The organism is Streptomyces seoulensis (genome assembly GCF_004328625.1).
Taxonomy (GTDB): domain Bacteria; phylum Actinomycetota; class Actinomycetes; order Streptomycetales; family Streptomycetaceae; genus Streptomyces; species Streptomyces seoulensis.
In genome coordinates, this window is sequence record NZ_CP032229.1 from 2,544,598 (window position 1) to 2,993,082 (window position 448,485).

At 71.7% G+C, this 448,485-nt stretch carries 411 protein-coding genes, 13 tRNA genes, 3 rRNA genes, 1 other RNA gene, 7 pseudogenes and 2 riboswitches (2 of these 437 cut by a window edge); of the genes and pseudogenes, 199 read left to right on the forward strand and 236 right to left on the reverse strand.

All coding sequences use genetic code 11. The features are described 5' to 3' along the window. Positions 1 to 992, reverse strand: partial view of a galactose-1-phosphate uridylyltransferase gene (gene galT / locus D0Z67_RS11780; RefSeq protein ID WP_031184250.1) — the 5' portion only. The gene continues 94 nt to the left of window position 1, outside the view; the window shows 992 of its 1,086 coding nt (coding positions 1-992); it begins with the start codon at positions 990 to 992; its stop codon lies beyond the left edge, outside the window. Positions 993 to 1,159: 167 nt separating this feature from the next. Here galT and D0Z67_RS11785 point away from each other — a divergent pair, with 167 nt between their 5' ends. Continuing rightward, positions 1,160 to 2,872: a sodium:solute symporter family protein gene (locus D0Z67_RS11785; RefSeq protein ID WP_031184249.1), complete on the forward strand. Its 1,713-nt coding sequence runs from the start codon at positions 1,160 to 1,162 to the stop codon at positions 2,870 to 2,872. A 21-nt stretch (positions 2,873 to 2,893) separates the two neighbouring features. Then, positions 2,894 to 3,232 carry a hypothetical protein gene (locus tag D0Z67_RS11790; RefSeq protein ID WP_031184248.1) on the forward strand — a complete coding sequence of 113 codons (339 nt, stop codon included), beginning with the start codon at positions 2,894 to 2,896 and terminating at the stop codon, positions 3,230 to 3,232. Between the two features lie 39 nt (positions 3,233 to 3,271). Here D0Z67_RS11790 and D0Z67_RS11795 read toward each other — a convergent pair whose 3' ends face one another. From D0Z67_RS11795 to D0Z67_RS11810, 4 genes are all read right to left on the reverse strand, one after another. Beyond that, positions 3,272 to 3,964: a helix-turn-helix transcriptional regulator gene (locus D0Z67_RS11795; protein WP_030814646.1), complete on the reverse strand. Its 693-nt coding sequence runs from the start codon at positions 3,962 to 3,964 to the stop codon at positions 3,272 to 3,274. Between the two features lie 70 nt (positions 3,965 to 4,034). Continuing rightward, positions 4,035 to 5,681, reverse strand: coding sequence for an outer membrane protein assembly factor BamB family protein (locus D0Z67_RS11800; protein ID WP_051888233.1), 1,647 nt, complete (start codon positions 5,679 to 5,681; stop codon positions 4,035 to 4,037). 60 nt (positions 5,682 to 5,741) lie between these two features. Beyond that, on the reverse strand, positions 5,742 to 7,460 hold the full coding sequence (locus D0Z67_RS11805; RefSeq protein WP_031184246.1) for an outer membrane protein assembly factor BamB family protein: 1,719 nt from the start codon (positions 7,458 to 7,460) through the stop codon (positions 5,742 to 5,744). A gap of 165 nt (positions 7,461 to 7,625) precedes the next feature. Then, the gene (locus D0Z67_RS11810; RefSeq protein ID WP_031184245.1) at positions 7,626 to 9,434 is read right to left on the reverse strand and encodes an ABC-F family ATP-binding cassette domain-containing protein; all 1,809 of its coding nucleotides are present in this window, start codon (positions 9,432 to 9,434) and stop codon (positions 7,626 to 7,628) included. 158 nt (positions 9,435 to 9,592) lie between these two features. On the opposite strand from D0Z67_RS11810, the gene D0Z67_RS11815 reads away from it, so the two are divergent. Next, positions 9,593 to 10,186, forward strand: a complete 594-nt coding sequence (locus D0Z67_RS11815; protein ID WP_031184244.1) for a Uma2 family endonuclease — start codon at positions 9,593 to 9,595, stop codon at positions 10,184 to 10,186. A 3-nt stretch (positions 10,187 to 10,189) separates the two neighbouring features. Here the strand turns inward: D0Z67_RS11815 and D0Z67_RS11820 are convergent, their stop codons facing one another. The 6 genes from D0Z67_RS11820 to rsmI all read right to left on the reverse strand — a co-directional run bounded on the left by D0Z67_RS11820 (position 10,190) and on the right by rsmI (position 15,997). Further along, positions 10,190 to 11,083 carry a 4-(cytidine 5'-diphospho)-2-C-methyl-D-erythritol kinase gene (locus tag D0Z67_RS11820; RefSeq protein WP_031184243.1) on the reverse strand — a complete coding sequence of 298 codons (894 nt, stop codon included), beginning with the start codon at positions 11,081 to 11,083 and terminating at the stop codon, positions 10,190 to 10,192. Beyond that, on the reverse strand, positions 11,080 to 11,958 hold the full coding sequence (gene rsmA / locus D0Z67_RS11825; protein WP_031184242.1) for a 16S rRNA (adenine(1518)-N(6)/adenine(1519)-N(6))-dimethyltransferase RsmA: 879 nt from the start codon (positions 11,956 to 11,958) through the stop codon (positions 11,080 to 11,082). The genes D0Z67_RS11820 and rsmA overlap by 4 nt, the downstream gene beginning before the upstream one ends. A 41-nt stretch (positions 11,959 to 11,999) precedes the next feature. Continuing rightward, entirely contained in the window at positions 12,000 to 13,295 is a 1,296-nt protein-coding gene (locus D0Z67_RS11830; RefSeq protein ID WP_031184241.1) for a resuscitation-promoting factor, read from the reverse strand. 120 nt (positions 13,296 to 13,415) lie between these two features. Beyond that, a complete protein-coding gene (locus D0Z67_RS11835) occupies positions 13,416 to 14,297 on the reverse strand; it encodes a TatD family hydrolase (RefSeq protein ID WP_031184240.1) in 882 nt (293 codons plus the stop codon). A gap of 25 nt (positions 14,298 to 14,322) precedes the next feature. Continuing rightward, entirely contained in the window at positions 14,323 to 14,655 is a 333-nt protein-coding gene (locus D0Z67_RS11840) for a hypothetical protein (protein WP_031184239.1), read from the reverse strand. Positions 14,656 to 15,148: 493 nt separating this feature from the next. Next, positions 15,149 to 15,997, reverse strand: coding sequence for a 16S rRNA (cytidine(1402)-2'-O)-methyltransferase (gene rsmI / locus D0Z67_RS11845; RefSeq protein WP_031184238.1), 849 nt, complete (start codon positions 15,995 to 15,997; stop codon positions 15,149 to 15,151). Between the two features lie 105 nt (positions 15,998 to 16,102). Here rsmI and D0Z67_RS11850 point away from each other — a divergent pair, with 105 nt between their 5' ends. The 3 genes from D0Z67_RS11850 (at position 16,103) to D0Z67_RS11860 (ending at position 21,705) form a co-directional block, all read left to right on the forward strand. After that, positions 16,103 to 17,854 carry a dolichyl-phosphate-mannose--protein mannosyltransferase gene (locus tag D0Z67_RS11850; protein WP_031184237.1) on the forward strand — a complete coding sequence of 584 codons (1,752 nt, stop codon included), beginning with the start codon at positions 16,103 to 16,105 and terminating at the stop codon, positions 17,852 to 17,854. Positions 17,855 to 18,324: 470 nt separating this feature from the next. Continuing rightward, positions 18,325 to 19,956, forward strand: coding sequence for a penicillin-binding transpeptidase domain-containing protein (locus D0Z67_RS11855; RefSeq protein WP_031184236.1), 1,632 nt, complete (start codon positions 18,325 to 18,327; stop codon positions 19,954 to 19,956). Between the two features lie 87 nt (positions 19,957 to 20,043). After that, on the forward strand, positions 20,044 to 21,705 hold the full coding sequence (locus D0Z67_RS11860; protein ID WP_031184235.1) for a penicillin-binding transpeptidase domain-containing protein: 1,662 nt from the start codon (positions 20,044 to 20,046) through the stop codon (positions 21,703 to 21,705). Between the two features lies 1 nt (position 21,706). Here D0Z67_RS11860 and D0Z67_RS11865 read toward each other — a convergent pair whose 3' ends face one another. After that, on the reverse strand, positions 21,707 to 22,048 hold the full coding sequence (locus D0Z67_RS11865) for an SsgA family sporulation/cell division regulator (RefSeq protein WP_031184234.1): 342 nt from the start codon (positions 22,046 to 22,048) through the stop codon (positions 21,707 to 21,709). A gap of 174 nt (positions 22,049 to 22,222) precedes the next feature. On the opposite strand from D0Z67_RS11865, the gene D0Z67_RS11870 reads away from it, so the two are divergent. The 4 genes from D0Z67_RS11870 to D0Z67_RS11885 all read left to right on the forward strand — a co-directional run bounded on the left by D0Z67_RS11870 (position 22,223) and on the right by D0Z67_RS11885 (position 26,045). Continuing rightward, positions 22,223 to 23,275, forward strand: a complete 1,053-nt coding sequence (locus D0Z67_RS11870; RefSeq protein ID WP_031184233.1) for an energy-coupling factor ABC transporter permease — start codon at positions 22,223 to 22,225, stop codon at positions 23,273 to 23,275. 1 nt (position 23,276) lies between these two features. After that, positions 23,277 to 24,038, forward strand: coding sequence for a cobalt ECF transporter T component CbiQ (gene cbiQ, locus D0Z67_RS11875; protein WP_031184232.1), 762 nt, complete (start codon positions 23,277 to 23,279; stop codon positions 24,036 to 24,038). Further along, positions 24,026 to 24,793: an energy-coupling factor ABC transporter ATP-binding protein gene (locus tag D0Z67_RS11880; protein WP_031184231.1), complete on the forward strand. Its 768-nt coding sequence runs from the start codon at positions 24,026 to 24,028 to the stop codon at positions 24,791 to 24,793. Before cbiQ ends, D0Z67_RS11880 begins: the two co-directional genes overlap by 13 nt. A gap of 76 nt (positions 24,794 to 24,869) precedes the next feature. Then, on the forward strand, positions 24,870 to 26,045 hold the full coding sequence (locus tag D0Z67_RS11885; RefSeq protein ID WP_031184230.1) for a serine hydrolase domain-containing protein: 1,176 nt from the start codon (positions 24,870 to 24,872) through the stop codon (positions 26,043 to 26,045). A gap of 6 nt (positions 26,046 to 26,051) precedes the next feature. Here the strand turns inward: D0Z67_RS11885 and D0Z67_RS11890 are convergent, their stop codons facing one another. The 4 genes from D0Z67_RS11890 to D0Z67_RS11905 form a co-directional block, all read right to left on the reverse strand. Then, positions 26,052 to 26,327 (reverse strand): DUF1876 domain-containing protein, encoded by a 276-nt coding sequence (locus D0Z67_RS11890; RefSeq protein WP_031184229.1) that lies wholly within the window; start codon positions 26,325 to 26,327, stop codon positions 26,052 to 26,054. A gap of 82 nt (positions 26,328 to 26,409) precedes the next feature. Continuing rightward, positions 26,410 to 27,369: an NAD(P)-dependent oxidoreductase gene (locus tag D0Z67_RS11895; protein ID WP_267974122.1), complete on the reverse strand. Its 960-nt coding sequence runs from the start codon at positions 27,367 to 27,369 to the stop codon at positions 26,410 to 26,412. 48 nt (positions 27,370 to 27,417) lie between these two features. After that, positions 27,418 to 28,539, reverse strand: coding sequence for an FAD-dependent oxidoreductase (locus D0Z67_RS11900; RefSeq protein ID WP_031184227.1), 1,122 nt, complete (start codon positions 28,537 to 28,539; stop codon positions 27,418 to 27,420). A 118-nt stretch (positions 28,540 to 28,657) separates the two neighbouring features. Then, complete coding sequence (locus tag D0Z67_RS11905) at positions 28,658 to 29,503, reverse strand: EamA family transporter (protein ID WP_031184226.1); 846 nt, start codon at positions 29,501 to 29,503, stop codon at positions 28,658 to 28,660. A gap of 162 nt (positions 29,504 to 29,665) precedes the next feature. On the opposite strand from D0Z67_RS11905, the gene D0Z67_RS29645 reads away from it, so the two are divergent. Then, positions 29,666 to 29,836 (forward strand): hypothetical protein, encoded by a 171-nt coding sequence (locus D0Z67_RS29645; protein ID WP_165507344.1) that lies wholly within the window; start codon positions 29,666 to 29,668, stop codon positions 29,834 to 29,836. A gap of 54 nt (positions 29,837 to 29,890) precedes the next feature. Here the strand turns inward: D0Z67_RS29645 and D0Z67_RS11910 are convergent, their stop codons facing one another. Both D0Z67_RS11910 and D0Z67_RS11915 read right to left on the reverse strand, forming a co-directional pair. After that, on the reverse strand, positions 29,891 to 32,095 hold the full coding sequence (locus D0Z67_RS11910) for an MMPL family transporter (protein ID WP_031184225.1): 2,205 nt from the start codon (positions 32,093 to 32,095) through the stop codon (positions 29,891 to 29,893). Positions 32,096 to 32,199: 104 nt separating this feature from the next. Further along, the gene (locus D0Z67_RS11915; RefSeq protein ID WP_031184224.1) at positions 32,200 to 32,799 is read right to left on the reverse strand and encodes a TetR/AcrR family transcriptional regulator; all 600 of its coding nucleotides are present in this window, start codon (positions 32,797 to 32,799) and stop codon (positions 32,200 to 32,202) included. A gap of 177 nt (positions 32,800 to 32,976) precedes the next feature. Here D0Z67_RS11915 and D0Z67_RS11920 point away from each other — a divergent pair, with 177 nt between their 5' ends. Both D0Z67_RS11920 and helR read left to right on the forward strand, forming a co-directional pair. Further along, positions 32,977 to 36,261 (forward strand): S41 family peptidase, encoded by a 3,285-nt coding sequence (locus D0Z67_RS11920; RefSeq protein WP_031184223.1) that lies wholly within the window; start codon positions 32,977 to 32,979, stop codon positions 36,259 to 36,261. 123 nt (positions 36,262 to 36,384) lie between these two features. Then, entirely contained in the window at positions 36,385 to 38,565 is a 2,181-nt protein-coding gene (gene helR, locus D0Z67_RS11925) for an RNA polymerase recycling motor ATPase HelR (protein WP_051888231.1), read from the forward strand. Between the two features lie 70 nt (positions 38,566 to 38,635). On the opposite strand, the gene D0Z67_RS11930 is transcribed toward helR, so the two are convergent. The 4 genes from D0Z67_RS11930 to D0Z67_RS11945 form a co-directional block, all read right to left on the reverse strand. Continuing rightward, positions 38,636 to 38,842, reverse strand: a complete 207-nt coding sequence (locus D0Z67_RS11930; RefSeq protein WP_031184221.1) for a hypothetical protein — start codon at positions 38,840 to 38,842, stop codon at positions 38,636 to 38,638. Between the two features lie 86 nt (positions 38,843 to 38,928). Further along, positions 38,929 to 39,813, reverse strand: a complete 885-nt coding sequence (locus D0Z67_RS11935; protein ID WP_031184220.1) for an SDR family oxidoreductase — start codon at positions 39,811 to 39,813, stop codon at positions 38,929 to 38,931. Next, a complete protein-coding gene (locus tag D0Z67_RS11940) occupies positions 39,810 to 40,697 on the reverse strand; it encodes an alpha/beta fold hydrolase (protein ID WP_051888229.1) in 888 nt (295 codons plus the stop codon). Before D0Z67_RS11940 ends, D0Z67_RS11935 begins: the two co-directional genes overlap by 4 nt. Further along, positions 40,694 to 42,205 carry a flavin-containing monooxygenase gene (locus D0Z67_RS11945; RefSeq protein ID WP_031184218.1) on the reverse strand — a complete coding sequence of 504 codons (1,512 nt, stop codon included), beginning with the start codon at positions 42,203 to 42,205 and terminating at the stop codon, positions 40,694 to 40,696. The genes D0Z67_RS11940 and D0Z67_RS11945 overlap by 4 nt, the downstream gene beginning before the upstream one ends. 184 nt (positions 42,206 to 42,389) lie before the next feature. On the opposite strand from D0Z67_RS11945, the gene D0Z67_RS11950 reads away from it, so the two are divergent. Beyond that, positions 42,390 to 43,010, forward strand: coding sequence for a MerR family transcriptional regulator (locus tag D0Z67_RS11950; RefSeq protein ID WP_031184217.1), 621 nt, complete (start codon positions 42,390 to 42,392; stop codon positions 43,008 to 43,010). Here D0Z67_RS11950 and D0Z67_RS11955 read toward each other — a convergent pair. Further along, the gene (locus D0Z67_RS11955; protein ID WP_031184216.1) at positions 43,007 to 43,810 is read right to left on the reverse strand and encodes an exodeoxyribonuclease III; all 804 of its coding nucleotides are present in this window, start codon (positions 43,808 to 43,810) and stop codon (positions 43,007 to 43,009) included. The genes D0Z67_RS11950 and D0Z67_RS11955 overlap by 4 nt on opposite strands. A 73-nt stretch (positions 43,811 to 43,883) precedes the next feature. Here D0Z67_RS11955 and D0Z67_RS11960 point away from each other — a divergent pair, with 73 nt between their 5' ends. The 3 genes from D0Z67_RS11960 to D0Z67_RS11970 all read left to right on the forward strand — a co-directional run bounded on the left by D0Z67_RS11960 (position 43,884) and on the right by D0Z67_RS11970 (position 46,323). Continuing rightward, positions 43,884 to 44,381 (forward strand): GNAT family N-acetyltransferase, encoded by a 498-nt coding sequence (locus tag D0Z67_RS11960; protein ID WP_031184215.1) that lies wholly within the window; start codon positions 43,884 to 43,886, stop codon positions 44,379 to 44,381. Positions 44,382 to 44,585: 204 nt separating this feature from the next. Next, on the forward strand, positions 44,586 to 45,632 hold the full coding sequence (locus tag D0Z67_RS11965; RefSeq protein ID WP_031184214.1) for a hypothetical protein: 1,047 nt from the start codon (positions 44,586 to 44,588) through the stop codon (positions 45,630 to 45,632). Between the two features lie 76 nt (positions 45,633 to 45,708). Then, positions 45,709 to 46,323 (forward strand): class F sortase, encoded by a 615-nt coding sequence (locus D0Z67_RS11970; RefSeq protein ID WP_031184213.1) that lies wholly within the window; start codon positions 45,709 to 45,711, stop codon positions 46,321 to 46,323. 239 nt (positions 46,324 to 46,562) lie between these two features. On the opposite strand, the gene D0Z67_RS11975 is transcribed toward D0Z67_RS11970, so the two are convergent. From D0Z67_RS11975 to galU, 7 genes are all read right to left on the reverse strand, one after another. Further along, positions 46,563 to 46,636, reverse strand: a tRNA-Ala gene (locus tag D0Z67_RS11975). Positions 46,637 to 46,705: 69 nt separating this feature from the next. Next, positions 46,706 to 47,908, reverse strand: a complete 1,203-nt coding sequence (gene sepX, locus D0Z67_RS11980) for a divisome protein SepX/GlpR (protein WP_031184212.1) — start codon at positions 47,906 to 47,908, stop codon at positions 46,706 to 46,708. 183 nt (positions 47,909 to 48,091) lie between these two features. Further along, positions 48,092 to 48,721, reverse strand: a complete 630-nt coding sequence (locus D0Z67_RS11985; RefSeq protein WP_031184211.1) for a GNAT family N-acetyltransferase — start codon at positions 48,719 to 48,721, stop codon at positions 48,092 to 48,094. A 20-nt stretch (positions 48,722 to 48,741) separates the two neighbouring features. Then, a complete protein-coding gene (locus tag D0Z67_RS11990) occupies positions 48,742 to 49,269 on the reverse strand; it encodes a MogA/MoaB family molybdenum cofactor biosynthesis protein (RefSeq protein ID WP_037776327.1) in 528 nt (175 codons plus the stop codon). Continuing rightward, entirely contained in the window at positions 49,266 to 49,745 is a 480-nt protein-coding gene (moaC, locus tag D0Z67_RS11995) for a cyclic pyranopterin monophosphate synthase MoaC (protein ID WP_030814523.1), read from the reverse strand. Before moaC ends, D0Z67_RS11990 begins: the two co-directional genes overlap by 4 nt. 124 nt (positions 49,746 to 49,869) lie before the next feature. After that, a complete protein-coding gene (gene glp / locus D0Z67_RS12000) occupies positions 49,870 to 51,186 on the reverse strand; it encodes a molybdotransferase-like divisome protein Glp (protein WP_031184209.1) in 1,317 nt (438 codons plus the stop codon). Continuing rightward, the gene (gene galU / locus D0Z67_RS12005; protein ID WP_031184208.1) at positions 51,183 to 52,094 is read right to left on the reverse strand and encodes a UTP--glucose-1-phosphate uridylyltransferase GalU; all 912 of its coding nucleotides are present in this window, start codon (positions 52,092 to 52,094) and stop codon (positions 51,183 to 51,185) included. Before galU ends, glp begins: the two co-directional genes overlap by 4 nt. Positions 52,095 to 52,186: 92 nt before the next feature. Between galU and D0Z67_RS12010 the strand changes: the two genes are divergently transcribed. Beyond that, entirely contained in the window at positions 52,187 to 52,807 is a 621-nt protein-coding gene (locus tag D0Z67_RS12010; RefSeq protein ID WP_078873757.1) for a 5-formyltetrahydrofolate cyclo-ligase, read from the forward strand. Positions 52,808 to 52,873: 66 nt separating this feature from the next. On the opposite strand, the gene D0Z67_RS12015 is transcribed toward D0Z67_RS12010, so the two are convergent. Further along, positions 52,874 to 55,702, reverse strand: a complete 2,829-nt coding sequence (locus D0Z67_RS12015) for a penicillin acylase family protein (protein ID WP_031184206.1) — start codon at positions 55,700 to 55,702, stop codon at positions 52,874 to 52,876. Between the two features lie 269 nt (positions 55,703 to 55,971). On the opposite strand from D0Z67_RS12015, the gene D0Z67_RS12020 reads away from it, so the two are divergent. The 6 genes from D0Z67_RS12020 (at position 55,972) to mscL (ending at position 61,698) form a co-directional block, all read left to right on the forward strand. Then, on the forward strand, positions 55,972 to 57,477 hold the full coding sequence (locus D0Z67_RS12020) for a potassium/proton antiporter (RefSeq protein ID WP_051888227.1): 1,506 nt from the start codon (positions 55,972 to 55,974) through the stop codon (positions 57,475 to 57,477). A 217-nt stretch (positions 57,478 to 57,694) separates the two neighbouring features. Further along, the gene (locus D0Z67_RS12025) at positions 57,695 to 58,978 is read left to right on the forward strand and encodes an MFS transporter (RefSeq protein ID WP_031184205.1); all 1,284 of its coding nucleotides are present in this window, start codon (positions 57,695 to 57,697) and stop codon (positions 58,976 to 58,978) included. Positions 58,979 to 59,045: 67 nt separating this feature from the next. After that, entirely contained in the window at positions 59,046 to 59,348 is a 303-nt protein-coding gene (locus tag D0Z67_RS12030) for an FmdB family zinc ribbon protein (RefSeq protein ID WP_031184204.1), read from the forward strand. A 108-nt stretch (positions 59,349 to 59,456) separates the two neighbouring features. Continuing rightward, positions 59,457 to 60,290: an S-methyl-5'-thioadenosine phosphorylase gene (locus D0Z67_RS12035; protein WP_031184203.1), complete on the forward strand. Its 834-nt coding sequence runs from the start codon at positions 59,457 to 59,459 to the stop codon at positions 60,288 to 60,290. Positions 60,291 to 60,441: 151 nt separating this feature from the next. After that, positions 60,442 to 61,035 (forward strand): RcpC/CpaB family pilus assembly protein, encoded by a 594-nt coding sequence (locus D0Z67_RS12040; RefSeq protein WP_031184202.1) that lies wholly within the window; start codon positions 60,442 to 60,444, stop codon positions 61,033 to 61,035. Positions 61,036 to 61,155: 120 nt separating this feature from the next. After that, complete coding sequence (gene mscL, locus D0Z67_RS12045; protein ID WP_031184201.1) at positions 61,156 to 61,698, forward strand: large conductance mechanosensitive channel protein MscL; 543 nt, start codon at positions 61,156 to 61,158, stop codon at positions 61,696 to 61,698. Between the two features lie 19 nt (positions 61,699 to 61,717). Here the strand turns inward: mscL and D0Z67_RS29650 are convergent, their stop codons facing one another. Next, complete coding sequence (locus tag D0Z67_RS29650) at positions 61,718 to 61,894, reverse strand: hypothetical protein (RefSeq protein WP_165507345.1); 177 nt, start codon at positions 61,892 to 61,894, stop codon at positions 61,718 to 61,720. 73 nt (positions 61,895 to 61,967) lie between these two features. Here D0Z67_RS29650 and D0Z67_RS12050 point away from each other — a divergent pair, with 73 nt between their 5' ends. Further along, positions 61,968 to 62,588, forward strand: coding sequence for a flavin reductase family protein (locus D0Z67_RS12050; RefSeq protein ID WP_031184200.1), 621 nt, complete (start codon positions 61,968 to 61,970; stop codon positions 62,586 to 62,588). Positions 62,589 to 62,791: 203 nt separating this feature from the next. After that, complete coding sequence (locus D0Z67_RS12055) at positions 62,792 to 63,538, forward strand: DUF6227 family protein (RefSeq protein ID WP_031184199.1); 747 nt, start codon at positions 62,792 to 62,794, stop codon at positions 63,536 to 63,538. A 90-nt stretch (positions 63,539 to 63,628) separates the two neighbouring features. Here D0Z67_RS12055 and D0Z67_RS12060 read toward each other — a convergent pair whose 3' ends face one another. The 4 genes from D0Z67_RS12060 to D0Z67_RS12075 all read right to left on the reverse strand — a co-directional run bounded on the left by D0Z67_RS12060 (position 63,629) and on the right by D0Z67_RS12075 (position 69,203). Beyond that, positions 63,629 to 65,686 (reverse strand): PTS fructose transporter subunit IIABC, encoded by a 2,058-nt coding sequence (locus D0Z67_RS12060; protein ID WP_031184198.1) that lies wholly within the window; start codon positions 65,684 to 65,686, stop codon positions 63,629 to 63,631. Between the two features lie 169 nt (positions 65,687 to 65,855). Continuing rightward, positions 65,856 to 66,803, reverse strand: coding sequence for a 1-phosphofructokinase (gene pfkB / locus D0Z67_RS12065; protein ID WP_031184197.1), 948 nt, complete (start codon positions 66,801 to 66,803; stop codon positions 65,856 to 65,858). Beyond that, positions 66,800 to 67,561 carry a DeoR/GlpR family DNA-binding transcription regulator gene (locus tag D0Z67_RS12070; protein WP_031184196.1) on the reverse strand — a complete coding sequence of 254 codons (762 nt, stop codon included), beginning with the start codon at positions 67,559 to 67,561 and terminating at the stop codon, positions 66,800 to 66,802. Before D0Z67_RS12070 ends, pfkB begins: the two co-directional genes overlap by 4 nt. Before the next feature lie 151 nt (positions 67,562 to 67,712). Further along, entirely contained in the window at positions 67,713 to 69,203 is a 1,491-nt protein-coding gene (locus tag D0Z67_RS12075; RefSeq protein WP_031184195.1) for an MFS transporter, read from the reverse strand. A 63-nt stretch (positions 69,204 to 69,266) separates the two neighbouring features. Here D0Z67_RS12075 and D0Z67_RS12080 point away from each other — a divergent pair, with 63 nt between their 5' ends. After that, positions 69,267 to 70,235, forward strand: coding sequence for a helix-turn-helix transcriptional regulator (locus D0Z67_RS12080; RefSeq protein ID WP_031184194.1), 969 nt, complete (start codon positions 69,267 to 69,269; stop codon positions 70,233 to 70,235). Here D0Z67_RS12080 and D0Z67_RS12085 read toward each other — a convergent pair. Then, on the reverse strand, positions 70,226 to 70,834 hold the full coding sequence (locus D0Z67_RS12085) for a TetR/AcrR family transcriptional regulator (RefSeq protein WP_031184193.1): 609 nt from the start codon (positions 70,832 to 70,834) through the stop codon (positions 70,226 to 70,228). The two genes, D0Z67_RS12080 and D0Z67_RS12085, sit on opposite strands and share 10 nt — an antisense overlap. Positions 70,835 to 71,357: 523 nt before the next feature. After that, on the reverse strand, positions 71,358 to 72,386 hold the full coding sequence (locus D0Z67_RS12090; protein ID WP_031184192.1) for a sigma-70 family RNA polymerase sigma factor: 1,029 nt from the start codon (positions 72,384 to 72,386) through the stop codon (positions 71,358 to 71,360). A 194-nt stretch (positions 72,387 to 72,580) separates the two neighbouring features. Here D0Z67_RS12090 and D0Z67_RS12095 point away from each other — a divergent pair, with 194 nt between their 5' ends. Further along, positions 72,581 to 73,105, forward strand: a complete 525-nt coding sequence (locus tag D0Z67_RS12095; RefSeq protein ID WP_199812254.1) for a GNAT family N-acetyltransferase — start codon at positions 72,581 to 72,583, stop codon at positions 73,103 to 73,105. A gap of 15 nt (positions 73,106 to 73,120) precedes the next feature. Here the strand turns inward: D0Z67_RS12095 and D0Z67_RS12100 are convergent, their stop codons facing one another. Next, on the reverse strand, positions 73,121 to 73,909 hold the full coding sequence (locus D0Z67_RS12100) for a dioxygenase family protein (protein WP_031184190.1): 789 nt from the start codon (positions 73,907 to 73,909) through the stop codon (positions 73,121 to 73,123). A gap of 127 nt (positions 73,910 to 74,036) precedes the next feature. On the opposite strand from D0Z67_RS12100, the gene D0Z67_RS12105 reads away from it, so the two are divergent. Further along, the gene (locus D0Z67_RS12105; protein ID WP_031184189.1) at positions 74,037 to 74,558 is read left to right on the forward strand and encodes a MarR family winged helix-turn-helix transcriptional regulator; all 522 of its coding nucleotides are present in this window, start codon (positions 74,037 to 74,039) and stop codon (positions 74,556 to 74,558) included. Between the two features lie 12 nt (positions 74,559 to 74,570). On the opposite strand, the gene D0Z67_RS12110 is transcribed toward D0Z67_RS12105, so the two are convergent. Together D0Z67_RS12110 and D0Z67_RS12115 are read right to left on the reverse strand one after the other, a co-directional pair. Next, entirely contained in the window at positions 74,571 to 76,109 is a 1,539-nt protein-coding gene (locus D0Z67_RS12110; RefSeq protein WP_031184188.1) for an MFS transporter, read from the reverse strand. A 225-nt stretch (positions 76,110 to 76,334) separates the two neighbouring features. Next, positions 76,335 to 76,979, reverse strand: a complete 645-nt coding sequence (locus tag D0Z67_RS12115; RefSeq protein WP_031184187.1) for a TetR/AcrR family transcriptional regulator — start codon at positions 76,977 to 76,979, stop codon at positions 76,335 to 76,337. Between the two features lie 346 nt (positions 76,980 to 77,325). On the opposite strand from D0Z67_RS12115, the gene D0Z67_RS12120 reads away from it, so the two are divergent. The 7 genes and pseudogenes from D0Z67_RS12120 (at position 77,326) to D0Z67_RS29655 (ending at position 82,952) form a co-directional block, all read left to right on the forward strand. After that, entirely contained in the window at positions 77,326 to 78,657 is a 1,332-nt protein-coding gene (locus D0Z67_RS12120; protein ID WP_031184186.1) for a M6 family metalloprotease domain-containing protein, read from the forward strand. A 536-nt stretch (positions 78,658 to 79,193) separates the two neighbouring features. Next, positions 79,194 to 79,481, forward strand: coding sequence for an aminotransferase class I/II-fold pyridoxal phosphate-dependent enzyme (locus tag D0Z67_RS30005; protein ID WP_420824445.1), 288 nt, complete (start codon positions 79,194 to 79,196; stop codon positions 79,479 to 79,481). A gap of 308 nt (positions 79,482 to 79,789) precedes the next feature. Next, a pseudogene (locus D0Z67_RS30555) lies at positions 79,790 to 80,095 on the forward strand (AfsR/SARP family transcriptional regulator); the annotation flags it as partial. A 36-nt stretch (positions 80,096 to 80,131) separates the two neighbouring features. Continuing rightward, on the forward strand, positions 80,132 to 80,623 hold the full coding sequence (locus tag D0Z67_RS30140; protein WP_234312941.1) for an AfsR/SARP family transcriptional regulator: 492 nt from the start codon (positions 80,132 to 80,134) through the stop codon (positions 80,621 to 80,623). A gap of 158 nt (positions 80,624 to 80,781) precedes the next feature. Continuing rightward, positions 80,782 to 81,381, forward strand: a complete 600-nt coding sequence (locus tag D0Z67_RS12140; RefSeq protein WP_031184184.1) for a TetR/AcrR family transcriptional regulator — start codon at positions 80,782 to 80,784, stop codon at positions 81,379 to 81,381. Beyond that, entirely contained in the window at positions 81,326 to 82,078 is a 753-nt protein-coding gene (locus D0Z67_RS12145; RefSeq protein ID WP_199812249.1) for a 1-acyl-sn-glycerol-3-phosphate acyltransferase, read from the forward strand. The genes D0Z67_RS12140 and D0Z67_RS12145 overlap by 56 nt, the downstream gene beginning before the upstream one ends. 463 nt (positions 82,079 to 82,541) lie before the next feature. After that, on the forward strand, positions 82,542 to 82,952 hold the full coding sequence (locus D0Z67_RS29655) for a 4'-phosphopantetheinyl transferase family protein (protein ID WP_158713922.1): 411 nt from the start codon (positions 82,542 to 82,544) through the stop codon (positions 82,950 to 82,952). A 224-nt stretch (positions 82,953 to 83,176) separates the two neighbouring features. Here D0Z67_RS29655 and D0Z67_RS30395 read toward each other — a convergent pair whose 3' ends face one another. The 8 genes from D0Z67_RS30395 to D0Z67_RS12185 form a co-directional block, all read right to left on the reverse strand. Further along, positions 83,177 to 83,716 (reverse strand): transposase, encoded by a 540-nt coding sequence (locus tag D0Z67_RS30395; RefSeq protein ID WP_420824432.1) that lies wholly within the window; start codon positions 83,714 to 83,716, stop codon positions 83,177 to 83,179. Beyond that, positions 83,713 to 84,312 (reverse strand): transposase, encoded by a 600-nt coding sequence (locus tag D0Z67_RS30400; protein WP_267974121.1) that lies wholly within the window; start codon positions 84,310 to 84,312, stop codon positions 83,713 to 83,715. The genes D0Z67_RS30395 and D0Z67_RS30400 overlap by 4 nt, the downstream gene beginning before the upstream one ends. Before the next feature lie 461 nt (positions 84,313 to 84,773). Continuing rightward, a complete protein-coding gene (locus D0Z67_RS12160; RefSeq protein WP_051888222.1) occupies positions 84,774 to 86,993 on the reverse strand; it encodes an FAD/NAD(P)-binding protein in 2,220 nt (739 codons plus the stop codon). Between the two features lie 31 nt (positions 86,994 to 87,024). Continuing rightward, complete coding sequence (locus tag D0Z67_RS12165) at positions 87,025 to 88,140, reverse strand: 2-aminoethylphosphonate aminotransferase (protein WP_234312940.1); 1,116 nt, start codon at positions 88,138 to 88,140, stop codon at positions 87,025 to 87,027. Next, complete coding sequence (gene aepY, locus D0Z67_RS12170) at positions 88,137 to 89,267, reverse strand: phosphonopyruvate decarboxylase (protein WP_051888220.1); 1,131 nt, start codon at positions 89,265 to 89,267, stop codon at positions 88,137 to 88,139. The genes D0Z67_RS12165 and aepY overlap by 4 nt, the downstream gene beginning before the upstream one ends. Next, positions 89,264 to 90,862 (reverse strand): isocitrate lyase/phosphoenolpyruvate mutase family protein, encoded by a 1,599-nt coding sequence (locus D0Z67_RS29905; protein ID WP_078873749.1) that lies wholly within the window; start codon positions 90,860 to 90,862, stop codon positions 89,264 to 89,266. Before D0Z67_RS29905 ends, aepY begins: the two co-directional genes overlap by 4 nt. A gap of 125 nt (positions 90,863 to 90,987) precedes the next feature. Then, on the reverse strand, positions 90,988 to 92,577 hold the full coding sequence (locus D0Z67_RS12180; protein ID WP_051888218.1) for an MFS transporter: 1,590 nt from the start codon (positions 92,575 to 92,577) through the stop codon (positions 90,988 to 90,990). Next, positions 92,574 to 93,506: a sterol desaturase family protein gene (locus D0Z67_RS12185; RefSeq protein WP_031184177.1), complete on the reverse strand. Its 933-nt coding sequence runs from the start codon at positions 93,504 to 93,506 to the stop codon at positions 92,574 to 92,576. Before D0Z67_RS12185 ends, D0Z67_RS12180 begins: the two co-directional genes overlap by 4 nt. Before the next feature lie 384 nt (positions 93,507 to 93,890). Here D0Z67_RS12185 and D0Z67_RS12190 point away from each other — a divergent pair, with 384 nt between their 5' ends. The 5 genes from D0Z67_RS12190 to D0Z67_RS12210 are packed head-to-tail and all read left to right on the forward strand — an operon-like array spanning position 93,891 to position 97,988. After that, a complete protein-coding gene (locus tag D0Z67_RS12190) occupies positions 93,891 to 95,081 on the forward strand; it encodes a beta-ketoacyl-[acyl-carrier-protein] synthase family protein (protein WP_031184176.1) in 1,191 nt (396 codons plus the stop codon). Then, entirely contained in the window at positions 95,078 to 96,079 is a 1,002-nt protein-coding gene (locus D0Z67_RS12195) for a beta-ketoacyl synthase N-terminal-like domain-containing protein (protein ID WP_051888217.1), read from the forward strand. Before D0Z67_RS12190 ends, D0Z67_RS12195 begins: the two co-directional genes overlap by 4 nt. Positions 96,080 to 96,134: 55 nt before the next feature. Beyond that, positions 96,135 to 96,929, forward strand: a complete 795-nt coding sequence (locus D0Z67_RS12200; RefSeq protein WP_031184174.1) for an SDR family oxidoreductase — start codon at positions 96,135 to 96,137, stop codon at positions 96,927 to 96,929. A gap of 37 nt (positions 96,930 to 96,966) precedes the next feature. Then, on the forward strand, positions 96,967 to 97,224 hold the full coding sequence (locus D0Z67_RS12205; RefSeq protein ID WP_031184173.1) for an acyl carrier protein: 258 nt from the start codon (positions 96,967 to 96,969) through the stop codon (positions 97,222 to 97,224). Next, complete coding sequence (locus tag D0Z67_RS12210) at positions 97,224 to 97,988, forward strand: SDR family oxidoreductase (protein ID WP_031184172.1); 765 nt, start codon at positions 97,224 to 97,226, stop codon at positions 97,986 to 97,988. The genes D0Z67_RS12205 and D0Z67_RS12210 overlap by 1 nt, the downstream gene beginning before the upstream one ends. A gap of 72 nt (positions 97,989 to 98,060) precedes the next feature. Here D0Z67_RS12210 and D0Z67_RS12215 read toward each other — a convergent pair whose 3' ends face one another. Continuing rightward, positions 98,061 to 98,672 (reverse strand): lysophospholipid acyltransferase family protein, encoded by a 612-nt coding sequence (locus tag D0Z67_RS12215; RefSeq protein WP_158713921.1) that lies wholly within the window; start codon positions 98,670 to 98,672, stop codon positions 98,061 to 98,063. Positions 98,673 to 98,970: 298 nt separating this feature from the next. Here D0Z67_RS12215 and D0Z67_RS12220 point away from each other — a divergent pair, with 298 nt between their 5' ends. From D0Z67_RS12220 to D0Z67_RS12245, 6 genes are read left to right on the forward strand one after another with little or no spacing between them, the layout of a single operon-like run. Further along, positions 98,971 to 99,231: an acyl carrier protein gene (locus D0Z67_RS12220; RefSeq protein ID WP_031184170.1), complete on the forward strand. Its 261-nt coding sequence runs from the start codon at positions 98,971 to 98,973 to the stop codon at positions 99,229 to 99,231. A 4-nt stretch (positions 99,232 to 99,235) separates the two neighbouring features. Further along, complete coding sequence (locus D0Z67_RS12225; RefSeq protein ID WP_031184169.1) at positions 99,236 to 100,444, forward strand: beta-ketoacyl-[acyl-carrier-protein] synthase family protein; 1,209 nt, start codon at positions 99,236 to 99,238, stop codon at positions 100,442 to 100,444. Next, on the forward strand, positions 100,444 to 101,571 hold the full coding sequence (locus D0Z67_RS12230; RefSeq protein ID WP_031184168.1) for a beta-ketoacyl synthase N-terminal-like domain-containing protein: 1,128 nt from the start codon (positions 100,444 to 100,446) through the stop codon (positions 101,569 to 101,571). The genes D0Z67_RS12225 and D0Z67_RS12230 overlap by 1 nt, the downstream gene beginning before the upstream one ends. Beyond that, positions 101,561 to 102,421, forward strand: coding sequence for an alpha/beta fold hydrolase (locus D0Z67_RS12235; RefSeq protein WP_131589639.1), 861 nt, complete (start codon positions 101,561 to 101,563; stop codon positions 102,419 to 102,421). The genes D0Z67_RS12230 and D0Z67_RS12235 overlap by 11 nt, the downstream gene beginning before the upstream one ends. 2 nt (positions 102,422 to 102,423) lie before the next feature. Further along, positions 102,424 to 103,161, forward strand: coding sequence for a DsbA family protein (locus tag D0Z67_RS12240; protein ID WP_031184166.1), 738 nt, complete (start codon positions 102,424 to 102,426; stop codon positions 103,159 to 103,161). Between the two features lie 54 nt (positions 103,162 to 103,215). Further along, entirely contained in the window at positions 103,216 to 104,211 is a 996-nt protein-coding gene (locus tag D0Z67_RS12245) for a beta-ketoacyl-ACP synthase III (protein ID WP_051888213.1), read from the forward strand. 437 nt (positions 104,212 to 104,648) lie between these two features. Here D0Z67_RS12245 and D0Z67_RS12250 read toward each other — a convergent pair whose 3' ends face one another. After that, positions 104,649 to 105,683, reverse strand: a complete 1,035-nt coding sequence (locus D0Z67_RS12250) for an IS110 family RNA-guided transposase (protein ID WP_031184164.1) — start codon at positions 105,681 to 105,683, stop codon at positions 104,649 to 104,651. A 332-nt stretch (positions 105,684 to 106,015) separates the two neighbouring features. Here D0Z67_RS12250 and D0Z67_RS12255 point away from each other — a divergent pair, with 332 nt between their 5' ends. Together D0Z67_RS12255 and D0Z67_RS12260 are read left to right on the forward strand one after the other, a co-directional pair. Then, entirely contained in the window at positions 106,016 to 107,086 is a 1,071-nt protein-coding gene (locus D0Z67_RS12255) for an IS110 family RNA-guided transposase (protein ID WP_031184163.1), read from the forward strand. Between the two features lie 16 nt (positions 107,087 to 107,102). Beyond that, positions 107,103 to 107,288, forward strand: a pseudogene (locus D0Z67_RS12260) (integrase core domain-containing protein); the annotation flags it as partial. Between the two features lie 614 nt (positions 107,289 to 107,902). Here the strand turns inward: D0Z67_RS12260 and D0Z67_RS12270 are convergent. The 5 genes from D0Z67_RS12270 to D0Z67_RS12290 all read right to left on the reverse strand — a co-directional run bounded on the left by D0Z67_RS12270 (position 107,903) and on the right by D0Z67_RS12290 (position 112,605). After that, positions 107,903 to 108,364 carry a hypothetical protein gene (locus D0Z67_RS12270; RefSeq protein WP_031184162.1) on the reverse strand — a complete coding sequence of 154 codons (462 nt, stop codon included), beginning with the start codon at positions 108,362 to 108,364 and terminating at the stop codon, positions 107,903 to 107,905. 137 nt (positions 108,365 to 108,501) lie between these two features. Continuing rightward, positions 108,502 to 109,239: a hypothetical protein gene (locus D0Z67_RS12275; RefSeq protein WP_131589640.1), complete on the reverse strand. Its 738-nt coding sequence runs from the start codon at positions 109,237 to 109,239 to the stop codon at positions 108,502 to 108,504. Positions 109,240 to 109,276: 37 nt separating this feature from the next. Further along, a complete protein-coding gene (locus D0Z67_RS12280; RefSeq protein WP_131589641.1) occupies positions 109,277 to 111,583 on the reverse strand; it encodes a hypothetical protein in 2,307 nt (768 codons plus the stop codon). Positions 111,584 to 111,636: 53 nt separating this feature from the next. Beyond that, positions 111,637 to 112,182, reverse strand: coding sequence for a hypothetical protein (locus D0Z67_RS12285; protein ID WP_031184159.1), 546 nt, complete (start codon positions 112,180 to 112,182; stop codon positions 111,637 to 111,639). Between the two features lie 201 nt (positions 112,183 to 112,383). Then, positions 112,384 to 112,605 carry a hypothetical protein gene (locus D0Z67_RS12290; protein ID WP_078873743.1) on the reverse strand — a complete coding sequence of 74 codons (222 nt, stop codon included), beginning with the start codon at positions 112,603 to 112,605 and terminating at the stop codon, positions 112,384 to 112,386. A gap of 637 nt (positions 112,606 to 113,242) precedes the next feature. Here D0Z67_RS12290 and D0Z67_RS12295 point away from each other — a divergent pair. Continuing rightward, the gene (locus tag D0Z67_RS12295) at positions 113,243 to 113,917 is read left to right on the forward strand and encodes a hypothetical protein (RefSeq protein WP_031184157.1); all 675 of its coding nucleotides are present in this window, start codon (positions 113,243 to 113,245) and stop codon (positions 113,915 to 113,917) included. 234 nt (positions 113,918 to 114,151) lie between these two features. Here D0Z67_RS12295 and D0Z67_RS12300 read toward each other — a convergent pair whose 3' ends face one another. Further along, complete coding sequence (locus D0Z67_RS12300; RefSeq protein WP_234312939.1) at positions 114,152 to 114,514, reverse strand: helix-turn-helix domain-containing protein; 363 nt, start codon at positions 114,512 to 114,514, stop codon at positions 114,152 to 114,154. Positions 114,515 to 114,660: 146 nt separating this feature from the next. On the opposite strand from D0Z67_RS12300, the gene D0Z67_RS12305 reads away from it, so the two are divergent. The 4 genes from D0Z67_RS12305 (at position 114,661) to D0Z67_RS12320 (ending at position 118,509) form a co-directional block, all read left to right on the forward strand. Further along, positions 114,661 to 115,593: a hypothetical protein gene (locus D0Z67_RS12305; RefSeq protein ID WP_234312938.1), complete on the forward strand. Its 933-nt coding sequence runs from the start codon at positions 114,661 to 114,663 to the stop codon at positions 115,591 to 115,593. A 217-nt stretch (positions 115,594 to 115,810) separates the two neighbouring features. Then, entirely contained in the window at positions 115,811 to 116,725 is a 915-nt protein-coding gene (locus D0Z67_RS12310) for a hypothetical protein (RefSeq protein ID WP_031184154.1), read from the forward strand. Continuing rightward, positions 116,722 to 118,218 carry a hypothetical protein gene (locus tag D0Z67_RS12315; protein ID WP_234312937.1) on the forward strand — a complete coding sequence of 499 codons (1,497 nt, stop codon included), beginning with the start codon at positions 116,722 to 116,724 and terminating at the stop codon, positions 118,216 to 118,218. Before D0Z67_RS12310 ends, D0Z67_RS12315 begins: the two co-directional genes overlap by 4 nt. Positions 118,219 to 118,436: 218 nt before the next feature. Then, positions 118,437 to 118,509, forward strand: a tRNA-Arg gene (locus D0Z67_RS12320). 66 nt (positions 118,510 to 118,575) lie between these two features. On the opposite strand, the gene D0Z67_RS12325 is transcribed toward D0Z67_RS12320, so the two are convergent. Next, positions 118,576 to 118,917, reverse strand: a complete 342-nt coding sequence (locus D0Z67_RS12325) for an amphi-Trp domain-containing protein (protein WP_031184152.1) — start codon at positions 118,915 to 118,917, stop codon at positions 118,576 to 118,578. A gap of 181 nt (positions 118,918 to 119,098) precedes the next feature. Between D0Z67_RS12325 and D0Z67_RS12330 the strand changes: the two genes are divergently transcribed. Then, on the forward strand, positions 119,099 to 119,425 hold the full coding sequence (locus D0Z67_RS12330) for a carboxymuconolactone decarboxylase family protein (protein WP_031184151.1): 327 nt from the start codon (positions 119,099 to 119,101) through the stop codon (positions 119,423 to 119,425). Positions 119,426 to 119,648: 223 nt separating this feature from the next. Here D0Z67_RS12330 and D0Z67_RS12335 read toward each other — a convergent pair whose 3' ends face one another. Further along, positions 119,649 to 120,605 carry a bile acid:sodium symporter family protein gene (locus D0Z67_RS12335; RefSeq protein WP_031184150.1) on the reverse strand — a complete coding sequence of 319 codons (957 nt, stop codon included), beginning with the start codon at positions 120,603 to 120,605 and terminating at the stop codon, positions 119,649 to 119,651. A 125-nt stretch (positions 120,606 to 120,730) separates the two neighbouring features. Beyond that, entirely contained in the window at positions 120,731 to 121,096 is a 366-nt protein-coding gene (locus D0Z67_RS12340; protein ID WP_031184149.1) for a TraR/DksA family transcriptional regulator, read from the reverse strand. A 353-nt stretch (positions 121,097 to 121,449) separates the two neighbouring features. Between D0Z67_RS12340 and D0Z67_RS12350 the strand changes: the two genes are divergently transcribed. Then, a complete protein-coding gene (locus tag D0Z67_RS12350) occupies positions 121,450 to 121,956 on the forward strand; it encodes a glutathione peroxidase (protein ID WP_031184148.1) in 507 nt (168 codons plus the stop codon). A gap of 123 nt (positions 121,957 to 122,079) precedes the next feature. Here the strand turns inward: D0Z67_RS12350 and D0Z67_RS12355 are convergent, their stop codons facing one another. The 3 genes from D0Z67_RS12355 to D0Z67_RS12365 form a co-directional block, all read right to left on the reverse strand. Beyond that, the gene (locus D0Z67_RS12355; protein WP_031184147.1) at positions 122,080 to 122,271 is read right to left on the reverse strand and encodes a DUF397 domain-containing protein; all 192 of its coding nucleotides are present in this window, start codon (positions 122,269 to 122,271) and stop codon (positions 122,080 to 122,082) included. A 201-nt stretch (positions 122,272 to 122,472) separates the two neighbouring features. Then, a complete protein-coding gene (locus D0Z67_RS12360) occupies positions 122,473 to 123,330 on the reverse strand; it encodes a helix-turn-helix domain-containing protein (RefSeq protein WP_031184146.1) in 858 nt (285 codons plus the stop codon). A 253-nt stretch (positions 123,331 to 123,583) separates the two neighbouring features. Next, a complete protein-coding gene (locus D0Z67_RS12365; protein WP_031184145.1) occupies positions 123,584 to 124,339 on the reverse strand; it encodes a GOLPH3/VPS74 family protein in 756 nt (251 codons plus the stop codon). A 196-nt stretch (positions 124,340 to 124,535) separates the two neighbouring features. On the opposite strand from D0Z67_RS12365, the gene D0Z67_RS12370 reads away from it, so the two are divergent. From D0Z67_RS12370 to D0Z67_RS12380, 3 genes are all read left to right on the forward strand, one after another. Beyond that, on the forward strand, positions 124,536 to 127,160 hold the full coding sequence (locus D0Z67_RS12370) for a hypothetical protein (RefSeq protein ID WP_031184144.1): 2,625 nt from the start codon (positions 124,536 to 124,538) through the stop codon (positions 127,158 to 127,160). Positions 127,161 to 127,325: 165 nt separating this feature from the next. After that, the gene (locus D0Z67_RS12375) at positions 127,326 to 129,308 is read left to right on the forward strand and encodes a hypothetical protein (protein WP_031184143.1); all 1,983 of its coding nucleotides are present in this window, start codon (positions 127,326 to 127,328) and stop codon (positions 129,306 to 129,308) included. A gap of 157 nt (positions 129,309 to 129,465) precedes the next feature. Beyond that, positions 129,466 to 131,034, forward strand: coding sequence for a sodium:solute symporter family protein (locus D0Z67_RS12380; protein ID WP_031184142.1), 1,569 nt, complete (start codon positions 129,466 to 129,468; stop codon positions 131,032 to 131,034). Between the two features lie 164 nt (positions 131,035 to 131,198). Here D0Z67_RS12380 and D0Z67_RS12385 read toward each other — a convergent pair whose 3' ends face one another. Both D0Z67_RS12385 and D0Z67_RS12390 read right to left on the reverse strand, forming a co-directional pair. Then, positions 131,199 to 132,314: an ADP-ribosylglycohydrolase family protein gene (locus tag D0Z67_RS12385; RefSeq protein ID WP_031184141.1), complete on the reverse strand. Its 1,116-nt coding sequence runs from the start codon at positions 132,312 to 132,314 to the stop codon at positions 131,199 to 131,201. A 35-nt stretch (positions 132,315 to 132,349) separates the two neighbouring features. Next, a complete protein-coding gene (locus D0Z67_RS12390) occupies positions 132,350 to 132,817 on the reverse strand; it encodes an ATP-binding protein (RefSeq protein WP_107059676.1) in 468 nt (155 codons plus the stop codon). A 114-nt stretch (positions 132,818 to 132,931) separates the two neighbouring features. On the opposite strand from D0Z67_RS12390, the gene D0Z67_RS12395 reads away from it, so the two are divergent. The 3 genes from D0Z67_RS12395 to D0Z67_RS12405 are packed head-to-tail and all read left to right on the forward strand — an operon-like array spanning position 132,932 to position 134,492. Beyond that, positions 132,932 to 133,744: a helix-turn-helix domain-containing protein gene (locus tag D0Z67_RS12395; RefSeq protein WP_031184139.1), complete on the forward strand. Its 813-nt coding sequence runs from the start codon at positions 132,932 to 132,934 to the stop codon at positions 133,742 to 133,744. After that, a complete protein-coding gene (locus D0Z67_RS12400; RefSeq protein WP_031184138.1) occupies positions 133,732 to 133,923 on the forward strand; it encodes a DUF397 domain-containing protein in 192 nt (63 codons plus the stop codon). The genes D0Z67_RS12395 and D0Z67_RS12400 overlap by 13 nt, the downstream gene beginning before the upstream one ends. 41 nt (positions 133,924 to 133,964) lie before the next feature. Beyond that, on the forward strand, positions 133,965 to 134,492 hold the full coding sequence (locus tag D0Z67_RS12405; protein WP_031184137.1) for a DUF2165 domain-containing protein: 528 nt from the start codon (positions 133,965 to 133,967) through the stop codon (positions 134,490 to 134,492). A gap of 8 nt (positions 134,493 to 134,500) precedes the next feature. Here D0Z67_RS12405 and D0Z67_RS29660 read toward each other — a convergent pair whose 3' ends face one another. Beyond that, complete coding sequence (locus D0Z67_RS29660) at positions 134,501 to 135,067, reverse strand: hypothetical protein (protein ID WP_031184136.1); 567 nt, start codon at positions 135,065 to 135,067, stop codon at positions 134,501 to 134,503. Positions 135,068 to 135,126: 59 nt separating this feature from the next. Then, positions 135,127 to 137,712 (reverse strand): bifunctional FO biosynthesis protein CofGH, encoded by a 2,586-nt coding sequence (locus D0Z67_RS12415; RefSeq protein ID WP_031184135.1) that lies wholly within the window; start codon positions 137,710 to 137,712, stop codon positions 135,127 to 135,129. Positions 137,713 to 137,895: 183 nt separating this feature from the next. Between D0Z67_RS12415 and D0Z67_RS12420 the strand changes: the two genes are divergently transcribed. The 6 genes from D0Z67_RS12420 (at position 137,896) to D0Z67_RS12445 (ending at position 144,654) form a co-directional block, all read left to right on the forward strand. Then, positions 137,896 to 138,402 (forward strand): toxin-antitoxin system HicB family antitoxin, encoded by a 507-nt coding sequence (locus tag D0Z67_RS12420; protein WP_031184134.1) that lies wholly within the window; start codon positions 137,896 to 137,898, stop codon positions 138,400 to 138,402. A gap of 79 nt (positions 138,403 to 138,481) precedes the next feature. Continuing rightward, a complete protein-coding gene (locus tag D0Z67_RS12425; RefSeq protein WP_031184133.1) occupies positions 138,482 to 139,324 on the forward strand; it encodes a DUF4097 family beta strand repeat-containing protein in 843 nt (280 codons plus the stop codon). 45 nt (positions 139,325 to 139,369) lie between these two features. Beyond that, positions 139,370 to 140,389, forward strand: coding sequence for an ATP-binding cassette domain-containing protein (locus D0Z67_RS12430; protein WP_420824433.1), 1,020 nt, complete (start codon positions 139,370 to 139,372; stop codon positions 140,387 to 140,389). Continuing rightward, positions 140,386 to 141,168 (forward strand): ABC transporter permease, encoded by a 783-nt coding sequence (locus D0Z67_RS12435; RefSeq protein ID WP_031184131.1) that lies wholly within the window; start codon positions 140,386 to 140,388, stop codon positions 141,166 to 141,168. The genes D0Z67_RS12430 and D0Z67_RS12435 overlap by 4 nt, the downstream gene beginning before the upstream one ends. Before the next feature lie 129 nt (positions 141,169 to 141,297). Beyond that, positions 141,298 to 144,237 carry an SARP-family global regulator AfsR gene (afsR, locus tag D0Z67_RS12440; RefSeq protein ID WP_031184130.1) on the forward strand — a complete coding sequence of 980 codons (2,940 nt, stop codon included), beginning with the start codon at positions 141,298 to 141,300 and terminating at the stop codon, positions 144,235 to 144,237. A gap of 225 nt (positions 144,238 to 144,462) precedes the next feature. Further along, positions 144,463 to 144,654, forward strand: a complete 192-nt coding sequence (locus D0Z67_RS12445) for a hypothetical protein (RefSeq protein WP_031184129.1) — start codon at positions 144,463 to 144,465, stop codon at positions 144,652 to 144,654. 165 nt (positions 144,655 to 144,819) lie between these two features. Here the strand turns inward: D0Z67_RS12445 and afsK are convergent, their stop codons facing one another. After that, positions 144,820 to 147,168 carry a protein serine/threonine kinase AfsK gene (gene afsK / locus D0Z67_RS12450; RefSeq protein ID WP_031184128.1) on the reverse strand — a complete coding sequence of 783 codons (2,349 nt, stop codon included), beginning with the start codon at positions 147,166 to 147,168 and terminating at the stop codon, positions 144,820 to 144,822. 192 nt (positions 147,169 to 147,360) lie between these two features. Further along, entirely contained in the window at positions 147,361 to 148,089 is a 729-nt protein-coding gene (gene kbpA, locus D0Z67_RS12455) for an AfsK-binding protein KbpA (protein WP_031184127.1), read from the reverse strand. A 135-nt stretch (positions 148,090 to 148,224) separates the two neighbouring features. Here kbpA and D0Z67_RS12460 point away from each other — a divergent pair, with 135 nt between their 5' ends. Together D0Z67_RS12460 and D0Z67_RS12465 are read left to right on the forward strand one after the other, a co-directional pair. Beyond that, on the forward strand, positions 148,225 to 148,860 hold the full coding sequence (locus D0Z67_RS12460) for a TetR family transcriptional regulator (protein WP_031184126.1): 636 nt from the start codon (positions 148,225 to 148,227) through the stop codon (positions 148,858 to 148,860). A 115-nt stretch (positions 148,861 to 148,975) separates the two neighbouring features. After that, positions 148,976 to 149,662, forward strand: coding sequence for a pyridoxine/pyridoxamine 5'-phosphate oxidase (locus tag D0Z67_RS12465; RefSeq protein ID WP_031184125.1), 687 nt, complete (start codon positions 148,976 to 148,978; stop codon positions 149,660 to 149,662). 6 nt (positions 149,663 to 149,668) lie between these two features. Here the strand turns inward: D0Z67_RS12465 and D0Z67_RS12470 are convergent, their stop codons facing one another. Beyond that, on the reverse strand, positions 149,669 to 150,526 hold the full coding sequence (locus D0Z67_RS12470) for a GNAT family N-acetyltransferase (RefSeq protein WP_031184124.1): 858 nt from the start codon (positions 150,524 to 150,526) through the stop codon (positions 149,669 to 149,671). A 166-nt stretch (positions 150,527 to 150,692) separates the two neighbouring features. On the opposite strand from D0Z67_RS12470, the gene D0Z67_RS12475 reads away from it, so the two are divergent. After that, a complete protein-coding gene (locus D0Z67_RS12475) occupies positions 150,693 to 151,871 on the forward strand; it encodes a flavin-containing monooxygenase (RefSeq protein WP_131589642.1) in 1,179 nt (392 codons plus the stop codon). A gap of 157 nt (positions 151,872 to 152,028) precedes the next feature. Here D0Z67_RS12475 and D0Z67_RS12480 read toward each other — a convergent pair whose 3' ends face one another. After that, positions 152,029 to 153,357 carry an MFS transporter gene (locus D0Z67_RS12480; RefSeq protein WP_078873735.1) on the reverse strand — a complete coding sequence of 443 codons (1,329 nt, stop codon included), beginning with the start codon at positions 153,355 to 153,357 and terminating at the stop codon, positions 152,029 to 152,031. Between the two features lie 38 nt (positions 153,358 to 153,395). Between D0Z67_RS12480 and D0Z67_RS12485 the strand changes: the two genes are divergently transcribed. Then, positions 153,396 to 154,415, forward strand: a complete 1,020-nt coding sequence (locus D0Z67_RS12485) for a GlxA family transcriptional regulator (protein WP_031184121.1) — start codon at positions 153,396 to 153,398, stop codon at positions 154,413 to 154,415. Between the two features lie 296 nt (positions 154,416 to 154,711). Here the strand turns inward: D0Z67_RS12485 and D0Z67_RS12490 are convergent, their stop codons facing one another. Together D0Z67_RS12490 and D0Z67_RS12500 are read right to left on the reverse strand one after the other, a co-directional pair. Next, entirely contained in the window at positions 154,712 to 155,212 is a 501-nt protein-coding gene (locus D0Z67_RS12490) for an ATP-binding protein (RefSeq protein ID WP_031184120.1), read from the reverse strand. A gap of 500 nt (positions 155,213 to 155,712) precedes the next feature. Then, positions 155,713 to 156,093: an STAS domain-containing protein gene (locus D0Z67_RS12500; RefSeq protein WP_031184119.1), complete on the reverse strand. Its 381-nt coding sequence runs from the start codon at positions 156,091 to 156,093 to the stop codon at positions 155,713 to 155,715. Between the two features lie 338 nt (positions 156,094 to 156,431). On the opposite strand from D0Z67_RS12500, the gene D0Z67_RS12505 reads away from it, so the two are divergent. After that, positions 156,432 to 157,004 carry an RNA polymerase sigma factor gene (locus D0Z67_RS12505; RefSeq protein WP_031184118.1) on the forward strand — a complete coding sequence of 191 codons (573 nt, stop codon included), beginning with the start codon at positions 156,432 to 156,434 and terminating at the stop codon, positions 157,002 to 157,004. Further along, entirely contained in the window at positions 157,001 to 158,191 is a 1,191-nt protein-coding gene (locus D0Z67_RS12510) for a maleylpyruvate isomerase N-terminal domain-containing protein (protein WP_078873733.1), read from the forward strand. The genes D0Z67_RS12505 and D0Z67_RS12510 overlap by 4 nt, the downstream gene beginning before the upstream one ends. Positions 158,192 to 158,203: 12 nt before the next feature. Here the strand turns inward: D0Z67_RS12510 and purU are convergent, their stop codons facing one another. Then, positions 158,204 to 159,097 (reverse strand): formyltetrahydrofolate deformylase, encoded by an 894-nt coding sequence (gene purU / locus D0Z67_RS12515; protein ID WP_031184116.1) that lies wholly within the window; start codon positions 159,095 to 159,097, stop codon positions 158,204 to 158,206. Between the two features lie 70 nt (positions 159,098 to 159,167). Further along, positions 159,168 to 159,668, reverse strand: coding sequence for an SCO4402 family protein (locus tag D0Z67_RS12520; RefSeq protein WP_078873731.1), 501 nt, complete (start codon positions 159,666 to 159,668; stop codon positions 159,168 to 159,170). A 117-nt stretch (positions 159,669 to 159,785) separates the two neighbouring features. Between D0Z67_RS12520 and D0Z67_RS12525 the strand changes: the two genes are divergently transcribed. Further along, the gene (locus tag D0Z67_RS12525; protein WP_031184114.1) at positions 159,786 to 161,102 is read left to right on the forward strand and encodes an ABC transporter substrate-binding protein; all 1,317 of its coding nucleotides are present in this window, start codon (positions 159,786 to 159,788) and stop codon (positions 161,100 to 161,102) included. 22 nt (positions 161,103 to 161,124) lie between these two features. Here D0Z67_RS12525 and D0Z67_RS12530 read toward each other — a convergent pair whose 3' ends face one another. Together D0Z67_RS12530 and D0Z67_RS12535 are read right to left on the reverse strand one after the other, a co-directional pair. Then, positions 161,125 to 162,606 (reverse strand): hypothetical protein, encoded by a 1,482-nt coding sequence (locus D0Z67_RS12530; protein ID WP_031184113.1) that lies wholly within the window; start codon positions 162,604 to 162,606, stop codon positions 161,125 to 161,127. Between the two features lie 127 nt (positions 162,607 to 162,733). After that, positions 162,734 to 164,119 (reverse strand): NsdA family TPR-like regulatory protein, encoded by a 1,386-nt coding sequence (locus D0Z67_RS12535; RefSeq protein ID WP_031184112.1) that lies wholly within the window; start codon positions 164,117 to 164,119, stop codon positions 162,734 to 162,736. Between the two features lie 281 nt (positions 164,120 to 164,400). Between D0Z67_RS12535 and D0Z67_RS12540 the strand changes: the two genes are divergently transcribed. The 3 genes from D0Z67_RS12540 to D0Z67_RS12550 all read left to right on the forward strand — a co-directional run bounded on the left by D0Z67_RS12540 (position 164,401) and on the right by D0Z67_RS12550 (position 167,497). Continuing rightward, a complete protein-coding gene (locus tag D0Z67_RS12540; protein WP_031184111.1) occupies positions 164,401 to 165,054 on the forward strand; it encodes a bifunctional DNA primase/polymerase in 654 nt (217 codons plus the stop codon). Positions 165,055 to 165,125: 71 nt separating this feature from the next. After that, positions 165,126 to 165,902: an ABC transporter ATP-binding protein gene (locus D0Z67_RS12545; RefSeq protein ID WP_031184110.1), complete on the forward strand. Its 777-nt coding sequence runs from the start codon at positions 165,126 to 165,128 to the stop codon at positions 165,900 to 165,902. Then, entirely contained in the window at positions 165,899 to 167,497 is a 1,599-nt protein-coding gene (locus D0Z67_RS12550; protein ID WP_031184109.1) for a hypothetical protein, read from the forward strand. Before D0Z67_RS12545 ends, D0Z67_RS12550 begins: the two co-directional genes overlap by 4 nt. Positions 167,498 to 167,572: 75 nt before the next feature. On the opposite strand, the gene D0Z67_RS12555 is transcribed toward D0Z67_RS12550, so the two are convergent. The 3 genes from D0Z67_RS12555 to D0Z67_RS12565 form a co-directional block, all read right to left on the reverse strand. After that, positions 167,573 to 171,847: a discoidin domain-containing protein gene (locus tag D0Z67_RS12555; RefSeq protein ID WP_031184108.1), complete on the reverse strand. Its 4,275-nt coding sequence runs from the start codon at positions 171,845 to 171,847 to the stop codon at positions 167,573 to 167,575. Positions 171,848 to 172,146: 299 nt separating this feature from the next. Further along, positions 172,147 to 173,007, reverse strand: a complete 861-nt coding sequence (locus tag D0Z67_RS12560) for an alpha/beta fold hydrolase (protein ID WP_031184107.1) — start codon at positions 173,005 to 173,007, stop codon at positions 172,147 to 172,149. Positions 173,008 to 173,324: 317 nt separating this feature from the next. Continuing rightward, complete coding sequence (locus D0Z67_RS12565; RefSeq protein WP_031184106.1) at positions 173,325 to 174,017, reverse strand: iron-dependent transcriptional repressor DtxR; 693 nt, start codon at positions 174,015 to 174,017, stop codon at positions 173,325 to 173,327. A 214-nt stretch (positions 174,018 to 174,231) separates the two neighbouring features. Here D0Z67_RS12565 and D0Z67_RS12570 point away from each other — a divergent pair, with 214 nt between their 5' ends. Continuing rightward, a complete protein-coding gene (locus tag D0Z67_RS12570) occupies positions 174,232 to 174,987 on the forward strand; it encodes an SIS domain-containing protein (protein WP_031184105.1) in 756 nt (251 codons plus the stop codon). A 43-nt stretch (positions 174,988 to 175,030) separates the two neighbouring features. Here D0Z67_RS12570 and D0Z67_RS12575 read toward each other — a convergent pair whose 3' ends face one another. Further along, positions 175,031 to 176,395 carry a PAS domain-containing protein gene (locus D0Z67_RS12575; RefSeq protein WP_031184104.1) on the reverse strand — a complete coding sequence of 455 codons (1,365 nt, stop codon included), beginning with the start codon at positions 176,393 to 176,395 and terminating at the stop codon, positions 175,031 to 175,033. A 388-nt stretch (positions 176,396 to 176,783) separates the two neighbouring features. Next, on the reverse strand, positions 176,784 to 177,494 hold the full coding sequence (gene pdxH / locus D0Z67_RS12585; protein ID WP_031184103.1) for a pyridoxamine 5'-phosphate oxidase: 711 nt from the start codon (positions 177,492 to 177,494) through the stop codon (positions 176,784 to 176,786). Between the two features lie 150 nt (positions 177,495 to 177,644). Between pdxH and D0Z67_RS12590 the strand changes: the two genes are divergently transcribed. Continuing rightward, positions 177,645 to 178,745 (forward strand): citrate synthase 2, encoded by a 1,101-nt coding sequence (locus tag D0Z67_RS12590; RefSeq protein ID WP_031184102.1) that lies wholly within the window; start codon positions 177,645 to 177,647, stop codon positions 178,743 to 178,745. Positions 178,746 to 178,822: 77 nt separating this feature from the next. Here the strand turns inward: D0Z67_RS12590 and D0Z67_RS12595 are convergent, their stop codons facing one another. The 9 genes from D0Z67_RS12595 to D0Z67_RS12635 all read right to left on the reverse strand — a co-directional run bounded on the left by D0Z67_RS12595 (position 178,823) and on the right by D0Z67_RS12635 (position 190,220). Further along, complete coding sequence (locus D0Z67_RS12595) at positions 178,823 to 179,851, reverse strand: isopenicillin N synthase family dioxygenase (protein ID WP_031184101.1); 1,029 nt, start codon at positions 179,849 to 179,851, stop codon at positions 178,823 to 178,825. Positions 179,852 to 180,103: 252 nt separating this feature from the next. Continuing rightward, complete coding sequence (locus tag D0Z67_RS12600; RefSeq protein ID WP_031184100.1) at positions 180,104 to 180,709, reverse strand: TetR/AcrR family transcriptional regulator; 606 nt, start codon at positions 180,707 to 180,709, stop codon at positions 180,104 to 180,106. Further along, on the reverse strand, positions 180,697 to 181,431 hold the full coding sequence (locus D0Z67_RS12605; protein ID WP_031184099.1) for an enoyl-CoA hydratase family protein: 735 nt from the start codon (positions 181,429 to 181,431) through the stop codon (positions 180,697 to 180,699). Before D0Z67_RS12605 ends, D0Z67_RS12600 begins: the two co-directional genes overlap by 13 nt. Further along, entirely contained in the window at positions 181,428 to 182,990 is a 1,563-nt protein-coding gene (locus tag D0Z67_RS12610) for a 4-coumarate--CoA ligase family protein (RefSeq protein ID WP_031184098.1), read from the reverse strand. The genes D0Z67_RS12605 and D0Z67_RS12610 overlap by 4 nt, the downstream gene beginning before the upstream one ends. A gap of 23 nt (positions 182,991 to 183,013) precedes the next feature. Continuing rightward, complete coding sequence (locus tag D0Z67_RS12615; RefSeq protein ID WP_031184097.1) at positions 183,014 to 184,174, reverse strand: acyl-CoA dehydrogenase family protein; 1,161 nt, start codon at positions 184,172 to 184,174, stop codon at positions 183,014 to 183,016. A 29-nt stretch (positions 184,175 to 184,203) separates the two neighbouring features. After that, entirely contained in the window at positions 184,204 to 186,051 is a 1,848-nt protein-coding gene (locus D0Z67_RS12620) for an acetyl/propionyl/methylcrotonyl-CoA carboxylase subunit alpha (RefSeq protein ID WP_031184096.1), read from the reverse strand. Positions 186,052 to 186,056: 5 nt separating this feature from the next. Continuing rightward, the gene (locus tag D0Z67_RS12625) at positions 186,057 to 187,655 is read right to left on the reverse strand and encodes an acyl-CoA carboxylase subunit beta (RefSeq protein ID WP_031184095.1); all 1,599 of its coding nucleotides are present in this window, start codon (positions 187,653 to 187,655) and stop codon (positions 186,057 to 186,059) included. Positions 187,656 to 187,728: 73 nt separating this feature from the next. After that, positions 187,729 to 189,411 carry an acyclic terpene utilization AtuA family protein gene (locus D0Z67_RS12630; RefSeq protein ID WP_031184094.1) on the reverse strand — a complete coding sequence of 561 codons (1,683 nt, stop codon included), beginning with the start codon at positions 189,409 to 189,411 and terminating at the stop codon, positions 187,729 to 187,731. Next, positions 189,408 to 190,220, reverse strand: a complete 813-nt coding sequence (locus tag D0Z67_RS12635) for a TIGR03084 family metal-binding protein (protein WP_031184093.1) — start codon at positions 190,218 to 190,220, stop codon at positions 189,408 to 189,410. The genes D0Z67_RS12630 and D0Z67_RS12635 overlap by 4 nt, the downstream gene beginning before the upstream one ends. A 117-nt stretch (positions 190,221 to 190,337) precedes the next feature. On the opposite strand from D0Z67_RS12635, the gene D0Z67_RS12640 reads away from it, so the two are divergent. After that, entirely contained in the window at positions 190,338 to 191,258 is a 921-nt protein-coding gene (locus D0Z67_RS12640; RefSeq protein WP_031184092.1) for a phosphotransferase family protein, read from the forward strand. 177 nt (positions 191,259 to 191,435) lie between these two features. Here D0Z67_RS12640 and D0Z67_RS12645 read toward each other — a convergent pair whose 3' ends face one another. From D0Z67_RS12645 to D0Z67_RS12660, 4 genes are all read right to left on the reverse strand, one after another. Further along, the gene (locus D0Z67_RS12645; protein ID WP_051888249.1) at positions 191,436 to 192,416 is read right to left on the reverse strand and encodes an EamA family transporter; all 981 of its coding nucleotides are present in this window, start codon (positions 192,414 to 192,416) and stop codon (positions 191,436 to 191,438) included. Positions 192,417 to 192,547: 131 nt separating this feature from the next. Next, positions 192,548 to 193,669 carry a lipid II:glycine glycyltransferase FemX gene (locus D0Z67_RS12650; protein WP_031184090.1) on the reverse strand — a complete coding sequence of 374 codons (1,122 nt, stop codon included), beginning with the start codon at positions 193,667 to 193,669 and terminating at the stop codon, positions 192,548 to 192,550. Positions 193,670 to 193,705: 36 nt separating this feature from the next. Then, positions 193,706 to 194,479 carry a metallophosphoesterase family protein gene (locus D0Z67_RS12655; RefSeq protein ID WP_031184089.1) on the reverse strand — a complete coding sequence of 258 codons (774 nt, stop codon included), beginning with the start codon at positions 194,477 to 194,479 and terminating at the stop codon, positions 193,706 to 193,708. Next, positions 194,470 to 197,361, reverse strand: a complete 2,892-nt coding sequence (locus tag D0Z67_RS12660) for an FAD-binding and (Fe-S)-binding domain-containing protein (protein ID WP_031184088.1) — start codon at positions 197,359 to 197,361, stop codon at positions 194,470 to 194,472. The genes D0Z67_RS12655 and D0Z67_RS12660 overlap by 10 nt, the downstream gene beginning before the upstream one ends. A gap of 202 nt (positions 197,362 to 197,563) precedes the next feature. On the opposite strand from D0Z67_RS12660, the gene serC reads away from it, so the two are divergent. Continuing rightward, positions 197,564 to 198,682 (forward strand): phosphoserine transaminase, encoded by a 1,119-nt coding sequence (gene serC / locus D0Z67_RS12665; protein WP_031184087.1) that lies wholly within the window; start codon positions 197,564 to 197,566, stop codon positions 198,680 to 198,682. Between the two features lie 68 nt (positions 198,683 to 198,750). Here the strand turns inward: serC and D0Z67_RS12670 are convergent, their stop codons facing one another. Beyond that, positions 198,751 to 199,719: a WD40 repeat domain-containing protein gene (locus D0Z67_RS12670; protein WP_031184086.1), complete on the reverse strand. Its 969-nt coding sequence runs from the start codon at positions 199,717 to 199,719 to the stop codon at positions 198,751 to 198,753. Between the two features lie 99 nt (positions 199,720 to 199,818). Here D0Z67_RS12670 and D0Z67_RS12675 point away from each other — a divergent pair, with 99 nt between their 5' ends. Continuing rightward, positions 199,819 to 200,493, forward strand: a complete 675-nt coding sequence (locus D0Z67_RS12675; protein ID WP_031184085.1) for a GDSL-type esterase/lipase family protein — start codon at positions 199,819 to 199,821, stop codon at positions 200,491 to 200,493. A gap of 182 nt (positions 200,494 to 200,675) precedes the next feature. Next, positions 200,676 to 201,668: an aldo/keto reductase gene (locus D0Z67_RS12685; RefSeq protein ID WP_031184084.1), complete on the forward strand. Its 993-nt coding sequence runs from the start codon at positions 200,676 to 200,678 to the stop codon at positions 201,666 to 201,668. A gap of 184 nt (positions 201,669 to 201,852) precedes the next feature. Here D0Z67_RS12685 and thpR read toward each other — a convergent pair whose 3' ends face one another. Beyond that, positions 201,853 to 202,425 (reverse strand): RNA 2',3'-cyclic phosphodiesterase, encoded by a 573-nt coding sequence (thpR, locus tag D0Z67_RS12690; protein ID WP_031184083.1) that lies wholly within the window; start codon positions 202,423 to 202,425, stop codon positions 201,853 to 201,855. Between the two features lie 35 nt (positions 202,426 to 202,460). On the opposite strand from thpR, the gene D0Z67_RS12695 reads away from it, so the two are divergent. Beyond that, entirely contained in the window at positions 202,461 to 203,240 is a 780-nt protein-coding gene (locus D0Z67_RS12695) for an inositol monophosphatase family protein (protein ID WP_031184082.1), read from the forward strand. A gap of 8 nt (positions 203,241 to 203,248) precedes the next feature. Here the strand turns inward: D0Z67_RS12695 and D0Z67_RS12700 are convergent, their stop codons facing one another. Together D0Z67_RS12700 and D0Z67_RS12705 are read right to left on the reverse strand one after the other, a co-directional pair. Continuing rightward, positions 203,249 to 204,517: an MFS transporter gene (locus D0Z67_RS12700; protein WP_031184081.1), complete on the reverse strand. Its 1,269-nt coding sequence runs from the start codon at positions 204,515 to 204,517 to the stop codon at positions 203,249 to 203,251. A 100-nt stretch (positions 204,518 to 204,617) separates the two neighbouring features. Continuing rightward, positions 204,618 to 205,055 (reverse strand): MarR family winged helix-turn-helix transcriptional regulator, encoded by a 438-nt coding sequence (locus D0Z67_RS12705; RefSeq protein ID WP_030804715.1) that lies wholly within the window; start codon positions 205,053 to 205,055, stop codon positions 204,618 to 204,620. A 153-nt stretch (positions 205,056 to 205,208) separates the two neighbouring features. Here D0Z67_RS12705 and D0Z67_RS12710 point away from each other — a divergent pair, with 153 nt between their 5' ends. Then, positions 205,209 to 205,391: a ribbon-helix-helix protein, CopG family gene (locus tag D0Z67_RS12710; protein ID WP_030804711.1), complete on the forward strand. Its 183-nt coding sequence runs from the start codon at positions 205,209 to 205,211 to the stop codon at positions 205,389 to 205,391. A gap of 40 nt (positions 205,392 to 205,431) precedes the next feature. Here the strand turns inward: D0Z67_RS12710 and D0Z67_RS12715 are convergent, their stop codons facing one another. After that, complete coding sequence (locus tag D0Z67_RS12715) at positions 205,432 to 206,883, reverse strand: NCS2 family permease (protein ID WP_031184080.1); 1,452 nt, start codon at positions 206,881 to 206,883, stop codon at positions 205,432 to 205,434. Between the two features lie 192 nt (positions 206,884 to 207,075). Between D0Z67_RS12715 and D0Z67_RS12720 the strand changes: the two genes are divergently transcribed. The 3 genes from D0Z67_RS12720 (at position 207,076) to D0Z67_RS12730 (ending at position 212,351) form a co-directional block, all read left to right on the forward strand. Further along, positions 207,076 to 207,345, forward strand: a complete 270-nt coding sequence (locus D0Z67_RS12720) for a DUF2530 domain-containing protein (RefSeq protein ID WP_031184079.1) — start codon at positions 207,076 to 207,078, stop codon at positions 207,343 to 207,345. A gap of 161 nt (positions 207,346 to 207,506) precedes the next feature. Then, a complete protein-coding gene (locus D0Z67_RS12725; protein ID WP_131589643.1) occupies positions 207,507 to 209,822 on the forward strand; it encodes a GH92 family glycosyl hydrolase in 2,316 nt (771 codons plus the stop codon). 126 nt (positions 209,823 to 209,948) lie between these two features. Beyond that, on the forward strand, positions 209,949 to 212,351 hold the full coding sequence (locus D0Z67_RS12730) for an HAD-IC family P-type ATPase (RefSeq protein WP_031184078.1): 2,403 nt from the start codon (positions 209,949 to 209,951) through the stop codon (positions 212,349 to 212,351). Between the two features lie 20 nt (positions 212,352 to 212,371). Here D0Z67_RS12730 and D0Z67_RS12735 read toward each other — a convergent pair whose 3' ends face one another. From D0Z67_RS12735 to D0Z67_RS12750, 4 genes are all read right to left on the reverse strand, one after another. Next, complete coding sequence (locus tag D0Z67_RS12735) at positions 212,372 to 213,196, reverse strand: hypothetical protein (protein ID WP_031184077.1); 825 nt, start codon at positions 213,194 to 213,196, stop codon at positions 212,372 to 212,374. Positions 213,197 to 213,360: 164 nt separating this feature from the next. Beyond that, positions 213,361 to 214,275, reverse strand: coding sequence for a hypothetical protein (locus D0Z67_RS12740; RefSeq protein WP_031184076.1), 915 nt, complete (start codon positions 214,273 to 214,275; stop codon positions 213,361 to 213,363). Between the two features lie 150 nt (positions 214,276 to 214,425). Next, the gene (locus tag D0Z67_RS12745; protein ID WP_031184075.1) at positions 214,426 to 217,557 is read right to left on the reverse strand and encodes a sacsin N-terminal ATP-binding-like domain-containing protein; all 3,132 of its coding nucleotides are present in this window, start codon (positions 217,555 to 217,557) and stop codon (positions 214,426 to 214,428) included. Positions 217,558 to 217,653: 96 nt separating this feature from the next. After that, on the reverse strand, positions 217,654 to 218,580 hold the full coding sequence (locus D0Z67_RS12750) for a DUF3027 domain-containing protein (RefSeq protein WP_031184074.1): 927 nt from the start codon (positions 218,578 to 218,580) through the stop codon (positions 217,654 to 217,656). Between the two features lie 281 nt (positions 218,581 to 218,861). On the opposite strand from D0Z67_RS12750, the gene D0Z67_RS12755 reads away from it, so the two are divergent. The 4 genes from D0Z67_RS12755 (at position 218,862) to D0Z67_RS12770 (ending at position 222,385) form a co-directional block, all read left to right on the forward strand. Then, a complete protein-coding gene (locus D0Z67_RS12755) occupies positions 218,862 to 220,262 on the forward strand; it encodes an MFS transporter (RefSeq protein WP_051888209.1) in 1,401 nt (466 codons plus the stop codon). A gap of 62 nt (positions 220,263 to 220,324) precedes the next feature. Then, complete coding sequence (locus tag D0Z67_RS12760) at positions 220,325 to 220,810, forward strand: hypothetical protein (RefSeq protein WP_031184072.1); 486 nt, start codon at positions 220,325 to 220,327, stop codon at positions 220,808 to 220,810. 17 nt (positions 220,811 to 220,827) lie between these two features. Further along, complete coding sequence (locus tag D0Z67_RS12765; RefSeq protein WP_078873727.1) at positions 220,828 to 221,547, forward strand: futalosine hydrolase; 720 nt, start codon at positions 220,828 to 220,830, stop codon at positions 221,545 to 221,547. After that, positions 221,537 to 222,385: a 1,4-dihydroxy-6-naphtoate synthase gene (locus D0Z67_RS12770; protein ID WP_031184070.1), complete on the forward strand. Its 849-nt coding sequence runs from the start codon at positions 221,537 to 221,539 to the stop codon at positions 222,383 to 222,385. Before D0Z67_RS12765 ends, D0Z67_RS12770 begins: the two co-directional genes overlap by 11 nt. Positions 222,386 to 222,393: 8 nt before the next feature. Here D0Z67_RS12770 and D0Z67_RS30405 read toward each other — a convergent pair whose 3' ends face one another. Next, entirely contained in the window at positions 222,394 to 222,777 is a 384-nt protein-coding gene (locus tag D0Z67_RS30405; protein ID WP_031184069.1) for a cold-shock protein, read from the reverse strand. Between the two features lie 162 nt (positions 222,778 to 222,939). Between D0Z67_RS30405 and D0Z67_RS12780 the strand changes: the two genes are divergently transcribed. Next, positions 222,940 to 223,191: a hypothetical protein gene (locus tag D0Z67_RS12780; protein WP_031184068.1), complete on the forward strand. Its 252-nt coding sequence runs from the start codon at positions 222,940 to 222,942 to the stop codon at positions 223,189 to 223,191. Between the two features lie 469 nt (positions 223,192 to 223,660). On the opposite strand, the gene D0Z67_RS12785 is transcribed toward D0Z67_RS12780, so the two are convergent. Together D0Z67_RS12785 and D0Z67_RS12790 are read right to left on the reverse strand one after the other, a co-directional pair. Next, positions 223,661 to 224,311, reverse strand: coding sequence for an HAD family hydrolase (locus D0Z67_RS12785; protein WP_420824434.1), 651 nt, complete (start codon positions 224,309 to 224,311; stop codon positions 223,661 to 223,663). Positions 224,312 to 224,351: 40 nt separating this feature from the next. After that, the gene (locus D0Z67_RS12790) at positions 224,352 to 225,329 is read right to left on the reverse strand and encodes a hypothetical protein (RefSeq protein WP_031184066.1); all 978 of its coding nucleotides are present in this window, start codon (positions 225,327 to 225,329) and stop codon (positions 224,352 to 224,354) included. Positions 225,330 to 225,466: 137 nt separating this feature from the next. Between D0Z67_RS12790 and D0Z67_RS12795 the strand changes: the two are divergent. Then, positions 225,467 to 227,925: pseudogene (locus D0Z67_RS12795) on the forward strand (helicase-associated domain-containing protein). Positions 227,926 to 228,006: 81 nt separating this feature from the next. Continuing rightward, a complete protein-coding gene (locus D0Z67_RS12800) occupies positions 228,007 to 229,662 on the forward strand; it encodes a DNA repair helicase XPB (protein WP_031184064.1) in 1,656 nt (551 codons plus the stop codon). 7 nt (positions 229,663 to 229,669) lie between these two features. Here D0Z67_RS12800 and D0Z67_RS12805 read toward each other — a convergent pair whose 3' ends face one another. Continuing rightward, complete coding sequence (locus tag D0Z67_RS12805) at positions 229,670 to 229,876, reverse strand: hypothetical protein (protein ID WP_031184063.1); 207 nt, start codon at positions 229,874 to 229,876, stop codon at positions 229,670 to 229,672. Positions 229,877 to 230,006: 130 nt separating this feature from the next. Further along, positions 230,007 to 231,272, reverse strand: coding sequence for a hypothetical protein (locus D0Z67_RS12810; protein ID WP_158713919.1), 1,266 nt, complete (start codon positions 231,270 to 231,272; stop codon positions 230,007 to 230,009). 345 nt (positions 231,273 to 231,617) lie between these two features. Here D0Z67_RS12810 and D0Z67_RS12815 point away from each other — a divergent pair, with 345 nt between their 5' ends. Together D0Z67_RS12815 and D0Z67_RS12820 are read left to right on the forward strand one after the other, a co-directional pair. Then, positions 231,618 to 233,585 (forward strand): HelD family protein, encoded by a 1,968-nt coding sequence (locus D0Z67_RS12815; protein WP_420824446.1) that lies wholly within the window; start codon positions 231,618 to 231,620, stop codon positions 233,583 to 233,585. Between the two features lie 188 nt (positions 233,586 to 233,773). Then, the gene (locus D0Z67_RS12820; RefSeq protein ID WP_234312936.1) at positions 233,774 to 234,313 is read left to right on the forward strand and encodes an LppU/SCO3897 family protein; all 540 of its coding nucleotides are present in this window, start codon (positions 233,774 to 233,776) and stop codon (positions 234,311 to 234,313) included. On the opposite strand, the gene D0Z67_RS12825 is transcribed toward D0Z67_RS12820, so the two are convergent. After that, the gene (locus D0Z67_RS12825) at positions 234,296 to 234,943 is read right to left on the reverse strand and encodes a DUF5701 family protein (RefSeq protein WP_031184059.1); all 648 of its coding nucleotides are present in this window, start codon (positions 234,941 to 234,943) and stop codon (positions 234,296 to 234,298) included. The two genes, D0Z67_RS12820 and D0Z67_RS12825, sit on opposite strands and share 18 nt — an antisense overlap. A gap of 77 nt (positions 234,944 to 235,020) precedes the next feature. Further along, positions 235,021 to 235,713, reverse strand: coding sequence for a copper homeostasis protein CutC (locus D0Z67_RS12830; protein ID WP_031184058.1), 693 nt, complete (start codon positions 235,711 to 235,713; stop codon positions 235,021 to 235,023). 82 nt (positions 235,714 to 235,795) lie between these two features. On the opposite strand from D0Z67_RS12830, the gene D0Z67_RS12835 reads away from it, so the two are divergent. The 3 genes from D0Z67_RS12835 (at position 235,796) to D0Z67_RS12845 (ending at position 238,076) form a co-directional block, all read left to right on the forward strand. Next, the gene (locus D0Z67_RS12835; RefSeq protein WP_031184057.1) at positions 235,796 to 236,449 is read left to right on the forward strand and encodes an HD domain-containing protein; all 654 of its coding nucleotides are present in this window, start codon (positions 235,796 to 235,798) and stop codon (positions 236,447 to 236,449) included. A 190-nt stretch (positions 236,450 to 236,639) separates the two neighbouring features. Beyond that, positions 236,640 to 237,743 carry a GNAT family N-acetyltransferase gene (locus D0Z67_RS12840; RefSeq protein WP_244942366.1) on the forward strand — a complete coding sequence of 368 codons (1,104 nt, stop codon included), beginning with the start codon at positions 236,640 to 236,642 and terminating at the stop codon, positions 237,741 to 237,743. Positions 237,744 to 237,794: 51 nt separating this feature from the next. Then, positions 237,795 to 238,076, forward strand: a complete 282-nt coding sequence (locus D0Z67_RS12845; protein ID WP_031184055.1) for a hypothetical protein — start codon at positions 237,795 to 237,797, stop codon at positions 238,074 to 238,076. 26 nt (positions 238,077 to 238,102) lie between these two features. Here the strand turns inward: D0Z67_RS12845 and D0Z67_RS12850 are convergent, their stop codons facing one another. Both D0Z67_RS12850 and D0Z67_RS12855 read right to left on the reverse strand, forming a co-directional pair. After that, positions 238,103 to 238,363 (reverse strand): DUF4031 domain-containing protein, encoded by a 261-nt coding sequence (locus D0Z67_RS12850; protein WP_031184054.1) that lies wholly within the window; start codon positions 238,361 to 238,363, stop codon positions 238,103 to 238,105. Between the two features lie 13 nt (positions 238,364 to 238,376). Next, positions 238,377 to 238,772 carry a hypothetical protein gene (locus D0Z67_RS12855; protein WP_031184053.1) on the reverse strand — a complete coding sequence of 132 codons (396 nt, stop codon included), beginning with the start codon at positions 238,770 to 238,772 and terminating at the stop codon, positions 238,377 to 238,379. Between the two features lie 56 nt (positions 238,773 to 238,828). Between D0Z67_RS12855 and D0Z67_RS12860 the strand changes: the two genes are divergently transcribed. The 4 genes from D0Z67_RS12860 to D0Z67_RS12875 all read left to right on the forward strand — a co-directional run bounded on the left by D0Z67_RS12860 (position 238,829) and on the right by D0Z67_RS12875 (position 242,607). Beyond that, positions 238,829 to 239,734: a MurR/RpiR family transcriptional regulator gene (locus D0Z67_RS12860; RefSeq protein ID WP_031184052.1), complete on the forward strand. Its 906-nt coding sequence runs from the start codon at positions 238,829 to 238,831 to the stop codon at positions 239,732 to 239,734. 42 nt (positions 239,735 to 239,776) lie between these two features. Next, on the forward strand, positions 239,777 to 240,703 hold the full coding sequence (gene murQ / locus D0Z67_RS12865; protein WP_031184051.1) for an N-acetylmuramic acid 6-phosphate etherase: 927 nt from the start codon (positions 239,777 to 239,779) through the stop codon (positions 240,701 to 240,703). A gap of 62 nt (positions 240,704 to 240,765) precedes the next feature. Next, positions 240,766 to 242,172 carry a PTS transporter subunit EIIC gene (locus D0Z67_RS12870; RefSeq protein WP_031184050.1) on the forward strand — a complete coding sequence of 469 codons (1,407 nt, stop codon included), beginning with the start codon at positions 240,766 to 240,768 and terminating at the stop codon, positions 242,170 to 242,172. A 213-nt stretch (positions 242,173 to 242,385) separates the two neighbouring features. Then, positions 242,386 to 242,607 (forward strand): hypothetical protein, encoded by a 222-nt coding sequence (locus D0Z67_RS12875; protein ID WP_031184049.1) that lies wholly within the window; start codon positions 242,386 to 242,388, stop codon positions 242,605 to 242,607. On the opposite strand, the gene D0Z67_RS12880 is transcribed toward D0Z67_RS12875, so the two are convergent. Further along, the gene (locus D0Z67_RS12880; protein WP_031184048.1) at positions 242,604 to 242,990 is read right to left on the reverse strand and encodes a VOC family protein; all 387 of its coding nucleotides are present in this window, start codon (positions 242,988 to 242,990) and stop codon (positions 242,604 to 242,606) included. The two genes, D0Z67_RS12875 and D0Z67_RS12880, sit on opposite strands and share 4 nt — an antisense overlap. A gap of 89 nt (positions 242,991 to 243,079) precedes the next feature. On the opposite strand from D0Z67_RS12880, the gene D0Z67_RS12885 reads away from it, so the two are divergent. Further along, positions 243,080 to 243,649, forward strand: coding sequence for a hypothetical protein (locus tag D0Z67_RS12885; RefSeq protein ID WP_031184047.1), 570 nt, complete (start codon positions 243,080 to 243,082; stop codon positions 243,647 to 243,649). Between the two features lie 14 nt (positions 243,650 to 243,663). After that, positions 243,664 to 244,101: a VOC family protein gene (locus D0Z67_RS12890; RefSeq protein ID WP_031184046.1), complete on the forward strand. Its 438-nt coding sequence runs from the start codon at positions 243,664 to 243,666 to the stop codon at positions 244,099 to 244,101. Between the two features lie 53 nt (positions 244,102 to 244,154). On the opposite strand, the gene D0Z67_RS12895 is transcribed toward D0Z67_RS12890, so the two are convergent. The 10 genes from D0Z67_RS12895 to thrC all read right to left on the reverse strand — a co-directional run bounded on the left by D0Z67_RS12895 (position 244,155) and on the right by thrC (position 254,355). Continuing rightward, positions 244,155 to 245,282 (reverse strand): NADH:flavin oxidoreductase, encoded by a 1,128-nt coding sequence (locus D0Z67_RS12895; protein ID WP_031184045.1) that lies wholly within the window; start codon positions 245,280 to 245,282, stop codon positions 244,155 to 244,157. 145 nt (positions 245,283 to 245,427) lie between these two features. After that, a complete protein-coding gene (locus tag D0Z67_RS29665) occupies positions 245,428 to 245,598 on the reverse strand; it encodes a hypothetical protein (RefSeq protein WP_165507335.1) in 171 nt (56 codons plus the stop codon). Positions 245,599 to 245,654: 56 nt separating this feature from the next. Then, positions 245,655 to 245,909 carry a hypothetical protein gene (locus D0Z67_RS30560; RefSeq protein WP_158713918.1) on the reverse strand — a complete coding sequence of 85 codons (255 nt, stop codon included), beginning with the start codon at positions 245,907 to 245,909 and terminating at the stop codon, positions 245,655 to 245,657. A gap of 153 nt (positions 245,910 to 246,062) precedes the next feature. Beyond that, positions 246,063 to 247,103 (reverse strand): LacI family DNA-binding transcriptional regulator, encoded by a 1,041-nt coding sequence (locus D0Z67_RS12905; protein WP_031184044.1) that lies wholly within the window; start codon positions 247,101 to 247,103, stop codon positions 246,063 to 246,065. Between the two features lie 26 nt (positions 247,104 to 247,129). Next, complete coding sequence (locus D0Z67_RS12910) at positions 247,130 to 248,866, reverse strand: discoidin domain-containing protein (protein ID WP_031184043.1); 1,737 nt, start codon at positions 248,864 to 248,866, stop codon at positions 247,130 to 247,132. Between the two features lie 83 nt (positions 248,867 to 248,949). Beyond that, a complete protein-coding gene (locus D0Z67_RS12915; RefSeq protein WP_031184042.1) occupies positions 248,950 to 250,017 on the reverse strand; it encodes a DUF1996 domain-containing protein in 1,068 nt (355 codons plus the stop codon). Positions 250,018 to 250,288: 271 nt separating this feature from the next. Beyond that, a complete protein-coding gene (gene groL, locus D0Z67_RS12920) occupies positions 250,289 to 251,911 on the reverse strand; it encodes a chaperonin GroEL (RefSeq protein WP_031184041.1) in 1,623 nt (540 codons plus the stop codon). A 274-nt stretch (positions 251,912 to 252,185) separates the two neighbouring features. Continuing rightward, positions 252,186 to 252,389, reverse strand: a complete 204-nt coding sequence (locus D0Z67_RS12925) for a cold-shock protein (RefSeq protein ID WP_009189266.1) — start codon at positions 252,387 to 252,389, stop codon at positions 252,186 to 252,188. A 419-nt stretch (positions 252,390 to 252,808) separates the two neighbouring features. Continuing rightward, positions 252,809 to 253,084, reverse strand: a complete 276-nt coding sequence (locus tag D0Z67_RS12930; protein WP_031184040.1) for a MoaD/ThiS family protein — start codon at positions 253,082 to 253,084, stop codon at positions 252,809 to 252,811. Next, complete coding sequence (gene thrC / locus D0Z67_RS12935) at positions 253,081 to 254,355, reverse strand: threonine synthase (protein WP_031184039.1); 1,275 nt, start codon at positions 254,353 to 254,355, stop codon at positions 253,081 to 253,083. The genes D0Z67_RS12930 and thrC overlap by 4 nt, the downstream gene beginning before the upstream one ends. A gap of 17 nt (positions 254,356 to 254,372) precedes the next feature. Continuing rightward, positions 254,373 to 254,530, reverse strand: a riboswitch (SAM riboswitch). A gap of 136 nt (positions 254,531 to 254,666) precedes the next feature. On the opposite strand from thrC, the gene D0Z67_RS12940 reads away from it, so the two are divergent. Together D0Z67_RS12940 and D0Z67_RS12945 are read left to right on the forward strand one after the other, a co-directional pair. Further along, on the forward strand, positions 254,667 to 255,611 hold the full coding sequence (locus D0Z67_RS12940) for a glucosyl-3-phosphoglycerate synthase (RefSeq protein ID WP_031184038.1): 945 nt from the start codon (positions 254,667 to 254,669) through the stop codon (positions 255,609 to 255,611). Positions 255,612 to 255,685: 74 nt separating this feature from the next. Then, complete coding sequence (locus D0Z67_RS12945) at positions 255,686 to 257,101, forward strand: alpha,alpha-trehalose-phosphate synthase (UDP-forming) (protein ID WP_107059672.1); 1,416 nt, start codon at positions 255,686 to 255,688, stop codon at positions 257,099 to 257,101. Positions 257,102 to 257,115: 14 nt separating this feature from the next. Here D0Z67_RS12945 and D0Z67_RS12950 read toward each other — a convergent pair whose 3' ends face one another. From D0Z67_RS12950 to D0Z67_RS12965, 4 genes are read right to left on the reverse strand one after another with little or no spacing between them, the layout of a single operon-like run. Further along, complete coding sequence (locus D0Z67_RS12950) at positions 257,116 to 257,427, reverse strand: hypothetical protein (protein WP_051888202.1); 312 nt, start codon at positions 257,425 to 257,427, stop codon at positions 257,116 to 257,118. Beyond that, positions 257,427 to 258,287 (reverse strand): trehalose-phosphatase, encoded by an 861-nt coding sequence (gene otsB, locus D0Z67_RS12955; protein WP_031184035.1) that lies wholly within the window; start codon positions 258,285 to 258,287, stop codon positions 257,427 to 257,429. Before otsB ends, D0Z67_RS12950 begins: the two co-directional genes overlap by 1 nt. A 36-nt stretch (positions 258,288 to 258,323) precedes the next feature. Next, a complete protein-coding gene (locus D0Z67_RS12960; RefSeq protein WP_031184034.1) occupies positions 258,324 to 258,548 on the reverse strand; it encodes a DUF3263 domain-containing protein in 225 nt (74 codons plus the stop codon). 46 nt (positions 258,549 to 258,594) lie between these two features. After that, positions 258,595 to 259,875, reverse strand: a complete 1,281-nt coding sequence (locus tag D0Z67_RS12965; RefSeq protein ID WP_476726703.1) for an ABC transporter substrate-binding protein — start codon at positions 259,873 to 259,875, stop codon at positions 258,595 to 258,597. A 108-nt stretch (positions 259,876 to 259,983) separates the two neighbouring features. Between D0Z67_RS12965 and D0Z67_RS12970 the strand changes: the two genes are divergently transcribed. The 3 genes from D0Z67_RS12970 (at position 259,984) to D0Z67_RS12980 (ending at position 263,130) form a co-directional block, all read left to right on the forward strand. After that, on the forward strand, positions 259,984 to 260,928 hold the full coding sequence (locus D0Z67_RS12970; RefSeq protein WP_031184032.1) for an ROK family protein: 945 nt from the start codon (positions 259,984 to 259,986) through the stop codon (positions 260,926 to 260,928). Continuing rightward, the gene (gene nagA, locus D0Z67_RS12975) at positions 260,928 to 262,082 is read left to right on the forward strand and encodes an N-acetylglucosamine-6-phosphate deacetylase (protein ID WP_031184031.1); all 1,155 of its coding nucleotides are present in this window, start codon (positions 260,928 to 260,930) and stop codon (positions 262,080 to 262,082) included. Before D0Z67_RS12970 ends, nagA begins: the two co-directional genes overlap by 1 nt. A gap of 118 nt (positions 262,083 to 262,200) precedes the next feature. Continuing rightward, positions 262,201 to 263,130 carry a 1-phosphofructokinase family hexose kinase gene (locus D0Z67_RS12980; protein WP_031184030.1) on the forward strand — a complete coding sequence of 310 codons (930 nt, stop codon included), beginning with the start codon at positions 262,201 to 262,203 and terminating at the stop codon, positions 263,128 to 263,130. A gap of 13 nt (positions 263,131 to 263,143) precedes the next feature. On the opposite strand, the gene D0Z67_RS12985 is transcribed toward D0Z67_RS12980, so the two are convergent. Then, positions 263,144 to 264,067 carry a CBM35 domain-containing protein gene (locus tag D0Z67_RS12985; RefSeq protein WP_031184029.1) on the reverse strand — a complete coding sequence of 308 codons (924 nt, stop codon included), beginning with the start codon at positions 264,065 to 264,067 and terminating at the stop codon, positions 263,144 to 263,146. A gap of 153 nt (positions 264,068 to 264,220) precedes the next feature. Then, positions 264,221 to 265,873, reverse strand: a complete 1,653-nt coding sequence (gene cdgB / locus D0Z67_RS12990; protein ID WP_031184028.1) for a diguanylate cyclase CdgB — start codon at positions 265,871 to 265,873, stop codon at positions 264,221 to 264,223. 387 nt (positions 265,874 to 266,260) lie between these two features. Here cdgB and D0Z67_RS12995 point away from each other — a divergent pair, with 387 nt between their 5' ends. Together D0Z67_RS12995 and D0Z67_RS13000 are read left to right on the forward strand one after the other, a co-directional pair. Beyond that, on the forward strand, positions 266,261 to 266,752 hold the full coding sequence (locus tag D0Z67_RS12995) for a flavin reductase family protein (RefSeq protein ID WP_107059685.1): 492 nt from the start codon (positions 266,261 to 266,263) through the stop codon (positions 266,750 to 266,752). A gap of 50 nt (positions 266,753 to 266,802) precedes the next feature. After that, positions 266,803 to 267,270 carry a GNAT family N-acetyltransferase gene (locus D0Z67_RS13000; protein WP_031184026.1) on the forward strand — a complete coding sequence of 156 codons (468 nt, stop codon included), beginning with the start codon at positions 266,803 to 266,805 and terminating at the stop codon, positions 267,268 to 267,270. Here D0Z67_RS13000 and arfB read toward each other — a convergent pair. After that, the gene (gene arfB, locus D0Z67_RS13005; protein ID WP_031184025.1) at positions 267,267 to 267,695 is read right to left on the reverse strand and encodes an alternative ribosome rescue aminoacyl-tRNA hydrolase ArfB; all 429 of its coding nucleotides are present in this window, start codon (positions 267,693 to 267,695) and stop codon (positions 267,267 to 267,269) included. The genes D0Z67_RS13000 and arfB overlap by 4 nt on opposite strands. A gap of 183 nt (positions 267,696 to 267,878) precedes the next feature. Between arfB and D0Z67_RS13010 the strand changes: the two genes are divergently transcribed. Both D0Z67_RS13010 and D0Z67_RS13015 read left to right on the forward strand, forming a co-directional pair. Beyond that, positions 267,879 to 268,454: a TerD family protein gene (locus D0Z67_RS13010; protein WP_031184024.1), complete on the forward strand. Its 576-nt coding sequence runs from the start codon at positions 267,879 to 267,881 to the stop codon at positions 268,452 to 268,454. Positions 268,455 to 268,577: 123 nt separating this feature from the next. Beyond that, a complete protein-coding gene (locus tag D0Z67_RS13015; protein WP_031184023.1) occupies positions 268,578 to 269,078 on the forward strand; it encodes a hypothetical protein in 501 nt (166 codons plus the stop codon). Here D0Z67_RS13015 and D0Z67_RS13020 read toward each other — a convergent pair. Continuing rightward, positions 269,075 to 269,767: a pentapeptide repeat-containing protein gene (locus tag D0Z67_RS13020; protein WP_051888200.1), complete on the reverse strand. Its 693-nt coding sequence runs from the start codon at positions 269,765 to 269,767 to the stop codon at positions 269,075 to 269,077. The two genes, D0Z67_RS13015 and D0Z67_RS13020, sit on opposite strands and share 4 nt — an antisense overlap. 94 nt (positions 269,768 to 269,861) lie before the next feature. On the opposite strand from D0Z67_RS13020, the gene D0Z67_RS13025 reads away from it, so the two are divergent. Next, a complete protein-coding gene (locus tag D0Z67_RS13025; RefSeq protein ID WP_031184021.1) occupies positions 269,862 to 271,379 on the forward strand; it encodes an MFS transporter in 1,518 nt (505 codons plus the stop codon). Here the strand turns inward: D0Z67_RS13025 and D0Z67_RS13030 are convergent. Both D0Z67_RS13030 and D0Z67_RS13035 read right to left on the reverse strand, forming a co-directional pair. After that, on the reverse strand, positions 271,368 to 271,850 hold the full coding sequence (locus D0Z67_RS13030) for a GNAT family N-acetyltransferase (RefSeq protein WP_031184020.1): 483 nt from the start codon (positions 271,848 to 271,850) through the stop codon (positions 271,368 to 271,370). The genes D0Z67_RS13025 and D0Z67_RS13030 overlap by 12 nt on opposite strands. 14 nt (positions 271,851 to 271,864) lie before the next feature. Next, positions 271,865 to 272,530, reverse strand: coding sequence for a rhomboid-like protein (locus tag D0Z67_RS13035; protein WP_051888198.1), 666 nt, complete (start codon positions 272,528 to 272,530; stop codon positions 271,865 to 271,867). A gap of 144 nt (positions 272,531 to 272,674) precedes the next feature. Here D0Z67_RS13035 and D0Z67_RS13040 point away from each other — a divergent pair, with 144 nt between their 5' ends. Both D0Z67_RS13040 and D0Z67_RS13045 read left to right on the forward strand, forming a co-directional pair. Next, positions 272,675 to 273,742 (forward strand): right-handed parallel beta-helix repeat-containing protein, encoded by a 1,068-nt coding sequence (locus D0Z67_RS13040; RefSeq protein WP_031184018.1) that lies wholly within the window; start codon positions 272,675 to 272,677, stop codon positions 273,740 to 273,742. Between the two features lie 59 nt (positions 273,743 to 273,801). Further along, positions 273,802 to 274,827, forward strand: a complete 1,026-nt coding sequence (locus tag D0Z67_RS13045; protein WP_031184017.1) for a methyltransferase — start codon at positions 273,802 to 273,804, stop codon at positions 274,825 to 274,827. A gap of 88 nt (positions 274,828 to 274,915) precedes the next feature. On the opposite strand, the gene D0Z67_RS13050 is transcribed toward D0Z67_RS13045, so the two are convergent. From D0Z67_RS13050 to D0Z67_RS13080, 7 genes are read right to left on the reverse strand one after another with little or no spacing between them, the layout of a single operon-like run. Next, complete coding sequence (locus D0Z67_RS13050) at positions 274,916 to 275,239, reverse strand: TcmI family type II polyketide cyclase (protein WP_030804500.1); 324 nt, start codon at positions 275,237 to 275,239, stop codon at positions 274,916 to 274,918. 38 nt (positions 275,240 to 275,277) lie between these two features. After that, on the reverse strand, positions 275,278 to 275,754 hold the full coding sequence (locus D0Z67_RS13055) for an SRPBCC family protein (protein ID WP_031184016.1): 477 nt from the start codon (positions 275,752 to 275,754) through the stop codon (positions 275,278 to 275,280). A 1-nt stretch (position 275,755) separates the two neighbouring features. Continuing rightward, positions 275,756 to 276,013, reverse strand: a complete 258-nt coding sequence (locus tag D0Z67_RS13060) for a phosphopantetheine-binding protein (protein WP_031184015.1) — start codon at positions 276,011 to 276,013, stop codon at positions 275,756 to 275,758. A 24-nt stretch (positions 276,014 to 276,037) separates the two neighbouring features. Next, a complete protein-coding gene (locus tag D0Z67_RS13065) occupies positions 276,038 to 277,276 on the reverse strand; it encodes a ketosynthase chain-length factor (RefSeq protein ID WP_031184014.1) in 1,239 nt (412 codons plus the stop codon). 7 nt (positions 277,277 to 277,283) lie between these two features. Then, complete coding sequence (locus tag D0Z67_RS13070; RefSeq protein WP_031184013.1) at positions 277,284 to 278,543, reverse strand: beta-ketoacyl-[acyl-carrier-protein] synthase family protein; 1,260 nt, start codon at positions 278,541 to 278,543, stop codon at positions 277,284 to 277,286. Continuing rightward, positions 278,540 to 279,001 (reverse strand): cupin domain-containing protein, encoded by a 462-nt coding sequence (locus D0Z67_RS13075; protein ID WP_031184012.1) that lies wholly within the window; start codon positions 278,999 to 279,001, stop codon positions 278,540 to 278,542. Before D0Z67_RS13075 ends, D0Z67_RS13070 begins: the two co-directional genes overlap by 4 nt. 58 nt (positions 279,002 to 279,059) lie before the next feature. Beyond that, the gene (locus tag D0Z67_RS13080; protein WP_031184011.1) at positions 279,060 to 280,145 is read right to left on the reverse strand and encodes a SchA/CurD-like domain-containing protein; all 1,086 of its coding nucleotides are present in this window, start codon (positions 280,143 to 280,145) and stop codon (positions 279,060 to 279,062) included. 200 nt (positions 280,146 to 280,345) lie between these two features. Here D0Z67_RS13080 and D0Z67_RS13085 point away from each other — a divergent pair, with 200 nt between their 5' ends. Further along, positions 280,346 to 281,986, forward strand: a complete 1,641-nt coding sequence (locus tag D0Z67_RS13085) for an FAD-dependent oxidoreductase (RefSeq protein ID WP_031184010.1) — start codon at positions 280,346 to 280,348, stop codon at positions 281,984 to 281,986. Positions 281,987 to 282,056: 70 nt separating this feature from the next. Here D0Z67_RS13085 and D0Z67_RS13090 read toward each other — a convergent pair whose 3' ends face one another. Beyond that, positions 282,057 to 282,491 carry a MarR family winged helix-turn-helix transcriptional regulator gene (locus D0Z67_RS13090; RefSeq protein WP_199812245.1) on the reverse strand — a complete coding sequence of 145 codons (435 nt, stop codon included), beginning with the start codon at positions 282,489 to 282,491 and terminating at the stop codon, positions 282,057 to 282,059. Between the two features lie 48 nt (positions 282,492 to 282,539). Here D0Z67_RS13090 and D0Z67_RS13095 point away from each other — a divergent pair, with 48 nt between their 5' ends. Further along, positions 282,540 to 283,295, forward strand: coding sequence for an isochorismatase family protein (locus D0Z67_RS13095; RefSeq protein WP_031184009.1), 756 nt, complete (start codon positions 282,540 to 282,542; stop codon positions 283,293 to 283,295). Between the two features lie 47 nt (positions 283,296 to 283,342). Here D0Z67_RS13095 and D0Z67_RS13100 read toward each other — a convergent pair. Beyond that, positions 283,343 to 283,417 (reverse strand) — tRNA-Thr (locus tag D0Z67_RS13100). Positions 283,418 to 283,616: 199 nt separating this feature from the next. On the opposite strand from D0Z67_RS13100, the gene D0Z67_RS13105 reads away from it, so the two are divergent. The 3 genes from D0Z67_RS13105 to D0Z67_RS13115 all read left to right on the forward strand — a co-directional run bounded on the left by D0Z67_RS13105 (position 283,617) and on the right by D0Z67_RS13115 (position 286,267). Then, complete coding sequence (locus tag D0Z67_RS13105; protein ID WP_031184008.1) at positions 283,617 to 284,756, forward strand: ABC transporter ATP-binding protein; 1,140 nt, start codon at positions 283,617 to 283,619, stop codon at positions 284,754 to 284,756. Between the two features lie 202 nt (positions 284,757 to 284,958). After that, entirely contained in the window at positions 284,959 to 285,438 is a 480-nt protein-coding gene (locus tag D0Z67_RS13110; protein WP_031184007.1) for a hypothetical protein, read from the forward strand. Positions 285,439 to 285,535: 97 nt separating this feature from the next. Then, positions 285,536 to 286,267: a nucleotidyltransferase family protein gene (locus D0Z67_RS13115; protein ID WP_030804456.1), complete on the forward strand. Its 732-nt coding sequence runs from the start codon at positions 285,536 to 285,538 to the stop codon at positions 286,265 to 286,267. Positions 286,268 to 286,342: 75 nt separating this feature from the next. Here D0Z67_RS13115 and D0Z67_RS13120 read toward each other — a convergent pair whose 3' ends face one another. From D0Z67_RS13120 to D0Z67_RS13150, 7 genes are all read right to left on the reverse strand, one after another. Continuing rightward, entirely contained in the window at positions 286,343 to 288,034 is a 1,692-nt protein-coding gene (locus tag D0Z67_RS13120; RefSeq protein ID WP_199812244.1) for a DoxX family protein, read from the reverse strand. 128 nt (positions 288,035 to 288,162) lie between these two features. Next, positions 288,163 to 289,101: a 23S rRNA (guanosine(2251)-2'-O)-methyltransferase RlmB gene (gene rlmB, locus D0Z67_RS13125; RefSeq protein ID WP_031184005.1), complete on the reverse strand. Its 939-nt coding sequence runs from the start codon at positions 289,099 to 289,101 to the stop codon at positions 288,163 to 288,165. 96 nt (positions 289,102 to 289,197) lie between these two features. Further along, entirely contained in the window at positions 289,198 to 290,601 is a 1,404-nt protein-coding gene (cysS, locus tag D0Z67_RS13130; protein ID WP_031184004.1) for a cysteine--tRNA ligase, read from the reverse strand. A 69-nt stretch (positions 290,602 to 290,670) separates the two neighbouring features. Then, positions 290,671 to 291,075 (reverse strand): PPOX class F420-dependent oxidoreductase, encoded by a 405-nt coding sequence (locus D0Z67_RS13135; protein WP_031184003.1) that lies wholly within the window; start codon positions 291,073 to 291,075, stop codon positions 290,671 to 290,673. Between the two features lie 49 nt (positions 291,076 to 291,124). Continuing rightward, entirely contained in the window at positions 291,125 to 291,619 is a 495-nt protein-coding gene (ispF, locus tag D0Z67_RS13140) for a 2-C-methyl-D-erythritol 2,4-cyclodiphosphate synthase (protein WP_031184002.1), read from the reverse strand. Then, entirely contained in the window at positions 291,609 to 292,373 is a 765-nt protein-coding gene (gene ispD, locus D0Z67_RS13145; protein WP_031184001.1) for a 2-C-methyl-D-erythritol 4-phosphate cytidylyltransferase, read from the reverse strand. The genes ispF and ispD overlap by 11 nt, the downstream gene beginning before the upstream one ends. A 310-nt stretch (positions 292,374 to 292,683) precedes the next feature. Further along, the gene (locus tag D0Z67_RS13150; protein ID WP_003953493.1) at positions 292,684 to 293,166 is read right to left on the reverse strand and encodes a CarD family transcriptional regulator; all 483 of its coding nucleotides are present in this window, start codon (positions 293,164 to 293,166) and stop codon (positions 292,684 to 292,686) included. Positions 293,167 to 293,727: 561 nt separating this feature from the next. Here D0Z67_RS13150 and D0Z67_RS13160 point away from each other — a divergent pair. After that, the gene (locus D0Z67_RS13160) at positions 293,728 to 294,384 is read left to right on the forward strand and encodes a copper chaperone PCu(A)C domain-containing protein (RefSeq protein WP_031184000.1); all 657 of its coding nucleotides are present in this window, start codon (positions 293,728 to 293,730) and stop codon (positions 294,382 to 294,384) included. A 73-nt stretch (positions 294,385 to 294,457) separates the two neighbouring features. Here the strand turns inward: D0Z67_RS13160 and phoP are convergent, their stop codons facing one another. Both phoP and phoR read right to left on the reverse strand, forming a co-directional pair. Further along, complete coding sequence (phoP, locus tag D0Z67_RS13165) at positions 294,458 to 295,129, reverse strand: two-component system response regulator PhoP (protein ID WP_466134857.1); 672 nt, start codon at positions 295,127 to 295,129, stop codon at positions 294,458 to 294,460. Between the two features lie 5 nt (positions 295,130 to 295,134). Beyond that, positions 295,135 to 296,406: a two-component system sensor histidine kinase PhoR gene (gene phoR, locus D0Z67_RS13170; RefSeq protein WP_031183998.1), complete on the reverse strand. Its 1,272-nt coding sequence runs from the start codon at positions 296,404 to 296,406 to the stop codon at positions 295,135 to 295,137. A 204-nt stretch (positions 296,407 to 296,610) separates the two neighbouring features. On the opposite strand from phoR, the gene phoU reads away from it, so the two are divergent. The 4 genes from phoU (at position 296,611) to D0Z67_RS13185 (ending at position 298,420) form a co-directional block, all read left to right on the forward strand. Further along, complete coding sequence (gene phoU / locus D0Z67_RS13175; protein WP_031183997.1) at positions 296,611 to 297,282, forward strand: phosphate signaling complex protein PhoU; 672 nt, start codon at positions 296,611 to 296,613, stop codon at positions 297,280 to 297,282. 62 nt (positions 297,283 to 297,344) lie between these two features. Then, positions 297,345 to 297,740: a DUF6234 family protein gene (locus D0Z67_RS13180; RefSeq protein ID WP_037776359.1), complete on the forward strand. Its 396-nt coding sequence runs from the start codon at positions 297,345 to 297,347 to the stop codon at positions 297,738 to 297,740. A gap of 155 nt (positions 297,741 to 297,895) precedes the next feature. Then, positions 297,896 to 298,051, forward strand: a complete 156-nt coding sequence (locus tag D0Z67_RS29675; protein ID WP_165507346.1) for a hypothetical protein — start codon at positions 297,896 to 297,898, stop codon at positions 298,049 to 298,051. Positions 298,052 to 298,171: 120 nt separating this feature from the next. After that, complete coding sequence (locus D0Z67_RS13185) at positions 298,172 to 298,420, forward strand: SCO4226 family nickel-binding protein (RefSeq protein WP_031183995.1); 249 nt, start codon at positions 298,172 to 298,174, stop codon at positions 298,418 to 298,420. A 95-nt stretch (positions 298,421 to 298,515) separates the two neighbouring features. Here the strand turns inward: D0Z67_RS13185 and D0Z67_RS13190 are convergent, their stop codons facing one another. Both D0Z67_RS13190 and D0Z67_RS13195 read right to left on the reverse strand, forming a co-directional pair. Continuing rightward, positions 298,516 to 299,700 (reverse strand): low temperature requirement protein A, encoded by a 1,185-nt coding sequence (locus D0Z67_RS13190; RefSeq protein WP_031183994.1) that lies wholly within the window; start codon positions 299,698 to 299,700, stop codon positions 298,516 to 298,518. Positions 299,701 to 300,372: 672 nt separating this feature from the next. Further along, positions 300,373 to 300,789, reverse strand: coding sequence for a DUF4265 domain-containing protein (locus tag D0Z67_RS13195; protein ID WP_078873719.1), 417 nt, complete (start codon positions 300,787 to 300,789; stop codon positions 300,373 to 300,375). Between the two features lie 291 nt (positions 300,790 to 301,080). On the opposite strand from D0Z67_RS13195, the pseudogene D0Z67_RS29910 reads away from it, so the two are divergent. Beyond that, a pseudogene (locus tag D0Z67_RS29910) lies at positions 301,081 to 301,350 on the forward strand (barstar family protein); the annotation flags it as partial. Here D0Z67_RS29910 and D0Z67_RS13205 read toward each other — a convergent pair. Next, positions 301,345 to 302,009 (reverse strand): annotated as a pseudogene (locus D0Z67_RS13205) (IS5 family transposase); the annotation flags it as partial. The pseudogenes D0Z67_RS29910 and D0Z67_RS13205 overlap by 6 nt on opposite strands. Positions 302,010 to 302,200: 191 nt before the next feature. Between D0Z67_RS13205 and D0Z67_RS13210 the strand changes: the two are divergent. Both D0Z67_RS13210 and D0Z67_RS13215 read left to right on the forward strand, forming a co-directional pair. Next, positions 302,201 to 302,806, forward strand: a complete 606-nt coding sequence (locus D0Z67_RS13210) for a hypothetical protein (RefSeq protein ID WP_131589645.1) — start codon at positions 302,201 to 302,203, stop codon at positions 302,804 to 302,806. Positions 302,807 to 302,816: 10 nt separating this feature from the next. Then, positions 302,817 to 303,146 carry a hypothetical protein gene (locus tag D0Z67_RS13215; RefSeq protein ID WP_131589646.1) on the forward strand — a complete coding sequence of 110 codons (330 nt, stop codon included), beginning with the start codon at positions 302,817 to 302,819 and terminating at the stop codon, positions 303,144 to 303,146. 18 nt (positions 303,147 to 303,164) lie between these two features. On the opposite strand, the pseudogene D0Z67_RS13220 reads toward D0Z67_RS13215, so the two are convergent. Together D0Z67_RS13220 and D0Z67_RS13225 are read right to left on the reverse strand one after the other, a co-directional pair. Continuing rightward, positions 303,165 to 303,297, reverse strand: a pseudogene (locus tag D0Z67_RS13220) (IS5/IS1182 family transposase); the annotation flags it as partial. Between the two features lie 179 nt (positions 303,298 to 303,476). Then, a complete protein-coding gene (locus tag D0Z67_RS13225; protein ID WP_031183991.1) occupies positions 303,477 to 303,749 on the reverse strand; it encodes a hypothetical protein in 273 nt (90 codons plus the stop codon). Here D0Z67_RS13225 and D0Z67_RS30565 point away from each other — a divergent pair. Next, positions 303,721 to 303,846 (forward strand): transposase, encoded by a 126-nt coding sequence (locus tag D0Z67_RS30565; RefSeq protein WP_382846069.1) that lies wholly within the window; start codon positions 303,721 to 303,723, stop codon positions 303,844 to 303,846. The genes D0Z67_RS13225 and D0Z67_RS30565 overlap by 29 nt on opposite strands. A gap of 82 nt (positions 303,847 to 303,928) precedes the next feature. Next, positions 303,929 to 304,327, forward strand: a pseudogene (locus D0Z67_RS29920) (transposase); the annotation flags it as partial. A 111-nt stretch (positions 304,328 to 304,438) separates the two neighbouring features. Here the strand turns inward: D0Z67_RS29920 and D0Z67_RS13235 are convergent. Next, the gene (locus D0Z67_RS13235; RefSeq protein ID WP_031183990.1) at positions 304,439 to 305,200 is read right to left on the reverse strand and encodes a phosphoglyceromutase; all 762 of its coding nucleotides are present in this window, start codon (positions 305,198 to 305,200) and stop codon (positions 304,439 to 304,441) included. Positions 305,201 to 305,339: 139 nt separating this feature from the next. On the opposite strand from D0Z67_RS13235, the gene D0Z67_RS13240 reads away from it, so the two are divergent. Next, positions 305,340 to 306,608 carry an MDR family MFS transporter gene (locus D0Z67_RS13240; RefSeq protein WP_031183989.1) on the forward strand — a complete coding sequence of 423 codons (1,269 nt, stop codon included), beginning with the start codon at positions 305,340 to 305,342 and terminating at the stop codon, positions 306,606 to 306,608. 1 nt (position 306,609) lies between these two features. Here the strand turns inward: D0Z67_RS13240 and D0Z67_RS13245 are convergent, their stop codons facing one another. Next, positions 306,610 to 307,035 (reverse strand): DUF2000 domain-containing protein, encoded by a 426-nt coding sequence (locus tag D0Z67_RS13245; RefSeq protein WP_031183988.1) that lies wholly within the window; start codon positions 307,033 to 307,035, stop codon positions 306,610 to 306,612. Here D0Z67_RS13245 and D0Z67_RS13250 point away from each other — a divergent pair. Continuing rightward, complete coding sequence (locus D0Z67_RS13250; RefSeq protein ID WP_078873714.1) at positions 307,034 to 307,879, forward strand: AraC family transcriptional regulator; 846 nt, start codon at positions 307,034 to 307,036, stop codon at positions 307,877 to 307,879. The two genes, D0Z67_RS13245 and D0Z67_RS13250, sit on opposite strands and share 2 nt — an antisense overlap. 7 nt (positions 307,880 to 307,886) lie before the next feature. Here D0Z67_RS13250 and D0Z67_RS13255 read toward each other — a convergent pair whose 3' ends face one another. Together D0Z67_RS13255 and mshA are read right to left on the reverse strand one after the other, a co-directional pair. Further along, positions 307,887 to 308,390 (reverse strand): type III secretion system chaperone family protein, encoded by a 504-nt coding sequence (locus D0Z67_RS13255; protein WP_031183986.1) that lies wholly within the window; start codon positions 308,388 to 308,390, stop codon positions 307,887 to 307,889. Continuing rightward, the gene (mshA, locus tag D0Z67_RS13260; RefSeq protein WP_031183985.1) at positions 308,383 to 309,720 is read right to left on the reverse strand and encodes a D-inositol-3-phosphate glycosyltransferase; all 1,338 of its coding nucleotides are present in this window, start codon (positions 309,718 to 309,720) and stop codon (positions 308,383 to 308,385) included. The genes D0Z67_RS13255 and mshA overlap by 8 nt, the downstream gene beginning before the upstream one ends. A 176-nt stretch (positions 309,721 to 309,896) precedes the next feature. Here mshA and D0Z67_RS13265 point away from each other — a divergent pair, with 176 nt between their 5' ends. The 3 genes from D0Z67_RS13265 (at position 309,897) to D0Z67_RS13275 (ending at position 313,675) form a co-directional block, all read left to right on the forward strand. Next, the gene (locus D0Z67_RS13265) at positions 309,897 to 310,703 is read left to right on the forward strand and encodes a class I SAM-dependent methyltransferase (protein WP_031183984.1); all 807 of its coding nucleotides are present in this window, start codon (positions 309,897 to 309,899) and stop codon (positions 310,701 to 310,703) included. A gap of 278 nt (positions 310,704 to 310,981) precedes the next feature. Continuing rightward, the gene (locus tag D0Z67_RS13270) at positions 310,982 to 312,127 is read left to right on the forward strand and encodes a C40 family peptidase (protein WP_031183983.1); all 1,146 of its coding nucleotides are present in this window, start codon (positions 310,982 to 310,984) and stop codon (positions 312,125 to 312,127) included. A gap of 255 nt (positions 312,128 to 312,382) precedes the next feature. Beyond that, positions 312,383 to 313,675: a PP2C family protein-serine/threonine phosphatase gene (locus tag D0Z67_RS13275; RefSeq protein ID WP_031183982.1), complete on the forward strand. Its 1,293-nt coding sequence runs from the start codon at positions 312,383 to 312,385 to the stop codon at positions 313,673 to 313,675. A 32-nt stretch (positions 313,676 to 313,707) separates the two neighbouring features. Here D0Z67_RS13275 and D0Z67_RS13280 read toward each other — a convergent pair whose 3' ends face one another. The 3 genes from D0Z67_RS13280 to D0Z67_RS13290 form a co-directional block, all read right to left on the reverse strand. Beyond that, on the reverse strand, positions 313,708 to 314,061 hold the full coding sequence (locus D0Z67_RS13280; protein ID WP_031183981.1) for a DUF2516 family protein: 354 nt from the start codon (positions 314,059 to 314,061) through the stop codon (positions 313,708 to 313,710). 105 nt (positions 314,062 to 314,166) lie between these two features. Then, positions 314,167 to 314,796, reverse strand: coding sequence for a hypothetical protein (locus D0Z67_RS13285; RefSeq protein WP_031183980.1), 630 nt, complete (start codon positions 314,794 to 314,796; stop codon positions 314,167 to 314,169). Positions 314,797 to 314,873: 77 nt separating this feature from the next. Further along, positions 314,874 to 315,323, reverse strand: a complete 450-nt coding sequence (locus D0Z67_RS13290) for a helix-turn-helix domain-containing protein (RefSeq protein ID WP_031183979.1) — start codon at positions 315,321 to 315,323, stop codon at positions 314,874 to 314,876. 335 nt (positions 315,324 to 315,658) lie between these two features. On the opposite strand from D0Z67_RS13290, the gene D0Z67_RS13295 reads away from it, so the two are divergent. Beyond that, positions 315,659 to 316,246 (forward strand): hypothetical protein, encoded by a 588-nt coding sequence (locus tag D0Z67_RS13295; protein WP_234312934.1) that lies wholly within the window; start codon positions 315,659 to 315,661, stop codon positions 316,244 to 316,246. On the opposite strand, the gene D0Z67_RS13300 is transcribed toward D0Z67_RS13295, so the two are convergent. Beyond that, entirely contained in the window at positions 316,247 to 316,876 is a 630-nt protein-coding gene (locus tag D0Z67_RS13300) for a TetR/AcrR family transcriptional regulator (RefSeq protein WP_031183978.1), read from the reverse strand. 121 nt (positions 316,877 to 316,997) lie between these two features. Between D0Z67_RS13300 and D0Z67_RS13305 the strand changes: the two genes are divergently transcribed. Continuing rightward, positions 316,998 to 318,035: an aldo/keto reductase gene (locus D0Z67_RS13305; protein ID WP_031183977.1), complete on the forward strand. Its 1,038-nt coding sequence runs from the start codon at positions 316,998 to 317,000 to the stop codon at positions 318,033 to 318,035. Between the two features lie 3 nt (positions 318,036 to 318,038). Here D0Z67_RS13305 and D0Z67_RS13310 read toward each other — a convergent pair whose 3' ends face one another. The 7 genes from D0Z67_RS13310 to D0Z67_RS13340 all read right to left on the reverse strand — a co-directional run bounded on the left by D0Z67_RS13310 (position 318,039) and on the right by D0Z67_RS13340 (position 324,644). Further along, entirely contained in the window at positions 318,039 to 318,521 is a 483-nt protein-coding gene (locus D0Z67_RS13310; protein ID WP_031183976.1) for an HAD domain-containing protein, read from the reverse strand. Positions 318,522 to 318,527: 6 nt separating this feature from the next. After that, positions 318,528 to 319,640 carry an aminoglycoside phosphotransferase family protein gene (locus D0Z67_RS13315; protein ID WP_051888192.1) on the reverse strand — a complete coding sequence of 371 codons (1,113 nt, stop codon included), beginning with the start codon at positions 319,638 to 319,640 and terminating at the stop codon, positions 318,528 to 318,530. Between the two features lie 138 nt (positions 319,641 to 319,778). Next, positions 319,779 to 320,504: an HAD family hydrolase gene (locus D0Z67_RS13320; protein WP_031183974.1), complete on the reverse strand. Its 726-nt coding sequence runs from the start codon at positions 320,502 to 320,504 to the stop codon at positions 319,779 to 319,781. Between the two features lie 38 nt (positions 320,505 to 320,542). Continuing rightward, the gene (locus D0Z67_RS13325) at positions 320,543 to 321,421 is read right to left on the reverse strand and encodes a GntR family transcriptional regulator (RefSeq protein ID WP_037776308.1); all 879 of its coding nucleotides are present in this window, start codon (positions 321,419 to 321,421) and stop codon (positions 320,543 to 320,545) included. 88 nt (positions 321,422 to 321,509) lie between these two features. Then, positions 321,510 to 322,418 carry a winged helix-turn-helix domain-containing protein gene (locus D0Z67_RS13330; RefSeq protein ID WP_037776306.1) on the reverse strand — a complete coding sequence of 303 codons (909 nt, stop codon included), beginning with the start codon at positions 322,416 to 322,418 and terminating at the stop codon, positions 321,510 to 321,512. 303 nt (positions 322,419 to 322,721) lie between these two features. Further along, complete coding sequence (locus tag D0Z67_RS13335; protein WP_031183971.1) at positions 322,722 to 323,960, reverse strand: GNAT family N-acetyltransferase; 1,239 nt, start codon at positions 323,958 to 323,960, stop codon at positions 322,722 to 322,724. A 96-nt stretch (positions 323,961 to 324,056) separates the two neighbouring features. Further along, positions 324,057 to 324,644, reverse strand: a complete 588-nt coding sequence (locus tag D0Z67_RS13340) for an RsiG family protein (protein WP_031183970.1) — start codon at positions 324,642 to 324,644, stop codon at positions 324,057 to 324,059. A gap of 160 nt (positions 324,645 to 324,804) precedes the next feature. On the opposite strand from D0Z67_RS13340, the gene dtd reads away from it, so the two are divergent. Then, on the forward strand, positions 324,805 to 325,230 hold the full coding sequence (gene dtd, locus D0Z67_RS13345) for a D-aminoacyl-tRNA deacylase (protein WP_031183969.1): 426 nt from the start codon (positions 324,805 to 324,807) through the stop codon (positions 325,228 to 325,230). A gap of 15 nt (positions 325,231 to 325,245) precedes the next feature. On the opposite strand, the gene D0Z67_RS13350 is transcribed toward dtd, so the two are convergent. The 5 genes from D0Z67_RS13350 to D0Z67_RS13370 form a co-directional block, all read right to left on the reverse strand. Beyond that, a complete protein-coding gene (locus D0Z67_RS13350; RefSeq protein WP_107059670.1) occupies positions 325,246 to 326,214 on the reverse strand; it encodes a CorA family divalent cation transporter in 969 nt (322 codons plus the stop codon). Positions 326,215 to 326,323: 109 nt separating this feature from the next. Beyond that, on the reverse strand, positions 326,324 to 326,719 hold the full coding sequence (locus D0Z67_RS13355; protein WP_031183967.1) for a hypothetical protein: 396 nt from the start codon (positions 326,717 to 326,719) through the stop codon (positions 326,324 to 326,326). Then, entirely contained in the window at positions 326,720 to 327,685 is a 966-nt protein-coding gene (ygfZ, locus tag D0Z67_RS13360) for a CAF17-like 4Fe-4S cluster assembly/insertion protein YgfZ (protein ID WP_031183966.1), read from the reverse strand. 10 nt (positions 327,686 to 327,695) lie between these two features. Next, positions 327,696 to 328,133 (reverse strand): Fur family transcriptional regulator, encoded by a 438-nt coding sequence (locus tag D0Z67_RS13365; RefSeq protein ID WP_031183965.1) that lies wholly within the window; start codon positions 328,131 to 328,133, stop codon positions 327,696 to 327,698. A gap of 82 nt (positions 328,134 to 328,215) precedes the next feature. Continuing rightward, the gene (locus tag D0Z67_RS13370; protein ID WP_031183964.1) at positions 328,216 to 328,791 is read right to left on the reverse strand and encodes a heme-binding beta-barrel domain-containing protein; all 576 of its coding nucleotides are present in this window, start codon (positions 328,789 to 328,791) and stop codon (positions 328,216 to 328,218) included. Between the two features lie 267 nt (positions 328,792 to 329,058). Here D0Z67_RS13370 and D0Z67_RS13380 point away from each other — a divergent pair, with 267 nt between their 5' ends. Next, a complete protein-coding gene (locus D0Z67_RS13380; RefSeq protein WP_030804311.1) occupies positions 329,059 to 329,421 on the forward strand; it encodes a DsrE family protein in 363 nt (120 codons plus the stop codon). A 22-nt stretch (positions 329,422 to 329,443) separates the two neighbouring features. Here the strand turns inward: D0Z67_RS13380 and D0Z67_RS13385 are convergent, their stop codons facing one another. The 8 genes from D0Z67_RS13385 to D0Z67_RS13415 form a co-directional block, all read right to left on the reverse strand. Next, the gene (locus D0Z67_RS13385; protein ID WP_031183963.1) at positions 329,444 to 329,707 is read right to left on the reverse strand and encodes a DUF3099 domain-containing protein; all 264 of its coding nucleotides are present in this window, start codon (positions 329,705 to 329,707) and stop codon (positions 329,444 to 329,446) included. Positions 329,708 to 329,805: 98 nt separating this feature from the next. Beyond that, complete coding sequence (locus D0Z67_RS13390; RefSeq protein ID WP_031183962.1) at positions 329,806 to 330,093, reverse strand: DUF1416 domain-containing protein; 288 nt, start codon at positions 330,091 to 330,093, stop codon at positions 329,806 to 329,808. 54 nt (positions 330,094 to 330,147) lie between these two features. Continuing rightward, a complete protein-coding gene (locus D0Z67_RS13395) occupies positions 330,148 to 330,993 on the reverse strand; it encodes a sulfurtransferase (RefSeq protein ID WP_031183961.1) in 846 nt (281 codons plus the stop codon). A gap of 128 nt (positions 330,994 to 331,121) precedes the next feature. After that, positions 331,122 to 331,202, reverse strand: coding sequence for an Ms5788A family Cys-rich leader peptide (locus D0Z67_RS30570; protein ID WP_350751515.1), 81 nt, complete (start codon positions 331,200 to 331,202; stop codon positions 331,122 to 331,124). 230 nt (positions 331,203 to 331,432) lie between these two features. Further along, on the reverse strand, positions 331,433 to 332,170 hold the full coding sequence (locus D0Z67_RS13400; RefSeq protein ID WP_031183960.1) for an LmeA family phospholipid-binding protein: 738 nt from the start codon (positions 332,168 to 332,170) through the stop codon (positions 331,433 to 331,435). Between the two features lie 190 nt (positions 332,171 to 332,360). Further along, positions 332,361 to 333,416 (reverse strand): membrane protein, encoded by a 1,056-nt coding sequence (locus tag D0Z67_RS13405; protein WP_031183959.1) that lies wholly within the window; start codon positions 333,414 to 333,416, stop codon positions 332,361 to 332,363. 4 nt (positions 333,417 to 333,420) lie between these two features. Continuing rightward, complete coding sequence (locus tag D0Z67_RS13410; RefSeq protein ID WP_031183958.1) at positions 333,421 to 333,675, reverse strand: MoaD/ThiS family protein; 255 nt, start codon at positions 333,673 to 333,675, stop codon at positions 333,421 to 333,423. Positions 333,676 to 333,727: 52 nt separating this feature from the next. Then, positions 333,728 to 334,579, reverse strand: a complete 852-nt coding sequence (locus D0Z67_RS13415) for an alpha/beta hydrolase (RefSeq protein WP_037776301.1) — start codon at positions 334,577 to 334,579, stop codon at positions 333,728 to 333,730. A 111-nt stretch (positions 334,580 to 334,690) separates the two neighbouring features. Here D0Z67_RS13415 and D0Z67_RS13420 point away from each other — a divergent pair, with 111 nt between their 5' ends. From D0Z67_RS13420 to D0Z67_RS13445, 6 genes are all read left to right on the forward strand, one after another. Continuing rightward, entirely contained in the window at positions 334,691 to 335,485 is a 795-nt protein-coding gene (locus D0Z67_RS13420) for a winged helix-turn-helix transcriptional regulator (RefSeq protein ID WP_031183956.1), read from the forward strand. Between the two features lie 107 nt (positions 335,486 to 335,592). Next, on the forward strand, positions 335,593 to 336,618 hold the full coding sequence (locus tag D0Z67_RS13425; protein WP_031183955.1) for a LacI family DNA-binding transcriptional regulator: 1,026 nt from the start codon (positions 335,593 to 335,595) through the stop codon (positions 336,616 to 336,618). 101 nt (positions 336,619 to 336,719) lie between these two features. Continuing rightward, entirely contained in the window at positions 336,720 to 337,751 is a 1,032-nt protein-coding gene (locus D0Z67_RS13430) for a S1C family serine protease (protein ID WP_031183954.1), read from the forward strand. A 56-nt stretch (positions 337,752 to 337,807) separates the two neighbouring features. Beyond that, positions 337,808 to 338,041 carry a hypothetical protein gene (locus D0Z67_RS13435; RefSeq protein WP_031183953.1) on the forward strand — a complete coding sequence of 78 codons (234 nt, stop codon included), beginning with the start codon at positions 337,808 to 337,810 and terminating at the stop codon, positions 338,039 to 338,041. Positions 338,042 to 338,131: 90 nt separating this feature from the next. Next, positions 338,132 to 338,866: a response regulator transcription factor gene (locus D0Z67_RS13440; RefSeq protein WP_031183952.1), complete on the forward strand. Its 735-nt coding sequence runs from the start codon at positions 338,132 to 338,134 to the stop codon at positions 338,864 to 338,866. After that, the gene (locus D0Z67_RS13445) at positions 338,863 to 340,317 is read left to right on the forward strand and encodes a sensor histidine kinase (protein WP_031183951.1); all 1,455 of its coding nucleotides are present in this window, start codon (positions 338,863 to 338,865) and stop codon (positions 340,315 to 340,317) included. Before D0Z67_RS13440 ends, D0Z67_RS13445 begins: the two co-directional genes overlap by 4 nt. A gap of 9 nt (positions 340,318 to 340,326) precedes the next feature. On the opposite strand, the gene D0Z67_RS13450 is transcribed toward D0Z67_RS13445, so the two are convergent. After that, positions 340,327 to 341,946: an ABC-F family ATP-binding cassette domain-containing protein gene (locus D0Z67_RS13450; protein WP_031183950.1), complete on the reverse strand. Its 1,620-nt coding sequence runs from the start codon at positions 341,944 to 341,946 to the stop codon at positions 340,327 to 340,329. Between the two features lie 88 nt (positions 341,947 to 342,034). On the opposite strand from D0Z67_RS13450, the gene mshD reads away from it, so the two are divergent. From mshD to D0Z67_RS29680, 9 genes are all read left to right on the forward strand, one after another. After that, the gene (gene mshD / locus D0Z67_RS13455) at positions 342,035 to 342,961 is read left to right on the forward strand and encodes a mycothiol synthase (RefSeq protein ID WP_031183949.1); all 927 of its coding nucleotides are present in this window, start codon (positions 342,035 to 342,037) and stop codon (positions 342,959 to 342,961) included. Between the two features lie 104 nt (positions 342,962 to 343,065). Further along, positions 343,066 to 343,452 carry a GntR family transcriptional regulator gene (locus D0Z67_RS13460; protein ID WP_031183948.1) on the forward strand — a complete coding sequence of 129 codons (387 nt, stop codon included), beginning with the start codon at positions 343,066 to 343,068 and terminating at the stop codon, positions 343,450 to 343,452. Then, positions 343,449 to 344,333, forward strand: coding sequence for an ABC transporter ATP-binding protein (locus tag D0Z67_RS13465; protein ID WP_031183947.1), 885 nt, complete (start codon positions 343,449 to 343,451; stop codon positions 344,331 to 344,333). Before D0Z67_RS13460 ends, D0Z67_RS13465 begins: the two co-directional genes overlap by 4 nt. After that, entirely contained in the window at positions 344,330 to 345,286 is a 957-nt protein-coding gene (locus D0Z67_RS13470; RefSeq protein ID WP_031183946.1) for a hypothetical protein, read from the forward strand. The genes D0Z67_RS13465 and D0Z67_RS13470 overlap by 4 nt, the downstream gene beginning before the upstream one ends. A gap of 217 nt (positions 345,287 to 345,503) precedes the next feature. Further along, entirely contained in the window at positions 345,504 to 347,756 is a 2,253-nt protein-coding gene (locus D0Z67_RS13475; RefSeq protein WP_051888190.1) for an RNA degradosome polyphosphate kinase, read from the forward strand. After that, positions 347,737 to 348,771 (forward strand): CHAD domain-containing protein, encoded by a 1,035-nt coding sequence (locus tag D0Z67_RS13480; RefSeq protein WP_037776353.1) that lies wholly within the window; start codon positions 347,737 to 347,739, stop codon positions 348,769 to 348,771. Before D0Z67_RS13475 ends, D0Z67_RS13480 begins: the two co-directional genes overlap by 20 nt. A gap of 17 nt (positions 348,772 to 348,788) precedes the next feature. Then, positions 348,789 to 349,220: an NUDIX hydrolase gene (locus tag D0Z67_RS13485; RefSeq protein WP_037776297.1), complete on the forward strand. Its 432-nt coding sequence runs from the start codon at positions 348,789 to 348,791 to the stop codon at positions 349,218 to 349,220. 347 nt (positions 349,221 to 349,567) lie between these two features. Next, the gene (locus D0Z67_RS13490; protein WP_031183942.1) at positions 349,568 to 350,440 is read left to right on the forward strand and encodes an SCO4651 family lipoprotein; all 873 of its coding nucleotides are present in this window, start codon (positions 349,568 to 349,570) and stop codon (positions 350,438 to 350,440) included. A gap of 80 nt (positions 350,441 to 350,520) precedes the next feature. Next, entirely contained in the window at positions 350,521 to 350,694 is a 174-nt protein-coding gene (locus tag D0Z67_RS29680) for a hypothetical protein (protein ID WP_158713917.1), read from the forward strand. Positions 350,695 to 350,710: 16 nt separating this feature from the next. On the opposite strand, the gene D0Z67_RS13495 is transcribed toward D0Z67_RS29680, so the two are convergent. Further along, positions 350,711 to 351,016, reverse strand: a complete 306-nt coding sequence (locus D0Z67_RS13495) for a metal-sensitive transcriptional regulator (RefSeq protein WP_031183941.1) — start codon at positions 351,014 to 351,016, stop codon at positions 350,711 to 350,713. A gap of 206 nt (positions 351,017 to 351,222) precedes the next feature. On the opposite strand from D0Z67_RS13495, the gene D0Z67_RS13500 reads away from it, so the two are divergent. Together D0Z67_RS13500 and D0Z67_RS13505 are read left to right on the forward strand one after the other, a co-directional pair. After that, positions 351,223 to 351,843 (forward strand): DUF47 domain-containing protein, encoded by a 621-nt coding sequence (locus D0Z67_RS13500; protein WP_030804247.1) that lies wholly within the window; start codon positions 351,223 to 351,225, stop codon positions 351,841 to 351,843. A 7-nt stretch (positions 351,844 to 351,850) separates the two neighbouring features. Further along, complete coding sequence (locus tag D0Z67_RS13505; protein WP_031183940.1) at positions 351,851 to 352,849, forward strand: inorganic phosphate transporter; 999 nt, start codon at positions 351,851 to 351,853, stop codon at positions 352,847 to 352,849. Positions 352,850 to 352,954: 105 nt separating this feature from the next. Here D0Z67_RS13505 and pstB read toward each other — a convergent pair whose 3' ends face one another. The 4 genes from pstB to pstS form a co-directional block, all read right to left on the reverse strand. Then, positions 352,955 to 353,731, reverse strand: coding sequence for a phosphate ABC transporter ATP-binding protein PstB (gene pstB / locus D0Z67_RS13510; RefSeq protein ID WP_031183939.1), 777 nt, complete (start codon positions 353,729 to 353,731; stop codon positions 352,955 to 352,957). A 35-nt stretch (positions 353,732 to 353,766) separates the two neighbouring features. Beyond that, a complete protein-coding gene (gene pstA, locus D0Z67_RS13515; protein ID WP_031183938.1) occupies positions 353,767 to 354,828 on the reverse strand; it encodes a phosphate ABC transporter permease PstA in 1,062 nt (353 codons plus the stop codon). After that, on the reverse strand, positions 354,825 to 355,826 hold the full coding sequence (gene pstC / locus D0Z67_RS13520) for a phosphate ABC transporter permease subunit PstC (protein WP_031183937.1): 1,002 nt from the start codon (positions 355,824 to 355,826) through the stop codon (positions 354,825 to 354,827). Before pstC ends, pstA begins: the two co-directional genes overlap by 4 nt. A 134-nt stretch (positions 355,827 to 355,960) precedes the next feature. Next, positions 355,961 to 357,085, reverse strand: coding sequence for a phosphate ABC transporter substrate-binding protein PstS (gene pstS / locus D0Z67_RS13525; RefSeq protein WP_031183936.1), 1,125 nt, complete (start codon positions 357,083 to 357,085; stop codon positions 355,961 to 355,963). A gap of 323 nt (positions 357,086 to 357,408) precedes the next feature. Between pstS and D0Z67_RS13530 the strand changes: the two genes are divergently transcribed. Then, a complete protein-coding gene (locus D0Z67_RS13530; RefSeq protein WP_031183935.1) occupies positions 357,409 to 358,959 on the forward strand; it encodes an FAD-binding oxidoreductase in 1,551 nt (516 codons plus the stop codon). A gap of 72 nt (positions 358,960 to 359,031) precedes the next feature. On the opposite strand, the gene D0Z67_RS13535 is transcribed toward D0Z67_RS13530, so the two are convergent. The 4 genes from D0Z67_RS13535 to D0Z67_RS13550 form a co-directional block, all read right to left on the reverse strand. Then, positions 359,032 to 359,736, reverse strand: a complete 705-nt coding sequence (locus D0Z67_RS13535; RefSeq protein WP_031183934.1) for a phosphatase PAP2 family protein — start codon at positions 359,734 to 359,736, stop codon at positions 359,032 to 359,034. 229 nt (positions 359,737 to 359,965) lie between these two features. Next, a complete protein-coding gene (locus D0Z67_RS13540; protein WP_199812250.1) occupies positions 359,966 to 360,910 on the reverse strand; it encodes a C40 family peptidase in 945 nt (314 codons plus the stop codon). A gap of 160 nt (positions 360,911 to 361,070) precedes the next feature. Continuing rightward, a complete protein-coding gene (locus D0Z67_RS13545) occupies positions 361,071 to 361,838 on the reverse strand; it encodes a trypsin-like serine peptidase (RefSeq protein ID WP_031183932.1) in 768 nt (255 codons plus the stop codon). A 143-nt stretch (positions 361,839 to 361,981) separates the two neighbouring features. Beyond that, positions 361,982 to 362,923, reverse strand: coding sequence for an oxidoreductase (locus D0Z67_RS13550; protein ID WP_031183931.1), 942 nt, complete (start codon positions 362,921 to 362,923; stop codon positions 361,982 to 361,984). A 98-nt stretch (positions 362,924 to 363,021) separates the two neighbouring features. Here D0Z67_RS13550 and D0Z67_RS13555 point away from each other — a divergent pair, with 98 nt between their 5' ends. The 7 genes from D0Z67_RS13555 (at position 363,022) to D0Z67_RS13585 (ending at position 370,924) form a co-directional block, all read left to right on the forward strand. Continuing rightward, positions 363,022 to 363,630, forward strand: a complete 609-nt coding sequence (locus tag D0Z67_RS13555; RefSeq protein WP_031183930.1) for a TetR/AcrR family transcriptional regulator — start codon at positions 363,022 to 363,024, stop codon at positions 363,628 to 363,630. Positions 363,631 to 363,928: 298 nt separating this feature from the next. Continuing rightward, complete coding sequence (locus tag D0Z67_RS13560) at positions 363,929 to 364,237, forward strand: hypothetical protein (RefSeq protein ID WP_003991275.1); 309 nt, start codon at positions 363,929 to 363,931, stop codon at positions 364,235 to 364,237. A 111-nt stretch (positions 364,238 to 364,348) separates the two neighbouring features. Continuing rightward, positions 364,349 to 365,167: a DUF8175 domain-containg protein gene (locus D0Z67_RS13565; protein ID WP_031183929.1), complete on the forward strand. Its 819-nt coding sequence runs from the start codon at positions 364,349 to 364,351 to the stop codon at positions 365,165 to 365,167. Next, positions 365,157 to 366,497 (forward strand): hypothetical protein, encoded by a 1,341-nt coding sequence (locus tag D0Z67_RS13570; RefSeq protein ID WP_031183928.1) that lies wholly within the window; start codon positions 365,157 to 365,159, stop codon positions 366,495 to 366,497. Before D0Z67_RS13565 ends, D0Z67_RS13570 begins: the two co-directional genes overlap by 11 nt. Then, a complete protein-coding gene (locus D0Z67_RS13575) occupies positions 366,494 to 368,053 on the forward strand; it encodes an SCO6880 family protein (RefSeq protein WP_031183927.1) in 1,560 nt (519 codons plus the stop codon). Before D0Z67_RS13570 ends, D0Z67_RS13575 begins: the two co-directional genes overlap by 4 nt. A gap of 9 nt (positions 368,054 to 368,062) precedes the next feature. Next, positions 368,063 to 369,472: an ATP-binding protein gene (locus D0Z67_RS13580; RefSeq protein WP_031183926.1), complete on the forward strand. Its 1,410-nt coding sequence runs from the start codon at positions 368,063 to 368,065 to the stop codon at positions 369,470 to 369,472. Between the two features lie 9 nt (positions 369,473 to 369,481). Next, positions 369,482 to 370,924, forward strand: a complete 1,443-nt coding sequence (locus D0Z67_RS13585; protein WP_031183925.1) for a type VI secretion protein — start codon at positions 369,482 to 369,484, stop codon at positions 370,922 to 370,924. Here D0Z67_RS13585 and D0Z67_RS13590 read toward each other — a convergent pair. Next, on the reverse strand, positions 370,913 to 371,461 hold the full coding sequence (locus tag D0Z67_RS13590) for a GNAT family N-acetyltransferase (RefSeq protein ID WP_031183924.1): 549 nt from the start codon (positions 371,459 to 371,461) through the stop codon (positions 370,913 to 370,915). The genes D0Z67_RS13585 and D0Z67_RS13590 overlap by 12 nt on opposite strands. Before the next feature lie 35 nt (positions 371,462 to 371,496). Between D0Z67_RS13590 and D0Z67_RS13595 the strand changes: the two genes are divergently transcribed. After that, entirely contained in the window at positions 371,497 to 372,045 is a 549-nt protein-coding gene (locus D0Z67_RS13595; protein WP_031183923.1) for a cysteine hydrolase family protein, read from the forward strand. 55 nt (positions 372,046 to 372,100) lie between these two features. On the opposite strand, the gene rrf is transcribed toward D0Z67_RS13595, so the two are convergent. The 4 genes from rrf to D0Z67_RS13620 all read right to left on the reverse strand — a co-directional run bounded on the left by rrf (position 372,101) and on the right by D0Z67_RS13620 (position 378,450). Next, positions 372,101 to 372,217, reverse strand: a 5S ribosomal RNA gene (rrf, locus tag D0Z67_RS13600). Between the two features lie 81 nt (positions 372,218 to 372,298). Further along, positions 372,299 to 375,419: ribosomal RNA gene (locus tag D0Z67_RS13605) — 23S ribosomal RNA — on the reverse strand. A 292-nt stretch (positions 375,420 to 375,711) separates the two neighbouring features. Continuing rightward, positions 375,712 to 377,237: ribosomal RNA gene (locus D0Z67_RS13610) — 16S ribosomal RNA — on the reverse strand. Together the 16S, 23S and 5S rRNA genes form the textbook arrangement of a ribosomal RNA operon. Positions 377,238 to 377,901: 664 nt before the next feature. After that, the gene (locus tag D0Z67_RS13620; protein WP_031179233.1) at positions 377,902 to 378,450 is read right to left on the reverse strand and encodes a MarR family winged helix-turn-helix transcriptional regulator; all 549 of its coding nucleotides are present in this window, start codon (positions 378,448 to 378,450) and stop codon (positions 377,902 to 377,904) included. Positions 378,451 to 378,585: 135 nt separating this feature from the next. On the opposite strand from D0Z67_RS13620, the gene D0Z67_RS13625 reads away from it, so the two are divergent. Then, the gene (locus D0Z67_RS13625) at positions 378,586 to 379,848 is read left to right on the forward strand and encodes an MFS transporter (RefSeq protein ID WP_031179232.1); all 1,263 of its coding nucleotides are present in this window, start codon (positions 378,586 to 378,588) and stop codon (positions 379,846 to 379,848) included. Between the two features lie 88 nt (positions 379,849 to 379,936). On the opposite strand, the gene D0Z67_RS13630 is transcribed toward D0Z67_RS13625, so the two are convergent. Beyond that, complete coding sequence (locus tag D0Z67_RS13630) at positions 379,937 to 381,565, reverse strand: ATP-binding SpoIIE family protein phosphatase (RefSeq protein WP_031179231.1); 1,629 nt, start codon at positions 381,563 to 381,565, stop codon at positions 379,937 to 379,939. 132 nt (positions 381,566 to 381,697) lie between these two features. Beyond that, complete coding sequence (locus D0Z67_RS13635) at positions 381,698 to 383,077, reverse strand: NAD(P)/FAD-dependent oxidoreductase (RefSeq protein WP_031179230.1); 1,380 nt, start codon at positions 383,075 to 383,077, stop codon at positions 381,698 to 381,700. 306 nt (positions 383,078 to 383,383) lie between these two features. Between D0Z67_RS13635 and D0Z67_RS13640 the strand changes: the two genes are divergently transcribed. Both D0Z67_RS13640 and D0Z67_RS13645 read left to right on the forward strand, forming a co-directional pair. After that, positions 383,384 to 384,097 (forward strand): TetR/AcrR family transcriptional regulator, encoded by a 714-nt coding sequence (locus tag D0Z67_RS13640; RefSeq protein ID WP_031179229.1) that lies wholly within the window; start codon positions 383,384 to 383,386, stop codon positions 384,095 to 384,097. Between the two features lie 171 nt (positions 384,098 to 384,268). After that, complete coding sequence (locus D0Z67_RS13645; protein WP_031179228.1) at positions 384,269 to 386,209, forward strand: sigma-70 family RNA polymerase sigma factor; 1,941 nt, start codon at positions 384,269 to 384,271, stop codon at positions 386,207 to 386,209. Positions 386,210 to 386,225: 16 nt separating this feature from the next. On the opposite strand, the gene D0Z67_RS13650 is transcribed toward D0Z67_RS13645, so the two are convergent. Continuing rightward, on the reverse strand, positions 386,226 to 388,313 hold the full coding sequence (locus tag D0Z67_RS13650; protein ID WP_031179227.1) for an asparagine synthase-related protein: 2,088 nt from the start codon (positions 388,311 to 388,313) through the stop codon (positions 386,226 to 386,228). A gap of 759 nt (positions 388,314 to 389,072) precedes the next feature. On the opposite strand from D0Z67_RS13650, the gene D0Z67_RS13655 reads away from it, so the two are divergent. The 4 genes from D0Z67_RS13655 to D0Z67_RS13670 all read left to right on the forward strand — a co-directional run bounded on the left by D0Z67_RS13655 (position 389,073) and on the right by D0Z67_RS13670 (position 393,986). Then, on the forward strand, positions 389,073 to 390,497 hold the full coding sequence (locus D0Z67_RS13655) for an NsdA family TPR-like regulatory protein (RefSeq protein ID WP_031179226.1): 1,425 nt from the start codon (positions 389,073 to 389,075) through the stop codon (positions 390,495 to 390,497). Between the two features lie 69 nt (positions 390,498 to 390,566). Continuing rightward, positions 390,567 to 391,784, forward strand: a complete 1,218-nt coding sequence (gene lhgO, locus D0Z67_RS13660; protein WP_031179225.1) for an L-2-hydroxyglutarate oxidase — start codon at positions 390,567 to 390,569, stop codon at positions 391,782 to 391,784. 36 nt (positions 391,785 to 391,820) lie between these two features. Then, on the forward strand, positions 391,821 to 392,639 hold the full coding sequence (trmB, locus tag D0Z67_RS13665) for a tRNA (guanosine(46)-N7)-methyltransferase TrmB (protein WP_031179224.1): 819 nt from the start codon (positions 391,821 to 391,823) through the stop codon (positions 392,637 to 392,639). Positions 392,640 to 392,696: 57 nt separating this feature from the next. Next, complete coding sequence (locus D0Z67_RS13670) at positions 392,697 to 393,986, forward strand: PrsW family intramembrane metalloprotease (RefSeq protein WP_234312579.1); 1,290 nt, start codon at positions 392,697 to 392,699, stop codon at positions 393,984 to 393,986. Between the two features lie 79 nt (positions 393,987 to 394,065). On the opposite strand, the gene D0Z67_RS13675 is transcribed toward D0Z67_RS13670, so the two are convergent. The 4 genes from D0Z67_RS13675 to D0Z67_RS13690 all read right to left on the reverse strand — a co-directional run bounded on the left by D0Z67_RS13675 (position 394,066) and on the right by D0Z67_RS13690 (position 397,858). After that, positions 394,066 to 395,013: an aldo/keto reductase gene (locus D0Z67_RS13675; RefSeq protein ID WP_031179222.1), complete on the reverse strand. Its 948-nt coding sequence runs from the start codon at positions 395,011 to 395,013 to the stop codon at positions 394,066 to 394,068. 76 nt (positions 395,014 to 395,089) lie between these two features. Next, positions 395,090 to 396,130 (reverse strand): M23 family metallopeptidase, encoded by a 1,041-nt coding sequence (locus D0Z67_RS13680; protein WP_031179221.1) that lies wholly within the window; start codon positions 396,128 to 396,130, stop codon positions 395,090 to 395,092. A gap of 9 nt (positions 396,131 to 396,139) precedes the next feature. Further along, positions 396,140 to 396,308, reverse strand: a riboswitch (cyclic di-AMP (ydaO/yuaA leader). 277 nt (positions 396,309 to 396,585) lie between these two features. Beyond that, positions 396,586 to 396,659: transfer RNA gene (locus D0Z67_RS13685), tRNA-Met, on the reverse strand. 65 nt (positions 396,660 to 396,724) lie between these two features. Beyond that, on the reverse strand, positions 396,725 to 397,858 hold the full coding sequence (locus D0Z67_RS13690) for a dihydrofolate reductase family protein (RefSeq protein WP_031179220.1): 1,134 nt from the start codon (positions 397,856 to 397,858) through the stop codon (positions 396,725 to 396,727). A gap of 196 nt (positions 397,859 to 398,054) precedes the next feature. On the opposite strand from D0Z67_RS13690, the gene D0Z67_RS13695 reads away from it, so the two are divergent. Continuing rightward, a complete protein-coding gene (locus D0Z67_RS13695) occupies positions 398,055 to 398,468 on the forward strand; it encodes an SCO4225 family membrane protein (RefSeq protein WP_037774213.1) in 414 nt (137 codons plus the stop codon). A 171-nt stretch (positions 398,469 to 398,639) separates the two neighbouring features. Beyond that, entirely contained in the window at positions 398,640 to 400,949 is a 2,310-nt protein-coding gene (locus D0Z67_RS13700; protein WP_031179218.1) for an N-acetylmuramoyl-L-alanine amidase, read from the forward strand. A gap of 43 nt (positions 400,950 to 400,992) precedes the next feature. Here the strand turns inward: D0Z67_RS13700 and D0Z67_RS13705 are convergent, their stop codons facing one another. After that, positions 400,993 to 401,331, reverse strand: a complete 339-nt coding sequence (locus D0Z67_RS13705) for a MerR family transcriptional regulator (RefSeq protein WP_031179217.1) — start codon at positions 401,329 to 401,331, stop codon at positions 400,993 to 400,995. 165 nt (positions 401,332 to 401,496) lie between these two features. On the opposite strand from D0Z67_RS13705, the gene D0Z67_RS13710 reads away from it, so the two are divergent. Next, positions 401,497 to 401,856: a hypothetical protein gene (locus tag D0Z67_RS13710; RefSeq protein WP_031179216.1), complete on the forward strand. Its 360-nt coding sequence runs from the start codon at positions 401,497 to 401,499 to the stop codon at positions 401,854 to 401,856. Between the two features lie 84 nt (positions 401,857 to 401,940). On the opposite strand, the gene D0Z67_RS13715 is transcribed toward D0Z67_RS13710, so the two are convergent. The 7 genes from D0Z67_RS13715 to D0Z67_RS13745 form a co-directional block, all read right to left on the reverse strand. Further along, positions 401,941 to 402,249: an SCO5918 family protein gene (locus D0Z67_RS13715; protein ID WP_031179215.1), complete on the reverse strand. Its 309-nt coding sequence runs from the start codon at positions 402,247 to 402,249 to the stop codon at positions 401,941 to 401,943. 63 nt (positions 402,250 to 402,312) lie between these two features. Next, positions 402,313 to 403,731 (reverse strand): DEAD/DEAH box helicase, encoded by a 1,419-nt coding sequence (locus tag D0Z67_RS13720; RefSeq protein ID WP_031179214.1) that lies wholly within the window; start codon positions 403,729 to 403,731, stop codon positions 402,313 to 402,315. A gap of 171 nt (positions 403,732 to 403,902) precedes the next feature. Beyond that, positions 403,903 to 404,106: a cold-shock protein gene (locus D0Z67_RS13725; protein WP_019329653.1), complete on the reverse strand. Its 204-nt coding sequence runs from the start codon at positions 404,104 to 404,106 to the stop codon at positions 403,903 to 403,905. Between the two features lie 335 nt (positions 404,107 to 404,441). Next, positions 404,442 to 404,514: transfer RNA gene (locus D0Z67_RS13730), tRNA-Lys, on the reverse strand. Between the two features lie 77 nt (positions 404,515 to 404,591). Then, positions 404,592 to 406,073 carry an amino acid permease gene (locus tag D0Z67_RS13735; RefSeq protein ID WP_031179213.1) on the reverse strand — a complete coding sequence of 494 codons (1,482 nt, stop codon included), beginning with the start codon at positions 406,071 to 406,073 and terminating at the stop codon, positions 404,592 to 404,594. Between the two features lie 119 nt (positions 406,074 to 406,192). Next, entirely contained in the window at positions 406,193 to 408,358 is a 2,166-nt protein-coding gene (locus D0Z67_RS13740) for a DEAD/DEAH box helicase (RefSeq protein WP_031179212.1), read from the reverse strand. A 226-nt stretch (positions 408,359 to 408,584) separates the two neighbouring features. Continuing rightward, positions 408,585 to 409,061 carry a hypothetical protein gene (locus tag D0Z67_RS13745; RefSeq protein ID WP_031179211.1) on the reverse strand — a complete coding sequence of 159 codons (477 nt, stop codon included), beginning with the start codon at positions 409,059 to 409,061 and terminating at the stop codon, positions 408,585 to 408,587. A 148-nt stretch (positions 409,062 to 409,209) separates the two neighbouring features. Here D0Z67_RS13745 and D0Z67_RS13750 point away from each other — a divergent pair, with 148 nt between their 5' ends. The 8 genes from D0Z67_RS13750 (at position 409,210) to D0Z67_RS13785 (ending at position 416,316) form a co-directional block, all read left to right on the forward strand. Continuing rightward, a complete protein-coding gene (locus D0Z67_RS13750; protein ID WP_031179210.1) occupies positions 409,210 to 409,560 on the forward strand; it encodes a metallopeptidase family protein in 351 nt (116 codons plus the stop codon). Between the two features lie 9 nt (positions 409,561 to 409,569). Beyond that, positions 409,570 to 411,072, forward strand: a complete 1,503-nt coding sequence (locus D0Z67_RS13755) for a metallophosphoesterase family protein (protein ID WP_420824435.1) — start codon at positions 409,570 to 409,572, stop codon at positions 411,070 to 411,072. A gap of 113 nt (positions 411,073 to 411,185) precedes the next feature. Continuing rightward, a tRNA-Glu gene (locus D0Z67_RS13760) sits at positions 411,186 to 411,261 on the forward strand. Between the two features lie 217 nt (positions 411,262 to 411,478). Next, positions 411,479 to 411,553: transfer RNA gene (locus D0Z67_RS13765), tRNA-Asp, on the forward strand. Positions 411,554 to 411,577: 24 nt separating this feature from the next. Further along, positions 411,578 to 411,651, forward strand: a tRNA-Phe gene (locus tag D0Z67_RS13770). A 161-nt stretch (positions 411,652 to 411,812) separates the two neighbouring features. Beyond that, a complete protein-coding gene (locus tag D0Z67_RS13775; protein WP_031179208.1) occupies positions 411,813 to 412,154 on the forward strand; it encodes a hypothetical protein in 342 nt (113 codons plus the stop codon). A 47-nt stretch (positions 412,155 to 412,201) separates the two neighbouring features. After that, a complete protein-coding gene (gene hrpA / locus D0Z67_RS13780) occupies positions 412,202 to 416,146 on the forward strand; it encodes an ATP-dependent RNA helicase HrpA (RefSeq protein WP_031179207.1) in 3,945 nt (1,314 codons plus the stop codon). A gap of 95 nt (positions 416,147 to 416,241) precedes the next feature. Then, a tRNA-Asp gene (locus D0Z67_RS13785) sits at positions 416,242 to 416,316 on the forward strand. A 583-nt stretch (positions 416,317 to 416,899) separates the two neighbouring features. Here D0Z67_RS13785 and bldC read toward each other — a convergent pair. After that, positions 416,900 to 417,106, reverse strand: a complete 207-nt coding sequence (bldC, locus tag D0Z67_RS13790; protein WP_003949541.1) for a developmental transcriptional regulator BldC — start codon at positions 417,104 to 417,106, stop codon at positions 416,900 to 416,902. Positions 417,107 to 417,637: 531 nt separating this feature from the next. Beyond that, positions 417,638 to 418,480, reverse strand: coding sequence for a DUF8083 family protein (locus D0Z67_RS13795; protein ID WP_031179206.1), 843 nt, complete (start codon positions 418,478 to 418,480; stop codon positions 417,638 to 417,640). Between the two features lie 248 nt (positions 418,481 to 418,728). Here D0Z67_RS13795 and D0Z67_RS13800 point away from each other — a divergent pair, with 248 nt between their 5' ends. After that, the gene (locus D0Z67_RS13800; protein WP_031179205.1) at positions 418,729 to 419,823 is read left to right on the forward strand and encodes a Leu/Phe/Val dehydrogenase; all 1,095 of its coding nucleotides are present in this window, start codon (positions 418,729 to 418,731) and stop codon (positions 419,821 to 419,823) included. A gap of 345 nt (positions 419,824 to 420,168) precedes the next feature. Further along, positions 420,169 to 420,420 carry a DUF3073 domain-containing protein gene (locus D0Z67_RS13805; protein WP_030816885.1) on the forward strand — a complete coding sequence of 84 codons (252 nt, stop codon included), beginning with the start codon at positions 420,169 to 420,171 and terminating at the stop codon, positions 420,418 to 420,420. Between the two features lie 98 nt (positions 420,421 to 420,518). Here D0Z67_RS13805 and purM read toward each other — a convergent pair whose 3' ends face one another. The 7 genes from purM to purS all read right to left on the reverse strand — a co-directional run bounded on the left by purM (position 420,519) and on the right by purS (position 427,872). Next, a complete protein-coding gene (purM, locus tag D0Z67_RS13810; protein ID WP_031179204.1) occupies positions 420,519 to 421,589 on the reverse strand; it encodes a phosphoribosylformylglycinamidine cyclo-ligase in 1,071 nt (356 codons plus the stop codon). 43 nt (positions 421,590 to 421,632) lie between these two features. Beyond that, complete coding sequence (gene purF, locus D0Z67_RS13815) at positions 421,633 to 423,162, reverse strand: amidophosphoribosyltransferase (protein ID WP_031179203.1); 1,530 nt, start codon at positions 423,160 to 423,162, stop codon at positions 421,633 to 421,635. 203 nt (positions 423,163 to 423,365) lie between these two features. Further along, a complete protein-coding gene (locus D0Z67_RS13820; protein WP_234312577.1) occupies positions 423,366 to 423,803 on the reverse strand; it encodes an META domain-containing protein in 438 nt (145 codons plus the stop codon). Between the two features lie 58 nt (positions 423,804 to 423,861). Next, positions 423,862 to 424,617 carry a sterol carrier family protein gene (locus D0Z67_RS13825; protein ID WP_031179201.1) on the reverse strand — a complete coding sequence of 252 codons (756 nt, stop codon included), beginning with the start codon at positions 424,615 to 424,617 and terminating at the stop codon, positions 423,862 to 423,864. 59 nt (positions 424,618 to 424,676) lie between these two features. After that, a complete protein-coding gene (gene purL / locus D0Z67_RS13830) occupies positions 424,677 to 426,935 on the reverse strand; it encodes a phosphoribosylformylglycinamidine synthase subunit PurL (protein WP_031179200.1) in 2,259 nt (752 codons plus the stop codon). Further along, on the reverse strand, positions 426,932 to 427,612 hold the full coding sequence (purQ, locus tag D0Z67_RS13835) for a phosphoribosylformylglycinamidine synthase subunit PurQ (protein ID WP_031179199.1): 681 nt from the start codon (positions 427,610 to 427,612) through the stop codon (positions 426,932 to 426,934). The genes purL and purQ overlap by 4 nt, the downstream gene beginning before the upstream one ends. Beyond that, entirely contained in the window at positions 427,609 to 427,872 is a 264-nt protein-coding gene (gene purS, locus D0Z67_RS13840; RefSeq protein ID WP_030816897.1) for a phosphoribosylformylglycinamidine synthase subunit PurS, read from the reverse strand. The genes purQ and purS overlap by 4 nt, the downstream gene beginning before the upstream one ends. 315 nt (positions 427,873 to 428,187) lie before the next feature. Between purS and D0Z67_RS13845 the strand changes: the two genes are divergently transcribed. From D0Z67_RS13845 to D0Z67_RS13880, 8 genes are all read left to right on the forward strand, one after another. Then, a complete protein-coding gene (locus tag D0Z67_RS13845; protein WP_030816899.1) occupies positions 428,188 to 428,505 on the forward strand; it encodes a histone-like nucleoid-structuring protein Lsr2 in 318 nt (105 codons plus the stop codon). Between the two features lie 157 nt (positions 428,506 to 428,662). Beyond that, positions 428,663 to 428,734, forward strand: a tRNA-Gly gene (locus D0Z67_RS13850). Positions 428,735 to 428,813: 79 nt separating this feature from the next. After that, positions 428,814 to 428,886 (forward strand) — tRNA-Gly (locus D0Z67_RS13855). 125 nt (positions 428,887 to 429,011) lie between these two features. Then, the gene (locus tag D0Z67_RS13860) at positions 429,012 to 429,950 is read left to right on the forward strand and encodes an ABC transporter ATP-binding protein (protein ID WP_031179198.1); all 939 of its coding nucleotides are present in this window, start codon (positions 429,012 to 429,014) and stop codon (positions 429,948 to 429,950) included. Next, on the forward strand, positions 429,947 to 430,741 hold the full coding sequence (locus tag D0Z67_RS13865) for an ABC transporter permease (RefSeq protein WP_051887435.1): 795 nt from the start codon (positions 429,947 to 429,949) through the stop codon (positions 430,739 to 430,741). Before D0Z67_RS13860 ends, D0Z67_RS13865 begins: the two co-directional genes overlap by 4 nt. A 17-nt stretch (positions 430,742 to 430,758) precedes the next feature. Continuing rightward, positions 430,759 to 432,033 carry a sensor histidine kinase gene (locus D0Z67_RS13870; protein ID WP_234312575.1) on the forward strand — a complete coding sequence of 425 codons (1,275 nt, stop codon included), beginning with the start codon at positions 430,759 to 430,761 and terminating at the stop codon, positions 432,031 to 432,033. Further along, entirely contained in the window at positions 432,030 to 432,644 is a 615-nt protein-coding gene (locus D0Z67_RS13875; protein WP_031179195.1) for a response regulator transcription factor, read from the forward strand. Before D0Z67_RS13870 ends, D0Z67_RS13875 begins: the two co-directional genes overlap by 4 nt. 23 nt (positions 432,645 to 432,667) lie before the next feature. Further along, positions 432,668 to 432,743: transfer RNA gene (locus D0Z67_RS13880), tRNA-Gly, on the forward strand. 41 nt (positions 432,744 to 432,784) lie between these two features. On the opposite strand, the gene D0Z67_RS13885 is transcribed toward D0Z67_RS13880, so the two are convergent. From D0Z67_RS13885 to ffs, 6 genes are all read right to left on the reverse strand, one after another. Next, a complete protein-coding gene (locus D0Z67_RS13885; RefSeq protein WP_031179194.1) occupies positions 432,785 to 433,684 on the reverse strand; it encodes a phosphoribosylaminoimidazolesuccinocarboxamide synthase in 900 nt (299 codons plus the stop codon). A 71-nt stretch (positions 433,685 to 433,755) separates the two neighbouring features. Then, a complete protein-coding gene (locus tag D0Z67_RS13890) occupies positions 433,756 to 435,267 on the reverse strand; it encodes a N,N-dimethylformamidase beta subunit family domain-containing protein (RefSeq protein WP_031179193.1) in 1,512 nt (503 codons plus the stop codon). 295 nt (positions 435,268 to 435,562) lie between these two features. Beyond that, entirely contained in the window at positions 435,563 to 437,356 is a 1,794-nt protein-coding gene (locus tag D0Z67_RS13895; RefSeq protein ID WP_031179192.1) for a membrane protein, read from the reverse strand. Positions 437,357 to 437,636: 280 nt separating this feature from the next. Further along, complete coding sequence (gene purD / locus D0Z67_RS13900; protein ID WP_031179191.1) at positions 437,637 to 438,902, reverse strand: phosphoribosylamine--glycine ligase; 1,266 nt, start codon at positions 438,900 to 438,902, stop codon at positions 437,637 to 437,639. Between the two features lie 266 nt (positions 438,903 to 439,168). Next, positions 439,169 to 441,352: a DNA polymerase III subunit gamma and tau gene (locus D0Z67_RS13905; protein ID WP_031179190.1), complete on the reverse strand. Its 2,184-nt coding sequence runs from the start codon at positions 441,350 to 441,352 to the stop codon at positions 439,169 to 439,171. Between the two features lie 128 nt (positions 441,353 to 441,480). Further along, positions 441,481 to 441,575: signal recognition particle sRNA small type (ffs, locus tag D0Z67_RS13910), an RNA gene on the reverse strand. A 73-nt stretch (positions 441,576 to 441,648) separates the two neighbouring features. Between ffs and D0Z67_RS13915 the strand changes: the two genes are divergently transcribed. Next, positions 441,649 to 441,736 (forward strand) — tRNA-Ser (locus D0Z67_RS13915). A gap of 136 nt (positions 441,737 to 441,872) precedes the next feature. Further along, positions 441,873 to 443,072, forward strand: a complete 1,200-nt coding sequence (locus tag D0Z67_RS13920; RefSeq protein WP_031179189.1) for an SMI1/KNR4 family protein — start codon at positions 441,873 to 441,875, stop codon at positions 443,070 to 443,072. Positions 443,073 to 443,137: 65 nt separating this feature from the next. Here D0Z67_RS13920 and D0Z67_RS29685 read toward each other — a convergent pair whose 3' ends face one another. The 6 genes from D0Z67_RS29685 to D0Z67_RS13950 form a co-directional block, all read right to left on the reverse strand. Further along, a complete protein-coding gene (locus D0Z67_RS29685; RefSeq protein ID WP_031179188.1) occupies positions 443,138 to 443,776 on the reverse strand; it encodes a hypothetical protein in 639 nt (212 codons plus the stop codon). Further along, on the reverse strand, positions 443,773 to 445,284 hold the full coding sequence (locus D0Z67_RS13930; RefSeq protein ID WP_031179187.1) for a hypothetical protein: 1,512 nt from the start codon (positions 445,282 to 445,284) through the stop codon (positions 443,773 to 443,775). The genes D0Z67_RS29685 and D0Z67_RS13930 overlap by 4 nt, the downstream gene beginning before the upstream one ends. 8 nt (positions 445,285 to 445,292) lie before the next feature. Then, complete coding sequence (locus D0Z67_RS13935) at positions 445,293 to 445,757, reverse strand: hypothetical protein (RefSeq protein WP_031179186.1); 465 nt, start codon at positions 445,755 to 445,757, stop codon at positions 445,293 to 445,295. A gap of 105 nt (positions 445,758 to 445,862) precedes the next feature. Further along, on the reverse strand, positions 445,863 to 446,453 hold the full coding sequence (locus D0Z67_RS13940; protein ID WP_078873006.1) for a poly-gamma-glutamate hydrolase family protein: 591 nt from the start codon (positions 446,451 to 446,453) through the stop codon (positions 445,863 to 445,865). Positions 446,454 to 446,459: 6 nt separating this feature from the next. Further along, positions 446,460 to 448,157, reverse strand: coding sequence for a copper resistance CopC/CopD family protein (locus tag D0Z67_RS13945; RefSeq protein WP_031179184.1), 1,698 nt, complete (start codon positions 448,155 to 448,157; stop codon positions 446,460 to 446,462). Positions 448,158 to 448,257: 100 nt separating this feature from the next. Next, positions 448,258 to 448,485, reverse strand: the end of a protein-coding gene (locus tag D0Z67_RS13950) for a GNAT family N-acetyltransferase (protein WP_031179183.1). The gene runs 381 nt beyond the window's last position; only the last 228 of its 609 coding nucleotides appear in the window; its start codon lies off the right edge, out of view; it ends in the stop codon at positions 448,258 to 448,260.

The window sequence follows — 448,485 nt, forward strand, 5'->3', positions numbered from 1 at the left end:
AACTTCAGCTTGCCGGAAGTGCGGCGGATGGTGAAAAGCTCCAGGTGGAGCGCGAAGTCGTCCCGCGTCACCCCGTCGAAGCCGGGGAGGCCGCCGAACGGCGCCTGGTGCCAGGCCGCGATGTACGGCGTCGGCGCCACGGCCTCGTCGCCCTCCTCACCCTCCGGCCGCCCGAAGATCCGGTCGAAGCGCCTCAAGAGTTCCAGATAGACCTGGGGGAACTCTGTGCGCGCGGCCTCGTCCAGCGCGAGCAGGTCGGGCACCCGGCGCTTGGGGTAGAGGTGCACCTCGTAGGGCCAGTGCGCGGCGAACGGGACGAAGGCCGCCCAGTGTTCACTCTCCAGGACGACCCGGTCACCGGCGAGTTCGCGCTCCAGGACGGCGTCGAAGAGGTTCTCCCCGCCCGACTCGGCCTTGTGGTCGGCGAGCGAGCGGAGCATCAGCGCGGTGCGCGGGGTGATGAACGGGTAGGCGTAGATCTGGCCGTGGGGGTGACCGAGCGTCACCCCGATCTCGGCGCCCCGGTTCTCGAAACAGAAGACCTGCTTGACGGAGGGCAGATGCGACAGCTCGGCGGTGCGGTCGGTCCACGCCTCCAGCACCAGCCGGGCCTGCTCGTCGGTGAGGGAGGCGAAGGACGCGTCGTGGTCGGAGGTGAAGCAGACGACCTCGCAGCGGCCGGAGTCACCGGCGAGGGAGGGGAAGCGGTTCTCGAACACGACCACGTCGTAGGCGGAGTCCGGGATCTCGCTGAGCCGCCCGTCCCGGCTGGGGCACAGCGGGCACTCGTCGGCCGGCGGGTGGTAGGTGCGGCCCTGGCGGTGGGAGGCGATGGCGACCGAGTCGCCGAGCAGCGGGTCCCGGCGGATCTCGGAGGCGGTCACCGTGGGCTCCAGCGGCCGCCGGTCCACCGCGTCGCGGACGGTGTCGTCCCGCAGGTCGTAGTAGACCAGCTCACGCCCGTCGGCCAGCCGGGTCGAGGTCTTCTTCACGCCGGACTCCTCGCTCTCACTCAACACAATCAAACATAACAAACCACAACCCCACAACGGGTCGCACGATCACAATCGAACAAAGAACACCAACAGAACTGTTCAAATAATGAACGCCGCGGCGTAGGTTCCGCTCTGGATCAGTTCGCGCAACGAAGCGAGTTCTCATGCAGACCCCCCCGACCGGACCCGCGCCCCTGGCGGCGGGCCCCAGCTATCTGGCGGCGGAGCTACGGCTCCCCACCAACTGGCTCGACTACACGATCCTGGCCATCTACTTCGTCGTGGTTCTCGGCATCGGCTTCGCGGCCCGCCGCTCGGTGAAGACCAGCCTGGACTTCTTCCTCTCCGGACGCTCGCTGCCCGCCTGGATCACCGGCCTCGCCTTCATCTCGGCGAACCTGGCGGCCACCGAGATCCTGGGCATGGCGGCCAACAGCGCCCAGTACGGCGCGTACACCGTGCACTGGTACTGGATCGGCGCCATCCCGGCCATGGTCTTCCTCGGCCTGGTGATGATGCCCTTCTACTACGGCAGCAAGGTCCGCTCGGTCCCCGAGTTCCTGCTGCTGCGCTTCGACAAGGCAGCCCACCTGCTCAGTTCGATCCTGTTCGCGTTCGCCGCCATCCTGATCGCGGGCGTGAACCTGTACGCGCTGGCGATCGTGGTGGAAGCCCTGCTCGGCTGGCCGCAGTGGGTGGCCATCGTGGTGGCGGGCGCCTTCGTGCTCGGCTACATCACGCTGGGCGGCCTGTCCTCGGCGATCTACAACGAGGTGCTCCAGTTCTTCGTGATCCTGGCCGCCCTCATCCCGATCACCATCCTCGGCCTGAAGAAGGCCGGCGGCTGGGACGGCCTCACCCACAAGCTGGACGCGGCCCACGGCGCCAACTTCACCACCGCCTGGGGCGGCACCGGCATCGGCAGCGCCAACCCGCTGGGCGCCAACTGGCTGACCATCGTGCTCGGTCTCGGCTTCGTGCTGTCCTTCGGCTACTGGACGACGAACTTCGCCGAGGTGCAGCGCGCGCTGTCCGCGAAGAACCTCTCCGCCTCCAAGCGCACCCCGCTGATCGCGGCCTACCCGAAGATCTTCATCGTCTTCCTGGTGATGATCCCCGGCCTGGTCGCCGCCGCCCTGGTCCCGAAGATCGGCCAGCCCGGCTCCGGGCTCCAGTACAACGACGCGATCCCCTACCTGATGCAGGAGCTGCTGCCCAACGGTGTGCTCGGCATCGCGGTCACCGGTCTGCTCGCCGCGTTCATGGCGGGCATGGCGGCCAACGTGTCGTCCTTCAACACGGTGTTCACCACCGACATCTGGGCCCGCTACGTCAAGCCGGACCAGGAGGACGCCTACTACGTCCGCTTCGGCCGCTGGATCACCGTCATCGGTGTCGCCGCGTCGGTCGGCACGGCGTTCCTGGCGTCGTCGTTCTCGAACATCATGAGCTACCTCCAGACGCTGTTCTCCTTCTTCAACGTCCCGATGTTCGTGGTCTTCATCGTCGGCATGTTCTGGAAGCGCGCCTCGGCCAAGTCCGGCTTCTGGGGCCTGCTCGCCGGTACCGCCACCGCGATGGTCAACTACTTCGTGTTCTACAAGGAGGGCATCATCTCGATCCCCTCCGACCAGGGCGCCAACTTCGTCTCCGCCATCGCGGGCTTCGTCGCGGGCGCGGTCGTGATGGTCGCGGTGTCGCTGTTCACCAAGCCCAAGCCGGCCGAGGAACTCCAGGGCCTGGTCTACGGCACCTCGTCGCCGGGCATGTCCGAGGCACCCGCCGAGGGCGACGACGCCTGGTACCGCAAGCCCGCCCTGCTCGGCTGGGGCGCGGTCGTCCTGGCCGCCGCCTGCTACATCCCGTTCTCGTTCTGATCGCGGGAGGATGAGGAAACCATGACCGACGAATCCCCCCGCCCCGAGCACGGCGCCACCGAGCACGACGTGAACCGCGAGGTCACCGAGCTGGAGGGCAAGTCCGCCACCGCGGCCCGCATCTTCGACCTGCGGCGCATCATCGGCGGCCTGTTCGTGCTGTACGGCGTCATCGTCACGATCACCGGCATCACCGACTCCCAGGCCGCGATCGACAAGGCCGAGGGCGTCAACATCAACCTGTGGACCGGCATCGGCATGCTGATCCTCGGGGTGTTCTTCCTGGCCTGGCTGAAGCTGCGGCCGACCCCGCCCCCGCTGCCCGCCGAGGACGCGGGCGACGAGGAGCCCGTGCACTAGCGCTACGCGCTTTCACGGAACCGGAGCCGGAGCTGTGGACTACAGCTCCGGCTCCGTCGTGTGCGGGGCCGCGCCGGCCCGGTCCAGCAGGCCGGTACGGGCCGCGAGGGCGGCCGCCTCCAGCCGGGAGCCCACGCCCAGCTTCATCAGCACCCGCTGCACATGGGTACGGGCGGTGCTGGGCGCTATCCCCATGCCGGCCGCGATGAGCCGGGTGTCCTCGCCGTCGGCGACCCGGACCAGCACCTCCACCTCGCGCGGGGTGAGCAGCCGCAGCAGCCGCTGGCCCTCGTCGTCGGGCTGCACGGCCGGGTTCAGCAGCTCCGCGAAGGCGCCCTGGAGCAGCTGGGGGGCGACGGCCGCCTCACCGGCGCGGGCCTTCAGGATGGCCCGCTCGACCCCCTCGATGCGCTCGTCGTGCCGTACGTACCCGGCGGCGCCCGCCGCGAAGGCGGCCGCGATGCCGCGCGGGGACGGCACCGGGCCGAGGACCAGGACGGCCACCTGCGGGCGCTCCCGCTTGATGCGGGCCACCGGGTCGAACGCGCCCGGCTCGGCGGGTGCCGCGGTGCCCAGCAGGCACACCTCGGGGGCGCGCGATATCACCAGCTCGGCCGCGCCCGCGGCCGGCGCCGCCGCCGCGAGCACCCGGTGCCCGCGCAGCTTCAGCGCCGACGCCAACGCCTCCGCCAGCAGGCGGTGGTCGTCGACGACCATGAGCCGCACTCCCATAGAGCAACCCCCCAGTCCCTCCGATGTCCCGGAAGTTACACGCTCGGGGCGCCTGCCGTGCGGGCTTCGCTCAGTCGCGGGTGCCGAAGGCCACCACGCTGTTCTTGTCCTTGTCGAAGCTCCCGATCGGCTTGGCCGCGTTCGGCGCCGCCATGAACAGCTTGCCCTGGCTGTACCGGTACTCCGAGAAGGTGGGCTGGAGCCCGCTCAGCAGGGAACGGTCGCCCTGGTCGGGGGGCAGGTCCATCAGCGTCGTGGACTTGAAGCTCGCGCCGTCGATGGTGACGACCTGGGCGCCCTTGTCGTACGGCGGTTCCTTGTACGCGATCAGGTTGCCGCCGTCCATGCGCAGCGGGAACAGCGTGGAGCCGTCGCCGGCCTCGGCCCGCTGGCCGGTCTGCTTGCCGGTGGCGAGGTCGAAGGCGACGACCTCGTTGGTGCGGATGCTCTTGCTCTTGCTGCCGCTGTGCTCCTTGGTCGCCAGGTACAGCTTGCCCTGGCCCGCCACGACCCCCTTGCACTCCTCGACGAGGGTGATGGTCTCGCACTCGCCGTCGTAGGTGTCGCCGGAGACCGGGATACGGGCCAGCAGCCGGCCGGTGCGGCTGTCGATGGAGAAGTAGTCCGAGACCCCGCTGCCGCCGCTCGCGCTGTGCCCGGCGTCCGCGCCGACCACCAGCGGGTCGGTGGAGACGATGCCCGCGTACTCGATGCCGGCGCTCATCTTGTACTCGGAGATCACCTTGCCCGAGGTGGGGTCGATGTTCTGGATGCTGAGGGTGCGGTTGCCGAACGCGCCGCACTTGCGGACCGCGACCAGCTTGGTGCCGCCGCCGTAGCCGACGTCGTCGCAGTCGTCGCCGGGCTTGGGCTGCCAGAGCACCTTGCCGGTGCCGATGTCGTAGGCCGCGCCGCCGCGGAGACCGCCGACCGCGACGGTCTTCCCGGCGACGGTGACGTTCTGGAACGTGGTGGCGAACTCGCCCGTGCCGATCGACTTGGTCCACAGCTTGGTGCCGGCCCGGACGTCGACGCCCGCGACCTGGGTGCAGCCGGGGCGGTTGTCCTTGGTCGGCATGGAGGGCTGGTAGACGATGCCGGTGCGGCCGTCGGGGGTGACGTGCTCGGTGGCCGCGCAGACCGGGCCGGGGAGCTTGAGCGTCCACTTCTTGTGGCCGTCGGACACGTCGTAGCCGGTGATCTCGGCGATGCCGCTCTTGGCGTAGACGCCGGTGCTCAGCCAGGAGCCCGGCGTGGTGACGACGTTCTCCTCGGTCTTGGGCTGCGGGACCTTGAACAGGACGTCGGCGGCCGGGTTGTCCGGCACCTTCTCCTTGCCGCCGGTCGCGGTGCCGGTGCCGTTCTTGTCGCCCCCGGCGCGCGTGCCGCCGCCGTCGGAGGAGTGGGAGTACCAGATGCCGGAGCCGATGATCAGGCCGATGGCGACGACGGCGGCGAGGACGATCAGCGCGATGGCGCGGTTCTCCTTGGCCCGGGTGTCGTCACCCGCCACGAGGGTCGGCGGCTGGGCGGGGTATCCGTAGCCCGGCTGCTGGGGCTGCTGCTGCGGGGCCGGGTAGCCGTAGCCGGGCTGCTGCGGCGGGGGTGCCTGCGGATAGCCGTACGTCGGCTGGGGGTTGGCGGCCGGTGGGACGGGCGGCGTCGGCGGGGTGGGCGGCTGGTCCTGGGGCGGGCCGGAGGGCGGCTGGTCGCTCATCGTGGGGTACCTCGAAGCGGCTGGTGGGGGCGGCGGGCGCGGCGGGGAGCAGGGGGTGGGCTACTTGCCGTAGGCCATCATCAGCTTCTCCTCGGAGTCGTCCTGGCCGCTGAGCCGGTTGGTGGCGATGAAGAGGCGGCCGCCGGACCAGACCGTGGTGGCGTCGAAGAAGCCGTTCTCGATCTTCGCCGCGCCGTCCGGGTTCTGGAGCAGCGTGGCGGGCCGGTGCGCGCCGGAGCCGGTCGGGATCGACAGCACCCGGCCGCCCTGGAAGTAGGCAGCGCCGGCGTAGGCGACGAGGTCACCGCCCTGGATTCCGAGCGGGACCATCGAGCGGGCGATCGGGGACTTCACCCGCCACTTCTCCCTGCCGTCGGCGAGCCCGATGGCGACGATCTCGTTCGCGCCGGTGGTGGACTCGGTGGGCAGGTAGAGGGTCTTGGCGTCCACGGCGACGGAACGGCAGTTCTGCAGGCCCCGGTTCAGGGAGAGGAAGCCGCAGCCGGGGGCGAACTTCTTGTCGACCTTGACCTCGGAGGTGAAGCGGCCGCGGTCGTCGAGGGTGGAGATGTTCCACGCCTTCTTGTCGCGGTTGGTCAGGTAGACCACGAGCGGCTTCAGCGAGAACACGCGCTCGGCCCGCCAGCCCTTGGTGACGGTCCGGGACCACTTCGCCTTGCCGGTGGCCGGGTCGAGTTCGCGGATCTCGTCGCGCTCCTTGGCACCGCCCGCGCCGCAGGAGGCCACCTGGACCAGGCGCCCGCTGTCACCGGCGTACCCGGCCGGGTAGCAGTCCGTGCCGTACTTCTTGAGGTCGTACAGCTTCTTGCCGGTGGCCGCGTCGTACGCGGTGCCCGACATGTCGCGGCCGACCAGCAGGGTCTTGCCGGCCAGGGTCAGCTCGATGCTGCGGGTGCTGTCGAACAGCTGGCTGCCGTCCGCGACCTGGGCGTGCCAGCCCTTCTTGCCGGTGTCCAGGTCGATCTGCTGGAGCTGGTTGCACTTGGCGCGGTCGGTGGTGCCGTTCATGTACGCGACGACGATTCTGCCGTCCGCGTCGGCCCGCTTGGTGACCGCGCAGACCTCGTACGGCAGGGCGATCGGCGCCCAGGCGGCCGTGCCGTCCGCGACGCGGAAGCCGACGACCTCCTTGTACGCGGCCTTTACCGCGGTCTTCCCGGTGATCCAGAGGCCGGGCGCGTCCGCGCCGTTGCCGGGGGCGTCGGGGGCGGACTTGAGCCAGAGGACCTTCGCCTCGCCGGGCTTGCGGCCCGCGTTGAGGTCCTCGGCGTCCGAGCGGCCGTCGCCCTTGCCGTCGCCGGTGTCGGCGGAGGGGGAGGCGGAGTGCTTGCTGTCGCCGCTCGGGTGGGCGACGGGCTTGTCGTCGTCCCCGCCGCCGCTGGTGAACGCGTACACCGTGCCGCCGACGAGCAGCAGCGCGACGGCCACCGCCCCGGCTATCAGCGCGGTGCGCTTCTTGTTCCCGGGCGGCTTGCCGGGGCCACCGGGCTGCGGGTACGCCCCGTAGGGGGCCTGTCCGTAGGGGCCGGGCTGGGCGTACGGGCCGGGGGGCTGCTGGGGGTAGCCGTAGCCGGGCGGTGGCGGGGGCTGCTGGGGATAGCCGTAACCGGGCGGCGGCTGCTGCGGTGCGCCGAACCCGCCCTGCGGCGGCGGCTGTTGCGGGGCGCCGAAGCCCCCCTGCGGCTGGCCCTGCGGTGGCTGATTCTGCGGCGGGCCGAAGCCGCCGTGCGGCGGCTGACCGGGCGGCGGCTGGCTCATCAGCGCTGCTCCCCCTCGTTCACTGACTTTTAGCCTACGAACCGCCTTTCTATCACCGACCACCTACAGCACAGGGGCCCGTGAAGGCCCCTGTGCCCAAGGTCGAACCACCCCGTGATGCGGCCGTTACGGACTCGCCGGTATGGCCGGATTCCGCCGTCCGCGCTACGCGTCCTCCGCCAGCTCCAGCCAGCGCAGCTCCAGTTCCTCGCGCTCGCCGACGAGTCCGCGCAGTTCGGCGTCGAGTTCGGCGACCTTGGCGAAGTCGGTGGCGTGGTCCGCGATACGGGTGTGCAGCTTGGACTCCTTGTCGGAGAGCTTGTCCAACTGCCGCTCGATCTTCTGGAGTTCCTTCTTCGCGGCCCGCTGGTCGGCGGCGCTCCTCTCCGTGGTGGCCGGGGCGGGCGCGGCGGCGGCCGAGCGCTGGGCCACGGCCTCCTCCATGCGCAGCCGGCGCTCCAGGTACTCGTCGATGCCGCGCGGCAGCATGCGCAGGGCGCCGTCGCCGAGGAGGGCGTACACCTTGTCGGTGGTGCGCTCGACGAAGAAGCGGTCGTGGGAGATGACGACCATCGAGCCGGGCCAGCCGTCGAGGACGTCCTCCAGCTGGGTCAGGGTCTCGATGTCCAGGTCGTTGGTGGGCTCGTCGAGGAAGAGCACGTTGGGCTCGTCCATGAGCAGGCGCAGCAGCTGGAGCCTGCGGCGCTCACCGCCGGAGAGGTCGCCGACCGGCGTCCACTGCTTCTCCTTGGTGAAGCCGAACGTCTCGCAGAGCTGGCCCGCCGTCATCTCGCGGCCCTTGCCGAGGTCCACGCGCTCGCGCACGCGCTGTACGGCCTCCAGCACCCGCCAGTTGGGGTCGAGTTCGGCGACCTCCTGGGAGAGGTAGGCGAGCTTGACCGTCTTGCCGACGCTGACCTTGCCGCCCGCGGGCTGCTCCTCGCCGCCGGAGCGGGCGGCCTCCGCCATGGCCCGCAGCAGGGAGGTCTTGCCGGCGCCGTTGACACCGACCAGGCCGATGCGGTCGCCGGGGCCGAGCTGCCAGGTGACGTGCTTCAGCAGCTCCTTGGGGCCCGCGGTGACGCTGACGTCCTCCAGGTCGAAGACCGTCTTGCCGAGCCGGGAGGAGGCGAACTTCATCAGCTCGCTGCTGTCGCGCGGCGGCGGCACGTCCTTGATCAGCTCGTTGGCCGCCTCGACGCGGAAGCGGGGCTTGGAGGTGCGGGCGGGGGCGCCCCGGCGCAGCCAGGCCAGCTCCTTGCGGACGAGGTTCTGCCGCTTGGTCTCCTCGGTGGCGGCGATGCGCTCGCGCTCCGCGCGGGCGAAGACGTAGTCGGAGTAGCCGCCCTCGTACTCGTAGACCGTGCCGCGCTGGACGTCCCACATGCGGGTGCTGACCTGGTCCAGGAACCAGCGGTCGTGGGTGACGCAGACGAGTGCCGAGCGGCGCTCGCGCAGATGGCGGGCGAGCCAGGCGATGCCCTCGACGTCGAGGTGGTTGGTGGGCTCGTCCAGCACGAGGAGGTCCTGCTCCTCGATCAGCAGCTTGGCGAGCGCGATCCGGCGCCGCTCACCGCCGGAGAGCGGGCCGATGACGGTGTCCAGACCCTTGGGGAAGCCCGGCAGGTCGAGCCCGCCGAACAGCCCGGTCAGCACGTCCCTGACCTTGGCGTTGCCCGCCCACTCGTGGTCGGCCAGGTCGCCGATGACCTCGTGCCGGACGGTGGCCCCGGGGTCGAGCGAGTCGTGCTGGGTGAGCACCCCGCTGCGCAGTCCCCCGGAGTGCGTGACCCGCCCGCTGTCGGCCTCCTCGACCTTGGCGAGCATCCGGATCAGCGTGGTCTTCCCGTCGCCGTTGCGCCCGACGACCCCGATCCGGTCCCCTTCCGACACACCGAGCGAGACGCCGTCCAGCAGGGCCCGCGTGCCGTAGACCTTGCTGACGTTCTCGACATTGACCAGATTGACGGCCATTTCACTCCTGTGCAGGGGGATCGATCAGCCTTCAAGCGTAGGCCCTGCCGGGCGGGGAGCGGGGCGCGCGGGTGCGGTCACTCTTTGTGATGACGTGATCGACGTTCGGCCGCTACCGTTGACCACAGGCAGCAGGATCTCCGTCCATGGGAGGAACCATGACCGCCGAGTCCGTAGAGCACCGTCCGCACTGGCCGGTGCCGCCCAAGGACGGCTACACCGTGGACGACCTGTTCACACTGCCGGATCTCCCGCCGCACACAGAGCTGATCGACGGGAGCCTGGTTTTCGTGAGTCCGCAGAGGGATTTCCACAGTGTCGTGATCGATCTGCTCGCTGCCGGCCTCAGGAGTACCGTGCCGTCCGAACTCCGGGTGCGCAGGGAGATGACCGTCGTCCTCGACCGCCGCAACGGCCCCGAGCCGGACCTCTGCGTCGTACGCGCCGAGTCCGTCGTCGATCGCCGCCAGACGCGCTTCGAGGCGGCCGACGTCCTGCTCGCCGTGGAGGTGGTCTCCCCGGACTCCGAGGCCCGGGACCGTGACACCAAGCCGCACAAGTACGCGGCCGCGGGCATCCCCCACTTCTGGCTGGTGGAGATGGCCGGTGAGGACGACCACCCCGTGGTCCAGGTGTACGAGCGCGGTGAGGCCACCGGGACATACGCCCTGACCGGCATCCACCACGCCCAGGTCAAGCTGACCGCGCCCTACGGGATCGACATCGACCTCACCGAGATCGACCGTCTCTGAGGCTCAGAGAACCGTCGCCCCTGGCACCGGGCCCGCCGCCGTGCGGGTGGTGCGGCAGGTGCCGGAGTCCTGGAGAGCGGTCGCGACGCGGGTCGCCGTGGTCGCGTCCGGAACCAGGAAGGCGGTCGTGGGGCCCGAGCCGGAGACCAGGGTGGCGAGGGCGCCGGCCTGTTCGCCGGTCTTCAGGGTGGCGGCCAGCTCCGGGTAGAGGGAGAGGGCGGCGGGCTGGAGGTCGTTGGTGAGGGCGGCCGCCAGGGCTTCCGGGTCGCCCTTCGACAGGGCCGTCAGGAGGGCCGGGTCGGCCTCCGGGGCCGGGATCTCCCGGCCCGCCGTCAGACGGTCGAACTCGCGGAACACCGCCGGGGTCGACAGGCCACGCTCGGCCATCGCGAACACCCAGTGGAAGGTGCCGCCGACCTCCAGTGGAGCGAGCTTCTCGCCGCGCCCGGTACCGAGCGCCGCCCCGCCGACCAGGCTGAAGGGCACGTCGCTGCCCAGCTCCGCGCAGATGTCGAGCAGTTCGGCGCGCGAGGCACCCGTACCCCACAGCGCGTCGCAGGCGACCAGCGCGCCCGCGCCGTCCGCGCTGCCGCCGGCCATGCCGCCCGCGACCGGGATGTCCTTGGCGATGTGGAGGTGGACGGCGGGCTCGATGCCCCGGCGTTCCGCGAGCGCGAGCGCGGCGCGGGCGGCCAGGTTGGTGCGGTCCAGCGGGACCGACGCGGCGTCCGGCCCGGCGCAGGTGACCCGGAGTTCGTCGGCCGGGGTCACGGTGACCTCGTCGTACAGCCCGACCGCGAGGAAGACGTTGGCCAGGTCGTGGAAGCCGTCGGGGCGGGCCGCGGCCACGCCGAGCTGGACGTTGACCTTGGCGGGGACCCGTACGGTGACGCTCACGCGGCTGCTCCCCCGTGGCCCTTGTGCTCGGCGATCGCGGCGAACTCCTCGACCGTCAGCGCCTCGCCGCGCGCCTGCGGGGAGACCCCGGCGGCGACCAGCGCGGCCTCGGCGGCTGCGGCCGACCCGGCCCAGCCGGCCAGCGCGGCGCGCAGCGTCTTGCGGCGCTGGGCGAAGGCGGCGTCGACCACGGCGAAGACCTCCGCCCGGGTGGCGGACGTCTTGACCGGCTCGGTGCGCCGGACCAGCGAGACCAGGCCGCTGTCCACGTTCGGCGCGGGCCAGAACACGTTCCGCCCGATCGCCCCGGCCCGCTTGACCTCCGCGTACCAGTTGGCCTTGACCGAGGGCACGCCGTACACCTTGGAGCCGGGCGCGGCGGCGAGCCGGTCGGCGACCTCGGACTGGACCATCACCAGGGTGCGCTCGATGCTCGGGAAGGTGGCGAGCATGTGCAGCAGTACGGGGACGGCGACGTTGTAGGGCAGGTTGGCGACGAGCGCGGTCGGCGGCGGGCCGGGCAGCTCCTCGACGAGCATCGCGTCGGAGTGCACCAGCGCGAACCGGTCGGCGCGGTCGGGCATCCGGGCGGCGACGGTCGCGGGCAGGGCGGCGGCCAGCACGTCGTCGATCTCGACGGCGGTGACCCGGTCGGCCGCCTCCAGCAGGGCCAGGGTGAGGGAGCCGAGTCCCGGCCCGACCTCCACCACCACGTCGTCGGGGCGCACCCCGGCGGTACGCACGATGCGGCGGACCGTGTTGGCGTCGATCACGAAGTTCTGGCCGCGCTGCTTGGTCGGGCGTACGCCGAGCACGGCCGCCAGTTCGCGGATGTCGGCGGGACCGAGGAGGGCGTCGGGGGTGGGGCTGCTCACGGGACAAGGGTACGGGGCGGCACGGGCGCCGCCGCCCCGGCTCAGCCGCGCAGGCGTGCCCCGCAGTGCGGCCAGGGCGAGGTGCCGTGCCGCAGGTACAGGGTCTTGGCGCGCCGGGTCTGCTCCTCGGGCGGCGCGTCCTGGGGCCGCCCGCTCCCGCCGAGGCCGTGCCAGGTGGCGGAGTCGAACTGGTAGAGCCCGCCGTAGGTGCCGGAGGGGTCGACGGCGTCGGGGCGGCCGCCGGACTCGCAGACGGCCAGCGCGTGCCAGTTCAGCCCGTCCGCGCCGGCGGCGGTGGCCGGGCGGGCCTTGGTGCCGACGCGGACGAGCTGCCGGAGCGGTTCGCGGACCACCTCGGCGTGCTCGCGGCGGGGGCGCTGCCGGACGCCGTTGACGGTGCGCAGCAGGTAGGTGGTGCGGCGCAGCCCCGGCCGCCCGGCCTGGTCGACGACCTCGGTGCCCTTGGGCAGCGTGGGGTCCTCGGTGCGGCGCACGGCGTACGGGATCGCCTCGTCGCGCGTCTCGTGGGTGCCGGTGACGCGCAGCACGGTGACGGTCTGTCCGTCACGCGGGAAGGAGGTGCCGGGCACGGAGGTGGTGTCCTCGCCGCGCAGGGTGATCCCGGCCTCGCGGAGCGCCTCGGCGACGGTGGCCGCGTTGGTGCGCAGGGTGCGGGTGCGGCCGTCGGCCATGACGGTGAAGCTGCGCTCGGTACGGACGTCCAGGGCGAGTCCGGCCCGGCCGATGGGCAGCGAGCGGGACGCGGACAGGTAGGCGCCCTCCGCCCGCACGCCGAGTTGCCTCAGCGCGCCGTCGACGGTGTCGGCGGTGGTCCACACCACGCGCTGCTCGCCGTCGATGGTGAGCCGGACCGGGCGGCCGTGGCGTACGGCGATCTCGTCGCCGTCGGTGAGCGGGGTGCCGGGGGCGGGTGTGATCACGTCGTGCGGGCCGGTCCGGACGCCCTCGTCGGCGAGGAGGCCGGTGACGTCGTCGGCGAAGGTGTGCAGGGTGCGGGGGTGGCCGTCGACGGTCAGCTCGACCGCCTTGTCCTCGGCGACGAAGGCGGCGGTGCCGCCGGCCAGGAACGCGACGACGAGCGCCTGCGGCAGCAGTCTGCGTACCGGCGACTCGGGCCGTTCGGCGGCCCGCCGTCCGCGCCCCGCCGGTCTCGCGCCCTGCGGCGCCCTGCGGGGCGGGGGTACGGCCTCGTAGGCGGGCCGGTAGGTGTCGCCGGGCACGCCGTACGGCAGGGTCAGCGCGCTGTGCACCGACGGCACGGCCGGTTCGTCGCCGAGGGTGCCGTGGGGGCAGTACCACTCGTAACTCTTGCTCACGCCGCCACGCTCCAGGGGCCTTCGCCGATCGGGCCCCCAGAACCTAGCGGAGCGGGCGTCACTCTCCAAAACGGCACGACCACGCGCGGTGACGGCTCGAACAGGCGCCCTCGCTACGCCTCAGTAGCCGAAGGCGCGCGCCGTGTTGGCGCCGAGGGCCGCGGCGAGGGTGTCCTCGTCGGTGCCGCGTACGGCGGCCATGGCGCGCACGGTGACCGGGATCAGGTACGGCGCGTTGGGGCGGCCCCGGTAGGGCGCCGGAGTGAGGAAGGGGGCGTCGGTCTCCACGAGGACCAGCTCCGGCGGGGCCACGGCCAGGGCGTCCCGGAGGTTCTGGGCGTTCTTGAAGGTGACGTTGCCGGCGAAGGACATGTAGTAGCCCTCGCGGGCGCAGATCTCGGCCATGTCGGCGTCGCCGGAGTAGCAGTGGAAGACGGTGCGCTCGGGGGCGCCCTCCTCCTTCAGCACGCGCAGCACGTCGGCGTGGGCGTCGCGGTCGTGGATGACCAGGGTCTTGCCGTGCCGCTTGGCGATCTCGATGTGGGCGCGGAAGGACCGCTCCTGCGCCTCCTTGCCCTCGGGGCCGGTGCGGAAGAAGTCGAGGCCGGTCTCGCCGACGCCCTTGACCTGCGGGAGCGCGGCGAGCCGGTCGATCTCGGCGAGCGCCTCGTCGAGCGCGGCGTCCCCGCCGGGCTGCCGGGCGCGCTGCCTCGACCAGCCGTCGGGGTCGCCGTGCACGATGCGCGGCGCCTCGTTCGGGTGCAGGGCGACCGTCGCGTGGACCCGGTCGTGCGCGGCGGCCGTCTCGGCGGCCCAGCGGGAGCCCGCCAGGTCGCAGCCGACCTGCACGACCGTGGTCACGCCGACCGACGCGGCCTTCGCCAGCCCCTCCTCGACGGTGCCGGACTGCATGTCGAGGTGGGTGTGGGAGTCGGCCACCTCGACGCCGAGGGGTGCGGGGAGCGGGGGCGGCGCGTTCTTGTCACCGGCGTTCGAAGGCATGCCCCGATCCTACGGAAGGGGCGCGCTAGCTCGCCCGGCGCTGGAAGGGATGCAGCAGGTCGGAGAGGTGCCAGTGGTGGGCCTCCGGACCGGGTGCCTCGGGCACCGGGCCGCGGACGGACGACACCTGTCCGGCGCGCATGATCCGTACGACGTGTCCGTCGCAGTTCTCGCACACCGGCCGGCTCAGCGGGGACGGCACGACGGCGCCTCCCACGACGTACCGGACGCACTCATGGCCCTCGGTGTCGGTGTGGTGCTCTATCGCGTACGACTGCTCCCAGCCGTGCCCACAGCGCATGCAGGCGAACGCGTACGACTCGTGAACGGCGGCGATCTGCCCGGCGACCTCACTCATGCCCAGCTCCTGCGGTCCACTGGCGCCCCCGGTACGGAGGCGGGGAACGATTTCCGTCCCCTCACCCAGTGGACGCCCGCCCCACCCCGAAAGCACGCGACCTGTCGACTGTTGGACGCCCCTTGGCCGTCCCTTGCCGAACCGCTCCGCTCAGGGCCCCGATCCCTTTGCCCAGCCGACTCCCCGTTTGCCCACCCATGGGGCGCACCTCCGCATACGCGCGGCGCGAGGGGCGCGAAGCTCCGGCCCCGCCCGGCGGAGTGGTCGGGGACACTCGTCGCCCAGGGTCGCCCCGCCACCACCCGAGCGCTTCAGGGCGTCCGCCTCGCACGCTCTCGGCTCCGCTCGGCCGGGACCCCGTCCGGCGGCCGGCGCGAGCCGCCTCGCTCGGGGCGAACTCGGGGCGAACTCGGGGCGAAGAGGCGCCGGAGCGCCCGCGCTCGTGGGAGAACGCCCGGGGGCCGCGGGAACCCACCCCGCGACGAATCCCCGCTCAGCCCGCGGAGCGCTTCGCCGCCACCACCGCGTCGAAGACGACCCGCTTGGGAAGGCCCGCCTCGGCGGCGACGGCCGCGATGGCCTCCTTGCGGCGTTCGCCGGCCTCCTCGCGGATGCGGACGCGGCGGACGAGTTCCTCCGCGTCGAGTTCCTCGGGCCCGGAGTCGGGGGCGCCCTCGACGACGACGGTGATCTCGCCGCGTACGCCCTCGGCGGCCCAGGCGGCCAGGTCGGCGAGGGGGCCGCGCTTGACCTCCTCGTACGTCTTGGTCAGCTCGCGGCAGACGGCGGCCCGGCGGTCGGCGCCGAAGACCTCGGCCATCGCGGCGAGGGTGTCGTCCAGGCGGTGCGGGGCCTCGAAGTACACGAGGGTGCGCCGCTCCCCGGCGACCTCGCGCAGCCGGGACAGCCGCTCGCCGCCCTTGCGGGGCAGGAACCCCTCGAAGCAGAACCGGTCCACCGGCAGCCCGGACAGCGCGAGCGCGGTGAGCACGGCGGAGGGGCCCGGCACGGCGGTGACCTTGATGTCGTGCTCGACGGCGGCCGCGACCAGCCGGTAGCCGGGGTCGGAGACCGAGGGCATCCCGGCGTCCGTGACGAGGAGCACACGGGCGCCCCCGCGCAGCTCCTCCACCAGTTCGGGGGTGCGCGCGGACTCGTTGCCCTCGAAGTACGAGACCACCCGGCCGCCCGGCGTCACACCGAGGGCCTGGGTGAGGCGGCGCAGCCGCCGGGTGTCCTCGGCGGCGATGACGTCGGCCTGCGCCAGCTCCTTGGACAGCCGGGGCGGGGCGTCCGCGACGTCGCCGATGGGGGTACCTGCGAGGACAAGGGTTCCAGTCACGGGACCATCCTCCCAGGGGCGCCGGGCGGCACGGAAAACGATCGCGTCCCAATCGGTACCGCGCTTGCGCGGGACTCACACGGCACGTTTCCCTACCATGGCGCGGTGACCAGTACCGCGTCCTCCACGGACCTCCGGCAGGGCCAGGCGCCGCCCGACGACGAGCGGCCCTCCTGGCAGCGGCGGCTGCGCCGATTCGGCTACGTACCTCCCGCGGGCGCCCTCGCGGCCGACGTACGGGACCGGCTCGTGCCGCCCTACGCGCAGCCCTCGCCGAGGGTGTGGCAGGTGCTGGGCTGCCCGCCGCACCTCGCGGACCGGATCAACCGCTGGTCGGGCTGGGGCGGTCCGCTGCTGGTGACGCTGTTCGCCGGCCTGCTGCGGTTCTGGCACCTGGGCAGCCCGCGGGCGGTGATATTCGACGAGACGTATTACGCCAAGGACGCCTGGGCGCTCGTCCACCGGGGCTTCGAGGTCAACTGGGACAAGAACGCCAACGACGCGGTCCTCGCCACCCACGGCCACCTCGCGATCCCCTCGGACGCGGCGTACGTGGTGCATCCGCCGGTCGGCAAGTACGTGATCGGGCTGGGTGAGCTGATCTTCGGGTTCGACCCGTTCGGCTGGCGGTTCATGACCGCGCTGCTCGGCACGCTGAGCGTGCTGCTGCTCTGCCGGATCGGGCGCCGGATGTTCCGCTCCACCTTCCTCGGCTGCCTGGCGGGCGGGCTGATGGCGGTGGACGGCCTGCACTTCGTGATGAGCCGGACCGCGCTGCTGGACGGCGTGCTGATGTTCTTCGTGGTGGCCGCCTTCGGCTGCCTGGTGGTGGACCGGGACCGGGCACGGGAGAAACTCGCCGCCGCGCTGCCGGTGGGCCCGGACGGCGTCGCCCGCCCGGACGCACAGCTCGCCGACACCTTCCGCTTCGGCTGGCGCCCCTGGCGCTGGGGCGCGGGCGTGATGCTGGGCCTGGCCTTCGCCACCAAGTGGAACGGCCTGTACATCCTGGCCGCGTTCTGCCTGATGGCCGTGGTCTGGGACGTGGGCGCCCGCAAGGTGGCCGGCGCCCGGCACCCGTACGAGGCGGTGCTGAAGTACGACACCGGGTTCGCGTTCCTGGCGACGGTGCCGGTGGCGATCGCGGTGTACGTCGCCTCCTGGATCGGCTGGATTCTGTCCCCCACCGACGGCACCGGCGGCTACTTCCGCAACTGGGCCGCGACCGACGGCAAGGGCGGCTCCTGGACCTTCCTGCCGGACTGGCTGCGCAGCCTGTGGCACTACGAGCACGAGGTCTACAACTTCCACGTCCACCTGTCGTCCCCGCACACCTACCAGTCCAACCCGTGGAGCTGGATCGTGCTGGGCCGCCCGGTCTCGTTCTTCTACGAGTCCCCCGGCCCCGGCTCCGCCGGCTGCCCCATCGGCACCACCGACAAGTGCGCCCGCGAGGTCCTCGCCCTCGGCACCCCCATGCTGTGGTGGGCCGGCTGCGCGGCGATCCTCTACGTCCTGTGGCGCTGGGCCTTCCGCCGCGACTGGCGGGCCGGCGCCATCGCCTGCGGCGTCGCGGCCGGCTATCTCCCCTGGTTCATGTACCAGGAACGCACGATCTTCCTCTTCTACGCCGTCGTCTTCGTCCCCTTCCTCTGCCTCGCGGTCGCCATGCTCATCGGCGCGATCATCGGCCCCCCCGGCTCCACCGACACCCGGCGAGTCGTGGGCGCCACCGCCGCCGGCGTCCTCGTCCTCCTGATCACCTGGAACTTCATCTACTTCTGGCCCCTGTACACCGGCGAGGCGATCCCGATCGACTCGTGGCGGGGGCGGATGTGGCTGGACACCTGGGTGTAGGCGAGAACACGCCAGGTTTCGCCACCCCCGTGGCGGCCCTGCCTGGGGGTTAGGGATGCGCCACGGGAACACGCCAGTCGAACGCCACCGGGGGCGCCACCGGCAAATGGGGGCGAATCGCCATTCGGGGTGGGGGCGGGGCGGTTGAGTGGGTGGGGGCCGGTGGGGTTGGCTTTCGTCCGGAGGCCCCGGGGGGAGAGCCTTCGGCACGGTCCCCGTACGTGTGGGGTCCGGCTTCGGCCACGCACGCCGGAGCCGGGCGGACGGGCGGGGACGGGGCGGGTCCGGGCGTACGCACGTCGCCTGGGCCCGCCCCTCGCGCGTGCGCCGTTCAACGTCTCCGTTCGGACAAGTATCGGGAACGGCCGCCCCAACTGCCTGTGGAGCACATACAGTTCCGTCCGCACCGGCTTTTGAACACGTTCAGGAAGCTGGTGCGCCACGGGGACTTCACGGGGAGGAATCGCTTCATGGGTACGTCGAAAGGCAAGGGCGTCAGAGTCGCGGTCATCAGCGGCGTGTGCGTGACGATGCTGGGCGGCGCCGGGTACGGCATGTACAACATCGCCTCCGCGCTGAACGGCACCACGACCGGCGGAGTGCAGGCCGCGCCGACCGGGCCGCCGAGCGGCGAGGAGGTCGAGCAGACCACCGCGAAGTTCTTCGCCGCCTGGGAGAAGAACCAGCCGGAGCAGGCCGCGAGCCTCACCAACTTCCCCCAGGACGCCGAGTCGCTGCTGACCGCGTACGGCTCGGACGCGCACATCACCGGCGTACACATCACCCCGGGCAAGGCGACCGGGGACACGGTGCCGTTCCGGGTCAGGGCGACGGTGTCGTACGGGGAGGAGACCCGCCCGCTGGCGTACGCGAGCCGGCTGAACGTGGTGCGCGGGGTCAACTCGCACCGCCCGCTGGTCGACTGGGACCCCGCGCTGGTGCACCCGAAGCTGGCCCAGGGCGACTCGCTGACCGTCGAGGAGTCCGCCACCCCGCAGATCGACGCCGTGGACCGCGACGGCCAGGTGCTGACCAAGGAGAAGTACCCCTCCCTCGGCCCGGTCCTGGACGAGCTGCGCAAGCGGTACGGGGCCAAGACGGGCGGCCGGGCCGGCGTCGAGCTGGTGGTCCGGCACGAGGGCAGCGGCGCGGCCGACACCACGCTGATGACCCTGGTCAAGGGCAAGCCCGGCAAGCTGCGCACCACGCTCAGCGCGAGCGCCCAGGCGGCGGCCGAGGCGGCCGTCACCGACTACACCAACTCCTCCGTGGTTGCCGTACAGCCCAGCACCGGCGAGATCCTGGCCTTCGCCAATCACCGGGACGACGGCTTCAACGCGGCCTTCCTCGGTGAGCTGGCCCCCGGCTCCACCATGAAGATCGTCAGCGCCGCCACCCTCATCGACTCCGGCATCACCTCGGCGAACGGCCCGGCGCCCTGCCCGCCGTCGGCCGTGTGGCAGAGCCAGACCTTCACCAACCTCAAGGACCTCGCGCCGAACGAGAACGCCACCCTCTCCGAGAGCTTCGCCCGCTCCTGCAACACCGCGTTCGTGAAGTTCGCGGACGAGGTGAAGGCGGACTCACTGGCCACGGAGGCCGCGCAGCGCTTCGGCATCGGCCGCGACGACTGGAAGGTGGGCGTGCCCTCCTTCGACGGCCGCGTCCCCTCGCCGGACGGCCCCGACCGGGCGGCCGGGCTGATCGGGCAGGGCCAGGTGCAGATGAGCCCGCTGAACATGGCGTCGGTGACGGCGACCGCGAAGACCGGCACGTTCCGCCAGCCGGTGATCGTCCCGCTGAGCCTGGACGGCCGCCGGGCCGCCACCGCGCGCGGGCTGGCGCCGGGTACGTCGCAGCAGTTGCGGGAGATGATGAACCGCACCGCGCGCAGTGGCACGGCGGCAGGCGTGATGGCCGGGCTGAGCGGGAACGTGGGCGCGAAGACCGGTTCGGCGGAGGTCGACGGGCAGTCACGGTCCAACAGCTGGTTCACCGGATACCGGGACGACATCGCGGCGGCCGCGATGACGGAGGACGGCGGGCATGGCATCGACGCCGCCGGTCCGATTGTCGCAAGAGTGCTACGGAGTGCGGGCTGAGATCGGCCGAGTCCGGGAGGACTCTAGGCTGTTGGGGACGGGTGAGGGCTGCGGGGACCCTGGGGAGAGCGCGGAGGACTTGGGACTGTGGGCAAGAGAAGGCGTGCCGCCGAACGGCCGAAGAGAAAGCCCGCCGTACTCGGCGGCATGATCGCCCTCGTGGTCGGCGGCGCCGGGTTCGGCCTCTACGCGCTGTACGGGGGCGGGGCGTCCGCCGACGAGGCGTCCACGCTGTCCGACCACAAGAGCGTGAAGACCGGGCCGCCCAGCGCGCTGGAGATAAAGACGGTCACCTCCCGCTTCCTGACCGCCTGGCAGCAGGGCCACGTCACCGAGGCGGCCGCCGCGACGGACGACGCCAAGGCCGCGACCGCGCTGCTCACCGGCTACTCCAAGGACGCCCGCCTGAAGGACGTCACCCTCACCGCGGGCCGGGCGACCGGCGCGAAGGTGCCGTTCTCCGTCAAGGCGACCGTCTTGTACCAGGGCGTCAGCAAGCCGCTGGCGTACACGAGTTCGCTGACCGTGGTGCGCCGGGCCAGCGACGGCGCGGCCCTGGTCGGCTGGCGGCCGGCCGTGGTGCACCCGGAGCTGAGGGACGGCGACACCCTGGTCACCGGCGCGTCCGGCACCCCGCCGGTCAAGGCGCTGGACCGGGCCGGCGGCGAGCTGACGGTGACCGCGTACCCCTCGCTGGGCACGGTGCTGGACGGGCTGCGGGAGAAGTACGGCAAGACGGCCGGCGGCAAGGCGGGCGTGGAGCTGCGCGTGGTGCGCGGCAAGGCGTCGGAGAAGGCCGGGCTGTCGGACAAGACGCTGGTGGAGCTGAGCGAGGGCACGCCGGGCACGGTGCGGACCACGCTGGACCCGAAGTTCCAGGCGGCGGCCGAGCAGCAGGTGGCCAAGCGGGAGCAGGCGTCGGTGGTGGCGCTGCGCGCGTCGACCGGTGAGATCCTCGCGGTCGCCAACAGCGGCCACGGCTTCAACATCGGCTTCCAGGGCTCGCTGGCCCCCGGCTCCACCATGAAGGTGATCACCTCCTCGCTGCTGATCGAGAAGGGCCTGGCGGAGGCGGACAAGAAGCACCCCTGCCCGAAGACCTTCACCTTCGGCGGCTGGAAGTTCCACAACGACGACGACTTCGAGATCAAGGACGGCACCTTCAAGGCGAGCTTCGCCCGCTCCTGCAACACCGCCTTCATCAGCCAGGCGAAGAAGCTGAAGAACGACGACCTGACCAAGCAGGCCCAGCAGGTCTTCGGCCTCTCCATGAACAACTGGTCGGTCGGCGTGCCCACGCTGGACGGTTCGGTGCCGGTGCAGTCGGCGGCCCAGATGGCGGCCTCGCTGATCGGTCAGGGCGGGGTGCGGATGAACCCGCTGAACATGGCCTCGGTGGCGGCCACGGTGAAGACCGGCACCTTCCACCAGCCCTATCTGGTCGCCCCGTCGGTGGACCACCGCACGCTGGCGACGGCGTCCCGCACGATGTCGGCGAAGACGCTGGGCCAGCTGCGCGAGCTGATGAACTTCACCGCCGCGTACGGCACGGCGGCCGAGGCGATGTCCGGGCTCGGTCCGGACTACGGCGCCAAGACCGGCTCGGCCGAGGTCGACAACCAGAAGAAGCCCAACGGCTGGTTCACCGCCTACCGGGGCGACCTCGCCTCGGCCGGTGTGGTGCAGGCGGGCGGCCACGGCGGCGACACCGCCGGGCCGATCGTCGCCACCCTGCTGAAGCTCGGCTGATTCAGTTCCGTACCGGCTCGGCCGTGTAGGTGCGCAGCAGGAACCGGGTCAGCGACTTCACGTCGAACTGGACCACGTCCACCCCTTCCGGGGAGTGGAACTCCAGGACCGCCTGCACGCGCCCGCACGGCCAGACCCGTACGTCCCCGCTCTCGGCGGGGGCCCGCAGGCCGTCCTCCAGCAGGGACCGGGAGAAGGTCCACTCGGCGGGGCCGGGCAGCCCGACCTGGACGGAGAGGGGGTCGGCGTCGGGGTCGTAGCGGAGCACCACGCGTACGGCGTCGGGGTCGTCCTCCGCGTCGGTGACGATGTGGGCGCGTGTGTACTGCTCGACTACGGACATCGGATCGCCCTCTCACGTTCAGTGACCGCCACGAAGGCCGCACAGCCGTTTCATCTCTAATGTCGCATATTTTATGATTTGCGCCCCAGGAGAACCGGGGGCGGGAGTCAGGGAAGGCAGTCGAGACCACCTCGCTCTTGCAAGGCATTCGCAACAAGCGCTTAAAATTGAACGGTGCATGTACCTGACGGATTCATCGACGCCCCCACCTCCGCTGTCACCGGGGTGGTCGCCGCGGGCGCCCTCGCGGTGAGCCTCCGCGGCGCCCGCCGCGAACTGGACGAGCGCACCGCGCCGCTGGCCGGCCTGGTCGCCGCGTTCATCTTCGCCGTACAGATGCTCAACTTCCCCGTGGCGGCCGGAACAAGCGGCCATCTGCTGGGCGGAGCGCTGGCGGCGATACTCGTCGGCCCCTACACGGCCGTGCTGTGCGTGTCGGTCGTGCTGCTCATGCAGGGCGTGCTGTTCGCGGACGGCGGGCTGACCGCGCTCGGCGTGAACATCACGGACATGGCGATCGTCACGACCGTGGTCGCGTACGCCGTCTTCAAGGGCCTGCTCGCGATGCTGCCGCGCTCGCGGCGCTCGATCACCGCCGCCTCCTTCGTCGCGGCCCTGCTCTCCGTACCGGCGGCGGCCGTCGTCTTCACGCTGATCTACGCGATCGGCGGCACCACGGACGTGTCCATCGCCAAGGTGGCCACCGCGATGATCGGTGTCCACGTGCTCATCGGCATCGGCGAGGCCGTGATCACCTCGCTCACCGTCGCCGCCGTCGTCGCGGTCCGCCCCGACCTCGTGTACGGCGCGCGCGGGCTGCGGCAGAAGCTCCGGCTGCGGGTGAACGGCGAACTGGTCGACGCCCCCGACGCCGCCCCGGCCCCGGCCGCCGCCCGCACCTCCCGGCGCACCCTGTGGATCACCGGCCTGGTGACCTCCCTGGTCCTCGCCGGGTTCGTCAGCTTCTACGCCTCCGCCAACCCGGACGGTCTGGAGAAGGTCGCCCACGACAAGGGCATCGACAAGAGGACCCAGCCGCACCACTCCTCGGACTCCCCGCTGGCCGACTACGGCGTCAAGGACGTGGCGAACGCCCGGCTCTCCGGGGGTCTGGCGGGCGTGATCGGCGTCGGCGTCACCGCCGTCGCGGGCAGCGCGGTCTTCTGGACGGTGCGCCGCCGCCGCGACCACGACGTCTCCCCGGCGCACACGAACACGAGCGTCTGAGATGGGCGCGGGCCACGCTCACAAGCTGTACCGGCACGGGCACTCCGCCGTGCACCGGCTCCCCCCGCACACCAAGCTGGCGGCCGTCTTCGCCTTCGTCGTGGTGGTGGTCTCCACCCCGCGCGAGGCGATGTGGGCGTTCGGGGTGTACGCGCTGCTGCTGGCCTGTGTCGCGTACCGGGCCCGGGTGCCCGCCGGTTTCCTGCTGAAGCGGCTGCTGATCGAGGTGCCGTTCGTCGCGTTCGCGGTGCTCATGCCGTTCGTCGCGGAGGGCGAGCGGGTGCATGTCCTCGGCCTCTCGCTGAGCGTCAACGGCCTGTGGGGCGCCTGGAACGTGCTGGCCAAGGGCACCCTGGGCGTCGCCGCCTCGGTGCTGCTCGCCGCCACCACCGACCTGCGCGAACTGCTGCTCGGGCTCCAGCGGCTGAAGCTGCCGCCGCTGCTGGTGCAGATCGCCTCCTTCATGATCCGCTACGGCGACGTCATCACCGACGAGATGCGCCGGATGCGGATCGCCCGCGAGTCGCGCGGCTTCGAGGCGCGGGGGGTACGGCACTGGGGGGTGCTCGCCAAGTCGGCGGGCGCGCTGTTCATCCGCTCCTACGAGCGGGGCGAGCGGGTGCATCTGGCCATGGTGAGCCGGGGCTACGCCGGGTCGATGCCGGTCATCGACGAGGTCACCGCCACGCGTGACCAGTGGCTGCGCGCGCTGGCCCTGCCCTGCTCCGCCCTCGTCGTCTGTCTGCTGGGATGGTTCCTGTGAGTACCGCATCGCTGTCGCTGGAGGTCTCCGGCCTCGCCTTCGCCTACCCCGACGGCCACCAGGCCCTGTTCGGCGTCGACTTCACCGTCCCGCGCGGTGAACGGGTCGCGCTGCTCGGGCCGAACGGCGCGGGCAAGACCACGCTCGTGCTGCATCTCAACGGCATCCTGTCCGGCGGCACCGGCACGGTCACCGTGGCCGGACTCCCGGTCGGCAAGCGGCACATGGCCGAGATCCGGCAGAAGGTCGGCATCGTCTTCCAGGACCCCGACGACCAGCTCTTCATGCCGACCGTGCGCGAGGACGTGGCGTTCGGACCGGCGGCGGCCGGGCTGAAGGGGGCCGAACTGGAGGAGCGGGTGCGGACCGCGCTGGAGCAGGTCGGGATGGCGGAGTTCGCCGACCGGCCCCCGCACCATCTCTCCTTCGGGCAGCGGCGCCGGGTCGCGGTGGCGACGGTACTGGCGATGCGGCCGGAGATCCTCGTCCTGGACGAGCCGTCCTCCAACCTCGACCCGGCCTCCCGGCGCGAACTGGCCGACATCCTGCGGTCGTTGGACGTCACGGTGCTGATGGTCACGCACGACCTGCCGTACGCGCTCGAACTGTGCCCGCGTGCGCTGATCCTCAGTGACGGGGTGATCGCGGCCGACGGCCCCACCGGCAAGCTGCTCTCCGACGACGCGCTGATGCGGGCGCACCGGCTGGAGCTGCCGTTCGGGTTCGATCCGCGCACGGTGGCGCTGGACGCGTAGGGAGTTCCGGCCCGCGGAATCCAAGGCCGTACGGCCGTGTTTCACTCGTGAGTGCGGGCGAGGAAAGGGATACGGCGTGGATGTACGGGTGAACGGCACGGTGGCCGAGGGCTTCGAGCCGGTGGCGGAGGCGTTCGCGGCGAACTTCGCCCGGCTCGGTGAGCGGGGCGCGGCCGTGGCCGTGTACCGGGACGGGCACCGGGTCGCCGACCTGTGGGCGGGCACCCGTGACGTCGACGGCTCGGCCCCCTGGGAGCGCGGCACCGCGCAGATCGTGCGCTCCGCGACCAAGGGGGTCGCCGCCGCCGCGCTCCTGCTGCTGCACCAGCGGGGTCTGCTGGACCTGGACGCCCCGGTGGGCACGTACTGGCCCGAGTTCAAGGCGGCGGGCAAGGAGCGCACCCTCGTACGGGACCTGCTCGCCCACCGGGCGGGCGTGCCGGTGCTGGACCGGCCGCTGACCCCCGAGGAGGCCGCCGACCCCGACCTCGGCGCCGCCGCCGTCGCCGCGCAGGCGCCGGTGTGGGAGCCGGGCACGGACCACGGATACCACGCGCAGACGTACAGCTGGCTCACCGGTGAGCTGGTCCGCCGGGTCACCGGGCGCCCGGTCGGCGAGTTCATCGCCTCCGAGATCGCGGCGCCGGCCGGGGCGGACGTATGGCTGGGGCTGCCCGACTCGGAGCAGGCGCGGGTGGGCCGCGTGGGCCGCGTGGGCCCGCTCCCGGCGCCCGAGGCGACCGGCGCGCTGAAGGTACGGCCCAAGCGTGCCGTGGCGGACGCCTACGCCGACCCCGACTCCCTGACCCGGCGCGCCTTCGCCGCGATCACCCCGCTGCCGGACGAGAACGCGCCCGGCTACCGCGCGGCCGCCCTCCCCGCCTCCAACGGCATCGCCACGGCAGACGGACTGGCCCGCGTGTACGCGTCCCTCATCTGCGAAGTGGACGGCGGCACACGGCTGTTCACCCCTGAGACGATGGAACTTGCCCGCACCGAAGCCTCCGCGGGCCCCGACCGGGTCCTCGTGGTCGGCACGCGCTTCGGCCTCGGCTACATGCTGCATGGTCCGGCCTCCCCCCTCCTCTCCCCCACCGCCTTCGGCCACCCCGGCCGGGGCGGCGCCCTCGCTTTCGCCGACCCCGCCTCCGGCATCTCCTTCGGTTATGTCACCAACGGCTTCCGCAGCGGGGTGGCGGCAGACCCGAGGGCCCAGGCGCTGGTGCGGGCGGTACGGAGTTCGCTGGGCTGACCCCGCTCACACGTGGATCGCGTGCGAGACGCGGCCCGAGTCCGCGTCGATCTCCTCGTGGGCCTTGGCCAGCAGGCGCATGGCGAGTTCGTTCAGGGCGCGGGCGCCGGCGATCTCCTCGCCGACCCTCGGCTGGTTGGAGTCGACCCGGTGCCGGGTGGCATGCCCGTGCGCCCGTATCTCACTGCCGTCCGGCAGCCGTACCAGCGCCACCGCGCGCGTGTGCTGGTCGTCCTCCTCGAACTCCAGCTCGATGTGCCAACCCACGGTGTTGTGCATCATCCCGACCACCTCCGAAAGCCACCGTGCCCCTGTTTCCAGGGTGCGCCCGCCTCCGGCGAAGTTCACGTCGGGCCGCCACCGATCAGTCGGCCGACTTCTCCTCGAAGCTGGCGAAGTAGGCCGCCGCCATGTCCTCGTCCCCGTGGCCCTGGGCGGTCGCGCGGGCGAAGCGCTCGGCGGTGGCTTCGGCGAGGTCGAGGCGGACGCCGCCCCGGTCGGCGGCGGCGGTGATGAGGCGGGCGTCCTTCTCGGCGGTGGCGACGGCGAACGAGGCCGGGGTGAGCTTGCCCTCCAGGACCAGGGCGGACTTGGCGCGCAGGTAGCCCATGTCCAGCGGGCCGCCCTCGATGAGGTCGAAGAACGAGCGCGGGTCGACGCCGAGCGCCTGGGCGAGGGCCAGCACCTCCCCGGTGGCCGCGGTGACCGCGAGCACCCAGTTGTTGGCGACCAGCTTGAGCCGGCTCGCACTGCCCTCGGCCCCGTCCTCGCCGGTCCACACCGTGCGGGAGCCGACCGCGTCGAAGACCGGCGCGAGGGCGGCGCGCCCCGGCTCGGGCCCGGCGGCCAGCACGGTGAGCTGACCGTCCTCGGCGGGCTTACGGGTGCCGAGCACGGGCGCGTCGTAGAACTCCAGCCCGTGCTCGCGGGCGAACGCGGCGAGGCGGCCGGTGAGTTCGGTACCGGCGGTGGTGCTCTGCACCCACAGCGTGCCGGGCCGCAGCGCGGGCGCCGCCTCGCGCATCACCTCCAGCACGGTGTCCCCGTCGTACAGCATGGTCAGCACCACGTCCGCGCCGTCGACCGCCTCGGCGGCCGTGCCGGTGACCCGGACGCCGTCCTCCGCGAGCGGCTCCGCCTTGGCGCGGGTGCGGTTCCAGGCGCGTACGGGCAGCCCGGCGGCGGCGAGGTTGCGGGCCATGGCGGCGCCCATGATGCCGGTGCCCAGCACGGCGACGGTCGGCCGGTCGGTGGCGGTCATACGGTGGCTCTCCTTCTCACGGGATTCTCGAGGGGACGGGGTCCCACGAGGGGCGCCGATCATGCCCCTCACCCCCATCCTGCCCGCAGACCCGGCCCACCCCGCCGTGACTCAGCGGGCCTGTGCGTCCTGGGTGAAGAATTCGATCAGTTCCGCCGACGTGGGCTTGTGGTGGGCCTCGGCGGCCGCGTCGGCGCTGCGCGGGAACAGCCCCCGCTCGTACGCGGCCAGCGCGGCCTCCGTGTCGCCGGGGTGCGCGGCGAGCGCCTCGCCGAGTTCGGCGGCGTCCAGCATGGCGAGGTTGGCGCCCTCGCCGTTGGGCACGGAGAGGTGGGCGGCGTCGCCGACCAGGGTCACGCCGGGCACCCGGTCCCAGCGGTGTCCGATGGGCAGCGTGTAGTGGGGGCGCAGCAGCGGGGCGGTGTCGGACCCCGTGACGAGGGTGGCGAACTCCGGTGCCCAGTCCGCGAACTCGGCCGCGATCCGGGTGGTCGACGCGGCGAGGTCGGTGAAGTCGATGCCGGCGAACCAGTCCAGGGGCCGGGCGAGCGTGACGTAGGCGTGGACGGTCTCGCCCTTCTCGCGGTGCGCCCCGATCCAGCGGCCGTCCCCGTCCGGGTCGACCGCGCCGAACATCCCGCCGCCGACCATCTCGGCGACCGCCGGGTGCCGGGACTCGACGTCGAAGAGGTAGGTCTCGACGAACGCCTCCCCCGCGTACTCCGGCACCGCGCCGGAGAGCAGCGGCCGCACCCGCGACCAGGCGCCGTCCGCGCCGACGAGGAGGCCGGCCGTGGTGGAGGTGCCGTTCGCGAAGGTCACCTCGTGGCGCCCGTCGGCCAGGGTCCGGGTGCCGCTGACCTTGTGCCCCCAGCGGACGGTGCCCTCGGGCAGCGCGTCCAGCAGGATCTGCCGCAGCTCACCGCGCTGCACCTCGGGGCGGCCGCCGGTGCCGTCGTCGGCCTTGTCGAACAGCAGCGAGCCGTCCCGGTGGAAGAACCGCATCGCCTGCCGGCCCTCCAGCACGATGCCCTCGAACTCGTCCGTCAAGTCGGCCGCCTTGACGGCCAGTTGCCCGTTGTAGTCATGGATGTCGAGCATCCCGCCCTGCGTACGCGCCCCCGCCGACGCCTCCGCCTCGTACACGGTCGACGCGATCCCGCGCACCTGCAGCACCCGGGCCAACGTCAGCCCCCCGAGCCCCGCACCGATGATCGTGACATGAGCGGACATGGTCTCTCCTCGCAAAAGACTCCCGCCGGGCAACCACCCGACGACCACCCCAACGTCCCAACCCACCCCGACACCGGACCGATACGACCCCGACAGCCCCGACAGACGGCCGACAGCCTCACCCCGCGTGCAGCATCAGCCCGATCCCCACCACCAGCAGGCCCGCTGCCGCGATGCGTGGAGCGCCGAAGCGTTCCTTGAAGAAGAGGGCGCCGATGGCGGCGCCGACGATGATCGAGGATTCGCGGAGGGCGGCGACGGGGGCGAGGGGGGCGCGGGTCTGGGCCCAGAGGACGAGGGCGTAGGCGGCGACGGAGAGGACCGCGCCGAGGAGGCCGAGGGTGGCGTAGGGCTTGAGTTTGCGGACCATGTCGCCGCGCACCCGGTAGTACATGTACGCGGGGATGAAGATCCCCTGGGCGGCCATCAGCCAGGCGATGTAGCCGAGCGGGGTGTCCGCGTGCCGTACGCCGATGCCGTCGAGGACGGTGTACACGGCGATGGTGAGCCCGGTGGCGACGGCGGCGCCGATGGCCTTCCAGTCCGGCCGCCGCCCGCGCAGCCCCCACAGGCTCACCCCGGTCAGCCCCACGCAGGACACGGCGACCCCGGCCGCCGCCCACCCGCCGGGCACCTCGTGCGCGAACAGGGCCGCCAGCACGGTCACCACCAGCGGCGCGGTACCGCGTGCGATCGGGTACGCCTGCCCGAAGTCCCCGAGCCGGAAGGAGGTCATGAGCAGCGCGTAGTACGCCACATGCACCCCGGCGGAGGTGAGCAGATACGGCCACGCGGGCCCGGCCGGCCAGGGCGCGAACAGCGCCATCACCAGCCCGACGACCAGACCGCCCCCGGCGATCAACGTGAACCCGGTCAGCTTGTCGCTGATCCGGTGGGCGATGGCGTTCCACCCGGCGTGGGTGAAGGCGGCCAGCAGGACAGCGGCGGTGACGAGCGGCGTCACCGGTCAGGACCAGTCGTCGTCATACCCGGCACGCTAACCGATCACTGTGTGGCCTGTACACGAGGTTTGACCGGGGTCACGCGGCCGTCATCACCCGAACAAACCCGGCCAGTTGCACGGAGTCACCGACCCGGGGCGCGGAACACCCCTGGGCTGCGGAGCATGAATGGGACCGAGGGCGCTCGGCTGTTCCGGGAAGCCTGGATCGCGGGGGTCCGCCGCCACTTCCCCGGCGAGCCCGAGCCCGCAGAGCCGGCCGAATGGCCCGACCTGCCTCTCTGGCACCGGGAGACGGTGGCGGACGTGTTCGAGACGCTGGAGAAGACGGCCTGACGACGGACGGCCGGTGAGGCAAGCGCCCCACCGGCCGTCCGTCACAGCACACCGTCAGGCGCGGACCAGCTCCCGCTCCCCGTCCGGGTCGGACTCCGCACGGAGGCCCTCGCCCTCGACGTCGACGTTGGGCAGGGCGCGGTCCAGCCAGGCCGGGAGCCACCAGGCGCGGCGGCCGAGGAGGGCCAGGACGGCCGGGACGATGGCCATGCGGACGATGAAGGCGTCGAAGAAGACGGCGATGGCCAGGCCGAAGCCGATCATCTTGATCATCGCCTCGCTGGAACCGATGAAGCCGGAGAAGACGGCGATCATGATGACGGCGGCGGCGGTGACGACGCGGGCGCTGTAGCGGAAGCCGGTGACGACCGCCTGGCCGGGGTTCTCCCCGTGGACGTACGCCTCACGCATCCGGGTCACCAGGAACACCTCGTAGTCCATGGCGAGTCCGAAGACCACGCCGACCATGAAGATCGGCATCATCGACATGACCGGCCCGGTCTGCTCGACGTTCATCAGGCCGGACAGCCAGCCCCACTGGAAGACCGCGACGACCGCGCCGAGGGCGGCCAGCACGCTGAGCAGGAAGCCGAGGGCCGCCTTCAGCGGCACCAGGATCGAGCGGAACACCACGATCAGCAGCAGGAAGGCGAGGCCGACGACCAGCGCGAGGTAGGGCAGCAGCGCGTCGTTCAGCTTCTGCGACACGTCGATGTTCATCGCCGTGGCGCCCGTGACCAGCAGCTTCGCGTCCGTCGCGGAGGCGATCGAGGCGCTCTTGCCCCGGATCGCGTGCACCAGGTCCTCGGTGGTGGCCGAGGACGGCTGGGACTTCGGTACGACGGTGATGATCGCGGTGTCGCCCGCCTTGTTGGGCGCCGGCGGGGTGACCGTGACGACGTCCTTCAGGCCCTTGATCTCGTCGCCGACCTTGGCGAACGCGGCCTTCTTGTCGGCGCTGCCCTTGGCGTCGACGACGACCATCAGCGGGCCGTTGAAGCCGGGGCCGAAGCCGTCGGAGAGCAGGTCGTAGGCGCGGCGCTGGGTGGTGGAGACGGGCTGGGAGCCGTCGTCGGGCAGCCCCAGTTCGAGCGAGGCGGCCGGGACGGCGGCGGCACCGAGGCCGACCACACCGAGCAGCAGCACGGTCACCGGGCGCCGGACCACGAAGCTCGCCCACCGGGTGCCCATGTTGGGACGGCCGGCCTTCTTCGCCGCGCGTCCCCCGCCGAGCAGCTTGCTCTTCTCGCCGGCCGGCTTGACCGTACGGCCCGCGTACCCGAGCAGCGCCGGGATCATGGTGAGCGCGATCAGCACCGCGATGGCGACCGTACCCGCGGCGGCCACGCCCATCTTGGTCAGCATCGGGATGTTGACCACGGAGAGCCCGACCAGCGCGATGACGACGGTGAGGCCCGCGAAGACCACCGCCGAGCCCGCCGTACCCACGGCGCGGCCCGCCGCCTCCTCGCGGTCGCGGCCCTCGGCCAGCTCGGCGCGATAGCGGGAGACGATGAAGAGGGCGTAGTCGATGCCGACCGCGAGGCCGATCATCGTGGCCAGCGTGGAGGTGGTGGAGCCGAGGTCCAGCGGGGTGGCCAGCGCGGTGATCGCGGAGACGCCGATGCCGACGCCGATGATCGCGGTGAGCAGCGGCAGCCCGGCCGCGATGAGCGAGCCGAAGGTGATGACGAGGACGACGGCCGCGATGGCGATGCCGATGACCTCGCTGGAGCCGGTCTCCGGCGCGGTGGTGAGCGCGTCACCGCCGATCTCGACCCTCAGCCCGGCGTCCCGCGCGTGCCCGGCGCTCTCCTTGAGGGCGTCACGGGAGGAGTCCTCCAGCTCCATCCCGGAGACCTTGTACTTCACCGAGGCGTAGGCGATCGTGCCGTCCCGGCTGACCGCCTTGCCGGTGTACGGGTCGGCGACGGAGGCGACCTCGGAGCCGGAGCCCAGCTCCTTGACCGTCTTCTCCACGGCCGCCTTGTTGGCGGCGTCGGTCATCTTCTGGCCCTCGGGCGCCTTGAAGACGACGCGGGCGGTGGCGCCGTCGGCGCTCATGCCGGGGAAGCGCTGCTCCAGCAGGTCGAAGGCGCGCTGCGCCTCGGTGCCCGGTATGGAGAAGGACGAGTTGCCGGCGGGCGGCGCGGAGGCGGCGCCCACCCCGGCGAGGGTGAGCAGCGCGACCCACAGCAGGGCGACGAAGTGCCGTCGCCGGAAGGCGAATCGGCCGAGTTTGTACAGGTACGTGGCCACGAGGGCGTACTCCCGGTCAGGTCGGGTCGGGCATCTGGGCAGGGGTGGTCAGCCCGGCGACGTGAGCGGAGACGTCAGGTGGTGGGCTTGCGGGGAGGGGTCGGTCAGCTGGTGGGGACGCCGAGGGCGGGGAGGACCACGGCGTCGATGTAGGAGCGCAGGAATTCCTGCGTGGGCGGCTGCTCGTCGATGAGCGCCCGGGTGGCGAACGCGCCGATCATCATGTGCACCACGAACGGCAGCGCCGGGTTGTCCGGGGCCACTTCGCCCCGGTCCACGGCCCGGCCCACCATCCCGCGCAGGGCGGCCATCTCGGGCTCGATGAGCTGTTCCCGGAAGGCGGCGAGAAGGTCGGGGTTGTTGTGGACGGCCATGGCCAGGCCCCGCATCAGGGCACTGTTCTGCTCCATGGCGCAGTCGTCCTCGTGGTGCACGACCGCGAGGAAGTCCCCGCGCAGCGAGCCGGTGTCCACGTCGGCGATCCGGCCGGGCTTGCTGTGCCGGATCGCGCGGGCGACCAGTTCGGCCTTGCCGCCCCACTGGCGGTAGAGCGTGGCCTTGCTGGAGCGGGTGCGGGCGGCGACGGCGTCCATGGTGAGGGCGTCGTAGCCGACCTCGCGGAGCAGGTCGAGGACCGCCTCGTACAGCTCGGCGGCGCGCTCGGGCGTGAGCCTGCTGCGGCGCGCGGTGGCGGCGCCGGTCATCCGCCTCACCCTCTCCCGCTGATCAAGACGACGCTGTACGGGACTCCGTACAGGATGAAGGTACCCCGGCCTTGTACGAAACGAAACCGTTTCGTACGGCCCCGGGGCGTGTCCTGCGTCACGGGGCGCGGGGCCGCACGAGTTGCTGCGCCTCTCGTGCCGGAAAAGCATGGATGGGTGAGCTATCTGCGGCTTCCCCACATCAGTGACGATCTGCTGTGCTTCGTGGCCGAGGACGACCTCTGGCTGGCACCGCTGGACGAACCGGGCCGCCCCTGGCGGCTCACGGCGGACCGCACCAAGGCCGGACACCCCCGTTTCTCGCCCGACGGCAAGCAGATCGCCTTCACCAGCTGGCGCAGCCTGGTGCCCGAGATCCACCTGGTGGACGTGGCCGGCGGCCCGGCGCGGCAGCTGACGTACTGGGGCAGCGCCGACACCCAGGTGTGCGGCTGGACGCCCCCCGACCAGCACGGCAGGAGCGACATCCTGGCCGTCGCCTCGCACGGCCAGCCCTTCTCCTACTTCACCTGGGCCCACAAGATCGGCACCGACGGCAGCCCCGGCGGCCGCCTGCCCTGGGGCCCGGTCGGTGACATCCAGGTCGCGGACACGGCGGGCGAGCACCAGACCCTCCTCCTGACCGGCACGCCCCCGCACGAGCCCGCGTCCTGGAAGCGGTACCGGGGCGGCGCGATGGGACGGCTGTGGCTCCAGGGCCGGCGGCTGCTGGAGGACATCGACGGCCAGCTCTCCTCCCCGATGTTCGTCGCCGGGCGTATCGCCTTCCTCTCCGACCACGAGGGCATCGGCAACCTGTACTCCGTCGCCCCCGACGGCACCGACCTGCGCCGGCACACCGACCACGACGCCTTCTACGCCCGGCACGCCGCGACCGACGGCGAGCGGGTGGTCTACCAGTGCGCCGGTGACATCTGGATCGTGGACGACCTCTCCCCCACCGGCACCCCGCGCAGGCTGGACATCGACCTGGGCGGCGCCGCCCCCGGCCGCCGCCCGTACCAGGTGCCCGCCGCGCACAACGTCGACGGCCTCTCCGTGGACGAGACCGGCCGGGCCAGCGCGGTCACCGTCCGGGGCAGCCTGTACTGGCTCACCCACCGCGACGGCCCGGCCCGCACCATCGCCGACACCCCCGGCGTCCGGGTGCGCCTGCCGGAGATGCTGGGCTCGACCGGCCAGCTCGCCTACGTCACCGACGCCGAGGGCGACGACGCGATCGCCATCGCCCAGCTGCCCCGCGCCACCGGCGGCCGCGAGCCCCGGCTGCTCGGCGAGGGCCGCCTCGGCCGGGTGCTGGAGATGGTCTCCGACCCGGAGGGCGAACGGCTGGCGGTCGCCTCGCACGACGGTCGCCTGCTGCTGATCGATGTCGCGGAGGACGAAGAAGGCACAGCGAGCACCGAGGGCAGGCAGCCCGGCACCGTCACCGAGCTGATCCGCTCCGACAACGGCCCCGTCCGCGACCTGGCCTTCTCCCCCGACGGCGCCTGGCTCACCTGGTCACACCCCGGCATCGGCCGCTCGCTGCGCAAGATCAAGCTGGCCCGGATCAAGGACCGGCTGATCGTGGACGTCACCAACGGCCGCTTCGAGGACGAGAACCCGGTCTTCACCAGCGACGGCCGCTACCTCGCCTTCCTCTCCTGGCGCGGCTTCGACCCGGTGTACGACGTGCACACCGGCGACCTGTCCTTCCCGCTCGGCTGCCGTCCCTACCTCGTGCCGCTGAACTCGGCCACGCCCTCCCCGTTCGCCCTCAACCCCGAGGGCCGTCCGGCGGCGGGCGGGCTCGATCCGCTGGAGGCGGGGTCCGGCGAGAGCGGCACGGTGACGGTGGAGGTGGAGGGGCTGGAGAACCGGGTCACGCCGTTCCCGGTGATGTCGTCCAAGTACTCGGCGCTGCGTCCGGTCGCCGGCGGCGGCCTGGTCTGGCTGCGCTGGCCGATCTCCGGCGCGCTGGGCGAGACCTTCGTCAACCCGGCCGACATCAGCGGCCGGCCCACGCTGGAGCACTTCAACCTCAGCAAGGCGAAGAAGTCCGAACTGGTCGGCCACCTCGACTGGTTCGAGGTGAGCGGCGACGGCACCCGGCTGGTCGTGGTGGACGAGGGCGAGCTGCGCGCGGTGCCCGCCACCGAGCCCGGCGACAGCGACAGCACGGTCTGGATCGACCTGCGGCGCATCCTGCACGAGGTGGACCCGGCCGCCGAGTGGCGCGGCGCCTACGCCGAGGGCGGCAGGCTCATCCGGGACTACTTCTGGGACCCCGGCATGTGCGGGATCGATTGGCCCGCCATCCTGGAGCAGTACCGCCCGCTGGTCGAACGGGTCACCTCCCCCGACGAGTTCGCCGACCTGATGCGTGAAGTCCTCGGCGAACTGGGCACGTCGCACGCCTACGTCACCCCGGCCCGGCGCAACGAGGGGCCGCCGCACTACCAGCGCCGGCAGGGCCTCCTCGGGGCCAACTTCGTCTGCCGGGACGGGGCTTGGATGATCGCCCGCATCCTCGACGGCGACTCCTCCGACTCCCGCGCCCGCTCCCCGCTGGCCGGTACCGGCATCCGCGAGGGCTCCGTGCTGACCCATGTCAACGGGCGCCCGGTGGACCCGGTGACCGGGCCGTACCCGCTGCTCGCGGGGTCCGGCGGCACCACCGTCGACCTCACCTTCACCCCGCCCCCGGGCGAGCCGGGCCCCGCCCGCCGGGTGGCCGTGGTCCCGCTGCTCGACGACCGCTCGCTGCGCTACCAGGACTGGGTGGCCAAACGCCGCGAGGTGGTGAGGGAGTTGAGCGGCGGGCAGTGCGGCTATCTGCACATCCCCGACCTGGGCGGCTCCGGCTGGGCGCAGTTCAACCGCGATCTGCGCCTGGAGGTGTCCCGGCCCGCGCTGATCGTGGACGTGCGCGGCAACGCGGGCGGGCACATCAGCGAGCTGGTGATAGAGAAGCTGACCCGGACCATCCTCGGCTGGGACCTGACCCGTGACGCGGAGGCGGTGTCCTACGCCTCCAACGCGCCGCGCGGGCCGGTGGTGGCGCTGGCGGACGAGGCGACCTCCTCCGACGGTGACATGATCACCGCGGCGTTCAAGCTGCTCGGGCTCGGACCCGTGGTCGGGCAGCGCACCTGGGGCGGGGTCGTCGGCATCACCGGCCGGCACCGGCTCGGGGACGGCACGGTGATCACGGTGCCGATGAACGCGGCCTGGTTCGACGAGTACGGCTGGTCCGTGGAGAACCGGGGCGTCACGCCCGACCTGGAGGCGCTGCGCACCCCGCTGGACTGGGCCGAGGGGCGCTACGCCCAGCTCGACGACGCCGTGCGGCTGGCGCTGGAGATGCTGGAGACGACCCCGGTCGCGGTGCCGCCCGACTACAGCGACGTACCGGACCGCTCACGGCCCAAGCTGCCGCCGCGTGAGGAGGGGGCATGAAAAAAGGCGGGTCCTCCCGCCGTGAACAACGTATAGCGCAAGGGGGGCCTTGCGGCAAGGCCCCCCTCATGCCGCAGAATCGCTCGCCGAGCCCAGAACCTGCGGAAATGAGTGATCCACTACATGTGTGCGCTGCTGTCCGAGCGTGAACCCGCGCCGGAGTCCCGCGCGTTCGACCTCCCCGACCGGCTCGCCGCCAAGGCCGACCCGGCACTGATCGGCGCCGACAAGCGGCACTTCGCGGAGATCGCCGAGAGCCTGGAGCAGACCGTCGCCGAGCTGTCCGCGAGCCTGGACGCGCTGCGCCGGGCGCCCGGCGGGGTCGGCCGTGAGGTGCTGGAGCGGGACCTGGAGATCCACCGGCTGACCGCCCGGCTGCGCGCCCTGCGCCGCTTCGGCCTCGACCTGTGTCTCGGCCGCATCGTGCACGACGGTGACGGCGAGGACGCGGAGCCGGTCTACATCGGCCGCCTCGGCCTCACCGACAGCACCGGCCGCCGGCTGCTGATCGACTGGCGCTCCCCGGCCGCCGAACCCTTCTTCGCCGCCACCCACGCCCACCCGATGGGCCTGGCGAGCCGCCGCCGCTACCGCTGGACGCGTGGCCGGATCACCGACTACTGGGACGAGGTGTTCACCGCCGACGGCCTGGAGCACCACGCGGCGCTGGACGACCAGTCCGCCTTCATCGCCACCCTGGGCACCAACCGCTCGGAGCGGATGCGGGACGTGCTCGCCACCATCCAGGCCGACCAGGACGCGATCATCCGCGCCTCCTCGCGCGGCGCCCTCGTGGTGGACGGCGGCCCCGGCACCGGCAAGACCGTCGTCGCCCTGCACCGCTCCGCCTACCTGCTGCACTCCGACCCGCGCCTCGGACACCGCCGGGGCGGCGTCCTCTTCGTCGGCCCGCACCAGCCCTACCTCAACTACGTCGCCGACGTGCTGCCGAGCCTGGGCGAGGAGGGGGTGCAGACCTGCACCGTGCGGGATCTGGTCGCCGAGGGCGCCACGGCGGGCGTCGAGAGCGACCCCGAGGTGGCCCGGCTGAAGTCCTCGGCGGAGCTGGTGAAGGGCATCGAGAAGGCGGTCCGCTTCTACGAGACCCCGCCCACCGACCCCCTGACCGTCAGCACCCCGTGGGGCGAGCTGCACCTGAGCGCCGCCGACTGGGCCGAGGCGTTCGAGGCGGCGGAGGCGGGCGTCCCGCACAACGAGGCCCGCGACCTGATCTGGGAGGCGCTCGTCACGATCCTCCGCGACCAGCTCGACAAGGAGGTCCCGCCCACCCTCTTCCGCCGGGCCCTGGCCGCCGACGGCGAGCTGACCGGCACCCTCCGCCGCGCCTGGCCGCTGCTGGAGGCGGCCGATCTGGTGGGCGACCTGTGGACGGTCCCGGCCTACCTGCGGATGTGCGCCCCCTGGCTCTCCCCCGACGAGGTGCGCCTGCTGCGCCGCGCCGACCCGCAGGCGTGGACGGTGTCCGACCTGCCGCTGCTGGACGCGGCCCGGCAGCGGCTCGGGGACCCGGAGGTCTCGCGGAAGAAGCGCCGCCAGGCCGCCACGGTCGCCGTCGAGCGGGAGCGGATGTCCGCCGTCATCGACAGCGTGCTCGCCGCCGACCCGGACGGCGAGGGCGCGGTGACCATGCTGCACGGACAGGACCTCAAGGACAGCCTGGTCGACGAGGGCGCGCTGCCCGCCATCGAGGCGGACGCGCTGGCCGGGCCGTTCGCGCACATCGTGGTGGACGAGGCCCAGGAGCTGACCGACGCCGAGTGGCAGATGCTGCTCCTGCGCTGCCCGTCCCGCAGCTTCACCATCGTGGGCGACCGGGCCCAGGCCCGGCACGGCTTCACCGAGTCCTGGCGGGAGCGGCTCGCGCGGGCCGGCCTCGGCCGGGTGGAGGTGGCCTCGCTGAGCATCAACTACCGCACCCCGGAAGAGGTGATGGCGGAGGCGGAGCCGGTGATCCGCGCCGCCCTCCCGGACGCCAACGTGCCGGTCTCGGTCCGCGCGGGCGGCATCCCCGTCACCTACGGGACGGTCTCCGACCTGGACGCGGTGCTGCACGACTGGCTGGCCGGGAACGAGGAAGGGACCGCCTGTGTCATCGGCGATCCCGAGTTCAAGGAGCGCCCCCGCGTCCGCTCGCTCACCCCGGAGCTGGCCAAGGGGCTGGAGTTCGACCTCGTCGTACTGGTGGACCCGGACGCCCTCGGCGACGGCATCGAGGGCGCGGTGGACCGGTACGTGGCGATGACCCGCGCCACCCAGCGGCTCGTCGTGCTGAGCGGTACCTAGTCACGCGCCGGGGCGGGGCGCCCGGACGTGCCGGGCGCCCCGCCGCGTGGCTTTCGCCGGACCTGCCGCGTCAGGCGGTGTGGTCCGGGTCGAAGCGGTCCTCGACGTCCCGCATGCCGGCCTCGGCGCGGTCACGCTGGGGCTGGCCGGCGCGCTCCTGGTGGTCACGCCCCTGCGGGCCGCGCTGACCGGCCTTCTCGCGGGCCTGGCCGGCCTTCTCCTTGGCCTGCTCCTGCATCTTGCGGGACTTCTCCTGGAACTGGTCCTTCATACCCATGTGGGTTCACATCCCTGGTGAGAACGGTTGCGGCCCCGGTGGAGCCTCGACCAGATTCACACGGGTGAACACCCTCCGCATGTCGATCAGTTACGCTGCGTAGCCCGAGCCGCCTCGTCGGCCGCGCCGCCCGCGCCGACCAGCCCCGACCGCATCCCGGTCAGCCGGTCCGCGTACCTGCGCATCTCCCGCTGGCCGACGGTGCCGATGAGCGCCGGGAGGTAGCCGCGCATGCCCTGCATCCCGCGCAGCCACCACTGTCCGTACACGTGGGGCGACCGGCGCTCGATGCCGTCCACCAGCCGGTCGACGGCCGGACCGAGCGGGTAGGTCTTGTTCGACGGCCAGGGCAGCCGCTGCCTCAACTCCCGCATCACGTCGTCCTGGTCGGCGCCGCGCACCATGTCGGTGTCGGTCCAGGACAGGTAGGCGACGCCCACCCGCACGCCCAGATAGCCGACTTCGCCGCGCAGGCTGTGCGCGTACGCCTCCACGCCGGACTTGGAGGCGCAGTACGCCGTCATCATCGGCGCCGGGGTCATCGCGGCGAGGGAGGCGATCTGGAGCAGGTAGCCGCGGCTCTCGGTGAGCACCGGCAGGAAGGCGCGGGCGGTGACGGCCGAGCCGATGAGGTTGACCTCGATCACCCGCCGCCAGGCCACCGGGTCGGAGTCGGCGAACGGACCCCCGGTCGCCACACCGGCGTTGGCCACCACGATGTCGACCTTGCCGAACCGCTCCTTCACCTCGGCGGCGACCCGGCCCATCGCCTCGTGGTCGGTGACGTCGGCGTACCAGTACGCGCTCTCGCCGTACAGCCGCTCGGAGACGGCCTTCAGCTCGTCCTCCTCCAGGCCGACGAGGGCCACCCTGGCGCCGCGCGCGGAGAGTTTGCGGGCGAGCAGCTCGCCGACGCCGCGTGCCGCACCGGTGACGACGGCCACCTGTCCTTCGAGACCGACCTTGCTCATGCGCCCTCCTCCAGGCGGACGGGGACGGACCCCGTGACGTACGTGGTGACGAGTTCCCGTATGCGGCCGTTCACCGCATTCGGCGCCTCCATCGGGGACATGTGCCCGATGCCGAACAGCTCGGTCAGTCCCGCGCAGTTGGGCAGCTCGGCCACCAGCGCGCGGGCGTGCGACGAGGGGGTGAGCCGGTCGGCGGTGCCGTGCAGCACGACGGTGGGCACGGTCAACTTCCTTACGCCGTGGTCGAGATCGAGCCGGTCCAGCACCCCGCCCCAGGCGTGCCGGGCGGCGCGCGGGCAGGCGTGCACGATCCGGGCGCAGGCGTCGACCAGACGCGGGGCCGAACCGGGGCCCATGGTCGCGTACTTGAGGATCTTCTTCGCGAGCGGTGTGACCGGGCCGAGCGGCAGGGACGAGCCGAGGACGCGTCCGGTGAGCCAGGTGCGGACGCGTCCGGCGGGCAGCGGCACCACCCGCGCCTCGGCGGTCAGCCGTCCGCTGCCGGTGCTGCACAGCAGGGCCGCGGCAGCGTGCTCCTGGAAGCGGGGGCGGCCCGAGGCGGACATGATCGTCATGCCGCCCATGGAGTGGCCGACGACCAGGGTGCGTTCACCGGGCGCGAGGGTCGCCGCGAGCACCGCTTCGAGGTCGTCCGCGAGCGCGTCGGTGGAGCACACCGGGCTGTACGGGCTCAGGCCGTGGCCGCGCTGGTCGTAGGCGATGACCCGGTGGTCGCGGGCGAGGTCCGCGATCTGCGCGGCCCAGAAGGCGGTGGAGCAGGTCCAGCCGTGGGAGAGGACGACCGCGGGCGCGTCCTCGGAGCCGTGCACCTCCACGTGCAGGCGGGCGCCGTTGGTGGAGGTGACCTCCAGGGTGCGGCTCATGCGGTGGCCTCGCTCGGGACGGCGGCCGGCTTCGTGGCGGGCTTGCGCAGCACCTCGTACTCGGTGAGGTCCACCCGGCGGGTGGCCTGGCGGAACTCGGTGGTGGTGCCGGGCCAGACGGTGGTGTTGCGGCCGCCGGCGTCCAGGTACCAGCTCGTGCAGCCGCCGGTGTTCCAGACGGTGCGCTTCATCCGCTCCTGCACGCGCCGGTTCCAGCGGCCGACGGCGGCGGGGCGGGCGTCCAGCGCGGTGCGGCCGCCGAGGGTGTCGAGCTGGCGCATGTAGTCGGCCAGGTAGTTGAGCTGGGACTCGATCATCAGGATCATCGAGGAGTTGCCCAGGCCGGTGTTGGGCCCGATCACGCTCAGCCAGTTCGGGAACCCGGCCGCCGAACCGCCGCGCAGCGCCTCCATCCCGCCCTTCCACGCCTCGGCGAGCGTGACGCCCCCGACGCCGATCACGCGCTCGGCGATGGGCATGTCGGTGACGTGGAAGCCGGTACCGAAGACGATCGCGTCGACCTCGGTCTCGGTGCCGTCGGCGGCGACCACGGTGGAGCCCCGGATCTCGGTGACCCCGCTGGCGACCACGTCCACGTTGGGCTGGGCGAGCGCCGGGTAGTACGCGCTGGACAGCAGGATGCGCTTGCAGCCGATGCGGTAGTCCGGGGTCAGCTTGGCGCGCAGGGCCGGGTCCTTGATGGCGCGGGCCATGTTGCGCTTGGCCAGCCGCTCGACCAGGCCGAGTTCGTCGGGGCGCTTGGTGAACGCCTGCACCTGGAGTTCCCTGATGCCCCAGAGCAGCCCGCGCCGCAGCCGTGCGGTGAAGGGCAGCGCCTGGTGCAGCTTGCGCTCGGCGGTGCCGATGGCCCGGTCCATGCGGGGCATCACCCAGGGCGGGGTGCGCTGGAAGACGGTGAGCCGGTCGACCTCGGGCTGGATCGAGGGGACGATCTGGATCGCCGAGGCGCCGGTGCCGACCATGGCGACGCGCTTACCGCGCAGGTCGTAGTCGTGGTCCCAGCGGGCGGAGTGGAACACCCGGCCGGGGAACGAGTCCAGGCCCGGGATCGCGGGGATCTTCGGGTCGGACAGCGGGCCGGTGGCGGAGACCACCACGTCGGCGGTGAGCGAGCCGCTCGCGGTCTCGATGTGCCAGCGCAGCTCGTCCTCGTCCCAGGTCATCAGCTTGACCTCGGAGTCGAAGCGCAGATGCGGGCGGAGGTCGAAGTCGTCCGCGACGCGCTCCAGGTAGGCCCGGATGTGCTCCTGGCCGGAGAAGGTGCGCGGCCAGTCGGGGTTGGGGGCGAAGGAGAAGGAGTACAGGTGCGACGGCACGTCGCAGGCGCAGCCCGGATAGCTGTTGTCCCGCCAGGTCCCGCCGACGCCGCCGGCCCGCTCCAGGACGACGAAGTCGGTGATCCCCTCCCGGCGCAGCCGCACGGCGGCCCCCAGCCCGCCGAAGCCGGACCCGATCACCGCCACCCGTACATGCTCGTGCTCGGCCATCCCGACGCCTCCACGCATCCTCGGACTCCGCCAGTGAACACTGGCGCAATGGGACTGTAGAACAGCTCCGTACTGAGCGGTAGGGGGCGCGGAAAGGAAAGTTACCGGCGGTACGCCATAGGCTGCGGACGTGGCAGAAGACGGCGGACACAGCGACGGGCAGGCCGGCGGGCGCGAGTACCGCATGGAGGAGCTGGCGCGCGTCGCCGGCATCACCGTGCGCACCCTGCGGTTCTACCGCGAGCGCAGACTGATCCCGCCGCCCCGCCGCGAGGGCCGTATCGCCTGGTACGACGACCATCACCTGGCCCGGCTGCGCACCATCGCGGCGCTGCTGGAGCGCGGGCACACCCTGAACGGCATAGCCGAGCTGGCCGAGGCGCTGGACAACGGCCGGGACGTGGCCGACCTGCTGGGCGTCGCCCCGCCCACCGAGGAGGAGCCGGTCCGGCTGACCCCGGAGGAGCTGGCGGCCCGCTTCGAGGGCGACGTCACCCCGGAGAACCTGGCGGCCGCGATGGCCCTCGGCTATGTCGGCACCGACGGCGACCAGATCGTGCACATCAGCCGCCGCCTGCTGGACGTCTCCTCGGCACTGGTCCGCGAGGGCATCCCGCTGGCCGAGGTCCTGACGGCCGCCGCCCGCGTCCGCGAACACGCCGACGCCCTCGCGGCCCTCTTCGCCGACGTGATCCGCCGCCACGCCCCCGAGGACTCCCTGCAACGCCTGCGCCCGCTGGCCCGCAGCGTGGTGGAGGCGGAACTGTCCCTGGCGATGGACCGCCGGCTGAGCAAGCTCGACTAGCGCTCGTACACCACGGTGACGGGGGCGTGGTCGGACCAGCGTTCGGTGTGGGTGGCGGCGCGCTCGACGTGGCCCTTGACCGCCTTCGCGGCGAGGCCGGGGGTGGCCATGTGGTAGTCGATGCGCCAGCCGGAGTCGTTGTCGAAGGCGCGGCCCCGATAGGACCACCAGCTGTACGGGCCCTCGGTGTCGGGGTGCAGGGCGCGGACCACGTCCACGTAACCGCCGTCCCCGGGTGCGAGCACCCGGCTCAGCCACTCCCGCTCCTCGGGCAGGAAGCCGGAGTTCCTGGTGTTGCCGCGCCAGTTCTTGAGGTCGGCCTGCTGGTGGGCGATGTTCCAGTCGCCGCAGACCAGCACCTCGCGGCCGTCGGCGGCGGCCCGCTCGCGCAGTTCCTTGAGGTGGGCGGCGAACTCGCCCATGAAGCGGAGCTTCTCGTCCTGCCGCTCGGTGCCGACCTCGCCCGAGGGCAGGTACAGCGAGGCGACGGTCACACCGGGGAGGTCGGCCTCGACGTAGCGGCCCGAGCCGTCGAACTCCGCCGAGCCGAAGCCGACCCGGACGCGGTCGGGCTCACGGCGCGTGTAGAGGGAGACGCCCGCGCGGCCCTTGGCGGCGGCGGGCGCGTGCACCACATGCCAGCCGTCGGGCTGCCGTACGTGCTCCGGGAGCTGCTGCGGCTCGGCGCGCACCTCCTGCAGGCAGACCACGTCGGCCGAGGTCTGGTCCAGCCACTCCACGAAGCCCTTCTTGGCGGCGGCCCGCAGTCCGTTCACATTCACCGAGGTCACAGTCAGCACCAGGGCACGATACCGGCACACTGGTCCAAGACAGACCGACTCCCATTCGCCGCATAGAAGTACGATACCCAGCATGATTATACGTCGCGTCCGCTTCGACCACCCCGACGCCGTGAAGCTCAACGACGAGGTCCAGGCCGAGTACCACGTGCGCTACGGCGACGGCGGCGACGCCACCTCGCTCGACCCGGCCGACTTCGACCCGCCCGGAGGCGCGTACCTGATCGCGTACGACGCTCAGGACCGCCCGGTCGCCACCGGCGGCTGGCGCAGCCAGGACCTGAACGAGGAGGGCAACCAGGACGGCGACGCGGAGCTGAAGCGCATGTTCGTCATCGCGCAGATGCGCGGCCACGGCCTGGCCCGCCGCATCCTCGCCGAACTGGAGGAGGACGCCCGCGCGGCCGGCCGCACCCGCATGGTCCTGGAGACCGGCACCGAACAGCCCGAGGCCATCGCCCTCTACACCTCCAGCGGCTACACCCCGTGCACCAAGTTCGGCTACTACCGCCACCACGAGAACAGCCTCTGCTACGCGAAGCCGCTCGGGACGGCGGAGGGCACCAAGTAACGCGGCTCGGTGGCCTGTTGCTGCAGCACAGGCCACTGCTTTCCCTGTGACGCGCCTGTGACGTGATGGCGATCACTCCGCCGAAAGTCGGAACATACGATCAGCTCAGTAGCTGCCGCGCCTTTCGGCCCCACCTGACAGTGCAAGCGGATGCGACTCCCCCTCCACATCATCCGGGTCATTTCACACCTTCTGGAGTCCTTCATGTCTTCGCTCGGTTTCCGACGCAACTCCGCCCTCCGCGCCGGTTTCGTCGCCGCCTCCCTCGCCGCCACCGTCCTGCTGCCGGCCGGTGCCGCGTTCGCCGCCGACGGCGCGACGGCGAGCCCGCAGGCCGCCACCCCGGCCCCGAGCGGCACGCCGAGCACCGAGGTCGGCACGCCGACCTCGACCACCAAGCCCAGCACCCCCGCCACCACCGCGCCCACCACCCCGGCGCCCACCTCGACGGAGGGCCCGAACGGGCAGCAGGGCCCGGTGCTGGTGCACACCATCGCGCTCAAGGGCGACCTGACCGCCAAGGTCTACAAGCACACCGACCAGGGCGACTACTACTCGGCCACCATCACCTTCAAGGGCAAGACCCTCGGTGAGCTGCGCGCCGGGGGCAGCTTCGGCGCCCAGCAGATGAAGGTCTTCAACGGCATCAAGGTGACCCTGCGCGCCGACGGCAGCATGACCTCCGCCGACGAGTACGTCGGCAACGGCGGCCAGGGCCCCGTCGTCCCGGTCCGCTGCGTCGTCACCGTGACCCGGAACATCGGTGCGGGCACCGAGGCCCTGATGACCATCAGCCCGACGGGTCCCTCGGTGGAGTTCCGGGGCGCCGGCGAGACCAAGCTGCTGCCGTACACCCTGACCCGCCTGCACCCGAAGCTCCCGGCGAGCGCGGGCTTCGAGGCCGAGATCCTCGGCCCGAACAGCACCCACCCGCGTCTGCGCACCAACATGGAGGGCGGCGGCCACCCGGCCACTATCCAGGACTTCCCGCAGCTCCCCAAGGGCTGCAACCCCTTCTACCCGACCACCTCCACGGGTTCGGCGGGCTCCACCGGCACCACCACCACCGGCCACACCTCCACCAACCAGACCACCGTGGTCCCCAAGGGCAGCGTCGCGGCCGGCTACGAGAGCACCCAGGGCAGCGACGCCCCCGTGCTGATGGCGGTCGGCGGGGCCGCCGCCGGCGCCGCGGGCCTCGGCTTCGTCGTCCTGCGCCGTCGCGGCACCTCGGTCGCCGGCCGGATCTGAAACGCCGTCCCCACGGGTGCGGGCCCGCCGCCCTCGGCGGTGGCCCGCACCCGTCGTTCCGTCTGGAGTCAGCCCCATGCAGCGCCGTGTCATGACCGCCACGTTCACCCTCGCGCTCGGCCTCGCCCTGGCCGCCTGCGGTACGCAGGACAGCACCGGGCACGTCACCCCGCCCCCGCCCAGCCCGGTCTCCACCCCGGCCGCCGCACCCGCCAAGTCGGTTGCTCCGATGGCCCGTTCGCTCCCGGTCCGGGTCACGATCCCCTCGGCGGGCGTCGACACCGGCCCCATTCTGAAGCTGGGCCTGGCCGCCGACGGCACGGTGGAGGTCCCCTCCGTCGCACAGGCGGACCGGATCGGCTGGTACTCCAAGGGAGTCACCCCCGGCGAGACCGGCCCCGCCGTCCTGATCGGCCACTACGACACCGTCAAGGGCCCGGCCGTGCTGCGGAACGTCGGGAGGATCAAGCAGGGCGCCCGGATCACCGTCGCCCGCGCCGACGGCTCCTCCGCCGTCTTCTCCGTCCGCACCGTCGAACAGGTCGACAAGGACGCCTTCCCCACCGACAAGGTCTACGGCGACACGACCCGCCCCGAACTCCGCCTGATCACCTGCGGCGGAGCCATCGAGAACGGCCACCGCCCGGACAACATCATCGTCTACGGCGACCTGGTGTCCACCCGGGACTGACCGGTGCGAGGCTGACCCCGCGGCCGCCTACGAACCGGCCGGCACCCTGCGTGCCCTCGGCCAACCGGAGGCGGTCGCCGACCTGTTGCTCACGGAGCGCGCCCATCTCCCGGCCTACCGCGTCTTAGTCGCCAGGTACGCGGTGTTGGGCACGGCGGGAACGACGAGACCCCGTCCGATCAGAAGATCGGACGGGGTCTCGAGAACTCTTCCCGAGCGGACTCGGGATGAGCGTTACGTGGACCTGTGGGGATTTGAACCCCAGACCCCCTCGATGCGAACGAGGTGCGCTACCAGACTGCGCCACAGGCCCTTGCAACGAGTGAAACTCTAGCATCCCGATCGGGGTGCTCGGAAATCCGCTCCCGGACTGGTCAGAGGCTCACTCGTTGGCGGCGCGCGGCCGGTCGCCGTCCTCGTACTGGTCGAACAGCGGGGTGCGGCCCCGCTCGCGGGAGCGGCGGGCGGAGGCGGTGCGCCGGGCGTCGCCCCGCGCGTCCTCCGGGCGCTCCCCCTCCGGCTCCGGACCGGCCGCCGGGACCTCGGGACGCTGCTCCGGGGTGACGGCGCTGGAGCGGGCCGAGCTCCAGGTGCCGGGGGCGCCCAGGTCCACGTCGGCGGTGGCGCGCGGGGCGACCGGCGCGGTCACGTACGTCGGCAGGGGCACCGGCACCGGGTCCCAGCTCTCGCCGTGGCCGGGGCGGCGCTGCCGCTCGCGCTGCTGGTCGACCCACTCGGCGTGGTCGGTCTGCTCGACCAGGGCGCGCCGGTCGGCGGCGAGGGCGGCGGACAGAGCGGGGTCGGTGTGCGGCCCCGTTCCCTCCTCCGGCTCGTCGGCGACGACGGCCGCCTCGGCCGCGCGGCGGCGCGGCTGACGGGCCCGCTCCCGCAGCCGGGCGGCGGCGTCCTCGGCGCTCCTGCGGTCCATCTGGAAGGCGAACCGGCGCCGTTCCTGCCGGCGCAGATAGCCGATGTACGCGCTGAGCAGCACGGCCGGCACGGCGGGCACCCAGAGGAGGCCGAGGCCCCCCACCGCGGCGGCGATCGCGCCGATGGTGAAGGCGAGGAACAGCAGCACGGTGGTGCGCCGCCTGCGGGCGAGCACCTTCGTGCGCTGGGCACGCGCCGCGGCCGCCTGCGCCGAGGGCGCGCGCCGGGCGGGGACGTGTTCGGGTTCGGGCGCCTGGGCGGTGCGGGACGGATGCGCCTGGGGCGAGGGCGGGTCGGGGACCATGTCGGCCGCGTGCTCGCGCGGGGCGTGCGCCCGCTCCTGCCGCTCGGGCTCGGTGTCCGCCCGGACCTGACGGCGCGTCGGAGGCACGGCGAAGTCCCGGACGTCCACCGGGTCGGTGGCGACGTCCGGGTCACCGGCGTCCGGCTCCCCCTCCTCGGCGGAGCGCGCCCGCAGGTCCTTGGCGTACCGGCGCTCCATTCCCGCCCTTCCGGACAGCAGCCGGATGGCGGTGCTGAAGCGTTCCGTCGGACGGGCCTCGTTCAGCTCGTCCTGCCTACGGAGCCACATCGGCACCAAGTAGGCGGCCCAGGCCCCGACGATGACTGCGTAGATGAGGCCGCTGCTGCTCACGACTCACACGGTAGAGGGGTTTCCCTGAGGCCATCCGCCAATTGGGCCGGTGTGTCGCACGATCTGGCTGATATTTCCAGCTTTTTTTGCGACCGATGCGATCAGCGGACCCCCGAAGGGGGGAATTGAATGCCCGGAGACGGACGGAAGATGGTCGCCTCGGGCATTAATTCGAACAGATATTCAATTTCCGGCGCTGTTCGCATTCCCCGGCTGTCCCGGCCGTGCCGCGCGGGCGCGCCGCCAGCGGTCGACCAGACCGCCGGGGACCTCCTCGGCGGTGAGCGCGTAGACCATGTGGTCCCGCCAGGCGCCGTCGATGTGCAGATAGCGCGGCCGCAGCCCCTCCTCGCGGAAGCCCAGCTTCTCCACCACGCGCCGGCTGGGCCGGTTCTCCGGGCGGATGCAGACCTCCAGACGGTGCAGCCCCACCGCGCGGAAGCAGTGGTCGGAGACGAGCGCGACGGCGGTCGGCATCACCCCGCGCCCGGCGACCGACTGGTCCACCCAGTAGCCGATGTGCCCGGAGCACATGGAGCCCCAGGTGATCCCGGCGACCGTGAGCTGGCCGACCAGGCGTCCCTGGTACTCGATGACGAACGGCAGCATCCGGCCCGCCGTCGCCTCCGAGCGCAGGTGCCGGATCATCTGGCGGTAGGTCGGGCGGTGCGCGATCGGCCCGCTCGCGGTGGGCGGCGGGATGGTCGCCTCCCAGGGGCGCAGCCAGTCCCGGTTGCGCCGGTTGACCTCGCGCCAGGCGCGCTGGTCGCGCACCTTTATGGGCCGCAGGACCACATCGCCGTCCACCAGCACCGCGGGCCAGGATCTGCCGGTCAGCTCGCACCCCCGGCGCCCGTGCGGCCCGGTGCGTCGGGCCGGGGGTGGTCGCCGCCGCGGATCTGGTCGACGGCGTGCGTCAGCAGCGGCTCCAGCACCGCGAGCCCGTCGCGGACCCCGCCGCTGGAACCGGGCAGGTTCACGATCAGCGTGCCGCCCGCGACCCCGGCCAGGCCCCTCGAGAGCGCGGCGGTGGGCACCTTCTCGCGCCCGTACGCCCGGATCGCCTCGGCGATGCCCGGTACCTCGTACTCCAGGACCGCGCGGGTGGCCTCGGGGGTGCGGTCGGTGGGCGAGATGCCGGTGCCGCCGGTGGTGACGACCGCGTCGTAGCCGGCCGCCACGGCCGCGCGCAGGGCGGCCTCGACCGGGTCGCCGTCCGCGACCACCTGGGGGCCGTCCACGGAGAAGCCGAGGCGGGTGAGGCCCTCGGCGACGGCGGGGCCGCCCTTGTCGGCGTAGACGCCGGCCGAGGCGCGGTTGGAGGCGGTGACGACCAGCGCGCGGTACGGGGTTGCGGTCACGCCCGGCTCCAGTGGCCCGACTTGCCGCCCGTCTTCTCCTCCACCCGCACGTCGGTGATGACGGCGCCCTTGTCGACCGCCTTCACCATGTCGACCACGGTGAGCGCGGCGACGGAGACGGCCGTGAGGGCCTCCATCTCCACGCCGGTGCGGTCGGTGGTCTTCACGGTGGCCAGGATCTCCACGCCCTCGTCCGTGACGGCGAGGTCCAGTGTCACACCGGACACCGACAGCGGGTGGCACAGCGGGATCAGGTCCGGGGTGCGCTTGGCGCCCATGATGCCCGCGATCCGGGCGGTGGCCAGGGCGTCGCCCTTGGGGACACCCTCGCCGCGCAGCAGCTCGACCACGCGCGGGGACACGAGCACCCGGCCACTGGCACGGGCGGTGCGCGCGGTCACTTCCTTCCCGGATACGTCGACCATGCGGGCCGCGCCCGCCTCGTCGATGTGCGTCAGTCGGTCGTGCGTACTCATGGTGTGCGGTACTTCCCGTTCGCGGCCCGCCGGCGCGGGCGATGCGCGGGCCTCCTGTGCGCGCCACGGTACCGCCAAGTCCGCTCCGGCACCGGGCCGGGACCCGCTCGGGGCCCCGCGCGGGTCAGCCGAGCAGGATGACCTCGACCTCGGTGCCGGGCTCGGCCTCCGCCATGTCCTCGGGGAGCACGATCAGCGCGTTGGCGTGGGCCAGCGCGGCGATCAGATGGGAGCCGCTGCCACCCACGGGGGTGACCTCGCCGTCCTCGTGGTTGCCGCGCAGGAACTGGCGGCGGCCCTCGGGCGAGCGCAGCGGGCCGTCCACCGTGAGGGTGGCCCGGGTACGCGGCCGGTGGACCTCCGGGAGGCCCATCAGGGCGCGGATGGCGGGGCGGACGAACAGCTCGAAGGAGACGTACGACGACACGGGGTTGCCGGGCAGGGCCAGCAGCGGGGTGTGGTCGGGGCCCACCGCGCCGAAGCCCTGGGGCTTGCCGGGCTGCATGGCGAGCTTGCGGAAGTCGACCCCGCCGCCCTCCTCCTCGCCGACCTCGGTGAGCGCCTCCTTGACCACGTCGTACGCGCCGACGCTGACTCCGCCGGTGGTGACCAGCAGGTCGGCGCGGACCAACTGGTCCTCGATGGTGGAGCGCAGCACGTCCGCGTCGTCCGCGACCGCGCCGACCCGGTAGGCGATGGCGCCCGCGTCCCGGGCGGCGGCGGTGAGGGCGAAGCTGTTGGAGTCGAAGATCTGGCCGTGCGCCAACGGCTCGCCCGGCTGGACGAGTTCACTGCCGGTGGACATCACGACGACGCGCGGGCGGGGCCGCACCCGGACGGTGCCCCGGCCGATCGCGGCGAGCAGCGCGATCTGGGACGGCCCGAGGACGGTGCCCGCGGCGAGCGCCCGGTCACCGGCGCGCACGTCGCTGCCGCTGGGCCGGACATGGGCCCCCGTCTCGGCGGGCCGGAAGATCCGGACCTGGCCCTCGGCGCCCTCCGGCGCCTGGGCGCGGGCCCGCATCCCGCTCGCCGGGCCGCCGCCGAGCCCGGCGTCCGTCCACTCGACGGGGACGACGGCCTCGGCGCCGGGCGGCAGCGGCGCGCCGGTCATGATGCGCGCCGCCTGGCCGGGGCCGACCTGGACCGGGGCGGAGTCGCCGGCGGCGACGTCACCGACCACGTCCAGGACCGCCGGGTACTCCTCGCTCGCACCGGTCACGTCCGTGACCCGTACCGCGTAACCGTCCATGGAGCTGTTGTCGAAGGGCGGCAGGGACACCGGCACCATGACGTCGTCGACCAGCGCACAGCCCTGCGCGTCGGGGAGCTGGAGCTCGATGGGGTCGAGCGGGCGGACGGTGCTGAGAATGTCCTCCAGGTGCTCGTCCACCGACCACACGTGGTCCGGTCCGACGGGACGGTTCGCGGCGGTGCTCAACGTTCCTGCATCTCCTCGGCGACGAAACTGCGCAGCCAGGTCCTGAAGTCCGGGCCCAGGTCCTCACGTTCGCACGCGAGACGGACAATGGCACGCAGGTAGTCGGCACGGTCGCCGGTGTCATAGCGGCGGCCCTTGAAGACGACGCCGTGCACCGGGCCGCCGACCTTCTCGTCCTCCGCGAGCTGCTGGAGGGCGTCGGTGAGCTGGATCTCGCCGCCCCGGCCGGGCTCGGTCTTGCGGAGTATGTCGAAGACGTGCGGGTCGAGGACGTAGCGGCCGATGATGGCGTAGTTGGAGGGGGCGTCGGCCGGCTCCGGCTTCTCGACCAGGCCGGTCACCTTGACGACGTCGCCGTCCCCGGTGCTCTCCACGGCGGCACAGCCGTAGAGGTGGATCTGCTCGGGGGCGACCTCCATGAGGGCGATCACGCTGCCGCCGTGCTGCTCCTGGACCTCGATCATCCGCTGGAGCAGGGGGTCGCGAGGGTCGATCAGGTCGTCGCCGAGGAGGACCGCGAAGGGCTCGTTGCCGACGTGCGGGGCGGCGCACAGCACGGCGTGGCCGAGGCCGCGGGGGTCGCCCTGGCGGACGTAGTGCATGGTGGCCAGGTCACTGGACTCCTGGACCTTGGCGAGTCGGTCGGCGTCGCCCTTCTTGCCGAGCGCCGATTCCAGCTCGTAGTTGCGGTCGAAGTGGTCCTCCAGCGGACGCTTGTTGCGTCCGGTCACCATGAGGACGTCCTCGAGGCCCGCGGACACCGCCTCCTCGACCACGTACTGGATGGCCGGCTTGTCCACGACCGGCAACATCTCCTTGGGCGTCGCCTTGGTCGCGGGCAGAAAGCGGGTACCCAGCCCGGCTGCCGGAATGACAGCCTTGCTGATCCTCGGGTGCAACTCAGTCATGCGCGCCACTCTAACCGGTGTCCTTAGGGGGAAATCCCCTGCTCCGCTTAGGTCGGCGTGATAATCGCGGACCGAAATGGAGGTGGCCGGCGGTGGAATCCGACGAAGGTGCGAACGACCCCGGGAAGAGGGGTCTGCGGCGTGAACTCCTGGTAAATAGAAGGGGGTTGAGCGAGGAGGACCGTCTCGCCCATGAACGCGCCCTCGCCGCGCACGCCCTCGCCCTGCCCGAACTCGCCTCCGCCGGCACGGTCGCCGCCTATGTCTCGGTCGGCACCGAACCCGGTACGGCCGCCCTGCTGGAGGCGCTGCGCGAGCGCGGCACCCGCGTCCTGCTCCCGGTGCTGCTCCCCGACGACGACCTCGACTGGGGCGCGTACACCGGACCCGGCTCGCTGGCGGTGGTCCGGCACGGCGGGCGGATGGAGCTGGCCGAGCCTGCCGGGACGCGCCTGGGGCCCGACGCGGTGACGGAGGCGGACGTGGTGCTGCTGCCGGGCCTCGCGGTGGACGGGCGCGGGATGCGGCTGGGGCGGGGCGGGGGTTCGTACGACCGGGTGCTCGCGCGCCTGGAGCGCGCGGGCGCGCGTCCGGCGCTGGTGGTGCTGCTGTACGACACGGAGGTGGTGGCCCGGGTGCCCGCCGAGGCGCACGACCGCCCGGTGCACGCCGTGGTGACCCCGGCCGGTGTACGCCGTTTCGCGCGCCCCTGAGAAAGCCCCCCGAGACGGCCGAAGGCCCTCCACGCGCGCGTGGAGGGCCTTCGGCTTCGTACGGACCTACGGCCGCAGGTTCAGCGTGTCCTTGGTGCTGCCGTCCACCGACTTGGCCGAGAAGGACCAGGGCAGCAGATCGCCGTCGGCCCACTTGTCGGTCTGGTCGGTGTAGTGGGCGCTGAAGGCGTGCCCGGAGGCGCCGCTGAGGTTGATCCAGCGGGACTTGTCGAGGTCCGCCAGGTTGACGACCATCCGCATGGACGGCACCCACACCACCCCGTAGCCGCCGGCGGCGTTCCAGCCGGTGGCGTTGACGGTGGCCTCGCCGCCGCTGAGCTTCCAGGGGCCGCGGTTGAGCGCGTACTGGAGCACCTCAGGGCCCTGGAGGCCGAGGGTCTGGTTCTTCAGGAACAGCCGGTGCAGCCGGCCCCAGCTCCAGGTGTCGATGTCCTTGCCGAGCTTGGCGGTCAGCTCCCAGCGGGCGTCGATCATGGCGCGGGTGAACAGCTCGTCGCGGTTGTGCGCGGCCGGGCGGTTGCCCGACTTGGGCGCCTGCCACCACTGGCTGTCCGGCTTGTCCATGAGCGTGCGCACGACCTCGAACCAGCGGTCGCCGCCGTCCGGCTGCGCCTGGTCGGCGTCGCGCTGACCGCACTCGCGGACCTTGCTCTGATCGTCCAGCGGACCGGTGCTGCCCGCGCGCTCCACCCACAGGCACTGGTTCTTGGCGCGCAGCTCCTTGGGGAGCTTGTCGCCGAAGCCGAGCTTGAGGATGTTGCGCCAGACGGCGTTGAAGTAGGCGGCCGCGGCCGAGTCGGCGTCCTGGGTGTAGTCCCAGCCCTCCAGCAGCTTCTGCGCCTTGCGGACCTCGGGGTCGTCCAGGTCCAGCTTGAGCAGCTTGGGCACCAGCAGCTTGGCGATCTCACTGCTGTTGTCGAGCTGCATCTGGCGCATGTCGTCGGTGGAGACCTTGCCGCCGTCCTTGATCTTGGACTCGATCAGGTCGGCGATGCGCTGGCTGCGGGTGCCGTAGCCCCAGTCGGTGGTCAGGGTGTACGGGTACTTGTCCTTGTCCACCACGGCCTGGTTGGCGGTGACGATGTAGCCGCGCTTCGGGTTGTACTCGTAGGGCAGCTCGTCCTGCTCCAGGAAGCCGGTCCAGCGGTACTTGGAGTCCCAGCCCGGCGCGGGCACCGAGCCGTCGTCGCCCGTGGCGCGGGTGGGGATCTTGCCCGGCAGGGTGTAGCCGATGTTCTCGGAGTCGGCGTAGATCAGGTTCTGGGACGGCACGTCGAAGAGCGAGGCTGCCTTGCGGAAGCCGTTCCAGTCGGCCGCCCTGTCCATCGCGAACACGGCGTCCATGGAGGTGCCGGGGTCCAGCGCGGTCCAGCGCAGCGCGATGCCGTAGCCGTCGCCGCGGTCGGGGGCGGCGGTGTCGACGCTGGCCTTGCGGCCGACCTCCACCAGCTCGTCGTCGCGGTCGGAGAGCAGCGGCATGCCGTCGGCGGTCTGGCGTACGACGATCTTCTTGGACGCGCCACCGGCGACCTTGATGGTCTCCTCACGGGTGCGGAAGGGGCGGACCTTGCCGTCGTAGAGATAGCCGTCGCCGGAGATCTTCTCCAGGTAGAGGTCGCTGACGTCCACGCCGGAGTTGGTCATGCCCCAGGCGATCTTCCCGTTGTGGCCGATGACCACACCGGGCATGCCCGCGAAGGTGTAGCCCGCCACGTCGTACTGGCACTTGCTGGAGACGCTCCGGCAGTGCAGGCCCATCTGGTACCAGACCGAGGGCAGGGACGCGGAGAGGTGCGGGTCGTTGGCGAGCAGCGGCTTGCCGGTGATGGTGTGGGCGCCGGAGACGACCCAGGAGTTGGAGCCGATGCCCTGGCCGTTGACGCCGACGGCGGTGGGGAGGTCGTCGAGGACCTTGGTGAGGCCGGTGAGCTGGCCGGTGAGGCCGGTACCGGTCGTGCCGGTGGCGCCCGCGGTGCCGGTCGTGCCGGTGCCGGTCGTGCCCTGGGTGCCCTGCGTGCCGGTGCCGCCCGGCGTCCCCGTGGTGCCCTGCGTGCCCTGGCTGCCCTGAGTGTCCGAGGGGGCGCCGTCCTGCTGGAAGGTCTTGCTCAGCGCGCTGTACTGGCCCTCGCGCACGATCGGCTTGTTCCGGTCGTAGGGGTAGTCCGGGTACAGCTCGCGGATCTGCTGCGGGGTGAGGCGGCTGGTCATCAGGGCGCGGTCGGTCTCGTCGCGCATGTTGCCGCGCAGGTCCCAGGCCATCGCCTTCAGCCACGCGACGGAGTCGACCGGGGTCCACTCGGCGGGCTTGTAGTCGTTGGTGAACCCCAGGGCCGCGTACTCCAGGGAGATGTCCCGGTCGTCCTTGCCCTTGAGGTAGGCGTTGACGCCCTTGGCGTACGCCTGGAGGTACTGCTTCGCGGAGGCCGACAGCTTGGTGTCGTACTCCTGCTTCGCCACCCGGTCCCAGCCCAGGGTGCGCAGGAAGGCGTCGTTCTTGACCTGGCCCTTGCCGAACATCTCCGACAGGCGGCCGGAGGTGAGATGGCGGCGCACGTCCATCTCGTAGAACCGGTCCTGCGCCTGGACGTAGCCCTGGGCCATGAACAGGTCGGCGTCGGAGGAGGCGTAGATCTGCGGGATGCCGTAGCCGTCGCGCTTGACGTCGACGGGGCCGGAGAGGCCCTCGAGCGTGACCGATCCCTTGGTCTGCGGGAAGGAGGCACGCACCGTGCTGATGGACCAGAACGCCCCGAAGGCTATGCCTCCGATGAGGGCCAGGACCAGCAGAATCACGACAAGTCGGGCTTTGCGCCCCTTCTTCCTGCCGGACGTGCCGGGCTTGTCACCCGATGTGGCGGTGGTGTTGGGGGGCATCGCTGTCCTTGCTGTCCTCACGCGAGCGGCAGGCGGGGCTGTGACTTTGAATGAGCGCTGGAGCAACCATAGGCGCAGGCCCCGGAACCACTTGACGCGGAGTCGGGAACCAGCGGGCACGGGCGTTCGATCTTGCCAACCCGAGCGTCAAGGAAGCGTCAAGAGTTAGGTAAGGTAACGAAGTAGTCGGGTGCGGTCCGCCGCCCCTCGGTGTCTTGTGTACGCGAGCCCACGTGCGCCCCCGCGCGGGCCAATGAAGGGATGCGCCGCTGACTGTCCACCACCTCAACCAGCTCCTGTTCGCCTGCTCGCTGGTCCTCCTGGTCGCCGTCGCGGCCGTGCGGATCTCCTCACGCAGCGGGCTCCCCAGCCTGCTCGTCTACCTCGGTATCGGCGTCCTCATGGGCTCCGACGGCGTGGGGAACATCCACTTCGACAACGCGGAGATGACCCAGGTCATCGGGTACGCGGCCCTGGTCGTGATCCTGGCCGAGGGCGGTCTCGGCACGAAGTGGAAGGAAGTGCGGCCGGCCCTGCCGTCCGCCTCCGTGCTGGCGACGGTGGGCGTCGCGGTGAGCGTCGGCGCGACCGCCGCGGGCGCGCACTATCTGGTCGGGCTGGAGTGGCGGCAGGCGTTCATCATCGGCGCGGTGGTGTCCTCGACGGACGCGGCGGCCGTGTTCTCCGTGCTGCGCAAGATCCCGCTCCCCTCGCGGGTGACGGGCACGCTGGAGGCGGAGTCCGGCTTCAACGACGCCCCGGTGGTCATCCTGGTCGTCGCCTTCTGCCAGGCCGGCCCGGTGGAGCACTGGTACATCCTGCTGGCCGAGATCGTGCTGGAGCTGGCCATCGGCGCCGCCCTGGGCCTCGCGGTGGGCTTCCTCGGCTCCTGGGGGCTCAAGCACGTCGCCCTGCCGGCGTCCGGTCTCTACCCGATCGCCGTCATGGCCATCGCCGTCACCGCGTACGCGGCCGGCGCGCTGGCCCACGGCAGTGGCTTCCTCGCCGTCTACCTGGCCTCGATGGTGCTGGGCAACGCCAAGCTGCCGCACTGGCCGGCCACCCGCGGGTTCGCGGAGGGGCTGGGCTGGATCGCGCAGATCGGCATGTTCGTCCTGCTCGGCCTGCTGGTGACCCCGCACGAGCTGGGCGACGACGTGGTGCCCGCGCTGATCATCGGACTGGTGCTGACCATGGCGGCCCGTCCGCTGAGCGTGGTGCTGAGCCTGACCCCGTTCCGGGTGCCGTGGCAGGAGCAGGCGCTGATGTCCTGGGCGGGGCTGCGCGGCGCGGTCCCCATCATCCTGGCGACCATCCCCATGGTGAGCGGGGTGGAGGGCAGCCGCCGGCTGTTCAACATCGTCTTCGTACTCGTCGTCGTCTACACCCTGGTCCAGGGCCCGACCCTGCCCTGGCTGGCCCGCAAGCTGCGGCTCGGCGAGGAGGGCGCGGCGTCCGACCTCGGCATCGAGTCGGCGCCGCTGGAGCGGCTGCGCGGCCATCTGCTCTCGCTCACCATCCCGGACGACTCCCGGATGCACGGCGTGGAGGTGGGCGAGCTGCGGCTGCCGCCGGGCGCCGCCGTCACGCTGGTCGTCCGGGACGGCAAGTCGTTCGTCCCCTCCCCCACGACCGTGCTGCGGCACGGGGACGAGCTGCTCGTGGTCTCCACCGACCCGGTCCGCGACCAGGCCGAACGCCGGCTGCGCGCGGTCACCCAGGGCGGCAAGCTGGCCGACTGGCTCGGCACCGGCGGTAGGGTGCACCGGCACTGAGGGTGCTGGTTCTCACAGCTCCGGCGGCGGGGAGCCGCCTGTACGATCAGGGCATCTGATCGAACCAACTCTGTCCGATTCGTCTGACGCAGAGCTGGCGCGACCGTATGGCGGCCGGACCCTTTGAGCCGGTATCTACCGCAGTTCCGCGCGCAAGAGGACGGCTCTCGGTGCCCCCCGCACGGGCGCGCTACCAGGCGGAAGAGAGGCACGGGCCGTGGCATCCACGGTCACCACCGAGCGGTCGGCGCGTCCGGGTTACGGGCAACTGCTGCGCACGAAGGGCGCGTGGACCTTCCTGGTCCCCGGCTTCGCGGCACGTCAGCCGTTCGCCATGCTCACCATCTCCATCGTGCTGCTGGTGCGGCACACCACCGGCTCGTACGGCGCCGCCGGTGCCGCCGCGGCCGTCACCGGCGTCTCCATGGCCCTGTTCGCGCCGTACAGCGGCCGGCTCGCGGACCGGTACGGCCAGCGGGCGGTACTGATGCCCGGTGTCGTCCTGCACACGGCGGCGGGGCTCACCCTGACCGCGCTCGCGCTGGCACACGCCCCCTTGTGGGCGCTGTTCGCGGCGGCGGTGCCGACCGGCGCCTCGGTCCCGCAGGTCGGCCCGATGGTGCGGGCCCGCTGGGGCACGCGGCTGAAGGGATCGCCGCTGATGAGCACGGCGGCGGCCTTCGAGTCGGTCACCGACGAGCTGACCTTCGTCGTCGGCCCGCTGCTGGCCACCGCGCTGTGCACCACCGTCACCCCCGCCGCCGGACTGATCACGGAGGCCGCGCTGACCCTGGTCGGCGGTCTGCTGTTCGCCGCCCAGCGGGGTACGCAGCCGCCGGTCGGCCCGCACGCGGAGGCCGGCGAAGAGGCGCACGCGCGCGTGTCCGCCCTCCGGGTGCCCGGCGTACGGGTGCTCATCGTGACGTTCCTCGGCATCGGCGCCGTCTTCGGCGGGATGCAGGTCTCGCTGGCCGCGTTCACCGAGTCCATCGGGGAGCCCGGTCTGAACGGCGTCCTCTATGGCGTCTTCGCCGCCGGAAACATGCTCTCCGGGGTGATCTGCGGCGCGGTCGCCTGGAAGTCGTCGCCCCGGCGCCGGCTCATGGTCGGGTACACGGCGCTCGCGCTGGCCACCTCCGCGCTGTGGACGGTGCACTCGGTGCCGCTGCTGGCCGGTCTCGGCCTGCTGGTCGGCATGTGCATCGCGCCCGCCCTGATCACGGGGTACACCCTGGTCGAGGACCTGGTGCCGGCGGGTGCCCGGACGGAGGCGTTCACCTGGCTGACGGGTGCGGTCGCGCTGGGCCAGGCGGCCGCCGTCACGGTGGCGGGACAATGGGAGGACCGGCTGTGGGACGGCGCCGGGTTCCTGGTCCCGATGGCGGCGACCGTACCGGCGCTGGCGACGATCCTGGCCCTGCGTTCCCTGCTGGTGGCGCGGGCCCGGACCCGTACCGTGGCGCGTGGCGTCGGTCACCGCGAGCCGGTCACGGTGGACTGATCCACGGGAATGCGTCACTATGGAGCATCGTTAGCACTCATTGAGTGAGAGTGCCAGGAGGAAGACAGTGCCGACCTACCAGTACCAGTGCAAGGACTGCGGCGAGGGCCTCGAGGCGGTGCAGAAGTTCACCGACGACGCCCTGACCGAGTGCCCCAGCTGCGGTGGCCCCTTGAAGAAGGTGTTCTCCGCCGTCGGCATTGTCTTCAAGGGCTCCGGCTTCTACCGCAACGATTCGCGCGGCGCGTCGTCGAGCAGCAGCCCGGCCACGAAGCCGTCCTCGACGTCCTCGTCGTCCGACACGAAGTCGTCGACGTCGTCTTCGTCGTCCTCCTCGACGCCGTCGTCCTCGGCCGGCTCCGCCGCCTGAGAACCCCGCTTTCCCGGACCCTGCCGTCATCCGACGGCGGGGTCTTCGGCGTACATGCGAACGGGTGATCCTGGTGGCCGCTTCCGGGGGGCCGTTAGGGTGCTGGGCATGGCGAACGCAGAGATCGGCGTAATCGGCGGCTCGGGTTTCTACTCGTTCCTGGACGACGTGACCGAGGTCCAGGTGGACACCCCTTACGGGGCGCCCTCCGACTCCGTCTTCGTGGGCGAGGTCGCGGGCCGCAGGGTGGCCTTCCTTCCCCGGCACGGGCGCGGGCATCACCTTCCGCCGCACCGCATCAACTACCGGGCCAACCTGTGGGCGCTGCGTTCGCTGGGAGTCCGGCAGGTGCTGGGGCCGTGCGCGGTGGGCGGACTGCGGCCGGAGTTCGGGCCGGGCACGCTGCTGGTGCCGGACCAGATGGTCGACCGCACCAGGACGCGGCAGCAGACCTTCTTCGACGGGCTCCCGCTGCCGGACGGCACGGTGCCCAACGTGGTGCATGTGTCGCTGGCCGACCCCTACTGCCCGACCGGGCGGAGCATCGCGCTGAAGGCGGCCCGTGGGCGGGACTGGACGCCGGTCGACGGCGGCACGCTGGTCGTGGTGGAGGGGCCGCGCTTCTCCACCCGCGCCGAGTCGCTGTGGCATCAGGCACAGGGCTGGTCGGTGGTCGGGATGACCGGGCATCCGGAGGCGGCGCTCGCCCGTGAGCTGGAGCTCTGCTACACCTCGCTGACCCTGGTCACCGACCTGGACGCGGGCGCGGAGACCGGCGAGGGGGTGTCCCACGACGAGGTGCTCCAGGTGTTCGCGGCGAACGTGGACCGGCTGCGGGGGGTGCTGTTCGACGCGGTGGCGGGGTTGCCGGAGACCGGGGAGCGGGACTGTCTCTGCGTGGGGGCGCTCGGGGGGATGGAGCCGGGGATTCCGTTGCCGTAGCCGTGCTGGGACGAGGTTGCTTCCACGTTCGGGTGACGGGGTTTTCCACAACCGGTGGGTAGTCCACGGGCTCCGGCGGGGTCCGGCGAGACGGGTCATCGTGGGGATCGCAGAGCGTTCCCTCGTCCCCTCGTCACAGGTGGTGATCCCGATGTCCGTGCACCCGAACACCGTCCCCGCTCCCGCTTTCCGCGTGCCGCGCCCGCTGGGCACGGATGCGCCGGCGACCCGTGAGGTCCCCTTCTTCCCGCCCCTGCGCGTACGGGGCGGGGGTGGACCGGCGGGACGGCTGGCGCGGTACCGGGGCAGGGCGGTCGCCGCCGGGCTGGCGGTGACGGCGGCGGCGCTGGTCGCGGCCGGCCCCCGCTCCCCCGGCGGCGGCACTCCGTCCGCCGAGCGGCCCCGGGGGCATCCGGCCGCCGGTCCGGTACGCGGGCGCGGGCCGGGTGAGCTGGTGCGGGCACCGGTGCGCATCGCGGACGCGGCCACCGTGCGGCTGCTGCGGCCCGGGGACCGGGTGGACGTGGTCGCGGCGGAGGAGCGGGCGGCGCCGGGGGGTGGCGGGTCGGCGCGGGTGCTGGCGCGCGGGGCCCGGGTGGTCCGGCTGCCGGAGCCGCTGGACCGCGTTCCGGGTGAGGGAAGCGTCACTGAGGGGGCGCTGGTCGTCCTCGCGGTGCCGCGTGCCACGGCGGCTCGGCTGGTGGGGGCGAACCCCATGGCCAGGCTGGCGGTGACGCTGTGGTGAGTCTTGTCGGGAACATTTCCGGAAGCGTGCGGTCAAGTCGCTCGATCGAGCGACGGGATTGGACAGGGTGGCAGCACCCTGACGTAGGTTGCGGAGCGCTCTGTTCCCCAGCCTGTGCGCATGACGAGGAGACTCACCGAGGTGAACGCGAAGAAGGAAGCGGTCAGCATCCTGGACGGCTTCAAAGCCTTCCTGATGCGTGGCAACGTCATCGATCTGGCGGTCGCGGTGGTCATCGGTGCCGCCTTCACCAGCATCGTGAACTCGGTGGTGAAGGGTGTCATCAACCCGCTGGTCGGCGCGATCGGCACGAAGAACCTCGACCACTACAGCTACTGCCTGAAGGACCCCTGCAAGCCGGGGACGGACGGCAGTGCGGAGGGTGGCGTCCAGATCCTCTGGGGCTCGGTGGCCGGTGCGGCGCTGAACTTCGTGATCACCGCGGCGGTCGTGTACTTCCTGATGGTGCTGCCGATGTCGAAGTACCTGGCCCGCCAGGAGGCCCGCAAGCAGGCCCGCACGGGCAAGACCGAGCCGGAGCCGAACCCGGTGACCGAGCTGGAGGTCCTCCAGGACATCCGCGACCTGCTGGTCGCCCAGCGCACGGGCACCGTGGACGGCGTGGTCAGGCAGCAGCGCCCGGCAGGGCCGGACGCGCGCTGACGGAAGCCTTCCGTGCCGCTCAGAGGTGGTGGGGCGGCTTCTCGTCGAGGAAGCGCCTGAGGTCGGCGGCGCTGTCGCCGGAGGGACGCTCGCCCCACCCACGGTCGGTGTCGTCCGAGGACTGCTGGTTCAGCGGGTCGTCGAAGACGAGCGCGGCCTTCGGGTCGCGCGGCTCGGGTGCGGGGGCGTCACTCATGCCTCCAGGGTACGGTCCAGCGCCCGGCACACTTCGGCGCCGGCCGAACGGACCCGTCCCTAGGCTCTCCTCCATGAGCAGCCACACGGCGATCGAGCCGAGCATCCTCTACTTCGGCACCCCGGTGGTGCTGCTGTCCACGGAGAACGAGGACGGCACCTTCAACCTCGCCCCCATGTCCTCGGCGTGGGCGCTGGGCCGGACGGTCGTCCTCGGCCTTGGCCGCGAGGGCCAGACCGCCCGCAACCTCCTCGCCCGCCCCGACCTGGTCATCAATCTCCCCGCCCCGCACCAGTGGCCCGCGGTGGAGCGCCTCGCCCCTCTGACCGGCCGCGACCCGGTCCCCGCGACGAAGGCGGCCGGCTACCGCTTCGAACCGGCGAAGTTCGCCGCGGCGGGCCTGCGCGAGGAGCCCTCCCACACCGTCCGCCCCCCTCGTGCGGCCGACTGCCCCCTCCACCTGGAGGCCCGCGCCGAACGCATCCGCCCCGACCTGTCAGGCGACTGCGTCATCGTCGAGACAAGGGTCCTGAAAGTCCACGCCGCCCCCGAACTGCTGGTCCCCGGCACCCACCACATAGACCCCGCCGCCTGGAGCCCCCTGATCTACAACTTCCGCCACTACTTCGGCCTGGGCCCGGAGCTGGGCAGCTCCTACCGCACCGAGACACCGCGCGAGGCCGGCGTCGGCTGAGGGAGGGGAACGGCGACGGGGGCAAACCGCCCCCAGGGGACGGAAAAGCCCTTGGGCGTACGGCATTTCGGTCGCCGACCGGGAACTACTCGGCCGCGCCCGGCGTTTACCCCAGTACGTTTCTCGGTTCCCGGACACGATGTCCGACCGAGGGGCTACGGTATGCACCCACCAGGTGACATGCAGCGACGCCGGGAGACACCTTGAGCGTTCCGTACGAGACGGCGGAGTACGAGTCCGCCCAGTCGCCCGAGTCTCCGGAGGAGCACCTCGCGCGACTCCTCGGCCGTGCCCTGAACTCGTTCGAGCTGCCCGACGAAGTGATAAGAGAGCTGGACTGCGCGCTGGCGCACGACAGTTCGCTGCACTCCGCGCACCACAGCGCGGGCCTGCACCGGGAGACGTACCGGCACACCTGGCTGCTGGCGGACGGCTCGGCGGTGACCCTCTGGGAGCTGGCGCACAACACCGCGCCGGGCGCGGAGGCGCAGCACGAGGTGTACCTCGACGAGGAGGAGCTGCACACCGCGACGACCCGGCTGGCGCTGCCGTACGACACCTCGGACTTCGAGCTGCCGGTGCTGACCGAGCTGGGCGCGGTGCCCGAGCCCCGGCACGCGTACGTGGCGGACAACTCCCCCGACCACGCCCGCAGGCTGCTGCGCCGGGCGGAGAACCCGGACCGTCCCGGCAAGGAGCTGGCGGCGCTGCTGGCCACGGCGGAGGGGCACGAGATCACCCAGGCGTTCGGCCGTCCCGGCCGCACCGCGCGGGCCGGAGTGAGCTTCGCGCTGTACGAGCACGCGTTCCTGCTGCGGGACGGGCGGGAGGTCTCCCTGTGGGAGGTCGAGCACACCGCGACCCCCGACGGCCGGCACATGTGCGAGGTGTACACCACTCCCGAGGCGGCCCGCGAGGCCATGGAGCACCGCGCGGCCCGGCACGGCTGACGGCCCCCGACGCACCGCGTCCCCCCGGCGACTTCACCGAGGGGACGCGACCGTGGGGACGGGTCAGGGGGACGCCGGGCCCGAGGGTGCTCAGGCGGCGACCGGCTGCCGGCTCCCCTTCTCGCCCGGCGCCGTGCCCTGCGCCGGACCGGCGGCCGGGGTGCCCTGGGCCGGCTTGCGCATGCCCTTGAGGACGACCACCAGGGCGGTGCTGACGCAGACGCCCGCGGCGATGGCGATGAGGTAGAGGAACGGGTTGCCGATCAGCGGGACCACGAAGATGCCGCCGTGCGGGGCTCGCAGGGTGGCGTCGAACATCATCGACAGCGACCCGGTGACCGCGCCGCCCACCATGGCGGACGGGATGACCCGCAGCGGGTCGGCCGCGGCGAACGGGATCGCGCCCTCGGAGATGAAGGAGGCGCCCAGCACCCAGGCGGCCTTGCCGTTCTCCCGCTCGGCCGGGGTGAAGAGCTTGCCGCGCACGGTCGTGGCCAGGGCCATCGCCAGCGGCGGGACCATGCCGGCCGCCATCACCGCGGCCATGATCTTCATCGCGGAGTCACTGGGGCTGGCGACGGCGATGCCGGCGGTGGCGAAGGTGTAGGCCACCTTGTTGACCGGGCCGCCCAGGTCGAAGCACATCATCAGGCCGAGGAGGGCGCCGAGCAGGACGGCGTTGGTGCCGGTGAGGCCGTTCAGCCAGTCGGTCATGCCCTTCTGGGCGGCGGCGATGGGCTTGCCGATCACCACGAACATCAGGAAGCCGACGACCGCCGAGGAGATCAGCGGGATCACCACCACCGGCATGATGCCGCGCAGCGCCGCCGGTATGTTCACCCGCTGGATCGCCAGCACCACGCCACCGGCGATCAGACCGGCCGCGAGGCCGCCGAGGAAGCCCGCGTTGATGCTGAGCGAGATCGCGCCGCCGACGAAGCCGGGGACGAGGCCGGGCCGGTCGGCCATGCCGTAGGCGATGTACCCGGCGAGCACCGGGACCAGGAAATTGAAGGCCATGCCGCCGATCTGGAACAGCAGCGCGCCCCAGCTGTCGGACTGGGTCCACACGAAGTGGTCCATCACGGAGGGCGCCTTGTTCACCGTCCAGCCGCCGATGGCGAAGCCCAGCGCGATGAGCAGACCGCCCGCCGCGACGAACGGGACCATGTAACTGACGCCGGACATCAGCCACTTGCGGAGCTTGGTGCCGTAGCCCTCGGTGGAGTCGCCCGCGCGGTCCACGGGGGTGGTGGCCGCGCCGGCGGGGGCGGTCTTCTCGCCGCGTTCCGCCTTGGCGCGGACCTCGGTGATGAGTTCGGCGGGGCGGTTGATGCCCGCCTTCACGCCGACGTCCACCGTGGGCTTGCCGGCGAAGCGGTCCTTCTCGCGCACCGGCACGTCGTGGGCGAAGACCACGCCGTCCGCCGCCGCGATCACCGCCGGGTCGAGCCGGGTGAACCCCGCCGAGCCCTGCGTCTCGACGGTCACCTCGACGCCCGCCTCCCGGCCGGCGTTCTCCAGCGACTCGGCGGCCATGTAGGTGTGGGCGATGCCGGTGGGGCAGGAGGTGACGGCGACGATACGGAACGGGCGCGCGTCGGTGGTCTCCCCGGCGGGGGCGCCCCCGGCGGAGACATCGTCAGTGGAGGCGCCGTCGGCGGCGACACCGTCGGCGGAAGTGCCTTCAGCGGCCTCCGCCGGAGTCACGTCCCCCCGTACCAGCGCCGCCGCCGTCTCCGCGTCGGAGACCGCCCGCAGCGCGTCCGTGAACTCGGTGTTCATCAGCTGGCGGGCCAGCGCGGAGAGGATCGTGAGGTGGGCGTCGTCCGCCCCGGCCGGGGCGGCGATCAGGAAGATCAGGTCTGCCGGGCCGTCCGCCGCGCCGAAGTCGATCCCGGCCGTGCTGCGCCCGAAGGCGAGCGTCGGCTCGGTGACGTGCTCGCTGCGGCAGTGCGGGATGCCGATGCCGCCGTCGAGACCGGTCGGCATCTGGGCCTCGCGGGCGGCCACGTCGGCGAGGAAGCCGTCCAGGTCGGTCACCCGCCCCTTGGCCACCATGCGCTCGGCGAGGGCACGTGCCGCGCCTTCCTTGCTCTCGGCGGACAGGTCGAGGTCGACCAGGTCCGCGGTGATCATCTCGCTCATCGCGGGCTCCTTTGCTCGCGTATCGCCCGGGGACGTGGGGTGGGCGTGACGGGGGTGACGGGGATGACAGGGGTGACAGGGGCGGTAGAGCTGTGGCGCGGGTCCGGACAGCGGGCGGCGGGCAGCCGCCGGGACTCCGGCACGGGCCGCGTACGCCGGAGCGGGCGGTTCATGACACCGGCTCCGTCAGTACGCGGTCGACCGGCACGTCCGCCGTCACCGTGACCGAGGCGGGGTCCAGGTCGGCCGGGGTGGGCATCACGCTGCCCGGCAAGCACACGGCGGCCGCCCCGTGCGCCACGGCGGACGCGAGCGCCTCCGGCCCGCTGCCCCCGGCGATCAGGAACCCGGCGAGGGAGGAGTCCCCCGCGCCGACGTTGCTGCGGACGGCGGCCACGCGGGCGGTGCCGAACCAGGCACCGTCGCCGTCCACCAGCAGTTGCCCGTCGGCGCCCAGGCTGGCCAGGACCGCGCGGGCGCCCATCGCCCGCAGCTCCTCGGCCGCCTTCACCGCGTCGCCCACCGTGGCCAGCGGGCGCCCGACGGCGGCGGACAGTTCCTCGGCGTTGGGCTTGACCACGTCGGGCCGGGCCCGCAGCGCCTCCAGCAGCGCGGGCCCCGAGGTGTCCAGGGCGATACGGGCGCCCGCCGCATGCGCGCGGGCGACGACATCGGCGTACCAGGACGGGGCGAGGCCCAGCGGAAGGCTGCCGCAGCAGGCGATCCAGTCGGCGTCGGCCGAGTGTGTGCGCACGGCGGCGAGGAGCGACTCCTCCTCGGCCGGGGTCAGTTCCGGGCCCGGCGCGTTGATCTTCGTCAGAACGCCGTCCGCCTCCGCCAGCGCGATGTTGGACCGGGTCGCCCCGGCGACCGGCACGGGGGCGACCTCGATGCCCTGGGCGTCGAGCAGTTCGGCGATCAGTGCGCCCGGCGCACCGCCCAGCGGCAGGACGGCGAGGGTGCGCCGGCCGGCGGCGGCGACCGCGCGGGAGACGTTGACGCCCTTGCCGCCGGGGTCCATGCGCTCGCCGGAGGCCCGGATGACCTCGCCGCGCTCCAGGACGGGGACCTCGTAGGTGCGGTCCAGGGAGGGGTTGGGGGTGACGGTGAGGATCATGCGCGTACTACTTCCGTGCCGCCGCGCTCGATGACGGCCGCGTCTTCGGGGCTGAGCCCGCTGTCGGTGATCAGCAGGTCCACGTCGCTCAGGTCGCCGAAGCGGGCGAAGTGCTCCTGGCCGTGCTTGGCGGAGTCCGCGAGCAGCACGACCCGGCGGGCGGCGGCGACGGCGGCGCGCTTGACGGCGGCCTCGGCGAGGTCGGGGGTGGTCAGACCGTGCTCGGCGGAGAAGCCGTTGGCGGCGACGAAGGCGACGTCGGCGCGGATCTCGCCGTAGGCGCGCAGGGCCCAGGCGTCGACGGCGGCGCGGGTGCGGTTGCGGACGCGGCCGCCGACGAGGTGGAGCTGGAGGCCGGGGTGGTCGGCGAGGCGGGCGGCGATCGGCAGGCTGTGGGTGACGGCGGTGAGCGTCGTCTCCAGCGGGATCGCGGCGGCCAGCCGGGCCACGGTGGTGCCCGCGTCGAGGATGACCGTGCCGTCGACGGGGAGTTCGGCGAGGGCCGCCTTGGCGATGCGGTCCTTCTCGTCGGCGGCGGTGGACTCGCGCTCGCTGAGGTCGGGCTCGAAGTCGAGGCGGCCGGCCGGGATGGCGCCGCCGTGCACCCGGCGGACCAGGCCCGCGCGGTCGAGGGCCTTCAGGTCACGGCGGATGGTCTCCGCCGTCACCTGGAACACCTCGGCCAGCGACAGCACGTCCACCCGGCCGCCGTCACGGGCGAGCCGGAGGATCTCCTGCTGACGCTCCGGTGCGTACATGTCCGCCTGCCTCCGAACCCCGTCCCACCGTCCCGACCCATGCCCGAACGTGTGGTTTCAGTGCGATGCTACGCCCGATTTTCCGGAAAGTAAACGGGCTCGGGCTTCATTCGGACATGAACGGAACTTCAGCAAGCGGACCCGGACACCGTCAGACCGTCAGCAGCTCCCGCTCCTCCACCGGCTCGCCCCCGCCCTCCACGTGCTGCGCGGGCCGCTTGGGCAACGCCGACATCAGCAGGAAGATCAGGCCCATCACCCCGGCCACCCACCACAGCGCGTGCTGGAAGGCGCCGACGAAGGCCGGGCCGACCTGCGCCGGGGTGAGCCGGTCCGCGATCTGTCCGAAGAAGACGACGGACACCAGGCCGAGCCCGAGCGCGTTGCCCATCTGCTGCACGGTGTTGAGCAGGCCGGAGGCCGACCCGGCGTGCTCACGCGGCACCTCGGAGAGGATCGCGTCGGTCAGCGGGGCCACGATCAGGCCCATGCCGACGCCCATCACGACCAGCGGGAGCGCCATCTGCCAGGAGGCGATGGCCAGGCCGTACCGGTGGGACTCCCAGATGTAGAGGAGCACGCCGAGCCCCATCGTCAGGGCGCCGGCCTGGAGCACCTTGCGGCCGAAGCGCGGCACGAGGAACTGCACCGACAGCGCGGCGGCCGTCGACACCGCGAGCGAGAAGGGCACCCCGGTCAGCCCGGCGCGCAGCACACTCCAGCCGAGGCCGATCTGCATGTACAGCGTCCAGACCAGGAAGAAGACGCCGAGCGCCACCCCGAACACGGTCTGCACGGCGATCCCGGCGGCGAAGCTGCGCACCCGGAACAGGGACAGCTCGACCAGCGGGGAGCCGTCGCGGGCCGCCTTGCGGCGCTCGTACCAGACCAGCGCGGCGAAGACCGGGAGCGAGCCCGCCATCAGCAGGTGGCCCCAGAGCGGCCAGCCCAGCTCGCGGCCCCGGGTGAGCGGGTAGAGCAGCATCAGCAGGCCCAGGGTGACCAGGGCGACGCCGACGAGGTCGAGCTTGAGGGCGTGGGGCGCGCGGGACTCGGTGATGAAGCGGCGGCCGAGCAGCACGGCGGCGATGCCGACGGGCAGGTTGATCAGGAAGATGGGCCGCCACTCAAGGCCGAACAGGTTCCACTCGGTGAGCAGGGCGCCGAGCAGCGGGCCGGAGACCGCGCCGAGGCCGACGACGCCGCCGAACAGCCCGAATACCTTGCCGCGCTCATGGGCGGGGAAGGTGGCGTGCACGATGGAGAGGACCTGCGGGACCATCATCGCGGCCATGCCGCCCTGGAGGACGCGGGCCGTGACCAGCATCGCCGGGTCGACCGCGAAGCCGCACAGCGCCGAGGCGAGGGTGAAGCCGGCGACGCCGAGCAGGAACAGCCGCCTGCGCCCGTAGATGTCGCCGAGCCGCCCGCCGGTGATCAGACCGGCCGCGAACGCCAGCGCGTACCCCGCGGTGATCCACTGGATCTGGCTGAACGAGGCGCCCTCGTCCCGCTGGATGGAGGGGATGGCTATGTTCACGATCGTCACGTCGACGAGGTCCATGAAGGCCGCGGTCATCACGATGGCGAGCGCGATCCAGCGGCGCCGGTCCGCGCCGGAGGTCTGTTCCGTTGAGGTCATGTACGCCACGCTAGTGACCCACTAGGACAGAACGTGTCCTAGTGGTGCGGCATGCTCGGACGCATGACGACGGACACCCCGGCCCGGCTGCTGACGCTCCTGTCCCTCCTCCAGACCCCGCGCGAATGGCCCGGCGGCGAACTGGCCGGCCGGCTCGGGGTCTCCCGCCGTACGGTCCGGCGCGACATCGACCGGCTGCGCGAGCTGGGCTACCCGGTGCAGGCCAGCAAGGGCGCGGAGGGCGGGTACCGGCTGGTCGCGGGCAAGGCGATGCCGCCGCTGGTGCTGGACGACGAGGAGGCCGTCGCCATCGCGGTCGGGCTGCGCGCGGGCGCCGGGCACGCGGTGGAGGGGGTGGACGAGGCGTCGGTGCGGGCGCTGGCCAAGCTGGAGCAGGTGCTCCCGGCCCGGCTGCGCCGCCAGGTGGCCACCCTCCAGGCCGCGACCACCCCGCTGACCAGCGGCGACGGCGCGACCATCGCGCCGGAGACGCTGACCGTGATCGCGTCCGCCATCGCCGGTCACGAGCGGCTCCGGTTCGCCTACCGCGCCGGGGACGGCAGCGAGTCGCGCCGGCTGACCGAGCCGTACCGGCTGGTGTCCACCGGGCGCCGCTGGTACCTCGTCGCCTACGACCTCGACCGCGAGGACTGGCGCACCTTCCGGGTGGACCGGGTCGGCGACCCCTTCGCCACCGGCGCCCGCTTCACCCCGCGCGAGCTGCCCTCGGGCGACGCGGCGGAATACCTGCGCCGCTCGATCCGACGGCGCACCGAGACCTGGGAGTTCACCGTCCGCTTCGCGGCCCCCGCCGACCGGATCGCCGCCCGCGTCCCGCACTGGTTCGGCGCCCCCGAACCCGACGGCCCCGATCACTGCCTCCTGCACGGCACCACCGGCGACCCGGTGGAGTGGCTGGCGGTCCGGCTGGCGATGGCGGGCCACGAGTTCACGGTGCGCAGCCCGGCCGTACTGGCCGACGCGGTACGGGAGCTGGGGTCACGCCTGCTGCGTGCGGCTCCTCAGTCCTGAGGGGCTTCCCAGGCGAAGCCGCCCAGGGCCACCAGGTTGCCGAGCGCCAGGGCGGCGGGGCCGGCCGGGCCGGTGGGCGGGAACTCGGTGAGGGCCCAGGTCTCGACGGCGACCCGTACGGCCGCGCCCGCGACGGCGGCGGCGAAGCGGAGGTGGGGGGTGGCGGCCTCGGCAACGTTGTCGGCGTCGTCCTCGGCGGGCGCCAGCCGCGCGGCCAGCGCCTCCGCGAGTTCCGTCTCCGACGCCTGGCAGACCTCCGCCCAGACCTTGCCCAGGGCCGGGCTGGTGTGGGCCATGCGGATCAGGGTGCGGGCCCACTCCCAGGCGGACGCGGAGACACCGACGCCGGGGGCGAGGGTGCGGTCCACGGCGTGCCGGAGGGCCTCGGGGAGGGTGAGGTGGGCCGGGGCGGCGCGCACGGCCTCGGTCCACAGTTGGGCGCCGGCCGCGTAAAGCGGGGCCACCGCCTCCTCCTTGGAGGCGAAGTACCGGTAGAAGGTGCGCGGTGCGATGCCCGCCGCGTGCGCGATGTCCTCGGCGCGGGTGGCCCGCAGGCCCTGCCGGACGAAGAGGGTCGCGGCGGCGCGGGCGATCTCCATCCGGGTCTCGGCCTTGCGCCGCTCGGTCAGGGAAGCCGCCGGAGTGGCCGGGTACGAACGCCTTCGGGCGGTGGTGCCGGTGTTGCCGGTGTTACGGGTGGTACGGGGGGTGCTCACCTCGGCAGGCTATGCCCCTGTGGCAGAATCTGCCATTCGGCGGGTCACCCCGTGGTTCAGGTACGGGGTGACCCGCTGTTCCATGCCCGAGAGCGCCCGCACCCTGATCGCGCGGGCAGGAAAAAGCCGGGCTCCGGCGCCGGGGGGGGTGGCGCCGGAGCCCGGCCGGGAAGTCCCGACGCCGGGGGGGGATGACGTCGGAACTGGTCCGTGGGCCCGCCCCCCGAGGGGGGCGGGCCTGCGTGGCGGTGGGGACGCCGCGCGGCATTCGGTGGGAGTGCGGCCCCCGGAGCCTCGGCTCCGGTGCCCGCAAGGGTTGTTCCCGCGCTCGGAGGCGTTGAAGCGACGGGACCGCGCCATGTTGGCACCGCATTCCGCCACCGCGCGTACCCCACCCCCCGGGGTCCTACGCCGCCGCGTCGAACCCCGTGTCGTGGGCGAGCTTCTTCAGCTCCAGCAGGGCGTGCTTCTCTATCTGCCGGATGCGCTCGCGGGTCAGTCCGTGCTCCTTGCCGACCTCGGTGAGGGTCCGCTCGCGGCCGTCCTCGATGCCGTACCGCATCTTGATGATCGAGGCGGTGCGCTCGTCCAGGCGGCCGATCAGGTCGTCCAGCTCCTCGCGGCGCAGCAGGCTGAGCACCGACTGCTCCGGCGAGACCGCGGAGGTGTCCTCCAGCAGGTCGCCGAACTGGGTCTCACCCTCGTCGTCCACCGACATGTTCAGCGAGACCGGGTCACGGGACCAGTCGAGCACGTCGGTGACGCGCTCCGGCGTGGAGCCCAGCTCGGCGGCGATCTCCGCGGGCTCCGGGTCCCGGCCGTGCTCCCGGTTGAACTCGCGCTGCACCCGGCGGATGCGGCCCAGCTCCTCCACCAGGTGGACGGGGAGCCGGATGGTGCGGGACTGGTCGGCGATCGAGCGGGTGATGGCCTGGCGGATCCACCAGGTCGCGTACGTGGAGAACTTGAAGCCCTTGCGGTAGTCGAACTTCTCGACCGCGCGCACCAGGCCCGCGTTCCCCTCCTGGATCAGGTCGAGCAGGGGCAGGCCGCTGCGCGGGTAGCGCCGGGCGACGGCCACGACCAGGCGGAGGTTGGAGCGGATGAAGACGTCCTTGGCCCGCTCGCTCGCCTCGAACAGCTCCTCCAGCTCCTCGCGGGACGCCTCGGCGCCGGTCTCCGCCTGGCCGTCGAGCACCTGGCGCGCGAACACGCCGGCCTCGATGGTCTGGGACAGCTCGACCTCCTTGGCGGCGTCGAGCAGGGGCGTACGCGCGATCTCGTCGAGGTACATGCCGACCAGGTCGCGGTCGGCGATCTCGCCGCCGCGCACGCGGACGCTGCTTGCCGAGTCGGCCGTCTGTCCCCCAGAGCCCGGAGCCTGGGAGGTGCCCCCATTGGCGGACTTACGACGGGCGACGGCGCGGGTTGCCATGCGTGCTCCCTTGCGGTGGTGGCTGGCAGGTGGTCCTGGCGAACGCTCGGCACTCCGGACCCTCCCTCGGGACTCTCCTCGGGTGCCCTGCATCCGTGGGAAACAACGACTGGAATCCGGACAGAATTCCCCAGCGACCCCTCGATTTTTCTGATCATGCAGTACCCTGTCGCGCCACAGAGGGGGTTCGCATGGTGCCGAACGGTACGGAAGTGCAGGTCAGACCGGGAACCGAGGCCGACCTCGACGCTCTGACCGCGCTCTACAACCACTACGTGACTGAGACGGCCATCACATTCGATCTGACCCCCTTCACCCCACTGGAGCGCCGCCCGTGGCTGCTCTCCCACCCGGAAGACGGCCCGCACCGCCTCCTGGTTGCCACGGACACGGATTCCCGTCGCGTCCTCGGCTACGCCACCTCGGGCCCGCACCGCCCCAAGGCCGCGTACGCCCCCTCGGTGGAGACCTCGGTCTACCTCGCCCCGGACGCGACCGGCCGGGGCGTGGGCACCCTGCTCTACGACGCGCTCTTCGCCGCGCTCGCCGAGGAGGACGTACACCGGGCCTTCGCCGGGATCACCCAGCCGAACGAGGCGTCGGTGAGGCTGCACGCGCGCTTCGGCTTCCGGCACCTGGGCACCTTCGGCGAGGTCGGCCGCAAGTTCGGCCGTCACTGGGACGTGGCCTGGTACCAGAAGGATCTCGGCGCCGGCTGAGTCACCGGCGCGGTTTCAGCCGAACTGTACGGACCGCTTGGCCAGCCCCATCCAGAACCCGTCGATCACCGACTTGTGCGCGTCCGCGCCGGCCGCGCCGAGCGTGACGAACAGCGGCGCGAAGTGCTCGGTCCGGGGGTGGGCGAGCTTCCCGGCCGGGGCCTTGGTCTCGAAGTCCAGCAGGGCGTCCCAGTCACCGGCGTCCAGCGCGGCCCGGCCCCAGTCGTCGAACTCGGCGGACCAGCCCGGCACGCCCTCGCGGTGCCGCAGCGCGGCCAGGTTGTGGGTGAAGAAGCCGGAGCCCACGATCAGCACACCCTCGTCACGCAGCGGCGCGAGCCTGCGGCCGAGCTCCATCAGCCGGGCCGGGTCGAGGGTGGGCAGGGAGACCTGGAGGACCGGGATGTCGGCCTCGGGGAACATCTCGACGAGCGGGACGTAGGCGCCGTGGTCCAGCCCCCGGTCCGGGATGTCCTGGACCGGGGTGCCGGGGGCGCGCAGCAGCTTGCGTACGGATTCGGCCAGTTGGGGGGCGCCGGGGGCCTCGTACCGTACGCGGTAGTAGTGCTCGGGGAAGCCCCAGAAGTCGTAGACCAGCGGGGCGGTGTGGGTGGCGCCGAGGGCGAGGGGGGCCTCTTCCCAGTGCGCGGAGACCATCAGGATGACCTTGGGCCGGGGCAGGCCGGCCGCCCAGGCGGCGAGCTGGCCGGGCCAGACGGGGTCGTCGGCGAGCGGCGGGGCGCCATGACTGAGGTAGAGGGCGGGCATGCGGTCCGGAGCGGACGGCTCGGCGGTGTGGTGCATGACGGCTCCTCCCGGGGCGGGCCTCGGCGGGGGACGCGGAGGCTTTGCTTTAACTCTCAAGTATTACTCGGTCAGATTACGCCCGACTAGTTCAAGTTTCAAGAAGGTGGCTCGTACAGTGGGAGACATGAACTCGGCATCCACCCCGGCAACGGCGCCGGCCCCCGGACACCGCTGGCTCACCGACGAGGAGCAGCGCGTCTGGCGCGCGTACCTGCACGCGACCACGCTGCTGGAGGACCACCTCGACCGCCAGCTCCAGCGCGACGCGGGCATGCCGCACATCTACTACGGACTGCTCGTCGGCCTCGCCGAGGCACCGCGCCGCAGACTGCGGATGACCGAGCTGGCCCGGAAGTCGAAGATCACCCGCTCCCGGCTCTCGCACGCGATCGCCCGGCTGGAGAAGTCCGGCTGGGTGCGCCGGGAGGACTGCCCCTCGGACAAGCGCGGCCAGTTCGCGGTGCTCACCGAGGAGGGCGCGGAGGTGCTGCGCCGTACCGCGCCGGGCCATGTCACCGCCGTACGGCAGGCGCTGTTCGAGCGGCTGAGCCCGGCGCAGCAGAAGGCCCTCGGCGAGATCATGGAGATCGTCGCCGAGGGCCTTCAGCCGAGCGAGGCGGGTGCGGACCTGCCCTGGCTGCGCTGAGCTACGCGGGGGTCAGTGGGCGACCACCGGCACCGGGATCTCGTCCTCGGCACCGTCACCGGAGGCCATCTTCACGGCACCCGGCTTGCCCGCGTTGACCATGGTGAACGCGATCAGCGAGGCGACCGCCAGGATGCCGACGGCGAACCAGATGGCCGTGCTGTACCCGTGCACCATGGCCTGCAGCTTCACCAGCTGTTGCTGCGGCACCGCGGTCGCGGACCCGATGTGGTCCTTGACGTACGAGGTGGTCGCCGACGCGGCGATGGTGTTCAGCAGGGCGGTGCCGATCGCGCCGCCGACCTGCTGCGAGGTGTTGACCATGGCGGAGGCGACGCCCGCGTCCCGGGGCTCGACGCCCTGGGTCGCCAGCGACATCGCCGGCATGAAGGCCGTACCCATGCCGAGGCCGAGCAGCACCATCGCGGGCAGCAGCAGGGTGGCGTAGGAGGAGCCGATCTCCAGCTGGGTCAGCAGCAGCATGCCGAGCGCGGCGAGCGCGAAGCCGGGGCCCATCAGCAGCCGGGCCGGGACCCGGATCATCAGACGGGCGCCGATCTGGGTGGAGCCGGTGATCATGCCCGCGACCATCGGCAGGAACGCGAAGCCGGTCTTGACCGGGGAGTAGCCCTTCACGACCTGGAGGTAGTAGGTCAGGAAGAGGAACAGGCCGAACATGCCGATGATGGCGAGGCCGAGCGAGAGGTAGATGCCGCCCCGGCTGCGGTCGGCGACCACGCGCAGCGGCAGCAGCGGCGCCTTGACCCGCTGCTCGACCAGGACGAACGCCAGCAGCAGCACCACGGACGCGACGAACATCGAGATGGTGACCGCGTCGCTCCAGCCGTCGGTCTCGGCGCGGGTGAAGCCGTACACCAGGGAGACCAGGCCGAGCGTGGAGAGGATGACGCCGGGGATGTCGAGCGGGGCGCGGTTGCGGCCGCCCTGGGGCTCCCGGATCACGAACCAGGCACCGGCCGCGGCGACGATGGCGAACGGCACGTTGACGAAGAAGGTCCAGCGCCAGTCGAGGTACTCGGTGAGGAAGCCGCCGAGGATCAGGCCGACGGCACCGCCGCCGCCCGCGATGGCGCCGTAGATGCCGAACGCCTTGGCGCGCTCCTTGGCGTCGGTGAACATCACGGCCAGCAGGGAGAGCGCGGCCGGGGCGAGCAGGGCACCGAAGACGCCCTGGAGGGCGCGGGCACCGAACATCATCACGCCGGTGGTGGCGGCGCCGCCGAGCGCGGAGGCCGCGGCGAAGCCGGCGAGGCCGAGCAGGAAGGCGCGCTTGCGGCCCCACAGGTCGGCGATACGGCCGCCGAACAGCAGCAGACCGCCGAAGGCGAGGGCGTAGGCGGTGACGACCCACTGCCGGTTGCCGTCGGATATGCCGAGGTCGTGCTGGGCGGAGGGCAGCGCGATGTTCACGATGGTGGCGTCGAGGACGACCATGAGCTGGGCCAGCGCGATGAAGACGAGCGCCTTCCAGCGGTTGGCGTCGCCGGCGGGCGCGGTGGCCAGCGGCGGCTTGGTGACTGCTTCGGACATGGGGGTACCCCGTTCGGGACTTCGGTCGGACGTGTCGGACAAGCGGGGCACGGTCGTACGGCGTCGCGTACGCGCACAGGGCGTGCGAGGCCCCACCGGCTCGCCCTCGTCGGCGGCCGGGTGGCTTTTCGGGTGATTCCGGGGCGCGGGCCCGGCGGAGTCGTAGGTCTGGCGGTCAGGTCGGACTGGTGGGTCTGATCGGACTGGTGGGTCTGGTCGGTCGGGTCAGGACTGGCGGAGATCCTCCATGGTCACGGCCGTACCGGGCAGGACGGAGCGGGCCGGGGCCCGCAGCCCGTCGAGGAAGAGTTGCAGGTGGCGGTGGACGAACCGGTCGGCGTCGAAGCAGGCGGTACCGGCCGGGGGCCGGCTGAGCTGGGCGGCGGCGACCATCAGGTCACCGACACCGACGTCGGTACGGAGCTGTCCGGCCGCCTTGGCGCGGTCCATGACCTCGGCGATCAGCGCCTCCACCCGTTCCCGCGCCGCCTCCAGGTCGGGGTGGTTGCGGTCGAAGGTGCTGGAGACCATCGGACACAGCGCGCTGATCCGCTCCTCGGCGGCGGCGTGCGCGAAGCGTTCCAGCGCGGCGAAGGCGTCGCCGGTCTCGGCCAGGGCGCACTTGGCGGCCTCGGCCGTGCGGTCCATGACGGAGCACAGGACCTCCCGGACCAGGGCGTCCCGGTCGGGAAAGTTGCGGTACAGGGTGGCGTTGCCGACGCCCGCGCGGCGGGCGATCTCGTCCAGCGGCACCTGGGGGCCGTGCTCGACGAACATCTCCCGTGCGGCGGTGATGATCCGCTCCCGGTTGCGGAGCGCGTCGGCACGGGGCCGGGGCGACGCCCTGCGGGCGGAGGGTGCGGTGCGCACGGCGGACACGGCGGGCTCCCCATCTGTACGGGTCGGGACGAATGGACTGATGTCTTCCGCTGATCCGGGGAGAAGCTCCCCGCTTCGCGCGGACACAGGTCTAAACGGGGAAGCCCTCCCCGGTTATTTCCCGGTCTTCATGTGACCTGGGTCACATTCAGGTCGGGGCGTCGCCGATCCCCGCTCGCCGACCCGATCCACCCCCAACGGTAGGCGATTCACCCCTCCTCCTCCCCAAATCCCACGATCGGTCTCCCCCAGCGCGCGACCCCGGCCGCCGCGACACAGGGTGAGCCCAAGGGCGCAGCCGGCTCACGGGGGCTGCCGTGGAGCGGGAGGTCCGTGCATGCAGCCGCAGTCGCCCCGCCGCCCGATACGCCCGCGCCGCGTAGCCGCCCTCGCCTCGGTGACCGTGCTGACCTTCGCGGTCAGCACCTCGGCCGGGTCCGGGCAGCTCACGGCGCGCACCACCGCCGGGCCGAACGGGCTGATACGCACCGCCGCGCTGGCCCCCTGCATGATCCAGGGCGCGTCCGAGGTCCAGATGACCGAGGGCTTCCCCACCTCCACCGGCTACTCCCGCTCCACCGGCACCGTCCACGCCCTGACCCTGATGGTCGACTTCCCGGACACCCCCGGCGAGGGCAAGGCGATGGACCGCTTCCACGAGTTCTTCCCGAAGACCCAGGAATGGTTCGCCAAGGCGTCGTACGGCCGGCTCGACTACCGCGCCGAGACCCCGATCACCTCCTGGCTGCGGATGCCGAAGCCGTTCAAGGACTACGGCATAGAGCGCGGCGCCCCCTTCGACCCCGGCTACCGGCAACTGGTGCGGGACATCGTCTCCGCCGCCGACCCGGACGTGGACTTCCGCTCGTACGACCTGCTGAACGTGCTGGTCACCCCGAACGCCGGCCCCTCCGCCCTGGACACGGTCCTCTCCGTCACCTTCGCCGGCAACGGCGAGGCCCCGGTGGCCGACGGCACCCCGGTCGCCAACGCCTCCTTCGTCTACTCCCGCCAGGACGACGGCTCCGGCGCCTACCAGGACACCGGGTACCGGGTGCTGCCGCACGAGAACGGGCACACCTTCGGGCTGCCGGACCTGTACACGCAGGAGGGGGGCAGCGCGGTCGGGCACTGGGACATCATGAGCGAGGACTGGGGGGCCAACAACGACCTGCTGGGCTGGCACAAGTGGAAGCTGGGGTGGCTCCCGGCGTCCCAGGTGAGCTGCGCGACGGCCGCGGGGAGCGCGGACTACACCCTCTCCCCGCTCTCCCAGAAATCCGGCGGCAAGCTGGTCATGGTCCCGTTGGACAACCGCACCGCGTACGTGCTGGAACTCCGCACCCAGGGCGGCAACGACGAGGCCGTCTGCAAGCCCGGCATCCTCGTCTACAAGGTCGACGCCTCCGTCGACACCGGCCGCGGCCCCATCACCGTCTACGACGCCCACCGCGACTCCGGCGGCTGCACCCACAGCCCCAACGTCCACGCCGAACTCTCCGACGCCCCCTTCTCCCCCGGAGAGACCTTCAAGGACCCGCCCTCCGGCATCACCATCCACGTGGTGAGCGCCGGCCTGGACGGCAAGTACCGGATACGGGTGACGCGCACGCACGCGGCGAAGGGGACCACGGCCGCGGCGGGGCCCGTCCTCCCAAGTCACCGCTGAGCCCGACCCGTCGACCGGCCGCGACCCCGCTCGCCCACCGGCACAACCCTGATCCGCTACCCTGTCATGGGCAGCCATCACGGTGGCCGTCGCACCCCGCCTTCGTGGGATCTGTCGAAAACCACCTTCGCGCATGTCAGCGCAGGTCACCCCTCAGCCCTCAAAACGGCTGAGGCGCGATTTCAAAACGCGGTCCCTTCGCCGCAGGTCGAGCACGTCGTCGCTCCTGTGGCTGAAGCCGGGAGCCAGGCGCACGCATATCCGGCTCGGGCGACAGCAGAAGCTCATGACGCACCCGCCTGGCCTAGTGACGCACTACAGGTAACCCATGGGGCGGGTGGCTCGCTCAGCAACGCAACCGACACGCCGTCAGACATCGGCGAGGAGTAAGAAGGCGCCTTCGGGGGTGCCGGCGACCTGTAGGCCGGGGGTGTCGTCGAGGGCCTTGATGGTGGTGAGGCGCCGGGTGTCCAGCTCGGCGCGGCGGCGCTCCAGCTCGGCTCCCAGATCGGCGGTCAGCGTTCGGCACCGTCACCATCGGCGGCGTCTCGAAGACCTTGGCGATGACCGGCTGGCGCATCGGATGGCTGGCGACCCCCACCGAACTGACCACCGCCGTAGCCGCCCTGCAGAGCCACACCGCGTCAGCACCGTCCTCCGTCTCCCAACGGGCAGCACTCGGCGCGCGACCGCGCACGCTGCCAGGGACAGGACGAAGGCGAGTGGGTGGCGTCGGCCCTGGTCCCGTCGGGGATCGGGCACCTGAGCCATGCAGGTCAGCAGGCCGGGGAGGTCATCTGGAATGGTCGGTGCGGCGTCGGTGAGTTGGCCCAGAGGGCCCGGGATGAGCAAGGATGAGCGGGCAGGCACGGTCTTCCGTCGTGGTGATCAGGCACTCGACACTCATGATCACCGGAAGTCGTGCCTGCCTCCGCGTCAGCCAACGGCAACCACCCGCGGTCCTGCCCCGCTCCTGAAGCCCCATCAACCCGGACACACCGACTGAAGGACGCCGCCCTGACCTCTGGTCTTCCTCAAATCCCAAGCGACGGTTTGACCTCGATGTTGACGTAGAGCCATGATCACTCGACCCTCCGTGTCGGAGGGGCAGTTGACCAGCTGTCAAAAATCAATGACTATCACGGTATGCCGAGCGGGGGCGGGGAACGTGAAATTTCTGATTCTTGGACCGGTTGAGATAGAGGCTCAGGATGGTAGACAGGTAGCACCAAGAGCTCTCAAGCTCCGCGCACTTCTTGCATATTTGTGCGCCCATAGCGGTGAAGTTGTCTCGACCGCTCGTCTTACTGAAGCCCTTTGGTCGGGCGCGCCGCCCAGGACGGCACTGACCGCCCTGCATGTCTACGTTTCCAAGCTGAGGCAGTATCTCCATTCGCTGGGGCTGGATGCTGCTGAGATGATAACAACGCAACCTCCCGGGTACCGCTTCAACTTGGGCGGCCATGACCTGGACTTGAAGCAGTTCGAAAAGAAGATATCCAAGGCTGTGGAACTCAAATCCCTCGGCTGCAGTGAAGAGGCCTCCGCCGCGCTGTGCTCTGCGATGTCTTTGTGGCGGGGGCGAGCCCTCGGTGATCTGCGTGCCATGTCGGCATTCGATGCCGTCGGTCAGTGCCTCGATGAGCGGCAGACGTTTGCCCATATGCAACGCTTCGAAATCGAGCTCGAACTCGGGAATCACCAAGGAATAATCGGTGAGATCTACTCGCTGATAGCCGAGCATCCGACATGGGAGAGCCTCTACGAGTACCTCATGGTGGCGCTCTATCGATCGGGTCGTACGGTCGAAGCCCTCGCCGCGTACGGACAGATCCGGAAGGCGATGGTCCAGGATCTGGGAGTGGAGCCGGGCCCCCGCGTGCAACGTCTGCATCAGGCTGTTCTCTCTCATGACCCCTCCCTGGCCTTGAGTCAGGATGCGGGCTTGCTGAAACTCACCTCGTGAAGGGATTTTTCTGTCGGCTTCGGACATGGCTGGTACTGGCGACACGGGCTGGTCGCGTTGATCGGGTGTCTGCGGCCGGTGTCGTTCGATACTGGCCAGTCCGCCGGTAGACAATGACACACCTCCTGGTAGACACTGTCTACCAGGAGGTGTGTCATATGGACGGCGACCCAAAGGCGCGGTTGCTGGCGTGCGCCATGCGAATCGTGTCGGAGGACGGCATCGAATCGCTCTCGCTCCGCGCCATCGCCCGCCGCGCCGGCGTTTCGCACGGAGCTCCGCTACGCCATTTCCCTGGACGAGCCGCTTTGCTGTCAGCCGTGGCTGCTGAGGGGTACCGCACGTTGGCCGCGGAGCGAGACCGCGCCGTCGATGCATGTGGAGCAAGCTCCACAGCGGCGGAGCGGCTGCACGCAGCGGCACTTGCCTACGTGGGGTTTGCGGTCGAGAACCGGGGCCTGCATGAACTGATGTCACGCGAAGATCTGCTGCTCCCTACGGATCCGCTACTGAGCGAGGTCAGTCGAGCGTTCTTCGAGGAGGCGGTCGGGCTAGTCGTGGCTAGACAGGAAGAGGAAGGCTGGCACCAGGGTGTCGACAGTCGGCTGTTGACCGCCGCTCTGTGGGCGGCCCTGCAGGGCTTCGCTCACCTGTGGCTCATCGGTTCCATTGCGCGGGCATCTCGTTCCACATCGTTGGAGGATGCTCTCAGAGTCGCTCTCGCAGCGTTCGATCTCGCTCCAAAATCCGAGAATTGACAGTCATCGACAACAAGGGAAAATAGTGCTGCTTCACTCTGTGGTGAGATTGGTGGCTGCCCCGCTGGCGCGCTTTGTCTATCGCCCCGTAGTCGAAGGGAGGGAGAACGTTCCAAAATGTGGCCCTGTCATCCTTGCCTCCAATCACCTCTCGTTCATCGATAGTGTCGTCATCCCCCTCGTGGCTCCGCGTCCGGTTGTCTTTCTGGCGAAGGCTGAATACTTCCGAAAAGATGGTGTCAAAGGTCGAATGATGGCTGCGGTGTTCACGGCACTTGGTGCAGTTCCCGTCGAACGCGGAACTCATCGTGCAGCAAAAGATTCCCTAGAGCTGGCGCGCAGAATCCTGTCCGATGGGAAGGCCTTCGGAATCTATCCAGAAGGCAGCAGATCCCGTGACGGAAGACTTTACCGTGGGCGCACGGGGGTGGCCTGGCTCGCTTTTTCCACAGGTGCTCCAGTCGTTCCCGTCGCCCTTGTAGGTACTGACCGCATCCAACCCATCGGGGTCCGATTGCCTCGAATCAAGCGAATCACGGTGCGATTCGGGGAGCCATTGCGACCTGCATACCCGAGTTCTTCGCTCCCAGTCGCGCAGGCGCGACGGGTGGCCACTGATGAGATCATGAGCGCCATTCAGGCCCTCTCCGGCCAAGAGTCAATGGCCTGCTACAGCGAAATCGCGTCGGCTGCGTAGGTCTTGGAATCCGTCCACGCACGGTGTCCTATCGCGAGGCGTTCGGGAATCACGAAACGCCCGGTGTCAATGATGCCCCGACAGACCGGTTCTGTTTGTTGCCTTTGCCGAGGAAGGATCCAACATGACCGCGTCCCTCAGTGCCTGTACGACAGACCTGGCTACAGTTCCGGAAGTATTGCTGGGCGCGCCACGGGCTGACTCCTTCACGGCATTCGGCCGCCGGGTGGACATCTGGGTGGCAGAAATCGACGCCCCGGCCGGTGCCGATTCCCTGAGGTCGGGGGAACTCATCTCAGCTGTGGACGCGGAGCGTGCGGCCCGGATCGGTGCCCCAGGCGGGAGGGCGCGGTTCACCGCGGGGCGGGCACTTGCGCGCTGGGCCCTCGCTGCTCACCTGGGCTGCCTCCCCACCGAGGTTCCGATGGTTACCGGTATAGGCGGAAGACCCGAGCTTGCTGTCGTGAGGCGTTCGTTGCTCACCCGCGGACAGGCATACGAAGGCATCGACTTCAACTTGTCGCACTCCGGAAACCAAGTCGCGGTCGCCGTGGCGCGCGGACTGCGGGTGGGAATCGACATCGAGCGCGTCATCGAGCGGGACAACACGCACGACCTGGCAAGCCGCGTGTTCTCCGCAGCGGAACGAGAGCTCCTCATGTGCACGTCGACGGCCGGATACCTGGCGCGCTGGTACCAAATCTGGACCACACGCGAGGCCTATGTGAAGGCGCAAGGCACCGGCCTGAGTGGCATCGCAGCCGAGTTGCCGGACCCCGGTACTTCCTGGCTCGCCCATGCGGTGCGCGGGGTCGCACAGGGCTACGCCGCCACCGTGGTGGCCTACCGCAAGGACTGCCGGAGGGCGGGCTGAACAGACGCGGAGCCGATACTCGCCGATCCGACCGGGCGAAGCCGAGGGGACCTCGATTCGTCAGTGGTGATGGCTGCTCGGTGAGGTGATCGGTTCATCCCGTTTGTCCCGGCTGGTGTCGGGTGGGACCTTCGCGTGTCGCTGCGGCTGCGCCGGGGTTCCACGTCTCCCGGGGTGTGCTGGTCGGCTCCTTCCTGGTCTTTGTCGGGGTGGGCCCGCCCGGTTCACAAAGCGGCGGGGAGCGCGTGAGGGCGTCGCCAGACAGTGGTGAAGGCTTCGGCCCAGGGCCAGGAGTGTTCGATCCGCAGCCGACGGCGGCGGGCGTGTCTGGCCAGGCGGGCGGGCAGGTGGTAGAGGCGAAAGCGCATGGTGTCGGGTTCGGCGTCGGCAAGGTCGTCCTGGTCGTGCAGGGTCAGCAGCCGCAGCCAGGCGTGCAGATCGGCGGCGAGGTTGCAGGTGAGCATCCACGCCTCGTTGACCTGCCAGGACTTCGAGGGCAGGTTGTGGAGCCCCATCGCCTTGTTCGTTTTCACCTGGTCCTCGACGACGGCGTGGTGGCGGTGCAGGGCGTCGAGGAACTGGATCTGATGCGAGCCGGGGACGCGGGTCATCCTGGAGATGTTCGTCGCCACGATCGAGTACTTCCAGCCGGTCTTCTTCTCGAACGCGGTGAGGTCCTTCATCTGCCGGCCGGACGGCCTGACCCGGCGGACGATCAGCCGCATGCCCTTGATCCAGCGGTCCCGGGTGCTGAGACCGGTCAACTCCGCGACGTGGTAGCCCTCCTGGGGGCTGCCGTCCTGGTGCAGGGAGGTTTCCCAGGCCGGCTCGGAAAGGCGGGCGATGGCCTTCTCGTCCGCTTCGTGATCGTCCAGCCGGTGGTGAAGCGGACGGTGCGGCGCATCGTGTTCAGATCCCGCAGATGCCGGTGCAGGTCATGGGTGGCGCCGGCTCCGTCGACACGCACCAGGATCTTCGCCGTCGACTGCCCGGGGACCTGGGCAAGCGCGTCGGCAAGGACGCGCAGGTGATCGGCCGCAGTGTTGCTGCCGGCGTTGCCCGGCCGCAGCAGCATCGCCAAACACTCGGACGTGTTCGCGCACCGCGCAGCCAGCGGATGGAACCCGAAGGACTTCTTCCAGGTCGCCGCGGCGCCCTGCTTCATCGACGCGGCGGTGATGATCGTGGCGTCCATGTCGATCACGAACCACCGGTGCAGCCGCTTCCCGGCGACGGTCAGCCACGGGAATCCGCCCGGCCGCACGGCAAGCAGCGACCACACGTGGCGGCGCACCCGCGCCCGCACCTGCCCGATCTTCGCCGGCAGCCCGGCGTCCATCGCATCCAAGGTGCGGCGCATCGTGGAATCCGACACCGCAGGCCCGAACAGACCCTGGTGATGGGCCTGCAGTTGCTCGGCGTCAGAGAAGTTCCCCGCCCCAGCACGATCGCCACGGCGAGCTGCACGACCACGGCCGCGCGGTCCCGCCAGCCGACGCCGGTCCCGGCGGGCAGCACACCCGCCAGCGCGGCCGTCAGCCCCGTACGGTCGGCCAGCTTCCGCAGCAGCACCGCCCCGGCATGCCCGATCAGCCCCTTACCGTCGGCCACGACAGACAGCCGTCGGTCCCACCCTGTGGGTTCGCTCACCAGATTGGTGCCCTGACTCTCGCAGCGGATACGACCTCAACACTCGCATCCTTGCAGGTCAGCGGCGCCTTTCTGTTACCGGGCCGTCAGATCACCCAATTCCGCTGAATACCCAGGGGGGACGGCCGAAGAACGTGAAGTCCTTCGGCCGCCCCGTCGCCGTGCCGCTCGCTACCCGGCGGCGGCTTCCAGTGTTCCCCAGAACCCGTTGAGCCAGGTCACTGTGTCTCGCATGACGTAGTGGTCGGAGTTCGGACGCAGTGCTGACAGCAGGAAGGAGCGCGCTCCTTCGGAGGGCACACCGAGCACGGTGATGCGGGATTCGATGCTGCCGTCGGCGCGTACAGGGTGGAAGTTTGGGCTGAGTTCGAGGCCGCCAGGCATGAAATCCTCACCATCGGCCGAGGCGTTGCGCCAAAGACGGACAGTGCCGCTCGCGAGGAGGTTGCGGTAGAGGGGAAGGACGTCCGCACGCGGGTCGAAGGCGTGCATGCGGGCGTCGACCAGTACGTCGACCGGCCGGACGAACCCGGTATGCGGACCGTCGACAACGACTCGCCCCGTCGGCTCGTCGGGCCGCACCCGAGCCTCGGGGCCGGCCCCCACGTCGAGCAGCCCGTGGTCGATCAGCGCCACGATCTTCGCCATGATCTCAGGGGCGGCTCCGTTGGCCAGCCGATTGTGGTGGCGTGCGTAGCGGTTGAGGAAGATCCGCTGGGAAGCGGCGGTCAGCCCCGCATCGTCCACGGCGTACGAGATGACGGAGCGCAGGTCGCGCCAGACACCGTCGGAAGCCGCCTTGTGCGGGTTCAACCGGTTCCCCTGGCGCGCCCAGCGCTGGTCACGGTCCATGAACTGCCGTACCGCGCGCCGGAACCGCTGCGGACCGGGCTGGGGGCCGACCGGGCTGACGGCGTCGTCCCAACTGAACCGGTTGGCGGTGACGGCGGTGTCCAGGGCGGACGGTGAGGTCCGACCGTCCAGTGCGAGCTTCGGCGGCTGTTCCCGGTCCAGACAGTGCCGCACCGCCGGCTCCGCGTCCGCACCGAAGACCACTCGGGTCCAGTGCAGCAGGACGTCCCGCACCGGCCAGGACACCAAGGCCTGGGCTTCGGCAGCCGTGCGGGTGCCGCGCAGCACCGAGTCCAGCACCTCGGTCACCTGGTCAACGGCTGCGTCGAGCCTGACGAGCAGGCAGTCACGGCCCGCGCCGGAGGCCAAGGTGCCGGACAGGAACGCGAGATAGTCCGGCATGACCCGCTGGGTCAGGGGCATGGCGGCGCCGGGACCGAGCAGGGTGACGTAGTGCAGGTGGGCCATCTCCAGGATCACCAGCGGCAGTACGTCCTTCTCGAAGTCCAGCTGCGGCTGGCGCTCGTCCTCTCCGCCCGGGTAGGGACTGCCGACGTTGGCCCGGAGCTGGCGCACGGCCTCGTGCGTGAGGAAGGTGCCCCGGTGGTCGCCTGAACCGTCGCTCGGCTTGTGGTTGTCGGGCCGCGCGAAGGTGAACAGGCCGGAGCCGCTGAAGGCGACGATGCCCGCGGGCTCGGCCCCACTGGGCCGGTACACCAGGCCGTCACCGGGGACCGGCTCGAACCGGCCGCCACGTCCCTCCGTCAGGTGAAGGATGGTGTCGATGGCGGTGAGGCCCATCCCGGCGCAGCCGACGACCGCCTCGGGGCCGCAGCGGTCGAGGCCGAGCTCCCGGTCCATCGGATACGGATGGGCGACGTGGAGGGCGCCGCCGAAGGCCGCGCACCTGGCGAGCCGCCGTCCCGACCGGCTCCGCTCCGGGTCGTGGTAGGAGTGCCCGGTGAGCAGCAGCACCTCGTCAGCGGGGTGGCGCTCGCCGTCGGCGGTCACCACGGTGAGCCCGTCGTCGGACGATTCGATCTCCACGACCTCTGCCTGGTGCAGGTGGAGGTCGGCTCCGGGGTGGCGGCGCAGATCCGCGGCGAACGCGTCGAACATGTCGCGCAGGGCGAGCCCGTGCACGTATCGCTTGGGCCAGTCCTCCGGTGCCAGGTCGAAGTCCGGATGGCCGGTGGACTCGAAGCGGCGCCGGCACCACTCGTGCAGGGTGGGCCGCTCCGCCACCGGCCGCAGCGGCCCGGCTCCGGCGACGGTCTCGTCGGCTGCGAAGCTCACCTGGGAACCGATCCGGTTGAGGTAACTGGTCCGGGCCTGCGAGGGGCTGTGCGCCAGTCCCGCGCCGAACTCCCCGGTCCGTTCGAAGACCCGCACCTCCAGCCCCTGTCCGGGGCCCAGCCTGTCGATCGTCGCCGACAGCCTCTCCAGGGCGTACGTCGCCCGCGGGCCGCCGCCGACGAGGGCGAGCCGATAGGGGCGCCCGGCCGGCGCGGGCCGGCCCGATACGTCAGGGGTGGTCACCAGTTACCTCATTCCGTCAGGCGGGATCGGTTCAGACGCGGGATGCGAGGAGAGCGGCGAGCACGACGAGGAAGCGGTCGATGTCCGACTCCGTCATGCCGCCCATGGTGGACAGCCGGAAGAAGTCCCGGGCCAGCCGCTCCTGGGCGCTGTAGATGACGAACCCCTCCGCTCGCAGGCCCCGGTGGAGCTCGGCGTAGCTGCTGTTGTCGGGGATGCGCACGGCGGTCAGCCCCGCCGCACGCTGCCCGGGCGGCAGCAGGAGTTCCAGCCCGAGCGCCTCCAGGCCGGCACGCAGTCGCTCGGCGAGAGCGGTGTAGCGGGCGTGACGCGCCTCCCACCCCTCGGCGAGGGCGAGATCGAGCGCCACGTCGAAGGCGTAGTAGGCGGGGACACCGGGTGTGAAGGCGGGGGCCGTCGCCTTCTCCTGGGCGGTGTAGTGCCGGTACAGGTCCAGGTAGTACGTGCGCCCCTGGGCACCGCCAAGCCCTTCGAAGGCGCTTCTCGCGGCGCTGACGAAGGCGAGGCCGGGAGCGCCTTCCAGGCACTTGTTGGCGGATCCCGCAAGCCAGTCGATGCCGTCCTCGGCGAGCGAGAGGCGTTCGGCGCCGATGGTGCTGACAGCGTCGACGATGACCTTGCGGCCGTGCTTGTGGGCGATCCGGGCGACCGCGGCGACGTCGTTCAGCATGCCGCTGCTGGTCTCCTGGTGCACCACACCGACATGGGTGAGCTCCGGGTCCGCGGCCAGTGCCGCCTCGACCCGTGCGAGGTCGAGGGCGGTGGCCCAGCCGAACGCGAGGCGGCGGGTGCGGATGCCGTGGGCGGCTGCGATGTGCTGGAAGCGCTCGCCGTAGTGGCCGTTGTCGAGGACGAGCAGCGCCCCGTCGGCGGGTACCGCCGAGCTGATGGCGGCCTCCACCGCGCTGGTGCCCGACCCGGTCAGAATGACCGAGGTGTGCCGCTCGTCGCCGCCCGCGGCCAGGGTGGTCTTGTGCCGTACCCGGGTGAGGAGTTCGGAGAACTCCGGCTCGCGGTGGCACATGTCCGGCCCGGCGAGGGCCGCGCGGACCCGGTCGTCGGTGATGACCGGCCCCGGATTCATCAGGACCAACCGGGTGTGCGTGCTGCCGCTGATGTCACTCACTGGGAGACCGCCTCCATGAATCGGGCCGCCGACTGCGGTGGGCGCAGGGCCGGGCGGCCCAGGCGTGGGTCGGAGCCGGGCGCGATGCGGACCCGGATCAGCTGCGGGCCACCGTCCCGCTGTGCCCGCCGCACCGCGGACCGCAGCTCGCCGGCATCGGACACGTCGTACGTCGCCCGGTAGCCGCAGGCCGTCGCGATCGCGCAGAAGTCCACTCCGGCCGACGCGGTGGGCTGGCCGCCGGTGGACTCGTAGGCCTCGTTGTCGAGCAGGATGTGGGTGAGGCCGGTGTGCTGCCGGCGGCCGATGGCGGCCATCGCCTCCAGCCGCATGAGGGCGGCCCCGTCCCCGTCGAGGACGGCGACCGGGCGTCCTTCGGCGTACAGCGCGACGCCGAGAGCGACGCTGGAGGCGCAGCCCATCGACCCGACGACGTAGAGGTTCTCGGGCCGGTCGAAGTCGCGTTCCAGTTCCCGGGCGGTCTTGCCGGTGGTCGCGACGAGCAGGGTGCCTGGATCCATCGCCTCGACGACCTGGCTGATCGCCTCCGCCCTGAGCATGAGCTCGGGGCGGCACGCCGCGGGTTCGGCGGTGTGCTTCGGGTAGGGGGCGATGGCGCCCTTGGGAACGACGAAGGCGAACGGCAGCCCGGTCGCCGCCATGTGCTCGGCCGCCGCGTCAAGGCGCTCGGCGAACCGGGCCGGGTCGTCGGGGAGGAGCTCGTTGCGGATGCCCATGGTGGTGAGCAGGCCGGGGGTGATCTCACCCATCAGTTCGTGCTGCGGTTCGTCGGGACTGCCGGGGCGGCCACGCCAGGTGACGAACAGCAGAACCGGCAGGCGCAGCGTGTGGCAGAGCGAGGTCAGCGGGTTGACCGTGTTGCCGAGCCCCGAGTTCTGCAGGATGACGACGGGACTGCGGCCCGCCAGGCGCGCGCCGGCCGCGATGGCGACAGCCTCACCCTCGTTCGCGGCGATGACGTAGTCCTGCGGGTGCTCGGTCTCCAGGCAGGTGATGACCGGTCCCAGGAACGAGCAGGGCACTCCGGTGAACGGGCCGAAGCCGCGGTCGCGGAGCAGGTCCACGACGGCGCTCGGCGCGAGACCGGTTCCGGTCGAGGCGGTCAACGGACCTCCCCCTGACCGGTGAGCAGTCCGGCGGCGTGTTCGGCGTCGGCCGCGGTGCGCAGCTCCATCCATCCGGAGCCGATCTCGACCGCGCCCACCTGGTGGCCACCCTCGACGAGGTCGGTCAGCAGGTCGGCAAGGGTGGCGGGGCTGCCGTTGGCGCGGCGCTTGCCGGCGGCCTCGCGCAGCGCGGCGAAGCCCTGCGGGGAGAAGACGGCGGCGCCGGCGAACTCGCCGTCGGCGCCCTGCCCCCCGACACCGGTCACCCTGATGCCGTCACCGGCGGAGAGCCTACGGCCTTCGTGCACACGGGAGTCGAGGCGCAGCGGCACCGCGTCGGCGCGGTGCTTTCCGCGGGCCGAGACGTCCACGAGGAGGGTCACATCGCCTCCGGCGGCGAGCAGCCGCGCCAGCGGCTCGCTCTGCACGTACGCGTCGGAGGAGAGCAGCAGCGTGGCACTCAGCTGGGTGGCGGGGAGCTCGAGGACGGCACCGGCCGCGTCGGTGTGCCCGGCGAGCACCGCCGTGTCCTGCGGGAGCTGTGCGGGGACCTCCCCGGACGTGACGAGGGACACCGATTCGATGCCCGCGCGGCGCAGCGCCGCGGTCTGGTGGTCGAGCAGGTCCGCCGCCCGCCCGGAGGGCTCCTCGGCAGCCGGTACGACGGCGGCGCGTGCCCGGCTTTCGAAGGGAGTGATGAACTCGGCCTCGTGGCGCTTCTGCGCGGCCATGCCCTGCAGGTCGAAGACGGTGGCCAGCGGAGCGATGCGGTCCTCGACGCCGGTGGTGCGGTCGTCCCGCAGGATCGCCTGGAAGGTGTCGCTGACGGCGGTGATCCCGGCCCGCAGACCGTGGTTGGCGTAGATCACCAGTTTGGCGCCCGCCTCGCCGAGTTCGGTCGCGGTGATCGTGTGGTACGTCGTGGGGACCACCACCACGGGCGTGGGCAGCCGCCACTCCCGCAGGAACTGCAGGATCGGTTCCGGGGAGGCGCCCTTGGCGTGGATGAGCACGGCGTCGGCCCCGGCCCGCGCGTACGCCTCGCCCCGGCGCAGTGCCTCGTCCATGCCCCAGCCCGCGATGAGCGCCTCGATGCGGGCGATGACCATGAGGCCGGGGTGACGCTGGGCTTCCTTGGCCGCCGCGAGCTTCCCGCAGAACTCGCCGATGGGTGCGAGTTCCTGGCGGCCCGGTATGAAGCTGTTGACCTTGGGGAAGCGCTTGTCCTCGATGGACACCGCGGCGATGCCCGCCGCCTCGTAGCGGCGGATCATGTTCATCACGTTGTGGGCGTTGCCGTACCCCGCGTCGCAGTCGGCGACGACAGGTATGTCGACGGCGGCGGCCATCGAGGACGCCACGCCGAGCAACTCGCTCATCGTGAGGATGTCGGTGTCGGGCACGCCCTGCGAGGCGGAGACCTCCAGGCCGCTGGACCAGACGCCGTCGAAACCGGCGCGTTCGGCGAGCCGGGCCCCGAGCGGGTTGTGGGCGCCGGCGATACGTACCACGCCGGGCCGTGCGAACAGGTCACGCAGACGGTCCGCCGCGGTGCGGGCGCTCACCGGACTTGCTTCTGTCGTCGCGGCACTCATGCCGATTCTCCTAATGCGTGAGGGGGCGGCGCAGCGTCGTTGGGGCAGCCCACTTGGTGTGGTTTCGGTGTGGTTGATGAGGGGGAGCCTGGGGCGCGGGTCGGCCGGGGACACAGGTGGCCCGGTCACTGGTGCTGTGCGGTCTTCCCCGGACCGATGGCGAGGCCCGCCAGGGCTCCGGCGGCGGCCACAGCGGCGGTGGCCAGCAGCGCGTACTGCATGCCCTCCAGGAAGACCGACTGGCTCACCCGGGCCAGGAGTTCCCGCGTGGCGCCGGGCAGGCCGAGGTCGGGGGACAGCCCGACGGCGGCCTTGCGGGCAGCCGTGTCGGCCTGCTCCGGGGACAGGACGAGACCGTGGGCGGCGAGCCGTCCGGGCAGCACCGACGCGGTGTGCGCGGCGATGACCGTGCCCGCGGTGGCGACGCCCAGGCTGCCGCCGATCTGCATGGCGGTCTGTTGCATGCCGCCCGCGACGCCGGACAGTTCCATCGGGGCGCTGCTCATGACGAGTTTGGTGCCGCCGACCATGACCGGGCTGAAGCCGACGCCCAACAGGAAGAAGTAGAGCGTCATCTCCAACGTGCCGGTGCGGGCGTCCAGTTGAGAGAGTGCGGCCATCGCGGCGGCGATCGCACCGAGCCCCAGTACGACGGGGGTGCGCGGGCCCGAACGGCTGATCCACATGGCGGCCGGGGGCGCGCCCACGATCATCAGGAGGGTGAGCGCGAGCACCCGGACACCCGACTGGGCGGGCGTCAGCCCGAGCACGTTCTGCAGGTAGAACACCAGCACGAACGGGGCCGCGACCATCACGAAGCCCATGACGACCATGGTGAAGACCCCGACGGAGAACCGTACCGACCGGAAGATCCGCAGCGGCACCAGCGGGTCGGCCGCGTGCCCCTGCCACCAGACGAATCCGGTGAGGAGCAGGGCGCCGGCCATCAGCGCGAGCAGCGGGACGGTGTCCGCCCAGCCGCTGTGCGGGACTTCGGCCAGGCCCCAGACGAGCGAGCAGAGAGCGCCCGCGAGGACCACCATGCCGGTGACGTCGAACCTGCCGACGGCGCCGTCGGCGCGCACGTCGCGCAGCACCGTGAGCCCGAGTGCCAGCGCGATCGCACCGAGCGGCACGTTCAGGAAGAACACCCAGCTCCAGTCGGCGTGTTCGACGATCAGGCCGCCGACGACCGGTCCCGCAGCCGTGGACGCCGCGATGACCGCGCTGCGCACGGCGATCGGCATGTTGAGCCGCTCGGCCGGGAAGGCGCTGCGCAGCAGGCCCAGTGTGGCCGGCTGCATCAGCGCCCCGAAAGCGCCCTGGACGATGCGCAGGCCGATGACCCAGCCCAGGCTCCCGGACAGACCGATGGCCACCGACGCCGCGGTGAAGCCCGCAACGCCGATGAGGAAGACGTTGCGGTGGCCGAAGCGGTCACCGACCTTTCCCGCGGTGATGAGCAGCGCGGCGACGGTCAGGAGATAGCCGTTGGTCACCCATTGGATGCCGGTCAGGTCGGCCCCCAGGGCACTCTGCATCGCGGGCTGGGCGACGGCGACGATCATCCCGTCCAGCGAGACCATCATCGCGCCCACCGACAGCGTGACCAGGGTCAGCCACGCGTGTCCGCGTACGCTTCGCCGGGCCGGCCTGGCAGGCCGCCGCTCGGTCGGCCCGTCCGGGCGCGGCCTCGGCCGGGTCTCCTCAGTCATGCGAGAGCTTCACTGGTCCTTCCGGCGCCGGCGTCGGGCTGCCCGGAGCCGCCGCCGTCCTGCTTGCGGGTCCGCTCCTCGGCGGGCTTCCAGCCGGGCGGTCCGAACACGTAGGCGAGCTTGTGCTTGAAGGTGCGGGCCTGGCGCACGTCCCGGAACATGTTGGCGAACTCGTGCACCTGCACATGCCAGATGCTGTAGCTGTTGATCTGCTTGGTCAGGCCGTACGTCGGGCGCTGCACCTCGGGCTGGAAGGTGCCGAAGACGCGGTCCCAGATGATCAGGATGCTGCCGAAGTTCTTGTCGATGTACTCGGGTTCGGTGCCGTGGTGCACTCGGTGGTGGGACGGCGTGACGAAGACGTACTCGATGAAGCGGGGCAGCTTGCCGATCTTCTCCGTGTGGGAGAACAGCCCGTACAGCAGGTGGATCGAGTGCATGGAGAAGACGAGGGCGGGGTGCACGCCGAAGAGCGGCAGCGGGAACCAGATCGCCTTCTCGAACCACTGGGCCCACTTGCGGCGCAGGGCCGTCGAGAGGTTGAAGTACTGGCTGGAGTGGTGAACCTGATGCCCCGCCCAGATCAGCCGGATCGCGTGGGAGGCCCGGTGGTAGACGTAGAGCAGCAGCTCGACGGCGAAGAAGACGAGGACCAGGGTCACCCAGTTCGTCGAGGACAGGTGCCACGGGGCGACGTACTCGTAGACGAGCAGGTACAGGGCGAGGGCCAGGGTGCGCAGCAGGGTGGAGGAGACCAGCGAGCCGAGGCCGGTGAGGATGCTCGTCCGGTGATCCCGGAGGTCGTACCCCGTCTGCTCCTCGTCGTCGCTGAACTTCATCGCCACCAGCTCGATGACGATCAGCAGCGCCATCGCGGGAAGGGCGTAGACCGCTGGGTCGTGCAGTCGGTCCATCACCTTGTCGAGCATCGGTAACTCCTCTGATTCATGCGCCCCTGCCGGATGTGTCCCGCGGCTTTAAGGAAACGCCGCACGGTGCCGTCCTGTTGTCACTCGGAACCCTAATTCGACCCCCCTAAAGCGGAACTTAAAGATCGCCTTCCTGTCTGATTATCGAGGCCGCCCTCGAAGGTGTTTCAGTCGCAGCTCAGCGGCCTCTTACCGGGTATTAAGCAGAGCTTTAGCGGCTGCCCTGTAGGCTCACGTCGACTTGGTCGAATGGTGCGTGTCGCGATGTGCGCAGCGCATGAGAACCGAATCTCCGGCCATATTCGTCTTCTCGCGGTGATCGAGAGCCGGCCCCCTGCCGATCGTCCCCGCCTCCGACAGCCGCCCCATGAGAGGGAGCCGAGCATGCACTCCCCTGACCCCCTGGACGTCCTGGTGACCGGAGTCGGCGCCGTGAGCTGCCTGGGGCTGGGCACCGACGCGTTCTGGGCCGGGCTCAAGGCGGCCGACAGCCGTCCGGAACCCGTGCCCGGACTGACCGAACGAGTTCCCGACGCCCTGGCCTACCAGGTGACGGGGGCGGGTCCGTGGTCGTCGGCCCCCGCCGAACGACGGGCCCGCGCAACGGAGTTCGCGCTGTACGCCGCCCGCGAGGCGGTGGCCGACGCGGGCCTGACCGACGCCGAGATCACGGACATGGCCGTGGTGATCGGCACGGCAGGGGGTGCGACCGGGGAACGCGACATGGGCCCTGGCCCGGACACCGGAGCCGGCGCGGCGGGCGACTGGGAGCCCATGTTCGCGCTGTCCTCCGCGGTCGCCGACGAGTTCGGCGCGTTCGGCACCAACCTCAGCGTGAGCAATGCCTGCGCCGCCAGCGGCTACGCCCTCACCCTCGCCATGGGCATGGTGCGGCGGGGCGAGGCCGACACCGTGCTGGTCGGCGGGGCGGACGCGCTGGGCACGGTGCCGCTGTCCAGCTTCAGCAGGCTGGGCGCCAATGACCCCGAGGCGTGCCGCCCGTTCGACGAGAACCGCCGCGGCACCGTGTTCGGCGAAGGCGCGGCGATGCTCGTGGTCCGGTCCGCGCGGGCCGCGGGTGACCGCCGCCGCTACGGCCGACTGCGCGGCAGCGCCTGGAGCTGCGACGCCCACCACCCCACCGCGCCGGACCCGGAGGGCGGCCAACTGGTGCGGGTGGCGCGGGAGGCGCTGTGCGACGCCCGGATGCGGCCCGAGGAGATCGGCCTGGTCATCCCGCACGGCACCGGAACCGAGCAGAACGACGCACTGGAGTCCCGGGTCCTGCGCGAGGTGCTCCAAGAGCACCTCGACCGTGTGCCGCTGTTCAGCCTCAAGGCCTTCATCGGCCACAGTGCGGGCGCCGCGGCGGCGTTCGCGGCGGTCTGCGCCGCGCTGATCGCCCGGCACGGTCAGGCGCCGGCGAACGTGCCGCTCGCCCGGCAGGACACCGACTGCGACGTCTGGCTGCCGCAGCACGGACCGACCCCGCTGCCCGGGGTGAACACGCTGCTGAGCGCGTACGGATTCGGTGGAGCCAACTTCTCGCTGGTGTTCGGAGGCGAAGCGCTGTGACGGCCCGGACCACGGTGGCGGAGGCCACCGTCGCAGGCGTGGGGCTCGTGGTGCCGCCTGCCGGACTCGCGCGCGGGGCGGCCTGGTTCGACTACCGGACCCGGCTCGGGCCGCGCGGCTACAAGTACCTTCCCGATGCCTGTCAGTACCTGCTGGCCGCCGCTCGCGAGGCCATGGGCTCCCCCGGCGGCGAGGTGATGACGCAACTCCTCGCCGAGGAGCGGCGGGCGGCCGTGGTGGGCACGAACAGTGCCGTGGCACCCCTGCACGCTGAGATCGAGGAGACCGTGCGGCAGGACGGGATCCGGCTGCTCAGCCCGATGACCACACCGTTCTTCTCGGTCAACCTGGTCGCCGCGAAGCTGTCCACCGAACACGGGATCAAGGGCTCCAACCTGACGCTGACCTCTGAGCGCGTCGCCGGTGTCCAGGCGCTCCACGTGGCAGCGCAGCAGCTTGCGGAAGGACGCTGCGACGTCGTCCTCGCCGGAGCGACCGAGGCGGCCGACCCCCTCTGCGGCACCGCCACCCCCGAAGAAGGCGCCGCGCTGTTCATGCTGCGCCCCCGCGAGGCGGGGACCACGGCGGACAGCGCGTCGCTGCGGACCGCCCTGTGCTTCCTGCCGCCCGCCGCACTGGACCGGGCAGCGGGCCGCGAGCGCGCGCGGCACGCGGTGTGTGCGGCCTTGGACGCGCTGCACGCCCCCAGCCTGCCCGCCTCGGGCCTGGCCTCCGTGCGGCTGGTCACCGACGCCTCGCCCGTGGCCGCCGCCGTCGAAACCTCGGTGCGGGCCTGGTGCGGCACCCGGGCTTCCGTGACGACCAAGCTGTCCGGGCCACGGGCGGGGGCGCTGGCACCGGTGGAACTGCTTGCCCGCGCGCTGCGCGCGGACGGCCCCGGCGCGCACCTGGTGGTCGTCGCCGGCCGCTCGGGCAACGCCGCTCTCGCGCTGATCCGGACACCGGACACCGCGGACTCCACCGCCCCACGGCCCTGAACTCCCGCAAGACGGAACCCCAGCACGGCATACGTGCACAAACCAAGAGGTAGAAATGCTGTCACCTGTCAAGGGAACGTGGTGCCTGATCCTCGGCGCCTCCAGCGGCATGGGCAGGGCCACCGCCCTGGCCATGGCCCGCGAGGGCGCGAACATCTGCGGCGTCCACTTCAGCACCGCCGCCCACGAGGACGAGGTCAACGAGCTGATCGCGGAGCTCCGTGACACCGGCGTCCAGGTCTCCTTCCACAACCGCAACGCGGCCAGCGCCCAGAACCGCGCCGAACTGGTCGCCGAGCTCGCCGAGTTGACCGGCGGGCAGGGCGTGCGGGTGCTGCTCCACTCGCTGGCCTTCGGCAGCCTGCTCCCGCTCATCCCGCGGGACGGGGAACCCGACGTGATCACGCAGCGCCAGATGAACATGACCGCCGATGTGATGGGGCACAGCCTCGTCTACTGGGTCCGCGACCTGTACGTGGCGGGGTTGCTCCCGCGGGGCGCCAGTGTGTTCGCCCTGACCAGCCGCGGTGACGAGCACGCCATGCCGAGCTACGGCGCCGTCGCCGCCGCGAAGGCCGCCCTGGGCGCCCACGTGCGCCAGCTGGCCGTGGAACTCGCCCCGGCGGGCATCTCGGTCAACGCCCTGCGGGCCGGCATGACCCCGACCCCGGCCCTGCTGCGCATTCCGGGCAGCGACGACCTCGCCCGGCGTGCCGCCGAGGGGAACCCGCACGGCCGGACGACGACGCCCGAGGACGTCGCCGAGGCGATCGTGATGCTCTCCGCCAGCGAATCGTCATGGCTGACCGGCAACACCATCGCCGTCGACGGCGGCGAAGGCCTCGTCTGATCCGCACGACCACACCGACACAACGGAGGAGAAACCCATGCCGCAGCCGGCACCGGTCCTGGACCTGGAGGACCTTCGCAGCACCATCGCCGAGGTCATCGACGTCGACGTGGACGAAGTGACCGACACCGCCGACTTCAAGGAGGACCTCGACGTCGACTCCCTCCTCGCCATGGAGATCCTGGTGACGCTGGAGCGCAAGTACCAGGTGAAGGTCAACGAGTCGAACCTTCAGGACGTGCGCTCCCTCAAGTCCGTCTTCGACCTGCTCGCCGAGAAGGTCGTGGCAGTGTGATGACCCAGGCCGACAGCAACGCCGCGAAGGACCCGCGGGTCGCGCTCGTCACCGGCGGGTCGCGCGGCATCGGCCGGGCGGTGGTGGAGCGCCTGCTCGCCGACGGGTACGACGTCAGCTACTGCTACCGCAGCCGTCCGGCGGACGCCGACCTGATCGAGCGGCTCGCCGAGAAGCACGGCCGCCGAGTGTTCGAGGCAGCGGTGGACGTGACGGACGCACAGGCCATGGCGGACTTCGTGGCCGCGAGCGAGAAGGCACTCGGCCCGCTGGGCGCCGTGGTCACCAGCGCGGGCATCGTCAGCGATGCCCCGCTGGCGACGATGAGCCCCGACGCCTGGCACAGCGTCATCGACACCAACCTCACCGGCACCTACAACGCGTGCCGCGCGGCGGTCTTCCCGCTGATCAAGCAGCAGGGCGGTGCCATCGTCAACATCTCCTCGGTGACGGGGGTGCACGGCAACGCCACGCAGTCCAACTACGCGGCGTCGAAGGCCGGGATCATCGGCTTCACCAAGTCGCTGGCCAAGGAGGTCGCCCGGTTCGGTATCCGGGCCAACGTCGTGGCGCCCGGCCTGATCGCCACGGACATGACCGACGGCATGAACGAGAAGGCGCGGACCAAGGTGCTGCGGCACATCCCGCTCGGCCGGGCGGGTACGGCCGCCGAGGTCGCCGACGCAGTCGCCTTCCTCGTCTCGGAGCAGTCCGCGTACATCACGGGCCAGGTGCTCCAGATCGACGGTGGCATCAGCGGCTGAGCCGGGTCGGGGCCGGGTCGCCGGCGGCGCTGGGAAAGGTGAGGCTCTTCCACGGGGAGGAGCCTCGCCCCGTCAGGCGACTCGGCTCTTCGCGGTCTCCGCGTAGATGCCGGCGTACTCCTGTCCGGTGAGCGCCCCGATCTCCCGGACGATCCGGTCGGTCACCTGTCGCCGCACCCTGCGGTCGGACTCCCGGCCATGGTGCTCGGTGAAGTGCAGGGGCTCGCCGTACCAGACGTCGAACCGGGTGACGTACAGCCGCTTCGCCCCCTTCGGATGGACCCGTTCCGTGCCCAGCACGCCGCACGGGACGACCGGCACACCGCTGCGCAGCGCCAGCCAGGCGGTGCCGGTGTTTCCCTTGTACAAGCGTCCGTCGGGCGACCGGGTGCCTTCGATGTGGATGCCCAGCCCGTGCCCGCGGTCGAGCAGGCGCAGCGAGGTCTCCAGACCCGCCATCGTCGTCGAACCGCTTCCGCTGTCCACCGACACCATTCCGACGCCCCGGAAGAACAGCCCCTGCACCTTCCCCTTCACACCGGGCTGTTCCAGCCAGCCCTGCTTGCCGACGAAGTACATGCGCCGGGGCGCGAGCAGCGAGATGAATATGGAGTCGAAGAACGACAGATGATTGGCCGCGACAATGAACGGCCCATTCCTGGGTATGTTTTCGACCCCTGTCACCCGAGGGCGGAAAATGACCCTGAGTGGAATGACGAAAATCCACCTCAGTAGCGTCCACAGCATGCGCACAACCTGTCTTTCCGTCGGTGCGCGGGGGCCCGGCGTGCCTCCCCGCAGGAACTTTCGTCGCGAATCCTGATTCGTATGGGACGCAATCGCAAGCCGCCTTAAGGGCGGCTGTCAGTCAGATGAAAGTAGCGCTTTAGTGGGTGGTTAGCGGCATGCCGTTACGCTGCTTCTCGCATATTGTTCCGGTCACCCGACAACTCATCAATGATTACGTACATCGGAGGCTGACATGTCCCAGACCCTGCAGGCGCAGCGCCTCGAAGAACTCCGGGAGCTCGCCGCGGCGGCCCTGGAGATAGAGCCCGAGGACCTGGGCGACGACGACCTGTTCATCGAGGACCACGACGGCGACTCGCTGCGCGCCATCGAGCTGCTGGCCCGCATCGAGAAGAAGTACAAGATCGAGCTGCCGCAGTCCGAGCTGCCGAACATGACGAGCCTGACCGCCGTCTACAAGGTCGTCGCCCACGTCGCGAACTGGCAGGACTGAGCACGTGGACCGGCGCGTTGTCATCACCGGGCTCGGACCGGTTACCAGTATCGGGATCGGGATCGCCGCCTTCGGTGCCGGGCTGCGCGCCGGGCACAGCGGAATCTCCCCCATTTCCAGCTTCGACACCACCGGCTTCCCGCACGTCATGGCGGGCGAGGTCCGGGGCTTTCAGCCCGAGACGATCCTCGAGCGGCTCGACCCCGCCGAGTGGGGACGCAGCAGCCTGTTCGCGGCGGCCGCGGCCCGGCTCGCCGTCGAGGACGCCGGGATCGACCCCGAGCAGATCACGGGCCCCCGGTCGGGTGCCAGTGTGGGCACCTGCACCGGCGAAGCCCTCCATGTCCAGCACCTGACCGAGGACTGGGTACGGGACGGCTTCGACGACCTGGCCGGCGCGGAGTTCGCACTGACCCCGGCGTCTCGTATCGGCGCCGCGGTCAACCGTGAGCTCGGCTTCACCGGCGACTCCATGATGCTTTCGGCGGCCTGTTCGGCGAGCAACTACACCATCGGCAACGCCTACGACATGATCGCGGGCGGCGAGCTCGACTACATGGTCGCGGGCGGCGCGGACTCCATCGTGCGGTGGGGGCACGCGGGCTTCTACCGCTGCGGGCTGATGGCGCGGGACGCCTGCTCCCCCTTCGACCGGGACCGCACCGGAGTGCTGGCCGGCGAGGGAGCGGCGGCGCTGTTCCTGGAGACCCTGGACTCGGCACGCGAGCGCGGCGCCAGGATCTACGCCGAAGTGCTCGGCTACGGCCTCAGCTGCGACGCCCGCCACCCGGTGGCACCGGACGCCGAGGGCATCGCCCGCTGCATCCGCAGGGCCCACAGGAATGCCGGGATCTCCCCGTCCGACGTGGACTACATCTGTGCCCACGGCACGGGTACCCCGGCCAACGACCTCACGGAGACCAACGCGGTGCGGGACGTGTTCGGCGCGACCCCGCCGCCGATGAGCTCCATCAAGTCGATGCTGGGCCACACCATGGGCGCGGCGAGCGGCCTGGGCGCCATCGCGTCCGTACTCGGCATCAAGGAAGGGTTCATGCCGCCCACCATCAACTACAGCACCCCGGACCCGAAGCTGGAGGGGATCGACCCGGTGCCGAACACCGCGCGCCCGGCCCGGCTGCGGATCGTGCAGAACAACGGGTTCGCATTCGGCGGAAACAACGCGGTCACCGTCTTCGGGGAGGTCGCCTGATGCCGACCACACTCGCTGTCACCGGCTGGGGGGTCCTGTCCCCCCTGGGCGCGGGCGCGGACGAGTTCACCCGGGCCGTGGCCGAGCGCAGGAGCGGGCTCGCGGATGTGAGCGGTATGTTCGACGAGCCGCTGCCGCAGCCCAAGGCCTGTGCGATCACGGACTTCGACGTACGGGAGCACCTGGGCCGCAAGCGCACCGCCAGCCTGGACCGCAGCACCGCGTTCGCCGTGACGGCGTCCGGCCTCGCGCTGGCCGACGCCGGCCTCGTCGTGGACGAGGACAACCGCGACGAGGTCGGCGTGGTGCTGGGCACCACGCTGGGCAGCCTGCGGGCGACCGCCGAGTTCGACCGGGAGACGCTGGTCAACGAGCGCCCGTACATGGTGGAACCGCTGCTCTTCCCCAACGCCGTGATGAACTGCGCGGCGAGTCGCTGCGCCATCTGGTACCAACTCCGCGGCGCCAACTGCACCATTCCGGCGGGCGAGTTGGCGGCTGTCTCGGTACTGCGCTATGGCCGCACCCTGATCGGCCGGGGGCACGCCGACACCCTGTTGCTCGGCGCGACGGAGGAGTTCAGCGCGCACCGCGCCTGGGGCGACCACCACACGCACGCCGGCGATCCGTCCCGGGCTCCGCTCGGTGAGGCCGCAGTGGTGCTGGTCACCGAGGACGCGAGGGCCGCCAGGGCGGCCGGCAAGCCGATCGACGCCGAGATCCTCTCCGCCGAGTTCGGCCAGTACGAAGGGGGCGGCACCGCTTTCGCGACGGGCCTGGCCGAGCGGATCCGGGCCGCGCTGAGCACCGCGGGTGTCACCCCGGACCAGGTCGCCGTCGTATCGACCGGCGAGGGTGGCATCGCCCGCCTCGACGAGGTCGAACGAGCGGCCCTGCGGGAGGTGTTCGGTTCCAGCGGCCCCGAGCGGCTGCGGGTCAAGGAGTTCGCCGGGGAGTGCGGCGGTGCCTCGGGCATGGTGCAGATCGCCGCCGTCCTCGCCCGGCACCGCGCCGACTCCGGGCACGACGGCGAGGTGTCCCTGGTGACGTCCGTCTCGCCGGACGGAGCGGTCGGCGCGGTGGTGCTGCGCGGCTGGAGCAAGAGGGAGAGCAACGGTGGCAGTTGAGCGCACGCGTCCACAGGACGCCCCTGAGGTGGCCGCCCGGGAGATCGGCGGGCATCGGGTGGGCGTCCGTGTCCTGGCCGACGGCACCGGACCGCTGGTGGTCGCGGTGCACGGGGCCGAGGGCGGCTGGCGTGAATGGCAGCCGCTGGCCCGGGAACTGGCAGGCGACTTCCGGTTGGCCGCACTCGACCTGCCGTGGCGCGCAGGCAACGACTACGGCTGGGGTGCCGCAGGAACCCCCGGGGAGTGGCTGCGCGGCGCTCTGGAACTGCTCGACGGTCCCGTCCACTCGCTGCTCGGCCACTCGCTGGGCGGGAACGCGGTGCTGGAGCTGCTGTGCGCCCCGGACGCTCCCGACCTGGCGACGGCCATGTTGTTCGCACCGTTCTACCGCCCGGCCGAGGACACGGTGGACGACGCGCTGGAGCGGGAGTTCAACGCGGCGTTCCGGTTCGCGGTGGCCGACGGCATCCGCATCTCCCTGGGCACCCGCTATGACGGCATGGACGAGGCGCTCTTCGAGATGATCGTGGACACCGCGCTCGACCGGATCGGTCCGGCCGGGATCCACGCGCTGTACCTGCGGTTCGCCGCCACCGGCACCTTCCCCGTCTCCGCGATACGCACGCCGACCCGGGTACTGGTCGGCGAGAGCGACCCGGCGCTCGTCGAGCGACGGGGTACGGCGCTGTCCCTGGCGGCGCCGGCGGTGACGGTGTCGCACCGGCCCGGCTACGGCCACTGCTTCCACGTCAGCCACGCGGCCGAGGTGGCAGCCGGGTTCACCGATTTCCTGGCCGGGGCAGAGGCCGGCTCCGGCGCCCTTACCGGTTCACGGGGGAGTGCATGAGCATGCGCAGGCGTCCGCGGCTGTATTTCAGCCTTCGCAGCCCGTACAGCTGGATGGCGGTGGACCAGCTGGAGCGCCGATTCCCGCGGGCCACCGAGCTGATCGACTACTACCCGTTCTGGGAGCCCGAACCCCAGCTGGGCCAGGCACTCCACGACCGGGGCGCCGAGGTGCTGTACACGCCGATGAGCAAGGCGAAGCACCTCTACATGCTCGGGGACATCAAGCGGACGGCGGCCCGGTTCGGCTATCCGCTGGTGTGGCCGGTGGACCAGCTGGGGCAGGAGTGGGAGCTGCCGCACCTGGCCTGGCTGGCGGCCCGGCGCCGAGGCGAGGAACACGTCCTGTACCGGGCGCTCGTCCAGGCGCGCTGGCACCGCGGGGAACGCATCTACGACGAGGACGTGTTCATCAGGACCGCCGACGCGGCCGGGCTCGACGGTGCCGCACTGCGTGCCGCCGAGTTCGATCCGGAGATCAGGGCGGAAGCGGTGGATGTCCTCGAGGCGGCGTGGGAGGACGACATTTTCGGATTCCCCTACTTCCGCATCGGCCGGGAACGGCTCTGGGGCCTGGACCGGCTCGACGAGTTCGTCACGGCCCTGGAGACGGTGTTCGGCGACGTCTCCTCCCCCGAGGCGGCGCGGGCCGTCGAGACCGATCCGCTGGATGGCGTACCAGCCCGGCTCGCCGGCCGGATCGGCGCGTACGACCGGGACACGGCGGGCGGCTGCGGCTGACCTGCGTGGCACCGCACCTCAATGACCCGGTTCAACCCACACGGAGAGAAAGACATGGACGGCATCGACAACCCGGGCAAAAGGCTGCGCTCGGTCAGCGGCTCCCCGCACACGCGGCTGCTCGGCCTGGGCAGCGCCCTGCCCGACCGGGTGGTGTCCAATCACGATCTGGCAGCTGTGCTCGACACGAGCGACGAATGGATCCGGACCAGGGTCGGCATCGTCCATCGCCGCTACGCCGGTCCCGAGACCTCGGTCGCGGACCTCGCCGTGGAGGCGGGCGGCAAAGCCCTGGCCGATGCGGGGCTCGATCCGTCCGGCGTGGACACCGTCATCGTGGCGACCTGCACGATGCCCGCCCCGATCCCGAACGCCGCCGCACAGGTGGCCGACCGGATCGGTATCCGCGCCGGCGGGGCGTTCGACCTCAACGCGGCCTGCGCGGGCTTCTGCTACGCCGTCAACACCGCGTCCGACCTCGTGCGGTCGGGCTCGGCCGGCCACGTCCTAGTGATCGGCGCGGAGAAGCTCACCGACTGGGTGAACCACTCCGACCGCAACACCGCCATCATTTTCGGCGACGGGGCCGGGGCCACGGTCGTCGGCCCGTCCGACGAGCCGCGGATCGGGCCGGTCGTATGGGGCAGCGCGGGCGACCGGGTGTCGACCGTCGGCATCTGGAACCGCACCCACATCGAGCAGGACGGGCTGTCGGTGTACCGGTGGGCGACGGAGACAGCCGCCCCGGTCGCCGCGCGCGCGGTCGAGCGGGCCGGGCTGCGGCTGTCCGACATCGACGCGCTGGTGCCGCACCAGGCCAACCTGCGGATCGTGGATTCCATCGCCAGGCAGCTGAAGGCGGACGGGGCACGCCCCGACCTGGTGGTCGCCGACGACATCGCGGAGTCGGGCAACACCTCCTCCGCCTCGATTCCGCTCGCCCTGGACCACATGCGCGCGGCGGGGCGGATCACCAGCGGGGACATCCTGCTGCTCGTCGGATTCGGCGCAGGCCTCAGCTACGCGGCGCAGGTCGTCATCTGCCCCTGACCGGGACGCCGGGGCGTCCGTACGCGGCTGGTTCTCCTCAGTGCGTTGTGGCAAAGGGAGGAGTCCCTGTTCGATGGACAGGGACTTCTCGTGTGCGGGGCATGATCGCGGAGGTGTAGGGGCAGGCAGCGGACGGCTTGTCGTGGATCGAGGAGGGTGCGATGCCGTCGGTGCTGGGGTTGATGGAACAGCGTGACGCGCGGGCGAGGCAGGATCTGGAGTCCTGGACGGAGGTTCTGGAGCAGGCTCAAGCCGAGGTGGATGCCGCCGCGGGAGCGAGTCGAGCGGGCCCGGGTGGGGCGTGAGGAGCTCGTGTCGGTGCTGGCCGGGGAGAGCCCGGTGAACACGCCAGTTCCCGTGCCATCTGGTGGCGAGATGGCTGCCGCCGTGGGAGCGAGCGGCCCCGGCGCGGGTTGACCTGATAGCGCCTCTGTGTGTCAAGCGGCATGGGCGAGGTGGTTTCGTTGGTCTCGTTTCATGATCCGGTAGACCACGTTGGACAGGCGTCGCTTGAGGGCCCTGCGGGCCTCCGAAGGCGTCTTGCCCTCGCTGATCTTGCGGAGGTAGTAGTCCTGCCCGCGCCCGCCGTCGCGGATCTGGCAGACGGCGATGGTGTGCAGGACCGAGTTCAGCGCGCGGTTGCCGCCGGTGTTGAGCCGGTGGCGGACGTTGTTGCCGCTGGAGGCGTCCAGGGGTGCGCTGCCGGTGTAGCTGGCGAAGTGGTGCTCGGTGGGGAACCGGCTGACGTCCCCGATGTGGCCGATGACCTTCGCGGCCAGCACGGTGCCCAGGCCCGGCAGGGTGGTCAGTGTGGTGCGGGTCGCGGCGACGGCCTCGCGCATCTCGGCTTCGTTGTCCTTGACCTGCCGGTCCAGTCTGCGCAGGTCGGCCAGCAGGTCACGGGCTATGTCCCGGCGGCAGTTGTCGGTGGCCGTGACCGGCCGGATGCCCTTCATCAAGGCCGCGGCCTTGTCCGCCGACAGACCGGTGGGTGCTCCGCCGGGCAGAAGATCGCGCAGGACGGCATGCAGCCGGTTGAGAACGCGGGTGCGCTCGTGGACCAGGTCGTCCCGCCGCTCGGTCAGCAGCCGCAGGATCGTGGTCTGGTCTTCTTGGACCACGGGCCGCAGGTCGGTGCGGAAGAGAGCAACCTGGGCGACGTGGAGGGCGTCCTTGGCGTCGGTCTTCCGGTCTCCGCCGGTGGCCAGCAGCCGGGCCCGGGCCGACAGGGTCGAGGGCACGTCCACCACGTTCTCGCCGGCGGCGGCCAGCTGCTGGGCGAGGGGGCGGCCCAGGCCGCCGGCGCCCTCGACCGCGAAACGACGGTCGGGCCATTGCTCGCACCAGCGCATCAGATGGCGGAAGGTTCCGGCGTTGACGACGAATCGGCGCTGGGCCACCTGGTGGCCGGCGGCATCGACGGCGACGGCGGTGTGGGACGACTTGTGGGGATCGACACCGATCAGGATCACAGACTGCTGCCCTCGCACTCGATGAGACAGGAAAGGGAGTGCGGCGGGCACCCTGACTTGAAGTCACTGCGTCACCTTCATGCCTCTGTCGAGCCACACCGCGCGGGTGTCGGCCGGCGGCGGCACGCTATCAGTGAGCCAGCCCGAGGGCGGCAAGGAGCACTGCGGGCCCGTGCCGACCGACACCCTGGACGCTACGGCTGCAGACCGAGCGTCTGCGGTCGATTCAACAAGTCAGGAGCCTGGAGCCGACTCGCCAAAGCGTCCCGTGACAGTCCTGTCCGTCCGACCGGCGACAGCGTGACCCCACGCTACCGACCGGAAGGAACTCCGTGCAGACCAGCGAGCAACCCAGGTCCGGACACGTCGTAATCGGCGTCGACACGCACAAGCACGTGCACGTCGCAGCGGTGATGGACACCATCGGCGGAATCCTGGCCACCCTCACGATTCCCACCGACACCGGCGACTTCCAGCAACTGGCTGACTGGGCAGACTCGTTCGGTCACATTTTGGCCTTCGGAATCGAGGGCACCGGCTCCTACGGCGCCACGTTGACCTCATTCCTGCGCAGGGCTGGCCACAAGGTGGTCGAGGCCGGACGCCCGGACCGGCGGCTGCGGCGCATGAACGGAAAGTCCGACACCCTGGACGCCGAGAACGCCGCCCGCGCCGTGCTGGCCGGGTTCGCGACGGCCACGCCGAAGACCGCCGACGGCGAGGCCGAGATGATCCGCCAGCTCAAAATCGCCCATGACCAGGCCGTTGAACAGCGCGCGGCGGCAATGATCACAATCAAGGCGATACTCATCCATGCCTCGGACGCCCTGCGCCGGGAGACTGCCGGCAAGACACAGATCAGCCTGGCGCGGCAGCTGGCAGCTCTGCGTCCTCGCCGTCTGGAAGGACCCGAGGACGCACTTCGGCACACCTTGCGGACGCTCGCCAAGCGGTGGCAGTACCTGGACGCCGAGGCCAAGGAGCTGACGAAGATGATTGGCGACCTGGTCCAGCGGGTCGCCCCGCAACTGCTCGAGCCCTTCGGTATCGGCGTGGACACGGCCGCGGAGATCCTCGTCGTGACCGGCGACAACCCCGAGCGGATCAAGTCTGAGGCCGCTCTCGCCAAGCTCGCGGGCATCGCTCCCGTGCCCACCGGCTCCGGCATGACCGGCGGCAGGCATCGCATCAACCACGGTGGCCACCGCCAGCTGAACGCTGCGATCTACAGAACCGTCATCGTCCGAATGCGGATCCACCAGCCCACGATCGACTACGTCGCCCGCCGCACAGCCGAAGGCAAGACGAAACGCGAGATCATCAGATGCCTCAAGCGCTACGTCATCCGCGAGGTCTACCACCTGCTTCAGCCGACCCCACGGACGGCCTCCGCGGCGAGTTGACAACTTTAGGAGCGTCAACGCGCTGGCCGAGTCGTTCTTCGCCACCTTGAAGAACGAGCTGATCGGCGCCCAGCCCTGGCCGAGCAGGTCGGCCGCCCACACCGCATTCGAGTGGATCGAAGGCTGGTACAACTTGCACCGACTGCACTGCAGCCTCGGTTACCGCAGTCCCGCGGACTACGAGGCAGCTCTGGCAGCCTGACCACCACACCGATGGTGTCCGTCAAAGCGGATCAAGCTCAGGGCACTGGCCACGGTTTGGCCGCTGGGGTCGGCACGGTGTACGTCGGCACCGGTCCCGCCCCCGCGACACTTCCCGGCTCGACGCTGGCCGACGTGCCCGTCGACGCCGGCCATGCGGCAGCGGTGGCCCTCACCACGCCCAGACGCTCCGCCATGGGAATCACTTACTGAGCTCCGTAAGTTGTTGGGTGGCCCGGGAGGGCCGGATGTGGCTGATCGGGTCTTGCCAGTCGTGGCTGCGAAGGAGTGGCCGTCCGGCTCTCCGGGGCGTCCTGGCTGCTGATTGAGATGTGCGCGCTTCGTGCGGTCGCTGATTACGGAGACAGCGGGGTGTTCCTCGGGCCGACGGCAATCCGTGCGGAACGAGGAGGGGCGGATGTGTGAGCGACAGGCCGAAGTCTGGGCAGGCATCAACGCGGGCAGGGGCCACCACTGCGCAGCGGCGGTCGACGAGGCCGGCAAAACCCTGTGGTCGAATGAGACGGAGCATGAGGACACGCCGAAGCTCCGCTCCCGGGCAAGTGGCACGACGGCGTCAGTGCGACAGGTGGCGCGACGCTGTGCGCTTCCGCATCAGCGGAAGGAAACCGGACCGTCGGGAAGCCAGCCTTCCACGTAGCCGGACACGAGAAGGGCCACGCCTTCGGGAGAAATCTCCTGATGCCGAGACGTCAGTTGATTGATGCCCCACATCGTGTGAGACCCGGACATCCAGCGAAAAGACGCGGCTTCCTGAGCGTTGATCCTCACGATAAGAATGCGGGAAACAGTGTGATGGCCACGCTCCCAACAGTCCGACTCGCTCGTTTCGTGAATGCCGTAGACGGAGCCGAACCGTGGGTTCTCGATCCGGAATCGACGGGCGAGATGCCGCACAGCCCCCTCCTGGAAGTCAACGCCCGGCTCGAGGAGGACCTGAGGGACGGTCCAGCCGTTACAGCAGCCACCACACAGCATGAGTCGATTCTCGTCATCCAGGAGAAGCAAATAGACGCGGCGGTCGACGGCCGATGGCAGGACATGGGTGGTGTGCATGCATCAAGATTGACCGCCCGCTATTCAAGTAGCAAGACACGTACCGCTCAAGGAGTGAACCCCCAACCGGCTCCCAGGCTGCCCGTCATCGAAACCGCCGATGGCGGGCAGACCGAAGTACACCCTTCAGCCTGTGATCACGTACGGGCCCGGCCGTAGGCTGCGCCCTCTGAACGGCCATGGGCATTTCCCGCAGGCCAAGGTTCATCGCCCGTAGGCGAGCCGTAGACGCCCTTGAGCCGCTGGGCCACTTCCTCACCGGCGAATTCACTGGCCACCGTGCACAAGCGATCGATGACGAACTGTTTGGCGTCGGGCGGCATGGTGCCGTACCACTCCGCCAGCAGATGGGCTGTCTGAACCCATGCCGCCCCCGGGGCGTAGGCGGCCACCTGCTCGGCGATCTTGGGGATGATCGTGACGGTTTGCTCGGTGACCGCCTCGGGCGACTCCAGGAGCAGCTGTGCGAGAGCGAGCGTGGGGTCCTCACGCAGCTGGTCCCGGTAGGCCGCAGCCTGGGTGATGCGCAGTTGCTTGAGTTCGGCGTCCGCCCGGGCCTGGGCTCGGACCCGGATGCGGCTCTGCGCCGCCTCAAGGTCTTCGGGCGTGACGTGGATCTGGACGAGGGCCCACGTCACGCTGACTCCCTCGCTGGGCAAGCGGGCCGGCCGGCCCAGGCGTGCGTTGGCTCGCTCCTGCAGCGCGGTGGGCGACAGGATCGAGAAGCCCGCCGCCAGCTTGGTGATGTCATCGATCACGTGGGAGGCCGCGGCGGCGGCTGGCGCGTAGTGCCGGCGGCCTCGCCGGCGCCATTGCCCCTGTACGTGCACCGCGAAGCGGAAGCCCTCGTCAGCACTCGCGGCGGTGAAGTCCACGTGGAACTGGCCTCGGCGCATTGACCAGGGCCAGGCTCTAGTCACCCGCAGGCTCGCCCTCAGGCTCGGGTCGGTGGTGCGGATCGGCGTGCCGGACACTCTGCATCAGGGCGGCACGGAGCCGGTTACGGTCTTCCTGGTCCGGTGCTGTCCCCTGAGTCAGCCAGTGTTCGGCGAGGCGGACCATGTTGAGGAAGCGCAGGCCTCGCAGGTGGTCGGTGGGAGTGTCGTGGACTGCTCGCACCAGCGTGCTGAAGATCCGGTCGGAAGCCGAAGGGCGTGTCGCTGAGGCGTCCAGCCAGGCCGCACACGCCTGGCGAGCCAGCGAGGTGGGTTCCTCAGCTTCCAGAGCGGTCCGCCACCCGCGGATCACCCAGTCGGGAACGGTTCCGGGGCCGGTCAACAGGGCGGGTGCACCCAACTCATCCTGTTGCAGGGCGAGATACATGAAGGCGCTCGCTGCGGCCTGCTGCTGCCCCTTGTGTTCGCTGTCGAACCACGTGTTCAGCGTTTCACGCAGCTGAGGATGCAGATCATCATCGCCCCACAGGGCATCGATGGCCGCTCCGACTGCCTCCGCGACCTCGGCCTTCTCCGTCGCGCCCAGCTGCGCCCGCTCGTCGAGCGAGCCCGCCAGGTCACCCAGACGGCGAAGCATCCGCCTGGGGTGAGCCGGGGTCACGCTCTGGAAGACGGCCGCGAGAGTCTTCAGCAGCGGGGCACTGTTCTGCCTCTCCGCCCAGCTGCCGGCTGCCTTCCGGGTGAGCTCGCCGATCTGCGGGTCCAGGGCCGCCGTGACAAGCAGTGCGTGTGCCTGACGCTGCAGGGTGCTGTTCGCCGACCAGTTCTCGGCCACGACGAGCAACATCCTTGTGGACCGGGCGGCCTGCGCATGATGCAGGATCCAGGGCGCCAGGCGTTCCGCCAGGTTCTCCGCCTGAGAGGTCGGCAGTTTCACACACAGCTGCGCCGTCCACTTCATGAACGGCTTGGCCAGTTCGGGCCGGTCCAACAGGAAGTACCGCACCACGGCTTCGGCGAAGCCCGGCCCGGCAAAACGCAGCCTTCCGTCAGGCAGGAGTTCCGCCCCGGCTTGACGCGCCAGTTGGATCAGTCCCGGCCCCTGCTGCCCGGCCAAGCGCACGGACTGCTGGCCCTTCTCTCCCAGCGCACGCGACAGGGAAAGCACCTTCTCGTTCACATCGTCGATGGGTTCACCGTCGCAGACCGAGGCCAGCAGCAGGTAGTTGCGGTCGTAGCTGGTTCGTCCGGGTACGCAGTGCCAGTCGGTCAGTACGTCCATCCAGCCCGACACAGCTTTGCCCGCTGCCTTGACGACCGCTTCGAATCCGGCAGACCCGGATTCCGTGCCCTGGCCGGTCGTGCTCCGGTACTCGAACTCGGCTCGCACCAGGGTCGAGGCCCAGTCCTTGACCTGGCCAGGACGAAGCTGGGGCAGCTTCTCATTGAAGCGGTGGTCCCCGGCCCAGGCTTGGGGGTCCGCGATTCCGGCGGACTGCAGATACCGCATGAAGAGAGCGGCCGCTGCGGGTGCCTTCGGTGTGCGGGCGAGAGTTCCGGCTCCGTGTCCGATGCGGTCCCACACTTCCCTGCCGACGACAACGACCAGGTAGGAGTCGTCATCACGCAGATCGTCGGCCTGGAGGAGTTCCAGCCCGAAGTCGCAGGAGGCGGGGACACCTTCACCCGTTGCTCTCAGGTCGAGGATCCACCCGGTGCGCTTGTAGCCCTTGAGCCCTTCGGCGCTGAAGGCGTCACCGGCTCCCCTGCGCACCCGGCGCAGGGTCAGGGGATCGCCTGGCCGGGTGGTCAGAAGCCGGAGCGCCGTGGTCCAACGGCCGCTGCCGAGATGGTCAGCGACCAGCACGAGCGCTCGGTTCTCCTCAAGAAGGACCGACAGCTCCGCCTCGTTCTCGACGGGCAGATAGTCCGAGAGATCCCGCTCGACGCTTTCCGGGGGCAGAGGAGCGCCGCTGTGTCGCTGCACAGCCTCGAACCACTGGCCGATCATGGTGCCGTGATTGGTCTGCGCATGGACGCTGGCGGTCGCGCCGCTGGAGCCGGCCGGCGGTGGGGCAGTCCCGGCCACAGCGGTGGATGAGTCCACCTCGTCGGGCTCCGTGTGGGGCTCCGTGCCTGCTGCGACGTCATGCGCCGGACCGGCCTCGTCCGTCCCTGTGCCTGTAAAGGCCTCTCCATCGGCATCAGCACCGGAAGTGACAGCGGTGGGGCCGTCCGCCCGCCCTTCATCGTCGGGTCCGCTGCCTTGAGGGGCGGGAAGGGGATGGGATTCGGCACTGGTCTCAGAAGCGGGCTCGGCCATGGACGGGCTCCTCGTGGCTGGTGTGAGTGCGGTCTGAGTGCGGAGGGCGGGCGTCAGGAGCGGCCGTCGATGACGGGTGCCCGCATCCCGACCACTTTTCCGCCGGCCTTCACTTCCTTCGCCCTGATCGTGCTTGTGACCGAACCGCGAATGGCTTCCTGTGCCTCCATGCCGGTCACCTCGCCGGCGACGGTGTCGTAGTGCTGCTCGCTGAACGGCCCGGACCGTTCACGTGTCTCTCCCCGGAAGGTGAACCGCTGCCCGTGGATGTCTTCCAGGGCCTCTCGGACACGGCCGAGGGTCTGCATCAGCACCTCATCTCCGGCGCTGATGCGCTCAGGGGCACCTACGTAGGGCGCCGTGGCCAGAGCCAGAACCTCCAGGACCGGTAGCCGATCCGCGAGCCGCTGCGAGTCGATCCGTAGCGGGAGTTGCAGATCCCCCACCAGCTCGGCAGGCACCTCAGGCGTGCGTAACGGCTCTGTCGTCCGGTTCGAGCGCCAACGCGACAGGACGTCGTCGAGCCGCTGGTACAGGAACGTGAACGTCGCCGGCAACGCGCTGCCGGCGATCATGGAAAGGTCCATTGCGTCAGACATGTGCTCCCCCTGGAAGTCAGACCCCGCCCTGAGGCAGGGGGTATTCATACCGCGGCACAACTGCGGTCCGAGGTGAATTCGCCGACCATGGCTCAATCAGGCCGTATCACACACGCCCGCGTAGAATCACGCAAACGAGTTCGAACATCGAGAGATTGCCCGACCGGAAACTGTGCTGTGGTTATGACCTCCAGCAGCGGGTCAGTCCGACTCGATGCGCGGCAGTGACTCCTGAGGTATCTCGGGCTTCCTTGACTGCGTCAGGCCATGCCCGTAGTCGCGGTAGCCGACCTCGTCAGGGCAGGTGGCGATGCGTGCGGCCCGCCAGGCCACGTCGAACGACATGCCCGCCCCACGCATGATGCGAACCGCCTTGAAGCTCGTGACCGGAGAAAGCAAGACGCGCAAGGCTGTTGAATTCACGGGGGAAGCTTGCCAGGCAAACTCACTCGCATCGTCGGCGTTTCCAGCCAACGTCTGTGACAACCTCAGCCTCACCAGTCACGTAAATAATCAATAGTTACGCGAGCAGGCTTGCGCAAGTTCGATTTCCCTTGTGCCAGATCCAGTCACCCCGCTTCAGGGCTGCCGTCGTTAGGCCTGCCGGACAGAACCGGCGCGTGGGCCAGTTCGGATGTGCCTCCCGTCTCCCGAACGCAACATCTCGGGGAGGTTCGAAGGCTCACGGCATCGGCCGCTCGTCAGGCACAGCCATCAGGTCGACCGTGGACCTCAAGTCCCCGACGTGGCAACAGCGTTGCGAGGAAGGCTGCTCCTTCGTTCGCCATCACCTGCCCAGTCGCCGCTCACCCCGGCAAGTCACAGGCCAGTTGAAGGCGCTCCAACGCTGGCGCACCGAGCCGCCTCCGCGACTCTGGAGGAACCCCGGCGCCTGGCTCCTTGTGACCGCTGACTCAACGGGCTTGAGTCAGTTGAGCTGCTGCTTTCATCCCCCGATGCCGGTCAGCACGTGGCAGGAGACCACTGAAGTTGCACTCGTTTGTGTGCTCCTGACCCTCATGAGCGGACGAGTGGGAGTCAGCGCCCCTAAGGTGGCGCCATGAGCCTGATCGAAGGCCTCGATGCGTCTGCGGACTGGGTTGCCAAGGACATGGAGGCGCTGCTCCGTGAGTGCGATGCCCTGATCGCGTCGAAGAACACTCACCTGACCCGTCTCGCAGCCGGCGTCAAGGCGCTACAGGCCGAGATCGAGCAGACCAGCAGTGAACGCGACTTGGTGGTCGCTGACCGCGAAAAGGCCGAGCAGGTTCTCCGGGCGTTCCAGGCAGCCGTGCAGGAAGGCAAGGGCCTACGTCAGTCCCGTGGGCGCGGCCAGACCAGGTTGCACCTCGTCCCCGACGTTCTGCCGTCCCCAGGAAACGGTGCAGAGGGGGCCGATGCCGCGGCGCCCCTGGCGGCACCGGCACCGGCACCGGCACCGGCGCCGCAGCCTCCAACTCCCGTTGAGCCGGAGTCGAATGCGGTCATTCGCATCCATGGGGAGCGCTCGATCGCGGTGATGCGCATCATCACTACCGAGCCGGACCGTCACTGGACGCCGAAGGACGTGGCGGTGCGACTGGAGGGTCCGGAAAAGGACGAGGACCAAGGCGCGCACAGTCGCGCTCGTGCGCTGCTGGACTCACTGGCCAGGCGCAGGGTCCTGAACAAGCGGCGTGACGGTGGCGACCGGCGGTGCGTGTTCCAGCTCGCCGCCGCATGGGAGGCCGCCTAGACGGGCGGCACGTCCACATGAGCGACCGCCGCCCCACACCAGGCCGAAGGGTTCCAGGCCAGAGCCAGGCACGGGGCGGCGGTCTTCAGCGCGGCCAGGCCGCCACCTCCGACGTTAGCGGGTTTCCTGCACCGCGAAGAGGGGTGTCCGGCCAAGTTCCCCCGAACGGGAGATTGGACAAGCATGCCCTTCTCGGACCCCTATCCGAAACCGCCGGAGCAGGGTGCCCCTGCCCTATGCGCCGTCCTGGCGCGCCTGGGGTGGCAACGGCTGTTGACGGACCCCGTCGCCGTCGAGGGGCCAGTCGACATGGCGGGGCCAGAGCATCTCGCCGAGAGCCGCTTCCAGGCTGGCCACGGTCAGCAGGTCGGGCCACGTCGTACCGGCGAGAACGTTCGAGATGACCTGCCGGTTGACGCCGGATGCCACAGCGAGCGCGTTCGCGCTCAGCTGCCGACGTTCCATGGCTTCGGCGAGGGCGCGGGCGACGGCCTGGCCGACCTGCGCGGGGCGGTAGCCGTCCATCACCGCATACGGCCACTCGCCGGCCACGGCGTACTCCCACGGCTTCTTTCCACGTCTCGTTCCTCCAGGCACGCGACCAGTGTGACGGACGAGGCTGCGACATGCGCATCCCACCCGGACATGCTATTCAAGCAGCAGGAGGGCGGTGGAGTCAGGTCAGTGTCCAGAAGCAGAAGGTGCCGGGAAGTGATTGCTCAGCGAAAGGAAGGTGAGGGGCCGTGACGACGGGGCGTTCCCTGCTGGCGGCCGACGAGAAGCTGATGCCCACGCGCAAGATGCGTGCCGATCAGCAAGTAGCCGTGATCAGAGCGGCTTGTGTGTCGACAGTTCCCGTCGGCGCCGCTCAGTTGGCGGAGGCCACCGGGTTCACCGCGAAGAACTGTGGGCTTGTGCCTGTCTTCGCTCTCAACACCGGGCTGCTGGAAAAGGCACACCGGCCGACGATGTACCTCCCGAGCCGGAAGGGAAGGGCCGTTGCCCGCGCCTTCGCCATCAGCGAGGCGGCCGGCCTGGAGGCCCTGCGCAGCGTGTGGCGGGGGCTGTGGTTCGGCCGTGCCATGCGGGAACGGACGGCTCACGGTCCCGTCACCCGCGACGGCCTGGTCGCCAAGCTGCTGCTGGCCGCACGGGCCACCGAGAGCCGGATCCGGCAGGCACACGTCCTCCTTGATCTGCTGGTCGTCGTGGGCATGATCGTCCCCGACGGTGACGGATTTCTGAGCTGGTACGAGGGCGCCGCCCACCTACAGGACGTGTTGCCGCCGGCCCCCGTGGCCGACGCGGCTGACCCCACGGCCCCAGTCGCGCTCGAGCCCCGGTCCCCGCTCTTCAGTGACGCCACGACGGACGGCCCGACCTCAAGCATCGGTCGCCGGACGGGACCGGAAGCTGTCTGCCCGCCCATGGCCGAGCCGAAGGCCCCGGGGACGCCCGGAACTTCAGCGGTCCCGCCGCCGCGCCGTGCAACCGCGGCAGGCGAGCAGCCCCGATCCGCCTACTGCGCCGACGACGATCTCCTCGCCCTGCTGCTGCCGCCGGTGCTGCTGGCGGATCTGACCCGCCTCACCGAACAGGAAGTGGTCGCCCTGCACGGTCACTTGCGGGCCGTGCACCAACTCACCGCAAAGCTCCGGGGCCGCCCCGTCTCATAAGGCTCCCGAAACAAACGGTCCGGCGGCGCCCACATCCCTTGGCCGGGTTGGCGCCGCCGGACCCCACCGTCACCACGACCGGCGCGGCACGGCCGCGCAGGAAGGGGCTTCGGCATGCCCTCACACAAGGCGAGGAACACCGCCTACCGTAGCGTGACCGCCGTCGGCGGCGCGTGCGATTCACCCGTCCGGAACCCCCTCGTGCGGGCAGACCGCCGTGGCTAGCGCAACGATCAAAGAGGCACTGCTGGAAGTCAGCCGTCTGTGGCTGCACGAGGCCGCCGCGGGCCGGATGAGCGTCGAGACCGCCGATCTCTACATGCAGGTCAGCGAACGCCTCCAGCGCTTCGCCCGCGCGCACGGCGTCAGCCGTATGGACGAGGTCACCAGGGACCTGACGGACGCGTTCATCGCCGCCCCCGGACGAGACCGCCGTAACAACATCACCCTGGTCCCGGCGGGCAGCACCCGCCGTCAGCGCCGCTCCGCCGTAGCGTCCTTCTTCGCGCATGCCCGGGCCCTGGGCATGACGAAGGCCGTACCGCTGCTCGATTCCCCGCCGATCAAGCGCAGTCCGCGCAGTATCGGCGCCCGTCTCACGGCACAGGACATCGAAAGCCTTCAATTCCACGCCGAGCGCGGCATGCCCGCCACCCGGCACGCCGCTCTTCTCGCACTGCTGCTCGCCGGGCTGCACAGCGCGGAGACCGCCGCCGCCGACACCACCGACCTCGACCTGGCGCGCGCCCGCGTCAGTACGGCCGGCGCGACCCGCACCCACCCCCGGACCTGCCCGCTCACCGAATGGGGCGTCTACGTCCTGGGCCTGCGTGCCGCCCGCCTGGACCGTTCCGGGTCCGGCCCGCACCGGTTGGTCACCAGCACGAAGTCCTCGCGGTACGGCGCCCAGGCCAGTGTCGGCGCCGGCTTCAACGACATCGCCCGCAACGCCGGACTGGCCACGCCCAAGCGCAAGGTCGAACCCCGGGACATCACCCGTTACGTCGCCCGCCAGATCCTGCACGAGACGGGACAACTCTCCGAGGTCGCCCGCCGTCTGGGCCTGTCCTCCCTGGATGCCGCGGCCGGTCTGGCCGGTCTCGCCTGGAGGAACGGGGACACCGCCCGATGAGCCCGCGCAGAAAGACAGCCGCGCCCAAAAACAGGCAACAACGCGACCAGGCCGAGTACCTCTACGGCGCCATCCCCGACGACGCCTTCGGAGCCGCAACGGACCGTCCGCCACCCAAAGGTCCCGAGGCCCCCGCCCTCACCCAGGACGAACGGTTCGAGTACCTCGTGAACAACCCCGACCTCTACACCGCCGCCGCAGCCCTACCCGGCCCAAGTGACGTCGGACGCCCCGCCCACTACCCTCCCGTCATCTATTTGATCTTCCTCTGTGCGATCTCTCTGTTCGGATCCGCCCGCTCCACCGCCAGCCACCTCCAGCGGCCCCTGTGGTGGGAGACCGTACGCCAAGCCGTACGCAGACATCAGGGCGATGAAGCCGCCGACGCCCTCAAACCGGTCGGCCCCTCCCGCAGCAACTGGAACCACTACTTCGGCAAGCACCTCAAACCCGCCAACGCGCGCGTCCGTGACACCAGCCGCGATCTGTGGATCCAGCAGGCTCTCGACCACGGAATGATGCAACAGTCCGCGAAACGCGTCAGCCGCATCTACCCCGAGCGCCAGCAGGTCCTGCACGGTGACGCCACCGTCGCCGCCCCGCCCTCGTCTCACACCGAACACGAAACCGCCGACAAGACAACCGGAGAAATCCGGACCCACCGCGTCGACCCGGACGCCGGCATCACCGTAGAAGGCGGTGACAAGCAGGTCTACGGCAACAAGTTCCTCTCCGTCGGTGTCCGCCTCGCCGACAAGGCCCACAGCCGCGTCATCCTCGCCCTGGAGTCCATTCGCCACAGAAGCCAGGCAGAGGACCCCGACCGGGAGGGCGAGGGCGCCGCCTTCGTCGACATGGTCAAGTACGTCCTGACCCGCGCACCAGGCCTGAGGGCCGCCACCTACGACGCCGCGCTACGCGGCAAACACCGTGCCCCGCTGATCGCCGAGGGGCTGGTCGTCTTCACCCCACAGCACTCAGGACTCAAGCCCCAGTCCCTGCAGCGCTACCAGAAGGGGACCTGCACACACGACCTCTACGTCGCCGAGGCCCGGGTCTGCGAGCGCCGCATCACCATCGACGGACAGACGCACTACACCCCGCTCCCCGTCGAAGAACTCGAGTACCGGGAGGGAAAGCGGACCCGCTTCTACCACCGCCTCACCATCCCCTGTGGCATCAAGGACCACACCCTCCACATCCGCGTCGACGAAACCGAAGACGACCGCCAGATCGACCCCACCACAGGCAGGAAGCGCTTCAACCGCACCGAACACCTCCGCCAGGTCCCGCCGGACACACCCGCAGGCCGCCGCCTCAAAGGCTTCCGCCAGGACAGCGAATCGACTCACTCGCGGTTCGACCAGAGCTACCCACACAAACGAGTCCCCGCCTACGGAGCCAAAGGCGCCCTCCTCATCTACATCGGCTACGCCTGGCTGAACAACTCCGTCACCCGGGCCCTGCACAAATCGGAATCCGTCGCCCCCTGACAGCCCCCGCCCTCCGGCTCACGCGCTGCCGGCCCAGCCCGCCACGACCCTCGCCCACCGGCGCAGGAGCGACCGGATCATGTCTACGATGCGGATCCCGGTCCACCCGCTACACTGACCGCGGTGGACCCAAACGGCCCACCCAACCTGTCGGCGGCAGGCCTGCAACCTACGGCTCCCTGGGGCCGGGTTTTAGACACGTTTTCCGACAGATCCCCGCCTTCGTAGCTCAGGGGATAGAGCACCGCTCTCCTAAAGCGGGTGTCGCAGGTTCGAATCCTGCCGGGGGCACAGGGGAAACATCTGGCCGGGGGCCCTTTCGTTCGGTGAGCGGGAGGGCCTTCGTGCCGGCTGGGGTCACTTCTTCGCGGCGGGCCGCTTCACGGGCTTGGTCCTGTCGGCGGCGCGTACCGGCTTCGCGGGCGCGGTCTTGCGCGCGGCGGCCTCCTGCGCGGGCGGGGCTGCCCGCTTCCTGGCGGTCGGCCACCTGAACTCGATCTCCAGCTCGATCTCGTTGTTGCCGATCTCGATCTCCACCTCGCTGTGCAGATCGTCGGGAATCCGCAGGCTCAGCGTTCCGGAGCCGAAATCCAGCTCGGCCTCCCCGCCCTCCCGCAGCGCGTCGGCGAGTGCCGTGAGCTGGTCGGCCGCCTCGACGCGGGACAGCGACCGCTTCTGCTCGAACTTGAGGTCCTTCATGGATGTCTCCCATCCCGGGCGTTCGGGCTACTTCCAATCTCGTCTCACCGGGTTCCCCGCGCACGTCGGGGCGTCCTGCGCGGGGCCCGGATGCGCTCTACCGTTGAGGGAGGGGCCCCTGCATCCGTGTTTTCCGCCTCCGGCCCTCCCTGGCCCGGAACTCACCAGAAGGGCATGCGACATGTCCACCGCATCCGACACCCCGGTCCTGGACACCCTCGCCGCCATGACCGTCGACTCGATCGAGCGCTGCGGGCTGCCCCCGAACGCGCTCGTCCTCACGCGCATCGCGGCGCTCGCCGCCTCCGACGCCCCGCCGATCTCCTACGCGGCCCACATCGACCCCGCCCTCGACAGCGGCGTGACCGCCGAGGAGTTGCAGGACGTCCTGGTCGCCATCGCGCCCATCGTGGGCACGGCCCGCGTCATGACGGCGGCGGCCAACATCGCCACGGCGCTCGGCATCGCCATCGCCGTCACCGACGCCGATATCGCGGCCCGGGGCTGAGCGCGGACCCCCTCCAGAGCCGGGCGGACCGGTCGGGGCCGGTCCGCCCGGCTGACAGCCGAGCCTTCCGAACAGCCCTGCCTGCCGTGTCGCGTTGGCCTCGGCATCGCGGCCATGCTCGACGCCGCCGTGGCGGTGAAGTTCGGGATCGCGTACATGTTCAACTCCCCCGTGCACCCCGAGGCCGAGTTCGTACTCTGCCTGGACCCCGTGAAGAAGTAGGTCAACCGGCCTGCCTGGTACGGCGGTTCATCCATGCCGCCACCACCGCGCCCGACAGGTTGTGCCAGACCGAGAAGACCGCCGCCGGCAGGGCCGTCAGCGGGCTGAAGTACGTCGCCGCCAGGGAGGCCGCGAGGCCGGAGTTCTGCATGCCGACCTCGAAGGCCATGGCGCGGCGGGCGGCGGGGTCGAGGCGGGCGAGGCGGGCTGCGCCGTAGCCGAGGGCGAGGCCGAAGGCGTTGTGCAGGACCACCGCGAGGAAGACGATCGCGGCGGCCGCCTTCAGGGCGGAGGCGCTCGCCGCCACCACGATCAGGACGATCACCGCCACCGTCCCCGCCGACAGCCAGGGCAGCGTGGGGAGGCAGCGGCGGATCACCGGGGCGGCCAGCCGCCGGACGAGGAGGCCGGCCACCACCGGGACCAGCACCGTCTTCAGGATGTCGACGACCATCGGGCCCGCCTCGACGTCCAGCATGTGCCCCGCGAGCAGCAGCACGAGGTACGGCGTGACCAGTGGGGCGAGCAGCGTGGAGACCGTCGCCACCGACATCGACAGGGCCACGTCGCCCCTGGCCAGGAACGTCACCACGTTGGACGCCGTACCGCTCGGCGTGCAGCCGACCAGGATGACGCCCACGGCCAGCGCCGGGGGCAGGTCCAGCAGCTCGGCGACCGCCCAGCCGAGGCCCGGCATGATCACGTAGTGCGCCACCAGGCCGAGCCCGACCGCCCAGGGACGCCTGACCACGCCCTGGAAGTCCTCCGACGTCATCGTGAGGCCCATGCAGAACATCACGACGCCGAGCAGATAGGGCACCGCCTCCTTGCCCCCGGCGAACGCCGACGGCATCAGCATCCCGAGGGCGCCCGCGGCCAGCACCAGCAGGGGGAAGACGGTCACGGCCCGTTTCGCCGTACGGTCGCCATCCGCCGTACCGGCAACGTCAGTTGTCACCTCGGCCGGTACAACCTGGCCCTCTGAGTCCCGCACTCACCGCTCCCGCCGCCCTGTCCTTACGCGCGTCGACCCACGCGCCCGCCGATCGTGTCAGACGCACCCCCCATCCGTGTAGGGCACACCTAACGCGGCCCGGCCCCCGCGCACCCCACGCACCGCGTGCTCGCCGGCCGCACCTCCAGCCGTTCCGGCGGGATCGTCGCCCCGCAGCGCTCGCAGACGCCGTAGCGGCCCTCGCGCAGGCGGGTCAGGGCCTCGTCCAGGCTTTCCAGGTGGGCTCGGGCCTGGGTGGGGAGGGAGGAGACATGGGCGCGTTCGAAGGCGGTGCTGGAGCCGTCCGGGTCGTGTTCGTCGTCCACGGCGACGAGGGCGTTGGCGTCGACGATGGCCTGGAAATCCCTGTTCAGGGCCTCGATCTGGGCCAGGGTGGCAGCGCGTTCGGCCGCGAGGCGCTCCTCGACGGCGGCGCTTTCCGGCATGTCCGTCATCTATGCCTCAGCGTCCGCCCGGACGACGCTATTCCGGGCCGGGGCCCGGCCGGCCGGCGCGTCCGGGGTCAGGGACATCAGCGGCTCCTGCCGCACCAGACTCGCCCCGAACCCCACGGAGGTCACCGTCACGCACGGCGGCCGGGGAGGTCCTGGTGGGGGCGGGGAGGGCGGGGCTCTAGGGGGTGTCTTGTCGATCACGCCGGGCTCGCGGCGCCCGGCACCGCACCTCGCCGCGTTGTCGTCACTCGCCGATGCTCCGCATCGACTCCCTCCTCCGCCTTGCGATGCACGGCACCAGACGCCGCTCCCTGATCCGGCCCGATCGACAAGACACCCCCTAGGCTGCCCGCATGACGACCAGCGATCAGACCTCCTCCCCCCTCGACACCGAGATCGGCGCCCTGAAGGGCGGCTCCGCCGAGCTCTCCCGGTACGCCGGGCAGGCCGTGCTCGTGGTGAACGTGGCCTCCAAGTGCGGGCTGACCCCGCAGTACACGGGCCTGGAGCGGCTCCAGGAGCGGTTCGGCGGGCAGGGCTTCACCGTGCTCGGCGTGCCGTGCAACCAGTTCATGGGCCAGGAGCCCGGCTCCGCCGACGAGATCGCGGAGTTCTGCTCGGCGACCTACGGCGTGACCTTCCCGCTCACCGAGAAGGTCGACGTCAACGGCGAGAACCGCCACCCCCTCTACGACCGCCTCACCGGCTTCGCCGACGCCGAGGGCCACACCGGCGACATCCGCTGGAACTTCGAGAAGTTCCTGATCGGCCGCGACGGCCAGGTAGCCGCCCGCTTCGCCCCCCAGACCGAACCGGAGTCGGCGGAGGTCGTCTCGGCGATCGAGGCGCAGCTCGGTTGACGGACGGGTCGAAGCCCCCTCGGCAAGGACGGCGGGCCGGCCGAGAGGGCTTCGGGGTGGTGCGTGTGCTGTGGGTGAAGCATCGGTCCGGTGCTTCCAGGCGCTGGGACCGGGGACGGTCCGTTACGCCTTGACCGAGGCCACGAAGGTGTTCCACGCCGTGGCCGGGAAGGCCAGGACGGGGCCCGCGATGTCCTTGGAGTCGCGTACGGCGAGTTCCGCGGCGGTCGGCGACTTGACCTCGACGCAGGCGCCGTTGCCCGCGGAATAGGAGGACTTCATCCACGTCTCCGTAGCGCCCTGAATCAGTGCCATGTCCACTCCTGTTGCGAGTTGCGGTGGTGCGGTTCACGCCAACCCATGCGAGCGATTGGCGTGATCGACGCTAGCCGGTCAACCTCCTTGTCCGCAGGGGCCGTTCACTCAAGCGAGTGGCATATTCCAAGCGTGCCGTCATAGGAGTGGGGCGACGGTGTACGATCCGTCGCCCCACGTGTCGCAGCCCTGCCGGAGCCCCTACTGGGCGAACCTCTTGGCCGCGTCCTGGATGAACTGCTGGGACTGCTCCACCGGGAGCGCCTGGGCCCGCAGGTGCTCGTACATCACGGCGTACTTCTGCACGTCCGGCGCCTTCTCCAGGTACAGGTCGCTGGTGACGCCCTCCAGGTAGACCACGCTGGAGTCGGCCGCGTCGGCGAACTCCAGGATGGCGTACTGGCCGTTGAGCCCCGGATGCGCGCCGACCTCGAAGGGCAGCACCTGCACGGTGACGTGCGGGAGGTTGGACAGCTCGATGAGGTGCTCCAGCTGCTCGCGCATGATGAGCTTGCTGCCCACCACCCGGTGCAGCGCGGCCTCGTCCAGCACCACCCACAGCCGCAGCGGGTTGCTCTCGTCGGTGACCCGCTCCTGCCTGCGCATACGGACCCTGACGCGCTTGTCGATCTCGGCCGTCGAGGTCTCCGGCAGCGCCCCGCGCACCAGCGCCTCGGCGTACGCGCGGGTCTGCAACAGGCCGGTGACCAGCTGCGGTTCGTACACCCGGAGCGACTGCGCGTCGGTCTCCAGACCGATGTACACGCTGTAGGGGATGTCGCCGAAGGTGTGCCACCAGCCCTGCTGGCGGGAGTCGCGGGCCATCTCCATCAGTGAGTCGACCATCCTCTGGTCCTCGACCTCGTAAACCCCGCACAGGTCGCGCACATCGCGCTGGCTGATGCTGCGGCGGCCGTTCTCCAGCCTGCTGATCTTCGACTGCGACACCAGCAGGCGGTCGGCGACCTCTTCGGCCGTCATGCCCTTGAGCTCACGGAGCTTGCGCAGCTCCTGGCCCAGCCGGCGCCGCCTGACGGTGGGATTCACATTGGACGCCACGGGACGCACACCTCCGGCTGGCTGCCTGTATCTGACACTTTGTGTATCTGCTGTTGAGCAGACTGCCACCAAGGGGGTTTCTACCGCTGGGAAACGTCGGATATGCGGCGCCTACCCGACAGTTCGGGGTACGCGCCGCCCGGCCGACTGGTATGGGGCGAAGCGGCGGAGCGGGGCGGGGGACTCCGTCGGTCCGCCCGCCCCGCTCCGCAACTCGTCCTTCACCGGCCGGGTTTGGCCCCGGCCCGGCCGTTCAGTGGGCCGCCGCGCGGGCCATCGTGCCGTGGTGCGGCTGCATCGGGACCCCGCGTGCGGGTTCCCCGGCCGCCCTGGCTCCCGGTCCGGACGGCCGGCCACCGGAGGCCTGACCGCGCCTCGGCTGGGCGCCGACGCCGTTCTGCACGTCCATCACGGCGTGCGCGACCAGGCCGCCCATCGGGTCGTGCCGGATCAGGTCCCTGAGCCGGGAGCGGGACGAGCGTCCCTCGTTCCCCGGGTACAGGTGCTTGCCCAGGCCGACCGCATGGGCCAGCGCGGCGAGCGCGGCGGTCCGTGGGTCCGGTGGTACGCCGGTGCGGATCGCGGAGTCGAGCCTCCCGCGGATCTCCCGGCTGATGGTGGTGTCCGTCGCCTGGTACCGCGTGGTCGGCAGCACGCCGCACATCTGGCCCGGTACGGCGGCCACCATGCCGCACCTCTCCAGGTGCGACAGGTAGGTCTGGCGCAGGCCCAGCCGGGGCCCGCCTATCCAATGGACGGCCCGTACCGGAGCGCCGCGCCTTCGCAGCAGCTCCAACGCGCAGTCCAGAGTCGGATCTCCTGTCGGCCGTGGCACCACCACGGCGATACGATCCCCGTCTGGGGCTATCCGTCCGGCCAGCGCCAGCTCCACTAGCTGCGCACCGGCCAGACCGAGGTCGAGCGACTGCGGCTGCGCAGTGGTACCCGTGGCCGGGTCCAGTGCGAGCATCAGAAGCTCTTCCGGAAGTGTTCTGCGGCTCCTGCCCATCCATGCCTCCCCGCGTGGATGAATGACAGGGTGACGCCTCTCACATTCATCTGTCGAGAGCGCGTGCCTGGCTTGTGGGGGAACCGGCAGGTATGTCGTTCTCGTCTGCCACTGCGGGCGTACCCCCACACAGGACACTGGTACATGGTTCGGACAGGGCGCGCGAGGGCGCGTGCGGCGCATCAAGGAGGCATCGGTGGCGGGCGAGTCCCCCGACAGGTCGAAGCAGCACGAAGACTCCGTCGGTTCAGCGGGTTCCGGGGCGGACGAGGAACTCCGCGAGGCGGTCTCGGCGTGGGTACGGCCTCCCTCCGGGGGTTCGGCGAAGACCAAGTCGGCTGCTGCCGGGGAGGATTCGGGCGGCACGGTGAAGGTCGCCGACCGGTCGGGCAAGGATGCGGCGGAGGAAGGTTCCGGCACGGCCGAGGACGCTGCCGCCGTGCCTGACGACACGTTCACGGACTCCCGCGAGGACGGCTCCGCCGAGGCCGACGGGGTCACTGCGGCCCCGGCCGCGAAGGGTGGTGCCGAGGAGGCCGGTGCCTCCGGGAAGAGCACCGGTACCCCGGCTGCCGAGGACGCGGACGGGGCTGCCGCCGAAGGCGACCCCGCCCCGGTCGCCGAGTCCGCTGAGGACGGCACCGAGGACGCGCCGGCCGACCTGGACGCCGAGGACACCCCGGGTTCCGCCGAGGACGACGAGAACGCCTCCGGCTCCGCCGAGGACGCCCCGGCCGCCGGGACCGACAGTGCCGCCAAGGATGAGTCCGGCTCCGCCGCCGAGGACGCGGGCAAGGCCGTCGCCGCGGGCGCCGCTGCCGCCGCCGTGAAGGACGACCACGAGTCGGCCGACGAGGACGGCACCGAGGACGCCGCGAAGGACACCGGTACCCCTGACGTCGAGGGCGACGACGACGCCCCCGCACCGGCCGCTGAGAGCACCGCCGTCACGTCCCCCAAGGACGACCCCGCGTCAGCCCCCAAGGCCGCCTCCGGCTCCGCCGAGGACGCCGCGAAGGACACCGGTACCCCGGACGCCGAGGCTGACGACGCCCCCGCCCCGGCCGCTGAGGGCACCCCCGTCACGCCCCCCAAGGGCGCCTCCGGCTCCGCCAAGGACGCCGAGGGCAAGGCTGAGGGCGTCCCGGCTGCCGAGGGCACCGGCAAGGACGCAGTCGCCCCAGCCGCCAAGGACGCCGAAGGCGAGCCCGAGGACGCCGACGGTGCCCGCGAAGGTTCCGCCAAGAGCGCCCCCCTCCCCGCCCCCCGCGGCGACGCCAAGGCCCCCGGTAAGCCCGTAGACACCCCCACCACCGCGCTGAAGTCGCCCGTGGCCAAGAAGCCGCAGGTGGATCAGCCGACGACGATGCTGAAGGTCGGGGGGAAGGCGAAGCCGGCCGCGGCGGAGCAGGAGGCCGAGCGGACCAGCAAGTTCGTCGCGCTGAAGCCCGACCTCAAGGGCCCGTCCGCACGCGTCGAGGAGACGCGGGCCGTGCCGCAGGTGGGGCCGGAGCGCACGACGCAGCAGCCGTTGCCGCCGAAGCCGCCGCTGGACCTGCTGGCGGAGCTGACGAACACGCCGCCCCCGCCGGAGACCCCGGTCCGCACCCTGGTGCGGCGGGTGAAGATCTGGACGCCGCTGGTGATCCTGCTGGTGGTGATCCTGGGCGTGGTCCAGGCGATGCGCCCCCTGCCGCAGCCCACGCTCGCGCTGACCGCGAAGGACAGCTTCACGTTCGAGGGCGGCAAGCAGGACATCCCGTGGCCGGCGGACGGCCAGGCGGCGATGGACGTGCAGGGCATCGGCTCGTTCGGCTCCTCCGGCTCGGGCAAGCCCGTACCGATCGCCAGTGTGGCGAAGGTGATGACCGCGTACCTGATCCTGCGCGACCACCCGCTCGAGAGCGGCGCCCCGGGCCCGAAGATCCCGATCGACAAGACGGCGCAGTCCCAGTCGAAGGCGGGCCAGGAGTCCACCGTCGACGTCACGGAGGGTGACAAGATCACCCAGCGTGAGGCACTGGAGGGCGTGCTGATCGCGTCCGCGAACAACGTGGCGCGTCTGCTCGCCCGCTGGGACGCCGGCTCGGAGAAGGCGTTCGTGGCGAAGATGAACGCCGCGGCCAAGGGTCTCGGCATGACCGGGACGACGTACACCGACCCCTCGGGCCTGACGAACTCCACCGTGAGCACGGCCGTGGACCAGGTGAAGCTGGCCAAGGCGGCGATGACGCAGCCCGCGTTCCGCGAGGTCGCGGCGATGATGTCGTACACCGACTACAAGGGCACGTACCACTCCAACTGGAACCAGCTCGTCGGGCACAACAACGTCGTCGGCATCAAGACCGGCACCACCACCTCCGCGCTCGGCAACCTGGTCTTCGCCGCGAAGCAGGACGTCGGCGGCGAGACCCGGACGATCATCGGCGCGGTGCTGCGGCAGCCGCCGAGCAAGCGGGACAACAGCATCCTGAGCGCCGCCATGGACAGCAGCGACGCGCTGATCCGGGCCGGGCAGGGCGCGCTGAAGTCGGAGACGGTGCTGAAGAAGGGCACGGTCGTCGGGTACGTGGACGACGGCCTGGGCGGCGAGACCCCGGTCGAGGTCACCGAGGACGTGAAGGCGGCCGGCTGGGCGGGCCTGAAGGTCAAGCTCTCCTTCACCTCGGGCACGATCCCGCACACCGCGAAGGCCGGTACCGAGGTCGGCTCGCTGACCGTGGGCGACGGCTCGTCGGCCGGTGCCGTGAAGGTGCCGGTGGCGCTCCGCGCGGACCTGGCCGAACCGGGCCTGGGAGCGAAGCTGACGCGTATCGGCTGACCCCCGCCGCACCCGCCGCATCCGCACCCCGCCGTCCGCGTTCCCGCCTCGGGAGCCGGGCGGCGGGGTGCGTGCTAGCGTCACGAAACGGGGCAGGTCACCGAGGACCGCGCCAGGCCGCGCAGGGGGCCGAGAACGGAAGACGGGACACGGGGAGTGCCTGACGTGGCGACAACCGAGCCGAAGCGCGCCGAGAACGCCGACAGCGACCCGGCGTCCGGCCCCCGGATACCCGGCCGGCCCGCGGCGAGCGCCAAGGGCCCCCTGGACACCCTGAGGGACTTCGCGCGCAAGCACCCCGTGCTGTCCGTGACCCTGCTCGCGGGCGTCCTGCACATCATCTGGTTCTTCACGTTCGCCAACAGCGGCGGCGACCTCGCGGCGCAGGACGCGTGGGCGGAGTTCGTCGGCCGGCACCCGGACTCGGCGTACAACCTCGCCTGGTACGGCGGCATGCACCCGGTGTCGTACAGCGTGGTCTCGCCGTATCTGATGTCCGTGCTCGGGGTGCGGACCACCATGATGATCGCCGGCACCGGCTCGGCGGCCCTGCTGACCATGATCCTGGTGCGCAGCCGGGCGGTGCGCAATCCGCTGTGGGCCGCGCTGGCCGGGGTGTTCGCGCTGCTGGGCAACGCGGTCTCGGGCCGGGTGACGTTCGGGCTCGGCACGCTGTTCGCGCTGGGCGCGGTGGCGGCGGTGTTCTGCTGGCCGTACGGGGGCCGCTACGAGCGCTGGGCCAAGCCGATGGCCGCGGCGCCGCTCGCGGCCCTGGCGGGCATCCTGGCGCTGCTGGGAGGGGCGGTGTCCGGCTGGGTGTTGTACGGGCTCGCGGCGCTGTTCGCGGCGGGCGCGGTGGCGGTGGTGTGCTGCTGGCCGTACCGGGGCCGGTACAAGCGCTGGGCGAAGGCGCTGGCGGCGGCTCCGCTGGCCGCGCTGGCCACGATGGCGTCGCCGGTGGCGGGGCTGTTCGTGGGGCTGGTCGCGGTCGCGCTGTTCCTGCAGAAGAGGCGGCCGGGCGCGTTCGCGCTGGGGCTGGCGCCGGCGATCGTGGTGGCCGCGTCGGCGTGGCTGTTCCCGTTCTCCGGGACCCAGCCGATGACGTTCGGCTCGGTGATCATGCCGCTGCTGTACGGGCTGCTGTGTCTGTTCCTGGTGCCCGAGGAGTGGGTCACGGTCCGGCTGACGGCGGGTGTGTACAGCCTGAGCGTGGTCCTGGTGTGGCTGATCAGTTCACAGATCGGCTCGAACATCTCGCGGCTGCCGATGCTGTTCGCGGGGGTGGCCCTGGTGGCCGCGCTGCCGTTCACGGCCCCGCGTTCGCGCCGCTGGTACGTCACCGTGCTGGCCTTCGCCGGGTTCGTGGGCTGGATCGGCTTCAAGTCGGTGGACGACGTGGTCCACACGACCCCGGCCGCGTCCTGGGCGCGTGAGCTGGCGCCGCTGGTGAACCAGTTGCAGCGGGCGGACGCGGAGAAGGGCCGGGTGGAGGTGATCCCGGTCCGCTCGCACCGGGAGGCGTCCGCGCTGGCGCCGTACGTGAACCTGGCGCGCGGCTGGAACCGCCAGGCCGACATGGAGCGCAACCCGCTCTTCTACGACGACACGCTCAACTCGGCGAACTACCACGAGTGGCTCCAGCGGTGGGCCGTGCGGTACGTGGTGCTGCCGAGGGTGGACGACCCGGACGGGGACGGCGGGCTGCGCGAGCGGGAGCTGGTGCTGCGCGGGATGCCGTACCTGGACCGGATCTGGAGCGACTCCAACTGGCAGCTGTACCGGGTGACCGACCCGGCGCCGATGGCCGAGCCGAACGCGGTGGTGCGGCGGGCCGAGCAGGGCGAGATGACGCTGGACGTCAGCAGGCCGGGGCGGATTCTGGTCCGGGTGCCGTACTCGCCGTGGCTGAGCGTGGTGGACGAGCACGGCAAGAGCCTGGCTCCGCCGCAGGAGACCGAGGAGTCCAAGCGGCGGCCGGAGGGGTCCGCGAAGTCGTTCGTCAACGTCAACGGGTGTCTGAAGGAGACCCCGGTGGACGCGTCCGGCGACCGGTGGACGGTGCTGCTGGCGCCGAGGGCGGGGACGTACCACCTGGCGGCGCCCTACCAGCTGCCACGCGGGACCCACTGCCCGGACGAGCTGAGGTAAGCCTGCTCGATCGTTCACATCTCTGAACCGAGGTCAGAGAACCGAACGATTTTACCTCCCCTTGACTCGACGGTTCCTTGCCGCGCGTCCATGTTCAAACCCAGAGTTCACATGCCTGACTGGCTGACGCCGGCGGCCGGACCCTGGGAGGGGAGACATGAACGGTCTCGACTGGGCGGTGCTGATCGGCTACTTCGGCGTGATGGTGGCGATCGGTTTCTGGTCGCACCGGCGGGTGGACGACGTGGGGGACTTCTTCACCGCCGGGGGCCGGATGCCGTGGTGGCTCTCCGGGATCTCGCACCACATGTCGGGCTACAGCGCGGTGATGTTCACCGGCTACGCGGGGATCGCGTACACCTACGGGGTCACCTCGTACGTGACCTGGTCGTTCCCGATCGCGCTCGGCATCGCCATCGGCTCCCGGCTGTTCGCGCCGCGCATCAACCGGCTGCGGTCGCGACTGGGGGTGTCCTCGCCTCTGGAGTACCTGAAGAACCGGTACGACCTCACCACACAGCAGGCACTGGCCTGGTCCGGGATGCTGCTGAAGATCGTGGACGTGGGCGCGAAGTGGGCCGCGATCGCCACCCTGTTGTCGGTGTTCACCGGCGCCTCGCTGAACCAGGGCATCCTCATCACGGGCGCGGTGACCGCCGTGTACTGCACGATCGGCGGGCTGTGGGCGGACGCGCTGACCGAACTCGGCCAGTTCGTCATCCAGTTGCTGGCCGGGGTGGCGATGTTCGTCGCGGTGGTGCTGAAGCTGGGTGACCGGGACATCGGGATCTTCGGCGCCTTCGACGAGCCCGCGCTGCGCGGGCACGGGGAGCCGCTGGCGGGGCCGTACGGGACGGTGTTCCTGCTGGCGTTCCTCTTCATCAAGCTGTTCGAGTACAACGGCGGGATGCTCAACCAGGCGCAGCGGTACATGGCGACTCGTTCGCCCCGCGAGGCCGAGCGGTCGGCCCGGCTCTCGGCGCTGCTGTGGCTGGTGTGGCCGGTGGTGCTGTTCTTCCCCATGTGGATGGCCCCGCTGCTGGTCCACGCGCAGAAGCCGGACGGCTCGGACGCGTACGCCCTGATGACCGAACAGCTCCTCCCCCACGGGCTGTTGGGCCTGGTCGTCGTCGGCTTCTTCTCCCACACGATGGCCATGTGCTCCTCCGACGCGAACGCCATCGCGGCGGTGTTCACGCGGGACGTCGCGCCGGTGCTGTCGCGGCGGGCGCGGGGGTGGGGCGAGCGGGCCGGGCTGCTGGCGGCGCGGGTGACGACGGTGGTCTTCCTCGGACTGTCGATGGCGGTGGCGACACAGGTGGACTCCCCCGCGTTCAAGGACATCATCACGGTGGTCATCAAGTGGGTGGCGGGCCTGATGGGGCCCATCGCGATCCCGATGATGCTGGGCCTGCTCCACCCGTTCCGCCGCTCCGGCCCGACAGCGGCTCTCACCGCCTGGGCGGCGGGCCTGCTGTCCTTCTGGCTGGTCAACTACCCCGTCAACTGGCAGGTCTCCGGCGGGGTACCGCTCCAGTACCAGGTCTCGGTACCCCTGGCGGTGTCCCTGCTGCTGTACATCGCCATCGGCTGGATCAAGCCGGAGGACACCCCGGAGCGGCTGGCGGTCATCGACCGGGTCAACTCGGACGGCGGGGGCACGGCGGTGATCCCGGCGCCAGGGCCTGCGGGGGACGACGTGGTGGGGGTGCCGGGGAAGGACTGAGGGGCTCGGGCGACGCGGTGGGCCGCCCGGGCTCCGGCGAAGCCGGCCGCGCTCCGGACGGCCGGGGGGGGGCTGCCCGGGGCCCGAGCCTGTGGACGACGACGTGCTCGGGTGCTGTGGCAGCAAAGCCCCCGGGGCGGAGCGGGTCGACGGGGTGGGCGCGGTCAGGCTCGTGGATAACGGGCCAGCCAGCCCGGGGCTGAGCCGGCAGGGCTGTGGAGGGCCGGGCCCTGGGTCATCTCCAGGGCGAAGTCGTCGGCCAGTTCGAGGATGGTGGGACGGCCTTCGAGGTCGGGAAGCCAGGCCGGGGGGAGGGCGGTCTCGCCGTGCAGGGCGCCCAGGAGGCCGCCTGTCAGGGCTCCGGCGGCGGCTGAGGGGCCGGGCTGGTTGACGGCCAGACAGAGGCCGTGGCGGACGTCCTCGCCCACCAGGGCGCAGTAGACGGCGGCGGAGAGGAGACCGTCGGCCGTGCCCTCGCCGACCAGTTCCGCCACCCGTGCCGGACTCGGGAGGCCCTGGCGTACCGCGCCGAGGGACCGCTGGAGGGCGGTCGTGACGGGCTCGTGGCCGGGGCGGGACACCAGCAGGGCGAGGGTGCTCTGGACGGCGCCGTCCAGGCTCTCGCCGCGCGCGAGGGCGTGCACGATCACCGCGTACGCGCCCGCCGAGAGGACCGCCACCGGGTGGCCGTGGGTCTGGGCGGCGCACTCCAGCGCGAGCTGGACGACGAGTTGGGGCTCCCAGCCGACCAGCAGGCCGAAGGGTGCCGAGCGGGCGACGGCCTCCGGGCCCGCCTCGCCGGGGTTCTTGGGGCGCTCCAGCGTGCCCATCACGTCGTTGCCGAGCCCCAGCAGCAGGGCCCGCGTGGGGCCCCGGCGGGCGTACAGCCACTCCTCGCGGGCGAGCCAGCCGTCCTCCGCGCGGCGCTCGTCCGGGCCCCAGTCCCGCTGGGTCGCCGCCCAGCGGAGGTACGCCCGGTGCAGGTCGGTCGGCGGGTGCCAGGCTCCGGTGTCGCGGCGGACCTGGGCCCGGATCAGGCCGTCCACGGTGAACAGGGTGAGCTGGGTGTGGTGCGAGACGGTGCCGCGTCTGCCCTGGCCCGGCGCGAGGTCGGTCAGCCCCTCGGGGCCGTGCGCGGCGCGGATCGCGTCCAGGTCCAGCGAGTCGACCGGTGCGCCGAGGGCGTCGCCGATCGCGGCGCCCAGCAGCGTGCCCCGTACGCGGCCCCGGAAGTCCTGCTGTTCCGCACGGCCCCAGACGGCGCCGCTCGTCGCACCCACCCAGACCTCCTCGCGCCACCGTCCGCCCGCGACGGTCAGCACTGTAATGGACTCGGAACGGTCTGATCGGCGTGCCGAACGATCTCCGCCGGGCTGGTATCGGTCGGATACGGACGCTTCAGCTCCGCCCACACGGTCTTGGCCCCGGCGGGTGCCTGGATGACGCCCCACTGGTGCGCGTACGCGGCGACGATGCTCAACCCCCTTCCACTGTCGGCCAGTTCGCCCGCCTCCTCCGGCAGCCGGGGCCTCCGCTCACCCCGCGCGTCCGTCACCTCGACACGGAGCGTGCCGTCGCCCCTCCGCAGCAACTCCAGGCGGAAATCCCGCCCCGGTACCCGCCCGTGCAGCACGGCGTTGGCCGCCAGCTCGCCCACCACCTGCGTGACCTCCTCGAACGGCAGTCCCCACTCGTCGAGTTGCCGCTCCGCGAGCAGCCGAGCGAGCCGGGCCCCTCTCCGCGTCGCGGACAACTGGATCCGCAGCCGTGATTTCTCATTCATGTCACCCAGAGTGGCCGCCGGTCCCTACGCTGAACAGTCACGACCACGGTACGCAGGGTGACTGTACGGGTGGGCGAGGCAGCGGTACGGCTGGTACGAGCGAGAGGGGCGCCGGTGGAGGACGAGGAGGCCGAGGCCGTACTCAGGGCGGTGGGCCGGCAGATCAAGGCGTGGCGGGAAGCGGTGGGTATGACCCAGGTGGAACTGGGCTCCGCCATCGGGTACGGCGAGGAGATGGTGTCCTCCGTCGAACGGGGGCGCCGGGTTCCCAAGCCGGACTTCCTGGACCGCACGGACGAGGTCGTGGGCGCGGGCGGCAAGGTGTCCGCGATGAAGGCGGACGTGGAGCGGGCGCGGTATCCGAAGAAGGTCCGGGACCTTGCCAACTTGGAGAGGGACACGACGGAACTGGGAGCCTATGCCGCCCTCCACGTGCATGGGCTACTCCAAACCCCCGAGTATGCCCACGCGTTGTACGCCATGCGGCGGCCCTCCTACACGGAGGAGGAGATCGAGCGACTCGTGGCCGCGCGGATGGCACGCAAGTCCCTGTTCGACCGCGTCCCGTTCACTCAGATCACCTTCGTGCAGGAAGAGGCGACGCTTCTACGGCCGATCGGCGGCAAACTGGTCCTTCGGAAGCAACTCGAACACCTCGTCGAGATGAGCAAGTTGCGGCACGTTGAGATCCAAGTGATGCCCACTGCCAGCGAGGAGCACGCCGGAATGATGGGCTCGATCCAGGTGCTGAAACTCCGTGACGGCAAGACGCTTGCGCACACCGAGGGGCAGTTGTACAGCCGTGTGATCAGCGACCCGAGGGAAGCTCAGGTCATGGAGATGCGCTATGGAATGATCCGGACGCAAGCGCTCACGCCCCCAGCGTCACTGGCCTTCATCAAGGAAGTACTGAAATGCGAGACATGACCGGCCTGGAGTGGTTCAAGAGCAGCTACAGCGGCAATGACGGCCCCGAATGTGTGGAAGTCGCCCTCACTGCGGAACACATCCACATCCGGGACTCCAAGACCGCCGACGGCGACCGACTGACCGTCTCCGCCGACACCTGGACCTCCTTCCTCAGCCACGCAGTGCCCCGCGTCTGAAAGGCGTTCCCTCTCGGGCGGGGTCGGGAAGTATTCGGGTCATGACCATGACCGATTCTGCGGCCCCCGCCGACTCCGCCCGTACCGCCCGCTCGGGGCTGGGCCTTGCCGCCACCGTGCTCACCGGCGTGCTCGCGCTGTACATCGCCCTCGTCGCCGTAGGCAACATCACGGACTTCGGGACGAACCAGCAGTACGTGCGGCACGTCCTGGCGATGGACACCACGTTCAAGGACGACCACCTGATGTGGCGGGCGATCACCAGCACCGCCCTCCAGGACACCGCCTATGTGGCGATCATCGCGTGGGAGACGGCGGCGGCAGCCGTACTCGTGTGGGGCACCTGGCTCTGGGCCCGCCGCGACAACGCCCGCGCCCGCCGCTTCTCCACGTACGGCCTGCTGATGCTGATCCTGCTCTTCGGCGCCGGCTTCATCGCCATCGGCGGCGAATGGTTCGCCATGTGGCAGTCCAAGACCTGGAACGGCGTGGACGCGGCCACCCGCGTCTTCCTCCTGAGCGGAGTGGCCCTGATCATCAACCACTTGCCGGCCCGCGACGAGCGATAGCGGCAGAGCTACTCGACGACCGACACCTTCGTCCCGTAGTCCCCGAAGGACCACAGTGCGGCTCCGTCCTCCTTGTGGAGGCGGATGCCGCCGGTCTGGGCCCCGTTCGCCGGGGGCGGGGAGGAGCCGTCGAGGGCGTTGGAGAAGCCTATGTTCACGCCCGAGACGGCGGTGAAGTAGACGATGTGCTCCACCTTCACACCGTCCGAGCCGACCGTCGCCGCCGTGCGTGCGGTGATCGAGTACCGGCCCGGCTTCGGGTCCACCGTCCCCGCCCACACCGTGAACGTCCGCGAAGGCTGACCCGTCGCGTCCACCAGCCACACCCGATGCGCCCCCACCGCGTACACGATCCGCCGCCCCACCCCCGACGCCTCCGGCAGTGCCGGTGGGCCGGAAGGGGTGGGGGTGGCGGACGGGGTCGGGGAGGCGGAGGCTGTGGGGCGGGTGTGGGCCGCTGGGGCCGCCGTGGGGTGCGGGCCGTGGTCGGCCTGGACGCCGAGGGCGACGACGGCGGCGGTCGCCGCGACCGTCAGTCCGGAGACCCAGGCCCAGGAGGGCAGTAGGGCAGCCACGGGTACGCATCTCCTCCGCTGTGGGGCCCCTTCTCAGATCCGGGGTCGGATCATCGTACTCAGTCCACGAGGGGCAACAGCTCCGGCAGGTGCCCGTCCGACGCGCGGGCCGCCGACACCCGCTCCTCCGGCACCTCGCCGTAGAGGGTGGTGCGCGGTTTCGCCGGGCGTCCGGCCGCCTCCGCGACCGCCTCCAGGTCGCGCACCGACTTGTACGAGCCGTAGGACGAGCCCGCCATCCGGGAGATCGTCTCCTCCATCAGCGTGCCGCCCAGGTCGTTCGCGCCGGAGCGCAGCATCTCGGCCGCGCCCTCGGTGCCGAGCTTGACCCAGCTGGTCTGGATGTTGGGGATCAGGCCGTGCAGGAGCAGCCTCGCCATCGCCGTGACCGCGCGGTTGTCCCGCATGGTCGGGCCGGGGCGCGCGATGCCCGCGAGGTAGACCGGCGCGTTGGTGTGGATGAAGGGGAGGGTCACGAACTCCGTGAAGCCGCCGGTGCGTTCCTGGATTCCGGCCAGCGTGCGCAGGTGGCCCAGCCAGTGCCGGGGCTGGTCGACATGGCCGTACATCATCGTGGACGAGGAGCGGATGCCGAGCTCGTGGGCGGTGGTGATGACCTCGGTCCAGGTGGCCGTGGGCAGCTTGCCCTTGGTCAGCACCCAGCGCACCTCGTCGTCGAGGATCTCGGCCGCCGTGCCGGGGACGGAGTCGAGTCCGGCCTCCTTGGCCGCCGTCAGCCACTCCCGGATGGACAGGCCCGTACGGATCGCGCCGTTGACGACCTCCATCGGGGAGAAGGCGTGCACATGCATGCCGGGGACGCGCTCCTTCACCGCCCGCGCGATGTCGAAGTACGCGGTGCCGGGCAGGTCCGGGTGGATGCCGCCCTGCATGCAGACCTCCACCGCGCCCACGTCCCACGCCTGCTGGGCGCGGTCCGCGACCTGGTCCAGGGAGAGGGTGTACGCGTCGGCGTCGGTGCGCCGCTGGGCGAAGGCGCAGAAACGGCAGCCGGTGTAGCAGACGTTGGTGAAGTTGATGTTCCGCGTGACGATGTACGTGACGTCGTCGCCGACCACCGACTTGCGCACGTCGTCCGCGATCCGGCACACCGCGTCCAGCGCCGGCCCGTCCGCGTGCAGCAGCGCGAGCGCCTCCGCGTCGGTCAGCTTCGCCGGGTCGTCGGCGGCGGTGCGCAGGGCCTCGCGGACGTCGGTGTCGATGCGCTCGGGGACCATGCCGGGGGCGGCGGCCTCACGCAGTTCGGCCCAGTCGCCGTAGACCTCGTCGAAGTCGTCGCGCCGGTCGGAGGTGCGGCCCTCGGTGTCGATGGAGGCGTGCAGGTCGGTGCGGCCGGTGGCGGTGAACACCTCCTCCGGCTCCTGCCAGGGCAGGCCCTTCGGCAGTACGCCGGGCCGGGCGAGGCCGGTCTCCGGATCGGCCAGGGCGGCGACGTGCGGGCGCAGCCGGGGGTCGAGCCAGGGTTCGCCCCTGCGGACGAACTCCGGGTAGACGCAGAGTCGTTCGCGCAGCTCGAAGCCTGCCGTACGCGACCGCTCGGTCAGTTCCTCGATCTGCGGCCAGGGGCGCTCGGGGTTGACGTGGTCGATGGTGAGCGGCGATACCCCGCCCCAGTCGTCGATCCCGGCGCCGATCAGCCGCTCGTACTCGCTGTCGACGAGGTTGGGCGGGGCCTGGAGGCAGGCGGACGGGCCCATGATGTGCCGGGCGACGGCGACGGTGGCGATCAGCTCGTCCAGCTCGGCGTCCGGCATGCCGCGCATCGCGGTGTCGGGCTTGGCGCGGAAGTTCTGGATGATCAGCTCCTGGACGCCGTGGTAGGCGCGGGAGACCTTGCGCAGCGCGAACAGCGACTCCGCGCGCTCCTCGTACGTCTCCCCGATGCCGATCAGCAGCCCGGAGGTGAAGGGGACGGAGGAGCGGCCGGCGTCCTCCAGCACCCTGAGCCGTACGGCGGGTTCCTTGTCCGGGGAGCCGAAGTGCGGGCCGCCGGGCTCGGACCACAGGCGCTCGGCGGTGGTCTCCAGCATCATGCCCATGCTCGGCGCGACCGGCTTGAGCCGCTGGAAGTCGGTCCAGCTCATGACGCCGGGGTTGAGGTGGGGCAGCAGGCCGGTCTCCTCCAGGATGCGGATGGAGATGGCGCGTACGTAGGCGATCGTGTCGTCGTAGCCGTGCGCGTCGAGCCACTCGCGCGCCTCGGGCCAGCGGTCCTCGGGCTTGTCGCCGAGGGTGATCAGCGCTTCCTTGCAGCCGAGCGCGGCGCCCTTGCGGGCGATGTCCAGCACCTCGTCCGGTGACATGAACATCCCGTGTCCCGCGCGGCGCAGCTTGCCGGGGACGGTGACGAAGGTGCAGTAGTGGCACTTGTCGCGGCACAGCCGGGTCAGCGGGATGAAGACGCTCTTGGAGTACGTGATGACGCCGGGCCGCCCCGCCGCGTCGAGCCCCGCGTCCCGTACCCGTGCCGCGGACGCGGTGAGGTCGTCGAGGGCCTCGCCGCGGGCCTGGAGCAGCACCGCCGCCTCGGCGACGTCGAGCGCGACACCGTCACGGGCACGTTTGAGGGCGCGACGCATGGAGTTCTCGGTGGGGCCGGTTCCGGGGGTCGCGGAAGTCGTCATTCCCTGAGCATACGTTCGGCGTGATCGTGAGCTACGGGCGCTTTTCGGGCGGGCTGGGCGACACCTCCGCGGCACCCGAACGACACCCGAGCGGCACCACGAGTGGCACCACATGGCACCACTCGGCGCCATGTGGTGCCAATAGGGGTTGCCATGGCGCCACAATGGTGCCAAGCTAATGCCATGGACCTCACCCCGTATGTCGACACCCTCCGCCGGGAACTCGCGGTGGCCGCCGAGGCCGGTGGCGAGGAGGCGCGCGAGCTGGCGGAGCGGCTCACCGCTCCACTGGAGTCGGCGACCCGCCTGACCATGCTCCACGTGCTCTCCGCCGCGATGGACGAGATCACCCGCGAGCTGGCCCCCGGCTCGGTCGACGTACGGCTGCGCGGTCTGGACCCCGAGTTCGTCGTCACCGCGCCGCCGGCCGAGTCCGCCCCGGCGGAAGCGGCCGAGCCGGTCGCACCCCAGCCGGTCCCCGAGACCGACGAGGGCGGCACCGCCCGCGTCAACCTCCGGCTCCCGGCGCACCTGAAGGCGCGCGCCGAGGAGGCGGCGGGCCGCGAGGGCCTGTCGGTCAACGCCTGGCTGGTGCGCGCCGTCTCGACGGCGGTCGACGGCGGCGGCCGGCCGCGCCCGGCCGAGAAGACCCGCACGATCGGCCAGAGCTTCACGGGCTGGGTGCGCTAGCAGCACCGCTCCACTTCTCACCCCTTTCACGTCTCCCACCTGCGGAGACGACCTGACGAGCCAAGAGGACGGGACAGCCATGCCTACTTTCGACACCCCTCAGCCCATCGCCGTCACCGCGCACATCGGCGCCGGTTCCCTCCGGCTCGCGGCCGGTGACCGCCCGGACACCGTGGTCGGGGTCGCGCCCCGCGACCCCGAGCGGGACAAGGACGTACGGGCCGCCGAGCAGACCGAGGTCGGCTACGCGGCCGGTGCCCTGACCGTCCGGACGCGGGAGCGGCTGCTCATCGGCCCCTCCGGCCTGGTCGACGTCACGGTCCACCTGCCCGCGGGCTCCTCCGCCGAGGTGACCGGCTCCTGGACCCAGGTGCTCGGCGAGGGCCGCCTCGGCGAGGTGCGGGTGAAGACCTCCACCGGTGACGTACGCCTCGACGCCACCGGCCCGCTGAAACTGACCGTGGCCCACGGCTCGGTCATCGTGGACCGGGTCGACGGCGCCGCCGAGATCACCAGCAGCAGCGGCACCATCCGGGTCGGCACCATCGACGGCCCCGCCGTCCTGAAGAACTCCAACGGCACCACGGTCCTGGAGGCCGTCACCGGCGACCTCCGCGTGAGCGGCGCCAACGGCGGCATCGACATCGGCCGCGCCGGGGCGTCGGTCACCGGCACCACGAGCAACGGCCCCCTCCGGGTCGCCGAAGTAACGCGCGGGGAGGTCCAGCTGGAGACCGCGCACGGCTCGATCGAGATCGGCGTCCGCGAGGGCACCGCCGCCTGGCTCGACGTCAGCTCCGCGCACGGCCAGGTGCGCAACGCGCTCGCCTCCGCCGGAGCGCCGGAGCACACCGAGGACACCGTGAAGATCCACGCCCGCACCAACTGGGGCAACATCGACATCCTGCGCGCCCACGCCTGAGCACCGCCCCCCCCTGCTTCCCACTCCCGCCCTCAGGAGGGCCTCATGCCTTCACCTGTCATGCCCACGCCCAGAACAACCCTCGACGGCACCCTCGCCGTCTCCGTCACCGGCCTGCGCAAGTCCTACGGCGACAAGACCGTGCTGGACGGCATCGACCTGACCATCCCCGCCGGGACCGTGTTCGCCCTGCTCGGGCCGAACGGCGCCGGGAAGACCACCACCGTCCAGATCCTCTCCACCCTCGTCGCCCCCGACGGCGGCGAGGCCCGGATCGCGGGCCACGACATCACCACCGCACCGGACGGCGTGCGCTCCGCGATCGGGGTCACCGGCCAGTTCGCCGCGCTGGACGACCTGCTCACCGCCGAGGAGAACCTCCTCCTCATGGCCGACCTGCTCCGCCTCGGCAAGCGCGAAGGCCGGTCCCGCACAAGGGAGTTGCTGGAGCGGTTCGACATCGCCGACGTGGCGGACAAGCGGGCCGCGACCTTCTCCGGCGGCATGCGGAGGCGCCTCGACCTCGCCATGACCCTGGTCGGCGACCCGCGGGTGATCTTCCTGGACGAGCCGACCACCGGGCTCGACCCGCGCAGCCGCCGCACCATGTGGGACACCGTCCGCACCCTGGTCGCCGGCGGCACCACGGTCTTCCTCACCACCCAGTACCTGGAGGAGGCCGACCAGTTGGCCGACCGGATCGCCGTCCTCGACGGCGGCCGGATCGTCGCCGAGGGCACCGCCGACGAGCTGAAGGCCCGTATCCCGGGCGCCCACGTACGGCTGCGGTTCACCGGCCCGGACGATTACGAGCGCGCGGCGGACGCCTTCCCCGGTGCCGCGCGGGACGACGAGAACCTCGCCCTCCGGGTGGCCGGCGACGGCGGCCTGGACGCCCTGCGCGCCCTGCTGGACCGGCTCGACGCGGCCGGGGTGCAGGCGGCCGGGTTCTCCGTGCACACCCCCGACCTGGACGACGTGTTCCTCGCGCTCACCGGCCAGGGCACCACCGGCACCCCGCTCCACGTCAGCGCCGACCAGACCCTCGAGGAGACCCAGCGATGAGCACACTCACCTACGCCGTGCAGGACTCGATGACGATGCTGCGGCGCAACGTCAAGCACGCCGTCCGCTACCCGGCCGTCTCGCTCGGCAGCTCGATGCTGCCGATCCTGATGCTGCTGCTGTTCGTGTACGCCTTCGGGGGCGCGATCGGCGGTGGCATGGGCGGCGGCCGGGACGCCTACCTGGAGTACCTGGTCCCCGGTGTCGTCGTGATGGGCGTGGCGGCGGGGGCGATGTCGACCTCGATCGCGGTCTGCTCGGACATGACCGAGGGCATCATCAACCGCTTCCGCACCATGAACATCACCCGCTCGTCCTTCATGACCGGCCATGTCATCGGCAGCGTCCTGCAGACCATGGTGAGCCTGGTCCTGGTGATCGGGGTCGCGCTCGCCCTCGGGTTCCGGCCGGACGCGACCCCGCTGGAGTGGCTGGCGGCCGCCGGGTTCCTCGCGGCCATCGCGTTCGCGGTGACCTGGCTGTCGGTGGCGCTCGGGCTGATCTCCAAGACCGTGGAATCCGCCAGCAACAAGCCGCTGCTGGTGCAGTTCCTGCCCTTCCTGGGCTCCGCGTTCGTGCCGGCCGAGTCGATGTCGCCGGGGCTGCGCTGGTTCGCCGAGCACCAGCCCTTCACCCCGATGATCGAGACCCTGCGCGGCCTGCTCACCGGCTCCGCGATCGGCAACGACGGCTGGATCTCGCTCGCCTGGTGCGCGGGGATCGCCCTGGTCGGCTACATCTGGTCCCGCTCGCTGTTCAACAGCACCACCAAGCGCTGAGCCCGCGAAGTGTAAAAACTCTGTGGAGTCCCCCGCGCCGCCTTGTGATCGGCGTCTCCCACGGCTGACGCAAGTGGCGTGAAGAAGGCAAACTGGCTCGGGAAGTCGGACTGGCTAGGGGGCGAACGCATGGACGGTGGGCCGCGGATGCCGGAGCAGCGGGTCTCCGGTTCCGCCGTGCTGCGGTTCGGAGTGCTCGGGCCGGTGCGGGCCTGGCGCGGGGAAGCGCCGGTCGCCACCGGGTCTCCGCAGCAACGCGCCCTGTTGGCGGCCCTGTTGCTCCGGCAGGGCCGTACGGCCACCGCGGCCGAACTGATCGACGCGCTCTGGGGGACCGAACCGCCCCCCAGGGCGCTCGCGGCCGTGCGGACCTACGCGTCCCGGCTGCGCAAGGTGCTCGAACCCGGCGTCCTGGTCAGCGAGTCCAGCGGCTACGCCATCCGCACGCTCGCCCCGCTGGACCTGGTCGTCGCCCAGGAGTTCGCCGCGCAGGCGGAGAAGGCGCGCGGCGGCGGGGAGTTGGGCCAGGCGCGCGAGTCGCTGAACCGGGCACTGGCGCTGTGGGACGGCGAGGCCCTGGCGGGCGTCCCCGGACCGTACGCGGAGGCCCAGCGGGTCCGGCTGGAGGAGTGGCGGCTCCAACTCCTGGAGTCCCGACTGGACATGGACCTGGAGCAGGGCAGCCACGCCGAGTCCGTCTCCGAGCTGACCGCGCTGACCGCCGAGCACCCGCTGCGCGAACGCTTCCGCGAGCTGCTGATGCTGGCCCTGTACCGCAGCGGCCGGCAGGCGGAGGCGCTCGCGGTCTACGCGGACACCCGGCGCCTGCTCGCCGAGGAGCTGGGCGTGGACCCGAGTGCGGGGCTCAGCGACCTCCAGCAGCGCATCCTGCGGGCCGACCCGGCGCTCGCGGAACCCGCCTCCGCCGCCGAGGCACCTCCCGTGGTCCTCGTGCGCCCCGCACAACTCCCCGCCTCGGTGCCGGACTTCACCGGCCGGTCCTCCTTCGTGACCGAGCTGAGCGACGTGCTGGCGTCGGCCTCGGAGGAGGAGGGCCGGGTGATGGCGGTCTCCGCGCTGGCCGGGATCGGCGGCGTCGGCAAGACCACCCTCGCGGTGCACGTCGCCCACCGGGCCAGGGCCGCCTTCCCCGACGGCCAGCTCTACGTCGACCTCCAGGGAGCGGGCCCCCGCCCGGCGGAGCCGCAGACGGTGCTCGGCTCGTTCCTGCGGGCGCTCGGCACGGCGGACTCGGCGGTGCCGGAGTCGCTGGAGGAGCGGGCCGCGCTGTACCGGTCGGTGCTGGACGGGCGCCGGGTGCTGGTGCTGCTGGACAACGCCAAGGACGCGGCGCAGGTCAGACCGCTGCTGCCCGGCACCGAGGGGTGCGCGGCGCTGGTGACCTCGCGGGTGCGGATGGTCGGGCTGGCCGGGGCGCATCTGGTGGACCTGGACGTGATGTCGCCCGAGGAGGCGCTGTCGCTGTTCACCAAGATCGTGGGCGAGGAGCGGGTCGCGGCCGAGAAGAAGGCCGCGCTGGACGTGGTGGCCGCCTGCGGGTTCCTGCCGCTGGCCATCAGGATCGCCGCCTCCCGGCTCGCCGCTCGCCGCACCTGGACCACCTCGGTGCTCGCGGCCAAGCTGGCGGACGAGCGGCGCCGGCTGGACGAGCTCCAGGCCGGCGACCTCGCGGTCAAGGCCACCTTCGAGCTGGGCTACGGCCAGCTGGAACCCGCCCAGGCGCGGGCGTTCCGGCTGCTGGGCCTCGCCTACGGCCCCGACCTGTCGCTGGCGGCCGCCGCCGCGCTGCTGGACCTCGGTCCGGAGGACACCGAGGACCTGCTGGAGTCGCTGGTCGACACCTCGCTGCTGGAGTCCGCCGCCCCCGGCCGCTACCGCTTCCACGACCTCGTACGGCTCTACGCGCGTGCCTGCGCCGAGCGGGACGAGCGCGAGCCCGGCGAGCGGGCCGCCGCCCTGTCCCGGCTGCTGGACTTCTACCTGGCCACCGCCGCGCGGGTGTACGCCATCGAGCGCCCCGGCGACCGGACCGTGGAGCACCTGCACCCCTACGACCACGAGGGGCTGTCCTTCGGCGGGCACCAGGACGCCCTTGACTGGCTGTACGCGGAGGCCGACTGCCTGCTGGCCTGCGTACGGCAGTCGGTGGCGCAGGGCAGCCTGCGCCGGGCGGTGGACCTGCTGCTCGTCGCCAAGGACCTCGCCGAATCGGGCGCCAACGCCCACCAGTTCGGGACGGCGGCCACCACCGTCCGGGACGCGGCGGCCAAGGCCGGGGACGCGCTGGTGGAGGGGCGGGCGCGCACCACGCTGGCCCAAGTGCACCTCAACGCGGGCCGGTTCGACGAGGCGGAGGCGGAGGCCGAGCGGGCGGTGGAGCTGGCCGGTGCGGCCGGGGACCCGTGGATCGACTGCAACGCGCCCAGCGAGCGCGGGATCGTAGCCGCGTACCGCAGCCGGCACGCCGAGGCCGAGACCTACCTCCAGCGCACCCTCACCGCCTACCGCGCCGACGGCAACCTGCCGGGCGAGGCGAGCGCGTTGTGCAACCTGTCGCGGGTGCACCTGTCGATGGGCCGGGTGGACAGCGCGGTGGAGCTGGCCGAGTCCGGCGTCGCCGTCTACCGGCACCTGGGCCTCACCGTCCGGCTGGCGAACGGGAGTTACGCGCTCGGTCTGGCGCTGGCCGAGTCGGGGCGGGCGGAGGAGGCGGAGGCGCGGCTCTCCGAGGCACTGACCATCTTCCGGGACAGCAGGCAGCGGCTCTGGGAGGGCATGACGCTGTTCCGCCTCGCCGAGGTGCGGCTCGGCGAACGCCCGGCGGCGGCGGCCGCGTTGGCCGAGCAGTCGCTGTCGGTGCTGCTGCACGTGGGCGGCGACTGGCGGCGGGCGGGCGTGCTCACCGTGCTGGGCAAGTCCCTGGACGCGCTGGGCGAGACGGACCGGGCCCGCGCCTGCTGGACGGAGGCGCTGAGCGTCTACGACCGGCTGGGCTCGGCGGAGGCGGCCTCCTTGCGCGCGCTGCTGTCCCCCGCGACGGCCGGGTGAGGGCCCGCCCCGCCGAAATGCGCGGGACCAGGCGTTCATCGTTCGTTTATCGTGCCCGTGCAGTCTTCTCGCAGCCGATTCGTCGTCACGGGGGCGGGCGGATCGGTAGTGCCGTCGGCCGCTGACGCGGTGGCCGGCTGTGACCGGGTCCGTCCGGAAGCCCTCGGGGGAGCGGCCGGGCGGCCCCGGCCACAACAGCACACCTCAGAGCAACGGAGTCCGTCGATGAGCGACGCCAAGAAGTCCGACGAAGTCACCACGCAGGAGAGCCACATCACCGGTGAGGGCGCCAAGGCGGCGGCCGCCCCGGAGGTGGCGCCGCAGGAGAGCCACATCACCGGCGAGGAGAAGGCCAAGGGCGACCTGGACGACGTCACCACGCTGGAGAGCCACATCACCGTGGGCGACCCGCGCTAGGCGCGGCACACACGCACGGGGGCGTGGGCCGCGGCGGAGCGGAGGGGGAGCCGCCGCGGCGCACGGGAAAACCGGGGGAACCGGGGGAACAACACGGGGGAACACGGAACGGCCGGGTCGGGGGACCCGGCCGTTTCCGTGTGCTCCGTCCCTCGCGTGCGCCCCTCAGCTCGTGCGGGCCGTCCCGGTGCCCTTCTCCGCGTCCAGCGCGTACACGCAGCGGTCCTTGCTGCACGCGTACACCACGCCGTCCTTGACGACCGGTGAGCCGGTGATCTCGCCACCGGTGGCGAGCTTCCAGCGCAGCCGGCCGTCGTCGGCCTTCAGGGTGTACAGCAGGTGGTCGGTGGAGCCGAAGTGGATACGGCCCTCGGCGACCGAGGGGGCGCCCACCACGTCGCCGCCCGCCTGGAAGCGCCACTTGGGCGTGCCGGTGACCGCGTCCAGCGTGTACAGGCCCTTGCCGCTGCCGACGTGCACGTGCCCGGCCGCCACCAGCACCGGTTCCACCGAGGAGCGGGCCTCGGTGGCGATGCGCCAGCGGTCGCGGCCGTCGGTGGCGTCCAGGGCGTAGACGGTGCCGAGGTAGTCGGCGAGGTAGACCCCGCCGCCGGTGACTGCCGGGCCCGGCACGAAGGCGGGCGGCGACAGGAACACCGCCGGGGCCTCGAAGTGCCAGCGCACCCGGCCGGTCGACACCTCGACGGCGAGGACCCGGCTGCCCGCGCTGACGTACACGTAGCCGTCCGCCGCCGGGGTCACCCGTACCGGCACCCCGCCGCAGGAGGCGGCGTCGCCGATCGGGTACGACCAGCGCTCGTCGCCGGTGCGGGCCTCCAGGGCGCGCAGCCGGGCGTCCTGCCAGACGTAGACCGTGCCGTCGTGCACGGCGGGGCCGGCTTCGGGCGACTCGAAGTCGGTCTGGCAGCCGGAGATCTCCCAGAGCTTGCGCCCGGCCGCCGCCTCCCACGCCTGCACCCCGCCGCCGCGCGTACCGGTGACGACCGTGCCGTGGTCGGCGTGCAGCGAGTACACCCAGGCGTCCGTGGACACCCGCCACAGGTCGGTGCCCTCGCGGGCGTCCAGCGCGAACAGGGTGGGCCCGTCGGAGGCGTGGATACGGCCGTCCGCGACCGCCATGGACCAGGCCACGTCCCGCGTCTTGAAGCGGCGCCGCCCGGTGGCCACGTCCAGGGCGTGCACCTCGAAGGAGGTGACGTAGACGAGGTCCCCGTCGACCGACGGGGTGCCCCACACGTCGTTGGACATCCGGAACCGCCAGGGCCGCCACCCCGCCGAGGTCTCCGGCAGCTGCGCCGGCACCGGGGGTACGGCGGGGTCGGCGCCGTTGACGCCGGGGCGCGGCCGGGACCAGCTCGCCACCAGGCCGGCCTCCGGCGGCGGCGCCTTCACGGCGGCGGCGCGGGCGTCGGCCACGCGCGGGCCGGGCCCGATGGGCACCTCCAGACCGGCCAGCCGCACCGGTCCGGTGCCGGGGCCGCCGGACGGCACCGGGGCGGGCGCCAGGACGACCGGGTCGTAGGACGGCGGCGGGGGCACGGCCGGGCGGCCGGCGCTGCGCGGGCCGGGCGGCAGCGGGGCGGGCTTGGCGGGCGGACGGCCGCCCCGGCGGGACTCGATGAGGGCGACGGCCTTCTCCGGCAGCCAGGCGGAGGCGGTGCCGGAGTCGTCCGAGCCGGAGCCGAACAGATGCGGGGCCAGCTGTGCCTGGAGGTCGGCCGGGGAGGGTCTGCCGGGCGCCTCCATCTGCATGCACGCCTCGATCAGCGGGCGCAGCTCGTCGGGCAGGCCGGTGACGTCGGGGCCCTCCCTGAGCAGCATGAACACCGTCTCGACCGGGTTGGCGCCGTGGAAGGGCGGGTGTCCGGTGGCGGCGAAGACCAGGGTGGAGCCGAGCGAGAACACGTCGCTGGCGCCGGTGACGCTGCGGGAGTCCTTGGCCTGCTCGGGCGACATGTAGGCGGGGGTGCCGACCGCGACGTTCGTCATCGTCAGCCGGGTGTTGGACACCCCGGAGGCGATGCCGAAGTCGATGACCCGGGGGCCGTCCTCGACCACCAGCACGTTGGACGGCTTCAGGTCGCGGTGCACCAGCCCGGCGCCGTGGATGGACTGGAGCGCCTCGGCCACGCCCGCCGCGAGCCAGCGCACCGCCTGGGCCGGGAGCGGCCCGCAGTCGTTCACTATCTCCTCGAGCGAGGGCGCGGGGACGTACGCGGTGGCCAGCCAGGGCACCGCGGCACGCGGGTCGGCGTCGACGACGGCGGCCGTGTAGAAGCCGGAGACCGCGCGGGCCGCCTCCACCTCGCGGGTGAAGCGGACCCGGAAGAGCTGGTCCTCGGCCAGCTCCGTGCGGACCGTCTTGATGGCCACCCGCCGCCCCGACGCCGAGCGCGCCAGATAGACCAGCCCCATGCCGCCGGCGCCCAGCCGGCCCAGCACCTCGAACGGCCCGATCCGCCGCGGATCGTGCTGCGTAAGCTGATCCACCACTTGCCTGCCACCTCCCCGTACGAGCCGCGTCTTCCGCCTTTGGACGCGACCGAAGTGCAGCGTCTCACCACCGCACCGCCCTGGCGGCACGCACCCCGATTCTTCCTGGCCGGGCGGCCGGTTGCGAACCCGGTGGCGAATCGGGGTGTCTCGTGCCCTATCCCGTCATTTCACCGCCCCCGCGGCACCCCGTCACCGGGTCAGCAGCGCGAAGGACGCCCCTTGATTGTCCGTGACGACCGCCACCCGTCCGTACGACGCGTCGAAGGGCGGCACCTGGACCCGGCCGCCGAGGCGCCGGACGACCGCGAGGGCGGCGTCCAGGTCGCCGACGCGGAAGTGGACGAGGAAGTGCGCGGGCATCTCGGCCGGGAACACGTCGGTGATCAGGGCGCGGCCGAAGTCGGGATCGGCGCCGGAGCCGAAGAGGGCCTCGTGGAAGAGATCGCCGTAGAAGGTGTTCGCGGCGCGGGGTTCGGGGGTGTACAGCTCGGTCCACACGAAGGCGCCCGGCTCGTGGCGGCGTCCGAAGCCCCGGTGGCCGTCGGACTGCCACAGCCCGAAGACCGCGCCCTCGGGGTCGGTGACCAGGGCGGCGGCACCGAGGTCGGCCACCGCGAAGGGGCCGGAGATCAGGCGGCCGCCGGCCTCGGTGATCCTGGCGGTCAGGGCGCGGGCGTCCGGGGTGGCGAAGTACACCGTCCAGACGGTGGGCATCCGGCCGTCGGTCTTGGGCGCGAGGGAGGCGACCGGTTCGCCGTCCAGCCGGGCCCAGACGGAGCCGCCGGGGGCGTCCTCCCCGTCGAAGGTCCACCCGAACAGCTCGCCGTAGAACCGCTTGCCCGCCTCGACGTCGGGGAGCTGGGCGTCCGCCCAGCAGGGTGTGCCCTCTCCGTACATCGATGCGCTGTTTTCGGCCATGTCGTCAAAGTAACCGGGACCCGCGCACCCCGCAGGACCAGGGAAAGCTTGCCTCTGCCGGGGTCGCACCCCATTTGCAGTCGGCCGAATCGCGCTCCTGCCCCCCGTCGGTAAGCTGACGGCATGACAGGACAAGTGCGTACCGTCGACGGCCGGGTGGCCGGCCGGCGTGGGCAGGCGACCCGGCAGAAGCTGCTCGACTGCCTCAGCGAGATGCTCAGCTCCTCCCCGTACCGAGATGTCAAGGTCATCGATGTCGCGCGGAAGGCGGGCACCTCGCCCGCGACCTTCTACCAGTACTTCCCGGACGTCGAGGGCGCCGTCCTGGAGATCGCCGACTCGATGGCCGCCGAGAGCGCCGAACTGACCGAGCTGCTGGCCGGGCGCACCTGGACCGGCAAGGCGGGGTGGCAGACCGCGCAGGACCTGGTGGACGGCTTCCTGGACTTCTACCGGCGCCACGACGCGATCCTGCGCGTGGTCGACCTGGCGGCGGCCGAGGGCGACAAACGGTTCAACAAGCTGCGGATGAAGATCCTGAACGCGGTGAACGGCTCCCTCTCCGAGGCGGTCACCGAGCTGAAGGCCAAGGGCCGGGTGGACAAGGACGTGAACCCGGCGGCGATCGCCGGTTCCCTCGTCACCATGCTGGCCTCGGTCGCGGCCCACCATAAGGGCTTCACCGCCTGGGGTGTGAAGCAGGCCGAGATCAAGCCGAACCTGGCGCTGCTGATCTATCTGGGAGTGACCGGCAAGAAGCCCACGAAGTAGCGACCGGCACCCGCACCGGCCCCAAGTCCTGTCTGGCAGGCGGTGGTCCACCTCGGCGTGGACCACCGCCTGTCGCCGTGTCCGGGGAGGGACGCGGCGGCGGATACTCGGGCTCATGGCACACGAGGCACATCAGGCACCCGACGAACTCGACGGGCTGCTGCGCTCCCTGAAGGTCTGGTCCCCGGACATCACCGAGCTGCGGCCCTTCGACCCGGACACCGCTCCCCCGACCCCGCTCCCCCTGTTCACCGCCTGGCTGGCCGACGCGGCGCGGGCGGGCCAGCCGGAGCCGCACGCCATGTCCCTGGCGACGGTGGACGAGGAGGGCCGCCCGGACGTACGCGTCCTGCTGCTGCACGGCGCCGACGCCGACGCCTGGACCTTCGGCACCCACTCCACCAGCCGCAAGGGGCGCGACCTGATCGCCCACCCGTACGCCGCCCTCGCCTTCTACTGGCCGGCGCTGGGCCGCCAGGTCCGGGTGCGCGGCCCGGTCACGGCCGCCCCCGCCGAGGCCGCCCAGGCCGACCTCCGGGCCCGCTCCACCGGCGCCCTGGCCGCCGCCCTCACCGGCCGGCAGAGCGAGGACCTCGGCTCGCTGGCCGAGCTGCGCCGGGCCTCCGAGGACGCCTGGTCCCAGGCCCGCGAGCACCCCACGACACCCGCCCCGACCTGGAACCTCTACCGTCTCCACCCCCGCACGGTGGAGTTCTTCCAGGGCGACCCGGACCGCCGCCACGTCCGCCTGGAGTACCGGCGCACCGAGTTCGGCTGGGAGCGGTGCCTGCTGTGGCCGTGAGGGCGGTCAGGCGAACGTCCAGGTGGCGAAGTCCGCGACCGGGCGGTAGCCGAGCCGCTGATAGAGCCGGTTGGAGACCGGGTTGGCCAGGTCGGTGAACAACAGCACCTCGGCCCCGGTCGCCGCCGCCCGCCCGCTCACCTCGGCGGTGACCGCGCCCGCGTAGCCGTGGCCGCGCAGGGCGGCCGGGGTGTAGACGGGAGCCACCCGGATCTGCCCGGCGCTCTCCGGCAGGTGCCCGGCGAGGGAGACCGGGGTGCCGTCCGGGGTCTCCCAGAAGGTGGCGCCGCCGTGCGCGAGGCGGGAGTCGGCCCACTGGAGGGGGTCCTGGAGAGCCCGCTCGCCGGTGTCCGCCGCGAACTGCGTGTACCAGCGCGCCAGCAGCTCCCGGTCGGCCGCGCCCGCCACCCGGGCACGGCCAGGCGGCACCCGGTCGGGCGGGGTCAACTCGGCGAGCCGGTAGAGCCGTTGCCGCTGGGACTGCTCGGCCGTCACCCCGGTGCGCAGCTGCCAGGCGGAGGCGAAGGCCGCCGAGGTCTCCCGCTCCGCCCAGACGCCGGGGACCCGGTGGCCCGCCTCCGCGAGCCGGCCGGCCAGCGCGGCCGCCTCCTCCGGGCCGAGGGGGGTGAGCTGGAGAGGGCGGGGCGGGGTGTGCAGCAGGGTCGCCCGGACGACGCCGTCCGCGTCGCGGAGCATGCCGAAGCGGGGCGGCTCGGTGCCGTGGGTGTAGGGGCCTCGCGTGCGCAGCGCCTCGGCGACGGTGAGCGTGACGGTGTGCAGGGCGGGTCTGGAGCGCAGGAAGTCGCCTGCCACGTCCAGGAATTCGGCCAGGTCGTCGGTCAACTGCCAGACACGGGGCTCCATACGCCCATCCTGAGTCCCTGACTTCTTTTCAGGCACGGCGATTTCGCGCGCGGCGCGGGTGTTCCGGTGCGTTCTGTCCGCATGCCGTACCCAGCCGTGATCAATCCGCAACCGATTCCGGTCTTGACCGAGACCCATCAATCGGGTGGGTGAATACGCTCGCGCTATGGCCGACTCGCGTGCTTCGTTCACGGACCTCTCCGCGACCCCCGCCGACCGTCCCGTCTATGTCGTCGGGGCTGGTCCGGGCGGTCTCGCGGTCGCGTACGCGTTGCGGGCGCGCGGGGTGCGGGCGGTGGTGCTGGAGAAGAGCGACCGGGTGGGCGCGTCCTGGCGGCGCCACTACGACCGGCTGCGGCTGCACACCACCCGGCGGCTGTCGGCGCTGCCGGGCCTCGCGATACCGCGCAGGTTCGGGCGGTGGGTGGCGCGGGACGACGTGGTCCGGTACCTGGAGAAGTACGCGGAACACCACGGGCTGGAGATCGTCACCGGTGTCGAGGTGTTCCGGGTGGAGAAGGCCGCCGACGGCGCGGGCTGGCTGCTGCACGCCTCCGGCGGACGCGAGCTGACCGGCGCCGCCGTGGTGGTCGCCACCGGCCACAACCACACCCCGCGCCTGCCGGAGTGGCCCGGCGCGGAGAGCTACGAGGGCGAGCTGCTGCACGCCTCGTCGTACCGGAACCCGAAGCCGTTCGAGGGCCGGGACGTGCTGGTGGTCGGGGTCGGCAACACCGGGGCGGAGATCGCCGTGGACCTGGTGGCGGGCGGTGCCTCGCGGGTGCGGCTGGCGGTGCGGACTGCGCCGCACATCGTGCGCCGCTCCACGGCCGGCTGGGCGGCGCAGTACACCGGGATCGTGGTGCGGCGGCTGCCGGTGCGGCTGGTGGACCGGCTCGCCCGGCCCATGGCCCGCCTCAGCACCCCGGACCTCTCCGCGCACGGGCTGCCGCGTCCGGAGGCCGGGCTGTACAGCAGGGTCCGGCAGGGCGCGATCCCCGTGCAGGACGTCGGCCTGATCGACGCGGTGCGCACCGGCAAGGTGGAGATCGTGGCCGCCGTCGAGGGGTTCGAGGACGGCAAGGTGGCCCTCGCCGACGGCACCCGGATCGCGCCGGACGCGGTGATCGCGGCGACCGGGTACAGCCGGGGCCTGGACTCCCTGGTGGGCCACCTCGGCGTGCTGAACGAGCGCGGACGGCCCACCGTCCACGGCGCCCGCACCCCGAAGGACGCCCCCGGCCTGTACTTCACCGGGTTCACCAACCCCATCAGCGGCATGTTCCGCGAGCTGGCGATCGACGCGGAGAAGATCGCCAAATCGGTGGCCCGGCGCCTGCGTTAGGTCTTTCGTTTGGATCAGGCCGGATCAGGGAGCGGGGTCCGGTGCCGTGGATCGCAAGGCGGAGGAGGGAGTCATGGCGGAGCCATGGCGAGTGACGACAACGCGGCGAGGCGCGGCACCGGGGCACGCGAGCCCGGCCTGATCCAAACGAGAGGCCCTAAGCCACGGCGAGCGCTGCGGGCCGGCGCCGGATCACCAGCGACATCAGCGCCGCCGCCGCGCACAGCGACCCGGACGCGTACCAGACCATGTCGTAGCTGCCGAAGACGTCGCGGGCGAAGCCACCGAGCCAGGCGACGACGGCCGCGCCGATCTGGTGCGAGGCGAGCACCCAGCCGAAGACGATCGCGCTGTCCTCCCCGAACCGCTCCCGGCACAGCGCCAGGGTGGGCGGCACGGTGGCGACCCAGTCCAGGCCGTAGAAGACGATGAAGAACACCATCGGCACCTTCACGGCCGGCCCCAGCAGCATCGGCAGGAACAGCAGCGAGACGCCGCGCAGCGCGTAGTACGTGGCGAGCAGCCGCCGGGAGTCGAAGCGGTCGGTGAACCAGCCGGAGGCGATCGTGCCGAGCACGTCGAACACCCCGATCACCGCGAGCAGCGAGGCCGCCGCCTGTGCGGGCATGCCGTGGTCGTGGGCGGCGGGCACGAAGTGGGTCTGGATCAGCCCGTTGGTGGAGGCACCGCAGATGGCGAAGCTGCCCGCGAGCAGCCAGAACTGGCCGGTGCGCACGGCCGAGGCCAGCACGGTGAGCGCCCGGCGCGCGGCCCCCGTCACCGGCGGCGGCTTGGGCACGAACTCCGTGGCCCCGTACGGCTTCAGGCCCACGTCGGCCGGGTGGTCGCGCAGGAACAGCCAGACGAACGGGACGACGGTGAGCGCGGCCAGCGCGACCGTGACGGCGGCCGGGCGCCAGTGGTGGTGCTCCACGATCCAGGACAGCAGCGGCAGGAAGACCAGCTGGCCGGAGGCGGACGCGGCGGTCAGGATGCCGCTGACCAGCCCGCGCCGCTCGGTGAACCAGCGCCCGGTGACGGTCGCGGCGAACGCCAGCGCCATCGACCCCGAGCCGAGTCCCACGAACAGGCCCCAGCAGAGCATGAGTTGCCAGGGCGCCGTCATCCACACGGTGAGTCCGGCGCCGAGGGATATCACGGTCAGCGCGATGGCGACGATCCGGCGGATGCCGAAGCGGTCCATCAGCGCGGCGGCGAACGGCGCGGTGAGCCCGTAGAGCGCGAGGTTGACGGAGACGGCCGCGCCGATGGTGCCGCGCGACCAGCCGAACTCGGCGTGCAGCGGGTCGATCAGCAGGCCGGGCAGCGACCGGAAGGCGGCCGCGCCGACGATCGTGACGAAGGTGACAGCGGCGACGAACCAGGCGCGGTGCACACGCCGGCGGCGCGGTGCGTCCTGGACGGGGGCGGGGGCGGGACGGGTCTGGGTCACGTGCTCCAGGGTCCCGGCACGGCCCGTACGCATCGAGTGGCCCGAAGGACAGTGTTCGCTAGGATCGGGCCATGACCGCTGAGACCCCGCCCGTGGACGGCGCGTTCCGCCCGCATCGCGTCGCCGTCCTCGCGCTCGACGGCCTCATCCCCTTCGAACTCGGCATCCCCCACCGCGTCTTCGGCCGCCCGACGGACGACCGGGGGCGCCCGCTGTACGAGGTGGTGACCTGCTCGATCCGCCCGCCGGGCCCGGTCGAGACCGCCGCCGACTTCGCGGTGGACGTACCGCACGGCCCGGAGGCGCTGGCGACGGCGGACACGGTGCTCGTCCCGGCGTCCTACGAACTCGGCCCGGTCTTCGAGGAAGGACGGCTCACCCCCGAACTCGCCGCAGCCCTGGCCCTCGTACGCCCCGGCACCCGCTTCGCCTCGATCTGCGTCGGCGTGTACGTCCTCGCCGCCGCCGGTCTGCTGGACGGGCGCCCGGCGACCACGCACTGGGCCGACGCGGCCCGGTTCCAGGAGCTGTTCCCCAAGGTCAGGGTGGACGCCGACGTGCTGTTCATCGACGACGGCGACGTGCTCACCTCGGCGGGGGTCGCCGCCGGGATCGACCTGTGCCTGCACATGGTGCGCCGCGACCACGGCACGGCGGTCGCCAACGACGTGGCCCGCCGCATGGTCGTCCCGCCGCACCGGGACGGCGGCCAGGCGCAGTACATCCACCGCCCGCTGCCCGAGCCGCAGCTGGCCACCACCACGGCCGCCCGCGCCTGGGCGCTGGGCCGGCTGCACGAACCGCTCCAGCTGCGGGACCTCGCCGAGCGGGAGGCGATGTCGGTACGCACCTTCACCCGGCGTTTCCGCGAGGAGGCCGGGGTGAGTCCGGGGCAGTGGCTCACCGCGCAACGGGTCGAGCTGGCGCGGCAGTTGCTGGAGTCGACGGACCTCTCGGTCGATCAGGTCGCGCGGGACGCGGGGTTCGGCACGGCGCAGTCGATGCGCCAGCACCTCCAGCAGGCGCTGGGCGTGACACCGACCGCCTACCGGCGCACCTTCCGCGCGGGCGCCGCCACCGGGGCGGGCTGAGCGCGGGCGGGACCGGCCGGCGGCGCGTCCCCCCCCCCTTGCCCCCGTCACCACCGGCCGGTGCGACCCACACTCGACGAGGACTCACCCCCGCATGCCCTCGCCGTCCCCTCGCGGCGAATCGCCGTCCCCAAGCCTCCGCAACGCGCGTACCACCCGTCAACACCGGTACGACGATTCATGCCCTATGCCCACTTCACATCGGGCGCGCACGGAAGCACACCCGGCGCACGCCCCCCGCGCGAAACGGGCGAACTTGGCCAGAACGCGTCCTGCAACACTTCCTGGAACGCGCCCTAGAACGCCTCGAAGAGCAGATCCTCGTAGGCGGCCGGCTGAACCCCGCACGCCGGAGCCGCGCTCTCACGGGGCTGGGAGCAGCGGTCCAGTTCGCACCAGATGCTCTTGCCGGCGCCCTCGGGGCTCCAGCCCCAGCGGTCGGCGAGGCAGTCGACGAGGGCGAGCCCCCGGCCGCCGGTGGCCTCGCGCCCGGCGCAGCGCGGCACGGGCGCGCGCGAGCTGGCGTCGGCCACCTCCAGCCGGACCGTCACCGAGGGCGCAGGATCGGCCCCGGCGGGCGGCACGGGCGGCGCGGGCGGGCCGCCGGGCAGCGACAGCCGCAGCAGCGCCGGGCGCCCGGTGTGCACCACCGCGTTGGTCACCAGCTCGGAGACGAGCAGGATCAGCGTCTCGGCCAGCGGCTCGTCGGCCGCTATGCCCAGCCCGGCGAGCCGCGACCGGGCCCACTCCCTCGCCCGCCCCACCTCTTCGGGGTCGGGCCGGATCTCCAGCGTCACTTGAAGCACCTGCACCGCTCACACCATCCGAACCGGCGGACACATGACCGCACGACGACCCGCCGCCGCGGCGCGAACCGCGACGAACCGCACGACGAGGGCCACGATCGTAGCCATTTTCTGCATGGCCAGAACAACGGCCAGAGCAAGCGTTACGGAACGTGATTCCCTTACGAGACAGCATGGTTGACGTACAGTCACCCCAACAAGCGCTTCGGGCATATTCCCGCGCGAAGGAGTACTCGTGCGGCATACTGTGCGACGCACGCGCCGGGGAGTCGAACAGGCGGCGCGCGGGGCCTCACCGGTGGCACTCGCGGTCGCGGTCACTCGCATCCCACCCAAGGTACCCGAGGCGTCGTCCGACTCCGGGCCGTGACGAGTCACAGTCGGAGTACGGGAATCATCTCCACGCTGCGTGACCTGTTTTCGCCACGATCCGCGACATCCAAGGCCAAGGATCGTGGCACCGAGGGCGCTCACGTCGGTCATGACGGCGCTCAGGCCGACAGCGATCCCGCCTCGTCGGCGGTGGCGGACTCCACATCCGGGCGGACGTCGAAGAGCCGGCGCACCCCGAGCGCGCCGAGGACCCGGTTCACGTGCGAACCGTCCTCCGCGCCCCGGTCGGGCAGGATCAGCCGCAGCCGGCCCTGGCAGGAGCGGATCAGCCGACGGGCCGCGATGAGCACGCCGACCCCGCTGGAGTCGCAGAAGAAGACCTCGGAGAGATCGAGGACCAGGCTGTGGCTCCCCTCCGCGACCACGTCGTGCACCCGCTGCCGCAGCACGGGCGAGGTCACCAGGTCCAGTTCGCCGGCCACCTGGAGCACGGCCCACTCGCCCCGTTCGGTGCCGGTCACTTCGAAAGCCACGGCCACACCTCTCCGCTCGGCGGATCTTGCGGAACCACCCGGAAATGGAAGCAGTTCCTTCGGTTCTTTCCGCGCGGCTGCCCAGCGGCCGTTTCCCTGAAACACGGAACCGCAAACCGCGGAGGGATCGACATAGGGCTTGTTTCGGTCACTGTCGATCGGGTTCGATCGTACTTCGATCGGAGATGGGCTTGAGATAAGTGAAGACGGTGTGAAGAGACCCCTATCACCTGCGGCGCTCCCCGGGGCGCGCATTGACACAAAGGGGCGTGCACCGTCGGACCTGCCGACTACATTCGAGGGGACGCCTGGCGCACCCTGGACAGGGCGAGGGGAGGAACCGCATGCCGGCCAAGGACGTACCGCCCCGCTGGGACCGCATGATGCAGCAGCGGCTCGCGCGCGGTGAGGCCGCCGCCCTGGGCGAGCTGTACGACCGGTTCGCCTCCCTGGTACAGGGCCTCGCGCACCGGGTGGTGGGCGACGACACGGCAGCCGCCGCCGTCACCCGCGACGTCTTCGCCCATGTCTGGGAGCACCCCGACACCTACGACCACCGGCAGGGCCCGCTGCGTACCTGGATCGCCGCGACGACCCAGCGGCTGGCCGTGGAGCGGCTGCGCGAGACCGAGACGGCCGCGCTCGGCGGCGGCTCCCCGGAGGAGCTGGCCGCCCTGGAGGCCCGGGTACGGCACGCCTCCGTCGCCGCCCGCGCCGACTACATCGCCCACTCGATGCCGCATCCGCTGCGGGCCGCGCTGGAGCTGGCCTACTTCCAGCGGCGCGACTACCGCCAGGCCGCCGCCGACCTCGGCGTCACCGAGGACGAGGCCCGCCGCCGGCTCCGCCTCGGCCTGCAACTGCTCTCCACCGCCCACGACACCGGGGCGCCGCCGGGGCTCGGGGGTCCGCGATGACCGACCCGCACCACTCCCGGGCTGCCGCCGGGCGTCCGGACGGCGCGACCGAGCGCGTGCCTGAGCCCCGCTCCCCCGCCGGGCCCGAGCGGCTCGACCTCCCGCACGAGGTGCTGCGCTCGCTGCTCGGCGCCTGGGCACTGGCCGCCTGCTCGACGGCGGAGGCGGACGCCGTGGAGGAGCACCTCGGCACGTGCGGGGCCTGCGCCGACGAGGCGCGGCGGCTGCGGGAGGCGGTCGGCCTGCTGCACCGCCCGGAGAGCCTGGAGGTCGACCCGACCCTGCGCAACCGGGTGCTGGAGAACTGCCTGCGCCGCCGCCCGCCGCGCATCCCGGTCCCCGACTGGGCGGCCTCCTACGACGCGGAGACCGCCCGCCTGGACGCGCTGCTGCGGGACTTCGGCGACGCCGAGTGGCACACGCCGGTACGGCTGCGCTGGTTCGAGTCGGGGGTGCCCGCCACCCGCCGGACGACGGTCGCCGGGGTGATCGCGCATCTGCTGTCGGTCGACGGCATGGTGGCGACCGCGCTCGGCCTGGCGGACCCGCTGACGGAGGCCGTCACCGGGGCGGAGCGGGACGTACGGGGCGCGGCCGGGCCCGCCGGGCGGACCGAGGCGTTCTGGCGCGCCTCGCACTTCCCGCAGACCCGCGCGGTGCGCGCCCGCTGGCGGGACCAGAGCCACCAGCTGCTGCGCACGGTGTCGTTCACCGGCGGCTCGGGCGGATTCCCGGTGGGGTACGGCGACTTCACCCTGCCGCTGCGGGACGCGATGGTGGACCGCGCCTTCGAGTGCTGGGTGCACGCGGACGACATCGCCAGGGCGGTGGAGTATCCCTACGACCCGCCCGCCCCACGGCACTTGAGCCGCATGATCGAACTCGCCGCCCGCATGCTGCCGTTGGCGGTGGCCGCCCAGCGCGGCACCGCCCCGCCGGCCACCCCGGGCCGCAGCCTCCGCCTGGAGATCGAGGGTGCGGCAGGCGGCCAGTGGCTGATCCCCCTGGACTCCCCCTCCGATCCCGTCCCCGAACACGAGGTGGCCCATGTGGCCCTGGACGGAGTGGAGTTCTGCCGCCTGGCAGCGGGCCACCTGACCCCGGAGGAGACGACGGCGGGCCAGCGGGGCGACAGGAAGGCGATCAGGGACGTCCTGACGGCAACGGCCTCACTGAGCCGGATGTGAGAGGCAACTCGGCTAGGCGAAAACGACGGTCCGGCGCCCGTTGAGCAGAATCCTCCGCTCGGCATGCCACTTCACGGCCCGAGCCAGCGCCTGGCACTCCACGTCCCGCCCGATGGCCACCAGCTGGTCCGGCGTCGAGTCGTGTCCCACCCGCTCGACCTCCTGCTCGATGATCGGCCCCTCGTCGAGGTCCGCGGTGACGTAGTGCGCGGTGGCCCCGATCAGCTTGACCCCCCGCTCATGAGCCTGGTGATACGGCTTGGCGCCCTTGAAGCTCGGCAGGAAGGAGTGGTGGATGTTGATGATCCGCCCGCTGAGCGCCTTGCAGAGGTCGTCCGAGAGCACCTGCATGTACCGCGCGAGGACCACCAGCTCGACCCCCTCCTCCCGCACCAGCTCCAGCAGCCGCGCCTCCGCCTGCGCCTTGGTGTCCCGCGTCACCGGGATGTGGTGGAAGGGGATGTTGTACGACCCCACCAGTTCCTCGAAGTCCGTGTGGTTGGACACCACGGCCGCGATCTCCACCGGCAGCGCGCCGATACTGGCCCGGAACAGCAGGTCGTTCAGGCAGTGCCCGAACTTGCTGACCATCAGCACGATCCGCATCTTCTGGTCGCCCCGGCTGATCTGCCAGTCCATGTGGAAGGAGTCACCGATCGCGGCGAAGCTCGCCCGCAGCTTCTCCAGCGTGACGGGGGCGGCCGCCGAGAAGTGGACGCGCATGAAGAACAGACCCGTGTCGTGGTCGCCGAACTGCTGGCTGTCCTCGATGTTGCAGCCGGTCATGAAGAGGTAGCTCGACACGGCGTGCACGATGCCCTTTTTGTCCGGGCAGGAGAGGGTGAGGACGTACTGGTCCGCCGACGGGTCGGCCGGGGCGGAGGCGCGGCTGGGCTGCTCGTTCATGCACTACACGATCTCACGCCGGGCAGCCCGGCCGGGTCCCGTGTCCGTCAGCCGGACGCCGGGCGGGGCCTCAGATCGCCGTCGTCAGGACCCGCAGCGCCTCCAGGCTGCGCGGCACCGCCGCCGGGTCGTCGCCGTCACTGGCGGCGAGGCGCAGATGGGCGTCCTGCGCGGCCCGTACCGCCTCCGGCCACTGCGGGTGCTCCAGGTAGACGGAGACCGGGGCGTCCGGGCCGACCTGGTGCATGATCCGCAGCACCCGCAGCACGGCGGTGTCCACCAGCGCCGCCTCCTGGGAGTCCCGGAAGATGGTGCCGACGTATTTCTCGGCCGACCAGTTGTCCAGCCAGGTGTCCTCCACCAGTCGGTAGACCGCGTCGGTGACGTCCCCGTACCCCTCCACGCCCGCGAGCCAGACGTCGCGCTGGAAGGCCGGGTCGGAGAGCATGTGCAGCGCGGAGCGCACGTTGCTGCGCCAGCGCCACCACGGCATGTCGTTAAGCGGCATGCCGCCCATGGTGGAGGAGCGACGGCCGCGACGGGAAGAGTTCTCCGAACCTTGCACGGTCATCGATCGTACGTTCCGCGCCACACGCGCCACATCCGCCCCCGGTGTTCACCCCGGTGTCACCCATGGTCGACCGGGTGTCACTCCCCGGTTGGCGATGTGCGGGAATCGTGGCGGCCCATGACCGGCAGGCGACGCACCCCCGACAGCTTCCCCTCCTCCCCCCGGCCTCGGCGGGCCGCCCGGTACGCGGGCGCGCTGGCCGCCTGTGCCGTGCTGACGGCCGGCTGCGGGACCGTGCCCGGCACGGGCGGCGCCGGGGACGGCACGGTCCGGGTGATGACCTGGGCGCCGCAGAACACCGGCGCCACCAACAAGCCCGGCATGCCCGCGATGGCCCGCGCCTACGCGAAGTGGCTCAACGAGCACGGCGGGGTCGGCGGCCGCACGCTCACGGTGCTGACCTGCAACGAGCACAACGACAGCGTGGGCGCCGCCAAGTGCGCCCGGCGCGCGGCCGCGGAGAACGTGGTCGCGGTCGTCGGCTCCTACAGCCAGTTCGGGGACTCCTTCCTCGCCCCGCTGGAGAGCGCGGGCATCCCCTACATCGGCGGCTACGGCGTCACCAGCGACGAGTTCACCGGCCCGTACTCCTACCCGGTCAACGGCGGCCAGCCCGCGCTGCTCGCGGGGCTCGGGCAGGCGCTCGCGGCCGGATGCGGGCCCGTCGCGCTGGTGCGGCCGGACAGCATCGCCGGGGACGAGCTGCCCGCGCTGCTCGACTCGGGCCTGAAGGCGGGCGGCCACCCGCCGGCCACCGACCAGCTCGCCGCCGAGGACGCCACCGAGTACGGGGCGGAGGCCGAGCGGGCGCTGCGCGGCGCCACCGCCGACCCGGCGCGCAAGGGGTGCGTGGTGCCCGCGCTCGGGGACCGCACCGACACCTTCATGGACTCCTTCCGCCGCGCCCGCGCCGGCCACGCCCCGGTGCGCACGGCGACCGTGCTGGGCAGCGTCGACCAGACGCAGATCAACGCGACCGGCGGCGCCTCGGGCCCGTACGAGGGGGCGTACATCACCGGCTGGTACCCGGTGGCGTCCGATCCGCGCTGGAACCCGATGAAGCAGGTGATCAACGAGGAGGCGTTCGGCGACAACAGCATCGACCCGGCCGACGCCGGGGTGCAGACCACCTGGATCGCCTACACCGTGCTGCGGGCCGTGCTGGAGCGGATCGGCGACGGTGACGTGACCCCGGAGGCGGTGCGCCACACCCTGGACGGCGGGCTGCGGGTGTCCACCGGCGGGCTGACCCCGACCCTGCGCTGGCCGGACGAGACCCGGCTCTCGGCGGTCGGCTTCCCGCGCCTGGTCAACGCCGACGTCACCCTCCAGGTGGTCCGGGAGGGCAGGCTCACCGCCGTCCGGCCGGGCGGCGCGGGGGCAGCCTCGGACGGCGACATGACGCGGACGCTGGAAGGCGCGGACGTGGGCTGAAGGCCCCGCCCGCGCCCGGACCTCAGAGCTGGGTCGGCTGGCGGGTGGTGAGCCCGTACTTGGTGGCGATGGCGTTCCAGAGCTGGGCCGCCTTCGCCTTCTGGGCGCTGGCGGTGCCGCTCTGCGCGTTGCCGGCCTGGCTGTGGTTGGTCGAGCGGGCGTGGCCCTTGACGCAGACCTTCTTGCTCTTGGCCTGCCGGGCCCAGACCGCGTAGTGGTTGTCGGCGGCGGCCGACGCCTGCCAGGCGGCGGTCAGCGCGGCGTTCAGCTCGCCGTTGTCCGGCAGCTTGTCCACGGACAGCTTGCCGAGCCGGCTGACCAGGTCGGCGCGCTGCTTGGCGGCGCCGCGCAGGTCGGAGGCGGCCTGGTCGAGGTTCTGGCACTGCTTGATGCGCTCGACCGACTGGATGACGGCGCTGCGGCTGTTGCCGCTGTCGGCGAGCAGCCTGTCCAGCTCGGCCGCCTGCGGCTGGGCCGGGTCGGCGGCGGACGCGGACGGCGAGGGCTTCTCGTCGGACGGGGTGGAGGAGGAGGCGACCGGCCGGCTGTCGCCGTCGTCACCGCCGCCGCTGAGCAGGGCGCCCGCGCCGATGCCGAGGACGACGATGCCGACGCCGACGGCCGCGATCAGCGGCACCCGCGAACCGGTACGGCCACTGCCGCGCCGTCCGCCGTCGTCGTCGTGGTTCATCGGCGGCCGGTAGGCGGGCTGGGCCGAGACCATGGGCGCCGGAGGGCGCGGGTCCGGGGCGGGCACGCGCGGCATCTGCTGGGTCGAGCCCTGGGCCGCGTCGGCGCCGTACGGGGCGCCCCGGAAGAGGTTGTCGAACTCGGCGGGCGGCTGCCGGTCGTCACCGCCGGCCTGGTAGGGCGGGATGTACTGGGTGGCCGCCTCGTCCGCCGGCTGCTGCGGGTAGCCCTGCCGGCCGTCGCCACCGGTGGCCTCGGGCGGCAGCGCGCCCGACGCCACCGGGGGTATGTACTGCGTGGCGGCCTGGTCGGCGCCGCCGGACGGGACCGGCGGGAGGTACTGGGTCGCGCCCTCGGGACCCTGGCCGGCGCCGGGGCCCACGGGCGGCATGAACTGGGTGGCCGCCTCGTCCATCGGCGGCAGCGGCGCGGCCTGCTGCTGCGGCGGGTAGCCGTACCCCTGGTGCTGCTGGGGGTAGGGCTGCGCGCCGCCGTAGCCCTGCGCGTCGTACGCCGGGCCCTCGGGCGGCATCGGGCCGGGGCCGGACGGCTGCTCCGGGGCCTGCCACTCCTGCGCGGCGGCCGGGGGCCAGCCCTGGCCCTGCTGGTGCTGCTGGTGCTGGTCCTGCTGGTGGTGGGGCTGCTGCTGGTCCTGGCCGGGGCCCCAGGAGCCGCCCCAGGGCTGGGCGCCGGGGGGCACCGCGGGCGTCCCCGTCATGCCCGGCAGCAGGGGCTCCCCTCCGTCGGAGGGCAGCACGATGCCTTCGTGCGCGGGTCGCGCCGAGGGCTCATCGCCCTGTCCACTCTGCGTCACCGGGACTCCTACGATTGAAGGACGTTCGGAATCGTCGGCTCACGCTACCGGGTCCGCGGAGCCCGGTGCCACGCAGCTCAGCGCCCGAGTGCCCTTTCCCACAAGGGCACTCGGGCACACCGACTGCTCAGGCGGCCTGCCGGACGTCCAGTCGCGCCCCGAACTCCCGTACCACCGCCTCGTCCCGGAAGGGCTGCAACCGCTGCTGGAGGTCCTCCAGATACTCGGTGCCGCGCTCGGAGCGGAGCGACTCCAGCAGCTCCACCGCCTTCATGCCGGTGCCGCACGCCTGCTCGATCTCGCGCTGCTGCACCTGGGCCGTGGCGAGGAGCACATAGCCGATGGCCCGGCGCCGGGCCCGCGAGGCGGGGTGCCGCTCCAGCGCCTGCCGGGCGTATCTCGCGGCGGCCTCGGCCTGCCCCAGGTCGCGGTGGCAGTGCGCCAACTCGTCGGCCAGATAAGCCTCGTCGAAGTGGGCGATCCACACCGGGTCGTCCCCGTCGGAGGCGTCGGCCCGCTCCAGCGCGGAGATGGCCCGCCCGGCGGACGCCTGCGCGGCGCGCACATCGCCGAGGACGGCGTGCCCGCGCGCCTCGGCCGCGTGGAACATCGACTCCGCGCGCGGGGTGACCCGGCCCCGGGCGCCCTCCTGCGCGGCGCGCGCCAACTGGGCGATCTCGCGCGGGTTTCCGAGTTCGGCGGCGAGGTGGCTCATGGAGGCGGCCAGCACATAGCCGCCGTATCCCCGGTCCCCGGCCGCCTGTGCGAGGCGCAGCGACTGGATGTAGTACCGCTGGGCCAGACCTGGTTGGCCGGTGTCGACCGCCATGTACCCGGCCAGCTCGGTCAACCGGGCTACGGCGGCGAAGAGTTCACGCCCGACCGCCTCCCGGTAGGAGCCCGCGAGCAGTCCGGAGACCACGCTGTTGAGGTAGTGCACGACGACCGGGCGCACATGCCCGCTGCCGTACTGGTGGTCGAGGTCGACCAGCGCCTGGGTCATCGAGCGCACCGCCGCCACGTCGGCCTGGCCCACGCGCGGGCCCGCCTGCCGGGCCACCTGGGCGTCCGGCGCCGAGATCAGCCAGTCCCGGCTGGGCTCGACCAGCGCGGAGGCGGCGACCGAGGAGCCGGACAGGAAGTCCCGCCGCCCCACGTCGCTGCGCCACAGCTCACAGACCTGCTCGATGGCCCCGAGGACCGTCGGCGAGAACTGCAGGCCCACGCCGGAGGCGAGGTTCTTGCCGTTGGCCATGCCGATCTCGTCGATCGTGACCGTCCGGCCGAGCTTGCGGCCGAGCGCCTCCGCGATGATCGCAGGGGCGCGTCCGCGCGGCTGCTGGCCGCGCAGCCAGCGGGCCACGGACGTCTTGTCGTAGCGCAGGTCGAGTCCGTGCTCGGCGCCGCACATGTTGACGCGCCGGGCCAGCCCCGCGTTCGAGCACCCCGCTTCCTGGATGAGTGCCTGCAGCCGTTCGTTCGGCTGCCTCGCCACTAGCGGCCTCGCGGCCATGCGCTACCCCCTGCGAACCCCTGGAGCGTGAAGATCACTGGTCGTTCCGGTCTGCACATCACTTCCCAGTCGACATAGCGTCAATGCGCGACATGTGCGGTTTGCCGGGGTAAAGCCGTCTCGCCGCGCGCCCCGGGCCCTTCCTGGTTACCCGCGCCGCCCGTTCACCTCTCCCGCGCGCCCCCGCCCGTGCTCCCATGCGCCCCGGCGACCGGCCCGGTGTGCCGCCCCGGCGCACGGACCGGCCGTAACTCCGGGTGGACGCGGCAGTTGAGTGGGACGTGGACGAGACGACCGCGGGCCCCGAGGCGGCCCGGATTCCGCGCCCGCGCGGAGGATCGCTGCTGGAGACCGCCGTTGCGTACGCCGAGGAGCGCCACTGGGACGTGCTGGCGGGCAGCTGGCTGGAGGACGTGGGCGGCGTGCGGTACTGCTCCTGCGGCGACGCCGTCTGTCCCGCGCCCGGCGCACACCCCACGCGCCCCGACTGGGCGACGCGTGCGACCGGCAGCCCGGCGGTCGTCCGGGAGATGTGGCGGGAGCAGCCCTCGGCGTCGATCCTGCTGCCCACCGGCCGCACCTTCGACGCGCTGTCCGTGCCGGAGAGCGCCGGGTTCCTGGCGCTGGCCCGGATGCGGCGCATGGACCTCAACCTCGGCCCGGTGACCCTCACCCCGGACCGGCGCATGCAGTTCCTCGTGCTCCCGGGCGGCGCGGCGAAGGCGCCGGAGCTGGTGCGGCAGGTCGGCTGGGCGGCGGCCGCGCGCGATCTGGTCGCGCTGGGCGAGGGGCGGTACCTGGCGGCGCCGCCGACCCGGATCGGTTCGCGGGGCGCGGTGCAGTGGGCGTGCCGGCCGACGCCGGCCAACCGGTGGCTGCCGGACGCGGAGGAGCTGATCCCGTCCCTGGCGTACGCCTGCAACCAGGACTGCTGACCGGGTACCCGGACGGTGCGGTTCCGCCGCACGGGTGCCCCGGGCAGGGCTGTCACCGTAGGGTTTCCGTCATGACGGAGGCAGCGGTACGGGTACGGGGACTCTGGAAGCAGTTCGGACAGCATGTCGCGGTGGGCGGTGTCGATCTGGATCTGCCGGCCGGGAAGTTCATCGGGCTGGTCGGCCCGAACGGGGCGGGCAAGACGACCACCCTGTCGATGGTGACCGGTCTGCTCCGGCCCGATCAGGGGTCCGTCGAGATCGTCGGGCACGACGTGTGGCAGGACCCGGTGGCGGTGAAGTCCCGGATCGGGGTGCTGCCGGAGGGGCTGCGGCTCTTCGAGCGCCTGTCCGGGCGTGAACTGCTGGCATACAGCGGGCGGTTGCGCGGGCTGCCGGGCGCCGAGGTGGACAAGCGGGCCACCCAGCTGCTGGACGTGCTGGACCTCGCCGGGTCGCAGCACAAGCTCGTCGTCGACTACTCGACCGGCATGCGCAAGAAGATCGGGCTCGCCGCCGCCCTGCTACACAACCCCGAAGTGCTTTTCCTGGACGAGCCGTTCGAGGGCGTCGACCCGGTCTCCGCGCAGACCATCCGGGGCGTGCTGGAGCGGTACACCGCGTCCGGCGCGACCGTGGTGTTCTCCTCGCACGTGATGGAGCTGGTGGAGTCGCTGTGCGACTGGGTCGCCGTGCTGGCCGCCGGGCGCATCCGGGCGACCGGGACGCTGGCCGAGGTACGCGGGGAGCACCCGACCCTCCAGGCCGCGTTCCTGGAGCTGGTGGGCGCGAGCGGGCGGGACGCCGGGTCCGATCTGGACTGGCTCGGCGGCGGGGCGGTCCGATGACGACCGCGACGCCCGCCTCCGCGACCTCGGTACTGGTACGGCTGAAGCTGTCCCTGCTGCGCAACGGGCTGCGCCAGTCCACGGGCCGGCGGGCCGCCTTCGTCGCCTCGGCGGTCCTCACCCTGGTCTTCGCGCTGCTGCAACTGCTCGGCTTCGTCGCCCTGCGCTTCCAGTCCCACCCGGAGTCCGTCGCCGTGCCCGGGGTCGCGGTGCTGGCGCTGGGCTGGGCGGTGATGCCGCTGTTCTTCCCCGGCGGCGACGAGACCCTCGACCCGACCCGCCTGGTGATGCTCCCGCTGCGCCCCCGGGCGCTGGTACGGGGGCTGCTCGCGGCCTCGCTGGTCGGCATCGGCCCGGTGTTCACCCTGCTGGTGCTGGCGGGCTGCGGGCTGTCGCTGGCGCACGGCGCGGGCTGGCCCTTCGCCGTGGTGGGGGTCGCCCTGGCACTGCTGACCTGCGTGGCACTGGCGCGGGCGGTCGCCGCGGCCAACGTCCGCCTCCTGACCAGCCGCAAGGGCCGGGACCTGGCCGTACTGAGCGGCCTGGTCATCGCCATCGGCGCCCAGCTCGTCAACTTCGGCGCTCAGCGGCTCGGTTCGGGCGGACTGGGCCAACTCCGGCCGGTGGCCGACGTACTGGCCTGGGTCCCGCCCGCCTCCGCACTGGCCGCGGTCCGCTCGGCGAGCGAGGGGTCGTACGGGGTGGCGCTGGCCCAACTCGCCCTGTGCGCAATGCTTCTGGCGCTGCTGATCGGGGCGTGGGCGCGGAGCCTGACCCGGCTGATGACGTCGCCGGACGGTTCCACGCTCCAGGCGGCCGACGACGGGGGCCGGGACCGCGCCTCGGCGGGGCTGGCCCGGCTGCTGCCGGCCGGGCGCACGGGGGCGGTGATGGAGCGGACCCTGCGCTACATCTGGCGTGATCCGAAGACCAAGGCGGCGTGGGTGACCTCGCTGGCGATCGGGCTGATCGTGCCGGTGTTCAATGCCATCCAGGGCACCGGATCGCTGTACTTCGCGTGTTTCGCCTCGGGGATGCTCGGCATCCAGATGTACAACCAGTTCGGGCAGGACACCTCCGCGTTCTGGATGGTGGCGATGACCGTCTCCTCCCCACGCGACGCCTACGCCGAGCTGCGTGGCCGGGCGCTGGCCCTGCTGCTGATCACGCTGCCGTACGCCACCCTCGTCACCGCGGTCACCACCGCGCTGCTGGGCGACTGGTCCCGCCTCCCCGAGGTGCTGGGCCTCTCGCTGGCCCTGCTGGGCGCGATGCTCGCCACCGGCGCCTGGACCTCGGCCCGCTTCCCCTACTCGATACCGCAGGAGGGCCACAAGAACGTCGCCCCCGGCCAGGCGGGCCTCGCCTGGATCTCCATCTTCGGCGGCATGGTCGCGGCGGCCCTGCTCTGCTCCCCGGTCATCGCGGCGACGATCTGGCTCAACATCACCGACGGCGGCGCCCGCTGGTCCTGGCTCCTCCTCCCCCTGGGCGCCGCCTACGGAGCGGCCCTCGCCCTGACGGGCCTCCGCCTGGCAGCCCCCAGGACGGCGGCCCGCCTGCCGGAGATCCTGGTGGCGGTGAGCAAGGGCTAGGGCCTGACAGGACGCCCCTGGCGCGGGGCCGCCCCCTTGAGGGTGACCCCGCGCCGGGGGAGCGTGGTACGGCGACTACTGCACGTTGATCTTGAACGTGCTCGTGGTGTTGCGGATGTCCTGGGCGTTGCCGCTCATCCGCAGGTTGCGGAAGGTGGCCTCGCCCACCGCCGGGCCCTGACCGGGTTCGGGCAGCTCGTTGGCCCAGATGCCGAAGCCGGACTTGGCGTCGAACGCGTCACCGCTCTTCCTGGAGTTGGTGATGGAGATGTCCGTGAAGAGGGTGTCCTTGACCGGGAACTGCGGCTGGCCACCCACGTAGTTGGTCTGGAACATGACGCCTCCGTAGGTGGAGTCGTCGATGTCGACATCGTTGACCCTGATGCCCTGGAACACCTTCGAGGCGGAGAAGGCCCAGATGGCGGGGAAGACCTGCGAGCCCCAGAAGTGGCCGCCCGTCCTCTCCAGGGAGACGTTCTCGATCGTCGTCGGATCGGTGCCGAAGCCGTTCATCGGGTAGCCGAAGTCCAGCGACGAGATCGTGATGCCGGAGTACACCAGGGTGTCGGCCACCCGGATGTTGCGGAAGGTGTTGTTGTAGCCGCCGTAGACGGCGATCCCGGCTGCCCTCCAGGTGAGCGTGGACGTGAGGTTCTCGTAGAGGTTGTTCTTCTCGTCGGCGCCGCCGGAGTCGATCGCCGAGAAGAGCGCGAAGCTGTCGTCGCCCGTGGCGCGGGCGTCGTTGTTGACGACGTGGTTGTCGGTGGAGCCGTTCGTCATGTTGACGCCGTCGGCGAACGTGTCACGGATGCGGGAGTTCTTGATGGTCATGTTGTCGGTGTTGGCGCCCCAGTAGAGGCACACCATGTGCTCGACCCACACGTTGTCGATGGTGATGTCGGAGACGTTGGCGAAGTCGAACACCTTGCCCGGACCGTCGATCCGGGACGTGTAGTTGCCGAAGTAGGCGAAGCCGGCGAACGTCGAGCCCTTGGCGGTCGCGTCGGCCCGGAAGCCGATGTCGGTGTTCTCCTGCGAGGACGGGGCGTGGAAGCGGGTGAACCACGGCCCGGCTCCGACGATCTTCACGGCCTTGCCGTAGACCTGGAACTTGCTCGCGGTCTCGTAGTCACCGGCGGGAAGGTAGACCCCGACGAGCTTGCCGGTGGTGTCCATCCGGACCTTGTCGATCGCGTTCTGCACGTCCTGGTGGGTGAAACCCGCCGGGACGGCGTAGGCGGCGGGGTCCGGGTTCGCGGTGGCGGTCGCCTGCTCGGTGTTGACGAAGTCGATGGCGTAGGTGGAGGTGTTGGCGGCGTCCTTCTGCAGCCGGATCTTGGAACCGGCCGGCACGGTCTTGCCGAGCAGCAGGTTCGCCTCGTCGTAGATGTGGCGCGGGGCGCCGGAGCCGGGCGAGTTGCCGGGCGCCGTCTCGCTGCCGTACAGCCAGGCGTACTGCGCGGTGAGGTCGATGGCCTTGAGGAACTGGCCGTCGACGTAGACATTGAGCGTGGTGTTGGTGCCGTCCGGGATCGAGAAGCGGGTCACCAGGGTGCTGGTGGCCGCGCGGGTGGTCCACTCGACGTACTGGCCGGTCCCGCTGAGGGTCACCGCCTTGCGGCCGCTCGCCTCGCCGGCGATGTCACCGACGGTCCGGTTCGGACCGACGACCTTGGCGCCGCCGCCGACCGTGCCGTCCTCCGCCTCGTACATGTCGTACGGCATGTCGGCGCCGCGGCCGACGAACAGGGCCTGGGTCGTGGTGTTGTTGGTGCGCTTGACCGGCAGCTCGTTGGCGTCGTCGGCGATGACGGTCTTGACGGTGTACTTCCCGTTGACGGCCGTCCAGGAGCCGAGGGCGACCGGTGCGGTCGTCTGGCCCGCGGCGATGGTGCCGCTGTAGGAGCCGGTGAGCGTCTTGACGGTGGCGCCCTTGGAGTCCTGGATCGTCAGGGTCACGCCATGGGCACCCGAGGCGGAGGCCACGCTGCCCTGGTTCTTGATCGCGACGGTGAACCTGACGTCGTCACCGGCCGAGGCGCTGGAGGGGCTCCAGGCCACGGGGGCGGCGAGCAGGTCGGAGCTGGAGACGGGCTTGACGACGAGGGCGTCGGAGCGAATGTACACGTTGTTCGCGTCGTTCTGCTCGATGACGGTGTTCGACGGGTCCACCTCCGCGCCTACGGAGTAACTTCCGGCGTCCCGTGCCCCGATGCTCGCGGTGACCGTCTTCGTCTCACCTGCGGCCAGGGCGGGGACCGCCGCCGTGGCGACCTTCGTTCCCCCGAGGGTGAAGTTCAGGTCGGTGGCCTTGGCCGCCTTGCTGCCGCTGTTGGTGACGGTCGCGGTGAGGCTGATCGTGTCCGACTCGACGGGAGCCGACGGCGAGTTGGTGATTCCGGTGACCCTGAGGTCCGGGTTCGGGGCCGGGGTGCCGATCACCTGGAACTCGGCGACCTGCGCACCGGGGGCACCGGTGTTGGAGGTGACCTTGAGCTGGATGTCGGCGGCGGCGCCCGAGACCGGGATGGTCACGCTGTTGCCGCTCGCGGGGTTGAACGTGTAGTCCTTCGCCGCGACGAGGCTGGTGAAGGTGGTCGCGTCCTGGTCCCGGCCGAGGACCTGGATGTTCTGCGTGCGCGTCGCCCACGCGGAGTCCGGGCTGAGCTTGACGACGACCTGGCTGAGGTCGGCGTTGGCGCCCAGCTTGGTGGTGAGGGTGGCCGGGTAGGCGCCGCCCGCGCTCTCCCAGTAGGTGCCCGTCTGGCCGTCGTTGGCGTTGGCCGCGACGAAGGTGAAGGTGGACGAGGAGGCGTCGATGGGCTTGCCCTGCGCGAGGTTGGACCCGCCGCCGGTGGAACCGGTCCGGGTGACGCTGTTGCTCGCGCCCGACACGTTCCCGGCGGCGTCCTTCGCCTTCACGTAATAGGTGACGGTGGCGGTCGCGGAGGGGGTGTCGGTGTACGTGAGGGTGTCACCCGCGACGGACTTGACGACCTGGTTGTCGGCGTAGACGTCGTAGCCGGTGACCTTGACGTTGTCGCTCGACGCCTGCCAGGTGAGCTTCACGTCGCTGCCGGACTGCGTGTAGGCGAGGTTGCCCGGCGCGGTGGGCGCCTGCGTGTCGCCGCCCGAGCCCGTGCGGGTGACGCTGTTGCTGTTGGCGGAGACGTTGCCCGCGGCGTCCTTGGCCCGCACGAAGTAGGTGACGTCGATGCCGCCGGGCTGCGTGTCGGTGTACGTCAGGACGTTCCCGGCGACGCTCGCGCGGAGCTGGCCGCCCGCGTAGATGTCGTATCCGGTGACGGCCGTGTCGTCGGTCGCCGCGCTCCAGGTCAGCTTGATCTGTCCGGAGGCCGGCTCGGTGTAGCTCAGGTTCGTCGGCGCGGTGGGCGCCTGGGTGTCGCCGGCCGCGGGTCCGTAGACCTCCAGCTCGGACAACTGACCCGCGGGCCAGGCTGAGTTGGCGGTGATCAGCACACGGACGTACCGCGTCGTGGTGGTGTCGAGGCTGATGGTCGCCGACTGGTCGGTGCCGCTGTCGAAGGTGTACGCCTTCGAGGCCGTCAGGTCGGTGAAGTTCTGGTTGTCGGTGGAGCCCTGGATCTTGAGCGTCTGGCTGCGGCTCGGCCATCCGCCGGGCAGCCGCAGGGCCACCTGGTTCACCTTGACCGAGGACCCGAGGTCGACCTGAAGCCACTGCGGGAAGGCGTTGTTCCTGCTCTCCCAGTAGGTGGCCCGGTTTCCGTCACCCGCGTTGGCGGCGCCGTACACGTCGGCGTGCCCGCTCTCGGTGAACGACTTGCCCTGAGCCAGGTTGGGGGTCTGCGCGGCGGTGGTGAGGACCCGCATCTCGGCGAGCTGCGCGGTGGAGGCGACCGAGTTGGCCTGGAAGTCGGCGCGCACATAGCGGGCGAGGGTCGCGGGGAAGGAGACCTTCACGGTGTTGTCGTTGCCGGGACCGAAGACGTACTGCGCCGACGACTTGAGCGTGGCGAAACTCTTCCCGTCGGCACTCCCCTGCAGCGCCAGCGTCTGCCTGCGGGTCCGCCAGTGTTCGGGCAGCCGCAGCACGACCTGGCGGACGCGCTCGGCGCGTCCGAGGTCGGTCTGCACCCACTGGGCGGACTTGGTCCCGGCCTGCCAGTAGGTGTCGGGGTCGCCGTCGCCGACGTTGGCGGCGGCGTGGGTGTCGCGGGCGCTGCCCGCCGTGATCGCGGCGTCAGCGGCGGCGCCGGGACCGCCGGCCGCGTTGGCCGCTACGGCGGGCAGCCCTAGAACCATGACGGCGGAGGCGAGTGCAGCGGTCGCTGCACGGCGTCTCCACGATCTCGGCTTGCGTCGAGTCATCGGGGGTCACACTCCCTGGTATACGCAGTTTCTTGCAATGTTTCATCGCAATGTTGCAGAGGGATAGTGCCTCGTCTACGGATGGTGCGACATAGATTTCCTCGGATACGCGCTTGCGTCTCAGCGCGTCAGGCAGCATGAAGCCGACCTTTACGCCATAGGGAGCGGTGAAATTGCCGTCGCAAGTGAACGCAATCAACGCAAGATCTTGCATAACGCGACGGCAGCAGAGAGTCCGATCTCCCCGCTGACCGCACGCAAGAGCTTGCACCACCCGAACAGGCGGGAGGGGGCTCGCCTCAGGGCGTCCCCAGCTCGCCCAGGAACTGGTCCAGTACTCCCTGCCAGGCCCCCGGCTGGTCGTAGTGGGGGACGTGGCCGGCGTCGGGGATCTCGGCGTAGTGGCCGTCGGGGAGGACGCGGACCATCTCCTGGGCCTCGGCCCGGCCCAGTTCGCCGTCGAGACCGCGGACGACGAGGGTGGGGCAGCGGACCTGGGTGAGTTCGTCCCAGTGGGCGTCGTGGACCCAGGACTCGCGGGTGCGGAGCATGCGGTCGGGGTCGAAGAGGGGGCGCCAGCCGTCGGCGGACTCGTGCATGACCTCGGCATAGAAGGCGCCGCGCGCGGGGTCGGGGCGTTCGAGGCGGGGATCGTCCTCGGCGAACCAGCGCCGGACGTCTGCGAGGGTGGCGAACGGCAGCGGCCAGGAGCGGAACCAGTCGGCCCACTCGGCCTGCGAGGCGGCGCCGAGCGCGGAGGCCCGCATGTCGCAGATGACGACGCCGCGCACCAGGTCCGGACGGCGGGCGGCCAGCTGCCAGGCGGTGAGCGCGCCCATCGCGTGGCCGACCAGGACGGCGGGGGCGAGGGCGAGCTGTTCCAGCGCGGCCTCGGCGTCCTCGACGTATGCCTCGCGGGTGCAGGCTTCCAGAGGTGGCTGCGCGCTCTGCCCGTGCCCGCGCTGGTCGAGCGCGACCGCGCGGTACCGCCCGGAGAGCCCGCGCGCGGTGGACGCCCAGTGCGCGGCGCGCCCCATGAGGCCGTGAAGGAGTAAGACACCCCCCGCGCCGGCGCCGGTCCCCTCCTTGGCCGGGTCCGCGAACTCCCACGCGGCCAGCCGCACCCCGCCCGCCCCTGTGACCTCGATACGCCGTGCCATAGACCTGGCACCCCCCAGCTCCGCCTGCTTCGTACCGTTGTACCGCCGCTGTCGCTGTCGTGCTGTCGCCCTGGTGCTGCCGTCGCAGATTATCGAAAACTCATTCGACACGGGCGTTCGCTCCGCCAACACCCCTCGTTCGAGTGACACCGGAAGAGGAATGATCGCCACCGCCGAGGGGATCTTCTCTGGCGTGGGGGGACGGACCGCTCGGGGAAAAACGGTCCGGAGGGACTGACCCTGGGAGCTCGGGGCTCCGGGTCGGTACCGGGGAGGTGAGGCCCCGGCGCCGCGGCGGCGCCGGGGCCTCCTCGCGTTCAGCGCTTGGCGACGAAGACGTGGGAGGCGACGTCGGAGGCCAGCTCGGCCGCCTCACCGCCGCTGCCCACCAGCACCCCGCCCGCCGACTCGGTCACGCTCACCACGGAGCCGGGCTGCACGCCCGCCCGCCGCAGCGTGTACATGAGCTGGGCGTCGGTCTGGATCGGCTCCCCGATCCGGCGCACGACGACCGTCTTGCCGTCGGACCCGGGGTCCAGGTCCGCGAGCGAGACCATGCCCTCGTCCAGGAACGGGTCGGCGCCGTCCTTCTCGCCCAGCTCCTCCAGGCCCGGGATCGGGTTGCCGTAGGGCGACTCGGTGGGGTGGCGCAGCAGCTCCAGCACGCGGCGCTCCACCGCCTCGCTCATCACGTGCTCCCAGCGGCACGCCTCGGCGTGCACCTGCTCCCACTCCAGCCCGATCACGTCCACGAGCAGGCACTCGGCGAGCCGGTGCTTGCGCATCACGCGGGTGGCCAGCCTGCGGCCCTCGTCTGTCAGCTCCAGGTGCCGGTCGCTGGCCACGGACACCAGTCCGTCCCGCTCCATGCGCGCCACCGTCTGACTGACGGTCGGCCCGCTCTGGTCGAGCCGTTCCGCGATGCGGGCGCGCATGGGGACGACGCCTTCCTCTTCCAGTTCGAGGATGGTGCGGAGATACATCTCCGTGGTGTCGATCAGTCCGGACATACGTGCCCCTCGATTACCTCTGCCGAAAAGCTCACCGCTCCCGGCGCGTGCGCTGGCCCAGAATCAATTCTGCCGGATACCACCGACAATCGTGCCTCGCCGGGGAAACAGCGGGAACCGGCCGCGCTTCGGCCGGGTTGCGCGGGCCGTATTGACACCACGCTGGTCCGGACCGCACGGTGATCCGCGACATCGACGCGCGAAGGGGTCCCGCATGAGTGACGGCACGCCGGCCGACCGGTTCCTGGACGCGGCGATCGGCCTGCTGCGGCAGGTGCGCGAGGAGGAGGCGGCGGCCATCACCGCCGCCGGGACCCTGCTCGCGGACACGGTCGAGTCGGGCGGCCGCCTCTTCGCCTTCGGCGCCGGACACTCCTCGCTGCCCGCGCAGGACGTCGTCTACCGCGCGGGCGGCCTCGCCCTGATGAACCTGCTGGCCGTCCCCGGCGTGGTCGGCATCGACGTCAGCCCGGCCGTCCTCGGCTCCGCCCTGGAGCGGGTCGACGGCCTGGCCTCCGCCGTGCTGGACAGCTCACCGCTGCGCGACGGCGACGCCCTGGTGATCATCTCCCTCTCCGGCCGCAACGCCCTGCCGGTGGAGATGGCCCAGCACGCGCGCGCCCTCGGCATCAAGGTCATCGGCGTCACCTCGGTCGCCTACGCCACCGAGACCGCCTCCCGGCACTCCTCGGGCACCTTCCTGAAGGACCACTGCGACGTCGTACTGGACTCCAAGATCGCGGTCGGGGACGCGGAGCTGACCCTCGACACCGTCCCGGCGCCCTTCGCGCCCGCCTCCACGGTGGTCACCTCGGCCCTGATGCAGTCCATGGTCGCGACGGCGGCGGCCACCCTGGCCGACCGGGGCGTGGAGCCCCCGCTGCTGCGCTCGGGGAACGTGGACGGCGGGCACGACTGGAACGCCCGGATCATGGAGAAGTACGGCGACCGGATCTACTACCACCACTGAGGTCACCGGCTGAGAACGCGGTCCCTCTGCCGCCGTCGGCGGTTCAAACCTGCCCGGTGCCCCGTACCGCGTCCGCCAGGTCCAGCGCGGCCGCGATGCGTGCCGCGACCTCTTCCGCGTACGTCGTGTCGATGCGGTCGAAGCCGTCGCGGGACGTGCCGCGCAGGAAGGTCAGCACGCCCAGGGTCCGGCCCCGGCTGCGCAGCGGGGTGCACAGGGCGTGGGCGGTGTCGGCGGGCCAGTGCCGGGTGCGGGCCCACTCCCGCGACCGCGCGGCCGGTACCCCGCTCACATCGGCGCGCACCGTGCCGCCCCGCTCGGTGCACCGGGGTGCCGGGTGGTCCGGGGCGTAACGCACGGGCAGCCCGGTGTGGGCGTCGGCACCCGGTGTCCCGGCGGGCGTGGCGGCGAGCCGCTCCAGCCGTACGGTCTCCCCGCGCGTGTCGGTGAGCCGGTCCAGCAGGGCGTGGTCGGCGAAGCCCGCGAGGGCGAACTCCAGGTGGACGACGGCCGCTTCGGCGGGGTCCTCGCACTCGGCGGCGGCGCGCGCGGCGCGGTGCAGCTGGTTGGCGCGGAACCGCAGCAGAGACGCCTCGCGCTCCCCCAGCCGGGCCTCGGTGACGTCCTGGAACAGCCAGCCGACCCCGAGCGGCACCGGTTCCTGGCCCAGCGGGGAGGCCAGCCGGACGAACCCGCTGCGCCAGCAGCGCCGCCGCTCGCCCTCGGCGGTGCGCACCGTCACCCACAGCTCGATCGGGCCGGGCAGCGCGCCCTCGGCGAGCACATGGGTGAGCGCGCTCTCCAGTTCCTCGGTGCCCTGGGCCAGCACTTCGCCGAGCGGCCGGCCGAGCGCGGCGGAGCGGCCGACGCCCAGGGCACGGGCCGCGTGCGCGTTGACGACGGCCGGGCGCAGGTCGGCGTCGATGAGGACGACACCCCAGGACGCGTCCTCGAACAGCGCCTCGCTCAGCGCGATGGACCGCTCCAGGTCGATCTGGGTGTGCACCTCGCTGAACGCGCAGTACAGGCCCGCCGGGCGGCCGTCCGGGCCGCGTACGGCGGCCGACTGGGTGCGCACCAGGACCCGGCGGCCGTCCTTGGTGACGAGGGCGAACTCGTGGACCTGGCGGCCGGGGGCGCGCATCGCGGACCGCAGCCGCTCGCGCACCTCCGCGTCGTCGGCGCTGCGCACCGCCCAGCCGGCGAAGCCCGGCCGGCCGACGGCCTCGGCGGCGCTCCAGCCCAGGATGCGGGTCGCCTCGCGGTTCCAGTGGGTGACGGTGCCGTCCGCGTCGAAGGCGCACAGGGCGGCGTCCATGCCGTCCAGCAGGGCGTTCAGCAGGTCGGCGCCGCCCGGTTCCTCCGGTCCCAGCTCGTCGGTGGTCCCACTGCGCCGGGAAGCACTCACCCTGGTCCCCCTTGCACGATCCGTCCGGCTGACGGCGTCGATGGTCATTCAACTCGACCGTGACCCAGCCCACACGCCGTTCCGCCAGATTGCGGCGGTGAAAATCACTTGAACCCCGGGGGCCCGCTTTTTTAGGCTGTCGGTACACGGAAGGGAGGTGGTTCGGCAGATGTATGGAAACCGGACGCGTGAGGTGGCTGCGGGCTAGCGGCCCGTCACCACACCGAGTGCGGTGCCGGACCAGTACGTGAAGCAAGCGTGCGGCCGGCCCAATCCCAAGCAGTCACCCGACCCGCGAGTTCGCCGGCACGTCCGGCCGGCTCCCCCGCCGCACGGCGGAGGAACCAGAACTCGCGGGTCGTTTCCGTGTTTGGACGCTGTCGCGCTCTTAAGGGCTCAGCCGTTCGGTCGTCCAGGAGCCGTCCGGCCGGGCGGTGTACCGAAGCCGGTCGTGCAGCCGGTTCTCCCGCCCCTGCCAGAACTCCACCGTCTCCGGCGCGATCCGGAACCCGCCCCAGTTCTCCGGCACCGGCACCTCCGCGCCCTCCGGGTACCGGGCGGCCAGCTCCGCGTAGGCGTCGTCGAGGACGTCGCGGGAGCCGATCACCGTGGACTGGGCGCTGGCCCACGCGCCGAGCTGCGAGCCGTGCGGGCGGCTGCGGAAGTAGGCGGCGGTCTCCTCCCGGCCGGTGCGCCGGGCCACCCCGCAGACGATGACCTGACGGGCGATGGGGTGCCAGGGGAACAGCAGCGAGATGTACGGGTCACCGGCGAGGTCGCGGGCCTTGCGGGAGCCGTAGTTGGTGTAGAAGACGAAGCCGTCGTGGTCGTAGCCCTTCATCAGCACCGTGCGGGAGCTGGGGCGGCCGGTGGGGTCGACGGTGGAGACGACCATCGCGTTGGGCTCGTAGAGCGTGCCGAGGACGGCGGCGCGCGCGGCGTCCTGGAACCAGTGGGCGAACTGGTCCATCGGGTGCGCGGCGAGTTGCTCCGCGTCGAGACCGTGCGCCCGGTACTGCTCACGCATGAACGCGGGGTCCACGGCCGGGTCGGGCTTCGGGGTGAGATCGCGGTCGGTCACGCGGTCATCCTGCCGCATCGCACGAACGTGGCACTGAGTGCCGCAGGGTCTCCCCAAACGTGGCACTCAGGGCTATCGTGCTGTTCCCGCCCCTCGTTCCGGGTGACCCCCGCGCGTATGGGGCAGTACCGGTGATGACCGCCACCGACCACACCGAGGAGCCGCCTTATGTCCGCGTTCGTACCCGGACTAGAGGGAGTCGTCGCTTTCGAGACCGAGATCGCCGAACCGGACAAGGAGGGCGGGTCGCTCCGCTACCGGGGCGTCGACATCGAGGACCTCGTCGGGCACGTCTCCTTCGGGAACGTGTGGGGGCTGCTGGTGGACGGCGCCTTCGCGCCGGGCCTGCCGGCGGCCGAGCCGTTCCCGATCCCCGTGCACTCCGGCGACATCCGGGTGGACGTGCAGTCCGCGCTCGCCATGCTGGCGCCGGTGTGGGGCCTGAGGCCCCTGCTGGACATCGACGCCGAGCAGGCCCGCGACGACCTCGCCCGCGCCGCCGTCATGGCGCTCTCCTACGTCGCCCAGTCCGCGCGCGGTCAGGGGCTGCCGATGGTGCCGCAGCGGGAGATCGACAAGGCCCGTACGGTCGTCGAGCGGTTCATGATCCGCTGGCGCGGCGAGCCCGACCCGAAGCATGTCGCGGCCGTCGACGCGTACTGGACGTCTGCCGCCGAGCACGGCATGAACGCGTCCACCTTCACCGCGCGGGTCATCGCCTCCACCGGGGCGGATGTGGCCGCCGCGCTGTCGGGGGCGGTGGGCGCGATGTCCGGGCCGCTGCACGGCGGCGCCCCCTCGCGGGTGCTGGGGATGATCGAGGAGATCGAGCGCACGGGGGACGCCGTCGGGTACGTGAAGAAGGCGCTCGACCGGGGTGAGCGGCTCATGGGGTTCGGGCACCGGGTGTACCGGGCCGAGGACCCGCGGGCGCGGGTGCTGCGGCGGACGGCACGGGAGTTGGGGGCGCCGCGGTTCGAGATCGCCGAGGCGTTGGAGAAGGCGGCGCTGGAGGAGTTGCACAATCGGCGGCCGGATCGCGTGCTGGCCACCAACGTGGAGTTCTGGGCGGCTATCATGCTCGACTTCGCCGAAGTTCCCTCGCACATGTTCACTTCCATGTTCACGTGTGCGCGTACTGCTGGGTGGTCGGCGCATATTCTCGAGCAGAAGCGCACCGGTCGCCTGGTGCGGCCTTCTGCGGAGTATGTGGGGCCGGGGACTCGGAAGCCTGCCGATATTTCCGGGTTCGAGAACATCGCCCACTGAGTGGGGTGGCTGGGGCGCGGAGGGCGGGTGACTCGCCGTTCTGGCTGGTCGCGCAGTTCCCCGCGCCCCTTGGGTACTTACGCGGGCGTCAGTAGGTCTGCGTGGTGTCTTTCCGCCACCAACGGGTGCGCGCGGAGCTTTCCCTTCAGTTCGTTGTAGCCGTATTCCGCGAAGAGCGGGTTGGACGGGTCTGTCGATATGCCTCGGGCCTTTTCCGCGTGCGGGAAAGGCAGGGGGGCTATTTTCGCGTCCAGGGCCGGGTTGTAGAAGAAGGGGACCGAGAAGCGTTCGGTGGCCGCGGGCGGGCTCACCACGCGGTGGTTGGTGGCGACCAGGTAGCCGTTGGTGGCGACCTCCAGGAGTTCGCCGAGGTTGACCACGAACGCGCCGTCCAGCGGCGGGACTTCGTGGAAGCGGCCGTCGGCGCGCTGGACCTGGAGACCGCCGACCGTGTCCTGGAGCAGCAGGGTGAGGAAGCCGTAGTCCTTGTGCGCGCCGACGCCCTGGGCGGTGCCGTCGCCCGCGCTGCCCGGGTAGCGGACCAGCTTGAGGTGCGGGTGGGCGTGGGCGCCGAAGACCGGGTCGTAGAAGCCGGCCGGGGCGCCGATGGCGGTGAGGAGTTCGCGCAGCAGGCGCTGGGCGACCGCACTGAGCTTCTCGACCCAGGCGAGCGCGGCGGTGCGCAGCTCGGGCAGGGCGGCGGGCCACTGGTTCGGGCCCTGGAGCCACCAGTACGGCGCCTCGCCGGGACCGGGTGCGCGGGCCGGGCGTTCGGCGCCGATGTCGAGCTGGTCGCGCCAGTCGCGGGCGCCGCCGGTGCGCTCGTCGCCGGTACGGGTGTAGCCCCGGAAGTGCGGGGAGTTGACGTTGTCCAGGGCCAGCCGGTCGGCCTCGGGCAGCGCGAAGAAGGCCCGCATGGCCGAGGTCAGGGCGTCGGTCTCGGCCCGGGTCACGCCATGGCCGGTCAGCTGGAAGAAGCCCACGTCATGGGCGGCGCTGTGCAGCCGGGCGTGGAAGCGGGCCCGCTCCTCGGGGCCGCGGTCGGCGGCCGAGAGGTCGATGATCGGGAGCTGGGCGTACGACGGGTCCGTCGCATGAGTCGTCATGGTGCGTCCGCGAGGTGTACGGGGCACGGGCAGCCGCGAGGGGTGTGGCGGCCCCCTGGTGCCGGACGAAGAGAGAGAACTCGAGAAGGTCGAGTAAGAGGGGGCTGGGTCAGGCGGAGCGCCGACAGCCCATGCTCGTGACGCGCACGTAGTCCACGTGGCGGCGTCGGACGAGCATCGGAAGCATGGGCCCAGAGTACTGCGGGCCTTCGATTTCGGGTGTGACGCCCGTCACCCTCTCTTTTTCCGGACTCAGTCGAGGGCCTCGTCCAGCAGCGCCGCCCACTGGGCCACGACCCGCTCGCGGCGGGCGGTGTCGTCGGTGAGCAGGGTGGCGAGGCCGAGGCCGCGCGCCATGTCGAGCAGCCCCTGCACGCTCTCGCGCACACCGGGCCGGGACTCGTCGGCGCCGAGGAGTTCCACCGCGATCCGGTGGCTCTCCCGGCCGACCCGCGCCTCCAGCTCGGTCACCCGGCCGCGCAGCTGCTCCTCGTTGGCGGCGGCCACCCAGAGCTGGAGCGCGGCCCGGAAGAGCGGGCCGGTGTAGAGGCCGACCAGCGCGGTGACGACGGCCTTGCGGTCGCCGGGGCCGTCCGGGAACAGGTCGCGCAGGGCGGTGGAGCGCCGTTCCGCGACGTACTCGACGGCGGCGGTGAACAGGTCCTCGCGGGTGGGGAAGTGGTGCTGGGCCGCGCCCCGCGAGACGCCCGCGCGCTCGGCGACGACCGAGACCGTGGAGCCCGCCCAGCCGTGCTCGGCCAGGCAGGCGACGGCGGCCTCCAGCAGCCGCAGCCGGGTGGCCCGGCTGCGGTCCTGCTTGGGTACGCGGTCGCGTTCCGCCGTACTCACACCACCCATGCCGCATCCCGTCTTTCCAGGAAGGCCGTCATCCCCTCCCGCGCCTCGGGGGCGGAGAACAGCCGGGCCGAGAGCGCGGTGAACCGGTCCGCGTCCCGGTCGAACGTCTCCAGCACCCTAGCCGTGAGCAGCTCCTTCGTCGCGGCCAGGGCCTCGGGCGAGGACCGGCGCAGGCCGTCCAGGACCGGGGCGAGGGCCTTGTCCACGTCGTCGCCGGTGAGCGTGAGCAGCCCGAGCCGTACCGCCTCGGCGGGGCCGAAACGCTCGCCGGTGAGGTAGTAGCGGGCCAGCTCGCGCGGGTCGGCGCGCGGCAGCAGGGGCAGGGAAATCACCGCCGGGGCGACCCCGATGCGGACCTCGGTGAAGGCGAACGTGGACCCGGCCGAGGAGGCCGCGATGTCGCAGGCGCCGGCCAGGCCGAGCCCGCCCGCGCGGACGTGCCCGGTGATCCGGGCGACCACCGGCTTGGGCAGCTCCACGAGTTGCCGCAGCAGGCTCACCAGGGCGTCCGGGTGAGGCGGGTCGCGCAGGTCGGCCCCGGCGCAGAAGGTGTTGCCGGTGTGGGTGAGCACGACCGCCCGGACACCGGGGTCCTTGCCGCAGTCGGCCAGGGCTCCGGCGAGTTCGGCGACGAGCGGCGCGGAGAGGGCGTTGCGGGTGTCCGGGGAGTCCAGGCTGAGCGTCTCCACGGCCCGGTCGCGGGTGCGTCCGACGAGGGTCACGGTCGCAGCTCCCGGCGCAGGATCTTGCCGGACGCGGCTCGCGGCACGGCGTCGGTGAAGGTGACCCCGCGCACCCGCTTGTACGGCGCGACGCGCTCCCCCACGTACAGCAGCACGTCGTTGGCGCTGAGGTCCGGCGCGGTGGGCTGACGGACGACGAAGGCGTGCGGTGCCTCGTTGCCCTCCTCGTTGACGACGCCGATGACGGCCGCGTCCGCGATGCCGGGGTGGGTGAGCAGCAGGGCCTCCAGTTCGGCGGGGGCCACCTGGAACCCCTTGTACTTGATGAGTTCCTTCACCCGGTCCACCACGAACAGCCAGCCCTCGTCGTCGACTTGGCCGACGTCCCCGGTGTGCAGCCAGCCGTCGGCGTCGATCATCGCGGTGGTGGCGTCGGGGCGGCCGAGGTAGCCCTTCATGATCTGCGGACCCCGGATCAGGATCTCGCCGCGCTCACCGGGGCCGAGGTCCTTGCCGGGGTCGTCCAGGGAGACGATCCGCATCCCGGTGCCGGCGATGAGCCTGCCGACCGTGCCGGGCGGCGCGTCGCGCAGGTGGGCGAGCGGGACGACATGGGTGCCGGGCGACAGCTCCGTCATGCCGTACGCCTGGCCCAGCGGCGGCAGCCCGAGCCGGTCGGCGCAGGCCGCGGCGAGGGTGGCGTCCAGCGGGGCTGCGGCGCTGATCACGTACTTCAGTGAGGAGAGGTCGTACCGGGCGACCGAGGGGTGCTTGGCGAGGGCGAGCACGATCGGCGGGGCGACGTACAGGCCGGCGATGCGGTGGGTCTCGATCGCCGCGATGAAGGTGTCCAGCTCGAAGCGGGGCAGCACGACCACGGTCGCGCCGTTGCGCAGAGGCGCGTTCATCAGGGCGGTCAAGCCGTAGATGTGGAAGAACGGCAGCACCGCGAGGATGCGCTCACCGGGCTCCACCGTGATGGCGGGCTCCAGTTGGGCGAGGTTGGTGGCGATCTGCCGGTGGGTGAGCATCACACCCTTGGGCGTGCCGGTGGTCCCGGAGGAGTACGGCAGTACGGCGACGTCCTCGGCGGGGTCGACCGCCACGTCCGGCTCGGGGGCGGTGGTGGCGAGCAGCTCGGTCAGCGAACGGTGGCCGGGGGCCTGGTCGCAGACGAAGATCTCCCGTACCCCGCCCGCGAGTTCGGCCGCCCGGCGGGCGGTCGGCAGCAGCGGGGAGACGGTGACCAGCCAGCGGGCCGAGCTGTCCGCGAGCTGCCTGGCCAGCTCCTCCGGGGTGTGCAGCGGATGCGCGGTGGTGACGGTGGCGCCCGCGCGGGTGGCCGCGTAGAAGGCGAGCGGGAACGCGATGGTGTTGGGGCTGTGCAGGGCGAGTACGTCACCCTTGCGCACCCCCGCCTCCGCCAGCGCGGCGGCCAGTCTCCGGTGCAGGGAGTCGAGTTGGGCGTAGCTGACGGTGGTGCCGTCCACGCCGTCGATCAGCGCGGGCCGGTCCCCGTGGGCGGCGGCTCCGCCCAGGACGGCGTCGTGGATGGCCTCTTCGACCGGCGGGACCTCGGCGTACGGGCTGTGGAACACGGTTCCTCCGAACGTCGGTCGGTCTAGTACGACTTGGGCAGACCGAGGGTCTGGTGGGAGATGTAGTTGAGGATCATCTCCCGGCTCACCGGGGCGATCCGGGCCACCCGCGCGCCGATGATCAGCGAGGCGAGCCCGAACTCGCGGGTCAGGCCGTTGCCGCCCAGGGTGTGCACGGCCTGGTCGACGGCCCGTACGCACGCCTCCCCCGCCGCGTACTTGGCCATGTTGGCCGCCTCGCCCGCGCCGATGTCGTCCCCGGCGTCGTAGAGGAGGGCCGCCTTCTGCATCATCAACCTGGCCAGTTCCAGGTCGACATGGGCCTGCGCGAGGGGGTGCGCGATGGCCTGGTGGGCGCCGATCGGGGTCTTCCAGACGGTGCGCTCGCGGGCGTACTCCAGCGCCTTGCCGACGGCGTACCGGCCCATCCCGATGGCGAACGCGGCCGTCATGACGCGCTCCGGGTTCAGCCCGGCGAACAACTGGAGCAGCCCGGCGTCCTCGTCGCCCACCAGGGCGTCAGCGGGCAGCCGCACGTCGTCCAGGACCAGTTCCCACTGCTTCTCGGCGGCGCTCAGCTCCATGTTGATCGGGCTGCGCGAGAAGCCCTCGGCGTCGCGCGGGACGATGAACAGGCAGGGCTTGAGCTTGCCGGTGCGGGCGTCCTCGGTGCGGCCGACGATCAGGACGGCGTCGGCGTGGTCCACCCCGGAGATGAAGACCTTCCGGCCGGTGAGCAGCCAGTCGTCGCCGTCCCGGCGGGCGGTGGTGGTGATGCGGTGCGAGTTGGAGCCGGCGTCGGGCTCGGTGATGCCGAACGCCATCAGCTTGGTGCCGTCGGCGAGTCCGGGGAGCCAGGTGCGCTTCTGGTCCTCGGTGCCGAAGCGGGCGATCACCGTTCCGCAGATGGCCGGGGAGACGACCAGCATCAGGAGGGGGGCTCCGGAGGCGCCCAACTCTTCCAGCACGATGGAGAGTTCGGCTATGCCGCCGCCTCCGCCGCCGTATTCCTCCGGGAGGTTGACGCCGAGGTAGCCCAACTTGGCGGCGTCCTGCCAGAGTTCGGTGGGGTAGCGGCCCTCAGCTATGACCTGGGTGATGTAGTCGCGGCCGTAGCGCTTGCCCAGGGCGGAGACTGCCTTGCGGAGAGCCTGGTGTTCTTCGGACTCGATGAGGGTGGTCACCTTTTGCTCCTTCGGGTGCGGCTGCTGGGTTACTTCGACTCGACGACTGCCAGGAGGGTGCCCATCTCCACCTGGCGGCCCACCGCCGCTGGGAGGGCGGTGAGGGTGCCGTCCGTGGGGGCCGTGATGCGGTGTTCCATCTTCATCGCCTCCAGCCAGATCAGGGGCTGGCCCGCCTTCACCTCGGCGCCCTCGGTGAGGCCCTCGGCCAGGCGGACGACCGTGCCGGGCATGGGGGCGAGGAGGGAGCCGGGGGCGTGTTCGGCGGTGGGGTCGGGGAAGCGGGGGAGGGCGGTCAGGGCGGTGGCGTTCACGTGGACCCGGTCGCCGTAGCGGGCGATCTCGAACTTCCTACGCATGCCGTCCACTTCGAGGACGACGAGGTCCGGGCCGGCGTGCACCACGCGGGCGCCGTCCGCCGCCGGGCCGGTGCGGGTGTGGCGGTACGCGACCTCGTGCTCCTCGCCCGCCGTCTCGTACCGCTTCACCTGCGGGCCCGAGGGCACGTTGCGCCAGCCGCCGAAGCGGGAGCGGCCGTGGGCGTCGGCGAGGGCCGCGGCGAGCGGGGCGTACGGGTCGGGGGCGGGCTCGGTCAGGGCGGTGAGGTGGCGGTCGTAGAAGCCGGTGTCCATGCGGGCTTCGGTGAACTCGGGGTGCCTGAGCGAGCGGACCAGCAGGTCGCGGTTGGTGACCGGGCCGTGCAGCGCGGTGCGTTCCAGGGCGCCGGCCAGCCTGCGGACCGCCTCGGTGCGGGTGGGGGCGTACGCGATGACCTTGGCGAGCATCGGGTCGTAGTGCACGCCGATGGTGTCGCCGTCCGCGCAGCCGGTGTCCAGCCGTACGCCGGCCGGCACGGTGAAGCGGTGCAGGGTGCCGGTCTGCGGGGCCCAGCCGCGCGCGGGGTCCTCGGCGTAGAGGCGGGCCTCGACGGCGTGGCCGCGCGGGGCCGGCTGCTCGGCGGGGAGGGCGTGGCCCTCGGCGACGCGGATCTGCTCGGCGACCAGGTCGACCCCGAACACCGCCTCGGTGACGGGGTGTTCGACCTGGAGCCGGGTGTTCATCTCCAGGAAGTGGGCGCGGCCGTCGGCGACCAGGAACTCCACGGTGCCCGCGCCCTCGTAGGACACGGCGCGTGTCGCCCGCTCGGCCAGCGCGTACAACTGCTCGGTGAGCGCGGGTGGGAGGCCGGGTGCGGGGGCCTCCTCGATGACCTTCTGGTGCCTGCGCTGGAGCGAGCAGTCGCGGGTGCCGAGGGTCCAGACCGTGCCGTGGGTGTCGGCGAGGACCTGCACCTCGACATGGCGCCCGTTCTCCAGGTACGGCTCCACGAACACCTCGCCGTCGCCGAACGCGCTCGCCGCCTCCGCGCGGGCGTCCTCCAGCGCGCCGGGCAGCTCCGCGAGGTCGCGTACGACGCGCATGCCGCGTCCGCCGCCGCCCGCGGCCGCCTTGACCAGGACCGGCAGGTCGGCCGCGGTGACGTCCTGTGCGTCCAGCGGGGCGAGGCCCATCAGCTCCTTGGCGCGGGTCTTGGACGCCATCGCCTCGATCGCCTCGGGCGGCGGCCCGATCCAGACGAGCCCGGCGTCCCGTACGGCGCGGGCGAAGTCGGCGTTCTCGGAGAGGAAGCCGTACCCGGGGTGCACGGCGTCGGCACCGGCCGCGAGGGCGGCCTTCACGATGAGGTCGCCGCGCAGATACGTCTCGGCGGGCGCCGCGCCCGGCAGCCGTACCGCTGTGTCGGCCACACGTGTGTGCAGCGCACCCTCATCCGCGTCGGAATGTATGGCGACGGTACGTATGCCGAGGTCGGCGCAGGTGCGGAAGATACGGCAGGCGATCTCGCCCCGGTTGGCGACGAGCAGGGTGGAAATCATGGGCCTCACATCCGGAAGACGCCGAAGCCGCCACGGGCGCCCTCGTAGGGAGCGGTGTGTATGGCGGACAGGCACATACCGAGGACGGTTCGGGTGTCGCGGGGGTCGATGACGCCGTCGTCGTAGAGCCGCCCGGACAGGAACATGGGGAGCGACTCCGACTCGATCTGCCCCTCGACCATCGCGCGCAGGGCGGCGTCCCCGTCCTCGTCGTACGGCTGTCCCTTGGCCAGCGCCGACTGGCGGGCCACGATCGACAGCACGCCCGCGAGCTGCTGCGGGCCCATGACGGCCGACTTGGCGCTGGGCCAGGCGAAGAGGAAGCGGGGGTCGTAGGCGCGGCCGCACATGCCGTAGTGGCCGGCGCCGTAGGACGCGCCCATGAGGACGGAGAGGTGCGGCACCTTGGAGTTGCTGACCGCGTTGATCATCATCGAGCCGTGCTTCACGATGCCGCCCTGCTCGTACTCCTTGCCGACCATGTAGCCGGTGGTGTTGTGCAGGAACAGCAGCGGGAGGTCGCGCTGGTTGGCGAGCTGGATGAACTGCGCCGCCTTCTGCGACTCCTCGCTGAACAGCACCCCGCGCGCGTTGGCCAGGATGCCGACCGGGTAGCCGTGCAGCTCGGCCCAGCCGGTGACCAGGCTGGTGCCGTACAGCGGCTTGAACTCGTCGAAGTCGGAGGCGTCGACCAGGCGGGCGATCACCTCGCGCGGGTCGAAGGGGGTGCGCAGGTCGCCGGGGACGATGCCGAGGAGTTCCTCGGGGTCGTACTTGGGCGGCTCGGCGACGGCCGGATCGGCGTACGCCTTGCGGTGGTTGAGCCGTGCGACCACCCTGCGCGCCTGCCGGATCGCGTCCCGCTCGTCCACCGCGAAGTGGTCCGCGAGCCCGGAGGTACGGGCGTGCATCTCGGCCCCGCCCAGCGACTCGTCGTCGCTCTCCTCGCCGGTGGCCATCTTGACCAGCGGCGGCCCGCCGAGGAACACCTTGGCGCGCTCCTTGACCATGATCACGTGGTCGGACATGCCGGGGACGTACGCGCCGCCCGCCGTGGAGTTGCCGAACACGACCGCCACGGTCGGGATGCCCTCGGCCGACAGCCGGGTCAGGTCCCGGAAGATCGCCCCGCCGGGGATGAAGATCTCCTTCTGCGAGGGCAGGTCGGCTCCGCCGGACTCCACCAGGCTGATGACGGGGAGGCGGTTGGCGCGGGCGATCTCGTTGGCCCGCAGCGCCTTCTTCAGGCTCCACGGGTTGCTCGCGCCGCCGCGCACGGTCGCGTCGTTGGCGGTGATCAGGCACTCGGTTCCCTCGACCACCCCGATGCCGGTGACCAGGGACGCGCCCACGGTGTACTCGCTGCCCCAGGCCGCGAGGGGGGACAGCTCCAGGAACGGCGTGTCCGGATCGACCAGCAACTCGATCCGCTCCCGCGCGAGCAGCTTGCCCCGCTTACGGTGCCGGGCCACATATTTCTCGCCCCCACCCGCGAGCGCCTTGGCGTGCTCCGCCTCCAGGTCGGCGAGCTTGGCGAGCATGGTGGCGCGGTTGGCCTGGTGGTCGGGGGCGGTGGGGTCGAGGGCGGTGTGGAGGAGGGTCACGGGGTGCCTCCGGGGGGACGGTGGTCTGCGGGGTGGGGGGTGGTCGGGGCGCCGGAGGGGCGCGTCCGGGGCGTCACAGGAGGTCCTCCGGGATGTCCAGGTGGCGGGAGCGGAGCCACTCGCCGAGCGCCTTGGCCTGGGGGTCGAAGCGGTGCTGGGCGGCCACGCCGGCGCCGAGGACGCCGGTGACGACGAAGTTCAGGGCGCGGAGGTGGGGCAGGGCGTGCCGGGTGACCGGGAGGTCGCGGGCCTCGGGGAGCAGTTCCCGGAAGCGCTCGACGGTCAGCTCGTGCGCGAGCCAGCGCCAGGCGTCGGCGGAGCGGGCCCAGACACCGACGTTGGCGTCCCCGCCCTTGTCCCCGCTACGGGCTCCGGCCACATGTCCGAGGGGGGCGCGGCGGGTGCGGGCCACAGGGAGCGGCTGGGGCAGCTCGGGTTCGGGCACCTCGGCGAGCGGGAGCGTGTCCTGCGGTGCTGCCACCTTGATACGGCGTCCGTCGTGGAGGACGGCCACATGGTCGACGGCACCATGGGGTACGGCCACATGGTCGAACACCCCATACGGCGAGCCCTTCCCCGGGGGCGCCAGCACATGGAAGCCGGGGTAACTGGCGAGCGCCAGCTCGATCGCGGCCCCGCTCAGCCCCCGCCCGACCACCTCGGGATCGGCGTCCCGGACGACGAGCCGGAGCAGCGCGCTGGCCGTCTCCTCCGTGTCCGCGTCGGCCCGGTCGGTGCGGGCCAGCTCCCAACGCACCTCGTCCGGAGCCGCCTTGGCCAGCGCGGCGTCCATCTGGTCGCGCACCAGCTCCGCCTTGGCCTCGATGTCGAGACCGGTGAGGACGAAGGCGACCTCGTTGCGGAAGCCGCCGAGCCGGTTGAGGCCGACCTTGAGCGTGGGCGGGGGCGCCTCACCCCGTACCCCCTCGATCCGCACCCGGTCCGGCCCGTCCTGGCGGAGCCGTACGGTGTCCAGCCGGGCGGTGACATCGGGCCCGGCGTACCGGGCACCCCCCGTCTCGTACAGCAGCTGGGCCGTGACGGTACCGGTGTCCACGAACCCGCCGGTACCAGGATGCTTGGTCACGGTGCTGCTGCCGTCGGCATGGATCTCGGCCAGCGGAAAGCCGGGACGGCGTACGTCACCGTCCTGGAAGAAGGCGTAGTTGCCGCCCGTGACCTGGGTCCCGCACTCCAGCAGGTGCCCGGCGACGACGGCCCCGGCGAGCTGGTCGTGGTCCCCCGGCCCCCACCCGAAGTGCGCGGCGGCGGGCCCGGTGACGAGCGCGGCGTCGGTCACCCGCCCGGTGATCACCACATCGGCCCCGGCCCGCAGACACTCCGCGATGCCGAAGCCGCCGAGGTAGGCATGGGCGGCCAGGGTGCCGGGGTACGCGGCGGTGAGGTCGTCGCCCTCGACATGCGCGACCCGTACGGGTATCCCGAGCCGCTCCGCCAACTCCCGCACCTTGTCGGCGAGTCCGGCCGGGTTGAGCCCGCCCGCGTTGGTGACGATCCGCACTCCGTGCTCGTGGGCGAGGCCGAGGGTGTCTTCCAGCTGGCGCGCGAAGGTGCGGGCGTACCCGGCGCCGGGGTCCTTCAGCCGGTCGCGGCCGAGGATGAGCATGGTCAGCTCGGCGAGGTAGTCCCCGGTGAGGACGTCGACCTCGCCGCCGGTGAGCATCTCGCGGAGGGCACTGGACCGGTCGCCGTAGAAGCCGGAGAAGTTGCCGACGCGGAGGGGGGCCGCCGTCACGGGGCGGGCTCCTCGGGTGCGGCCGGCTTGGGGTCGCGCCCGGTACCGGGCGGGCCCGCGAAGGCTTGGGCGATGTCCAGCCAGCGGTCGGCGTCCGGGCCGACGGCGGTCAGGGCGAGGTCGGCGCGGTGGGCGCGCTGAGTCACCAGCAGGCAGAAATCGACCGCGGGGCCGGTGACCCGTTGCGCGGCGTCCTCGGGGCCGTAGGTCCACAGCTCACCCGAGGGGGCCTGGACCTCGACGCGGAACTCGTCCTCCGGCGCGGGCAGTCCCCGTACCGCGAAGGCGAAGTTCCGGGCCCGCACACCGATGCGGACCACATGCCGGAGCCGGTCGGTGGGTGCGCGCACCACATCCAGGGCGTCGGCGACGTCCTGGCCATGGGCCCAGGTCTCCATGAGCCGGCCGGTGGCCATGGCGGCGGCCGACATGGGCGGCCCGAACCAGGGGAACCGGGTGTGCCGCGCGGCCGCCTCCCGCAGGGCGCGGTCCAGCTCCTGCCTGCCGTTCCGCCAGCGGGCGAGCAGTTCGGCGCGGCCGAGGCGGACGCCGTCCTCCGCACCGTCGTCCACGAAGGAGTCGGGTGCGGTGAGCGCCTGTTCGGCGAACTTCTGGAAGGCCGCCTGGTCGCTCATGGCGAGCAGGGCGGCGCGGTCGGTCCAGTGTAGATGGGCGATCTGGTGGGCGATGCTCCAGCGCGGAGCGGGCGTCGCGCGTGCCCACTCGTTGTCGGTCAACTCGGCCACGAGCAGGTCGAGTTCCCGGCTTTCCTCACGCAGGTCGTCGAAGACGGGCGTCGGATCGGACATGGGCAGGAGCATGGCAGCGAGGGCAGAAACAATCAAGCATGCTTGCATTAATTTGGGGAGGGCGGGCGGCCGGAAAATGGGTGCCCCTGGCTCGCCCTCTCCGGCTAGGTTCGCCGGATGCGCGCATTCACGGACCCCTCGGAGCTGCGACGACTGGTACGAGAGGCGCTGGGACCGGGCTGCCGGGTCACCGGCGTGGAACGGCTGCGGGGTGGCTCGAAGAAGGGGGTGTACCGGATGACCCTGGCCGGGGCGGGCGCCCCGCCGACGGTGATCGCCTACAGCTGGGCCCCACAGGAGAACTACTGGCCGAGTGTGCCGACCCCCCACCCCTCCGGTCTGGCCCCGTTCCTGTCCGCCCACCACACCCTTCAGTCAGCCGGTGTGCGTACCCCACACGTCCTGTACGCATCCGAACCCGCCGACCTCGCCCTCGTGGAGGACATCCCCGGCGACACCCTGGAGACGGCCTTCACCACCGACCCGCCCCGAGCGGCGAAGGCCCTGGCGAAACTGTCCATGGCGCTGGACCACATGGCCGCCCACACCTCCCCGGCGGACCACACCAGCGAGGACGTGACCCTCACCCGGGCCCTCGACGACCTCACCGAGGCGGCAGCCCGCGAGCCCCGCATCCACGCGGCGGCCCCCGCCCTGACCGACCGCCTCCACGAGCTGCACTCAGCGCTGACCCCCCGCGCCACCTACTCCCTGGTCCACGGCGAACTCGGCCCCGACCACATCCTCCTCACCCCCGACGCCGACCCCGCCCTGATCGACATCGAGTCCCTCACCCACGCCGACCCCGAACAGGAACACGCCTACCTACGCCTCCGCTTCGGCCCCCACTACGCCCCGCTCGCCCGCCCCACCCTGGACCCGACCCGTCTCTCCCTCCACACCCTGGCTCTCCACCTCTCCCTGGTCGCGGGCCCTCTCCGCCTCCTGACCGGCGACTTCCCCCACCGGGACGCCATGCGGGGCATCGCGGAACACAACACCCGGGAGGCGCTACGACTGGCGGGGAGGGCGGGCTGAGCCGACGTCCGGCCCGCCACGGTGAACCCGCCTCCGAGGCGACCCGGCCGCGAGTACGCGGGGCTCTGCCCGGCGTTGGCCCGCGGCGACGACACCCGAGGCGTCACCGGTGCCACCCGCGCAACGGCGTCACGCGGGTCGCACACAGGGGACGGATACGAGTGCTCCCCGGAGTGCCTACGCCTCCGGTGCCGGTGGCGCCACCCGCCGCGTCTGGGTCCGCACCGCGCCGATGCTCGCCGCGATGACCAGCGCGATGGCGGCGGCCTGTGTCAGGGAGAGGGTCTGGTGGAGGACGAAGAAGCCGGCGGTGGCGGCCACGGCCGGCTCCAGGCTCATGAGGATGGCGAAGGTGGGGGCCGGGAGGCGGCGGAGGGCGAGGAGTTCGAGGGTGTAGGGGAGGACCGAGGAGAGCAGGGCGACCGCCGAACCGAGGGCGATGGTGGTGGGGTTCAGCAGGCGGCTGCCCGCCTCGACGATGCCCAGCGGGAGGAAGACCAGCGCGGCCACGCCCATCGCGAGCGCCAGCCCGTCGGCCTGGGGGAAGCGACGCCCAGTACGGGCGCTGAAGATGATGTACGCCGCCCACATGACGCCCGCCGACAGGGCGAAGCCGACGCCCAGCGGGTCGAGTCCGCTGAACCCTCCGCCGCCCAGCAGGAAGACGCCCGCCAGGGCGAGGCCCGCCCATACGGCGTTGATCGCGCGGCGCGAGGCGAAGACGGACAGGGCGAGCGGCCCGAGGACCTCCAGGGTGACCGCGAGACCGAGCGGGATACGCGCGACCGCCTGGTAGAAGAGGCCGTTCATCCCGGCCATGGTGAGACCGAAGACGATCACCGTCCCCCAGTCGGTACGGGAGTGCCCCCGCAGCCGGGGCCGGCACACCACCAGCAGTACGACGGCCGCCGCCACCAGCCGCAGCGTCACCACACCGAGCGCGCCCGCGCGGGGCATCAGCGTCACCGCGAGCGCCCCGCCGAACTGGACCGATATCCCGCCCGCCAGCACCAGACCGACCGGGCCCAGCGAGCCGAACCGGCCGGGGGAGTCCGGGGTGGCGGAGGTCTTCGTCGCCGGGGTGGAGCTACGGACGGTGGTCACGGGCTGTCCTGGGGGCCGCAGGGAGGGGGCTTCGAGCGCATCGGCCGCGGCCATGGACGCCGCGTACATCCCGATGTACTTCACGGTCCACGGTAATGGACCTCCGTCAGGCGTGTGAACCCCTTATGCCACTGTACGCAGGCGGTGTCTTGGATGCTGAGATCAAGGCCCGGCGGGCCGGGGCCTCAGCGGCGGGACATGTACAGGTCGAACGCCTTGTGCAGCATCCTGTTCAGCGGGAAGTCCCACTCCCCCACGTACTCCGCCGCCTCGCCGCCCGCGCCGACCTTGAAGCGGAGCAGGCCGAGCAGGTGGTTGGACTCCTCCAGGGTGTCGGTGATGCCCCGGAAGTCGTAGACGTGCGCGCCCAGCTCGTGGGCGTCGGTCATCATCCGCCACTGCATGGCGTTGTTGGGCTGGACCTCCCGCTTGCGGGCCGTGGAGGCGCCGTACGAGTACCAGACGTGGCTGCCCACGATCAGCATCGTCGCCGCCGCCAGCACCTCCCCGTCGTGGTGGGCGAGGTACAGCCGCATGCGGTCGGGGTCCTCGTTGGCGAGCGCGGTCCACATCCGCTCGAAGTAGGCCAGTGGGCGCGGGATGAAACGGTCGCGCTCGGCCGTCTCCCGGTACAGCTCGTAGAACACCGGCAGGTCGTCGACGCCGCCGCGCATCACCTTCACGCCCGCCTTCTCGGCCTTCTTGATGTTGCGCCGCCACTGCTGGTTGAGCCCGCCGTGGACCTCCTCCAGCGACCGCCCGGCGAAGGGCACCTGGCACACGTACCGGGGCTGCCCCGCCGCGAAGCCCTCCTCGGCGTCCGGTTCGCTCTGCCGCCAGCCCATGGCGCGCAGCCGGTCGGCGAGGGCCTGGGCGCGCGGGTCCTGCCAGGTCGGCTCGGCGTCCCGGAGCCGGTGCGCGGCCGGGTCGGCGATGGCGGCCTTGACCGCCTCCGGGCTCCAGCGCCGGGCCACCACCGGCGGGCCCATCTTCACCGAGAACGCCCCCCGCGCCTTGAGGTGCGCCAGCATCGGCTCCAGCCAGCGCTCCAGGCCGTCGGCGTGCCAGTCGATCACCGGCCCCTCGGGCAGATACGCCAGATACCGCTTCACCTTGGGCAACGGCCGCAGCAGCACCAGCCCCGCACCCACCAGCCGCCCGTCCCCGTCGAACCACCCCAGACTCTCCGCCCGCCAGTCGGGCTTCACCTCCCCCCACGACGGCAGCTGCAAGTGACTGACCGAGGGCCGCGACCCCACGAACGCCAGATGCTCGGCCCGGCTGACGGGTCGCAGGGTGAGGGTCATACGGAGGACTCCTTCGCGCAGACGGATCCGGTCACCCTATGGTCCTGGCCTCCCGTCCCTCGGCCCGAACGCCGCCGACGCCTCCGTGTCCGTCACCCGTGCGCGCAGATAGCAGTCGGCCCATGCGGCTATGTCGGGGTACGCGCAGTCGGCCGTGAGCCGGGCGACGGCCGCCGGTATGTCGTACGCCGTCACCCGCAGGTCGGCTCCGGGGCCGAGCAGGCACCAGTGGGCGCCGGGACGGCCGTACGGCATGCCGACGCTGCCGGGGTTGACGATCAGCCGGCCGTGCGCCAGCCGCACGTAGGGCATGTGGGTGTGGCCGCAGACCACGGTGCCGACGCCGGGCGGCACACCTCCGAGCACCTCGGCCCACCGGTCGGGGCGGGAGTCGACGAGGACGACCTCCTCGTCGTCGCGCGGAGTCGCGTGGCAGAACAGCACTTCTCCGAGGCCCCGGATGCGCAGGGTCACGGTGGCGGGCAGCGCGGCCAGGAGGTCCACCTGCTCTGCACGCAGCGCCCGCGCGGCGAACACCCCGATGGGGTCGGGGATCTCCGCGCGCTCGCCCCGGCGGAACTCCACCAGTTCCCGGTCCGCGTTCCCGCCGAGCCACCGGACCCGGTCGCCCAGTCCGCGCAGCAGGTCCAGCACCTCGGCCGGCTGCGGGCCCGCCGCGATGTCGCCGGTGACGACGATCCGGTCGGCGGCCGCCACCTCGGGCTCCGCGAGCACCGCCTCCAGGGCCGGGAGCACGCCGTGGATGTCGGAGAGGACCGCGACCCGCCCGTACTCCTCGCTCACTGCCACCCCTCCCCCTCCAGCCCCTCCGCCAGTACCTCCGCCAGATGTCGGGCCCGCATCCCCGTCAGTTGTTCGATCTGGGTTCGGCAGGAGTAGCCGTCCGCCAAGGTCGTCGCGTTGTCGGGGGCGGTGTGGAGGGCGGGGAGGAGTTGGTCCTCCGCGCAGGTGCGGGAGACGTCGAAGTGGTCTTTTTCGAAGCCGAAGTTGCCGGCCAGGCCGCAGCAGCCGCCGGTCAGGTCGCCGGTGAGGGCGGCTGAGGCGCGGAGGGCGCGGTCGGCGGTGTCGCCGAGGACGGCGTGCTGGTGGCAGTGGGTCTGGCCGGTGACCGGGCGGTCGAGGGTGGGCGGGGTCCAGTGGGGTGCGTACTGGCGGAGGGTCTCCGCGAAGGTGTGGACGGCGGCGGCCAGGCGGGGTGCGCGGGGGTCGTCGGGCAGGAGTTCGGGGAGGTCGGTGCGGAGGGCCGCCGCGCAGCTCGGTTCCAGGACGACGACCGGCACCCCGGCCTCCAGCACCGGTTCCATCAGGTCCAGCGTGCGGCGCAGCACCGCGCGGGCCCGGTCCAGGCGGCCGGTGGAGATGTAGGTGAGTCCACAGCAGACCTGGGCACGGCGTGCTCCGAGCAGCGCGGCCGGTGTGCGCGAGGTGCCGTCTCCCACCGGTCGTCTGCCGGGCAGCAGGGTCGGCGGCAGCGCCACCCGCAGCCCGGCCGACTCCAGCACCCGGACGGCGGCCCGCCCGACGGACGGCGACAGATGCTCGGTGAAGGTGTCGGGCCACAGCACGACCAGCTGCCCCGAGCCCCCGCTCTCCGGCGCCGGCGGCCGCGCCCGCCACCATCGGCTGAACGTCTCCGCCGCCAGCCGGGGGATCTCCCGCTCCCGCGCGATCCCGCCCACCCGTTTCCCCAGCCGGGCCAACGGCCCCACCGCGGCGAGCCGGTTGACCAGCGGCGCTGCCCGCGCACGCGCCACCCACCGCAGCCACACCGGCAGCGAGCCCAGGCTGTAGTGGGCGGCGGGGCGCAGCCGGCCCGCGTAGTGGTGGTGCAGGAACTCCGCCTTGTAGGTGGCCATGTCGACCCCGACCGGGCAGTCCGAGCGGCAGCCCTTGCAGGACAGACACAGGTCGAGGGCGTCCCGGACCTCGGCCGAGCGCCAGCCGTCGGTGATCACCTCGCCCGCGAGCATCTCGTGCAGCAGCCGCGCCCGCCCCCGCGTGGAGTGCTCCTCCTCCCCGGTCGCCCGGAACGACGGGCACATCACCCCGGACCCGCCCGCCGACTCCGTACGGCACTTGGCGACCCCCACGCACCGGCGGACGGCCGCGCGGAAGTCTCCGTCGTCGTGCGGGTAGCCGAAGGCGACGTCCACCGGGCGGCGGGGCAGCACCGCGAAGCGGAGGTTGTCGTCCAGGCGGGCCGGGCGGACCAGCATGCCGGGGTTGAGCAGGTCGTCGGGGTCCCACACCGCCTTGGCCCGCTCGAACAGCCCCACCGTCTCGGCGCCGTACATGCGCGGCAGCAGTTCCGCGCGGGCCTGCCCGTCGCCGTGCTCCCCGGACAGCGAGCCGCCGTGGGAGACCACCAGGTCGGCCTGGTCCTCGGAGAAGCGGCGGAACCGCCCCACCCCGGCCTCGGTGAGCAGGTCGAAGTCGATCCGGACGTGGACGCAGCCCTCCCCGAAGTGGCCGTAGGGAGCGCCCCGCAGCCCATGGTCGGCGAGCAGGGCGCGGAAGTCGCGCAGGTAGGCGCCGAGCCGGGCGGGCGGTACCGCGCAGTCCTCCCAGCCGGGCCACGCCTCCGTACCGTCCGGCATCCGGGTCGCCGTACCGCTCGCGTCCTCGCGCAGCCGCCACAGTCCGCGCTGGGCGGCGGGGTCGGTCACCACCAGTGCGTCCACCACGTCGGCCGCGCGCACGACCGCCTCCGCGCGGGCCCGCGCCTCCCCCGCCGAGGCGCCGCCCGTCTCCACGAACAGCCACGCGCCGCCCTCGGGGAGCCCGATCGGCGCCCGGATCAGGTCGGCCGCCATGCCCTCCAGGGTCAGCGGGCCGTGCGGCAGCAGACCGGAGGCCGCGTCGGCGGCGGCGCTCTCGTCGGCGTACCCCAGCACGGCCAGGGCGTGCGCGGCCGGCGCCGCCACCAGGTCCAGCACCGCCTCCGTCAGCACGCCGAGGGTGCCTTCGGAGCCGCAGAAGGAGCGGGCCACGTCGGCGCCGCGCTCGGGAAGCAGGGCGTCCAGGGCGTACCCGGAGATACGGCGGGGCAGGTCGGGGAAGCCGGTGCGCAGCCGGGCCAACTCCCCCTCCACCAGCGTCCGCAGACCCTCCGGTGCGCCCGACCAGTCCCGGCCGGGGCGCAGTCGTTCGCCGCGCGCGGTGAGTACGGACAGTTCGCGCACGCTGTCGGCGGTGGTGCCCCAGGCCACCGAGTGGGCGCCGCAGGAGTTGTTGCCGATCATGCCGCCGAGCGTGCAGCGGCCGTGGGTGGAGGGGTCGGGGCCGAAGCGGAGTCCGTGCGGGGCGGCCGCCGCCTGGAGCCGGTCCAGCACCAGGCCCGGCTGGACCCTCGCCGTACGCCCGGCCGGGTCCAGTTCCAGCAGGCCGTTCATGTGCCGGGTGAAGTCCAGCACCACCCCCGTACCGGTCGCCTGCCCGGCGATGGATGTACCGCCGCCGCGCGCGACCACCGGTGTCCCACGCGCCCGGCACACCTCCAGCACGGCCGCCACGTCCCCGGCGTCCCGGGGGGCGACCACGCCCAGCGGGACCCGCCGGTAGTTGGACGCGTCCATCGTCATCAGCGCACGTGCCGTCGCGTCGAAGCGGACCTCGCCCCGCACGGCCCGCCGCAGCTCCGAAGCCAGTCCGCCGTCGTTCTCCGTCTCCATCACAGTCCCCCGTCCGTCCGACCCCGTCGATCGGTCATGGCTCCAGGATGCATCCGATCACGCAACGTCATCAGAAGTTGTCCACAAGCACTCCCCGATCATCGGTTCGTCGTACGACCGCACAAGTCCACGACCCGGAGGAGTCGTCTCATCCGACGGACACGGCTTCGTCCGGTTTCGCGCACCCGATACGCTCCGACTCGTGGCCGACATCGAGATCCCCGCTGACATCAAGCCCGCCGACGGACGTTTCGGCGCTGGCCCCTCCAAGGTGCGGACGGAGGCGCTCGCCGCGCTCGCGGCGACCGGCAGTTCCCTGCTGGGCACCTCCCACCGGCAGGCCCCGGTCAAGAACCTGGTGGGCCAGGTCCGCGAAGGCATCAGCTCCCTGTTCTCCCTCCCGGACGGCTACGAGGTCGTCCTCGGCAACGGCGGCTCCACCGCTTTCTGGGACATCGCCACCCACGGGCTGATCGAGAACAAGTCCCAGCACCTCAACTTCGGAGAGTTCTCCTCAAAGTTCGCCAAGGCCGCCAAGCTCGCCCCCTGGCTGGCAGAGCCGACCGTCATCGCCTCCGACCCCGGCACCCACCCCGAGCCGAGTGCCGAGGCGGGCGTGGACGTGTACGCGTTCACGCACAACGAGACCTCCACCGGTGTCGCCATGCCGATCAAGCGCGTGGCCGGGGGCGACGAGGGTTCGCTCGTCCTGGTGGACGCCACCTCCGGCGCGGGCGGCCTCCCGGTCGACGTCTCCGAGACGGACGTCTACTACTTCGCCCCGCAGAAGTCCTTCGCCTCCGACGGCGGCCTGTGGATCGGCGTGTTCTCCCCGGCCGCCATCGAGCGCGCCGAGCGTGTCCACGCGTCCGGCCGGCACGTCCCGGAGTTCTTCAGCCTGCCCACGGCGATCGACAACTCCCGCAAGAACCAGACGTACAACACCCCGGCGCTCGCCACGCTCTTCCTGCTCAACGAGCAGCTCGAGTGGCTGAACGGGCAGGGCGGTCTGGACTTCGCCACCGGCCGCACCAAGGACTCCTCGACCCGGCTGTACACCTGGGCGGAGGAGTCGAAGTACGCCACGCCGTTCGTCACCGACCCGGCCAAGCGGTCGCAGGTCATCGGCACGATCGACTTCGCCGACGAGATCGACGCGGCCGCGGTCGCCAAGGCGCTGCGCGCCAACGGCATCGTGGACACCGAGCCGTACCGCAAGCTCGGCCGCAACCAGCTCCGCGTCGCCATGTTCCCGGCGATCGACCCGGCCGACGTCGAGGCGCTCACCAAGTGCGTCGACTATGTCATCGAGCGGATCTGAAACCTGTAGATCAGCGTGAGAAGGGGCGCCCGGTGGTGGACCGGGCGCCCCTTGTCCGTTCCCCGCGCCTACTTCTTGCGCCGCATCATCCGCATGCCGAAAACGGCGGCCGCGCCGAGGGCGAGGAGGACGGCGCCGGTCTTGAGGCCGCCCCCGCCGGTCTTCTCCCCCGAGGCCGAACTCCCGCCGGTGGACGGTGACTTGGAGGCCACCGCGCCACCCTCGGGCGCGTCCACCGCTCGCACCTGGCTCTGCGCGCCCTCGCTGCCGTACATCAGCTTGGTGCCGTCGGCGGAGTAGCTGACGGACTCGCCCTGTCCCTGGAGGGGCACGTTCAGCCGGTCCAGCTTCTTGATCCGGCCGCCGTCGAAGTCATAGGAGATTCCGCCGAAGTAGCCGCGTACGGCGAGCTGTCGGCCGTTCGGCGAGAAGGCGGCGTCGGTGGCCCACAGGTCGACGGGGGCGACCGGGCGGAAGAGGTTCGTACCCGAGGACGTCAGCTGGGCGGGGCCCTCGTACAGGTGCCCGCCGTCCTCGTTCTTGTCGATGATGTAGACGCGGCCGGTCTTGGGGTGGACCACCAGCGACTCGGCGTCCCGGGGGCCGTCGGAGTACTTCACGACGTACTGCGTGGCCGTGACCGTCTGGTCCTTGAGGATCTTCGGCTCGGGCAGACGGTAGATCCAGACATAGGGCCAGCGGCCGTGGAAGTTGTCCCCGATGTCGCCGACGTAGATCTGGTCGTCCGGCCCGATGGAGATCGCCTCCACGTCGCGCGGGGCGCCGATGCCGCGCAGGGTGAGCGTGGCGACGGTCTTTCCGGTGCGGCTGTCGACGGCGTAGAGGTAGGGGCCGTCGTCGCTGTCGTTGTGCGTCCAGTAGACGCCCGGGTGCAGGTGGGAGGCGGCCAGGCCGCTGGACTCGGTGATCCTGGGGTCCTCGATGGTGAACCCCCGGTCCCCGTCCGCGGCATGGGCGGGCAGGGCGCAGGCACCCGCGAGCAGGGCCCCGGCAAGCAGGGCGAACGGTCGGCGCATGGTCCAAGACTGCCACCCGGCGCGGGCGTCGCGCGGGGGTGGTCGGCCTCACATCGGCCCCGGATGCGGGCCCGTACCGCGATCCGCCATCATGAGCGGATGCTCAGGTTCATGCCCGTAGGTGACTCCATGACGATCGGGAGCGCGGGCGAACACACGTGGCGTTACCGGCTGTGGCAGCACCTGCGGGGCACATACGGCGGCCCGTTCCAGATCGTCGGCCCCCGCGAGACGCTGTACGACCAGGCCACCGGGGAGCCCGACTCCTACGAGTACGCCGACCCCGACTTCCCCCGCGCCCACCTCGCCGGCTGGGGCGAGGGCTGGCAGCACATGGCTCCGCTGATCGGGGAGGCGGTGCGGGCGCACCGGGCCGACGTGCTGCTGGTCTCCCTCGGGCTGATCGACCTGGGCTTCTACACCAACGCGGAGCAGACGGTCGACAACGTGTGGGCGTTCGTCTCGGCGGCCCGTGAGGCGCGTCCGCGCGTACGCATGGTGCTCCTGCCGGTCATCCCGAACATACGCGCCCAGGAGGACGGCCCCTTCGCCGAACAGGTCGCCCTTTTCAACACCCTCCTCGCCAAGACCGCCGCCGACCTCGACGAACCCCGTTCACCGCTGCTCCTGGCCTCGTCGCCGGAGGGCTGGGACATCCACACGGACACCTACGACGGCACCCACCCCAACGCGAGCGGCGAGCACCGGATCGCGGGGGCGTTCGCGGGGGCGATGTACGAGGCGTGGGGGCTGGGGGAGCCGTACGTGGCCTGATCGTGTCGACGTGATCCTGGCGTTGCCGGGTGGCTGTGCGTTTCGTTCAACACCGTCGCCTTCGGAGGGGACGTCGACCTCACCGGCACGTCGGTCGACCTCCTCCTCAAGACCCAGGACTTCCCCCGCGACTGACCCCACCGCTTGCCTAGAGCGCGCTCCAAGACGTTGGCTAGGTGGGCATGGAGTACACGCAGCTTGGACGTACGGGTCTGAAGGTCAGCCGGCTGGTGCTGGGGACCATGAACTTCGGGCCGCAGACCGACGAGGCGGACAGCCACGCGATCATGGACGCGGCGCTGGACGCGGGCATCAACTACTTCGACACCGCGAACGTGTACGGCTGGGGCGAGAACAAGGGCCGTACCGAGGAGATCATCGGAACCTGGTTCGCAAAGGGCGGCGAGCGGCGGGAGAAAACCGTCCTGGCCACCAAGGTTTACGGGAACATGGGCGCAGAAGGCGACGTCTGGCCCAACTACGACAAGCTCTCCGCGCTGAACATCCGCCGCGCGGTGGACGCCAGCCTGAAGCGGCTGCAGACCGACTACATCGACATCTACCAGTTCCACCACATCGACCGGAACACCCCGTTCGAGGAGATCTGGCAGGCGGTCGACGTCCTGGTCACCCAGGGCAAGATCCTCTACGCCGGTTCCTCCAACTTCCCCGGCTACAAGATCGCCCAGGCCAACGAGACGGCCCTGCGCCGGGGCAACACCCTCGGCCTGGTCAGCGAGCAGTGCCTGTACAACCTCGCCGAGCGCCGCGCCGAGATGGAGGTCATCCCGGCCGCCCAGGACTACGGGCTCGGCGTCATCCCCTGGTCGCCGCTGCACGGCGGTCTGCTGGGCGGGGTCATCCGCAAGGAGGCCGAGCGCGGTCGCCGTGCCTCCGGCCGCGCCGCCGACGCCCTCGCGGACACGGCCACGCGCAACCGGATCGAGGCGTACGAGGAGCTGCTCGCCAAGCACGGCCTGGAGCCCGGCGAGGTCGCGCTCGCCTGGCTGCTGACCCGGCCCGGCGTCACCGGCCCGATCGTCGGCCCGCGCACCGGGGAGCAGCTCGCCTCGGCGCTGCGCGCGGTGGAGCTGAAGCTGAGCGAGGAGCTGCTGACCAGCCTGGACGAGATCTTCCCCGGTCCGGGCCCCGCCCCGGAGGCGTTCGCCTGGTAGCGGCGAGCACGTAGCGGCAAGCGCCTGGCGGCAAACGAAAGGCCGCTCCGTGCGGATTTCCCGCGGAGCGGCCTTGGGCAGCAGCCGTCAGTGGACGGCCGCCGCCACGGCGACGACCACCAGCATCAGCACGAGCGCACCGGCCATGATCCGGTTCCGGATTTTCGGTTCCACGACGACGAGCCTAACGGGCCGCGCCCAGTGCCCAGCGGGCGACCGGGGCGTACCGGGGCTGCTCACCGGGCACGCCGGACGCCGGCAGGTGACTGCGGACGAGGACCAGTTCGCCCACCGTCCAGGCGGTACCGGCGAATTCGGCGAGGGCGTCGACGTAGGGCCGTAGCGCGGTGTCGCCCTTGCCCCGGGCCAGTGTGAGATGCGCCCGGTAGTGCCGGTGCTCCTCGCCGCCCGCCCCGGCCCGGCGTCCGGCCGCCTGAGCCCGCTCGGCGAGTCTGCCCAGCGCGGGGAGTTCTCCGCAGGCCCCGGCCCACAGCGCCCTGTCCCGGCCGAAGCTGCCGCCTCCTGCGAGGGCCAGCGGGAACGGTGTGCTCCGCGCGGCCGCGCGCTCCAGACGGCGCTCCAGCTCGGGCACGGTCTCCTCCGGGACCTCGCCGTAGAAGGCGAGCGTGAAGTGCCAGCCGTCGGGCTGGGTCCAGCGCAGCGTGTCGGCCCCGGCGAGCCGCCGCAGTGCCCGTACCTCCCGGCCCAGCTCCGCCACGGCCCCCGGGGGCGGCAGCACGGCGGCGAAGAGTCTCATCCCCTCACGATCCCAGACGGGTACGCTGCGGCGCCGTGACCGACGACCTCGAGTTGGCGACAGCGGCCGCCCTGGCCGGCGCGGAAGTGGTGCGCGCGGGCTACGGCAAGGATCTGGCCCGGACCGACAAGGGCGGCGGGGACTTCGCCACGGCGGCCGACGTGGCGGCCGAGCGGGCCGTCCTGGACGTCATCCGCGCGGCCCGGCCGGACGACGCGGTGCTCGGCGAGGAGGGCGGCCGGCAGGGCGCCCCCGACACCGGGCGCCTCTGGCTCGTGGACCCCCTGTGCGGCACCCTCGACTACGCCGTGGGCCACCGGCTCGTCGCCGTCAACGTGGCCCTCCGCGACGGCCCGGCGGCCGTGGCGGACCCCTTCACCGGCGAGGTCTTCCGCACCGACGGCGAGACGGCCTGGCGTCGCCACGAGGGCACCGACACCCCCCTGCGCCCCTCGGCGGCGACCGCCCTGGTGGACGTCAACCTGGACCCGCCCTTCCCGAGCGCCCCCGCCTTCCGCGCCGCGGACCTCCTTGCGCACCCGGTGTTCGTGGCGCGCTTCCGCCCCCGGGTGGTCTCCACGACCCTGGCCCTGACGTGGGTGGCGGTGGGCCGCCGAGCCGCCTACGTCACCGACGGCACCGGCCTCTGCGACAGCGTCCACTTCGCGGCCGGTACCGCCCTGTGCCGGGCGGCGGGCTGCGTGGTCACCGGGCTCGACGGCACGCCACCGGGCCCGGACACCCGGGGCCTGGTGGCAGCGGCGGACGCGAAGACACACAGCCTGTTGATGAAGCTGATCCGCGACGAGCCCTGACCCACGCCTCACGCCGTCGGCGTCAGCTCCTCGCTCCCCCTGGGCACGAACCGCAGTTGCGGGCCCCGGTGCCAGCTCAGCCTCAGCCGGAGATCCCCCGCGCGGGCCAGGAACAGCCCGATGACGGCGGCAGCGGCGGCCGAGACCACGCCACCCGCGACGAAGCCGAAGCGGGCGCCGTACGTGTCGGTCACCCAGCCCACGAGCGGGGCGCCGAGCGGGGTGCCGCCCATGAAGACCATCATGAAGAGGGACATCACGCGCCCCCGCATGGCCGGGTCGGTGGACATCTGGACGGCGGTGTTGGCGGTGACGTTGACCGTGAGGCCGAAGGCGCCGATGGGCACCATGAGGAGCGCGAACAGCCAGTAGGAGGGCGCCAGCGCCGCCACGATCTCCACCGTGCCGAAGGCCAGCGCGGCCGCGACCAGCACCCGGAACCGGGCCGTACCGCGCCGCGCGGCGAGCAGGGCGCCGATCAGGGAGCCGACCGCCATCAGGGTGTTGAACAGGCTGTACGCACCGGCACCGGCGTGGAACACGTCGTCGGCGAAGGCGGTGAGCCACACGGGGAAGTTGAAGCCGAAGGTGCCGATGAAGCCGACGAGCACGATCGGCCAGATCAGCTCCGGCCGCCCGGCGACATGCCGCAGCCCCTCCCGGAGCTGGCCCTTGCCGCGCGGGGCACGGTCGACGGAGTGCAGCTCACGGGTGCGCATGAGCAGCAACCCGCCGATGGGCGCGACGAAGGACAGCCCGTTGGCGAGGAACGCCCACCCGGTGCCCACCCCGGTGATCATCAGACCGGCGACGGCCGGACCGACCAGCCGCGCGGACTGGAAGTTGGCCGAATTCAGACTGACCGCGTTCTGGAGCTGGCCGGGGCCGACCATCTCCGAGACGAAGGACTGCCGGGCCGGGTTGTCCACGACCGTGGCGAGACCGACCGCGAAGGCGGCCACGTACACGTGCCAGACCTGGACGTGTCCGGAGAGGGTGAGGGCGGCCAGCGCGAGGCCGGTGAGGGCCATCGCGGACTGGGTGAACAGCAGCGCGGGCCGCTTGGGCAGCCGGTCGACGAGGACACCGCCGTAGAGGCCGAACAGCAGCATCGGCAGGAACTGGAGGGCGGTGGTGATGCCGACGGCCGCCGAGGAGCCGGTGAGGCTCAGCACCAGCCAGTCCTGGGCGATGCGCTGCATCCAGGTGCCGGTGTTGGAGACGACCTGCCCGGCGAAGAACAGCCGGTAGTTCCGGACCTTCAGCGAGCTGAACATCGAGGCTCTGCCGACGGCCGGGGTAGTAGGTGCCGGTGCGGGGACGGAAGCTGCTCCGGGTCCCGTACTCAAAAGTTCGCCTCCTGAAGCGATGCCGTGGCTACAGTTGCGCGAGCTTCTCCAGGACGGGGGCGGCGGCGCGCAGGGTCGCCCACTCGTCCTCGTCGAGGCCCTCGACCAGGCCGGCCAGGAACGCGTTGCGTTTGCGGCGGCTCTCGACGAGCATCGCCTCGGCCTGTTCGGTCCGGGTGACGACCTTCTGGCGCCGGTCCTCGGGATGCGGCTCGAGCCGGACCAGGCCCTTGGCCTCCAGGAGCGCGACGATGCGGGTCATCGAGGGCGGCTGGACGTGCTCCTTGCGCGCCAGCTCGCCCGGGGTGGCCTGTCCGCAGTTGGACAGCGTGCCCAGGACCGACATCTCGGTGGGGCTCAGCGACTCGTCGACCCGCTGGTGCTTGAGTCGACGGGACAGCCGCATCACGGCGGAGCGGAGGGAGTTCACGGCGGCCACGTCGTCGCCGTGGGTGAGGTCCGACATGTCTTTAGCCTAACTCATTACTCTCACTAAGGAACACCACCCCGCACGGCACGCCTGGTGATGTCCGCCACTGTGTTCAATCGTCACCCGTACGAGTGAGTCGGTTCCGAAAAGTGACCCATCGGGTGGCGGGATGTGGCGACCCTCGTACGCATGGGGACCAGTGTGCTCAGCCTGCGGATGGACGGGGAGCTGCTAGAGAGGCTCCGGGAACGCGCGGCCAGGAGGGGAATGAGCGTGCAGGACTATGTGATCCGCACGCTCGTCAGGGACGACTTCGACGAGCGGTTCCAGACCGCCGTCGACGAGACCGAGAAGTTCTACGGGGTCACATGAGACTCATGTGACCCCGCAGAAGACCTCAGCCGCGCCCCGGTCAGGTCAGACCGAGGGCCGGCATCAGGTAGTAGAAGCCGAAGACGGCCGCGACCACGTACATCGCCACCGGGACCTCCCGGCCGCGCCCGGCGGCCAGGCGGAGGACCACGAAGGTGATGAAGCCCATGCCGATGCCGTTGGTGATCGAGTAGGTGAACGGCATCATCACCATGGTCACGAAGGCCGGGATGGCGATGGTGAAGTCGGCCCAGTCGATCTCCCGGATCGAGCCCGCCAGGATCAGGAAGCCGACCGCGAGCAGCGCGGGGGTGGCGGCCTGGGACGGCACCATGGTGGCGACCGGGGTGAGGAACAGCGAGACGCCGAACAGCGCGCCGGTGACGACGTTGGCGAGACCCGTACGGGCGCCCTCGCCGACGCCCGCCGTGGACTCCACGAAGCAGGTGGTGGCCGAGGAGGAGCTGGCGCCGCCCGCCGCGACCGCGAGGCCGTCGATCAGCAGGACCTTGTTGATGCCCGGCATCTGGCCCTGGGCGTCGGTCAGCTTGGCCTCGTCGCTGACGCCCATGATCGTGCCCATGGCGTCGAAGAAGCAGGACAGCAGGACGGTGAAGACGAAGAGGACGCCGGTCAGCACGCCGACCTTGCCGAAGCCGCCGAACAGGCTGACCTTGCCGATCAGCCCGAAGTCCGGGGTGGCGACCGGGTTGCCCGGCCACTTCGGGGTGGTCAGGCCCCAGGACGGCACCTTGGCGACCAGGTTGATGATCACCGCGAGGACGGTCATCGCCACGATGGAGATCAGGATCGCGCCCGGCACCTTGCGGACGATCAGCGCGAGGGTGAGCAGGACACCGAGCACGAAGACCAGGACCGGCCAGCCGGTGAGGTGGCCGCCGGTGCCGAGCTGGAGCGGGACGGTGGTCTGGGCGATGTCCGGGATACGGGTGACGAAGCCGGAGTCGACCAGGCCGATCAGCATGATGAACAGGCCGATACCGATGGCGATGGCCTTGCGCAGCCCGTAGGGCACCGCGTTCATCACGCGCTCGCGCAGACCGGTGGCGACCAGCAGCATCACCACGAAGCCGGCGAGCACCACCATGCCCATCGCGTCCGGCCACGACATGCGCGGCGCGAGCTGGAGCGCGACGACCGTGTTGACGCCGAGCCCGGCCGCGAGCGCGATCGGGACGTTGCCGATCACGCCCATGAGGAGGGTGGTGAAGGCGGCGGTGAGCGCGGTGGCCGTGACGAGCTGGCCGTTGTCCAGATGGTGCCCGTACATGTCCTTGGCGCTGCCGAGGATGATCGGGTTCAGGACGATGATGTACGCCATCGCGAAGAACGTGGCGAAACCGCCCCGGATCTCCCGGGCGACGGAGCTGCCGCGCTCGGAGATCTTGAAGTAGCGGTCGACGGCGCTCTGGGAGGGCTTTCCGCCTGGCTGTTCGGGGGAAGGAGCCTGGGCCGTGGCCGAGGTGGGCATGCGAGTCCTCTTCACCATTCAGGGTTCCCCCGAGCCCCTTTGGAGTTTCGTACGAACAGAAACAGTCAAAGACAAACCGCTTCAGTATGAACGTATGAAGCCTAGATCGCTATCTCCGCGCGTAGATATTCACCGAATGTCCCTGGGGCAGCGGACTGCCGGGCGCGGCATGGCGCCTCGTAAGCTGTGCCCATGACGAAGTGGACCCCCCAGCACGAAGCGCCGGAGCCCCTGGAGGGTCCCGTGGTCGCCACCATCACCGGCGGCACGATCGTCTGGTTCGTCCTCTTCCTGGTCCAGCTCCCCTTCTACGGCTGGTTCGAGGACCACGGCCACCTGTGGTGGGTGTGGACCTGCCTGGCCGGGGCCGGCCTCGGCCTGATCGGCATCTGGTACGTGCGCGGGCGGGACGCCGCGATCAAGCGGGCCGCAGCCGAGCGGGAGACCGTCCCCGCCGAGTGACCTCCGGGTCGTGCGGGACCTCTGGACGGGAATGCGGGTTTCGTGTTGTCATGCCCACTGCTGTCCGATGACAACGTTGTACTGCGCGCGCCCAAAGCGCTGACAACGTTGTCCTGAACCACCCCTGAGCAACTCCGGCCCACCACCTCAGAGGTTTCTGCATGACATGGACACGGCATATCGGCCGCTTCATGGCCGGGACGCTGGCGGCGACCGCGCTGCTGGCCACCCCCGCCCACGCGCAGGCCGACCCGCCCGCCCGGCTGACCGGCCTCGTCAACCCGTTCATCGGCACCCAGAACGAGGGCAACACCTATCCCGGCGCGGCGGTGCCGTTCGGCATGGTGCAGCTCTCCCCCGACACCGGCCACAACACCGGCTACGACTACGCCCAGGACCACATCCGGGGCTTCTCCCTGGTCCACCTCTCCGGCGTCGGCTGCGGCCTCGGCGGTGACCTCCCGGTGCTGCCCACCACGGGTGACGTCACCACCACCGACTACGCGAAGTACGCCGCGAAGTTCAGCCACGACGACGAGTCCGCGAGCCCCGGCTACTACCGCGTCGGCCTGGACTCCGGCATCGAGGCCGAGCTGACCGCGACCGCCCGCACCGGCGTGCAGCGCTACACCTTCCCGGCCACCGACAAGGCCAACGTCCTGCTGAACGCGGGCCAGTCGCTGCACACCAAGGTCGCCACCGACGTCGAGATCCTGGACGACCACACCGTGCGCACCAGGCTCACCGGCCGCGGCTTCTGCCAGGACACGGTCCCCTACACGCTCTACACGGTCACCCGTTTCGACCGCCCCTTCACCGCCCACGGCACCTGGACCGGGTCCACCCTCAGCGACGGCGCGAAGACCGGTGCGGACGGCGCCTACCTGCGGTTCGACACCCGGAAGGACCGCACGGTCGAGGCCACCACCGCGCTGTCCTACGTGGACGCGCGGGGCGCGCTCGGCAATCTGCGCGCCGAGGGCGGCCGGTCCTTCGACGCGGTGCGCGGCGCGGCCCAGCGGGCCTGGGAGGACCGGCTGGGCGACGTGCGGGTGCGCGGCGGGAGCGACACGCTGCGCCGGACCTTCTACTCCTCGCTGTACCGGTCGTTCCTCGCGCCGAACATCGGCAGCGACACCGACGGCCGCTACACCGGCTGGGACCAGAAGATCCACCGCACCCAGGGCTTCACCTACTACCAGAACTGGTCGCTCTGGGACACCTACCGCACCCAGTCCCAGCTGCTCTCGCTGCTCGCGCCGCGTGAGGCGCGGGACATGGCGATCTCGGTGATCCGGATCGACGAGGAGAGCGGCTGGCTGCCCAAGTGGGGGTACGGCACGGTCGAGACCAACATCATGACCGGCGACCCGGTCACGCCGTTCCTCACCAACGCCTATCAGCAGGGGCTGTTGCACGGCTGGGAGGACCGGGCCTACAGGGCGCTGAAGAAGAACGCGGACGGCGTGCCGCCCGCCGACTCGCCGGCCGTGGGCCGGGAGGCCAACCGGGAGTACCTCGCCGACGGCTTCGCCCCCTACGTCAAGGACCGCCCGCACGCCAAGCCCGGCGACTCGGACTACGACCACGGGGCGTCGGCCACGCTGGAGTACGCGCTGTCGGACGCGATGCTGTCCCGGATGGCCCGCGACCTCGGACACCGAGCGGACGCGGACCGGTACGCGGCGCGGGCACGGAACTACCGGAAGATCTTCGACCCCTCGACCGGCTTCTTCCGCGCCCGTGACGCCTCCGGCGCCTTCACCGGGCCGGCCGACCCGGCCAAGAGCGAGGGCTTCCACGAGGGCACGTCCTGGCAGTACCAGTGGCTCGTACCGCAGGACCTGCCCGGCATGGTGGACCTGATCGGCGGCAAGCAGGCGGCCAACGACCGGCTCGACTCCTTCTTCGCCTACGGGCAGTTGACCGAGGACCCGGCGAAGACCGCCCGCGAGGTGTGGGTGAACGGGCCGTACGACTACTACAACGCGGACAAGTACAACCCGCAGAACGAGCCCGACCTGATCGCGCCCTACACCTATCTGTCCACCGGGCAGCCGTGGAAGACGACGGACGTGGTGCATGCCGCGCTGACCCTGTTCACGGACGGGCCGACCGGGATGACCGGCAACGACGATCTGGGCACGATGTCCGCCTGGAACGTGCTGTCGTCCATCGGCGTCTTCCCGGTCCAGCCCGGCTACGACACCTGGGGCCTGTCCACCCCGGTGTTCGACCGGGTCGACCTCACCCTGGACCGCCGGTACTACCCGCACGGCGCGCTCACCATCACCGCGCCGGGCACCTCGGCGGACACCCGCTATGTCCGGTCGGCGCGGCTGGACGGCGCCGCGTACGGGCGGACGTATCTGACCACCGGGGCGCTGCGGGCGCACCGTTCGCTGTCCTTCACCGTCGGGCCGGCGCCCTCCTCATGGGGCACCGGGGCCGACGCGGGACCGCCCGCGCTGGGCTGATCCGGGGCCTGCTCCGGGGCTTGATCAGGGGCGCCCCCGAGACCTTCTCGGGGGCGCCCCTGGCGTTACCCGGAGATCGGTCCGCCCGGCAGGTGAAGCGGGGATTCGGCACGTAACGTCGGATGCATGACGAATGTCGACGCGGGTGCCGGACTGGACCCCGTGCACCCGGTCGCGCCGCCCACCACCGGGCCGGCGGGCCTGACCCGCGCGGAGGTCGCGGAGCGGGTGGCACGGGGGGAGGTCAACGACGTCCCGGTGCGCAGCAGCCGCTCGCTGGGCGAGATCGTGCGGGCGAACGTGTTCACCCGGTTCAACGCGATCATCGGTGTGCTGTGGGTGGTGACGCTGTTCGTCGCGCCGATCCAGGACAGCCTGTTCGGGTTCGTGATCCTCGCCAACACCGGGATCGGGATCGTGCAGGAGTGGCGGGCGAAGAAGACGCTGGACTCGCTCGCGGTGATCGGGGAGTCCCGGCCGACCGTGCGCCGGGACGGCCGGGCGGTCCAGGTGCCGACCAGCGAGATCGTGCTGGGCGACCTGGTGGAGATCGGGCCCGGCGACAAGATCGTGGTGGACGGGGTGTGCGCCGAGGCCGACGGTCTGGAGGTGGACGAGTCCCTGCTGACCGGCGAGGCCGACCCGGTGGTCAAGCATCCCGGCGAGCCGGTGATGTCGGGCAGCTTCGTGGTCGCGGGCGGCGGGGCCTTCCAGGCGACCAAGGTGGGCCGGGAGGCGTACGCGGCCCAACTGGCCGAGGAGGCTTCCCGGTTCACGCTGGTCCACTCCGAGCTGCGGTCCGGGATCTCGACCATCCTGAAGTACGTGACCTGGATGATGGTCCCGGCCGCGCTCGGCCTGATCGTCACCCAGCTCGTGGTGAAGAGCAACGACTTCAAGGGCTCGGTGGCCCGGACCATCGGCGGGATCATCCCGATGGTCCCGGAGGGGCTGGTGCTGCTGACCTCGGTGGCCTTCGCGATCGGGGTGATCCGGCTGGGGCGACAGCAGTGCCTGGTGCAGGAGCTGCCCGCGATCGAGGGCCTGGCCCGGGTGGACACCGTCTGCCTGGACAAGACCGGCACGCTCACCGAGGGCGGCATGGACGTGACCGGCCTGAAACCGCTGAACGGGGCGGACGAGGGCCGGGTGCGGGAGGTGCTGGCCGCGCTCGGGGCGTCCGATCCGCGTCCCAACGCCTCGCTCCAGGCCATCATCGACGCCTATCCGGACGGCCACGGCGGGGACCGGCGCCCGGTGAGCACGCTGCCGTTCTCCTCGGCCCGCAAGTACAGCGGGGCCGCGTTCGAGGAGGGGGACGGGAAGGTGGCCGGATGGCTGCTGGGCGCCCCTGACGTGCTGCTGGCCCCCGACGACCCCGCGCTGGCGGAGACCGGCCGGCTGAACGAGCAGGGGCTGCGGGTGCTGCTGCTGGCCCGCGCCGCCCGTGACCTGGACGGTCCCGACCCGGCGCGCGGGGCCCGGCCGGTGGCCCTGGTGGTGCTGGAGCAACGGCTGCGCCCGGACGCGGCAAAGACCCTGCGCTACTTCGCCGACCAGGACGTGCAGGCCAAGGTGATCTCCGGGGACAACGCGGTGTCGGTGGGCGCGGTCGCGCACAAGCTGGGGCTGTCCGGGAAGGCGGTGGACGCGCGGAAGCTGCCCGCGGACCCGGCCGGCCTGGCCGTGGCGGTGGACCGGGCCACGGTGTTCGGGCGGGTCACCCCGCAGCAGAAGCGGGAGATGGTCGGCGCGCTCCAGTCCGAGGGCCGTACCGTCGCGATGACCGGCGACGGGGTGAACGACGTCCTGGCCCTGAAGGACGCCGACATCGGCGTCTCGATGGGCTCGGGCTCGGAGGCCACGCGCGCGGTGGCGCAGATCGTGCTGTTGAACAACAGCTTCGCCACGCTGCCCTCGGTGGTCGCGGAGGGCCGCCGGGTGATCGGCAACATCACGCGGGTGGCGACGCTGTTCCTGGTCAAGACGGTGTACTCGGTGCTGCTGGCGCTGCTGGTGGTGTGCTGGCAGGTGGAGTACCCGTTCCTGCCCCGGCATCTGACGCTGCTGTCCACGCTCACCATCGGCGTCCCGGCGTTCTTCCTGGCGCTGGCGCCGAACAAGGAGCGGGCGCGGCCGCACTTCGTGCGCCGGGTGATGCGGTACTCGATACCGGGCGGGCTGCTGGCCGGGGTGGCGACCTTCGTGACGTATCTGCTGGCCCGGCACCACTACACGGGCGCGGGCGCGCTGTCCGCCGAGACCAGCGCGGCCACGCTGACCCTGTTCCTGATATCGATGTGGGTCCTCGCCATCGTCGCCCGCCCCTACACCTGGTGGCGGGTGGCCCTGGTGGCCGCGATGGGCGTCGCCTTCCTCTTCGTCCTCACCGTCCCCTGGCTCCAGGACTTCTTCGCCCTGCGCCTGGTCGGCAACGTCATGCCGTGGACGGCGGTCGGAGTGGCGGTGGTGGCGGCGGCCGCCCTGGAACTCGTGTGGCGATGGGTCGGCCGCCGCTTCCCGGTGTGAGGGTCACCCCACGGCGGGGGTTACTGCACGTCGACCGCGTCGCCGCCGGAGGTGACGGCCGCCGTGGTGGAGACGCCGGCGTAGACGTAGCGGAAGGCGCCGTCGACCGAGGCGGTGACGGTGGTCTTCAGCTTGCCGTTGGCGTCCGTCTTGACGGTCTTGAGGGTGCTCCAGGTGGTGGAGCCCTTCTTGGCGAACTGGAGCTGCACGGACTGCGCCCCGTAGCCGTAGTACTTGTTGTAGTCCCAGCTCGCGCGGGTCAGGGTGCCGGTGACCGTGATGGTCTTGCCCTTCTTGACCGGCTCGGGCGAGGCGTCCGTGGTGAGCTTGGAGTAGCGCAGCAGGCTGGTGGTGCCCATGCCGCCCTGGTCCTTGAAGCCGACCTTGCTGTAGTCCGGCTTGGAGGGGTTCTGGCCGTTGAAGGCGGTCGCCTCGGCGGCCAGGGACCACTTGCCGGCGTCGGCGGCGGTCAGGTCGCCGTCGGACGGGTAGACGTCGATGGTGCCGGTGCAGGTCAGCGTGGTGCTGGTGACGACCTTGCAGGTGGCGAAGTCGTCGCCCTCGACCGTGGCGGACGGGTCCGCGAAGGAGCCTCGGTAGAGGTAGGCGTCGCTGTAGAAGTCGGCGGCGGTCGCCTTGACGTCCGTGCCGTGGGTCAGCGTGTACGAGTAGGTGGTGCTGACCTTGCTGGTGGTACCGACCTTGATCGACGAGGCGATCTTCAGGTTCGAGAAGCTGACGTTCATCGTGTACGGCGTGGCCGGTGCGGCGTGCGCGGCCGGAGCGGCGAAGGCGGCGAGAGCCAGGGCGCCGGTGACGGCGGCCACGGTGGCACGTATGCGCATGTGCGTTTCCCTCTGGGGGAGAAGTGATCGGGGAGTCGGTCGACTCGGGTGATCAGATCCGTGAGAGGTCCGCACGGTTGTACGGGCGGGGTGTTCCTTGACCGGAATTTGCCTACTCATTGCCTGGTCAGGAGCCCGCCCGTACACCGCTCACCACTCGCGGACTAGCGCACGTCGACGAAGTCGGCGGTCGAGTCGATCGCCGGGGTGGTCGAGGTGCCGGCGAAGCTGTAGCGGAAGTAGCCGTCGACGGAGGCCTTGACGGTGGTCTTCAGGTTGCCCTTGGAGTCCGTCTTGACCGTCTTCAGCGTGGTGTAGGCGCTGGCGCCCTTCTTCTTGAACTGAAGCTTCACGGACTGCGAGGTGTAGCCGTGGTAGCGGGAGTCGTCCCAGTTCGCGCGGGTCAGCGCGCCGGTGACGGTGATGGTCTTGCCCTTCTTCACCGGCTCCGGGGAGGCGTTGACCGTCTGGCGGGAGTAGCGCTGGAGCTTGTTGGAGGCGGCCTTGTCCTTGACCGCGACGCCGACCTTGCTCAGGTCCTGCGGGTCGAACGGGTCCTGGCCGTTGAAGGCGACGGCGAAGGCCGCGGTCTTCCAGGTGGCCGCGTCCTCGTTGAAGAGGAAGATCGGGTCGATCTCGACGGTGGCCTTGCAGGAGGCGACGGTCGCCGACGTCGCGGTGCAGACGGCCGGGTCGCTGTCGATCTCGTTGTCGCCGTAGTCGAACGACGTACCCCGGTACAGCGCGAGGCCCGTGACGAAGTCGGGGGCGTCGATGTCGACGTCCACGCCGTGCGTCAGCGTGTAGGACACCGGGACCCGGACCACGTTCGTGGTGCCGACGACGATGTTCTTGCCGCTCTTGACGTTCACCTTCGAGAAGGTGACGTCCATGTCGTACGGCGTGCCCTGGGTCCTGACACCGAAGCCCTTGACGCCGTGGGAGGCGTGCAGGACCTTGCTCGCGACCGACTTCTCGGAGGAGGCCACGGGGTGACCGGCGGCCTGTGCGGCCGGGACGGCGAGGGCGGAGAGGGCCAGGGCGCCGGTCACGGCGGCCACGGAAGCGCGAATACGCATGTGCGTTCCCCTGCGTTGTGGAGGGTGGGACCCCCCTGAACGTGTGAGCCTGTTGGCTCACACGATCAGACGTGCGACACGAGGGGACGGTTGTACGGGAATCGAAGATTCTGCGACCAACCTGTGAAGCCCCAGCTCAGGCGGCGTATTTCAGTCGAACCAACGGTCCCGGGCCAGTTCCTCCGTGCGGGACGGGTCCTCCAGCAGAGCGGCCACCTCGAAGCGCCGGGGCCACTGGCCGGCGGCCCAGGCGAGACCGGCGGCGACGCCTTCCAGGGTGGCCGCGTGGAGGACACCGTCGTCGGTGAGACGCCAGTCGATCTCGACGCCGTCCACGAGGAGTTCGTCGTGCTCGACATAGCCGGCCGGGGCCCCCGGCCCGAGCAACGCCCGCACGGCGTCCGGGACTTCATGCTCGGCCCCCTCGGAGTCCACCGCACCGGTGACGGACTCGCTCAGCCGCCGCACCTGGAACAGCTCGGCCAACGAGCCGGCCAGGGACGGCCGTACGGGGAGCAGCGGCACTCCGGAGGTGAAGGGCAGCAGGTCGGGCGAGTCGACGACCACCGCGTCCCGCGCGTCCACCACGACCGCGAGCCCGTCGCGTACCGCGCGCAGTTCGTCGGGGAGGGTCACCTGCTCCGGGTCCAGGTCGGCCAACGCGCTGTACAGACCGTGCAGTTGGACCGGGGTCACCGGCCGGTCGGGGTCGGCGAGCCGGTCGAGGAGTTCGGCGGCGCCGCCCGGCTCGTCCAGCAGCGCGGCCACCGAGGTGCGCACCCCGAGGGCGCGGAGCACCTGCTCGTCGTGGAAGCCGGTGGCGTCCGCCTCGTCGTACAGGCCGCGCAGCAGTGGGTCGCCGCCCGCGGCCAGCAGGCCCGCCGGGCGGCGGCCGTCGAGCACCGGGTGCCCGCGCAGCCACCAGGCGGTGTAGGGCCGTACGACCTCGTGGGTGCCGTCCGGGAGGAGGACACGGACCGGCTGGACGAGGGCGTCGCGCAGCGGGGGCTGGGCGAGCAGGGCGAGGGCCTCGGGCCAGCGGTCGTCGTCCACCAGGTCCAGGTCGCGCACGGCGACGAGTTCGGTGGCGACCGGCGGCACGGGGCTGTCCGGGAAGCGGTCGAGGATGTCCTCGGACCACACGTCCACCGCGTCCAGCAGCCCGGCGTCGTCGGGTTCGGCGAAGTCGCTGTCGCGGGGCTCCAGTTCGTCCGGGTCGAGGACCACGTCGGTGGCGCGGACCAGCGCGAAGTCGGCCAGCACCCCACAGGCGGCCAGCGGCTGGGCCCCCCACTTCGCGGCCAGCTCGGCGTCGACGGCGGCGAGTTCGCCGTCGCGGATCACCCGGGCGAACGGGCTGCCCGGCAGGACCAGTTCACCGGCGGGGGCCAGTTCGCCGTCCTCGTCGGGCAGCGCGAGCGCGCCGAGCCAGGGCTCGTCACCGGGCTCCAGGTTCGCGTCGCGCACCAACGCCAGCACGGTGTCGGCGAGTTCGTCGGCGCCGGGGGCGTCCTCCTCCCACATCGCCCCGCCGTCGTCGTCCAGCGAGGCGGCGACGGCGGCGCGGACCTGCGGGGTGGTGAGCACCGCGCGCGGGGTGGCGGGCAGCGCGCCGAGCTTCTCCAGCAGCGGGTGGGCGGCGTCCGCGTGGGCCATCTTCAGGCCGAGCCGGCCCAGCACCTCGGCGTCCGGCGCGCCGGCGTCCGGGGCGGGCAGCAGCACCTGGCGGGGGCCGATCGTGGTCCGGCCGGTCCCGGCGAGCGGCACGGGCAGCCCGGACAGCCGCTCGGGGTCGACCCCGGCGAGGCTGTCGTAGAGCCGCCACCACCACTCGGGCTCCTTCTCCAGACCGGCGAGCCGGTCCACGGCGTCGGCCAGCGGCAGCCGGGCCACGCCGAGCGCGCGCAGCTCCGGGCGGCGTTCCAGACCGGCGGGCAGCAGGGTCGGCAGCACCTCGGCGAGGACGCGCACGGTGTCCGCGCCCGCGCCCTCCACGATCTCGGCGTCCCGGGGGCGCAGCGCCTCGGGCAGTTCGTCGTCGCCGTGCGGGGGCAGCGCCGGGGGCAGGAACGCGGTGCGCGGCAGCCGGTCCAGCACGGCCTGGCGGAGCGCGCCGTCCAGCTCGCCCTTGCCGAGCGGGCCGGGGACGAGGCCGATGGCGCCCTCGGTCACCGGGCGCCAGCCGGAGAGGAGTTCGGTGTAGGCGTCGGCCGCGCGCTCCACCAGGAAGTCGGTGAGCGGGCCGGGCGCGGCGTGCCGCCGGGTGGTGTCCAGCGGGAAGGACGCGATGAGCACGCCGGGGAAGCCGAGGGGTTCGTCGCTGGGGGTGGGGGCGTGCAGCACGGGCGCGGTGCGGGGGCCTACCGGGCGGCCCTCGCCGTCCTCGGGCACGGCCCAGGTGACCGACCAGTGCGGGCGCAGCCGTTCCTCGACCGGGCGGTCCGCGAGGAGGGCGGCGTCGAGCGGGCCGTGGGCTGCGACGGTGCGCCAGCGGGTGGTGCCGTCGCGGGAGTCGTCCACGACGGTGACGGCGTCCTCGGTGCTGCGGCGCAGGGTGCGCGGCTCGCGGCCCTCGACCTCGACGACGACCTCTTCGAGGCCGGGCAGGGCGAGCAGCAGCGAGTCGTCCACGGCGTCCAGCAGCCGCTCGGCCAGCGAGGCGGCGGCCGCGTCGCGCAGCGGCAGGATGACGGCGGTGTCGTACGGGTCCGGCGCGGTGCCCTCGGCCGCGAACGGCAGCCGGAGCAGCGGGACGTGGCCGTCGCGGCGGCGCACCTCGTCTCCCAGGCCGGGGCTGTGCCGGGAGGTCTCCCCGGTCAGCTCGCGGGCCTCGGCCAGCGACCAGCGGACCCCGCCGTGCCGGCCGACCAGCGCGGGTTCGTCGGTCACGGAGAGCACGGCTGCGAAGCCGACGCCGAACCGGCCGACGGTGGCGTGCTCGTCGTACCGCTCCCGCTTGGCGGAGGCGCGCAGGGTGGACAGCGACTCGACTCCGGCGGCGTCCAGGGGCGCGCCGGTGTTGGCGGCGATCAGCACACCGCCCTTGAGGGTGAGCCGGAGCCGTCCGGGCGTGTCCGCGCGGGCGGCGGCGTCGGCGGCGTTCTGGGCCAGCTCCACCACGAGCCGGTCGCGGTAGCCGCCGAGGACGAGGTCCTCCTCGGCGTTGGCGTCCTCACGGAACCGGGCGGGGCTGGTGGCCCAGGCGTCGAGGACACCGCGGCGGAGCCGGGCGGTGCCGAAGGGGTCGGCGCCCTCGGCCGCCGGCCGCACGTACTTGCTCACGGTCACTCTCCATCATCGACGTGAGTCTTGAAGGTACAGCGACCTGACGGCCCGTCCCGCGCGGCGTACGTGCGGGCGGGCGGGCCCGTCGTTTCGTTACGAGTGGCCCAGTTCCGCCGTTTCGGCGTCGCCCTCGGCCGGGACCGAGCCGGAGTCGGCGGCGGGCCGGAGCGGGAACGGGTCGACCTGCGTCTCGTCCACCACGGGCAGCGGCGGGCGGGGCGGGGTCGGCATGACGGCGGCCTCGGAGTGGGCGCCGCAGCCGTAGGCGAGGGAGACCACGCGGCCGTCGGCCGGGGAGAACTCGTTGCCGCAGACGCCGAACGCCTGGCCCAGCGAGCCGCCGATCGGGGCGAGGAAACCGCAGGTCGCGCAGGTGGCCGGGGCGGCCTGGGCCATCGCGGTCTTCGGACCGAACGCCTCCTCCCAGCGGTCGGCGGCGACATGCAGGCCGTAGCGGGACAGCACGCGGGCGCGGCGCATGCCCAGTTCCTCGGCGACCGAGGTGATCGAGCCGCGCGCGGGCGGCCCTGCCTGGACGGCGGGGCCGCCGGCGGTGACCTCGGCGTCCTCACGCTCGGCCACCTCCGTCAGACCCCCGGCCAGCGCGGAGTTCGGCGGCGGCTCCTCCTCGCCGGAGAAACCGGGCTCCAGGCGCAGGTCCTCCTCGTCGGTGGGCAGGAGGTCGCCGGGGCCGAGGTCGCCGGGGCGCAGCCGCTCGCTCCAGGGCACCCACTCGGGGGCGAGGAGGGCGTCGCGGCCGGGCAGCAGCACGACCTCGTCCAGGGTGACGATCTTGGCGCGGGAGGCGCGGGCGACGGTGGCGGCCCAGCGCCAGCCCCTGTAGCCCGGTTCCTTGCACTCGAAGAAGTGGGTGACCACTCGGTCACCCTCCGACACCACGCCGATGTGCTCACCGACGACGCCGGGAGCGGCCGCCTCCTCCGCTGCGGTGCGGGCGAGGTCGACCGCCTCGGCGCACAGGCGGTCAGGGGTGCGGCTTCGCGTGGTCGCTGCGCTCACAGGTATCGCTTCTCTCCTACGCCGTCTACGAGTGCGGATGCACTCCGGCGGTGAAGCGGACGGAGCGGACCTGTGGGCCGCATCGACGTCCGCGTCCGATCACGCGCGGGCGCACCTCTGCCATCCATTCTGCGTTATGGCTGAGATACGCACGCTACCCCGTCGCCCGTGGTGGGGGACAGTCCGCGGCCACCCGGCGGGTTCCGAAGCGATGGATCTTCACGGGTCCGGGTCGACTCGCTTGGCCGCAAACCGCCCATCGGACGGCCACTCGGGGCACTATGAAGCACGTGGCAGCCACGGACAGGGGGCGCGGTGGCGGCGGTTCGGGCCGCGTCGGCGGTGTCGTCCGCTCCGTCGGCCGTGCCCTGCATCTGCCAGTGACCGGCACGGCGCGCGGCATCCGGAGGGTCACCCACGCGCACGGGGCGGGCGAGTCGGGGCTCGGCAAACTGATCGAGCTGCACGCGGTGAACGGTGCCGGGGACGTCATGATCACCGTGGCGCTGGCCTCCACGGTCTTCTTCTCGGTGCCGACCGACGAGGCCCGTGGCCGGGTCGCGCTCTACCTCGCCATCACCATGGCGCCCTTCACCGTCCTCGCCCCCGTCATCGGCCCGCTGCTGGACCGGCTCCCGCACGGGCGGCGGGCCGCGATGGCGGGCGCGATGCTGGCCCGCGCGCTGCTGGCGCTGGTGCTGTCGGGGGCGGTGGCGAGCGGCGGCCTGGAGCTGTATCCGGCCGCGCTCGGGGTGCTGGTGGCGTCCAAGGCGTACGGGGTGGTGCGCAGCGCGGTCGTGCCCCGGCTGCTGCCGCCCGCGTTCTCCCTGGTCAAGGCCAACTCACGGGTCACGCTGGCCGGGCTGCTGGCCACCGGGGTGGCGGCGCCGATCGGGGCGGGGCTCCAGACGGTCGGGGACCCCTGGCCGCTGTACGGGGCTTTTGTCATCTTCGTGGCGGGTACGTTCCTGTCCTTCTCACTGCCGCGCACGGTGGACTCGGCCAAGGGCGAGGACACGGCGCTGCTCGCGGCGGACGAACGGCATCTGCACGGGGCCCAGCGGCGCCAGCAGGGCAAGCGGCCGGGGCTGCGGACGGTCGGGCCCGCCGTGACCCACGCGCTGGGCGCCAACGCGGCGCTGCGCTGCCTCTCCGGGTTCCTGATCTTCTTCCTGGCGTTCCTGCTGCGCGAGCACCCGCTGGCCGGGGAGAGCGCGGCCGTCTCGCTGGGCATCGTCGGCGTGGCGGCGGGCGCGGGCAACGCGCTGGGTACGGCGGTGGGGGCGTGGCTGCGCTCCAAGGCGCCCGAGATCATCATCGTGACGGTGGTCGCCGTGGCGCTCGGGGTCGCCGTGGTCGCGGCGGTGTTCTTCGGCGCCGTCCTGGTGGCCTGCCTGGCCGCCGTCGCCGGTTTCGCCCAGGCCCTCGGCAAGCTCTCCCTGGACGCCCTGATCCAGCGGGACGTCCCCGAGGCCGTCCGCAGCTCGGCCTTCGCCCGCTCCGAGACCATCCTCCAGATGGCCTGGGTCTTCGGCGGCGCGGTGGGCATCGTCATGCCCCTCAACGGCACCGTCGGCCTGGCGGTGGCCGCCGCCCTGGTGGCCCTGGGCTGGCTGACCACCCTCAGGGGCCTGCTGGCGGCGGCCCGGCACGGGGGCCGGACCCGGCCACGCGTCGCCTGACGGAGCGGACGTGTCGTACCCCACGTGGACTCCCCGCGCGGGGGGCCCGATAGCCTTCGGCCATGACCTCGCTGCAATCCGCCCCGCGACGCCGCCGGGCGCTCGCCGCCGCCGGTGCCGTTTTTGCCGGACTGCTCGCTCTTTCGGCCTGTGACAAGCCGACGCCCGTCTCCACCGTCACCGTCGGGGACAACTCGGTCAGCTCCGAGGCGCTCTGCTACAACGGCGACAAGACGCTGACCGCCAAGTCCCTCGCGGAGTGCGCGAAGAAGGCCGGCGACGAGAAGACGATCACGGTGGACCCGGACGGCGACACCGTGCGTGTCGGCGTCGACCCGAAGATCGCGGACGCGGGCTGGGTCCTGCTGGTCAACGGCCGCCAGTTCACCGACGTCAGCAAGAAGACGTACTCCACCATCCCGGGCAGCGCGTTCTTCAACGCGCAGTACGGCACCCAGGGCACCACCAACACGCTGTCCATCCAGATGGGCACCGGGTCGTCGGCCAAGGGTCTGTGGAGCTACAAGCTCAAGAAGGCGACCTCCTGACGGAGGCTTCCGATCCCGTGAACGCCCGTGAGCGCGTCCTTCTCGCCACCGCCGTCCCGGCCGAACGGGACGCGGTGGCAGGGGCGTTTCCGGGCCCGGCCGACGAGGTACGGCTGCCCGGCGCGACGCTGCTGCGCACGGACGGCGGGTTCGACCTGCTGGCCGCCGGTGTGGGCCCCGCCCTCGCCGCCGCCTCCACCGCCGCCGCGCTGACCGCCGCCGCCCTCGCGGGCACCCCCTACGGTCTGGTCGTCTCGGCCGGGATCGGGGGCGGTTTCCAGCCGGAGGCACCCGTCGGCTCGCTGGTGGTCGCCGACGCGATCACCGCGGCGGACCTGGGCGCCGAGACCCCGGACGGCTTCCTGCCGGTCACCGACCTCGGCTTCGGCACCGTCACCCATCTGCCGCCGAATTCACTCGTACGAGAAGTCGTCGCGGCCACCGGCGCCCGCCCCGGCACCGTGCTGACCGTCTCCACGGTCACCGGCACCGCCACCCGCGCCGCCGCCCTGCGCGAGCGTCACCCCGGCGCGCTGGCCGAGGGCATGGAGGGCTTCGGGGTCGCCGAGGCGGCCGCCGCGCACGGGGTGCCGGTGCTGGAGATCCGCGCGGTGTCCAACCCGGTCGGCCCCCGCGACCGGGACGCCTGGCGCATCGGCGACGCGCTCGCCGCCCTCACCGGGGCCTTCGGGAAGCTAGCGCCCGCACTGGAGAGTTGGAACACGCATGACGACTGAGCCCCTGCAGATCGCGTACTCGCCCTGCCCCAACGACACCTTCGTCTTCGACGCCGTCGCCCACGGCCGTGTCCCCGGTGCCCCCGCGCTGGACGTGACCTTCGCGGACATCGACATCACCAACGGCATGGCCGAGCGCGGCGAGTTCGACGTGCTGAAGGTGTCGTACGCCGTGCTGCCGTACGTCCTGGACGAGTACGCCCTGCTGCCCTGCGGCGGCGCCCTGGGCCGGGGCTGCGGGCCGCTGGTACTGACGCGGGAGGCCGGGGCCGACCTCACGGGACGCACGGTGGCGGTGCCGAGCGAGCGCTCGACGGCGTACCTGCTGTTCCGGCTGTGGGCCGCGGACACCCTCCCGGAGGGCGTCGGGGAGATCGTGGTGATGCCGTTCCACGAGATCATGCCGGCCGTGCGCGACGGCAAGGTGGACGCCGGGCTCGTCATCCACGAGGCCCGCTTCACCTACCAGGAGTACGGGCTGCACAAGCTCGCGGACATGGGCGAGCACTGGGAGCGGACCACCGGGCTGCCGATCCCGCTCGGCGCGATCATCGCCAAGCGGTCGCTGGGCGCCGAGACCCTTGAGCGGCTCGCTGACGCCTTCCGGACCTCGGTCCGGGCCGCGTGGGACGATCCGGAGGCGTCGCGCGGCTACGTCATGGAGCACGCCCAGGAGATGGACCCGGCCGTCGCCGACCAGCACATCGGGCTGTACGTCAACGAGTTCACCGCCGACCTCGGCGAGGACGGGTACGCGGCGATCCGGGGGCTGCTGACGCGTGCGGCGGCCGAGGGCCTCGTCCCGGCCCTCGGCCCTGACGCGCTGGCGTTCCCCTGAGGGGGCTGTCAGACGTCGAGCTGGTCCGCCACGGCGCGGAGGAGGCCGGCGATCTTCTTCCCCGAGGTGCGCTCGGGGTAGCGGCCCTTCTCCAGCATCGGCGTGATGTTCTCCAGCAGGGTGGTGAGGTCCTGCACGATCGAGGCCAGTTCGTCGGGCTTCTTGCGGGCGGCGGCCGCCAGCGAGGGGGTCGGGTCGAGCACGGTCACGGAGAGCGCCTGGTCACCGCGCTGGCCGGCCACGACGCCGAACTCCACGCGCTGTCCGGGCTTGAGTGCCTCGACTCCGGCGGGCAGGACCGAGGAATGGACGAAGACGTCGCCGCCGTCGTCGCGGGAGAGGAAGCCGAAGCCCTTCTCGCTGTTGAACCACTTGACCTTGCCGGTGGGCACGTCTGTCCTCGTCCTCGTACTCGTCGGGAAAAGCTCGGAAACGGCTCGGTGTAGCACTGTGGCGGGTCGACCATGACCCGCCGACACCAAGGCTAATGGTCTTCGGGCGGGTGACAAGGTGCTCCCCGGTTGTTCTCTCGGGCTGGGAACTACCCTGGTCCGGTGCGTGACAAAACCCAAACGAATTCCGCCGGGCCCGGTGACGGACTGATCCGCGCCGGCGTCGTCGTCTTCTTCCTCGGTGCCGTGGCCACGCTGGTCACGGTGGCGCCGCTGTTCCTCGGCAGCGATCCGTTCCCGACCTACATGTTCGGTCTGAGCATGTTGATGGCGGTCGGGTTTCTGATCGCGGGGGCGGGAGTGCTCCGCTCTGTTGCGGCGGGTCGGCGCGAGGCCCGGGGGGCGGGGCGCTGAGGTTGGCTGTGCATCGGCACGTCGGCGGCTGACGGTGCGTCGTGGCTGGTCGCGCAGTTCCCCGCGCCCCTAGGCCGTGTCCGGAAAGTCCCGCCTGGCTCGCGACGCCTGGCACGTTCCCCCAAGCTCTGCGAGCAGGGGGGACCCCCAGCGGCGTCGTCGGGATCGTCCTCGTACGCCCAGTACGAGGGCGACCCTCCGCCTTGCGAGCGCACGCACCAGACGCCGCGAGCCCTGCCCTCCGGGCAGACGGCGCCACTTTCCGGACACGACCTAGGGGGTGTCTTGTCGGTCAGGCCGGATGAGGGAGCGGCGTCTGGTGCCGTGCGTCGCAAGGCGGAGGAGGGAGTCGATGCGGAGCATCGGGGACCGACGACAACGCGGCGAGGTGCGGTGCCAGGCGTCGCGAGCCCGGCGTGATCGACAAGACACCCCCTATAGGGGGTCGGCACGGCCCGGGTAGTCCCGATCAGTGGCCCTGGGCCGAGGTGATGTGCGTGGTCAGCCAGGTCGGGAAAGCCGTCAGGTCTGTGAGGACCGTGTCTGCGCCTGCCTCGGTGAGTTCCTTCTCGCTGCACGGGCCCGTGGCCACCGCTACCGAGAGGGCTTCGGCTGCGCGGGCGCCTCGGATGTCGCCGGTGTGGTCGCCGACGTAGATGTGGGCGCCGTGTTCGCGGAGGGCTCGGGCCTTGTCCTCGGCCCAGAGGTCGCCGACCACGACGTCCGGTTCGATGCCGAGGTGGGCGAGGTGGAGCTTGGCGTTGGGCTCGTACTTGGCGGTGACGACCAGGGTGCGGCCGCCGGCGGCACGGACGGCGTCGACGGCCTCGCGGGCGCCGGTCAGAGCGAGGGTGGGGGTGATGGCGTACTCGGGGTACATCGACCGGTACAGGTCGGCCACGGCGGGGACGTCGGCGGCCGGGAACCAGTTCACCAGTTCCTCGGTGAGCGGCGGGCCGAGCCGGGTCACCGCGAGGTCGGCGTCCACGTACACCCCGGTCCGCTCCGACAGCGCGAGATAGCAGGCCCGGATGCCGGGCCGGGAGTCGATGAGCGTCATGTCGAGGTCGAAACCGACGGTGGGCGCATACGCGGGAGACACGGCAGGCATGACCGCCATTGTGCCCGGCCGGGGTCGCGAGAAGAGGGGCCGGGTCCCGCTACCGCCTCCGCTGCGAGCGCCAGAGCAGGAACAGCGCGGAACTCACCGCCGCCCCCCGCACCACCCACGGCCACATCTCGGCGAGCGCGTCGCTCATGTGCCCCTCGGCCACCGGTGTCCCCCAGCGCCCGGTGTCGCGCCCCCACAGGTAGCCCACCCCGGCCGCGAGGGCGAGCGCGGGCAGGACCAGTACCGCCCACTTGGTCTCGGCCGGGGTCAGCCGCCGGGAGCCGTAGGCGATGAGCCAGCCGAGCAGCAGCGCGTACCAGTTGCCCAGCACCGCCCCGGCCAGCAGCGCGGCGGCGCCCAGCAGCAGGAGCGGGTTGGTCCAGCCGACCGAGGGGAGCGGGACGAACCGCCGGAACCCGGAGCGCGGGACCACCTCGACGGGGTCCGCCACGACCTCCTTCGGCTTCACCTCCTGCGGGGGCTCCTTGGGCGGCCGCCGCAGCATCTCCGGGATCTCCACCCCGCCGACGAACCCCGGCACCGAGTCCGCCGCCGCCGCGCCGAACGGCCCGTCCTGCACCCGCCACCAGTCGGCCCGGGTCAGCGACTCGCCGAGTTCGTCGGCGGACGCGAGATGCGGCGGGGAAGCCCCGTCGGCGGGTACGGAGGGCCCCGGCTCGGCCGGACGCGGCCGGGGCACGGCGGCGCGCAGCCCCTTGAACCCCCTCGGTTTCCGCTCCGGCTTCTCCGGCTCCGGCTGCGCGGGCACGGCGGTGGGCGGCGGCTGCGTCGCCGGGCCCTTCCCGCCCGCCGACCGCACCACGTCGTCCGGGCTGCCGATCTGGTCCAGGATGCGGCGCACGGCGGCCGGGCTGTCCACCGTCGCCCTCGACCGGTGCCGGTCGATCTCGTTGCGCAGCTCCGACACCAGCCGCATGCGGGTGGACGACGGCAACTGCCGCTGCTGCGCCACGTCCCCGACACGGCTCAGATACTCGTAGACGACCTGGTCGCTCTCGATCCCCAACGGAAACCCCTCCGGGGCGACGGCGGTTGAACCCCGTGAAGGAAGGTAGCGCAGACCGCCACCAATCGGCCCACGCGGACGGAGCGGCCCCCCGGGACCCTCGGCCGCCGCTTGCCCCAGCCGCTAACGTGGGTCAGATGAGCCCCGAGGCATCTTCAGCCCCCCGGTCCCTGGCGGAGGCACTCCGCGCGCGGGACGACGCCTCGCTGGCCGCGCTGCTGCGCGACCGACCCGATCTCGTCGCGCCCGTCCCCACCGATCTCACCCAGCTCGCCACCCGCGCGGGCACCCGTGCCTCGGTGCTGCGCGCGCTGGAGCACCTGGACCGCTTCGCCCTCCAGACCGCGCAGGCCCTCGCCGTCGCCCCGGACCCGGCGACCTACGACACGCTGCACGAGCTGCTGGCCGGTGACGACGGCGACCCGGCCGTCACCGAGGCACTGCCGGACACCGTCGCCGCGCTGCGCCGGCAGGCCCTGATCTGGGGCGACGACGACCGGCTGCACCTGGTCCGCACCGCCCGCGAACTCCTCGCGCCCTCCCCCAGCACCCCTCCCCCACCGGGCTCGGCCCGACCGTGCGGGAGGCGACGTCCGGCATGTCTCCGGGGCGGGTGCAGCAGATCGTCAACACGGCGGGGCTGCCCTCCACCCACGACCCGGTCTCCGCCGTCAACGCGCTCACCGCCCTGTTCGCCGACCGCAAGCGGATGGACGCGCTGCTCGCCGGGGCCCCGGAGGCCGCCCGCGAGGTGCTGGCCCGGCTGATGTGGGGCCCGCCGTACGGCCAGGTCACCGCCGACCCCGCCGCCCATCTGCGCTGGCTGCTCGACCGGGGCCTGCTGCTGCCGACCGCGCCCGGCACGGTCGTGCTGCCCCGCGAGGTCGCGCTGCATCTGCGCGGCGGCCGGGCGCACCGGGTGCCCGAGCCGGTGCCGCCCGCCGTGGAGCCGTCCGTGGCCCACGCGCCCCGGATCGTGGACGCGACGGCCGCCGGGCAGGCGTACACCTCGCTCGCCACCGTCGAGGAGCTGCTGAAGCACTGGGACCAGGGGGGTCCGGCCGTGCTCCGGGCGGGCGGGCTCAGCGTGCGGGACCTGAAGCGGACCGCCGTCGCCCTCGACGCGCCCGAGCCGCTCGCCGCGTTCTGGATCGAGCTGGCCTACGCCGCCGGCCTGCTGGCCTCCGACGGCGCGGCCGACGAGCGCTACGCCCCCACCCCCGCCTACGACAGCTGGCTGGAACGCCCCGTCGCCGAACGCTGGGGCCGCCTCGCCACCGCCTGGCTCGCCGCGACCCGCACCGCCGGGCTGATCGGCGGCCGGGACATCAAGGACCGCGCCCTGTCCGCGCTCGGCCCCGGCCTGGACCGCTCGGCCGCCCCCGAGGTACGGCACCGGGTGCTGACCCTGCTGGCCGAGCTCCCCGCCGGGGTAGCACCCGCGCCGGAGGCGGTACTGACCCGGCTTACCTGGGAACGCCCGCTGCGCACTCCTCAGCGCGACGGCACCGAGGACCTCCGTATCCGGCTGGCCCGCTGGACGCTGAGCGAGGCGGAACTCCTCGGCGTCACCGGCCGGGGCGCCCTCTCCAGCCACGGCCGGGCCCTGCTGGGCACGGCCCCCGAGCCGGACGGCGCCCCCCTCTCCCCCGCCGGACAGCACACGGCCGTCGCCGTCGGACTCCTCGCACCCCTCCTCCCCGAACCCCTCGACCACGTCCTGCTCCAGGCCGACCTCACCGCGGTGGCCCCCGGCCCGCTGCTGCGCCCCCTCGCCGAGACGCTCGGGGTGCTCGCGGACGTGGAGTCCAAGGGCGGCGCGACCGTCTACCGGTTCACCCCCGCCTCGGTACGCCGGGCGCTGGACGCCGGGCAGACCGCCGCCGACCTGCACGCCTTCCTCGCCCAGCACTCCCGCACCCCGGTACCGCAGCCGCTGACGTATCTCATCGACGACGTGGCCCGTCGGCACGGGCACCTGCGGGTGGGCGTCGCCTCGGCGTACGTCCGCTGCGACGACGACTCGGTGCTGAACGAGATCATCGCCGACAAGCGGGCCGCCGCCCTGCGGCTGCGCCGCCTCGCCCCGACCGTGCTGGCCGCGCCCTGCGACCCGGCGACCCTGCTGGAGGGCCTGCGCTCGCTGGGCTACGCGCCCGCCGCCGAGTCCGCCCAGGGCGATGTGCTGATCACCCGCGCCGACGCCCACCGCACCCCGCCGCGCACCGCGCCCGAGCCCGTACCGGAGGGCCCGCCGGCCCCGGACAGCGTGCTGCTGACGGCGGCCGTCCGCGCCATCCGGGCCGGTGACCTGGCCGCCACCGCCCCGCTGAAGGCGCCCGGCCCGCAGCCCGTCGGCGGCGAACTCCCCCGCACCAGCCCCGCCGACACCCTCGCCACCATGCAGGCGGCCGTCATGACCGGCGAGGCCGTCTGGATCGGCTACGTCAACGCCGACGGCGCCGCCAGCCAGCGCGTCGTCGCCCCCATCCGCGTCGAGGGCGGCTTCGTCACCGCCTACGACCACACCGCCGACGAGGTCCGCACCTACCCCCTGCACCGGATCACCGGGGTGGCCGAGCTGGCGGAGGACTGACCCCGGGAGCCGCCCTCCGGCCCCCGTACGCGGCGCGCATCGGGCACACTGGAGGTTTGGCCGCGCGGAAGGATGGCACACGTGAACGGTCCGCTGATCGTCCAGTCCGACAAGACCCTGCTCCTGGAGGTCGACCACGAGCGGGCCGACGAGTGCCGTCGGGCCATCGCGCCCTTCGCGGAGCTGGAACGGGCCCCGGAGCACATCCACACCTACCGCCTCACCCCGCTCGGCCTGTGGAACGCGCGGGCCGCCGGGCACGACGCCGAGCAGGTCGTCGACGCGCTGGTGCAGTACAGCCGGTATCCCGTGCCGCACGCCCTGCTGGTCGACATCGCCGAGACCATGGACCGGTACGGCCGGCTCACCCTGAGCAAGCACCCGGCGCACGGGCTGGTGCTCACCACCACCGACCGGCCGGTGCTGGAGGAGATCCTGCGCTCCAAGCGGGTCGCCCCGCTGGTCGGCAACCGGATCGACCCGGACACCGTGGCCGTGCACCCCTCCGAGCGGGGACAGATCAAGCAGACCCTGCTCAAGCTGGGCTGGCCGGCCGAGGACCTCGCCGGATACGTGGACGGCGAGGCGCACCCGATCGACCTGCGCGAGGACGGCTGGGCGCTGCGTCCGTACCAGAAGCAGGCCGTGGAGAACTTCTGGCACGGCGGCAGCGGTGTCGTGGTGCTGCCCTGCGGCGCGGGCAAGACGCTGGTGGGCGCCGGGGCGATGGCGCAGGCCGGGTCGACCACGCTGATCCTGGTCACCAACACGGTCTCCGCGCGGCAGTGGAAGCACGAGCTGGTGAAGCGGACCTCGCTGACCGAGGACGAGATCGGCGAGTACAGCGGCACCAAGAAGGAGATCCGGCCGGTCACCATCGCCACCTATCAGGTGCTGACCACCCGCCGGAAGGGTGTCTACCCGCACCTCGAACTCTTCGACTCCCGTGACTGGGGTCTGATCGTCTACGACGAGGTCCATCTGCTGCCCGCTCCTGTCTTCAAGTTCACCGCCGATCTCCAGGCCCGCCGCCGCCTCGGTCTGACCGCGACCCTGGTGCGCGAGGACGGCCGCGAGTCCGACGTGTTCTCCCTGATCGGGCCCAAGCGGTTCGACGCGCCGTGGAAGGAGATCGAGGCGCAGGGCTACATCGCGCCCGCCGACTGCGTCGAGGTCCGCGTGAACCTCACCGACTCCGAGCGGCTCGCCTACGCCACCGCCGAGACCGAGGACAAGTACCGCTTCTGTGCCACCACCGCGACCAAGCGGAAGGTCACGGAGGCGATCGTGCGCCGGTTCGCCGGACAGCAGGTCCTCGTGATCGGGCAGTACATCGACCAGCTGGACGAGCTGGGCGAGCATCTGAACGCGCCCGTGATCAAGGGTGAGACCTCCAACGCCCAGCGGGAGAAGCTGTTCGACGCCTTCCGTGAGGGCGAGATCAGCGTGCTGGTCGTCTCCAAGGTCGCCAACTTCTCCATCGACCTGCCCGAGGCGACGGTCGCCATCCAGGTGTCCGGCACCTTCGGCTCCCGGCAGGAGGAGGCCCAGCGGCTCGGCCGGGTGCTGCGGCCCAAGGCGGACGGCCACCGGGCGCACTTCTACTCGGTCGTCGCCCGCGACACGATCGACCAGGACTTCGCGGCCCACCGCCAGCGCTTCCTGGCCGAACAGGGCTACGCCTACCGGATCGTCGACGCCGACGAGATCCTGGCGGAGGGCACGAAGGAGAACTAGGACCCGGTTACGGGTCCCCGAGGGCGTCCCCGTATCTGCGGTGGACGCCCGCCTCCTCGCCGTACTCGCCGAGTATGACCACGCCGAAGGCGGCCTGCGCGTAGACCTTGATCGCGCGTAGGGCCTCGCCCAGAACGTGATGGCGGTGTTCTCCGGCCACCGCGGTGGCGCCGGACGGACGGGATGGGGCGGGGTGAAGGATCGCTGCGCTCATGTCTCCATGGTGAGACTTCCGGCATAAGTCCGGAATACACCCACGGGTCGGTTCTCAAAGCATTCCCTCTGCACCCGCGGGTGGAGCCCTCCCTCACACCCGGCCCCCTAAACCCCCTAGGGGTAGCCGCTCAGGACCCGTCCGCGTGCACGGCGTAGACGTACCGCTTCCCCGCGTACTCACTGAGGTTCCAGATCACCGACTTGGTGAACGCCCAGCCCGAGGCGCCGCTGGTGTGGTAACTGAGGTCCTCGCAGCCCACGGCCAGGTTGCACACCGTGCTCGCGGTCGAGGCGCCCGAGGTGAAGGTGCGCAGGGCGCCCGTGCCGGAGGGGCCGTTGCTGACCGACAGGTAGTGCTTGCTGTTGCGGGAGACGACGCCCTGGATCTTCTTCTGGGCGACCGTGACCGCCTCGCTCGGCGTGCCCGAGGACAGTGAGCGGGTGGTGTAGTCGAGGTTCCAGCGCACGACCTTCGGCGTGGTGGTGGGCGCGCCCGTACCGGTCCACGAGGTGCCCGAGTAGTCGACCGCGCCGTCCTCGGAGTACTCGCTGACCACCAGGCTGTCCGGGGTGCTGGCGCGGTCGAGGCCGATCGCCGAGTAGCGCAGGTACTTGCCGGTGTTGTCGTAGGCGCCGCTCTGCGGGAGGACGTAGGTGTAGCCGTAGCCGTAGTAGGTGCCGTCGACCAGGCCGCAGGAGTCGGCCTGGGTGGTGTCGACCTGGAAGAGGGTGTTCAGGTCGAAGACGCGCAGGCCCTTGTAGGTGTCGACGACGTACAGCAGGTTGCCGTACCAGAGGATGCCGCCGGCGTGCTTGCGTATGGGGTTGAAGGAGAACTCGCCGGTGGCGGTCTTCACCGGCTCGACCAGCAGCACGTGGCGGTAGGTGGGCGCGGAGGCGGAGTTGTGGTTGACGAAGGTCAGCCGCAGGCCCTTGTCCAGGGGGTAGTCGTCGGTGCCGTCGCCGTCCGGGTCGGTCTCGAAGTACCAGGAGACCAGGACGGCCTTGTTGCTGCCGCCGTCGGGGTAGACACCGTTGCCGTAGGCGTCGGCGCTGGTGGTGACGCCCTGCGGGATCCAGTAGTCGACGGCCTGGTCGCCGCTGTCCCAGGTGAAGCCGGCCTCGAACGCCTGGGCCGTGCCCGCGCTGGTGAGGCGGGTGGCCTTGCGGTTGGTGTCGGCGAGGACGGCGGTCGCGTCCACCGTGGTGAGCTTGGCCGCCAGGCCCGCGTTCAGGTCGGCGAACTGCCCGTAGGAGTTGCCCGTACGGGTGGTGAGGGCGAACTGCGCCGGGTCGATGGTGGCGGCGTACGCGGTGGCGGGCGCGAGGACGGCGCCGGCCGCGCCGGCGAACGGGGCTGCGGCGATGCCGCGGAGGATGCTTCTGCGCGTCATGGACATGGCGGTGAACGTATGTCCTACATGATCGGCCGCACAAGCACGTCAGTTCGACTCCGGACCGGCTCCGGGCGGGATTCGGGCGCGCCCGGATATTCATTGGCCTCCCCCCGCCCGCCCCGCCTACAATCTCCGCTCTTGCCCGCCTCCCCTCGGAGTGCCGCCGTCCGGACGGTAACCGGACGGCATCGTTCAGGCCGTATCCGGCCTCGTGACCACGCAGCAGGTACCACCGGAGGCACTCCCTTGTCCGCGACCGCGCCCGAACCGCTCGACGACCCCCGCGCCCCCCTGACCCGTGAACGCACCCATCTGGCCGACTCGCGTGCCGCCCTGCGCGCCATGCGGGAGGACGTGGAGGCGCTGGACATCAAGGACGTCGCCGCGAACTGGGTCAACGCGGTGGTGCTGACCCGCCAGATCAACGACCGGATCAAGGCGCTGGCCGACCTCAGCGACACCCCGCTGTTCTTCGGCCGGCTCGACTATCTGCACGCGCCGGGGGCGGAGCAGGCCGAAGGGGCGGAGAGCGAGCGTTTCTACATCGGGCGCCGGCATGTGCACGACGCGGACGGCGACCCCATGGTCATCGACTGGCGCGCGCCGGTGTCGCAGCCGTTCTACCGGGCGTCCAAGAAGGACCCGATGGACGTCGGGCTGCGCCGCCGCTTCGGGTACACCGGCGGCGAGCTGACCGCGTACGAGGACGAGCACCTCTCCGACCCCTCGGAGACGGCGGCCACCAGCAAGCTGCTCCAGCAGGAGATCGAGCGCCCGCGCGTCGGCCCGATGCGGGACATCGTCGCCACCATCCAGCCCGAGCAGGACGAGATCGTCCGCAGCGGACTCGGCGGCACGGTGTGTGTGCAGGGAGGTCCCGGTACGGGCAAGACGGCGGTCGGTCTGCACCGGGTCGCCTATCTGCTCTACGCGCACCGGGAACGGCTCGCCCGCACCGGCACCCTGGTCATCGGGCCGAACCGGTCCTTCCTGCACTACATCGAGCAAGTGCTGCCCGCGCTGGGCGAGTTGAGCGTGCAGCAGGCCACCGTGGACGACCTCGTGGCCCATGTCGAGGTGCGCGGCACCGACGAGGCGCGGGCCGCCGTGCTCAAGGGCGACGCCCGGATGGCCGAGGTGCTGCGCCGGGCGCTGTACGCGCAGGTGACGATGCCCACCGAGCCGGTCATGGTGGTGCGCGGCTCCCGCCGCTGGCGGGTCCCGGCGTACGAACTGGAGGAGATCGTCCGCGAGTTGCTGGGCCGGGAGATCCGGTACGGCGCCGCGCGCGAGGCGTTGCCGCAGCGGATCGCGCACGCGGTGCTGGTGCAGATGGAGCGGGCCGGGGAGGCGCCGGACGACCGGGTGCAGGACGCGGTCGCGCGCAACAGCGCGGTCAAGGCGGTTGTGAAGGCCGTCTGGCCGCCCGCCGATCCGGCCAAGCTGGTGCTGCGACTGCTCTCCGACGGGGAGTTCCTCGCCGAGCACGCGGCCGGAATCCTGGACGAGGACGAGCAGAAGGCCGTGCTCTGGGCCAAGCCGGTGCGCAGCGTGAAGTCCGCCAAGTGGTCCTCCGCCGATGCGGTGTTGATCGACGAGGCGGCCGACCTGATCCAGCGCACCCACTCGCTCGGCCATGTCGTCCTGGACGAGGCGCAGGACCTCTCCCCCATGCAGTACCGCGCCGTCGGCCGTCGCTGCACCACCGGCAGCGCCACCGTCCTCGGCGACCTCGCGCAGGGTACGACCCCCTGGGCGACCCGGAGTTGGGACGAGGCGCTGGCCCATCTCGGCAAGAGCGAGGGCGTGATCGAGGAGCTGACGGCAGGTTTCCGCGTCCCCACGGACGTCATCACGTACGCCTCCCGGCTGCTCCCCCACATCGCTCCCGGCCTCACCCCGGTCGCCTCGGTCCGTGAGAACCCCGGTTTCTTCGAGGTGCGCGCGGTGGACGGGGTGGCCGAAGTGGTCACCGCGTGCGAGGAGTTGCTGCGCAACGAGGGCTCGACCGGTCTGATCGCCGCCGACGCCCGCGTGCCCGCGCTCGCCGAGGCCCTCGCGGCGACCGGCATCGGCTTCCTCGCGCCCGGAGAGGAGACCACCGAGGAGACCCGCCTGACCCTGGTCCCGGCCTCCCTCGCCAAGGGCCTGGAGTACGACTACGTGGTGCTGGACGAGCCGCGCGCCGTGGTCGACGGCGAACCCGACGAACGCACCGGCCTGCGACGGCTGTACGTGGCCCTGACCCGAGCGGTGTCGGGCCTGATCGTGGCGCACACCGGGCCACTGCCCGAGCAACTCGGCGGCTGAGCCGCTGGATAGGGTGCGATGCCAGCCATGTTTCGCCGAGAGGTGCCCCGTTGAGCTTCCCGTCGCCCCCGCAGCCGTACCCCGGAGTCCCTTACGGGTACCCGCAGGCCCCCATGGGGTGCGGAGTCTGCGGGGCCGGGCCCGCGGCGCCGGTGACGGTGCGGGGGCATCAGGGCATGATCGTGATCATGCGGTCCCTGAAGCGGCAGGGCGTGTTCTGCCGGAGCTGCGCGCTGTCGGTGTTCCGGGAGATGCAGGCGGAGACCCTGATCACGGGCTGGTGGGGACTGCTGTCGGTGGTGATCACCCCGGTCGTCCTGCTGACCAACCTCGGCGCGCTGTCCGGCATCAAGCGCATACCGGCCCCGGTCACCCCCGGCTGGCGCCCCCCGCTGGACCCCGGCAAGCCGGTGTTCCAACGGCCGGAGGGGGTGGCGGTGTTGATCCCGCTCGGGTTGCTGGGGATGGTGGTCACGCTGGTGACGGCCCTGCTGCTGGGACTGTTCCCCGGCCTCAGCGACACCAGGCCCAACCTCACGACCGGCTCCTGCGCCCGCAACGACGGCAGCTGGACCGAGCCGGACCTGAAGACGGTGCCCTGCGACTCCGACGAGGCCCAGTACCGGGTCATGTTCCCCGGCGACCACGGCTGCGAGGACGGCGACTATCTCGCAAGCCCCTACGACAGCGCGGACGGAATCGGCCGCTGCCTACGCCCCATCCGCTGACCCCCTCCGCCCCGCCCCCGACGCGAACCCCAGCCACGTGTGCCGGTTGCCCGCCCAGCACCAGCCGACCTTGGGGGCCTCGCGCCGTTCGCGGCCGTCGCGGCCGGTGCCGTTGCTGATCCAGAGGGCCGGGGTGCGAGCGTCCAGCGTGCCGTCGGGCTTGCGCAGCCGGGAGCCGATGGTCATGAAGCAGTGGTTGCGCTCCAGTACGTCCGGCCGCTGGAGCACCCAGTGGATGCCCTCGGTCAGCAGCAACGGCGTACGGGACGCGGCGGTGAGCGCCGGGAGTGCCTCGTCCGGGCTCCAGTTGGCCATGTCGTCGCCCCGATCGACCCCGCCGACCACGTACAGCGGGGTGTCCGGCAGGCCGATGGTGTCGAGCGGCGCGAAGAGGTCGACGTCGGTCATGTCCGTGACGACGAACCCGGCCTTGTCCCGGCGCCGGAGCAGCGGCGCGAGCACGGAGGCGGGGGCGAGGTCGGGACGGACGGCTAGGAGACCCTCACCGTCCCCTTGCGCGGCCGCCCGCACCTCGGCGGCCGACAGCCCCGCGATCTCGTGCACCCCCAGCCCGATCAGCCGCTCGGCCTGCGTACTCAGCGGGGTGAGGGTCTGCGTGGTCTCGGACACGATGCTCCCAACGACAGCGGTGCGCACGGGCGCAGGCCCAACGAACCGCCTCCCCGGAACATTCCCGGCAGGACCGGCTACTCCCCGTCGAGCATCCCCCGCCACACCCCGACCGCGTCGGCGCACACCGGCCCCGACCATCCCTGCGGGCGGGCCGCGCCGCCGATGTGGAAGGCGTCGATGCCGGCCGACCGCAGCTTGGACACGTGCTCCAGCCGGAGGCCGCCGCCGACCATGATGCGCGGCTCGTACCCCGGCGTGCCGGTGTGCGCGGCCTCAGCCGTCAGCGTGTCCAGGCCCTCGTCCACGCCCGTCGCCGCGCCCGCCGTGAGGAAGGTGTCCAGACCAGGGAGCCCGCTGAGCCGCTTGCGCAGCGCGTCCCGGTCGGCGGCGCGGTCGATCGCCCGGTGGAAGGTCCAGGGGCAGCCGTCCAGCGCGTCGACGACCCGCCCGACCGCCGCGAGGTCCACGTCCCCGTCCGGGTCGAGGAAGCCGAGCACGAACTGGTCGGCGCCCGCCGCCCGCAGTTCGGTGGCCGTGCCGGTCAGCCGGCCGAGGTCGCCCGCCGCGAACCCGTCCGACAGCCGCAGCATCACGCGCAGGTCGATCGTGACGGCGGCGCGGATCGCGGCCACCACGGCGGGGTCGGGGCTGAGCCCGTCCGCCGCCATGTCGGTGACCAGTTCCAGCCGGTCCGCGCCTCCCGCCTGGGCGGCGACCGCGTCCTCGACCCCGAGGGCGATCACCTCCAGGACCGCACGCTTGCTCATGGCACCCCAATTCCGACGGCGGCTACAGGTCTAGTCCAATTCCAGAGTACGCCCCGCCCCCGGTCACCGGAACAATGGACACATGGCCGACGCACACACCGCAGCAGACCTCGGGCCCCGCTTCGCCCGCGCCCTCGAAGCCGCCCGCGCGCCGGGCGGGGGCCCGGACCCGGCGCCGTACGCCGCGAACCTGATCGCCCGCTGGGCGGAGCCGCAGCGGCGCTATCACACGCTCGCCCACCTCACGGCGGTCCTCGACCGGGTCGACACGCTGGCGGAGTACGCCGACGACCCCGACCTCGTACGGCTGGCGGCCTGGTTCCACGACGCGGTGTACCTGCCGGACCGGTCGGAGAACGAGGAGCGTTCCGCGCGGCTGGCCGAGCGGGCGCTGACCGAGGCGGGGGTGCCGGTGGCGAAGGTCGCGGAGGTGGCCCGGCTGGTCCGGCTCACCGTCGGCCACGACCCGGCCGGGGACGACCGGAACGGGCAGGTGCTGTGCGACGCCGACCTGGCGATCCTGGCCTCGGCGCCGGCCGCGTACGCCGCGTACACGGCCGAGATCCGCGAGGAGTACCACTTCGTTCCGGGCGACGCCTTCCGCGAGGGGCGTTCGGCGGTGCTGCGCCAACTCCTCTCTCTGCCGCGGCTGTTCCACACCCCGTACGGGTCGGAGCACTGGGAGGCGACGGCCCGCTGGAACCTCGCGGGAGAGCTGGAAATGCTGTCGCCCTGAGTCAGGGCCCGCCCCTAGGGGGTGTCTTGTCGGTCAGGCCGGATGAGGGAGCGGCGTCTGGTGCCGTGCATCGCAAGGCGGAGGAGGGAGTCGATGCGGAGCATCGGGGACCGACGACAACGCGGCGAGGTGCGGTGCCAGGCGTCGCGAGCCCGGCGTGATCGACAAGAAACCCCCTAGGGTTCCGTCCATGCGAGCGATGAGCGGGGACCAGGTGACCGAGGCCGTGCGCGGCTGCGTGACGACGCTGCGGGCGGCGGTGGACCGGGACTGGACGGCGGTCCGCGCCGGAGGCGTTGAGTGGGACTGCCACGTCACCGCTCTGCACGTCGCCGAGTGCCTCCTCGCCTACGCCGGCAACCTCGTCGGACACGCGAAGGACGCGTACGTGCCCTTCGAGATGCGACTGGAGGACGGCACCGGCAACGACGGCCTGCTGCACGTCCTGGAGACCACCGGCGCGCTGCTCGCCGCCGCCGTGAACACCGCCGCGCCCGGTGACCGGGGCTTCCACCCGTACCCGTTCCGCAGCGCCGACGGCGAGGGGTTCGCGGCGATGGGGGTGGCGGAGGTGCTGCTGCACACCCATGACATGGCGCAGGGGCTCGGGCTGGAGTACGCGCCCGCCGAGAGCCTCGCCGACGCCGTGCTGACCTCGATCTTCCCGCACGTCCAGCCGGGTCCGGAAGCCTGGCCGACCCTGCTGTGGGCCACCGGGCGGGGCGAGCTGGCGGGCCGGCCGGCGGTGGACGGCTGGCGCTGGACCAACAACCTCGTCCTCCCCTCCGAACGCCTCACCCTCACCGGCCTGCGCCCGGCCGCCGCCCGCGATCTCCGCCTGGGCGGCGACGGCGGCTTCACCTGGCTCGGCGGCGCCCCCTACGAAGGCACCCGCGAGGCAGCCGGCTTCCTGGTCAAGGCATACGAAGCCGGCCTCCACCGCCCCGAGTTCGGCGTCTTCACCCTCGTCCGCACGGCGGACGGCCTGGCCGTCGGCGGCATCGGCTTCCACGGCACCCCCGACCCCGAGGGCCGCGTGGAAATCGGCTACGACCTCATCCCCGAGGCCCGCGGCCAGGGCTACGCCACGGAGGCGGTCCGCACCCTCACGGCCTGGGCGTCGGCCCGCGACGACGTCCACCAGATCGTAGCCACCGTCGAACCCGAAAACCCCGCCTCCGAACGCGTCCTCGCCCGCGCGGGCTTCCACCGAGCACCCGCAGAACAGGAGGAGACGGCCCGCAGGGAACACGGCATGGAGAGCGGGCTGCGGCTGTTCGTGTTCCGGGGCTGACCGCGTCAACTCACCGGTGTATAGGCCCCACTTGCGCACGGAGGAGCACTCATGGCCATAGGCCCGCTCATCGCGCTCATCGTCCCGCCGTGGCTGGTGGTGTCCGGTGTGTTCTGCTTCTTCATCGGCCGCAACTCGGGCTCGGCACGCATGGGCTGGCTCTTCTTCCTGCTCCTGGGCCCGCTCTCCATCGGTGCGGTCCTCGCCCTCAGCGGCGCGATCGTGGCCGCGATCGTCGCGGGAGTCGTGGCCGGTCTCGTCCTCATCCTGATGATCCTGGACCGGCACGGCGACGACCCGTCCCAACCGGACGCCGACTTCCTCACCGACTGACGGCGCACCGCCGCACTACGCCGGACCTAGGTCCCCTTGCGTCGGCGCAGCCCCGCCGTGTGCAGCAGGCGTACGACCTCGCGGCTGCGGACCTCCACCGCGCCCGCCGCCACCGCGTCGGCGTAGCGGTGGGACGGGATGTCGTAGTGGTCGCGTTCGAAGGCGCGCGGGGGGACGCCGAGGGCCGCGGCGAACAGGTGCAGCTCGTCGTAGGAGGCGTCGCTGATCAGGTGGGACCAGAGGCGGCCGTGGCCGGGCCAGGTGGGCGGGTCGATGTAGACGGTCACGCGGGGCCGGCCGTCACTTGGGGCTGTTCCCGTCCAGCGCCTTGGCGAGGGAGCCGACGGGGGCGACGTCCACCCCGGACTCGTGGCAGACCCAGTGCGGGTCGGGGCCCAGCTCCGGTTCCACGTCCAGCGCGTGCGGGTCGCCCGTGGCGCACACCGGGCACAGCGGCCAGCGGCCCTTCCGCTCCAGCAACGCGTCCTGTACGTCCTGCGCGACCAGGCCGGAGACGAAGGCGGCCCCCTCCGGCCACTGCTCCACCCACCAGCGGCGCTGCGCGAGCGACTCCTCCACCAGCGAGACCACGTCCGCCTCGGCCACGTCACCGGCCATGAGGTCGGCGAGCACCCGCGCACGGGCCGCGTGCAACGCCTGTTCGAGCGAGCTGACGGGATCTGTGGCGTCGTCCATGCCCCCCATTGTGCGCACTCTTGCCCCGCCTGCCGAACCGGAAATATCTTTCAGGGGTGACCCAGGACGTGAAGGAAACTTTCGGCAGCCCCGGCGGCTCGCTCGCCGCCAAGGTGCGCACCCTCACGCCGTCCATGACCCGGTCCATGCAGCGCGTGGCCGAGGCGGTCGCGGGCGACCCCGCCGGCTGCGCCGCCCTCACGGTCACCGGACTCGCGGAACTGACCGGCACCAGCGAGGCGACCGTCGTCCGTACCGCCCGCATCCTCGGTTACCCCGGCTACCGCGACCTGCGGCTCGCCCTCGCCGGCCTCGCCGCCCGCCAGGAGTCCGGCAGCGCGCCCGCGATCACCACGGACATCGCGGTGGACGACCCCCTGACCGACGTGGTCGCCAAGCTGGCCTACGAGGAGCAGCAGACCCTCGCCGACACCGCCGCCGGACTGGACACCGCCCAGCTCGGCGCGGCCGTCACCGCGCTGGCCGCCGCCCGCCGTACGGACGTGTACGGGATAGGGGCGTCCGGCCTGGTAGCCCAGGACCTCACCCAGAAGCTGCTGCGTATCGGCCTGGTCGCGCACGCGCCGGGCGACCCGCACCTCGCGGTGACCAACGCGGTGCAGCTCCGCGCGGGTGACGTGGCGATCGCCATCACCCACTCGGGCTCGACCGGCGACGTCATAGAGCCGCTGCGCACCGCCTTCGAGCGCGGCGCGGCCACCATCGCCATCACCGGCCGCCCCGACTCGCCCGTCACCCAGTACGCCGACCACGTGCTGACCACCGCCACCTCCCGGGAGAGCGAGCTGCGGCCCGCCGCGATGTCCTCCCGTACGGGTCAACTCCTGGTTGTGGACTGCCTGTTCGTGGGCGTGGCCCAGCGGACGTACGAGAGCGCGGCCCCCGCCCTGGCCGCGTCCTACGAGGCTCTGGCCCACCGGCACCGGAGCGCGACGCGTTAGCTTCCCTCTCATTCGGAACCCCACCGGAAAGAGCCGCACCAGATGACCGACTCCCTTCGCCTCCAGAGCGAGCTGGCCACCCTGACCACCGAGGCGTACCGGCCGGAGCTGGCCGGGATCGACCGACTCCCCACCCTGGACATCGCCCGGCTGATGAACGGCGGGGACACCGGTGTCCCCGCGGCCGTCGCCGCCCGGCTCCCGGAGATCGCCGCCGCCGTCGACGCCGTCGCCGACCGCATGGCGCGCGGCGGCCGCCTCGTCTACGCCGGTGCCGGTACGGCCGGACGGCTCGGCGTGCTGGACGCCTCCGAGTGCCCGCCCACCTTCAACACCGCCCCCGGCCAGGTCGTCGGCCTCATCGCGGGCGGCCCCGGCGCGCTGGTGACCTCCGTGGAGGGCGCGGAGGACTCCCCCGAGCTGGCCCGCGCCGACCTGGACGCGCTGAAGCTGACCCCGGACGACTCGGTGGTCGGCGTCTCCGCGTCCGGCCGTACCCCGTACGCGATCGGCGCGGTCGAGCACGCCCGCGCGGCCGGCGCCCTGACGGTGGGCCTGTCCTGCAACGCGCACAGCGCGCTGGCGGCCGCCGCCGAGCACGGCATCGAGGTGGTCGTCGGCCCCGAGCTGCTGGCCGGCTCGACCCGGCTGAAGGCGGGCACGGCGCAGAAGCTGGTCCTCAACATGCTGTCGACGATCACGATGATCCGCCTCGGCAAGACGTATGGGAACCTGATGGTCGACGTCCGCGCCTCCAACGCCAAGCTCCGCGCCCGCTCCCGGCGGATCGTGGCGCAGGCTACGGGCGCACCGGACGCGGACATCGAGCGCGCCCTGACGGAGGCGGACGGCGAGGTGAAGACCGCGATCCTGATCATCCTGGCGGGGGTGGACGGGGGTACGGCGACGCGCCTGCTGGAGGAGTCCGACGGACGGCTGCGGACGGCGCTGGCGAGGGCGGGCGCGTAGGCGTACCGCCTTCCGGAGGAGTCCCGCGCGCCGGACCGGCGGGGGTGGCGCAGGCTCGGAGCGTGCGCAACGACACCGCCACCGCCTCCGCCGTCCTCGCCCTGACGGGCGGTCCCGCCAACATCCGTCAGGTCACCCACTGCCTCACCCGGCTCCGCCTCACGCTCGCCGACCCGGCCGCCGTGGACGAGGGGGCGCTGCGCGCGCTGCCGGGGGTGCTCGGGGTGATCGGGGCGGGGACGCCGTCGCTCCAGGTGGTGCTGGGGCCGGGGGTGGTGGACACGGTGACGGCGGAGGTGGAGCGGCGGCTCGCGGTCGGCGCGGAGAGGAGTACGGAGGCCCCGGCTCCCGAGCCTCGTACGAAGAGGGCCGCCCCCGCCGCCCTCCGCCGCATCGCCGACATCTTCGTCCCCCTCATCCCGGCCCTCATCGGCTGCGGCATCCTCGCGGGCGTCAACGGCCTTCTCACGAACGCCGGTTGGCTGCCCGGACTCACCCCCGCGCTGGCCGCCATCGCCTCCGGGTTCATGGCGCTGATCGCGGTGTTCGTCGGCTACCAGACCGCGAAGGAGTTCGGCGGCACCCCGATCCTGGGCGGCGCGGTGGCCGCCGTGATCGTCCATCCGGGCGTGGCGAAGGTGACCGCGTTCGGCGTGCACCTCTCCCCCGGCCAGGGCGGAGTCCTCGGCGCGCTCGCCGCCGCCCTGCTCGCGACCCGGATCGAGAAGTGGTGCCGGGGACGCCTGCCCGGCGCGCTGGACGTCCTGTTCACCCCCACCGTCACCGTCCTGGTCGCGGGCCTCGCCACGCTGTACGGCCTGATGTACGCGGCCGGGGCCGTGGCCACCGCGATCGGCACCGGCGCGAACTGGCTGCTCACCACCACCGGGCCGTTCGCGGGCCTGGTCCTCGGCGGCCTGTTCCTCCCCCTCGTGATGCTCGGCCTGCACCAGGCCCTGATCCCCATCCACACCACCCTGATCGAGCAGCAGGGCTACACGGTCCTCCTCCCCCTGCTGGCCATGGCGGGCGCGGGCCAGGTCGGCGGCGCGCTCGCGGTGTACGTACGCATGCGCCACGACACCGCCCTGCGCACCACGATCCGCTCAGCGCTCCCGGCGGGCCTGCTGGGCGTGGGGGAACCCCTGATCTACGGCGTCTCGCTCCCCCTCGGCCGCCCCTTCGTCACCGCCTGCGTGGGCGGGGCGGCGGGCGGCGGGTTCGTCGGCTTCTTCGCCCTGCTCGGCGAGAAGGTCGGCGCCACCGCCATCGGCCCCTCCGGCTGGGCCCTCTTCCCCCTCCTCACCGGCAACCAGGGCCCCGCCCCGGCCATCGCCATCTACGCGGGCGGCCTCCTGACGGCCTACGCGACGGGCTTCGCGGCAACCCTCGCCTTCGGCTTCCGTCGGGGCACGACGAGCGGCACGACCCCACCGGTCCCCGACCGGACACCAGCCGGCTCGACCTGACACCCACTGCCCCGACGGCCCGCGCCGAGCTTCGCCACGGCCGTCGCCATCGGCTTCCGCCCCGACCGGCTCGGCCTGACGCCACGTCTCTCCGACGGGCGTAAGCGGCAACCCCCGCCGTCAGCCTTCCCAGCGGGTACGACACCGCAGGCCACCGGCCGAACACACCCCGGCCCCGCGTGACGCCAGCCCCTCCCCCTCGTTGCCCCTGACATGAAGAAGCTCCTGCTCGCCACCCTCGCCATCGCCGCGTCCTCCGCCGCCCTGGCCACCCCCGCCCACGCCGCCTCCGCCGACGACCACTGGACGGCCGAGGACACCACCGCCTGCGCGGCCGACCTCACCGTGGCCCCGGTGGTCAAGGCGGTCTCCCCCCTCCCGATGGCCGAACAGCCCCCCGCCTGCGGCAAGGGCAGCCTGCTGCACCACGGTTAGGCGTACTGCGCGAGCTGGATCAGGTTGCCGCAGGTGTCGTCCAGCACCGCGATGGTGACCGGCCCCGCCGACACCGGCTCCTGGGTGAAGCGCACCCCGAGCCCGCGCAGCCGGTCGTACTCGGCGCGGACGTCGTCCACGGCGAAGGAGGTGGCCGGGATGCCGTCGCCGTGCAGGGCGGCGGTGTACGGCTTGGCCGCGGGGTGGGCGTCCGGCTCCAGCAGCAGCTCGGTGCCGTCGGGCTGCTCGGGCGAGACCACGGTCAGCCAGCGGTACTCGCCGAGCGGCACGTCGGCCTTCTTCACGAAGCCGAGCACCTCGGTGTAGAAGCGCAGCGCCTTCTCCTGGTCGTCGACGAAGACGCTGGCCAGGTTGATCCTCACGGGTGCCCTCCAGAAGGGGTCGCGGAAACGTACTGCGGCCCGATCCTCGCGCATCCGGAGTCCCGGCGCGCGGGTGAGAAGCTGGAGGCATGAATCATGCCCAGCTCACCGCGCTCGGCCGTGCTCTCCGGCTCGTCGGGGAGCACGGGGAGGCGTTGGCCGCCGATACCCCGGACTCCCGGCTGCACGAGGTCAAGGCCGATCTGCGGCGGGCGCTGGACCTGCTGGACGAGAGTGTCTCGGCCGGCGTTCCCACCACCCGCTGCGCGGAGCATCCGCAGGGCCCGGTGGACGAGAGCGCGCCGGATCTGTGCCTGCTGTGCGAGACCCGTAGGAGGGCCGCCCGCAGGGCGGAGTACGGCGGGCAGGGCCGGGGCCCGGAGGCGCCCGCGACCGCCCCCTCCCGGTACGGCGTCCGCGCGGACCGCCCGCAGCCCCAGCAGCGCTGGCTCCCCGAGGCGTGGAACGGCCGCGAGTGGCAGCTGTGCGGCACCCCGCGCAGGGACCGCCGCGAGGCGGAGGCGTATCTCGCCGCCGCCCGCCGGGGTTCGCGCCCGGCGATGGCCTACCGTCTGGTCCACGAGTTCACCGACTACGAGGTGCTGCGCGTCTGGGGCACCCCTGCTCAGGTGGACATCGAACCGATGGGCAACCTGTAAGCGGAGGCAGCGGCATGGAGCAGCAGCTCAGCATGGTCACCCTGGGCGTCGAGGACCTGGCGACGAGCCGCCGTTTCTACAGCGAGGGCCTCGGCTGGACCCCGCTGCTGGACCTGGACGAGGTGGTCTTCTACCAGGTCGGCAAGGGCGTGGCGCTGGCGCTCTTCCCGCTGGCCGACCTGGCCGCCGACACCGGCGCCCCGGCCACCCCCGGCACCCCCTTCACCCTCGCGCGGAACCTCGGCTCACCCGCCGAGGTCGACGCGGCCGTGGCCCGCGCCCGCGAGGCCGGGGCGAACGTCCTCAAGGAGCCCCAGCGGGCGGCCTTCGGCGGCTATCACGCCTACTTCACCGACCCCGACGGCCACCGCTGGGAGATCTGCCACAACCCCGGCTGGTCGGTGGCGGAGGACGGCACGGTACGGCTGGCCGCGGTGGACCCGGAGAAGTGAACGCAAAGGCGCCGGGCGGAAGTTGACCCACCCGGCGCCTCAGGAACAGTGCCTCAGCTGAGCGAGCCCAGCGAAGCGGCGTCGTACGCCTTCAGCTCGTCGTACCGGCCGGACAGCACCTTCGCGGCCCACTCCGGGTCCTGGAGCAGCGCGCGGCCGATGGCGACCATGTCGTACTCCTCGCGCTCGAAGCCGTCGAGGAGGTCGTCGATGTTCTTGACCGGGGAGCCCTCGCCCTGGAACGCGCCCGTGAAGTCGCCGTCCAGGCCGACCGAGCCGACGGTGATGACCGGCTTGCCGGTGATCTTCTTGGTCCAGCCGGCCAGGTTGAGGTCGGAGCCCTCGAACTCCGGCTCCCAGTAGCGGCGGGTGGAGGCGTGGAAGACGTCGGCGCCGGCGGCGGAGATCGGGGCGAGGATCGCCTCCAGCTCCTCCGGGGTCTCGGCGAGACGCGCGGTGTAGTCCTGCTGCTTCCACTGCGAGTAGCGGAAGATGACCGGGAACTCGGCGGACACGCGCTCCCGCACGGCCGCGACGATCTCCGCGGCGAACTGCGCGCGGGCGACCGGGTCGCCGCCGTAGCCGTCGGTACGGCGGTTCATGCCCTCCCACAGGAACTGGTCCAGCAGGTAGCCGTGGGCGCCGTGGATCTCGACCCCGTCGAACCCGATGCGCTCGGCGTCGGCGGCGGCCTGCGCGAAGGCGCCGATCACGTCGTCGATGTCGGACTGCGTCATGGCCTTGCCCTTGGGCTCGGCACCCGCCTTGTGCACACCGGACGGGCCCATGGCGGGAGCGTCCTCGAACGGCGGCTCGCCCTGGCGGCGGACCATGCCGATGTGCCAGAGCTGCGGGACGATCGCGCCGCCCGCCGCGTGCACCTCGCTCGCGACCTTCGCCCACCCCGCGAGCTGCTCCTCACCGTGGAAGCGCGGCACGCTGTCGCTCTGGCCGGCCGAGTCGTGCCCGACGTACGTACCCTCGGTGACGATCAGGCCGACGCCGTTCGCGGCACGGCGGGAGTAGTACGACACCACGTCCTCACCGGGGATGCCGCCCGGGGAGAACATCCGGGTCATCGGCGCCATCGCGATCCGGTTCGGCACGGTGAGGCCGTTCAGCTGGATCGGGCGGGACAGGAGCTGGGCCGCGCGGCTGGCGGCGGACGTCGTGACGGTCACGTGGGGGGCTCCTCGGAGAACGGTGTCGGGTAGACCGGCTGGTATGTGTGCACGCAATGGTGCACGTAGTGAAACAACTGGTCCAGTCGCCTCTTCATTCCGCCCCGCCGGGCCGGGCGAGTGTGACCCCGGCCACGCCTGCTCATCACCCCAGCTCGACCCGCCCACGGGCATCCCGGTTCAGCGGCCGGACGCGCTCACGGAGCACATCGGCGGGGGCGGCCTCGCCCAGGCACTCCGGCGGCACGTCCCGCTCCCGGCCGCCACCGAGCGGCCGCAACGGGACCCGGCCCTCCGACCCGCCCCATGACCTCACCGAGCCGACCGTCACGAACGTCCGGCGCGTACGGGCCGAAGACCTGGGCGCCCTCGTCATCCACCCGCCCGCCCCGAGAGCGCGGCGGCGAGACGAGCGGCGACGTCGAGGTTGCAACTCCCCAGGTTCACAAGGGTGTTGCGCCCGCCGTACACGTCGGTCACGGGGTCGACGCGAAGCGAGGGCAGCACGATGCCCGGACCGAAGGACCTCGGCCCGGCGCCGTCACCGCGAGCGATGATCGGAGCGGAGCCGCGCCATGCGCGGGAGCGGATGGGACTGAGAACGGTGGGGTCGGCGGGCACGGGCATGACGGGCGACGCCTCAGCGGTACGGGGTTCGGGGCCGGTCCCGTGATCGCGCGCCTGGTGGGGCCACGACGAGGACGCTCTGCGCACCGAACTCACCACCTGGCTCGCCCGGTACGCCCCGGCCCGCTGGGACGACCCCCACTGGTGAGGCCCTCACGCCGACTCCCGCACCACCAGCTCCGGTTCGAAGATCAACGACGTAGCCCCCCTCCGCACCCCCCGGATCTCCTCGTCCAGCAGCCGGGCCATCGCCGCGGCCATCTCCTCCACCGGCTGTCGCACAGTGGTCAGGGCCGGGCGGCAGCCCAGTGCCGCGCTGGAGTCGTCGAAGCCGATCACCGCGACGTCGGTCGGGACGTGGCGGCCGTGTTCGCGGAGGACTTGGCAGGCGCCCTGGGCCATGAGGTCGTTGGCGGCGAAGACGCCGTCGAGGTCGGGGTGTTCGGCGAGCAGGGCGGACATCGCGGACGCGCCGGTGTCGAGGGTGAAGCCGCCTTCGGCGACCGGGACGGACGGGTACCCCCGGCGGGCCATCGTGTCGCGGAACCCGGCGAGACGTTCGCGGCTGGCGGCGACGTCGAGCGGGCCGGTGACGGTGCCGATGCGGCGGCAGCCGCGCGCGAGGAGGTGTTCGGCCGCGAGAGCCGCCCCGTCGCGGTGGGCGAGGTCGACATGGCTGAGCGGGACGGGGCGGGAGGGGCGGGCGAAGAGGACGGCGGGGAGGCCGGCCTCGGCGAGGAGGGAAGGCAGCGGGTCGTCGGCGTGGGTGGAGACGACGAGGGCGCCGTCGGCGCTGCCCTGCCGGAGGTCCGTCAGCACCTGGCGGCGGGTCTCCTCGGACTCGGCGAACATCAGGAGCGGGTGCATGGAGCGGGGGCGCAGATACCCCACCACGCCGCTGACCACCCGCCCGAAGAAGGGGTCGGCGAACACCCGCGTCGCGACCGCGTTGTGCACCTCCTCGGGGGTGTCCCCCGCGCCCGACACCACCAGCGCCACGGTCTGGCTGCGCCGGGTCACCAGCGAGCGGGCGGCCCGGTTGGGCGCGTACCCCGTCCGCTCGATGGCCCGGCGCACCGCCTCCTGGATGCCGGGGTCGACGTTGCGGACCCCGTTGACGACCCGCGAGACGGTCGCGCGGGAGACCCCCGCCTCCTGCGCGACATCCTCCAGCGTCGGGGCGTCTCTGCTCATCTCGGCACCCTAGCCGCCCGGCCGGTTCAGCCGTAGACCCCGAACTCGTAGAGCGAGTAGCCCCAACCGGTGCCCCGTGCGGTCCCGTTGACCCGTACGTAGCGGCCGGTCCCGGAGACGTCGAGGTCGTCGACGCCGCCGTTGCCGTCCGTGACGCTGCGGACGGTGGTCCAGTTCTGGCCGTCGTCCGAGGTCTGCACGGTGTAGGCCCGCGCGTAGGAGGTCTCCCAGACCAGCTGTACGTGCCGGAAGGAGGTCCGGGCGCCGAGGTCGACGCGGAGCCACTGGGGGTCGCTCCAGTCGCTGGCCCAGCGGGTGGCGAGGTTGCCGTCCACCGCGTTGGCTGCCGTGCAGGGGCAGTCCCCGCCGCCGGTCTGGGCCGAGGAGGCGGTCGCGGGCTTGCCCCGGGCGAGGTTCGTACCCGCCGGGACGGGCGGCACCACCCGGAAGGACCGGGTCTCGACGCCCACGTTGCCCTTGCCGTCCTTGGCCTTCACATAGATCTTCCAGACGCCCGGCCGGTCCGGCGCCGTCACCCGCAGCCGGCCGCCGCCGAGGTTGGTCGCGGGCAGCGTGACCAGCTGCTTGCTCTGGTCGATGTAGTTGCTGTTGTCCTGCACCTCGTACGTGATCGGGTCGCCCTCGGGATCGGTGGCCTTGACCGCGAGGGTGAGGTCACCGCCCGCCGGGACCTTGGAGGCGTCCCCCTCGATGCTCAGGTCGGAGATCACCGGCGGGGTGTCGTCCCGCGAGGTGTCCCCGCCGTACGCCCGCTTCACCGCGTAGTACGACAGCCGCTTCTCCCCGGCGGGCAGCAGGTTGAACCAGATGCCGCCGAAGTCGTACTCGGTGCCGTAGTGGAACATCGTGGCGCCCAGCGCGACACCCCGGTGCCCGGTGACGCAGTTCCACGCCCGGGTGTACCCGTCGGCCTTGGCCCGGTCGGTGGGCTCGGCGGGGACCCCGTTCGCGTCGTCGGGCACCTCCCACTCCCCGGCCGGACCGGTCTCGGTGACGATGTAGGGCTTGGTGTAACCACCCTGCTGCCAGGCCGACTTGACGTCACACACCGCGTTGTAGGCGTTGACGGCGTAGAGGTCGAGGTCGGGCGCGTTCTTCTTGTAGTAGGGCCACGCGCCGGTCCACGCGTCGGTCGAGGTGACCGGGTGGTTGGGGTCGACGGCGTGGATCTTCCTGGTGATGTCGTTGACGAGCGTCATGTACGCGTTCCGCTGGCGCTCCAGCTCGTCGCCGCTGTAGCAGTTCTGCAGGCCCAGTACGGACTCGTTGCCGACGTTCCACATCAGCACGCCGGGGTTGTCCTTGTAGGTGGCGGCCCACTGCGGGAACTCGCTGAGCACCTGGTTCTTGTACGTGGTGTCCGTCAGGTAGTTCACGCAGCCGCCGCTGCCGGGGCCGCCGCCCGGTTGCAGCCAGAACCCGGCGATCACCTTGACGCCCTGCGCGGCGGCCGCGTCGAAGAGCGGTTTGCTGGAGGCGTCGGTGCCCCAGGTGCGCACGGTGTTGACGCCCATCGACTTCAGGTCGGGCATGTAGCGCGAGGCGTCGGCGGTGGACGGCCCCCAGGTGAGGCCCTTGATCTGGTACGGGCTGCCGTCGACGGTCAGCTGCCAGTTGCCCTGCGTACCGGTGACCCGGACGACGGAGCCCGCGGCGTGTGCGGGCGGGGCGGGCAGGGCGACGAGGGCTCCGGCGGCGAGCAGGCTCGCGGTGAGGGGTGCCGTGACACGGGATGCGGTCATGAGTGTCCGTCCGGTGTGCGGGTGGGGGGGAGGTGCCGGGGTCCCGCCGGCCGGGCCGTGTACCGGCCGGCGGGAGGGGTGCGTCAGGGGAGCCGGTAGTTCGCGTCCAGGGCCGCGCCCGCCTCGGGGTGCGTCTGGTCGTAGCCCCGGGCGTCGCACTGGAGCGCGCCGACCACGCAGTGGTCCACCAGCGCCTTGAGGGTGGGTGCGTCCCACGCGTTGAAGAAGTCGTAGTGGAACGAGTAGCCCGCCCCGCTGGACAGCTTCACCTGGCTCATGTCCCCGTTGACCGGGAACGCCATCTTGAACTCGATCATCGGCAGGGCGACCGGGTGGTCGTCCGGGCAGATGTTGTTGTTGGTGCCGGGGTTGACCACCGGGTACGCCATGTGGCTCTGGTGGTTCGGGGTGTCCAGATACTTGCCGTCCCAGCAACTGGGCGCCTGGAAACGGATGTTGAGCTGGACGTCGGCCCGGTTCGGGCACTGGGCGGGGAAGTCGGTGTTGAAGTAGCTGTCACCGCACTCCCAGCCCTCCACGAAGCCGCGGTGGGCGCGGAACTCGGCCGCCGACTGCATCGGGCTGCCGACGACGAAGCGCAGCCCCTTGGGGAAGGGCCGCACGCTGGTGTAGTCGGTGACACCCGCCTTGTAGTAGATGGTCTGCGGGCCGACCGGCAGCACCGGCGTACCGCCCTTGAGCAGGGTCGGCATCCAGTAGGCCGACCTGTCGCCGGGCGCCTTGCAGGTGGTGTTGCCGGCGTCGAGCGAGGCGGTGGTGCTGGCCGCGTTGGTGGTGGTGTTGCCCATGAAGGTGTGGTCGTGCGACTTGCCCGGCTGGCCGGGGTAGACGATCGGGTCGTCCGGGCGGGTGTGGGTCACCGAGCAGTTCGCCTGGAACTCGTGGAAGTACCGGTGCGGTGGCTCGGCCTTGGAGGGGACGACCCCGGTCACCGGCGGGTTCGCCGGGATGTACCCGTCGCCGTCCGGGTCCTCCGGCGAGGACTGCGTGGAGACGGGCATCGCGTGGCCCGCGTGGACCTGGCCCGCGACCGGGTCGGCGCTCATCGCCACCCCGGTCAGGCCGAGCGAGGTGAGCAGCAGCGCGCCGGACACCAGTAATCCTGAGAAGAGCTTCGATCTCCGTGCCATGGAGACCTCCTGCCACGTCGATGGGGACGGTGGGGGTCGGGCGGCCGGGACCGGCGAGGGGGAGGCGACGCCGTCCGCGACCGTCCGCGTGACGGTCCATCACATGTGCCGTGGAATCCGGGAGAGCGCTCTCCCGTCGTGGAGTGTTGTGGCGGTCACCGGGGGTGTCAAGGGAGGCGGCGGAAACCGGGTGGGCCCCCGGGAACGCCGAAGGGCGGCACCTCCCGTGAGGGAAGTGCCGCCCTGGCGAAGGACGGTTGATCCAGAAGGATCAGAAGTCCATGTCACCGCCCGGCATGCCGCCCGGAGCGGCCGCGGCGGCCTTCTCCGGCTTGTCGGCGATGACGGCCTCGGTGGTGAGGAACAGCGCGGCGATGGAGGCCGCGTTCTGCAGCGCGGAGCGCGTGACCTTCGCCGGGTCGATGATGCCCTCGGCGATCATGTCGACGTACTCGCCGGTCGCGGCGTTCAGGCCGTTGCCGACGGGCAGGTTGCGGACCTTCTCCACGACGACGCCGCCCTCGAGACCACCGTTGACGGCGATCTGCTTCAGCGGGGCCTCCAGCGCGAGCTTGACCGCGTTGGCACCGGTCGCCTCGTCGCCCGTGAGCTCCAGCTTGTCGAAGACCTGGCCGGCCTGCAGCAGGGCCACGCCACCACCGGCGACGATGCCCTCCTCGACGGCCGCCTTGGCGTTGCGCACGGCGTCCTCGATGCGGTGCTTGCGCTCCTTGAGCTCCACCTCGGTGGCGGCACCGGCCTTGATGACCGCGACGCCGCCCGCGAGCTTCGCCAGGCGCTCCTGGAGCTTCTCGCGGTCGTAGTCCGAGTCGCTGTTCTCGATCTCGGCGCGGATCTGGTTCACGCGGCCCTGCACCTGCTCCGAGGAGCCGGCGCCGTCCACGATCGTGGTCTCGTCCTTGGTGACGACGACCTTGCGGGCGCGGCCCAGCAGGTCCAGGGAGGCGTTCTCCAGCTTGAGACCGACCTCCTCGGAGATGACCTCGCCACCGGTGAGGATGGCGATGTCGCCGAGCATGGCCTTGCGGCGGTCGCCGAAGCCCGGGGCCTTGACGGCGACGGACTTGAAGGTGCCGCGGATCTTGTTGACCACCAGGGTGGAGAGGGCCTCGCCCTCGACGTCCTCGGCGATGATCAGCAGCGGCTTGCCCGACTGCATGACCTTCTCCAGCAGCGGGAGCAGGTCCTTGACCGAGGAGATCTTGGAGTTGGCGATGAGGATGTACGGGTCCTCCAGCACCGCCTCCATGCGCTCCATGTCGGTCGCGAAGTAGGCGGAGATGTAGCCCTTGTCGAAGCGCATGCCCTCGGTGAGCTCGAGCTCCAGACCGAAGGTGTTGCTCTCCTCGACGGTGATGACACCTTCCTTGCCGACCTTGTCCATCGCCTCGGCGATGAGCTCGCCGATCTGGGTGTCGGCGGCGGAGATGGAGGCGGTGGAGGCGATCTGCTCCTTGGTCTCCACATCCTTGGCCTGCTCCAGCAGGGCGGTGGAGACGGCCTCGACGGCCTTCTCGATGCCGCGCTTGAGGGCCATCGGGTTGGCGCCGGCGGCCACGTTGCGCAGGCCCTCCTTGACCAGGGCCTGGGCCAGCACGGTCGCGGTGGTCGTACCGTCGCCGGCGACGTCGTCCGTCTTCTTGGCGACTTCCTTGACCAGCTCGGCGCCGATCTTCTCGTACGGGTCCTCGAGCTCGATCTCCTTGGCGATGGAGACACCATCGTTGGTGATCGTGGGGGCGCCCCACTTCTTCTCGAGGACGACGTTGCGGCCCTTGGGGCCGAGCGTCACCTTGACGGCGTCCGCGAGCTGGTTCATGCCGCGCTCGAGGCCGCGCCGCGCCTCCTCGTCGAACGCGATGATCTTGGCCATGTGAAGTGGTCCCTCCAGGACTGGGGGTGATTCCTTCGGACCGCGCCCGCGCCCGCGACGGACGGCTCGCCGGCCTCGTGGTTCCTTGCCCCACCCGGCCTGCGGGCCTCACCGACCCGGTCCTTCGTTGTCACTCTCACCTTCAGAGTGCTAACGCAATGATTAGCACTCACCCAGGGCGAGTGCAAGCGCCTTCGGGGGATCAGGACGGGACTTAACAGGACGAAGGGCCCGCACCCTGACGGGTACGAGCCCTGCGCTTGGCTGGAGTCGTTCAGGCGGTGACGCGAACCATGTCGGCCTGCGGGCCCTTCTGACCCTGCGAGATCTCGAACTCGACCCGCTGACCCTCTTCCAGGCTGCGGTAGCCGTCCATCTGAATCGCGCTGTAGTGGACGAAGACGTCCGCACCACCGTCGACCGCGATGAAGCCGTACCCCTTCTCCGCGTTGAACCACTTGACGGTGCCCTGAGCCATGGCTAACTCCCCTATTACTGGCCCTTGCGCAGATCCACACCTCGTGAACCTGGGTCAGACCTCGCCCCCCAATCGGTCGGGGGCGTGCGCCGGAACGCGTCGACCGCGGCTGAATGTATCTGTCCAACTGCCGTCTGCAACAGGTCAATCGGACGAGAATTCTGGACGGACACAGTCCGGAATCTGCCGCAACTTCGGCTGAATTCGGGGCAAGTCGGGCCCCATAAATGCAACAAATGCCGCACATTACCCGCACATTTTGGCTACTTCTTGTCGGGCAGGCGGCATGAATCAAGGGCGCCCATCTCGCCGGAGCGGGAGCGCGTTCCCCAACTCTACCGCGCTCAATCACGCAGAATGGCCCCCTCCGTTTGTCTTGCGAAGGGGGCCATGGAGCGGGCCATTACCGAGGGTAAATTTCAGCCCCCGGCAACCGCCGGAATGATGGAGATGCCCGCGCCGTCGGGCGTGGCGGTCTGAAGTCCGCCCTCGAAACGCACGTCGTCGTCATTGACGTAGACATTCACGAACCGGCGCAGCCTGCCCTGGTCGTCCAGGACGCGGGCGGCGATGCCCGAGTGGTGCTTCTCCAGGTCCTCGATGACCTCCGCGAGCGTGCCGCCCTCGGCGGTGACCTCGGCCTGCCCGCCGGTGTAGGTGCGCAGGATGGTCGGGATGCGAACGGTCACGCTCATGCGAGGCCAGCCTCTCGGAAGGAGTCCAGGTTCGGGCGGATGGTCGCGGTCAGACCGGTGCCGGCGACCGCGTCCAGTGTCTTGAGGCCGTCGCCGGTGTTGAGGACGACGGTGGTCAGCGAGGGGTCCAGCGCGCCGGACTCGATCAGCTTGGCGGTGACGCCGACCGTCACCCCGCCCGCCGTCTCGGCGAAGATGCCCTCGGTCCGGGCGAGCAGCTTGATGGCGTCGACGATCTGCGGGTCCGTCACGTCCTCCACCGCGCCACCGGTACGGCGCGCGATGTCCAGCACGTACGGCCCGTCGGCCGGGTTGCCGATGGCGAGGGACTTGGCGATGGTGTCCGGCTTCTGCGGCCGCACCACGTCATGGCCCGCCTTGTACGCGGCCGACACCGGCGAGCAGCCCTCCGCCTGGGCGCCGAAGATCTTGTACGGCTTGTCCTCGACCAGGCCGAGCGCGATCAGCTCCTTCAGCCCCTTGTCGATCTTGGTGAGCTGGGAGCCGGAGGCGATCGGCACCACGAGCTGGTCGGGCAGCCGCCAGCCGAGCTGCTCGCAGATCTCGTACGCGAGCGTCTTGGAGCCCTCGGCGTAGTACGGCCTGAGGTTGACGTTGACGAAGCCCCAGCCCTCGCCGGCCGGGTCGCCGATCAGCTCGGAGCAGAAGCGGTTCACGTCGTCGTAGTTGCCCTCGATGCCGACCAGCTCACCGCCGTAGACGGCGGCCATGACGACCTTGCCCTGCTCCAGGTCGTGCGGGATGAACACGCAGGAGCGCAGCCCCGCGCGGGCGGCGGCGGCACCGACCGCGCCGGCCAGGTTGCCGGTGGAGGAGCAGGAGAGGGTGGTGAAGCCGAAGGCGCGGGCCGCCTCCAGCGCCTGGGCGACGACGCGGTCCTTGAAGGAGTGCGTCGGGTTGCCGGAGTCGTCCTTCACGAACAGCCCTCCGGTGACGCCGAGTTCGGCCGCCAGACGGCCGGCCTTCACCAGCGGGGTCCAGCCGGGGTTGAGGTTCGGCTTGTCGGCCACGTCGGCGGGGACGGGCAACAGCGGGGCGTAGCGCCAGATGTTCGCCGGGCCGGACTCGATGCGGGCCCGGAGCTTCTCGGTGTCGTACGCGGAGAAGTCGTAGGCGATCTCCAGCGGTCCGAAGCACTCCTCGCAGGCGAAGACGGGACCGAGCGGGACGCGGTGTCCGCACTCCCGGCAGCTCAGGGCGGCGGCGGGTCCGAGATCGACGGCGGGGGTGGCGACAGTCTGCACAGCCATGGAGGCGAGGCCCTTTCTCCTCATCTTTCCCACGACGCATCTCGCCGTGAGACGGATTTGGCACCTTCCCTAGCCGGGAGCCTCGCGCGTGCGGCGGTGTGTCGCGCACGGGAGACCGGCTGGAGGGTTGCCGGGGCTTCATCGGGCCGTTTCCCTCTGCCCCTCTGGATGAGCGGTATTCGGTTGTGAACGCCGTCCGACCTCGACATGCGATGGTCATCGGCGTTGTTCAAGACTGTAACCGAAGGCCAGGAGAGTTGAAGGTGTCGTCCGAACCGCGAGATGGATCAGACAGTGAGGAGCCGCGGATCATGCTGGAGGAAACCGAGCGCTGGCTGGCCACCCACTCCTGGTCCGTGGCCGACCGCCCGCTGCACCGCGTGCTGGCCGCCAAGCAGCGGTCAGGGCAGCGCGTCTCCGTGGTGCTGCCCGCGCTGAACGAGGAGGCGACGGTCGGTGACATCGTCTCCGTGATCCGCCACGACCTGGTCTTCCAGGCGCCGCTGGTGGACGAGATAGTCGTGGTGGACTCCGGGTCCACCGACCGCACCGCCGAGGTGGCCGCGGCGGCGGGGGCGCGGGTGGTGCACCGGGACGAGATCCTGCCCCGGCTGCCCGCGATGCCCGGCAAGGGCGAGGTGCTGTGGCGCTCGCTGCTGGCGACCAGCGGCGACATCGTCGCCTTCGTCGACGCCGACCTGCGCGAGTTCTCGTCCGACTTCGTGCTCGGGATCGTCGGCCCGCTGCTCACCGATCCGGGGATCGACCTGGTCAAGGCGATGTACGACCGTCCGCTGGGCGGCGCCGCCGGGCAGGGCGGCCGGGTGACCGAGCTGATGGCCCGCCCGCTGCTGAACATGCACTGGCCGCAGCTCGCCGGGTTCGTGCAGCCCCTGGGCGGGGAGTACGCGGCCCGGCGCTCCCTGCTGGAGCGGCTGCCGTTCCCGGTGGGGTACGGGGTCGAGCTGGGCATGCTGGTGGACTCGCTGCATCTGGTCGGGCTGGACGCGCTGGCCCAGGTGGACGTCGGCGTGCGCAGGCACCGGCACCAGGACGGGCAGGCGCTCGGCCGGATGTCCGCCGCGATCTACCGCACGGCGCAGCTCCGGCTGGCGCGCGGGCATCTGGTGCGGCCGGCGCTGACCCAGTTCGAGCGGGGGGTGAGCGGGTTCGAGCCGCGTACCTACTCGGTGGACACCGAGGAGCGGCCGCCGATGGCGGAGATCGCGGAGTACGCGGAGCGGCGGGTGGCGTGAGAGTGGCCGTATACGGTCCGGCTCGCCGGTCGCGCGTACGTTTGAGCGTTTGAGGGCCGGGCTAGGTTGAGGCCATGGCTACGCAGGGTGCTGAGGTGCTGGTCGCGTCCAATCGCGGCCCGGTTTCGTACACGGTGGGTCCCGACGGAGAGCTGGGCTCCCGCCGGGGCGGCGGCGGTCTCGTCTCGGGGCTGTCGGCGATCGGTCCGGACACGGACGCGGTGTGGGTGTGCGCCGCGCTCGGGGACGGCGACCGGGAGGCGGTGCGGCGCGCGGACGGCGGGCTGCTGCCGGCGGAGGACACCGGCGGGCAGCGGGTGCGGATGCTGGACATCGACGCGGAGGTCTACGCCGACGCGTACAACGGGATCGCCAACTCCGCGCTGTGGTTCGTGCACCACATGATGTACCAGACGCCGCTGGAGCCGGTGTTCGACGCGGAGTTCCGCCGGCAGTGGGACGCGTACCGCGCCTACAACCAGGCGTTCGCCGAGGCGCTGGCCGAGGAGGCGGCGCCGGGGGCGGCGGTGCTGATCCAGGACTACCACCTGGCGCTGGCGCCCCGGATGCTGCGCAAGCTCCGGCCCGATCTGCGCATCGGGCACTTCTCGCACACGCCCTGGGCGCCGCCGGACTACTTCCGCCTGCTCCCGGACGACATCGCGGCCGAGCTGCTCACCGGCATCCTGGGCGCGGACCGGGCGGCCTTCCTGACCCGGCGCTGGGCGGACGCGTTCACCGACTGCTGCCACGCGGTGCTGGGTCCGGGCATCCCGTCGGGTACGGAGATCGGGGTGCACGGTCTCGGCGCGGACGCGGAGTTCCTGCGGGAGCGGGCGCACCGGGCCGACGTGGACGAGCGGATGGCGGCGCTGCGGGAGCAGATCGGTGAGGGGCGCCGGTCGATCGTCCGGGTGGACCGTACCGAGCTGTCCAAGAACATCGTGCGCGGGCTGCTGGCGTACCGGCGCCTCCTGGAGGACCACCCGGAGTGGCGCGAGCGCGTGGTGCACGTCGCCTTCGCCTACCCCTCCCGCCAGGACCTCGCCCTGTACCGCTCCTACATGGACGAGGTACGCCGGGTCGCGGAGGAGATCAACTCCGAGTACGGCACGGAGGGTTGGACCCCGGTCCTGCTCCACCTCGACGACGACTTCGCCCGCTCCCTGGCCGCGTACCGCCTCGCCGACGTCGCCCTGGTGAACCCCATCCGCGACGGCATGAACCTCGTCGCCAAGGAGGTCCCGGTCGTCTCCGACGAGGGCGTCGCCCTGGTGTTGTCCCGCGAGGCAGGCGCCTACGAGGAACTGGCCGAGCACGCGATCACCGTCAACCCCTACGACATCGTCGGCACGGCCGAAGCCCTCCACGAGGCCCTGACCCTCCCGAACTCCGCCCGCGCCGAACGCTCCAAGCACCTGGCCGACGCGGCCACGGCCCTTCCCCCCACCAAGTGGTTCCTGGACCAGCTGAACGCGCTGCGGGGCTGAGCGGCGGTACGCACCTAAGCTGCGCCGGCCCCGGCCCGCAGGTAGCGGCCCCAGATCCGGGCCTTGCGGTAGGGGCCGGCACCGTCGCCGTCGTACTGCGGAGAGTCGAAGGTCACCCAGTACAGCAGCTCACCGCTGAGCGCATGGGCGTGTTCGTTGGGTTCGGGCGCGCCCATGGGGTCGATCGTGCCGGTGAACTCGACCTGCCAGGGACCGTCCCAGTCAGGGTCGCGCACGACCGTGACCCGGCTGCCCGGCGCCAGCGCGTCCGCCGGCCAGGCGGGGCCGCCGGTGTCGCCCTCGGGAGCCGGCCGGTGTCCGGGCATCAGCCGCTGTGCCGCGCCAGGCCGTCGAGCAGGTTCACCACCCCTGCCGGGCCGTCCACCACGAGGTCCGCTCGTTCCGCCAGTTCTGTGACCTCGCTGCTGCCGCTGCACACCAGGAGGGACGGGATGCCTTCGGAGCGGAGTTTTTCGAGGGCTGCGAAGGCGGGGAGGTCGCCGAGGTCGTCGCCGGCGTAGAGGACGGACTCGGCGCCGGTGGCGCGGAGGTGGTTCAGGAGGGCTACGCCCTTGTCCATGCCCGGGGGGCGGAGTTCGAGGACGAGGCGGCCGGGTTCGACGATGAGGCCGTGGCGGGTGGCGAGGTCGGTGAGGGGGGCGCGGAGGGTGGCGAAGGCGGCCTCGGGGTCCTCGGCGCGGCGGGTGTGGACGGCGACCGCGCGGCCCTTCTCCTCGATCCAGGTGCCGGGCCAGGCGCCGGCCCGGTCCAGCACGCCGGGGAGTTCCGCGCGGACGGCGGCGATGCCGGGGTGCGGGGCGGGCGCGGTGACGTCGCCGGTCGCGGCGTCCCAGCGCTCGGCGCCGTAGTGGCCGAGGACGACGAGGTGCTCCAGGCCCGGGACCCCGGCGAAGCCGCCGTTGCGGACCGCGACCCCGGCCGGGCGGCCGGTGACCACGGCGACGGAGGCGACCTTCGGCGCGAGCGCGGCGAGCGCGGGCACCGCGCCGGGGTGGGCGCGGGCCCGATCGGGGTCGGCGACGATGGGGGCCAGCGTGCCGTCGAAGTCCAGGCCGATCACGGCGGTGCGCGGCCGGTCCAGCAGCGCCCGCAGACCGTCGCGGCCCGCCTGGGTCTGAGGGACCGGCAGCGCGCTGTCCTCGGCGGTGATGTCAGGGATGCCCATGGAGCGACACTATCCGCGCCGGGCCCCCCGCACGCCTCAGCGTTCCGACCTTCTCGTCTCGCGGACCCGGCGCAGCCGGTTGACCGTCACCGGGTCGTGCGCGAGGGCCCGCTCGTCGTCCAGCAGGGCGTTGAGGAGCTGGTAGTAGCGGACCGGGGCGAGACCGAGCTGCTCGCGGATGGCGCGCTCCTTCGCGCCGGGGCCGGGAAAGCCCCGGCGCTCCAGCGCGAGGATCGCCTTCTCACGGCTGCCGAGTTCCATGCCGGCAACCGTAACCCCGACCCCTGACATCAGGCCGACAGCGGGCTCAGCCCTGCGACTGGGCCGTGCTGTCGGCGGCCGTCGCGGCGGACTGGAGCCGGGTGAGGACGCCCGCGGGGCTGCCGTCGGGGGAGACGGCCTGTCCGATGTCCTTCTTCACGGCGGCGCTGACCGCCGCCCAGGAGGTCTTGTTCACCGGGTACTGCTCGGCGGTGGGCAGCTGGTCGAGGAAGGCGTGCAGCGGCACGTCGCTCTTGGCGTCCGACTGGCTCATGGCCTCGGAGGCGGAGGTGGTGACGGGCAGCAGGCCGTACTTGCGGGAGAAGTCCAGGACGTTCTTCTGCTCGTACACGAAGTCCAGGAAGCTGCCGATCTCGCGGGCGTGGCCGTTCTGCTTGAAGGCCAGCATCCAGTCGGTGACGCCCATCGCGGCCCGCGCCCGACCGGTACGGCCCGGCGAGGGGACCATGCCGAACTTCACGCCCTTGGCCTCGGCCTGCCGGATCAGCGTGGGGTGCCCGTTGAGCATGCCGACCTGCCCGTCCGCGAACGCGGCGAACGCGGCGGCCCGGTTGAGCCGGCCCGGCGCGACGGGCCCGGTGAGCCCCTTGCCCACCAGATCGTCCTTGAGCCAGCTGAAGGTCTCGCCGTTCACCGCGGAGTCGATCGTGTACGTGCCGATGTCGTCGGTGTAGCCGCTGCCGCCGCTGAGCAGCCACTGCATGGTCTCGGCCTGCGCCTCCTCGGGACCCAGCGGCAGCGCGAAGGGGTACTTCACGCCCTTGGCCTTGAGCGACTCGGCGTCGGAGGCCAGCTCGTCCCAGGTGGTGGGCGGGGTGATGCCGGCCTGCTGGAACAGCGTCTTGTTGTAGAAGAGCACGCGCGTGGAGGCCGCGAACGGCATCGCGTACGGCGTGTGGTTCCAGTCCCCCGCCTCGGCGAGCTGCGGCACGAAGTCGGCCTGGGTGCCGATGGAGAGGGTGTCGGACATCGGGTAGAGCTTCCCGGCGGCCGCGTAGTCGGCGTACGCGCCGATCTGGGCCATGTCGGGGGCGTTCCCGGAGTCGACCATCTCCTTGACCTTGGCGTCGACGTCGTTCCAGGAGTAGACGCTGACCTGGACCTTCACCCCGGGGTGCTTCGCCTCGTAGGCGTCGGCCAGCGCGGCCCAGTACTTCTTGGAGCTGTTGGCGGCGGAGTCGCCGTAGTCGGCGGCGACCAGCTTGAGGGTCGTGTCCGAGGAGCCCGTGCTCCCACAGCCGCCGAGCGTCGCCGTCATCCCCAGTGCGGACACCACCGCGATCGTTCCTGCCGTACGCCGACGCACCCTCAAAGCCCCTGTCCCCTTGGTCAGACCATTCGATCTCGAACGCATAAGGTCTACACCACGTAAGTGGACTAGACCTCTCGTGGGTCGGCGGGTCACACTGGGCCGGTGAGACATGTCATCGCCCTGGACGTGGGCGGTACCTCGATGAAGGCCGCGCTCGTCGGCGAGGACGGCGCGGTGCTGCACCACGCCCGCCGCGAGACGGGCCGCGAGGGCGGGCCGGACGCGGTCGTCGAGGGCCTCCTCGCCTTCGCCGCCGACCTGCGCGCGCACGGCGCCGAGCACCTCGGCGCCCCCGCGCTCGCGGCCGGCGTCGCCGTCCCCGGCACCGTCGACGAGGCGACCGGCACCGCCCTGTACTCGGCCAACCTCGGCTGGCGCGACGTACCGCTGCGCGCGCTGCTCGCCGAGCGGCTCGGCATGCCCGTCGCCCTCGGCCACGACGTGCGCACCGGCGGCCTCGCCGAGGGCCGCGCCGGGGCCGGCCGGGGCGCGGACCGCTTCCTGTTCGTCGCGCTCGGCACCGGCATCGCCGGGGCGATCGGGCTGGCCGGCGGGGTCGAGGCGGGCGCCAACGGCTTCGCCGGGGAGATCGGCCACATCGTCGTACGCCCCGGCGGCCGCCCCTGCCCCTGCGGCCAGACCGGCTGCCTGGAGCGGTACGCCTCCGCCGCCGCCGTCGGCACCGCGTGGGCACGGCTGAGCGGGCGCCCGGACGCCGACGCCGCCGACTGCGCGCGGGCCGTCGCCGCCGGGGACCCGGACGCGGCCCGCGTCTGGACCGAGGCGGTCGACGCGCTCGCCGACGGCCTCGTCACCGCGCTCACCCTGCTCGACCCCGGCACACTGATCGTCGGCGGCGGGCTCGCCGAGGCCGGTGACGTGCTGTTCCGGCCGCTCGGGGCCGCCATCGAGCGGCGGCTCACCTTCCAGGCCGCGCCCGTCCTGCTCCCGGCCGCGCTCGGCGACGGCGCCGGCTGCCTGGGCGCGGCGCTGCTCGCCCAGGACCTGCTCCAGCACATCCCCCAGACCACGGAGGTACGCACCTGATGGCCGACAACAGCGCACGCCCGCTGGTGCTCACCGGCGGCACCGTGGTGCTGCCCACCGGCGAGGTGCCCGGCGGGCAGGTCGCCGTCGACGGCCGCCGGATCGCGGAGCGCGCGCCCGAGGGCGCCGACGTGCTCGACGTGACCGGGCACTGGGTGGTCCCCGGCTTCGTGGACCTGCACAACCACGGCGGCGGCGGAGCGGCCTTCTCCGGCGGCGCCGAGGCCGCGCTCACCGCCGTCCGTACGCACCGCGAGCACGGCACCACCACGCTGGTCGCCTCCACCGTCACCGACGACCTGGACGTCCTGGCCCGCCAGGCCGGAATCCTGGCCGAGCTGGCCGAGCAGGGCGACATCGCGGGCGTCCACTTCGAGGGCCCGTTCATCTCCCCGTGCCGCAAGGGCGCGCACTCCGAGGCGCTGCTGCGCGACCCGGACCCGGCCGAGGTCCGCAAGCTGGTCGACGCGGCGCGCGGCCACGCGAAGATGGTCACCCTCGCCACCGAACTGCCGGGCGGCCTGGACTCCGTACGCCTCCTCGCCGAGCACGGTGTGATCGCGGCCGTCGGGCACACCGACGCGAGCTACGAGCAGACGGTCGCCGCGATCGACGCGGGCGCCACCGTCGCCACCCACCTCTTCAACGCGATGCCCCCCATCGGCCACCGCGACCCCGGCCCGATCACCGCGCTGCTGGAGGACGGCCGGGTCACCGTCGAGCTGATCAACGACGGCACCCATCTGCACCCGGCCGCACTGCAGTTGGCCTTCCACCACGCGGGCGCCGGGCGGGTCGCCTTCATCACCGACGCGATGGACGCGGCGGGCTCCGCCGACGGCCGCTATCTGCTCGGCCCGCTGGAGGTCGAGGTCCAGGGCGGCGTGGCCCGGCTGGTGGAGGGCGGCTCGATCGCGGGCTCCACGCTGACCCTGGACCGCGCCTTCCGGCGGGCGGTCACCGTGGACGGGCTCCCGGTCGCGGACGTGGTCCGGGCGCTGTCGGCCAACCCGGCCCGGCTGCTCGGCATGGCGGACCGGGTGGGCTCGCTGGAGCCCGGCAAGGACGCCGACCTCGTGCTGCTGGACGCCGACTTCGCGCTCAAGGGCGTCATGCGCCGGGGCGAATGGGTGATCACGCCCCAACTGCCCTGATCCGTACCCGGCTTCGAAAGACGGCGTCCGTCCCTCAACTGGGCCGGACGCCGTCTCTTTGGCATGATCGGGGCCCCGGAAGCCGAGGTGTACGGACCATCGAGGGAGGTCGGACCGGGTGATCCTGACGGTCACGCTGAACACCGCTCTCGACATCACGTACCGCGTGCCGTCGCTGCGCCCGCACGCCGAGCACCGGGTGTCGGAGGTCGTGGAGCGGCCCGGCGGCAAGGGTGTCAACGTGGCCCGGGTGCTGGCCGCGCTCGGGTACGCGGTGACGGTCACCGGGTTCGCGGGCGGCCCGACCGGCCAGGTGCTGCGCGAGCGGCTCGCGGAGACGCCGGGGATCACGGACGCGCTGGTGCCGGTCGCCGGACCGACCCGCCGCACGATCGCCGTGGTGGACCAACTCGTCGGCGACACGACCCAGTTGAACGAGCCCGGCCCGCACATCGGCCCCGCCGAGTGGGCCGCCTTCCTGCGCGCCTACGACACCCTCCTCGCGGACGCCTCGGCGGTCGCCCTCTGCGGCAGCCTGCCGCCGGGCGTGCCGGTGGGCGCGTACGCGGGGCTGATACGGGTGGCCAGGACGGCCGGGGTGCCGGTGCTGCTGGACACGGGCGGGGAACCGCTGCGGCGCGGGATCGCGGCCCGGCCCGACATCGTCAAGCCCAACGCGGCGGAACTGGCCGAGCTCACCGGCTCCCACGAGCCGGCCCGCGCCACCCGCGACGCCCGCCGCCGGGGTGCCCAGGCCGTGGTCGCCTCCCTGGGCGCGGAAGGACTGCTGGCCGCGACCCCGGAGGGCCACTGGCGCGCCGCGCCGCCCGCCCGGCTGCGCGGCAACCCGACCGGCGCGGGCGACGCGGCGGTGGCGGGTCTGCTGTCCGGCCTGGTGGACGGCCTGACCTGGCCCGACCGTCTCACCCGCGCCACCGCCCTGTCGGCGGCGGCCGTACTGGCGCCCACGGCCGGGGAGTTCGACCCGGCGGACTACGCACGCCTGCTGGCGGCGGCCACGGTGACGGACGAGGAGTCGGCGGCGTGAAAGCCCCTCCGGGCTAGCCGCGCCAGCCCTTCTCCAGCCAGAACTGGTCCAGGTTGACGTCGCACTGGTTGCCGCTGCCGCAGGAGATGCTGATGGTGTTCGAGCCCTTCTGGAGCTGGAGGTTGGCCCAGGTGTGGGTCCAGCCGCGCTCCCAGTCGCCCTCGGGGGCGTGGGCGAAGTTCGACATGTTCAGCGGGCGGTTCTGCGAGGTGCCGTTGATCGTCAGCGTGGTGTTGGCGTCCTTGCCGGGCACGCCGTAGTTGACGTTCAGCGTGTACTTGCCGGGCTTCGGCACGTCCACCGTCCAGGTCACCGACGCGCCGGGCTGGTTCAGGCCGCCCACGTAGGAGCCGCCCGCCGACTTCGCGCCCTTGACGTCGGAGGCCGGGGCGGCGCCGCCCGCGAGCTGTACCGCGTCGTCGACCGCGTCGGCCTTCGGCAGCTCGCCGGCCTCGCCGGTGCTGGTCGCCTTCGGGCTCGGCGGGGCCTCCTGCGACTGGGTCGGGGACGCGTCCGCCTGGTTGCCGTTCTTGTCGTCGGAGTCGCCGTTGAGCATCGCGATGCTGATGCCGATGACGACCGCGGCGACCACCGCGATGGCGCCGATCAGCAGACCCTTGGTGTTCGGCCCGCGCCGCCCGCCGCCACCGCCGCCGCCGTGCGACGACTGCCGGGGGGCGGGAGCGCCGCCGGGCATCGTCTCCGGGGCCTGGTAGTGGGCCGCCGTCGTCTGCCCGTAGCCACCCTGCTGCTGCGGGGCGGTCTGCTGCGGCTGGCCGTACCGGCGCTCACCGACCGGGCGCACCCTGTTGACCGCGTTGGGGTAGCCGTAACCGCCGGACGGCGGCTGGGCCCCCCGGGCCTGGCCGTCGGCGTACAGGTAGCCGAACGGGTCGTCTTCCTCGGGCTTGCTCGCGCCGTTGTCGCCGGGCGTCATCCCTGGGTACTCCTCAACAAGTGCGGGCGGGCGGGGTACGGGGTTGGAATGGCGAGCCTACCCTCCCGCACACCCCGATTCGCTCGGACAGGGGACCCCCGAACGGGCGCCCGAAGCGCGGAGCCCAGCACTGTCAGCGCACTGACCTGCGTTTCACCCGGCACGCCGATGCTGTTTGGGACGAGATCGTTTCTCAACGTACATCCGCTCGTCGGCGGACTTCAGGACTTCGTCGGCCGTCATCCCGCAGTGCGCCCAGCCGATGCCGAAGCTGGCGCCCACCCGGACCGCCCGCCCCTCGGCGCGGATCGGCTGGATGATCTCGTTGCGCAGCCGCACCGCGAGGTCGGCGGCGTCGGCCTGGCCGAGGCCGTCGGCGAGGATCACGAACTCGTCGCCGCCGAGCCGGGCCACGGTGTCGCCGTCCCGCAGGCCCGCGCTGAGCCGCCGGGCCACCTCGATGAGGACCGCGTCACCCGCGTTGTGCCCGAAGCGGTCGTTGATCGACTTGAAGCCGTCGAGGTCGCAGAAGAGGACCGCGAGCCCCTTGGTGCCGTCGTCCGGGCCCTGCTCGGGGGCGACGGTGTGCACATGGTGGTCGAAGGCGTCGTACGCCTCCGCGCCCGGCGCGAAGTCGAAGCCATGGGCGTCGCCGGCGCCGGCCGGGTGGCCGTAGGCGGCGTCCAGGGAGTCCAGCGCGTCGAGGTGGGCCGGGCGGCGGCACAGCCGGGCGGCGAGCCGGGAGCGCAGCTCGGCGGAGTTGGGCAGCCCGGTCAGGGAGTCGTGGGAGGCGCGGTGGGCGAGCTGGAGCTCGCGGCGCTTGCGCTCCTCTATGTCCTCGACGTGGGTGAGCAGGAAGCGCGGGCCGTCGGCCGCGTCGGCGACCACCGAGTTGCGCAGCGACACCCACACATAGCTGCCGTCGCGCCGGGCGAGCCGCAGCTCGGCCCGGCCGCCCTCGGCGGAGGTGCGCAGCAGGGTGCCGATGTCCTCGGGGTGGACGAGGTCGGAGAAGGCGTAGCGGCGCATCGCGGAGGCGGGCCGGCCGAGGAGGCGGCACAGGGCGTCGTTGGTGCGCAGGATGCGGCCGTGCTGGTCGCCGCCCATCTCGGCGATGGCCATGCCGGAGGGGGCGTATTCGAACGCCTGGCGGAAGGATTCCTCACTGGCGCGCAGGGCCTGCTGGTCGCGCTCCAGGCGGACCAGGGCGCGCTGCATGTTGGCGCGCAGGTGGGCGTTGCTGATGGCGATGGCGGCCTGGAAGGCGTACATCTGCAGGGCCTCGCGGCCCCAGGCGCCGGGGCGGCGGCCGGTGAGGGGGCGGTCGACGGATATGACGCCGAGCAGTCCGCCGCGGGCGCCGCCCTGGGCGCCGGGGGCGTACATCGGGGCGAAGAGGCGGTCACCGGGGTGCCACTCGTCGGGGACCCGGGGGGCGGGGCCGTCGGTGTACCACTGGGGGACGTCGTCGTCGTCCAGGACCCAGCCCTCGGTGTGCGGTATGAACACCAGGTCGCCCCAGAGTTCGCCCATGCCCAGCCGGCGGTCCCAGGACTCGCGGGAGCCGGTGCGGCCGGTGATGAGGGCCTCGGCGGCGGAGTTGCCAGAGACGGCGGCGACGACGAGGTCGCCGTCGGGGCGGACGAGGTTCACGCAGGCCATCTCGTAGCCGAGGGCGCCGACCGCGCCGTCCGCGACGATCTGGAGGGTGTCGGCCTGGCTGCGCGCGGTGTTCATCTCGGCCATGACCTGGTGCAGCTGACGCAGTGACGTCAGAGGGACGTACGGCTCCTGATCGGTCTCCATGCTCGCCCTCCCCCTGCTGTCCACAGGCTTTCCGCCACTGAATCACAGCGCGCTGCTCACTCGGTACACAGGGTCAACAATTCCGTACTCCTTGTGACTCAAGTCACAGGAGAACTTGAACAATTGAGTGCAGTTTCCGCACTTTCCCGTTGCGTTCTCCGATCGCAAAGGCTGCGAACTTGCGCATATGCCGCCGGCCGGTCCGGGGCGGGTGCTTCCCGCACAGGTCCGGTCCTTTGGTCCTAGGTCCCGGCTGGGCCGGAGGCCCGATGCGGCGGGCACCGGCGGCCGATTAGCGTTTCCGGCGTGCTGAACCCTCCCTCCCCCACCGCCGCGGCCGCTTCTGTGCATGCTGAGGGGGTGAGCGACGACGAGTTCCGGGCCGCGATGTCCCGGCTGGCCGCGGGCGTGGTCCTGGTGACCGCGCAGGAACCGCCGCTGGACCCCGACGACCCGCACGCGCCGGGCGGCGAGGACGCGGGCATGACGGCCACGGCCTTCATGTCGGTCTCGCTGGACCCGCCGCTGGTGCTGGTCAGCCTGCGCACCGGGTCCCGGATGGACGACCTGCTGGACGAGCAGCCGCTCTGGGCGGTGTCCGTCCTCGCCGACCACCAGCGGCAGATCGCGGGCCGCTTCGCCATGAAGGGCCGGGTCAGCGACCGACTCCTCTTCGCCGACCTCGCCTGCGACCGCGGCGAGGTCAGCGGCGCCCCGCTGATCCCGGACGCGCTCGCCACCCTGGAGTGCCGCACCGAGCAGCGTGTCGAGGCCGGCGACCACACCCTGGTCATCGGCCGCGTCCTGACGGCCCGCGTCCCGAGCGCGGAGGGCGGCCCGCTGCTGTACTACCGGGGCCGGTACCGGCACTTGGGCTGAGGCCCGTAAATAGGGGGCGTCCGGCGGACCGCCCCGCCTAGGGTGCGCGCATGTCACTCCGTCTTGCCGAGGTCACATCCGCGAACCTGGAAACCGCTCTGGCCGTCCGCGTACGGCCCGACCAGGAGCACGCCGTCGAACCGGTCGCGCACTCGCTCGCCGAGGCGTACGTGCGTCCCGCCGGGGTGGCCTGGCCGCGGCTGATCCTCGACGGGGACGAGACGGTCGGCTTCCTGATGGCCTTTCTGGACATCGACTGGCGCGCGGACGGCGGCAGCCTGCGCCGCTCCGGACTGTGGCGGCTGAACATCGACGCAGCCCGACAGGGCAAGGGCTACGGGCGGTTCGCCGTGGAGTCGGTCGCGGCCGAACTGCGGCGGCGCGGCTGCGGGGAGCTGTACGTCACCTGGCATCCGGGGGCGGACGGCCCCGGGGAGTTCTACCGCCGGCTCGGCTTCCGCACGACCGACGAGACCAGCGGGGGCCAGACGGTCGGGGTGCTCGACCTCGGGGTCTAGCCCCAGTCCCGGCCCGAGCGGCCCCGCTTGGTGTCCGCGCGCTGCTTCTTCTCCCTGAGCCGGCGTTCGTTGATGCCGCGTGGGATGCGGGTGGGGCGGCGGGGCTTGGGCGGGGGTGCGGTGGCCTCGGCGAGGAGGGCGGCGAGGCGTACGGCGGCGGTCTCGCGGTTGCGCCACTGGGAGCGGTGCTCGGAGGACCGTACGACGATCACACCGTCCACCAGGCGGGTGGCCAGGCGTTCCAGCGCGCGTTCCTTCCACACCGGGGGGAGCGCTTCGGTGCGGGCGAGGTCGTAGCGCAGCTCCACCTGGGAGTCGCTGGTGTTGACGTGCTGGCCGCCGGGCCCGGAGGACCGCGAGAAACGCCAGGTCAGCTCGGCCTCGGGAAGCGAGACCGAGCCACGGATGAGATAGGGCCCGGACATGTGTCCCATGTTCCCGGCTCCGGGCACCCCGAGTCACCCCGATTTCCGGCACACCTGCCGAGGGCTTTCGGGCAGCTCGGTAAAAAAGGTAAAGCGGGCGGAACCTGAGGGACCCCTCCCGCCGTTCTAACCGGTGACGTAGCTTCGTCGGCAAGATACTCAAAAGGGAAGGGACTCCCAATCATGGCTGTAAGCCTGTCCAAGGGTGGCAACGTCTCGCTCACCAAGGAGGCTCCGGGCCTGACGGCCGTCACCGTGGGCCTCGGCTGGGACGTCCGCACCACCACCGGCACGGACTTCGACCTTGACGCCTCCGCCATCGCGGTCAACGGCCAGGGCAAGGTCTACTCCGACCAGCACTTCGTCTTCTTCAACAACAAGCAGACGCCGGACAGCTCCATCGTCCACACCGGCGACAACCGCACGGGCGAGGGCGACGGCGACGACGAGGCGATCAACGTCAACCTGGCCGCTCTCCCGGCCGACGTCGAGAAGATCGTCTTCCCGGTCTCCATCTACGACGCCGAGAACCGTGGCCAGAACTTCGGCCAGGTCCGCAACGCGTACATCCGCATCGTCAACCAGGCGGGCGGCGCCGAGCTCGCCCGCTACGACCTCTCCGAGGACGCGGCCACCGAGACCGCCATGGTCTTCGGCGAGCTGTACCGCAACGGCGCGGAGTGGAAGTTCCGCGCCGTCGGCCAGGGCTACGCCTCCGGCCTGGTCGGCATCGCCCAGGACTTCGGCGTGAACGTCTGAGAACGCCTGCCACCGGCTCCGGGGTTCGCCCCCGGGGCCGGTTGCGGCTTTTCCCGGGCCGGAGCCCCGCTCGCCGAACTGGCCGGGCGGGCGGGTCGAACCTCCGCCGTGGGACCATCTGACGTGCTCGACATCGGCTACGCGCTCTCCAACCGCTTCCCGGACCCCCCGCAGACGGACTACCGGCGGGCGGATGTCCGGGCGCTTCGGCACGATCTGTTCTGTGGGGACGTGTATCTGGCCGACACGAAGTCGGACCGGGAGTTGTCCACAGCCTGGGGATGGGTGCCGGTGCTGGACTTCGCGTGGGCGTTGTGCGACATCGCGGAGCAGTTGGACAAGGACCCGAGGGGCTCGCGTGCCTCCCGTCCGCAGCGCGCGGAGCTGGACTTCACCGAGTCCACCGACCGCATGCTGTTCGAGCGCCGCTTCGGCTGGGTGGACATCGAGTCGGACTGGATGCCCGCCGAGGAACCCCCGCTGAGCTTCTCGCACGCCGAGTTCCGCCGGGAGGCCCGGGACTTCCTGCACGACGTCATCGCGGACCTGACCGACATGCACGAGGACCTCGCCGAGAACCCCGCGATCTGGACCCTCCAGGCCCGCTACCCCCGTATCTCCTAGGCTCCCTCCACCTTGATCCCCAGCTCCGCCGCCAGCAGCGGGGCGAGGTCCAGCAGCTGGCCCGTGCCGATCAGGGCGCCCGAGAGCCGGTCGAGGCCGCGGGTGATCTCCAGTGGAGCGGCCCCCCGCAGGTCGACGTCCTTCAGGGTGGCGCGGGAGAGGTCGGCGGACTTCAGGGCGCAGTCGATGAACTCCACCCGCTCCAGCCGGGCCCCGCCGAAGTCCGGCTCCACCAGCACGCAAGACTCGAAGACCACGTCCTTCAGCCGCGCCTCCCGCAGGTTGAGGAAGTCGAGCTTGCCCCCGCGCACCACCACCCGCTCCAGCACCGCCCCGTGCAACTGGGCGCCGCCGAGCCGGGGCGAGCGGAACTCCACGTCCCGGAAGGTGGCCTCGGCGAGTTGCGTACCCACCCCCCGCACCCCGTCGAGCACCGAGTCCAGCACCCGCGCCCGCCCGAGCCCGGTCTCGTCCAGTACGCACCCGGTGAGCACGCAGTCCATGAACCGCGCGCCCCCGCCCTGCTGCCCCGACAGGTCGGCCCGCTGGAACTCCAGCCCGTCGTAGTCCCCGTCCCGCTCCAGCTCCGCGTCCGCCCAGGGAGCGAGCGGCGGCAGCCGCAAATCCGGCCGCCGCGCACCCCGTACCGCCGGGCCGCCGCCCGTGCCCGTAGCCCGCCTCGTCACCATGCGCCCATGCTGCACCCCCGCACTGACACCGCCCTCCCCCGAGCACCCCTCCGACGCGGATGCGGCACGCACCGATCCATGGTCTTCTGGCCAGATGAGCATCGGCCGAACGGGTGAGCGCGGTCCGGTCCCCGCCGGAACCGAGGCAGCCGATCCCCGCCGCTGGTGGGGCCTCGTCGTGATCGCGCTGGCCCAACTGATGGTGGTGCTGGACGCGACGATCGTGAACATCGCCCTGCCCTCCGCGCAGCGCGCCCTGCACATGTCCGACGGCAACCGGCAGTGGGTCATCACGGCCTACACCCTCGCCTTCGGCGGGCTCCTGCTGCTGGGCGGCCGGATCGCGGACCTGGTGGGGCGCAAACGCACCTTCGTCATCGGCCTGATCGGCTTCGCGCTGGCCTCCGCTCTGGGCGGCGCGGCGGGCAGTTCCGGAATGCTGTTCGGCGCCCGCGCCCTCCAGGGCGTGTTCGCGGCCCTGCTCGCGCCGTCCGCGCTGTCCCTGCTGACCACGACCTTCACCGACCCGCGCGAACGCGGCAAGGCGTTCGGGATCTACGGGGCGCTCGCGGGCAGCGGCTCGGCGATCGGGTTCATCCTGGGCGGGCTGCTCACCGAGTACCTGAACTGGCGCTGGTGCCTGTACGTCAACGTGCCGATCGCGGTCGTCGCCGTCCTCGGCGCCTTCGCCCTGCTGCACGACCGCCCCGGCCACGGCGGCACCGCCCGGCTCGACGTGCCCGGCGCGGTGCTCGGCTGCGGCGGTCTGGTGGCCATCGTCTACGGGTTCAGCGAGGCCGAGCCGCGCGGCTGGACCGATCCGCTGGTGCTGGCGCTGTTCGCGGTGGGCATCGCGCTGCTGGCGGTGTTCGTGTGGTGGCAGAACCGGGCACCGGACCCGCTGCTGCCGCTGCACATCGTGCGGGACCGCAACCGCGCGGGCTGCTTCCTCACCATGCTGCTCGCGGTGATCGGCATGTTCGGGCTGTTCCTGTTCATGACCTACTACCTCCAGGTCATCCTCGGCTACTCCCCCGTCCGCGCGGGCCTCGGCTTCCTGCCGCTGACCGCCGCGATCATCATCGGCTCGACCCAGATATCGGCGCGGCTGCTGAACCGGGTGGCGCCGCGCATGCTGATGGTGCCGGGCATGCTGCTGGCCTGCGCGGGGCTGCTGCTGCTCACGCGGATGACCGTGCACTCGTCGTACACCTCGGAGATCCTGCCGGCGCTGCTGCTGCTCGGGCTCGGCATGGGCCTCACCTTCATGCCGGTGTTCGCCACCGCCACGGCCGGGGTCGCCCCACGCGACTCCGGGGTCACCTCGGCGACCGTCAACACCGCCCAGCAGGTCGGCGGCTCGATCGGTACGGCCCTGCTCAACACCGTCGCCACCACCAGCGCCGCCGCCTATGTCACCGCCCACCTGCGCAGCCCGGCCGACCGGGCCACCGTGGTCCCGGCGGGCGTGGTGCACGGGTACACGGTGGCCATCTGGTGGGCGGCCGCGGTGATGCTGCTGGCCGCCGTGGTGGCGGGGCTGATGGTCACGACGAAGCCGCCCCGGCACGGGGTGTCCGCGCAGGCGCAGGTGCGGGAGTCAGTCGGCTGAGCGGGCCAGGTCCGCCAGGGCGTCGTCGGTGAGGCGGTACACGGTCCACTCGTCCTGGGGGCGGGCGCCGAGCTTGTCGTAGAAGCCGATGGCGGGGCGGTTCCAGTTCAGCACCGACCACTCCAGGCGCTCGTAGCCGCGTTCGGCGCAGATCCGGGCCAGCCCGGTGAGGAGGGCCCGGCCGTGGCCGCCGCCGCGTGCGGTGGGGCGGACGTACAGGTCCTCCAGGTGGATGCCGTGCACTCCGCGCCAGGTGGAGAAGTTCAGGAACCACAGCGCGAAGCCGGCGGGCTCGCCGGTGGTGTCGTCCACCGCGAGGTGCGCGTACGCCGCCGGGCGCTCGCCGAACAGCGCCTGGTGCAGCTGCGCCTCGGTGGCCCGCGCCTCGTCGGGCTCCTTCTCGTACTCGGCCAGCTCGCGGATCATCGTGTGGATGACGGGGACGTCGTCGGGGCGCGCGGTACGGATCATGCCCGGCAGCGTAGTCAGCCGGACGGCGCGGCCCGGCTCCGGAACGGCTTCCACGTACTCCCCCGGTCCCGCGTCAGCGGATAGCAGGCCAGCCCGATCAGCGCGGCCAGCGCGTGCCCGACGTCGGTGAAGGTCCGGCCGTCGACGAGGGGGACGGTGTAGACGGCGAGCAGCACCGCGAGGTACGCGTACCGCCAGGGCGGCGCGATCCGGTACGTCAGCACGCCCATGACCCCCGCGAGGGCGTAACTCACCCCGATATCGAGCGTGTTCACAGCCGAAGCCGGAGCATGCCCGTCGTTTATCGCCCTCAGCAGCGCCAGCTCGCTGATCAGCGTGGCCAGCACATGCGCCGCCACGCACACCACCACCCACCGGACCGTCCCCAGCCACCGCTCCGCCTGCGCGTGAAACACGCTGTACGCCACCGCGTACGGCAGCCAGCGCCCCCCGTCGATCCACATCCCACTCGTGATCAGCACCCGCACCGGGTTCTGCGACAGCTCATGAATATTGGTCGATCGCTGCCGCAAGAACTCCTTCTCGAACTCCGGCGACATGTGATGCATAGCCACAGTGGTCACAAAAAGCACCCCCAGCCACACATAGGTCCCGGGCGCGGACCGCACATAGGCCACGACCGCCCGGAACCCTCGTCGCACTCCGCCGACCCGGCTCACACCGCCAGTATGGGCGGCCGGATGCGCCGGGGCCCGGCGAGCCTCCGGTCGGCCCGGTAGGCCGATCGGGTGACCCCTCACAGACACGCCCCCGGACGGACCATCGCGCGGAATACCGGATGAAACGGTCATACCGTACGCGGTATGAAGAGATGTCACCTCGTATATCTCGCCTGTAGCGCGGCGCTCGTGAGTGCGGGTGTGGGGGCGGTCCCGGCGGCCGCCGCTCACCAGACGCTCGTGGTCCGTCCGGGCGGGTCGATCCAGAAGGCCGTCGACGCCGCGCGGGCCGGGGACACCGTGCTGGTGCTCGCCGGCACCTACCACGAGAGCGTGCAGATCGGCACGGACCGCATCACGCTGCGCGGCGCGGGCGCCCGTACGATCGTCAAGCCCGCCGCCGTCAAGACCGGCAAGGACGCCAACACCTGCGCCCAGAACGGCAACGGCATCTGCGTCCTCGGCACCAAGAAGAAGGACGTCCGGGACGTCACCGTCGCCGACCTCACCGTCACCGGGTTCGCCCGCGCCGGCGTCTTCGGCATGGCGACCGACCGCATGACGGTCCGCCATGTGCACGCCGTCGACAACGACACCTGGGGCATCGCCCAGGAGCGCTCCACGGGCGGTGTGTTCCGCGAGAACGTCGCCGAGCGCAACGGCGACGCCGGACTCTTCCTCGCCAACACCATCAAGGAGGAGGCAGGGGCGTACGACGCGGGAGGCGCCCTCGTCGAGCACAACCGCCTCGACGACAACCGCATCGGCGTCACCGTCCGCCGCCTGCGCGACGTCAACGTGCAGGACAACGGCATCAGCGGCAACTGCGCCGGTGTCTTCGTCGTCGGCGACGAGAACACCCCCAAGGCCGGTCACCTCACCGTCGCCCGCAACCGCGTCACGCAGAACAACAAGTCCTGCCCGAAGACCGAGCGCCTGCCCGCCCTCCAGGGCTCCGGCATCGTGCTGACCGGTGTCGAGCAGACCCGCGTGACCGGCAACTACGTGCGCGGCAACGCCGGCAAGTCCCCGCTCTCCGGCGGCATCGTGCTCTTCAAGAGCATGGTCGGCACCCTCGGCGAGAACAACCGCGTCGACGGCAACACCCTGTCGGCCAACGCCCCCGCGGACCTGGTGAACACCGACACGGGCAAGGGCAACCGGTTCGAGCGCAACTCCTGCCGGGCCTCGAAGCCCGCGGGCCTGTGCTGACCGCCCGCCCGCTGCCCATCGATGACCGAAGAAGGCCGAAGAACGAGAAAGGGCGGCAGATGACAACCGCTGAGACAGCCCCACCGCCCCCCATGCGCCTGCGCGAGCTGGTGTTCGGGGCGGCCTGCGCCGCCGCCGTCCGGGCCGCCGCCCGGCTCGGCGTGGCCGACGCCCTCGGGGACGAGCCGAAGACCGTGGAGGACCTGGCGGCCTCGGTGAAGACCGAGCCCAAGCCGCTGCGCCGGCTGCTGCGCGCCCTGTCCTGCTACGGCGTCTTCGCCGAGCACCCGGACGGCACCTTCGCGCACACCGACATGTCCCGCCTGCTGCGCGAGGACGACCCCAACAGCCTCCGTGCCATCGCCCTGTGGTGCACCGAGCCGTGGACCTGGGACGCGTGGCCGAAGCTGGACGAGGCCGTGCGCACCGGGGACAACGTCGTGGAGTCCCTCTACGGCAAGGAGTTCTTCACCTACCTCAACGAGGACGCCCCCGAGTCCGCGGACGTCTTCAACCAGGCCATGACCCGCTCCAGCGAGCAGTCGGCCCGCGAGGTCGCCGCCCTGCTCGACCTGTCCGGCGCCGACTCGGTGGCGGACTGCGGCGGCGGCCAGGGCCATGTGGTGGCCTGCCTGCTCGACAAGTACCCGACGATGCGCGGCAGCCTGCTGGACCTGCCCCGCGTGGTCGAGAACGCCCTGCCCCGCCTGCGTACCGGCGACCTCGCCGACCGCGCCGAGATCGTGCCCGGCGACGTGCGCGCCTCGGTCCCGGTGAAGGCCGACGTCTACGTCATCAAGAACATCCTGGAGTGGGACGACGAGAGCACCGCCCGGCTGCTCGGCAACGTCACCGCCGCGGGCGGCCCCGGCACCCGCGTCATCGTCATCGAGAACCTCGTCGACGACACCCCCTCGATGCGCTTCAGCACCGCGATGGACCTGCTGCTCCTGCTGAACGTGGGCGGCGCCAAGCACACCACCGAGTCCATGACCGGCCGGCTCACCTCGGCGGGCCTGGTCGTGGACGACATCCGTCCGGTCAACCCGTACCTGCACGCCTTCGAGTGCCACGTCGCCGGCTGACGCGGACCCGTACGGCGAAGACCGGCCGCCGGGCCCGCGACGCTGCGGGCCCGGCGGCCGGTGGTCTTCCTAGGACGGAGCCGGACGGCTAGTCGCGCTCCCAGACGTAGAAGCGCTCGGCCATCGCGTCCTTCGGGGAGCGCCAGGTCTCCGGGTCGTACGCGCTGACGTACGCCGACAGGCGCTCGCTGATCCCGCGGAACTCCGGGTGGCCGGCCACCTTGGCGATGGCCGGGGCCGGGTCGCTGTCCGACTCGACGAGGTGCATGTACACATCGCCGAACTGGAACAGGCTGCGGCGGCGCACCCCGACGAGGTGCGGCAGCTCGCCCCGGTCCGACTCCGCGAAGATCTTGGCGATGTCCTGGGCCGAGCCCGGTGCCATCCGGGCCACGATCAGTCCCTGGTGCATGGCAGGTGTCCTCTCTGGCCTCTTCGGCCGCTCGCCGGTCAGTCGGCCAGGGCCGGGGCGGGGCGGTCCCCGGCGGCCTGCTGGATCTTGTCCCGGATGAGCGCCATCTGGACCTTGGAGTTGCGGTTGATGTTGTCGGTCATCCACTCGTCGTCGACCGGCGCCTCGGGCTTCATGGCGAAGTCCTGGGTCCACACCATCCGGGTGCCGGCCGGCACCTCCTCGTACGCCCAGTGGATGTCCATGTGGGCGAAGGGGCCCGTCTCCACGCGGCGGGCGCGGACGGTGCGGTTCTCGCGGTCCGGCTCCCGCTCGGAGACCCAGCTCCACACGGTGCCGTTGTCGTCCGGGTGCATGGTGAGCCGGAACGTCGTCTTGCGGCCCTCACGCTTGATGACCTCGACGGACGCGTACTCGCTGAACAGCTGCGGCCAGTTCTCCAGGTCGTTGGTCATGTCCCAGACCAGGTCGAGCGGAGCGGCGATGGTGATCTCGTTCTTGGTGTGTCCGGCCATGTCAGGCTCCTGCCATCAGTGCGCTGTTGACGAGGTCGAGGAACGCCCGCGGCGTCTTGCAGCGCTCGGCGTCCGGGGGCATCGGGGTGCCGTGCCGGTTCTCCAGCTCGCCGACGATGCCCAGCAGGCCGAGCGAGTCGAGACCCAGCGACTCGAAGGGGGTCTCGGGCTGCTCCCGCAGCAGTTCCGGGGTGACGGTGATGCCCGCCGCCTTCTTCATGAGGGCGGCCAGTTCTTCTTCGGTGATCTGCGCGTTCATGCCGTTCTCTCCTTTGCTGTTCGCCTACTTGGCGCCGTGCCGCAGCACCAGCGCCGAGTTCGACCCCATGAGGCCCCGGCTGAGGACCAGCGCCGTGCGCGGCTGGGCCACGCGGGCGCTCCCGGTCACGAGGTCCAGGTCGTGGCAGACGTCCGTCACGTTCGGCGTCGGCGGGATCAGGCCGTGCTCCATCGCCAGCACCGCCGCCGACACGTCCAGCACCGGTGCCGCGCAGTAGCCGCGGCCGATACCGGTCTTCGGCGCCGTCACCGGCACCCGGCGCCCGTGCGCGCCGAGCGCGTCCGCCAGCGCCAGCGCCTCGGCACGGTCCGCCTCCGGCACCCCGAGGGCGTCGGCGAAGACCATGTCGACCTCCTCCGGCGCGCACCGGGCTTCCGCCAGCGCGGTCCGGATGGCCTGCGCCAGCCCCTCGCGGGACTCCGCCCAGCGGGAGGCCCCGGTGAACGTCGCCGCGTGTCCGGCGATGTACGCCCGGACCTCGGCCCCGCGCTCCCGCGCGGACCGCTCCGCCTCGACGACGAGCATCGCCCCGCCCTCGGCGGGCACGAACCCGCACGCCGCGTCGGTGAAGGGGCGGTACGCCCGCGCCGGGTCGCTCTCGCCGCTCAGCTCCCCGTACCCGAGCTGGCAGACCACCGAGTACGGCGCGAGCGGCGCCTCGGTGGAGCCGGCCACCATCACATCGGTGCCCCGGCGTACCGCGCGGGCGGCGTGTGCGAGGGCGTCCAGACCGCCCGCCTCGTCGGAGGCGACCACCGAGCAGGGCCCCTTGAGGCCCCGCCGGATGGAGATCTGGCCGGTGCTGGCCGCGTAGAACCAGGCGATGGACTGGTACGGGCCGACGAACCGGCTGCCCTTGCCCCACAGCTGCTGGAGCTCGCGCTGGCCGAACTCGCCGCCGCCGGAGCCGGAGGCGGTGACCACCCCGATGGAGAAGGGGTCGGCCTCGGTGTCCGCCTGGCCGAGCCGGGCGTCCTCCAGGGCCAGGTCCGCCGCCGCCATGGCGAAGTGGGTGAAGCGGTCGGTCTGCACCAGGAAGCGTTCCTCGACCACGCCGGGGTCGAACGCGCGGACCTCGCCCGCCACCTTCAGCGGCAGGTCCTCGCAGCCCTCCCGGGTCACCCGGTCCAGGACGCTGATGCCCTCCTGGGTGGACTTCCAGAAGGTCTCGGTGCTGATGCCGTTCGGCGCGACCACCCCGATACCCGTGACGGCCGCGCGCCGTTCCTCGGTTGCGCTCATCGTGTCCTCACTCCCTCGGCCGGGTCAGGATCACCGCGGACTGGAAACCGCCGAACCCGCTGCCCACGGAGAGCACGCCGTTCAGCTTCCGCTCCCGGGCCTCGCGCGGGACGTAGTCCAGGTCGCACTCGGGGTCGGGGGTCTCGTAGTTCGCGGTCGGCGGGACGGCCTGCTTGGCGAGCGCCAGCACACACGCCACCACCTCGATGGCCCCGATCGCCCCGAGGGAGTGCCCCACCATCGACTTGATGGAGCTCATCGGAGTGTCGTAGGCGTGCTGCCCGAGCGCCCGCTTCACCGCGGCCGTCTCGTGGCGGTCGTTCTGCCGGGTGCCGGAACCGTGCGCGTTGACGTAGTCGATCGCGGTCGGGTCGATCCGGGCCTGGTCCATGGCGGTCTCGATCGCGCGGGCCATCTCCAGGCCCTCGGGGGTCAGACCGGTCATGTGGTACGCGTTGCCGAACGTGGCGTACCCGCTCAGCTCGCAGTAGACGTGCGCACCGCGGGCCCGTGCGTGCTCCAGCTCCTCGAGCACCAGCACCGCGCCGCCCTCGCCCATGACGAACCCGTCACGGTTGTTGTCGAACGGGCGGGAGGCGTGCGCCGGGTCGTCGTTGTTCGGGGACGTCGCCTTGATCGCGTCGAAGCACGCCATCGTGATCGGGGATATCGGCGAGTCCGAGGCACCGGCCAGGCATATGTCCGCCCGGCCCTCCTGCACGGTGTGGAAGGCGTACCCGACGGCGTCCAGGCCCGAGGTGCAGCCCGTGGACACCGTCTGGACCGGACCCCGCGCGCCGAACCGTTCGGCCACCGAGGAGGCGACCGTGCTGGGCGAGAACGCCCGGTGCAGTTCGGGACGGGCCTGGGTGTGGTCCACATCCCAGCGCTGGCCGCCATGGCTGACCAGCACATAGTCGTTCTCCAGCCGGGTGGTGCCGCCGACCGCGGTGCCGACCGACACCGCGATCCGCCAGGGGTCCTCGGCCGCGAGGTCGAGTCCCGAGTCGTGCACCGCCTCGTCGCCGGCCACCAGGGCGAACTGGATGTACCGGTCCGACCGCCGTACCTGCTCGGCGTCGAGCCCGTAGGCCGCCGGGTCGAAGTCGCACTCGGCGGCGATCCGTGAACGCAGCCCCGAGGGATCGAAGAAGGTGATGCCGCGCGTCGCGGTCCGGCCGTTGGACAGCAGGTCCCAGAACGCGGGCGTACCGATCCCGCCCGGAGCCACGATGCCTATGCCCGTGACCGCCACCCGCCGGGTCATGAGCGCACCTGTTCCCGGCCGGCGGCGACGGCACCACCGGCCTCGGTCACCACCGCGGCGGCCCCGATCACGTCCGTCTCCTCGGTGTCGACGTGACCGAGCTGCGGACGCGGGGCCAGCGGGCCCAGGTGGAAGACGAGACGCGCCTCCTCGTCACCCACGTTGCGGAAGCGGTGCCGCATGTGGGCGGGGATCATCAGGCCCTGCTCCGGGGCGAGAGGGTGCGCCTCGCCGTCGAGGTCCACCTCCAGCCGGCCGCAGATCACGTACACGAACTCCTCGGAGTACGGGTGGTAGTGCTCCCCGATGCGGTCGCCGGGCTGCACGATGGCCACGCCCATGAAGCCGCTGGTGGAGCCGACCGTCGCCGGGGTCAGCATGGCGCGCAGGTCGCCGCCGCGCCGGGTGTTGTGCTCGGTGTCCTTCAGGTCGATGATCTTGGGACGGTGTTGGATCACAGCTTCCTCCGTGGAATGTGCCGCGTCGGCGGGTGCGGGGTGAGGGGCGGCCACCGGATCAGACGTCCGAGGCGTGGCGGTCGGTGACGAGGTCCATCCGGGCGGCGTCGCCGGCCAGCAGCGTGCGCAGCTCGGCGGCCGCGGCCGGGTCGGCGGGCAGCGCCTCGACGCTGTCGCCGCGCACGTCGACCAGGCGCACCACCACGTCGTCGCGCTGGAAGACCGTGCTGCGCAGCACCGCGCTCGCCGGGTCGTCGGCGGCGGTCTGGTCGTGCTGGGAGAGCAGCTCGGCCAGCCGCATGCCCTGGCCGGCGCGGGCCGGGTAGAACAGCGCGAGGCGCTTGCCCTCCGCCTGCTCGTCGGCGACCACGTGGTGCACCGCGGGCAGCGCCGCACGGGTGAAGAACATCCGGGCCGACTCCTGGTCGTCCAGGTCCCGGTCCTGCTCCAGGTAGGGGTTGATGGCCTCCTCGACCGCCCGCACCTCGGGCTGCCGGGCCACGTGCCGCAGCGCGGCCAGCAGGTCGCCGCGCACCTCGATGGCCCGCACCACCCGGTTGCCCTGCATGAACAGCGAGGTCCGCAGGAGCTGCGTGGTGTCGTCCACCTGGGCCTTCGGCGAGGCGTAGTCCGCGAGGATCGCCGCGACCTTCTCCTCGGTGCCGGGCTTCACGGTGAAGGTGAGCGCGTGCCGGATGACTCCGTCACCGATGCGCGGGTGCGCCTGGAGGCGGCGGCCGGGGGCCGGCTCGACGGGGACCGCGGAGCCGCCCGTCTCACGGACGATGTGGAAGCGCAGCGAACGGGTGTCGCGCACGCAGGAGTGCAGCGGCTCCACCATGTGCACGTGCTCCTCGCTGTTCACCCAGGTGAGAAACGGCGGGGCGCTCTCCCACTCGCTGGTGATGAGCCACTGCGAGGGGTTCTCGATGGACTGGCAGAGCTGGTCGCTGACGTGTCCGGGCACCTGCGTGACCTGGGAGCAGAGCTGCTCGTACGCCTCGAGGAACTGCTGCTGCGCGCCGTCGTACACGTCGACCAGGAGGACGACCCGCAGCGGGGAGCCGTCGAACACGGACTGGGATACACGCCTGGACACCTCGCGTGCCGGCGTTTCTGAGGGACGTTCAGACGTGGTGGTCATCCTGCACACATCTCCTTCGCGGGGCAGAACCGGTGCCGGCCTGGGATCGGGTCCGGCAGCGTTCCTTGATCCTGTGCCGGGCTCCACAAGCCCGCGACTCCTGTGAACCACGTGGGTGATTGGGCACGCGGAGCCGCCGTCACCGGGAAGGAAGAGTCCGAGGCGCCCCACGCGCCCACCCCCAGCCACTGGAGGCTTCGATGCATCAGAAAGCCGACCACCGGGTCCCCGTCCTCATCGTGGGCGGCTCACTGGTGGGCCTGTCCATGTCCGTGTTCCTGGGCCGTCTCGGTGTGCGGCACATGCTCGTCGAACGGCACTCCGGGACCTCGATCCACCCGCGCGGACGCGGCAACAACGTCCGCACGATGGAGCTGTTCCGGGTCGCCGGGGTCGAGCCGGACATCAAGGCGGCGGCCTCGCTCCTCGCCGACAACCACGGCATCCTCCAGACGCCCACCCTTGTGGGTGACGCCGGGGAGTGGCTGTTCCGGAACATCGACCCGGGCGGCGGTCTGGCGAGGTTCAGCCCCACCGCCTGGTGCCTGTGCAGCCAGAACGACCTGGAGCCGGTCCTGCTGGACAGCGCCCGCGAACTCGGCGGCGACCTCCGGTACTTCCACCAGATGGAGTCCTTCGAGCAGGGTGCCGACGGAGTGACGGCGACGGTCTTCGACCGGAACACCGAGGAACGGTTCACCGTCCACGCGGACTACCTCGTCGCCGCCGACGGCCCGCGCAGCCCCGTACGGCGGGCCCTCGGCATCGGGCAGAGCGGACCCGGCGAGCTGTTCGCCAACGTCAGCGTCACCTTCCGGTCCCGCGCGCTGGCCGACGTGGTCGGCGACCGGCGCTTCATCTGCTGCTACCTCACCCACCCGGACGCGGACGGCGCGCTGCTGCCCGTGGACAACAAGGAGAACTGGGTCTTCCACGCGCCCTGGCACCCCGAGCGCGGCGAGACGCTGGAGGACTTCACCGAGGAGCGGCTGCGGGACCACATCCGCCGGGCGGTCGGCGTGGACGAACTCGACGTGAAGATCACCGGTATGGCCTCCTGGCGTGCCGCCGAACGCGTCGCCGACCTCTACTCCTCGGGCCGGGTGTTCCTGGCCGGCGACTCCGCCCACGAGATGTCCCCGACCGGCGCCTTCGGCTCCAACACCGGTATCCAGGACGCCCACAACCTGGCCTGGAAGCTGTCCGCCGTCCTCTCCGGCTGGGCCGGCCCCGGCCTGCTGGAGTCCTACGGCGCCGAGCGCCGCCCGGTCGCGGCCGCCACCAGCGCCCGCGCCTCGGCCCGCTCGGTCGAGCACAGCCACCCCGGCTTCGCCCCGGCCCCCGGGGTGGGCGGCGCCAAGCGCGGCGGCATCCTCAACGTGGTCCTCGGCTACCGCTACCCGGCCGGCGCGGTCCTCGGCGCCGACCCCTACGCCGAGGTCGTCCCGGACGGCCTCGCCCTGGACGGCCGCCCCGGCAGCCGCGCCCCGCACCTCTGGCTCCGCCGGGGCGGCCTGCGGCTGTCCACGCTCGACCTGTACGAGCGCTCGATGGTCCTGCTCACCGACTCCCCCGACGACGCGGGCTGGTACGCGGCGGCCCGCCGCGTGGCGGCGGAGGACGGCGTCGCCCTCGACGCCTACCGCGTCGGTCCCACCCCCGACGCCGACCTCACCTACGACACCGAGGGTGACGACTGGGCGAAGGCCCACGGCACCACGGCCGACGGCGCGGTCCTCATCCGCCCCGACGGCTTCGTCGCCTGGCGCGCGACGAGCGCGGCGGCGGACCCGGACACGGTGCTCCGCGAGGCGCTGACGTCCCTGCTGACACCGGCCTGAGCAGCCCCGGAGGCCGCCCGCACCGTCACCGGTGCGGGCGGCCTCCGTCGTGTCCGGCCTCGCGGCCCCGCTAATCGAACGGCCTGGTCAAGGCCCCGTCAGGGTCCAGCCGTTGGAGTACCGCGTCGGCGATGTCGGCCAGCTGGTCGAGCTGCTCCGGGGTCAGGGCGTCGATGACGCTGTACCGGGCGGTGGCCACATGCCCCGGGGCGGCGGCGAGCTTCTCCCGGCCGGCCTCGGTGAGGCGGGCGTTGGTGGCCCGCTTGTCCTCCGGACAGGGGAAACGGGCCACCAGTCCCCGCTCCTCCAGCCGGCGCACCACATGGGAGAGGCGCGGGAGCGTGGCGTTCGTACGGTCGGCCAGGGCCGTCATGCGCAGCTCGTCCTCGGACGCCTGCGCGAGCACGACGAGCACGTGGTAGTCGAAGTGCGTCAGGTCGGCGTCGCGGCGCAACTGGGCGTCGAGCACACCCGGAAGCAGTTCCAGCACGGCGATCAGTCGCACTCAGGCGCGCATCTGCTGTGAATCCAGCCATCGAGTGGTCATCAGGCCATGTCGAACCGCGAGATCGTCAGCCCCGTCACCGACGGCGTGCAGCCCTGCGCTTCCTCCCCCGAAGAGGCCCGGTCCGCCGGGCGCACGCCGTACGAGAAGCCCACCCCGCAGAACAGCGTGATGCTGCTGATCGACCATCAGATCGGCCTCATGACCAGCATCCGGGACTTCCAGTCGCTCGCCACCCTGCGGGCGAACGTGGTCGGCCTCGGCCGCATCGCCAAGGCCCTGGACATCCCTGTCCTGCTCAGCTCCTCCAACGCCCAGTGGCAGAACGGCGACACGATCCCGGAGCTGAAGGAGCTCTTCCCGGACGAGCCGATCTGCCGCCGCACCGGGATCATCAACTGCTACGAGGACCCGAGCTTCCGCTCCGCCCTGGAGGAGCTGATGGCCCGGACCGGGCGCACCCACGTGATCATCGCGGGCATCACCATCGGCACCTGTACCGCGATGCCGACCCTGGCCATGCTGAACGACGGCTACCGCGTCCTGCCCGTCATCGACGCCTGCGGCGCCTGGAACCAGTACGAGGCCCAGGCGGCCATGACCCGCATGGCGAACACCGGCGCCGAACTCGTCACCACCTTCGCCCTCGGCTGCGAACTCCAGGCCGACTGGAAGCTCCCCACCGCCGAGGCCATGTTCGCCCCCTTCCTCAACGACCTCCCCGAGTACGGCTACCTCATCCAGAACTTCTGGAACAACGCGAACGGCCACACGGTCGAGGACCCCTTCGGCCAGGTCAAGTAACCCAAAAAGGCCCAGGTCAGAAGCACTCTGACCTGGGCCTTTCGCGGAGCCCCCTGTCGGATTCGAACCGACGACCTACGCATTACAAGTGCGTTGCTCTGGCCGGACTGAGCTAAGGAGGCGGGGGCCGGTGGGCCCGTGGGTGCAGTGTACCCAAGCGGGGGTGGGGGGCGGGGGACGGAAATTGAGGAGCGTCCGGGTACTGACAGGGCAGGCCGGGGGCGGGTACGGTCCTGCCAGTTCACCTGGGTGAACCAACGAACCACCTTCCTACAACGGATCGTCCGGCACGTTCCTGCCGGTAGAAGGGGGCCCCTCACCATGGCCACTGTCACGTTCGACAAGGCGACCCGGATCTATCCGGGCTCCACCAAGCCCGCCGTAGACGCGCTGGAGATCGCGATCGAGGACGGCGAGTTCCTCGTCCTCGTCGGCCCGTCCGGCTGCGGCAAGTCCACCTCGCTCCGCATGCTCGCGGGGCTGGAGGACGTCAACGGCGGCGCCATCCGCATCGGTGACCGCGACGTCACCCACCTGCCGCCCAAGGACCGGGACATCGCCATGGTGTTCCAGAACTACGCCCTCTACCCGCACATGACGGTCGCCGACAACATGGGCTTCGCCCTGAAGATCGCGGGCGTCAACAAGGCGGAGATCCGGGCGAAGGTCGAGGAGGCCGCCAAGATCCTCGACCTCACCGAGTACCTGGACCGCAAGCCCAAGGCGCTCTCCGGCGGTCAGCGCCAGCGTGTCGCGATGGGCCGGGCGATCGTCCGCGAGCCGCAGGTCTTCCTCATGGACGAGCCGCTGTCCAACCTGGACGCCAAGCTCCGCGTCTCCACCCGTACCCAGATCGCCTCCCTCCAGCGGCGTCTGGGCATCACCACCGTCTACGTCACCCACGACCAGGTCGAGGCCATGACGATGGGCGACCGGGTGGCCGTGCTCAAGGACGGTCTGCTCCAGCAGGTCGACACCCCGCGCAACATGTACGACCGCCCCGCCAACCTCTTCGTGGCCGGCTTCATCGGCTCCCCCGCGATGAACCTCGTCGAGGTGCCGATCACCGACGGCGGTGTGAAGTTCGGCAACAGCGTGGTGCCGGTCAGCCGGGACGCGCTCTCGGCCGCCGCCGACCGGGGCGACACCACCGTGACGGTCGGCGTCCGCCCCGAGCACTTCGACGTGGTCGAGCTGGGCGGCGGCACGGCGGCCACCACGCTGACCAAGGACAGCGCCGACGCCCCGGCCGGCCTCGCCGTCTCGGTGAACGTCGTCGAGGAGCTGGGCGCCGACGGGTACGTGTACGGCGCCGTCGAGGTCGACGGGGACGTGCGGGACCTCGTCGTCCGGGTGAACGGCCGTCAGGTGCCGGAGAAGGGCTCCACGCTGCACGTCGTGCCGCGGCCGGGCGAGATCCACGTGTTCTCGACCTCCACGGGCGAGCGTCTCTCCGACTGACCGGCGCACACAGGCAGTTCACAGGGAGGGGGCCTCGCGGGGCCCCCTTCCGCGCACCCCGGCACGGTTGTGCCGATATCCCTGCACAGGGGCCGATTCGGGCGCCCGGCGTCAACCCCCTACCCAGAAAGCAGCGCGACTTCATCCCCCGTAAGGGTGACTAAATGTCGCCAAATCAGCACCGAGCGCTACCCTCACTCGCGTGACGCACTCCACCACCCCTCAGACGCGACGCGGCCACCGGGGCGGCCCTGCCCGCCGGATCGGCCGCACTCTCGCCCTCGTCCTGCCCGTCGTCCTGGTGCTCTCCGGAACCCTCGCGGTCACGCGGGTCAACTGGACCGGGGACTCCGAAGGCTCCGTGCTCACCGCCTCGGACGTCGCCCAGGCCCCCGCGAAGGCCGGCACCGCCCGTACGGTCACGGCGAAGAAGGCGGCGCCGCAGGACGTCCTGCGCGACCGGCTGCTGACCGAGCTTCAGGACAAGAACCCCGGCGTGGTCCTCACCCACCTCCAGCAGGCGGTCAACGGCCACCCGGCGCTCGCCGAGCACTGCACCTCCATCGCCCGCACCCTGGGCCGCGCGGCGGTCCGCCTCTACGGCGCCTCCCGCGCCCAGTCCTACGCCCGCCCGGTGTGCGACACGTCGTTCGCGACGGGTGTGCTGGCGGCACATAGCTGATCCACACATGGCGGGTCGGCACACGGTGGGCCGGCACATACAGGCGGCCCTGTCGTGCCCCCTGGACCCCGCCGGGGCGCCACGTACAGTTCGGGGCATGACCCATCCGAACGTCGCTGCGCGCCCCACCCAAGCCGTCGTCCTGGCCGGTGGCCAGGGCTCCCGGCTGCGCCCCTACACGGACGACCGGCCCAAGCCGATGGTCGAGATCCCCGGCACGGGCACCCCGATCATCGGCCACCAGCTCAACTGGCTGGCCGAAGAGGGCGTCACGGACGTGGTGGTCTCCTGCGGCCACCTCGCCGAGGTCCTCCAGAAGTGGCTGGCCACGGCCGAGCTGCCGCTGTCGGTGACCACCGTCGTGGAGACCGAGCCGCTCGGCCGCGGCGGCGGCCTGAAGTACGCCGCCGCGCACCTCCCCCGCCCCGACCGGCCCTGGTACGCCACCAACGGCGACATCTGGACCCGCTTCTCCCTGCGGGACATGGCCGACTTCCACACCGAGCGGGACGCGGTCGCCACCCTCGCGCTGGCCCGGCCGCGCATCCCCTGGGGCGCCGTGCGCACGGACGGCTTCGGGCACATCACCGACTTCATCGAGGCCCCGCCGTCCACCGTCGAGATCAACGCCGGTGTGTACGTCTTCTCCCCCGAGTTCCGCGACCTGCTGCCCGACCGGGGCGACCACGAGCGCGCCACCTTCCCCCGCCTGGCCCGTGAGCGCAAGCTCGCCGGGTTCCCGCTGCCCCAGGGCTCCTACTGGCGGGCCATCGACACCGTCAAGGACCTCACCGAGGCCGCCAAGGAGCTGGACGCCGACCGCGCCTGACGAGCATGCGCAGAAGGGCCCCGCACCTCACCAGAGGTACGGGGCCCTTCGTCTGCCCGAGGCCCGAGGAGGGCGTCAGTTGCCGAACAGACCGCCCACCAGGCCGGGCTGACCGGTGGAGGAGCCACCCGCGTCGCCGCCACCGCCGGAGTCCGTACCGCCGCCCGTGGTGCCCGAGCCGGTGCCGCCGGTCGCGGTACCGCCCGCGCTGGTCGGCCCCGCCGTGGTGCTGGGGGCGCCGCCACCGCCACCGGTGGTCGGGGTGGTCCGCTGGGGCGGGGCCTGGCCCGTGGTGCCCTGGGTCTGGCTGGGCGCCGCCGGAGCCGTACCGGCCGTACGGCCCGCCCCCGGGGTGCCGGCCGCGCCGGACGGGCTCGCCCCCGCCGAGGCACCGCCCGTGGGCGCGCTGGACGCCGAGGGGCTGGCCTGCCTGCGCGGGGCACCGGGCTCCGAGGGCAGCGGCGAACCGGGCTGGTTGTTGCGCGGCGCCTCACCGGGACCGGGCACGACCACCCGGCCGGAGTCGCGCACCGCACCGCCGAGCAGCGAGCCGACCAGCAGGGTCAGCCCGACCGTCACGACGGTGATCAGCGCGCCCCGGCGCAGCACGTACCGGCGCAGGTCCCAGATGTCGGCGCGCGGACCCAGGGTGCGCCAGGCGCTGCCCGCGAGCCTGCCGTCCACGGAGTACACCGGGGCGCCCGCGATGACCAGCGGGGACCAGGCGGCCAGGTAGATGATGTCGGGCGCGTCGTACGCCGGGACCGTCTTCCAGCTCACGGTCACGATGAGCGCGGCCGAGAGCAGCGCGCCCACCACCGCGGCGACCCGCTGCCAGCAGCCCAGGATGGTCAGCACACCGACCACGACCTGGAGGAAGGCGATGACCAGCCCGGAGCCCACCGGGTGGTGCAGCGCGAACTGGCGCAGCGGCTCGGCCACGTCCCACGGGTGCAGGGTGTTGAGCCACTTGACCATGGAGCCGCGCTCGCCGCCGTCGAAGTAGACGGGGTCGCACAGCTTGCCCATGCCGGCGTAGATCGAGATGAAGCCGAGGAAGACGCGCAGCGGGAGCAGGACCACGCCGAGGTTCATCCGGCGGCCGGGGTAGTACGCGTGCCGCGCCGGGTCGTCGCCGCGCCGGGCGGCCCGCGAGCCGGGCCGGACGGCCGGCTCGTCGGGGTCGAACTCGTCGCTGACGTACGGCGATTCGTACGGGGGCTCGTCGTACGGCGGCTCGTCGTAGGCGCTGCCGACCGGGCGCATGTGGGGCAGCAGCCGGGTGCCGCCGTCCGGGCCGGTGCGCTGGTGGCCGAGGACGGGGGTCTCCACCGTCGAGTCGAGCTGGTCGTAGGCGTCCGCGTAGCCGGTGTGGTCCGGGCCGGGACGCGGGATGACCTGGGTGGCACCGGCCGGCTCGTCGGGGTGGCCCACGCTGCTGCCCCGGACGGCCTGGAGCAGGCGGTGGGTGCCGGTGTCGTCCGGCGCGGACCGGCCGCTCCAGACGACCGGACGGCGGCGGCCCGCGGACCCTCCCGCCGGGGTCCCGGACATGCGCGCGGGGTCCTGAGCGCTCAGGTGCCGGGCGATTCTCGGGGACTGGGCGCGCCTGCCCGCCGTCCCCAACTGCACGCGGAAGCTGGCGTGATTGACGATGACCTGCGCCGGATCGCTCGGCACCTTCACCATGCTCAGCGCGGGAGCGTCGTCGAAGCCCGACGAGCGGTCCCCCGTGGGAGTGCGGGGTGTTCTGGTGTCCACACTCATCTAACCGAGTGACGCCGAGTTAGGACACTGCTTTGACCGGCCCGATGTGTCCGGGCCGCGTCAAAGTCGTCGTGAACGCCGGTCATCCCCCGGAATTACCGCATCCGGGGGAATTGCCGAACGGTCGTTCAGGAGCGGCGGCGGGACGCCTCGTACAGCACCACACCGGCGGCGACACCGGCGTTGAGGGACTCCGCGCCACCCGGCATGGGGATGCGGACCCGGTGGTCGCAGGTCTCGCCGACCAGGCGGGACAGGCCCTTGCCCTCGCTGCCGACCACGATGACGACCGGACCGGACAGCGCCGCCAGGTCGCCCACCTCGGCCTCGCCGTCGGCGGCCAGGCCGACCACGGTGATCCCGGCCTTCTTGTACTGCTCCAGGGTCCGGGTGAGGTTGGTGGCACGGGCGACCGGCGTACGGGCGGCGGCGCCGGCCGACGACTTCCAGGCACCGGCGCTCATGCCGGCCGAGCGGCGCTCGGGCACGACCACGCCGTGCCCGCCGAAGGCGGAGACGGAGCGGACGACGGCACCGAGGTTGCGCGGGTCGGTGACGCCGTCGAGGGCGACGATCAGCGGGTCCTCGCCCTTGTCGTAGGCGCCGGCGGGCAGGTCCTCGGGGTGCGCGTACTCGTACGGCGGGACCTGCAGGACGAGGCCCTGGTGGTTCAGGCCGTTGGTCATCCGGTCCAGCTCGGGGCGCGGGGCCTCCATGAGGTGGATGTTGCCGCGCTCGGCGGCGAGCTGGAGGGCCTCGCGGACGCGCTCGTCGTTGTCGATGAACTGCTGGACGTAGAGCATGGTGGCGGGCACGCCGTCACGCAGTGCCTCGTACACCGGGTTACGGCCGACGACCAGCTCGGAGGTGGACCGGCCGCCGCCCTTGCGCTGCTGGGGGCGGCCCTGGGCGCGGCGGACCTTGGCGGCGGCGGCGCGCTGCTTGGCGTGGCCCTTGCGTGCCTCGGCGGGGGGCGTGGGGCCCTTGCCCTCCAGGCCACGGCGCCGCTGGCCGCCGCTGCCGACCTGGGCACCCTTCTTGCCGGACATGCGGCGGTTGTTCGCCATGAGTTACCCGTCTCCGTGAGCGTTCGTACGTATGTATGCAGTGTGCCGCCCGGATCGCCGGGCGGCACACTCGATCAAGCCCGTGGCCGACCGCGCCTAGCGCGGGCCGAGGCTCCAGCGCGGGCCCTGGGGGCTGTCCTCGACGACCAGGCCGGACTGGCCGAGCTGGTCGCGGATGGCGTCGGCGGTGGCCCAGTCCTTGCGGCCGCGGGCGGACTCGCGCTGCTCCAGGACGAGCCGGACGAGGCTGTCCACCACGCCGTGGAGGTCTTCGCCGCGCTCGCCGCCCTCACCGGCCCACTCGGGGTCCAGCGGGTCGAGCCCGAGGACGCCGAGCATGGCGCGCACCTCGGCGAGGCGGGCGACGGCCGCCTCCTTGTCGTCGGCGGCCAGCGCGCTGTTGCCCTGCCGGACGGTGGTGTGCACGACGGCGAGGGCCTGCGGCACGCCCAGGTCGTCGTCCATCGCCTCGGCGAAGGCCGGCGGCACCTCGGCAGCCGGGGCGACCTCGCCCCCGGCCTTCTCCAGCGCGCGCTGCACGAAGCCCTCGATGCGCGCGAACGCCACCTCGGCCTCGCGCAGCGACTCCTCGCTGTACTCGATCATCGAGCGGTAGTGCGGGGTGCCGAGGTAGTAGCGCAGGACGATGGGACGCCACTGCTTGACCATCTCGGAGACCAGCACGCTGTTGCCGAGCGACTTGGACATCTTGTCGCCCGCCATGGTCACCCACGCGTTGTGCACCCAGTACCGGGCGAAGTCGTCGCCGAACGCCTTGGCCTGGGCGATCTCGTTCTCGTGGTGCGGGAAGATCAGGTCCAGCCCGCCGCCGTGGATGTCGAAGACGGTGCCCAGGTACTTGTGCGCCATGGCCGAGCACTCCAGGTGCCAGCCGGGGCGGCCGGGCCCCCAGGGGGTCGGCCAGCTCGGCTCGCCCGGCTTGACCGCCTTCCACATGGCGAAGTCGCGCGGGTCCCGCTTGCCGGTCTCGCCCTCGCCGGACGGCTGGAGCAGGTTGTCCAGCTCCTGCCGGGACAGCTCCAGGTACTCGCCCCAGGAGCGCACGTCGAAGTAGACGTTGCCGTCGGCCTCGTAGGCGTGGCCGCGCTCGATGAGGCCCTGCATCATCTCGATCATCTCGGTGATGTGGCCGGTGGCGCGGGGCTCGTAGGTGGGCGGCAGGCAACCGAGCGCGGCGTAGGCGTCGTTGAACGCCCGCTCGTTCTCGTACCCGATGGCCCACCAGGGGCGCTTCTGCTCGTGGGCCTTGTTGATGATCTTGTCGTCGATGTCCGTGACGTTGCGGACGAACGTCACGTCGTAGCCGCGGTACTCGAACCAGCGGCGCATGATGTCGAAGTTCAGGCCCGAGCGGATGTGCCCGATGTGCGGTGCGGCCTGCACGGTGGCGCCACACAGGTAGATCGAGACACAGCCCGGCTGGACCGGGGTGAAGTCGCGGATCTGCCGGGCGCTGGTGTCGTACAGGCGAATGGTCACGCCACCAGGGTAGTGGGCGCATTGCGATGCAATGCGCCCGGACGGGAAAACGGCCGTCCGCCGGCCCCCTCAGAGGCTGCCGACCACCTTGCGCGGGCTAATCCGGACGACGACCCGCTCGGCGTCATTGGCGGAGGCCGGGTTGAACTCGGCGTACTTCTTGCCGGTGTACTTCAGGGACAGCTCGTCGATCAGCGCCTGGCCGCCCTCGGTGGTCATCTCGGCGGTGCCGCGGATCTCGGCGTACTCGTAGGGGTTCTCCGGGTCCACGACGACGACGGTGACCCTCGGGTCGCGCTTGAGGTTCTTCTCCTTGCGCCGGTCGACCGTGGTGGAGATCAGGACGTCGTCCCCGTCCCGCTTCACCCACACCGGTGACATCTGCGGGCTTCCGTCGGGCTGGACGGTGCCGACGACGATGAACACGGGCGTGTCCAGCAGGGACTTGAGCCGGTCGGACAGCGCAGCGGACATGGAGATCCTCCTCGATCGACGGTGGCTGTGCGGGTACCCTCGCACGCGCCTACGACACGCGCACCACGAGGGCGGTGGCGATGGCCATCAGCCCCTCGTCCCGGCCGGGGAAGCCGAGCCCGTCGGTGGTCGCACCGGAGACCGAGACCGGGGCACCGACGGCGGCGCTGAGAATCCGCTGCGCCTCGTCCCGCCGCTTGCCGATCTTCGGGCGCGGCCCGACGACCTGCACCGCGACATTGCCGACGGCGAAGCCCGCCTCCCGCACGATCCGGGCCGCCTCGGTCAGCAGGGTGACCCCGGACGCGCCGGACCACTCGGGCCGGCCGGTGCCGAAGTGCCGGCCCAGGTCACCGAGCCCGGCGGCGGAGAACAGCGCGTTGCAGGCGGCGTGCGCGACCACGTCGGCGTCGGAGTGCCCGGCCAGTCCCGGCCCGGAGTCCTCCCACTTCAGCCCGGCGCACCACAGCTCGCGGCCGTCCTCGAAGGCGTGGATGTCGGTGCCGATGCCCACCTGGGGCAGGGCGGGGAGCTCAGAAGCCATCGTTGAGCCTCCTGCGGGTGAGGACCGCCTCGGCGAGGACGAGGTCCAGCGGGCGGGTCACCTTGAACGCCTCCTCGTGGCCGGGCACGGTCACGACCCGCTCGCCGAGCCGCTCGACCATGCTCGCGTCGTCGGTGACGTCGTCCAGGACCGTCTCGTGGGCGCGGATCAGCGTGGCCCGGTCGAAGCCCTGGGGGGTCTGCACGGCGCGAAGCCGGGCCCGGACGGGGGTGCCGAGCACCGGCTCGGGCTCGCCGGGGACGGCCGCGGGTTCGACCTCCTTGACCGTGTCGGCCAGCGGCAGCGCCGGGACCACGGCCGGGGCGCCGGCGCGCACCGCCTCGACGACCGTGTCCACGGTGTCGACGGGGACGAGGGGGCGGGCGGCGTCGTGCACGAGGACGACGTCGTAGGCGGGGGGCAGGGCGTCCAGGCCCAGACGCACCGACTCCTGGCGGCTCTCCCCGCCGGGCACTACCAGGAAGTCCGTGCGCTCGGGCAGCGCGTGCGCGTCCAGCAGCGACTTGACCTCGGCGGCGCCGTCCGGCGGGGCGACGACGACCACCAGGGAGACGTGCCGGGAGGCGGCCAGGGCGCGGATCGCGTGGATCAGCATGGGCGTGCCGTTCAGCGCGCGGAGCGCCTTGGGGGCGCCCGGGCCGAGGCGTACGCCCCGGCCTGCGGCCGGGATCACGGCGGCGACACGGCTGTCCTGGCGCGGCTCGGCGGGCGCGGGACGCGATTCGTCAGACATCGGTTCCTGTCAGGTTTGTGTGCTCGGGGCCGGTGGGTAGTGGCTGGAGGAGCGCCTGGGCACGACTTGACCGGACCCCTTCCGTGAACCATGGTCGAGTCGTACGCAGGGAGCGGTACGACGGTGGTGGACCACCGGAGCACGATCACAAGAGCACAGAGGTCAAGAGCAAAGAGGCAGCGCGCAGACGAAGAGGCAAGCGGGGACGAATATGCCGCAGCGCCCGGCGACAGGGTGAGTGTCATCGGGCACCACGGCATTTTTGCTGCGCTGGACGTGACGGCGGGCGAGACCTACCGCCCGCTTCGTGTCAGGAGGCGAGTACCTCGTCGAGCAGCGCCTCGGCCTTGTCCTCGTTGGTGTTCTCCGCGAGGGCCAGCTCGCTCACCAGGATCTGGCGGGCCTTGGCGAGCATGCGCTTCTCACCGGCGGAGAGTCCGCGCTCGCGCTCGCGGCGCCACAGGTCACGCACGACTTCCGCGACCTTGATGACGTCGCCGGAGGCGAGCTTCTCCAGATTTGCCTTGTAGCGGCGCGACCAGTTCGTGGGCTCCTCGGCGTACGGCGCGCGCAGCACCTCGAAGACCCGGTCCAGCCCGTCCTGACCGACCACATCACGCACGCCGACGAACTCCGCATTGTCCGCTGGCACACGTACCGTCAGGTCGCCCTGGGCGACCTTCAGCACCAAGTAGGTCTTGTCCACGCCTTTGATCTGACGAGTTTCGATTGCCTCGATCAGCGCGGCCCCGTGATGGGGATAGACCACGGTGTCGCCAACCTTGAACGTCATGTGACAGGTACCCCTTCCGTGGCTATCCAGGGTAACACGGATACGGCGTCTTCTGAATGGCGTTTTCGCAGGTCAGGGCATATCTCGGGGCTTGACAACAGCAACAGGAACGTGCTGCGGACCACCTGCGGAACCGGGAATTCGCAGGTGGGAGCCACTCTGCGTGCAGAGTGAAACATCTACGTCACACGCCTCAGAGAGCCGCCACGATCGGTTGAATGTCCCGGTTTGCCCGCTTCCAAGCGTACGACTTCCGCTCCTGCGTTCGATGGCCGGAGCCGGGTACGAGACGAATCCGGAATTGATCACGCCACCCGGCGGTGATCAATTCCGGACACGCGCGTATTCCTTCACGGAAATGCCAATCCGAATGGCGGACGGGAAGCGCGTGCCGGGTGATCAGGGGTGTGTCCGGTACCCCCAGCGGGAGGGAAGCGCGGCCGTTGGGGAGGGTCGGGTGCGGCGGCACGTGAACGGCTCGGTAGCCTGAGGGCGCTGACAGATCCTTAGGGCGGCTTTACAGGACAGCCGCCCCTGTGCGTTCAAGGAGTTGCCGCCGCCGTGAGCAGCAGCCTTCGACGCGGCGTCCTCGCCGCATCCGCCCTCGCGTTCTCGATCGCCTCGCTCGCCGCCTGCGGCGCCGGCAACAACGCCCAGACCCTGGAGATCCGGCCGGACAACGCCGAGACCAGTGTCGGGGCCATCAAGGTGCAGAACGCCCTCGTCATCACCCAGCCCGACGCCAAGGCCAACGGCCCGGCCGCCGTCGCCGCCACGCTGTTCAACAGCGGCGCGACCGACCAGGACCTCCAGTCGATCGCCGTCGACGGCAGCGACGCCAAGGTCGAGCTGAAGCCCGCCAAGGGCGGCAAGCTCACCGTCCCGGCCCACGGCCGGCTCGTCATCGGCGGCAAGGACAACGCCTCCGCCATGCTGGCCAGCGGCCGCGAGGCGGTCCAGAACGGCAACGCGCAGAAGATCACCTTCACCTTCAGCAAGACCGGCACCGTCGGTCTGCGCGCCTTCGTCGTCCCGGCGACCAGCTACTTCAGCGGCTGGGGCCCGAGCGAGGTGCCCTCCGCGCCCGCCGCCGCGACCTCCTCGCCGTCCGGCAGCCCGTCCGGCAGCCCCTCCGCGAGCGACAAGCCCGCGGGCGACAAGCCCTCCGCCCCGGCGTCCTCCCCGAGCGACTCCGCGTCGGCGTCCGCGGGGCACTGAGCCCGCAGGCCGTGACTGAAGGGGGGCACCCGGCCGGGTGCCCCCCTTCAGTCATGTGCCGGGCCCGTACGGCCTACGGCTCGAACTTGTAGCCCAGCCCGCGCACCGTCACCAGATAGCGCGGCGCGCCCGGGTCCGGCTCGATCTTGGCGCGCAGCCGCTTCACATGGACGTCGAGGGTCTTGGTGTCGCCCACGTAGTCCGCGCCCCACACCCGGTCGATGAGCTGCATCCGGGTCAGCACCCGGCCGGCGTTGCGCAGCAGCATCTCCAGCAGATCGAACTCCTTCAGCGGCAGGTCGACCTTGGCCCCGGACACCGTCACCACATGGCGGTCGACGTCCATCCGGACCGGCCCGGCCTCCAGCGCCGCCGGGGTGACCTCCTCCGGCTCACCGCGCCGGCGCAGCACCGCGCGGATACGGGCGACCAGCTCGCGGGAGGAGAAGGGCTTGGTGACGTAGTCGTCGGCCCCTATCTCCAGGCCGACGACCTTGTCGATCTCGCTGTCCTTGGCGGTCACCATGATCACCGGGACGTTGGAGCGGCCGCGCAGCTGGCGGCACACCTCGGTGCCGGGCAGCCCCGGCAGCATCAGGTCCAGCAGCACCAGGTCGGCGCCGTTGCGTTCGAACTCGTCCAGGCCGTCGGGGCCGGTCGCGGCGACGGCGACCTCGAAACCCTCCTTGCGCAGCATGTACGACAGGGCGTCGGAGAAGGACTCCTCGTCCTCGACGACGAGCACTCGGGTCACGGAAGGACCTCCGGGGAGGGAAGCGAAGCGTACGGGGACTGGTCGGCCGTGCCGGACGCGTCGTCGAGTCCGGGATGCCTGGCCGCGCGGTCGCGGGCGACGCCCGCCTCCGGCAGCCGCAGGGTGAAGGTGGAGCCCTGGCCCTCGGCGCTCCACACCGAGACCTCGCCGCCGTGCGAGGCGACCACGTGCTTGACGATGGCGAGGCCGAGGCCGGTGCCGCCGGTGGCGCGCGAGCGGGCGGGGTCGACGCGGTAGAAGCGCTCGAAGATGCGCTCCTTGTCCCTGTCGGAGATGCCGATGCCCTGGTCGGTGACGGCGAGTTCGATCAGCTCGCCGCCCGGGGCGGAGATCCGGCGGGCGGAGATGCCCACGCGGGTGTGGGCCGGGGAGTAGTTGACGGCGTTCTCGACAAGGTTGCCGAGGGCCGCGGCGAGCTGGCCGCGGTTGCCCCAGACGTGCAGGCCGGCCCGTACCGCGCCGCGCGGGTCCTGGATGGCGGTGGCCATGGTGATCTGTTTCGTGCCGGCCTGGTGGCGGCAGCGGTCGACGGCCTCGGCGACCAGCTCGTCCACCCGGACCGGCTCGGCGTCCTCCAGCGGGTCGTCGTTCTGCACCCGCGAGAGGTCGATCAGCTCCTGCACCAGGTTGGTCAGCCGGGTGGCCTCGATCTGCATCCGCCCGGCGAAGCGCTGGACCGCGTCGGGTTCGTCGGAGGCGTCCATGACAGCCTCGGAAAGCAGCGAGAGCGCTCCTACGGGGGTTTTCAGCTCGTGGCTCACATTGGCCACGAAGTCACGGCGTACCGCCTCGATGCGACGGGCCTCGGTCAGATCCTCGACCAGGAGCAGCACCAGCCGGGAGCCGAGCGGGGCCACGCGCGCGGACACGGCCAGGGCCTCGCCCCGTCCGGTGCCGCGCCGGGGCAGGTCCAGCTCGACCTGTCGTATCTCCCCGTCGCGCCGGGTGTCGCGCGCCATCTGGAGCATCGGCTCCACGGCGAGCTTGCCGCCCCGGACGAGTCCGAGGGCGTACGCGGCGGAGCTGGCCTTGACCACGGCGTCGGCCTCGTCGAGGACGACGGCGGAGGAGCGGAGCACCGAGAGCACGGTGTCCACGCCGGGCGGGAGCACCGCGTCGGTGTGCAGGGAGGTACGGGTGGGGCGCTTCTGGTCGCGTTCGCTCCAGCGGAACGCCAGCATGGCGATGACACCGGTGAGTACACCGGCGATCGCCGCCGCTGCGGCGACCGCCGCGTTCACGTCCATGTCACAAGGTTAGGCATGGCGTCCGCCCCGGCCACAGCCACCGTCGTGCGACCTCGGGCACTCGTCGCCCAGAGTTCACCTCCAGGCCAGTGGTGGTTCATTCATGCGGGCGGAAACGGACGCGTACGGGACGCAACGTGGGAGCGTGGGGTTCGGCCAGGTACTTGGGGCCCCCGGAAGACACGTAGTAGGAGAGGGAACCTGATGCGGGACGCGTACCACGAGGAACTGGACTCGATCGGCGACGGTCTGGTGGAGATGGCCCGGCTGGTCGGCTCCGCGATCGGGCGCGCCACCACCGCCATCCTGGACGCCGACCTGAAGCTGGCCGAGAGCGTGATCGAGGCGGACCAGCGGGTCGACGAACTCCAGCACGACCTGGAGGCGCGGGCGATAGCCCTGCTGGCGCGGCAGCAGCCGGTGGCGACGGACCTGCGCATCGTCGTCACCTCGCTCCGGATGTCGGCCGACCTGGAGCGCTCGGGCGACCTCGCCCAGCACGTGGCCAAGCTGACCCGGCTGCGGTTCCCCGAGCGCGCGGTCCCGCAGGACCTGCACGCCACCATCCTGGAGATGGGCCAGCTCGCGCAGCGCCTCATGGCGAAGGCGGCGGAGGTCATCATCACCAAGGACGTCGACCTGGCGCTCCAGCTGGAGCAGGACGACGACGACATGGACCTCCTCCACCGCACCCTCTTCCAGCACCTCATCGACGACCGCTGGAAGCACGGCATCGAGACGGCGGTCGACGTCACCCTGCTGGGCCGCTACTACGAGCGGTACGCGGACCACGCGGTGGCCGTCGCGAAGCGCGTCGTCTACCTCGTGACGGGCGAACACGCGGACGAGCTCCAGCAGGAGAACACGGGGGGCTGAGCGGCCCTCTCTGAGTACGGGTACTCATGTGCGGCCCCGCCGGCCAGCCGCACGCTGCCTCCATGACCGAATCCCTCCCGGCCCCAAGACGCCGGTTCCCCTGGTCGCACCGGACCCGCCTGGGCGTGGACCTGGCGCTGGCTATCCCGCTGTTCCTCCTGGAGATCGTTTGGGTGGTGCTGGACGCGGTATACGGGCGCGGCCTCGAGGTATGGGCGGCGCAGGGCGAACAGGCGCGGATCGACGCGGCCGACCTCGCGTTCATGGACCGCCTGCAGGTCCTGCAGATCGTGGTCGTCGTCCTGGCCGTCCTCGCGGCGGTCTTCCGCGCCCGCTGGACGGCGATCGCCCACCTGCTGGTGGCCCTCTTGCTGGGCGGCGCGCTGGCGGGCGAGCACCGCGACGGGGAGAAGAGCCACTCGGCACCGGGGTGTGTCAGGTACAGCGCGAACTGTTGAGAGCGGCTGGTGCCCTCCGTGCCGTAGAAGCCTGGGCGCGGGGGGCTCGCGGTGGTGATGTTCGGCGTGCGGGCGCATCCGTGCGCCGTTGATGCGCCCAGTGCAGCGGGCATGGAATGGGCGGGGGCACCTGGCCCCCGTGTCGAGGAGGACCCATGCCCGAATCCCCGAGCACCACGACCGACCCCACCCAGGACCGCGACGGCGACCAGCCCGCCCAGATCAGAAGCCTGCCGTTGCTGGCCGCCTGCGGCTGCGGCTCGGGCTGCGGCTGCGGCTGCCAGCAGGGCGCGCCCTGCCAGTGCGGCTGAGGACGACAGCGGTGGAGGGGCCCCGGGAACTCCGGGGCCCCTCGGCGTGTGGGGACAAGTCGCCATGAGGGGACGTCCGGGCCCAGCATGGAGGGAGGGACATCGCAAGGAGGTGTGACCATGACCAAGTTCATGGACGTCCACCACGGCATGGAAGGCATCACGGCCGACGAGCTGGCGCGGGCCCACCAGGCCGACCTCGACATCGAGCAGGACGAGGACATGCACTTCGAGGCCACCTGGGCGGACCCGGAGTCCGGCACGGTCTACTGCCTGTCCGAGGCCCCGTCGGCCGAGGCGGTCCAGCGCATCCACGAGCGCGCCGGACACAAACCGGACGAGGTGCACGCGGTACCGCTCCACATCTGACCGCCGTGAGGCTCGCGATCTGACGGCCGTAAGGCTCGCGCGGCCGCCATGCCCCGCGCGAGCCGGTGCTTGCCGCCCGGCCGGAGCCGCCCAGTTCACCCCGCCTGCGGGATCGGCGTCCGGGCGCGGTGCGTCATCGTGACGACGGCCGCCACCAGGGTCGAGGCGACGCAGCCGGTGGCCAGTACCGGGCTCGGGGTGAAGGTGACGGCGAGGACGGCGAGGATGCCCACGGCCCAGACGGCGTCCTGCGCATCGAGCCTGACCGCCCCGCGGTGCAGCAGCCGCAGGACGGCGACATACAGCGCGACCGGCACCGTGTACGCCGCCGCGACCGCAAGCCTGCCGAGGTGCGCGTGCCCCGTGAGGTGTGCGATCTCGACCGCGAGCCCGGCCCCGACGGCCGCTGCGGAGGCGAAGACGAAGTAGTGCCCGTAGCCCCAGCGGAGCGCCGTGTTCAAGGAGTTGAGCTTGTCGGCCGCGCTCTGGGTGAAGTACAGCCACCACATGGCGAAGACGGTGAGGATGCCGCCGACGGCCGGCGGGGCGATGTCGCCGAGGGAGACCTCGGTGTCGAGGGCGGCCCGTACGGTGGCCGTGGCGGCGGTGATGGACTCGCCGAGGACGATCAGGGTGAACAGGCCGTACCGCTCGGCGATGTGGTGCGGATGCCAGGTGGTCCGACCGGCGCGCTCCGCCCAAGCGGGGACGGCGAGTTCGGCGACGACGAGGACGAAGAAGGCCGGCAGCCCGGCATCGTCCGGCAGCGCCAGCCGTACGACCCAGCCGATCTGCACGACGAGGACGCCGACCGCGTACCGCAGGCAGGTCCGCCGGTGTTCGGGGTCGCTGCGGGCGGCGCGCAGCCACTGGCTCACCATGGCCAGGCGCATCACGACGTACCCGTAGGTGATGACCGTGAAGTCGTAGTGCTCCAGCGCCTTCGACGCGCCCGCCGCCAGCACGAGCGCGCCGGCGATCTGGAGCAGGGTGAGCAGGCGGTACGGCACGTCGTCGGTGTCGTAGGCCGAGGCGAACCAGGTGAAGTTCATCCAGGCCCACCAGATGGCGAAGAACACGAGGGCGTACCCGAGCACGCCGTGCCCGACCTTCCCGGCCGCCATCTCATGCTCGAAGGCCGCGGCGGTCTGGGCCACGGCCGTGACGAAGCAGAGGTCGAAGAAGAGCTCGAGAACGGTGGCGGTCCGGTGCCGCTCGCCGCTGAGGCGGGGGACCATGGGGCGGCGCCAGGCGCTGCCGCTGGGCTGTGGATGGTTCATGACGTCCCGTCATCGAGTGCGGAGCCCCGCGTGGGCCTTCCCGGCCACCCATGCTGCCGCACACTTTCGCCGCGGCGGGGCGTCTGCCTCCGCGGCACCGCGAGACGTCCTGAGGGCCGGGCCGGGGCTCGACTTCACCTCCGGAGCGCCGAACCTCGGTTACGAGGACTCACCTCTTACGGAGCTTCCCCGCCGACTTCTTCAGCTCTGCCTGACCCCGCTCGGTCCAGTCGCCTTGGTGGCGGTAGCACCGCGAGGTGCCCTTCATCGTCTTGTTCCCACAACTACCGCCGCCCTTCTTCGGCCAACCGCACTTTCCCTGCCTCCACTCACCCACGACCCACCCCGGCGATCCGCTCCGTTTCCGCCGTCCAGCGTGCACGGATCAGCGAGCGCGGGGCAGGGCGCGCGACCGGCGACTTCACGTCCTGGAGCGCACGCGGGGATCCCTCGGGGGCTCTTGGGAGGCGGACCCCCGTTGTCGGTGCCGGTGGCCAGGGTCGCTGACGCGCGGTCGGCTTCCGGGGGTTCCAGCTCTGTAGAGAATGGTTGACATCCCCGGCCTGTCAGGGGGCGGCCCGGTGAGACATCCGGGACCCGACCGACGGCCGGGCCGAGCCGATGGCCAAGCAGTGACCTGCCGGCGCCGACCGCGCACCCCCTCCGAAGAACTCAGGCGGAGACAGCCCGCCACCGGTCCGTGATGCACCCCTCTTCCATGTCCCACCACTCCTTGACGACACCGTGGTCGAGCAGCCTCCGCACCTTGGCGAGGTCCGCGGTGGGCGGGACGTCCAGGGCGACCATGCCGAACCGCCCTATGCCCTCACCGTCGACGCCGAGGTCCCGAAACGCGTTGATCACGCTCTGCCGTGCCGGCCCCGAGCCGCCGTCACGGAACACGATGAGGCGGATGGTGCAGTTCCCCGAACACCGGACCACCTCCCCGGCCCACCGCACGCCCTCCTCGTCGGGCTCGGTGACCACGACATCCCCGCAGGCGAGGCCTCGGACGAACCAAGGGATGCTGTCGAGCCGCGCGGTGCCGTCACCGTGGTCGACCGCTGTCTGAACCTCAGCCGACGACAGTCAGCCACGACGATGGGTCAGCCGCCCGTGCAGGCACGCGTGTGGCTCGCTGTGCCCCCGCCGACCTGAGCCACGCTGTCGACCGTCGACCAGCACTTGGGCGGGGATGCTGCCTTGGGCTGGTGTGGGTTTCACCTGCGCTGACGGTTCGCAGACGTCCGGGCTTGTTTGCCGCTGTCCGCATGCGTTGTCACGCAGTTAGACACTCACCCAGGCTGCACTGAGGTCAGAGGCTGTTTGATGCACCATGACCAACTGGAAAACGGCTTCGTCGTGAAGCCTGGTCTCGGCATGATTACCACCGTGCGTGCGGACTGGGACTATCGCAGGCACGGGCGGTACAGGCTGACGGAGACGGAGCGCGGCGATATCTGGGGCGTGTGCGCCGCAGTGGACGGACTCTTCGGGGAGCCCCGGCGCGGGACGTATGAACTGTTCGCCCGGGTGCCGGAAGGTGCCCAGGTCGGGGGCTGGGTCGGCAGCCGGGTGTGGATGGTGCCGGACGACGATGCACTTGAGCCTTTGCTGGAGGACGCGGAGGCTCCAGGACAGCTCTTGGGGGATCGTGTGTTTGATCCTGCGTCTTCGCAGGTAGCGGCGGTTGCGGCCGGAACTGTAGGCCTTGTCGCCGCTGACGTGGCCGGGCCGGGTCCGGGGCCGTCCGCCCAGCGGCCGGGGGACTCGGATCCGGTCCAAGACCTCGATCAGCTGCGGGGCATCGCCCCATTGACCCGGCGTGAGCAGCAGGGCCATGGGACGGCATCCACCCTCGCCGGCGAGGTGGATCTTGCAGGTCAGACCGCCCCGGGACCGCCCGAGTCCCTCATCGGGGCGGTGGTGCCGGGGCGTCGTCCTTTCTTCGGAACCCGCGGCCTGGGCTTGCGGGCGCCGGCCGCGTGCTGGTGAGCCCGGCAGGACGTCGAGTCCACTCCGACCATCGACCAGTCGATCCGCCCCGCCAGGTCGGCGTCGGCCTAGACCGCCTGCAGGACCCGGTCCCAGGTGGCGTCCGCCGACCAGCGGCGATGCCGTTCATAGACCGTCTTCCAGGACCCACAGCGTTCCGGCAGGTCACGCCACGGGACAACGGTCCGAACCCGGAACAGGATCCCGTTGATCACCGTGCGATGGTCGCTCCACCGGCCTCCCCCACCGCCCGCGGACGGCAGATGCGGCTCGAGCAGCGACCACTCGCAATTCGTCAGATCCCCCCGACCCATGCTCCGTCCAACGAGCAGCCGGTCGGAAAGTCACATGATCCGCCGGACAGTGCCTAGACGCCCCACCAGCTCATTTCAGCAAGATCGTGTTACGAGCTCGTAGGGAACGGGCTTGAGCACACCGGGCACTCCAGGCGAGATGAGCAGCGCATCGTATCGGTTCCACTCCGGAGCGTGAACATGGTCACGCGGTGATTCCTTGCAAATACAAATCTCAGAAGGAGAGCATAGGGAAGCTCACAGAAGACATACAGAAGCATCCGGCGACGAAAAGAGAAGACGTGCGCGCTACGTATTTACGCAGGTCCACCGCGACGTTCGTCGCGGCAGCGGGGGCCGCTGTCCTGCTAACCGCACCTATACCCGCGAATGCATCCACCGAGGTGCCCACAGCAGCCACGGCGAGCGCGTCAAACCCCTGCAAGTCGCAGCACTATTCCAAGGTCGCCTATACCTTCTACATCGGCCCGAGCAAGATGCCTCTGCGCTGCGGAACGAAAACTTGGGGCTACAACCACATAGTTGAGCGTGGACGCTGGAGCACCAGCTTCAAGAACAAGATCAGTGACACACTGTTCAACGGCTACGAGAGGACCGCCGGGGTGTACTACCGATACAAGGTGGGCACTGGTTGCTCCTCGAAGCCGCCGAGGAAGAACTTCAAGGTGGTCGTCAACAAGGGCCCCCTTGGAGGGATGCCGGGCGGTCTGACGCCCCAGGGGATCATCACGGCCACGGTAGAGTACACAACCCCGGCCGTAGCTGCAGCGTCAGCGAGCGCAGAGGCAAAGTGCTGAGAGGACCCATATGGCCACCCCGGAGCAAGTAAGGGAAGCACTCGCCCAAAGACTTTCAGGACTGCAGAGCGAGGGAGGAGGAACCTCTCTTGAAGTCCTTGAGGTGAAGGTGACGTCTGTCTTCCCTAAACTGCTTCTGGAAATCCGGGTCAGCATCTCAGGGCAACTCTGGGAAGTCTCACTTGACTACCAGGGTTATGAAGCAAGTCTGGTCAGCGGAGACCTCTCCGAAGAGAGCCTGAATTACCTCGGGATGCTTGTGCGAACCCACCTATTTGAGTGGTGGCACACAAAGGACACAGAGAAGTTCTCAGCGCGCATGGGGAAAAGACTGGACTGAGAGAGTGAGGCTTTTCCATCATCGGGCTGAGCCGGCCAAATGCAGGGGTGCGGACGGCCTGGACGAGGCAGGTGATCCGGGTGGTCGAGCACCGGAGCCTGCGAAGGAGCCGCCAGGACTTGAGGGTGGCCATGGCCTGCTCGACGAGGGCGCAGCACGAAGCCTCTGGTGGAGACGGATTTCTTGGTGGAAAACCCTCTACCAGGGGCTTCACCCGTCTGTCAGCCCAACTGCCTGTCCTGCCCGACAGGTTGGAAAGAGCTCACTGACCACCCCCGGACGCCCGAGCGCCCTCGCCGTGGCAGTCGGCGGGGGCGCCGCAGTTTGCGCCTACTGCTGCCGGGCTCGCAGCTCCTCCATGACCGCCCGCACCACCGGCCGGGCCATCTCCACATCCTCCGAATTGCTGGTCAGGATCTCCACCAGGATCCGGACCACCTCAGCCGCGGGCACGTCCGCCACGTCCAGCTGACCGGCCGCCCACGAGGACCAGCCCGTGAGCCTGCGGTGAAGGCCGGCGGCATGTGAGCCGTTGCTGCCGCCGTGGCCGGATCGGTCGCCGGGACCGAGGCCGGTGTCGGACCGGCTCTGCCTGCAAGGCATCCTGTTCGTCCTCTACAACGGCATGGCCTGGCAACTTCTGCCCCTGGAGCTGGGGTTCGGCTCGGGACGGACATGCTGGCGTCGGCTGGACCGGTGACAGAAGGCAGGAGCCTCGACCAGCTGCACCGGGCCCTGCTCGCCGAACTGAACGCGGCCGGCGAGCTCGACTGGTCACGGGCGTGCGTGGACGGTTCCCATGTCCGCGCGAAAAAAGGGGACCCGACACCGGTCCGTCGCCGGTCGACCGGCGGGAGACGGGCAGCAAACACCACCTGATCTGCGACGGACGCGGTACCCCGCTCAAAGTCATCACGACCGCGGCCAACGTCAACGACGTCACCCAGTCCCCGCCCTGCCGCCCCGGCAGGCCCCGCCGACGACCCGACGCCCTGCTCGGCGACAAGAGCTACGACTTCAACCCCAACCGCGACGAGCTCCGCCACCGACGGATCCTGCCCGTCATCTCCCGCAAGGGATCACCCGACATCAAGGGCATCGGCAAGCTCCGCTACGTCGTCGAGCAGACCTTCGCCCTGCTCCACCACTTCGAACGCCTCGCAGTCCGCTGGGAACGCCCGATCATGATCGTGTTTCAAGCTCCAGGCGCCATGGCCCAGCGGCGGCCCCGGCGCAACAACAAGCCCCCTGCCAACGGAGAACCCGCAGGCAGGGGGCTTGATCGTGCGTGCTTACTTCTTCTTGCCCTGGTTCTTCACAGCCTCGATCGCGGCCTTGGCCGCCTCCGGGTCGAGGTACTTCCCGCCCGGCGTGACCGGCTTGAAGTCCTCGTCCAGCTCGTAGTAGAGCGGGATGCCGGTCGGGATGTTGAGGCCCGCGATGTCCTCGTCGGAGATGCCGTCCAGGTGCTTGACCAGGGCGCGCAGCGAGTTGCCGTGGGCGGCGACCAGGACGGTGCGGCCGTCGAGGAGGTCGGGGACGATGTCGTCGTACCAGTAGGGGAGCATCCGCTCAACGACGTCCTTGAGGCACTCCGTCTGGGGACGGATCTCCGGCGGGAGGTCCGCGTAGCGGGCGTCGTCGAACTGGGAGTACTCCGCGTCGCGGGGCAGCGGCGGCGGCGGGGTGTCGTACGAGCGGCGCCAGAGCATGAACTGCTCCTCGCCGAACTCGGCCAGCGTCTCCGCCTTGTTCTTGCCCTGCAGGGCGCCGTAGTGGCGCTCGTTCAGGCGCCAGCTGCGCTCCACGGGAATCCAGAGGCGGTCGGCGGCCTCCAGCGAGAGCTGGGCCGTGCGGATCGCGCGCTTCTGGAGCGACGTGTGGACCACGTCGGGCAGGAGACCGGCGTCCTTCAGCAGCTCGCCACCGCGTACCGCCTCCTTCTCGCCCTTCTCGTTGAGGTTGACGTCCACCCAGCCGGTGAACAGGTTCTTCGCGTTCCACTCGCTCTCGCCGTGGCGGAGGAGGATCAGCTTGTACGGTGCGTCGGCCATGCCTCAGAGCGTAATCCACCCCCAGGAGGGGTCGCCGCGCCGCCGACGGTTGACGGCTTCTGTTAATCGAGTGGCCCCCGACAAGCCCGCGCCGGTAAGTTCCGCTTACCGCACGCGCCACTTACCGGGGGGTCCCGTCATGTCCACCGCCGCACCGGGCCGGCTGATCGCCGCCGCCCGGTCCTCCGTCTCCGGGCTCCCCCGCGCCTTCTGGTGGCTGTGGGCCAGCACGCTGGTCAACCGGCTCGGCGCGTTCGTCGCCACCTTCATGGCGCTCTACCTCACCCTCGACCGCGGCTACTCCGCCTCCTTCGCGGGCCTGGTCGCCGCCCTGCACGGCCTCGGCGGGGTCGCCTCCTCGCTCGGCGCCGGGGTGATGGCCGACCGGCTCGGCCGACGCCCCACCCTGCTGATCGCGCAGGTCGGCACCGCGCTCTCCGTCGCGCTGCTCGGCTTCATGCACGACCCGGTCGCCATCGCGGCCGTCGCCTTCCTCGTCGGCGCCGCCAACAACGCCTCCCGGCCCGCCGTGCAGGCGATGATGGCGGACATCGTGCGGCCCGAGGACCGCGTACGGGCGTTCTCGCTGAACTACTGGGCGCTGAACCTCGGCTTCGCGGTGTCCTCCGTCGCCGCCGGTTTCATCGCCGAGTTCAGCTATCTCGCCGGGTTCCTCATCGAGGCCGGGATGACGCTGGCCTGCGCGATCCTCGTCTTCCTCAAGCTCCCCGAGTCCCGGCCCGCGCCCACCGCCAAGGAGGCCGGGGAGCCGACGATCGGCCTCGGTACGGTGCTGCGCGACCGGCGCTACATGGCGGTCGTCGGCCTGTCGTTCCTCGTCGCCCTTCTCTTCATGCAGGGCTCGGTCGGCCTGCCGGTCGCCATGGGCCAGGCCGGCTTCTCCCCCGCCGACTACGGCACCGCGATCGCCGTCAACGGCGTCCTGATCGTCGCCCTCCAGATCCCGGTCACCCGCTTCATCGAGCACCGCGACCCGCGCCGTCTGCTGGTGATCTCCTCGCTGCTCGCGGGCTACGGCTTCGGGCTCACCGCGTTCGCCGGGTCGCTGGGCGTCTTCGCGCTCACCGTCTGCGTGTGGACCCTCGCGGAGATCGTCAACGCGCCGACCCAGACCGGGCTCGTCGTCCGCCTCTCCCCCGTCCACGGCCGCGGCCGCTACCAGGGCGTCTACAGCCTCTCCTGGTCCGTCGCCGCCCTGGTCGCGCCGCTGATGTCCGGCACGGTCATCGACCACCTGGGCGCCGAGTGGCTCTGGGGCGCGTGCGCGGTCATCGGCACGGTGGCGGGGCTCGGGTACGCCCTCCTGATGCGGGGGCTCCCGGCGGAGGAGGCGGAGATCGCCGCTCCGGCGGCCCCGGCCCGCCCCGCCGTGGAGAAGGCGGCCTGACCTACGGGTGCATCCTCGCCCCCTTGACCACCTTGTCGACCCCGCCCTTCGGGCCGTACACCGCCAGTCCGACCAGATCCAGGTCGGCGGTGGGTACGGCCCGTACCGCTGCCCGGTTGTCGGTGTCGTTGCCGGTGGAGAAGAGGTCGGCCGTGAAGACCGCGCGGGGCAGCGCACGGCTCAGCACCCGCGTGTGGGCCGCCCGCAGCACCTCCTTCGTCGCCTCGAAGACCAGCACCGGCTGGCGGAACATCGGGAGGTAGGCGACGCCGTCGGCGTCCTCGTACGGGGCGCCGATCACCTCGGGGACCTGGCTGCCCAGGCCGCTGACCAGGAACGACGTGACGTTGAGGCGCTGCCACGGGGCGAGGTCGTCGCGGAGGAGTACGGCGATCTTGGTGTCGAAACGCAGGGGCTGTCCGTCCATGCCCCGAGACTGCCGACCACGCCCCGGCCCGGTCTTGTACGTTTCTTGCGTGGCCGCCGACCAGCCGGAAGTCTCCGCGTGGCGCCCCTCGGTACCGGGGGTCGTCGAGGTCTTCCACGCCCGGTTCACGGAGTACGCGTACCCGATGCACGTGCACGACGCCTGGACGCTGCTGATCGTGGACGACGGCGCCGTACGGTACGACCTCGACCGGCACGAGCACGGCACCCCGCGCGACACCGTCACCCTGCTGCCCCCGCACGTCCCGCACAACGGCTCCCCCGCCACCCCGCACGGCTTCCGCAAGCGGGTGCTGTACCTGGACGGCAGCCGCCTCAGCCACGACCTGATCGGCCCCGCCGTCGACCGGCCGGACCTGCGGGACCCCGAACTGCGCGCACGGGTAGGTCAGTTGCACCGCGCCTTGGCCGGCCCCGGTGACGAACTGGCGGCCGAGAGCGGGCTCGTGCTCGTCGGCGAGCGCCTGCGGGACCACCTCCGCCACCGCGACCCCGAACCCCCGCGCCCCGACCCGCTGTTGGCCCGCCGACTGCGCGAACTCCTCGACGAGCACCTGACCGACGGCCTCACCCTCACCGAAGCGGCCGCACTGCTGCACGCTCATCCCGCCCACTTGGTACGGGCGTTCAGCGCCGCGTACGGCATCGCCCCGCACCGCTACCTGACGTCGAGAAGGGTCGGCCGGGCCAGGCGCCTGCTGCTGGACGGGCTGGCGCCGAGCGAGGTGGCGGTGGCGTCCGGGTTCTACGACCAGGCTCATCTGACCCGGCACTTCAAGAAGTTGGTCGGGGTCACACCTGGCCGCTACCGCAACGGCGCCTGATGCAGGCTCAGTCGCGCTCGATCAGATGCGTGAAGGCGTCCAGATTGCGGGTGGACTCACCGCGCGAGACGCGCCAGGCGTGCTCACGGCGGATCGCTGAGGCGTACCCCAGCTCCAGCAGGGTGTTGAAGGCGCCGTCGGCCGCTTCGAGGATCTGGCCGAGCAGCCGGTCGACCTCCTCGGGGGTGACGGCGGCGAGCGGGAGGCGGGCGGTGACATAGACGTCGCCGAGCCGGTCGACCGCGTAACTCACTCCGTACAGCTTGAGGTTGCGCTCCAGGAGCCAGCGGTGGACACCCGCCTCGTTCTCGTCGGGGTGCCGGATGACGAAGGCGTTGACGGAGAGGGTGTGGCGGCCCACCAGCAGCGAGACGGTGGTGGAGAGCTTGGCGGTGCCGGGGAGTTTGACCACGTAGGAGCCCGGTTCGGGGTTCTCCCACTCCAGCTCGGCGTCCTTCAGCGCGTCCTCGAGGGTGCGCGCGGCCCGTTCCGTCGCCTCGGTCTCAGCCATGCTGCGAGCGTACGCGACGACGGTGGGACTGGGTCGCGGCCGCGTACACGTCGGCGGTGGCGGCGGCGGAGGCGTCCCAGCCGAAGCCGAGGGCGTGCCGGGCGGCGGCCGCGCCCATGCGGTCGGGCAGGCCGGGGTCGTCGGCGAAGCGGCGCAGCACGCGCGCGTAGTCGGCGGGGTCGTGGCCCTGGACGAGGAAGCCGGTCTCCCCGTCGCGCACGGCCACCGGCAGGCCGCCGACCGAGGCGGCGAGCACCGGCGTGCCGGCCGCCTGCGCCTCGATGGCGACGAGCCCGAAGGACTCGTTGTAGGACGGCATGACCAGCACGGACGCGGCCCGGAACCAGTCCGCGAGCTGCTCCTGCCCGACCGGCGGCCGGAACCGTACGACGTCCGCGATGCCGAGCCGCGCGGCCAGCTTCTGCAGCCCCTCCGGCTTGGCGAGCCCGCTGCCGCTGGGGCCGCCGACGACGGGGACGACGATGTTCCGGCGCAGCTCGGGACGCTCGTCCAGCAGGTGGGCGACGGCGCGGAGCAGCACGTCGGGGGCCTTGAGGGGCTGTATGCGGCCCGCGAAGAGCGGTATCAGCGCGTCCCTCGGCAGGCCGAGGCGGGCGCGGGCGGCGGCGCGGCCGTCGAGGGGGCGGAAGCGGTCGAGGTTGACGCCGGGGTGGACGACGGCGACCTTCGCGGGGTCGGCCTCGTAGTGCCGGACCAGTTCGGCGGCCTCCTCGGCGGTGTTGGCGATGAGGCGGCGGGCGGCGGAGACGATCTGGGTCTCGCCGATGACGCGGGCGGCGGGCTCGGGGGTGTCGCCGGTGGCCAGGCTGGCGTTCTTGACCTTGGCCATGGTGTGCATGGCGTGCACCAGCGGGACGCCCCAGCGCTGGGCGGCGAGCCAGCCGACGTGGCCGGAGAGCCAGTAGTGGGAGTGGACGAGGTCGTAGTGGCCGGGGCGGTGGCCGGCCCACGCCTGCATCACGCCGTGGGTGAAGGCGCAGAGCTGGGCGGGCAGCTCCTCCTTGGCCAGGCCCTCGTAGGGGCCCGCGTCGACGTGCCGGACGAGCACGCCGGGGGCCAGCTCGACCTTGGGGGCGAGGTCGCCGGAGGTGGCCCGCGTGAAGATCTCGACCTCGATGTTGAGGGCGGCCAGCCGCTGGGCCAGCTCCACGATGTAGACGTTCATCCCGCCCGCGTCGCCGGTGCCGGGCTGGTGGAGCGGTGAGGTGTGCACGGAGAGCATGGCGACCCGGCGTGGCCTGCGGTGCAGTCGCAGCCGGGGGGCGGCTGCCGGTGAGCGCCGCCCGAGCCTGCTGACGTACTGGCTCACTGGGCTTCCTCCTCGCTCGGGCATGGCTGCCGGAGGACCGTCCGAGTCCTCCGAGGGGTGCAACAGCGGAGGGGGTTCTTCCCATTTCCCGATCAAGCGGTTTTACCGAATCATGACCCGCACTCGCTCAACCGTTCGGCCGGAGGCGTGCGCTCCGCCCGCTTACCCTCATAGACATGGCATCCCGCACGACCCGCCCCGTAGGCACGGTGACGCGCGGGACGACCAACCCCAACCGGCTGCGCCGCATGGACCGCTGGATCGCGGCCACGCACGGCGCCGAACTGCGCCGCGCGGCCGACCCGCTGGCCGTCGACCTCGGGTACGGGGCCGCGCCCTGGACCGCCGTCGAACTGCTCGGCAGGCTCCGTACCGTCGCCCCGCACGCGCGCGTGGTCGGCGTCGAGATCGAACCGGAGCGGGTCGCGGCGGCGAAGCCGTACGAGCGCGAGGGGCTCGCCTTCCGGCACGGCGGCTTCGAGGTCCCGGTGCCGGGCCGGCCGCTGCTGATCCGGGCCGCCAACGTGCTGCGGCAGTACGACGAGGAGCAGGTCGCCGCCGTGTGGCGGGGGCTGTGCGCGCGGCTGGCCCCGGCGGGCGGCGGTTCGCGCGGGGGGCTGCTGGTGGAGGGCACCTGCGACGAGATCGGGCGGCGGCACGTCTGGGTCGCGCTCGGCCCCGAGGGGCCCCGCACGGTCACCTTCGCCACCCGGCTCGGCTCGCTGGATCACCCCTCCGACCTGGCCGAACGACTGCCGAAGGCGCTGATCCACCGCAATGTGCCGGGCGAGCCGGTGCACGCCTTCCTGCGCGACTTCGACCGCGCCTGGGCCGCCGCCGCGCCCTACGCCTCCTACGGCGCCCGCCAGCGCTGGCTGCGCACGGTCCGGGACCTGGCGGCCGACTGGCCGGTGACGGACGGGCCGGCGCGCTGGCGGCAGGGGGAGATCACCGTGGCCTGGGAGGCGCTGGCGCCCCGCTGACGCCGGTTCACCTGATGCCGGTTGACCTGATACCGGGCGCCTGGCGTCAGCCCACCTGACGTTGGTTCACCTGTTCGAGGGAATCGCACGAAATCCCGGCTCCCGGGGGAACGATCTCCGGCTCCGGTACGTCAGACGGGCGGGAAGATCGCGGGGAGGCGCGGGGCGCCGGGGGATGTACGACTTCGTACGACCTCTGTCACTTCGCGCGGGATCGTGGCACGATCCTGCGGACGGACCGTAAGTTACTGACGGTAAATCAGGTTGGGGGGACTGTTATGGCCAGGGGCAAGCGCGGGCTGCTCGCCGTCGCCGTGACCGTGGTCTGCGCGGTGACCGTACTGGCGGTGCCGGGTACGGCGTTCGCATCGGCACCGGCAGGACCCGCCGACCCCTCCCCGGCGCCCTCGGCGAGCGCGAGCGCGACCCCCGCGCCCACCACCGCGCCGGTCCCCGTGCCCGACGCCGAGCTGGAGAAGGTCCGCGCCCAGCTCGACGGGCTGTACCACGACGCGGCCGTCGCCACCGACGCCTACAACGCGGCCGAGGAGAAGACGAGGAAGCAGTCCGTCCAGCTCGCCCGGCTGGAGAAGCGGACCGACACGGCGCGCAAGAAGCTGGCCGAGCTGAAGGACCAGGCGGGCGCCGCCGCGCGCGCCCAGTACCGGGACAGCGGGATGCCGCCGATGGCCCGGTTCCTGCTCAGCGACAACCCTGAGCACTTCGCGGACGGCGCCGGCACCCTGCTGAACGGCGCACGGGCCACCAAGAAGCTGATCGCCGAGACCGACCGCGTCGAGCGGGAGCTGAAGCGGGACACCGACGACGCGGAAGCGCGCTGGAAGAAGCTGGAGCGGGACCGCAAGGACAAGGCCGCCGCCCAGAAGACGATCCAGGCGAAGATCAAGGACGCCGAGCAGCTCGAATCGCGGCTGGAGAAGAAGGAGAAGGAGCGGCTGGCCGAGCTGGAGCGGCAGGCCGCCCGCAAGGCGCAGACCGCCTGGCTGGAGACCGGCGTCCTGAAGAAGCAGGCCGAGGCCGCCGAAGCCGCCCCCACCTCCGCCGAGGCCGCCTCCGCCGGGGCCAGGGCGGTCGCCTTCGCCACCGCCCAGCTCGGCAAGCCGTACGTCTGGGGAGCCGAGGGCCCCGACTCCTACGACTGCTCCGGCCTGACCTCCCAGGCGTGGGCCGACGCGGGCACCCCGATCCCGCGCACCTCGCAGGAGCAGTGGAAGCAGCTCCCGCACGTGGACGTGACGGAGATGCGCCCCGGTGACCTCGTCATCTACTTCGCCGACGCCACCCACGTCGGGATATACGTGGGCGACGGCAAGATAATCCACGCCCCGCGACCGGGCCGTACGGTCACGATCGCGGGCGCGGGCACCATGCCGATCCTGGGAGTGGTACGCCCGGACGCGTGACCGGGGCCACACCCCGGCCCGCCCTGTGACCAACTACACCCGGGCGGGCGGGAACCAAGTGAGCTTCGTCATCCCGCGCCCCCTGTCATCCTGCCCAACTGCCGTACGGGCCAGGGCATATGACAGTGGTCTGCGCGATATGGACGCCACGCGCCCCGTTCCGCCGGGACGGCCGATGCCGCTAGGGTCACCCGACGGCGCTACGAGGACCCTCGGCGCCGCCGTGCCCTCGGGGGGAGGGAAGGAAACCAGGACATGCCCGTACCCGTACCGCGGCAGAGAGCAGTCCCGGCCGCCGAGTGCGGTCCGGCGCAGGTCTCGGCCGTAGCCCTCACCGAAGAGGTGCGCCGTGACACCGCCGCCCTCGGCGCGGCGCTCACCGTGCTGCTCGTCGAGGACGACCCGTCCGGCGCGCTCGTACCCGAGCTGCGGGACTCGGCCGGCCGGCCGATCCGCGTGCGTACCGCCCGCAACCTCACCGAGGCGGGGCGGCTGCTCACGCCCGACGTGCACTGCATCCTGCTCGACCTCGCCCTCCCGGCCGCCGGCTGCGCCGACACCGAGGACGGCACCGAGCTGGCCGTGCTCCGTCAGGTGCTGGAGCTGGCACCCCGGCACGCCGTGATCGCGCTGACCGCCTCCGGCGACGCCGAGCGCGGCGCGGAGGCCGTACGCGTGGGTGCCCAGGACTATCTCTTCCGTGACGAGCTGGACAGCCGGCTGCTGAGCCGCGCCATCCGGTACGCCGTGGAGCGCAAGCGTTCCGACACCGCCGAGCGGCGCCTCGCGGAGGGCCGGCTGCGCGCGCAGGAGAACCGGCGCCTGGAGCGCGGGCTGCTGCCGACGCCGCTGCTGGAGGGCGCCGCGCTGCGGTTCGCCGCGCGCTACCGCCCCGGCCGCTCGCGCGCGCTGCTCGGCGGCGACTTCTACGACGCGGTCCGCACCCCGGACGGCACCGTGCACGCCATGATCGGCGACGTCTGCGGCCACGGCCCGGACGAGGCCGCGCTCGGCGTGGAGCTGCGGATCGCCTGGCGGGCGCTGACCCTGGCGGGGCTGTGCGGGGACCAGCTGCTGGGCACGCTCCAGGAGGTGCTGGAGCACGAGCGCTCGGACGAGGAGATCTTCGCGACCCTCTGCACGGTGGACATCGCCCCCGACGGCCGCCGCGCGGGCCTCTGCCTGGCCGGGCACCCGGCCCCGCTGCTGATCCGCCCCGGCGCGACCCCGGTCCCCCGGCTGCTCCCCTTCGACAACAACGGTCCGGCCCTCGGGCTCCTCCCGGGCGCCCGCTGGCCGCGCACCCAGGTCGAGCTGGGCGCCGAGTGGAGTCTGATGCTCTACACCGACGGCCTCATAGAGGGCCGCACCTCCCCCGGCGGCCCCCGCCTCGGGCAGGACGGCATGCTCGACATGATCCACCGCCAGCTCTCCGAGGGGCTGCGCGGGGAGGAGCTGCTGCGGGCCGCGGTCAGCGAGGTCCGCCACCTGAACGGCGACGAGCTGACCGACGACGTCGCGGTGGTCCTGCTGGACCGGGTGGCGTAGGGCCGGCCGTCCTCACCGGCCCGGCGGAGCCGTCAGCCGTTGTACGGGCCGTACGGGCCGTCGCTGCTGCTGCCGCCCCGGCCCTTGCCCCGGCCCCAGCCGCCGCGGCTGCCGCCGGTGAGGGCCTTGACGGCCGGGCGGACGTCGACGAGGTAGACGATGCTGGCGACGGCGCCCGCGACCGGCAGGATGGACAGGATCGAGAAGAGGTAGCTGACCACGAGGGCGATGCCCAGGATGACCAGCCAGAAGATCTTGTTCTGCTTGCCCGCCGCACGGAACGCGTCCTCACGCCGGAAAGCCGCGTCGAAGAGTCCGAACGCGGCCAGTGCCATGAGGACGATCTTCAGGAGTCCCATGAACCCCTCGAAGCCCAGCATCAGCATGTTGCCCACCGCTCCTTGCCTTCTGAATCGCTGCCGTCACGCTACCCGCAGAACGGGCCGGGCACCTCGATGGTGCCCGGCCCGCACGTCTGACGCCGTCCGGCATCATTTGGCCGGCGGGGTCGGCTTCTTCGGCTGAGGAGCCTTGCGGGCGGCGGCCGGGGCCGGAGCCGGCTTCTTCGCGACGGGCTTCTTCGCGGCGGCCGGGTCGGGCTTGGCGACGGCCGGACCGGCGGCACCGGCGGCCGGCTTCGGGGTCTCCCGGACCACGCCCGGCTCGGGCTGGCCCTCGACCGCGATGGCGAGCTCCTCGATCTCCTCGGCCGCGTCGCCGCGCCAGGTCTTCACGGCCTGCTCGCCGTGCTCGGCGACCTTCTCGTACGCCTCACGCGCCTTGACGGCGTACTCGGCGGCCACGCCGACACCGCGCAGGGCGAGGTCCTGGGCCTGCTCGCCGACCTTCTTCAGGTCGACGTCGAGGTTGCCGATGAGGCCGTTGACCTTGGTCTGGATGGTCTCCTGCGCCTCCTTGGCGCGGGCGGTGGCCCGCTCCTGGACGACCTTGGGGTCCGTGCCGCGCACCTGCTCGATGCGGGCCGGGGCCTGGGCGCGGAGCTGCTCGACCAGCGAGGGGACCTTGCGGACCTGCCGGATGGCGAGATCGGCGGTACCGGCGGCGAAGTAGAGCGGAGTCGGGTCGCTGAAGGTCTTGCGCAGGTCGTCGGTGATGGCCATGGTGAAGGTCCTCCCGGATTCGCGTTCGGCTGAGGTGGGTGTGGTCCGCGTGCGGTGGTCGGAGCCCTGGTCCGGCTTCATCCGGCCGTCCGCCGCGGACCGGCATCACTGCCGGGGGTGTCGCTGGGCCGTGCTTCCGTACCGGCCGGCTCCTCGGGCCGTGCGGGGCCCTCGCCGCCGAGTCCGTTCTCCTTGCGGAAGGACTCGTAGATCTGGAGCAGGACCTGCTTCTGCCGTTCGTCGAGCGAGGGGTCGGCGAGGATGACGGCGCGCGTCTCGACCTCGTCCCGGTCCCGCTCGGCGTCGAGGATGCCCGCGCGGACGTACAGCGTCTCGGCGGAGATCCGCAGCGCCTTGGCGACCTGCTGCAACACCTCCGCGCTGGGCTTGCGCAGCCCGCGCTCGATCTGGCTCAGGTACGGATTCGACACCCCGGCGGCATCGGCGAGCTGCCTGAGCGAGAGCTGGGCGTTGCGCCGCTGCTCGCGCAGGTACTCACCGAGATTGCCGACGTTGAGCGATGCCATGCCTCCACCATGCCCACCCTCGCTAACTTTTGCAAGCACCCTGCTTGCAAAAGTGTTGTGCCTGGAGTGTTACGGGAGGGTTTCCGTCGATATGCCGGGTGGCTCGGGCGGCCCGGTCGGTGTTCTGGCGGGAAACTGCCCGCCCGCTCCGCAGGGTGCGGAAGCATGAGGCATGCGGTCAAGTGGGTGGTGTCTCACCGAAGACGTCGAAGACTTTCTCGCCCGTGCCGGGGGGTTTCTGCGGGGGCGGCCCGCCGAGCACGTCATGCAGCTGACGTGGGCCGAGAGGGTGCGGGCGTGGGGCGGGGGCGTTTCAGCAGGCGCCTGTTTTCGGGGTGCTGGAGGAGGGTGGGCAGGTCAGCGGCACCTTCTATCACCTGCCGCCCCGTGCGCTGGGACTCTCCCCGCTCACTCCCGCGCAGGCCCACTCCCTCGCCGCGTGCCTCTCCGAGCTGGGGCACTCGCCGGCCTCCGTCGGCGCGGACCAGGACACCGCCGCCGCCTTCGCCGAGGCGTGGCAGCGGCGCACCGGGGTGACGGCGAGGCTCCGTGACGTACGGGTCCGGCTGTACCGGCTCGGCAACCTCACCCCGCCCGACCCGCGTCCGGAGGGGCGGGCCCGTGTCCTCGGTGAGGGGGACCTCGGCCAAGCGGCCTTCTGGTGCGGGGAGTTCGCCAAGGCCGTCGGGGAGGACGTCACCGTCGACGCCGAGAGCTGGGCGAGCACGCGGTACGCCGACAAGCGGTACACCCTCTGCGAAGCCGTTGCCCAGCACGGAGACGACCCGTGCGCCGAGAAGCAGAACGAAGCGCCGTTCGCGCCAGAGGGGGGTGTCCACGGCCCCGCACCCTACGCCCGCCGGATCAACTCCACCGCGTGTCAGCGCGGTTCGAGCCAGGTGTCGTGCCCGGCAACGTGCTGATCACTTTCCGGCCCCGTACCGCAGCCCGTCCAGCAACAGCCCCAGCATCCGCCCCGTGTGCCCGTCGTCGTCCTGGGCCGGCAGGGTCAGGTTGGCCACGGCTCGGAGGAGGTCGTTGGGGTCGGTGTCGGTGCGGATGGCGCCGGAGTCGGCCGCCGCCGCGAGGAGGGACTCCAGTGCGGGGACCAGGCGGAGCTGGAAGTACGACGGGAGGCTGTCGTAGGCCGGGTCACCGGAGTGGAGTGCGGCGCTGAGGCCGCGCTTGGTGGCGATGAAGTGGGTGAAGCGGAGGAGCCAGCGGCGCAGGGCCTCGACGGGGGCGTGGTCGGCGGCGAGCGCGGGCGCGGCGTCGGCGCAGGCGTCGACCTCGTGGCGGAAGACGGCCGCGATCAGGTCGGAGCGCTGCGGGAAGTGCCGGTAGAGGGTGCCCGCGCCCACGCCCGCGCGGGCGGTGATCTGGCGTACGGGCGCGTCCACGCCGGACTCGGCGAACACCTCGGCGGCGGCGGTCAGCAGCGTGTCGACGCTGCGCCGTGCGTCGGCCCGCAGGCGCGGGCGGGACGGCCCGGCGTCGGTCACGCCCGCCCTCCCCTCGTGCAGGCCCTCCGCCTCACGCCGGTCCTGAGCCATGTCAGCCCTCCGCTTGCTAACCGGAACAGTGTTCCGTATCGTTCTTTCCGGAACACCGTTCCGTTTTCGTGAGCGTAACGCGTCGCGGCGGCCCCTGGCCACCGCGGGTTGGAGGAGACTCATGAAGTACCGCACGCTGGGCCGGACCGGCATGAAGGTCAGCCCCTACTGCCTGGGCGCGATGATGTTCGGCGCCGTCGGCAACCCCGACCACGACGACTCCGTACGCATGATCCACAAGGCGCTGGACGCCGGGATCAACTTCATCGACACCGCCGACATGTACTCGTACGGGGAGTCGGAGGAGATCGTCGGCAAGGCGCTGAAGGGCCGGCGGGACTCCGTCGTGCTCGCCACCAAGGCGCGGCTGCCGATGAACGGAGACGGCACCGACCCCAACATGCAGGGCGCGTCCCGGCGTTGGCTGACCCGGGCGCTGGACGACTCGCTGCGCCGGCTCGGCACGGACCACGTGGACCTCTTCCAGATCCACCGCCCCGACGCGGACACCGACATCGAGGAGACCCTCTCCGCCCTCACCGACCTGGTGCGCGCGGGCAAGGTCCGCGCGATCGGCACCTCCAGCTACCCCGCCTCCGACATCGTCGAGGCACAGTGGGTCGCCGAACACCACCGGCTCCAGCGCTTCCGTACCGAGCAGCCGACGTACTCGCTGCTCAACCGGGGCATCGAGCGCGAGGTGCTGCCGGTGTGCGAGCGGTACGGGATGGGGACGCTGATCTACAGCCCGCTGGCCGGGGGCATGCTCACCGGGCGCTACCGCAAGGACCAGGCCCCCGACACCCACCGCTCCACCTACGGCTTCCGGTACCTGCGCGACGAGCGGCGGCTGGACACCGTGGAGCGGCTGATCCCGGTCGCCGAGGAGGCCGGTGTCTCGCTGACCCACCTCGCGCTGGCCTTCGTGATCAGCCACCCCGGAGTCACCTCCGCGATCATCGGCCCGCGCACCATGGAGCAGCTCGACGACCTCCTCGCGGGTGACAAGGTCACGCTGTCCGACGAGATCCTGGACCGTATCGACGCGATCGTCCCGCCCGGTACGGACGTCGGCGCCCTCGACATGGAGTACGCCCCGCCCGCGATCACCGAGGCGCACCTGCGGCGCCGGTGGGCCGGGGAGCGGTCGGCCGCCTGAGGGTCAGTCCGCCGGGTGCCGGCCGAGCCACTCCCGCAGGGCGGTGAAGTCGGCCGGAGTCAGCCCGTAGTCGTGGTCCACGCGGTGCAGCAGGGCAGGGGCGGGGTGGTGGACGGCGACGTAGGCCCGGTCGGCCTCGGTGATCTCGTCGTCGATCCAGACGAACGGCCGGCCCGCCGCGAACTCCACCAGCGGGCGCGTCTTCCAGTGCAGCAGCGTGGGCGGCTCGTCCTCGTCCGGCCACGGCACCACCGGCAGCCGGGGCAGCCCCAGCCACGGCCCGACCACCGCGTTGGCGTCATCCAGCCAGGTCGAGGCCCACACCAGCTCGCACCCCAGCTCCAGCAGCCGCGCCCCGAGCCCCGGATCGACCCGGCCCAGCAGCGGATGCCCGCCCGTGCCGCAGTCGCGCTCGAACACCGGGTACGCGCCGTCGGGGGCGCCGAAGGGGATGAGCGGACCGTCGATGTCGAGAAAGAGCAGCATCACCCCTCAGCATCGGCCATCCACCGGCGCCGGGCCAGAAGACGGCGCGGACGCCTGCGCCGCGTGCCACCGTGCCAGCGCGTCGGCCACCCGCCCCGCCTCCGGCACCTCCACCACACCCAGCGGGCGCGCCCCCCTCGCCAGGATCTCCCGCAGCTTCACCGCGAGGGACGCGACCGGCGGCGCGGTCGGGGACTCCAGGGCCAGGGCCGAGCGGATGACGTCCGTGAAGACGGACTGGGCCCGCTTGTAGGCGAGCAGGGGTGCCAGGTCGTCCGCCCAGCCGCGCACGCCGCGCGGGCGGACGGCGCGGACGGTGGTGTGCCAGCGGGCGGCGATCTCGCGGGACTGGGCCGCCGGGTAGCGCATGAGATGGAGGTGGGTGGCGAGGTCGTACAGGGGGTCGCCGACCATGGCCAGTTCCCAGTCGATGGTCCAGAGGCGGTCCACCGGATCGACGATGAAGTTCTCGCGGTGCAGATCGGCGTGGAGGAGGCAGAAGGGGCGCCGGGACAGCCCGTGCACATGGGCCCGCAGATGCTTGAACGAGGTCTCGGTGAGGCCGAGTTCGGCGAAGAGGCGCTCGAAGCGGTCGAGGTTGCGGCGGTAGACGCGGTGCTCGGTGAAGTGGACGAGCCGCTCCAGGAAGCCGTCGCTGTCGCCGTCCGCCGGGCGGTCCTCGGCGCCGCAGCGCCGCTCGGCGGTGACGTCGTCCGGGCCGATCGCGGCCAGCTTGCCGAACAGCTCGGTGATCTGGCGGCACATCCCCTCCGGCACCTCGGTGCCGGAGGGGTGGAGCGTGCCGAGGGTGGCGCCCTCGATGAACCGCATCAGCCGCATCCCGCCGACCTCCACCAGGCCGGGGACGCGCGGCACCCGGTCGCCGAGCGCGGTGAGCAGGCGTTCCTCCGAGGCGAAGCAGCGCCGGTCGAACCAGAGCAGCCCGTCGCGGGGCTCCCGGCACTTCCACCGCCCCGGATGCAGCCGGGCCGCCTCGCCGGCCAGCGGGAAGACGTACGTCTCGTGGTGGTAGCCCTGGAGCGGGCCCTCGACCACCTTGTCGTCGCCGCTGGCCCCGGCCGCGTTCAGCCGGGCAATCGAAACCGTTTCGGGGGACATGGCCCGTTCTCTCGCCGTGCGCCCTGCCGAAAGGGGCGGAAGTGGCAGCACGGTACCGCCTCGGGAGCGGGTCCCGGCCCCACGACTCCGGGCTGGTTCCCCCGTACCGGGGACCGGGTGCACGCGCGTACGAGGTCGCTAGCCGCGCAGGGCCAGCAGCAGGGGTTCCAGGGAGGTGAGGACCGTGTCGGCGCCCGAGGCGCGGAGCTGTTTGGCCCGGCGCTCGCCGGTCGCGAAGCCGAGGAAGCGCACCCCGGCCCGCTCGGCGGCGACGAGGTCGGTGGGCGAGTCCCCGATCATCAGCGCGGACCCGGGGGCGGCGCCCAGCGCGGCGAGGGCCCGGTCCAGGCAGTACGGGTCGGGCTTGAGGCGGTGCAGCTCGGCGGTGCGGCCGTAGATGTGCGGGGCGAAGCAGCCGGTCAGGCCGCGGTCGGCGAGGTAGGCGTGGACCACGCGCGGGGAGTTGTTGGTGGTGACGGCCAGCCGGGAGCCGACGGCGGCCCAGGTGCGGATCAGCGGGTCGGCGTACGGGGTCGGCCACGCGGAGGCGGCGGCCAGCAGCTCGTCCTGGGTGAGGCGTTCCTCCAGCTCGGCGACGAGATCGCTGCCGGGGTGGCGGCGGTCCACCGCGCGCAGCACCACCTGCGGGTCCAGCGTCTCCCGCTCGTCCTCGGTGAGCAGTCCGCGCAGTCCGCGCCCGGCCAGCCACTCCACCAGCCCGGCCGCGACCCGCTCGGCGCGGTGCCGGGCGAAGAGGCGGCAGACCGGGCCGTCGAAGTCCCAGAGGACGACTCGCGCGCCGATCAGTTCCCGTAGCTTTCCGGTCCCCTGGTCGCTCTTTTCCTCGACCGATTCGGTCGCCACCAGCTCATGCTGCGTCGTTTCCGGCGTCTCAGAAGTCACTAGGAGAGTGTCAGGTCCGTCGTGATGGTTTCCCAGAGGGCGTCGAACCACTTCTGCGACTGTTCCACGAAGGAGGCGTCCCGTTGGCCCGACCGCTTCTCGAAGGAGAACAGCATCGACTCCGAGCCCAGGGTGTCGAACATCTCCAGGGTGCCGGTGTCGGTGGCCTCCTCGCGCCGGGTGACCATGTAGTACGCGTACAGCGCCTCCGCGCCGTTGAGCAGGTACAGCTTGGCCGGCGGGGTGAAGGGCAGGGCGCGGAAGGTGACGTGGACGTCGATGCCGTGCGTGGCGCGCAGGGCGTTGAGGTTGTACTGGAGCACCTGCCCCTGGGCGTTGCGCATCGCCAGCCAGCGCCGGTGGACCGGGTCCGCGTCGTCGCCGCCGGGGTCCACCGGGACCGGGAAGGCGAGGCTGATGTCGCGCGAGGGCAGCAGGACGCGTACGTCGATGCGCTCGGGGCGCACCCGGCCCTCGTGGATCAGCCGCAGCGGCTCGCCGAGGGCGGGGATCAGGCTCTGCGCGGTGAGGCAGACGGCGTCCACGCGGACGTGCGGCGCGGTGAACGCCTCCGCCAGCCGGTGGGCGAGGGCGACCATCGTGGGCTGGGGGCCGTCCTGCGCGGGGGCGGGCTCCGCGACGCGCGGCGGGCTGCCCTTGGTGACACCGGTGAGCAGACCCTCGTCGTGCAGCAGGCGCAGCGCCTGGCGGACCGCGCCGCGCTCCACGCCGAACTCCTCGGCCAGTTCCGCCTGGGTGGGCAGCCGCTCGCCCGCCCGCAGCTCACCGGCGCGGATACGGGCGCGCAGGGCGTCGGCGATCTCCTGGGCGGTGAACCGTCTGCCGCTCACTGCCACGTTCTCCTGGGTCACGACCAAACGGTACAACCTCAGCCCATCTACGGGCAGTTGTCGGCAAGTAGCTGCCAAGTGCGGACTAACGAGTAAGAGTTGGCCGCCAACTCGGTCAGCCCAGCACCAGTTCCGAACTGATCGTCCCCCACAGCGCGTCGAACCAGAGCCGGGACTGCGCGACGAACTCGGTGTCCCGCTCCCCCGCCCCCCGCGCGAAGGCGAACAGCATCGACCGGGTGCCCTCGGCGTCGTACAGCGTCAGATGCTCCGGGCCGATGTCCCGCTCCCGCCGGGCCAGCGTGTAGTACGCGAACAGCGCCTCGGAGCCGTTGAGCAGATACAGCTTGACCGGCGGGGTGAAGGGCAGCGCGCGGAAGCGGACCCGGACGTCTATGCCGTGCGTGCCGCGCAGCGCGAGCAGGTTGTGCCGGAGCACCTGGCCCTGGGCGTTGCGCTGAGCAAGCCAGCGACGGTGCAGCAGATCGGTGTCGGCGGCGTCCACCGGCGCGGGGAAGGCGAGGGCGATGTCGCGGCTCGGCAGCAGCAGCCGTACGTCGATCTTGGCCGGTTTCAGCCCTCCCGCATGGATCTGCCGCAGCGGTTCCCCGATGGCGAGGGTGAGCGAGACGGACGTCAGGCACAGGGCGTCCACGCGGACGTGCGGGACCGCGAAGGCGGCCGCGACGCGGGGCGCGAGGCCCGCCATCGTGGGCTGCGGCGGCGCGGCCGGGCCGACCGCGCCGGGCGGGACGGCCACCGTGGCGGGGCTGCCCTGCGACGATCCGGCGAGCAGCCGCTCCACCCGCAGGATGCGCAGCGCCTCACGGACCGTGCCGCGCTCGACCCCGAACTCCTCGGCCAGCTCCGCCTGGGTGGGCAGCCGTTCGCCGGGGCGCAGCACACCGGTGTCGATACGGGTGCGCAAGGTGTCGGCCACCACGCGAGAGGTGACGCGGGAGGGCTGTGACCGTGGTGACCTGTTCCGCCCAGTGGCGGAGACGTGTTCCGGGTCCACGGACAAAGGCTACAACTTCCCGCCATCTTCCGGCAGTTCGCGGGATGATGGTTATGAGCCGCTTCCACGCGGCTATAACTACAGTGAAGTTGGCAGCCAACTTGACCGACATGGTCGAGCTTTCCGGCGGTTGGCCGACCGGGTTCCCCTCCGGAGGGGAGCCGGGAGCCCGGCAGGGGGCGGCCACGGGAGCGCACAGCCACAACTGAACACCCGCACAGCCACAACCGAACAGCGTCAGCGCACAGCCACAACAGAACAGCTACGGATGCACGGCCGCCGGCACGGCAGGAGGCGACCGGGGTCAGGTCAGAAGGAGTCCGGGCACCACGGGCGCACGGACGTGCGGAACAGCGCGTCCGCCGCCCGCGCGGCACCCTCCCGCTCCTCCTGGACGCGCCCCAGCGCCGCCAGCCGTGCCAGCGAGCCGTCGCCGAGCCACACCGTGGCCAGCTCGGCCACCGGCAGCGTCAGCTCGGCGGACGCGCCGCCCGCCGGGGTGCAGGACGCGCCCTCGGGGGACGCCTCCAGCCGGTAGCGCCCGCCCGCCGTGCCGTCCTCGTCCAGCACCTCGAGCACCAGCGACCCGGACCGCTCGTAGCTCCGTGCCTCCAGCGCCCGTACGACGTCCAGCAGCCGCAGCCAGAGCCAGTCCGTGTGCGTCTCGACGCGGGCCGCGCGGGCGTCGGGCAGCAGGAGGGGGAGCAGGGAGTCGGGGGCCCGCCAGCCGCTCTTGACGTGAGCGATCCAGTCGATCGAGCACAGGTAGCGCCACAGCGCGGTCTCGGCCGCCGGGGTCGCGGCGGTCAGCCACTCCACCTTGGCCGCGTTGTCCGGCTGCTGCCCCTCCCACTTGGCCTCGCAGCGGTACGCCACCAGGCCCTCGGCCTCGCCGGACGCCGACCGGTACACCGCGTAGAACGGCTCGGTCCAGTCCCGGCCGAAGCGGGCGACCCCGGTACGGGCGTCCCACCACAGCTCGTCCCGGCCGATCGCGCCCGGCGTCACCGCACGCACCCGCTCGGACAGCTTCGGGCCCAGCGCGCGCACCTCGGCGCCGTCCACCAGGTCGATCCGGGCCCCGTCCTCGGGACCCGCCCAGCGCGGGTCGAGACCCGAACGGCCCACGTCCACCGTCCAGTTGGTCGCCCAGGTGGCGGGGCCGAAGCCGTGCTTGCCGTAGATCGGGTACTCGGCGGCGATCAGGGTGGCGATCACGTCCCCGCGCTCCCGCGCGGCCGCCAGGTCCTCGCGCATCATGCGCGTGAGCAGGCCGCGGCGGCGGTGCGTCGGGGAGACGGTGACGTTGGAGATCGCGTTCGACGGGACGTACGCGCCGCCGGGCGCGGTGACCTCCTGGGCGAAGGAGCGGAAGGTGCCCACGCAGCGGGCGCCGTCGAAGGCACCGAGCAGGCGGCCCGGCTGGAACTGCCTGAGCCTCGCGGCACGCTGCTCCGGAAGGAGCACCGGGTCCTGGAGGAAACCGGTGTCCAGGGCGCGGTGCCAGTTGTCGAACTCGTCCTCGGCCACGGGGCGTACGTCGATCATGGGGCCACGGTAGGCGCGGGACCCGGCAGGTGTCGCGCGTATTTCCCGCGCCCGGGTACGGGACGGGTCCGGGTAAGGGTCCGGGTCCGGGTCCGCTCAGGCCAGCAGGTCGTCCACCTGGGCCTCGCCGGCGCGGTACCGGCGCGCGACCTCGCCGCCGCAGTCGTCGGCGGTGCGCTGGAGGCCCTGGCGGCGGTGGGAGATCTCCTGCTCGTACCCGGTCAGCCGGCCCATCGCGGCCGCCAGCTCGGCGTCCGTACGGGCGGTGAGGTCGGACAGCTCGACCTCGGCGAGCATCTCCGCCGCGAGCTTGCCGTACTCCTCACTGTAGGGGGTGCCGAGGGTGACATGGCGGGCGGAGGAGCGGTGGCGGGCCGGGGCGTCGGCGAGGATCTCCGACAGCCGCTCCACCACGGACCCGTCCACCGGCGCCGGTACCCGCTCCCCGCCCCGGCGGGCCAGCTCGGCGCGCAGGATGTCGATCCGGCCCTGGAGCAGCCGCCTGACGTAGCTGAGGTCGGCCTCCTCGCGCAGGGCGTCCCGGCGCAGCGCGCGCAGCTCGGGCAGGCTCAGCGGGGCCAGGACGCTCGCGGCGGACTCCTCGGGTGTCGGGCTCGGCGGGCTCTCGGCGCGCTGTGCGGGCGGCCGGTGCGTGACCGGACCACTGGTGCTCGGTGTGCTCATGCGGTGGACCGTCCCCTCGACCGGCGTGTGGGAAGCATCGTGCCACCCCCGGTGGCCGCTATGTGACCGACTGCCCCCGAACGGCCCTGGATGGGGGGTATGGATTGGTTGCGGACCCCCCGGACCGGTGCACCCACCACCGCACGGCATGATGGGGCGCATGCGTGCGGTGGTGCAACGGGTGGACGGCGCGAGCGTCGTCGTGGACGGCGAGACGGTGGGCGCGATCGAGGGCGAGGGCCTGTGCGTCCTGGTCGGCGTGACCCACGAGGACACCAAGGAGAAGGCGGCCCAACTGGCCCGCAAGCTCTGGTCGGTGCGGATGCTGTCCGACGAGAGGTCGTGCAGCGACATCGACGCCCCGCTGCTGGTCATCAGCCAGTTCACCCTCTACGGCGACGCCCGCAAGGGCCGCCGCCCCACCTGGAACGCGGCCGCTCCCGGCCCGGTGGCCGAACCTCTGGTCGACGAGGTCGTCGCTCGGCTCCGTGCTCTCGGCGCGACGGTGGCCACGGGCCGCTTCGGCGCCCAGATGCGGGTGTCGCTGGTGAACGACGGCCCCTTCACGATCCTGGTCGAGGTCTAGCCCCCCGTCGTGTCCCTAGTCCTCGTCGAGCAGCCGGCGCCAGATGCGGGTGCGGTGCAGCAGGTAGAAGGAGCCCAGCAGGACCAGGGCCTGCAACCCGATGGCGAGCAGCCAGAAGTCGTCGCGGGACTCCAGCTTGTCGGTCAGGAACGTGAAGTTCATGCCGAAGAACCCGGTCAGGAACGACAGCGGCAGGAAGATCACCGAGACCAGCGCCAGCCGGTTGATCACACCGTTCTGCTCACCCGCGACGAGTGAGGAGTAGCTGGCGAACGAGCGGCGGGTGGCTTCCTGGAGCGACTCGATGTCCGCGAGCACCAGCCGTCCGGCCGTCTGGAACTCCCGTGCGCAGCGCTGCCGTTCCTCGGGGAAGGACGGGTTGATCATCCGCCGGGTGAGGACCGCGTCGGTCACCTGGAGGAAGGGCAGCAGGGCGTGGTGCAGCTGGGCGGAGCGGCGTCGCAGCCGTGCCAGTGACTGGAGCTGGTCGGCCCTGCGGTCCTCGAACATCTCGTCCTCGAGTTCCTCGGTCTCCAGCAGGCTCCGCACCGCGGACAGCCGGAACGTCGCCAGGGCCTCCTGGAGCACGATGAAGAGCATGTGCACCGTGTCGGCCGGGCGCTCGTGCCGCAGCCCCTTGGCGATCTGCTGGGCGAGGCCCGTCCGGGCGTGGTGCGCGGTGGCCAGGAAGCGCTCGGTGACCAAGACGTGCACATGGTGGATCCGGTCCCCCTGCACGACGGGAACCACGAACCCGGCCCGGTCCCCCAGGAAGTCCGCCCGCGCCGGTTCCCCGGCCCTGCCGAACCAGTCCAGCTCCTCGGCATCGAGCCCCAGCCGGGCGGCGAGGGACACCGGCTCGGCCTCCGGAGCCAGTTCGACGTCGACAAGGAGCAGCGACTCCCGTGCCATCCGCTCCCTGGCCCCGGCGAAGTCCGTACGGTCGATGTTCACCTCCGGCATCGACACCACCGTTACCGTCATCGCTCCGCCGTAACTCCCGACGCCCTGTCCCAGCAGCCTCCCCCACCCCCACCACCCCAGCCACCCCTGACGGCCTCGGCAGCCGCCGAACGGATGACGGGGTCACACCTCAGGCCGGGACGTGGTCCCCGCGCCCCGCCCGGCCCAGCACCCAGGCGTACGCCCCGAGCCCGAGCGCGGTACGGGCCAGGGCGTCGAGCCACATCCCGGTGTCCGCCCGGAAGAGCAGCAGGGTGAGGGCGGCGGCCACGGCGACGGACACCCCGTACCGCCCCCATGTGCCGCGCCCGAGCCACGCGCTCAGCAGCCCGGCCGGGATCTGGACGGCGACGTGGAGCACCAGTACCAGGGCCGGGACGGCGAGCAGCGCGAAGGCCGGGAGGTCGGCCGTCGGATCACCGGGCGGCGTCGCGTAGGCCGCCTCGACCACCCGGGCCGGCGGGACGACGCAGGTGCACAGCAGGACCAGGCCGCTCAGGTGCATCGCGCCGATGTGCCGCGTCACCTACGGCTCGACCACCGTCTCCTGGGCCGCTGCGGTGTCTCCGGCCAGGAGGTGGGCGTCGGTGGGGACGTTGCGTTTGATGACGGCGAGGGCTACCGGGCCGAGTTCGTGGTGGCGTACGGAGGTGGTCACCAGGCCGATCCTGCGGCCGTCGGGGCCGTCGTCCGCGAGGCGGATCTCGGTGCCGGGCGGGGGGAGGTGGACGTCGCTACCGTCGAGGTGGAGGAAGACCAGGCGGCGCGGCGGCTTGCCGAGGTTCTGGACGCGGGCGACCGTCTCCTGGCCCCGGTAGCAGCCCTTCTGCAAGTGCACGGCGGTGCCGATCCAGCCCAGCTCGTGCGGGATCGTACGGTGGTCGGTCTCGAAGCCGAGGCGGGGCCGGTGCTGCTCGACCCGGAGCGCCTCGTGGGCGAGGAGACCGGCGGCCGGGCCGGAGCGCTCGGCGAACTCCTCCAGTTGCTCACGGGGCAGGAAGAGATCGCGGCCGTACGGCGTCTCGCGGACCACCGCGCCCTCGGGGACCTCGGTGATGGAGCCGGCCGGGAGGTGGACCACCGCGGTGTCGGCGGTGCGGTCGGCGACCTCGACGCGGTAGAAGAACTTCATCGACTCCAGGTAGGCGATCAGCGCCTCCTGGGTGCCGGGCTCGACGTGCGCCCAGACGGTCGTGCCGTCGTCCACCAGGTACAGGGCGTGCTCGATGTGCCCGTTGGCGGAGAGGACCAGCGCCTCGGTGGCCTGGCCCACGGGCAGGTCGCTGACGTGCTGGGTGAGCAGCAGATGCAGCCAGCTCAGCCGGTCCGCGCCGGTCACGGCGACGACGCCCCGGTGGGACAGGTCGACGAATCCGGCGCCGTCGGCGAGCGCGCGCTGCTCGCGGAACAGGTCGCCGTAATGGGCGGCGACGCCTTCGTCCACGCCCTCGGCGGGAACGGCGCCGGGCAGGGACAGCAGGGGGCTCTTCATACGGGCCAGCCTACGACGGGGAGGTGGAACTCTTCCGCGTGCAGTCCGCGCACCGGCCGAAGATCGCGAAGTGCTTCATGTCGGTGTCGAACCCGAACTGCTCGCGCAGCCGCGCGGTGAAGTCCGAGGCGACCTCCACGTCCGCCTCGATCACGTTCTCGCAGTCCCGGCAGACCAGATGGAGATGGTGGTGGCGGTCGGCGAGGTGGTACGTGGGCGCGCCGTGCCCGAGGTGGGCGTGGCTGACCAGGCCCAGCTCCTCCAGCAGCTCCAGCGTGCGGTAGACGGTGGAGATGTTGACCCCGGAGGCGGTCCTGCGGACCTCGACGAGGATGTCGTCCGGCGTCGCGTGCTCCAGGGCGTCCACGGCTTCGAGCACGAGCTGCCGCTGCGGCGTCAGCCGGTAACCGCGCTGCCTGAGATCACTCTTCCAGTCGGTGCTCACCACACTGGAAGTGTAGGGCCGCCGGGCCGGACGCCCCCGCTGGGACGGGACGCCGGCCCGGTCCGGACCTACCTGAGGAACGGGCCTACTTGAAGAACGCGATGCCGTCGTCCGGCATGTCCTCGGGGAGGTCCTTCGCCCAGCGCTCGACGTCCTCGGGGGTGACGGCCTTCTTGAGCTGGGCCGACATGTAGGGGCGCAGCTCGACCTCGGGGGTCTGCTTCTCGCCGACCCACATGAGGTCGCCCTTGACGTAGCCGTAGAGCCGCTTGCCGCCGGTGTACGCCGGGGACTGAGGGGTGCGGGCGACGGCGTCGGTGACCAGGTCGATCTGGGGCTTCTTGTCCGCCAGTTCGCCGTACCAGATCTCCACCACGCCGTCGTCACGGGTCATCGTGACCGTGATCTTGCGCTCGGCGTCGATCCGCCAGAAGCCGGCCTCGGACTCCAGCGGGCGGACCTTGTTGCCCTCGTTGTCGAGGACCCAGGTACGCGACCGGTACTCCAGGAAGTCCCGGCCGTCGTGGGTGAAGCTCACCTCCTGGCCGAAGTTGCACTTCTCGGAGCCGGGGAAGTCGTGGACCCCAGCGCCCGCCCAGTTGCCCAGCAGAAAGGCGAGGGGGACGAGGTCCTTGTGCAGGTCAGACGGGATCTCGATCATGAGCGGCCGTTCCTGTCGGTTCTGGGGCGGTGCTGTCAGCGCTGGCCCTGGTACAGCTTCTTCACGGTCAGCCCGGCGAAGGCGAGCACGCCGACGCAGACCAGGACCAGCAGCAGTTCGAAGAAGATCTCCACGGGTGTGCTCCTTGAGCGGAAGTGGACGTACGACAGAGCCGCGCCCAGCTTACGCGGCCGGGGTCGGACTCTCCTGGCGAGGTCCGGATGCGGGCGCCGGGAGCCGTACGGGGGCCCGCATTACGATCGCCGCATGGCGAACAAGCTCGTGATCAAGGTGACCTCAGGGGCCGATGCTCCTGAGCGGTGTTCTCAGGCGTTCACCGTGGCGGCGGTGGCCGTGGCGAGTGGGGTGGACGTGTCGGTGTGGCTGACCGGGGAGTCGGCGTGGTTCGCGCTGCCGGGGCGGGCGGCGGAGTTCGAGCTGCCGCACGCGGCGCCGTTGCAGGACCTGCTGGAGTCGGTGCTCACGGCGGGACGCGTCACGCTGTGCACGCAGTGCGCGGTACGGCGGGACATCGGCGAGGGGGACGTCCTGGAGGGCGTACGGATCGCCGGAGCGCAGGTCTTCGTGCAGGAGGTCATGGCCGACGGCACCCAGGCCCTCGTCTACTGATCCCCCGGCCGCCGGACACCCCTCAGGGGCGCGGGCGCTTCTTGCCGTCCAGCTCGTCCCACCAGTCGTCGGACTCGGGGTCGCCGGAGGGGGAGTCCCACCAGCGGTCCTCCGGGCCGCGCCGGTTCGCGACCATCGCGGCGACCGGCGGGATCACCATGGCGAACAGGCACATCCCGACCGCCGCCGGGACGGACCAGATCCGGACCACCGCCCAGGCGAGGACGAAGAGGACGACGCAGACCCCCATCATCACGAAGTACCAGCGACGCCGCCGTGCGTACATGAGTCCAGAGTAGGTCCGGACAGCCGGAAGGGCCGCGCCCCAGGTGTCCAACCCGGTGGGCGCGGCCCCTGCCCCGGCCGCGAGCGTCCGCGTACGGCTCAGACGGCGATGGCGACCTCGGCCAGACCGCCCGGCTGGGCGACGACCGTGCGGTCGGCGGTGCCGCCGGGCACCAGGGCGCGTACCGTCCACGTGCCCTCGGCCGCGTAGAAGCGGAACTGCCCCGTGGCGGAGGTGGGGACCTCCGCGGTGAACTCGCCCGTCGAGTCCAGCAGGCGGACGTAGCCCGTCACCGGCTCGCCGTCCCGCGTCACCTGCCCCTGGATGGTGGTCTCACCGGGCTTGATCGTCGAGGCGTCCGGGCCGCCGGCCTTCGCTCCACACATGGCTTTCTCCGTAAGGGGTCTGACCAGAAGGTCGGTCGGGGTTGCTTGCTTGACTTACTTCGCCGCGCCCAGCTCGATCGGCACGCCGACCAGCGAGCCGTACTCGGTCCAGGAACCGTCGTAGTTCTTGACGTTCGTGACGCCCAACAGCTCGTGCAGCACGAACCAGGTGAGCGCCGAGCGCTCGCCGATGCGGCAGTAGGCGATGGTGTCCTTGGCGAGGTCGACGTCCTCCGCCGCGTACAGCTCCTTCAGCTCCTCGTCGGACTTGAAGGTGCCGTCGTCGTTGGCGTTCTTCGACCACGGGATGTTGCGGGCGCTCGGCACGTGGCCGGGGCGCTGCGACTGCTCCTGCGGGAGGTGGGCCGGGGCGAGCAGCTTGCCGGAGAACTCGTCGGGCGAGCGCACGTCGACCAGGTTCTGGCTGCCGATCGCGGCCACCACGTCGTCGCGGAAGGCGCGGATCGCGGTGTTCTGCGGCTTGGCCTTGTACTCGGTCCTGTCGCGCTCGGGCACCTCGTCACCGGGGACCAGCTCGCGGGCGTCCAGCTCCCACTTCTTGCGGCCGCCGTCGAGGAGCTTGACGTTGTCGTGGCCGTAGAGCTTGAAGTACCAGTACGCGTAGGACGCGAACCAGTTGTTGTTGCCGCCGTAGAGGACGACCAGGGTGTCGTTGCCGATGCCCTTCTCCGACAGGAGCTTCTCGAAGCCCTCCTGGTCGATGAAGTCGCGGCGGACCGGGTCCTGGAGGTCCTTGGTCCAGTCGACGCGGATCGCGCCCCGGATGTGGTTCTTCTCGTAGGCGGACGTGTCCTCGTCCACCTCCACGAGAGCGATGGTCGGGTCGTCGAGGTGCTCCTGCACCCAGTCGGCGTCGACCAGGACGTCGCTGCGGCTCATGCTTTTTCTCCTCCGGGGCAGTCACGGTGGCGTGCGGTGAGAGGGGTGCGCGCGCATACGGGTGCGGCGGCGCACGAATGCCCTTCCAGCAGGGCGGCATGGAGATGCGGGAGTGCGGTGACTTCCGCTCAGAAGGGGCGACAGAGCATGGCGGCAACGCGGCACAGGTCCACTGCCCGCCGCTTCGTGAGATCCGCCTGTCGCTTCATGCCGTCGATCGTAAGGAGATCCGGGCGCACGTGTCACCGGTGTGTCGGATATTGAGACGCGATCGTCCGGATGATGGTCAGGCGATGGATGTGCGGGGATACGGAAAGCGCCCCGGGCCCCGGATTCCGGGACTCGGGGCGCTTCCCCAGGTCTTCACGTCCGCCGCACATCTGCTTGACGGACAGTGCGTCTCGCCTGCCGGACAGGTTACGAGGCCGCCGCGCCGGTCCTACCCGGCCAGCTTCAGGTCCGAACCCGTCACTCCGATCCGCACCCCGTCCGCCGTGGCCCGCACGCTGCTCACCGCGATGCCGCCCGGCAACTGGTCCAGAGCCTGCTGGAAGTCGGTGATCTGGCGGAAGGTGCCGTCCGCCAGGTTGGCACCCGCGATGACCGGCAGCGCGTCGGCGTGCACCGAGACCTTGCCGCCCTTGACGTCGAGGGAGCTGAGCACCGGGATGGTCCGCTGGATGCCGAGCGCCGGGATGCCGAGCTTCACCGAGACCTTGATCTTGCCGTCGCCGCCGTCGCCGAGGCCGGTGATCTGGGCGGTGATGCCGGGCGCCAGCTCGGTCGGCTCGGTCTTGGCGGCCTGCATGAGCTGGTCGTAGGCGATGGTCGCGGAGCCGGTGCCGTTCTTGGCGATGGCCGAGGAGTAGTCGCCGGAGAACTTCACGTCCTTCAGGTCGGCCTTGAGGTCGTCGATACGGATCGTGCGGCCCTCGGTGCCGGTGGGCACCGGGTAGGACTTGATGCCCAGCTCCACGTCGTCCAGCGAGCCGCCCGCCACCTGGGTGAGGAACGGGAAGCCCTTGATGTCCACGTCCGGTGTCGAGGCGAGGTTTTCCCGCGCCCGGACCCGGTCCGCGACCTCGCCCTCGGCGAAGTGCACCGCCACCCGGTCCGCGATCACGAAGAGCCCGCCCAGGACCACGACGAGGATCAGGAGTATTCGCAGGGCCCGCATGTTCTCCCCAAAGGTCGGCGGTTCGGTTCCGGCGCCGCCACCGTAGCCCCGCCGGAGCCCCCCGGCCGGGAATTGTGGATCACCTGTGACGGGCCCACGCCGTACTGCGGCTTTTCCCGCGTTTACCCCCGGCGAATTCAAGAAACCCCGGCCGGAAACCGCTCCCGGCCGGGGTGTGCGTGTCGACGCGTCAGGCGAAGACGCGGCCCAGGAGCCAGACCGCCGGGGCGGCGGACGCGAGGGGGAGGGCCACGCCGGCGGTGAAGTGGACGAAGCGGGAGGGGTAGTCGTAGCTGGCGACGCGGTGGCCGATGAGGGCGCAGACCGCCGCGCCGGCGCCGAGGGCCGCGCCCTGGGAGCCGAGGTCGGTCAGGCCGCCGACGGCGAAGCCGGCGCCCGCCGCCGCGAGCAGGGCGAAGACGACCGAGACCGGGGTGGGCATCGGCAGCGCGCGGGCCAGGACGGCGACCGCGACCGCCGCCGCGCCGACCGACACGGCCGCCGGGGAGGCGCCCAGGTAGCCGGTGGCGAGGATGGCGAGCGCCGAGGAGGCGACCGTGGCCATCAGGCCGTACATCCGCTCGTCCGGCGAGGCGTGCGAGCGGAGCTGGAGGACCAGGGCCAGCAGGACCCAGATGCCGAGCGGACCGAGGATCGCCACCGGCGCCTGCTCGCGGCCCGCCGCCAGCACGGCCACGTCGGCGACCAGGCCGCCGAGGAAGGCCAGCGCGATGCCCTGCCGGGCGGGCCACATGCCGTTCAGCCGGAACCAGCCGGCCGCCGTCACGGCCTGGAGCAGCACCAGCGGCACCACCAGGGCGTACGAGCCGAGCGGCGCGGCCACCGCGAGCAGGGCGCCGAGCAGCGCGGTGAGCGCGGCGGGCTGGATGCCGGGCTCGATGACCGGCGAACGGCCCTCGAGGCGGGCCCGCTGGGCGTCGGTGATCCGGGCGTTCCCGGCCAGGGTGGCGGGACCGAACGCGGGCTCGGGCTCCTGCTGCACCGGCGCCGGGGCCTGCTGGTACGGCTGCTGCTCGGCCACCGGCACCCGTGCGTGGTTCTGGGTGTCCCAGGTCTGCCCCTGCCACTGCTGGGCCGGGCCCGCCTGGGTGCCGTAGGGGTCGGCGTAGGGGTTCGGGAACTGCGGCTGCCCGGGGGGCGGGGCCCAGTTGCCCGGGGTCTGCGGCTGCCCGTAGGGGTCGTACCCCGGGTGCGGGCCGCCCTCGTACGACTGCTGGTCGCTCAACGCCTCATCCTCCTGCGAACGGCGGGAGCACCTCGACCGTGCCGCCCTCGGCCAGCCGTACCGTCTCATGCGCGCGGGTCCCGACGGGAGCGCCGTCGACGAGGAACGCGCACCGGTTCAGCACGCGGGTGAGTTCGCCGGGGTGCCGGTCCCGCACGGAGGCCAAAGCCTCGGCGAGGGTGTCGGCGTCGTACGGTTCGTCGGCGGTCCCGGCCGCGGCCTTGGCGGCGGCCCAGTAGCGCACCGTGACCTTGGGCATCTCGTTCCTCATCGGACGGCGGAAACAACAAAGAAAGACGGTGCGGCCAAGGCTAGTCCGTCCCCCGGCCGGCGCGCGCCCGAGCCCAGCGGCCGATCCGGGCCAGCAGCTCGTCACCGGCCGCGTTCTCCGCGTGGCCCATGCCCGGCTCCAGCCAGAGTTCGCCCGCCTCCCCGGCCGCGTCCGCGAGCATCCGGGGGTGGTCGAGCGGGAAGTAGCCGTCGCTGTCGCCGTGCACCACCAGCAGCGGGGCGGGCGCTGTGCGGGCGGCCGCCTCCACCGGGGAGAGCGGCACGGGGTCCCAGTCGCGGTGGTGGATACGGGTGCGGAAGCCGTACCGGCCCACCAGCCGGCCGGAGGGGCGGGTGACCAGCCAGTGCAGCCGGCGCATCGGCGCGGTGCCCCGGTAGTACCAGCGGGCGGGCGAGCTGACCGAGACCACCGCGTCGACCGTGCCGGGGTGCAGGGCCGCGTGCCGCAGCACCACCGAACCGCCCATGGAGAAGCCGACGCTCACTACGCGCGCGTGCCCGAAGCCGCGCGCCCAGTCCACGGCCGCCGCCAGGTCCAGGACCTCCCGGTCGCCCACGGTCGAGCGCCCGCCGGAGGCGCCGTGCCCCCGGAAGGAGAAGGTCACCACCGCCCCGTACGCGGCCAGCGCGCGGGCCACCCGGCGCACATGCGGCCGGTCCACGTCCCCGGTGAAGCCGTGCGCGACCACGAAGACGGTCTCGGCGGGGGCCGCCGGGCCCGTTTCGTATACGACGGGGCCGGGATCGTATACGGAATCGACGGCGATTCCGTCGGCCGTACGCAGAAAAGTCCGGACACCGGCGGCTTGACCTGTCTCGGAGTTCGGACGAATGGTGGAACGTGTCGCATGACCCGCCGGACGGTTGCTCATGTGGGCTATTCTGCTGGGCAGAGGACTCGGGCAGCGAAGCCCCCGAGTCCTTTTGTGCTTTCGGTACCGCACCGGACGCGTCCTCGCAGGGACCGAGGAGGAACCAGACGTATGAGTTCGCTGCTGCTCCTGACCAACGCCCTCCAGCCGTCGACGGAGGTGCTCCCCGCGCTCGGCCTGCTGCTGCACAACGTGCGGGTCGCCCCGGCGGAGGGCCCCGCTCTCGTCGACACCCCCGGCGCCGACATCATCCTCGTCGACGGCCGCCGCGACCTTCCCCAGGTGCGCAGCCTGTGCCAGCTGCTGCGCTCCACCGGGCCGGGCTGTCCGCTCGTCCTGGTGGTCACCGAGGGCGGCCTCGCCGCCGTCACCGCCGACTGGGGCATCGACGACGTCCTGCTGGACACCGCCGGGCCGGCCGAGGTCGAGGCCCGGCTGCGGCTCGCGATGGGCCGCCAGCAGCTCGTCACCGAGGACTCCCCCATGGAGATCCGCAACGGCGACCTCTCCGTGGACGAGGCCACCTACTCCGCGAAGCTCAAGGGCCGGGTGCTCGACCTGACCTTCAAGGAGTTCGAGCTGCTGAAGTACCTGGCCCAGCACCCCGGCCGCGTCTTCACCCGCGCCCAGCTCCTCCAGGAGGTCTGGGGCTACGACTACTTCGGCGGCACACGCACCGTGGACGTCCATGTACGGCGGCTGCGGGCCAAGCTCGGCCCGGAGCACGAGTCGCTCATCGGTACCGTCCGCAATGTGGGATACCGCTTCGTCACCCCGGAGAAGCCCGACCGCGCCGCCGAGGAGGCCCGCGCCGAGGCCCGGCGGGCCGCGTCGGGGCGGGCAAAGGCGGCGGAAGGGGACGCCTCGGCCGTCCACGAGGACAGCGGGGTCTCGGCGGACGCTTAAAGCCGTCGCGGCCGGGGTAGTGCCAGGGCACCCCCGGCTGTCTCCGGCCCACGGTCCACGCCACGAATGCCCTGCCCAGAGCGGGTCAATCCGCGTAGACTCCGCGCGTGGCGAAGGTGACTCGGGATGATGTGGCACGACTGGCGGGGACCTCCACCGCCGTGGTCAGTTATGTCATCAACAACGGACCCCGGCCGGTCGCCCCGGCCACGCGCGAGCGTGTCCTCGCGGCCATCCAGGAGCTGGGGTACCGCCCGGACCGGGTGGCCCAGGCGATGGCCTCGCGGCGCACCGACCTGATAGGTCTGATCATCCCGGACGCCCGCCAGCCCTTCTTCGGGGAGATGGCGCACGCGGTCGAACAGGCCGCCTCCGAACGCGGGAAGATGGTCCTGGTCGGCAACACCGACTACATCGCCGAGCGCGAGGTCCACTATCTGCGGGCCTTCCTCGGCATGCGGGTCTCCGGCCTGATCCTCGTCTCGCACGCGCTGAACGACCAGGCCGCCGCCGAGATCGAGGCGTGGGACGCCCGCGTGGTGCTGCTGCACGAGCGCCCGGAGGCCATCGACGACGTCGCCGTCACCACCGACGACCTCGGCGGCGCCCAGCTCGCCGTCCGCCACCTGCTGGAGCACGGGTACGAGTACGTGGCCTGCATGGGCGGCACCGCCGACACCCCGGCCGTCGGCGACCCGGTCTCCGACCACGTCGAGGGCTGGCGCCGGGCGATGTCCGAGGCGGGCCTGTCCACCGAGGGCCGCCTCTTCGAGGCCGCGTACAACCGGTACGACGCCTACCGGGTGGCGCTGGAGATCCTCGCCGGGCCGCGCAGACCGCCCGCCATCTTCTGCTCCACCGACGACCAGGCCATCGGCGTGCTCCGAGCCGCCCGCGAGCTGCGCCTGGACGTGCCGCGCGAGCTGGCGGTGGCCGGGTTCGACGACATCAAGGAGGCGGCGCTCGCCGACCCGCCGCTGACCACGGTGGCCTCCGACCGCCCGGCGATGGCCCGCGCGGCGGTCGACCTGGTGCTGGACGACGGTCTGAGGGTGGCGGGCTCCCGCCGGGAGCGGCTGAAGACCTTCCCGTCCCGCCTCCAGGTCCGCGCCAGCTGCGGCTGCGTCAGCTGAAACCGCAGGTCAGCGGGGTCTCATAGGAACCGAAGACGGTTCTGCCGGGGTTCTCAGCCGGGCCTCAGGAAGCTCTCATGGTCGCGGGACATGCTCCTCGTATGACCGAGAGCACGCGCCGCAGCGGCGGCCACGAGGACGAGCACCCCGAGGGCACTCCCGCACAGCCGTACGCGGCTCTCCCCGCGGCCGGTGTGCACCCCGCGTGGCCGCCCCCGCCGGCCCACGCCCCCTTGGTGGGTGGAGGGCACCGGCGCAGGCGTCCCGGTGGTCCGGTCACGCTGCTCGCGGCGGTCGCGCTGGTCGCGGCCGCGGTCGGCGGAGGCACCGCCTACGCCTTCCAGCAGCTCACCGGGCACGGCTCCACCGCCACCGCCGACACGGCCACCCCGGTGGTCGCGGCCGGCAAGAAGGGCGACGTGGCGAACATCGCCGCGGCGCTCACCCCGAGCGTGGTCGAGGTCAACGCGACCCTGGCGAACGGCTCGTCCACCGGCTCCGGCGTGATCGTCAGCGGCTCCGGCGAGATCGTCACCAACAACCACGTCGTCTCCGGCGCCTCCTCGGTGAAGGTGCGCACCAGCGACGGCACCAGCCGCACCGCCCGCGTGGTCGGCACCGACAGCTCCAAGGACCTGGCGCTGCTCAAGGTGGAGGGCGGCTCGGGGCTCAAGGCGGCCCCGCTCGGCACCTCTTCGGGCGTCCAGGTCGGTGACACGGTCGTGGCGATCGGCTCCCCCGAGGGACTGACCTCCACCGTGACCAGCGGCATCGTCTCCGCGCTCGACCGGGACGTGACGGTGTCCACCGACGAGAGCCAGGGCGGCCAGGGACAGGGCGGCGACGAGCAGTGGCCGTTCCAGTTCGGCGGCCGTGAGTTCAACGGCGACACCGGCTCCTCCACCACCACCTACAAGGCCATCCAGACCGACGCCTCACTCAACCCCGGCAACTCCGGCGGCGCCCTCATCGACGCCTCGGGCCGGGTGATCGGGATCAACTCCGCCATGTACTCCTCGGGGTCCCAGGCTTCCTCGTCCTCGGACGCGGGCAGCATCGGACTCGGCTTCGCCATCCCCGTCGACACCGTCAAGGCCGACCTGGCGAAGCTCCGGGCGGGTTCCACGAGCTGACAGCCCCGTACCCCCGACGCAAGCACAGCGCAGCACCGAGCAGCAGGGAGAACGTCATGATGAAGCGCGTCTCGCACCAGGCTCCTGTCTCCGGACCGGCGAACATCGCCGTCGCCCTGGAGGTGGCGCACGAGCTGCACACCCCCGACCCCAGCCCCCGGCTGCCCGAGCTGCCCTCCCCCGCGCCCCAGCTGATGGGTCTGCGCACCTCCGCCGCCCGCCCGCACCGCCGCAAGGTGCCGCTGAACCGCCTCAACGCCCTGACCCGGCTCACCCCGGCCGGGGTCTGACCCCCCGGCCTCGGACGCGGCGGAGCCGAAACGTGCGAGGCTGAGAACCGCCCGTCCACGCCCCACCGCACCCACGAGGTACCGCCAGCGATGAGCCCCGCCGAAGGCGACCGTGACCCCCAGCGCATCCTGATCGTCGACGACGAACCGGCCGTCCGCGAGGCCCTGGAACGCAGCCTCGCCTTCGAGGGGTACGACACCCGGGTCGCCGTCGACGGAGCGGACGCGCTGGAGCAGGCCGGGGACTACCGGCCCGACCTGGTCGTGCTGGACATCCAGATGCCCCGCATGGACGGCCTGACCGCCGCCCGCCGCATCCGGAACACCGGGGACACCACCCCGATCCTGATGCTCACGGCCCGGGACACGGTCGGGGACCGGGTGACCGGACTGGACGCCGGGGCCGACGACTACCTGGTCAAGCCCTTCGAGCTGGACGAGCTGTTCGCCCGCATCAGGGCCCTGCTGCGGCGCAGCTCGTACGCGGGGAGCGTGTCCGCCGAGGCCCGCGAGGACGAGGCGCTCACCTTCGGCGACCTGCGGATGAACCTCGCCACCCGGGAGGTCCGGCGCGGCGAGCGGCCGGTGGAGCTGACCCGTACCGAGTTCACGCTGCTGGAGATGTTCATGGCGCACCCGCGCCAGGTGCTGACCCGTGAGCAGATCCTCAAGGCGGTGTGGGGCTTCGACTTCGAACCCTCCTCCAACTCCCTCGACGTGTACGTGATGTACCTGCGCCGCAAGACCGAGGCGGGCGGCGAGCCCCGGCTCGTGCACACCGTCCGGGGTGTCGGGTACGCGCTGCGGCAGGGCGGCGCCGAGTGAGGAGGCTGCTGCGCCGCTACCAGGCGCTGCCGATCCGGGCGCGGCTCGCGATGCTGGTCGCGGCGGCCGTCGCCTTCGCGGTGGCGGCGGTGTCGGTGACCTGCTGGTTCATCGTGCAGGGCAAGCTCTACAGCGAGATGGACGAGCGGTTGCAGAGCCTGGGCCGCCCGCTCAGCCCCGACCAGGTGACCACGCTGCTGCTGACCTGTCCGCAGTCCCCGGGCGCCGACGAGGGCCCGCCGTCCTTCCTGTACCTCCAGATCGTCACCGCCGAGGGCAAGACCTGCGTCACCCCGTTCTCCGAGGGCACGGTCAAGACCACCGCGGCGGACGTGGCCGCCGCCCGGCACGCCACCCTCGGCCGGCGCACCCTGCGCGACGGCGTCGACTCCAAGGGCGACGACGTACGCGTGATGACCAGCGCCGTTCCCGTCGGCGGGGCTCCGGGGACGCAGCCGTACCCGGAGGTCGCCGTGATGGTGGCCTTCTCCCTGAAGGACACCCAGCGCACCCTGAGCGACCTGGCGCTGATCCTGCTGCTGGTCTCCGGGATCGGCGTGGTGGGCGCGGGCGTCGCCGGGCTCGCGGTGGCGCGGGCCGGGCTGCGGCCGGTGGACAAGCTGACCGAGGCGGTCGAGCACGTGGCCCGCACCGAGGACCTGGCCGTCCGCATCCCGGTGGCCGACGACAGCGACGACGAGGTGGCCCGGCTCTCCCGGTCCTTCAACTCGATGACCACCGCGCTGGCCGGGTCCCGCGACCTCCAGCAGCAGCTGATCGCGGACGCCGGGCACGAGCTGCGCACCCCGCTCACCTCGCTGCGCACCAACATCGAGCTGCTGACCCGCAGCGAGGAGACCGGGCGCCCGATCCCGGCCGCCGACCGCAAGGCGCTGCTGGCCTCGGTCAAGGCCCAGATGACCGAACTGGCCGCGCTGATCGGGGACTTGCAGGAGCTGTCCCGCGCCGAGGGGCAGCGCGGGGAGCGGGTCCAGGTGTTCTCCTTCCAGGAGACCGTCGAGGAGGCGCTGCGCCGGGCCCGGCTGCGCGGGCCGGAGCTGACGATCACGGCCGGCCTGGAGCCCTGGTTCGTCCGGGCCGAGCCCTCCGCGCTGGAGCGCGCGGTGGTCAACATCCTGGACAACGCGGTGAAGTTCAGCCCCGAGGGCGGCACGGTCGAGGTCCGGCTGACCGACGGCGTGCTGACCGTACGGGACCACGGTCCGGGCATCCCGGTCGATGAACTCCCCTACGTCTTCGACCGGTTCTGGCGCTCCCCGAGCGCCCGCGCGCTGCCCGGCTCGGGCCTCGGGCTGTCCATCGTGGCCCGTACGGTCCAGCAGGCGGGCGGCGAGGTCACCCTCGACCGCGCCCCGGACGGCGGCACGGTCGCCACCGTCCGGCTGCCGGGCGCGCCGACGCCGCCGCCGGAGACGCACCAGGAGCCCTGAGGGGATGTCCTAGCGGGCGCGCTCCACCCGGCGTTCGTCCCACACCGGTTCCGGGGTCTCGCGGACCCGGCCGTCCGAGCCGAAGACCAGGAAGCGGTCGAAGGAGCGGGCGAACCAGCGGTCGTGGGTGACGGCCAGCACGGTCCCCTCGTACGCCTCCAGCGCCTCCTGGAGGGCCTCGGCGCTCTCCAGGTCCAGGTTGTCGGTGGGCTCGTCCAGCAGCAGCGCGGTGGTGCCGGCCAGCTCCAGCAGCAGGATCTGGAGCCGGGCCTGCTGGCCGCCGGAGAGCCGCTCGAAGTTCTGCTCGGCCTGCCGGTCGAGGCCGTAGCGGCGCAGGATCGACATGGCGGGCCCGCGTGCCTGGGAGTGCTCGGACCACAGGATGTCCAGCAGGGTGCGGCCGACCAGCTCGGGATGCGCGTGGGTCTGCGCGAAGTGCCCCGGCACCACCCGCGCGCCGAGCTTCCACAGCCCCGAGTGCGCGATCTCGGCCCCGGCCAGCAGACGCAGGAAGTGCGACTTGCCGGAGCCGTTGGAGCCGAGGACCGCGACCCGCTCGCCGTAGAAGACCTCCAGGTCGAACGGCTTCATCAGCCCGGTCAGCTCCAGCGCCTCGCAGGTGATCGCGCGCACCCCGGTACGGCCGCCGCGCAGCCGCATCCGGATGTCCTGCTCCTTGGGCGGCTCGGGCGGCGGCCCGGCCTCCTCGAACTTGCGCAGCCGGGTCTGCGCGGCCGCGTACCGCGAGGCCATCTCGTGGCTGACCGAGGCCGCCTGCTGGAGGGTGACCACCAGCTTCTTGAGCTGGGCGTGCTTCTCCGACCAGCGGCGGCGCAGCTCCTCGAAGCGGGCGAAGCGCTCGCGGCGGGCGTCGTGATAGGTGGCGAAGCCGCCGCCGTGCACCCAGACGTCGGCACCGCCCTCGGCGGGCTCCACGCTGACGATCCGCTCGGCCGAGCGGGCCAGCAGCTCCCGGTCGTGGGAGATGAACAGCACGGTCTTGCGGGTGGCCCGGATCTGCTCCTCCAGCCAGCGCTTGCCCGGCACGTCCAGGTAGTTGTCCGGCTCGTCCAGCAGCAGCACCTCGTCGTGGCCCCGGAAGAAGTACTCCAGCACCAGCCGCTTCTGCTCACCGCCGGACAGGGTGTTCACCTGGCGCCACTGGGCCTGGTCGTAAGGGATGCCGAGGGCGGCCGTGGTGCAGATGTCCCACAGGGTCTCCGTCTCGTACCCCTGGGCCTCGGCCCAGTCGGAGAGGGCCTGGGCGTACGCCATCTGCGCGGCCTCGTCGTCCACGGTCATGATCGCGTGCTCGGCCTCGTCGACCGCCTTCGCGGCCGTGCGGATGCGCTTCGGGGCGACGGAGACGAGGAGGTCGCGGACGGTCGACCCGTCGCGGACGCCGCCCACGAACTGCGGCATCACCCCGAGTCCGCCGCTGACGCTCACCTTGCCGCCGTGCGCGTCGAGTTCGCCCGCGATGATCCTGAGCAGTGTCGTCTTGCCCGCGCCGTTCGGGCCGACCAGCGCGACGGCGGAGCCCTCACCGACGCGGAAGGACACATCACCGAGCAGCGCCCGCCCGTCCGGCAGGTAGTACTCGATATGCGCGACGTCCAGATGTCCCATGCCCCGCATTCTCCCCGCTCGACCCGGCCGGGCGGAAACGAGATTCCTTCAGCGCCCGGCGCCGGGCGCGCGCCGTACCCTCGTACGCATGAGCAGCGACGACTCCGTACGGTCCTTCCCCGCCCGCTCCCTCCAGACGCACACCGCCCTCACGCCGGACCAGGCCGAGGCCGTGCTCGCCCTCCTCGCCGAGGCCGCCCGCGCGGACGGGCAGCAGCCGGTGTCCGAGCAGGGCCGGCTGCAACTGCGCGGCGGCGCCCGGCCGGGCGTCTCCCATCTGCTGCTGTACGCCGGGGACGAACTGGTCGGCTACGCCCAGCTGGAGGACACCGACCCGGTGGAGGCGCCCGCCGCCGAGCTGGTGGTGCGGCCCTCGCACCGGGGGCACGGGCACGGACGGGCGCTCGGCACCGCCCTGCTGGCCGCCTCCGGCAAGCGGCTGCGGATCTGGGCGCACGGCGGCCACCCGGCGGCCCGGCATCTCGCGCAGGTGCTCGGCCTGACCCTGTTCCGCGAACTGCGCCAGATGCGGCGGCCGTTGACCGGACTGGACCTGCCCGACCCGGTCCTCCCCCAGGGCGTGACGGTACGGGCCTTCGAGCCGGGCCGGGACGAGGAGGCGTGGCTCGCGGTCAACGCGGCCGCGTTCGCCCACCACCCGGAGCAGGGTTCGCTGACCCGGCGCGACCTGGACGACCGGGAGAGCGAGGCGTGGTTCGACCCGGCCGGCTTCTTCCTGGCCGAACAGGACGGCGAACTGATCGGCTTCCACTGGACCAAGACGCACGCCGAGGAGGGGCTCGGCGAGGTGTACGTGGTCGGGGTGCGCCCCGGCAGCCAGGGCGGCGGCCTCGGCAAGGCCCTCACCACGATCGGCCTGCGCCACCTGGCCGGCCGCGGTCTGCCCACCGCGATGCTCTACGTCGACGCGGACAACAAGGCGGCGGTGTCGGTCTACGAGCGCCTCGGTTTCACCACCCACGAGACGGACCTGATGTACCGCACGGAGACGTGAACCCTGGTTCCCGTCGGCTGAGTTGAGGGGCGTCCGGACTTGACGGGCGCCCCTCTTCCACACCACCCTTCCACTACTCAATTAGTGAAAGGGTGGTTCAACGCGTGGTCGAATACCGCATCGACCGGCACAGCGGGGTCGCCACCTACGTCCAGATTGTCCAGCAGACCAAACAGGCGCTGCGCCTCGGACTGCTGCGCCCCGGCGACCAGTTGCCCACCGCCCGCGAGGTCGTGGAGGCCACCGCCATCAACCCCAACACCGTCCTGAAGGCGTACCGCGAGCTGGAGCGGGAGGGACTGGTGGAGGCGCGGCGCGGGCTGGGCACCTTCGTCCGCCGCACGCTCGGCGCCGCCCCGGCCGACTCGCCGCTGCGGGGGGAGCTGGAGGAGTGGGCGGCGCGGGCGGTCCGGGCCGGGTGGGACCGGGACGACATGGCGGCCCTGTTCACGGCCGTCCTCGACAAGAGCTTCCAGGGAGAACGTTCATGAGCGACACCGCGATCGAGGCCACCGGCCTCGGCAGACGGTACGGACGGCGGGGCGCCTGGGCGCTGCGCGACTGCGCGTTCCGGCTGCCCACAGGGCGCGTGTGTGCCGTGGTGGGTCCCAACGGGGCCGGAAAGAGCACCCTGTTCGCCCTGGCGGCGGGGCTCATGGCGCCCACCGAGGGCGAGTTGCGGGTCCTGGGCACCTCGCCGGCCGACGCCCGGCCCCGCGTGGGCTACGTCGCGCAGGCCAAGCCGCTGTATCCGCAGCTCACGGTCGCGGAGACGCTGCGCATGGGCGCGGACCTCAACCCCAGCCACTGGGACGCGGCCGGTGCGGAGCGGATCGCCGCCGGGGGCGACCTCGACCCCGGCGCGCGGATACGGTCCCTCTCCGGCGGCCAGCGCACCCGCGTCGCACTCGCCCTCGCACTCGGCAAGCGGCCCGAACTGCTGCTGCTGGACGAGCCGATGGCCGACCTCGACCCGCTCGCCCGGCACGACCTGATGGGCGTGCTGATGGGCACGGCCGCCGAACACGGCACCACCATCGCGATGTCCTCCCACGTCGTCGCCGAGGTCGAGGACTCCTGCGACCACCTGCTGCTCATCGGCTCCGGCCGGGTGCGGCTGGCCGGCGAGATCGACGACCTGCTCGGCGCCCACCTGCGCGTCGCCGGGTCCGCCGAGGAGGGCGCGCTGACCGGGCACACGGTGGTCGAGTCCCGTACCACCGGGCGGCAGCTCTCCGCACTGATCCGGCCGGCCGGGCCGCTGCCGGGCGACTGGCGCACCGGGCGGCCCACCCTGGAGGACCTCGTCCTCGCCCACCTGCGCGGCGCGGACGCGCCCGCGCTCACCCTGACCGAGGAGCGCGCCGCGTGAGCACCCTCTCCGTTTCGGCCCGCTGGACGTTCCGGCTGCACCGGTGGGCGCTGGCCGTCTGGGCGGCCCTGGTGGTCGTGGGCGCCGGGCTGCTGGTGTGGCTGGCGGGGCCGCTCATGGACGAGGCGGCGCGCGGCTGGCAGCAGCTCCAGGCGTGCCAGGCGAGTGTGTGCACCATCGACAACGCCGCCATGGGCCGGTACTCCAGCCTGTACGACCTGCTGACCGATGGCATGTTCCTCATGCCGTTCTTGGTGGCCGCCTGGGCGGGCGCCACCCTGACCGCGCGGGAGCTGGAGTCCGGCACCGGGCTGCTGGCCTGGACCCAGGGCGTCACCCCGGCCCGCTGGCTCGCCTCCCGGCTCGCCCTCCCCGCGCTGGCCGTCACGGCGGGCGGCGGTGTGCTGGTGGCCCTGCACCGGTACGCCTGGTCGGCGTCCGAGGACCGGGTGGACACCCGCGCGGGCTGGTGGCTGCTGCGCACCTTCTACGCCAACGGCCCCGCGCTGGTCGCCGTCTGCCTGGCCGCCCTCGCCCTGGGCGCCCTGACCGGCCTGCTGGTTCCGCGGACCCTGCCCGCCCTCGGCATCACCGTCGGCGCCACCGCGCTGCTGTTCGCCGCCGCGCACTGGCTGATGCCGTACCTCTGGCCCTCGGTGACCGAGGTGTCGCGGTTCCAGGACGGGTACCGGGGGCTGTACACCGGGGTCGAGCTGTCGCACGGCATGACGACCCTCTCCGGCGCCCGCGTCCCCACCCCGGAATGCGCCGCGAGAAGCATGGACATGTGCCGGCGGATCTACGAGCAGCACGGCGGCACCGGTTTCTACACCACCTTCCACCCCGCCTCCCACGACTGGCCGCTCCAGCTCACCACCAGCGCCGTACTGCTCCTCGTGACCGCCCTGCTCACCGCCGCCTCCTTCGCGGTGCTGCGCCGCCGTACCGGCTGACCTACGGGGGCGGTCCCCTGGGGGCCGCCCCCCGATTTCCCGGACGTCATGTGCCCGTAACCCTTGATTCAGAACCGCTTGCGACCCTCGGGCGATGGAACCCGTGGCCCCCCACTCCCAGCCGCGGCCCGAGGGGGCCGGTGGTGGCGCGTCCGTTCCCGTGGATCACTGGAAAACAGACGCTGCCGTAACGACTCCGGCGCGGAAGAATGGGTTCATGAGTCAGCGAGAAGCCCAGGTACCGGCCCACCCGTCCCCCGACGCCACCCTGCGGCCGCAGCCCGCCGTAGGCTCGATCGCCGCCCACCGGCCGCACACGGTCGCGGCGACCGTCTCCGACCTGGAACCCGATCTCGACGCCGACCTCGACGTGTACGAGGAGCGGGCCACCGACGGGGACCCGCTGCCCCAGGGCCGTTTCCTGGACCGGGAGCGCAGCTGGCTCGCCTTCAACGAGCGCGTGCTGGAGCTGGCGGAGGACCCCACCACGCCGCTGCTGGAGCGCGCCAACTTCCTCGCGATCTTCGCCAGCAACCTGGACGAGTTCTTCATGGTCCGGGTGGCCGGTCTGAAGCGCCGTATCGCCACCGGGGTCGCCACCCGCTCCGCCTCCGGGCTCCAGCCCCGCGAGGTGCTGGAGATGATCTGGTCCCGCTCGCGCGAGCTGATGGCGCGGCACGCCGCCTGCTACCACGAGGACGTCGCCCCCGCGCTCGCGGAGGAGGGCATCCACCTGGTCCGCTGGAGCGAGCTGACCGACAAGGAGCAGGCCCGCCTGTTCACCCTGTTCCGGCACCAGATCTTCCCGGTGCTCACCCCGCTCGCCGTGGACCCCGCGCACCCCTTCCCGTACATCTCCGGCCTCTCGCTGAACCTGGCCGTCGTCGTGCGGAACCCGGTCAGCGGCCACAAGCACTTCGCCCGCGTGAAGGTGCCGCCGCTGCTGTCCCGCTTCCTGGAGAGCAGCCCCGGCCGGTTCGTCCCGCTGGAGGACGTGATCGGGGCGCACCTGGAGGAGCTGTTCCCCGGCATGGAGGTGCTGGAGCACCACGCCTTCCGGCTCACCCGCAACGAGGACCTGGAGGTCGAGGAGGACGACGCGGAGAACCTGCTCCAGGCGCTGGAGAAGGAGCTGATGCGGCGCCGCTTCGGGCCGCCGGTCCGCCTGGAGGTCGAGGAGGACATCGACCGCGAGGTGCTCGACCTCCTGGTCCGCGAGCTGAAGATCTCCGAGGCCGAGGTCTACCCGCTGCCCGGCCCGCTCGACCTGACCGGTCTCTTCCGCATCCACAGCCTGGACCGCCCGGAGCTGAAGTACCGCAAGTTCGTCGCGGGCACCCACCGGGACCTCTCCGAGGTGGAGACCGCCTCCGCGCCGGACATCTTCGCCGCGCTGCGCCAGCGGGACGTGCTGCTGCACCACCCGTACGACTCCTTCTCCACCTCCGTGCAGGCGTTCCTGGAGCAGGCCGCGCAGGACCCGGACGTGCTGGCGATCAAGCAGACGCTGTACCGCACCTCCGGCGACTCCCCGATAGTGGACGCGCTGATCGACGCGGCCGAGTCCGGCAAGCAGGTCCTCGTGCTGGTCGAGATCAAGGCCCGCTTCGACGAGCACGCCAACATCAAGTGGGCGCGCAAGCTGGAGGAGGCCGGCTGCCACGTCGTCTACGGCCTGGTCGGGCTGAAGACGCACTGCAAGCTGTCGCTGGTGGTCCGCCAGGAGGGCGAGACCCTGCGCCGCTACAGCCACGTCGGCACCGGCAACTACCACCCGAAGACGGCCCGGCTGTACGAGGACCTCGGGCTGCTCACCGCCGACCCGCAGGTCGGCGCGGACCTCTCCGACCTCTTCAACCGGCTCTCCGGCTACTCCCGCCGCGAGACCTACCGCCGTCTCCTCGTCGCCCCCAAGTCCCTGCGGGACGGCCTGATATCGCGCATCGACAAGGAGATCCAGCACCACCGCGCGGGCCGCCCTGCCTTCGTCCGGATCAAGGTCAACTCCATGGTCGACGAGGCGGTCATCGACGCCTGCTACCGGGCCTCCCAGGCCGGTGTCCCGGTCGACGTCTGGGTGCGCGGCATCTGCGCGGTACGGCCCGGTGTCGCCGGGCTCTCGGAGAACATCCGGGTCCGCTCGATCCTCGGCCGGTTCCTGGAGCACTCCCGGGTGTTCGCCTTCGGCAACGGCGGCGAGCCCGAAGTCTGGTTCGGCAGCGCCGACATGATGCACCGCAACCTCGACCGCCGGATCGAGGCACTGGTCCGGGTCACCGACCCCGGCCACCGGGCGGCCCTCAACCGCCTGCTGGACACCGGCATGTCCGACACCACCGCCTCCTGGCACCTGGGCCCCGACGGCGAGTGGACCCGGCACGCGACCGACGCCGACGGACACCCCCTGCGCAACGTACAGGAGATGCTCATTGACGCCCGGAGGCGCCGGCGTGGCACCACGACACCCTGACCGTCCCCACCCGGAGACCGTCGCGGCGGGGTCCGCCCCCGCCGGGACGGACCCCGTCGGGGACGACCTGGCCGCGTATCTCCGGGCACAGGCGACGGAGTTCCTGCGCGCGCTGCGGGCCCAGCGGGAGCACGGGAACGGGGCCGAGGGCGCCGCCGAGGCGGGGCGCGCGCTGCGCCGCTCCGCCCGCCGGATCAGCGCCGCCCTGCACACCTTCCGGGCCCTGCTGGACCCCGGCTGGGCCGACTCGATGCGGCCCGAACTGGCCTGGGTGTCGGGCACCTTGGCGCTGGAGCACTCCCAAGAGGCGCGGCTGGACCGGCTGTTGCTCGCGCTGCACCGGCTCTCCGGTTCGACCCCGGTGCCGGTGGGGGCCGTGGTCCACGCGGGCGGTCCGGCACCGGCTCCCGAGCGGGGCAGTCTCACCGTGGGCGCGGCCAAGGCGGGGGCGCTGCTGGAGCGCCGGATCACCCTGGCCCGGACCCGGGCCCACTCCGCCGCGCTGGAGGCGCTGGGCTCCGCCCGCTTCCACGCCGTCGCCGACCGGATCGCCCTGCTGGCCAGCGACGTCCCGCTGGCGCCGGGTGCTTCCCGCGCCGGCCTGGGCCCGCTGGCCGCCGCCGCCGAGGACCGCCTCGCCGGTGCCGTCTCGGTGCTGCCCCTGGTCACCGCCGGGGACCCCTACAACGCGCAGGCCCTGGTCCACGGCCTCTCCCCCGACCCCGCCCCGCACCCCCAGGACGGCCCCTGGCATCAGGTACGGCTCCTGCTCCGCCTGCACCGCTACGCCCGCGAGATCCCGCACACCGCCCCCGCCGACCCCCGCCTCCGCCCGGCCGCCGAGGCCCTCACCCGGCACCGCGACGCCGCCGAGGCCGCCGCCGAAGCGGCCCAGGCCGCCCGCACCCCCCGTATCGCCCCCGCCACCGCCTACGCCCTCGGCGTCCTCCACGCCGACCAGCGCCACGAGGTCGAGGCCGCGCGGTTCACCTTCCAGCACACCTGGCAGTCCTGACCCCCGAGGAGCCCCCCGTGCCCAGCGGACCCCACGCGCTCCCCAAGCTCATCCGCGCCGCCGGCTGCGTCCTCTGGCGCCGGGCCCCCGGCACCGGCGCGCTGGAGGTGTGCCTCGTGCACCGGCCCCGGTACGACGACTGGTCGCATCCCAAGGGCAAGCTGAAGCGCGGGGAGTCGGCGGAGGCGGCCGCCGTACGCGAGGTCGGGGAAGAGACGGGCTACGCGGCCGAGTTGGGACCCGAGCTGCCGACGCTGCGGTATCCGGTCGACGGGCGGCCCAAGCAGGTGCGGTACTGGGCGGCCGAGGCCGTCTCCGGGGCGTTCGTGCCCAACTCCGAGGTGGATGAGGTGGTGTGGCTGACGCCCACCGAGGCGCGTACCCGGATCAGCCGTCCCCGCGACCGCGATCTGCTCGACGTGCTCACCCAGCGGCTCGAACACCACTGAAAGCGCGGGCAAAAAGACCGGGGCGCCTCACGCTCCCCCGAGGTGCCCCTCCGCGTCCGTCCGCGCCTGGCTGCGCGCCCGCCGGGCCGGACCCCGCCAGCCGCAACTGCACCGCGCCACGCAGAAGCGCCCCTGCTCGGTCGTCTCCGTACGGTGATCCCGCGCCCTCTCGGGGCCCTCCTCAGACGCCACGGCGCCACGCTACCGGCCGCCCGCCGGGGCGTACGCGCGCCCCCCTCCCGCCTCCCCGGGGACCGGTCGGCGCGTGACAACACTCCCTACCCGTCGTTAACCGGAACGACAGGGGGGCCAGTGACGGACATAACCGGCTGGGGGTAAGGCAGGCCATGGATCGGCGGCAGCACACGCGCGCGGGCAGGACGGGCGTCGCGGTGGGGATCATGGGACTCACGGTCGGGCTCGGGGCAGGTGCCTCGGGGTGTTCCGGCAGCGGGGTCGCCGCCGAGGGGGTGAACGGCGCGGGCGGCGAGCCGGTGGCCGTGCTCCGGCAGGCCGCGGACGCCCTGCGCGCGGCGGGCACCGCGCGGGCCACCACCTCCATGGAGATGGCCACCGGCGGCACCCGGGTCACCATCCGGGGCCGGGGCGTCTACGACTTCCGGCGCCGCCTCGGCGAGCTGACCGTGGTCCTCCCCGCGGACCCCACCGGCACCCCGGAGCACCGGCCCATCACCGAACTCCTCGCCCCCGGCGCCCTGTTCATGAAGAACCGGGGCGCGGGCGTGCCCGCCGACAAATGGGTGCGGATGGAGGCGGCCACGGCCTCCGACGGCAATCTGGTCACCGGCGGCGCGACCGACCCGTACGCGGCGGCGGAGGTGCTGCGCGGGACCCGCAGCGCGACCTACCTGGGCCGCACCAGCGTCGGCGGCACCGCCGTACGGCACTACCGGGGCACCGCCGACCTGGCGGGAGCGGCCCGCGCGGCCTCGGCGGACAACCGGGCGCCGCTCGCGGCGGCGGCCAAGGGGTTCGCCACGGCCGAGGTCCCGTTCGACGCGTATCTGGACGACGAGGGCCGTATCCGCAAGCTCCGCCAGCGCTTCAGCTTCGTCAACGGACGCCAGGCGGCGGCCGTGGCGGTGGCCTCCACCACCCTGCTGCACGCGTTCGGCACCGAGGTCGACGTGACGCTCCCCCGCGAGGCCGACATCTACGCAGGCCGGCTCGCGGAGGGCCAGGGGGCCCCGGCGGACTAGCCCGTCCGTGCCATGCGCGGCGCGTGGCGCGCTCCCTACTCTAGGAAGCCGGTACCGGCAGGCAGGACCAAGAGGAAGAGGTGACGCGCGTGGCTCCGGTCGGCGGTACGGCGGTGCAGGACCACGTGGCCCTCGCCGAGATAGAGCTGTGCGGCGAGCTGATCATCGCCGCCTCGGCCGCCGAGGACCGGCTGAGCCTGGCGAGCATAGACGAGGTGCTCCGGGTCACCGAGGAGCGCGGAGCCGCCGCCTAGCCGGTGACTCAGCTGCTCAGGTGCGCAGCAGGCGGCCGATGGCCTTCGTCGCCTCGTCGACCTTCGCGTCGATCTCGTCGCCGCCCTTCACGGCCGCGTCCGCGACGCAGTGCCGCAGGTGCTCCTCCAGCAGCTGGAGCGCGAAGGACTGGAGCGCCTTGGTGGAGGCGGAGACCTGGGTGAGCACGTCGATGCAGTACGTGTCCTCCTCGACCATCCGCTGGAGCCCCCGGATCTGGCCCTCGATCCGGCGCAGCCGCTTCAGGTGCTCGTCCTTCTGGTGGTGGTAACCGTGCGTGGCGCCGGCCTCGGTCGTCGTCATCGCGGGCCTCCATCTCGGGACGGGCGGGAACACATACCCCTGGCGGGTATATCGTAACGAATTCCGCGGGGTAGCGGACCGGTCGAAGGTCCCCCGTGCCGAGCACTGTGCCCGATGGGCGACACTGGGGGATGGCCCGATAGCCGTGGCCGGATGATGCGCCTAGCATCAGCCTGACCGAAACCAAAGCATCCCGAGGACCACACGTGCGCTTTCGTCTGACCCCCAGGGAGACGAGCTTCTACGACATGTTCGCCGCGTCCGCGGACAACATCGTCACGGGCTCGAAGCTCCTGATGGAACTGCTCGGGGCGGACTCCTCCGCCCGGGCCGAGATCGCAGAGCGTATGCGGGCCGCGGAACACGCCGGTGACGACGCCACGCACGCGATCTTCCACCAGCTGAACTCCTCCTTCATCACGCCGTTCGACCGCGAGGACATCTACAACCTCGCCTCGTCGCTCGACGACATCATGGACTTCATGGAGGAGGCCGTCGACCTGGTCGTCCTCTACAACATCGAGGAGCTGCCGAAGGGCGTCGAGCAGCAGATCGAGGTGCTGGCGCGGGCCGCTGTGCTGACGGCGGAGGCCATGCCGAACCTGCGCACCATGTCGAACCTCACCGAGTACTGGATCGAGGTCAACCGGCTGGAGAACCAGGCCGACCAGATCCACCGCAAGCTGCTCGCCCAGCTCTTCAACGGCAAGTACGACGCGATCGAGGTGCTGAAGCTCAAGCAGGTCGTGGACGTGCTGGAAGAGGCGGCGGACGCGTTCGAGCACGTGGCGAACACGGTGGAGACCATCGCCGTCAAGGAGTCCTGAGGCGTCGATGGACACCTTCGCTCTGATCGTGACCGTCGCGGTCGCGCTCGGCTTCACGTACACCAACGGCTTCCACGACTCCGCGAACGCGATCGCCACCTCGGTGTCGACGCGCGCGCTGACCCCGCGCGCGGCGCTGGCGATGGCGGCCGTGATGAACCTCGCCGGTGCCTTCCTCGGCTCCGGCGTCGCCAAGACCGTCTCCGAGGGCCTGATCGAGACCCCGCACGGCTCCAAGGGGATGGCCATCCTCTTCGCCGCGCTGATCGGCGCGATCGTCTGGAACCTCGCCACCTGGTACTTCGGCCTGCCCTCGTCCTCCTCCCACGCGCTGTTCGGCGGCATGGTGGGCGCGGCGCTGGCGGGCGGCATCGACGTGCTGTGGAGCGGGGTGGTCGAGAAGATCGTCATCCCGATGTTCCTCTCCCCGGTGGTCGGTCTCATCGGCGGCTATCTGGTGATGACGGCCATCCTGTGGCTGTTCCGCAAGGCCAACCCGCACAAGGCGAAGCGCGGTTTCCGCATAGCCCAGACGGTGTCGGCGGCGGGCATGGCTCTCGGCCACGGTCTCCAGGACGCGCAGAAGACCATGGGTGTCGTGGTGCTCGCCCTGGTGATCTCCGGCAACGAGACCTTCGGCGACCCCATCCCGGTCTGGGTCAAGATCGCCTGTGCGCTGATGCTGTCGCTCGGCACCTACGCGGGCGGCTGGCGCATCATGCGCACCCTCGGCCGCAAGATCATCGAGCTGGACCCGCCGCAGGGCTTCGCCGCCGAGGCGACCGGCGCGTCGATCATGTTCACCACGGCGTTCCTGTTCAAGGCGCCGATCTCCACGACCCATGTCATCACCTCGGCGATCATGGGTGTGGGCGCGACCAAGCGGGTCAACGCGGTCCGCTGGGGCGTCGCCAAGAACATCGTGCTCGGCTGGTTCATCACCATGCCGGCCGCCGCGCTGGTCGCGGCGGGCGCCTTCGAGCTGGTCAACCTGGCCGTGCTGTAGAACCCCGCGCACGGAGAAAGGGCCCGCCCCCGGTACGCCGGGAGCGGGCCCTTCTCACATCCTCGCGGTGGCACCGCCATGCAGCACCGCGAGGGGCTCGGCGGCTCAGCCGAAGCGGCCCGAGATGTAGTCCTCGGTGGCCTGCACCGACGGGTTGGAGAAGATCCGTTCGGTGTCGTCGATCTCCACCAGCCGGCCCGGCTGCCCCACCCCGGCCAGGTTGAAGAAGGCCGTACGGTCCGAGACGCGCGCCGCCTGCTGCATGTTGTGCGTCACGATGACGATCGTGAACCGCTCCTTCAGCTCGCCGATCAGGTCCTCGATCGCGAGGGTGGAGATCGGGTCGAGCGCGGAGCACGGCTCGTCCATGAGCAGCACCCTCGGCTGCACGGCGATGGCCCGCGCGATGCACAGCCGCTGCTGCTGGCCGCCGGAGAGGCCGGAGCCGGGCTTGTTCAGCCGGTCCTTGACCTCGTTCCACAGGTTGGCGCCGCGCAGCGACCTCTCCACCACGTCGTCCAGCTCGCTTCTGCGGTGGCCGCCGTTCAGGCGCAGACCCGCCGCCACGTTCTCGAATATGGACATGGTGGGGAACGGGTTCGGACGCTGGAACACCATGCCGACCTCGCGCCGCACCGACACCGGGTCGACCCCGCTGCCGTACAGGTCCTCGTCGTCCAGCAGCACCTTGCCCTCGACGCGGCCGCCGGGGGTCACCTCGTGCATCCGGTTCAGGGTGCGCAGGAACGTCGACTTGCCGCAGCCGGAGGGGCCGATGAACGCCGTCACCGAGCGCGGTTCCACGGTCATCGAGATGTCCTCGATCGCCTTGTGGGCGCCGTAGAAGGCGGTGAGTCCGCTCACATCGATTCGCTTGGCCATTGCTTCACTTCCAGTCGGTCACTGAGGAGGTCGCGTCAGCGACCGGTCTTGGGGGCCTTCCAGCGGGCGATGCCGCGGGCCACCAGGTTGAGGATCATCACGAACGCGATCAGCGTCAGCGAAGCGGCCCAGGCACGGTCGTATGCCGCGCCCGCGCCCGCGCTCTGCGCGTACTGCTGGTAGATGTACAGCGGCAGCGACGCCTGGGCGCCCTCGAAGGGGTTGGCGTTGATGAAGGGGTTGCCGAACACCAGCAGCAGCACCGGGGCGGTCTCGCCCGCGATCCGGGCGACGGCCAGCATGACGCCGGTCGTGATGCCGCCGAGCGAGGTCGGCAGGACCACCTTGAGGATGGTCCGCCACTTCGGGATGCCGAGCGCCAGGGACGCCTCGCGCAGTTCGTTCGGGACCAGCTTGAGCATCTCCTCGGTGGAGCGCACCACCACCGGCATCATCAGGATCGCCAGGGCCAGCGAACCGGCGAACCCGAAGGGCTGGAGGTCGAGGATCAGCATCAGGCTGAGGATGAACAGGCCCGCGACGATGGACGGGATGCCCGTCATCACGTCGACGAAGAAGGTCACCGCCAGGGCGAGCCGGCCCCGGCCGTACTCCACCAGGTAGATCGCGGTCAGCACGCCGATCGGGGCGCCGATCGCGGTGGCGAGGCCGACCTGCTCCAGGCTGCCGAGGATGGCGTGGTAGATGCCGCCGCCGGGCTCGGAGTCGGCGACCAGGCCCATGGAGTGGCTGAGGAAGTAGCCGTCGAGGACCTTCACACCGCGCGAGACGGTCGTCCAGACCAGCGACACCAGCGGGATGAGGGCCAGCAGGAAGGCCACCCAGACCAGCGCGGTGGCGACCCGGTCCTTGGCCTGCCGGCGGCCCTCCACGCGGGTGGCGACCACATAGGTGCCGAGGACGAACAGCAGGGCGGCGATCAGGCCCCACTGGACGTGGCTGGTGAGGCCGGCCACCAGGCCGATGCCCACGGCCACGACGACCGAGCCGGCCGCGACGGCCCACAGGGACCACTTCGGCAGCCCGGCGCCGCGCCGCACACCGGCGCCGTCACGGGGAGAAAGTGCGGTGCTCATGCGTTGGCCCCCGAGTACTCCTTGCGGCGGGCGATGATCGCGCGGGCCGCGCCGTTGACCAGCAGGGTGATGACGAACAGGACCAGACCGGACGCGATCAGCGCGTCCCGGCCCTGCACGGACGCCTCACCGAACTTGGAGGCGATGTTCTGGGCGAAGGTGCCGCCGCCCGGGTCGAGCAGGCTGGCCTGGATGTCGTAACTCGGGGAGAGCACGGTGGCCACGGCCATCGTCTCGCCGAGCGCGCGGCCGAGGCCCAGCATCGCGGCCGAGATCACACCGGAGCGCCCGAAGGGCAGCACCGCCATGCGGACGACCTCCCAGCGGGTGGCGCCGAGGGCCAGCGCGGCCTCCTCGTGCATCCGGGGCACCTGGCGGAAGACCTCGCGGCTCACGTTGGTGATGATCGGCAGGATCATGATCGCCAGCAGGATGCCGACGGTGAGCATCGCGCGCGGGGCACCGCCGTTCCAGGCGAAGATCCCGGTCCAGCCGAGGAACTGGTCCAGCCAGCCGTACAGGCCCTGCATGTGCGGGACGAGGATCAGGGCGCCCCACAGGCCGTAGACGATCGAGGGCACGGCGGCGAGCAGGTCGATCACGTAGGCGATCGGGCCGCTCAGCCGGCGCGGGGCGTAGTGCGTGAGGAACAGCGCGATGGCCACCGCGATCGGCAGGGCCAGCGCCATGGCGACGACCGAGGAGACGACCGTGCCGAAGGCCAGCACCGCGATGCCGAAGACCGGCGGGTCGGTGTTGGTGTTCCACTCGAAGGTGGTCAGGAAGTTGCCGTCGTCGGCGCTGATCGCCAGGCACGCCCGGTAGGTGAGGAAGACCGCGATCGCGGCCATGATCACCAGCAGCAGGATGCCCGAGCCGCGCGAGAGGGCCAGGAAGATCCGGTCGCCGGGGCGGGTCACGCCCCGTGCGGTCCGCCGCTCGCCGGCGTCGGGCCGGGGGGCGGAAGGGGGTACGTCGGTTGTCGTCGATATGTCCATCGGGTTCTCCGGTCTGCTGAGCCGCGCGGGGCGGCTCGCAGGAGCCGTACGCGGGGTACGGCTCCGGGCGGCGGTGCACCGGACGGTGCGCCCGGCCCCGGGGGAGCGGGGCCGGTCGCACACTCGGGGTCAGGTCAGCTCAAGGAGGCGACGGTGGTGCGGACCTTGGCGATGATCTCTTCGGGGATGGGCGCGTAGTCGTTCTGCGACAGCACCTTCTGGCCGTCCTCGCCGGCGAGGTAGGTCAGGAACGCCTTGGTGGCGGGCAGCGTCTCGGGCTTGTTGCCCTTGTCGCAGACGATCTCGTACGTGACCAGGGTGAGCGGGTAGGCGCCCTCGGCCTTGGTGTTGTAGTCCAGCTTCAGCGCGAGGTCCTGGCCGGTGCCGACGACCTTGGCGGCCGCGATGTCGGCGGTGGCGGAGTCGGTGGAGGGCTTCACCGGGGTCTTGGCACCGGTGGCGATGGCCACGGTGGTCATGTCCTTGGCGTAGGACAGCTCGAAGTAGCCGATCGCACCCGGGTTCTGCTTGACGCCCTGGGCCACACCGGACGACCCGGAGGCCGCCTGGCCGCCCTTGGCCTGCCACGCCTTGCCGCCCTCGTACTTCCAGTTGTCCGGGGTGGTGGCGATCAGGTACTTGGTGAAGTTGTCCGTGGTGCCGGAGTCCTCGGAGCGGTGGAACGCCTGGATCTTCAGGTCGGGCAGCTTCGCCGAGGGGTTCAGCTTCTTGATCGCCGCGTCGTTCCACTTCTGGATCTTGCTGTCGAAGATCTTGGCGAGCGTCGGGGCGTCCAGCACGAGGTTGTCCACGCCGGGCACGTTGTAGCCGAGCGCGATCGGGCCGCCGACCATCGGCAGGTCGATGCCCTGGCCGCCCTTGCAGACCTTCTTGGAGGCGACGACCTCTTCCGGCTTCAGCGCGGAGTCGGAGCCGGCGAAGGCGATCTGGCCCTGGTTGAACGAGGTGACACCGGCACCCGAGCCGGCGCCCTTGTAGTTGATCTGCACACCGCACGCCTGGGAGAAGTTCTTCACCCACGCGTCGATCGCGTTCTTCTGCGCCGAGGAGCCGTCGGCCAGCAGCTGGCCCTTGGCGCCGTCGCACTTGATCGAACCAGCGGCGGCCGCCGACGACGAGCCGCTGCCCGTCTTGGTGCCCGTGTCGTCGGAACCGCACGCCGTCAGGGCCAGGGCACCGGAGACGGCGACCGCACCGAGCGAGAGGGCGCGCAGCCGGTTCTTGCGCTGAAGCTTCACGTTCGGAAGTTCCTTCCAGGAGCCGCCGCTAGGGGCGGCGTGCGACGTTGGGTGGTACGCGAGTGCATCCTGTCCGCACTCCGTACCGGCTACGGCCGAAATTAGGCAGAACAGGTGAAGCCGCCGATGGCCCGAAGTGAACGAGGGGTGAACCCCTGCCGTCGGCCTGGTGAGGTGACGGAACGCTCACGGCCAGGACACGCGGAGGTCCCGGCGGACGCCCGCCCCTGACGTGTTCTCGCCCCTGTCCGGAACCCGGGCCCCCCGGACACCGTCTGGCTCCCCGAAGGATCACCGCGAAGGGCGAGGGGACGGCGAGCGACATGGACCGGCGGACGTTTCTCACGGGCGGCGCCACCGCCCTGACCGCACTGACCGCCTGCGCGCCGGGCGGTGACGCCTCGGCCCGGCCCGGCGCCTCCGGAACGCGGGTGTCCACCACCATGACAACAGCCTCCGTGAAGGCCGCCGCCGACTGGACCGCCCTCGCCCGCGGCCTCGACGGCACCCTGGTCCGCCCCGGCGACGCCTCCTGGACCCCGGCACGCCGCCTCTACAACACCCGCTTCGACTCCCTGCGCCCGGCCGCCGTCGCCTACGCGGCCCACGCGGCCGACATCCGCACCCTGCTGGCGTACGCCCGAGCCCACCGGATCAAGGTGGCGATCCGCAACGGCGGTCACTCCTACGCCGGTTACTCCTCCGGCGACGGCCGCCTGATCGTCGACGTGTCCGCGCTGAACCGGGTGAGCGCCTCGGGCGGGCACGCCGTGGTGGGCGCGGGGGCCAAGCTCATCGACGTGTACCGGACGCTGGGCGCCAAGGGCGCGACCATACCGGCCGGCTCCTGTCCGACGGTCGGGATATCCGGGCTGGTGCTCGGCGGCGGCCACGGTGTCGCCTCCCGCGCCTACGGCCTCACCTGCGACAGCCTCACCCAGGCCACCCTGGTCACGGCGGACGGCCGTACCCGTATCGCCAACTCCCATGAGAACGCGGACCTGTTCTGGGCGCTGCGCGGGGCGGGCAACGGCAACTTCGGCGTCGTCACCGAGCTGCGCTTCACCACCCACCGCGCCCCGCGGGCCGTGACCGCCTCCCTGCGCTGGCCCTGGGCGAAGGCGGCGGCGGTGCTGAAGGCGTGGCAGGAGTGGGGGCCCGCCCAGCCGGACGAGATCTGGTCCGCGCTGCACCTGGAACGCGCCGGGGGCCGCACCCCGACCGTCTCCGTCTCCTGCTTCTCCATGGGCTCCCGCAGCGGCCTGGAGAACGCCGTCGACCGCCTCGCCCACCGCGCGGGCGCCGACGCCTCCGCCGTCTCCCTGCGCGACCACGGCTACGAGGAGGCGATGGAGATATACGCCGGCTGCTCCGCCTTCGCCACCGACGCCCAGTGCCATCTGCCGGGCACCGCCCCCGGCCGCTCCCCGCGCGGCGCCCTGCACCGCGAGACCTACGCGGCCCGCTCCGACTTCTTCGACCGCTCGCTGTCCTCCGCCGGCGTCGAGACCCTGCTGAAGCGGGTCGGCGCGATGTCCGGCGGCGCGGGCAGTGTGGCGCTCACCGCGCTGGGCGGCGCCGTCAACCGGGTCTCGCCCACCGCCACCGCCTTCGTGCACCGCCGCTCCCGGATGCTGGCCCAGTACCTCGCCTCCTGGGACGCGGGCGCCTCCGGCTCGGCCGCCCGCTCCTGGCTGGACGCCACCCACACCGCGATGCGTCCCCACGCCTCGGGCGCCGCCTACCAGAACTACACCGACGCCGCCCTGACCGACTGGCGCCGCGCCTACTACGGCAGCGCGGGCACCCGGCTCGCCGAGGTGAAGAAGCGGTACGACCCGGACCGGTTCTTCGGGTACGCGCAGGGGCTGTGAACGGGGTCTGTGACACAGGAGAAGGCCGCGGCAACCGAGCCGCGGCCTTCTCGCCAAGTCCTGCGGGAACGCCTACGCGGCCAGGTCCTTCTCCCCCGACCCGGCCGGCTCGCGGCCGCCCGCGAACAGCGCGTCCCCGCGCTCACCGCCCGCCGGACGGGCGCTCACCAGCCGTCCCGCGCGCGGGGAGCGGGCGATGGCCCGCACCAGCGGGGTGAGCAGCGCGGTCGCGGGCGGGGAGAGCAGCAGCGCGACCGCCGTACCGAGGGCGAAGCCGCCGATCACGTCGGTCGGGTAGTGCACGCCCATGAAGACCCGGCAGAAGCCCTCCAGCAGGGCGAGGGCGATACCGGCGATGCCGAAGCGGCGGTTGGCGACGAAGAGGCCGACCCCGATCGCCATGGTGATGGTCGCGTGGTCGCTGACGAAGGAGTAGTCGCTCTTGCCCGCGATCAGGACGTCGAGCCCCTGGTGGTCCAGGAAGGGGCGGGGCCGCTCCACGAAGCCCCGGATCGGCACGTTCACCAGTACCGCCACGGCGGCCGCCAGCGGGGCCCAGACCAGCGCGGCCACCGAGGACACCGCGTCCGGGCCGCCCCGGCGCCGTACCGTCAGCCAGCAGCCGAGGACCAGAAGGATCATGGCCACCGGGAGTCCGTACTCGCCGGTGAACTCCATGACCCGGTCGAACCAGTGCGGGGCGGCCTTCGCCAGGCCGTTGATGTCGTAGAGCAGCTCGACGTCGGGGTTCGATCCGGATTCGGCGAGTACAGCCATGGTGCTGCGGCCCCTTCGTCGTCTTACCGGACGCACCCAGTGTGCGTCGCGCCAACCCCCCGTGGGTCGTAGATCCGCTTCCGTTGCACTGGCGCACTGACGTCTGCTCGGCTACGTGAACAGGAACGCACAGCCCCTGGGTCTGCGTTCCACCCTCCACCGAATGATCACTCAGACGTTATCGAAGAGATACCCGTCCGCGCAGCTCAGGGGGTGGGTTGACGCTCCGCTACACATGCGTCGGGAGCGCTTTCGCGCCATCCTCGGTGACCCTCGTGGCACCGAAGTAGTCACCGCCGTCGATCGGGTCGAACCGGATCACCGCACCCGTGCGCGGCGCGTCGATCATGTAGCCGCCGCCCACGTAGATGCCGACGTGGTGGATGGCCCGCGAGTCGTTCGGATCGTGCGAGAAGAACACCAGGTCACCGGGGAGCAGTTCATTGCGCGCGGGATGCGGACCGGCGTTGTACTGGTCGTTCGCCACGCGCGGCAGCTTGATCCCGACCTGGTCGTACGACGCCTGGGTCAGCCCCGAGCAGTCGAACCGCCCGCTCTGCGCGGCCGTACCGGTGCCGCCCCACAGATACGGGGTGCCGAGCTTGCTCTGCGCGTAGGCGATGGCCCCGGCGGCCTGCCGGGAGGGGTCCACCCGGGCGACCGGCGCGGCGAAGCTCTTCGCCAGCGTCGTGATCGTCTTCACGTAGTTCCGGGTCTCCCGGTACGGCGGCACGCCCCCGTACCGGATGACCGCGTAGGCGCCCGCGTTGTAGGAGGCCAGCATGTTGGCCGAGATGTCACCGGGAACGTCCTTGACGTACTTGGCCAGTTCGCAGTCGTAGGAGGCCGCCGAGGGGATCGCGTCCGCCGGGTCCCACACGTCCCGGTCGCCGTCACCGTCCCCGTCCACCCCGTGGGTGGCCCAGGTGCCGGGGATGAACTGCGCTATCCCCTGTGCCTTCGCGGGGCTGCGCGCACCGGGGTTGAACCCGCTCTCCTGGTACAACTGGGCGGCCAGCAGCGCCGGGTTGATGGCCGGGCACAGGTTGCCCCACTTCTGCACCAGCGTCTGGTACGCGGCCGGGACGGCGCCCTTGGCCAGCCCGACACCGCCGGCGGCGGCCCCGCCCGCGAGGTTCCCCGCGACGATGTACACCCCGACGACGAGCAGCATCACGAAGCTCAGGCCGAGCCCGATCGCGGCGCCTCCGGCCACCCATACTTTGCGCACGGGTCAACCCTCCCCCATAAACGGCCGGTTCAAGGCCGATTTGCCCGCGCGCGCGGCCCGCAGGCCAACAATTCGGCCTATCCGTGACCGGCCAGACGCCCCGTCAGCTACCGGTCGCCGTCCGGTACAGCGCGGCCGCCGCGCGCCCCAGCACCACGCTGTAGGACACGTCCGCCGTCGACCCGCCCCGCTGATGGCCGCCGAGCACCCCGACCACCTGACCGGACCCGTTCAGCCACGGGCTCCCGCTGGTCCCGCCGCTGAAGCCGGGACAGTGCACCCGCTGCTGGGTCAGGCCGCGCGCCACCGGCCGGTCGGTGCACATCACCGGTGTGTCGCGCGCGTCCGGCAGTCCGAAGAGGGTCACGGCGCCCGCGCCGGCCACGGTCCCGGTGGCGAACCGGTTCCCGCCCACCACGTCCTCGACCCGCCGGCCGTCCACCTCGCCGACGTGCGCGAAGGCCACGTCGCTGTCCTCGTCCTTGTCCGCCGTCCACCCCTCGGGCAGCACCCACTCGCCCACCGGCCACATCCCGTACGGCGCACGCCCGTCGCGGTAGCCCGGCGCGAAGAACAGCTTGCCGTCGACGTGGGTGATGCAGTGCGCGGCGGTGACCAGCAGGTCATGGGCGGGGCTGTGCACCACCGAGGCGGTGCAGAAGTGGCCGCGGTCGGGCCGGCCCGACCCGTCCGCGCCGAACAGCGCGCCCACCCGGGCGGTCCGCGCGTCGGCGGGCGCGGTGACGGTCACCCCGAGCGGGCCGCGTCCGTCGTCGGCGGCCGCAACGGAGGCCGAGGTGAGTGCGAGCATGACGACCGCGCCGAGCAGGGCGGGCCGCGAGGTGACCGGGTTGCGTGCGCTGCGCTTCATCAGTCCTCACTCTGTCCCCCCAGGGTGAGAAACCTGCCCGTTCGTCGCTGAGATTTTCCTGTGAACCGGTCTCCAACTCACCCGCCGTCGGCCGGAGTGCCGTCCACCCTACCGACGCCGGTCACGCTCCGCCCGCCGTGCGGTCACACGGTGTCAACACCTTCGGTCGCGGGTGCCGCGAGCCCCCAGGTGACGCCGGTCAGCTCCTCGGAGAGCATCCACAGCCGCCGGGCCGCCTCCGGGTCGCTCGCCGCCGCGCTCCGGCCGACCAGCGCGGGGGCACCGCGCATCTCGCCGAGGCCGCCCGGGCCGACGTAGGACGCGCCGGGCAGGTCCTGGGTGGCCGCGAACAGGGTGGGCAGCGAGCCGCCCTTGTCGTCCTGGGCGAACACCTTGTTGCCGACGCCCATGAAGACGCGGGCCAGCGGGTTCGCGGCATGGCTCTGGAGGTTGGTCGCGGCGTAACCGGGGTGGGCGGCGAGGGCGCGCACCCCGGACCCCGCCCCGGTGAGGCGGCGCTGGAGCTCCAGGGTGAACAGGAGGTTGGCCAGCTTGGACTGGGCGTAGGCGCGGGTCGGGGTGTAGCGGCCGCGCAGGTTGACGTCGTCGAAGCTGATCCGGCCGTCCCCGCCCCGGTGCAGCCCGGAGGAGACGGTCACCACGCGGTCGGTGAGGTGCGGCAGCAGCAGGTTGGTCAGGGCGAAGTGCCCGAGGTGGTTGGTGCCGAACTGGGTCTCGAAGCCCTGCTTCGTCCGCCCCTCGGGCAGCATCATCACGCCCGCGTTGTTGACCAGCAGGTCCAGCGGGCGGTCCCAGCCGGCCGCGAACTCCCTTACCGAGTCCAGGTCCGCCAGGTCCAGGCGGCGGACCTCGGTACTGCCGCTCACCCGCCCCGCCGCGGCCGCGCCGCGCGCCGGGTCCCGCACCGCGAACACCACGTGCGCCCCGGACCGCGCCAGCGCGGCGGCGGCCATGAAGCCGATCCCGCTGTTGGCACCGGTCACCACGGCCGTACGGCCGCTCAGATCGGGCAGACGGTCCACATTCCACCGGCGCGCGCCGCGCGCCTCGTTCGTCTCGGCCATGACCTCAATGTAGGCAACGCCAACAATGATGTCAACGACAACAATGCATACACCGCCAACAAAGCTGGCGCCGACAACATCGGGATACGATGACCCCCATGCCGCGCATCCCCACAAGCCGCCCGTACCACCACGGCGACCTGCGCGCCGCCCTGCTCCAGAGCGCCGAGCGCACCCTGCGCGAGAAGGGCGCAGCCGCCCTCTCGCTGCGCGAACTGGCCCGCGCCACCGGCGTCAGCCACGCCGCCCCCGGCCGCCACTTCAAGGACAAGCAGGCCCTCCTCGACGCCCTCGCCCTCGCCGGCTACGAGCGTCTGAACCAGGCCCTCGCCGCCGCCGCCGACACCGGCCCCGACGCGGACTTCGAGCAGCGCATGACCGCCCTGGCCCGCGCCTACCTCGGCTTCGCGATCGACAACCCCGAGCTGCTGGAGCTGATGTTCGCGCGCAAGCACGAACCCGACAGCTCCGGCCGGCTCGCCGCCGCCGTCGACCAGTCCCTCGGCGCCCTCACCCGCACCTTCGCCGACGCCCAGGAACGCGGCGAGATCGTCCAGGGCGACCCCGAGCGCATCACCCTGGTCGCCGCCGCCGGACTGCACGGCCTCGCCGCCCTCGTCGCCGGCTGCGCGCTGGACGCCGAGGAGGCCCTGGCCGGCCTCGACACCCACGTCCACCTGCTGCTGCACGGGCTCAAACCGCGCTGACGCCGCGTGAGAACATCGTCTCGACGTCTCACCCGACCGGCCGTCAGAAACCGCGCGGGGGACGGAAGGGACGTAAAAGAGCCCAACGACGGAACCACACCACAGGTTTCGCACCCGCGTCATTGCCCGGCGTGACCTGCCGTGATACACAGAGTGACCGTACGCGCCAAATGTACGAGACCCGCCTGTGAATGCCGCCAAGTCGACATACGACGGCGACGTTGTCGGCGACAATGAGACCTGACCTCTGCACACCGCAGAGGAGCGGCACAACTACCCACCAGGGGCGGTGACTTACATGCTCTTTGCGGCCGACAAGGGAGACATCAACACCATCATCGGCGGGATCGCTCCGGACTGGGGGCCTTTCGGCAGCCTGGGCAACGAAGCGAAGGTCATGATCGAGGTCGTGATGGCCGTCGCCATCCTTCTCTGCCTCGGCATCGCCATCTGGGGCGCGGCCAAACAGCGCATCGGCGCCACCGCCCTGCGGGACACCTTCAGCGCGGAGCAGGGCAAGGGACTCATCATCGCGGGCCTCACCGGGGTCTTCATCATCGGCTCCCTCGGCACGCTGTTCACCATCGTGTACGGCATGGCCGTCTGACGCCCGGACTCGAGGTCGCGTTTCCCTGATGTCCAGTCACCACACCGCGCCCGCGCGAGGACCAGCCCGGCTACCGTCGTACGAACACGAGACGGAGAGGGCGGACGCGGCATGAGCACCTCAGGCGAGCACGGTTACCCCGACACCGGCCAGACCCGCACCCACCTCCCCGGCGGCGACCCCTACGGCGGCGCCCCCCGCCGATCCCCCCGCTCCTCCTCCCGCAGCCTCATCACCGTCGTCGGCGTGGTCGTCCTCCTGATCGCAGCGATCGCCTTCGCCAACCGGGGGACTTCACCGAAGGACGGCGGCGCGAAGGCGCGAGCGGTCGGGTCGGAGGCCGCACCGACCGCGCCCTCGGGCACCAAGCCGGTGAAGACGGAAGACACCGGGGTACCGGCCGGCTTCGCGCACACCGCGCAGGGAGCGCAGTCGGCCGCGTCGAACTACGCCGTGGCGCTGGGCTCGACGAACATGTTCAAGCGGGATGACCGCCACGCCCTCCTGAAGGCCCTTTACACCCCCGCCGCGGCGGCCTCCCTCCAGGCACCCATGGACAAGGCCTACTCGTCTCAACTCCTGGCGCGTATGGGCCTCGACGCTCAAGGCGATCCCCCGAAGAACAGCACGTTCGTCTCCCGCGTGGTGCCCATCGGCACCACAGTGCACGCGTACACGGACGACAAGGCCAAGGTCGCACTCTGGTACACGGGACTCATTGGCATGGCCGGCAACGGCTCCACCGATCCCGTCACCTCCTCTTGGAAGACCTGGACGTTCGACCTGGAGTGGTCCGGGGGCGACTGGAAGATCGCCGCCGACACCCAGAAGGACGGCCCGGCCCCGGTACCCGGTGACGACAAGGCCGCCACCACCGACGAGATCAGCAAGGCAACCGAAGAGTACGGAGGGTTCACGTATGCCAGGTAACCCTCGAGGTGCGCTCCGCCTCGCGAGCATCGTGACGGCCGTGCAGACGGCCGCCGTGCTCACGGCCACACGTGCCTTCGCCGCGCCGTCCCCTCCGGCCACCCCGTCCGGGAGCCCCTCACCGTCCTCCGGGACCGACTGCAGCATCATCCCGGGCCAAGCCAAGAAATACTGCGAGCGGGGCAACGCACGCAGTGGATCCGGCGGAGCCACCACCCCGGACATCACCTCCCCGCTCGACCCCCTCTCCTCCCTCGCCAAAGGCTGCGCGGACGCCGCCTCGTGGACGATCGGGAAGTTGAGTGACGCGGTGAAGGAGACGGCGAACGTCGACTTCACGAACCCGAAGTTCCTCCAGCAGTACGCGGTGGTGTTCGCCGCCTCGACGATCCTCACGCTCGTCCTGTGGCTCCTCGCCGTGGCCAAGCGAGCGGTACGAGGCGTCCCCCTGACCACCGCCATCTCGGAAGCCGTCGGCTTCCTCTGGCTCACGGTCCTCGCCTCCGCCTTCACCCCCCTGATCCTCTACACGGTCGTCTCCGCGGCCGACGGCGTCACCGACGTGCTGGCGAAAGCCACCGGCGACCAGGCGGACACGTTCTTCGGCACCTTCTCCGGCGCCCTGGCCAAGGGCGACAACATCGGCGGCGGCCCCATCATGCTGATCGTCGTCTCCCTCGTCAGCATCCTCGCCGCAGGCGTCCTCTGGCTCGAACTCGTCATCCGCGCAGCCCTGTTGTACGTAGGCGCCCTCCTCGGCACCGTCGTCTACGCCGGCCTCGTCGACAAGAACCTGTGGGGCCACGTCCGCCGCTGGGCCGGCATCATGATCGCCGTCATCATGGTCAAACCGGTCATCGTCATCGTCCTCGGCCTCGCCGGCGCCCTCTCCGGCGACAGCGGCCCCGACGCCTTCGGCGCCGTCGTCTCCGGCCTCTCCATCATCCTGCTCGCCATCTTCGCCAGCGCGATGATCTACCGCTTCGTCCCCGGCTTCGGCGACGAGATCGCCGGCTCCCGCAACAACCGCATCATGCAGGGCGCCGAGGGCAAGGCCGCCGCCGTCATCAGCTCCCCCGCCACCCTCGTCGCCCAGGGCATCAAGACCCACAGCACCCGCGCCGACAGCAACGCGGGCGGCGGACAGGGCGGCAGCACCCCCCGCCCCGCCAACCCCGCCTCCGGCGGCGTCGCCGCCCACAGCGGCCGTACCCCCCAAAGCGCCCCCGCCGCGGCCCCCGCACCCCGCGCACCCAGCCCGGTCAACACCCCGCACGCAGGCAACACCCGCAACAGCAGCACCAACCGCTCTGGAGGTGAAGGGCGTTGACGACCGAGGCCCACCTGTCCCATCCGGTCTCGCCCCGCCGTACGTATCTCATCGGCCGCGCCCGGCCCAACGCGATCATCGGCCGCAACCGCGAGTCCGGCGAGATCGCCCTGATCGTCGTCGGCGCGTTCCTCGGCATGATGTGCGGCCTCCTCGTACCCGCCCTCCCCCTGCGCATCGCGCTCCTCAGCGGCCTGCCGATGCTCGCGGTCGCCGCGGTCTACGTGCCGTACAAGCGCCGCACCTTCTACAAGTGGTTCGAGATCAACCGCTCCTACAAGCGCACCGTCAAGCGCCAGGCCGTCTACCGCTCCCCCGTCATGGAGGCCGGCACCCGCCTCGACGGCCGCGAGGTCGAGATCGGGCCGCCCCCCGGCATCGGCCGCATCACCTGGCTCGCCGCGCCCTTCGGCCCCGACGAGATCGCCGTACTGCTGCACGCCGACCGCAAGACCGTCACCGCCGCCATCGAGATCGAGGGGCCCGGCGTCGGCCTGCGCGACTCCGAGGACCAGGAAGCCCTCGTCGACCGCTTCGGCACCCTCCTCAAGCACGTGGCCAACGGCGACGGCTTCGTCACCCGCATCCAGATGCTCGCCCGCACGCTGCCCGCCGACCCCGACGCCCACGCCAAGGACGTCGTCCTGCGCGGCGACGGCCGCTCCCCCGAGTGGCTCCAGCGGTCCTACGACCAGCTCCAGTCGATGGTGTCCACCAGCAGCGAGCAGCACCGCGCCTACCTCGTCGCCTGCATGAACTACAGCCGCGACCTGGCCGCCGAGGCGCACGCGATGGCCCGCGCCGCCCGCCCCCAGGCCGGCCGCAAGCTCGACCGCGACGCCGGACTCGCCATCGTCATGGCCCGCGAGCTGACCGACATCTGCTCCCGCCTCCAGGAAGCCGACATCCGGGTCCGGCAGCCCCTCGGACAGGGCCGCCTCTCCTCCCTGATCCACTCCATGTACGACCCGGACCACCCCATCGACCACATCCAGGCCATGACCCAGCGCAACGCCTGGCCCGCCGAGCTGAACGCCATGGAGCCCACCTACCTGCAGGCCAAGACCCGCGAGTCCACCACCCGCGCCCCCTGGTGCCACGCCACCGCCTGGGTGAAGGAATGGCCGATGACCCCCGTCGGCGTCAACTTCCTCGCCCCGCTCCTCGTCCACACCCCGGACGTGATCCGCACCGTCGCCGTCGCCATGGACCTCGAACCCACCGAGATCGCCATCGAGCGCATGCTGACGGAGAAGACCAACGACGAGGCCGAGGCGTCCCGCGCGGCCAAGATGAACCGCACCGTCGACCCGCGCGACGTCGCCGCCCACTCCCGCCTCGACCAGCGCGGCGAGGACCTCGCCAGCGGAGCCGCCGGCGTCAACCTCGTCGGCTACATCACCGTCTCCGCCCGCTCCCCCGAGGCACTCAACCGCGACAAGCGCACGATCCGCGCCTCGGCGGGCAAGTCGTACCTGAAGCTGGAGTGGTGCGACCGCGAGCACCACCGCGCGTTCGTGAACACCCTCCCGTTCGCCACCGGCATCCGAAGGTAGAGGCTCTCCATGCGAGATCCGCTCTCCGTCCTCACCGACGCCTTCACGTCCTTCCTCTTCGGGAAGGTCGAGACCACCCGCCTCCCGGTGCGCACCTCCACCGGGCAGGCCCAGGCGGTCTACCTGCCGACGGCCGCCCCCGGCCTCGGCGACTCAGGCGTCATCATCGGCCGCGAGGTCTACTCCGGGAAGGGCTACATCTACGACCCCTTCCAGCTCTACGGCCAGCAGCTCCCGGCCCCGCACTGGCTCGTCCTCGGCGAGTCCGGCAACGGCAAGTCGGCGCTGGAGAAGACGTATGTACTCCGCCAGCTCCGCTTCAAGGACCGCCAGGTCGTCGTCCTGGACGCCCAGGGCGAGGACGGCGTCGGCGAATGGAACCTCATCGCGGAGGAGCTGGGGATAACCCCCATCCGGCTCGACCCGACCGCCGCGCTCAACCACGGCATCCGGCTCAACCCGCTCGACCCCGCGATCACCACCACGGGCCAGCTCGCGCTGCTCCGCACGATCATCGAGGTCGCGCTCGGCCACGGCCTGGACGAACGCTCCGGCTTCGCCCTCAAGGTCGCGCACTCCTACGTCAACGAGACCATCGTCGACCGCCAGCCCGTCCTCATGGACATCGTCGAGCAGCTCCGCCACCCCGAGCCGGAGTCCGCCGAGGCGATGAACGTGGCCATAGACGACGTACGGGCCTGGGGCCTGGACGTCGCCCTGGTGATCGACCGGCTGGTCGACGGCGACCTGCGCGGCATGTTCGACGGCCCGACCACGGTCGGCATCGACCTGGACGCCCCGCTGATCGTCTTCGACCTCTCGCACATCGACCGCAACTCCATCGCCATGCCCATCCTGATGGCGATCGTCGGCGTGTGGCTGGAGCACACCTGGATCAGGCCCGACCGCAAGAAGCGCATCTTCCTGGTCGAGGAAGCCTGGCACATCATCAACAGCCCGTTCGTGGCCCAGCTGTTCCAGCGACTGCTGAAGTTCGGCCGGCGCCTCGGCCTGTCCTTCGTCGCCGTCGTCCACCACCTCTCCGACGTGGTCGACGGCGCGGCGGCGAAGGAGGCGGCCGCGATCCTCAAGATGGCCTCCACCAGGACTATCTACGCCCAGAAGGCCGACGAGGCCAGAGCGACCGGTCGGGTCCTCGGCCTGCCCCGATGGGCCGTGGAGATCATCCCGACGCTCACCCCCGGCATCGCGGTCTGGGACGTCAACGGCAACGTCCAGGTGGTCAAACACCTGGTCACCGAGACCGAACGCCCGCTGGTCTTCACCGACCGCGCGATGACCGAGTCCTCCGCCGACCTCACCGACGACGCCCTGCGCGCCGCCGAACTGGAGGCCGAGCAGCGGGCCGCCGCCTTCGTGGAACAGCACGTGGGCGACTCCGAGTCGACGGTGGCATAGGGAGAGCACGTGCGAGCGGACGAGCGGGGCGCCGGCCGGGACGCCGGACGCGCGGGCGAGAGCGGCGGGATTCCGGACGGCCTCCTGGTCGGCCTGCTCGCCTTCCTCCTCGGCATGACGATCCTGGTGTGGACGGCCACCGGCCTCGCGGCCCTCTTCTCGCGGGGCGGCTGGCCGGCCCCGCTGGCCTTCACCCGCACCCCGCTCGCCATACGACACCTCGTCGCCCAGCCGCACGACATCGCCGGCGCCTGGACGGGGACCCCACCGGCTCAACTCCCCGGCTGGGGCCTCTTCTGGGGCCTGTTCATCGGCCAGCTGCTCATCCTGCTGGTCCTGACGGTCTTCGTCCTCGGCACGGTCGCCCGCTGGCGCGCGGGCCGGGTACGGAGGGTCGCGCCAACTCCCGTGGTCGAGAAGGCAGTACCGGAACCCCGGATCGAGCAGCCGGTCCTAGCAGTGCCGCCGCCCCCGGTCGTCATGGAGAAGCCCCAGCCGGCCGTGGAGCAGCCTCCGGCCCCCCGGGGCCCCCTGCGCTACGGCACCCCCGAGACCCGCCGCACCGCCGCGCTCACGGCCCTCCAGGACGCCCCCGGCCCCGCACTGGTCGTCACCTCCGACCCGGCCCTCTGGCAGGAGACCAAGGACGCGCGGGCCAAGCTCGGCCCGGTCCTGCTCTACGACCCCACCCACCGCTGCGACACCCCGGCCCGCCTGCACTGGTCACCCACGGCCGGCTGCGAGGACCGCCCCACCGCACTGAGCCGGGCCACGGCGCTTCTCGCCCCTGTCCGGCCCACGGCCCGTATCGACCAGGCCGTCACCGACACCGCCACCACCCTGCTGCGCAGCTTCCTGCACGCCGCCGCGCTGGACGGCCGCACCATCCGCCACGTCCACCGCTGGACCCAGGGCACCCAGCTCCAGGACGCGGTACGCACCCTGCGCACCCACCCCAAGGCGGCCCCCGGCTCGGCGGGCGAACTGGAGGCGGCCCTCACCTCGCACCCGGAACGCCGGGACATCGCGCAGGAGTTGACCAGCCGGGCGCTCTCCGCTCTTCTCACCGTCAACATCCGGGAATCGTGCACCCCACACCGAACCGACACGCTCGCCCTGGATTCCTTCGTCCACGAAGGGGGCACGCTTTATGTGGTCGGTGAACCCATCGAGGACCCCAGGACGCGGCCGGGCGCGATGCCCCTGCTGACGGCCCTCGTCTCGAGCGTGGTCGAGCACGGCCGGCGCATGGCCGAACGGTCATCCTCCGGTCGGCTCGACCCACCACTCACCCTGATCCTGGACGACGTGGCCGCGGTCGCCCCGCTCCCCCAACTCCCCGGCCTGCTCGGCACCGGCCCCGCCGAGGGCCTGCCGACACTCGCCCTGCTCCGCTCCCGCGAACAGGCCCGCTCCCGCTGGCCCCACGAGGACCTGGACCTACCGGTCTAGCGCGAACTCCAGCTCCCGCTCCTCCTCGTTCTTCGAGAACGAGACCACGAGCCCGGTCGGCTTGAACCCGGCCCGCAGATAAGCCCCCTGGGCCCGCGGATTGTCGGCGTGCACAAAGAGCCGCGCCCGCTCGGCGTCCTGCTCCCACGCCCAGGCGACACCGGCGTCCAGCAGCTGCTGGATCAGCCCGTTCCCCCGGTGCCCGGGCCGCACGAACACCCCGACCACATGCCCCTGCCGCCGCTCGACCGCATACCCGGCCCAGTCCTCGGACCCGGCCTCCTCCAGCAATACGGTCACCGACCCGGCCCACTCGCCGTCGGGCGCCTCGGCGATGAACTGCCGCACCCCGCCGCCCTGGGCGGCCCGCTCCTGCCAGAACGAGTCCGGCCGGGCGGCGGCCGTCTCATACGTCTCCAGGAACGCCAGATGAGCGACCGGATCGCGCAGCGCGTCCAGCCGCAGCCGCTTCACAGCCGCCCACTCCTCCGCCCGCACAGCCCGGACCACATACCCCTGACCACCCACAACTCCCATGCCCCCCACGGTAGTACGCCCGTAGAGTGACTCCCATGACAACCCTCCCCGACCGTGACCGCACGGCTCTCCTCGTCATCGACGTCCAGAACGACGTGGTGGCCGACAACCACGACCGTGACGGCGTCATCGCCCGCATCAGCACCCTGATCGACAAGGCTCGCGCCGAGGACGTACCGGTGGTCTGGGTCCAGCAGAACGACGACGAACTGTGGCGTGACAGCGCCGGCTGGGAGATCGTCCCCGAGTTGACGCCCCGGGACGGCGAGCCCGTCGTGCACAAGAGCTACCGCGACTCCTTCGAGGACACCGATCTGGAGTCCGTCCTCGCCGAACACCGCGTCGGCCGGCTCGTCGTGACGGGCGCCCAGACCGACTTCTGCATCCGCTCCACCCTCATGGGAGCCCTGGTCCGCGGCTACGACGCGCTTCTCGTCGCCGACGCCCACACCACGGAGGACCTCACCGCGTACGGCGCCCCGTCCCCGGAGCTGGTGATCGCGCACACCAACCTGTACTGGGGCGGGCAGCATGTCCCCGGCCGCAAGGGCGGGACGGTGAATACGACCGAGGTGGTGTTCTGATTCTGAACGCAGAAAACCCCCGCACCAAAGGTGCGGGGGTTTTCTCTTAAAATTAGTTCGGCGGCGTCCTACTCTCCCACAGGGTCCCCCCTGCAGTACCATCGGCGCTGTGAGGCTTAGCTTCCGGGTTCGGAATGTAACCGGGCGTTTCCCTCACGCTATGACCACCGAAACACTATGAAACTTTAACCGTCATGTGTGGCACATGAGGCTGTTCGTGGTTTCAGAACCAACACAGTGGACGCGAGCAACTGAGGACAAGCCCTCGGCCTATTAGTACCAGTCAACTCCACCCGTTACCAGGCTTCCATATCTGGCCTATCAACCCAGTCGTCTACTGGGAGCCTTACCCTCTCAAGGAGGTGGGAATACTCATCTCGAAGCAGGCTTCCCGCTTAGATGCTTTCAGCGGTTATCCCTCCCGAACGTAGCCAACCAGCCATGCCCTTGGCAGGACAACTGGCACACCAGAGGTTCGTCCGTCCCGGTCCTCTCGTACTAGGGACAGCCCTTCTCAATATTCCTACGCGCACAGCGGATAGGGACCGAACTGTCTCACGACGTTCTAAACCCAGCTCGCGTACCGCTTTAATGGGCGAACAGCCCAACCCTTGGGACCGACTCCAGCCCCAGGATGCGACGAGCCGACATCGAGGTGCCAAACCATCCCGTCGATATGGACTCTTGGGGAAGATCAGCCTGTTATCCCCGGGGTACCTTTTATCCGTTGAGCGACGGCGCTTCCACAAGCCACCGCCGGATCACTAGTCCCGACTTTCGTCCCTGCTCGACCCGTCGGTCTCACAGTCAAGCTCCCTTGTGCACTTACACTCAACACCTGATTGCCAACCAGGCTGAGGGAACCTTTGGGCGCCTCCGTTACTCTTTAGGAGGCAACCGCCCCAGTTAAACTACCCATCAGACACTGTCCCTGATCCGGATCACGGACCCAGGTTAGACATCCAGCACGACCAGACTGGTATTTCAACGACGACTCCACACACACTGGCGTGCATGCTTCAAAGTCTCCCAGCTATCCTACACAAGCCGAACCGAACACCAATATCAAACTGTAGTAAAGGTCCCGGGGTCTTTCCGTCCTGCTGCGCGAAACGAGCATCTTTACTCGTAGTGCAATTTCACCGGGCCTATGGTTGAGACAGTCGAGAAGTCGTTACGCCATTCGTGCAGGTCGGAACTTACCCGACAAGGAATTTCGCTACCTTAGGATGGTTATAGTTACCACCGCCGTTTACTGGCGCTTAAGTTATCAGCTTCGCCCTGTCGAAACAGGACTAACCGGTCCCCTTAACGTTCCAGCACCGGGCAGGCGTCAGTCCGTATACATCGCCTTACGGCTTCGCACGGACCTGTGTTTTTAGTAAACAGTCGCTTCTCGCTGGTCTCTGCGGCCACCCCCAGCTCACGGAGTAAATCCGATCACCAGTGATGGCCCCCCTTCTCCCGAAGTTACGGGGGCATTTTGCCGAGTTCCTTAACCATAGTTCACCCGAACGCCTCGGTATTCTCTACCTGACCACCTGAGTCGGTTTAGGGTACGGGCCGCCATGAAACTCGCTAGAGGCTTTTCTCGACAGCATAGGATCATCCACTTCACCACAATCGGCTCGGCATCAGGTCTCAGACTATGTGCAAGGCGGATTTGCCTACCTTGCGTCCTACACCCTTACCCCAGGGCAACCACCGCCTGGGCTGGACTACCTTCCTGCGTCACCCCATCACTCACCTACTAACCGCTTGGGCCGGCGGCTCCACCACTTTCCATTCCCCGAAGGGTCCGGAACGGCTTCACGGCCTTAGCATCACGATGCTCGATGTTTGACGCTTCACAGCGGGTACCGGAATATCAACCGGTTATCCATCGACTACGCCTGTCGGCCTCGCCTTAGGTCCCGACTTACCCTGGGCAGATCAGCTTGACCCAGGAACCCTTAGTCAATCGGCGCAAACGTTTCTCACGTTTGTATCGCTACTCATGCCTGCATTCTCACTCGTGAACCGTCCACAACTCGCTTCCGCGGCTGCTTCACCCGGCACACGACGCTCCCCTACCCATCCATACAGGCGTTGGCCCTATTGTATGAATGACACGACTTCGGCGGTACGCTTGAGCCCCGCTACATTGTCGGCGCGGAATCACTAGACCAGTGAGCTATTACGCACTCTTTCAAGGGTGGCTGCTTCTAAGCCAACCTCCTGGTTGTCTCTGCGACTCCACATCCTTTCCCACTTAGCGTACGCTTAGGGGCCTTAGTCGATGCTCTGGGCTGTTTCCCTCTCGACCATGGAGCTTATCCCCCACAGTCTCACTGCCGTGCTCTCACTTACCGGCATTCGGAGTTTGGCTAAGGTCAGTAACCCGGTAGGGCCCATCGCCTATCCAGTGCTCTACCTCCGGCAAGAAACACACGACGCTGCACCTAAATGCATTTCGGGGAGAACCAGCTATCACGGAGTTTGATTGGCCTTTCACCCCTAACCACAGGTCATCCCCCAGGTTTTCAACCCTGGTGGGTTCGGTCCTCCACGAAGTCTTACCTCCGCTTCAACCTGCCCATGGCTAGATCACTCCGCTTCGGGTCTTGAGCGCGCTACTGAATCGCCCTATTCGGACTCGCTTTCGCTACGGCTTCCCCACACGGGTTAACCTCGCAACACACCGCAAACTCGCAGGCTCATTCTTCAAAAGGCACGCAGTCACGAGACACAAGCAAGCTTGTGTCCGACGCTCCCACGGCTTGTAGGCACACGGTTTCAGGTACTATTTCACTCCGCTCCCGCGGTACTTTTCACCATTCCCTCACGGTACTATCCGCTATCGGTCACCAGGGAATATTTAGGCTTAGCGGGTGGTCCCGCCAGATTCACACGGGATTTCTCGGGCCCCGTGCTACTTGGGTGTCTCTCAAACGAGCCGCTGATGTTTCGACTACGGGGGTCTTACCCTCTACGCCGGACCTTTCGCATGTCCTTCGCCTACATCAACGGTTTCTGACTCGTCCTGTCGCCGGCAGACGACAGAAGAGAGATCCCACAACCCCGCACACGCAACCCCTGCCGGGTCTCACACGTATACGGTTTGGCCTCATCCGGTTTCGCTCGCCACTACTCCCGGAATCACGGTTGTTTTCTCTTCCTGAGGGTACTGAGATGTTTCACTTCCCCTCGTTCCCTCCACACTGCCTATGTGTTCAGCAGCGGGTGACAGCCCATGACGACTGCCGGGTTTCCCCATTCGGAAACCCCCGGATCAAAGCCTGGTTGACGGCTCCCCGGGGACTATCGTGGCCTCCCACGTCCTTCATCGGTTCCTGGTGCCAAGGCATCCACCGTGCGCCCTTAAAAACTTGGCCACAGATGCTCGCGTCCACTGTGCAGTTCTCAAACAACGACCAGCCACCCGTCACAGCCTGCACAGAGCAGACTTTTACCGGGGCCGGCGAATGAGGGGATTCATTCCCTCAGACACCCAACAGCGTGCCCGACACCCTTCCCCGCTTCCATCCGTTCCACGCCGAAGCAGTACTAGGAGAAAGTCAGTGAAGTGTGCCGAATAGTCAACGTTCCACCCATGAGCAACCAGCATCGAACATTCGCCGATGTACTGGCCTCTGGACCGCTAGGCGGCCTAGAAGTGCTCCTTAGAAAGGAGGTGATCCAGCCGCACCTTCCGGTACGGCTACCTTGTTACGACTTCGTCCCAATCGCCAGTCCCACCTTCGACAGCTCCCTCCCACAAGGGGTTGGGCCACCGGCTTCGGGTGTTACCGACTTTCGTGACGTGACGGGCGGTGTGTACAAGGCCCGGGAACGTATTCACCGCAGCAATGCTGATCTGCGATTACTAGCAACTCCGACTTCATGGGGTCGAGTTGCAGACCCCAATCCGAACTGAGACAGGCTTTTTGAGATTCGCTCCACCTCACGGTTTCGCAGCTCATTGTACCTGCCATTGTAGCACGTGTGCAGCCCAAGACATAAGGGGCATGATGACTTGACGTCGTCCCCACCTTCCTCCGAGTTGACCCCGGCAGTCTCCTGTGAGTCCCCATCACCCCGAAGGGCATGCTGGCAACACAGAACAAGGGTTGCGCTCGTTGCGGGACTTAACCCAACATCTCACGACACGAGCTGACGACAGCCATGCACCACCTGTACACCGACCACAAGGGGGGCACCATCTCTGATGCTTTCCGGTGTATGTCAAGCCTTGGTAAGGTTCTTCGCGTTGCGTCGAATTAAGCCACATGCTCCGCTGCTTGTGCGGGCCCCCGTCAATTCCTTTGAGTTTTAGCCTTGCGGCCGTACTCCCCAGGCGGGGCACTTAATGCGTTAGCTGCGGCACCGACGACGTGGAATGTCGCCAACACCTAGTGCCCACCGTTTACGGCGTGGACTACCAGGGTATCTAATCCTGTTCGCTCCCCACGCTTTCGCTCCTCAGCGTCAGTAATGGCCCAGAGATCCGCCTTCGCCACCGGTGTTCCTCCTGATATCTGCGCATTTCACCGCTACACCAGGAATTCCGATCTCCCCTACCACACTCTAGCTAGCCCGTATCGACTGCAGACCCGAGGTTAAGCCTCGGGCTTTCACAATCGACGTGACAAGCCGCCTACGAGCTCTTTACGCCCAATAATTCCGGACAACGCTTGCGCCCTACGTATTACCGCGGCTGCTGGCACGTAGTTAGCCGGCGCTTCTTCTGCAGGTACCGTCACTTTCGCTTCTTCCCTGCTGAAAGAGGTTTACAACCCGAAGGCCGTCATCCCTCACGCGGCGTCGCTGCATCAGGCTTTCGCCCATTGTGCAATATTCCCCACTGCTGCCTCCCGTAGGAGTCTGGGCCGTGTCTCAGTCCCAGTGTGGCCGGTCGCCCTCTCAGGCCGGCTACCCGTCGTCGCCTTGGTGAGCCATTACCTCACCAACAAGCTGATAGGCCGCGGGCTCATCCTTCACCGCCGGAGCTTTTAACCGCAGACCATGCGATCCGCAGTGTTATCCGGTATTAGACCCCGTTTCCAGGGCTTGTCCCAGAGTGAAGGGCAGATTGCCCACGTGTTACTCACCCGTTCGCCACTAATCCCCACCGAAGTGGTTCATCGTTCGACTTGCATGTGTTAAGCACGCCGCCAGCGTTCGTCCTGAGCCAGGATCAAACTCTCCGTGAATGTTTACTCGGCCAGTAAATTAATACAGCCGGTCGACACACACGAGAGCGGAACCATCGGAGGAATAGTCCGATGGTTCACAGCGTCCTCGCTGTGTTTTTTCAAAGGAACCTCGTCCCAGTCAGTGACTGGAGACGGGGTTATCAACATATCTGGCGTTGACTTTTAGCACGCTGTTGAGTTCTCAAGGAACGGTCGCTTCCTTTGTACTCACCCTCTCGGGCTTTCCTCCGGGCTTCCCTTCGGTGTTTCCGACTCTACCAGATCTTTTTCCGATCCGATTTCCTCGGTGCTTTCCAGTTCTTCGCTTTCGCGTTTCCCTTTCCGGCGGTTCCGACTCTATCAGATCCTTTCGGCGTCTGATTCCCAGTCAGAGGGGGTTGTCTTCCCGGCCCGCTGGGCCGTTCCGACGTCTCAAACCTTAGCGGATCATCCCCGGCAGTTCCTAATCGGGCCGCCGGTTCCCATTCGAATTGAATTCGGACGCGCCGAAAGCAATCCCAGGGGGATGGTCGTACTGGTTGGTGTGAGGTTGCCGCTCCAGGCGGCGAGGTGCTGCGGAGAACCGTTACGGCTCTGTGCAACCCGAAGAACTTTACGGACTCGCCGGGGACGGGTCAAGCCCCCCCTGTCAAGATTTTTTCCGTCGGCCCTGTTCAGGCCGTCAGTCCAGGTCGGAGAGCCGGCCCTCGGCGTCGGGCTGGGCGTGCTCCACGCGGCGCAGGAGCCGGGTGAGGACCTCTCCCAGCACCGAGCGCTCCCCGGAGGTGAGGTCCTGGAGCAGGTCCTCCTCGAAGACCGTCGCCATGCGCATCGCCTCCAGCCACTTCTCGCGGCCGTCGGTCGTCAGTTCCACGATGACACGGACGCGGTTGGACTCGTCGCGCTCCCGGGTGACCAGGCCCTCGGTGACCATGCGGTCGATCCGGTGGGTCATCGCGGCCGGGGTGAGGCCGAGCCGCTTGGCCAGTTCGCCGGGGCCCAGCCGGTACGGGGCGCCGGAGAGGACCAGGGCCTTCAGTACTTCCCACTCCGCGTTGCTGATGCCCAGCTCGGCGGTCTGGCGGCCGTACGCCACGTTCATGCGGCGGTTCAGCCGGGACAGCGCCGACACGATCTCCTCGACCTGGGGGTCGAGGTCCTGGAACTCGCGCTGGTAGGCGGCGATCTGTTCTTCGAGTGTCGGCTCCGGGACGCCGGCGGTGTCGGCCATGGCAAGGAGTATGGCACGCGGAGTCTTTGCCTTGAAGTCCTTCGGCATGTACTCTTTAGCTTCGAACTTTAGCTTTGAAGTCTTCACTCCTAACTTGTGGAAGAGGTGAACGTGACCAGGGCGATGGGGGCGGCGATGCCCCGCATCCACGTGGGCAACGCGCTCAGCGCGTTCGGACTCGGCTTCACGGTCCCGTATCTGTACGTCTATGTGGCGCAGGTGCGAGGGCTGGGGGCCATGACGGCCGGGCTGGTGCTCGCCGTCTTCGCCGTGGCGGCGCTGATCGCGCTGCCCTTCGCCGGGCGGGCGATCGTCCGGCGCGGTCCGTTGCCCGTCCTGCTCGTCGCCCTGGTCCTGTCCGCGCTCGGCGCCCTGGGCCTGGGGCTGGCGGGCAGTGCGGTGTCCGTACTGCTGACGGCGGCCGCGCTCGGTGCCGGGCAGGCGGTGATGCAGCCCGCGCTGGCGACGATGATCGTGGACTGCTCGACCACCGCGACCCGGTCGCGGGCGTTCGCCATGCAGTTCTTCCTGCAGAACCTCGGTCTGGGCGTCGGCGGGCTCATAGGCGGCCATCTGGTCGACACGAGCCGCGCCTCCTCCTTCACCGTGCTGTTCACCATCGAGGCCACGATCTTCCTGCTGCTCGCCGTACTGATGGCGACGGTCCGGATGCCGCGTGCCCCGCGCATCACCGACCTGCCCTCCGGTTCGGCCGGGGGCGGCTGGCGGCAGCTCGTGCGGAACCGGGCGATGGTCCAGCTCTGCGTGCTGGGCTTCGTGCTGTTCTTCGCCTGCTACGGCCAGTTCGAGTCCGGTCTGAGCGCCTACGGCGTCGAGGCCGCCGGGATATCCACGTCCACGCTGGGCACCGCGCTCGCCGCCAACACGATGATGATCGTCGTGGCGCAGTTCGCCGTGCTGAAGCTGGTCGAGCGCCGGCGCCGGTCGCGGGTGATCGCGGTGGTCGGCATGATCTGGACCGTGGCCTGGCTGGCGGCGGGTTACGCGGGTCTCGGGCACGGCAGCCAGGAGATGGCCACGGCCGCCTTCGTCTCGACGTACGCGCTGTTCGGGCTCGGGGAGGCGATGCTGTCGCCGACCGTGGCACCGCTGGTCGCCGATCTGGCGCCGGAGGGCATGGCCGGGCAGTACAACTCCGCGTTCGCGCTGGTCAAGCAGTTGGCGCTGGCGGTCGGGCCGGCCATCGGCGGGCCGCTGGGCGCCTCGCTGCACGCGCCGTACATCGTGACGTTCGCGCTGTTCTCGGTGGCGATCAGTGTGCTGGCGGTGCGGCTGGGCCGGCGGCTCACGCCCGCGCAGGACCACCCGTGGGCCGCGCACGCCAAGAGCCGGGTCGTGGCGCGGGGCGGAGCCCCGGCGGAGTCGGTCAGCGCATAAGCAGTACGTACACACGGCGGAAGGGCCGGGAGCGCCTCAGGTGCTCCCGGCCCTTCTCGTACGTCCGGGGCCTCAGATGTCCGGGGCCTCAGCGCTTCGGGAGGAGGAACTCGCACCAGACCGCCTTGCCGCCGCCCGGGGTGCGGCGGGAGCCCCAGCCCGAGGCGATGGTGGCGACGATGTCGATGCCGCGCCCGGACTCGTCGGCCGGTTCGGCGCGGCGGCGGCGCGGGAGGTGGTCGTCGCCGTCGGTGACCTCGATGATCAGGCGGCGGTCGGTGCGGCGCAGCCGGAGCCGCATGGGCGGGGTGCCGTGCTGGAGGGAGTTGGCGACCAGCTCGCTGGTGGCGAGGACGCCGAGGTCGTGGAGTTCGGTGGGGAAGCGCCAGCTCGTGAGGACGCCGGAGGCGAAGGCGCGGGCGCGCGGGGCGGCCTCGACTCCGCCGAGGAGGTCCAAGGCCGCGTTGCGGAAGAGGTCGGCGGCGGGGCCGGTGCGGTGCGGGTGCTGGAGGACGAGGACGGCCACGTCGTCGTCGTGGTCGGCGGTGACGCCGGCCGAGCGGACCAGGCGGTCGCAGACGACCTGGGGCGTGCCGGTGGCGCCGGAGAGGGCGCGGGCCAGGGCGGCGATGCCCTCGTCGAGGTCCTGGTCGCGCCGTTCGACCAGGCCGTCGGTGTAGAGGACGGCGGTGGCGCCGGGGCCGAGGGGGACGGAGCCGGAGGAGTGGACCCAGCCGCCGGTGCCCAGCGGGGGGCCGGTGGGTTCGTCGGCGCGCAGGACCTCGCCGTTCTCGTCGCGGACCAGGATCGGCAGGTGTCCGGCGGAGGCGTAGACCAGGCGGCCCTCGTTGGGGTCGTGGACGGCGTAGACGCAGGTGGCGATCTGGTTGGCGTCGATCTCCACGGCGAGGCCGTCGAGGAGCTGGAGTACTTCGTGCGGGGGGAGGTCGAGGCGGGCGTAGGCGCGGACGGCGGTGCGGAGCTGGCCCATGACGGCGGCGGCGCGCACGCCCCGGCCCATGACGTCGCCGATGACGAGGGCGGTGCGGCCGCCGCCGAGGGTGATGACGTCGTACCAGTCGCCGCCGACCGCGGCCTCGGTGCCGCCGGGCTGGTAGGTGGCGGCCACGCGCAGGTCGTCGGGTTCCTCCAGGTCCTGCGGGAGCAGGGAGCGCTGGAGGGTGACGGCGGTCTGGCGCTGGGTGCGTTCGCTGGCACGCAGTCGTTCGGCGGCCTCGGCGTGGTCGGTGACGTCGGTGGCGAACACGAGGACGCCGGCGTCGCGGTCGCCGTGGCCGGTGACCGGGGTGCAGGTGAACGTGTACGAGCGGCCGTCGACCGCCTTGCGGGACTTCAGGGTGCGGGGTCTGCCGCTGCGCAGCACCTGGTCGAGGAGGGGGAAGAGGCCCAGCTCGGCGAGTTCGGGGAGGGTGTCGCGGGCCGGGGTGCCGGGGGCGCGGGGGCCGAAGGCGGCGGTGTAGGCGGCGTTGACGTGGGCGAGGCGGTGGTCGGGGCCGTGGACCAGGGCGACGAGGGCCGGGACGCGGTCGAGGACCTCGCGGGTGGGCAGGGCGTCGACGGCGGAGGCGGGGTGTCCGGCGCGGGCGGCGGGCACCGGGCTCTCGCCGCGCCGGTCCGGAGGGACCGTCTGCTCGGTCCGCGCTGCGGCGCGGCGCTGCGTTCCGGGGAGCCGGGCGCTCCAGCGCGTGAAGTTCACAGTGGGGAAAGCCTCGCGTGTGCAGAGGGGCGGGCTGTTGCCCGTCCGAGGATGTGGAGCAGTCTGGCAGGTGGCCGTCCGCGGCGACATCCGTCAGACGGCCGTACGGGCCGGGGAAGTTCCCGGCTCGGGTCAGGACGACCCCTTCGGGGGGTCCGGGTGCCGCCGTGGGGGTTTTCCACCGGCCGCGCGTTCGAACTCGGCCCGCGGGTGTTCGAGTGAGCCGAGGGAGACGATCTCCCGTTTGAAGAGGCCGGCGAGGGTCCATTCGGCGAGCACGCGGGCCTTGCGGTTGAAGGTGGGCACCCGGCTGAGGTGGTACGCCCGGTGCAGCAGCCAGGCGGGGCGGCCGGTGAGCCGGCGGCCGTACACCTGGGCGACGCCCTTGTGCAGGCCGAGGGAGGCGACGGCGCCGAGCTGCCGGTGGGAGTAGGTGCGCAGGGGTTCGCCGCGCAGGGTGTGCACGATGTTGTCGCCGAGCACCCTGGCCTGGCGCAGCGCGTGCTGGGCGTTGGGCGCGGTGGTGGCGCCGGGCTCGGTGGCGGTGACGTCGGGTACGGCGGCGGCGTCGCCGGCGGCCCAGGCGTGCTCGGTGCCCTCGACGGCGAGCTGGGCGGTGCAGCGCAGCCTGCCGCGCGGGTCGAGGGGCAGGTCGGTGGCGGCCAGTACCGGGTGGGGTTTGACGCCGGCGGTCCAGACGACGGTGCGGGTGGGGAAGCGGCGGCCGTCGCTGAGGACGGCGACCCGGCCGGCGCAGGATTCGAGGCGGGTGTCGAGCAGCACCTGGATGTTGCGGCGGCGCAGCTGGGTGACGGTGTGGCGGCCCAGTTCGGGGCCGACCTCGGGCAGCACCCGGCCGGTGGCCTCCACCAGCACCCACTTCATGTCCTCGGGCCGCAGGTTGGGGTAGTACCGGGCGGCGTAGCGGGCCATGTCCTGGAGTTCGCCGAGGGCCTCCACCCCGGCGTAGCCGCCGCCGACGAAGACGAAGGTGAGGGCGGCGTCGCGCAGGGCGGGGTCGCGGGTGGAGGAGGCGATGTCCATCTGTTCGATGACGTGGTTGCGCAGCCCGATGGCCTCCTCGACGGTCTTGAAGCCGATGGCGTGCTCGGCGAGGCCGGGGACGGGCAGGGTGCGGGAGACGGAGCCGGGGGCGAGGACGAGTTCGTCGTAGCCGAACAGTTCGGCGGCCCGGCCGTGCCGCTCGGTGGCGAGGGTGGTGACGGCGGCGGTGCGTACGGCGTGGTCGACGGCGGTGACCTCGCCGATGACCACGCGGCACTCGGGCAGCACGCGGCGCAGGGGGACGACGACATGGCGCGGGGAGATCGAGCCGGCGGCCGCCTCGGGAAGGAACGGCTGGTAGGTCATATAGGGGTCGGGACTGACCACGGTGATCTCGATGTCACCCCGTCTGAGCTGCCGTTTCAGTTTCCGCTGGAGACGCAGGGCGGTGTACATGCCGACGTAGCCACCGCCGACGACCAGAATGCGCACGCGTTCCTTCACCATCCCATGACGCACCCGGCGCTGTTGTTTGTCCACAGCCTTGGCAATGTGTGTGACCGGCGGCCGGATGTGCGGGGTACGGAATCCGGACATAAATGGCTCGTACTCCGATCGAGGGGCGCACTGTGCGGAACCTACCCCTTCTGAATTGACTCCCGCTCAACTATGTTGCTGTGTCGACGGGGTGCGGGAGGGTCGTCGAGGGGGTCGCCGGGTGCGGGCCCGCTCAGGACCGGCGCCAGTTTTCCGCGCTTTCGGAAATCAGTGGCGGGGAGTCTCCGGGGGGAGACGTCATTACCGGGGGAAGACATGCATGTTCAGGACACGCACTGGTCGGCGGCGCCCCTCGCGTCGGCGGGACGTACCGGCGGCGGGCGCGCGGCGCCGCTGCGGGTGGACGCGCAGCGCAATCTGGAGCACGTGCTGAGGGCGGCGCGTGAGGTGTTCGGCGAGCTGGGCTACGGCGCGCCGATGGAGGACGTGGCGCGGCGGGCGCGGGTCGGTGTGGGCACGGTGTACCGGCGGTTCCCCAGCAAGGACGTACTGGTGCGGCGGATCGCCGAGGAGGAGACCGCGCGGCTGACCGAGCAGGCGCGGACCGCGCTGGGCCAGGAGGACGAGCCGTGGTCGGCGCTCTCCCGCTTCCTGCGCACCTCGGTGGCGTCCGGCGCGGGCCGGCTGCTGCCGCCGCAGGTGCTGCGGGTGGGGGTCGCCGAGGAGGGCGGTGCCCCGGCGACCGACGAGGCGCGGGTCCCGCAGCAGCGGTCCCAGGCCGGCGCGGGTGAGCTGCGGCTGGTGGACAGCGGCGGCGAGCCGGGTACGGCGGCGCTGCTGGAGGTGGTCGGCCGGCTGGTGGAGCGGGCCCGCGCGGCCGGGGAGCTGCGGGCCGACGTGTCCGTCTCCGACGTGCTCCTGGTGATCGCCACGGCGGCGCCCTCGCTGCCGGACGCGGCGCAGCAGGCGGCCGCCTCCGCGCGGCTGCTCGACATCCTGCTGGAGGGTCTGCGGTCCCGGCCCGCGTAGGCACGCCGAACCCCCCTTCCGGGGCTGCTTGTTCGGAACTGTTTGCGGGTGGTTGGTGAAACTTCCGCTCGGATGAGTGACGGGTCGGACGAGTGGACCGGTGGTGAATACGGCTATGGCACGCTGAGCCCGTTAAGGATCGGGCTGTGCCGGTGTCGGGGGCTTTACGCGATGGGCGTTGACGGGTGGGACGGCGCGCGCGCCGACGGTAGTGGTGACGCGGAGGTCCGGGGGCTGACCTCGCCGCAGGTGCCGAGCCAGGGCGGCCGGGCCACCTCCGGCGGCGCCGAGCGGGCGAGCCTCCCGGCCCAGCGCGAGGGCAGCGCCCTGCCGCCCCCGCCGGACGCGCCGCCCGCCGACGGCGAGCTGATCGAGCGGATGCGCGCCGGGGACGACTCGGCGTACGAGGAGCTGTACCGGCGGCACGCGGACGCGGTGCGACGCTACGCGCGTACCTGCTGCCGGGACGGGCACACCGCCGACGACCTCACCGCCGAGGTGTTCGCCCGCATGCTCCAGGCGGTGCGCGGCGGTTCGGGGCCCGAGTACGCGGTGCGCGCCTATCTGCTGACCTCGGTGCGCCGGGTCGCCGCGCACTGGACGCAGTCCGCCAAGCGCGAGCAACTCGTGGACGACTTCGCGGTGTTCGCCCAGCAGGCGTCCAGGGCGGCCGAAGCGGCCGACGACACCGGGTCCCTGGGTGCCTTCGGCGCCGATCTGGGCGCCGACGTACGGGCGATGCACGAGGCCGAACAGACCCTGGCCATGCAGGCGTTCCGCTCGCTGCCCGAGCGCTGGCAGGCGGTGCTGTGGCACACCGAGGTGGAGGACGAGTCGCCCAGCGAGGTGGCCGTGCTGTTCGGTCTGGACGCCAACGGCACGCGGGTGCTGGCCAGTCGGGCCCGTGAGGGACTGAAGCAGGCGTATCTCCAGGCACATGTCAGCGCGACCCTGGTGAACGACGAGGAGTGCGCGCGCTACGCCGACCAGCTCGGTGGCTACGCGCGTCGAAAGCTGCGCATCCGGGCCGAGCGCGGGCTGCGCAAGCACCTGGAGGAGTGCGCCAAGTGCCGCCTCGCGGCCGCGCAGATCGAGGAAGTGGCCGGGGGCATCCCGGCCGTCGTCCCGATCGCGGTCATCGGCTGGTTCGGCGCCGCCGGGTACGCCAAGGCGCTCGGTGTCATCGCCGGGGGCGCGGGCGTGGGCGCCGCGGGTGCCGCCGCTGCCGCGACCGGGTCCACCGGGGGTGGTGCGGCGGGCGGTGGCGCGGCCTCGGAGGGGCTGGGCGCGCCGGTGAAGGCGGGCATCGCCACGGGTGTGGTCGCGGTGGCGGCCGCCGCGGTGGCCCTGGCGCTGGTGAACGACAGCCACCCGGCCAAGGAGATCGCCAAGCCGTCGCCGTCCGCGCCGGTGGTCCAGCAGACCCCGCCGCCCGCGCCGCCTCCGCCGGCCAGGAAGAAGGAGCCCGCGCCGAAGCCGCCCGCTCCGCCCGCGCCCGCCCCCGCCGTCCCGGTGGCGGAGAAGCCGGAGCCGAAGCCCACCCCGAAGCCCACGCCCACGCCCACCCCGACCCCGAAGCCGACGCCCAGGCCGAAGCCGACCCCCACCCCCACCCCCACGCCCCCGAGGCCGACCCCCACGCCGACCCCGACCCCTACCCCTCCGCCGCCCCCGCCCCGGTCCTACGAGCTGAGCGAGCTGAGCTACGACCTCACCGGCGACGGCTCCGAGCCCGAGGTGCGGCTCGGCGACAGCAGCTGGGTGTGGCAGCGGTACGGCATGTCGATCGGCGGCGAGCAGTACTCCCCCGGTGTCACGGTGCGCGGCGACTCCTCGGTGACCGTCGACCTCAACCGCGAGTGCAGCGCCTATGACGCGGTGGTCGGGGTGGACGACATGACGCTGGGCCTCGGCAAGGTCGCCTTCGCGGTGTACGCGGACGGCGCCCGCCTGTGGCAGTCCGGCACCGTCTCCGGCGGCGACCCGGCGGTACCGGTCCACGTGAACCTGGCCGGGCGGAAGACGGTACGGCTGGTGGTGGAGCCCCGGGGTACCCACTTCGACCGGGCGGCCCTGGCGGACTGGGCGAAGTCCCGCTTCAGCTGCGGTTAGCGGGCGAGACACCCCCTCAGCTTGGGCGGGCTCCGGCTCGCAGGGCGCCCCGCTGTGGGGCGATGCCGGCCGGGACGGCGCGGGCGCGGGCCGGGGTGCCGGTCCAGCAGGTGCCGCGGCGGGACAGGAGCCGGCCGAGCCAGAGTTCCAGGGAGACGAGGTCGGCGAGGCCGTCCAGCGGGAGGGGTTCGCCGGCGGCGGCCTCCCGGACCGCCTTGCGGACCACGCGGGCCTCGACCAGCCCGGCGTCCGCGAGCAGCGGGGTGTCGAAGAGGTCGACCAGGGAGTCGGCGGCCAGCCGCAGGCCGGTGCGGGCGGCGGCGGCCGAGGACGCGTGGGACGGGGTGCCCCAGCCGGGCGGCAGGTCGGTGACCCCGGCGCCCTCCAGCACCGTGCGCAGTACGGCGGCGCGGGCGCCGGGCTTGACCCGCAGGGCTTCGGGGAGGTCGCGGCAGGCGCGGACGACCTGGTTGTCGAGGAAGGGCGCGTGCAGCCGCTGCGAGCGGACCTCGGCGGCCTGTTCGAGGACGCGGAGATCGGCCGCGTGCCGGGCGAGGACGGTACGGGCGCGGAACTCGCCGGGTCTCTGGCCGGGGCCGCCGGCCGCCCGGTCGGCGCCGGTCTGCAGGAGAACCGATACTTCGGCCAGTGCTTCCCCGGTGAGCCACCTGGCGGCCGGACCGGGTCTCGCCCAGGTCAGCGCGGCGAGCGAGGCACCGACCGGCCCCTTGGGCTCGTCGAACCGGCGCCGCATCAGCCGCTCGGCCAGCGCCTCCAGACCGGTGCGGTACGGGGTGCGGGACAGCCGCCGGGCGGCGCCGTACACCCGGGCGGGGACGAGGACCGAGCCGTCGGCACGGGTGAGGGCGGCGACCGGGCGGACCAGATGGCGCCGCTGGCGGTCCAGCAGCAGGTCGGCCAGGCGGGCCGGGTGGGCGTCGAGCACCTGGCGGGCGCCGTGGCCGGTGAAGTGGTCGGCGCTGCCCGCCGCGAGCCGGGCGCGGTGCCGGGCGGCGGTGACCAGGGAGGGGCCGGGCTCGTCGGTGAGGGGGCCGTCGAGGTCGGCGTAGGGGAGGGTGTCCTCGGCGCCGGTGACCACCACGTGGTGCAGGCGGGGGTTGGCGGCGAGGGCTCCGGCCCGTTCGAGTTCGGCCTCGCGGCCGCCGACGGCCAGGTCGTTGAAGGTGACGGCGAGGAGGCGCTCGCCCGCGCCGGTGCCGTGGCCGAGGAGGGTGCCGGGCCGGCCGGGGAGCCCGGCGGCGAGCAGGGCCAGGGTGCCGGAGGCAGGGCCGCCGGAGAGGTCGGCGCCGATGCCGGGCACCGGCATGCCGCGGGCCGCCCGCCGTTCGGCCGGGCCCATGCCGGGCACCGGGCCGGGGTCGAGTCCGGGGACGTGCCGGGGAGCGGCGAGGCGGACCCGTACGGCTTCCACCAGGGCGTCGCGTACGGCGTCCACCGCGCGGTCGGGGTCGGCGGGAGGCGCGGCGACGGCGAGGGAGGCGACCGGCTCGTAGCCGACGATCTCGCGCGCTCCGGCGCGCAGCACCAGCGCGTGGCCGGGCGCGACGCGGCGGACGCCCTCGTAGGGGGTGGTGTCGCGCAGGGCGGCCGGTACCTCCGGGGCGGCGAGGAGGGCGGCGAGGTGGCCGAAGTCGAGGTTCGCCTCGGTGAGGTCGGCGAGCGGGAGGGCCGCGGTGGCGTAGGCGGTGCCGCCCTCCCAGGGAGCGTGGAACACCGGGCGGGCGCCCGCGAGGTCGCCGCAGACGGTGATGCGCCGGCCCGCCTGGACGACGGCGGTGTAGCTGCCCGGCCAGGCGGTGAGATGGCGCAGGGCGCCACCGCGCGCGGTGAACAGACCGCGCCGCAGCTCCTCGTCGGAGGCGCCGCAGATGCCGAGGACGGCGATGCGGTTCTGGGCGTCGGCGTGCACCACGCGGACCTCGTCGGGGCGCCAGTCGCCCACCGCCCACAGCGGGTCGGGGTCGCCCCACAGCAGATGGGAGCCGACGGGGCGCAGGGTCTCTCCCTCGTACCCGGTGGCTCCCGCGGTCTCGGCGCCGAGAGCGCGCGCGGCGGTGCTGCTCCAACCCACCAACCACCGCATCGACGCCTCCACAGGCTGTGGACCACCAGAGCACCGCACGAACCGGACCCCATGCTGCCATGAAGAACGCGCCGGGGAAGGGTGGTGGCGCCGCCTTCGATCGAGGGAAATCACCAGGAAACACGGTGGGGCCCGGCGCGCGGCCGGGACACGGCGGGGCGCGGCGGGCAGGATGAACTCGGGTCCGGCCTGCACGGGTTGGCGAGTGAAGGGCGTGGGGGGAGCGATGCGAATGCGCCCCGGTTCACTCCCCCGGAACGCCTTTCGCGCCCTCAAGTGCCGTGGTGGGAACGCAAATGCAGGCGGGAGAACGACGGCTGTTTTCGGCCAAGTTGGCGACAGGGCACGGGATTTGAGCACGCTCCGTACAGGCCCTGCGGAGCGCACGGCGGCCCGGCGAGCGCGCACGGCCCGGGAGGCGGGCGTCGCCTCCCGGACCGGTCCACCGCCCGCGGGGATGTAGGCGGCGGCGTCCCCCAGCCCACTGGACGCAAGTACAGCGGGCCGACCCACGCACCGCCATGGAACCGCTCCCCCGGTGGCCGGACCAGAGCGCACGGACAGGCGCACGGCCACACGCGCCGGGGCACGCCGCGACGGTCCGTGCACGGTGCGTACAGGGCCGTACTCCCGTACGGACCGCAATCACGCCATCCGGAACAATGCCCCTTAACGCTTGGGATGCGGCGAACTACGCTGTGTTTACGAATGCCGCGTGGTTATGCCAGCGGGGCAGCCGTCTGTGTCGAGGGGTGGCGCATGTCCAGGGAGCAACGCGGGCCGAACGAGAAACTCGGCACCGTTCTCGCCCTCGCGGGAATCAGCAACGCGGGCCTCGCGCGCCGGGTCAACGACCTGGGCGCGCAACGGGGTCTGACACTCCGGTACGACAAGACCTCGGTCGCGCGCTGGGTGTCGAAGGGCATGGTGCCGCAGGGTGCGGCGCCGCATCTGATCGCGGCCGCGATCGGGCAGAAGCTCGGCCGGCCGGTGCCGCTGCACGAGATCGGCCTCGCCGACGCCGACCCCGCGCCCGAGGTGGGCCTCGCCTTCCCGCGCGACGTGGGGCAGGCGGTGCGCTCGGCGACCGACCTGTACCGCCTGGACCTGGCAGGACGCCGTGCCGGGTCGGGCGGGATCTGGCAGTCGCTGGCCGGGTCGTTCGCCGTGAGCGCCTACGCGACGCCCGCTTCCCGATGGCTGATAACCCCCGCCGACAGCTCGGTCGAGCGGGAGGCGCACCCCGAGGGCGGCGCCTCCGCACCGATCAAAGTCGGCCACAGCGATGTGCAGAAGCTCCGGGAGGCCGCCGAGGACGCCCGGCGCTGGGACTCCAAGTACGGCGGCGGCGACTGGCGTTCCTCGATGGTGCCGGAGTGCCTCCGGGTGGAGGCGGCCCCGCTGCTGCTCGGCTCCTACTCCGACGAGGTGGGCCGCGCGCTGTTCGGCGCGGGTGCCGAACTGACCCGGCTGGCGGGGTGGATGGCCTTCGACACCGGCCAGCAGGAGGCGGCCCAGCGGTACTACATCCAGGCGCTCCGGCTGGCCCGCGCGGCGGCCGACGTACCCCTCGGCGGGTACGTGCTCGCCTCCATGTCCCTCCAGGCGACCTACCGGGGCTTCGGCGACGAGGGCGTGGACCTCGCCCAGGCCGCTCTTGAGCGCAACCGGGGGCTGGCCACCGCGCGCACGATGAGCTTCTTCCGGCTGGTCGAGGCGCGGGCCCACGCGCGCGCGGGCGACGCGCACGCGGCCGGGGCCGCCCTGAAGTCGTCCGAGGGCTGGCTGGAGCGGTCCCGCGAGGGCGACAGCGACCCGACGTGGCTCGGCTTCTACGGGTACGACCGCTTCGCCGCCGACGCCGCCGAGTGCTACCGCGATCTCAAGGCACCCCGGCAGGTGCGCCGCTTCACCGAGCAGGCGCTGTCCCAGCCGACCGAGGAGTTCGTCCGCTCGCACGGGCTGCGCCTGGTGGTCTCCGCCGTGGCCGAACTGGAGTCGGGCAACCTGGACGCCGCCTGCGAGCAGGGCGTACGCGCGGTCGAGGTGGCCGGCCGCATCTCCTCCGCCCGCACCACCGAGTACGTCAAGGACCTCCTGCACCGCCTGGAGCCCTACGGCGACGAACCCCGCGTGGTGGAACTCCGCGAACGGGCCCGCCCGCTGCTGATGGCTCCTGCCTAGTGGCACAAGCCTGCTGTGGCGCGGTTTGAAGGCGTTGTCAGTGGCGCAGTGCACTATCGAGGCCGGGAGGTGGTGCAAGTGCGGGCGGACGCGTACGACTGCGATGTGCTGGTGGTCGGTGGCGGCATCGTCGGGCTGTCGACGGCGTACGCCCTGACGCGCGCCGCGCCCGGCACGCGGGTCACCGTGCTGGAGAAGGAGCCGGGACCGGCCCGCCACCAGACGGGCCGCAACAGCGGGGTCGTGCACAGCGGCATCTACTACCGGCCGGGCTCGCTCAAGGCGCGGTACGCGGTGCGCGGCGCCGCCGAGATGATCAAGTTCTGCGCGGAGTACGGCATCGACCACTCCGTCACCGGCAAGCTGATCGTCGCCACCGACCGCGCCGAGCTGCCCCGGCTGCACGCCCTGGTGCAGCGCGGCCGGGAGAACGGCATCCCGGTCCGCGAGCTGGGCGCCGCCCAGATCGCCGAATACGAGCCCGAGGTGCGCGGCCTGGCCGCGATCCACGTCGGCACGACCGGCGTCTGCGACTTCACCGCCGTCGCCCGGCAGCTGGCCCGCGCCTCCGGCGCCGAGATCCGGTACGGCTCCCGGGTCGTCCGGGTGGACCGGCGCCCCGACCGGGGCGTGGCGGTGCTGACCTCGGCCGGCCAGGTGGTCCGCGCCCGCGTCCTGGTCAACTGCGCGGGCCTGTACTGCGACGAGCTGGCCCGCCTCACCGGGGACGAGCCGGGGGTGCGGATCGTGCCGTTCCGGGGCGAGTACTACGAGCTGGCCCGACCCGAGCTGGTGCGCGGACTGGTCTACCCGGTGCCCGACCCGGCGTTCCCCTTCCTCGGCGTCCACCTGACCAAGGGCCTCGACGGCGGGGTCCACGTCGGCCCCAACGCCGTCCCGGCGCTCGCCCGCGAGGGGTACGGCTGGGGCGTGGTCCGCCCGCGCGAGCTGGCCTCCACGGCCACCTGGCCCGGCGCCTGGGCCCTGGCCCGCAAGCACTGGCGCTACGGCGCGGGCGAGCTGCGCCGCTCGCTGTCCAAGCCCGCCTTCCTGGACGCGGTCCGCCGTATGGTGCCCGGTGTGGAGGAGCGGGATCTGGTCCGCGCCCCGGCCGGCGTCCGCGCCCAGGCGGTCACCCGCGACGGCACCCTGGTCGACGACTTCCTCATCCGCGAGGGCGCCCGCGCGGTGCATGTCCTCAACGCCCCGTCCCCGGCGGCGACGGCTTCTCTGCCGATCGGCCGCGAGGTCGGCCGGCGGACACTGGAGATGCTGCGGGCCCTGTGAGAGCGGGGCTGGGGAGCGCCTAAAATCGGAGGCACTGTGTCTGACTCCGTGAACACCCCCGAAGCCATCCGGCCCGCCGAGGCCGGGCCGTCCGCGCGCACCTCGCGGAGCAAGGGCGAGCCCCGGTTCCCGGACGGGCCGCGGCCCGACCCCGCCGGATCGCACTTCGAGCGGCGCATCCGCAGCTTCCAGCCCCGGCGCAGCCGGGTCACCACCGGGCAGGCCGACGCGCTTGAGCGGCTGTGGCCGCAGTGGGGGCTGGACATCGACGGACAGCGGGTCATCGACCTCGCGGAGCTGTTCGGAAACCCGAACCCCGTCGTCCTGGAGATCGGCTTCGGCATGGGCGAGGCCACCGCGCAGATGGCGGCGGCCGACCCGGACACCAACATCCTCGCCGTCGACGTGCACACCCCCGGCCAGGGCAACCTGCTCAACCTCGCCGAGCAGGGCGGCCTGACCAACATCCGGGTCGGCAACGGCGACGCGATCATCCTGCTGCGCGAGATGCTCACCCCCGACTCCCTCGACGGGCTCCGCGTCTACTTCCCCGACCCCTGGCCGAAGAAGCGGCACCACAAGCGGCGGCTGATCCAGCCCGAGTTCCTCACCCTCGCCGCGACCCGGCTGGCGCCCGGCGCGACCGTGCACTGCGCGACGGACTGGGAGCCGTACGCCGAGCAGATGCTGGAGGTGCTGGACGCGCACCCCGCCTTCGAGAACACCAGCCCCGGGAGCGGCTACGCCCCGCGCCCCGCGTTCCGCCCGCTGACCCGCTTCGAGGGCCAGGGCCTGGACAAGGGCCACGTGGTGAACGACCTGCTCTTCCGCCGCGTACCGGACACCAACCCGTAGCCCACCGGGCCGTAAAGCCCCAGGCCGTACGGTCCACTGACCGTTAAGGTCGATGTCGTGGCCATCAGTTCTCCGTCGTACCCGCCCCACACCGACGGCCCCCGGCCGGTCTGGTGGCGGCGGGAGTGGGTGCGGCACGGGGCGCTGGCCGGGCTGCTGGCGCTGTCCGGGCTGGTGATCCTGGCGCTGGTGCGGCGGCAGACCGGCACGGAGGGGTTCCTCGTCGGGCTGGGGCTGGCCGTGGTGCCGGTGCCCTGGCTGATAGCCGCGTTCCGCTGGCTGGACCGAGTACGGCCCGGACCCTGGCGGAACCTGCTGTTCGCGTTCGCCTGGGGTGCCTGCGCGGCGGCGCTGATCGCCATCGTCGCCAACAGCTTCGCCACCCACTGGATCGCCACCGCGACCGCCGACCCCTCCGGCGCGGACACGCTCGGCGCGACGGTGATCGCGCCGGTGGTGGAGGAGTCAGCGAAGGCCGCCGCCGTCCTGCTGGTGTTCGTCTTCCGCAGACGGGACTTCACCGGGCCGGTCGGGGGCGCGGCGATAGCCGGGGTGACCGCGACGGGGTTCGCGTTCACCGAGAACATCCTCTACCTGGGCAACGCCTTCGGCACCGACCAGTCCATCGGCACCTCGGGCATCGTCTCGGTGACCGCCGCGACGTTCTTCGTGCGCGGGGTGATGTCGCCCTTCGCGCATCCCCTGTTCACCGTGTTCACCGGCATCGGCTTCGGCCTGGCCGCCCTGCCCCGCAGGCGCCGGCGCCCGGTACTGCGGGTGCTCCTCCCGCTGGGCGGCCTGCTGCTCGCCATGGGCATGCACGCCCTGTGGAACGGCTCGGCCGCCTTCGGCCAGTTCGGCTTCCTCGTCGTCTACGGCGGCTTCATGGCCCCGGCGTTCGGCTTGCTGGCCTGGCTGCTGATCCGCGCCCGGCAGCGCGAACTCCGCGTGGCCCGCGAGGAACTCCCCGTCTACGTCTACGCCGGCTGGCTGGCCCCCGCCGAACCCTTCGCCCTCGGCTCACTGCGCGCCCGCCGCCTGGCCCGCGACCACGCCCGCCGCTTCCTCGGCGGCCGCCCGGCCGCCCGCGCGGTGGTCCACTACGAGACCACCGCCACGGAACTGGCCCTCCTCCGCCACCGCGCCCGCGCCGGCCGCGTCGGCCCGGACTTCTCCGCCCGCGAGCACGAACTCCTCACGGCCCTCTGGCAGACCAGGGCCGCCTCCCGCCCGGCCCTGGAATACGCGGCCCACGCAACGTCCCCACCCCCGGCCCCGGTGACCTACTGGCAACGCTACGGCCACCCGGCACCCCCGTACGCGGGCTACAACCCGTACCGCACATAGGGGCACCGGGGGCGAGCGCCAACCCAAAGGGGCGCGGGGGACTGCGCGACCAGCCACACGAACCCGCAGCCGCGGACTCTCAGGCGGAGGCCTCCGTCAGCAACTCCAGCTCCGCCCCCGTCAGCCGCAGCTCCGCCACATCCACCAGCGCCGGAAGCTGATCCACAGTCCGCGCGGAAGCAATCGGTGCGGCGACAGTCGGCTGAGCAGCGAGCCACGCCAGCGCGACCGTGGCCACGGCGGTGTCATGAGCCGAGGCCACCTCGTCCAGCGCGGCCAGCACCTTCTGACCCCGCTCGGAATCAAGATGCTTCGCCACGGACCCGGCCCGCGCACTCTCCACCTTCACTCCCGCCCGGTACTTCCCGGTCAGGAACCCGGACGCCAGCGCGAAGTACGGCACGGCCGACAGCCCCTCCCGAGCGGCCACATCCTGCAACGGCCCCTCGTAGGTGTCGCGCGAGACGAGGTTGTAGTGCGGCTGGAGCGCCACGTACCGCGCCAGCCCCGCCCGCTCGGAGAACTCCAGCGACTCCTTCAGCCGCTCGGCACTGATGTTGGACGCGCCGATGTACCGCACCTTCCCCGCCCGCACCAGCTCGTCCAGCGCCCCGATGATCTCCTCGACGGGCACCTCGGGCTGGTCGAAGTGGGTGTAGTAGAGGTCGATGTGATCGGTACCGAGACGGCGCAGGGAGGCGTCGGCGGCGGCCTTGATGTTCGCGGCCCCGAGGCCCTTGAAGTCGGGATGCTGGCTGACCTTGGTGGCGATGACGACCTGGTCGCGGACCCCCCGCGCCCGCACCCACTCACCGAGGATCGTCTCGGACTCCCCGCCCTGGTTGCCCTCGACCCAGGCCGAGTAGGAGTCCGCGGTGTCGATGAAGTTGCCGCCCGCAAAACGGTACGCGTCGAGGACGGCGAAGGACGTGTCCCGGTCGGCGGTCCAGCCGAAGACGTTGCCGCCGAGGGCGAGCGGGAAGACCTCAATGGAGGAGGAGCCGAGCTTGCGCAGAGAAGCAGTCATGTCTTCTCAACGATCACTCGGACCCCGTCCATTCCGCTTCCGGAGCAAGGACCCGGTCAAGCCCCGGCAGGACGGCTCAGGGGGTGAGCCCCTTGCCCCGCAGCCACGCGCCGGGGTCGATTCCGGTGGGCTGCCCGCCGGGGTGGACCTCCAGGTGGAGGTGCGGCCCGGTGACGTTGCCGGTGGCGCCGACGCGGCCGATGACCTCGCCGGTGGAGACCTTCTGCCCGGCGCTGACGCTGATCGAGGACTGGTGGCAGAACCACAGCTCGGTGCCGTCGTCCAGGGTGAGGATCGTGCGGTAGCCGTACGCCCCGGCCCAGCCCGCCTCGGTGACCGTGCCGCTGTGGATCGCCTTGATCAGTGTCCCGGTGGGCGCGGCGAAGTCGAGCCCGGTGTGGTACCCGGAGGACCACATCGAGCCGGCCTGCCCGAAGGTCGAGGTGATCGTGTACGAGGAGGTCGGCAGCGTGTACTGCTTGGCCAGCGTGGCGAGCCGGGCCGCCTCCGCCTTCTTCTCGGCGTCGGCCTCCGCCTTCTCCTTGGCCGCGGCGGCCTTCACGGAGGCTTCCTTCGCGGCCTTGGCGGCGGCCTCTGCGGCCTGCTGGTCGGCCTTGGCGACGGCGGCCGCGGTGGCCCGGCTGTCGGCCTTGCTCTGCTGCCGCTCGGCCTGGGCCATGATCCGGCTGCGCAGCGCCTCGCCCGCGTCGGCGGTGGAGTCGTCGCTCGCGACGGCGGCCGTGGCGGTGGCGACACCGGCGAGGGAGGCGGCGGGCGGGGCCGTGTCGTGGTGCCCGTCGATCAGGGAGTCCACGGAGGGCAGGTCGGGCAGCGCGATGGAGACGGGCGGCTTGCCGGTGTTGGCGCTCGCCATGCCACCGGCGCCCACGGCGGCGATGACACCGACGCCGAGGACGGTGGAGCTGCGGGCGAGTCCGCCGCCGCGCTGCTTGGCCACCCGGTGCCGGCCGCGTACGGCGGGCTCCAGGGCGACGGACTCCTCGGTGGGGTTCCACTCCTCCCACGGGCCGTCGTCGGCACGGGGGGCACCGTAGGCAAAGGGCTCACTCGCGTCCGGCGCGAACGGGGCTTGTGGGGCAGGCCGGTTGGACGCCACGCGGGCGCACTCCTTTCCCTCCTCCGCCTACCGGGTTAGCTGACGGGTTCGGAGCAGGAAGGTCTCCTACGCGCGTAAACCCGACGTGCTCCAAGGGTGGTGCACGGCGGATCGGGGCGCGATTCACCCCAAAGTGGTGGGTCCCCGGTTTCCTCGCGGAATTCGGCGTGTGCGCACGGCGCCGTCTCTGCTGACGGCTGTAACGACCGCGCTGCGTTATCGAACGTTAATAGACACGCGCACCGGATTCCAAGCCCGTTCAGCTTGATCGTTTGACGTTCCGGCGGGGCGCAAAGCGGTCAGGAACACCGCGAACAGGGCGAGTTGACTGCGCTTCAGGAGTCACAGGAGTTTTGCTGGTGACTCGAATACCCCAGCCGCCCCGGAAAAAAACTCGGGTCGCAAAACACTCAGGGCCGGAATCCGTTTACTGGATTCCGGCCCTGAGTCTTCAGTAGCGGGGACAGGATTTGAACCTGCGACCTCTGGGTTATGAGCCCAGCGAGCTACCGAGCTGCTCCACCCCGCGTCGTTGTGTCTCAAGCATACGTCATCCGCGGGGTCCGGCGCACACACGTAGCCGTGACGTGGGCCTCAGTGCGGAAGGTGAGCGTTCGGCAGCTGTGCGAGAGCGGCGTACTCGGGCACCGTCACCACCTCCACGCCCCCGGCGGCGAGCACGCCCGAGCCGTCGGCGGCGGTGACGAAGGTGTCCGGCTCGCGCCAGGCGGTGACCACCCGGCGTACCCCCGCCGCCAGGATCAGCCCGGCGCACGGGACGGGCCGGGAGGCGCGGTGGGCGCAGGGCTCCAGGCTGCTGTACACGGTGGCGCCGGGCAGGCGCGGGTCGGCCGGGTCCAGCTTGGTGAGCGCGGCCTCCTCGGCGTGCATCACCGGGTCGCCGCCCTCGCGGGAGTGGCCGCGCGCCAGCTCGGTGCCGTCCGCCGCGACGACCACCGCGCCGACGCTGAAGGCCGTCTCCGAGGGCGGGCAGAGCGCGGCCAGCTCACAGGCGGTGCGCAGCCAGTGCCGGTCGGCGGCGGTGTCCAGCGGGCCGGTGCCGGGGGCGGTGGGCTCGTACCGCATCAGGACGACGTCCTCGATCCGGCGGGAGCCGGTCAGCCGCAGCCGGCCGCCCTGGTAGGCGCCGGGGCCGAAGAGGCGGGGGGCGGCCGGGTCGCCGACGAGGAGCGGGGCGAGGACCAGCTGGAGTTCGTCGGCCAGGCCCTGCTGGAGGAGCTGGGTGTGCACGGTGCCGCCGCCCTCGACCATGAGCCGGCGTACCCCGCGCCCGTCGTGCAGATGCGCGAGCAGCGCCCGCCAGTCGAGGACCGGGCCGAGCGGGACCACGTCGGCGGTGTCCCCGAGGAGGGCCGTGGCCCGCTCGGCGCCCGCGTCGGTCGTGTACACGAGCTTCTCGCCGCCGGTGTGCCAGAAGTTGGCGGCCGGGTCGAGATCGCCGGAGCCGGAGACGGTCACCTTCAGCGGGTACTCCGCCCGTCCCTCCGCCACCCGCGCGGCCCGCCGCCCGGCGGAGTTGACCAGCAGCCGGGGGTTGTCGGCGCGGATGGTCCCGGCGCCGACGAGGATCGCGTCCACCGAGGCCCGTACCTCGTCCACCCGGTCGAAGTCGGCGGGGCTGGAGAGCAGCAGCCGCTCGGGGCCGGTGTCGTCCAGGTATCCGTCGAGCGAGACGGCGGCGGACAGCAGGACATGGGGGTAGGGCATCGACGCGCTCTCCGGACTCTGGGCTGGGGACTCTGGGCTGGGGACTCTGGGCTGCGGGCTCTGGGCTGCGGGCTCTGGGCTTCTGGGGGCGTGCACCCCTTTGTACTCCGTACCGGTGTGCACCTTGCCCAGGCAGGGATGAGTACGGCTACTCATCCCCGGCGCGCGGCCCGGTCCCGGCACCGAGGGCAGCCTGGTGGTGGAGGTGCTGGCCACCGGGTTCTGGGTGGGGCTGCTCCTGCTGGGCGCCCTCGGGAACGCGGCCGTGCTCGGCGCCCTCGCCTCCAGATCCGCCGGCACGCCTCCCCGGCAGCGGGTGCGGGGGCTGCTGGCACCGGCCGTGGACAACTGGCTGTCGCGCGGCTACCTCGCCGTGGTCGCGGCGGCGATCGGGTTCTTCCTCTGGGCCGTGTGCCTGTCCCCCGACCCCGGTTTCGCCGGGATCTGGCCGCTCATGGCCACGGCACCGCTCAGCCTCGTCGCCATCGCGGTGTCCGGGCCCCTGGGGGACGGCTCGCTGAGCCTGGTGGTCTTCACCGCCGGCACCGCCCTGGCCGGCCTCTGCAACGCGGTGCTGCTCGGCCGGCTGGCGCGTGCGCTGCGGCGCTGAAACCCACGGTCAGGTATGGACCAGGAAAAAACTGTATAAGGCAACGGATGGCATGACCTCATCAGCTACGGTCATCCCTTTGGTCATCTCCTTCACCAAATCCCCCTGGGGAGGGGGGAGTCGTGAAGGCTCCGGCGGCCAGACACCGTAGCGAAAGGCATCAGAACCGGTATGAGAGCACGTTGGTGGGGGACGGGCGCGGTCGTCGCGGCGGCCGTGTGCGGGACGCTGGTCGTGCAGGGGGTGAGCGGCGGGGACTCCGGGCACGACGGGAAGGCCGCCGCCGCTCCGGTACGGGACGGGGTGCGCTCGGCCGCGCTGGCCGTCCGGGCCGACGGGACGGGCGCGACACTCGCCCGGCGGGACACCAAGCCGTTCAGCATGCTCGGGGTCAGCTGGGAGAAGCCTTCCGCCAAGCTGGCCGGCAAGGTCGAGGTGCGCTCGCGGGCCGTGGGGTCCGGCACGTGGTCCGACTGGCTGCTGCTGGACAGCGACCGGGGCGCGGGCGAGACGCACGCCGCGCGCGGCGGCACCGAGCCCGCGTGGGTCGGGCTGTCGGACGGCATCGAGGCGCGGGTCGACGGCAAGGCCGCCGCGAAGCTGCCCGCCGGGCTCCGGCTCGACATGATCACGGCGGGCGGGAAGCGCACCGGCGACGAGGCCGAGCCCGCCGCGTACGTCGTGGACGGCCCCGACGACACCGGCGAGCCCGCCGACCCCGGGACACCCGAACCGACCGACGTCACCACCACCGAGCCCGCGCCGCCGGAGGAGACCACCGCCGAGCCCTCGGCCGGGGAGTCCTCGCCGGAGCAGTCGACGGAGCAGTCGACGGAGCCGCCCGCCGAGTCGCCCTCGGCGTCCGAGAGCACCGCGAGCACCGGGCCCGGCGAGACGGCATCGCCCTCGGACTCCGCCTCGCCCTCCGCCTCCGCGACCGTCCCGACCGCGCCGCCCTCCACCGCTCCCCGGCCGCCGATCGTCCCGCGCTCGGGGTGGAAGGCCGACGAGTCCATCAGCCCCGAGGCGCCGACGTACATCGACGGCAGGATCAAGGCGGTGATGGTCCACCACACCGCCTCGACCAACGACTACACCTGCGCCGAGGCGCCCTCGATCATCAACGCGGTCTACACGTACGACGTGACCGGGCTCGGCTGGAAGGACCTCGGCTACAACTTCGTCGTCGACAAGTGCGGGACGATCTACGAGGGCCGCAAGGGCGGCGTCGACCTCCCGGTCGTGGGCGCGCACGCGTACGGCTTCAACTCGCAGACGACCGGCATCGCGGTCCTCGGCACATACGTGGACTCCCCGCCCCCGATGGCCGCGATGGCCTCGGTGGCGCGGCTGGCCGCGTGGAAGCTGGGCCAGTACGGGGTGCAGCCGGACTCGACGGTCACCCTCACCACCGCGCTGAGCGGGCAGAACCTCGCGGGCCGGACCTGGGAGCCGGGCGAGACGATGACCCTGCCCGCGATCCACGGCCACCGCGACGGGTACAACACGGTGTGCCCCGGTGACGCCTTCTACGCCGCGCTCGGCACCGTCCGCACGCTGGCTGCCGGCCCCGTCACCGGCCTCACCCTCGGCACCGTCACCGGTACCGGCACGGTCGGCACGACCCCGTACACCAACGGCCCGCTCACCGTGAACTGGTCCACCACCACCCCGGCCTCGCTGATCTCGTCGTTCCAGGTGCTGGTGGACGGCAAGACGGCGGCGACGGTCGCGGGTTCGGCCACCTCCGCCAAGCTGACGCTCACGGCGGGGACGCACAAGGTGCAGGTCAGGGCGGTGCACCAGTCGGGCCGTACGGCGACCAGCGGCGAGCGTACGGTCGTCGCCGACACCACCGCGCCCACCTTCCCCACCAAGCCGAACCTCTCCCTGCGGACCGGCACGGTCGACACCGCCGCCGTCCCGCTCACCCTCGGCTGGAAGGCCGCGGACAACGTCGCCCTGAAGGAGACCCGCCTCACCGCCCCGCTCGCCAAGACCTACGGCCCGACGGTCACGAGCGCGGCCCTGACCGCCAAGTCCGGTGCGGCGACGGCCTGGACACTGCGGGCGTACGACACCCTCGGCAACTCCGCGAGCGCCTCCGTGACCGGCACCCCGGTGATCCTCCAGGAGACCTCGGCGGCGAAGTCCGGGACCTGGACGACCAAGTCCTCGTCCGGCTACCTCGGTGGCAGGTCCCTCGGCAGCAGCACCAAGAACGCCTCGCTGACCTGGACCTTCACCGGGCGCTCGGTCGCGTGGGTGGTCTCCCGCGCCGCGACCTCCGGCCAGGCGGACATCTACGTCGACGGCACCAAGGTCACCACCGCCGACCTGAAGTCCACGACCACGGCCTACCGCAACGCGCTGTGGACCAAGACCTGGCCGACGAGCGCCAAGCACACCCTGAAGATCGTGGTCCGTGCGACCACCGGCCGCCCCGCCGTCACGACGGACGGGATCGTGTACCTGAAGTAGCCCGCCGCCTGAGGGCCCGCCGGAACGGGCGGGCCCGCTCACTTCAGGCGTCGGCGGCCGGGCCGAGCGACGCGCCGGCCCGGCGGTACTCGGCGTTGATCCGCTGGGCTTCCTCGAGCTGGTCCTCAAGGATGATGATCCGGCAGGCGGCCTCGATCGGCGTGCCCTGGTCCACGAGTTCACGCGCACGCGCCGCGATCCGCAGCTGATAGCGGGAGTAGCGGCGGTGGCCGCCCTCGGAGCGCAGTGGCGTGATCAGTCGTGCTTCACCGAGGGCACGGAGGAAGCCGGGCGTGGTGCCGATCAGCTCGGCGGCCCGGCCCATCGTGTAGGCGGGGTAGTCGTCGTCGTCGAGACGGCCCAGCGACTCGTCTGCTGTCATCTCACCTCTCTGTGGAACGCGCGGAGGGGCTGCAACCCTCCACCGACCCTAATACCGCGTCGGCATTCCGTGTCCGCACAGCCGCCCGATACGCCGATGCGCCTCCGGTGGCCTGTGCGACGGTCCCTGCCGCCCGGTCGGGTCCGGCGCATAGAATCCGGCCTCATGCCGAAGCCTGACGAGCTGATCGTTGACATCGCCGCCCTCGTGGAGTCCGGGCAGAGCAATCAGATGTCCCTCACCGTGGTCACCAGTGGTGCGGTCATCACCGGCCGACTGGCTCCCGAAGCCATGTGGCGGCGCAGGGTGTCGGAGGTGCTGCGGGATTCCACCCATCTGGGCGAGTTCTGCGCCGTCTTCGACGCCCCCGCCAAGCAGGACGGGACCCCCACGCACCTGCACTTCCACGTCGCCCGCATCCTCCAGGGCACCGTGGGCATCCCGATGACGGGCGGGATGTACCGCGTCGCGATCGAGGACGTCACCGCCTGGACGATGGGCGACTTCAGCTACTCCGACAACTGACCCCCGGCCCGCGCCGGGAACGGCACGGAACGCGCGAAGGGCCCGACCGGTGTGTGCCGGCCGGGCCCTTTCGTCGTACTCCGGTCAGCCGGTCGGCGAGGTGCCGAGCATCGCGGACGCCCGCTCCAGCGGGGTCTCGACGGGGGCGGGGGCCGCCTCGGGAACCGTGCGGCAGGTGAAGCCGAGCCGGGCCATGGCCCGCAGCACCTCACCGGCGCTGAAATCGCGGCGGTCCTGACGGGTGACGACCTCGCCGACCTGCTTGGCCGGGTAGTGGCGGCGACCGATGATCACCGACTCGGCGGTGACCGGCTCGGGCTTGACGCCCTTCATCGATTCCAGCACGCCGTTCTTGGTCAGCTCGAACGGAAAACGGGCGATGACGCAGCGCATGATGCCTCACAGGGAGAAGGGAAGACGTGACCGGCCTCGGGGACGTGGTTCAGCTCAAGGGTCCTATGCCGCCGTACCTTCGGCGGACCGCCGGCCGGGTGCGCGGCGGGCCGCCGGGACGGGACGGCGCCGACCTCGTGCGGGGGCGCCGCGCCTCTTGGGGCGTTCGGCCACCGGCGCGGTGATGACGACCGGGATGCCGGAGGGCTCCTGAGCACCGGTGATGCGGTGCAGGGCCTGCTCACCGACGCGGACCGGGGTGGTCTGCGGGACGATGCCGGCCGCCGCCATGAGGCGGGTCATGCTCCGGCGCTGGCTCGGGGTGACCAGGGTCACCACACTGCCGGACTCGCCCGCACGGGCGGTCCTGCCGCCCCGGTGGAGGTAGTCCTTGTGGTCGGTCGGCGGATCGACGTTGACGACGAGGTCGAGGTTGTCGACGTGGATGCCGCGCGCCGCGACGTTGGTCGCCACCAGCACGTTGACGTGCCCGGTCTTGAACTGCGTCAGGGTGCGGGTGCGCTGCGGCTGCGACTTCCCGCCGTGCAGGGCCGCGGCCCGTACCCCGCTGTTCAGCAGGTGCTCGGTGAGGCGGTCGACGGCGTGCTTGGTGTCGAGGAACATGATGACGCGGCCGTCGCGGGCGGCGATCTGGGTGGTGGCCGCGTGCTTGTCGGCGCCGTGGACGTGCAGCACGTGGTGCTCCATCGTCGTGACCGCGCCGGCCGAAGGGTCGACGGAGTGCACCACGGGGTCGCTGAGGTAGCGGCGCACCAGCAGGTCGACGTTGCGGTCCAGGGTCGCGGAGAACAGCATGCGCTGACCCTCCGGGCGCACCTGGTCGAGCAGCGCCGTGACCTGCGGCATGAACCCCATGTCGGCCATCTGGTCGGCCTCGTCGAGAACGGTGACCGCGACCTGGTCCAGCCGGCAGTCACCCCGGTCGATGAGGTCCTTGAGCCGTCCCGGTGTGGCGACGACGACCTCGGCGCCCCCGCGCAGCGCGCTCGCCTGCCGGCCGATCGGCATCCCGCCCACGACCGTGGCCAGCCGCAGCCGCACCGCGCGGGCGTACGGCGCGAGCGCGTCGGTGACCTGCTGCGCCAGCTCCCGCGTCGGTACGAGGACCAGCCCCAGCGGCTGCCGGGCCTCGGCCCGCCGTCCGGCCGTACGGGCCAGCAGGGCGAGCCCGAAGGCGAGGGTCTTGCCGGAGCCGGTACGGCCCCGGCCCAACACGTCCCGGCCCGCGAGGGAGTTCGGCAGGGTCGCGCCCTGGATCGGGAACGGCACGGTCACGCCCTGCGCGCCGAGCGCGGCCAGCAGTTCCGCCGGCATGTCGAGATCGGCGAAACCCTCCACGGCGGGAAGTGCGGGAGTCGTCGTCCTGGGAAGCGCGAACTCCCCCTGGACCGACGGGGTCCGGCGGCGCGGGCCGCCATTACCGGTGCGGGTATGACGGTCGTTCGTACGTGTGCGGTTCATGCGGAACCTTCCTCGATGCGGCACACCTCAAGGAATTCCCGCAGCACTGGGCCGCACGGGTAATTGCAAGAATGAGCCGGTGGAGCGCAGCGGAAAAAGCTGCGGGAAATGCGTACAGCCGGGGCCCGCACCCCGAAGGATGCGGGCCCCGGCTGCAGAGTGCGCGCGGCGTCAGGCGACGACGATGTTCTCGGCCGTCGGGCCCTTCTGGCCCTGCGCGATGTCGAAGGACACCTTCTGGCCCTCGAGCAGCTCACGGAAGCCCTGGGCGGCGATGTTGGAGTAGTGGGCGAAGACGTCGGCGCCGCCGCCGTCCTGCTCGATGAAGCCGAAGCCCTTTTCCGCGTTGAACCACTTCACGGTGCCAGTAGCCATGTCAATTCTCCTTCGGGGCAGTGCATCGCGGTACGCACTGTACGAACCGCGTGTCGCCGCGATGATTACCCCAACCGGAAAAGACCGGAAATTCAACTTCGGGAACCACAACTGCAACCGAGATCGACGGTAGCACGCCACGGCGGCGCGCGTCGGACGAAAAAACCCACCTCGGCTATTACGGTAAATAATCTGTCGGCGCCTCCCCCCGAAAACTGAGTCCGCCGGAACAGCTATCGATCCCCACCGGGTGCACCTCACGTCACCCCGGCCCGGAACCGGACAAAACAGACAAGCCCCCGGCTCAACGGATCGTCGAACCGGGGGCGTTCACGTAGGCCCTGTGGGACTCGAACCCACAACCAATGGATTAAAAGTCCACTGCTCTGCCAATTGAGCTAAGGGCCCTGGGCGGTGTTGCCTGTCCGAGCATAGCTGGCGGTGGCCGTGTCTCCGATCGGGTATCGGGGACACGGCCGCGTCGGTCAGTCGCGGAGGAACCAGTGGCGGGCGGAGGCGAGCCACCAGGTGGCGGCGAAGCCGAGGACGACGAGGACGGCGACCGGGGCGTAGTTGAAGGTCTCCCAGGTGACCGGGGAGACCTGCGGGAGCATGAACAGGACCGTGATCAGGACGACCCACACGACCGAGACCACGCCGACGGGGAGCGACCAGCGGCCCAGGTGCCACGGCCCCCGCTGGAAGGCGTCGCCCTTGCGGACGCGCAGCAGCGTCGGGATGACGTAGGCGATGTAGAGCCCGATCACCGCGATGGACGTCACGGCCGCGTACGCCGTGGAGTTGATGAGGTACGGCAGGCCGAGGACGAGCGCGCCCAGGGCGGCCAGCCAGACCGCCGCGACCGGGGTCCGGGTGCGCGGGCTGACCGTGTGCCAGACGCGGGAGAAGGGGAGCGCGCCGTCCCGCGAGAAGGCGTAGATCATGCGGCTGTTGGCCGTCACCGAGGCCATCCCGCAGAACAGCTGGGCGCCGATCACCACGAGCAGGAGCAGCTTGCCGGTGGTGGCGCCGAGCGCGTCCAGCAGGATCTGCGCCGGGGGCGCTCCCGTGGGCGACTGGAGCGCGCCGTCGTAGGACTGGATGGCGAAGGTGAAGCCCAGCAGCAGGACGAAGCCCGCGATCCAGGAGGTCCAGATGGAGCGGACGATGCCCTTCGGGCCGGCGGTCGCCGCGTCGTGGGTCTCCTCGGTCATGTGGGCGGAGGCGTCGTAGCCGGTGAAGGTGTACTGCGCCATGAGGAGGCCGAGCAGCACGACGTAGAAGCCGCTGCCCCAGCCCGTCTCGTTGACGAAGTGGGTGAACACGAAGGACGCCGACTGGTGGTGGTCGGGCAGGAAGGCGAGCGCGCCGACGATGACCGCGACGCCGCCCACGTGCCACCACACGCTCACGCTGTTCAGCAGGGCGACGATCCGCACCCCGAAGGTGTTGAGCAGCCCGTGCAGCAGCAGGATCGCCGCGAAGAGCAGGACCGTACGGCCGGGTGAGACCCGGAAGCCGAACTGGAGGTTCAGCCAGGCCCCGAGGAAGGACGCGGCGCCGAAGTCGATGCCCGCCGTCACCGCCACCTGGCCGAGCACGTTGAACCACCCGGTGAACCAGGCCCAGGCCGCCGCCGAGCGCGGGGGCGCGAGCCGGTGCGCCCAGAAGTACAGGCCGGCCGAGGTCGGGTAGGCGGAGCAGATCTCGGCCATCGACAGGCCGACGAACAGCGTCATCAGGCCGACGGCCACCCACCCCCAGGTGATCACGGCCGGGCCGCCGGTCACCATGCCGAACAGGTACAGCGTGAGGCACCCGGACAGTACCGAGATGATCGTGAAGGAGACGGCGTAGTTGGAGAACGCCGACATCCGGCGGGCCAGGACCTGGGTGTAGCCGAGCTGGGCGAGCCGCTCCTCGTCGGACAGGGCCGACTCGGCTTTCGCTTGCGTGTCGTCTGTCATGACCCCAGCAATTCCCTGGGCGCCGACGCGACATGCGCCACGCGGCGGCCGAAAAACACCGGGACACGCGAAGGGCCCGTACGGAGATCCGTACGGGCCCTTCGCCGGCTCACCGAGGGTCAGCCGTTGCGCTTCCAGCGGGGCTTGTCGTCACGACGGCCGAAGGAGGAGGAGCCGCCGGTGCCGCGGTGCTCGTCACGGCGGCCGTAGGGACGCTCGTGGCCGCCGGAGCGGAAGCCCGGACGGTCGTCGCGGCGCTCGCGGTTGAACGGACGGTCGCTGCCCCGGTGACCGCCACGGTCGTCGCGGCGGAAGCCGCCACGGTCGTCACGGCGCTCGAAGGAACGGCCACCGCGGTCGTCACGGCGCTCGAAACCCCGGTCGCCGCCACGGTCGCCGCCGCGGTCCTGGTTGAAGGAACGGCGCTCGCCACCGCGCTCGCCGCCACGGTCGTCGCGGCGCTCGAACGAACGGCCACCACGGTCGTCGCGGCGCTCGAAGCCACGGCCACCACGGTCATCGCGGCGCTCGAAACCCCGGTCGCCCCGGTCCTGGTTGAAGGAACGGCGCTCGCCACCGCGGTCGTCGCGGCGCTCGAAGCCACGGCCGCCACGGTCGTCACGGCGCTCGAACGAACGGCCACCACGGTCGTCACGACGCTCGAAGCCACGGCCACCACGGTCGTCACGGCGCTCGCCACGGTCGCCGAAGGAACGGCGCCCGGCCGGACGCTCGTCGCGCTCGGGCTCGCGGGCGGCCGGACGCTCGGCCTCGGCGGCCGCCTCGGCGACGGCCTGCTCGGCGGTCGCCTGCGCCTCGGCCACGGCGGCCTCCGGGTCCTCGCCGCGCTCGCGGGCGACCCGCGCCACGAGGCGGTCGGCCTCCTCGCGCAGCTCACCGGCGCGGCGCTGGGCCCGCTCCAGCTCCTTGACCAGACCGGCGACCTCGCGCTCGGCCTGCTGCGCGGCATTGCCCGCGGACTCGGCCTGCACCTCGGTCATGGACCGCGCGCCGGTGATCTCGGCGACCTCGGGCTCGAAGGCGCCGGCCCCCTGGATGATGTGGCGCGCGGCGTCGACGCCCGCGTCCTCCATCAGCCGGAAGATCTGGCGGCGCTGGTGCGGCAGGGACAGCGAGACGACCGTGCCGGAACGGCCCGCGCGGGCGGTACGGCCGGAGCGGTGCAGGTAGTCCTTGTGGTCGCCCGCCGGGTCGACGTTGAGCACCAGGTCGATGCCGTCGACGTGGATGCCGCGCGCGGCGACGTCGGTGGCGACGAGCGCGTTGACGTAGCCGTCCTTGAAGTCGGCCAGCGTCCGGGTACGGGCGCCCTGGGTCATGCCGCCGTGCAGCGCGTCGGCCTTCACACCGGACTCGCGGAGCTGCTCGGCGATGCGGTCGGCGCCGAGCTGGGTGCGCACGAAGATGATCGTGCGGCCCTTGCGGGAGGCGATCGCGGCGGTGACCGGCGCCTTGTCCTTGGGCTTCACGATGAGGATGTGGTGCGACATGGTCGTGACGTTGCCCTGGGCGCTGTCGACCTCGTGCGTGACCGGGTCGTTCAGGTAGCGCTTGACCAGGGTGGAGATCTCGTTCTCCATGGTCGCGGAGAACAGCATGCGCTGGCCGCCGGCCGGGACCTGGTCGAGCAGCTCGGTGACCTCGGGCAGGAAGCCCAGGTCGGACATCTGGTCGGCCTCGTCGAGGACCGCGATCTGGACGTCCTCCAGCGAGCAGGCGCCGCGGTTGATGATGTCGCGCAGGCGGCCCGGGGTGGCGACGAGGACGTCGACGCCGCGCTCGAGGGCGTAGATCTGGTTGCCCATCGAGGTACCGCCGCAGACGACCTTCATCTTCAGGCCGAGCACGTCACCGTAGGGCTGGAGGGCGTCGGCGACCTGCATCGCCAGCTCGCGGGTCGGCGTCAGGATGACGGCGCGCGGACGCTTCTTCTCGGTGCGGCCGCCGGCCAGCGTGGCCAGGGTGGGCAGACCGAAGGAGAGGGTCTTGCCGGAGCCGGTGCGGCCACGGCCGAGGATGTCCTTGCCGGCCAGGGCGTCCGGGATGGTCGCGGCCTGGATCGGGAAGGGGGTGGTCACGCCGTTCTGCGCGAGCTTGCGCACGATGCCCTCGGGGAGACCGAGGTCGGCGAAGGTGAGCTGGGGGGTGTCGGTGGCCTCATCGGCCTCGACGACAGCGGTGACCTCGTTCGTCTCGTCCCCGAGGGCGGTCACGCCCTCGGGGTTCTCGGGCGCGACGAACTGGTCAGTACTGGAAACGGACATGCGAATGCGAAACCTTCCGGAGTCTCTCGGCACGCGCCCGTCAACTCCGTGATTCGCACAACACAACCGCCTCAATGCGGTCCGTCACGGCAAAGGAGAGTACGCGCCACACGGCGCGCTCTGCGATGGCGCCGGGCAAATGGGATCAAACGATCTACCACCATACGCACCCTCCACCCCTGAAGGCAAACCGGCTTGTCAACCCCCTACTTCGACCCCCTCCGGCTCACTGCGGGGCGGGGTCCTCGTGGGCCGAGGAGGACGGCTCGGCGGACGGCGGCTCGGTGTCCGGCGGCGGCGGGGTCGACGCGGGCGGCTCCGGCGGCGCGGAGGTCACCGGGGGCGGCGTCGGCTCACCCGTCGGCACCGGCTCCCCGGGCCGCACCGTCTGCCCCGGCTTGGACGGCACCGCCGAACCCTGCTCACCCGGCTCCCGTTCGTCCGCCGAGGCGGAGGCCGGCTCCCCGTGCTTCCTCTTCTTGCCGCCGTGCCCGTGCTTGCCGTCGCCCCCCTCCTCGTCGTCCGCCTCGACCCCGCCGCCCCCGGACACCGGCCCGCCCCCGGGACCCGCCCCCTCCCGCTGGGCGGCGGAGTGCGGGGTACGGCGGGGGCCCGCGTCGTCACCGACGTGCACACAGCCGGAGGCGGCGGCCACGGCCAGCACCGCGACGGCCAGACGGACGGGTACGTACAAGCGGCGCACGACGGCCACCTCCGACAGCGGGGAATCGGGAACGCCCTGCCCAACTCCCGCCGCCCACGGGAGGACACGCCACGGTCCCGGCCGGCCGGAGCACGGCGGACCGCGCGTACACGCCCCGCGCCGGGCGGGCTTGGCCGACAATGGCCCTGTGCTGGAGATGACGCGCGACAGGTTCGAAGAGCTGGTGAGCGAGGCCCTGGACCGGATCCCGCCGGAACTGACGCGGGTCATGGACAACGTGGCCGTCTTCGTGGAGGACGAACCCTCCCCCGACGACCCCGAACTGCTCGGCCTGTACGAGGGCACCCCGCTCACCGAGCGCGGCGAGTGGTACGCCGGGGTCCTGCCCGACCGCATCAGCATCTACATGGGCCCCACCCTGCGGTACTGCCGGACCACCGAGGAGGTCGTCCACGAGGTGGCCGTCACCGTGGTCCACGAGGTGGCCCACCACTTCGGCATCGAGGACGCCCGGCTGCACGAACTGGGCTGGGGCTGACCGCCCCGCATGTCCCGGCGCTCGTACGGGCATACGGCACCAATGCCCCGAGTCCCCGCCGCTTCCGCCCCGGACCCGCCCCGCGAACGGAAGTGGTGGCATCCGCCGCGCCGGACCGGCGGCGGCCGGTGGCTGCGGGCGTTCGGCCTGACGGGTGTCGTACTCGTCGGGGCCTGGCTGGGCCTGCTGATCGTCGGCAACGTCCGGGCCCCGGTCGGCCCGATGGACACCACCATGGCCCTGCGGCCCTCGCTCAGCGGCGGCACCAAGGTCGACGTCTCCCCGCTCGGCGCGCTGACCCTGGACAGCCATGTCGCGCCCGTCCGGCTGGACGTCGACGTGGACCAGCTGGACCCCGGGCGCGCCCAGGCGCTGGTCGACCATCCCGAGCGGCTGTCCGGGCTCCAGGACGAGGTGGCCCGGGACGTCGAGCGCGGCACGCTCGACCTCGCGGTGCGCTCGTGCGTGGCCGTCGTCACCGGCGCGACCGCACTGGGTCTCGCCGTCTACCGCCGTCCGCGCCCCGCGCTGGCGGCCGGCGGTCTCGCTCTGACGCTGCTCGCGGCCTGCGGGGTGTCGGCGTGGGCCACCTGGAACCCGAAGTCGGTGCTGGAGCCCAAGTTCTCCGGCCTGCTCTCCTCGGCACCGTCCGTGGTGGGCAACGCCCGCAGCATCGTCACCGACTTCGACGTCTACCAGCAGGAACTGGCCCGCCTGGTGACCAACGTGACCAAGCTGTACGACGTCGCCTCCACGCTCCCCGCCTACCAGCCCGACCCCTCCACGATCCGGGTGCTGCACGTCTCCGACATCCACCTCAACCCGGCCGCGTGGAAGATCATCGGCTCGCTGGTGGACCAGTACAAGGTGGACGTGATCGTCGACTCCGGCGACACCATGGACCACGGCACCTCGGCGGAGAAGGGCTTCCTCGACCCCGTGAAGGATCTGGGCGTGCCCTACGTCTGGGTGCGGGGCAACCACGACTCGCGGGCCACCCAGCGCTATCTGGAGGGCATCAGGAACGCGCACGTGCTGGACGAGGGCGAGGCCGAGACGATCGCCGGGGTGCGCTTCGCGGGCACCGGCGACCCCCAGTTCACCCCCGACCGCTCCCAGGCGACCGGCGGTGACGCGGCGGAGCGGCTGGCGGGCGCCCGGCTCGCCTCGGCGCTGCGGGACCAGAAGGCCAAGGGCACCCCGGTGGACATCGCGGTGGCGCACGAACCGGTGGCCGCCGCCGGGACCGACGGCACGGTGCCGCTGGTGCTCTGCGGCCATCTGCACACCCAGGGCACCAAGATCCTCCCGCTGGGCACCCGGCTGCGCCGCGAGGGCTCGACCGGAGGCAGCGGACTGCGCGCGGTGGAGGGCCAGTACCCGGCACCGATCGAGGCGTCGGTGCTCTATCTGGACCGGGACACCCGCCGGCTCCAGGCATGGGACGCGATCAAGCTGGGCGGGCTCGGGCGGACCACGGCCGAGGTGAGCCGGCATCTGGTGAAGCACTGAGTCCCCGGTCCGGCGCCCTCACCACGGCGAAGGGTTTTGCCCATACCGCTCGCGATCCCCTATGCTGCACACGTCCCCGACGCGCCGCGATGCGGCGCCCAGGCGGGCCGATAGCCCTCATCGTCTAGCGGCCTAGGACGCCGCCCTTTCAAGGCGGTAGCACGGGTTCGAATCCCGTTGGGGGCACCACAGCGGACTTGTCATGAAGGCCCGCCCTGATCCAGGGCGGGCCTTCGTGTTTCCCCACGTCCGGGCCCTGCGCGCCCCCGAAAAGCGCGGTACGGAGCACCGCCCCTGCTCTGATACGCTTCTCCAGCGACGTCAGCCCAGCAGATGCGCACCTCACCCCGGTGGGAAACGCGTTGGGAAGGCCCGCAACCTTGTGCGACACTGTCGTACAGCGCCTGGTCCTGTGGAGCAGTTTGGAGTGCTCGCCACCCTGTCAAGGTGGAGGCCGCGGGTTCAAATCCCGTCAGGACCGCTGAGGTTTCACGTGAAACCTCGTGGCTGGGTAGCTCAGTTGGTACGAGCGATCGCCTGAAAAGCGATAGGTCGCCGGTTCGACCCCGGCCCCAGCCACAACCGCCCGATCCGGGCCGAACCCCCTCCAGTATCTGGAGGGGGTTCTTGCGTTTCCGGGCCGCTTTCAGGGGACCGGAAAGCGCGGTTGCAGGTGGGAGGTGCGGGACTAGAGTAAAAACGCATCCATTCGTGGGGAAATCACCCAAGGGGGCGCTCTCATGCCCGCCACGAACAGAAAACGGACGGCTGCCCTGTGTTCGGTCTTCCTGGCCGCCGGTGTCGTCCTCGCTCCGATCGGCTTCCAGCAGGCGGCCTCGGCGGCGCCCGCTCCGTCCCATGTCAGCACGGCGGCCAAGGCGCCCGCCTCGCAAGGGGACTACCAGCGCGGGTTCCGGGACGGGTTCAGGTCCGGGTACCGCGACGGCCGTCACTGCCATCACCACGACGGTGAGCACCATGACGGGAAGGGCATGTCGCTGAAGGACTCCGACCGTGACTACCAGCAGGGATTCAAGAACGGCTACAAGTCGGGCTTCCGGCTCGGCGTGAACTCCTGCTGACAATTCATTCGCGCGGGATTTCCCCGAGGTGAGATCCTGGATCGCGTATGTCTACGCATCCCGCCCCCGCCTTGGGGTCTCTCGCCTCCCGTCTGACCGAGCTGTCGCTGCGTGACGCGCACCGGCTCGGGCGCAGGCTCGAAGGCGCACGCAAGATCCGTAAGCCGGAGGCGCGTGCCGCCGTGCTGGCCGAGCTGGAGGGCGAGGTCGACAAGGCCGCCTCCCGGATGGCCGAACGGCGCTCCCGTGTGCCCACGGTCAGCTATCCCGAACAGCTCCCGGTCAGCCAGAAGAAGGACGAGATCGCGGCAGCCATCCGCGATCACCAGGTCGTCATCGTGGCCGGCGAGACCGGTTCCGGAAAGACCACGCAGATCCCCAAGATCTGCGTGGAGCTGGGCCGGGGCCTGCGCGGGATGATCGGGCACACCCAGCCCCGCCGGATCGCCGCCCGCACGGTCGCGGAGCGCGTCGCCGACGAGCTGCGCACCCCGCTCGGCGAGACCGTCGGCTGGAAGGTCCGCTTCACCGACCAGGTGAACCCGGACGCCACCTTCATCAAGCTGATGACCGACGGCATCCTGCTCGCGGAGATCCAGAACGACCGCGAGCTGCGCGCCTACGACACGATCATCATCGACGAGGCCCACGAGCGGTCCCTCAACATCGACTTCCTGCTCGGCTACCTCGCCCAGCTGCTGCCGAAGCGCCCTGACCTGAAGGTCGTCATCACCTCGGCGACCATCGACCCGGAGCGGTTCTCCCGGCACTTCGGGGACGCCCCGATCATCGAGGTCAGCGGGCGGACGTACCCGGTGGAGGTGCGCTACCGGCCGCTGCTGGAGGAGGACTCCTCCGACGCCGACCGGGACCAGATCACCGCGATCACCGACGCCGTCGAGGAACTGATGGCCGAGGGTCCCGGCGACATCCTCGTCTTCCTCTCCGGCGAGCGGGAGATCCGGGACACCGCGGACGCGCTGGAGAAGAAGAAGTACCGCTCGACCGAGGTGCTGCCGCTGTACGCGCGGCTCTCGCACGCCGAGCAGCACCGGGTCTTCCAGCAGCACACCGGGCGCCGGATCGTGCTGGCGACCAACGTCGCCGAGACCTCGCTGACCGTGCCCGGCATCAAGTACGTGATCGACCCCGGCTTCGCCCGGATCAGCCGCTACAGCCACCGCACCAAGGTCCAGCGGCTGCCCATCGAGCCGGTCTCGCAGGCCAGCGCCAACCAGCGCAAGGGCCGCTGCGGCCGTACCTCCGACGGCATCTGCATCCGGCTGTACAGCGAGGACGACTTCCTCGCCCGGCCGGAGTTCACGGACGCCGAGATCCTCCGTACCAACCTCGCCTCCGTCATCCTGCAGATGACCGCGGCCGGCCTCGGCGACATCGAGAAGTTCCCCTTCATCGACCCGCCGGACCACCGCAACATCCGTGACGGCGTCCAGCTGCTCCAGGAGCTGCACGCCTTCGACCCCGCGCAGAAGGACCCGCGCAAGCGGATCACCGACACGGGCCGCAAGCTCGCCCAGCTGCCGGTCGACCCGCGCCTGGCGCGGATGGTGCTGGAGGCCGCGAAGAACGGCTGTGTCCGCGAGGTCATGGTCATCGCCGCCGCCCTGTCCATCCAGGACCCGCGCGAGCGCCCGGCCGACAAGCAGACCCAGGCCGACCAGCAGCACGCCCGCTTCCGCGACGAGACCAGCGACTTCCTCGCCTACCTCAACCTGTGGCGGTATCTGCGCGAGCAGCAGAAGGAGCGCGGCTCCTCCTCGTTCCGCCGGATGTGCAAGCAGGAGTACCTGAACTTCCTGCGGGTGCGGGAGTGGCAGGACATCTACCTCCAGCTCCGCACGGTCGCCAAGCAGATGGACATCCATCTCAACGAGGACGACGCCCCCGGCGACCGCGTCCATGTCTCCCTCCTCGCGGGCCTGCTCTCCCACGTCGGGATGAAGGACGTGAAGGACGGCAACAAGAACGAGTACCTGGGCGCCCGCAACGCCAAGTTCGCGGTGTTCCCCGGCTCCTCGCTGTTCAAGAAGCAGCCCAAGTTCCTGATGTCCGCCGAGCTGGTGGAGACCTCCCGTCTCTGGGCCCGCGTCAACGCCAAGATCGAGCCGGAGTGGGTCGAGCCGCTCGCCGGCCACCTGCTGAAGCGCACCTACAGCGAGCCGCACTGGGAGAAGGACCAGGCGGCCGTGATGGCGTACGAGAAGGTGACGCTGTACGGCGTGCCGATCGTCGCCCAGCGCAAGGTGAACTACGGGCGGATCGATCCGGAGATCTCCCGCGAGCTGTTCATCCGCAACGCCCTGGTCGAGGGCGACTGGCGCACCCACCACAAGTTCTTCGCCGACAACCGCAAGCTGCTCAGCGAGGTCGAGGAGCTGGAGCACCGGGCGCGCCGCCGGGACATCGTCGTGGACGACGAGACGCTGTTCGACTTCTACGACCAGCGGGTGCCCGAACACGTCGTCTCCGGCGCCCACTTCGACTCCTGGTGGAAGCACAAGCGGCACGAGCAGCCCGACTACCTGGACTTCGAGCGGGAGATGCTCATCCGGGAGTCGGCGGAGGCGGTCACCAAGGCCGACTACCCCGACAGCTGGCGCCAGGGCGAGCTGAAGTTCCGGGTCACCTACCAGTTCGAGCCGGGCGCGGACGCCGACGGTGTGACCGTGCACATCCCGCTCCAGGTGCTCAACCAGGTCACCGACGAGGGCTTCGACTGGCAGATCCCGGGTCTGCGCGAGGACGTCGTCACCGAGCTGATCCGCTCGCTGCCCAAGCCGATCCGCCGCAACTACGTCCCGGCGCCGAACTACGCGAAGAAGTTCCTTCAGCGGGCGGTCCCGCTCCAGGAGCCGTTGGCGACGACCATGGCGCGCGAGCTGAAGCGCATGGTGGGCGTGCCCTTCGACGCCGAGGACTTCGACTGGGCGAAGGTGCCGGACCATCTGAAGGTCACCTTCCGGATCGTGGACGAGCGGCGCCGCAAGCTGGCCGAGGACAAGGACCTGGAGGCGCTCAAGCTCCAGCTGCGTCCGAAGGCCCGCCAGGCGATCTCGCAGGCGGCCGCCGCCACCGCGTCCCGGCAGGGCGGACCCTCGCTGGAGCGCTCGGGCCTGACCGACTGGTCGATCGGCACGCTGAGCCGGGTCTTCGAGACCCGCCGGGCCGGCCAGCCGGTGAAGGCGTACCCGGCGCTGGTGGACGACGGCGACACCGTCTCGGTCCGCCTCTTCGACACCGAGGAGGAGCAGGCCGAGGCGATGTGGAAGGGCGTGCGCCGGCTGATCCTGCGCAACATCCCGGTGAACCCGGCGAAGTTCGCGTCCGACAAGCTGACCAACGCGCAGAAGCTCGCGCTCTCGGCCAACCCGCACGGCTCGGTGCAGGCGCTGTTCGACGACTGCGCGATGGCGGCGGCCGACAAGCTGATCGCGGACTTCGGCGGTCCGGTGTGGGACGAGGAGTCGTACCGGAAGCTCTACGACAAGGTGCGGGCCGACATCGTGGACACGACCGTGCGTGCGGTGGGCCAGGTGCAGCAGGTGCTGGCCGCCTGGCAGGCGTGCGAACGGCGCCTGAAGGGCGTCTCCAGCCCCGTGCTGCTGGCCAACCTCGCCGACGTACGGCAGCAGTTGGACGCGCTCGTGAAGCCCGGCTTCGTGACCTGGGCGGGGATCGCCCGGCTGCCGGACCTGACGCGCTACCTGGTGGCCGCCGACCGGCGTCTGCAGCAGATGCCGGGCAACGTGCAGCGGGACACCACCCGGATGCAGAAGGTCCACGAGATGCGGGACGAGTACGCCTGGCTGCTGGAACAGCTCCCCCAGGGCCGGCCGGTGCCCCGGCGGGTGCTGGACATCCGCTGGATGCTGGAGGAGCTGCGGGTCAGCTACTTCGCCCACGCTCTGGGCACCGCGTATCCCGTCTCCGACAAGCGGATCGTGAAGGCGATCGACGCGGCCGCGCCGTAATCACACGGTCGCACCGGGTGAGTTCGACCCGGGCACCCGGACTCCTGTACAGTCCTTCTCGCAGCGCAACGCAGAAACGAAGCGCGGCACCAGATGGTCCTGTGGAGCAGTTTGGAGTGCTCGCCACCCTGTCAAGGTGGAGGCCGCGGGTTCAAATCCCGTCAGGACCGCAGTGAAGAGAAGGGCCCCCGGTTTTCCGGGGGCCCTTTCGCTGTTCCCGGGCATGTGCGGGCACCCCTGGGCGCACACCTGGGCTTTGCCCCAACACCCGTTCCTCCAGGGGGTGGTGGGACGGGAGGGCGCCAATAGCGCACCTGTGCGCGGGACAACAAGCGTCTCGGCGTGTGACGGGAGTCACTGCATGAGTTTTTGAAAGTCAGGTTTTTACCACTGCCCTACAACAGGTCAATTTAATATGTGCAATTGCACTCTCCCCGAGAGTGTCCCGCGCGCCTCCCGGAGCAGACGGGGAGGGCTTCCCACAGGCTCCCCCAGGGCTTCCCGCACCCCTCCCCAGACTCCGACAAGGCCGCTCACGCGGCGGCCCCGCAGGCGCCCGTGAGCGCACAAAAAAGATCGCGCTGGACCCGGCGGAGTCCAGCGCGATCCATGACGCTCTCGGTGCCACGTGCCTCCGGAGTTCGTCCGGCGTGGGCATGGGGCCTGTTGGGGCAGGCCCGCGTCGTTGTGGAGCTAGGGTTCGGGCGCTTCGGCCGGTTGGGGGGCCGGTCGTTTTGCCCGGTTGTTCAGTTGTTATGCCTCGCTGCGCTGCTGCGGGATGCCCGCGAGCAGGGCACGGACCTCCGCCTCGCGGTAGCGCCGATGCCCGCCGAGCGTGCGGATCGACGTGAGCTTGCCGGCCTTCGCCCACCGCGTGACCGTCTTGGGGTCGACACGGAACATGGTGGCGACCTCAGCCGGGGTCAGCAGCGGCTCGGCATCAGGGGTGCGAGCGGTCATGAGCGGCCTCCTCGGGAGAACCGAACCTTCTCGGTTCTTTCCTCTAAATTCTGCACCTTGACCCGCGTTGCCCGAAATGGCGGACGCGAGTCGAGTCGGTTATAGGACGAACGGCTTGTCCTCGGCACTACAACTACACCATCTGTCCAGCCGCGTCGGCCAAACCGATGGAATTGCCCTCCCAGGTGTTCATCCACGACGGAAGCCGATGGACCATGCCATAGCGGACAGTCACGCCAACGTGACGATCAGTCACATGGCGATCGGGAGTCACAAGACCCCCCAAAGCTAACAATGCGGGCAATCCGCCCATAGTGGAGCGCAGATGGGCAGACAGAGTCCTCCCCGGACTCCTTGTCCTATTTTGGCACGAGGAGTGGCAAGAGACGCAAGGGCCGTGTAAGTGCCGTCCATCACCCAATGAGGCAAAAGCCCGGTTCGAGGCCAACGCCCCGTCAAACGGTCCAAGTTCCGTAGACCGTACGCTGTTCGAGCCTATTTCGACCGTGACGTGCGTCACTCCGTACGGGCTCAGTTCGCCGAGCGCAGGTCCCGGATCGACCGCCAGCGGGTGGCGAGGCGGGTGTAGGCGCGGGTCGCGGCGCTCTCGTCGCCCCGGCGCAGCGCGTCGATGCCGGCGGCCACGTCCGCCGCCGAGTGGTCCCCCTCCAGCGTCCCGGCCGGCACCGCGTGCACCAGGCCGCCGTAGTCCAGCTCCACCACCGAGCGCGGGTGGAACTCCTCCAGCCAGCGGCCCACGTCCAGCACGCCGTCGATCAGCGGGCTCTCCTGCACGGTGTCCCTCAGGGTGCGCAGCGCCCGCGCCACCCGGCGCCGGGCCTGCACCATCGGCGTGCGGTAGCGCAGCAGGGCCGGGGTCTCGCCGCTGCGCGGCTCGTAGCGGCGCTCCTCGTCGGCGACCAGCACGAACCAGTTCAGCGGGATCTGCCAGGTCGCCCCGCGAATCCAGGGGCGGGCCTCGGGATTGCGCTCCAGCCAGCGCTCGTAGTCCTGGGCGGCCTGGTCGCGCACCAGGGGCGGCAGCACCGCGTCCAGCACCGGGGTGGGCAGCTCCTCGCCGAGGCCGGACAGCGCCTGCCAGCCGCGCAGCCGGGTGCGCCAGGGGCAGACGCAGACCACGCCGTCCCGCTCCAGCACGAACGCGTCGGCGCTCTCGTGCACCGGCACCGCGACGGGCGGGGTGGGCAGCAGGTCGGCCAGTGAGCGGCGCAGCTCGTCCTGGTAGGTGGGGCGGTCGGCGCGGCGGGCGTAGCGGGACCAGTGCTCGCGCTCCGGCTCCGGAAAGGCGGCCAGCGGCTCGTACACGCGCAGGTAGGCGGCGTAGGGGACGATCACCGAGGACACCTTGGCCACGCCTGCTCCCTCCCCGTCCGGGTCACCTGGAAACCACTGCAAATCGTGCCACGCCATCGCCGGGGCGTCGCACCTGCGGGTGATCTGGTGCTCAGGCCGGTCGCGGACCGCGCGCAGGCTCTACGCTCAGCCGTGCGGCCCAACCGCCGCGTGGCAGCACCCCGCCGCCTCCCCCGCCACCAAAAGTGTGGGGGAACCCCCAGGGGCTTCAGGCCCCGCCCGCCGCTTCTTACACAGGAGTCACCACAGTGACCGAGGTAACCGGCGTCACCGCAGATGTCCTGCACACCCTGTTCCGCTCGGACCAGGGCGGCCATGAGCAGGTCGTGCTCTGCCAGGACCGCGCCACCGGCCTGAAGGCCGTCATCGCCATCCACTCCACCGCGCTGGGCCCCGCGCTCGGCGGCACCCGCTTCCACCCGTACCCGGACGAGGCGGCGGCCGTGGCCGACGCGCTCCAGCTCGCGCGCGGGATGTCGTACAAGAACGCCATGGCCGGGCTCGACCACGGCGGCGGCAAGGCCGTGATCATCGGTGACCCCGCGCGGGACCGCACGGAGGAGCTGCTGCTCGCCTACGGCCGCATGGTCGCCTCGCTCGGCGGGCGCTACGTCACCGCGTGCGACGTGGGCACCTATGTCGCCGACATGGACGTGGTGGCCCGCGAGTGCCGCTGGACCACCGGGCGCTCCCCCGAGCAGGGCGGCGCCGGCGACTCCTCGGTACTCACCGCGTTCGGCGTCTACCAGGGCATGCGCGCCTCGGCCCAGCACCTGTGGGGCGACCCCTCGCTGCGGGACCGGGTGGTCGGCATCGCGGGCGTGGGCAAGGTCGGCCGGCATCTGGTCGGGCACCTGCTCGCGGAGGGCGCCCAGGTCGTGGTGACCGACGTCCGCGACGAGGCCGTGGACGCGATCGTCGAGGCCCACCCGGCGGTGCGCCGGGTCGCGGACACCGCGACGCTGATCCGGCTGGCGGGACTCGACATCTACGCCCCCTGCGCGCTCGGCGGGGCGCTGGACGACCACACGGTGCCGGTGCTCACCGCGTCCGTGGTGTGCGGCGCGGCCAACAACCAGCTCGCCCACCCCGGCGTGGAGAAGGACCTTGAGGACCGGGGCATCCTCTACGCGCCGGACTACGTGGTGAACGCGGGCGGGGTCATCCAGGTCGCCGACGAGCTGCACGGCTTCGACTTCGAGCGGTGCCGGGCGAAGGCGGCGAGGATCTTCGACACCACGCTGGCGATCTTCGCACGTGCGAAGGCGGACGGGGTTCCGCCGGCCGCCGCGGCCGACCGGATCGCCGAGCAGCGGATGGCCGACGCGCGCGCCGCACGCTGACCGACACGCCGGGGCGGCACGGCCCCGGCGATCTCGCCCGGCCCCCGTCGGGGTGGGCGCCCGGGGCCCCCGGCGGTACCCGCCGGGGGCAACTTGGAGAGAACTGTCACTTCCGTCGGCGGGTCGTACCCCGATAAGTGGTTAAAATCGCCATTGACCAGCGAGGACAGGGCTCCTCGTGGGTCCTGTGCACACGCGCGTGCTGCGGGCGACGTACCGTATGGGCGCGGGCTCAGGTACCGTGGAAGCCCTACGGACCGGCCTCTCTGCGGGGAGTCCGTTTCGGATCATGAACGCGTGTCAGACTCTGGGGCCGTTGAGCCCCGTCACCGAGGGGGTCGAGCCATGGGGCGCGGCCGGGCCAAGGCCAAGCAGACGAAGGTCGCCCGCCAGCTGAAGTACAACAGCGGTGGGACTGATCTGTCGCGTCTGGCCAGTGAACTGGGCGCATCGACTTCGAACCAGCCGCCGAACAGCGAGCCGTTCGAGGATGATGAGGACGACGAGGAAGACCTCTACTCCCGTTACGCCGACCTCTATGAGGACGACGACGAGGACGAGGACGACGGTCCCTCACAGCACCGTCGCGGCGCTTGACCTTGCACTGAGCTTGTTGCGATGAGCAACGGAAGACCGGTCGGTGGCACTGCCACCGACCGGCTTCTGTGCTGTCCGGAAACCGGCCGGCGGCCGCGCTAGACCGCGTAGTCGCCGACGAGTCCGGCGGCGCTCTCCTGCTCGCCGCGCTCGGCGATGGTGCCCGCCACCCAGGCTTCGACGCCCCGGTCGGCCAGCGTGGTCAGGGCCGCCTCGGCGGACTCCGCCGGGACGACGGCCATCATGCCGACGCCCATGTTCAGCGTCTTCTCCAGCTCCAGCCGGGCCACGTCGCCGCTCCGGCCGACCAGGTCGAAGACCGGGCCCGGCGTCCAGGTGGAGCGGTCCACGGTGGCGTACAGGCCGTCCGGGATCACCCGGGCCAGGTTGGCCGCGAGGCCGCCGCCGGTGATGTGCGAGAAGGCGTGCACCTCGGTGGTGCGGGTCAGCGCCAGGCAGTCCAGCGAGTAGATCTTGGTGGGCTCCAGCAGCTCCTCGCCGAGCGTCCGGCCCAGCTCCGCGACCTCGCCCTCCAGCGTCAGCCCGGCCCGCTCCAGCAGCACGTGGCGGACCAGTGAGTACCCGTTGGAGTGAAGCCCGGAGGACGCCATGGCGATCACCACGTCACCGGAGCGGATGCGGTCGGGGCCCAGCAGCCGGTCGGCCTCCACCACGCCGGTGCCGGCACCGGCCACGTCGAAGTCGTCCGGGCCGAGCAGGCCCGGGTGCTCGGCGGTCTCGCCGCCCACCAGGGCGCACCCGGCGAGCACACAGCCCTCCGCGATGCCCTTGACGATCGCGGCGACCCGCTCGGGGTGGACCTTGCCGACGCAGATGTAGTCGGTCATGAACAGCGGCTCGGCGCCGCACACCACGATGTCGTCCATGACCATCGCGACCAGGTCGTGCCCGATGGTGTCGTACACGCCGAGGCGGCGCGCGATGTCGACCTTGGTGCCCACCCCGTCCGTGGCGGAGGCCAGCAACGGGCGCTCGTAGCGCTTGAGGGCGGAGGCGTCGAAGAGGCCGGCGAAGCCGCCGATGCCGCCGAGGACCTCGGGGCGGCGGGTCTTCTTCACCCACTCCTTCATCAGCTCGACGGCGCGGTCGCCCGCCTCGATGTCGACGCCCGCGCTCGCGTAGCTGGCGCCCGTGGTCTCAGAGGACATGACTTGAGAGAACTTTCCTGTCGTACGGCTCGGACGGCGCGGCTCAGGGACGCCGGATGGCGTCGGCCGCGGCGGTGGTGGCGGGCCCGGCCGCCAGCTCGGTCTCCAGCAGCTGCTTGCCGAGCAGCTCGGGGTCGGGCAGGTCCATCGGGTACTCACCGTCGAAGCAGGCGCGACACAGGTCCGGCTTGGCGATGGTGGTCGCCTCGATCATGCCGTCGATGGAGATGTACGCGAGCGAGTCGGCGCCCAGGCTGGTGCCGATCTCCTCGATCGTCATGCCGTTGGCGATCAGCTCGGCGCGGGTGGCGAAGTCGATGCCGAAGAAGCAGGGCCACTTCACCGGGGGCGAGGAGATCCGGATGTGGACCTCGGCGGCGCCCGCCTCGCGCAGCATGCGGACCAGGGCCCGCTGGGTGTTGCCGCGCACGATGGAGTCGTCCACGACGACCAGGCGCTTGCCCTTGATGACTTCCTTGAGCGGGTTCAGCTTCAGCCGGATGCCGAGCTGGCGGATCGTCTGCGAGGGCTGGATGAAGGTCCGGCCGACGTAGGCGTTCTTCACCAGGCCGTTGCCGAAGGGGATGCCGGACGCCTCGGCGTAACCGATCGCGGCCGGGGTGCCGGACTCCGGCGTCGCTATGACCAGGTCGGCCTCGGCGGGCGCCTCCTTGGCCAGGCGGCGGCCCATCTCGACACGGGACAGATAGACGTTCCGGCCGGCGATGTCGGTGTCCGGGCGGGCCAGGTACACGTACTCGAAGACACAGCCCTTGGGCTTCGCTTCCGCGAACCGGGAGGTGCGCAGACCGTTCTCGTCGATGGCGATGAACTCGCCCGGCTCGATCTCCCGGACGTAGGACGCGCCGCAGATGTCGAGCGCGGCGGACTCGGAGGCGACCACCCAGCCGCGCTCCAGCCGGCCGAGGACCAGCGGGCGGATGCCCTGCGGATCACGGGCGGCGTAGAGGGTGTGCTCGTCCATGAAGACGAGGCTGAAGGCGCCCTTCACCTTGGGGAGCACCGCGTGGGCGCCCTCCTCGATGGTCAGCGGCTTGCCGTCCTCGTCGACCTGCGCGGCGAGCAGTGCCGTGAGCAGGTCGGTGTCGTTGGTGGCCGCGACCCGGGTGGAGCGGCCGTTGGTGTCCTTGGGCAGTTCGGCGACCATCTCCGCCAACTGGGCGGTGTTGACCAGGTTGCCGTTGTGGCCGAGCGCGATCGAACCGTGCGCGGTGGCGCGGAACGTCGGCTGGGCGTTCTCCCACACGGAGGCGCCGGTGGTCGAGTAGCGGGCGTGACCGACCGCTATATGACCCTGGAGCGAACCGAGCGAGGTTTCGTCGAAGACCTGGGAGACCAGGCCCATGTCCTTGAAGACGAGGATCTGGGAGCCATTGCTTACCGCGATTCCCGCGGATTCCTGGCCCCGGTGCTGGAGGGCGTAGAGCCCGAAGTACGTGAGCTTTGCGACCTCTTCACCCGGCGCCCAGACACCGAAGACGCCGCAAGCGTCCTGGGGGCCTTTTTCGCCGGGAAGCAGATCGTGATTGAGTCGACCGTCACCACGTGGCACGTCCCCGAGTGTAGGCGAGGCCGACCGCTGGGCCGAATCAGGGATATGTGGCCCTCGCCGAAGCCGGACTCGCGATCACCTTGGTGGATTCTACGTTTTTGCAGGTCAGCGAGGTGACCGCGCGCCGGGTCAGGAGCGGCCGGGGCTCAGGTGAGCGCTCCGGGGGCCTCTGAGGGGCGTCCTGAGTGAGTTGTCGCACATCATCAGGACGCGCTCGGCGTGAGCTGGACGCGTCCGCCCTCGCCCGTGGTGAGGGTGAGCGCCCCGTCGTCGGTACGGGCGGTCAGGGCACCGGAGTTGAGGGCGCGGGTCAGCGCGCGTTCGAAGGTCATCCGGGGTGCGTCACAGGCCATCCGGGTCGTGCGCAGGGTGCCGAAGTCGATCCGGGCGCCGTCGATGGTGGTGGGCGCGGAGAAGGTGTTGCAGCCGAGGTTGCCGCTCGCGCGGCCCTCGTCGTCGATACGGATGCGGGCGGCCGCGGGGGCGCGGTGCGTGGTGTCCCCCTCGGTGACGCCGGTCACCCGCCAGTCGGTGCCGGTGAGCTTCGGCGGCGGGGCCACCGAGCCGCTGCCGGTGTCGGCCGTGTCGTTCCCACAGGCCACCGCGAGCGGTACGAGCGCGGCGGCCACGGTCAGTGTCATGCGCTGCGTGTGCCGGTCCATGCGGGTTCGACGTGCGCGGCGCCGCCGGGGTTCCCCGCTATCGGCCGAGTGGCAGCAGCCCGGAGAGGTCGGCGCGCTCCCCGCTGGCGCTCACCTCGGCCCGCTCGACGGCGTCCGCCCAGCTCAGACGCCCGGTGGCGAGGCGGACCCAGGTGAGCGGGCCGGTCTCGACCACGTTGGGCGGGGTCCCCCGGGTGTGTCTGAGCCCCTCCACGCACTGCACCACCGCGTACGGCGGCACCCGTACCTCGGTGGACCCGCCGGGCGCCTTCACGGCGAGGGCGTCGGCGAGCAGCCGGGTCGCGGCGGCCAGCGCGTGCCGGTCCAGCGGCACGTCCAGTCCGGGCACCGCGTCGGACAGGTCGTCGGCGGCGAGGACCAGCTCGACGGCCCGGGTGACCAGGAACTCGTTGAGCGGCAGCACCCCGGCCCCGGTGTCCACCAGCGGACTCCCGGCGTGGTCGCCCAGCAGGGCCCGCAGGTCGTCCTCGGCGCCGGCGAGGTCGAACGGTACGGGCGTGAAGGCGACCGCCTCGCGCAGCGGCCACTCCGCGAGCGGCAGCGTCTGCTTGAACCGCGCCGGCCGCTCCACCGCCTGCCGCACGGCGACGACACACGCGGCGACCTGCGCGGCCAGCTCCCGCACCGTCATCCCGTCCCGCCGTGTGGGCAACGCGAGCTGCCCGGGGTCCAGCCCCTCGACGGCCGCGCGCACCGCACCGAGCTGAGCGAGCACGGCGGTACGGGTCCGGAGGGGGTCGTACTTACGGGGGCGCTTCTGGGCCGGGGGCATGGAGCGACCCTATGCCGGGACGGCCCCCGTCCGGGTGGGACAGGGGCCGTCCTCGGTCGTCACGCCAGCAGAGCCGGGATCGTGTTCTCGTGCGCCTCGCGCAGCTCGGCCAGGGGGAGGGTGAACTCGCCCTGGATGTCGACGGAGTCACCGTCGACGACGCCGATGCGGGTGGCCGGGAGGCCCCGGGCGCCGCACATGTCGGTGAAGCGCAGCTCCTCCGAGCGCGGGACGGCGACAAGGGCGCGGCCCGCCGACTCCGAGAGGAGGAAGGTGAAGGCGTCCAGACCGTCCGGGACGATCAGCCGCGCGCCCTTCTCCCCGAGCAGCGCCGACTCGACCACGGCCTGGATCAGGCCGCCGTCGGAGAGGTCGTGCGCGGAGTCGATCATGCCGTCGCGGGAGGCGGAGATCAGGATCTCGGCGAGCAGCCGCTCCCGCTCCAGGTCGACCTTCGGGGGCAGCCCGCCGAGGTGGTCGTGGACGACCTGGGACCAGGCCGAGCCGCCGAACTCCTCGGAGGTGTCGCCCAGCAGGTAGAGGAGCTGGCCCTCCTCCTGGAAGGCGACCGGGGTGCGCCGGGCCACGTCGTCGATGACGCCGAGGACCGCGACCACCGGGGTCGGGTGGATCGCCGCCTCGCCGGTCTGGTTGTAGAGGGAGACGTTGCCGCCGGTCACCGGGGTACCGAGCTGGAGGCAGCCGTCCGCCAGACCGCGCACGGCCTCCGCGAACTGCCACATCACGGCCGGGTCCTCGGGCGAACCGAAGTTCAGGCAGTCGGAGACGGCGAGCGGCTTGGCACCGGTCGTCGCCACGTTCCGGTACGCCTCCGCCAGCGCCAGCTGCGCGCCCGTGTAGGGGTCGAGCTTGGCGTAGCGGCCGTTGCCGTCGGTGGCGATGGCGACGCCGAGGCCGGTCTCCTCGTCCACGCGGATCATGCCGGAGTCCTCCGGCTGGGCGAGGACGGTGTTGCCCTGCACGAAGTGGTCGTACTGCGAGGTGATCCACTTCTTCGACGCCTGGTTGGGCGACGCGACCAGCTTCAGGACCTGCTCGCGCAGCTCCTCGGGCGTGGCCGGGCGGGGCAGCTTGTTCGCGTCGTCGGCCTGGAGGGCGTCCTGCCACTCGGGGCGGGCGTAGGGACGCTCGTAGACCGGGCCGTCGTGGGCGACGGTGCGCGGGTCGACATCGACGATCTTGCCCCCGTGCCAGAAGATCTCCAGCCGGTCGCCGTCGGTGACCTCACCGATGACCGTGGCGATGACGTCCCACTTCTCGCAGATCTCCAGGAAGCGGTCGACCTTCTCCGGCTCGACCACCGCGCACATGCGTTCCTGCGACTCGCTCATGAGGATCTCCTCGGGCGAGAGCGTGGAGTCGCGCAGCGGTACGTCGTCCAGGGTGACGCGCATACCGCCGGAGCCGTTGGAGGCCAGCTCGCTCGTCGCGCAGGACAGGCCCGCCGCGCCGAGGTCCTGGATGCCGACGACGAGCTTCTCCTGGAACGCCTCCAGGGTGCACTCGATGAGGAGCTTCTCCTGGAAGGGGTCGCCGACCTGGACGGCCGGACGCTTGGAGGGCTTGGCGTCGTCGAAGGTCTCGGAGGCGAGGATCGAGGCGCCGCCGATGCCGTCGCCGCCGGTGCGGGCGCCGTAGAGGATGACCTTGTTGCCGGCGCCGGACGCCTTGGCGAGGTGGATGTCCTCGTGCCGCATGACGCCGATGGCACCGGCGTTGACCAGCGGGTTGCCCTGGTAGCAGGCGTCGAAGACGACCTCGCCGCCGATGTTGGGCAGGCCCAGGCAGTTGCCGTAGCCGCCGATGCCGGCGACCACGCCGGGCAGCACGCGCTTGGTGTCGGGGTGGTCGGCGGCGCCGAAGCGCAGCGGGTCCACGACCGCGACCGGGCGGGCGCCCATGGCGATGATGTCGCGCACGATGCCGCCGACGCCCGTGGCCGCGCCCTGGTAGGGCTCGACGTAGGAGGGGTGGTTGTGCGACTCGACCTTGAAGGTGACCGCGTAGCCCTGGCCGACGTCCACCACACCGGCGTTCTCACCGATGCCGACGAGCATGGCGTCCGACTGGGGCGCCTTCTCGCCGAACTGGCGCAGGTGGACCTTGGAGGACTTGTACGAGCAGTGCTCGGACCACATCACCGAGTACATGGCGAGTTCGGCGCCGGTCGGGCGGCGGCCGAGGATCTCGACCACGCGCTCGTACTCGTCCTTCTTCAGGCCGAGTTCGGCCCAGGGCAGCTCGACGTCAGGGGTGGCGGCCGCGTTGTCGACCGTGTCCAGAGGCGTCCGGCTCATGCGTTGACCAGCTTCTTCAGGATCGAGGTGAAGAACGGGAGGCCGTCGGTGCGGCCGGTTCCGATCAGCGGCTCGACGGCGTGCTCGGGGTGCGGCATGAGGCCGACCACGTTCCCGGCCTCGTTGGTGATGCCGGCGATGTCGCGCAGCGAGCCGTTGGGGTTCAGGTCCAGGTAGCGGAAGACCACCCGGCCCTCCGCCTCCAGCTTGTCGAGCGTGTACTCGTCGGCGACGTACCGGCCGTCCATGTTCTTCAGCGGGATGTGGATCTCCTGGCCCTGGCGGTAGTCGCCGGTCCAGGCCGTCCCCGCGTTCTCCACCCGCAGCTTCTGGTCGCGGCAGATGAAGTGGAGGTGGTCGTTGCCGAGCATCCCGCCGGGCAGCAGGTGCGCCTCGGTGAGGACCTGGAAGCCGTTGCAGATACCGAGGACCGGAAGGCCGGCCTTCGCCTGCTCGATGACGGACTCCATCACCGGCGAGAAGCGGGAGATCGCCCCGGCGCGCAGATAGTCGCCGTAGGAGAAACCGCCGGGCAGCACCACGGCGTCGACCTGCCCCAGGTCCTTGTCCTTGTGCCACAGGGCTACGGGTTCGGCGCCGGCGAGGGTGATCGCGCGCCGGGTGTCACGGTCGTCGAGACTTCCCGGAAATGTGACGACACCAATACGAGCGGTCACTCCGCGGCCCCCGCGACTTCCTCCACCTTCACGGTGAAGTCTTCGATCACGGTGTTGGCGAGGAAGGATTCCGCCAGATCATGGATGCGGGCGAGCGCGGCCTCGTCGACCGGCCCCTCTACTTCCAGCTCGAATCGCTTTCCCTGGCGGACGTCCGAGATCCCGGTGAAACCCAGGCGCGGCAGCGCACGCTGGACCGCCTGGCCCTGGGGGTCGAGGATCTCCGGCTTGAGCATGACGTCGACTACGACGCGTGCCACTGGCACTCCCGGTGTGTGGTGCTGAGCAGGTTCCTTCAGACTACCCGTACAAAATTTCTACGCGGGTAGAGTTGGAGGTTTCTACGTGACCCGCATCACGATCGGGTGTCGAACACCGGCCCCGGTGAAAATTTCTGGGAAAGTTCTGCGGGCCGCCGGTGATGCCTATTGAGTCCGGACACGCGGAGGTATTCAGTAGGGCTTCCCATTTCATTGGCGCGCACTGTACAAATGAATTGGCAATAGCCGATACTCGGCACGTCTTTGCCGGTGAACACCGGTGTACCGACGTGCCGCACGAAGGGACCGATATCCGTGGCGCAAAAGGTCGTGGTCACGCTCTTCGACGACATCGACGGCTCGGAAGCGGCGGAAACGATCGCCTTCGGACTCGACGGCAAGTCGTACGAGATCGACCTGAACGAAACCAACGCCAAGAAACTGCGCAAGGCGCTCGCGCCCTACGTGGAGGCCGGCCGCAAGCGCGCCCGGTCCGGCAAGGCGTACCGGCAGACCGAGGTCGCCCCCGACCCGTCCGCCATCCGCGCCTGGGCCCAGGCCAACAAGATGGACGTGCCCGCGCGCGGCCGCATCCCCAAGAAGGTCTACGAGGCGTTCAGCGAGGCCCGCTGAGCCGGCGGGGGCGGACCCCTCAGGGCCTGGACCGGCGGGCCCTGAGACTCGTTCACCTGTCCCCGGGGGGAACCGACTTGCGCAACCCCCCTGCTGATCGGCTAATGTCTGGCTCACGCCGAGGGGCGAGGCCGAAAGGCCGAAACCCACGGAGCGTGCGGGTGTAGTTCAGTAGTAGAACACCCCCCTTCCAGGGGGGAGGCGCAGTGTGCGATTCCTGTCACCCGCTCTGGCACCGGTCATGACCATCCTTTTGGATCAGGTAGGCTGGTGCTCGCACCGATCGGTGGGAGCCGGTCGGGAGCAGTGCGGACGTAGCTCAGTTGGTAGAGCGCAACCTTGCCAAGGTTGAGGTCGCGAGTTCGAGCCTCGTCGTCCGCTCAGTGAAAAGGCCCCGGTCCTCGGACCGGGGCCTTCTTCATGCCCGCGTGGACGCTGACATTTGTCATGCCGGCCGATGACATCGCGCACTGCCGGGCCACCTGAAACGCCGGGACGCTGAAGTCATGGACAGCAACCCACAGAAACCCGTGATCGAGGTCACCGGACTGCGGCGGGTCTACGGCTCCGGATTCGAGGCCGTACGCGGCATCACCTTCTCCGTCGCCCGCGGCGAGATCTTCGCCCTGCTCGGCACCAACGGCGCGGGCAAGACCTCCACCGTCGAACTGCTGGAGGGCCTCGCGGTACCGGCCGGGGGCCGGGTGAGAATCCTCGGGCACGATCCCCACGCCGAGCGGGCCGCCGTACGGTCGCGTACCGGCGTCATGCTCCAGGAGGGCGGCTTCCCCTCCGACCTCACCGTGGCGGAGACCGCCCGCATGTGGGCGGGGTGCGTCAGCGGCGCCCGGCCCGAGGCGGAGGCGCTGGACCGGGTCGGCCTCACCGGGCGGAGCGGCGTACGCGTCAAGCAGCTCTCCGGCGGTGAGCGGCGGCGGCTCGACCTGGCGCTCGCGCTGCTCGGCGACCCCGAGGTGCTGTTCCTGGACGAGCCGACGACCGGTCTGGACGCCGAAGGGCGCCGGGACACCTGGGAGTTGGTGCGCTCGCTGCGTGACGTGGGGACCACCGTGCTGCTCACCACGCACTACCTGGAGGAGGCGGCGGACCTGGCCGACCGGCTGGCGATCCTGCACGAGGGCCGTATCGCCGCCTCCGGCACCCCCGCCGAGGTCACCGACGGGCGCCCGGCCGGCATCTCCTTCCGGCTGCCCACCGGGTACTTCGCCGGCGACCTGCCCCCACTGGCCGAACTCGGCGTCTGCGCCCATGAGATCACCGGCCGCACCGTCCGGCTCAGCACCCGCGAGCTCCAGCGGACGGCCACCGGGGTGCTGGCCTGGGCGGAGCGGGCCGGGGTCGAACTGCACGGCCTGGACATGCGGTCGGCGTCACTGGAGGAGGCGTTCCTCCAGATCGCCGGAGAGCGGGAGGTGGCGGCATGAGCGCGCCGGCCCTGTCGGCGGGAGCGGCGAGCGGATCGCTGCGTCGGATGCGGGCGCTGGCCCGCGCCGAACTCACCCTGCTGGGGCGGAACAAGGGCGTGGTGTTCACGGCGCTGGTCGTGCCGCTCACCCTGCCGTTCACCGCGCGGCAGGCCCTCGGTCAGGACGAGCTGGCGAAACTCGGCCTGAGCGCCGGCACGGTGATGCTCCCGGCCGCCGTCGGCTTCACCTTCCTGTTCGCCGTGTACGCCTCCCTGGTCAACGCCTATGTGGCCCGCCGCGAGGAACTCGTCCTCAAGCGGCTGCGCACCGGCGAACTCTCCGACCCCGAGATCCTCGTCGGTACCGCGCTGCCCGCCCTGGTCCTCGGCCTGGCCCAGGCGCTCCTGCTCTGCGCGGGCTGCGCGGCCCTGCTGCGCCTCGGCCCGCCGAAGGCACCGCACCTGGCGCTGCTGGGGCTGTTCACCGGGCTGGTGACCAGCGCCGCCCTGGCCGCGCTGACCTCCGCCTTCACCCGGAGCACGGAGAGCGCCCAGGTGACCGCGCTGCCGGTGGTGTTCGCCTCGATGCTCGGCTCCGGCATCATGTTCCCGACCGAGGCCATGCCCGGCCGGCTCGCCCGCATCTGCGAGTTCCTCCCGCTCTCCCCGGCCGTCCGCCTGGTCCGCGGCGCCTGGACCGGCCACCTGAGCGCGTACGGGGCACTGGGCGCCTCGGCGGCCGCGCTGGCCTGGGCGGCCGTGGCCGTGTTCGCCGCGCGGCGCTGGTTCCGCTGGGAACCGCGCCGCTGACCGGGAGGAGGAGCCGGGTGCTGGAGGAGACCGCGCGCCCCGCTGAGATCCGGGGTTTCGGGCCGGGCCGGATACGCGCGCTGCGCGAGCGGCACTGGCGGGTGCGGAGCAAGGCGGAGCGGGTCGAGCTGACCACCCTCGGCATGTGGCACCTGACGCCGTGGCTGCTGTCGGTGAGCTGGCTGCTGACACCCCTGATCGGCGGCCTGCGCCACCGGCCGGTGCCGCTGGCGCTCGGCGCGCTGCTCCTGGTGGTGGGCGCCGCGCAGTGTGCGGCGGCCGACCGGCTCACCCGGCCCGCGCTCGACCAGTACCTCGGCCGGGCCCCGCTGCCCGCCGGGGCGCTCCGGACCCCGGCGGCGCTCCTCGGTACCGCTCTCGCGCTGATCGTGGCGCTGACCGCGCTCGACGGCGTGGAGAGCTGGACGGCCCGGCTCGCCGTGGGCGCCGTGCTGATGGCGTTCGGGCAGCCGTACGCACTGCTGGTGCCGATGGCGGTCTATCTGCGGCGGGCTGGAGCGCTCACCGTGGTGCTGGTCGCCGCGCTCTGGCCGGCCCGGCCCGACGACGGCGCCGGGGTGCTGGGCGTCGGGCTGACCGTGGCCTTCGCCGTCGTGTTCGCGCTGGGTGCCGGGCGCACCGGCGCGTGGACGCTGTCGGTGCTGTGGGAGGCGGAGCGGGCGCGGGAGGTCCAGGCCCGGCTCGCGGTCGCGGAGGAACGGCTGCGGTTCGGCCGGGACCTGCACGACGTGCTGGGCCGGAACCTGTCGGTGATCGCCCTCAAGAGCGAGCTGGCCGTCCAGCTGGCCCGGCGCGGCCGGCCGGAGGCGATGGAGCAGATGGCCGAGGTCCAGCGCATCGCCCAGGAGTCGCAGCGCGAGCTCCGCGAGGTCGTACGCGGTTACCGGGAAGCCGACCTGACGGCCGAACTGGCGGGCGCGAAGGGCGTGTTGGATGCCGCCGGGATCGAGTGCTCGGTGCGCGCCGAGGACGTGGTGCTGCCGGTGCCGGTGCAGTCGGCGCTGGCGTGGGTGGTGCGCGAGGCGGCGACCAATGTGCTGCGGCACGGGGACGCGCGGCACTGCGCGGTGGAACTGGTGACGGGGAAGGACCATGTGGTGCTGACGGTCGAGAACGACGGCGCGGGCGAGGCGGCCGGGAGCGGGGGCTCCGGTCTGGCCGGGCTGCGGGAGCGGCTGGCCGCCGTCGGGGGCACGCTGACGGCGGGCCCGGCGGGCGAGGACCGGTTCCGGCTCGATGCGCGGGTGCCGGTGGACGGGGTGAGCGCGTGAGCGGGCCGGTGCGGCTGCTGCTCGCCGACGACGAGCATCTGATCCGGGGCGCGCTGGCCGCCCTGCTCTCCCTGGAGGACGACCTGGCCGTCGTCGCGGAGGCGGCGAGCGGACCGGAGGCGCTGGCGATGGCGCGGGCCCACACCCCCGACGTGGCGGTGCTGGACCTCCAGATGCCGGGCGCCGACGGTGTGAGGGTCGCCACAGCCCTGCGGGCCGAACTGCCCGGCTGCCAGGTGCTGATCGTGACCGGGCACGGACGGCCGGGCCACCTGAAACGGGCGCTCGCGGCCGGGGTGCGGGGGTTCGTGCCGAAGACGGTCAGCGCCGGACGGCTCGCCGAGATCATCCGTACCGTGCACGCCGGAAACCGCTATGTCGACCCCGAGTTGGCCGCCGACGCGATCTCCGCCGGTGACTCCCCGCTGACCGCGCGGGAGGCCGAGGTGCTGGAACTGGCGGCCGACGGGGCGCCGGTCACGGAGATCGCCGAGCGGGCCGCGCTGTCCCCGGGAACGGTACGGAACTACCTCTCCTCCGCCGTCACCAAGCTGGGCGCGGAGAACCGGCACACCGCGGTGCGTCTCGCACGCGACCGGGGTTGGGTATAGTTGGCTCCGCGCCACGGCGCACTGCGGACGTAGCTCAGTTGGTAGAGCGCAACCTTGCCAAGGTTGAGGTCGCGAGTTCGAGCCTCGTCGTCCGCTCCATGAAGAAGCCCCCGGTTTTCGAACCGGGGGCTTCCTTCGTCTCAGCTCCAGCGGGTGCCGGTCAGGCGCTCGTACGCCTCGATGTACTTGGCGCGGGTCGCCTCCACCACCTGCTCGGGCAGCGCGGGCGGCGGCTGCTCGCTCTCGCGGTCCCAGCCGGACTCGGGGCCGGTCAGCCAGTCCCGCACGAACTGCTTGTCGTACGACGGCTGGGCGTGCCCCGGCTCCCAGGTCTCGGCCGGCCAGAAGCGGGACGAGTCGGGGGTGAGCACCTCGTCGGCGAGGACCAGGGTGTCGCCGTCGAAGCCGAACTCGAACTTGGTGTCCGCCAGCACGATCCCCCGCTCCCGGGCGATGTCCCGGGCACGGCCGTACACCGCGAGGGTGAGCTGGCGGAGCTGGGCGGCGGTCTCCGCGCCGACCTGGCGGGCCACCTCCTCGTACGACACGTTCTCGTCGTGCTCGCCGACCTCGGCCTTGGTGGCCGGGGTGAAGATCGGGCCGGGCAGCTCCGAGCCGTCCACCAGCCCCTCGGGCAGCGCGAGCCCGCAGACCGTGCGCGACTCCCGGTACTCAGCGAGGCCCGAGCCGGTCAGGTAGCCGCGCGCCACGCACTCCACCGGGACCATGTCCAGCGACTTGCAGACCAGGGTGCGGCCCGCCCAGTCGGCCGGGGCGCCCTTGGGCAGCTCGGTGCTGATGACATGGCTCGGCGCCAGGTCACGGAGCTTGTCGAACCACCACAGGGACAGCTGGGTAAGCACCCGGCCCTTGTCGGGGATCTCGGTGGGCAGCACCCAGTCGTACGCGGAGATGCGGTCGCTGGCGACCATCACGAGGTCGCCCGCCTCGTCGCGGTACAGCTCGCGCACCTTGCCGGTGTGCAGGTGCACCAGACCCGGAACCTGGATCGGCTCGGGCTTTTCTACGAATCCGGACACGGTTCCTCCCCGTGGTTCTGTCCAACTGCCTCGATTCTCCCGTATGCCGGGGACGGGGCAGGTGGCAGGGGTCAGTCCCGCTTGCAGATACGGTCCAGCAGGTTGGCGGTGGCGCGCTGGACACGGGCGTCCACATGGCCGGGCCGGTCCAGCGCGGGGGACCAGGCGAAGGTGCCGGAGGCGAAGACCCAGGCGCCGGAGGGGGCGCGGTACAGGGAGGTCTCCTGGTGGCGCCGGACGCCCTCGCCGTCGATGTAGGGGGAGTGCGCGAGCAGGACGCGCTCCTCGTGCTCGGGCAGCGCGGTGCGCGGGAAGTACCGGTCGGCCTCGCCCGCGACCAGGCCCGCGATCTCGTCGCCCTCGCGGGCACCGGTGGCGTCCCACAGCCAGTGGTCGGCGTTGCGGACGATCAGCGGGTGCGGCTCGGGCACCCGGCCCGCGTACTGGATGCCGATCACCTGCTGCTCGGGGCGGTCGATCTCCCGCCAGAGCACCGGTCTGCCGGGGCCCTTGCGCTTGCGGCAGGTCAGCAGCCGGTCCGGCACCCCGGACGCGGAGGGCGACAACTCCACCTGCCAGTACATGGTGTTGGCCGACAGGAAGACCAGCGAGGTCCCCCGGTCGCGGGCCTCCTCCACCGCCCGCCGCATCGGCACCGACCAGTACTCGTCGTGGCCGGGGAAGACCAGGCCCCGGTACCGGGTGGGGTCGATCCGGCCGGCGTGCAGATCGCGGGCGTCCGCGTAGGCGAGGTCGTAGCCGTAGCGCTCGGCCCAGCGGATGAAGTCGTAGGCGTGGCCCACGTGCAGGGGCAGGCCCGCGCCCGCGTAGGGGCGGTCGAAGGAGACGGTGGTGGCCGCGTCGGCCTCGCCGAGCAGCGAGCCGTCCTCGTCCCAGGCGTGGTAGAGGCTTGCCCCGGTGCGGCCGTCCTCCGGGTAGAGGTTGTACGCCTGCCAGGTGATGTCCGGGAGCAGCAGGAGCAGGTCGGCGGGCTCGTCGTCGCGGACCGTGAAGGGGACGTGGGAGCGGTAGCCGTCGGCGGTGGTGAGGACCGCGACGTACGCCCCGACCCGCCACTCGGCGGGCACCTGGAGGCGCCAGGAGAGCCACCAGTGGTGGCAGGAGACCGTACGGTCGGCGGCGAGCGGCGCGGACTGGACGATGCCGGAGAGCCGGGGGCTGGTGGTGATCTTCGCGGCGCCGTGCCCGGCGTAGTGGCCGATCCGGTAGATGTCGACGCTGAACTCCTGCGGCGGGTCGACCGTGATGTGGAAGTCGATCGCCTCGCCGGGCGCCACCGCGCCGGTGGACGCGAACCCCTTGATCTGGCGGCCCACGTCGTCGGCCGAGCGCGGTCCGGGACCGGCCGAACGCGGCGCCGGGACACGCGCGCCGGGACGGCCGTACCGGGTGGTGGCCGGGGCCGGCTGGATGGGGTCGACGTACCAGGGCACCACGTGTCCGGTGTCGTCGAAGTAGGTCTCACTGCCGCGCAGCCAGGGCACCGGGCCCAGGCCGAAAGGGTCGGTGACGGCGTGCGCGAGCGCTCCCGACTCCCACCGGCGGATGTGTTCCGAGGTCATGGACGCCCCCTCCCTCGTGTCCCCCGTTGCCATGATGGCGTTGTCTGTGGTGCCAGGACCGGAACCCGGTGTCGTCGCTTGCGCTCTCGGGTGTGCTCGGTGCACCGGATCGCTCGGCCGTGTGGGCGTGTGTCGTATGCCCGTGCCATGTGCGTGTCGCTCCCAGCACATCACATAACGCACGACTCCGGTCACTGTTCGTTGTGAATTGGCCTGAAGTGGAAGGTGCTGCTCCGTTACAGCGGTGGACGGCCGGGGCTCCTGGTGCCGGGTGACGGCTTCTGTGCCGCCTGGCTCAGACCAGCCGGACCGGCTTCTCCGGCCGTATCCCGGACTCGGCCAGCCACGCGCGCAGCGGGCCCGGATCGCCCTCCTCGATCAGGGTGAGCACCTTCGGGGTGAGGTCGGCGGCGCGCTCGCCGTCCAACAGCAGGGTGGGGCCGTCCAGCCAGTCCAGACCGGGGGCGGCTCCGGCGGTGTCGACGGCCGCGCAGCAGATCATCGCGGTGATGTGCGCGGCGAGCAGTTCGCGTCCGGTGCGCGGGGGCTGGAGGGGGAACAGGGGGAGGTCGCCGTCCTCCCAGAGCGCCCTGTCCGGTCCCTGCGCCCGCGCGCCCGGCTTCACGGCGCTCTCCTCGCGCTCCTCGCGGGCGAGGGCCGCGCTGAGGCCGGCGGCGAGGAGGGCGCTGCGCTCGGTGGCGGGGTCGGGGTCGGCGTCGGCGGTGTCTGTGGTGTCTGCGCGGTGGTCTTCGTTGTCGAGGGGCGGGGTCGGGGCCGGGACCGTGGGGACGCTGTCGGTGGCGGGCTCGGTGAGGTGGTCCAGGACGCGGGCCAGGGTCGGGCCGCCGGGGTCCGGGGTGGCCGGGTCCAGGCTGGGGCTGACGCCCAGGGAGTCCAGGACCCGGTGCAGCCGGGCCGCCTCCGCGCGCCAGGTGCGGTCCACGACCTCCTCCGGGTACGCCTGCCAGTCCACCGGCGCCCAGTTCGGGCCCGACTCCGCCGGACCGCCGTGGAAGAGGCGGGCGGTGAGCAGGGACACCGCCTCGTCCACCGCGCCGGGCTCCTCCAGCAGGTCGCACGCGGGGCGCTCGCCGAGCCGGGCGGCGAAGCCGTCGGCCAGCCGGTCGCGCCGGGACAGTTCGGTCAGCGCGGCGGCCACGCCCACGTCCAGCCGGGACGGCCAGCGGCCCATCCGCCAGGCGGGCAGCGCCACCTTGGTCAGCAGCCGGTCCCAGCCCGCGTACGCCAGGCCGACCTGTTCCTGGGCGGCGATCCGGGGTCCGTAGTCCACGGCTTGGGCGCGCTCGGCGGCTGCCGTGGCCACCCCGCGCTCCATCAGCGCCGCGTGCTCACGGCAGCCGCGCAGCAGCAGCCGGGCCACCCGGCCCAGGGCCGCGTACACCCACCGGGTCAGCGGGCCCCGGCCCGGCGCGTCGGCGACCGCCACCGCGGCGTCGAGCCCGCGCACGAAGCGCCGGGCGGCGGCTATGTCGGGCTGCGCGGACGGGCCCGTACCGGCGACGACCGGGGCCAGCACCGCGCGCAGTTCCGCCACCCGCATCCACCACAGGAACGGCGAGCCGATCACCAGCACCGGCGCCGGGACGACCGGCCGCCGCTCGGGGCGGGCACCGGGGACCACCGGCCCGTCGTGCGCGCGGGTGACGGGCGGGGCGTGCGCGGGGTGCGTACGGTCCTCCAGCCAGCTGTCGCAGTCCGGGGTGAGCGCTATCGCGGAGGGGGCGGGCACGTCCAGCCGCTCGGCCAGGTCGCGCACCATCCGGTACAGGTCGGGGGCGGAGCGCTCGGACACCGGGACCGTGGGGCTCGCGGCGGGGCGCGCGCGGGCCACCACCAGGGCGATGCCGGCGGCGGCCAGCAGCACCAGCACCGCGAGGACGCCCACCACCCAGCGGGCGGTGTCCCACCCCTCGCCGGCGAACTGGCCGGTGGCCGCACCGGTCAGCAGGATCACCTCGGCGGCCGCGGGCAGCAGCGCCACGGCCAGCGCCCGGCTGCGCACCCGCAGCACGGCCAGCGCGCGCGAACGCGCGGCCCTGGCGCCCAGCTCCCCACCGGTTCCGGTCATGCGCGACGCTCACCCCCTCCGTGCCGATCGCGTGCTTGCCTGGCGGTGCCCACTCCCCCACTGTGGCACCCGTCACTGACATCGCAATGCCGGTGGGCCAAGTGCCGGACCGCTTGCGCCGCACCATAGTTGGGGCCCCGGCCCCCGTCAGCCGGATGGCGCATTGCTCACTCGATGGAATGGCCTTGGTCAGAGCTGGGTGACAGACGGCAAAGGTCAGGCCCCGGATTTCGGGGTCCGGGGCCTGGGGTGGAGCGGGGGTCTCTCAGACAGAGGTCTCTCAGGCGACGGTCGTGGCCGTGTCCGCCGCCTTCGCCGCGATGTCCGTGCGGTGGTGCGAGCCGTCGAGACCGATCCGGGCCACCGCGCGGTACGCCCGCTCGCGGGCCTCGGCGAGGCCCTCGCCGGTTGCCGTGACGGACAGCACGCGGCCGCCCGCGCTGACGACGTCCGCGCCCTCCTGCCTCGTCCCCGCGTGCAGGACGTAGGCGTGCGGGGCGTCCTCGGCGGCCACCTCGGCCAGGCCGGTGATCGGGTCGCCGGTGCGCGGGGTGGCGGGGTAGTTGTGCGAGGCCACGACCACGGTGACGGCCGCGTCCTCGCTCCAGCGCAGCGGCTCCAGGTCGGCGAGGGTGCCGTTGGCGGAGGCGAGCAGGAGGGAGGCGAGCGGGGACTTCAGGCGGGCCAGCACGACCTGGGTCTCGGGGTCGCCGAAACGGGCGTTGAACTCGATGACCCGTACCCCGCGCGAGGTCATGGCGAGCCCCGCGTACAGCAGTCCGGAGAAGGGGGTGCCGCGCCGGCGAAGCTCGTCCACGGTCGGCTGGAGCACGGTGCGCAGCACGTCGTCCACCAGCTCGGGATCGGCCCACGGCAGCGGGGAGTACGCGCCCATGCCACCGGTGTTGGGGCCCTCGTCGCCGTCCAGCGCGCGCTTGAAGTCCTGCGCGGGCTGGAGCGGTACGACCGTCTCGCCGTCGGTCACCGCGAAGAGCGAGACCTCGGGGCCGTCGAGGAACTCCTCGATCACCACCCGCTCGCACCCGGCCGCGTGCGCCTTGGCCTCCTCGACGTCCGAGGTGACGACGACGCCCTTGCCCGCGGCGAGCCCGTCGTCCTTGACGACGTACGGCGCCCCGAACGCGGCCAGCGCCTCGGCGACCTCGTCGGGGGTGGTGCAGACGTACGAGCGCGCGGTGGGCACCCCGGCGGTGGCCATGACGTCCTTCGCGAACGCCTTCGAGCCCTCCAGTACGGCGGCCTCGCGGGACGGCCCGAACACCGGGAACCCCGCCTCGCGCACGGCGTCGGCGACGCCCGCCACCAGCGGGGCCTCCGGGCCGATCACCACCAGACCGGCCTCCAGCTCGGTGGCGAGCGCCGCGACAGCCTTGCCGTCGAGCGCGTCCACCTGATGCTGCTGGGCCACCTCCGCGATGCCCGCGTTCCCGGGCGCGCAGTGCAGTTCGGTGACGTCGGGGTCGAGGGACAAGGAGCGGCACAGGGCGTGTTCGCGGGCGCCGCCGCCGATGACGAGGACCTTCACGGGGGTCAGCCTATCGGCTGGGTTGCCGAAGGTCGGGGGGTGGGGAAGTTGTACGAACGTACAAGGGGCTTGCGGGGGGCTGGGGTTCGTCGGCGGCTGCGGGTGCGGGGTGGCTTGTCGCGCAGTTCCCCGCGCCCCTGGGTCGGCACGGCTGAAGGGGGTCGACGGGTCAGCGGGCAGCCACTGTCCACGGGCGCGGGGAACTGCGCGACAAGCCACGACGGGCCGGCAGCCGCATACGTGCCCCCGCGCGCGCAGCGGTGCCGCTACTGGTCGTGGGAGAACTCGTCCAGGACCGTCGCGCCCAGCTCGCGGACGATCAGGTCGCGGCCGGAGAGGGCGGACTCGTCGAGGTCGGGGTCGTCGTCGGCGGGGGTGTCGTCCTCCAGGGAGACGGAGGGCGGCTCGGGAGCCGGGGGTCTCGGGGGCGGGGCCGGCTGGGAGTTCTGGGAGGGGGCGCTCTGCTGGGGGGCGGCGGGGCGGGAGGGGGCTGCCGGGGCGCCGTAGCCACCCGCGCCGCCTCCGCCGAAGCCGGAGCCACCTCCCGGGGGCGGGGGCGCCGAGCCGCCAGCGGAGGGGTCGATGACCGCCTCGATCTTCCACTGCACGTTGAACTGCTCGGCCAGCGCCTGCCGGAGTACGTCCTCGCTGCCACTGGCGGAGAAGTTGTCACGGGCACCGGCACTGGCGAAGCCGAGCTGGAGGGTGGTGCCGTCGAATCCGCTCACCTGGGCGTTCTGGCTGAGCAGAATCCAGGTGAAGCGACGGCGGTTCTTCACGGCCTCCAGGATGTTCGGCCAGAGCATCCGGGGGTCGAGGCCGCCGGAGGGGGCGGGCGCGGGCGCCGTCGGCTGCTGCGGCTGACTCGGGGCCTGCGGCCGGCCGGCCGGGGCCTGCTGCTGGGGCTGGGACTGGGGCTGGCTCGGGCCCTGACCCGCCGGGGTGGCGGTCGGCCACGCACCGGAGCGACGGCCGCCACCGGCCGAGGCGGCGGTGGGCCAGGCACCGGGAGCGGCGGGGGCGGTTTCCGGAGCCGGGGCGGGAGCGGGCGCGGGCGCGGGCGGCGGGGTCGGCGCGGGGGCCTGCACGGCCGGAGCCGGGGTGGGGGCAGGCGCAGGGGCCGTACCCGCACCAGGACCACCGGGACCACCGGGGTTCCGTACGGCCGCGCGGGCAGCGGCGGGACCCCCGCCGGGCGCCGCGGGAGCCTCCGCCGGGGCCACCGCGCCCGGGTGGGCGTCCGGCGCGGGCACGTACTGCATGGGCGGAGCGCCCGTACCCGCAGAGAAGTTCACGCCCCGCTCGATGCGGTCGAGGCGGGCCATGACGGAGCGCTCGTCGCCGTACGCGGCGGGCAGCATCACGCGCGCGCAGATGAGTTCGAGCTGGAGGCGGGGCGAGTTGGCGCCGCGCATCTCGGTGAGGCCCTCGTTGACGAGGTCGGCGGCGCGGCTCAGCTCGGCGGCGCCGAAGATCTCGGCCTGGGCCTGCATGCGCTCCAGGACGTCGGCCGGGGCGTCGATGAGCCCCTTCTCGGCGGCGTCGGGCACGGCCGCGAGGATCACCAGGTCGCGCAGCCGCTCCAACAGGTCGGCGACGAAGCGACGGGGGTCGTTGCCGCCCTCGATGACATGGTCGACGACCTCGAAGGCCGCGGCGCCGTCCCCGGTGGCGAAGGCTTCGACGACGGAGTCGAGCAGGGAGCCGTCGGTGTAGCCGAGGAGGGAGGTGGCCATGGGGTACGTCACACCGTCGGCGCCGGCGCCCGCGAGGAGCTGGTCCATGACGGACATGGAGTCACGCACGGAACCCTGGCCCGCGCGCACGACCAGCGGGAGAACGCCCTCCGCGACCGGGATGTCCTCCTTCTGGCACACCTCGCCGAGGTACTCGCGCAGGGTGCCGGGCGGGACGAGCCGGAAGGGGTAGTGGTGCGTACGCGACCGGATGGTCCCGATGACCTTCTCGGGCTCGGTGGTGGCGAAGATGAACTTGAGGTGCTCCGGCGGCTCCTCGACGACCTTCAGCAGCGCGTTGAAGCCGGCCGACGTGACCATGTGGGCCTCGTCGATGATGTAGATCTTGTACCGGCTGCCGGCGGGCCCGAAGAACGCCTTCTCGCGCAGCTCACGGGCGTCGTCCACACCACCGTGGGACGCGGCGTCGATCTCGATGACGTCGATCGAACCCGGGCCGTTGCGCGCGAGGTCCTGGCAGGACCGGCACTCGCCGCAGGGGGTGGGGGTGGGACCCTGCTCACAGTTGAGACAGCGGGCCAGGATGCGGGCGCTGGTCGTCTTGCCGCAGCCGCGCGGCCCGCTGAACAGGTACGCGTGATTGACCCGGTTGTTCCGCAGCGCCTGCTGCAGCGGGTCGGTTACGTGCTCCTGCCCGATGACCTCGGCAAAGGTCTCCGGGCGATAGCGGCGGTACAAGGCGAGAGACGACACGCATACGAGGTTATAGGCGCCCACGGACATCCGGACTCGGCGCAGGTCAGAGGGGTACGCGACTCCTCGTCGGCCGTACACCCACCCGGGTCACCCGGCCCCGGCCGCGATCTCCCGCCCCCGGAAACACAAGGGCCCCCCACGCACCCGCCAGAGCCGACCTACCCTTGCTGCCTTCCGGCCCTGGGGGAGTTCAGTCAGATAGCGCCGCGTGAGGGGCTGCGCAAAGAGTACCTGATCCGGGGGCGTGGGGACGAGTTCGCGACCACTCCTTCCGGTCATGTAATGTCTCCCTCGGAGGATTCGCCTAGAGGCCTAGGGCGCACGCTTGGAAAGCGTGTTGGGGGCAACCCCTCACGAGTTCGAATCTCGTATCCTCCGCCAGTGCCTCACCGGGCACTAACGTCGAAGGGCCCCGCTGCTTGCAGCGGGGCCCTTCGACGTTGTCCTCCGACACCGCTGTCAGCGGTGTCGCGTACGCTCACCGGCACGATGTGAGCCGGCGATCGCGGAGAGACATGTGAGTTCGGACGTAGCTGTCTTCGCCGAGTCGCACCCGGAGCGGCCGCCGGCGCCCGTCCCGGTCGACTGGACGGCCGTCGAGAGGTGGCTGGGGCTCAGGCTGCCGGGGGAGTACAAGCGGCTGGCCGATGCCCACGGCCCGCTGGATTTCGGCGAGTACGTGTGGGTCCACGTGCCCTGCGTCCAAGAGGACAGCTTCGACTACGGACGCTGGCTCGAGGACACCCACCGCGAGGCGCGCATCGCGGCCCGGCAGCTGCCGGAGGACCAGCGGCCCCCGATCCACCCGGCCCCGGGCGGCCTCCTCGCCTGGGGATGCACGCGGGGGAGCGACGTCCTGTTCTGGGACACCTCCGTCTCCGAAGACCCCGACGAGTGGACCGTGGTCGTCAGGCACTCACCCGGCATACCTGGCAACGGTCTGGAGCCCTGGCACCACTACGACCTCACCCTGGGCGCCTACCTTCGGCACACCGTCCGGACGGAATGGGAACTGCCGTCACCCCCCGGGCCGCTCATCGGACCGCTGAGCAACACCATCGCGCGCACCGCGTTCCTGCCCAAGGCCGAGGCGTGGGCGCCGCCCGAGCCATCCGCCCCCAGACTCACCGACGGCGAGCGCCGCATCGCCCTGGAAACGGGCACCGGCCTGGACGCGCTGCGTCTGCTGTGTCCACCGCCCGCGGACCCCTGTCTCGGTGACGGCACCTGGGCCGGGCTGTTCGGCGAACTGGGCACAGCTCTGCCGAGCGAGTACGTGACCCTCATGAACCTGTACGGCGCCGGCTACTGGAGTGACTGGCTGCGCTTCTACACTCCCCTCCGTACCGGTGATCGGCGCTACCTCCAGCACATCGAGTCGACCACGGACGGGTACCGCGATCTCAAGGCCAGCCGGCCAGAGTGGCACCCACTCGTCCCCTGGCCCGAGCCCGGCGGATTCCTCCCGTTCGCGAACTCCATCGACGGCGACGAACTCGGCTGGCTGACGCAGGGCGACAGCCCCGAGGACTGGCCACTGATCGTCTGGCCCCGCCATGCGGATCAAGGCCCGCCCCTGCGCACCGGCCTCATCGACACTCTCCTGAGCTGGCTGCGCGGAAAGTTCAGCACCCCGGGCTTGGCTGCGCTGGACGAGGACGACGACCCCGTCCAGTTCGATGTCTTCAAACCCTGGGACGACAGCGCCTATTGGTAGCCGAACGGCGTCTGCGCCCAGGCGAGCGGCAGCCCGGGGAAGCCGGCGGGATCAAGGGCCGTCACTCAGTTCTCCGGGAGCGGGCTGATGCCCGGTTCGTAGTGGGCGCGGATGTAGATGCGGGTGTGGGTCGGGGTGTAGGCGTGGGCGTAGAGGTTCACGCACTGGGGGTCGGAGGTGGCGTACGGGTCGTCCGTGGTGTCGGTGGCGCCGGGGCAGACGTCGCCGTAGCGCATGCCGGTGGTGAGTGTTTCCGGTTCGGGGAGGCCCAGGTGGGCGAAGTCGTGTGGGAGCTTGGACGGTTGGGACGGCGAGGGGGTGAGCCACTTGCCGTCCGGGGGGTACTTCGCCAGGAACTTCTCCGCTTGCGCCCGCGTCAGGGTGAAGGTCAGCAGGCCCGTGTCGAAGCGGGACGTCGTCTCGTACGCCGCCTGGGGGGACTGCGCGGTCTTCGGGATCTCCAGGCCCATGTGGGTGCTCATCCACCCCGGAGTGATGCCCTTGGCCCACCGGCCGTCCGTCACCCGGGGGGCGGCGGAGGTTCCGCTCCGGTCACCGAGGTACCAGGCCGTCGTGGCGGCACCGCCCGAGAGAACCAGTACCCCCAGGACGGCTCCGGCGATGAGCCGGCCCTTCCGGGGTCCGTCCTTCCCCGCGCCGGGCTGTTCCGGGGTGTACGCGTAGGCGTCGTTCACCTCGTTCATCGGCCGGCCGCCCGGTGCACGGCGCCCTGCGTGCGTCCATGCTGCTGCTCACGGGTGGGGTTCGTACGGCCGTCCCGGCTCTCCTCGGAGTCGGGCAGCGGGGAGGCACCGGATGCCGATGAACCGAGGTCGTGGTGCTTCACGTCGCTGCTCCCGGACATGTCGAACTCCTGGGCGAGGCCCACGCGGTGGAGCTTGGCCATCTGGCCGTCGGGGATGTCCAGCGGACCCACCTTCACGCCCTTTCCCTCGTCCCAGTTGTACCGGTCCCAGACGTTCACCTGGTAGTCGACGGAGACCTTCGGGGCACCGTGCTCGTCCGGGACGGCCGTCACCACCCCGGTCACATTGCTGTTGGCCCCGCCGACCGCATAGAACCAGTTCGGGTCGTCCTCCTGGCTGAAGTAGAAGCTGGGGCGCCGCTTGACCTCCACCGGGAAGGCGACCGGCTTGCCGCCGTTCTCCTTGAACTCCTTGAGGGCCTGCGCACGCCAGGCGTCCTGGTGGAGCGTGACGGTGCCGTCGACGTACTGCTTGAAGGCGGGTACGTCCGCCATCATCTTGTCCACCGGCAAGGTCATCGGTGCTCCGCTGTTGCCCAGGTAGTGCGACATGTTGCGGGACGCGTCCGTCATGCCCTTCCAGTCCGCCCCCTCGGCCAGCAGCCTCATCTTCTCCTTGGTGGACCAGTCCCCCGTGCCCGGTGACTCGGAGCCGTGCCGCCCTGCTCCCGCGTCCGCCGCGACCTGCTGCATGGTGGGGCTGAGGATGCCCGCCGCCTCCAGGTCCTTCTGCTGCGCGAGCCAGAGCCGGGCCCGCGCCTCGGGGCTCAGGGACTCCCAGAGACGGCGCAGTTCGGCCCGCTGCGCGGGCTTCGCGTCGGCGCCGAGCCCGGCGAGCTTCCGGGCTCGGGGAAGCTGCTCCTCGTCCAGCGAGGTGTACCGGGAGTGCCCGGCGTTGCCCGGATCGGTGCCGTGGCTTCCGCGCAGGGCGCGCACGGCCGCCGCGTCGACCTCCGCCGCGTGCTGGACGATTCCGGTGAGGGTGTCCGCGTACCACCGCATCCGGTCCTTGGTGCGCTGGTCGGGGCCTTCGGGCGTGCACAGCATCTCCATGACGCGAACCGTGCCGCCGGGGCCCTCGCCGACCATCAGCCCGGGGTCCGGCGGCTGGTGCTTCGGGTCGCCGTGACGGGCCGCGTCGGTGAGGGTCCTGGCCTGCTTCTGGTACCGCACCAGCTCGTCGTGCGCATCCGTGAGCACATTGGCGATGCTCAGCGCCTCCGTATGGAGATCGCCGAACTCCTTGACGGTCCTGCGGACGAACTCCCTGCTGACGTCGGCGTTGACGCCCTTCCAACGGGCCCCGTCCGCCTTCTTCGCCAGGCCGTCCCGCGCGTCGGTCGCCAGCTTGTCCAGCGCACTCGCCATGGAGCGCCAGTGCGAGGCCGATGCGCCCAGCCCGGCCAGGTCCACGGTCATCAGGTCCGAGTACGTGAGGTCTGCCATCGGGCCCCCTACCTGAAGTCCTTGTCCAGATCCGAGACAGGCACCGGCCCGCTACGGCCGCTGAGATCAGCGACGATCTTCGCGTCCTCCGCCGTGTGCCGCTTCTTGGTGTAGTCGAGGTGGTTCGAGATGTGCGCGCAGGCTTGCAAGACGTGCTTGACCTGCGAGGTCCAGATCTCGACCGTCGTCTCCAGTTCGCCACCGAGGCCGAAGTGGTGGCTCTTGAGCGTCGCGGCGGCACGCATCGTGGAGCCGGAGCCGTCCTTGTCCAGGCCGGCCCCCGCTATGTCGGCCTTCTTCTTCAGCTCACCGTGCAGCACGAACGCCTCATGCCCGACGCCGCCCAGATCGTCCTGGTGGACCACCAGATCGTGGTCGTCCGTACCCGCCGCGCCGACACCGTTCAGACGCGTACGGGACTCCCTGGCCTCCCGCGCCCCGGCCTTCGCGTTCTCCCATTCCTGCCAGACCATGTCTCCCCCGTCCAGACCCGCCGTTGCGAGGCCAGCCCCCGTCGACGGGTCGGACCCGCCACCTTGGAAGTTATCAACTTCCTTTTTGACAAACGAGGTTGTAGCTCACCGGAGGTGGAAACCGGACTCGGTGATCAACCGAATTCCTGCCGTCAGAGCGTCCACGACGGCCTGGGGCGGGATCTCCGGAGCGGTCGGCGCCGGGGCGGTCGTGCGGGCCAGGACCGGTAGTTCCAGTTGGACGCCGCCGTGGCTGGTCTGGTTGACCGGGTTGTCGGGGTGGAGGCCGCGTAGGGGGTGGGGGATGTCGGCGAGGGTGGTGATCGGGGTGAAGGGGGAGTTGGTCAGGGCGGTGGCCAGGATGCGGGCTGCCGGGCGGTGGGAGCCGCCTGCGTAGATCGTCCGGGGGGTGGCGCGGCGGTTGTGGCCGTGGAGGGAGACGGTCAGGGTGGTGTGGGTGAGGAAGGTGGTGAGGGGTGCGCAGGGGCCGATGCGGGTGGAGGGGATGTGGGTGGGGGGACCCTCCGGCTGGGTGAAGGTCAGGAGGGTGGCGCCGGTGCGGGCCGCCACCTCGGTCGCCAGTTCCGCCGTGCCGCCCTCGACGCCGCCGTGCAGGGCCAGCAGGCCGATGGGGCCCGCCAGGCGCAGCGTGGTCAGGAAGGCCGTGCCCTCGATCGTCACTCGTTCCGTGTGCATCAACCGTCAGCGTGCCACCCGGACCGTGCGGGACACCGTCACCTGGTCCAGGTCCGACACCCGTACCGTCACCTTCATCGTCCACGTGCCGGGGATCGGCAGGTCGAAGGAGTTCGTGGCCCAGTAGCCGCCCCGGTCGGTGATGCCGGTGTCCAGGGGGCCCAGCCGCTGGGCCGGGAGGGTCATGGTGATGCGGAGTTCGGGGACGGCCGCCAGGGCGCCGTTCGCGCCGTAGACCACCGCCTGGACCGAGTTGGAGCCCACCCGGCCGGGGTCGAAGGTGATCTGGACCTTGCCCCGGCCGCTCTCGCCCACCGTGAACGGGACCGTGGTGACCGACGCCGCCGGGATGCCCGTCTCCGCCGAGGCCGCCTCCTCCGCCGCCCGGCCAGGCAACGTGCTGGTCAGCAGGGTCGTCAGGACCAGGACCACCACACCTACGGCCGCCTCCGCCAGCACCGTGCGGCGCAGCCTGCGTACCGGGAGGCCGGGTTCGGGGGCGGGAGGTTCCGGGGGGAGCGCGGGGCCGCCCGCAGGCTGCAAGACCTGTACCTGCGCCTGCACCGCCGTCGACAACCGTCCCGTCCACCTCCGCGACCACGCCGCCGCCCCCAGCAGCACGGCCACCGCCGCCAGCTTCGCCAGCAGCACGCGCCCGTACGTCGTGTCCGTCAGTGCCTGCCAGGTGCCGAGGCCGCGCCAGGACTGGTAGACGCCGGTCACGACCAGGACGGTCACCGAGGTCAGGGCGAGGCGGGAGAAGCGGTTCACCACCCGCGGCGGGACGTCCGGCGCGCGCAGGGTGAGGAGCAGGGCCGCCAGGCCGCCCAGCCAGGCCGCCGTCGCCAGCAGGTGGAGGGTGGTGGAGGCGATGGCGAACGGGACCTGGATGCCGGCCGAGGCGTGTTCGGCGGCCGACCAGGTCAGGGCGAGGGCCACGGCGAGAACCGCGCCCGTCGTCACAGCTGCGGGGCGCAATACGGGCCGGCGGCGCAGCACCAGCCCGAAGACCACCGCCAGCACCAGCAACGCCAGCCGGGCGAGCAGGAGTTCGCCGGGGCGCGTGGTCAGCGTGCGGCCCAGCGAGGTCAACTCCGGTGCGGTGCCCTCCTCGTACGGGCCGCGCAGCACGAGCAGCGCCAGCGTGGAGCCGAAAGACGCGATGACGCCGGTGACGAACAGCGTTCGTAGGGGCGCTCGTTGGGACGGACGGCAGTACGCGATGAACGCGGCCGCGCCCAGTACGAGCGCGACCGCGAGGTACGCCAGGTAGCGGGCGATGTTGTAGAGGCTGGTGGTGGTCGGGTTCTCGGTCTGCGCGGAAGCCGTCGCCGCCGTCACCGTCCGCTCGCCCACCGAGAAGGTGAGCGCGCCGGAGACGGGGTGGCTGTCGGCGGACACCACGCGCCACGCGACCACGTACGTGCCCTTCGCCATCCGCGCAGGCAGCGGGACGCGCACCGTGTCCGCCCGGCCGGGGGCGTGGTCGGCCTGGCCGGTGGTGAGGCGGTGGTTCTCGGGGTCGAAGACGCGGAACGAGTCGGCGAGCAGGCCGACCGACTCGGTGTACGTCAGGGTCAGCGTGCGCGGGGCGCGCTGGAGGACCGTCCCGTCCTCGGGGTCGGTCGCGCGCAGGGCCGCGTGCGCGGAGGCGGGGGAGGCCGTGCCGAGGAGGAGCAGGAGCAGGCTCGCGGCAGCCAACAGCACGCGCCGCAGCGCTCTTTCACGGTCGCGCACGTCGTCCCGCCTCTGTCGTCCGGCCCTGCCCTGTCCCCCGCCTGTACGGATGCCGGCGGCGGGGCGCTCAAACCGTACCGGTGGCCTCCGCGAAGGCGGTCTCGCGGGTGAGGAAGGCGAGACGGGCGCGCTTCTCCGGCAGGTACGCGTCCGGCAGGTCGATCTCCGGGAGGACGACCTCGGGGCCGGTGGCGAAGCCCTGGCGTTCGAAGCGGGTGATGGCCTTGGTGTTGCGGACGTCCGGGTCGACCACGACGCGGGTGCGGTCCAGTACGCGCAGCACGTAGTGCGCGAC

Bases quoted from the DNA above. Each gene is read 5' to 3' on its own strand.
- D0Z67_RS11785 (WP_031184249.1), top strand. From the start codon at position 1,160: ATGCAGACCCCCCCGACCGGACCCGCGCCCCTGGCGGCGGGCCCCAGC.
- D0Z67_RS11790 (WP_031184248.1), top strand. From the start codon at position 2,894: ATGACCGACGAATCCCCCCGCCCCGAGCACGGCGCCACCGAGCACGAC.
- D0Z67_RS11795 (WP_030814646.1), bottom strand. From the start codon at position 3,964: ATGGGAGTGCGGCTCATGGTCGTCGACGACCACCGCCTGCTGGCGGAG.
- D0Z67_RS11800 (WP_051888233.1), bottom strand. From the start codon at position 5,681: ATGAGCGACCAGCCGCCCTCCGGCCCGCCCCAGGACCAGCCGCCCACC.
- D0Z67_RS11805 (WP_031184246.1), bottom strand. From the start codon at position 7,460: ATGAGCCAGCCGCCGCCCGGTCAGCCGCCGCACGGCGGCTTCGGCCCG.
- D0Z67_RS11810 (WP_031184245.1), bottom strand. From the start codon at position 9,434: ATGGCCGTCAATCTGGTCAATGTCGAGAACGTCAGCAAGGTCTACGGC.
- D0Z67_RS11815 (WP_031184244.1), top strand. From the start codon at position 9,593: ATGACCGCCGAGTCCGTAGAGCACCGTCCGCACTGGCCGGTGCCGCCC.
- D0Z67_RS11835 (WP_031184240.1), bottom strand. From the start codon at position 14,297: ATGCCTTCGAACGCCGGTGACAAGAACGCGCCGCCCCCGCTCCCCGCA.
- D0Z67_RS11840 (WP_031184239.1), bottom strand. From the start codon at position 14,655: ATGAGTGAGGTCGCCGGGCAGATCGCCGCCGTTCACGAGTCGTACGCG.
- D0Z67_RS11855 (WP_031184236.1), top strand. From the start codon at position 18,325: ATGGGTACGTCGAAAGGCAAGGGCGTCAGAGTCGCGGTCATCAGCGGC.
- D0Z67_RS11865 (WP_031184234.1), bottom strand. From the start codon at position 22,048: ATGTCCGTAGTCGAGCAGTACACACGCGCCCACATCGTCACCGACGCG.
- cbiQ (WP_031184232.1), top strand. From the start codon at position 23,277: ATGGGCGCGGGCCACGCTCACAAGCTGTACCGGCACGGGCACTCCGCC.
- D0Z67_RS11880 (WP_031184231.1), top strand. From the start codon at position 24,026: ATGGTTCCTGTGAGTACCGCATCGCTGTCGCTGGAGGTCTCCGGCCTC.
- D0Z67_RS11890 (WP_031184229.1), bottom strand. From the start codon at position 26,327: ATGATGCACAACACCGTGGGTTGGCACATCGAGCTGGAGTTCGAGGAG.
- D0Z67_RS11895 (WP_267974122.1), bottom strand. From the start codon at position 27,369: ATGATCGGCGCCCCTCGTGGGACCCCGTCCCCTCGAGAATCCCGTGAG.
- D0Z67_RS11900 (WP_031184227.1), bottom strand. From the start codon at position 28,539: ATGTCCGCTCATGTCACGATCATCGGTGCGGGGCTCGGGGGGCTGACG.
- D0Z67_RS29645 (WP_165507344.1), top strand. From the start codon at position 29,666: ATGAATGGGACCGAGGGCGCTCGGCTGTTCCGGGAAGCCTGGATCGCG.
- D0Z67_RS11915 (WP_031184224.1), bottom strand. From the start codon at position 32,799: ATGACCGGCGCCGCCACCGCGCGCCGCAGCAGGCTCACGCCCGAGCGC.
- helR (WP_051888231.1), top strand. From the start codon at position 36,385: ATGTGTGCGCTGCTGTCCGAGCGTGAACCCGCGCCGGAGTCCCGCGCG.
- D0Z67_RS11930 (WP_031184221.1), bottom strand. From the start codon at position 38,842: ATGGGTATGAAGGACCAGTTCCAGGAGAAGTCCCGCAAGATGCAGGAG.
- D0Z67_RS11935 (WP_031184220.1), bottom strand. From the start codon at position 39,813: ATGAGCAAGGTCGGTCTCGAAGGACAGGTGGCCGTCGTCACCGGTGCG.
- D0Z67_RS11940 (WP_051888229.1), bottom strand. From the start codon at position 40,697: ATGAGCCGCACCCTGGAGGTCACCTCCACCAACGGCGCCCGCCTGCAC.
- D0Z67_RS11945 (WP_031184218.1), bottom strand. From the start codon at position 42,205: ATGGCCGAGCACGAGCATGTACGGGTGGCGGTGATCGGGTCCGGCTTC.
- D0Z67_RS11950 (WP_031184217.1), top strand. From the start codon at position 42,390: ATGGAGGAGCTGGCGCGCGTCGCCGGCATCACCGTGCGCACCCTGCGG.
- D0Z67_RS11960 (WP_031184215.1), top strand. From the start codon at position 43,884: ATGATTATACGTCGCGTCCGCTTCGACCACCCCGACGCCGTGAAGCTC.
- D0Z67_RS11965 (WP_031184214.1), top strand. From the start codon at position 44,586: ATGTCTTCGCTCGGTTTCCGACGCAACTCCGCCCTCCGCGCCGGTTTC.
- D0Z67_RS11970 (WP_031184213.1), top strand. From the start codon at position 45,709: ATGCAGCGCCGTGTCATGACCGCCACGTTCACCCTCGCGCTCGGCCTC.
- moaC (WP_030814523.1), bottom strand. From the start codon at position 49,745: ATGAGTACGCACGACCGACTGACGCACATCGACGAGGCGGGCGCGGCC.
- galU (WP_031184208.1), bottom strand. From the start codon at position 52,094: ATGACTGAGTTGCACCCGAGGATCAGCAAGGCTGTCATTCCGGCAGCC.
- D0Z67_RS12015 (WP_031184206.1), bottom strand. From the start codon at position 55,702: ATGCCCCCCAACACCACCGCCACATCGGGTGACAAGCCCGGCACGTCC.
- D0Z67_RS12035 (WP_031184203.1), top strand. From the start codon at position 59,457: ATGGCGAACGCAGAGATCGGCGTAATCGGCGGCTCGGGTTTCTACTCG.
- D0Z67_RS12040 (WP_031184202.1), top strand. From the start codon at position 60,442: ATGTCCGTGCACCCGAACACCGTCCCCGCTCCCGCTTTCCGCGTGCCG.
- mscL (WP_031184201.1), top strand. From the start codon at position 61,156: ATGACGAGGAGACTCACCGAGGTGAACGCGAAGAAGGAAGCGGTCAGC.
- D0Z67_RS29650 (WP_165507345.1), bottom strand. From the start codon at position 61,894: ATGAGTGACGCCCCCGCACCCGAGCCGCGCGACCCGAAGGCCGCGCTC.
- D0Z67_RS12050 (WP_031184200.1), top strand. From the start codon at position 61,968: ATGAGCAGCCACACGGCGATCGAGCCGAGCATCCTCTACTTCGGCACC.
- D0Z67_RS12060 (WP_031184198.1), bottom strand. From the start codon at position 65,686: ATGAGCGAGATGATCACCGCGGACCTGGTCGACCTCGACCTGTCCGCC.
- pfkB (WP_031184197.1), bottom strand. From the start codon at position 66,803: ATGATCCTCACCGTCACCCCCAACCCCTCCCTGGACCGCACCTACGAG.
- D0Z67_RS12070 (WP_031184196.1), bottom strand. From the start codon at position 67,561: ATGTACGCACCGGAGCGTCAGCAGGAGATCCTCCGGCTCGCCCGTGAC.
- D0Z67_RS12075 (WP_031184195.1), bottom strand. From the start codon at position 69,203: ATGACCTCAACGGAACAGACCTCCGGCGCGGACCGGCGCCGCTGGATC.
- D0Z67_RS12080 (WP_031184194.1), top strand. From the start codon at position 69,267: ATGACGACGGACACCCCGGCCCGGCTGCTGACGCTCCTGTCCCTCCTC.
- D0Z67_RS12085 (WP_031184193.1), bottom strand. From the start codon at position 70,834: ATGGAGATCGCCCGCGCCGCCGCGACCCTCTTCGTCCGGCAGGGCCTG.
- D0Z67_RS12090 (WP_031184192.1), bottom strand. From the start codon at position 72,386: ATGGCAACCCGCGCCGTCGCCCGTCGTAAGTCCGCCAATGGGGGCACC.
- D0Z67_RS12100 (WP_031184190.1), bottom strand. From the start codon at position 73,909: ATGCACCACACCGCCGAGCCGTCCGCTCCGGACCGCATGCCCGCCCTC.
- D0Z67_RS12105 (WP_031184189.1), top strand. From the start codon at position 74,037: ATGAACTCGGCATCCACCCCGGCAACGGCGCCGGCCCCCGGACACCGC.
- D0Z67_RS12110 (WP_031184188.1), bottom strand. From the start codon at position 76,109: ATGTCCGAAGCAGTCACCAAGCCGCCGCTGGCCACCGCGCCCGCCGGC.
- D0Z67_RS12120 (WP_031184186.1), top strand. From the start codon at position 77,326: ATGCAGCCGCAGTCGCCCCGCCGCCCGATACGCCCGCGCCGCGTAGCC.
- D0Z67_RS12140 (WP_031184184.1), top strand. From the start codon at position 80,782: ATGGACGGCGACCCAAAGGCGCGGTTGCTGGCGTGCGCCATGCGAATC.
- D0Z67_RS12145 (WP_199812249.1), top strand. From the start codon at position 81,326: ATGCTCTCAGAGTCGCTCTCGCAGCGTTCGATCTCGCTCCAAAATCCG.
- D0Z67_RS30400 (WP_267974121.1), bottom strand. From the start codon at position 84,312: ATGCGCCGCACCTTGGATGCGATGGACGCCGGGCTGCCGGCGAAGATC.
- D0Z67_RS29905 (WP_078873749.1), bottom strand. From the start codon at position 90,862: ATGAGTGCCGCGACGACAGAAGCAAGTCCGGTGAGCGCCCGCACCGCG.
- D0Z67_RS12180 (WP_051888218.1), bottom strand. From the start codon at position 92,577: ATGACTGAGGAGACCCGGCCGAGGCCGCGCCCGGACGGGCCGACCGAG.
- D0Z67_RS12185 (WP_031184177.1), bottom strand. From the start codon at position 93,506: ATGCTCGACAAGGTGATGGACCGACTGCACGACCCAGCGGTCTACGCC.
- D0Z67_RS12190 (WP_031184176.1), top strand. From the start codon at position 93,891: ATGCACTCCCCTGACCCCCTGGACGTCCTGGTGACCGGAGTCGGCGCC.
- D0Z67_RS12200 (WP_031184174.1), top strand. From the start codon at position 96,135: ATGCTGTCACCTGTCAAGGGAACGTGGTGCCTGATCCTCGGCGCCTCC.
- D0Z67_RS12205 (WP_031184173.1), top strand. From the start codon at position 96,967: ATGCCGCAGCCGGCACCGGTCCTGGACCTGGAGGACCTTCGCAGCACC.
- D0Z67_RS12210 (WP_031184172.1), top strand. From the start codon at position 97,224: ATGACCCAGGCCGACAGCAACGCCGCGAAGGACCCGCGGGTCGCGCTC.
- D0Z67_RS12220 (WP_031184170.1), top strand. From the start codon at position 98,971: ATGTCCCAGACCCTGCAGGCGCAGCGCCTCGAAGAACTCCGGGAGCTC.
- D0Z67_RS12230 (WP_031184168.1), top strand. From the start codon at position 100,444: ATGCCGACCACACTCGCTGTCACCGGCTGGGGGGTCCTGTCCCCCCTG.
- D0Z67_RS12240 (WP_031184166.1), top strand. From the start codon at position 102,424: ATGCGCAGGCGTCCGCGGCTGTATTTCAGCCTTCGCAGCCCGTACAGC.
- D0Z67_RS12245 (WP_051888213.1), top strand. From the start codon at position 103,216: ATGGACGGCATCGACAACCCGGGCAAAAGGCTGCGCTCGGTCAGCGGC.
- D0Z67_RS12270 (WP_031184162.1), bottom strand. From the start codon at position 108,364: ATGCACACCACCCATGTCCTGCCATCGGCCGTCGACCGCCGCGTCTAT.
- D0Z67_RS12280 (WP_131589641.1), bottom strand. From the start codon at position 111,583: ATGGCCGAGCCCGCTTCTGAGACCAGTGCCGAATCCCATCCCCTTCCC.
- D0Z67_RS12285 (WP_031184159.1), bottom strand. From the start codon at position 112,182: ATGTCTGACGCAATGGACCTTTCCATGATCGCCGGCAGCGCGTTGCCG.
- D0Z67_RS12295 (WP_031184157.1), top strand. From the start codon at position 113,243: ATGAGCCTGATCGAAGGCCTCGATGCGTCTGCGGACTGGGTTGCCAAG.
- D0Z67_RS12315 (WP_234312937.1), top strand. From the start codon at position 116,722: ATGAGCCCGCGCAGAAAGACAGCCGCGCCCAAAAACAGGCAACAACGC.
- D0Z67_RS12325 (WP_031184152.1), bottom strand. From the start codon at position 118,917: ATGAAGGACCTCAAGTTCGAGCAGAAGCGGTCGCTGTCCCGCGTCGAG.
- D0Z67_RS12330 (WP_031184151.1), top strand. From the start codon at position 119,099: ATGTCCACCGCATCCGACACCCCGGTCCTGGACACCCTCGCCGCCATG.
- D0Z67_RS12340 (WP_031184149.1), bottom strand. From the start codon at position 121,096: ATGACGGACATGCCGGAAAGCGCCGCCGTCGAGGAGCGCCTCGCGGCC.
- D0Z67_RS12350 (WP_031184148.1), top strand. From the start codon at position 121,450: ATGACGACCAGCGATCAGACCTCCTCCCCCCTCGACACCGAGATCGGC.
- D0Z67_RS12355 (WP_031184147.1), bottom strand. From the start codon at position 122,271: ATGGCACTGATTCAGGGCGCTACGGAGACGTGGATGAAGTCCTCCTAT.
- D0Z67_RS12365 (WP_031184145.1), bottom strand. From the start codon at position 124,339: ATGGGCAGGAGCCGCAGAACACTTCCGGAAGAGCTTCTGATGCTCGCA.
- D0Z67_RS12380 (WP_031184142.1), top strand. From the start codon at position 129,466: ATGAACGGTCTCGACTGGGCGGTGCTGATCGGCTACTTCGGCGTGATG.
- D0Z67_RS12390 (WP_107059676.1), bottom strand. From the start codon at position 132,817: ATGAATGAGAAATCACGGCTGCGGATCCAGTTGTCCGCGACGCGGAGA.
- D0Z67_RS12400 (WP_031184138.1), top strand. From the start codon at position 133,732: ATGCGAGACATGACCGGCCTGGAGTGGTTCAAGAGCAGCTACAGCGGC.
- D0Z67_RS12405 (WP_031184137.1), top strand. From the start codon at position 133,965: ATGACCATGACCGATTCTGCGGCCCCCGCCGACTCCGCCCGTACCGCC.
- D0Z67_RS12415 (WP_031184135.1), bottom strand. From the start codon at position 137,712: ATGACGACTTCCGCGACCCCCGGAACCGGCCCCACCGAGAACTCCATG.
- D0Z67_RS12420 (WP_031184134.1), top strand. From the start codon at position 137,896: ATGGACCTCACCCCGTATGTCGACACCCTCCGCCGGGAACTCGCGGTG.
- D0Z67_RS12425 (WP_031184133.1), top strand. From the start codon at position 138,482: ATGCCTACTTTCGACACCCCTCAGCCCATCGCCGTCACCGCGCACATC.
- D0Z67_RS12430 (WP_420824433.1), top strand. From the start codon at position 139,370: ATGCCTTCACCTGTCATGCCCACGCCCAGAACAACCCTCGACGGCACC.
- D0Z67_RS12435 (WP_031184131.1), top strand. From the start codon at position 140,386: ATGAGCACACTCACCTACGCCGTGCAGGACTCGATGACGATGCTGCGG.
- afsR (WP_031184130.1), top strand. From the start codon at position 141,298: ATGGACGGTGGGCCGCGGATGCCGGAGCAGCGGGTCTCCGGTTCCGCC.
- D0Z67_RS12445 (WP_031184129.1), top strand. From the start codon at position 144,463: ATGAGCGACGCCAAGAAGTCCGACGAAGTCACCACGCAGGAGAGCCAC.
- kbpA (WP_031184127.1), bottom strand. From the start codon at position 148,089: ATGGCCGAAAACAGCGCATCGATGTACGGAGAGGGCACACCCTGCTGG.
- D0Z67_RS12465 (WP_031184125.1), top strand. From the start codon at position 148,976: ATGGCACACGAGGCACATCAGGCACCCGACGAACTCGACGGGCTGCTG.
- D0Z67_RS12470 (WP_031184124.1), bottom strand. From the start codon at position 150,526: ATGGAGCCCCGTGTCTGGCAGTTGACCGACGACCTGGCCGAATTCCTG.
- D0Z67_RS12475 (WP_131589642.1), top strand. From the start codon at position 150,693: ATGGCCGACTCGCGTGCTTCGTTCACGGACCTCTCCGCGACCCCCGCC.
- D0Z67_RS12480 (WP_078873735.1), bottom strand. From the start codon at position 153,357: ATGCGTACGGGCCGTGCCGGGACCCTGGAGCACGTGACCCAGACCCGT.
- D0Z67_RS12485 (WP_031184121.1), top strand. From the start codon at position 153,396: ATGACCGCTGAGACCCCGCCCGTGGACGGCGCGTTCCGCCCGCATCGC.
- D0Z67_RS12505 (WP_031184118.1), top strand. From the start codon at position 156,432: ATGCCGGCCAAGGACGTACCGCCCCGCTGGGACCGCATGATGCAGCAG.
- D0Z67_RS12510 (WP_078873733.1), top strand. From the start codon at position 157,001: ATGACCGACCCGCACCACTCCCGGGCTGCCGCCGGGCGTCCGGACGGC.
- purU (WP_031184116.1), bottom strand. From the start codon at position 159,097: ATGAACGAGCAGCCCAGCCGCGCCTCCGCCCCGGCCGACCCGTCGGCG.
- D0Z67_RS12520 (WP_078873731.1), bottom strand. From the start codon at position 159,668: ATGACCGTGCAAGGTTCGGAGAACTCTTCCCGTCGCGGCCGTCGCTCC.
- D0Z67_RS12525 (WP_031184114.1), top strand. From the start codon at position 159,786: ATGACCGGCAGGCGACGCACCCCCGACAGCTTCCCCTCCTCCCCCCGG.
- D0Z67_RS12535 (WP_031184112.1), bottom strand. From the start codon at position 164,119: ATGGCCGCGAGGCCGCTAGTGGCGAGGCAGCCGAACGAACGGCTGCAG.
- D0Z67_RS12545 (WP_031184110.1), top strand. From the start codon at position 165,126: ATGACGGAGGCAGCGGTACGGGTACGGGGACTCTGGAAGCAGTTCGGA.
- D0Z67_RS12550 (WP_031184109.1), top strand. From the start codon at position 165,899: ATGACGACCGCGACGCCCGCCTCCGCGACCTCGGTACTGGTACGGCTG.
- D0Z67_RS12555 (WP_031184108.1), bottom strand. From the start codon at position 171,847: ATGACTCGACGCAAGCCGAGATCGTGGAGACGCCGTGCAGCGACCGCT.
- D0Z67_RS12560 (WP_031184107.1), bottom strand. From the start codon at position 173,007: ATGGCACGGCGTATCGAGGTCACAGGGGCGGGCGGGGTGCGGCTGGCC.
- D0Z67_RS12565 (WP_031184106.1), bottom strand. From the start codon at position 174,017: ATGTCCGGACTGATCGACACCACGGAGATGTATCTCCGCACCATCCTC.
- D0Z67_RS12570 (WP_031184105.1), top strand. From the start codon at position 174,232: ATGAGTGACGGCACGCCGGCCGACCGGTTCCTGGACGCGGCGATCGGC.
- pdxH (WP_031184103.1), bottom strand. From the start codon at position 177,494: ATGCGGCAGGATGACCGCGTGACCGACCGCGATCTCACCCCGAAGCCC.
- D0Z67_RS12590 (WP_031184102.1), top strand. From the start codon at position 177,645: ATGTCCGCGTTCGTACCCGGACTAGAGGGAGTCGTCGCTTTCGAGACC.
- D0Z67_RS12595 (WP_031184101.1), bottom strand. From the start codon at position 179,851: ATGACGACTCATGCGACGGACCCGTCGTACGCCCAGCTCCCGATCATC.
- D0Z67_RS12600 (WP_031184100.1), bottom strand. From the start codon at position 180,709: ATGGGTGGTGTGAGTACGGCGGAACGCGACCGCGTACCCAAGCAGGAC.
- D0Z67_RS12620 (WP_031184096.1), bottom strand. From the start codon at position 186,051: ATGATTTCCACCCTGCTCGTCGCCAACCGGGGCGAGATCGCCTGCCGT.
- D0Z67_RS12635 (WP_031184093.1), bottom strand. From the start codon at position 190,220: ATGTCCGATCCGACGCCCGTCTTCGACGACCTGCGTGAGGAAAGCCGG.
- D0Z67_RS12640 (WP_031184092.1), top strand. From the start codon at position 190,338: ATGCGCGCATTCACGGACCCCTCGGAGCTGCGACGACTGGTACGAGAG.
- D0Z67_RS12645 (WP_051888249.1), bottom strand. From the start codon at position 192,416: ATGGCCGCGGCCGATGCGCTCGAAGCCCCCTCCCTGCGGCCCCCAGGA.
- D0Z67_RS12650 (WP_031184090.1), bottom strand. From the start codon at position 193,669: ATGACCCTCACCCTGCGACCCGTCAGCCGGGCCGAGCATCTGGCGTTC.
- D0Z67_RS12660 (WP_031184088.1), bottom strand. From the start codon at position 197,361: ATGGAGACGGAGAACGACGGCGGACTGGCTTCGGAGCTGCGGCGGGCC.
- D0Z67_RS12670 (WP_031184086.1), bottom strand. From the start codon at position 199,719: ATGCGCCGACCGTTCGCCCTGCTTGCCGGGGCCCTGCTCGCGGGTGCC.
- D0Z67_RS12675 (WP_031184085.1), top strand. From the start codon at position 199,819: ATGCTCAGGTTCATGCCCGTAGGTGACTCCATGACGATCGGGAGCGCG.
- D0Z67_RS12685 (WP_031184084.1), top strand. From the start codon at position 200,676: ATGGAGTACACGCAGCTTGGACGTACGGGTCTGAAGGTCAGCCGGCTG.
- thpR (WP_031184083.1), bottom strand. From the start codon at position 202,425: ATGAGACTCTTCGCCGCCGTGCTGCCGCCCCCGGGGGCCGTGGCGGAG.
- D0Z67_RS12700 (WP_031184081.1), bottom strand. From the start codon at position 204,517: ATGTTCAGCTCGCTGAAGGTCCGGAACTACCGGCTGTTCTTCGCCGGG.
- D0Z67_RS12705 (WP_030804715.1), bottom strand. From the start codon at position 205,055: ATGTCGGACCTCACCCACGGCGACGACGTGGCCGCCGTGAACTCCCTC.
- D0Z67_RS12710 (WP_030804711.1), top strand. From the start codon at position 205,209: ATGGGGACCAGTGTGCTCAGCCTGCGGATGGACGGGGAGCTGCTAGAG.
- D0Z67_RS12715 (WP_031184080.1), bottom strand. From the start codon at position 206,883: ATGCCCACCTCGGCCACGGCCCAGGCTCCTTCCCCCGAACAGCCAGGC.
- D0Z67_RS12720 (WP_031184079.1), top strand. From the start codon at position 207,076: ATGACGAAGTGGACCCCCCAGCACGAAGCGCCGGAGCCCCTGGAGGGT.
- D0Z67_RS12725 (WP_131589643.1), top strand. From the start codon at position 207,507: ATGACATGGACACGGCATATCGGCCGCTTCATGGCCGGGACGCTGGCG.
- D0Z67_RS12730 (WP_031184078.1), top strand. From the start codon at position 209,949: ATGACGAATGTCGACGCGGGTGCCGGACTGGACCCCGTGCACCCGGTC.
- D0Z67_RS12735 (WP_031184077.1), bottom strand. From the start codon at position 213,196: ATGCGCATACGTGCCACCGTGGCCGCCGTCACCGGCGCCCTGGCTCTC.
- D0Z67_RS12740 (WP_031184076.1), bottom strand. From the start codon at position 214,275: ATGCGTATTCGCGCTTCCGTGGCCGCCGTGACCGGCGCCCTGGCCCTC.
- D0Z67_RS12755 (WP_051888209.1), top strand. From the start codon at position 218,862: ATGAAGCACGTGGCAGCCACGGACAGGGGGCGCGGTGGCGGCGGTTCG.
- D0Z67_RS12760 (WP_031184072.1), top strand. From the start codon at position 220,325: ATGACCTCGCTGCAATCCGCCCCGCGACGCCGCCGGGCGCTCGCCGCC.
- D0Z67_RS12770 (WP_031184070.1), top strand. From the start codon at position 221,537: ATGACGACTGAGCCCCTGCAGATCGCGTACTCGCCCTGCCCCAACGAC.
- D0Z67_RS12785 (WP_420824434.1), bottom strand. From the start codon at position 224,311: ATGGCGGTCATGCCTGCCGTGTCTCCCGCGTATGCGCCCACCGTCGGT.
- D0Z67_RS12805 (WP_031184063.1), bottom strand. From the start codon at position 229,876: ATGAGCGCAGCGATCCTTCACCCCGCCCCATCCCGTCCGTCCGGCGCC.
- D0Z67_RS12810 (WP_158713919.1), bottom strand. From the start codon at position 231,272: ATGACGCGCAGAAGCATCCTCCGCGGCATCGCCGCAGCCCCGTTCGCC.
- D0Z67_RS12815 (WP_420824446.1), top strand. From the start codon at position 231,618: ATGCGGGAGGACGTGGAGGCGCTGGACATCAAGGACGTCGCCGCGAAC.
- D0Z67_RS12820 (WP_234312936.1), top strand. From the start codon at position 233,774: ATGCGGTCCCTGAAGCGGCAGGGCGTGTTCTGCCGGAGCTGCGCGCTG.
- D0Z67_RS12830 (WP_031184058.1), bottom strand. From the start codon at position 235,713: ATGAGCAAGCGTGCGGTCCTGGAGGTGATCGCCCTCGGGGTCGAGGAC.
- D0Z67_RS12835 (WP_031184057.1), top strand. From the start codon at position 235,796: ATGGCCGACGCACACACCGCAGCAGACCTCGGGCCCCGCTTCGCCCGC.
- D0Z67_RS12840 (WP_244942366.1), top strand. From the start codon at position 236,640: ATGCGAGCGATGAGCGGGGACCAGGTGACCGAGGCCGTGCGCGGCTGC.
- D0Z67_RS12845 (WP_031184055.1), top strand. From the start codon at position 237,795: ATGGCCATAGGCCCGCTCATCGCGCTCATCGTCCCGCCGTGGCTGGTG.
- D0Z67_RS12855 (WP_031184053.1), bottom strand. From the start codon at position 238,772: ATGGACGACGCCACAGATCCCGTCAGCTCGCTCGAACAGGCGTTGCAC.
- murQ (WP_031184051.1), top strand. From the start codon at position 239,777: ATGACCGACTCCCTTCGCCTCCAGAGCGAGCTGGCCACCCTGACCACC.
- D0Z67_RS12875 (WP_031184049.1), top strand. From the start codon at position 242,386: ATGAAGAAGCTCCTGCTCGCCACCCTCGCCATCGCCGCGTCCTCCGCC.
- D0Z67_RS12885 (WP_031184047.1), top strand. From the start codon at position 243,080: ATGAATCATGCCCAGCTCACCGCGCTCGGCCGTGCTCTCCGGCTCGTC.
- D0Z67_RS12890 (WP_031184046.1), top strand. From the start codon at position 243,664: ATGGAGCAGCAGCTCAGCATGGTCACCCTGGGCGTCGAGGACCTGGCG.
- D0Z67_RS30560 (WP_158713918.1), bottom strand. From the start codon at position 245,909: ATGCCCGTGCCCGCCGACCCCACCGTTCTCAGTCCCATCCGCTCCCGC.
- D0Z67_RS12905 (WP_031184044.1), bottom strand. From the start codon at position 247,103: ATGAGCAGAGACGCCCCGACGCTGGAGGATGTCGCGCAGGAGGCGGGG.
- D0Z67_RS12910 (WP_031184043.1), bottom strand. From the start codon at position 248,866: ATGACCGCATCCCGTGTCACGGCACCCCTCACCGCGAGCCTGCTCGCC.
- D0Z67_RS12915 (WP_031184042.1), bottom strand. From the start codon at position 250,017: ATGGCACGGAGATCGAAGCTCTTCTCAGGATTACTGGTGTCCGGCGCG.
- groL (WP_031184041.1), bottom strand. From the start codon at position 251,911: ATGGCCAAGATCATCGCGTTCGACGAGGAGGCGCGGCGCGGCCTCGAG.
- D0Z67_RS12925 (WP_009189266.1), bottom strand. From the start codon at position 252,389: ATGGCTCAGGGCACCGTCAAGTGGTTCAACGCGGAGAAGGGGTACGGC.
- D0Z67_RS12930 (WP_031184040.1), bottom strand. From the start codon at position 253,084: ATGAGCGTGACCGTTCGCATCCCGACCATCCTGCGCACCTACACCGGC.
- thrC (WP_031184039.1), bottom strand. From the start codon at position 254,355: ATGGCTGTGCAGACTGTCGCCACCCCCGCCGTCGATCTCGGACCCGCC.
- D0Z67_RS12940 (WP_031184038.1), top strand. From the start codon at position 254,667: ATGCTGGAGGAAACCGAGCGCTGGCTGGCCACCCACTCCTGGTCCGTG.
- D0Z67_RS12945 (WP_107059672.1), top strand. From the start codon at position 255,686: ATGGCTACGCAGGGTGCTGAGGTGCTGGTCGCGTCCAATCGCGGCCCG.
- D0Z67_RS12950 (WP_051888202.1), bottom strand. From the start codon at position 257,427: ATGCCCGGACACCGGCCGGCTCCCGAGGGCGACACCGGCGGCCCCGCC.
- otsB (WP_031184035.1), bottom strand. From the start codon at position 258,287: ATGGGCATCCCTGACATCACCGCCGAGGACAGCGCGCTGCCGGTCCCT.
- D0Z67_RS12960 (WP_031184034.1), bottom strand. From the start codon at position 258,548: ATGGAACTCGGCAGCCGTGAGAAGGCGATCCTCGCGCTGGAGCGCCGG.
- nagA (WP_031184031.1), top strand. From the start codon at position 260,928: ATGGCCGACAACAGCGCACGCCCGCTGGTGCTCACCGGCGGCACCGTG.
- D0Z67_RS12985 (WP_031184029.1), bottom strand. From the start codon at position 264,067: ATGACGCCCGGCGACAACGGCGCGAGCAAGCCCGAGGAAGACGACCCG.
- cdgB (WP_031184028.1), bottom strand. From the start codon at position 265,873: ATGGAGACCGATCAGGAGCCGTACGTCCCTCTGACGTCACTGCGTCAG.
- D0Z67_RS12995 (WP_107059685.1), top strand. From the start codon at position 266,261: ATGTCCCGGCTGGCCGCGGGCGTGGTCCTGGTGACCGCGCAGGAACCG.
- D0Z67_RS13000 (WP_031184026.1), top strand. From the start codon at position 266,803: ATGTCACTCCGTCTTGCCGAGGTCACATCCGCGAACCTGGAAACCGCT.
- arfB (WP_031184025.1), bottom strand. From the start codon at position 267,695: ATGTCCGGGCCCTATCTCATCCGTGGCTCGGTCTCGCTTCCCGAGGCC.
- D0Z67_RS13010 (WP_031184024.1), top strand. From the start codon at position 267,879: ATGGCTGTAAGCCTGTCCAAGGGTGGCAACGTCTCGCTCACCAAGGAG.
- D0Z67_RS13020 (WP_051888200.1), bottom strand. From the start codon at position 269,767: ATGGTGACGAGGCGGGCTACGGGCACGGGCGGCGGCCCGGCGGTACGG.
- D0Z67_RS13025 (WP_031184021.1), top strand. From the start codon at position 269,862: ATGAGCATCGGCCGAACGGGTGAGCGCGGTCCGGTCCCCGCCGGAACC.
- D0Z67_RS13030 (WP_031184020.1), bottom strand. From the start codon at position 271,850: ATGATCCGTACCGCGCGCCCCGACGACGTCCCCGTCATCCACACGATG.
- D0Z67_RS13040 (WP_031184018.1), top strand. From the start codon at position 272,675: ATGAAGAGATGTCACCTCGTATATCTCGCCTGTAGCGCGGCGCTCGTG.
- D0Z67_RS13045 (WP_031184017.1), top strand. From the start codon at position 273,802: ATGACAACCGCTGAGACAGCCCCACCGCCCCCCATGCGCCTGCGCGAG.
- D0Z67_RS13050 (WP_030804500.1), bottom strand. From the start codon at position 275,239: ATGCACCAGGGACTGATCGTGGCCCGGATGGCACCGGGCTCGGCCCAG.
- D0Z67_RS13055 (WP_031184016.1), bottom strand. From the start codon at position 275,754: ATGGCCGGACACACCAAGAACGAGATCACCATCGCCGCTCCGCTCGAC.
- D0Z67_RS13060 (WP_031184015.1), bottom strand. From the start codon at position 276,013: ATGAACGCGCAGATCACCGAAGAAGAACTGGCCGCCCTCATGAAGAAG.
- D0Z67_RS13065 (WP_031184014.1), bottom strand. From the start codon at position 277,276: ATGAGCGCAACCGAGGAACGGCGCGCGGCCGTCACGGGTATCGGGGTG.
- D0Z67_RS13070 (WP_031184013.1), bottom strand. From the start codon at position 278,543: ATGACCCGGCGGGTGGCGGTCACGGGCATAGGCATCGTGGCTCCGGGC.
- D0Z67_RS13080 (WP_031184011.1), bottom strand. From the start codon at position 280,145: ATGACCACCACGTCTGAACGTCCCTCAGAAACGCCGGCACGCGAGGTG.
- D0Z67_RS13085 (WP_031184010.1), top strand. From the start codon at position 280,346: ATGCATCAGAAAGCCGACCACCGGGTCCCCGTCCTCATCGTGGGCGGC.
- D0Z67_RS13095 (WP_031184009.1), top strand. From the start codon at position 282,540: ATGTCGAACCGCGAGATCGTCAGCCCCGTCACCGACGGCGTGCAGCCC.
- D0Z67_RS13105 (WP_031184008.1), top strand. From the start codon at position 283,617: ATGGCCACTGTCACGTTCGACAAGGCGACCCGGATCTATCCGGGCTCC.
- D0Z67_RS13115 (WP_030804456.1), top strand. From the start codon at position 285,536: ATGACCCATCCGAACGTCGCTGCGCGCCCCACCCAAGCCGTCGTCCTG.
- D0Z67_RS13120 (WP_199812244.1), bottom strand. From the start codon at position 288,034: ATGAGTGTGGACACCAGAACACCCCGCACTCCCACGGGGGACCGCTCG.
- rlmB (WP_031184005.1), bottom strand. From the start codon at position 289,101: ATGGCGAACAACCGCCGCATGTCCGGCAAGAAGGGTGCCCAGGTCGGC.
- D0Z67_RS13135 (WP_031184003.1), bottom strand. From the start codon at position 291,075: ATGTCCGCTGCGCTGTCCGACCGGCTCAAGTCCCTGCTGGACACGCCC.
- ispF (WP_031184002.1), bottom strand. From the start codon at position 291,619: ATGGCTTCTGAGCTCCCCGCCCTGCCCCAGGTGGGCATCGGCACCGAC.
- ispD (WP_031184001.1), bottom strand. From the start codon at position 292,373: ATGTCTGACGAATCGCGTCCCGCGCCCGCCGAGCCGCGCCAGGACAGC.
- D0Z67_RS13150 (WP_003953493.1), bottom strand. From the start codon at position 293,166: ATGACGTTCAAGGTTGGCGACACCGTGGTCTATCCCCATCACGGGGCC.
- phoR (WP_031183998.1), bottom strand. From the start codon at position 296,406: ATGGACGTGAACGCGGCGGTCGCCGCAGCGGCGGCGATCGCCGGTGTA.
- phoU (WP_031183997.1), top strand. From the start codon at position 296,611: ATGCGGGACGCGTACCACGAGGAACTGGACTCGATCGGCGACGGTCTG.
- D0Z67_RS13180 (WP_037776359.1), top strand. From the start codon at position 297,345: ATGACCGAATCCCTCCCGGCCCCAAGACGCCGGTTCCCCTGGTCGCAC.
- D0Z67_RS29675 (WP_165507346.1), top strand. From the start codon at position 297,896: ATGCCCGAATCCCCGAGCACCACGACCGACCCCACCCAGGACCGCGAC.
- D0Z67_RS13185 (WP_031183995.1), top strand. From the start codon at position 298,172: ATGACCAAGTTCATGGACGTCCACCACGGCATGGAAGGCATCACGGCC.
- D0Z67_RS13190 (WP_031183994.1), bottom strand. From the start codon at position 299,700: ATGAACCATCCACAGCCCAGCGGCAGCGCCTGGCGCCGCCCCATGGTC.
- D0Z67_RS13215 (WP_131589646.1), top strand. From the start codon at position 302,817: ATGGCCACCCCGGAGCAAGTAAGGGAAGCACTCGCCCAAAGACTTTCA.
- D0Z67_RS13225 (WP_031183991.1), bottom strand. From the start codon at position 303,749: ATGCCTTGCAGGCAGAGCCGGTCCGACACCGGCCTCGGTCCCGGCGAC.
- D0Z67_RS13235 (WP_031183990.1), bottom strand. From the start codon at position 305,200: ATGGCCGACGCACCGTACAAGCTGATCCTCCTCCGCCACGGCGAGAGC.
- D0Z67_RS13240 (WP_031183989.1), top strand. From the start codon at position 305,340: ATGTCCACCGCCGCACCGGGCCGGCTGATCGCCGCCGCCCGGTCCTCC.
- D0Z67_RS13250 (WP_078873714.1), top strand. From the start codon at position 307,034: ATGCCCCGAGACTGCCGACCACGCCCCGGCCCGGTCTTGTACGTTTCT.
- D0Z67_RS13245 (WP_031183988.1), bottom strand. From the start codon at position 307,035: ATGGACGGACAGCCCCTGCGTTTCGACACCAAGATCGCCGTACTCCTC.
- D0Z67_RS13255 (WP_031183986.1), bottom strand. From the start codon at position 308,390: ATGGCTGAGACCGAGGCGACGGAACGGGCCGCGCGCACCCTCGAGGAC.
- D0Z67_RS13265 (WP_031183984.1), top strand. From the start codon at position 309,897: ATGGCATCCCGCACGACCCGCCCCGTAGGCACGGTGACGCGCGGGACG.
- D0Z67_RS13270 (WP_031183983.1), top strand. From the start codon at position 310,982: ATGGCCAGGGGCAAGCGCGGGCTGCTCGCCGTCGCCGTGACCGTGGTC.
- D0Z67_RS13275 (WP_031183982.1), top strand. From the start codon at position 312,383: ATGCCCGTACCCGTACCGCGGCAGAGAGCAGTCCCGGCCGCCGAGTGC.
- D0Z67_RS13280 (WP_031183981.1), bottom strand. From the start codon at position 314,061: ATGCTGATGCTGGGCTTCGAGGGGTTCATGGGACTCCTGAAGATCGTC.
- D0Z67_RS13285 (WP_031183980.1), bottom strand. From the start codon at position 314,796: ATGGCCATCACCGACGACCTGCGCAAGACCTTCAGCGACCCGACTCCG.
- D0Z67_RS13290 (WP_031183979.1), bottom strand. From the start codon at position 315,323: ATGGCATCGCTCAACGTCGGCAATCTCGGTGAGTACCTGCGCGAGCAG.
- D0Z67_RS13300 (WP_031183978.1), bottom strand. From the start codon at position 316,876: ATGGCTCAGGACCGGCGTGAGGCGGAGGGCCTGCACGAGGGGAGGGCG.
- D0Z67_RS13305 (WP_031183977.1), top strand. From the start codon at position 316,998: ATGAAGTACCGCACGCTGGGCCGGACCGGCATGAAGGTCAGCCCCTAC.
- D0Z67_RS13310 (WP_031183976.1), bottom strand. From the start codon at position 318,521: ATGCTGCTCTTTCTCGACATCGACGGTCCGCTCATCCCCTTCGGCGCC.
- D0Z67_RS13315 (WP_051888192.1), bottom strand. From the start codon at position 319,640: ATGTCCCCCGAAACGGTTTCGATTGCCCGGCTGAACGCGGCCGGGGCC.
- D0Z67_RS13335 (WP_031183971.1), bottom strand. From the start codon at position 323,960: ATGATCGACGTACGCCCCGTGGCCGAGGACGAGTTCGACAACTGGCAC.
- D0Z67_RS13340 (WP_031183970.1), bottom strand. From the start codon at position 324,644: ATGAGCACACCGAGCACCAGTGGTCCGGTCACGCACCGGCCGCCCGCA.
- dtd (WP_031183969.1), top strand. From the start codon at position 324,805: ATGCGTGCGGTGGTGCAACGGGTGGACGGCGCGAGCGTCGTCGTGGAC.
- D0Z67_RS13350 (WP_107059670.1), bottom strand. From the start codon at position 326,214: ATGACGGTAACGGTGGTGTCGATGCCGGAGGTGAACATCGACCGTACG.
- ygfZ (WP_031183966.1), bottom strand. From the start codon at position 327,685: ATGAAGAGCCCCCTGCTGTCCCTGCCCGGCGCCGTTCCCGCCGAGGGC.
- D0Z67_RS13370 (WP_031183964.1), bottom strand. From the start codon at position 328,791: ATGATCGAGATCCCGTCTGACCTGCACAAGGACCTCGTCCCCCTCGCC.
- D0Z67_RS13380 (WP_030804311.1), top strand. From the start codon at position 329,059: ATGGCGAACAAGCTCGTGATCAAGGTGACCTCAGGGGCCGATGCTCCT.
- D0Z67_RS13385 (WP_031183963.1), bottom strand. From the start codon at position 329,707: ATGTACGCACGGCGGCGTCGCTGGTACTTCGTGATGATGGGGGTCTGC.
- D0Z67_RS13390 (WP_031183962.1), bottom strand. From the start codon at position 330,093: ATGTGTGGAGCGAAGGCCGGCGGCCCGGACGCCTCGACGATCAAGCCC.
- D0Z67_RS13395 (WP_031183961.1), bottom strand. From the start codon at position 330,993: ATGAGCCGCAGCGACGTCCTGGTCGACGCCGACTGGGTGCAGGAGCAC.
- D0Z67_RS30570 (WP_350751515.1), bottom strand. From the start codon at position 331,202: ATGAAGCGACAGGCGGATCTCACGAAGCGGCGGGCAGTGGACCTGTGC.
- D0Z67_RS13400 (WP_031183960.1), bottom strand. From the start codon at position 332,170: ATGCGGGCCCTGCGAATACTCCTGATCCTCGTCGTGGTCCTGGGCGGG.
- D0Z67_RS13410 (WP_031183958.1), bottom strand. From the start codon at position 333,675: ATGCCCAAGGTCACGGTGCGCTACTGGGCCGCCGCCAAGGCCGCGGCC.
- D0Z67_RS13415 (WP_037776301.1), bottom strand. From the start codon at position 334,579: ATGAGCAACCGTCCGGCGGGTCATGCGACACGTTCCACCATTCGTCCG.
- D0Z67_RS13420 (WP_031183956.1), top strand. From the start codon at position 334,691: ATGAGTTCGCTGCTGCTCCTGACCAACGCCCTCCAGCCGTCGACGGAG.
- D0Z67_RS13430 (WP_031183954.1), top strand. From the start codon at position 336,720: ATGACCGAGAGCACGCGCCGCAGCGGCGGCCACGAGGACGAGCACCCC.
- D0Z67_RS13435 (WP_031183953.1), top strand. From the start codon at position 337,808: ATGATGAAGCGCGTCTCGCACCAGGCTCCTGTCTCCGGACCGGCGAAC.
- D0Z67_RS13440 (WP_031183952.1), top strand. From the start codon at position 338,132: ATGAGCCCCGCCGAAGGCGACCGTGACCCCCAGCGCATCCTGATCGTC.
- D0Z67_RS13450 (WP_031183950.1), bottom strand. From the start codon at position 341,946: ATGGGACATCTGGACGTCGCGCATATCGAGTACTACCTGCCGGACGGG.
- mshD (WP_031183949.1), top strand. From the start codon at position 342,035: ATGAGCAGCGACGACTCCGTACGGTCCTTCCCCGCCCGCTCCCTCCAG.
- D0Z67_RS13465 (WP_031183947.1), top strand. From the start codon at position 343,449: ATGAGCGACACCGCGATCGAGGCCACCGGCCTCGGCAGACGGTACGGA.
- D0Z67_RS13475 (WP_051888190.1), top strand. From the start codon at position 345,504: ATGAGTCAGCGAGAAGCCCAGGTACCGGCCCACCCGTCCCCCGACGCC.
- D0Z67_RS13490 (WP_031183942.1), top strand. From the start codon at position 349,568: ATGGATCGGCGGCAGCACACGCGCGCGGGCAGGACGGGCGTCGCGGTG.
- D0Z67_RS13495 (WP_031183941.1), bottom strand. From the start codon at position 351,016: ATGACGACGACCGAGGCCGGCGCCACGCACGGTTACCACCACCAGAAG.
- D0Z67_RS13505 (WP_031183940.1), top strand. From the start codon at position 351,851: ATGGACACCTTCGCTCTGATCGTGACCGTCGCGGTCGCGCTCGGCTTC.
- pstB (WP_031183939.1), bottom strand. From the start codon at position 353,731: ATGGCCAAGCGAATCGATGTGAGCGGACTCACCGCCTTCTACGGCGCC.
- pstA (WP_031183938.1), bottom strand. From the start codon at position 354,828: ATGAGCACCGCACTTTCTCCCCGTGACGGCGCCGGTGTGCGGCGCGGC.
- pstC (WP_031183937.1), bottom strand. From the start codon at position 355,826: ATGGACATATCGACGACAACCGACGTACCCCCTTCCGCCCCCCGGCCC.
- D0Z67_RS13530 (WP_031183935.1), top strand. From the start codon at position 357,409: ATGGACCGGCGGACGTTTCTCACGGGCGGCGCCACCGCCCTGACCGCA.
- D0Z67_RS13535 (WP_031183934.1), bottom strand. From the start codon at position 359,736: ATGGCTGTACTCGCCGAATCCGGATCGAACCCCGACGTCGAGCTGCTC.
- D0Z67_RS13540 (WP_199812250.1), bottom strand. From the start codon at position 360,910: ATGCTGCTCGTCGTCGGGGTGTACATCGTCGCGGGGAACCTCGCGGGC.
- D0Z67_RS13545 (WP_031183932.1), bottom strand. From the start codon at position 361,838: ATGAAGCGCAGCGCACGCAACCCGGTCACCTCGCGGCCCGCCCTGCTC.
- D0Z67_RS13550 (WP_031183931.1), bottom strand. From the start codon at position 362,923: ATGGCCGAGACGAACGAGGCGCGCGGCGCGCGCCGGTGGAATGTGGAC.
- D0Z67_RS13555 (WP_031183930.1), top strand. From the start codon at position 363,022: ATGCCGCGCATCCCCACAAGCCGCCCGTACCACCACGGCGACCTGCGC.
- D0Z67_RS13560 (WP_003991275.1), top strand. From the start codon at position 363,929: ATGCTCTTTGCGGCCGACAAGGGAGACATCAACACCATCATCGGCGGG.
- D0Z67_RS13565 (WP_031183929.1), top strand. From the start codon at position 364,349: ATGAGCACCTCAGGCGAGCACGGTTACCCCGACACCGGCCAGACCCGC.
- D0Z67_RS13570 (WP_031183928.1), top strand. From the start codon at position 365,157: ATGCCAGGTAACCCTCGAGGTGCGCTCCGCCTCGCGAGCATCGTGACG.
- D0Z67_RS13580 (WP_031183926.1), top strand. From the start codon at position 368,063: ATGCGAGATCCGCTCTCCGTCCTCACCGACGCCTTCACGTCCTTCCTC.
- D0Z67_RS13590 (WP_031183924.1), bottom strand. From the start codon at position 371,461: ATGGGAGTTGTGGGTGGTCAGGGGTATGTGGTCCGGGCTGTGCGGGCG.
- D0Z67_RS13595 (WP_031183923.1), top strand. From the start codon at position 371,497: ATGACAACCCTCCCCGACCGTGACCGCACGGCTCTCCTCGTCATCGAC.
- D0Z67_RS13620 (WP_031179233.1), bottom strand. From the start codon at position 378,450: ATGGCCGACACCGCCGGCGTCCCGGAGCCGACACTCGAAGAACAGATC.
- D0Z67_RS13625 (WP_031179232.1), top strand. From the start codon at position 378,586: ATGCCCCGCATCCACGTGGGCAACGCGCTCAGCGCGTTCGGACTCGGC.
- D0Z67_RS13635 (WP_031179230.1), bottom strand. From the start codon at position 383,077: ATGGTGAAGGAACGCGTGCGCATTCTGGTCGTCGGCGGTGGCTACGTC.
- D0Z67_RS13640 (WP_031179229.1), top strand. From the start codon at position 383,384: ATGCATGTTCAGGACACGCACTGGTCGGCGGCGCCCCTCGCGTCGGCG.
- D0Z67_RS13645 (WP_031179228.1), top strand. From the start codon at position 384,269: ATGGGCGTTGACGGGTGGGACGGCGCGCGCGCCGACGGTAGTGGTGAC.
- D0Z67_RS13650 (WP_031179227.1), bottom strand. From the start codon at position 388,313: ATGCGGTGGTTGGTGGGTTGGAGCAGCACCGCCGCGCGCGCTCTCGGC.
- D0Z67_RS13655 (WP_031179226.1), top strand. From the start codon at position 389,073: ATGTCCAGGGAGCAACGCGGGCCGAACGAGAAACTCGGCACCGTTCTC.
- D0Z67_RS13675 (WP_031179222.1), bottom strand. From the start codon at position 395,013: ATGACTGCTTCTCTGCGCAAGCTCGGCTCCTCCTCCATTGAGGTCTTC.
- D0Z67_RS13690 (WP_031179220.1), bottom strand. From the start codon at position 397,858: ATGCCCTACCCCCATGTCCTGCTGTCCGCCGCCGTCTCGCTCGACGGA.
- D0Z67_RS13700 (WP_031179218.1), top strand. From the start codon at position 398,640: ATGAGAGCACGTTGGTGGGGGACGGGCGCGGTCGTCGCGGCGGCCGTG.
- D0Z67_RS13705 (WP_031179217.1), bottom strand. From the start codon at position 401,331: ATGACAGCAGACGAGTCGCTGGGCCGTCTCGACGACGACGACTACCCC.
- D0Z67_RS13710 (WP_031179216.1), top strand. From the start codon at position 401,497: ATGCCGAAGCCTGACGAGCTGATCGTTGACATCGCCGCCCTCGTGGAG.
- D0Z67_RS13715 (WP_031179215.1), bottom strand. From the start codon at position 402,249: ATGCGCTGCGTCATCGCCCGTTTTCCGTTCGAGCTGACCAAGAACGGC.
- D0Z67_RS13720 (WP_031179214.1), bottom strand. From the start codon at position 403,731: ATGAACCGCACACGTACGAACGACCGTCATACCCGCACCGGTAATGGC.
- D0Z67_RS13725 (WP_019329653.1), bottom strand. From the start codon at position 404,106: ATGGCTACTGGCACCGTGAAGTGGTTCAACGCGGAAAAGGGCTTCGGC.
- D0Z67_RS13735 (WP_031179213.1), bottom strand. From the start codon at position 406,073: ATGACAGACGACACGCAAGCGAAAGCCGAGTCGGCCCTGTCCGACGAG.
- D0Z67_RS13740 (WP_031179212.1), bottom strand. From the start codon at position 408,358: ATGTCCGTTTCCAGTACTGACCAGTTCGTCGCGCCCGAGAACCCCGAG.
- D0Z67_RS13755 (WP_420824435.1), top strand. From the start codon at position 409,570: ATGTCCCGGCGCTCGTACGGGCATACGGCACCAATGCCCCGAGTCCCC.
- D0Z67_RS13775 (WP_031179208.1), top strand. From the start codon at position 411,813: ATGCCCGCCACGAACAGAAAACGGACGGCTGCCCTGTGTTCGGTCTTC.
- hrpA (WP_031179207.1), top strand. From the start codon at position 412,202: ATGTCTACGCATCCCGCCCCCGCCTTGGGGTCTCTCGCCTCCCGTCTG.
- bldC (WP_003949541.1), bottom strand. From the start codon at position 417,106: ATGACCGCTCGCACCCCTGATGCCGAGCCGCTGCTGACCCCGGCTGAG.
- D0Z67_RS13805 (WP_030816885.1), top strand. From the start codon at position 420,169: ATGGGGCGCGGCCGGGCCAAGGCCAAGCAGACGAAGGTCGCCCGCCAG.
- purM (WP_031179204.1), bottom strand. From the start codon at position 421,589: ATGTCCTCTGAGACCACGGGCGCCAGCTACGCGAGCGCGGGCGTCGAC.
- D0Z67_RS13820 (WP_234312577.1), bottom strand. From the start codon at position 423,803: ATGACACTGACCGTGGCCGCCGCGCTCGTACCGCTCGCGGTGGCCTGT.
- D0Z67_RS13825 (WP_031179201.1), bottom strand. From the start codon at position 424,617: ATGCCCCCGGCCCAGAAGCGCCCCCGTAAGTACGACCCCCTCCGGACC.
- purL (WP_031179200.1), bottom strand. From the start codon at position 426,935: ATGAGCCGGACGCCTCTGGACACGGTCGACAACGCGGCCGCCACCCCT.
- D0Z67_RS13860 (WP_031179198.1), top strand. From the start codon at position 429,012: ATGGACAGCAACCCACAGAAACCCGTGATCGAGGTCACCGGACTGCGG.
- D0Z67_RS13865 (WP_051887435.1), top strand. From the start codon at position 429,947: ATGAGCGCGCCGGCCCTGTCGGCGGGAGCGGCGAGCGGATCGCTGCGT.
- D0Z67_RS13890 (WP_031179193.1), bottom strand. From the start codon at position 435,267: ATGACCTCGGAACACATCCGCCGGTGGGAGTCGGGAGCGCTCGCGCAC.
- D0Z67_RS13895 (WP_031179192.1), bottom strand. From the start codon at position 437,356: ATGACCGGAACCGGTGGGGAGCTGGGCGCCAGGGCCGCGCGTTCGCGC.
- D0Z67_RS29685 (WP_031179188.1), bottom strand. From the start codon at position 443,776: ATGAACGAGGTGAACGACGCCTACGCGTACACCCCGGAACAGCCCGGC.
- D0Z67_RS13930 (WP_031179187.1), bottom strand. From the start codon at position 445,284: ATGGCAGACCTCACGTACTCGGACCTGATGACCGTGGACCTGGCCGGG.
- D0Z67_RS13935 (WP_031179186.1), bottom strand. From the start codon at position 445,757: ATGGTCTGGCAGGAATGGGAGAACGCGAAGGCCGGGGCGCGGGAGGCC.
- D0Z67_RS13940 (WP_078873006.1), bottom strand. From the start codon at position 446,453: ATGCACACGGAACGAGTGACGATCGAGGGCACGGCCTTCCTGACCACG.